392 protein-coding genes, 5 tRNA genes, 7 pseudogenes and 1 other annotated feature (1 of these 405 only partly in view) are annotated in these 461373 nt (G+C 63.3%); of the genes and pseudogenes, 175 read left to right on the top strand and 229 right to left on the bottom strand.

Annotated features, from left to right (window positions below):
* The 10 genes from nuoG to H156_RS0113490 form a co-directional block, all read right to left on the bottom strand.
* A protein-coding gene (nuoG, locus tag H156_RS0113535) for an NADH-quinone oxidoreductase subunit NuoG (RefSeq protein ID WP_017365913.1) crosses the window boundary here: on the bottom strand, nucleotides 1-1016 show its 5' portion. Its footprint begins 1774 nt before the window's first position; the window shows 1016 of its 2790 coding nt (coding positions 1-1016); its start codon is at nucleotides 1014-1016; its stop codon lies beyond the left edge, outside the window.
* Nucleotides 1009-2292 (bottom strand): NADH-quinone oxidoreductase subunit NuoF, encoded by a 1284-nt coding sequence (nuoF, locus tag H156_RS0113530; protein ID WP_017365914.1) that lies wholly within the window; start codon nucleotides 2290-2292, stop codon nucleotides 1009-1011. The genes nuoG and nuoF overlap by 8 nt, the downstream gene beginning before the upstream one ends.
* Complete coding sequence (gene nuoE / locus H156_RS0113525; protein WP_017365915.1) at nucleotides 2292-2765, bottom strand: NADH-quinone oxidoreductase subunit NuoE; 474 nt, start codon at nucleotides 2763-2765, stop codon at nucleotides 2292-2294. The genes nuoF and nuoE overlap by 1 nt, the downstream gene beginning before the upstream one ends.
* 12 nt (nucleotides 2766-2777) lie before the next feature.
* The gene (gene nuoC / locus H156_RS0113520) at nucleotides 2778-4541 is read right to left on the bottom strand and encodes an NADH-quinone oxidoreductase subunit C/D (protein ID WP_017365916.1); all 1764 of its coding nucleotides are present in this window, start codon (nucleotides 4539-4541) and stop codon (nucleotides 2778-2780) included.
* Nucleotides 4542-4559: 18 nt separating this feature from the next.
* The gene (locus H156_RS16200; protein ID WP_017365917.1) at nucleotides 4560-5201 is read right to left on the bottom strand and encodes a NuoB/complex I 20 kDa subunit family protein; all 642 of its coding nucleotides are present in this window, start codon (nucleotides 5199-5201) and stop codon (nucleotides 4560-4562) included.
* Nucleotides 5202-5210: 9 nt separating this feature from the next.
* Nucleotides 5211-5630, bottom strand: coding sequence for an NADH-quinone oxidoreductase subunit A (ndhC, locus tag H156_RS0113510; RefSeq protein WP_017365918.1), 420 nt, complete (start codon nucleotides 5628-5630; stop codon nucleotides 5211-5213).
* A gap of 183 nt (nucleotides 5631-5813) precedes the next feature.
* On the bottom strand, nucleotides 5814-8978 hold the full coding sequence (locus tag H156_RS0113505) for an efflux RND transporter permease subunit (RefSeq protein ID WP_017365919.1): 3165 nt from the start codon (nucleotides 8976-8978) through the stop codon (nucleotides 5814-5816).
* A complete protein-coding gene (locus tag H156_RS0113500; protein ID WP_017365920.1) occupies nucleotides 8975-10171 on the bottom strand; it encodes an efflux RND transporter periplasmic adaptor subunit in 1197 nt (398 codons plus the stop codon). The genes H156_RS0113505 and H156_RS0113500 overlap by 4 nt, the downstream gene beginning before the upstream one ends.
* Nucleotides 10172-10271: 100 nt before the next feature.
* Nucleotides 10272-11861: an efflux transporter outer membrane subunit gene (locus H156_RS0113495; RefSeq protein ID WP_238536890.1), complete on the bottom strand. Its 1590-nt coding sequence runs from the start codon at nucleotides 11859-11861 to the stop codon at nucleotides 10272-10274.
* A gap of 237 nt (nucleotides 11862-12098) precedes the next feature.
* Nucleotides 12099-12350: a hypothetical protein gene (locus tag H156_RS0113490; protein ID WP_017365922.1), complete on the bottom strand. Its 252-nt coding sequence runs from the start codon at nucleotides 12348-12350 to the stop codon at nucleotides 12099-12101.
* Nucleotides 12351-12607: 257 nt separating this feature from the next.
* On the opposite strand from H156_RS0113490, the gene H156_RS0113485 reads away from it, so the two are divergent.
* The gene (locus H156_RS0113485) at nucleotides 12608-13492 is read left to right on the top strand and encodes a RodZ domain-containing protein (RefSeq protein WP_161625748.1); all 885 of its coding nucleotides are present in this window, start codon (nucleotides 12608-12610) and stop codon (nucleotides 13490-13492) included.
* Nucleotides 13493-13755: 263 nt separating this feature from the next.
* On the opposite strand, the gene H156_RS0113480 is transcribed toward H156_RS0113485, so the two are convergent.
* The 4 genes from H156_RS0113480 to H156_RS0113465 form a co-directional block, all read right to left on the bottom strand.
* The gene (locus H156_RS0113480) at nucleotides 13756-14841 is read right to left on the bottom strand and encodes a YkgJ family cysteine cluster protein (protein WP_017364117.1); all 1086 of its coding nucleotides are present in this window, start codon (nucleotides 14839-14841) and stop codon (nucleotides 13756-13758) included.
* A gap of 62 nt (nucleotides 14842-14903) precedes the next feature.
* Nucleotides 14904-15407 (bottom strand): hypothetical protein, encoded by a 504-nt coding sequence (locus H156_RS0113475; protein WP_017364118.1) that lies wholly within the window; start codon nucleotides 15405-15407, stop codon nucleotides 14904-14906.
* An 18-nt stretch (nucleotides 15408-15425) separates the two neighbouring features.
* A complete protein-coding gene (locus tag H156_RS0113470) occupies nucleotides 15426-17330 on the bottom strand; it encodes an ATP-binding cassette domain-containing protein (protein ID WP_017364119.1) in 1905 nt (634 codons plus the stop codon).
* A 21-nt stretch (nucleotides 17331-17351) separates the two neighbouring features.
* The gene (locus H156_RS0113465) at nucleotides 17352-17876 is read right to left on the bottom strand and encodes a YcxB family protein (RefSeq protein ID WP_017364120.1); all 525 of its coding nucleotides are present in this window, start codon (nucleotides 17874-17876) and stop codon (nucleotides 17352-17354) included.
* Between the two features lie 175 nt (nucleotides 17877-18051).
* On the opposite strand from H156_RS0113465, the gene bfr reads away from it, so the two are divergent.
* Nucleotides 18052-18531, top strand: coding sequence for a bacterioferritin (bfr, locus tag H156_RS0113460; RefSeq protein WP_017364121.1), 480 nt, complete (start codon nucleotides 18052-18054; stop codon nucleotides 18529-18531).
* A 130-nt stretch (nucleotides 18532-18661) separates the two neighbouring features.
* The gene (locus tag H156_RS0113455; RefSeq protein ID WP_010960648.1) at nucleotides 18662-18865 is read left to right on the top strand and encodes a (2Fe-2S)-binding protein; all 204 of its coding nucleotides are present in this window, start codon (nucleotides 18662-18664) and stop codon (nucleotides 18863-18865) included.
* 501 nt (nucleotides 18866-19366) lie between these two features.
* On the opposite strand, the gene def is transcribed toward H156_RS0113455, so the two are convergent.
* The 3 genes from def to H156_RS0113430 form a co-directional block, all read right to left on the bottom strand.
* Nucleotides 19367-19942, bottom strand: a complete 576-nt coding sequence (def, locus tag H156_RS0113445; protein ID WP_017364593.1) for a peptide deformylase — start codon at nucleotides 19940-19942, stop codon at nucleotides 19367-19369.
* Between the two features lies 1 nt (nucleotide 19943).
* Nucleotides 19944-20765 carry an NADPH-dependent oxidoreductase gene (locus tag H156_RS0113440; RefSeq protein ID WP_017364594.1) on the bottom strand — a complete coding sequence of 274 codons (822 nt, stop codon included), beginning with the start codon at nucleotides 20763-20765 and terminating at the stop codon, nucleotides 19944-19946.
* 911 nt (nucleotides 20766-21676) lie between these two features.
* Nucleotides 21677-23407, bottom strand: coding sequence for an OprO/OprP family phosphate-selective porin (locus H156_RS0113430; protein ID WP_238536811.1), 1731 nt, complete (start codon nucleotides 23405-23407; stop codon nucleotides 21677-21679).
* Nucleotides 23408-23762: 355 nt separating this feature from the next.
* Here H156_RS0113430 and modA (H156_RS0113425) point away from each other — a divergent pair, with 355 nt between their 5' ends.
* The 6 genes from modA (H156_RS0113425) to H156_RS0113400 all read left to right on the top strand — a co-directional run bounded on the left by modA (H156_RS0113425) (nucleotide 23763) and on the right by H156_RS0113400 (nucleotide 28503).
* Nucleotides 23763-24512 carry a molybdate ABC transporter substrate-binding protein gene (modA, locus tag H156_RS0113425; protein ID WP_017364597.1) on the top strand — a complete coding sequence of 250 codons (750 nt, stop codon included), beginning with the start codon at nucleotides 23763-23765 and terminating at the stop codon, nucleotides 24510-24512.
* A 29-nt stretch (nucleotides 24513-24541) separates the two neighbouring features.
* Nucleotides 24542-25312 (top strand): molybdate ABC transporter substrate-binding protein, encoded by a 771-nt coding sequence (gene modA, locus H156_RS0113420; protein ID WP_017364598.1) that lies wholly within the window; start codon nucleotides 24542-24544, stop codon nucleotides 25310-25312.
* A gap of 10 nt (nucleotides 25313-25322) precedes the next feature.
* Nucleotides 25323-26003, top strand: coding sequence for a molybdate ABC transporter permease subunit (modB, locus tag H156_RS0113415; RefSeq protein WP_010960656.1), 681 nt, complete (start codon nucleotides 25323-25325; stop codon nucleotides 26001-26003).
* Nucleotide 26004: 1 nt separating this feature from the next.
* The gene (gene modC, locus H156_RS0113410; RefSeq protein WP_010960657.1) at nucleotides 26005-27075 is read left to right on the top strand and encodes a molybdenum ABC transporter ATP-binding protein; all 1071 of its coding nucleotides are present in this window, start codon (nucleotides 26005-26007) and stop codon (nucleotides 27073-27075) included.
* Between the two features lie 97 nt (nucleotides 27076-27172).
* Nucleotides 27173-27601: a TOBE domain-containing protein gene (locus tag H156_RS0113405; RefSeq protein ID WP_017364599.1), complete on the top strand. Its 429-nt coding sequence runs from the start codon at nucleotides 27173-27175 to the stop codon at nucleotides 27599-27601.
* 98 nt (nucleotides 27602-27699) lie between these two features.
* Nucleotides 27700-28503, top strand: coding sequence for a sulfite exporter TauE/SafE family protein (locus H156_RS0113400; RefSeq protein ID WP_017364600.1), 804 nt, complete (start codon nucleotides 27700-27702; stop codon nucleotides 28501-28503).
* 47 nt (nucleotides 28504-28550) lie between these two features.
* On the opposite strand, the gene htpX is transcribed toward H156_RS0113400, so the two are convergent.
* On the bottom strand, nucleotides 28551-29435 hold the full coding sequence (htpX, locus tag H156_RS0113395) for a protease HtpX (protein ID WP_010960660.1): 885 nt from the start codon (nucleotides 29433-29435) through the stop codon (nucleotides 28551-28553).
* A 108-nt stretch (nucleotides 29436-29543) separates the two neighbouring features.
* Between htpX and H156_RS0113390 the strand changes: the two genes are divergently transcribed.
* A complete protein-coding gene (locus H156_RS0113390; RefSeq protein ID WP_017364601.1) occupies nucleotides 29544-30287 on the top strand; it encodes a class I SAM-dependent methyltransferase in 744 nt (247 codons plus the stop codon).
* A 29-nt stretch (nucleotides 30288-30316) separates the two neighbouring features.
* On the top strand, nucleotides 30317-31660 hold the full coding sequence (radA, locus tag H156_RS0113385) for a DNA repair protein RadA (protein WP_017364602.1): 1344 nt from the start codon (nucleotides 30317-30319) through the stop codon (nucleotides 31658-31660).
* Nucleotides 31661-32139: 479 nt separating this feature from the next.
* Here radA and H156_RS0113375 read toward each other — a convergent pair whose 3' ends face one another.
* The 11 genes from H156_RS0113375 to H156_RS0113325 all read right to left on the bottom strand — a co-directional run bounded on the left by H156_RS0113375 (nucleotide 32140) and on the right by H156_RS0113325 (nucleotide 43936).
* Nucleotides 32140-32637 (bottom strand): arsenate reductase ArsC, encoded by a 498-nt coding sequence (locus tag H156_RS0113375; RefSeq protein WP_017364604.1) that lies wholly within the window; start codon nucleotides 32635-32637, stop codon nucleotides 32140-32142.
* On the bottom strand, nucleotides 32634-32975 hold the full coding sequence (locus tag H156_RS0113370; protein ID WP_017364605.1) for an ArsR/SmtB family transcription factor: 342 nt from the start codon (nucleotides 32973-32975) through the stop codon (nucleotides 32634-32636). Before H156_RS0113370 ends, H156_RS0113375 begins: the two co-directional genes overlap by 4 nt.
* Nucleotides 32976-33116: 141 nt before the next feature.
* A complete protein-coding gene (locus H156_RS0113365) occupies nucleotides 33117-33371 on the bottom strand; it encodes a formate dehydrogenase subunit delta (RefSeq protein WP_017364606.1) in 255 nt (84 codons plus the stop codon).
* Nucleotides 33368-34288: a formate dehydrogenase accessory sulfurtransferase FdhD gene (fdhD, locus tag H156_RS0113360; protein WP_017364607.1), complete on the bottom strand. Its 921-nt coding sequence runs from the start codon at nucleotides 34286-34288 to the stop codon at nucleotides 33368-33370. The genes H156_RS0113365 and fdhD overlap by 4 nt, the downstream gene beginning before the upstream one ends.
* Nucleotides 34289-34294: 6 nt before the next feature.
* On the bottom strand, nucleotides 34295-37138 hold the full coding sequence (gene fdhF, locus H156_RS0113355) for a formate dehydrogenase subunit alpha (protein ID WP_017364608.1): 2844 nt from the start codon (nucleotides 37136-37138) through the stop codon (nucleotides 34295-34297).
* A 56-nt stretch (nucleotides 37139-37194) separates the two neighbouring features.
* Nucleotides 37195-38745: a formate dehydrogenase beta subunit gene (locus tag H156_RS0113350; RefSeq protein WP_017364609.1), complete on the bottom strand. Its 1551-nt coding sequence runs from the start codon at nucleotides 38743-38745 to the stop codon at nucleotides 37195-37197.
* Nucleotides 38742-39221, bottom strand: coding sequence for a formate dehydrogenase subunit gamma (locus tag H156_RS0113345; RefSeq protein WP_017364610.1), 480 nt, complete (start codon nucleotides 39219-39221; stop codon nucleotides 38742-38744). The genes H156_RS0113350 and H156_RS0113345 overlap by 4 nt, the downstream gene beginning before the upstream one ends.
* A 143-nt stretch (nucleotides 39222-39364) precedes the next feature.
* Entirely contained in the window at nucleotides 39365-40996 is a 1632-nt protein-coding gene (locus H156_RS0113340) for a GTPase (protein WP_017364611.1), read from the bottom strand.
* Nucleotides 40993-42786, bottom strand: a complete 1794-nt coding sequence (locus H156_RS0113335) for a GTPase domain-containing protein (protein WP_017364612.1) — start codon at nucleotides 42784-42786, stop codon at nucleotides 40993-40995. Before H156_RS0113335 ends, H156_RS0113340 begins: the two co-directional genes overlap by 4 nt.
* 146 nt (nucleotides 42787-42932) lie before the next feature.
* Entirely contained in the window at nucleotides 42933-43664 is a 732-nt protein-coding gene (locus H156_RS0113330) for a J domain-containing protein (RefSeq protein WP_017364613.1), read from the bottom strand.
* On the bottom strand, nucleotides 43661-43936 hold the full coding sequence (locus H156_RS0113325; RefSeq protein ID WP_017364614.1) for a hypothetical protein: 276 nt from the start codon (nucleotides 43934-43936) through the stop codon (nucleotides 43661-43663). The genes H156_RS0113330 and H156_RS0113325 overlap by 4 nt, the downstream gene beginning before the upstream one ends.
* Nucleotides 43937-44109: 173 nt before the next feature.
* Here H156_RS0113325 and H156_RS0113320 point away from each other — a divergent pair, with 173 nt between their 5' ends.
* Nucleotides 44110-44538, top strand: a complete 429-nt coding sequence (locus tag H156_RS0113320; protein ID WP_010960675.1) for a hypothetical protein — start codon at nucleotides 44110-44112, stop codon at nucleotides 44536-44538.
* A 67-nt stretch (nucleotides 44539-44605) separates the two neighbouring features.
* Here H156_RS0113320 and H156_RS0113315 read toward each other — a convergent pair whose 3' ends face one another.
* Complete coding sequence (locus H156_RS0113315) at nucleotides 44606-47098, bottom strand: ABC transporter permease (protein ID WP_017364615.1); 2493 nt, start codon at nucleotides 47096-47098, stop codon at nucleotides 44606-44608.
* Nucleotides 47095-47754, bottom strand: a complete 660-nt coding sequence (locus H156_RS0113310) for an ABC transporter ATP-binding protein (protein WP_010960677.1) — start codon at nucleotides 47752-47754, stop codon at nucleotides 47095-47097. Before H156_RS0113310 ends, H156_RS0113315 begins: the two co-directional genes overlap by 4 nt.
* A gap of 118 nt (nucleotides 47755-47872) precedes the next feature.
* Here H156_RS0113310 and H156_RS0113305 point away from each other — a divergent pair, with 118 nt between their 5' ends.
* Entirely contained in the window at nucleotides 47873-48415 is a 543-nt protein-coding gene (locus tag H156_RS0113305; protein WP_306440744.1) for an arylesterase, read from the top strand.
* Nucleotides 48412-48765 carry a HopJ type III effector protein gene (locus H156_RS0113300; RefSeq protein ID WP_017364618.1) on the top strand — a complete coding sequence of 118 codons (354 nt, stop codon included), beginning with the start codon at nucleotides 48412-48414 and terminating at the stop codon, nucleotides 48763-48765. The genes H156_RS0113305 and H156_RS0113300 overlap by 4 nt, the downstream gene beginning before the upstream one ends.
* A gap of 4 nt (nucleotides 48766-48769) precedes the next feature.
* Here H156_RS0113300 and H156_RS0113295 read toward each other — a convergent pair whose 3' ends face one another.
* From H156_RS0113295 to H156_RS0113285, 3 genes are all read right to left on the bottom strand, one after another.
* On the bottom strand, nucleotides 48770-49975 hold the full coding sequence (locus tag H156_RS0113295) for a transglycosylase SLT domain-containing protein (protein WP_017364619.1): 1206 nt from the start codon (nucleotides 49973-49975) through the stop codon (nucleotides 48770-48772).
* 167 nt (nucleotides 49976-50142) lie between these two features.
* A complete protein-coding gene (locus H156_RS0113290) occupies nucleotides 50143-51459 on the bottom strand; it encodes an FAD-binding protein (RefSeq protein ID WP_238536812.1) in 1317 nt (438 codons plus the stop codon).
* Between the two features lie 675 nt (nucleotides 51460-52134).
* A tRNA-Met gene (locus tag H156_RS0113285) sits at nucleotides 52135-52211 on the bottom strand.
* 246 nt (nucleotides 52212-52457) lie between these two features.
* Between H156_RS0113285 and H156_RS0113280 the strand changes: the two genes are divergently transcribed.
* The 4 genes from H156_RS0113280 (at nucleotide 52458) to asd (ending at nucleotide 56549) form a co-directional block, all read left to right on the top strand.
* Complete coding sequence (locus H156_RS0113280; RefSeq protein ID WP_010960683.1) at nucleotides 52458-53645, top strand: aminotransferase class V-fold PLP-dependent enzyme; 1188 nt, start codon at nucleotides 52458-52460, stop codon at nucleotides 53643-53645.
* A 94-nt stretch (nucleotides 53646-53739) separates the two neighbouring features.
* On the top strand, nucleotides 53740-54711 hold the full coding sequence (locus tag H156_RS0113275) for a 2-hydroxyacid dehydrogenase (RefSeq protein WP_017364622.1): 972 nt from the start codon (nucleotides 53740-53742) through the stop codon (nucleotides 54709-54711).
* Nucleotides 54712-54720: 9 nt separating this feature from the next.
* Nucleotides 54721-55686, top strand: coding sequence for a hypothetical protein (locus H156_RS0113270; protein WP_017364623.1), 966 nt, complete (start codon nucleotides 54721-54723; stop codon nucleotides 55684-55686).
* Nucleotides 55683-56549 (top strand): archaetidylserine decarboxylase, encoded by an 867-nt coding sequence (gene asd / locus H156_RS0113265; protein WP_017364624.1) that lies wholly within the window; start codon nucleotides 55683-55685, stop codon nucleotides 56547-56549. Before H156_RS0113270 ends, asd begins: the two co-directional genes overlap by 4 nt.
* On the opposite strand, the gene lapB is transcribed toward asd, so the two are convergent.
* The 13 genes from lapB to H156_RS0113200 form a co-directional block, all read right to left on the bottom strand.
* Complete coding sequence (gene lapB, locus H156_RS0113260; RefSeq protein ID WP_154656730.1) at nucleotides 56515-57720, bottom strand: lipopolysaccharide assembly protein LapB; 1206 nt, start codon at nucleotides 57718-57720, stop codon at nucleotides 56515-56517. The two genes, asd and lapB, sit on opposite strands and share 35 nt — an antisense overlap.
* Nucleotides 57721-57794: 74 nt before the next feature.
* Nucleotides 57795-58082, bottom strand: a complete 288-nt coding sequence (locus H156_RS0113255; protein WP_010960688.1) for an integration host factor subunit beta — start codon at nucleotides 58080-58082, stop codon at nucleotides 57795-57797.
* Nucleotides 58083-58156: 74 nt separating this feature from the next.
* On the bottom strand, nucleotides 58157-59824 hold the full coding sequence (gene rpsA, locus H156_RS0113250) for a 30S ribosomal protein S1 (protein ID WP_010960689.1): 1668 nt from the start codon (nucleotides 59822-59824) through the stop codon (nucleotides 58157-58159).
* A gap of 118 nt (nucleotides 59825-59942) precedes the next feature.
* Entirely contained in the window at nucleotides 59943-60611 is a 669-nt protein-coding gene (gene cmk, locus H156_RS0113245; RefSeq protein WP_010960690.1) for a (d)CMP kinase, read from the bottom strand.
* Between the two features lie 6 nt (nucleotides 60612-60617).
* Nucleotides 60618-61931, bottom strand: a complete 1314-nt coding sequence (gene aroA, locus H156_RS0113240; protein WP_017364626.1) for a 3-phosphoshikimate 1-carboxyvinyltransferase — start codon at nucleotides 61929-61931, stop codon at nucleotides 60618-60620.
* Entirely contained in the window at nucleotides 61924-62796 is an 873-nt protein-coding gene (locus H156_RS0113235) for a prephenate dehydrogenase (protein WP_017364627.1), read from the bottom strand. The genes aroA and H156_RS0113235 overlap by 8 nt, the downstream gene beginning before the upstream one ends.
* Nucleotides 62793-63908 carry a histidinol-phosphate transaminase gene (gene hisC, locus H156_RS0113230; protein ID WP_017364628.1) on the bottom strand — a complete coding sequence of 372 codons (1116 nt, stop codon included), beginning with the start codon at nucleotides 63906-63908 and terminating at the stop codon, nucleotides 62793-62795. The genes H156_RS0113235 and hisC overlap by 4 nt, the downstream gene beginning before the upstream one ends.
* A gap of 10 nt (nucleotides 63909-63918) precedes the next feature.
* Complete coding sequence (gene pheA / locus H156_RS0113225; protein ID WP_026597624.1) at nucleotides 63919-65007, bottom strand: prephenate dehydratase; 1089 nt, start codon at nucleotides 65005-65007, stop codon at nucleotides 63919-63921.
* A 29-nt stretch (nucleotides 65008-65036) separates the two neighbouring features.
* On the bottom strand, nucleotides 65037-65426 hold the full coding sequence (locus H156_RS0113220; RefSeq protein WP_017364282.1) for an ACT domain-containing protein: 390 nt from the start codon (nucleotides 65424-65426) through the stop codon (nucleotides 65037-65039).
* 9 nt (nucleotides 65427-65435) lie between these two features.
* The gene (gene serC / locus H156_RS0113215) at nucleotides 65436-66518 is read right to left on the bottom strand and encodes a 3-phosphoserine/phosphohydroxythreonine transaminase (protein WP_017364281.1); all 1083 of its coding nucleotides are present in this window, start codon (nucleotides 66516-66518) and stop codon (nucleotides 65436-65438) included.
* Nucleotides 66519-66644: 126 nt separating this feature from the next.
* On the bottom strand, nucleotides 66645-69227 hold the full coding sequence (gene gyrA, locus H156_RS0113210) for a DNA gyrase subunit A (RefSeq protein WP_017364280.1): 2583 nt from the start codon (nucleotides 69225-69227) through the stop codon (nucleotides 66645-66647).
* Between the two features lie 93 nt (nucleotides 69228-69320).
* Nucleotides 69321-71174, bottom strand: a complete 1854-nt coding sequence (locus H156_RS0113205) for a hypothetical protein (RefSeq protein WP_026045802.1) — start codon at nucleotides 71172-71174, stop codon at nucleotides 69321-69323.
* Nucleotides 71147-71866, bottom strand: a complete 720-nt coding sequence (locus tag H156_RS0113200; protein ID WP_017364278.1) for a glycosyltransferase family 25 protein — start codon at nucleotides 71864-71866, stop codon at nucleotides 71147-71149. The genes H156_RS0113205 and H156_RS0113200 overlap by 28 nt, the downstream gene beginning before the upstream one ends.
* 140 nt (nucleotides 71867-72006) lie before the next feature.
* On the opposite strand from H156_RS0113200, the gene H156_RS0113190 reads away from it, so the two are divergent.
* Nucleotides 72007-74823 (top strand): MFS transporter, encoded by a 2817-nt coding sequence (locus H156_RS0113190; protein WP_017364276.1) that lies wholly within the window; start codon nucleotides 72007-72009, stop codon nucleotides 74821-74823.
* On the opposite strand, the gene H156_RS0113185 is transcribed toward H156_RS0113190, so the two are convergent.
* From H156_RS0113185 to H156_RS0113155, 7 genes are read right to left on the bottom strand one after another with little or no spacing between them, the layout of a single operon-like run.
* Nucleotides 74818-76200 carry an O-antigen ligase family protein gene (locus H156_RS0113185; RefSeq protein WP_010960701.1) on the bottom strand — a complete coding sequence of 461 codons (1383 nt, stop codon included), beginning with the start codon at nucleotides 76198-76200 and terminating at the stop codon, nucleotides 74818-74820. The two genes, H156_RS0113190 and H156_RS0113185, sit on opposite strands and share 6 nt — an antisense overlap.
* Complete coding sequence (locus tag H156_RS0113180) at nucleotides 76200-76790, bottom strand: acyltransferase (RefSeq protein ID WP_017364275.1); 591 nt, start codon at nucleotides 76788-76790, stop codon at nucleotides 76200-76202. Before H156_RS0113180 ends, H156_RS0113185 begins: the two co-directional genes overlap by 1 nt.
* Nucleotides 76791-76794: 4 nt before the next feature.
* A complete protein-coding gene (locus H156_RS0113175; RefSeq protein WP_017364274.1) occupies nucleotides 76795-77811 on the bottom strand; it encodes a glycosyltransferase family 2 protein in 1017 nt (338 codons plus the stop codon).
* Nucleotides 77804-78862 (bottom strand): glycosyltransferase family 4 protein, encoded by a 1059-nt coding sequence (locus tag H156_RS0113170; protein ID WP_017364273.1) that lies wholly within the window; start codon nucleotides 78860-78862, stop codon nucleotides 77804-77806. The genes H156_RS0113175 and H156_RS0113170 overlap by 8 nt, the downstream gene beginning before the upstream one ends.
* On the bottom strand, nucleotides 78859-80979 hold the full coding sequence (locus H156_RS0113165) for a GumC family protein (RefSeq protein WP_036246501.1): 2121 nt from the start codon (nucleotides 80977-80979) through the stop codon (nucleotides 78859-78861). Before H156_RS0113165 ends, H156_RS0113170 begins: the two co-directional genes overlap by 4 nt.
* Nucleotides 80980-80989: 10 nt before the next feature.
* Entirely contained in the window at nucleotides 80990-82057 is a 1068-nt protein-coding gene (locus tag H156_RS0113160; protein ID WP_017364271.1) for a polysaccharide biosynthesis/export family protein, read from the bottom strand.
* Entirely contained in the window at nucleotides 82054-82398 is a 345-nt protein-coding gene (locus tag H156_RS0113155) for an STAS domain-containing protein (RefSeq protein ID WP_017364270.1), read from the bottom strand. Before H156_RS0113155 ends, H156_RS0113160 begins: the two co-directional genes overlap by 4 nt.
* Before the next feature lie 179 nt (nucleotides 82399-82577).
* Between H156_RS0113155 and H156_RS0113150 the strand changes: the two genes are divergently transcribed.
* The 10 genes from H156_RS0113150 to H156_RS0113105 are packed head-to-tail and all read left to right on the top strand — an operon-like array spanning nucleotide 82578 to nucleotide 93378.
* On the top strand, nucleotides 82578-83840 hold the full coding sequence (locus H156_RS0113150; protein ID WP_017364269.1) for a glycosyltransferase family 4 protein: 1263 nt from the start codon (nucleotides 82578-82580) through the stop codon (nucleotides 83838-83840).
* On the top strand, nucleotides 83837-85066 hold the full coding sequence (locus H156_RS0113145) for a glycosyltransferase (protein WP_017364268.1): 1230 nt from the start codon (nucleotides 83837-83839) through the stop codon (nucleotides 85064-85066). The genes H156_RS0113150 and H156_RS0113145 overlap by 4 nt, the downstream gene beginning before the upstream one ends.
* Before the next feature lie 18 nt (nucleotides 85067-85084).
* Entirely contained in the window at nucleotides 85085-86275 is a 1191-nt protein-coding gene (locus tag H156_RS0113140; protein WP_017364267.1) for a glycosyltransferase family 2 protein, read from the top strand.
* On the top strand, nucleotides 86262-87236 hold the full coding sequence (locus H156_RS0113135) for a glycosyltransferase family 2 protein (protein WP_017364266.1): 975 nt from the start codon (nucleotides 86262-86264) through the stop codon (nucleotides 87234-87236). The genes H156_RS0113140 and H156_RS0113135 overlap by 14 nt, the downstream gene beginning before the upstream one ends.
* 5 nt (nucleotides 87237-87241) lie before the next feature.
* The gene (locus H156_RS0113130) at nucleotides 87242-87754 is read left to right on the top strand and encodes a serine O-acetyltransferase (protein WP_026045800.1); all 513 of its coding nucleotides are present in this window, start codon (nucleotides 87242-87244) and stop codon (nucleotides 87752-87754) included.
* A 1-nt stretch (nucleotide 87755) separates the two neighbouring features.
* Nucleotides 87756-89072, top strand: coding sequence for a WecB/TagA/CpsF family glycosyltransferase (locus H156_RS0113125; protein WP_017364264.1), 1317 nt, complete (start codon nucleotides 87756-87758; stop codon nucleotides 89070-89072).
* Nucleotides 89053-90306, top strand: coding sequence for a hypothetical protein (locus H156_RS0113120; protein WP_026597623.1), 1254 nt, complete (start codon nucleotides 89053-89055; stop codon nucleotides 90304-90306). The genes H156_RS0113125 and H156_RS0113120 overlap by 20 nt, the downstream gene beginning before the upstream one ends.
* The gene (locus tag H156_RS0113115; RefSeq protein ID WP_017365607.1) at nucleotides 90297-91760 is read left to right on the top strand and encodes a nucleotidyltransferase family protein; all 1464 of its coding nucleotides are present in this window, start codon (nucleotides 90297-90299) and stop codon (nucleotides 91758-91760) included. Before H156_RS0113120 ends, H156_RS0113115 begins: the two co-directional genes overlap by 10 nt.
* Nucleotides 91761-92966, top strand: a complete 1206-nt coding sequence (locus H156_RS0113110) for a PP2C family protein-serine/threonine phosphatase (RefSeq protein ID WP_017365608.1) — start codon at nucleotides 91761-91763, stop codon at nucleotides 92964-92966. It abuts the gene before it with no gap.
* A 4-nt stretch (nucleotides 92967-92970) separates the two neighbouring features.
* Nucleotides 92971-93378 (top strand): ATP-binding protein, encoded by a 408-nt coding sequence (locus H156_RS0113105; RefSeq protein ID WP_017365609.1) that lies wholly within the window; start codon nucleotides 92971-92973, stop codon nucleotides 93376-93378.
* A 10-nt stretch (nucleotides 93379-93388) separates the two neighbouring features.
* Here H156_RS0113105 and H156_RS0113100 read toward each other — a convergent pair whose 3' ends face one another.
* The 3 genes from H156_RS0113100 to H156_RS0113090 are packed head-to-tail and all read right to left on the bottom strand — an operon-like array spanning nucleotide 93389 to nucleotide 96368.
* On the bottom strand, nucleotides 93389-94015 hold the full coding sequence (locus H156_RS0113100; RefSeq protein WP_017365610.1) for a class I SAM-dependent methyltransferase: 627 nt from the start codon (nucleotides 94013-94015) through the stop codon (nucleotides 93389-93391).
* A 51-nt stretch (nucleotides 94016-94066) separates the two neighbouring features.
* Nucleotides 94067-94711 (bottom strand): carbonic anhydrase, encoded by a 645-nt coding sequence (locus H156_RS0113095; RefSeq protein WP_010960718.1) that lies wholly within the window; start codon nucleotides 94709-94711, stop codon nucleotides 94067-94069.
* Nucleotides 94712-94766: 55 nt separating this feature from the next.
* On the bottom strand, nucleotides 94767-96368 hold the full coding sequence (locus H156_RS0113090; protein WP_017365611.1) for a SulP family inorganic anion transporter: 1602 nt from the start codon (nucleotides 96366-96368) through the stop codon (nucleotides 94767-94769).
* A gap of 390 nt (nucleotides 96369-96758) precedes the next feature.
* On the opposite strand from H156_RS0113090, the gene H156_RS17265 reads away from it, so the two are divergent.
* The 7 genes from H156_RS17265 (at nucleotide 96759) to pqqE (ending at nucleotide 100713) form a co-directional block, all read left to right on the top strand.
* Nucleotides 96759-96935 carry a hypothetical protein gene (locus H156_RS17265; RefSeq protein WP_017365612.1) on the top strand — a complete coding sequence of 59 codons (177 nt, stop codon included), beginning with the start codon at nucleotides 96759-96761 and terminating at the stop codon, nucleotides 96933-96935.
* A gap of 41 nt (nucleotides 96936-96976) precedes the next feature.
* The gene (locus H156_RS0113080; protein WP_017365613.1) at nucleotides 96977-97357 is read left to right on the top strand and encodes a hypothetical protein; all 381 of its coding nucleotides are present in this window, start codon (nucleotides 96977-96979) and stop codon (nucleotides 97355-97357) included.
* Nucleotides 97358-97526: 169 nt separating this feature from the next.
* Entirely contained in the window at nucleotides 97527-97601 is a 75-nt protein-coding gene (pqqA, locus tag H156_RS16790) for a pyrroloquinoline quinone precursor peptide PqqA (protein ID WP_010960722.1), read from the top strand.
* Between the two features lie 86 nt (nucleotides 97602-97687).
* On the top strand, nucleotides 97688-98602 hold the full coding sequence (pqqB, locus tag H156_RS0113075) for a pyrroloquinoline quinone biosynthesis protein PqqB (RefSeq protein ID WP_010960723.1): 915 nt from the start codon (nucleotides 97688-97690) through the stop codon (nucleotides 98600-98602).
* A gap of 8 nt (nucleotides 98603-98610) precedes the next feature.
* Complete coding sequence (gene pqqC / locus H156_RS0113070) at nucleotides 98611-99336, top strand: pyrroloquinoline-quinone synthase PqqC (RefSeq protein ID WP_010960724.1); 726 nt, start codon at nucleotides 98611-98613, stop codon at nucleotides 99334-99336.
* A gap of 5 nt (nucleotides 99337-99341) precedes the next feature.
* Entirely contained in the window at nucleotides 99342-99623 is a 282-nt protein-coding gene (pqqD, locus tag H156_RS0113065; RefSeq protein WP_017365614.1) for a pyrroloquinoline quinone biosynthesis peptide chaperone PqqD, read from the top strand.
* Nucleotides 99592-100713 (top strand): pyrroloquinoline quinone biosynthesis protein PqqE, encoded by a 1122-nt coding sequence (gene pqqE, locus H156_RS0113060; RefSeq protein ID WP_017365615.1) that lies wholly within the window; start codon nucleotides 99592-99594, stop codon nucleotides 100711-100713. The genes pqqD and pqqE overlap by 32 nt, the downstream gene beginning before the upstream one ends.
* A 79-nt stretch (nucleotides 100714-100792) precedes the next feature.
* On the opposite strand, the gene H156_RS0113055 is transcribed toward pqqE, so the two are convergent.
* The 4 genes from H156_RS0113055 to leuS are packed head-to-tail and all read right to left on the bottom strand — an operon-like array spanning nucleotide 100793 to nucleotide 105209.
* A complete protein-coding gene (locus tag H156_RS0113055; protein WP_017365616.1) occupies nucleotides 100793-101005 on the bottom strand; it encodes a hypothetical protein in 213 nt (70 codons plus the stop codon).
* A 24-nt stretch (nucleotides 101006-101029) separates the two neighbouring features.
* The gene (holA, locus tag H156_RS0113050; protein ID WP_017365617.1) at nucleotides 101030-102034 is read right to left on the bottom strand and encodes a DNA polymerase III subunit delta; all 1005 of its coding nucleotides are present in this window, start codon (nucleotides 102032-102034) and stop codon (nucleotides 101030-101032) included.
* On the bottom strand, nucleotides 102031-102549 hold the full coding sequence (locus H156_RS0113045) for an LPS-assembly lipoprotein LptE (RefSeq protein ID WP_017365618.1): 519 nt from the start codon (nucleotides 102547-102549) through the stop codon (nucleotides 102031-102033). The genes holA and H156_RS0113045 overlap by 4 nt, the downstream gene beginning before the upstream one ends.
* Entirely contained in the window at nucleotides 102546-105209 is a 2664-nt protein-coding gene (gene leuS / locus H156_RS0113040) for a leucine--tRNA ligase (protein WP_017365619.1), read from the bottom strand. Before leuS ends, H156_RS0113045 begins: the two co-directional genes overlap by 4 nt.
* 117 nt (nucleotides 105210-105326) lie before the next feature.
* Between leuS and H156_RS0113035 the strand changes: the two genes are divergently transcribed.
* Entirely contained in the window at nucleotides 105327-106103 is a 777-nt protein-coding gene (locus H156_RS0113035; RefSeq protein ID WP_017365620.1) for a ParA family protein, read from the top strand.
* On the opposite strand, the gene lnt is transcribed toward H156_RS0113035, so the two are convergent.
* From lnt to rpoE, 17 genes are all read right to left on the bottom strand, one after another.
* On the bottom strand, nucleotides 106100-107614 hold the full coding sequence (lnt, locus tag H156_RS0113030; protein ID WP_017365621.1) for an apolipoprotein N-acyltransferase: 1515 nt from the start codon (nucleotides 107612-107614) through the stop codon (nucleotides 106100-106102). The genes H156_RS0113035 and lnt overlap by 4 nt on opposite strands.
* Before the next feature lie 3 nt (nucleotides 107615-107617).
* The gene (locus H156_RS0113025; protein ID WP_010960732.1) at nucleotides 107618-108472 is read right to left on the bottom strand and encodes a CorC family transporter; all 855 of its coding nucleotides are present in this window, start codon (nucleotides 108470-108472) and stop codon (nucleotides 107618-107620) included.
* A complete protein-coding gene (gene ybeY, locus H156_RS0113020) occupies nucleotides 108469-108921 on the bottom strand; it encodes an rRNA maturation RNase YbeY (protein WP_010960733.1) in 453 nt (150 codons plus the stop codon). The genes H156_RS0113025 and ybeY overlap by 4 nt, the downstream gene beginning before the upstream one ends.
* Entirely contained in the window at nucleotides 108918-109943 is a 1026-nt protein-coding gene (locus tag H156_RS0113015) for a PhoH family protein (protein WP_026045982.1), read from the bottom strand. Before H156_RS0113015 ends, ybeY begins: the two co-directional genes overlap by 4 nt.
* Nucleotides 109897-111273: a tRNA (N6-isopentenyl adenosine(37)-C2)-methylthiotransferase MiaB gene (gene miaB, locus H156_RS16195; RefSeq protein WP_017365623.1), complete on the bottom strand. Its 1377-nt coding sequence runs from the start codon at nucleotides 111271-111273 to the stop codon at nucleotides 109897-109899. Before miaB ends, H156_RS0113015 begins: the two co-directional genes overlap by 47 nt.
* A gap of 107 nt (nucleotides 111274-111380) precedes the next feature.
* Complete coding sequence (locus H156_RS0113005; RefSeq protein ID WP_017365624.1) at nucleotides 111381-111917, bottom strand: hypothetical protein; 537 nt, start codon at nucleotides 111915-111917, stop codon at nucleotides 111381-111383.
* Nucleotides 111918-112065: 148 nt separating this feature from the next.
* Nucleotides 112066-112794 carry a DNA repair protein RecO gene (recO, locus tag H156_RS0113000; protein ID WP_017365625.1) on the bottom strand — a complete coding sequence of 243 codons (729 nt, stop codon included), beginning with the start codon at nucleotides 112792-112794 and terminating at the stop codon, nucleotides 112066-112068.
* A gap of 15 nt (nucleotides 112795-112809) precedes the next feature.
* Nucleotides 112810-113691, bottom strand: coding sequence for a GTPase Era (era, locus tag H156_RS0112995; RefSeq protein WP_010960738.1), 882 nt, complete (start codon nucleotides 113689-113691; stop codon nucleotides 112810-112812).
* Complete coding sequence (gene rnc, locus H156_RS0112990) at nucleotides 113688-114380, bottom strand: ribonuclease III (protein WP_017365626.1); 693 nt, start codon at nucleotides 114378-114380, stop codon at nucleotides 113688-113690. Before rnc ends, era begins: the two co-directional genes overlap by 4 nt.
* Nucleotides 114377-114754, bottom strand: a complete 378-nt coding sequence (locus tag H156_RS0112985; protein WP_017365627.1) for a DUF4845 domain-containing protein — start codon at nucleotides 114752-114754, stop codon at nucleotides 114377-114379. The genes rnc and H156_RS0112985 overlap by 4 nt, the downstream gene beginning before the upstream one ends.
* 3 nt (nucleotides 114755-114757) lie before the next feature.
* Nucleotides 114758-115546 carry a signal peptidase I gene (gene lepB / locus H156_RS0112980; protein WP_017365628.1) on the bottom strand — a complete coding sequence of 263 codons (789 nt, stop codon included), beginning with the start codon at nucleotides 115544-115546 and terminating at the stop codon, nucleotides 114758-114760.
* Nucleotides 115547-115560: 14 nt separating this feature from the next.
* Nucleotides 115561-117366, bottom strand: a complete 1806-nt coding sequence (gene lepA, locus H156_RS0112975; RefSeq protein WP_010960742.1) for a translation elongation factor 4 — start codon at nucleotides 117364-117366, stop codon at nucleotides 115561-115563.
* Nucleotides 117363-118784 carry a DegQ family serine endoprotease gene (locus H156_RS0112970; protein WP_026597622.1) on the bottom strand — a complete coding sequence of 474 codons (1422 nt, stop codon included), beginning with the start codon at nucleotides 118782-118784 and terminating at the stop codon, nucleotides 117363-117365. Before H156_RS0112970 ends, lepA begins: the two co-directional genes overlap by 4 nt.
* A gap of 58 nt (nucleotides 118785-118842) precedes the next feature.
* Nucleotides 118843-119283, bottom strand: coding sequence for a SoxR reducing system RseC family protein (locus tag H156_RS0112965; protein ID WP_017365630.1), 441 nt, complete (start codon nucleotides 119281-119283; stop codon nucleotides 118843-118845).
* Nucleotides 119284-119294: 11 nt separating this feature from the next.
* A complete protein-coding gene (locus tag H156_RS0112960) occupies nucleotides 119295-120293 on the bottom strand; it encodes a MucB/RseB C-terminal domain-containing protein (RefSeq protein ID WP_081504049.1) in 999 nt (332 codons plus the stop codon).
* Between the two features lie 18 nt (nucleotides 120294-120311).
* On the bottom strand, nucleotides 120312-120818 hold the full coding sequence (locus H156_RS0112955) for a sigma-E factor negative regulatory protein (protein ID WP_017365632.1): 507 nt from the start codon (nucleotides 120816-120818) through the stop codon (nucleotides 120312-120314).
* A 21-nt stretch (nucleotides 120819-120839) separates the two neighbouring features.
* A complete protein-coding gene (rpoE, locus tag H156_RS0112950; protein WP_017365633.1) occupies nucleotides 120840-121439 on the bottom strand; it encodes an RNA polymerase sigma factor RpoE in 600 nt (199 codons plus the stop codon).
* Between the two features lie 158 nt (nucleotides 121440-121597).
* On the opposite strand from rpoE, the gene nadB reads away from it, so the two are divergent.
* Nucleotides 121598-123199, top strand: a complete 1602-nt coding sequence (gene nadB / locus H156_RS0112945) for an L-aspartate oxidase (RefSeq protein ID WP_017365634.1) — start codon at nucleotides 121598-121600, stop codon at nucleotides 123197-123199.
* An 11-nt stretch (nucleotides 123200-123210) separates the two neighbouring features.
* Here the strand turns inward: nadB and malQ are convergent, their stop codons facing one another.
* Together malQ and glgC are read right to left on the bottom strand one after the other, a co-directional pair.
* Complete coding sequence (malQ, locus tag H156_RS0112940) at nucleotides 123211-124695, bottom strand: 4-alpha-glucanotransferase (RefSeq protein WP_017365635.1); 1485 nt, start codon at nucleotides 124693-124695, stop codon at nucleotides 123211-123213.
* A 72-nt stretch (nucleotides 124696-124767) separates the two neighbouring features.
* Entirely contained in the window at nucleotides 124768-126042 is a 1275-nt protein-coding gene (gene glgC, locus H156_RS0112935) for a glucose-1-phosphate adenylyltransferase (RefSeq protein WP_017365636.1), read from the bottom strand.
* Between the two features lie 145 nt (nucleotides 126043-126187).
* On the opposite strand from glgC, the gene glgB reads away from it, so the two are divergent.
* Nucleotides 126188-128410, top strand: a complete 2223-nt coding sequence (gene glgB / locus H156_RS0112930) for a 1,4-alpha-glucan branching protein GlgB (protein WP_017365637.1) — start codon at nucleotides 126188-126190, stop codon at nucleotides 128408-128410.
* On the top strand, nucleotides 128407-129888 hold the full coding sequence (glgA, locus tag H156_RS0112925) for a glycogen synthase GlgA (RefSeq protein WP_017365638.1): 1482 nt from the start codon (nucleotides 128407-128409) through the stop codon (nucleotides 129886-129888). The genes glgB and glgA overlap by 4 nt, the downstream gene beginning before the upstream one ends.
* 15 nt (nucleotides 129889-129903) lie before the next feature.
* Here glgA and H156_RS0112920 read toward each other — a convergent pair whose 3' ends face one another.
* The 3 genes from H156_RS0112920 to rluC form a co-directional block, all read right to left on the bottom strand.
* The gene (locus H156_RS0112920; protein ID WP_017365639.1) at nucleotides 129904-130506 is read right to left on the bottom strand and encodes an NUDIX domain-containing protein; all 603 of its coding nucleotides are present in this window, start codon (nucleotides 130504-130506) and stop codon (nucleotides 129904-129906) included.
* Nucleotides 130506-131489: a signal peptide peptidase SppA gene (sppA, locus tag H156_RS0112915; RefSeq protein WP_017365640.1), complete on the bottom strand. Its 984-nt coding sequence runs from the start codon at nucleotides 131487-131489 to the stop codon at nucleotides 130506-130508. Before sppA ends, H156_RS0112920 begins: the two co-directional genes overlap by 1 nt.
* A 63-nt stretch (nucleotides 131490-131552) precedes the next feature.
* A complete protein-coding gene (gene rluC / locus H156_RS0112910; RefSeq protein WP_017365641.1) occupies nucleotides 131553-132503 on the bottom strand; it encodes a 23S rRNA pseudouridine(955/2504/2580) synthase RluC in 951 nt (316 codons plus the stop codon).
* A gap of 449 nt (nucleotides 132504-132952) precedes the next feature.
* On the opposite strand from rluC, the gene H156_RS17365 reads away from it, so the two are divergent.
* Both H156_RS17365 and H156_RS0112905 read left to right on the top strand, forming a co-directional pair.
* Nucleotides 132953-133234, top strand: a complete 282-nt coding sequence (locus H156_RS17365; protein ID WP_155897569.1) for a hypothetical protein — start codon at nucleotides 132953-132955, stop codon at nucleotides 133232-133234.
* Nucleotides 133158-135815: an Rne/Rng family ribonuclease gene (locus H156_RS0112905; RefSeq protein ID WP_017365642.1), complete on the top strand. Its 2658-nt coding sequence runs from the start codon at nucleotides 133158-133160 to the stop codon at nucleotides 135813-135815. The genes H156_RS17365 and H156_RS0112905 overlap by 77 nt, the downstream gene beginning before the upstream one ends.
* A gap of 98 nt (nucleotides 135816-135913) precedes the next feature.
* Here the strand turns inward: H156_RS0112905 and hrpA are convergent, their stop codons facing one another.
* From hrpA to H156_RS0112845, 12 genes are all read right to left on the bottom strand, one after another.
* A complete protein-coding gene (hrpA, locus tag H156_RS0112900; RefSeq protein WP_017365643.1) occupies nucleotides 135914-139798 on the bottom strand; it encodes an ATP-dependent RNA helicase HrpA in 3885 nt (1294 codons plus the stop codon).
* 6 nt (nucleotides 139799-139804) lie between these two features.
* The gene (locus H156_RS0112895; RefSeq protein ID WP_017365644.1) at nucleotides 139805-140569 is read right to left on the bottom strand and encodes an ABC transporter permease; all 765 of its coding nucleotides are present in this window, start codon (nucleotides 140567-140569) and stop codon (nucleotides 139805-139807) included.
* Nucleotides 140562-141491 carry an ATP-binding cassette domain-containing protein gene (locus tag H156_RS0112890; protein WP_010960760.1) on the bottom strand — a complete coding sequence of 310 codons (930 nt, stop codon included), beginning with the start codon at nucleotides 141489-141491 and terminating at the stop codon, nucleotides 140562-140564. The genes H156_RS0112895 and H156_RS0112890 overlap by 8 nt, the downstream gene beginning before the upstream one ends.
* A gap of 108 nt (nucleotides 141492-141599) precedes the next feature.
* Nucleotides 141600-142319 carry an SAM hydrolase/SAM-dependent halogenase family protein gene (locus H156_RS0112885; RefSeq protein ID WP_010960761.1) on the bottom strand — a complete coding sequence of 240 codons (720 nt, stop codon included), beginning with the start codon at nucleotides 142317-142319 and terminating at the stop codon, nucleotides 141600-141602.
* Between the two features lie 18 nt (nucleotides 142320-142337).
* Nucleotides 142338-143138: a twin-arginine translocase subunit TatC gene (tatC, locus tag H156_RS16190; RefSeq protein WP_228370305.1), complete on the bottom strand. Its 801-nt coding sequence runs from the start codon at nucleotides 143136-143138 to the stop codon at nucleotides 142338-142340.
* The gene (gene tatB / locus H156_RS0112875; RefSeq protein WP_017365647.1) at nucleotides 143125-143439 is read right to left on the bottom strand and encodes a Sec-independent protein translocase protein TatB; all 315 of its coding nucleotides are present in this window, start codon (nucleotides 143437-143439) and stop codon (nucleotides 143125-143127) included. The genes tatC and tatB overlap by 14 nt, the downstream gene beginning before the upstream one ends.
* Nucleotides 143440-143446: 7 nt before the next feature.
* The gene (tatA, locus tag H156_RS0112870) at nucleotides 143447-143659 is read right to left on the bottom strand and encodes a twin-arginine translocase TatA/TatE family subunit (RefSeq protein ID WP_010960764.1); all 213 of its coding nucleotides are present in this window, start codon (nucleotides 143657-143659) and stop codon (nucleotides 143447-143449) included.
* 23 nt (nucleotides 143660-143682) lie between these two features.
* Nucleotides 143683-144087: a hypothetical protein gene (locus H156_RS0112865; RefSeq protein WP_010960765.1), complete on the bottom strand. Its 405-nt coding sequence runs from the start codon at nucleotides 144085-144087 to the stop codon at nucleotides 143683-143685.
* 32 nt (nucleotides 144088-144119) lie between these two features.
* Nucleotides 144120-144935, bottom strand: coding sequence for a 2,3,4,5-tetrahydropyridine-2,6-dicarboxylate N-succinyltransferase (gene dapD / locus H156_RS0112860; protein ID WP_010960766.1), 816 nt, complete (start codon nucleotides 144933-144935; stop codon nucleotides 144120-144122).
* Nucleotides 144936-144947: 12 nt separating this feature from the next.
* Nucleotides 144948-146144 carry a succinyldiaminopimelate transaminase gene (gene dapC / locus H156_RS0112855; RefSeq protein ID WP_017365648.1) on the bottom strand — a complete coding sequence of 399 codons (1197 nt, stop codon included), beginning with the start codon at nucleotides 146142-146144 and terminating at the stop codon, nucleotides 144948-144950.
* Between the two features lie 93 nt (nucleotides 146145-146237).
* Nucleotides 146238-147503, bottom strand: coding sequence for a DUF1552 domain-containing protein (locus tag H156_RS0112850; RefSeq protein WP_017365649.1), 1266 nt, complete (start codon nucleotides 147501-147503; stop codon nucleotides 146238-146240).
* Between the two features lie 10 nt (nucleotides 147504-147513).
* Nucleotides 147514-151167: a cellulose binding domain-containing protein gene (locus H156_RS0112845; RefSeq protein ID WP_161625746.1), complete on the bottom strand. Its 3654-nt coding sequence runs from the start codon at nucleotides 151165-151167 to the stop codon at nucleotides 147514-147516.
* Between the two features lie 373 nt (nucleotides 151168-151540).
* Between H156_RS0112845 and H156_RS0112840 the strand changes: the two genes are divergently transcribed.
* The 5 genes from H156_RS0112840 to H156_RS0112820 are packed head-to-tail and all read left to right on the top strand — an operon-like array spanning nucleotide 151541 to nucleotide 155961.
* Nucleotides 151541-152866 carry an NAD(P)/FAD-dependent oxidoreductase gene (locus H156_RS0112840; protein ID WP_050998203.1) on the top strand — a complete coding sequence of 442 codons (1326 nt, stop codon included), beginning with the start codon at nucleotides 151541-151543 and terminating at the stop codon, nucleotides 152864-152866.
* An 11-nt stretch (nucleotides 152867-152877) separates the two neighbouring features.
* Nucleotides 152878-153885: a chorismate transformation FkbO/Hyg5 family protein gene (locus H156_RS0112835; RefSeq protein ID WP_154656728.1), complete on the top strand. Its 1008-nt coding sequence runs from the start codon at nucleotides 152878-152880 to the stop codon at nucleotides 153883-153885.
* A gap of 19 nt (nucleotides 153886-153904) precedes the next feature.
* Nucleotides 153905-154678 carry a lysophospholipid acyltransferase family protein gene (locus H156_RS0112830; protein ID WP_017365653.1) on the top strand — a complete coding sequence of 258 codons (774 nt, stop codon included), beginning with the start codon at nucleotides 153905-153907 and terminating at the stop codon, nucleotides 154676-154678.
* Nucleotides 154679-154681: 3 nt separating this feature from the next.
* Nucleotides 154682-155449, top strand: coding sequence for a glycosyltransferase family 2 protein (locus H156_RS0112825; RefSeq protein ID WP_017365654.1), 768 nt, complete (start codon nucleotides 154682-154684; stop codon nucleotides 155447-155449).
* A 17-nt stretch (nucleotides 155450-155466) separates the two neighbouring features.
* On the top strand, nucleotides 155467-155961 hold the full coding sequence (locus H156_RS0112820) for a nucleoside deaminase (RefSeq protein ID WP_026045986.1): 495 nt from the start codon (nucleotides 155467-155469) through the stop codon (nucleotides 155959-155961).
* A gap of 26 nt (nucleotides 155962-155987) precedes the next feature.
* Here H156_RS0112820 and glcF read toward each other — a convergent pair whose 3' ends face one another.
* Genes glcF through H156_RS0112795 form a run of 5 tightly spaced genes read right to left on the bottom strand, consistent with a single transcriptional unit; the run spans nucleotide 155988 to nucleotide 161351 of the window.
* Nucleotides 155988-157196: a glycolate oxidase subunit GlcF gene (gene glcF / locus H156_RS0112815; protein ID WP_017365656.1), complete on the bottom strand. Its 1209-nt coding sequence runs from the start codon at nucleotides 157194-157196 to the stop codon at nucleotides 155988-155990.
* Nucleotides 157197-158258 carry a glycolate oxidase subunit GlcE gene (gene glcE / locus H156_RS0112810; RefSeq protein WP_017365657.1) on the bottom strand — a complete coding sequence of 354 codons (1062 nt, stop codon included), beginning with the start codon at nucleotides 158256-158258 and terminating at the stop codon, nucleotides 157197-157199.
* An 8-nt stretch (nucleotides 158259-158266) separates the two neighbouring features.
* A complete protein-coding gene (locus H156_RS0112805) occupies nucleotides 158267-159721 on the bottom strand; it encodes an FAD-linked oxidase C-terminal domain-containing protein (RefSeq protein ID WP_050998208.1) in 1455 nt (484 codons plus the stop codon).
* A 17-nt stretch (nucleotides 159722-159738) separates the two neighbouring features.
* The gene (locus tag H156_RS0112800; protein ID WP_017365659.1) at nucleotides 159739-160452 is read right to left on the bottom strand and encodes a rhomboid family intramembrane serine protease; all 714 of its coding nucleotides are present in this window, start codon (nucleotides 160450-160452) and stop codon (nucleotides 159739-159741) included.
* The gene (locus H156_RS0112795) at nucleotides 160449-161351 is read right to left on the bottom strand and encodes a hypothetical protein (protein WP_036246491.1); all 903 of its coding nucleotides are present in this window, start codon (nucleotides 161349-161351) and stop codon (nucleotides 160449-160451) included. The genes H156_RS0112800 and H156_RS0112795 overlap by 4 nt, the downstream gene beginning before the upstream one ends.
* A gap of 178 nt (nucleotides 161352-161529) precedes the next feature.
* Here H156_RS0112795 and soxC point away from each other — a divergent pair, with 178 nt between their 5' ends.
* Genes soxC through H156_RS0112780 form a run of 3 tightly spaced genes read left to right on the top strand, consistent with a single transcriptional unit; the run spans nucleotide 161530 to nucleotide 165026 of the window.
* On the top strand, nucleotides 161530-162789 hold the full coding sequence (gene soxC / locus H156_RS0112790) for a sulfite dehydrogenase (protein ID WP_010960780.1): 1260 nt from the start codon (nucleotides 161530-161532) through the stop codon (nucleotides 162787-162789).
* Entirely contained in the window at nucleotides 162776-163312 is a 537-nt protein-coding gene (locus H156_RS0112785; protein ID WP_026045987.1) for a c-type cytochrome, read from the top strand. Before soxC ends, H156_RS0112785 begins: the two co-directional genes overlap by 14 nt.
* Nucleotides 163313-163331: 19 nt before the next feature.
* The gene (locus H156_RS0112780; protein ID WP_017365662.1) at nucleotides 163332-165026 is read left to right on the top strand and encodes an MFS transporter; all 1695 of its coding nucleotides are present in this window, start codon (nucleotides 163332-163334) and stop codon (nucleotides 165024-165026) included.
* A 268-nt stretch (nucleotides 165027-165294) separates the two neighbouring features.
* Here H156_RS0112780 and tnpA read toward each other — a convergent pair.
* Nucleotides 165295-165563, bottom strand: a pseudogene (gene tnpA / locus H156_RS16185) (IS200/IS605 family transposase); the annotation flags it as partial.
* A gap of 612 nt (nucleotides 165564-166175) precedes the next feature.
* On the opposite strand from tnpA, the gene H156_RS16785 reads away from it, so the two are divergent.
* Nucleotides 166176-167222: a glycosyltransferase family 2 protein gene (locus H156_RS16785; RefSeq protein ID WP_211221994.1), complete on the top strand. Its 1047-nt coding sequence runs from the start codon at nucleotides 166176-166178 to the stop codon at nucleotides 167220-167222.
* A gap of 15 nt (nucleotides 167223-167237) precedes the next feature.
* Nucleotides 167238-169337, top strand: coding sequence for an O-linked N-acetylglucosamine transferase, SPINDLY family protein (locus H156_RS0112760; RefSeq protein ID WP_017365665.1), 2100 nt, complete (start codon nucleotides 167238-167240; stop codon nucleotides 169335-169337).
* Here H156_RS0112760 and H156_RS0112755 read toward each other — a convergent pair.
* The 7 genes from H156_RS0112755 to H156_RS0112725 all read right to left on the bottom strand — a co-directional run bounded on the left by H156_RS0112755 (nucleotide 169326) and on the right by H156_RS0112725 (nucleotide 177999).
* Nucleotides 169326-169742, bottom strand: a complete 417-nt coding sequence (locus tag H156_RS0112755) for a pilin (protein WP_017365666.1) — start codon at nucleotides 169740-169742, stop codon at nucleotides 169326-169328. The genes H156_RS0112760 and H156_RS0112755 overlap by 12 nt on opposite strands.
* Before the next feature lie 97 nt (nucleotides 169743-169839).
* The gene (locus H156_RS0112750) at nucleotides 169840-171474 is read right to left on the bottom strand and encodes a tetratricopeptide repeat protein (protein ID WP_081504051.1); all 1635 of its coding nucleotides are present in this window, start codon (nucleotides 171472-171474) and stop codon (nucleotides 169840-169842) included.
* 17 nt (nucleotides 171475-171491) lie between these two features.
* The gene (locus tag H156_RS16180) at nucleotides 171492-173144 is read right to left on the bottom strand and encodes a tetratricopeptide repeat protein (RefSeq protein ID WP_050998205.1); all 1653 of its coding nucleotides are present in this window, start codon (nucleotides 173142-173144) and stop codon (nucleotides 171492-171494) included.
* Between the two features lie 124 nt (nucleotides 173145-173268).
* Nucleotides 173269-173967, bottom strand: a complete 699-nt coding sequence (locus tag H156_RS0112740; protein WP_010960788.1) for a glycosyltransferase family protein — start codon at nucleotides 173965-173967, stop codon at nucleotides 173269-173271.
* A 338-nt stretch (nucleotides 173968-174305) separates the two neighbouring features.
* Nucleotides 174306-175913 carry a methyltransferase domain-containing protein gene (locus H156_RS0112735; protein WP_017365667.1) on the bottom strand — a complete coding sequence of 536 codons (1608 nt, stop codon included), beginning with the start codon at nucleotides 175911-175913 and terminating at the stop codon, nucleotides 174306-174308.
* Nucleotides 175903-177660: a tetratricopeptide repeat protein gene (locus H156_RS16175; protein ID WP_017365668.1), complete on the bottom strand. Its 1758-nt coding sequence runs from the start codon at nucleotides 177658-177660 to the stop codon at nucleotides 175903-175905. The genes H156_RS0112735 and H156_RS16175 overlap by 11 nt, the downstream gene beginning before the upstream one ends.
* A gap of 21 nt (nucleotides 177661-177681) precedes the next feature.
* The gene (locus H156_RS0112725; RefSeq protein WP_017365669.1) at nucleotides 177682-177999 is read right to left on the bottom strand and encodes a hypothetical protein; all 318 of its coding nucleotides are present in this window, start codon (nucleotides 177997-177999) and stop codon (nucleotides 177682-177684) included.
* A 269-nt stretch (nucleotides 178000-178268) separates the two neighbouring features.
* Between H156_RS0112725 and H156_RS0112720 the strand changes: the two genes are divergently transcribed.
* Complete coding sequence (locus tag H156_RS0112720) at nucleotides 178269-180008, top strand: cation:proton antiporter (protein WP_017365670.1); 1740 nt, start codon at nucleotides 178269-178271, stop codon at nucleotides 180006-180008.
* 113 nt (nucleotides 180009-180121) lie between these two features.
* On the opposite strand, the gene H156_RS0112715 is transcribed toward H156_RS0112720, so the two are convergent.
* Complete coding sequence (locus H156_RS0112715; protein WP_026597620.1) at nucleotides 180122-181387, bottom strand: MFS transporter; 1266 nt, start codon at nucleotides 181385-181387, stop codon at nucleotides 180122-180124.
* Nucleotides 181388-181577: 190 nt separating this feature from the next.
* On the opposite strand from H156_RS0112715, the gene H156_RS0112710 reads away from it, so the two are divergent.
* The 11 genes from H156_RS0112710 to trmB all read left to right on the top strand — a co-directional run bounded on the left by H156_RS0112710 (nucleotide 181578) and on the right by trmB (nucleotide 189496).
* Nucleotides 181578-182387: a 4'-phosphopantetheinyl transferase family protein gene (locus H156_RS0112710; protein WP_017365672.1), complete on the top strand. Its 810-nt coding sequence runs from the start codon at nucleotides 181578-181580 to the stop codon at nucleotides 182385-182387.
* A 91-nt stretch (nucleotides 182388-182478) separates the two neighbouring features.
* A complete protein-coding gene (locus tag H156_RS0112705; RefSeq protein WP_010960796.1) occupies nucleotides 182479-182688 on the top strand; it encodes a cold-shock protein in 210 nt (69 codons plus the stop codon).
* A 223-nt stretch (nucleotides 182689-182911) separates the two neighbouring features.
* Entirely contained in the window at nucleotides 182912-183244 is a 333-nt protein-coding gene (locus H156_RS16170) for a hypothetical protein (RefSeq protein WP_017365673.1), read from the top strand.
* 85 nt (nucleotides 183245-183329) lie between these two features.
* On the top strand, nucleotides 183330-184358 hold the full coding sequence (locus H156_RS0112695; protein ID WP_017365674.1) for an AAA family ATPase: 1029 nt from the start codon (nucleotides 183330-183332) through the stop codon (nucleotides 184356-184358).
* A complete protein-coding gene (locus H156_RS0112690) occupies nucleotides 184355-185194 on the top strand; it encodes a DUF58 domain-containing protein (RefSeq protein ID WP_010960799.1) in 840 nt (279 codons plus the stop codon). The genes H156_RS0112695 and H156_RS0112690 overlap by 4 nt, the downstream gene beginning before the upstream one ends.
* 11 nt (nucleotides 185195-185205) lie before the next feature.
* Complete coding sequence (locus H156_RS16165) at nucleotides 185206-186096, top strand: hypothetical protein (RefSeq protein WP_017365675.1); 891 nt, start codon at nucleotides 185206-185208, stop codon at nucleotides 186094-186096.
* The gene (locus tag H156_RS0112680; RefSeq protein ID WP_017365676.1) at nucleotides 186093-187070 is read left to right on the top strand and encodes a vWA domain-containing protein; all 978 of its coding nucleotides are present in this window, start codon (nucleotides 186093-186095) and stop codon (nucleotides 187068-187070) included. The genes H156_RS16165 and H156_RS0112680 overlap by 4 nt, the downstream gene beginning before the upstream one ends.
* On the top strand, nucleotides 187064-187618 hold the full coding sequence (locus tag H156_RS0112675; RefSeq protein WP_017365677.1) for a tetratricopeptide repeat protein: 555 nt from the start codon (nucleotides 187064-187066) through the stop codon (nucleotides 187616-187618). Before H156_RS0112680 ends, H156_RS0112675 begins: the two co-directional genes overlap by 7 nt.
* Nucleotides 187615-188541, top strand: coding sequence for a vWA domain-containing protein (locus H156_RS0112670; RefSeq protein WP_017365678.1), 927 nt, complete (start codon nucleotides 187615-187617; stop codon nucleotides 188539-188541). Before H156_RS0112675 ends, H156_RS0112670 begins: the two co-directional genes overlap by 4 nt.
* Nucleotides 188528-188743 carry a DUF2905 family protein gene (locus H156_RS0112665; RefSeq protein WP_017365679.1) on the top strand — a complete coding sequence of 72 codons (216 nt, stop codon included), beginning with the start codon at nucleotides 188528-188530 and terminating at the stop codon, nucleotides 188741-188743. The genes H156_RS0112670 and H156_RS0112665 overlap by 14 nt, the downstream gene beginning before the upstream one ends.
* A gap of 60 nt (nucleotides 188744-188803) precedes the next feature.
* Nucleotides 188804-189496, top strand: coding sequence for a tRNA (guanosine(46)-N7)-methyltransferase TrmB (trmB, locus tag H156_RS0112660; protein ID WP_017365680.1), 693 nt, complete (start codon nucleotides 188804-188806; stop codon nucleotides 189494-189496).
* Here trmB and H156_RS0112655 read toward each other — a convergent pair.
* From H156_RS0112655 to H156_RS0112640, 4 genes are all read right to left on the bottom strand, one after another.
* Nucleotides 189481-192378, bottom strand: a complete 2898-nt coding sequence (locus H156_RS0112655; RefSeq protein ID WP_017365681.1) for an EAL domain-containing protein — start codon at nucleotides 192376-192378, stop codon at nucleotides 189481-189483. The genes trmB and H156_RS0112655 overlap by 16 nt on opposite strands.
* Before the next feature lie 134 nt (nucleotides 192379-192512).
* Entirely contained in the window at nucleotides 192513-193091 is a 579-nt protein-coding gene (locus H156_RS0112650; RefSeq protein WP_010960806.1) for a YggT family protein, read from the bottom strand.
* A 3-nt stretch (nucleotides 193092-193094) separates the two neighbouring features.
* Entirely contained in the window at nucleotides 193095-193919 is an 825-nt protein-coding gene (gene proC, locus H156_RS0112645; RefSeq protein ID WP_017365682.1) for a pyrroline-5-carboxylate reductase, read from the bottom strand.
* Between the two features lie 70 nt (nucleotides 193920-193989).
* Nucleotides 193990-194679 carry a YggS family pyridoxal phosphate-dependent enzyme gene (locus H156_RS0112640; RefSeq protein ID WP_017365683.1) on the bottom strand — a complete coding sequence of 230 codons (690 nt, stop codon included), beginning with the start codon at nucleotides 194677-194679 and terminating at the stop codon, nucleotides 193990-193992.
* Nucleotides 194680-194734: 55 nt separating this feature from the next.
* On the opposite strand from H156_RS0112640, the gene H156_RS0112635 reads away from it, so the two are divergent.
* Nucleotides 194735-195769 (top strand): type IV pilus twitching motility protein PilT, encoded by a 1035-nt coding sequence (locus H156_RS0112635; protein ID WP_010960809.1) that lies wholly within the window; start codon nucleotides 194735-194737, stop codon nucleotides 195767-195769.
* 15 nt (nucleotides 195770-195784) lie between these two features.
* Nucleotides 195785-196903, top strand: a complete 1119-nt coding sequence (locus H156_RS0112630) for a PilT/PilU family type 4a pilus ATPase (protein ID WP_017365684.1) — start codon at nucleotides 195785-195787, stop codon at nucleotides 196901-196903.
* 444 nt (nucleotides 196904-197347) lie between these two features.
* On the opposite strand, the gene H156_RS0112620 is transcribed toward H156_RS0112630, so the two are convergent.
* The 7 genes from H156_RS0112620 to metH are packed head-to-tail and all read right to left on the bottom strand — an operon-like array spanning nucleotide 197348 to nucleotide 206001.
* Entirely contained in the window at nucleotides 197348-199141 is a 1794-nt protein-coding gene (locus H156_RS0112620) for a VWA domain-containing protein (RefSeq protein ID WP_154656727.1), read from the bottom strand.
* Between the two features lie 10 nt (nucleotides 199142-199151).
* Nucleotides 199152-199574 carry a protein YgfX gene (locus tag H156_RS0112615; RefSeq protein ID WP_017365686.1) on the bottom strand — a complete coding sequence of 141 codons (423 nt, stop codon included), beginning with the start codon at nucleotides 199572-199574 and terminating at the stop codon, nucleotides 199152-199154.
* The gene (locus tag H156_RS0112610) at nucleotides 199568-199819 is read right to left on the bottom strand and encodes an FAD assembly factor SdhE (protein WP_017365687.1); all 252 of its coding nucleotides are present in this window, start codon (nucleotides 199817-199819) and stop codon (nucleotides 199568-199570) included. Before H156_RS0112610 ends, H156_RS0112615 begins: the two co-directional genes overlap by 7 nt.
* Nucleotides 199816-200598 carry a succinate dehydrogenase iron-sulfur subunit gene (locus tag H156_RS0112605; protein WP_010960814.1) on the bottom strand — a complete coding sequence of 261 codons (783 nt, stop codon included), beginning with the start codon at nucleotides 200596-200598 and terminating at the stop codon, nucleotides 199816-199818. Before H156_RS0112605 ends, H156_RS0112610 begins: the two co-directional genes overlap by 4 nt.
* Nucleotides 200599-200630: 32 nt before the next feature.
* Nucleotides 200631-202040: a class II fumarate hydratase gene (locus tag H156_RS0112600; RefSeq protein ID WP_010960815.1), complete on the bottom strand. Its 1410-nt coding sequence runs from the start codon at nucleotides 202038-202040 to the stop codon at nucleotides 200631-200633.
* A 21-nt stretch (nucleotides 202041-202061) separates the two neighbouring features.
* On the bottom strand, nucleotides 202062-202298 hold the full coding sequence (locus H156_RS0112595) for a glutaredoxin family protein (RefSeq protein ID WP_010960816.1): 237 nt from the start codon (nucleotides 202296-202298) through the stop codon (nucleotides 202062-202064).
* Entirely contained in the window at nucleotides 202288-206001 is a 3714-nt protein-coding gene (metH, locus tag H156_RS0112590; RefSeq protein WP_154656726.1) for a methionine synthase, read from the bottom strand. The genes H156_RS0112595 and metH overlap by 11 nt, the downstream gene beginning before the upstream one ends.
* Nucleotides 206002-206205: 204 nt before the next feature.
* On the opposite strand from metH, the gene H156_RS0112585 reads away from it, so the two are divergent.
* From H156_RS0112585 to H156_RS0112525, 12 genes are all read left to right on the top strand, one after another.
* Entirely contained in the window at nucleotides 206206-206598 is a 393-nt protein-coding gene (locus H156_RS0112585) for a hypothetical protein (RefSeq protein WP_010960818.1), read from the top strand.
* A 10-nt stretch (nucleotides 206599-206608) separates the two neighbouring features.
* Nucleotides 206609-207049, top strand: a complete 441-nt coding sequence (locus tag H156_RS0112580) for a hypothetical protein (protein WP_017365690.1) — start codon at nucleotides 206609-206611, stop codon at nucleotides 207047-207049.
* A 48-nt stretch (nucleotides 207050-207097) separates the two neighbouring features.
* Nucleotides 207098-207310, top strand: a complete 213-nt coding sequence (locus tag H156_RS0112575; protein ID WP_017365691.1) for a DUF2970 domain-containing protein — start codon at nucleotides 207098-207100, stop codon at nucleotides 207308-207310.
* Nucleotides 207311-207405: 95 nt separating this feature from the next.
* Entirely contained in the window at nucleotides 207406-207813 is a 408-nt protein-coding gene (gene sdhC, locus H156_RS0112570; protein WP_238536880.1) for a succinate dehydrogenase, cytochrome b556 subunit, read from the top strand.
* Nucleotides 207814-207818: 5 nt separating this feature from the next.
* Nucleotides 207819-208199 (top strand): succinate dehydrogenase, hydrophobic membrane anchor protein, encoded by a 381-nt coding sequence (gene sdhD, locus H156_RS0112565; protein WP_010960821.1) that lies wholly within the window; start codon nucleotides 207819-207821, stop codon nucleotides 208197-208199.
* Between the two features lie 5 nt (nucleotides 208200-208204).
* Complete coding sequence (sdhA, locus tag H156_RS0112560) at nucleotides 208205-209992, top strand: succinate dehydrogenase flavoprotein subunit (RefSeq protein ID WP_017365693.1); 1788 nt, start codon at nucleotides 208205-208207, stop codon at nucleotides 209990-209992.
* A 123-nt stretch (nucleotides 209993-210115) separates the two neighbouring features.
* Nucleotides 210116-210694 carry a DUF2726 domain-containing protein gene (locus tag H156_RS0112555; RefSeq protein WP_017365694.1) on the top strand — a complete coding sequence of 193 codons (579 nt, stop codon included), beginning with the start codon at nucleotides 210116-210118 and terminating at the stop codon, nucleotides 210692-210694.
* 2 nt (nucleotides 210695-210696) lie between these two features.
* Complete coding sequence (locus H156_RS0112550; RefSeq protein ID WP_017365695.1) at nucleotides 210697-211032, top strand: arsenate reductase; 336 nt, start codon at nucleotides 210697-210699, stop codon at nucleotides 211030-211032.
* Nucleotides 211029-212162 (top strand): succinyl-diaminopimelate desuccinylase, encoded by a 1134-nt coding sequence (dapE, locus tag H156_RS0112545; RefSeq protein WP_017365696.1) that lies wholly within the window; start codon nucleotides 211029-211031, stop codon nucleotides 212160-212162. The genes H156_RS0112550 and dapE overlap by 4 nt, the downstream gene beginning before the upstream one ends.
* A gap of 390 nt (nucleotides 212163-212552) precedes the next feature.
* On the top strand, nucleotides 212553-213407 hold the full coding sequence (sseA, locus tag H156_RS0112535) for a 3-mercaptopyruvate sulfurtransferase (protein ID WP_017365698.1): 855 nt from the start codon (nucleotides 212553-212555) through the stop codon (nucleotides 213405-213407).
* Nucleotides 213408-213418: 11 nt separating this feature from the next.
* The gene (atpD, locus tag H156_RS0112530) at nucleotides 213419-214804 is read left to right on the top strand and encodes a F0F1 ATP synthase subunit beta (RefSeq protein ID WP_017365699.1); all 1386 of its coding nucleotides are present in this window, start codon (nucleotides 213419-213421) and stop codon (nucleotides 214802-214804) included.
* A complete protein-coding gene (locus H156_RS0112525; RefSeq protein ID WP_017365700.1) occupies nucleotides 214801-215208 on the top strand; it encodes a hypothetical protein in 408 nt (135 codons plus the stop codon). Before atpD ends, H156_RS0112525 begins: the two co-directional genes overlap by 4 nt.
* Nucleotide 215209: 1 nt before the next feature.
* Here H156_RS0112525 and H156_RS16160 read toward each other — a convergent pair whose 3' ends face one another.
* The 4 genes from H156_RS16160 to H156_RS17680 form a co-directional block, all read right to left on the bottom strand.
* Nucleotides 215210-215503, bottom strand: a complete 294-nt coding sequence (locus H156_RS16160; RefSeq protein WP_017365701.1) for a hypothetical protein — start codon at nucleotides 215501-215503, stop codon at nucleotides 215210-215212.
* Nucleotides 215487-215765, bottom strand: coding sequence for a hypothetical protein (locus tag H156_RS16155; protein WP_036246482.1), 279 nt, complete (start codon nucleotides 215763-215765; stop codon nucleotides 215487-215489). Before H156_RS16155 ends, H156_RS16160 begins: the two co-directional genes overlap by 17 nt.
* 92 nt (nucleotides 215766-215857) lie before the next feature.
* Nucleotides 215858-216649: a class I SAM-dependent methyltransferase gene (locus H156_RS16150; protein ID WP_050998210.1), complete on the bottom strand. Its 792-nt coding sequence runs from the start codon at nucleotides 216647-216649 to the stop codon at nucleotides 215858-215860.
* A gap of 104 nt (nucleotides 216650-216753) precedes the next feature.
* Complete coding sequence (locus tag H156_RS17680) at nucleotides 216754-216888, bottom strand: hypothetical protein (protein ID WP_256992910.1); 135 nt, start codon at nucleotides 216886-216888, stop codon at nucleotides 216754-216756.
* A 352-nt stretch (nucleotides 216889-217240) separates the two neighbouring features.
* On the opposite strand from H156_RS17680, the gene H156_RS0112500 reads away from it, so the two are divergent.
* The 5 genes from H156_RS0112500 to H156_RS0112480 all read left to right on the top strand — a co-directional run bounded on the left by H156_RS0112500 (nucleotide 217241) and on the right by H156_RS0112480 (nucleotide 222511).
* Nucleotides 217241-218179 carry an ABC transporter ATP-binding protein gene (locus H156_RS0112500; RefSeq protein ID WP_010960831.1) on the top strand — a complete coding sequence of 313 codons (939 nt, stop codon included), beginning with the start codon at nucleotides 217241-217243 and terminating at the stop codon, nucleotides 218177-218179.
* Nucleotides 218176-218910, top strand: a complete 735-nt coding sequence (locus H156_RS0112495) for an ABC transporter permease subunit (protein ID WP_010960832.1) — start codon at nucleotides 218176-218178, stop codon at nucleotides 218908-218910. Before H156_RS0112500 ends, H156_RS0112495 begins: the two co-directional genes overlap by 4 nt.
* Before the next feature lie 13 nt (nucleotides 218911-218923).
* The gene (locus tag H156_RS0112490; RefSeq protein WP_017365704.1) at nucleotides 218924-220792 is read left to right on the top strand and encodes a GldG family protein; all 1869 of its coding nucleotides are present in this window, start codon (nucleotides 218924-218926) and stop codon (nucleotides 220790-220792) included.
* 12 nt (nucleotides 220793-220804) lie between these two features.
* Entirely contained in the window at nucleotides 220805-221965 is a 1161-nt protein-coding gene (locus H156_RS0112485) for a DUF4340 domain-containing protein (protein ID WP_017365705.1), read from the top strand.
* Nucleotides 221966-222112: 147 nt separating this feature from the next.
* A complete protein-coding gene (locus tag H156_RS0112480; RefSeq protein ID WP_017365706.1) occupies nucleotides 222113-222511 on the top strand; it encodes a group III truncated hemoglobin in 399 nt (132 codons plus the stop codon).
* 443 nt (nucleotides 222512-222954) lie between these two features.
* On the opposite strand, the gene moeA is transcribed toward H156_RS0112480, so the two are convergent.
* From moeA to H156_RS0112460, 3 genes are all read right to left on the bottom strand, one after another.
* Nucleotides 222955-224199 (bottom strand): molybdopterin molybdotransferase MoeA, encoded by a 1245-nt coding sequence (gene moeA, locus H156_RS0112470; RefSeq protein WP_248617100.1) that lies wholly within the window; start codon nucleotides 224197-224199, stop codon nucleotides 222955-222957.
* 960 nt (nucleotides 224200-225159) lie between these two features.
* Nucleotides 225160-226692 (bottom strand): long-chain-fatty-acid--CoA ligase, encoded by a 1533-nt coding sequence (locus tag H156_RS0112465; RefSeq protein WP_017365290.1) that lies wholly within the window; start codon nucleotides 226690-226692, stop codon nucleotides 225160-225162.
* 88 nt (nucleotides 226693-226780) lie between these two features.
* Entirely contained in the window at nucleotides 226781-227170 is a 390-nt protein-coding gene (locus H156_RS0112460) for a glycine zipper family protein (RefSeq protein WP_026045943.1), read from the bottom strand.
* A gap of 268 nt (nucleotides 227171-227438) precedes the next feature.
* On the opposite strand from H156_RS0112460, the gene H156_RS16145 reads away from it, so the two are divergent.
* Nucleotides 227439-229172 carry a DEAD/DEAH box helicase gene (locus H156_RS16145; RefSeq protein ID WP_017365292.1) on the top strand — a complete coding sequence of 578 codons (1734 nt, stop codon included), beginning with the start codon at nucleotides 227439-227441 and terminating at the stop codon, nucleotides 229170-229172.
* A 14-nt stretch (nucleotides 229173-229186) separates the two neighbouring features.
* Here the strand turns inward: H156_RS16145 and H156_RS0112450 are convergent, their stop codons facing one another.
* Both H156_RS0112450 and H156_RS17090 read right to left on the bottom strand, forming a co-directional pair.
* Nucleotides 229187-230254, bottom strand: a complete 1068-nt coding sequence (locus tag H156_RS0112450) for an NAD(P)-dependent alcohol dehydrogenase (protein WP_017365293.1) — start codon at nucleotides 230252-230254, stop codon at nucleotides 229187-229189.
* A gap of 68 nt (nucleotides 230255-230322) precedes the next feature.
* Nucleotides 230323-230496: a hypothetical protein gene (locus H156_RS17090; RefSeq protein WP_017365294.1), complete on the bottom strand. Its 174-nt coding sequence runs from the start codon at nucleotides 230494-230496 to the stop codon at nucleotides 230323-230325.
* Between H156_RS17090 and pbpC the strand changes: the two genes are divergently transcribed.
* Complete coding sequence (pbpC, locus tag H156_RS0112440; RefSeq protein ID WP_017365295.1) at nucleotides 230495-232636, top strand: penicillin-binding protein 1C; 2142 nt, start codon at nucleotides 230495-230497, stop codon at nucleotides 232634-232636. The genes H156_RS17090 and pbpC overlap by 2 nt on opposite strands.
* Before the next feature lie 6 nt (nucleotides 232637-232642).
* Here pbpC and H156_RS0112435 read toward each other — a convergent pair whose 3' ends face one another.
* The 3 genes from H156_RS0112435 to H156_RS0112425 are packed head-to-tail and all read right to left on the bottom strand — an operon-like array spanning nucleotide 232643 to nucleotide 238851.
* The gene (locus tag H156_RS0112435; protein ID WP_036246478.1) at nucleotides 232643-233218 is read right to left on the bottom strand and encodes a DUF4136 domain-containing protein; all 576 of its coding nucleotides are present in this window, start codon (nucleotides 233216-233218) and stop codon (nucleotides 232643-232645) included.
* Between the two features lie 14 nt (nucleotides 233219-233232).
* On the bottom strand, nucleotides 233233-234585 hold the full coding sequence (locus H156_RS0112430) for a GH1 family beta-glucosidase (RefSeq protein ID WP_010960845.1): 1353 nt from the start codon (nucleotides 234583-234585) through the stop codon (nucleotides 233233-233235).
* 27 nt (nucleotides 234586-234612) lie between these two features.
* Nucleotides 234613-238851, bottom strand: a complete 4239-nt coding sequence (locus H156_RS0112425) for a DEAD/DEAH box helicase (RefSeq protein WP_017365297.1) — start codon at nucleotides 238849-238851, stop codon at nucleotides 234613-234615.
* Between the two features lie 175 nt (nucleotides 238852-239026).
* Here H156_RS0112425 and H156_RS0112420 point away from each other — a divergent pair, with 175 nt between their 5' ends.
* The 3 genes from H156_RS0112420 (at nucleotide 239027) to H156_RS0112405 (ending at nucleotide 242472) form a co-directional block, all read left to right on the top strand.
* Entirely contained in the window at nucleotides 239027-240220 is a 1194-nt protein-coding gene (locus H156_RS0112420) for an ammonium transporter (RefSeq protein WP_017365298.1), read from the top strand.
* A gap of 495 nt (nucleotides 240221-240715) precedes the next feature.
* Complete coding sequence (locus H156_RS0112410) at nucleotides 240716-242134, top strand: sensor domain-containing diguanylate cyclase (protein WP_017365300.1); 1419 nt, start codon at nucleotides 240716-240718, stop codon at nucleotides 242132-242134.
* Nucleotides 242135-242136: 2 nt separating this feature from the next.
* Complete coding sequence (locus H156_RS0112405) at nucleotides 242137-242472, top strand: hypothetical protein (RefSeq protein WP_017365301.1); 336 nt, start codon at nucleotides 242137-242139, stop codon at nucleotides 242470-242472.
* Between the two features lies 1 nt (nucleotide 242473).
* Here H156_RS0112405 and H156_RS0112400 read toward each other — a convergent pair whose 3' ends face one another.
* The gene (locus tag H156_RS0112400; RefSeq protein ID WP_017365302.1) at nucleotides 242474-244825 is read right to left on the bottom strand and encodes a fatty acid cis/trans isomerase; all 2352 of its coding nucleotides are present in this window, start codon (nucleotides 244823-244825) and stop codon (nucleotides 242474-242476) included.
* A gap of 258 nt (nucleotides 244826-245083) precedes the next feature.
* Here H156_RS0112400 and H156_RS0112395 point away from each other — a divergent pair, with 258 nt between their 5' ends.
* The 5 genes from H156_RS0112395 to H156_RS0112375 all read left to right on the top strand — a co-directional run bounded on the left by H156_RS0112395 (nucleotide 245084) and on the right by H156_RS0112375 (nucleotide 253218).
* Complete coding sequence (locus tag H156_RS0112395) at nucleotides 245084-248494, top strand: GH36-type glycosyl hydrolase domain-containing protein (RefSeq protein ID WP_017365303.1); 3411 nt, start codon at nucleotides 245084-245086, stop codon at nucleotides 248492-248494.
* Nucleotides 248495-248645: 151 nt separating this feature from the next.
* The gene (locus H156_RS0112390) at nucleotides 248646-251081 is read left to right on the top strand and encodes a phosphoketolase family protein (RefSeq protein WP_017365304.1); all 2436 of its coding nucleotides are present in this window, start codon (nucleotides 248646-248648) and stop codon (nucleotides 251079-251081) included.
* Nucleotides 251082-251142: 61 nt separating this feature from the next.
* On the top strand, nucleotides 251143-251442 hold the full coding sequence (locus tag H156_RS0112385; RefSeq protein WP_017365305.1) for a hypothetical protein: 300 nt from the start codon (nucleotides 251143-251145) through the stop codon (nucleotides 251440-251442).
* 6 nt (nucleotides 251443-251448) lie between these two features.
* A complete protein-coding gene (locus H156_RS0112380; protein ID WP_017365306.1) occupies nucleotides 251449-252633 on the top strand; it encodes an acetate/propionate family kinase in 1185 nt (394 codons plus the stop codon).
* 48 nt (nucleotides 252634-252681) lie between these two features.
* Entirely contained in the window at nucleotides 252682-253218 is a 537-nt protein-coding gene (locus tag H156_RS0112375) for a DUF2058 domain-containing protein (RefSeq protein ID WP_017365307.1), read from the top strand.
* A gap of 348 nt (nucleotides 253219-253566) precedes the next feature.
* Here H156_RS0112375 and H156_RS0112370 read toward each other — a convergent pair whose 3' ends face one another.
* From H156_RS0112370 to H156_RS17675, 3 genes are read right to left on the bottom strand one after another with little or no spacing between them, the layout of a single operon-like run.
* Nucleotides 253567-254205 (bottom strand): RluA family pseudouridine synthase, encoded by a 639-nt coding sequence (locus H156_RS0112370; protein WP_017365308.1) that lies wholly within the window; start codon nucleotides 254203-254205, stop codon nucleotides 253567-253569.
* A 1-nt stretch (nucleotide 254206) separates the two neighbouring features.
* Complete coding sequence (locus tag H156_RS0112365; protein ID WP_017365309.1) at nucleotides 254207-254884, bottom strand: thermonuclease family protein; 678 nt, start codon at nucleotides 254882-254884, stop codon at nucleotides 254207-254209.
* Complete coding sequence (locus tag H156_RS17675; RefSeq protein WP_256994132.1) at nucleotides 254881-255012, bottom strand: hypothetical protein; 132 nt, start codon at nucleotides 255010-255012, stop codon at nucleotides 254881-254883. The genes H156_RS0112365 and H156_RS17675 overlap by 4 nt, the downstream gene beginning before the upstream one ends.
* A 139-nt stretch (nucleotides 255013-255151) precedes the next feature.
* On the opposite strand from H156_RS17675, the gene H156_RS0112355 reads away from it, so the two are divergent.
* The 12 genes from H156_RS0112355 to H156_RS0112300 all read left to right on the top strand — a co-directional run bounded on the left by H156_RS0112355 (nucleotide 255152) and on the right by H156_RS0112300 (nucleotide 271770).
* Nucleotides 255152-256714 carry an efflux transporter outer membrane subunit gene (locus H156_RS0112355; RefSeq protein ID WP_017365311.1) on the top strand — a complete coding sequence of 521 codons (1563 nt, stop codon included), beginning with the start codon at nucleotides 255152-255154 and terminating at the stop codon, nucleotides 256712-256714.
* Nucleotides 256715-256745: 31 nt separating this feature from the next.
* Nucleotides 256746-257894: an efflux RND transporter periplasmic adaptor subunit gene (locus H156_RS0112350; protein ID WP_017365312.1), complete on the top strand. Its 1149-nt coding sequence runs from the start codon at nucleotides 256746-256748 to the stop codon at nucleotides 257892-257894.
* The gene (locus H156_RS0112345; RefSeq protein ID WP_017365313.1) at nucleotides 257891-261058 is read left to right on the top strand and encodes an efflux RND transporter permease subunit; all 3168 of its coding nucleotides are present in this window, start codon (nucleotides 257891-257893) and stop codon (nucleotides 261056-261058) included. The genes H156_RS0112350 and H156_RS0112345 overlap by 4 nt, the downstream gene beginning before the upstream one ends.
* Nucleotides 261059-261099: 41 nt before the next feature.
* Nucleotides 261100-261774: a CerR family C-terminal domain-containing protein gene (locus tag H156_RS0112340; protein ID WP_036246474.1), complete on the top strand. Its 675-nt coding sequence runs from the start codon at nucleotides 261100-261102 to the stop codon at nucleotides 261772-261774.
* A 105-nt stretch (nucleotides 261775-261879) separates the two neighbouring features.
* Nucleotides 261880-263346, top strand: coding sequence for a DegQ family serine endoprotease (locus H156_RS0112335; protein WP_017365315.1), 1467 nt, complete (start codon nucleotides 261880-261882; stop codon nucleotides 263344-263346).
* A gap of 112 nt (nucleotides 263347-263458) precedes the next feature.
* Entirely contained in the window at nucleotides 263459-263695 is a 237-nt protein-coding gene (locus tag H156_RS0112330; RefSeq protein WP_017365316.1) for a HypC/HybG/HupF family hydrogenase formation chaperone, read from the top strand.
* On the top strand, nucleotides 263688-264041 hold the full coding sequence (gene hypA / locus H156_RS0112325; protein ID WP_017365317.1) for a hydrogenase maturation nickel metallochaperone HypA: 354 nt from the start codon (nucleotides 263688-263690) through the stop codon (nucleotides 264039-264041). Before H156_RS0112330 ends, hypA begins: the two co-directional genes overlap by 8 nt.
* 35 nt (nucleotides 264042-264076) lie before the next feature.
* Nucleotides 264077-264928: a hydrogenase nickel incorporation protein HypB gene (hypB, locus tag H156_RS0112320; RefSeq protein WP_017365318.1), complete on the top strand. Its 852-nt coding sequence runs from the start codon at nucleotides 264077-264079 to the stop codon at nucleotides 264926-264928.
* Nucleotides 264929-264940: 12 nt separating this feature from the next.
* The gene (gene hypD / locus H156_RS0112315; protein ID WP_017365319.1) at nucleotides 264941-266041 is read left to right on the top strand and encodes a hydrogenase formation protein HypD; all 1101 of its coding nucleotides are present in this window, start codon (nucleotides 264941-264943) and stop codon (nucleotides 266039-266041) included.
* 8 nt (nucleotides 266042-266049) lie between these two features.
* Nucleotides 266050-268308 (top strand): carbamoyltransferase HypF, encoded by a 2259-nt coding sequence (hypF, locus tag H156_RS0112310; protein WP_036246615.1) that lies wholly within the window; start codon nucleotides 266050-266052, stop codon nucleotides 268306-268308.
* A gap of 79 nt (nucleotides 268309-268387) precedes the next feature.
* Nucleotides 268388-269434, top strand: a complete 1047-nt coding sequence (locus H156_RS16140) for a PspC domain-containing protein (protein ID WP_017365321.1) — start codon at nucleotides 268388-268390, stop codon at nucleotides 269432-269434.
* Nucleotides 269434-271770: a mechanosensitive ion channel domain-containing protein gene (locus H156_RS0112300; protein ID WP_238536857.1), complete on the top strand. Its 2337-nt coding sequence runs from the start codon at nucleotides 269434-269436 to the stop codon at nucleotides 271768-271770. The genes H156_RS16140 and H156_RS0112300 overlap by 1 nt, the downstream gene beginning before the upstream one ends.
* On the opposite strand, the gene H156_RS0112295 is transcribed toward H156_RS0112300, so the two are convergent.
* Complete coding sequence (locus H156_RS0112295) at nucleotides 271771-272991, bottom strand: toxic anion resistance protein (protein ID WP_017365323.1); 1221 nt, start codon at nucleotides 272989-272991, stop codon at nucleotides 271771-271773. It abuts the gene before it with no gap.
* Nucleotides 272992-273196: 205 nt separating this feature from the next.
* Between H156_RS0112295 and H156_RS0112290 the strand changes: the two genes are divergently transcribed.
* The 5 genes and pseudogenes from H156_RS0112290 to H156_RS17795 all read left to right on the top strand — a co-directional run.
* On the top strand, nucleotides 273197-276106 hold the full coding sequence (locus H156_RS0112290) for a ribonucleoside-diphosphate reductase subunit alpha (protein ID WP_050998187.1): 2910 nt from the start codon (nucleotides 273197-273199) through the stop codon (nucleotides 276104-276106).
* A 112-nt stretch (nucleotides 276107-276218) separates the two neighbouring features.
* The gene (locus H156_RS0112285; RefSeq protein WP_010960894.1) at nucleotides 276219-276638 is read left to right on the top strand and encodes a hypothetical protein; all 420 of its coding nucleotides are present in this window, start codon (nucleotides 276219-276221) and stop codon (nucleotides 276636-276638) included.
* A gap of 35 nt (nucleotides 276639-276673) precedes the next feature.
* Complete coding sequence (locus tag H156_RS0112280) at nucleotides 276674-277228, top strand: cytochrome b (RefSeq protein WP_017365325.1); 555 nt, start codon at nucleotides 276674-276676, stop codon at nucleotides 277226-277228.
* Between the two features lie 55 nt (nucleotides 277229-277283).
* Nucleotides 277284-278495, top strand: a complete 1212-nt coding sequence (locus H156_RS0112275) for a ribonucleotide-diphosphate reductase subunit beta (RefSeq protein ID WP_017365326.1) — start codon at nucleotides 277284-277286, stop codon at nucleotides 278493-278495.
* A 114-nt stretch (nucleotides 278496-278609) separates the two neighbouring features.
* Nucleotides 278610-278885: pseudogene (locus H156_RS17795) on the top strand (VanZ family protein); the annotation flags it as partial.
* Here the strand turns inward: H156_RS17795 and H156_RS0112270 are convergent.
* The gene (locus H156_RS0112270; protein ID WP_154656722.1) at nucleotides 278802-280097 is read right to left on the bottom strand and encodes an alkane 1-monooxygenase; all 1296 of its coding nucleotides are present in this window, start codon (nucleotides 280095-280097) and stop codon (nucleotides 278802-278804) included. The pseudogene H156_RS17795 and the gene H156_RS0112270 sit on opposite strands and share 84 nt — an antisense overlap.
* A gap of 20 nt (nucleotides 280098-280117) precedes the next feature.
* On the opposite strand from H156_RS0112270, the gene H156_RS0112265 reads away from it, so the two are divergent.
* The 3 genes from H156_RS0112265 to H156_RS0112255 all read left to right on the top strand — a co-directional run bounded on the left by H156_RS0112265 (nucleotide 280118) and on the right by H156_RS0112255 (nucleotide 284155).
* Nucleotides 280118-281881, top strand: a complete 1764-nt coding sequence (locus tag H156_RS0112265; RefSeq protein ID WP_026045947.1) for a carbamoyltransferase family protein — start codon at nucleotides 280118-280120, stop codon at nucleotides 281879-281881.
* Between the two features lie 5 nt (nucleotides 281882-281886).
* Complete coding sequence (locus tag H156_RS0112260; protein WP_017365329.1) at nucleotides 281887-283842, top strand: iron-containing redox enzyme family protein; 1956 nt, start codon at nucleotides 281887-281889, stop codon at nucleotides 283840-283842.
* Between the two features lie 106 nt (nucleotides 283843-283948).
* Nucleotides 283949-284155, top strand: a complete 207-nt coding sequence (locus H156_RS0112255; protein WP_017365330.1) for a hypothetical protein — start codon at nucleotides 283949-283951, stop codon at nucleotides 284153-284155.
* A 145-nt stretch (nucleotides 284156-284300) separates the two neighbouring features.
* Here the strand turns inward: H156_RS0112255 and H156_RS0112250 are convergent, their stop codons facing one another.
* Genes H156_RS0112250 through H156_RS0112235 form a run of 4 tightly spaced genes read right to left on the bottom strand, consistent with a single transcriptional unit; the run spans nucleotide 284301 to nucleotide 286410 of the window.
* Entirely contained in the window at nucleotides 284301-285278 is a 978-nt protein-coding gene (locus H156_RS0112250; RefSeq protein WP_017365331.1) for a foldase protein PrsA, read from the bottom strand.
* Nucleotides 285278-285565, bottom strand: coding sequence for a BolA family protein (locus H156_RS0112245; RefSeq protein WP_017365332.1), 288 nt, complete (start codon nucleotides 285563-285565; stop codon nucleotides 285278-285280). The genes H156_RS0112250 and H156_RS0112245 overlap by 1 nt, the downstream gene beginning before the upstream one ends.
* Nucleotides 285562-285864, bottom strand: coding sequence for a YciI family protein (locus H156_RS0112240; RefSeq protein ID WP_010960904.1), 303 nt, complete (start codon nucleotides 285862-285864; stop codon nucleotides 285562-285564). Before H156_RS0112240 ends, H156_RS0112245 begins: the two co-directional genes overlap by 4 nt.
* A gap of 3 nt (nucleotides 285865-285867) precedes the next feature.
* Nucleotides 285868-286410: a septation protein A gene (locus H156_RS0112235; RefSeq protein ID WP_017365333.1), complete on the bottom strand. Its 543-nt coding sequence runs from the start codon at nucleotides 286408-286410 to the stop codon at nucleotides 285868-285870.
* Between the two features lie 189 nt (nucleotides 286411-286599).
* Between H156_RS0112235 and H156_RS0112230 the strand changes: the two genes are divergently transcribed.
* Complete coding sequence (locus H156_RS0112230; RefSeq protein WP_010960906.1) at nucleotides 286600-286911, top strand: DUF1244 domain-containing protein; 312 nt, start codon at nucleotides 286600-286602, stop codon at nucleotides 286909-286911.
* On the opposite strand, the gene gloA is transcribed toward H156_RS0112230, so the two are convergent.
* Nucleotides 286908-287300, bottom strand: a complete 393-nt coding sequence (gloA, locus tag H156_RS0112225; protein WP_010960907.1) for a lactoylglutathione lyase — start codon at nucleotides 287298-287300, stop codon at nucleotides 286908-286910. The genes H156_RS0112230 and gloA overlap by 4 nt on opposite strands.
* Nucleotides 287301-287476: 176 nt before the next feature.
* Between gloA and H156_RS0112220 the strand changes: the two genes are divergently transcribed.
* A tRNA-Ser gene (locus H156_RS0112220) sits at nucleotides 287477-287567 on the top strand.
* 156 nt (nucleotides 287568-287723) lie between these two features.
* On the opposite strand, the gene H156_RS0112215 is transcribed toward H156_RS0112220, so the two are convergent.
* Complete coding sequence (locus tag H156_RS0112215; RefSeq protein WP_017365334.1) at nucleotides 287724-288104, bottom strand: hypothetical protein; 381 nt, start codon at nucleotides 288102-288104, stop codon at nucleotides 287724-287726.
* Between the two features lie 423 nt (nucleotides 288105-288527).
* On the opposite strand from H156_RS0112215, the gene H156_RS0112210 reads away from it, so the two are divergent.
* Entirely contained in the window at nucleotides 288528-290987 is a 2460-nt protein-coding gene (locus H156_RS0112210; RefSeq protein ID WP_017365335.1) for a putative bifunctional diguanylate cyclase/phosphodiesterase, read from the top strand.
* Between the two features lie 21 nt (nucleotides 290988-291008).
* Here H156_RS0112210 and H156_RS0112205 read toward each other — a convergent pair whose 3' ends face one another.
* The 15 genes from H156_RS0112205 to H156_RS0112135 form a co-directional block, all read right to left on the bottom strand.
* On the bottom strand, nucleotides 291009-291317 hold the full coding sequence (locus H156_RS0112205) for a hypothetical protein (protein ID WP_017365336.1): 309 nt from the start codon (nucleotides 291315-291317) through the stop codon (nucleotides 291009-291011).
* 118 nt (nucleotides 291318-291435) lie between these two features.
* A complete protein-coding gene (locus H156_RS0112200) occupies nucleotides 291436-291939 on the bottom strand; it encodes a phosphatidylglycerophosphatase A family protein (RefSeq protein WP_017365337.1) in 504 nt (167 codons plus the stop codon).
* On the bottom strand, nucleotides 291936-292913 hold the full coding sequence (gene thiL, locus H156_RS0112195) for a thiamine-phosphate kinase (protein WP_036246610.1): 978 nt from the start codon (nucleotides 292911-292913) through the stop codon (nucleotides 291936-291938). The genes H156_RS0112200 and thiL overlap by 4 nt, the downstream gene beginning before the upstream one ends.
* Nucleotides 292914-292927: 14 nt before the next feature.
* Nucleotides 292928-293524: a transcription antitermination factor NusB gene (gene nusB / locus H156_RS0112190; RefSeq protein WP_017365339.1), complete on the bottom strand. Its 597-nt coding sequence runs from the start codon at nucleotides 293522-293524 to the stop codon at nucleotides 292928-292930.
* Nucleotides 293521-294000 (bottom strand): 6,7-dimethyl-8-ribityllumazine synthase, encoded by a 480-nt coding sequence (ribH, locus tag H156_RS0112185; RefSeq protein WP_017365340.1) that lies wholly within the window; start codon nucleotides 293998-294000, stop codon nucleotides 293521-293523. The genes nusB and ribH overlap by 4 nt, the downstream gene beginning before the upstream one ends.
* A 12-nt stretch (nucleotides 294001-294012) precedes the next feature.
* On the bottom strand, nucleotides 294013-295122 hold the full coding sequence (ribBA, locus tag H156_RS0112180) for a bifunctional 3,4-dihydroxy-2-butanone-4-phosphate synthase/GTP cyclohydrolase II (RefSeq protein WP_026045948.1): 1110 nt from the start codon (nucleotides 295120-295122) through the stop codon (nucleotides 294013-294015).
* 2 nt (nucleotides 295123-295124) lie between these two features.
* The gene (locus H156_RS0112175) at nucleotides 295125-295784 is read right to left on the bottom strand and encodes a riboflavin synthase (RefSeq protein WP_010960915.1); all 660 of its coding nucleotides are present in this window, start codon (nucleotides 295782-295784) and stop codon (nucleotides 295125-295127) included.
* Between the two features lie 33 nt (nucleotides 295785-295817).
* Nucleotides 295818-296954, bottom strand: a complete 1137-nt coding sequence (ribD, locus tag H156_RS0112170; protein WP_017365341.1) for a bifunctional diaminohydroxyphosphoribosylaminopyrimidine deaminase/5-amino-6-(5-phosphoribosylamino)uracil reductase RibD — start codon at nucleotides 296952-296954, stop codon at nucleotides 295818-295820.
* Between the two features lie 15 nt (nucleotides 296955-296969).
* Nucleotides 296970-297467 carry a transcriptional regulator NrdR gene (gene nrdR, locus H156_RS0112165; protein WP_010960917.1) on the bottom strand — a complete coding sequence of 166 codons (498 nt, stop codon included), beginning with the start codon at nucleotides 297465-297467 and terminating at the stop codon, nucleotides 296970-296972.
* Between the two features lie 56 nt (nucleotides 297468-297523).
* Nucleotides 297524-298780, bottom strand: a complete 1257-nt coding sequence (gene glyA / locus H156_RS0112160; RefSeq protein ID WP_010960918.1) for a serine hydroxymethyltransferase — start codon at nucleotides 298778-298780, stop codon at nucleotides 297524-297526.
* A 129-nt stretch (nucleotides 298781-298909) separates the two neighbouring features.
* Entirely contained in the window at nucleotides 298910-300934 is a 2025-nt protein-coding gene (locus H156_RS0112155) for a methyl-accepting chemotaxis protein (RefSeq protein WP_017365342.1), read from the bottom strand.
* Entirely contained in the window at nucleotides 300931-302217 is a 1287-nt protein-coding gene (locus H156_RS0112150; RefSeq protein WP_017365343.1) for an ABC transporter substrate-binding protein, read from the bottom strand. The genes H156_RS0112155 and H156_RS0112150 overlap by 4 nt, the downstream gene beginning before the upstream one ends.
* A 35-nt stretch (nucleotides 302218-302252) precedes the next feature.
* Nucleotides 302253-302579, bottom strand: coding sequence for an STAS domain-containing protein (locus tag H156_RS0112145; protein WP_017365344.1), 327 nt, complete (start codon nucleotides 302577-302579; stop codon nucleotides 302253-302255).
* A gap of 36 nt (nucleotides 302580-302615) precedes the next feature.
* Nucleotides 302616-304343: a solute carrier family 23 protein gene (locus H156_RS0112140; protein ID WP_017365345.1), complete on the bottom strand. Its 1728-nt coding sequence runs from the start codon at nucleotides 304341-304343 to the stop codon at nucleotides 302616-302618.
* A gap of 11 nt (nucleotides 304344-304354) precedes the next feature.
* Nucleotides 304355-305071, bottom strand: a complete 717-nt coding sequence (locus tag H156_RS0112135; RefSeq protein ID WP_017365346.1) for a carbonic anhydrase — start codon at nucleotides 305069-305071, stop codon at nucleotides 304355-304357.
* A 121-nt stretch (nucleotides 305072-305192) separates the two neighbouring features.
* Here H156_RS0112135 and H156_RS0112130 point away from each other — a divergent pair, with 121 nt between their 5' ends.
* The 7 genes from H156_RS0112130 (at nucleotide 305193) to mrcB (ending at nucleotide 312948) form a co-directional block, all read left to right on the top strand.
* Entirely contained in the window at nucleotides 305193-305642 is a 450-nt protein-coding gene (locus tag H156_RS0112130) for an ATP-binding protein (RefSeq protein WP_017365347.1), read from the top strand.
* A gap of 548 nt (nucleotides 305643-306190) precedes the next feature.
* The gene (pdxJ, locus tag H156_RS0112125) at nucleotides 306191-306934 is read left to right on the top strand and encodes a pyridoxine 5'-phosphate synthase (RefSeq protein WP_017365348.1); all 744 of its coding nucleotides are present in this window, start codon (nucleotides 306191-306193) and stop codon (nucleotides 306932-306934) included.
* A gap of 403 nt (nucleotides 306935-307337) precedes the next feature.
* The gene (locus tag H156_RS0112120; protein ID WP_238536858.1) at nucleotides 307338-307958 is read left to right on the top strand and encodes a hypothetical protein; all 621 of its coding nucleotides are present in this window, start codon (nucleotides 307338-307340) and stop codon (nucleotides 307956-307958) included.
* A 7-nt stretch (nucleotides 307959-307965) separates the two neighbouring features.
* A complete protein-coding gene (dusA, locus tag H156_RS0112115) occupies nucleotides 307966-309048 on the top strand; it encodes a tRNA dihydrouridine(20/20a) synthase DusA (protein ID WP_017365350.1) in 1083 nt (360 codons plus the stop codon).
* A gap of 22 nt (nucleotides 309049-309070) precedes the next feature.
* Nucleotides 309071-309628, top strand: a complete 558-nt coding sequence (gene folE / locus H156_RS0112110; protein ID WP_010960928.1) for a GTP cyclohydrolase I FolE — start codon at nucleotides 309071-309073, stop codon at nucleotides 309626-309628.
* Nucleotides 309629-309632: 4 nt separating this feature from the next.
* A complete protein-coding gene (gene hemH / locus H156_RS0112105) occupies nucleotides 309633-310610 on the top strand; it encodes a ferrochelatase (RefSeq protein WP_017365351.1) in 978 nt (325 codons plus the stop codon).
* Between the two features lie 58 nt (nucleotides 310611-310668).
* The gene (mrcB, locus tag H156_RS0112100) at nucleotides 310669-312948 is read left to right on the top strand and encodes a penicillin-binding protein 1B (RefSeq protein ID WP_017365352.1); all 2280 of its coding nucleotides are present in this window, start codon (nucleotides 310669-310671) and stop codon (nucleotides 312946-312948) included.
* Between the two features lie 64 nt (nucleotides 312949-313012).
* On the opposite strand, the gene H156_RS0112095 is transcribed toward mrcB, so the two are convergent.
* The 4 genes from H156_RS0112095 to hypE form a co-directional block, all read right to left on the bottom strand.
* Nucleotides 313013-317038 (bottom strand): EAL domain-containing protein, encoded by a 4026-nt coding sequence (locus H156_RS0112095; protein ID WP_026045950.1) that lies wholly within the window; start codon nucleotides 317036-317038, stop codon nucleotides 313013-313015.
* Nucleotides 317039-317097: 59 nt separating this feature from the next.
* Nucleotides 317098-319188, bottom strand: coding sequence for a methyl-accepting chemotaxis protein (locus H156_RS0112090; protein WP_026045951.1), 2091 nt, complete (start codon nucleotides 319186-319188; stop codon nucleotides 317098-317100).
* Between the two features lie 205 nt (nucleotides 319189-319393).
* Nucleotides 319394-321109, bottom strand: a complete 1716-nt coding sequence (locus H156_RS0112085) for an ABC transporter ATP-binding protein/permease (RefSeq protein WP_017365355.1) — start codon at nucleotides 321107-321109, stop codon at nucleotides 319394-319396.
* 183 nt (nucleotides 321110-321292) lie between these two features.
* Entirely contained in the window at nucleotides 321293-322321 is a 1029-nt protein-coding gene (gene hypE, locus H156_RS0112080) for a hydrogenase expression/formation protein HypE (protein WP_017365356.1), read from the bottom strand.
* Nucleotides 322322-322445: 124 nt separating this feature from the next.
* Here hypE and H156_RS0112075 point away from each other — a divergent pair.
* Both H156_RS0112075 and H156_RS0112070 read left to right on the top strand, forming a co-directional pair.
* A tRNA-Gly gene (locus H156_RS0112075) sits at nucleotides 322446-322521 on the top strand.
* Nucleotides 322522-322576: 55 nt separating this feature from the next.
* A tRNA-Cys gene (locus H156_RS0112070) sits at nucleotides 322577-322650 on the top strand.
* Nucleotides 322651-322863: 213 nt separating this feature from the next.
* Here the strand turns inward: H156_RS0112070 and glnA are convergent.
* The 4 genes from glnA to secA all read right to left on the bottom strand — a co-directional run bounded on the left by glnA (nucleotide 322864) and on the right by secA (nucleotide 329329).
* A complete protein-coding gene (glnA, locus tag H156_RS0112065; protein WP_010960935.1) occupies nucleotides 322864-324273 on the bottom strand; it encodes a glutamate--ammonia ligase in 1410 nt (469 codons plus the stop codon).
* Nucleotides 324274-324440: 167 nt separating this feature from the next.
* Nucleotides 324441-325361 carry a Nudix family hydrolase gene (locus H156_RS0112060; RefSeq protein ID WP_010960936.1) on the bottom strand — a complete coding sequence of 307 codons (921 nt, stop codon included), beginning with the start codon at nucleotides 325359-325361 and terminating at the stop codon, nucleotides 324441-324443.
* 37 nt (nucleotides 325362-325398) lie between these two features.
* The gene (gene argJ / locus H156_RS0112055) at nucleotides 325399-326625 is read right to left on the bottom strand and encodes a bifunctional glutamate N-acetyltransferase/amino-acid acetyltransferase ArgJ (protein ID WP_017365163.1); all 1227 of its coding nucleotides are present in this window, start codon (nucleotides 326623-326625) and stop codon (nucleotides 325399-325401) included.
* Nucleotides 326609-329329, bottom strand: coding sequence for a preprotein translocase subunit SecA (gene secA, locus H156_RS0112050; RefSeq protein ID WP_017365164.1), 2721 nt, complete (start codon nucleotides 329327-329329; stop codon nucleotides 326609-326611). The genes argJ and secA overlap by 17 nt, the downstream gene beginning before the upstream one ends.
* Before the next feature lie 91 nt (nucleotides 329330-329420).
* On the opposite strand from secA, the gene uvrC reads away from it, so the two are divergent.
* The gene (uvrC, locus tag H156_RS0112045) at nucleotides 329421-331301 is read left to right on the top strand and encodes an excinuclease ABC subunit UvrC (protein ID WP_017365165.1); all 1881 of its coding nucleotides are present in this window, start codon (nucleotides 329421-329423) and stop codon (nucleotides 331299-331301) included.
* Nucleotides 331302-331304: 3 nt separating this feature from the next.
* Nucleotides 331305-331874 carry a CDP-diacylglycerol--glycerol-3-phosphate 3-phosphatidyltransferase gene (pgsA, locus tag H156_RS0112040; RefSeq protein ID WP_010960940.1) on the top strand — a complete coding sequence of 190 codons (570 nt, stop codon included), beginning with the start codon at nucleotides 331305-331307 and terminating at the stop codon, nucleotides 331872-331874.
* Nucleotides 331875-331887: 13 nt separating this feature from the next.
* On the opposite strand, the gene H156_RS0112035 is transcribed toward pgsA, so the two are convergent.
* The 6 genes from H156_RS0112035 to H156_RS17550 form a co-directional block, all read right to left on the bottom strand.
* Nucleotides 331888-334449 carry a PAS domain S-box protein gene (locus H156_RS0112035; protein ID WP_017365166.1) on the bottom strand — a complete coding sequence of 854 codons (2562 nt, stop codon included), beginning with the start codon at nucleotides 334447-334449 and terminating at the stop codon, nucleotides 331888-331890.
* On the bottom strand, nucleotides 334446-337814 hold the full coding sequence (locus H156_RS0112030; RefSeq protein ID WP_017365167.1) for an NAD-glutamate dehydrogenase domain-containing protein: 3369 nt from the start codon (nucleotides 337812-337814) through the stop codon (nucleotides 334446-334448). Before H156_RS0112030 ends, H156_RS0112035 begins: the two co-directional genes overlap by 4 nt.
* An 18-nt stretch (nucleotides 337815-337832) precedes the next feature.
* Nucleotides 337833-338261: an ATP-binding protein gene (locus H156_RS0112025; RefSeq protein WP_010960943.1), complete on the bottom strand. Its 429-nt coding sequence runs from the start codon at nucleotides 338259-338261 to the stop codon at nucleotides 337833-337835.
* 12 nt (nucleotides 338262-338273) lie between these two features.
* A complete protein-coding gene (locus tag H156_RS0112020; protein WP_017365168.1) occupies nucleotides 338274-338609 on the bottom strand; it encodes an STAS domain-containing protein in 336 nt (111 codons plus the stop codon).
* 89 nt (nucleotides 338610-338698) lie between these two features.
* Complete coding sequence (locus H156_RS0112015) at nucleotides 338699-340339, bottom strand: ATP-binding protein (RefSeq protein WP_017365169.1); 1641 nt, start codon at nucleotides 340337-340339, stop codon at nucleotides 338699-338701.
* A gap of 31 nt (nucleotides 340340-340370) precedes the next feature.
* Nucleotides 340371-340508 carry a hypothetical protein gene (locus H156_RS17550; protein ID WP_017365170.1) on the bottom strand — a complete coding sequence of 46 codons (138 nt, stop codon included), beginning with the start codon at nucleotides 340506-340508 and terminating at the stop codon, nucleotides 340371-340373.
* 75 nt (nucleotides 340509-340583) lie between these two features.
* Between H156_RS17550 and H156_RS0112010 the strand changes: the two genes are divergently transcribed.
* Genes H156_RS0112010 through mepA form a run of 3 tightly spaced genes read left to right on the top strand, consistent with a single transcriptional unit; the run spans nucleotide 340584 to nucleotide 343756 of the window.
* Nucleotides 340584-341849 (top strand): hypothetical protein, encoded by a 1266-nt coding sequence (locus H156_RS0112010; RefSeq protein ID WP_017365171.1) that lies wholly within the window; start codon nucleotides 340584-340586, stop codon nucleotides 341847-341849.
* Nucleotides 341833-342909, top strand: a complete 1077-nt coding sequence (locus H156_RS0112005; RefSeq protein WP_026045922.1) for a hypothetical protein — start codon at nucleotides 341833-341835, stop codon at nucleotides 342907-342909. The genes H156_RS0112010 and H156_RS0112005 overlap by 17 nt, the downstream gene beginning before the upstream one ends.
* A 7-nt stretch (nucleotides 342910-342916) precedes the next feature.
* Complete coding sequence (gene mepA / locus H156_RS0112000) at nucleotides 342917-343756, top strand: penicillin-insensitive murein endopeptidase (protein ID WP_017365172.1); 840 nt, start codon at nucleotides 342917-342919, stop codon at nucleotides 343754-343756.
* 201 nt (nucleotides 343757-343957) lie between these two features.
* On the opposite strand, the gene miaA is transcribed toward mepA, so the two are convergent.
* The 4 genes from miaA to trxB all read right to left on the bottom strand — a co-directional run bounded on the left by miaA (nucleotide 343958) and on the right by trxB (nucleotide 348424).
* Entirely contained in the window at nucleotides 343958-344896 is a 939-nt protein-coding gene (miaA, locus tag H156_RS0111995; protein ID WP_017365173.1) for a tRNA (adenosine(37)-N6)-dimethylallyltransferase MiaA, read from the bottom strand.
* Nucleotides 344893-346728 carry a DNA mismatch repair endonuclease MutL gene (gene mutL, locus H156_RS0111990; RefSeq protein ID WP_017365174.1) on the bottom strand — a complete coding sequence of 612 codons (1836 nt, stop codon included), beginning with the start codon at nucleotides 346726-346728 and terminating at the stop codon, nucleotides 344893-344895. The genes miaA and mutL overlap by 4 nt, the downstream gene beginning before the upstream one ends.
* Before the next feature lie 90 nt (nucleotides 346729-346818).
* Nucleotides 346819-347430: an outer membrane protein assembly factor BamE gene (locus H156_RS0111985; RefSeq protein ID WP_238536846.1), complete on the bottom strand. Its 612-nt coding sequence runs from the start codon at nucleotides 347428-347430 to the stop codon at nucleotides 346819-346821.
* Nucleotides 347431-347470: 40 nt separating this feature from the next.
* A complete protein-coding gene (gene trxB, locus H156_RS0111980) occupies nucleotides 347471-348424 on the bottom strand; it encodes a thioredoxin-disulfide reductase (protein ID WP_017365176.1) in 954 nt (317 codons plus the stop codon).
* On the opposite strand from trxB, the gene H156_RS0111975 reads away from it, so the two are divergent.
* Complete coding sequence (locus tag H156_RS0111975) at nucleotides 348407-350941, top strand: DNA translocase FtsK (RefSeq protein WP_017365177.1); 2535 nt, start codon at nucleotides 348407-348409, stop codon at nucleotides 350939-350941. The two genes, trxB and H156_RS0111975, sit on opposite strands and share 18 nt — an antisense overlap.
* Before the next feature lie 16 nt (nucleotides 350942-350957).
* Here H156_RS0111975 and H156_RS16135 read toward each other — a convergent pair whose 3' ends face one another.
* The 4 genes from H156_RS16135 to H156_RS0111955 all read right to left on the bottom strand — a co-directional run bounded on the left by H156_RS16135 (nucleotide 350958) and on the right by H156_RS0111955 (nucleotide 355576).
* The gene (locus tag H156_RS16135) at nucleotides 350958-351452 is read right to left on the bottom strand and encodes a type II toxin-antitoxin system RatA family toxin (RefSeq protein WP_036246600.1); all 495 of its coding nucleotides are present in this window, start codon (nucleotides 351450-351452) and stop codon (nucleotides 350958-350960) included.
* Nucleotides 351453-351730: 278 nt separating this feature from the next.
* A complete protein-coding gene (locus H156_RS0111965; protein WP_010960955.1) occupies nucleotides 351731-352267 on the bottom strand; it encodes a flavodoxin in 537 nt (178 codons plus the stop codon).
* A 400-nt stretch (nucleotides 352268-352667) separates the two neighbouring features.
* Nucleotides 352668-354119 (bottom strand): sodium:proton antiporter NhaD, encoded by a 1452-nt coding sequence (gene nhaD, locus H156_RS0111960; RefSeq protein WP_017365179.1) that lies wholly within the window; start codon nucleotides 354117-354119, stop codon nucleotides 352668-352670.
* Nucleotides 354120-354202: 83 nt separating this feature from the next.
* The gene (locus H156_RS0111955; RefSeq protein ID WP_017365180.1) at nucleotides 354203-355576 is read right to left on the bottom strand and encodes a porin; all 1374 of its coding nucleotides are present in this window, start codon (nucleotides 355574-355576) and stop codon (nucleotides 354203-354205) included.
* 118 nt (nucleotides 355577-355694) lie between these two features.
* Between H156_RS0111955 and H156_RS17790 the strand changes: the two are divergent.
* Nucleotides 355695-356547, top strand: a pseudogene (locus H156_RS17790) (transposase); the annotation flags it as partial.
* Nucleotides 355865-355981, top strand: a sequence feature (AL1L pseudoknot). (Overlaps the previous pseudogene by 117 nt.)
* A 201-nt stretch (nucleotides 356548-356748) precedes the next feature.
* On the opposite strand, the gene groL reads toward H156_RS17790, so the two are convergent.
* Both groL and groES read right to left on the bottom strand, forming a co-directional pair.
* Nucleotides 356749-358377, bottom strand: coding sequence for a chaperonin GroEL (gene groL, locus H156_RS0111940; RefSeq protein ID WP_017365183.1), 1629 nt, complete (start codon nucleotides 358375-358377; stop codon nucleotides 356749-356751).
* Between the two features lie 43 nt (nucleotides 358378-358420).
* Entirely contained in the window at nucleotides 358421-358711 is a 291-nt protein-coding gene (gene groES, locus H156_RS0111935) for a co-chaperone GroES (RefSeq protein ID WP_010960961.1), read from the bottom strand.
* 184 nt (nucleotides 358712-358895) lie between these two features.
* Between groES and H156_RS16120 the strand changes: the two are divergent.
* Both H156_RS16120 and H156_RS0111925 read left to right on the top strand, forming a co-directional pair.
* Nucleotides 358896-359234, top strand: a pseudogene (locus tag H156_RS16120) (IS5/IS1182 family transposase); the annotation flags it as partial.
* A gap of 361 nt (nucleotides 359235-359595) precedes the next feature.
* Nucleotides 359596-359790, top strand: a pseudogene (locus tag H156_RS0111925) (transposase); the annotation flags it as partial.
* 212 nt (nucleotides 359791-360002) lie between these two features.
* On the opposite strand, the gene H156_RS0111915 reads toward H156_RS0111925, so the two are convergent.
* Nucleotides 360003-360078, bottom strand: a tRNA-Lys gene (locus H156_RS0111915).
* Nucleotides 360079-360629: 551 nt separating this feature from the next.
* On the opposite strand from H156_RS0111915, the gene H156_RS0111905 reads away from it, so the two are divergent.
* Both H156_RS0111905 and mtaB read left to right on the top strand, forming a co-directional pair.
* Nucleotides 360630-361424, top strand: a complete 795-nt coding sequence (locus H156_RS0111905) for a hypothetical protein (protein WP_017365188.1) — start codon at nucleotides 360630-360632, stop codon at nucleotides 361422-361424.
* Nucleotides 361425-361451: 27 nt separating this feature from the next.
* Entirely contained in the window at nucleotides 361452-362762 is a 1311-nt protein-coding gene (gene mtaB / locus H156_RS0111900) for a tRNA (N(6)-L-threonylcarbamoyladenosine(37)-C(2))-methylthiotransferase MtaB (RefSeq protein ID WP_010960965.1), read from the top strand.
* On the opposite strand, the gene cysZ is transcribed toward mtaB, so the two are convergent.
* The 6 genes from cysZ to H156_RS0111870 are packed head-to-tail and all read right to left on the bottom strand — an operon-like array spanning nucleotide 362716 to nucleotide 369487.
* On the bottom strand, nucleotides 362716-363477 hold the full coding sequence (gene cysZ, locus H156_RS0111895) for a sulfate transporter CysZ (RefSeq protein WP_017365189.1): 762 nt from the start codon (nucleotides 363475-363477) through the stop codon (nucleotides 362716-362718). The two genes, mtaB and cysZ, sit on opposite strands and share 47 nt — an antisense overlap.
* Before the next feature lie 33 nt (nucleotides 363478-363510).
* Nucleotides 363511-364893, bottom strand: coding sequence for a sigma 54-interacting transcriptional regulator (locus H156_RS0111890; protein WP_010960967.1), 1383 nt, complete (start codon nucleotides 364891-364893; stop codon nucleotides 363511-363513).
* Between the two features lie 19 nt (nucleotides 364894-364912).
* Nucleotides 364913-365482: a hypothetical protein gene (locus H156_RS0111885; protein ID WP_026045926.1), complete on the bottom strand. Its 570-nt coding sequence runs from the start codon at nucleotides 365480-365482 to the stop codon at nucleotides 364913-364915.
* Nucleotides 365475-367028 (bottom strand): sensor histidine kinase, encoded by a 1554-nt coding sequence (locus H156_RS0111880; RefSeq protein WP_017365191.1) that lies wholly within the window; start codon nucleotides 367026-367028, stop codon nucleotides 365475-365477. Before H156_RS0111880 ends, H156_RS0111885 begins: the two co-directional genes overlap by 8 nt.
* Nucleotides 367029-367055: 27 nt before the next feature.
* The gene (locus H156_RS0111875) at nucleotides 367056-367925 is read right to left on the bottom strand and encodes a ribose-phosphate pyrophosphokinase (RefSeq protein ID WP_017365192.1); all 870 of its coding nucleotides are present in this window, start codon (nucleotides 367923-367925) and stop codon (nucleotides 367056-367058) included.
* A gap of 11 nt (nucleotides 367926-367936) precedes the next feature.
* A complete protein-coding gene (locus H156_RS0111870; RefSeq protein ID WP_017365193.1) occupies nucleotides 367937-369487 on the bottom strand; it encodes a thymidine phosphorylase family protein in 1551 nt (516 codons plus the stop codon).
* A 437-nt stretch (nucleotides 369488-369924) separates the two neighbouring features.
* On the opposite strand from H156_RS0111870, the gene H156_RS0111865 reads away from it, so the two are divergent.
* The 5 genes from H156_RS0111865 (at nucleotide 369925) to H156_RS0111845 (ending at nucleotide 377796) form a co-directional block, all read left to right on the top strand.
* Nucleotides 369925-370557, top strand: a complete 633-nt coding sequence (locus H156_RS0111865) for a DUF2076 domain-containing protein (RefSeq protein WP_017365194.1) — start codon at nucleotides 369925-369927, stop codon at nucleotides 370555-370557.
* Between the two features lie 753 nt (nucleotides 370558-371310).
* Complete coding sequence (locus H156_RS0111860; RefSeq protein WP_017365195.1) at nucleotides 371311-371961, top strand: hypothetical protein; 651 nt, start codon at nucleotides 371311-371313, stop codon at nucleotides 371959-371961.
* Between the two features lie 226 nt (nucleotides 371962-372187).
* Complete coding sequence (locus H156_RS0111855) at nucleotides 372188-373315, top strand: efflux RND transporter periplasmic adaptor subunit (protein ID WP_238536849.1); 1128 nt, start codon at nucleotides 372188-372190, stop codon at nucleotides 373313-373315.
* A 24-nt stretch (nucleotides 373316-373339) separates the two neighbouring features.
* Complete coding sequence (locus H156_RS0111850) at nucleotides 373340-376489, top strand: efflux RND transporter permease subunit (RefSeq protein ID WP_017365197.1); 3150 nt, start codon at nucleotides 373340-373342, stop codon at nucleotides 376487-376489.
* Entirely contained in the window at nucleotides 376486-377796 is a 1311-nt protein-coding gene (locus H156_RS0111845; protein ID WP_017365198.1) for a TolC family protein, read from the top strand. Before H156_RS0111850 ends, H156_RS0111845 begins: the two co-directional genes overlap by 4 nt.
* A gap of 17 nt (nucleotides 377797-377813) precedes the next feature.
* Here H156_RS0111845 and H156_RS0111840 read toward each other — a convergent pair whose 3' ends face one another.
* The 7 genes and pseudogenes from H156_RS0111840 to H156_RS17670 form a co-directional block, all read right to left on the bottom strand.
* Nucleotides 377814-378398: a MarC family protein gene (locus H156_RS0111840; protein WP_010960978.1), complete on the bottom strand. Its 585-nt coding sequence runs from the start codon at nucleotides 378396-378398 to the stop codon at nucleotides 377814-377816.
* A gap of 45 nt (nucleotides 378399-378443) precedes the next feature.
* Complete coding sequence (locus H156_RS0111835; protein WP_010960979.1) at nucleotides 378444-379568, bottom strand: S1C family serine protease; 1125 nt, start codon at nucleotides 379566-379568, stop codon at nucleotides 378444-378446.
* A gap of 31 nt (nucleotides 379569-379599) precedes the next feature.
* Nucleotides 379600-380043: a phosphate-starvation-inducible PsiE family protein gene (locus tag H156_RS0111830; RefSeq protein ID WP_026045929.1), complete on the bottom strand. Its 444-nt coding sequence runs from the start codon at nucleotides 380041-380043 to the stop codon at nucleotides 379600-379602.
* Nucleotides 380044-380219: 176 nt separating this feature from the next.
* A complete protein-coding gene (locus tag H156_RS0111825; protein ID WP_017365200.1) occupies nucleotides 380220-380540 on the bottom strand; it encodes a chaperone modulator CbpM in 321 nt (106 codons plus the stop codon).
* A 3-nt stretch (nucleotides 380541-380543) separates the two neighbouring features.
* Nucleotides 380544-381470, bottom strand: a complete 927-nt coding sequence (locus H156_RS0111820) for a DnaJ C-terminal domain-containing protein (RefSeq protein WP_017365201.1) — start codon at nucleotides 381468-381470, stop codon at nucleotides 380544-380546.
* A gap of 45 nt (nucleotides 381471-381515) precedes the next feature.
* On the bottom strand, nucleotides 381516-382349 hold the full coding sequence (locus H156_RS0111815; RefSeq protein ID WP_017365202.1) for a ZIP family metal transporter: 834 nt from the start codon (nucleotides 382347-382349) through the stop codon (nucleotides 381516-381518).
* A gap of 26 nt (nucleotides 382350-382375) precedes the next feature.
* A pseudogene (locus tag H156_RS17670) lies at nucleotides 382376-382573 on the bottom strand (YkvA family protein); the annotation flags it as partial.
* 407 nt (nucleotides 382574-382980) lie between these two features.
* Here H156_RS17670 and H156_RS0111805 point away from each other — a divergent pair.
* The 4 genes from H156_RS0111805 to H156_RS16115 all read left to right on the top strand — a co-directional run bounded on the left by H156_RS0111805 (nucleotide 382981) and on the right by H156_RS16115 (nucleotide 385047).
* Nucleotides 382981-383355 (top strand): Hsp20/alpha crystallin family protein, encoded by a 375-nt coding sequence (locus H156_RS0111805; RefSeq protein ID WP_238536850.1) that lies wholly within the window; start codon nucleotides 382981-382983, stop codon nucleotides 383353-383355.
* Nucleotides 383356-383375: 20 nt separating this feature from the next.
* Nucleotides 383376-383756 (top strand): Hsp20/alpha crystallin family protein, encoded by a 381-nt coding sequence (locus H156_RS0111800; RefSeq protein WP_010960985.1) that lies wholly within the window; start codon nucleotides 383376-383378, stop codon nucleotides 383754-383756.
* A 78-nt stretch (nucleotides 383757-383834) separates the two neighbouring features.
* Nucleotides 383835-384338 carry an Hsp20/alpha crystallin family protein gene (locus H156_RS0111795; protein WP_026045932.1) on the top strand — a complete coding sequence of 168 codons (504 nt, stop codon included), beginning with the start codon at nucleotides 383835-383837 and terminating at the stop codon, nucleotides 384336-384338.
* A gap of 184 nt (nucleotides 384339-384522) precedes the next feature.
* Nucleotides 384523-385047 carry a hypothetical protein gene (locus tag H156_RS16115; protein ID WP_238536851.1) on the top strand — a complete coding sequence of 175 codons (525 nt, stop codon included), beginning with the start codon at nucleotides 384523-384525 and terminating at the stop codon, nucleotides 385045-385047.
* A gap of 12 nt (nucleotides 385048-385059) precedes the next feature.
* Here the strand turns inward: H156_RS16115 and alr are convergent, their stop codons facing one another.
* The 5 genes from alr to H156_RS0111765 all read right to left on the bottom strand — a co-directional run bounded on the left by alr (nucleotide 385060) and on the right by H156_RS0111765 (nucleotide 390988).
* A complete protein-coding gene (alr, locus tag H156_RS0111785) occupies nucleotides 385060-386139 on the bottom strand; it encodes an alanine racemase (RefSeq protein ID WP_010960988.1) in 1080 nt (359 codons plus the stop codon).
* Between the two features lie 3 nt (nucleotides 386140-386142).
* The gene (gene dnaB, locus H156_RS0111780; RefSeq protein ID WP_010960989.1) at nucleotides 386143-387528 is read right to left on the bottom strand and encodes a replicative DNA helicase; all 1386 of its coding nucleotides are present in this window, start codon (nucleotides 387526-387528) and stop codon (nucleotides 386143-386145) included.
* 11 nt (nucleotides 387529-387539) lie between these two features.
* Entirely contained in the window at nucleotides 387540-388961 is a 1422-nt protein-coding gene (hldE, locus tag H156_RS0111775) for a bifunctional D-glycero-beta-D-manno-heptose-7-phosphate kinase/D-glycero-beta-D-manno-heptose 1-phosphate adenylyltransferase HldE (RefSeq protein WP_010960990.1), read from the bottom strand.
* Nucleotides 388962-389036: 75 nt separating this feature from the next.
* Nucleotides 389037-389987 carry a prolyl aminopeptidase gene (pip, locus tag H156_RS0111770; RefSeq protein WP_017365207.1) on the bottom strand — a complete coding sequence of 317 codons (951 nt, stop codon included), beginning with the start codon at nucleotides 389985-389987 and terminating at the stop codon, nucleotides 389037-389039.
* Between the two features lie 77 nt (nucleotides 389988-390064).
* On the bottom strand, nucleotides 390065-390988 hold the full coding sequence (locus H156_RS0111765) for a hypothetical protein (protein ID WP_010960992.1): 924 nt from the start codon (nucleotides 390986-390988) through the stop codon (nucleotides 390065-390067).
* A 476-nt stretch (nucleotides 390989-391464) separates the two neighbouring features.
* Here H156_RS0111765 and H156_RS0111760 point away from each other — a divergent pair, with 476 nt between their 5' ends.
* The 10 genes from H156_RS0111760 to H156_RS0111715 all read left to right on the top strand — a co-directional run bounded on the left by H156_RS0111760 (nucleotide 391465) and on the right by H156_RS0111715 (nucleotide 400478).
* A complete protein-coding gene (locus H156_RS0111760) occupies nucleotides 391465-392427 on the top strand; it encodes an HpcH/HpaI aldolase/citrate lyase family protein (protein ID WP_017365208.1) in 963 nt (320 codons plus the stop codon).
* A 54-nt stretch (nucleotides 392428-392481) separates the two neighbouring features.
* A complete protein-coding gene (gene sucC, locus H156_RS0111755) occupies nucleotides 392482-393651 on the top strand; it encodes an ADP-forming succinate--CoA ligase subunit beta (protein WP_010960994.1) in 1170 nt (389 codons plus the stop codon).
* Nucleotides 393652-393656: 5 nt separating this feature from the next.
* Nucleotides 393657-394559, top strand: a complete 903-nt coding sequence (gene sucD / locus H156_RS0111750) for a succinate--CoA ligase subunit alpha (RefSeq protein WP_010960995.1) — start codon at nucleotides 393657-393659, stop codon at nucleotides 394557-394559.
* A 70-nt stretch (nucleotides 394560-394629) separates the two neighbouring features.
* Nucleotides 394630-394950 (top strand): rhodanese-like domain-containing protein, encoded by a 321-nt coding sequence (locus H156_RS0111745; protein WP_026045933.1) that lies wholly within the window; start codon nucleotides 394630-394632, stop codon nucleotides 394948-394950.
* Nucleotide 394951: 1 nt separating this feature from the next.
* A complete protein-coding gene (gene dtd, locus H156_RS0111740) occupies nucleotides 394952-395413 on the top strand; it encodes a D-aminoacyl-tRNA deacylase (RefSeq protein ID WP_010960997.1) in 462 nt (153 codons plus the stop codon).
* Between the two features lie 55 nt (nucleotides 395414-395468).
* Nucleotides 395469-396317, top strand: a complete 849-nt coding sequence (locus H156_RS0111735; RefSeq protein ID WP_017365210.1) for a GNAT family N-acetyltransferase — start codon at nucleotides 395469-395471, stop codon at nucleotides 396315-396317.
* An 88-nt stretch (nucleotides 396318-396405) separates the two neighbouring features.
* The gene (gene dusB, locus H156_RS0111730; RefSeq protein WP_010960999.1) at nucleotides 396406-397389 is read left to right on the top strand and encodes a tRNA dihydrouridine synthase DusB; all 984 of its coding nucleotides are present in this window, start codon (nucleotides 396406-396408) and stop codon (nucleotides 397387-397389) included.
* 14 nt (nucleotides 397390-397403) lie between these two features.
* Entirely contained in the window at nucleotides 397404-397676 is a 273-nt protein-coding gene (locus H156_RS0111725) for a helix-turn-helix domain-containing protein (RefSeq protein WP_228370151.1), read from the top strand.
* Nucleotides 397677-397710: 34 nt separating this feature from the next.
* The gene (purH, locus tag H156_RS0111720) at nucleotides 397711-399273 is read left to right on the top strand and encodes a bifunctional phosphoribosylaminoimidazolecarboxamide formyltransferase/IMP cyclohydrolase (protein WP_017365211.1); all 1563 of its coding nucleotides are present in this window, start codon (nucleotides 397711-397713) and stop codon (nucleotides 399271-399273) included.
* A 5-nt stretch (nucleotides 399274-399278) separates the two neighbouring features.
* Complete coding sequence (locus H156_RS0111715; RefSeq protein WP_017365212.1) at nucleotides 399279-400478, top strand: (Fe-S)-binding protein; 1200 nt, start codon at nucleotides 399279-399281, stop codon at nucleotides 400476-400478.
* A 64-nt stretch (nucleotides 400479-400542) separates the two neighbouring features.
* On the opposite strand, the gene speD is transcribed toward H156_RS0111715, so the two are convergent.
* From speD to H156_RS17065, 3 genes are all read right to left on the bottom strand, one after another.
* Nucleotides 400543-401343, bottom strand: coding sequence for an adenosylmethionine decarboxylase (speD, locus tag H156_RS0111710; protein ID WP_026045934.1), 801 nt, complete (start codon nucleotides 401341-401343; stop codon nucleotides 400543-400545).
* 92 nt (nucleotides 401344-401435) lie between these two features.
* Nucleotides 401436-401852: an OsmC family protein gene (locus H156_RS0111705; protein ID WP_010961004.1), complete on the bottom strand. Its 417-nt coding sequence runs from the start codon at nucleotides 401850-401852 to the stop codon at nucleotides 401436-401438.
* A gap of 38 nt (nucleotides 401853-401890) precedes the next feature.
* Complete coding sequence (locus H156_RS17065; protein ID WP_017365213.1) at nucleotides 401891-402067, bottom strand: hypothetical protein; 177 nt, start codon at nucleotides 402065-402067, stop codon at nucleotides 401891-401893.
* Between the two features lie 85 nt (nucleotides 402068-402152).
* Here H156_RS17065 and H156_RS0111695 point away from each other — a divergent pair, with 85 nt between their 5' ends.
* From H156_RS0111695 to H156_RS17260, 3 genes are all read left to right on the top strand, one after another.
* Nucleotides 402153-402815: a lipase family protein gene (locus tag H156_RS0111695; RefSeq protein ID WP_238536852.1), complete on the top strand. Its 663-nt coding sequence runs from the start codon at nucleotides 402153-402155 to the stop codon at nucleotides 402813-402815.
* Between the two features lie 84 nt (nucleotides 402816-402899).
* A complete protein-coding gene (locus H156_RS0111690) occupies nucleotides 402900-408665 on the top strand; it encodes an alpha-2-macroglobulin family protein (RefSeq protein WP_017365215.1) in 5766 nt (1921 codons plus the stop codon).
* Nucleotides 408666-408881: 216 nt separating this feature from the next.
* Nucleotides 408882-409067, top strand: coding sequence for a hypothetical protein (locus H156_RS17260; protein ID WP_017365216.1), 186 nt, complete (start codon nucleotides 408882-408884; stop codon nucleotides 409065-409067).
* 123 nt (nucleotides 409068-409190) lie between these two features.
* Here the strand turns inward: H156_RS17260 and H156_RS0111680 are convergent, their stop codons facing one another.
* The 3 genes from H156_RS0111680 to H156_RS16105 all read right to left on the bottom strand — a co-directional run bounded on the left by H156_RS0111680 (nucleotide 409191) and on the right by H156_RS16105 (nucleotide 411645).
* Nucleotides 409191-409616 (bottom strand): hypothetical protein, encoded by a 426-nt coding sequence (locus H156_RS0111680; protein WP_017365217.1) that lies wholly within the window; start codon nucleotides 409614-409616, stop codon nucleotides 409191-409193.
* A gap of 79 nt (nucleotides 409617-409695) precedes the next feature.
* The gene (locus H156_RS0111675; protein ID WP_010961008.1) at nucleotides 409696-410913 is read right to left on the bottom strand and encodes a UbiH/UbiF/VisC/COQ6 family ubiquinone biosynthesis hydroxylase; all 1218 of its coding nucleotides are present in this window, start codon (nucleotides 410911-410913) and stop codon (nucleotides 409696-409698) included.
* 33 nt (nucleotides 410914-410946) lie between these two features.
* Nucleotides 410947-411645 carry a hypothetical protein gene (locus tag H156_RS16105; RefSeq protein ID WP_238536853.1) on the bottom strand — a complete coding sequence of 233 codons (699 nt, stop codon included), beginning with the start codon at nucleotides 411643-411645 and terminating at the stop codon, nucleotides 410947-410949.
* Nucleotides 411646-411775: 130 nt separating this feature from the next.
* On the opposite strand from H156_RS16105, the gene H156_RS0111665 reads away from it, so the two are divergent.
* From H156_RS0111665 to H156_RS17530, 3 genes and pseudogenes are all read left to right on the top strand, one after another.
* Nucleotides 411776-413251 carry an NAD-dependent succinate-semialdehyde dehydrogenase gene (locus tag H156_RS0111665; protein ID WP_017365219.1) on the top strand — a complete coding sequence of 492 codons (1476 nt, stop codon included), beginning with the start codon at nucleotides 411776-411778 and terminating at the stop codon, nucleotides 413249-413251.
* A 102-nt stretch (nucleotides 413252-413353) separates the two neighbouring features.
* Nucleotides 413354-417280 (top strand): DUF3683 domain-containing protein, encoded by a 3927-nt coding sequence (locus H156_RS0111660; RefSeq protein WP_017365220.1) that lies wholly within the window; start codon nucleotides 413354-413356, stop codon nucleotides 417278-417280.
* Nucleotides 417281-417937: 657 nt separating this feature from the next.
* Nucleotides 417938-418519 (top strand): annotated as a pseudogene (locus H156_RS17530) (DUF2459 domain-containing protein); the annotation flags it as partial.
* 79 nt (nucleotides 418520-418598) lie between these two features.
* Here the strand turns inward: H156_RS17530 and H156_RS0111650 are convergent.
* The 5 genes from H156_RS0111650 to H156_RS0111630 form a co-directional block, all read right to left on the bottom strand.
* Entirely contained in the window at nucleotides 418599-419495 is an 897-nt protein-coding gene (locus tag H156_RS0111650) for a universal stress protein (protein ID WP_017364534.1), read from the bottom strand.
* Between the two features lie 72 nt (nucleotides 419496-419567).
* A complete protein-coding gene (locus tag H156_RS0111645; RefSeq protein WP_017364535.1) occupies nucleotides 419568-421532 on the bottom strand; it encodes a monovalent cation:proton antiporter family protein in 1965 nt (654 codons plus the stop codon).
* 91 nt (nucleotides 421533-421623) lie between these two features.
* Nucleotides 421624-424383, bottom strand: coding sequence for a cation-transporting P-type ATPase (locus H156_RS0111640; RefSeq protein ID WP_017364536.1), 2760 nt, complete (start codon nucleotides 424381-424383; stop codon nucleotides 421624-421626).
* A 67-nt stretch (nucleotides 424384-424450) separates the two neighbouring features.
* Nucleotides 424451-425896: a sodium:proton antiporter NhaD gene (nhaD, locus tag H156_RS0111635; RefSeq protein ID WP_017364537.1), complete on the bottom strand. Its 1446-nt coding sequence runs from the start codon at nucleotides 425894-425896 to the stop codon at nucleotides 424451-424453.
* A gap of 249 nt (nucleotides 425897-426145) precedes the next feature.
* A complete protein-coding gene (locus H156_RS0111630) occupies nucleotides 426146-427486 on the bottom strand; it encodes an OpgC family protein (RefSeq protein WP_017364538.1) in 1341 nt (446 codons plus the stop codon).
* 188 nt (nucleotides 427487-427674) lie between these two features.
* Here H156_RS0111630 and H156_RS0111625 point away from each other — a divergent pair, with 188 nt between their 5' ends.
* Genes H156_RS0111625 through H156_RS0111605 form a run of 5 tightly spaced genes read left to right on the top strand, consistent with a single transcriptional unit; the run spans nucleotide 427675 to nucleotide 435346 of the window.
* On the top strand, nucleotides 427675-428349 hold the full coding sequence (locus tag H156_RS0111625; protein WP_017364539.1) for a response regulator: 675 nt from the start codon (nucleotides 427675-427677) through the stop codon (nucleotides 428347-428349).
* Nucleotides 428342-429742, top strand: a complete 1401-nt coding sequence (locus H156_RS0111620; RefSeq protein ID WP_017364540.1) for a sensor histidine kinase — start codon at nucleotides 428342-428344, stop codon at nucleotides 429740-429742. Before H156_RS0111625 ends, H156_RS0111620 begins: the two co-directional genes overlap by 8 nt.
* Nucleotides 429743-429802: 60 nt before the next feature.
* The gene (locus H156_RS0111615; protein ID WP_017364541.1) at nucleotides 429803-430933 is read left to right on the top strand and encodes an efflux RND transporter periplasmic adaptor subunit; all 1131 of its coding nucleotides are present in this window, start codon (nucleotides 429803-429805) and stop codon (nucleotides 430931-430933) included.
* A 10-nt stretch (nucleotides 430934-430943) separates the two neighbouring features.
* Nucleotides 430944-434045: an efflux RND transporter permease subunit gene (locus H156_RS0111610; RefSeq protein WP_017364542.1), complete on the top strand. Its 3102-nt coding sequence runs from the start codon at nucleotides 430944-430946 to the stop codon at nucleotides 434043-434045.
* Nucleotides 434042-435346 carry a TolC family protein gene (locus tag H156_RS0111605; protein WP_017364543.1) on the top strand — a complete coding sequence of 435 codons (1305 nt, stop codon included), beginning with the start codon at nucleotides 434042-434044 and terminating at the stop codon, nucleotides 435344-435346. Before H156_RS0111610 ends, H156_RS0111605 begins: the two co-directional genes overlap by 4 nt.
* An 80-nt stretch (nucleotides 435347-435426) precedes the next feature.
* Here H156_RS0111605 and H156_RS0111600 read toward each other — a convergent pair whose 3' ends face one another.
* The gene (locus H156_RS0111600) at nucleotides 435427-436695 is read right to left on the bottom strand and encodes a cytochrome-c peroxidase (RefSeq protein ID WP_017364544.1); all 1269 of its coding nucleotides are present in this window, start codon (nucleotides 436693-436695) and stop codon (nucleotides 435427-435429) included.
* An 801-nt stretch (nucleotides 436696-437496) separates the two neighbouring features.
* Between H156_RS0111600 and H156_RS0111595 the strand changes: the two genes are divergently transcribed.
* The 3 genes from H156_RS0111595 (at nucleotide 437497) to H156_RS0111580 (ending at nucleotide 440601) form a co-directional block, all read left to right on the top strand.
* Entirely contained in the window at nucleotides 437497-438987 is a 1491-nt protein-coding gene (locus H156_RS0111595; protein WP_017364545.1) for an oligosaccharide flippase family protein, read from the top strand.
* A 316-nt stretch (nucleotides 438988-439303) separates the two neighbouring features.
* A complete protein-coding gene (locus H156_RS0111585; protein WP_010961027.1) occupies nucleotides 439304-439732 on the top strand; it encodes a universal stress protein in 429 nt (142 codons plus the stop codon).
* Between the two features lie 68 nt (nucleotides 439733-439800).
* Nucleotides 439801-440601 (top strand): c-type cytochrome, encoded by an 801-nt coding sequence (locus tag H156_RS0111580; RefSeq protein WP_238536806.1) that lies wholly within the window; start codon nucleotides 439801-439803, stop codon nucleotides 440599-440601.
* 626 nt (nucleotides 440602-441227) lie between these two features.
* On the opposite strand, the gene aspS is transcribed toward H156_RS0111580, so the two are convergent.
* Nucleotides 441228-443027, bottom strand: a complete 1800-nt coding sequence (gene aspS / locus H156_RS0111575) for an aspartate--tRNA ligase (RefSeq protein WP_017364547.1) — start codon at nucleotides 443025-443027, stop codon at nucleotides 441228-441230.
* A 72-nt stretch (nucleotides 443028-443099) separates the two neighbouring features.
* The gene (locus H156_RS0111570; RefSeq protein WP_010961030.1) at nucleotides 443100-443378 is read right to left on the bottom strand and encodes an FmdB family zinc ribbon protein; all 279 of its coding nucleotides are present in this window, start codon (nucleotides 443376-443378) and stop codon (nucleotides 443100-443102) included.
* A gap of 203 nt (nucleotides 443379-443581) precedes the next feature.
* Between H156_RS0111570 and H156_RS0111565 the strand changes: the two genes are divergently transcribed.
* Complete coding sequence (locus H156_RS0111565) at nucleotides 443582-444553, top strand: COX15/CtaA family protein (protein WP_017364549.1); 972 nt, start codon at nucleotides 443582-443584, stop codon at nucleotides 444551-444553.
* Here H156_RS0111565 and H156_RS0111560 read toward each other — a convergent pair.
* From H156_RS0111560 to H156_RS0111525, 8 genes are read right to left on the bottom strand one after another with little or no spacing between them, the layout of a single operon-like run.
* Entirely contained in the window at nucleotides 444538-445251 is a 714-nt protein-coding gene (locus H156_RS0111560) for a hypothetical protein (RefSeq protein WP_017364550.1), read from the bottom strand. The genes H156_RS0111565 and H156_RS0111560 overlap by 16 nt on opposite strands.
* Nucleotides 445248-445988: a type III pantothenate kinase gene (locus H156_RS0111555; protein WP_017364551.1), complete on the bottom strand. Its 741-nt coding sequence runs from the start codon at nucleotides 445986-445988 to the stop codon at nucleotides 445248-445250. Before H156_RS0111555 ends, H156_RS0111560 begins: the two co-directional genes overlap by 4 nt.
* A complete protein-coding gene (locus H156_RS0111550) occupies nucleotides 445985-446980 on the bottom strand; it encodes a biotin--[acetyl-CoA-carboxylase] ligase (RefSeq protein ID WP_017364552.1) in 996 nt (331 codons plus the stop codon). The genes H156_RS0111555 and H156_RS0111550 overlap by 4 nt, the downstream gene beginning before the upstream one ends.
* Complete coding sequence (locus H156_RS0111545) at nucleotides 446977-448284, bottom strand: replication-associated recombination protein A (RefSeq protein ID WP_010961035.1); 1308 nt, start codon at nucleotides 448282-448284, stop codon at nucleotides 446977-446979. The genes H156_RS0111550 and H156_RS0111545 overlap by 4 nt, the downstream gene beginning before the upstream one ends.
* Before the next feature lie 6 nt (nucleotides 448285-448290).
* Nucleotides 448291-448917 carry an outer membrane lipoprotein periplasmic chaperone LolA gene (lolA, locus tag H156_RS0111540; protein WP_017364553.1) on the bottom strand — a complete coding sequence of 209 codons (627 nt, stop codon included), beginning with the start codon at nucleotides 448915-448917 and terminating at the stop codon, nucleotides 448291-448293.
* Nucleotides 448918-448921: 4 nt separating this feature from the next.
* Nucleotides 448922-450283: an adenylosuccinate lyase gene (gene purB / locus H156_RS0111535; RefSeq protein WP_017364554.1), complete on the bottom strand. Its 1362-nt coding sequence runs from the start codon at nucleotides 450281-450283 to the stop codon at nucleotides 448922-448924.
* 22 nt (nucleotides 450284-450305) lie between these two features.
* On the bottom strand, nucleotides 450306-451421 hold the full coding sequence (mnmA, locus tag H156_RS0111530; protein WP_017364555.1) for a tRNA 2-thiouridine(34) synthase MnmA: 1116 nt from the start codon (nucleotides 451419-451421) through the stop codon (nucleotides 450306-450308).
* Between the two features lie 7 nt (nucleotides 451422-451428).
* The gene (locus H156_RS0111525; protein WP_017364556.1) at nucleotides 451429-451905 is read right to left on the bottom strand and encodes an NUDIX hydrolase; all 477 of its coding nucleotides are present in this window, start codon (nucleotides 451903-451905) and stop codon (nucleotides 451429-451431) included.
* A gap of 109 nt (nucleotides 451906-452014) precedes the next feature.
* Between H156_RS0111525 and H156_RS0111520 the strand changes: the two genes are divergently transcribed.
* From H156_RS0111520 to clpA, 3 genes are all read left to right on the top strand, one after another.
* Complete coding sequence (locus tag H156_RS0111520; RefSeq protein ID WP_010961040.1) at nucleotides 452015-452764, top strand: hypothetical protein; 750 nt, start codon at nucleotides 452015-452017, stop codon at nucleotides 452762-452764.
* Nucleotides 452765-452838: 74 nt separating this feature from the next.
* Entirely contained in the window at nucleotides 452839-453159 is a 321-nt protein-coding gene (clpS, locus tag H156_RS0111515) for an ATP-dependent Clp protease adapter ClpS (protein WP_010961041.1), read from the top strand.
* Between the two features lie 30 nt (nucleotides 453160-453189).
* Nucleotides 453190-455460: an ATP-dependent Clp protease ATP-binding subunit ClpA gene (clpA, locus tag H156_RS0111510; protein ID WP_010961042.1), complete on the top strand. Its 2271-nt coding sequence runs from the start codon at nucleotides 453190-453192 to the stop codon at nucleotides 455458-455460.
* Between the two features lie 12 nt (nucleotides 455461-455472).
* Here clpA and infA read toward each other — a convergent pair whose 3' ends face one another.
* From infA to H156_RS0111490, 4 genes are read right to left on the bottom strand one after another with little or no spacing between them, the layout of a single operon-like run.
* Nucleotides 455473-455691, bottom strand: a complete 219-nt coding sequence (gene infA, locus H156_RS0111505; RefSeq protein ID WP_010961043.1) for a translation initiation factor IF-1 — start codon at nucleotides 455689-455691, stop codon at nucleotides 455473-455475.
* 28 nt (nucleotides 455692-455719) lie between these two features.
* Entirely contained in the window at nucleotides 455720-456433 is a 714-nt protein-coding gene (locus H156_RS16100) for an arginyltransferase (protein ID WP_026045842.1), read from the bottom strand.
* An 11-nt stretch (nucleotides 456434-456444) separates the two neighbouring features.
* A complete protein-coding gene (aat, locus tag H156_RS0111495; RefSeq protein ID WP_010961045.1) occupies nucleotides 456445-457152 on the bottom strand; it encodes a leucyl/phenylalanyl-tRNA--protein transferase in 708 nt (235 codons plus the stop codon).
* Nucleotides 457146-458294, bottom strand: a complete 1149-nt coding sequence (locus H156_RS0111490; RefSeq protein ID WP_026045769.1) for a GNAT family N-acetyltransferase — start codon at nucleotides 458292-458294, stop codon at nucleotides 457146-457148. Before H156_RS0111490 ends, aat begins: the two co-directional genes overlap by 7 nt.
* 89 nt (nucleotides 458295-458383) lie before the next feature.
* On the opposite strand from H156_RS0111490, the gene ettA reads away from it, so the two are divergent.
* On the top strand, nucleotides 458384-460051 hold the full coding sequence (gene ettA / locus H156_RS0111485; protein WP_010961047.1) for an energy-dependent translational throttle protein EttA: 1668 nt from the start codon (nucleotides 458384-458386) through the stop codon (nucleotides 460049-460051).
* 10 nt (nucleotides 460052-460061) lie between these two features.
* On the top strand, nucleotides 460062-460940 hold the full coding sequence (locus tag H156_RS0111480) for an ATP-binding protein (RefSeq protein WP_050998137.1): 879 nt from the start codon (nucleotides 460062-460064) through the stop codon (nucleotides 460938-460940).
* Nucleotides 460941-461064: 124 nt separating this feature from the next.
* Here the strand turns inward: H156_RS0111480 and H156_RS16095 are convergent.
* Nucleotides 461065-461373, bottom strand: a 309-nt coding sequence (locus tag H156_RS16095; protein WP_026597613.1) for a methane monooxygenase/ammonia monooxygenase subunit B, incomplete at its 5' end; no start/stop codon positions are given.

Here is a 461373-nt window from a genome sequence, read left to right as displayed (position 1 = left end):
CGCAAGCGGTTTTCGGCGGTCGACACGTCCAGCGGACCGGTTTCGGCGGAGCGGGCCTGATACAGGCGGGCCGGGCCGTTGACGAAGCCGTAGCCGAATCGTCCCCGGTCGCAGAGGAAATAGCCGTTGATCTCGCCGTGGTAGCGGTTGACGATCCGCCGCAGGCTGCCGTAACGCTCACCGGGGCTGGTGTTGCAGCCAATGCCGCAGTGGACGCAGACCGAAGGCGCGGTCTGCAGATCCCATTTGCGGCTGTAATGCCGGCTGAAGGTTTTGTCGGTGAATACCCCGGTCGGGCAGACCTCGACGAGGTTGCCACTGAACTCGTTCTCCAGTACGCCGTCTTCCTGGCGGCCGAAATAGACGTGGTTGTGCGAGGCGAACACCTGCAGATCGTCGCCGCCGCAATAGTCCTGGTAATAGCGGACGCAGCGGTAGCAGGCGATGCAGCGGTTCATCTCGTGGTTGATGAAGGGGCCCAAGTCCTGGTTGCGGTGGGTGCGCTTGAGGCCGCGGTACTGGCGGACGGTATGGCCGGTCATCACGGTCATGTCCTGCAGATGGCATTCGCCGCCTTCCTCGCACACCGGGCAGTCGTGCGGATGGTTGGTCATCAGCAGTTCCAGGATGCCGGCGCGGAAGGCTTTGGCGTCGGGGCCTTGGAGAGAAATCCGCATACCCTCCGCGACCGGCGTCATGCAGGCCATTACCACCCGGCCTTGGGCGTCGTTCGCATCTTTGAACTGGATCACGCCGCACTGGCGGCAGGCGCCGACCGAACCCATGGCCGGGTGCCAGCAAAAATAGGGTAGATCCAGGCCCAGCGAGAGGATCGCCTGCAGCAGGTTTTCTCCGGCCTTGACGGGATGGCTCTTGCCGTCGATCTCGATGTGCAGACCCGCCTTCGGCGGTCCAAAACCGTTCCCGACGATTTTGTGCGGACTCCCTCCCTGGAGTCCGTCCTTCGGACCCGCCTTCGGCGGTCCAAAATCGTTCCCGACGATTTTGTCAGGCATACATGCCTCCGCGGGTGGTTTGCGGCTGGAGATAGCGCTCGAAATCGGCGCGGAAGTACTTGAGGGCGCTCTGCAGCGGTTCCATTGCACCGGGCGCGAGGGCGCAGAAGGTGTTGCCCGGGCCGAGCAGGCCGCACAAGCGTTCCAGAGTCGCGAGGTCCTCCGGCCGGCCGCGCCCTTCGATCAGCCCTTCGAGCAGGCTGACGGTCCAGGGCAGGCCATCCCGGCAAGGGGTGCACCAGCCGCAGGATTCCTGAGCGAAGAACCGTTCCAGGTTGAGCACCATCTGCACCGGGCAGGTCTTATCATCCAGCAAGATCATCGTGCCGGTACCGAGCCGGCTGCCGGCCTTGCCGATGGAGCCGTAGTCCATGGGAATATCCAGGTGTTCGGGCAGCAGGAAGTCGGTAGAGGCCCCTCCCGGCAGGTAGCCCTTCAAACGGTAGCCGTCGCGCATGCCGCCGGCGTGCTCCTCGATGATCTCGCGCGCCGTCGTGCCCATGGGCAGCTCCCAGGCGCCGGGGGACCTGACCCGGCCGCTGACGCCGTAGATCTTGGTGCCCGGTTCGCCGGTCCGGCTGAGTCCTTTGTACCACTCCACCCCGTTGCGGAGGATGTGCGGCAGGTTGCAGAGGGTCTCGACGTTGTTGACGATGGTGGGCTTGCCGAACAGGCCGGAGACTTGCGGAAACGGCGGCTTGGCGCGGGGGTTGGCGCGCTTGCCTTCCAGCGAGTTGAGCAGTGCGGTTTCCTCGCCGCAGATGTAGCGCCCGGCGCTGGTGTGCAGGCGCAGGTCCAGGCTGAATCCCGAGCCGAGGATGCCTTCGCCGAGCAGCCCCTGGGCTTCGGCTTCGGCGATCGCCTGCCGCAGCCGCGCCGCCGCCAGCCGGTATTCGCCGCGGAGGAAGACGTAGGCGATATTGGCCTGGATGGCGTAAGCTGCGATGACCACGCCTTCGATCAGCTGGTGCGGATCGCCCTCCAGTAACAGCCGGTCCTTGAACGCACCGGGTTCCATCTCGTCGCCGTTGACCACCAGGTATTTGGTCCGGGGTGCGTCCTCGCCCATCGGCACGAAGCTCCATTTCAGGCCGGTCGGGAAGCCGGCGCCGCCGCGGCCGCGCAGTCCGGAGTCTTTGACCCGTTGTTGTACGTCGAGAGGGGCGAATTCGGCGAGGGTTTTTTTCAATCCTTCGTAGCCGCCGCTGGCGAGATACTCGGCCAGAGTCACGGTCGAGCCGTCGGATTTGATGTTGCGGGTGAGCGGCTTGTCCATCAGGGCGCTCCGGTTTCACCGAGAATGTCGTCCAGTCTGGCGGGATCGACGTTGAAATGGGTCTCGTCGCCGATCATGAGTACCGGAGCCTTGTCGCAGGCTCCCAGGCAGACGATGGGCAGCAGGGTGTATTCGCCGTTCCCCGTGGTTTCCCCCACAGCGATGCCGAGTTTTTCGCTCAGATGGCGGCGGTTGTCCTCGGCGCCCAGCATCCAGCAGCTCACGCTGTTGCAGTAGTGGATGACGCGTCTGCCGACCGGCCGGCGGTAGATCAGGTTGTAGAAGGTGGCGATGCTGTCCAGCTCCGCCGGCGACATTCCCAGCAGTTCGGCGATCTCCTGCAGCAGCTCATCGGAAATCCAGCCGTGACTGCGCTGCACGACGTTCAACGCTTCGATCGCGGCCGCCGAAGGGTGAGGGAAATGCCTGGCTTCCCGGAGGATGGCTTGGATTTCGTCGGATGTGAGGGTCATGTTCCGGTTCCTTCAGCGGTCCACATCGGCCATCACGAAATCGATGCTGGCGAGGATGGCGATCAGGTCGGCGACCATCATGCCCCGGCTCATCAGCGGGATCATTTGCAGATGCGGGAACGAGGGGGTGCGGATGCGGGTACGGTAGGACATGGTGCCGCCGTCCGAGGTCAGGTAATAGCCGTTCAGGCCCTTGGTCGCCTCGATCGTCACGCAGACCTCGCCCGGCGGGATCACCGGGCCCCAGGAGACGCTGAGGAAATGCTGGATCAGAGTCTCGATGTCGTGCATCGTGCGTTCCTTGGGCGGTGGGGTGGTGAGCGGGTGCTCGGCTTTGTAAGGGCCGGAAGGCATGTGCTCCACACACTGCTCGATGATCCGGAGGCTCTGCCGCATCTCTTCCACCCGCACCGCGCAACGGTCGTAGCAGTCGCCGTTCGTGCCGGTAGGAACGTCGAATTCGAAGTTCTCGTAACCCGAATAGGGCCGTGCCTTGCGGTAGTCCCAGGGCAGCCCCGTGGCCCGCAGTCCCGCGCCGGTCACGCTCCAGTCGATGGCCTCGGTCGTGGTGTAGGCGCCGATCCCGCGGGTGCGGCGCTGGATCAGCTTGTTGGCCATCACCGCCTTGTCGTATTCGGCCAGACGCCTGGGAAAATAGGCGATGAATTCACGGATCAGTCTGTCCCAGCCCTCGGGGAGGTCCATGGCCACCCCGCCGATGCGGAAGAAGCTGGAGTGCATCCGGGCGCCGGTAAACGATTCGATGATCTCGAACACCCTCTCGCGGTCGATGAACATGTAGAAAATCGGCGACATCTGGCCCACGTCCTGGGCGAACGTCCCGTAGAACAGCAGGTGGCTGGCGATCCGGTAGAACTCGGAAATCATGACGCGGATGACCCGGGCGCGCTCCGGCACCTCGATTCCGGCCAGCTTCTCCACCGCCATGACGTAAGGCAGGTTGTTCATCGAACCGCCCAGGTAATCGATCCGGTCGGTGTAGGGGATGTAGCTGTGCCAGGACTGGCGTTCCCCCATCTTTTCCGCGCCCCGGTGGTGATAACCGATGTCGGGCACGGCATCGACGATCTCCTCGCCGTCGAGCTGGAGGGCGACGCGGAACACACCGTGCACGCTGGGGTGATTGGGGCCCAGGTTCAGGAACAGGAAGTCGGTGTCCTCGCTCTGGCGCTGCATGCCCCATTCCTCGGGCACGAAGCGCAGGGCTTCCTGCTCCTGCTGTTGCACATCGTCCGGCAGGCTGAACGGTTCCATCTCGGTGGCCCGGGCCGGATGATCCTTGCGCAAGGGATGGCCCTGCCAGGTCGGCGGCATGATGAGGCGGCGCAGGTTGGGATGCCCGTCGAAACGGATGCCGAACATGTCCCAGACTTCGCGCTCGTACCAGTTGGCGGCGGGGCAGACGGCAACGATGCTGGGGAGCGCCGGATCGGTCTCCGGCAAGGCGATTTTCAGCCGGACATCGGCGTTGCGCTCCAGCGAGACGAGGTGATAGACGACCGTGTAGGCGCTTGCCGGCATGCCGTCACGGTGCTTCCGGACCCGTTCATCGACGGCGGTCAGGTCGAACAGCAGGGCATAGGGGCGGTCGATTTCCGAACGGAGGTAGCGGATCGTCTCCACGAGGATTCGGGCGGGCAGCCACAGGGTGGGAATGCCGTCAGCGGTGGTCTGCTGGACGAAGGTCTCGCCGCCGAAGCGCCGGCACAGGGCCGGGACGATGGTTTCGGCATGTTCCGTCGTCGGGGCTGCCATGTCTGGATTTCCTCCCGCTTAGTCCAGGCTGAACGGGTCGTGCAGTTCGGTCGCCCGGTTGCGTTCGGCCTGCTTGAGATCACGCCGGCTCGGCGCGGGGGCCTTTTGAATGCCTTGCGGTCCGATCACCCAGCTCAGGGGCCGCGCCTCTTTTCCCACCGATTCCTGCAACATCATCAGTCCCTCCAGCAAGGCTTCCGGCCGTGGCGGGCAGCCCGGCACGTAGACGTCGACGGGTAAGAATTTGTCCACGCCCTGGACCACGCTGTAGATGTCGTACATGCCGCCGGAGTTGGCGCAGGAGCCCATGGAAATGATCCACTTGGGTTCGAGCAGCTGGTCGTAGAGGTGCTTGACCACAGGCGCCATCTTGCGGAACACCGTACCGGAGATCACCATCAGGTCGGCCTGGCGGGGACTGGCGCGGATCACTTCGGAACCGAAACGGGCGATGTCGAAGCGGCTGGTGAAGGCCGTCGCCATTTCCACGTAGCAGCAGGAAAGGCCGAAATTGAACGGCCAGATCGAATTCTTGCGGCCCCAGCGCACCAGGTCGTCCAGGCGGGCGAACAGGATGTTGCGCCGCAGCACTTCTTCGTAGGTTTGCCGGCCCGGCTGAGGCATCGGGCTTTGGTCTGCTCGTTTCAGGCTCCAGCGCATGAGGGGCTCCTACTGGTGGATCGTGGCTTCGATGCCGCGTTGGCGGGGTGTGCGCCAGTCGAGCGCGCCGATGCGCCACAGATAGACCAGTGTGGCGACCAGGACGCCGATGAAGATCAGGATTTCGATGTAGCCGGGCCAGCCGCTTTCGCGGAACGCGATGGCCCAGGCGAAGATGAAGACGGCTTCCAGGTCGAAGATGACGAAGAAGATCGCGATGAGATAGAAGCGGACGGAAAAACGGAGCTGGGAGCTGCCCACCGCGACGATGCCGGATTCGTACGGCTGCTCCGTCGCCGGGGTGCGGCGGGTGCGGCGTTCCCCCAGGAAGGGGGGCAGCGCGAGCATCGTGCCCACGACGACCAGCACCAGCTCGAAATAGAGCAGGAGCGGCCAAAGATCGGTATGTGGAACGCCAGCGGAACTCATGTGCGCATGTCTCCCGATGTCAGCGTAAGCATCACCCGTCGAGGCGGAGGATGTACCACAAAGCTGGCTACACTTTCGTCAAGCGGAGCCGGGTTGTCAATCGTAATCATGGGAGTCGACCAAAGCCTGCTTCCGTCGAGCTCCCACGGGACCGGTGAGGCCGTGACACTCCTACGGGCCGCCTCAGCCGGTCGCCGGAGATTCCGGTTTGCCTCCCTTGTTCCGCTCGCTCCAGCGCTGGGTGATGACGTAGAACACCGGTACGAAGGGGATGGCCAGGATGGTCGAGGCCAGCATGCCGCCGAACACCACGGTGCCGATCGCCTGCTGGCTGGCCGCGCCGGCGCCGCCGGCCTTCATCAGCGGGACGACACCCAGGATGAAAGCGAACGAGGTCATGATGATGGGCCGGAACCGGCGCCGGGTGGCTTCCACCGCGGCGTCGGCGATGGCCATGCCTTCGGCGCGCAGTTCCCGGGCGAATTCCACCACCAGGATGGCGTTCTTGCTGGCCAGCGCGATCATCAGTACCAGTCCGACCTGGGTGTACAGGTTGTTGTCGAAGTGGCGGATGATGAGGGCGACGATGACGCCCACCAGAGCCATGGGTACGACCAGGATCACCGCGGCGGGGCTGGCCCAGCTTTCGTATTGAGCGGCCAGCACCAGGAAAACCAGAACGATGGACAGAAGATAGATGTAATACGCCTGGTTGCCGAGCTGCTTTTCCTGGAATGCGGTGGCGGTCCATTCGAAGCTCATGCCTTGCGGCAAGGTGTTCTTGGCGATCCGTTCCATCAGCTGGATCGCTTCACCGGAACTGGACCCCGGGGCCGCGGAGCCGAAAACCGGCGCTGCCGGATAGAGGTTGTAACGGGTGACCAGTTCGGAACCCAGCATGTGCTTCACGGTCAGGAGGGAGCCCAGCGGGACCATTTCCTCCCGGACGTTCTTCACGTAGAGATTCTGGATGTCCTCCGGCCGCAGTCGGTAGGGTGCGTCGGCCTGCACGTAAACCTGGAACGACTGATTGAATTTATTGAACAGATTGACGTAAGCGGATCCGAGATACGCTTGCAGGGTGGCGAATACGTTGCTCAGCGGAACTTCCTGCGACTGCGCCTTGGTGCGGTCGATGTCGAGGTAAAGCTGAGGGCTGCGGTTGCTGAAGGTCGAACCCACGAAGCCGAGACCGGATTGCGTGGACCCGGCGCGGGTCAGTTCCTGCACGCCCTTCTGCAATTCGGGCAGGCCGAGGCTGCGCCTGTCTTCGACCATCATCTGGAAGCCGCCGGCCTGGCCGAGGCCGCGGATGGGCGGCGGAATCATGATGGCGAACTGGGCTTCCGGAATGGCGTCGAGCTGCTTTTTCAGGCTGCCGAGAATATGGCGCTGATCGAGCGCTTCGCCGCGCTTGTCCCAGTCGTCATAAATGACGAAGGTGGTGGAAGCGTTCGAGAGATTGGCGGTATCGAGGATCGACAACCCCCCGATCACGACCCAGGCATGCACGCCGGGCGTTTTTTTCAGGACTTCGTCGAGCTTGCGGCTGGCTTCCCGGAGTCTGGGCTGGGCGGCGCCGTCCGGCAGGCGCGTCATGATTATGGCGTAGCCCTGATCCTCGCTGGGCAGGAAGCCTGTCGGGTGGATGCTGAACAGCCAGCCGCCCATGGCGATGAAGGCGAAGAAAACCACGGCCATCGTTCCGGCCCTTTTCACCATCCAGCGGACCACTCGGGTATAGGCTGCCTCGATTGCGGCATAGACTTCGTTGAAGCCGCGGTAGAATGCGTTCGGACGGTGATCGGCCGGCCGTGCCTTGAGGTAGAGGGCGCACTGAGCCGGTTTGAGGGTCAAGGCGTTGATGGCGCTGATGATCGCGGTAGAGGCGATCACAAGGGCGAATTGCCGGAACATCTGGCCGGTAATGCCGGGCAGGAAGGCCGAAGGCAGGAATACCGCAGTCAGCACCAGGGTGATGCCGATGACCGGGCCGGTCATCTCGCTCATGGCCTTGATCGACGCCTCCTTCGGCGTCAGTCCCTTCTCGATGTAGTGCCAGGCGTTCTCGACGATCATGATGGCATCGTCCACGACGATGCCGATCGCCAGGATCAAGGCGAACAATGTCATCAGGTTGACCGAGAAGCCGAGCATCGCCATCGCGGCGAAGGCGCCGATGATGGTCACCGGGACGGTCGTGGCCGGCACCAGGGTCGCCCGCCAGTTCTGCAGGAACACCATGATGACGATCAGCACCAGCACGCCGGCTTCGAACAGGGTCTCGTAGACCGCGTGGATCGACTGGTCGATGAATTTGGTGGTGTCGTAGAAGATCGCGTATTTGAGCCCTTGGGGGAAGTCCTGGCTCATTTCCTCCATCGACTGTTTGATTCTTTCGCCGACGTCGATGGCGTTGGCTCCGGGCAGGGTGTAGACCACGATCTGGGTCGATTTGTGGCCGTTGACCTCGGCGTAGTTGGTGTACGTCTGTTGGCTCAGTTCGACTCGGGCGAGGTCCTTCACGCGCACGATCCGGGCTGCATCTTCGTTCGTGACCGACTGCTGCGGTTTTCCCCGGCTCGTCTTGATGATGATGTTCTCGAATTCCGAGACATCGGACAAACGGCCCAGGGCGTTGATGGTGAACTGGTAGGGTTGGTCCTCGGGCACCGGGGGGCCGCCGAGTTGGCCCGCCACGACCTCGACGTTCTGCTGCTGTATCGCGTCGGCCACATCCTTGGCGGTGAGGCCGTAGTAGCGCAGCCTCTCCGGATTCAGCCATACCCGCATGCTGTAGGAGCCGGCGCCGACGACCTTGATCTGCCCGACGCCATGGATGCGGGCCAACGGATACTGCAGGTTGATGACGGCGTAATTGGAAAGATAGGTTTCGTCGAAGCGGTCGTCGTCCGAATACAGGCTGATGACCTGCAGCATGTCGGTCGACACTTTCTTGACGGTGACGCCCTGTTTCTGCACCGCATCCGGCAGCTGGGCCAAGGCCCCGTTGACCATGTTCTGCACCAGGGCCAGGCCGGTGTTGAGATCGCTGCCGACCCGGAAAGTCACGGTCAAGGTATAGGAGCCGTCGCTGCCGCTGGTCGAGGACAGGTACAGCGAGTTCTCCACGCCGTTGACCGCCTGTTCGATCGGGATGCCGACCGTATTGGCGATGATCTCGGCGCTGGCCCCGGGATAGCGGGTGGTTACCTGGATGGTGGGGGGCACGATGTCGGGATACTGGGCGACCGGCAAATTGATGAGGCTGACGGCGCCCAGAATGATCGTGACGATCGCGATGACGTTGGCGAAGATCGGCCGTTCGATGAAGAACTTGGAGATCATCGGGCGGGCGCTCCCGCGGAATCGCCGGCCGGTTCAGCCGCCAGCGGCTGCCGGACGGGGGTCACTTCCTTGCCGGGAATGGCGCGCAGCAGGCCATCGACCACGATCCAGTCGCTGCTCTTCAAACCGTCGCTGACCGACATCATGCGCCCGGCAGGGGGGCCGGTGGTGATGCTGCGCCGCTCGACCAGGTTCTTGTCGTCGACGACGAGCACGTAGGGGCCGAGCTGGTCGTAGCCGATGGCTTCCACCGGGATGAGCAGCGCGGACTGCGCCGCGTCGACCGGCACCTTGAGCCGGGCGAACAGGCCGGGAAGAATGGAATAGTCCGTGTTCGGGAAAATGGCGCGCAGCAGCAAGGTGCCTGTGGTGGGGTCCAGCCGGATGCCGGCGAAATCGAGTTTGCCCTGGTGCGGATAGCCGTCCTCGTTGACCAGACCCAGGAACACGGGCACGTCCGGTGTGTGGGGATTGGTCGCCTCGTCCTGATGCTGGCCCCGGACCCGCAGCAGATCGTGCTCGCTGATCGTGAAATAGGCGTAGATCGGGTCGATCTGGTTTATTTCGGCGAGTACGGTTTTCTCGCCGGCACCGACCAGGTTGCCCGGATCCTTCAGGCGTCGCCCGGCGCGGCCGGTGAACGGCGCTCTGACCTCGGTGTAGCTCAGATTGAGTTGGGCCAGTTCCACGTTGGCTTCCGAGGCCATGACTGCGGCCTGCGCCGAATCCCGTTCGTAGTGCCAGCGGTCGACGTCGGTCTGGGCGGCGGCATTCTGCTTGAGCAATCCCGAGAAACGGGCGAACTCGGTTTCTGCATGCATCAGGCGGGCCTTGTCGGCGAGCACCTGGGCCTTGGCCTCCTTCAATTTGGCCTGGTAGGTGTTCTGCTGGATGAGGAACAGCAGTTGTCCCTCCTTGACGATTTCGCCCTCGCGGAACAGGATTTTTTCCAGATAACCTTCGACCCGGGCGCGGAGTTCCACGGTCTTGATCGCCTGGGTGTTTCCGGTGAGTTCGAGATAGGGCGTGACCGGGCCTACGACCGGCTGGCTGATGATGACGGGCGGCGGTGGCGGCGGGACGTAAGTGTTGGGTCGATCGCAGCCGCCGATGCCCAGGAACAGCATGGAAGTGAGGGTGCCGGCAAGGGCGCGCTGCATGCGTCCCAGGCGGTGGAGAGTCGTGCGAATCACTGGAAGGGTCTCCCTGAAGTCGTTTCCGGTGGTGTTGGCAGAATCGGCTGGAGCACGGCTCGTCGCCAATGAGTCGAGAGTTTCGCGAAACTTTGCGGCCTTACCAGTCCGGCGCCCGGATGAGGCTGGACGGGGGAGTCTTGGGCACCGCCCCGGGTTTCAGCAGATCGCCCCAGTGGGTTCGCTCGGCCATCGCTTGCAGGATCGGCTCGGGCACGAATTCCTTGCCTTCGCGAATCTGCCAGCCGCCGCCCAGAGTGCGGTAGACGCCGACCAGGTTGGTGGCGATGTTGCCGAGGGTCTGGGCGAAATTGTCCTGCTGTTTCAGCAAGTCCTGCTCCGCCGTGAGTACCGTGGTGAAATCGGTGATGCCTTCGCGATACTGCAAGGTTGCCAGATCCAGCGAGCGCTGGGCGGCGGCGGTGCTCTCGGCCAGGAACTGTGCGGAATTCTGGGCCTTGAGGAAACCGATCAAGGCGCTCTCGGCCTCCTGCTGCGCCTTCAGCACGGTGTTCTGATAACTCAGGGCCAGCTCCTGGAAGCGGGCATCCTGGGCGCGGACCTGGTTGGTGAGCTGGCCATAATTGAACAGGTTCCACTGCACCGAGGGCCCGAAGGCGTAGTAGTGCTGGCCCCAGTTGAAGATATCGCTCAGGCTGTGGCCCTGGGAGTTGGTGGCAATGAAGCCGAAGCTGCCGCTGATCGAGAAGGCCGGATAGAGCGACGCCTTGGCGATGCCGATGCGGGCCGATTGCGCCGCGGCACTCCGTTCCGCACGGCGCACGTCCGGGCGGCGGCGCAGCAGGTCGGCGGGAATGCCGACGGCGACCTGGACCGGCGGCGCCGGAATTTGACCGAACTGCGCTTCGCCGCCCAGGGGCTCGTCCAGCTTCTCCGGCGTCATGCCGAGCAAGTAGCAAAGCGTGTTTTTTGCCTGCCGAAGCTGCCCTTCCAGCACCGGAATGGTGGCCTGGGTGCTGGCGAGCACGGTCCTGGCCTGTTCCACGTCGCGCTGGGTGCTGGTGCCGCCGTGGAATTTGGCGTCGGCGATGCGCAGGCTCTCGCTCTGGGTCGCGACGTTATGGCGGGCGATATCCAGGCGCTTTTCCAGGGTCCGGATCTGCACATAGGTGTTGGCCACGTCGGCGGTGAGGGTCACGAGGATGTCGTCGTACTCGGCGACGGATGCCATCAACTGCGCGTCGGCCGATTCGATGGCCCGGCGGTACTTGCCCCAGATGTCGATTTCCCAGTTCGACATGACGCCGATGCGGGTATACCAGAGGCTGTCGCCCATTCCCAGATTCCGCAGAAGAGGCATGCCGAAATCTTCGGTTTGGCCTTGGAACGCCTGGCTCTGCGGGAACAGATTGCCGGTCGCGATGCCCAGCTCCGCGCGCGAACCCAGGATGCGGACGGCGGCGATCTGTAGCGGAAGGTTCTGTGAATAGGCGGTTTCCACCAGCTTGTTCAGGACCGGATCCTTGAACACCCGCCACCACTCACGGAAATCGCCCTCCTTCCTGGAGACACGCGTGTCCTCGCTTTCGAGCCAGTCGGGGGAAACCCGGGTTTCGGGAGTCTGGTAATCCGGGCCGATCTTCGTGCTGCAACCGGCGGCGAGTACTGCCGGAACGATCAGAAGCAGCTGGCATCCGGCGTTTTTCAACAGATCGATTCTGGGCTCCATCCTGTACGGAATCCTGCATTGAAGGTCCTGGTGGGGGCGTGTTTCGGCGGCCGCGCGTCGGAACATGCCATGACGGCCGTCTAGCATGTCTCATGTCTCCCCGGGTGTCGAGCCGTGCCTCAGAAATGTCATCAATACGGCGGTATGTCCGATTGACCGGTTGCGCGCGCCGGCGCGCTCCGTCGGCTGCTGCTTCAGGAACACGAAGGGGCTCCCTCCCTTCGTGCCCGCATTCGCTTACATTTTTCCAAGCATGAACAACACCACGCCCGGCATCGCGAGCGCCGGTCCCCACCAGGCGCCGCCCAGGGTGGCCACGATGCCGGCTGCAAGAGCCAGGATGCCGATGGCCTGGAATTTTCCGCCGAGCTTCCGGATGGGAGGTTCGTTTTCGCCGGCGGATGATTCGGCCGATTTTCCGCAGCCTGGGCAGATGCTTGCTGGCGCGGAGATTTTGGTTCCGCAATGGACACAGTTGCCGAGTTCCATAGTTTTCTCCTCAAGATTTTGTATGCGGGCCCACGGCCCTTTGTCGTCTGGGCAAGGGAGACCACGCAGCCTCACGCCGGAACGATCGTCCGGTGCGGCTATTCTGACACCTCGGGAAGGGACGTGGCACGCAAGGCGCCTTGCACTCAGGAAAGCAGGGACGGAATCGAACTTGCAAAGGCGTGACCGTATGCGTTTGAATGCGCAGACGGGCGGGCGCTTACAATTATTCGTTTTTCGGAAGGCGGAACGACGACATGGGCGACACGAATGACGGTCTCGCAGAACGGCCGGGAGGAGAGAGCGCTGGGCAGCGGCTTCGAGCCGCCCGCGAGGCACGGAGGCAGGGGATCGACAAGGTGGCGCGCGAACTGCACCTGTCCGTGGGGACCGTCGGTGCTCTGGAGCGCGACGATTATGCCAGCCTGCCGCCTCCGGCTTTCGTGCGCGGCTATCTGCGCGGTTACGCGCGCTTGCTGGGACTGCCGGAGCAGGAAATCGTCGATGCCTACAACCGAGTCGCCGGGGGGGGATCGGATCCCGAGCCGGGAGCCGTGGTGCGCGGCCAGAGCGAGGCGAGCCCCACCTCCTGGTTCGGTCCGCTGGGACTGGTCCTGCTGGGCATGGCGGGTATCTGGGGCTACCAGCATTGGCGTTCGTCGCAGATTTCCGGGGAGGCTCCATCCCCGGTCGAGCTTTCCGAACCGGTACCGGTGGAACCGGCTGTGAACGGGACCGCCATGCCCGGGAGGGAGGAGGTAGCGCCCTCCACCGGCGGGCCTGCCCCCGCCTCGAACCCAATGGCAGCGGCCGACGCGCTGGGCTCGCCGGCCGCTTCGCCGTATCCGTCGACGCAACCGCAGCCCTCTCCACAGCCGCTGCGGCCGGAGGTGGATACTCTAACCCTGAGCTTTTCGGGGGAGTCCTGGGCCAGCGTCACGGATGCCGAGGGGAAAAAACTTCTTTTTGAAAACGTGACCGAGGGGCAGGTCAAGACCGTCCAGGGAAAGGCCCCGTTCAAGATAACCCTTGGCCGTCCCGCCGACACCCATTTGGAGTTTAACGGGCAGGCTTACGACCATGGGTACAAGACAAATCGTACCTCTGCCAGGTTCATCGTTCCCAGGAATGCGGGGCACTGACGCCAATGGCGTGACGCGGGATATTTCATGTGAAGGCGGGTGTCTGGCATTGCCAGAAGACCCTATCCTGCCAGGCGGAAACGAACGGTCCGTTTCGCCGATCCCCACCGTCCCGGCCGGCGCGGCAGGCACGAGAACACCCCTGGCCTGTTCCGCCCATGTCGTCCCGAGGGGACCGACCCGGTCGAGCTGCTCATCGATATTCAAGCCCACCCTTCCAATGGCCTTGCTTCAAGCGTCCCACTCGGTGTTTGGAACCGCCGTCACAGCGACAGGCCGACTCTCCGGCGGGCGTCCAGACAATTCGCACTGCCGGGTGTGAAATCTCGGCAGGTGCGGGGGCGGTCTTCATAAATCCGGCAGGCATAGGATTGGGCCGGATCGTTGCCGCCCGTCAGGGCGGCGCAGCGCTCGCCATCGCGGCGCAGTTTCCGGCGTTTCCCGGCGACGACGACCAGGTCGGGATGCAGGCGGACGAGTGGTTCGCGAGTCGACAATTCCACCGCTTGGTAGGCTTCCCGGCAGCAGGCGCCGCACGTGAGGCAATCGAGATCTTTCGCGGGCTCCCAGCGCATGCAGGCCGGCGCATCCGGAGCGAGGCGCACTTTCGGCGCATGCCGGCAGCGAATCCCCTGGCGAGCGACATATGACCAGGCGCAGCTGGCGCAGCCCTTGTCCGCCGGGTAGCGAGCGACGGCGGCATGGCCCGCCGGATGCAGAGGAGGGGGCGGTACCACCGTGCTCCACAGGGAAGTCATTCGCTCCTCGCCGGCGTCATCGCTTCGAATGTGGCGGGGAACGACGCCGGCAATGGCCGCGGTCGCCGCCAGAGCGGCTTGAAGGTGTGGAGCCCAGCGCGGCTGCGATGCGCGCCAGGCGGCCAGCCGGGCGGCGACACAGGACGGTTCGCGGCGGCCGCCTCTGTCCGACGGAGCCGTCATCGGGTCGTCACCGATGGTGGGCCAGAATTTGACGCGAAAGTCGGTGGTGGGGGCGAAAAAATCGCGCAGGCCCACGCCGTCGGCGAGATAGGCCTGCAGCCGGAGGCAGGCATGCTCGCGCCACAGGTGCCGGTTGCTGGTGTTGTCCAGACCCCAATCCACTTGGGCCTCACCGGCCTCGCCCTCCACCAGCGCATGGCACAGCTCGTGGAAGATCATCTGCGCGAGGGAATCGTCCGGGTCGAGCAAATCGTCGCTGCCGATCAGAATCGTGCCTTGTCCGTCCGTGGATGCATACACCTCGGAGCTGCGCGCAATGCGGAAGCCGACGTTTTCGGCGCAGGCGATCCAGATCCGCGCCAGGGGATCCTGGTAACGGTGATGAGGCTGGCGCAGGAATGCGGTCATGTGCCGGGAGCGACTGTGTGCAGTGAGAGGAGCAAGGCGGAAGGCGAGGATTGCCGATGCCGTCAAACGGACGTAGGGGGGAACAGCGTCATCATGACACTGTAGCTTCCCGCCACATACGCGACGGCGAGCAGCAAGCCGGTGGCCCAGGGTTGGGACAGCGCATGCCGGAAGATGTGCGCGACGACGGCGACGTGCCAGAGCATCATGCCGAACAACATGAGGTGGATACCGGCGGCGTCGGGCACCGCCAAGGTCCAGCCCACCAGAGGGATGGCGGGCGCGCTGATGACGACGTCGCTGCCGAGCATGGCAATGGCCGTCTTCTGCCAGCGTGGCGTTTTTTTGAAGAGGGCCAGCAGCAGCCAGACGAAACCGAGGAGCATCGCCAGTTCCGCCAGCGACTCGACGACTGCCGGCAGCCAGTCCACTTCCAGCCCGAGCAGGATGAAGCCGACGAGGAGGTAGGCTGCCGCCGTGAGCCACAGCAGCAGAAGGGACCGCGGGACATCCTGAGGCCCTTTGCGGAACAGGCAGATTTCGATGAACAGTCGGATCAGCGGCATGCGGGGTCTTCTCCGGATTCAGGCCATGTCGGTCTGCAGCTGTGCCTGTTCCAGCGCTTCGCTGGCGGCATACCAGGCCGCTTCGGCGCGGACCAGTGAAGCTTCCGCCTCGGCCTTCTCCAGCAGCAGGCGTTTGAGCCGGTCCCTGGCCTCCTCGGCATAAAGACCGGGATCGGCCAACTGGGATTCGAGTTCTTCCCGCCGCTTCGAGCAGTGCTCCAGTTCCGCTTCGGCACGTTCGAGCTGCAGGCGCAAAGGCCGGAGCCGCTGTCGTCTTTCGGCATCGGCCCGCCGGGTTTCGCGGCGGGACGTCCCCGCGTCGCGGTGGTCCTCGGCGCCGCTGGAGTTGGAGGAGGCGCGGTTGCGGAGCCAGGCGCGGTAGTCGTCCAGATCACCGTCGAATGGGGTGACCCTGCCATCGGCGACCAGGAAGAAATCATCTGCCACCGCGCGCAGCAGGTAGCTGTCGTGCGACACCAGCACGACCGCACCTTCGAAATCCTGCAGTGCCCGGATCAGCGCCAGCCGCATCTCCAGATCCAGATGGTTGGTCGGTTCGTCCAGCAACAGGAGGTTGGGTCGCTGGTAGACGAGAAGGGCCAGCACCAGTCGGGCTTTCTCGCCGCCTGAAAACCCGGCGACGGGTTCGAAAGTCCGTTCGCCGCTGAAGCCGAAGCCGCCGAGGAAATTGCGGATGTCCTTTTCGGAGGCCTTGCCGTCCAGACTCTGGACATGGAACACGGCGTTTTCCGCAGGGCGCAGCAGTTCCACCTGATGCTGGGCGAAATATCCCAGTCGCAGTTCGCCTGAAACCCGGCGCTCACCGCTCGAGGGCGGATGCAGCCCGGCCAGCAGCTTGATCAAGGTCGATTTGCCGGCGCCGTTGCGGCCCAGCAGGCCGACCCGGTCGCCCGGCATCAGCGACAGCCCGATGTTTTCCAAGAGCGTAACGCCTTCGTATCCCACCGTCACGTCTTCGGTCTGCAGCAACGGACGGGGCAGTTTTTCCGGCGGGCGGAAGGCGAATTCGAAGGGGGAATCCACATGGGCCAGTGAAATGACCTCCATCTTCGCCAGCAGTTTGAGCCGGCTCTGGGCCTGGCGCGCCTTGGTCGCCTTGGCACGGAACCGGTCGACGAACCCCTGCAGGCGGGCGATCTCGGCCTGCTGCCGGCGGAACGTCGCCTGGTTCTGTGCCAGCCGCTGGGCCCGTGCCCGTTCGAAGTCCGAAAAATTGCCCGTGTTGAGAATGACTTGGCCGTTTTCGATGTGGAGGATGTGGTCGGCCAGACCGTCGAGGAAGTCGCGGTCGTGCGAGACGAACAGCAGGGTGCCGGGATAGCCGGCCAGCCATTCCTGCAACCACAGCACGGCGTCGAGGTCGAGGTGGTTGGTGGGCTCGTCGAGCAGCAGGAGATCCGAGCGGCCCATCAGCGCGCGGCCCAGCGCGAGCCGCATGCGCCAGCCGCCAGAAAAGGCGTCGACCGGACGCTCCCCGTCGCCCGCTGCGAAGCCCAGACCGGCGAGCAACCGCCCGGCCTTGGCTCTGGCCTGATAGCCGCCGATCGCCTCGTAACGGGCATGGGCGCGGGCCAGTGCAAGGCCGTCTCCGGAGGCTTCGGCCGAGGCGATCTCGCGTTCGACTTCCCGCAGCTCGGTGTCGCCATCCATGATGAACTCGATCGCAGCCCGTGTGTCCGATGGCGTTTCCTGGGCGACATGGGCGATGACCCAGTTCGGCGGGAGCCGGATTTCGCCGGCGTCGGTCTGCCTGCTCCCGGTCACCAACCCGAACAGGCTGGACTTGCCGACGCCGTTGGCGCCGGTCACGCCGACTTTCTGGCCGGGAAAGATGTTGAACGAGGCGTGCTCGAACAGGCTCCGACCGCCGATCCTGAGGGTGACCTCGTGAAACTCGATCATCGTGAGACAGACACGGCCGCTTCAGTCCGCCGCGGCGATCCGTTCGTCCGCCGCCTTTACGAAATCGCGCAGCTTTGCGGCATTGGTCGTGGCCCGCGGTACGATCAGCGCCTCGTCGATCGCAACGAAAATGAACGCGTATTTGTCGGTGAGTTCGATCCGCAGGATTTCACTCCAGGGAATCCGAGTCTCCTCGCCGTCCAGCTTCTTTTCGATCAGCGCGTCCCTGGCCACGCTCAGCCGGTAGCGACCCAGGATGCGGCGCTTGTCTTCCTGCGAGTACATCGCGAGCAGCTGTTTGCGGGTGGTCCAGCGTATGTAGGCAGGGACCAGAAAGCCCCATGCCAGCGCTATGACGCCCACGTAGGCTGCGGATACCATGTCCTGGTAATAGAACCAGAGAAACAGCGAAATGGCGACGAAAAATGCCGGGATCGTGGCCTGATGCCGTTGCCGCCGCTTCTTCAGCGCCTTGGTCTCCCGTATCTGATGATCGCTGAAAGCCAGCAGATCCCGTTCGCGCAGTTCGTACTCGATTTCGTTCATTGGTTCAGGTGGTCCGGTCGCCGATGTGGTGGTCTTCTTGTTGCGTGCGCCGCGGATCGGGCGTAGGTTCGAATGTGGCAGGGCTTTTTCTGGCTGACTAGTATACGTAATTCTGTTTCAATTACGTACGACAACCACAAAGGCCCTGAAGGGCGGCGTTTCGGGAGAAGGGGAAATGCAAGGTCAGCCTGAGGTGATAACGGCACTGAATCGGCTGCTGGCGGGCGAGCTCGCCGCGATCGACCAGTATTTCATCCACGCGATGATGTACCGGGACTGGGGTTTTCATGTGCTGTATGAGCACACCGCCCACGAAATGCAGGAGGAGCAGGCTCATGCCAGCGCGCTGATCCGGCGTATCCTGTTCCTGGAAGGGGTTCCGGACGTGGGTGCCCGGGATCCGATCCATGTCGGACGGAACGTGCCGGAGATGCTGAGGAACGACCTCGGCGTCGAACACGCCGTCATCGGCCATCTCCGCGAGGTGATCGGCCTGTGCGAGGAAAAGGGCGACTACGAGACCCGGCGCATCCTGCAGGTTCTGCTCGACGACACCGAGGAGGATCACTGTCTGTGGCTGGAGATCCAGCTTCGGCTGATCGAGAGCATCGGTCTGGAGAATTATCTGCAAAGCCAAACGGAAGAGGGGGTTTAGGCACTGTTTCGGTCGCCGGATGGGGAATGCTGTCTTGCCGATTCGGGAACAAAATTTTTTCGTTTCTTGTTTGAGAAACGTTCTCAGTTCTGATATTCTAAGCTCGTCTCCAGTCTTGAGGCCCATGCTTATGTATGTCTGCATCTGTAGGAGCGTCACTGACCGCCAGGTTCGGGAAGTCGTCACTCGCCACGGCGCGTACAATCTGCGCACCTTGCGGACGCGCCTGGACGCCTGCAGCCAGTGCGGGAAATGCGCGCTGGAAGTCAAGACGCTGATCCAGGAAACCCTGGCGGAGAACGCCGTATTGGAACAGCAGAACATGGCCGCCTGAGTATCGCTTCGGTTCGGTGGTGACGTTCCCCTATGGGTCGGGCAGACGGGCGAGCGAGGAACCATTCCAGCAGCCGGACCATTCCCGACGGAACCGACCACCCCGAGGGTCTGACGATGGATGGCCTGGGTCAGACGCACTTCCCCCTCCTCGATTTCCTTCTGCTGCCGTAATCCGGTCTCGCGCACCTGACCGGCGGTCGCCACGTCCTTCGACTGGGAACAGCGGTCCTCCAGATGCTCGAAGACTTCGGCGATCGGTTTGACGCGCGTCTTGTCCTCGCCCGCCACGGTCAGTTGTTCTTAGAGTCCTGGCGCTACGCTCATGGCCGTTCCGGAAACCGCTCGCGTCGCGGTTTGGCATGGGTCCGCCCGCCCATGAGCCCGAAAGGTCACGGTTCATCCCATTGCCTCGACCCCGGCTCCACCCCCGGGGCGCAATTGGCCTCGGTTCCATTTGCCGTTGTGGTAATGCTGCCGGCTTGGCAGCCCGCCATTGCTATCAGCTGGTTTCGATGTCGCCGTAACGGACGTGGTTGGGCTGGGTAGTGAAACTGCGTGGGTCCATGCGGTCGATGTAGAGCCTCCCGTGCAGGTGGTCGATCTCGTGCTGCAGGATGCGGGCATACCAGCCGCTGGCCTCGATGGTCTGCGGTTCCCCCCGGTGGTCCAGGCAGGATACCCGCACCCAGCGGGCACGCTCCACCCGTGCGCTGAAGCCCGCGAGGCTGAGGCAGCCTTCGTGGAAGACGTCGGTCTCTTCCGAGCGGGCGACGATTTCCGGGTTGACGATGACGTGGAAGGGTACCGGTTCGCGTCCTCGCGCCGCCAGTTCCTCGGCAGACAGACCCCTATGGTAGTCGGCGCGGTCTTCGATGACGGCCAGTTGCAGACCCTGGCCGATCTGCGGCGCGGCGAGTCCCACGCCCGGCGCGTCGCGCATCGTCTCGCGCATGTGCCCGATCAGCGCCTGGACCGCGGCGCTGCGGATTTCTTCCGGGCTCAAGGGACGCGCCCGCTGCCGCAGCAGCGGTTCGCCGGCCTGGACGATCTTCAATCTGAGGGCAAGGCCGTCCATGTCAGCGCAGTTCGAAGCCGAGGGCGTTCAGGGCCGCCTTGAGCCGGTCGCGGCCGGACAGCTTGGCAGGACCGGAGATGCGCGAGGCGGAGTGTTTCGACCAGTCACCCCCGACCGCCATGTTCTGTTCGGCATAGAACTCCGACATCGTGGCGTTGTAACGCTCCACCGCCTCGTCCTGGCTTTCCAGGGCATAGGTTTCCCGGTGCAGCACCGCGTTCTGGGGCAGACGCGGCTTGATGGCGGGGAGGGCGGCCGGGTCGGGGTGGCCGACGCACAGGCCGAAGACTGCGAAAACCCCCCGAGGCAGGCCGAGTTCCGCCGCCACCCGTTCCGGGTGGTTGCGCATCGCGCCGATGTAGACAGTGCCCAGCCCCAGCGATTCCGCGGCGACCACGGCGTTCTGCGCCGCCAGGGCAGCGTCGACCACGGCCATGGTGTACATCTCCAGATAGTCCAGTCCCTCGGCGGCGATGCCGCGCCGGGCGGCGATCCGCCGCAGACGGGCGTGGTCGGCCAGCCAGACCAGGAACAACGGTGCCTGGACGATGTGGGTCTGGTTGCCGGCAAGCTCGGCGAGGAGGGCGCGCCGCGCGCCGTCTTCGACCGCGACCACGCTCCAGAGCTGGAGGTTGGACGAACTGGCGGCGGATTGAGCCGCAGCGACCAGGGCTTCCAGCGTGCCAGGCGCCAAGGGCTCGGCGGTGTAGGCGCGGACCGATCGGTGGGAAAGCAGGTGTTCCACGACAGCGTTCGCGGCGATGGCCGGCACGGGTTCATGCCTGCCGTAACGTGAAGCGAGTAGCGTTGGGATCGAGCTCATGGTTTTCGATCGATGGTTCAGAGGGGCCGTCCTCCCGCCAAGCCGGTGCGCTTGCGCACGCGCCGCGATTCAACGGGGAACGGGGTTCGCACAAGCACGGCGGCCTGGTCGTCCCGGCACACGATGCCGCCCACGCGCCGCCGGTGGCGATAGGCGAGACGCGGGTCCAGCGGGTGGCCAGCGACCGCTCTATCAGGGCTACGCTCTCCCGCGGCTCCCAGCCGGCGATTTCGGTGGCTGCGCCGAGATACGGCAGCGTCCTGCCGCTCTCGGGATGGGTGTGCGCCAGTGGGTGGGGGGGGAAATCCTCCCGGCTGGCTGGGGCGGCCGGGTCGAGTCTATAGCGGGGTCGCGGGTCGCCCGGCTTGCGCTCGAGGGGATTGTAGGCGATGAGCTGCAGGCCGTCGATGAGGCGGCGCTCGGTGGCATCGCCCCGGTTTCCGCCATTTCCAGCTCATACAGCGGCGGGCCGGCGGAAGGAAGGGGCGTTCCTTGATGACGAAATGGGCGGAGCAGGCGAGGGGGGCCGTGCCTGCCGCGCCGGTCCGCTCCCGGTGTCGGCCCGTTTCCTCGCCCGGGTCATGGGGCAGCGTCTTCTACATGGGTCCCTGCACGCGATCAAGGGCCGCGGTCGGTTCCTCCGGGGCCCGCCCGACGGGCTTCGTACTCCCACGTCCCATCCCCGTTGCACCTGGGGTTCCCGGCTGACCGGCGATGGTGCGCGACACGGCGTGGGAGCGAAGCCACGCCCGCTGTCCCCCTCTCCTCGCATCGGCATGATCGTCGCTCGTTCCTCGGCACCCGGTCGTGCGTGCTTCGTTCCCATCGCAACACCTTGAGGAGATGGTCTTCGAGTCCGCCCATGAAAACATACCGCAAGCGGCATGCGGCACGCCTGCCGGGGCGAACACCTAAAACGCGATCTGAAACCGCGTAAACCATGCCTGTTCTTGCCGGCGATTTTCGCCCTTCAATCCGCCGCCGCCGGTGAACCAGGTGTTGCTGTAATCGGTCTGGAACTTCATGAACGGGTTCAGATACCAGTTGAGTGCCGTAGTGAAGGTATTGGCGCCCGAGACAGAGGTGAGCGGGTTGGCGAGGGTGGCGTCCTTGCCGTTCGCGCCTTTGAACGGCTCGAAGGCGTGGGAGTCCATGGTGAGGCCGGTCCAGCGGCCGGCGAGCACGAAAGCGCCCCAGTTGCCCGCCAGCGGATCGAAATTGTTCTGGGGCTTGATACCGAAGAACCCGTCCCGTTCCCCGGTGAGCACATAGCTGGCCTCCAGGTTCCACGCCCGGTTGTTCATGCTGGTCTCGTAAGTGGTGGACTTGGTGCCAGAAGTGCTCGTGGCCAGCACCTCATGGTTGGTCCAGATGTATTCGCCGAGCAGGCCGAACGGACCATAGTACCAGTAGGCCTGCGGGTAATAGCGGTAGGCGTTGCCGTTGGCGACGACCGACGAGGTGTTGGTGCCGCTGCCGCCGTAGTTGAAGATGGTCTGCTGGCCGACGCTGATCAGCTTGTTGAGCGTTTGGCTGATCGGGTTGCCCCAGGTGCCGGCGACGCCGATCCCCAGACCCTCCAGCGGTTCGATGCCGCTCTTGAGGAAGGGATGGGAGAAGATGCGGGCGGCGATGTCCTTCTCTTGGTCCACTTCCACGTCGCTCTGGCTGACCGGCGTGCTGTCGCCGGTGCCGTTGAACCAGCCGAACTCGTAGGAAATCCAGTCGCGGAACACCGGCTGGATCGAGTACTGAGGCTTGTATCCCGGATAGCCGATCTGTCCGTGGAGCATGGCGCCGACGTCGCGGTTGGGCGCGATCTGGGCGGGATATCCACGCTCCACGAAATCCAGGTTGGTCGCGGTCTTGTAGCGTTCCAAACTCATGGGCACGCGCATCTTTCCCACCTGCAGGGCGGCTTCCGGGATGTAATGGGCGTCGATGAATGCGTCGAACAACTGGAGCTGGCTGTTGGCGAAATCGGGCGATACCCGCCAGTCGACCCATTTGAACAGCTGGCCTTCCAGGGTAAGGCGGGCGCGCCGGATCAACGCCGAATCGGTGAGATTCGAGCCCGGATTCTTGGTCTTGTTGGAGCCGTCGAAGAAAGCCCGGAAATCGGTCTGCAGGTAGCCGCGCAGGGCGAGCTTGTAGTTGCCGTCGGCGGAAGACCAGGCGATGCCGCGGTCGCCGATCTCCATGAGCGTGCTTTTCTTGGCTTTCTCCTCCGCTGCGGCCTTCTGGGCTTCAGTGGCTTTTTCCAGGGTCGTGACCCGCTCGTGCAGTTCAGTGACCTTGTTGGGGTCGAAGCCTTCGGTCGGCCATTGCTGGAAGCTGCTGACCCAGCTTTCCAGTTCCTTGTCGGCCTTGGCTTGGGCCGATTTGTCGGTCTGTTCGCCTGCCGGTTTGGCGGGTCTGGCGCCAGCACTGGCGGTTGCGGCAACGACCCTTTGCGTTGCCGCCAGTTTTTGTCTCAGGTCGGCGTTTTCCTGCTCGGACTTGTCCAGTTTCTTTTCGAGCTGCAGCATGCGCTGCTCCATGGCCTGCAAACGTTCTTCCATGGTCATCGCGGCAAGCGCCGGTGTCTGAAGCAAGGCAGGGCCTGCAGCCATCAGCAAGGGGGGCAGTCGTCTGGCTCTCATGTGACGGATTCCTTGGGCATTGGGTGTTATCGATTCGAAATGTTGGTGTAGATATAACGATTGGAAAGCCATTGCCGTCTGAACGGCGAAAAAAACCTTTCACCTGGAAGGGTAAGGCGTGGCCGTGAAAAAGGCGATACGGCGATTCATCAACGATTTGTTTCCAAACTGTAATATGATCGACTCTCCAGTCGGCGTGTAAGATAGCCGCAGTCTTCGGCAAGATACGTTCATCGATATATCCAAAAAAAACGATCGAGCCAGGAATCGTCCTGGTGCCTCCGGCGAGCTTCCATCGCCGGGGTGAACGACTCTGCGGGAGGGAACGCCTGCTCACACTTTGGAGAAATGTGCCATGAAATCCCTGAAAATTCTGCTGTTGCATTTGTGCGTCCTGGTTATTCCGGAATCCTGGGGTGCCGAGGTGAACGTGGCCGTCGCCGCCAATTTCACCGGCCCGATGGAAAAGATCGCCTCGGCTTTCCAGAAGGCGAGCGGGCATAAGGCGGTGATCGCCTACGGCACGGTCGGAAAGTTCTACGCACAGATCAAGAACGATGCGCCTTTCGAGGTGCTGGTTTCTTCCGATGCCGAAACCCCGAGCCGTTTGGAGAAGGACGGGCTGGCGATCCCTGCAAGCCGCTTCACCTATGCCATCGGCAAGCTCGTGCTGTGGAGCGCCAAGCCCGGTGTCGTCGACGACAAAGGGGAGGTACTCAAACGGGGTGCGTTCCAGCATTTGGCGCTGGCGAACCCGAAGATGGCTGTTTACGGCGCTGCGGCGGTCGAGGTCATGAACAAGCTGGGTGTGGCTGCGGCGCTCGAGTCCAAGTTCGTGCTGGGAGAGAGCATCACGCAAGCCTACCAGTTCACGGCCAGCGGTAACGCGGAGCTGGGCTTCGTCGCTTTGTCGCAGATATATCAGGATGGCCGTTTCGCGCCTGGATCGTATTGGCTGGTGCCGACGGAACTGTATCCGCAGCTCAAGCAGGAAGCGGTGTTGCTCGTCAAAGGGAAAAACAACGCCGCCGCCCAGGCCCTCCTCACCTATTTGAAAAGTGATGCGGCCAGGCAGGTCATTCGCGCCTACGGTTACGAACTTTGATCCCGAATACAAAACAAGGAGAAAATGCAATGAGCTTCATCAAAACGCTACTGGCCGCATGCTTCCTGCTCTCGACCAGCGCAGCCCACGCCGGGAAGATCACGGTCGCGGCGGCGGCCGATCTCAAATTCGCGATGGATGAGATCGTCGCGACCTTCAAGAAATCCAATGCCGGCGAGGAGGTGGAGGTGATCTATGGCTCCTCCGGCAAATTCCACACCCAGATTCAGGAGGGGGCGCCCTACGACCTTTATTTTTCCGCCGACATCGATTTTCCCCGTGAACTGGTGAAAAAAGGCTTGGCCGCCTCGGAAGTCAAACCTTACGCTTTCGGCCGGATCGTGTTGTGGAGTGCGACCCTCGATGCGACCAAAATGAATCTGACCAGTCTTGCCGATCCCAAGATCGCCCGCATCGCCATCGCCAACCCCAAGCATGCGCCTTACGGCAAGCGGGCCGAAGAGGCATTGCGTGCAGCGGGCATGTGGGACAAGGTGGAGCCGAAACTGGTGTACGGCGAGAATATCGCGGCCACGGCGCAGTTCGTACAGACGGGCAACGCTCAGATCGGCATCATCGCGCTGTCCCTCGCGCTGAATCCGGAGCTGGCGAACAAGGGAGGCTACTGGCTGATTCCGGATTCCCTGCATGAACCTCTCGAACAGGGTTACATCATCACCAAGCGGGCGGAGAACAATCCCTTGGCCAAACGTTTCGCCGACTACATGAGTAGCAAGCCGGCTCGCGCCGTGATGACACGGTACGGTTTCGTGCTGCCGGGCGAGAATCTGAAAAAATAGGAGCCCCGGGATGTTCCTGTCCGACAGCGATCTGCAGGCGATCTGGCTCACCGTCAGGCTGGCGAGCATCGTCACCGCGATCCTGCTCCTCGTCGGGACGCCCATCGCCTGGTGGCTGGCGCGTACGCGATCGAAATGGAAGGGGCCGATCGGCGCCGTGGTGGCCTTGCCCCTGGTGCTGCCGCCATCGGTGCTGGGATTCTACCTGCTGTTGGCGATGGGGCCACATGGCCCGGTCGGTTACCTGACCCGAGAGTTGGGCATCGGCCCGCTGCCGTTCACGTTCTGGGGACTGGTGCTGGCCTCGGTATTCTATTCATTGCCTTTCATGGTTCAGCCGGTGCAGAACGCCTTCGAGGCCATCGGCGACCGGCCGCTGGAAGTGGCCGCGACACTGCGTGCCGCGCCGATGGATGCTTTCTTCAGCGTCGCACTGCCGTTGGCGCTGCCGGGTTTCCTCACCGCCGCCATTCTGACGTTCGCCCACACCGTCGGGGAGTTCGGCGTCGTGCTGATGATAGGCGGCAACATACCGGGCGTGACGCGGGTGGCCTCGGTGCAGATTTACGACCATGTCGAGGCGTTGGAGTATGCCCAGGCCCACCGGCTGGCTGCGGTGATGCTGATGTTTTCCTTTCTGGTTCTGCTGGCGCTCTATGCTTGGCGGCCCAATCCCAAGAAGGCCGGATGACATGGAGGACATTCACGCGCGCTTTCACATCGACTGGCCGGGTTTCCGGCTCGACGTCGACCTCACTTTGCCCGGACGGGGAGTGACGGCCTTGTTCGGCCATTCCGGTTCGGGAAAGACCACGCTCCTGCGCTGCATCGCAGGCATCGAACGTGTCTCGGCCGGCCGCCTGACGTTCAACGGCGAAGTCTGGCAGGATGAAAAAATCTGGGTTCCTACCCACAAGCGGCCGCTGGGCTATGTTTTCCAGGAGGCCAGCCTGTTTCCTCATCTGACCGTGCTCGGCAATCTGCGTTTCGGGATGAAGCGGGCGTCGGGGCCGGTACGGGTGAGCCTGGATCAGGCCGTGGAACTCCTGGGGATTGGCCATCTCCTCGACCGCAAGCCGGACCGGCTGTCCGGCGGAGAGCGCCAGCGTGTCGCCATCGCCCGGGCGCTGGCCGTCAGCCCGCGGGTCCTGCTCATGGACGAGCCGCTGGCTGCGCTCGATCTCAAGCGCAAGCAGGAAATCCTGCCCTACCTCGAGCGCCTGCATGACGAACTCGACATTCCGGTCCTATACGTGAGTCATTCTCCCGATGAGGTGGCTAGGCTGGCGGATCACCTCGTTGCGATGGAGGAGGGGCGGGTGATCGCCGCCGGGCCCCTGAAAGAAACCCTCGCCCGGCTCGATCTGCCCATCCGGCTCGGCGAGGATGCCGGGGCCGTGCTGGATGCCGTGGTGGGGGAGCGGGACGAGTCCTGGCATCTGGCGCGCTTGGATTTTCCCGGCGGCAGTTTGTGGACCAGGGATAGGGGGATTCCGGTGGGACGCAAGATCAGGGTGCGCGTGCTGGCCCGCGACGTCAGCCTGGCCCGGCAACGGCAGGAGGAAACCAGTGTGCTCAACCTGCTGCGGGGACGGGTGGATGCGATCGAGGACGAAGACCATCCGGGATTGGCGCTGGTACGGGTTCGGGTGGGAGAATCGCCATTGCTTGCGCGGTTGACGAAGCGCTCCGCCTCGGCGCTCGGCATCGTCCGAGGCCAGGAGGTATGGGTCCAGGTGAAGTCCGTCGCTTTGATGGAATGAACCGGCGGCGGTATCGTCCCTGTTCGCTGTGACGGAGGTTGCCGCTACTTCCGGAAATCACATTGTCTGGCGGCTAACGAGGCAAAGGAGTCGAGTCATGAAAACGAGTGCACGAAATCAGTTTTTCGGCAAGATCACAGCCGTCAACGTCGGCGCGGTCAATGCCGAAGTGGCCGTGGGACTCAAAGGAGGACAGAGCATCGTTGCGGCGATCACCAAGGAGTCGGCGGAGAAGCTCGGGGTCAAAGTGGGCGGCGATGCCGTCGCGCTGGTCAAGGCGCCCCAGGTCATCGTCGTGACGGACAACGCCGGCTACCGCCTGTCCGCCCGCAACCAGTTGAGCGGCACCGTGAGCCGCATTCACAAGGGCGCGGTCAATTCGGACGTCATCATCGATCTGGGCGGCGGCGAGACCGTGGCCGCGACGATCACCAACGACAGCCTTGAAGCATTGGGGCTGGCGGAGGGCCAGACCGCGATGGCGGTATTCAAGGCCGGCTCGGTCATTCTCGGCGTGGCGGCCTAAGACGCAATCGGCCGCTCCGTCCCAGACCTGGGCCGGAGCGGACTTTCCAATCCCTATGTGACCTGGGCTCAAGCAGGAAGCCCGGGGGCAATCAGCACATGCTTTCCAGAACCCGAGATGTTTGTACGCCGTTCGCCGCGTTCGGGAGCGGTGCCGCGATCGGTATGCTGGGGGGGCTGATCGGCATCGGCGGAGCAGAGTTTCGGCTCCCTCTGCTGATCGGTCTGTTCGGTTTCGGTGCGCTGGAGGCGGTCATACTGAACAAGGCGATGAGCCTCATCGTAGTGGCAGCCGCCTTGCCGTTCCGCGCCGGCGCGGTCCCCTTTTCCAGCGTACTGTCGCATGGGGACGTCGTCCTCACGCTGCTGTCCGGAAGTCTCGGCGGGGCCTGGATCGGCGCTGGTTGGGCGACGCGGCTCCAGTCGCGGATTCTCTACCGGGTAATAGCAGTACTGTTGGTGGGAATCGCAGCGGCCTTGCTTTGGGGGCATGATGTGGAGTCCGGATCGGCCGCCCGGCTGGAGGGCATCGCCCTGGTCTTGGCCGGTGCGCTGGCCGGTGTCGGCATCGGAATGGTCGCGGCGGTTCTGGGTGTTGCGGGAGGCGAACTGCTCATACCCACCCTGGTGCTGCTGTTCGGACTGGATCTCAAACTCGCCGGCAGCCTGTCCCTCGCCGTAAGTCTGCCCACCATGGTGACGAGCTTTGCCCGCTACAGTCGCGACCGAAGCTTCGCGGTGATCGCCGCGCAACGCCGTTTCATCGCCCTCATGGCCCTGGGATCGCTCGCCGGGGTCTGGCTGGGCGGCCTGCTGCTCGGTGTGGTTCCTATGGCCTGGCTGTTGCCGGTGTTGGCGGCGATTCTGGTGCTGTCGGCCGTCAAGATGTGGCGCCATGGCTGACCCCCTCGCACACGAGGAGAGGGTCAGGACGGCACCGAAGGCGTGGCTCAGCGCAGGTTCTGCAGCGCGGCGATGCGCTCTTCCAGCGGCGGATGGCTCATGAACAGCCGGCTCAGGCCGCCGCCACCGCTGATGCCGAAGGCCGCGAGCTGACCGGGAAGGTCGTGCGGCTCCCGTGCCCGTTGGAGTGCTCGCAGAGCATCGATCATCTTGCCTCGACCGGCCAGGCGGGCGCCACCGGCATCGGCGCGGAACTCGCGCCAGCGCGAGAACCACATCACGATCATGGTGGCGAGGATCGACAGTATGATCTGCGCGATCATCTGGGTGATGTAATAAGCCGGGCCGTAGCCGCCGCGGTCGTCCTCCGAGCGGAACAGCACACGGTCGACCAGATGGCCGGCCACCGTGGCGAAGAAATATACGAAAGTGTTGACCACACCCTGGAGCAGGCCCATGGTCACCATGTCGCCGTTGGCGACGTGGCTCATCTCATGGCCGAGCACGGCCTCGACTTCGTCCGGGTTCATGTTCTGCAACAGGCCGGTGCTGACCGCGACCAGCGAGCTGTTCTTGCTGGCTCCGGTAGCGAAGGCGTTCGGTTCGGGGGAGTCGAAGATGCCGACTTCCGGCATGCCGAGCCCGAGCTGCCGGGCCTGGCGGGCGACGGTGTCGATCAGCCAGCTCTCGGTACTGTTGGACGGCCGTTCGATGACGAAGACGCCCATAGACTGTTTCGCCATCCATTTGGACATCAGCAGCGAGATGAAGGACCCGCTCATGCCCATGACGGCGGAGAACACCAGCAGGCTGTCGAGATCCAGGTTGACGCCCTGCTGTGCCAGCAACTGGCCCAGGCCGAGCACGTTGAAAACGATGCTGATCAGCACCAGTACGGCGGCGTTGGTCAGCAGGAACAAAAGGATGCGCATGGCGGGAATCCCCGTGGTTGGTTTGAGTGCTACCATAATCTGCGGCGCCCGCATGAAAAATCAAGCGGGCCACGGTTTTCTTCCAGAGGTGGGGTGTCTTCAGTTCCCATGAACGCGATTTCCAGTTTGCACACTGCCGAGCGGCTGTTTTCCGGCCCGATAGCCGAAGAGTACGAGAAGCTTGCATTGATCTGTCCGGCTGCTGCGGACATGAGCCGGCGCGTAGGAGAGTTCGTGGCCGGATGGCTGCGCGGACGGGCAGTCCCGGACGACGCATTGGAACTCGGTTGCGGCACCGGCGTGACGACCGCAGCCTTGCTCGCGGCACTGGACGAGGTGCCGCTGACGGCCGTCGACTCCGAGCCGTCCATGCTGGTGCAGGCGGGGGCGAATCTGGCGTCCTGGATCGAGGCGGGGCGCTTGCGGCTGGTCGAGAACGATGCCCTGTCGTTTCTCCGTAACCAGGCCGATGACAGTTTCGAGGTCATCGCTTCCGCCTTCACCCTGCATAACTTCATGAACGGCTACAGGCGCGAAGTGCTGCAGGAAATCTTCCGCGTGCTCAAGCCCGGTGGGCTGTTCGTGAACGGCGACCGCTATGGATTGGACGATACCCTGGAACACACCCGGCTCATCCAGGAAGAGGTCAAACAGTATTTCAAGGTATTCCGGGAACTGAACCGCATCGATCTGCTGGAGCACTGGATCGTCCATTTGTTCAGCGACGAATCGCCCGACCGCGTGATGCGGCTGGCTCCCAGCCTCGACGCGATGGCGGAGATCGGCTTCCATCCGGTGAGCGTGCATTATCGCGACGAGGTCAATGCCCTGGTGACGGGGAGCAAGCCCTGAGCGCCGCCAGAGGGTCCAAGGCGGGCAGGGTGGTCTACCGCTGCACCGGGTGTGGCCAGAGTCAGCCCAAATGGTCCGGCCAGTGCGGTGGCTGCGGCCAGTGGAACACCCTGGTCGAAGAAATCGAAGCGCCGGCGGTCGGCAGGCGTCGGGCCGGCTACGCCGGTGCGGCGGAGGGCAGCATGCCGGTGTCGTTGGCCGAGGTGTCCCGCGAGGACCTCTCGCGCGTCACCAGCGGACTGGGCGAGCTCGACCGGGTGCTCGGCGGCGGGGTGGTGCCGGGGTCGGCGATCCTGCTGGGCGGCGATCCCGGTATCGGCAAATCCACATTGCTGTTGCAGACCCTGGCCTATCTGGGAAAGAGCGCCCGCACACTGTATGTGACCGGCGAGGAATCGCTCAGCCAGGTCAGTCTCCGGGCCCATCGCCTGGGACTGGACGGTCACGGCATTCAGGCACTGGCCGAGACCTCGCTGGAACGCATCCTCGACACCGCGGAGCGGCACAAGCCAGAGGTGCTGGTGGTCGATTCGATCCAGACCGTATACAGTGAAGCCTTGCAGTCCGCGCCCGGTTCAGTGGGGCAGGTGCGGGAATGCGCGGCGCAACTGGTGCGCTACGCCAAGCAGAGTTCGACCACCGTGTTCCTGGTCGGGCACGTCACCAAGGAGGGCGCGCTGGCCGGCCCCCGGGTGCTGGAGCACATGGTCGATACCGTGCTGTATTTCGAGGGGGATGCTTCCAGCCGCTACCGGGTGGTGCGCTCGTTCAAGAACCGCTTCGGCGCGGTCAACGAACTGGGCGTCTTCGCCATGACCGAGACCGGGCTCAAGGAAGTCCGCAACCCTTCGGCCATCTTCCTGTCGCGAGGCGATGAGGACATGCCGGGCAGCATCGTCACCGTGACCCGGGAAGGCAGCCGGCCTTTATTGGTCGAAGTCCAAGCCCTGGTCGACGAATCCCATCTCCAGTCCCCGCGACGGCTGGTGGTGGGCATGGAAATGAACCGGCTGGCGATGCTGCTGGCCGTGCTCCACCGCCATGGCGGCGTGCCGGTCGCCGCTCAGGATGTATTCGTCAATCTGGTCGGCGGTGTCCGTCTCACCGAAACCGCCGGCGACCTCGCCATCGCCTGCGCCGTCGTCTCCAGTTTCCGCGACCGCCCCGTGCCCGGCGAGTGGGTCATCTTCGGCGAACTCGGTCTCAATGGTGAAATCCGTCCCGTCCCCAACGGCGAAGAGCGCCTGCGCGAAGCCGCCAAGCACGGCTTCAAGTACGCCCTGGTGCCCGCCAAGAACGCGCCGAAGCAGGGTGTGCCGGGAGTTTCCATCATCGCTGCAAGGAATCTGCGGGAAGCGATCAACGCGCTTTGACGGCGCGCTTCTCACCGGCGCGTCTGCCGGGTCCGGAGCCGACGCCAACGGGTGAGCGAAACCTGAGCGCCGCGGAAGGACCCGCCGACCCCATCTTGTTCGCCTTGCTTGGCTTGCTCCGGTTGCATGCTGATGCCGCAAGGTGGGCCGTCGACGTCTTCCGCTCCCACCGTATCGATATCGACACCGACCACCCGCGCGATTTCCCTCCAAGAGGATTTCGATTCCGTACGCATCCGTAGCGCCCGCCGTCGCATTTCGTCCTGGACTTCACAGGATGATTTCCGGACACAGATTCTGCCCGATGTCACATCACCAACCGCTCTTCGATGGCCGGGTTAGTAAACCATATCGCCGTTGGCCTCCCCGGATTTGCTGCCCGGTCCTTCAGCGGACACGCCGTGCCTGGGCAAGCTCGCCAGCGCATGGCGGTTGACCTTTCCGGTTGGATGGCTCTCTGCGCTCCTGTGCGGCTTGTGTCAAGCCGTCCGTCCGATGTCGCGAAGCTTCCGCTCCAGGGCGAGCCGTTCCAGGCTGTGGGGGTTGAGGGCGGTGAACAGGGTGATGCGCCGTTCGAGAAGCGCGAAGGTCTGGGCAAATGCGAACCGTCGCTCGCTTTCAGAACCTTCGACGGCCGCCGGATCGGGCAATCCCCAATGGGCGGTGATCGGCTGGCCGGGCCAGACCGGGCATACTTCGCCGGCGGCGTTATCGCAGACCGTGATGACGAAATCCAGCGGCGGTGCCCCTGGGACAGCGAACTCGTCCCAGCTTTTGCTGTGTGCCTCGTCCGCCGGAACGCCTTCTTTGGCCAGCCGTTCCAACGCTAGCGGATTGACGCGACCGGTCGGATGGCTGCCGGCGCTGTAGGCACGAAAACGTCCCTTGCCGAGATGGTTGAGCAGCGCCTCTGCCATGATGCTGCGGGCCGAATTGCCGGTACACAGGAAAAGCACGTTGTAGGTTCTCTCGCTCATTCAGGAGTCTCCTGATCGGTAGCGCATCGAATCGGGGTGGACGTCGTACAGGGGGCGCCGCGGCAGCAGTTCTCGGTCAAAAACCCGATCAGCTCGTTCATTACCTCGAAATTCGCCGAATAGATGACATAACGGCTTTCCTGACGTGATCTGACGAGACCGGCATGGACCAACTCCTTGAGATGGAAGGACAACGATGAAGGGGCGATTCCCAGGGCTTCGGCGATTCGGCCGGCGGAAAAACCCTCCGGCCCGGCCTGGATCAACAACCGGAATACGGCCAGACGGGATTCTTGCGCCAGGGCGGCAAGGGCAATCACGACGGACTTCGATTCCATTTTTCCATGATTATGGAAGTATCGATTAAAAGCAAGACGCTCGCGGCATCCTTGTCCGGCTTGCAGGGGATGAAACCGACCCCGCGGCAAGACGGGGCCGGAAGGGGAGCGTGCCGGTGCTACGCGGTGGTGGAAAACCGGTCAGGCCGCATTCTTCTGTTGCTCGTTCATGAGCACGGCCACGGCTTCACGTGCCAGCGGGCTCAGTCCTTCGCCGCCGGCCTGGAGGTGGGCGATGATCTGGCGGCGCATCCGGGGCTCCCAGAACTTGTGCAGATGATCGACCACGCCCTGAACGGCTACGGCGTGGTCGGGCTCCGCCTGGAAAAAGGCGCCGATGTTGTTTGCCATCTTGACGAGATTTTCGCTGTGCATATGCAGGTAGGGCCCCTTCATTTGGGTGTTGTGAGTTGGAAACTCGCTTGTTGTTCGAGCAGCCGGTGGGGGTGGCTATAAACCACGCATGTCTCGCCGCGGACGAAACCGGCCAGGGTCAGGCCGGTTTCCAGCGCGAGCCGGACGGCGAGGCCGGTGGGTGCCGAAATCGCGGCCAGGAAGCCGATGCCGGCCTCCGCGCATTTCTGTACCATCTCATAGCTGGCGCGGCTGGTGACCAGGACGAAGCCGTCGTTGCGCGATGTGCGGGTTTTCGCCAAGACCCCGATCAGTTTGTCCAAGGCATTGTGGCGGCCCACGTCTTCCCGAAGATGGACGAGCCCCCGACCGGGCACGATCCAGGCCGCGGCGTGGACCGCACCGGTCAGCGAATTGATGTCCTGTCGTGCCCGCAGTTCATCCTGGGCGCGGCGCAGATCGGCCATCGACACGACCGTGCCCGCTCCCACCCGCGGAGGGCGGCGCACCGCTTGCTGCAGGGTCGCCGAACCGCACAGGCCGCAGCCGGTACGCCCAGTGAGATTGCGCTCCTTGCCCGGCAGGACGGCGAAACGCTCCTCGGTGATGCGTAGCCTCACCTCGATGCCTTCGCTGCGGTTGTGGGGGCGGACCGCTAGGATCTCGGACGGCGAGCGGACGATGCCCTCGGTCAGACTGAAACCGATCGCGAAATCCTCCAGGTCCAGGGGCGTCGCCAGCATGACCACATGCGGCACCCCGTTGTAGACCAGCGCAACGGGCACCTCCTCGGCCACTTCGTCGGTTTCGACGCTGACGACCCCGTCACGCAGGCGCTGGACCGTGACCCGGCAGTGGCTGGGCCGGCTGCCGTCTTCCGGGGTCCATGCACCCGGCGCACCTTCTGTGCTGGCCGGGCGAAGGACCGGATCCGAGACGGTCGCGGCCGGATCCGTCATCCCGAATCAGCCCGCCGTGGCCTTTTCCAGGAAGGACAACTGCTCTTCCGTGAAGCTGCGGAATTTCTGCTGCCACTCCGAAGGCGCATTGACCTTGGTAACCTGCACGGCGGTGACCTTGTACTCCGGACAATTGGTGGCCCAGTCCGAATTGTCGGTGGTGATGACGTTGGCGCCGGATTCCGGGAAGTGGAAGGTGGTGTAGACCACCCCGGGTTGCATGCGCTCGGAAACCACCGCCCGCAGCACCGTCTCGCCCTGCCGGCTCTTGATGCCGACCCAGTCGCCGTCCTTGATGCCCCGGTTCTCGGCGTCGTGGGGATGGATCTCCAGACGGTCTTCCGAATGCCAGGCCGTGTTCGCAGTGCGGCGGGTTTGCGCGCCCACGTTGTACTGCGACAGGATGCGGCCGGTAGTCAGGATCAGCGGGAATTTGCTGCTGGTGCGTTCCTCTGTGGGGACGTATTCCGTGAGCATGAACCGGCCTTTCCCCCGCACGAAATGGTCGACGTGCATGGTGGGCGTGCCGTTAGGCGCCTCCTCGTTGCATGGCCACTGCAGGCTGCCGACCTCGTCCAGGCGTTTGAAGCTGACCTTGCTGAAGGTCGGCACCAGGCTGGCGATTTCGTCCAGGATCTCCGAGGCATGGCTGTAGTTCATCGGATAACCCAGGGCGTTGGCCAGCATCTGCGTCACTTGCCAGTCCTCGTAACCGGCCAGCGGCGGCATCACCCGGCGTACCGGCGAAATGCGTCGTTCGGCATTGGTGAAAGTACCGCTCTTTTCCAGGAAGGAGGCGCCGGGAAGGAAGACGTGGGCGAACTTGGCGGTTTCGTTCAGGAACAGATCCTGAACGACGACGCATTCCATGGCCTCCAGCGCCGCGAACACGTGCTGGGTGTCCGGGTCGGACTGGGCGATGTCCTCACCCTCGCAGTAGAGTCCCTTGAAGCTGCCCTCCAGCGCGGCTGCGAACATGTTGGGAATGCGCAGGCCTGGTTCGGGATCCAGCCGGGTGTTCCAGGCCGCTTCGAATTGGGCCCGCACCGTGCTGTCTGAGACATGGCGATAACCTGGCAGCTCGTGGGGGAAGGAGCCCATGTCGCAGGAACCCTGCACGTTGTTCTGCCCGCGCAGCGGATTGACGCCCACGCCCTCGCGGCCGACGTTGCCGGTCGCCATGGCCAGGTTGGCGATGGCGATCACGGTGGTCGAGCCCTGGCTGTGCTCGGTGACGCCCAGGCCGTAGTAGATCGCCGCATTGCCGCCGGTGGCATAGAGCCGCGCCGCTTCGCGCAGGGTCTGTGCCGGTACGCCGGTGACGGACTCCATGGCTTCCGGCGAGTTGCGTTCATGGGCGATGAAATCCTTCCATTTGTTGAAGGACTCCGCCTCGCAGCGCGCATTCACGAAGGCTTCGTCGACCAGTCCTTCTCTGACGATGACATGGGCGAGCGCGTTGACCACGGCGACATTGGTGCCGGGCTTGAGCTTCAGGTGATAATCGGCCTCGATGTGCGGCGAGCGGACCATGTCGATGTCGCGCGGGTCGACCACGATGAGCCTGGCGCCCTGGCGCACTCGCTTCTTCATCAGCGAGCCGAACACCGGATGGCCGTCGGTGGGATTGGCGCCGATGACCATGATCACGTCGGACTTCATCACCGAGTCGAAGGTCTGGGTCCCGGCCGACTCGCCCAGGGTCTGCTTGAGGCCATAACCGGTGGGTGAGTGGCAGACGCGGGCGCAGGTGTCGACGTTGTTGTTGCCGAAAGCGGCGCGGACCAGCTTCTGCACCAGGTAGGCCTCCTCGTTGGTGCAGCGGCTGGAGGTGAGTCCTCCGACCGAATCCTTGCCGTATTTGGCCTGGATGCGCTTGAATTCCGAGGCGGCATAGTTGATCGCCTCTTCCCAGCTCACTTTCTGCCAGGGATCATGGATGCTCTTGCGGATCATCGGCGAGGTGATGCGGTCCGGATGGGTCGCATAGCCGAAGGCGAAGCGGCCTTTGACGCAGGAATGGCCATGGTTGGCCTGGCCTTTCTTGTCCGGGACCATCCGTACGACCTCGGAACCCTTCATCTCCGCCTTGAACGAACAGCCGACGCCGCAATAAGCACAGGTCGTGATGATCGAATGATCGGCCTGGCCCTTTTCGACCACGGATTTCTCGATGAGTGTCGCGGTCGGGCAGGCCTGGACACAGGCGCCGCAGGAGACGCACTCGGAATCCATGAAGGCCTGGTTCTGTCCGGGTGAGATCTTGGACTCGAAGCCGCGGCCGTCGATGGTGAGAGCGAAGGTGCCCTGGGTCTGTTCGCAGGCGCGGACACAGCGCGAGCAGACGATGCACTTGGAGGGCTCGAACTGGAAGTACGGATTGCTCAGGTCCTTTTTCGCATCGAAATGGTTTGCACCTTCGTAGCCGTAGCGTACTTCCCGCAGACCGACCACGCCGGCCATGTCCTGGAGCTCGCAGTTGCCATTGGCGGAACAGGTCAGGCAATCGAGGGGGTGATCGGAGATGTACAGCTCCATGATGCCGCGGCGGATCTGGGCCAGCCGGTCGTTCTGGGTCACGACCTTCATGCCCTCGAACACGGGCGTGGTACAGGAGGCCGGAAGCCCGCGCCCGCCTTCGATCTGGACCACGCACAAACGGCAGGAACCGAACGGTTCCAGGCTGTCGGTGGCACAGAGCTTGGGGATGTCGATGCCGATACTGGCGGCCGCCCGCATGACCGAGGTGCCTTCGGGCACGGTGGCGGTGAAGCCGTCGATTTCCAGGGTGACCATTTTGTCGGAAGTGCTGGGCGGCGTGCCGAAATCTTTGTCTTTTAGTAGAGCCATGGGGCTATCTCCTCTCTTGGTCGGTGCTTGCGGGGCACCCGTCAGGGAAGGGGGCGTCAGGCAACCTGCGCCACACTCTTCTCGCCGAAATCTTCCGGGAAATGATTGAGGGCGCTGAGGACGGGGTAGGGCGTCATGCCTCCCAGTGCGCAGAGCGAACCGGCCAGCATGGTGTCGCCCAGATCCCGCAGCAGCGCCAGATTCTTCGCCCGGTCCCGGTCGTCGATGATGCGGTCGATGACTTCCACGCCTCGGGTCGAACCGATCCGGCAGGGTGTGCATTTGCCGCAGGACTCGAGCGCGCAGAATTCCATGGCGTAGCGTGCCATCTTCGCCATGTCGACCGTGTCGTCGAATACCACGACACCGCCATGGCCGAGCACGGCCCAGATGGCGCTGAACGACTCATAGTCCAGCGGGGTGTCGAACTGCGATTCCGGCATGTAGGAACCCAGCGGGCCGCCGACCTGCACAGCGCGGATCGGGCGCCCGCTGGCGGAACCACCGCCATAGTCGTACAGCAGCTCGCGCAGGGTCATGCCGAAGGCCTTCTCGATCAGGCCTGGCCGCTTGACGTTGCCGGCAAGCTGCAGCGGCAGGGTACCGCGTGAGCGGCCCATGCCATAGTCGGCGTAGTATTTGCCGCCCTTGTCCAGGATGATCGGCACCGAGGCCAGCGAGATCACGTTGTTGATGACCGTGGGCTGGCCGAATAGGCCCTCGATGGCGGGCAGCGGCGGCTTGAAGCGAACCATGCCGCGCTTGCCTTCGAGGCTTTCCAGCAGGGCGGTTTCCTCGCCGCAGACATAGGCGCCGGCGCCCAGACGGACTTCGAGCTGGAAGCGCTTGCCGCTGCCGAGGATGTCATCGCCCAGGTAGCCGGCCTGGAGAGCGGCCTCAATGGCCTGATTCAAGGCCACCCCGGCATGGGGATATTCGATGCGGAGATAGATGTAGCCCCGGGTTGCCCCCACTGCGAGACCGGCGATGGTCATGCCCTCGATCAGCACGAAGGGGTCACCTTCCATGATCATGCGGTCGGAGAAGGTACCGGAATCACCCTCATCGGCGTTACAGACGACGTACTTCTGGCCGGCGGGGGCATTGAGCACCGTCTTCCATTTGATACCGGTGGGGAAGGCCGCACCGCCGCGACCCCGCAGGCCGGAAGCGGTGACTTCCTCGACGATCGCGGCGGGCTCCATCGCCAAGGCGTTACGCAGTCCGCGGTAGCCTCCGTGAGCCAGATAATCTTCCAGGCAGACCGGATCGGTGATGCCGACGCGGGCGAACGTCAGGCGTTCCTGATTCTTGAGGTAAGGTATTTCCTCCGTCAATCCTTGATACAAGGGATGTGCCTTGCCTTCCAAGAAGCCGGCTTCGAACAGGCCGGCGACGTCGCCCGGCCGCACCGGACCATAGGCGACACGCCCGCCGGGGGTGACGACCTCTACCAGGGGTTCGAGCCAGTACAGGCCGCGTGAACCGTTGCGGACCAGCTTGATCGCCGTGCCGCGCCTGGCGGCCTCGAGCTGGATGGCATTGGCCACCCGCTCGGCACCGAGACCGAGGGCGCTGGAATCACGGGGGACGTAGACCGTAATCATGCGGCGACCTCCTTCAATTCATCGATGATCGCGTCGAAGCTCTGCGGCGAGACGTGCCCATACACCTCATGGTCGATCATCATCGAGGGCGAGCAGGCGCAATTGCCGAGGCAGTAAACGGGTTCCAGGCTGAAGGCACCGTCCGCCGTGGTTTCGTGGTAGTCGATGCCGAGGCGTGCTTTGACGTGGGTTTCCAGGGACTCGGCGTTCATGGCTTGGCATGATTCGGCCCGGCACAGGCGGATCGTGTGCTTGCCCGGCGCGGTGGTGCGGAAATAGTGATAGAAGCTGATGACGCCATGGACTTCGGCCCGCGAGAGATTTAGCGCCTTGGCGATTTGTGGAACCGCGTCCTCCGGAATGAACCCGATGCGGTCCTGGATTCCGTGAAGAATGGGCAAAAGTGCCCCCGGCATGGACTTCTTCTGTTCGATGACTTCCGTCACCGCATCGCGGTCCCATTCGGTCTGCGTCATGGTGCGTCTCGTGCGTGCCTGGCAAAAATAGTTGATTAAAGTAGTATGGATTTATAGCACAAAGGCAATCCGGTGCAACAGGAGTTAACTGAAAAATTAAAGCACTTTTGTGTTGCATGCTCAACGACGTATGGCTTTGCCGTTCAGCGTCCCGGCAGCAGTCGGGCGATTCTGGAATCCCCGATGATCCTGTCGTCACCAGGGATTTCACAGGATTTCAGCCATTCGGAAGCGGTTTCGGCCAGTTGCTCGCTGCGGCGCCCCAGCTGCTCCAGCGACCGGGACACCCCGGTTCCGATTTCATCCAGGCCGGCATCGAGTCCTGCGCGGATTCCCTTAAGGGCGGCCCGCTCCGCAGACGGTTTGAGGGCACGGTACGACAGGTAGGGCAGCAGCCATGCCAGGATGATCAAAAGGGCACTGTGGACGGCGAAATCGACGCCCAGATACCCCAGGTGCTCGGTGCTGCTACGGTAGTAGAACGTCACCACGTTGAAGGTCACCCAGCCGGCCGCTCCCAGCGGAAGGAGCAGGGAGGCGATTCGGCACAGACGGTAAAGCACCCGCTGCAGCCGGTTGCCAGGCCGTGACAGAGCGCAGCGCAGCCGTTCCTCGACCCGCCTGCCAACCGTGGCGGAAGCACCGGTCGCCAGCGGTGCCAGTGCCTGCTGCAAAGGTAGCCGCGGCAGTTTCCGGTCGTCTGCGTCGACGGTCAGACCCGCTAGCACGTCTTCCCAGCGCTGTTGTGCCCAGGGATCCCAGACGGCATTGACGGGCGGGCCATCCCCATCGGCGGCGGATTCGGGCGGCGCCAGTGATTTGAGCCGGCCGGCCAGGAATTCCTCCGCGGCCCGCTGCGTCACCCAGGCGAGTCCCTGCTTGAGCTCTGTCGCGACCTCGTTCCATTGTGCCTCCCAGCTGCCACGCTGCGCATCCCAGGCCGATCGTTGCTCCAGGCGTGCCTTGACCACGGCGAGACAGGTTTGCAGTCGCCGGGTGCGGCAGGCCAGTGCCTGGGACTCGATCTGATCGACCAGATGTTTGTCTGCCAGTTCTTCGATCAGCCGTTCCAAGGACGCAAAATCGTCCGCCGCTGCGGGCGTTCCGTCGTCGCTGGCGCATTGGGTGCGGAACAGGTAGGGCTCGGCAAACCCGCTGTTTTTCAGCAGCGCGAGGAAATCCTGAATCTGCACGGGATCGCCGTGGTCCCACTGGTTCATGACGAAAGCCCAGGCGTGGGTGCCGCGCTGCTCCATCAGCATCGCCCAGCCGCAGTCGTCGCGATAACGCTCCGGACTGACTACATAGATCAGGAGATCGATGTGAGGGATCCAGCGCAGGGCCAGTTCCCGGTTGGCGGTCTCGGTGCTGTCGATGTCCGGCATGTCGATCCAGACCAGCCGGCGCAGGGTGTCATTGTGGTGATGGGCCAGACGGATCCGGTCTAGAGGCAGATCGGGGGGGAAACGGTCGAGCCGCACCGATTCGTGGGCGTAGAGCGAGACTTCGCGCGAGGTCGGTCGTTCGACGCCCACCCGGGCGATCGCCGCGCCGGCGAGGCGGTTCAGCAGCGAGCTCTTGCCGACGCCAGTGCCGCCGAAAAAGCCGATCACCAGCGGGCGGTGGATGCTGCCGTCGAACAACGTGCCCGGACTCGTGTCGTCGAGGCCGGCGAAGGGCTCGACGTCCTCACGGCTGAGCCAGCCGGCGTGCGCCAGTGCCTGGACCCAGGCGAGGATTTCGCTCCGGATGGCCGAATATTCCTGTTGATTCATGGTGTACCGGGGGCGGCGGCGAGTTCCCGCTCCGCTGCTTCGAGGGTGCCGGCGGGGATGAAGAAGCCGGTGTCATGAGGCATGTCTTCTGGCGCACGGAGCAGGTTCGCCGCGAGATGATCCTCGAACAAACAGCTCACTGCGGCAGCCTGACGTTTTTTCAGATCCTCGGCGGCTCGCTGGACGTAGTGGCCCAGGGCGCTTTCGGTCAGCAGCGAGGTGAGCGACAAGATGGCCGGCGCGATCACGAAGTCCTGCAAGCCGATTCCGCCGGTATGCAATCCGACTGCCAGTGCCGCGGCGTCGGTGGTGACACGGGTGGCCCTGAGACTGTTGAGCACCGCCGGATGTTCCCGCAGACGGTCGTACAATGCATGCGCGGTCTTTTCGACTTCCGGCCCGAACTCGCGCGAATAGGTCGAGACGGCCTGCGAGAAACGGTCGAGCACGGCGGCTTGCCGGTGGCCGATCTCGCGTCCCAACGCCAGCCACCAAGGCCTGGTTTCCGTGGCAGTCTCTGCGATCTCGGCCACCTCCTGGCGCAGCGTGAGCATGACGTGGAGGGCGATCTGCTGCAGTACCGAACGTTCGCTGCCCAGATTGGCGGCATCGGGCCGCCACCGCCGTCCGAGCTGCCTGACCGGCCAGGTCATGATCCGCCGCATTTGCGTCAACACGCGAGCCACGCCGGGAATTTCCAGCAGGGTCAGCAGTTCGGCGAGTGCGCGCTGGAAGGTCTCGTAATGGTGGGGGTGGTCGAGATAGTCACGGCGGTAGAGCCGGCTTGCCGAACCGATCGCCCGGCCGACCAAGGCTCGCCACTCCTGCTGGGCCTGCTGCTCGACGCGGACCGGCGCGAGCCAGCTTTCCCAGTTCGCCCGCACGAATCGCATCAGTCCCAGGCACTGGCGCGAGCGGTCCGTCTGCCTGAGCAGGGTCCGGGTGGTTTCGACCAGCGCATCCACGCCGGGAGGCTCGGAAGCGTTCCCTCCCAGATAGGGCAGGGTGACGATGGGCGGCATGGCGTCACTCCGAACCTGGCGCCACTTTCCGCCCAGCGAGCGTACCACCGTCTCTGCGGTTGCCGGAGGCGTCTTGTTCAGGCAGATGAAGCTGGGGATGCCGAGCGGCTCGATCATGGCCAGCAGCTCCCACACCGACTGGTCGGCATATTTGTCCTTGCTGAGCACGCAAATCAGAAGATCCGAAAGCGCGATGGCCCGGAGCAGGCCGCCGCGGTAGCGTTCCGAATCGATCGAATCGAAATCCGGCGTGTCCCAGACGGTAACGGCAAGGCCCAGCCGGGGAAGGCGGGCAGGCATCGGTTCGAAACCGAAAAACCGGAAATCCTCGGCGGGCAGGTCGGCGACGCGTCTTGCCTGCAGGGGATCGAAGTAGCGGTACAGTGCGGTCACGGCCTCTCCCTCGCCGCCGTAGGCGAACCCTTGCGGATGCCGGGTGAATCCTGCCAGGGGGCTTGCGACGGCCGCATTCTCGCCCAGGAGCCAGTTGATCACCGAGCTCTTGCCGGCCTGGGTGGGGCCGATCACGGTGATCTGAGGCAGCATCGCGCCCGTTCTGAGCCAGCGCAGCCTGAGGTTCGCCAGCTGGAGCGAGTACAGGTTCCGGCGATGATCCGCGGGCCGCGCCGGCCCGGTCTTCGCCAGATGGTCGTCCTGGCGCACGTAGCATCGTTCCAGGCTGGCGAGAAACTGCCGAAGCGCCGGCCCGCCAGGACCGTCGCCGGAATTCACCAGCAAGGCATTACGGCCTGCGCGCTCCTTCGCCATCAAAGGAGGCTCCCCGCTGCGGCAATCAGAGAGGCGGCGCCGACGGTTTCCGGGTTTCGATAGGCTGGGCTGGAATACATGAGCGGTGAGGTGGTCGGGGAGATGCGGACTTCGTTCCTCGGGGATTTTAACGCGTTTGAGTGCAGTCAGCGGCTTTCGCGCAGCAGCACGTCCTTCGCCTGATTGATCTTGGCCGCGAGATAATCCGATCCGCCCCGGTCCGGGTGCAGCTTCTGCATCAACCGCCGGTGGGCTTCGACGACGGCCTCGCGCGGTGCACCCTCTTTCAATCCCAGGATCGCCAAGGCCTCGGCCCGGCTCATCCGACCCGATTGCGACGAACCGGTGGCCGTGTCATCGGCTCCAGCGCGGGCCCGCCAGCCGGTTCCGATCACGCGGTCCAGGTAGACTCCCAGCAGGCGGGCCGATTCGCCATCGGCCTGCAGCAGTTCGGCATGGAGCTCCCGCAGATCCGCGAGACTCAGCTCACAGAGCCGACGACCGGCCTGTCGCCCGGCGAGCACTTCACCTCGGATTTCCCCGCTGCTGCGGTCCAGGCGCAGCCGGAGGAACCGCGTTTCCACGACGGACTCTCCCGCGGCGCCGAAGGTTTTCCGGCGCCACAGCCGCTGCAGGACGGGCAGCAGGGGAATCAGCCCGGGCAGCAGTCGCAGCAAGGCCGCCAGCAACGCACCTGCGAGCGGCACGACCCAGCCAAGCCGTCCGGTAGCCGCCAGTCCCGCAAACAGCAACAGAACGAGCCATGGTGCAATCCGCCGCATTTCTTTCGCCAGGCGGGGACGCAGGGCGCGCAAAAAGGCCGCCAGTGGGGGCAGGACGAGCAGCAGGACCAGGAGCAGGAGGACGATCTGGATCAAGGCTGACGCAGCCGGCGGATCGATTCGGGTATTTCGGCATCCCCACGCTCCGGCGATGCCTGCATTGGATGGCCACCCCCTGCGGCATAGGCGGCCGCTGCTCGGAGCAGACGGGCGAGCCGATCCGGTCTGGCGGCATCGAAGTCGCCTGGCGCCCGACCATCCGCCTCATCGCCCGGATGTTCGAAGCCGCGGCGCAAGCCCGCCGGGCGGCCGTACCGGTCCGCCATCACCAGGGATTCGACCGCTTCGACAGGATGCTTGTGACTCATGCGAAACCTGCCGATCGCGGATGTTTTCTCGTCATGCGCCACAGTGTACAGGAGACGCCGTCGGCCTTCGAATCCCTGCCCGAGCCTCCTCCTTGTTCGAAGATGGGGCAACATGGTAACGTGCGCGTACCCTGGGAAGGGGAGACTTGATCCCAACGAGGAGGTAATAACGAATGTCTAACGAAAACAATAGCGAAGGACCCGCCAAAGCAAACATTTTAGATACGCTCAAGTCCAATCCGAAAATACTGTACGTGATCGGTGGGGTCGCTGTCGTGATCCTGCTCGCCCTGGCCATGGGCGGCGGCGGGAGCGGAGAGGTCCAGGTGAAGACCGCGGTCCAGGTCGGTCAGACGGTGGTGGTGTCCAATCCCAACGTGGGCGACTCCCAGCTGACCGCGGCGCCCGGCCTGATGAACGTCGCCTCGGGGGAGGAGGAAAACGACGAGCAGAAAGTCTGCGTGGTGAAATCGGGCACCCGGGCGACGGTGGAAGAGGAATCGATCGTGGGCGCTTTGCCGTTCGTGAAACTCAAGATTCTGGACGGTGCCTGCGAAGGCAAGAGCGGCTGGACTTCCAAGGTCAACGTGTCTGCGAATTGAGTGACGCCGGCGATGGGGAGGGCAGCGGGTTGCCCCCCATCGCTGCTGCCGCGGATGCTTCTTCGTTTCAGGACAGGTCACGCAGAACGTCGTTGGGACTCACCGCGACGACCCGGCGGACGCTCCATCGTCCCGCCATCCCCACAGTGATCGCGCCCAGGCAGGGTGCGGCCAGCCAGAGCCAAGGGTGTGCCTGTGGCGCCAGATTCATCACTCTGGAAAATGCCACGGCACCGACCAGTTCGGTGGAGGCGGCGGCAAGGATGCCGGCAAGAAACCCCAGGACTGCAAACTCGATCCACTGACTCCTCTTCAAAAGCGGTGTGTCCGCGCCGAGGGCCCGTAACAGCGCATCCTCCCGCAGCCGCTCCTCCGCCGTGGCGTGCACCGCCCCGAATAGGACCGTGAAACCGGCGACCACCGCGAATCCCAGAACGACCTGGACCGCCAGCGTCACCTGCTGCAGGATCGATTGAAACTGTTTCAGCAAGGCATCGACATCCAGCAGAGTGATCCCTGGGAATGCCTTGACCAGGTTACTGAGCACGGTGCTCCGTCCCGAAGGAACATGAAAGCTGGTCAGATAAGTGCGTGGCTGGTCCTGCAGGCTGCGAGGGGAGAAGATCATGTAAAAGTTCGGAGTCAGGGCGTCCCAGCGGACGCTGCGTATGCTTTCGACCGTCGCGGACACCGGCGTGCCGGCCACATCGAACGTAAGCTGCGAACCGATCCGGATGCCCAGTTCTGCGGCGAGCTTCTCTTCCACCGATACCCGTAGAGGCACACCCGACCACCAATGGCCACGGACGATACGGTTGCCGGCCGGCAGCCCCTCGCTCCAGGTCAGGCTGAGGTCCCGCTCGAGGGCCGCTTCGGCATGGGAGTCCTTCGGCGCGAGCTCGTGTGCATCGATCCCGTCCACGCTGACCAGACGCCCTCGAACGATGGGGTAGATCCCGCTGCTTTCGATCGATTCGGCCTCGAGCATTTGCCGGAACCGGTCCAGTTCGGTCTCCTGCAGATTGAGTGCGAAAAAGTTGGGCACATTGTCCGGTGACTGCCGTTTCCACTCGGACACGAGCTCGTTCTGTACGACGTGGCTGATCAGCATGGCGGCCATGGCCAGCCCGAACCCCATGATCTGAACCGAGGCGAGACGGCGACGGCGCAGCAGGGAGTGCAGGCCGAGACGCCAGACCAGAGGACGCCGGCGCAGCAGCGTCGGCAGCAATCGCAGAAGACCGTCGAGGCAAAAACCGAAACCCGCCAGTGTCGCCGCGCCTCCCATGAGGACGAACCCCACCAGTGCGGGATCACGCGCGGGGCGCAGAAGCAGGGCCGCCAAGGTCACGATGGCAATGCCGAGACCCAACCAGACGCTGGGCGGGGTGGGTCCGAGGTCGCGCCGCAAGACTCTCAGCGGCGGCACGCGCATCAGCTCCGGCAGAGGCGGGACGGCAAAACCCACGAGGATGACCATTCCGATCAGTGGTGCCGTCAGCAAACTTTCCAGCCCCGGCTGGGCCAGGTCATGGGGCAGGAGCCCTGCGACCGAGCGGGCGATAGCGGCCTGGACCAGATAACCGAGGGCGCTGCCGAGAAGGGCGCCGGGGAGTCCCACCATCATCAGGACGCAGATGTGGATCGCCAGGATGTCGTTCTTCGTCGCCCCCATGCATTTGAGCAGGGCGGTCGTGTCGGAATGGCGCTCGGTATAACGCCGAGCGCTCATACCGATCGCCACACCGGCGATCAACACGATCATCACGCCGGTCATGCCGAGATAACGTTCGGCGCGGTTCAATGCCGTTCCGACTTCGGGGCGGTCCTCATGCACGTCCAGCAGCCGCTCGCCTCGCTGCAGCCGGGGCCGGAGCCAGGCTTTGAAACGGCGTACGGCGGTGTCCTTCCCGGCGAACATGTCGTAGTAGTGCACCCGGCTGCCGGGCTGAATGACCCGAGTGGCCGGCAGATCGCCGAGGTTCATGATCACACGCGGCGAGAGGCTGTAAAGGTCCCCGCGCCGGTCCGGTTCGTGGGTGAGGAGCCGCTCGACGCGGAATTGTGCGCTGCCGACCGTGAGTGAAGCGCCGAGCGTGAGGCCGAGGGTAGTCAGCACCCGGGATTCGACCCAGACGGTGCCCGGTTGCGGAATGCCACCCGCCGGCCTTTCGTCCACCGCTCCCGCAGCTCGGGTGCGGACTTCCCCGCGTAAGGGGTAGGCGGGACTCACGGCCTTGATCCCTCCCAGCAGAATCTGCTCGTTCTCCATGAGCACGCTGGGGAATTCCACGCTGGCCGCGTGCTTCAGGCCCAGGCTCGCCGCTTGCTCGAGCCACTCCGGAGGGATCTGGCGATGGCTTGCCAGCGTCAGGTCACCAGCGATGAATTCCGCCGCATGATCGACCATGGTGCGGGCCAGGCGATCGCTGAACAACTGGGTCGCTGCGGTGGCGGCCACGGCGATCAGGAGTGCGGCGAGCAGCACACCGAGTTCGCCACCCCGCCAGTCACGCCTGGCGAGCCGCCAGGCCAGGCGGAAACCGTAGGCGGCCCTCATGACTCGAGCATCCGCCCGGCCTCCAGCCGGAGCAGGCGATCACAACGCGAAGCGAGACGGGCATCGTGCGTCACCAGGACCAGCGTGGTGCGATGCTCGCGGTTGAGGTCGAACAGCATATCGATGATGGTCTGGCTGGTACGGTCGTCGAGATTTCCGGTCGGCTCGTCGGCGAAGAGGATGTCCGGCACCGTGACGAAGGCGCGCGCAAGGGCCACTCGCTGCTGCTCCCCGCCGGAGAGCTGGCGGGGATAATGTCCCAGGCGATGCTGGAGGCCGACCCGGGCCAAGAGCCCCCGGGCGCGGTCCCGGGCTTCGTCGAGACGACCGCCGAGTTCCAGCGGCAGCATAACATTTTCCAGGGCGGTGAAGCTGGGCAGAAGCTGGAACGACTGGAACACGAAACCGACGTGCCGCGCCCTCAGCCGTGCCAAACCATCTTCGTCCAGTTGCGAAAGGCGGCAGCCGGCAAGCTCGATCTCGCCCGCAGACGGCCGGTCGAGGCCGGCGAGCAGACCGAGCAGAGTCGACTTGCCGGAGCCGGAGGTTCCGACGATCCCGACGCTCTCACCCGGTTTGATCGCCAGGTCCACACCTGTCAAGATATCCAGTCTTTCACCGGCGCTTACGACCCACTTGTCCACCTGTCTCGCCATGATCAAAGCGCGCCTGCCCTCCGGTCCGGCATCGTTGCTGTTCTTGTCCATCGTGTCTGGCTTCATCTCGATAACTCCCCTTTCGGCGGATTCAGCGGCGGCCGATTCTTTGCTCGTCGTGGGCGACAGCCTCAGTGCCGGCTATGGCCTCTCGGACAGCGGCCAAGGGTGGGTCGCATTGTTGCAGCAAAGACTGCAGCCTCGAAACATCACCGTGGTCAACGCCAGTATTCCCGGCGATACCAGCGGCGGCGGACTGGCCCGCCTGCCTGCAGCGCTGGCAGCGCACCATCCCCGGATCGTGATCCTTGAGCTCGGCGCCAACGATGGCCTACGCGGCCTGCCTCCGGCGGCGTTGAAAGCCAACCTCGGCGCCATGATCGATCAGGCGAGATCGGCCGGGGCGCAGGTCCTGCTTCTGGGCATGAAGCTCCCGCCGAATTACGGCGGCCGCTATGCGGAGGCCTTCGAACGGGTGTATCAGGAACTCGCCGAGGAGAAACAGGTTCGACTCTTGCCATTTTTTCTCGACGGGGTCGCAGGGGACGAACATCTGCTACAGTCTGATGGCCTCCATCCAAACGCCGAGGCGCAACCCCTCCTCATGAAAAGCGTATTCGAGAAACTCGAACCACTCCTAGTATCGATCGACCGACCATGACCCCAGAAGAACTCATTGCCCGGATACGGCAAGGCGACCGCATCGCCTTCACAGACACCGTCGAAGCAATCGACTCGGCTTATCATTTTACTCCGACCGAATTTCGCAACGGACGGGGGGATGATGTCGTGATCAATCCGGCCGGTACCAACTCGGGTTCATGCAAGATTTTCGGTTTCGCCCGGCTGCACAGGCTGTCGGTCACCGAAACCCTCGCATTGTTCGGCGACTATTACTGGGAGGACGTGCTCGGTCGTCCGGACGGCGACGATCATCGCAACATCCGGACTTTCATGAAATATGGTTGGGAGGGAATCAGCTTTCCGGAAAGTCCTCTGGCGCCGCGCTGAGTCGCTAGCCGTGCCCGGACTGCCGGCCGAGAGCCGACAGCGTGGTGCCACGTCTTCCGCCCCTTTTCCTGGCCGCCGTAGGTTTTCCGCCGTCGAGGATCGAGGCCAGCGCCGCGGCGCTCTCGACCGGCAGCAGGACGTCATACCGGCGTTTGGGCGGTTGCACGCCGGGTTTGAGGGCAGGATTCATCCTGAAAAATTCCTGTTCGGGGAGTCCCGAGCTAGCGACGACCTCGGCCACACGGACCTTCGAATCGACCTCCACCCTCGTCAGGTAGGGCCGGTCCCGGATTTTCCTGAGCTTCAGGCCGTAGCCTTCCGGATGGGCTATGATGCGGGATAAGGCCAGTATCCGAGGCACGTAGGCCCGGGTTTCGGCCGGTAGATCGAGCGTCCAGAAGCTGCCACCCCGGCCGGCCTTGAGGCTGGCAGCGACCGCCCGTTGCACCGCTCCCTCGCCGGCATTATAGGCGGCCAAGGCCAGCAGCCAGTCGCCGTTGAAAACGGTGCCGAGATGTTTCAGGTACGACAGAGCCGCGGACGTCGACGCATGTATGTCGTAACGGCCATCATAGTTTTCGTCCACGGTGAGTCCGTGTTCTTCGCCAGTGCCCCGCACGATCTGCCACAGGCCGACGGCGTCGCGGGGGGAGGCTGCCAAGGGATCGAACGCACTTTCGACCATGGGGACGACGAGCACGTCCATGGGCAGCCCTTTGCGCTCGATTTCGCTTGCCAGATAATGCAGAAAAGGCTCTCCCCGCCTTGCTAGCGCATCGAGATGGGCCGGATTGTGCCTGAAGGCTTCGATTTCGGCATCGACCGCTTCATGTCGAATGTCGCTCAGAACCAGCTTTTGCCTGATATGCTGCCACAGGCCTTCTTCCCCCGGTGAGCCGGAAGCCGCTCTGGCCAGACGCAGACCGGGTGCTGCCCTGGGTTTCCGTCTCTTGGTCGCCGGAACCCTGGCCGTTTCGGAATCTTCTCCCACCGGCAGATCCCCGTCCCACAGGCGGCTCGCGAGCCGGTCCTGCAGTAGCGCCAAGTCCGAAGGCAATCGAAGATAAGCCGGGTCGACCGGTTTTTCCGGCGGCGATTCGACATCGCGATGCGACACCGAATGCTGGCCGGCAGGCGGCAGGGTGTGAGCGCAGGCTGCCAGGAGCGGCGGAAAAGTCAGCGTGCCAATCAGTCGCGTCGCTCTTCGCAATAACGCAGACCGCCCCTTGTGTCCGACACCGAGAGGGGCGATTGGGTATAATCGATCGGGCATAGCTTCAATGAATTAAGCCAGAAATGCTTGATCCCTATCTCATGAGATTCGAATTCTGCCTCAAACACCCCTCCGTGGCAAGTTCTGTATCCTAGGGGCAACGCTTAATGCTTTTTCTTCATCCGACGGACTTCAACGGGGGATGCCCGGCCCGCAGTCGATACTTTGTCGTATACCTCGTCGAATGCCAGCTTGCATAACGGTAATTTTTCGCGCAGACGATCATAGCTGCCATGATTGAACATTCGACGGAAATCGGTGCGGCTCAAAGCCGTTTTCGCATATAACGCCTGATATCCGTGATGCTGCAGGACGAATTGTTCGAGCAAGCCGAGCACATCCCTGGCATCTCTGTCTTTCTTTTTAAGAGTGCCGTAAGCGCCGATATCCACGAACAGCTCATCCTCGACGCCGTTTTCGTCGCAGAAGGGACGGACAAACCCGATATCCTCACTGTTCCGCCGGATCGACATGGGTGATAGCCAGAGAGGATAGAGTCCAGTATGCTCGTCGAAATACTCGATTGATTTACTGAGATATCGTATGGGCATCAGCATATCCTGAATCATCTGATGACGCTCCCTGAGCTCTCTGGTGGTTTCAGTTTCCGTATACTTCAGAAGTTCGATACGTGGCGGCATCGCCCAGCCCAGCAGAACCCGAAACAGCGGATGGTTGCCGAAGGGGATGATGTCTTTCATCATCCAGAAATAGCTTCTTGTATGCCTGTGAAAGTAATCCTCCAAAGGAATGTATTCGACGTTGTTCGAGTTCGGCCGGAGGCGATTCTCCACGTGCTTGAAGAACCAGGGTTTATACCACCGGTTTATGGGGTTGACAGGGCCGTCGTGTCCTGCTGCGTCCATCAGTCTGCCGCACATGATGACGGCTGCGTCCCTGTTGTATACGATCCCTTCCACGAAATCGTTATCGGTGTTCCTGGCCTCGGACTCGAACAGCTTCGCCATTTCGTTCAAAGAAGATACGGGCTGATAATGCAATCGTACATATTTTTTTGCGGGTATTATTTGGAGTTCTGCGGCCACAAGAAAACCGAGTGTGCCATGGCTCCATGGAATTTGATGAAACAGCTCTGGATTCTCGCTGCGACTGCAGGTAACCAAAGTTCCTTCTGACGTTATGATCTCGAAAGATTCGCATATATGTTGAAATAGACCGTATCTATGGCTGCTGGTTTCGACGCCGAACCCCATGATCAGTCCGCCCACCGTCAAGTCATTCAGCTCGGGAACCACGGGAAGCATCCATCCCTCGATCTTCAAGGTGGAGGATAACTGCCCCATCGTGACCAGAGGTTCGACTCTCACGACACGCCGGCTCACGTCGATTTCCAGAATATCATATAAATCAATATGGATTTTTCTGTGGGAATATTTATATATTGGGATGAGCTCGCTCATGCTTTTCCATCCCGAACGACCCGTGCATAATTTTTCTTTGCATCCTTGCTCTTTCCATAGATCGATCTGTCTGATCACTCGTCTGACTTTTTCATCATGTCTGGCGGGTGCACTATGACAGAGAAAAATGATGCGGTTTCTCAGAGTTACGTAGGCGCCGTAAATGACTGATATGGGCAACAGGAACAGCGTAGCGAAAAGGCCGCGATGGTATGTCAATATATATTCGAGCATGCCGAGATGAATGTTGGTGAGTGTAAGGCAAGCCCCGGCGCTGCCGCTGGGCCCAAGGGGGCGTGCCAGAAATCGGGAACCGAGAAGACCAAAGAGGTGACAGAGAGTACCAGACTCCCGTCCGCAGACGACAGGTGTCGAAGGCGGGCCATTTGAGGACGATGGCGCGGTTCGGCTTTGGGTCAAGCTTTGACGCGCATGCGGAGAGACCAGGAAGCATCTCCGGTCGATGCCGGCGGCGATGCGGTTTTTTCGTTTTACGAATGCGGAGGATCCGGGTCTCCGGTCGGTCTGACGTAGCCGCGAGCCGCTCCATATGTGCGCATAATGTATATTATGTTAAATCGCAAAAAGCGATGGGTCGCCTTTGACAGACAGGAAGAGAATAGCCCGCGAAGCCTTGGCGCTTGCAGGGTCTTTGGATCTTGGCGAGGCTGGGGATGGTGGTGGCGGGCGGAATTGAACCGCCGACCTAGGGGTTATGAATCCCTCGCTCTGACCAACTGAGCTACGCCACCGTCGGAATGGACACGCCGACAAGCGCGCCCGGGGTGAAGGCGCGCATTATCAATTTCGGTGACGTGCGTGTCAAGAGCGCCTCATGATTGAAGAATGTCCGGCCGCTGTGGCATGATTGCCGTCCTTCCTGAGGGGATGAGCCCGGCTGGCGGCGGTTTTCCATGTCGAGGCTCGTCCCGTTCCCATCCGTACCTCTACGAATATTTAAGAGCAATATCTCGATCCTATAACACAAGGTGAATTTGATGCCTGGTCGCAACCATCTTTACGTTCCTGGTCCGACGAACATTCCGGATGCCGTTCTCAGCGCGATGCACGTACCGATGGAGGACCATCGGCGACCGGACTTCCCTGCCCTCGTGACCCCGCTGCTGGAGAATCTGAAAAAGGTATTCCGGACGGAAGCAGGGCAGTGCTTCATCTTTCCGGCCACGGGAACCGCGGGTTGGGAAATTGCTCTCTCGAATACGCTCTCTCCCGGCGACAAAGTGTTGTCCTATCGTTTTGGACAATTCAGTCATCTGTGGATCGACCTGGCCAGACGTCTGGGCCTCGAAGTGGAGTACGAGGAGGTGCCGTGGGGTCAGGGGGTGCCGCTGGACAGACTGGAGGCGCGCCTGAAAGCCGACACCGCTCATGAAATCAAGGCGGTGCTGATCTGCCACAATGAGACTGCAACCGGTGTGACCAACGACCTTCCGGCCGTACGCAAGGCCATCGATGCGGCCGGCCACCCTGCCCTGTTCTATGTCGATGGCGTGAGTTCCATCGGTTCTCTGGATTTCCGCATGGACGAATGGGGCATCGATATCGGCGTGGCCGGCTCCCAGAAAGGCTTCATGCTGCCGGCCGGTCTGGCTCTGCTGGGCTTCAGCCAGAAGGCACTGAAGGCGCGGGAGTCCGCTAAGTGCAAGCGCGCATTCCTGGACATCAACGATCACATCCTTCACAACGCTGGCGGTTTTTTCCCGTATACCCCATCGATCCCGCTGCTGTATGGTCTGCGCAAGTCGCTGGAACTGCTGCTCGAGGAGGGGCTGGAGAACGTTTACGCCCGCCATGCCCGCTTGGCCGAGGGTGTCCGCCGGGCGGTGGCTGCCTGGGGGCTCCAGCTCTGCGCCCAGGATCCGAAATGGTATTCGAACACCGTGTCGGCCGTCGTCGTACCACCGGAGTTCGATGCGCGCGACGTGATCCACACGGCTTATTTCCGCTATAACCTGTCGCTGGGTGCGGGGCTGAGTGAAGTCTCGGGGAAAGTATTCCGCATCGGTCACTTGGGGGATCTCAACGAATTGAGCCTGGCCAGCGCCATCGTGGGTTCGGAAATGGCCATGCTGGACGTGGGTATTCCCTTGACGCCGGGCAGCGGCATCGCGGCGGCCAGCGCCCATTGGCGCGAAACCGCTCCGGTAATCCAGCCCCGAGTCTGATCCGCCGGACCTCGCCGGAGACTGATGGTTGCGGCGAGGCACGATTCCAACGGGCGCGCCGGCGGGCGCGCCCTCCCCTTTGTCTGGAGCCGCCATGAGCAAACCCAAAGTACTGGTGACGCGACGCTGGCCGGAATCTTGTGAAAGTAGACTCCGGGAGTCGTTCGACGTCGTCTTCAACGCCGACGACCATCCCATGAGCAGGGACGAGTTGAAGGCGGCCCTGCGCGATTACGATGCGGTTCTGCCTACGGTGACCGATGCCATCGATGCGGATGTGCTGGCTGTAGAGCCACTGCGCTGCAAGATCCTCGGCAATTTCGGGGTGGGCTTCAACCATATCGATCTCGATACCGCCCGGCAGCGCGGCATCGCCGTCACCAATACTCCCGACGTGCTGACGGACTGTACCGCCGATATCGCCATGCTGCTCATGCTCGCGGTCGCCCGTCGGGGTGGAGAAGGAGAACGGGAAGTCCGAAGCGGCCGCTGGACGGGATGGCGCCCCACCCACATGCTCGGTACCAAGGTGACCGGCAAGATCCTGGGACTCGTCGGATTCGGTCGGATCGCCCGCGCCATGGCGAAAAAGGCCCATTTCGGATTCGACATGCCCGTCATCTTTTACGATCCTTTTCCGCCGCCGCAGGATTTGATCGATGCCCTGGGCGCCGAGCAATGCGGCACCCTGGAAGAGGTACTGGAACGCGCCGATTTCGTCGCGCTCCACTGTCCCGGCAGCAAGGAAAACCGGCATTTGATCAATGCGGACCGTCTGGCTCGGATGAAGCCGCAGTCCTATCTCGTCAACACGGCCCGCGGAGACGTGGTGGACAATGAAGCCCTGATCGAGGCCTTGCGGAACCGGCGCATCCGGGGCGCGGGACTGGACGTTTACGAAGGCGAACCCCGGCTGAACCCGGGTTTTCTCGAACTCGACAATGTCGTGTTGTTTCCCCACCTGGGCAGTGCCACCGAGGAGACGAGGATCGCGATGGGCATGCGCGTCATCGACAACATCACTGCGTTTTTCGAAGGGCGTCCCCCCCGAGACAAGGTGACCTGATTGCCGGCAATGGCGGCCGATCCGTTCCCTTTGTGGCCCGCCCGGATAGTGGCGGAGGACGTCTACCGGTCTGTCTGGGAGCGGGTCCGCCCGGCTTTCCTGGCCTCGATGGCCACACAGCGCATTCCTTTGACTCTCGCCGAATCCTTGGCGAGAGTCTATGTGCCGCTGGCAGCCTGGGTCCTTACTCACAGGGACAACGGCCCATTCGTGCTTGGCGTCAACGGCGCGCAAGGTTCCGGCAAGTCGACCCTATGCGACTTCTTGGCGCTGATTCTGCGCGAGGGCTATGGGTGCAAGGTTGCCGGTTTTTCCATCGACGATCTCTACAAGACGAGATCTGAAAGGGAGAGGTTGGCGCGGGAAGTGCACCCTCTGCTGATGACACGGGGCGTTCCGGGTACTCACGATGTCGAGCTGGGATTGCAGACGCTCGATCGACTGACGAAGATTGGGCCGGAAGTCTCCGTGGCTTTGCCGGCATTCGACAAGTCGGTCGATGACCGGCGCCCGCTGTCGGCCTGGCCGCAAATCACGGCTCCGGTCGATGTCGTCATCTTCGAAGGCTGGTGTGTCGGCTGCGTTCCTCAGGTCGGAGAGGATCTGGTCCGTCCGATCAACGCCTTGGAGTCTGGGGAGGATGCCGACGGTAGCTGGCGGACCTACGTCAACGAACAGCTCGGTGGCCCTTATGCCGAACTGTTCGACCGACTGGACAGATTGATCATGCTGAAGGTCCCCGATCTGGAATGCGTATACCGGTGGCGAGGCCTGCAAGAGCGTAAGCTGGCGGCAGCGGTCCGGGGCAACGGCTCCTCGAGCCATCGTCTGATGGATGAGGCGGCGCTGCGGCGTTTCATCATGCATTACGAACGGCTCACCCGGCATATGCTGGCGGAAATGCCCGCACGTGCCGACATCACACTGTTTCTTGACGAAAATCATCGCTTCGTCCGCGCTCATATCAACGAATGATCATGGCCGCCTTGCCGTTCAAGCTGTTTGCCAGCATCCAATATCTGCTGCCTCAACACGGCCTTTCACGGTTCGTGCACTGGGCGGTCCGCATTCGCCAGCCCTGGTTCAAGAACGCTCTGATCCGTGCCTTCTGCAGGTTCTATCGGGTCGATCTCGCGGAGTCCGTCTGCAGTTCGCCGGAGTCGTTCGAGTGCTTCAACGCCTTTTTCACACGTGCGCTGAAACCCGGCGTGCGATCGGTCTGCAGCGAGCCCGACGCCATCGCCTGTCCGGCGGACGGTATGATCAGCCAGCTCGGTGCCATCGAGGGTACACGGTTGTTCCAGGCCAAAGGACGCTGCTTCGAACTGGCCGAACTGCTTGGCGGTGATCGCAGCCGGACAGAGGCATTCGAAAACGGTAGCTTTGTCACGGTCTATCTTTCGCCCCGTGATTACCACCGTGTCCATATGCCGGTGGCAGGCACCCTGGCAGCTATGACGCATGTGCCAGGCGCCCTGTTCAGCGTCAACGTCGCGACGACGGAAAACGTCCCGAATCTCTTTGCACGAAACGAACGGCTGATCTGTTATTTCGATACCGCCGCGGGACCGATGGCGGTCATTCTGGTTGGCGCGATTTTCGTGTCGAGCATTGAGACCGTCTGGCACGGCGAGGTCACACCGCCCCGCTCGAAGACGATCAGGCGGTGGGATTACTCAGGGCAAGGCCTCCGATTCGAACGCGGTGCTGAAATCGGCCGCTTCAACATGGGATCGACCGTGATCGTCCTTTTCGGTCCCGGCCACGCGCGCTGGAAGGCCGGGATCGGTGCCGGCATGTCCGTCAAGATGGGGTTGTCGCTGGGGTCTTACCGCTGAAACCGACACCCGGATCGGCCGGCTGGATGGTTTCCCAGGCGCGGCAGGTGGGACAGTGCCAATGCAGCTCACGGCATTCATAGCCGCACTGTACGCAACCGTAACCGGGATGCCTGGACGCTAGGCCGTCGAGGGCGGTCAGGCAGCGCCGCAGGATCGACAGGCAATCACCGTCGATGCAGGTGGCTGCTCCGGCATAATGCAGCGTGCGGCGGATCAGGTTCAGGCTCGACCGCTCGGACAGAAGACCCGTCAGATAGCTCGCCGCCGCGGGCGCCCCTTCCCGTTGCGCCAGTTCGTCGGCCAGAAGTAGGGCGGCCGCTTCTGTACGATAACGCTGATAGACATAGTCGAGATAGGTCAAATACCCGTCCATGTCCCGAAGACTGGCATGGCAGAGCCGCAACTGCCCTATGACCTCCGGCAGAAAGGCGGGATTTTGGAATTCCACCGACCGTAGCAGGGTACCCGCTTCCGCCCATTGCTGTCGTTGCAGAGCGAGCCTTGATTTCAGGAGGGTCGCCCGGACGCAGCGCGGATCTTCGGCCAGGGCCTGCTGAAGATGCGCATGGGCCGCGACTGTTTCTCCCCGGGCGATCGCCGATTCGGCCTGCTCGCACAGGAGATGGGCTAACGTGGCGTTGCGCTGGCCGGCGTCGAACTTCTTGAGTGACCGGGCGCATTCGGCCGCCCTCACCCAATCCTTTTCGCTCTGGTAGATCGCCAGCATTTGCTGGAGCGATGCCTTGCCGTGGGAAGCAGTCGCGGTCAGGCCCGCGAAGACGGTTTCGGCCCGATCCAGCAGCCCGGCGCTCAGATAATCCATGCCCAGTTCGAAACGAATGGCGTGCAGCTGTTCGTCCGACATCTGGGGTTGGGAATGGAGGCGTTCGTGCAGTTCGATCGCCTTGGAAAGCTCTCCACTCCTCCGCAGCAGGCCGCCGAGGGCCAGTTGCAACTCCAGGGTCTTGGCGCTGGAATCAGCGATCTGTCTGAGCAGATGAAACGCCTCATCGGCTCTGGCTCCGATGGCCGTGTCGGTGGGGGTCTGATAGGCCCGCTGGAGACCGTCATTCAGTCCAGCCGACAGGTTTCGTCCGTGGTGTCTGGCCGCTGCATACCAGCCGGAAGCGGCAGCCACCGGCAGCAACAGGGTCAGCAGTTCAAGCATCGGGACGTCCGACATTCGGTGCCTCCACCATTCGTCCGAGGAGGGCGAGGCGATTTGTTGCCGCCGAGAAGTCCTTAGTCCTTGATCGAATTGACCCGGTCGCGCAACTCCTTACCGGGTTTGAAATGGGGAACGCGCCTGGATGGCAGATGAACGGACTCGCCGGTCTTGGGATTCCTGCCGACCCGGGGGGGACGATGGTGCAGGGAAAAACTGCCGAACCCCCTGATTTCGATGCGCTCGCCTCCGGCCAGCGCCTCACTCATGCAGCCGATCATCTCCTTGATCGCATGTTCGATGTCCCGGGGGGACAGATGCGGATACTTTCCGGCCAAGGATTCGATCAATTCCGATTTAGTCATGTCGATCTCCAGGTTCCAAAAAGCGGACCGGAAGGGGTCTTACGACCCCCTCCTCCGGGGAAAACCGTAAACGATCAGCGGTTTTCCATCTGTTCCTTGAAAATGTCGCCGAGGGTCGGGGTGCCGGACACCTGCTGCGAGTAGTCCTTGATCGCCGCCGCTTCCTCATCCTGATCCTTGGACTTGATCGACAGGGAGATCGACTTGGTTTTCTTGTCGACACCGATGAATTTGGCTTCGATTTCGTCACCCACGTTCAGCAGTGCCCGCGCGTCTTCGACCCGGTCGCGCTGGATTTCGGAGGCGCGCAGATAGCCTTCCACGTTGTCCGCCAGAGTGATGACCGCGCCTTTGGCATCCACCTCTTTTACCACGCCGCGTACGATCGAACCTTTGTCGTGAGCCGCCAGGAAGTTCTGGAATGGATCCTGTTCGAGCTGCTTGATGCCCAGCGAGATGCGCTCGCGTTCCGGATCGATCGCCAGGATGACGGTCTCCAGCTCGTCGCCTTTCTTGAACTGGCGGATGGCTTCCTCGCCGGGCACCGACCAGGAAATGTCGGACAGATGCACCAAGCCGTCGATGTTGCCGTCGAGGCCGATGAAGATACCGAAATCGGTGATCGATTTGATCGTGCCCCGGATCTTCTCGCCCTTCTTATGGGTCGCAGCGAACTCGTCCCAGGGATTCTGTCTGCACTGCTTCATGCCCAAGGAGATGCGGCGGCGTTCCTCGTCGATGTCCAGGACCATGACCTCGACTTCCTCACCGAGCTGGACGACCTTGGCCGGATTGACGTTCTTGTTGGTCCAGTCCATTTCCGAGACGTGGACCAGACCCTCGACGCCCTCTTCCAGTTCGACGAAGCAGCCGTAATCGGTGAGGTTGCTGACCTTGCCGAACAAGCGGGTGCCAGCGGGATAGCGGCGGGCGATGTTGACCCAGGGGTCTTCACCGAGCTGTTTGAGGCCCAGTGACACGCGGTTCTTTTCCTGATCGTACTTGAGCACTTTGACCTGCAGCTCCTGGCCGATCTGGACGGCTTCGGACGGGTGACGCACGCGCTTCCAGGCCATGTCGGTGATGTGGAGCAGGCCGTCGATTCCGCCCAGGTCGATGAATGCGCCATAATCGGTGAGATTCTTGACCACGCCGGTGACGATGGCGCCTTCCTTGAGGCTTTCCATCAGCGCTTCCTTCTCGGCGCTGAACTCGGATTCGACCACGGCACGGCGCGACAGCACCACGTTGTTACGCTTCTGATCGATCTTGATGACCTTGAACTCCAGGTCCCTTCCTTCCAGGAAAGCGGTGTCGCGCACGGGACGCACGTCGACCAGGGAGCCGGGCAGAAACGCCCGTAGGGCGCCGATGGCCACGGTAAAGCCACCGCGGACCTTGCCGACGATACGGCCGACAACGGTCTCGTTGTTCTCGAAAGCTTTCTCCAGGTCTTCCCATGCCTTGAGCTTTTTCGCCTTGTCGCGGGACAGCAGGGTCGCGCCGAGGCCGTCCTCCACCATATCCAAAGCGACCTCGACCTGATCGCCCACCTGGACTTCCAGCTGGCCGTCGGCATTGAGGAATTGCCACTTCGGAATGACGCCTTCGGATTTCAGTCCGGCGTTGACGACGACCGCATCGGTGCCGATGTCGACGACGGTGCCGGTGATGATGCTGCCCGCGCGCATCTCGGCTTTCGCCAGACTTTCTTCAAACAGTTCTGCAAAGCTTTCGCCCATGATCGATGATTCCAGCGTCCGAGGTATGAAATCGGACGAATGTTGATAGAGTTGGTTGACGATCGTGTCCGCTCGCCGCGCGGCGGAACACACCCTGTACTGTATTGGCCTCAGGATTTCAGTGCGATTGCACCACGGAGAGGCAAACCTGGATCACTTCATCGACGCTCAGGTCCGATGAATCGATCACGACGGCATCCGCCGCCGCTCGAAGCGGCGCGATCTGCCGCTCCCGGTCGCGCCGGTCGCGTTCCTCGATCTCTTCGGTCAAGTGCGCTAGGCTAACATCCATGCCTTTTTCTTTCAACTGGTTATAGCGCCGGCGGGCGCGAACCTCCGCGCTCGCGGTGAGAAAGACCTTGTAAGGGGCGTCCGGGAAAACCACCGTCCCCATGTCGCGGCCGTCCGCCACCAGCCCCGGGGGCCGGCGGAAGCCGCGCTGTTTGTCCAGCAATGCCTGCCGCACCGCCGGAAACGCCGCCAGCTTCGAGGCCAGATTGCCGCATTCCTCGGTGACGATACGTCCGCTAATGTCGGCGTCCCATAACAGGATGCGCGCCGTCGAATCCGCTCCGAACACGAGATCCAGCGATGCCGCGAGCGCCGCCAGCGCCGACTCGTCCTCCCGGGAGACGCCCCGGTCCACGGCCGCGACTGCCAGCGCCCGATAGATCGCACCGCTGTCCAAAAAATTCCAACCGAGCCGGGCGGCGACCGCACGGGCCGCAGTGCCCTTGCCGGCGCCGCTGGGGCCGTCGATGGTGAGTACGGGAATGGTGTCCTGCATGCCGGTTCAGCTGACCTCGATGTCCAAACCCAGGGTCCGCGCCAGTTCGACGAAATTGGGAAAAGATGTCGCCACGTTGGCGCAGTCGTGAATCTCGATGGGGATGGGAGCGCGCAATGCCGCGATCGAGAATGACATGGCGACGCGATGATCGCCGCGCGAATCGACTGCGCCGCCGCGGAAACTCCCGCCCCGGATGACCATGCCATCGGGGGTCGGGCGGGCATCGATGCCCAGCGTGGTCAGGCCGTCGGCCATGGCCTGGATACGGTCGCTTTCCTTGACCCGCAGCTCCTCGGCCCCGGTCAGCACCGTTTCGCCTGTGGCGCAGGCTGCGGCGATGAACAGGGCCGGGAATTCGTCGATGGCCAGCGGCACGGTATGTTCGGGAATGCGGATGCCGCGCAGTTCCCGGTAACGGATGCGGAGGTCCGCCACCGGTTCGCCGCCGACTTCGCGCGGATCGAGTATCTCGATGTCGGCGCCCATTTCGCGCAGGATTTCGATGACGCCGGTCCGGGTCGGATTGATCCCGACATGGCGGAGGAACACGTCGGACCCGGGGCTGATCGCCGCGCCTATCATGAAGAACGCCGCCGAGGAAATGTCCGCCGGCACGTCGATACGGGTCGCGGAAAGCTTGCCGCCGGATTGGATGCATACGCGGTTGCCATCCCGCGCCACCGGATAGCCGAAACCCGCCAGCATGCGTTCGGTGTGGTCGCGGGTCGGCGCCGGCTCGGTGACACAGGTCTTCCCTTCCGCGTAGAGGCCCGCCAGCAGCAGACAGGATTTCACCTGGGCGCTGGCGACCGGCATCGCATAGTCGATCCCTTTGAGGCGGCTTCCGCCGGCGATGTGCAGCGGCGCGGTGCCGGCTTCGGTGGTGTCGATCCGCGCGCCCATGGCCCGCAACGGTTCGGTGACCCTGCGCATGGGCCGACGTACCAGCGACGAATCGCCGGTCAGTGTCACATCGAATGTCTGGCCCGCCAGCAGTCCGCTCAAGAGGCGCATCGACGTCCCGGAATTGCCGAGATCCAGGGGCGCGGCAGGTGGCTTCAGGCCGTGCAGGCCGACGCCGTGGATCCGCAGCCGGCCCTCCGTCGGGCCTTCGATTTCGACGCCCATGGCCCGGAACGCCGCCATGGTCGCCAAACAGTCCTCAGCCTGGAGGAAGCCACTCACCTCAGTCACGCCCTCGGCGAGCGAGCCCAGCATCACCGACCGGTGGGAGATGGACTTGTCGCCCGGTACCCGGATGTCGCCCTGCATCCGTCCACCGGGCCTGGCGGTGAATACCACGTCTTTGTCATGCATGATTGTTTTCCGTCAGCTGTAGAAATTTTTCGCGGGCGGACCTGGCTTCGCTGAAACAGGCGTAGAGACGGCCGGCGTCGTCGTTGCGAATCAGTCCTGCCACCTCGCGCAGCGCCGCCTCGTATTCGGCCAAGAGCTCCAGCAGAGGCTCCCGGTTGGCCCGGCAGATGTCCAGCCACATCCTCGGATCGCTGGAGGCGATACGGGTGAAGTCGCGAAAACCGCCGGCGGCGTAGCGGAAAATTTCCGCCTGCTCATCCTTGCGGCCCAGCATTCGCGCGAGTGTGAACGCCAGCACATGGGGTAGATGGCTGGTCGCCGCCAGCACTTCGTCATGGCGTTCTGCTTCCATTCGCTCCACCTTCGCGCCCAGATACGTCCAGAACTCTCCCACCCGTGCCAGCGCGTCGGGTGCGCTGTCCGGCAGGGGCGTCAGGATGACGCGCTTGCCTTCGAACAGGCTGGCATCGGCGGCCTCCACACCGCTGCGCTCGGCGCCGGCGATTGGATGGCCGGGGATGAAATTGCTTGGCACCTTGCCGAACACGCGCCGGGCCGCATCTACCACGCTGCCTTTGGTGCTGCCCGCATCGGTGTAGACGCACTCCGGTCGCCATACCGGCCGCAGTCTTCGGAACAAGGGCTCGATGGTACCGACGGGGGTAGCGATGAGCACGAAATCGGCCCCTTCCACGCCCTGCTCCGGATCGACACGGCCGCGGTCGACGACTCCCAGCGCTTCTGCACGGTCGAGGTTGGCCGGATCGGCATCGACGCCGACGATTTCACCACAAAACCCGCGGGCGCGCAGGGCGGCCGAACCGCCGATCAGGCCGACGCCGATGATGCAGAAGCGCCGGATCATGGAACCAGCACGCGGTCCAGGGCGGCGAAGAAGAGGTCGATTTCTTCTGCGGTGCCGACCGACACCCGGAGATGGTTCGGCAGGCCGTAATTTCCCAATGGCCGCACGATGACGCCTTCGCGTAGCAGCGCGTCGAAAACCGGAGTGGCCGGCCTCCCCAGGTCGAAGCTGACGAAATTGCCGGCGGAAGGGATGAAATCGAAGCCCCGCTCTCGGAAACCGGCTTCCAGCTGGCTCCGGCCGGCGTCGTTCGCCTGTACCGTGGCTTCCAGGAAGCCGGTATCTTCCAGGGCGGCGGCCGCGGCGGCCAGTCCCAGGGTGTTGACGTTGAACGGCTGCCTGGCACGGTTCAGCAGGTCGGCGATCTCCACCCCGGTAACCGCATATCCGACCCTAAGGCCCGCCAGTCCGTAGGCCTTGGAGAACGTGCGGGTGACGATCAGGCCGGGAAACTCCCCCAGCCACTCCAAGGCGTCCGGATGGTCGGGGCACCGTGCGTACTCGAAATAGGCCTCGTCCACGACTGCAATGACATGCTCGGGCAGCGCCGCCAGAAACGAATACAGCTCTCCCCGGCCGAGCAGCGTCCCGGTCGGATTGTTCGGATTGGCGATGAAGACCACGCGGGTATCGGGATCGACCCGCTCCAACATGGTCTCCAGATCATGGCCGAAGCGTGGACCCCGGCTGCCGTCATGGGCCGGGGCCGTTTTTCCCGTCGCTCCTGCGGTCTGGGTCGCAATCGGATACACGGCGAAGGCATATTCGGAATACACCGCATTGCGTCCGGCTGTGAGGAACACCCTCGCCACCAGATCGAGCACATCATTGGATCCATTGCCGAGGACGATCTGCGCCGGCTCGACGCCGAGTTTTTCAGCCAGTGCCGCCTTCAGTTCGAAGCCGCTGCCGTCGGGATAAAGGTGAGTGCCCCCGAGTATCCGCCGCACGACTTCCAGCACCTTGGGGCTCGCGCCGAGGGGATTCTCGTTGGAGGCCAGCTTGACGATGCGCTTCAGAGCGAACTCCCGTTCCAGCTCGCCGATGGGTTTGCCGGGCTGATAAGGGGTGAGTCCGCGAACGCCGGGGACGGCGAGAGTGGTGATGCTCATGGCGAAAGTGTCAGCTCAGTGCGCGTGGATAGGAACCGAGGATACGCATCATGCAGCAGTGTTCCCTCACCTCGGCGAGGGCCTGCGCCAGGGCGGGATCGGCCTGATGCCCTTCCACGTCGATGAAAAAAAAGTAGTCCCACATGCCGCGCCGCGAAGGCCGCGATTCGATCTTGGTCATGCTGATCCCCAGGCGCGCGAAAGGCTCGATGAGGCGGAAAAGCGCACCCGGGTCATTGCGGGTGGACAGCAACAGCGAAGTTTTGTCGTGGCCGGTCGGTCCCACCGGCTGCCCGCCGATGACCAGGAACCGGGTGGTATTGTCGGGTTCGTCCTCGATGTTGCGGTTCAGGATCTCCAGGCCATAGAGTCCCGCCGCCACTTCGCCGGCGATCGCCGCCGTACCGGCGGTTTCCGCCGCCCGCCGGGCGGCTTCGGCGTTGCTGCCGAGGGGGGTGCGGCGTACACCCGGCAGAAAACGGTCCAGCCAGCCCCGGCATTGCGCCAGCGACTGCGGATGGGAGAACACTTCGGTCAGCTCGGTCAGCGCGGTCGGTGTCCTGCACAGCAGGTTGTGGTGGATGCGCAGCTGCACCTCCCCGGCGATGATCAGGCTGAAGCGCACGAAGCTATCCAGGGTGTGGGTGATGACGCCTTCAGTCGAATTCTCGACCGGCACCACACCGTAATGACAGGCACCGCTCTCCACAGCCCGGAAGATTTCGTCGATGGCCGGCATCGGGACGGCCTGGATGGCGTGGCCGAAATGCCTGTAGGCCGCCTGCTGGGTGAAGGTTCCTTCCGGTCCGAGGAAGGCGACGCTCAGCGGCTTTTCGAGGGCCAGGCATTCCGACATCACTTCGCGGAAAAAGCGGACCACGGCCTCTCGGCCGAGCGGGCCGGGATTGTTCGCTGTCAGCCGCTGCAGGATTTCCGCTTCCCGTTCGGGACGGTAGAAGCAGTCGGTCTCGCCCGCCGCCACCTTGATGTCGGCCACCCGCTGGGCACACCTCGCCCGCTGGTTGAGCAGTTCCAGCACCCGGTCGTCGAGTTCGTCGATGCGCTTGCGCAGTTCCGCGAGAGAAGGATCGTTCGCCATGCTTTCCTGGAAAAGTTTCCGTCTTGAGTTCAGTGGGCGGATGACCGATGGATGGACGGCACCCTGCGGATGTTCGCGGTCCTGTCCGGAACGGCCGGTGGAACCTCCGCGTTCAGGTCGATGAGCGTATAGGCGTATCCGCCCTGCGACTTGTCAACCGATCCGGGGACGTTCGGGTTCGCCTCCCCCAAGGCTGCCGAGCCGCTCACCATGTCGGGGCCGTTTCCGTTGGCGATTCCGATGTGATGGGGGTGGTAGCCGCAGCGGACCGATTCCGGAATGGCAACACCTTGCAGGTCGAAGGAGCGCAGCAGGATGGCGTCCGGATGCTGGATCCCCGAAGCGACCTCGTAAGGATCCCGTGGCAAGCGCTCCAACTCGGCCATCGCGATACGGTCGTAGGTCAGCACCGCGTACACGGTATTCCCCTAGCCATACCGGCGTTCGAAGTCCGCCATGAAGGCGATGAGCGCGTCCACCCCGGCCTCCGGCATGGCGTTGTAGATGCTGGCGCGCAAGCCGCCGACGGAACGGTGGCCTTCGAGCGCCTCCAGCCCCTGTGCCGCGGCTTCGGCGGCGAAGGTCTTTTCCAGACTGGCATCGGCGAGACGGAACGGTACGTTCATGCGCGAGCGGAACGCAGGATCGATCGGATTGGAATAGAAGGACGAAGCGTCGATGGCGGCGTAGAGCTTCTCGGCCTTGCGGATGTTGCGGGCATTCATGGCCGCCACTCCGCCTTCCCGCTTGAGCCATTCCAGCACCAGCCCGACGAGGTACCAGATGTAGGTCGGCGGCGTGTTCAGCATCGAGCCGTTGTCCGCATGCTTCCTGTAATCGAACACCGTGGGCGTGCCCGGGATGGTCTTGCCGATCAGGTCTTCCCGGACGATGACCACGGTGATACCCGCCGGTCCCATGTTCTTCTGGGCCCCCGCATAGATCAGCCCGAACCGCTCCACGTCGACCGGCCGGGACAGGATGTTGGACGACATGTCGCACACCAGGGGCAACCCGCCGGAATCCGGGACGTCCTGAAATTCCACGCCGTTGATCGTCTCGTTGGCGGTGTAATGGAGATAGGCCGCTTCGGGGTCGATCCGCCATTCGTCGCGCGCCGGCACGGTGGTGAAACCGCCCGCCCTGGCGGTGGCCGCGACCATGACCTGGCAGTAACGGCTGGCCTCCTCGATCGCTTTTCCCGACCAGATACCGGTATCGACGTAGCAGGCCGAGGTCCTGTCCCGCAGCAGGTTCATCGGTACCATGGCGAACTGGGCGGTGGCGCCGCCCTGCAGGAACAGTACCTTGTATTCCGGTGGAATGGCGAGCAGTTCACGCAGATCAGCCTCCGTCTTTTCAGCGATGGCGCCGAAATGCTTGCCGCGATGGCTCATCTCCATCACGGACATCCCGCTCTCGCCCCACTCGAGGATTTCTTCCCCGGCGCGGCGCAGCACCGCTTCCGGCAGCATCGAAGGGCCGGCACTGAAGTTGTAGATGCGTGTCATGGACAGGTTCCCGGTATTTGCAGACGTGCAGGGCCGTTCGAAAACCCCTGCCGGAGCTTCGGCGCCGGTTCCACGCCGTTCCTGGACACCCGAAAGATTTCATCGATCGCCATGGCCGGCCCGGATTTACAGGGTTTCCACGGAATCGCCGGAACCGTTGTCCGGCTCGTCCTCTTCGCCACCGGGCAGGCTGCCGATGCGATCCATGCCGACGACCTTTTCGCCGGGATTCAAGCGGATGACGGTGACCCCTTGGGTGTTGCGGCTGAGCACGGAGATTTCACTGACCCGCGTCCGCACCAGGGTGCCGGCGTCGGTGATCAGCATGATCTCGTCCTCGTCCTCGACCAGAGCTGCGCCGACGACCGCGCCATTGCGGGCGCTGGTCTGGATGGCGATGACCCCCTGCCCGCCCCGCCGGTGACGGGGAAACTCCTCCAGGCGCGTGCGCTTGCCGTAGCCGTTTTCGGTGATGTTGAGCACGGTCCCTTCGCTGGCGATGATCAGGGCAATGACTTTCCGCCCTTCCTGCAAAGTCATGCCGCGCACCCCGGCGGCGGTACGGCCCATGGCACGGACATCCGTCTCGTGGAAACACACTACCTTGCCGTCGCTGCTGAACAGCATCACGTCCTGTTCGCCATTGGTGATCGCCACGTCGACCAGGCGGTCATCGTCGCGCAGCTCGATGGCGATCTTGCCGCTGGGCCGGGGGCGCTCGAACTCACTGAGCGCGACTTTCTTGACCGTGCCTGAGGCTGTGGCCATGAAGATGAAATGGGCTTCGTCGAACTCCCGGATCGGCAGGATGGCGTTGATGCGTTCACCTTCCTCCAGCGGCAGCAGGTTGACGAAGGGTCGGCCGCGAGCGGTGCGGCTGGCCACCGGGAGTTCGTATACCTTGAGCCAGTAGACTTTACCGCTGCTGCTGAAGCACAAGATGGTGTCATGGGTGTTGGCCACGACCAGCTTTTCGATGTAATCCTCTTCCTTCGTGGCGGCCGCCTGCTTGCCGCGGCCGCCACGGCGCTGGGCCCGGTAATCCGACAGCGGCTGGGCCTTGACGTAGCCTTCGTGCGAGACCGTCACCACCATGTCTTCCTCGGTGATGAGATCCTCGGCCGAGAGGTCGAGACGGTCGGCGATGATCTCGGTGCGGCGGGGATCGCCGAATTGTTCGCGGATGGCGACCAGCTCATCGCGGATCACCTGCATCAGACGGGTGTCCTTGGCCAGGATGTCCAGCAGATCGGCGATCTGCTCCAACAGCGCCCGGTATTCAGCGATGATCTTGTCCTGCTCCAGACCGGTGAGGCGATGCAGGCGCAGGTCCAGGATCGCCTGTGCCTGGATCGGCGAAAGGCGATACGCGCCCTCGCGCAACCCGTAGACCGGGTCCAGATCGCGCGGGCGGGAGGCTTCCGCAGCATCCGCTCGTTCCAGCAGTTCGGTGACGACGCCGGGCCGCCAGGCGCGCGAAACCAGGCGCTCCTTGGCTTCGGCTGGACTCGGCGAGCTCTTGATCAGTTCGATGACTTCATCGATGTTGGCCAGAGCCACCGCCAGACCTTCCAACACATGCGCCCGCTCTCTGGCCTTGCGCAGTTCGTGCAGCGTGCGCCGCGTCACCACCTCGCGGCGGTGGTCGATGAATGCGGCGATCAGGTCGCGCAGGTTCATGAGGCGCGGACGGCCGTTCAGCAGCGCCACCATGTTGATACCGAATACGCTCTGCATCTGGGTCTGCTGATACAGATTGTTCAGCACCACCTCGGGCGCCTCGCCCCGGCGCAGTTCGATCACCATGCGCATGCCGTCCTTGTCGGACTCGTCGCGCAGGGCGGAGATGCCTTCGAGTTTGCCTTCCTTGACCAGTTCGGCGATCTTCTCCAGCAGCCGTGCCTTGTTTACTTGGTACGGCAGCTCGTTGACGATGATGCTCTGGCGGCCACCCTCCTCGCCCTCGAACTGGCAGCGGGCGCGCAGGTAGATGCGGCCGCGGCCGGTGAGATAGGCTTCACGGATGCCGGCGGCACCGTTGATGATGCCCGCCGTGGGAAAGTCCGGGCCGGGCACGAAGGCCATCAAATCCTGAACGCCGGCTTCCGGATTCTCGATCAGCGCCAGACAGGCGTCGACGACTTCTCTGAGATTGTGTGGCGGAATGTTGGTGGCCATCCCGACTGCGATACCGGCCGAACCGTTGACCAGCAGGTTGGGAATCCGTGTCGGGAGAACCGACGGTTCCCGTTCCGAGTCGTCGTAGTTGGGGACGAAGTCGACGGTTTCCTTGTCCAGGTCGGCCAGGAGGTCGTGGGCGATGCGTGCCATGCGGACTTCGGTGTAACGCATGGCCGCCGGCGGGTCGCCATCGACCGAGCCGAAGTTGCCCTGTCCATCGATCAGCATGTAGCGGAGCGAGAACGGCTGGGCCATCCGCACGATGGTGTCGTACACCGCCGTGTCACCATGCGGATGGTATTTACCGATCACGTCGCCGACCACGCGGGCCGATTTCTTGTAGGGTTTGTTCCAGTCGTTGCCGAGTTCGTGCATTGCGTAAAGCACGCGCCGGTGCACCGGTTTGAGACCGTCGCGGGCATCCGGCAGGGCGCGTCCTACGATCACGCTCATGGCGTAATCCAGGTAGGACTGCTTCATCTCGTCTTCGAGGTTGACCGGAATGATTTCTTTGGCGAAGGCTGTCATCGGAACCGAGCGGTAGGGAATGGGCGTGGCGGCGATGCCTGCCCGGGACGGAATTCGCGCATTATAACAAAAGCGTAATCCCTTGCCCCGGACTCATTCCCGGGGCATCGCGGCCCTGACCGCATCGTATTTCGGCGCGCCAGGCTGGTCCCGGTATTCGAGCAGGCCCCAACTGCCCCAGCGGGTATAGGGACCGGCGCTGTTCCACAGGTTGTAGAGCCCGCCCCCCGCCGCCCGCCAGTCTTCCAGGTGGCGAAGGTAGGCCTCACCCATGCGCTCGTCCCGGTTGGCGGCCACGAACAGGGCGGTAATCGCCGGATCAGTGCCGGCTTCGCTGACGCCCACCAGATGCTGACCGCCTTCGTAGGCCACCAGGTTCAGCCCATACTCGCTGGCAAGGCGTTTGTTTTCCTGCATCTGACGCTTGGCTTCCTCCAGGGCTCCGCCGGCCGGGCCGCCCGGAAGCTCGCCGCCGTAGAAGATTTCAGTGAACAGTCGGTGCAGTCCCCCGTCGGGATCGGTGCTCCATTCCTTTACCACTGCCGCATGTTCTGGCAGGCCCAGGTAGTGGCCGAAATAGGGGGCAATGGCCAACGCCCGGACATGATGCCGATGGCAGGGCGCGCCGCCGCGTTCGGCCCGCCACAATCGACAGTCCAGCGCCTGGCGTGCGGTCCAGGGATTGGCCGCCTGGCTTCCCATGACACAGATCACCCGGTCCCTCTCCTCGGCCCAGACTTCTTCCCAGATGTCGCAGACCTGTGCCGTGCGCATTCCGTACCATTGCAGCCTTTTGCCGTAGGCGCTCTCATCCGCGCCCGGCCATCTCGCCAGCGCCTGCACTTCCATCCAGCGACCGGCGGAGAAGGCATCGTTCCAGGCTTCGTTGCCGTATTCGACGTAGACCTTACGGTCCTTGTCGAGCTCCCGCCGCACCAGCATGGCGAACTGGCGGACGTAGCCGTCGTCGGCGCGCGCAGGCATGTTTACCCAGACGTCCGCCTGCAGGCGGTTGCCCAATGCCGGGATCAGCTCAGCCGGACCGCCGTCTCCGCCCTCGGACGCCCAGGTCCGGCTGTCCGGAACGGTGCGATCGGTCCAGCCAACGGCGGTGGAATCGTTGGTGTTCTGGTAGGCCATGAAACGGATGGCGCGGAACGGCGCCAGGTTGCGCAGGAATCGGGGATCGAAGATGGGGTCCGCTTCCTCGAACGGCCGGCAGGCACGTTGCGTCCCGCAGGTCTGGGTGTCGGTGCAGAAGGCCGTGGGCTGTCCTTCGCAGGTGCCGCCTTCGGGCACGACTCTGATGTTGCGGAGGTGATCGCCGTTGCCGCCGGGATCCGTGGCCAGGATGGCGAGTTCGAACCAGTATTCGCCACCGGTGCCAGTCACGTCGACGACGTCCCGTCCGGGTCTGGATAGAACGGCATTGCGAACGGCGCCCCGCGCATAGCCGAGCGTGCCCTGGCCCTGGTAGCGGACGATGAAACGTCCGGCCGGTCGGGAAGGATTCAGGCCGGTCGGTACCAGGGTGGCGACGGAGGTGAAACGACTGCCGGACGCGTCGTTTCGGGCAGGATCCGGCAGCGATTTCGGATACCCCGCCGCATCCAGTACCAACGCATCCTGTTCGAGCGTGTTCCAGGCGCTCGCGCCGGGAGGCCAGCCTTGTCCGTTGCAGCCCGGATCGCGCCCGGTCCGGCATTGGGTGAGCCAGGGTCCCGAGAGTTTGAACAGATCGACGAAAGGAATTTCAGTGCCGTAATAGGCCAGACCGGCGATGTTCACACCGATACCGAAGCCGGAGTCCGGTGTCGGAGCATCGGGTTCATCACAGGCCGTCAGGCCGAGACAAAGCGCCGCGGCGTAAATCCCGTCGAGCCACCGGCCGCCCATACCATCCACCACCCACCGAAGGCTCAATGCCGGCGGTTGCCGCGTAACCATGTCTTGCCCCGCCGGGCCAGGGCGACCAGGCTCCGCACCAAAGGCCAGCGGTCGTACCATCGGTTGGGAGCGATGTCGCTGCGCGAACTGCGCTGCCATCCCTGGCTGGGCACCGCCACCAAGGTGACCACGTCGGGATTCTGCTGCCGGAACGTCGAGTACGCTCCATCCACGTGCATGGGTCCGCCGTCCGGATGGCCCGGCGGACGCTGCAACAGAGCATCGAGAAACCCCAGCAGGCGGTCGATCACGGCACCGTTGACCGCATAGAAGTGCGCCGTGACGATGGGGCCGGCGTAGGGTTCCAGGTGCGCCCTGTCTGGCGGGACTTCGGGAAACTCCACTACATGGCCGAAGAACGCGAAATCCCAGGGGGTTTCGCGCAACTCGCCGAGCAGCTTCTCTTCAACTTCGGGAAACTGCGCGGCGAAGGTGAGGTCGTCCTCGAGTATCAGGACATTGCGGAGACCCTGGGCCTTGGCCGCACGCAAAATGCCCAGATGGCTCAGGAAGCAGCCGTGCGCGCCGATACTGGGAAACGGCCCGGCGGATTCGGGCCGGATCGCCGGGAAAAACTCCACCCGGCCGGGCATCGGCGGCATGCCGGCCCGTTCCAGCTCCTTCTCCATCTCACGCCGGCGGTCACGGCGTTCGGGCAGATTGATGATGTAGCAGCGGTCGAAATAATCCATCAGATGCACGGTTTCCCCCTCCTTATGCGCTCGATGCCGTCCATCATACCCCAGCCGTCGTCGATCCACAGGTCGCTGCAGCCGGCCGCCCGTGGGCGTGGCAAAATAACGCGCCCTTCGAAGCACCGGAGCTGCACTCCATGGCCGACGATCACCGCAACGCCCATACCCGCCTCTCCAGGAATGCCATCGCCAGCGTCGTCGGGCAGCTGATCTATCTGGTCACCCGTGTCGGCCTCCCGCCGTTCATCCTCCTGCACGTTTCGCTGCAGGACTACAGCATCTGGGCCACCTGTTTCCTGGTGCTGGGTTACATCGGCATGAGCACCTTCGGCATCGCCGGGGTGTACATACGTTATTCGGCGGAATACTACGCTCATGGCCGGCTCGACGACATCGGGCGCATGATGGGAGCCGGCATCTGGCTCACGCTGGCGCTCGGGTGCCTCATCCTGGGAACATTGTGGGTCTCGATGCCTTGGCTCTACGCCTGGTTCCATGTCGACCCGGGGATGCAGGAAACGATGCGGCTCCTGGTGCTGGGCGTCGTGGGGGCGATGCTGCTGGAGCTTCTGATTCCTTACGGTTACGTCATGGGCGGCATCCACCGCAACGCGGAAAACGCGGTGATCTCGCTGATCTGCTCGACCCTGGAGGCCGTGCTGATCGTCGTCTTCCTGCTCCAGGGCTGGGGTCTGGTCGGGATGATGGCAGCCTACGTGCTGCGCGCCGTGTTCGCGCTGACGCTGACCCTGACCTGGTTTCACCGGCTGCTGCCCGGGTTCCGCATCCATCTGTGGGGACTGGGAAAGGCCCAGTGGCGACCGTTCCTGGAGTATGGCGGTGTCATGCAGGCGAACGGCCTGCTCAGCGTCTTCCTGAATACCAGCGAACGGGCGCTGGCCGGCTATGTCACCCACCATCCCGGCGCGGTCGGTCTGCTGGACATCAGTCAGAAATTCCCGATGATGGCCACCCAGCTCTTCAATTCGGCGACCAACAGCCTGCTGTCGGCGATCACCCATTTGCACACTCTCGGCGAGCGTGAAGAGCTGGTGCGGCTGTATCTGCGCTCCTCGCGCTACCTGAATGCGCTCAATGGCCTGGCGCTGGGATTCATGGCACCGTTCGCGACGGTGCTGATCACGGCCTGGATGGGACAGAGCGTCCCGGTCGCCGATGCCGCGACCCTGCTGCTCTATGCCGCGGTCGGCTTCCACATCCACGCGCTGACGGCCCCGGTCACCAGTTATTTCCAGGCGATCAACTCGCCCGCCCGCACTTTCTGGGCTTTCATCGTGCCGCAGATCGTCCTGTTGGCGGTGGGCCTGGCCTGGATGAAGTGGCGGGGTGAAACCGGCCTGCTCGCCCTGGCCGGGACGATCATGCTGACCCGGATCGGCAGCAGCCTGGGCGTCATCGTTTATGCCAACGCGCAATTGGGCATCGGCCAGTTCCGGTTTTTCCGGGAGGTCGCTCCCATCGGGGCTCTGCCCTATCTGGTCGGCTATCTGGCCAGCCGGGCCGTGTCCGGCCGGCCCGAGCTCGCCGGGCTCGGTCGGTGGGAGGCGTTCGGCATGCTGGTCTTGTTCGGCGTGGCCTATGGGGCTGTCACCCTCGGTCTCGTGTTCGCCCTTCTGGCCCGGCCCGACGAGCGGCGGGTCGTGCACACCGCCCTGGCCAGACTGGGCCAGATGCTGCGTATCGGCCGGCGTGGCAGCGATTCACCCGGGGCGGCGGCCCCGAGCGGCTTCAGCCGCTGGCCGGTCCCGGTCGCCACATTCGGTGTATTCACGGGTCTTGGACTGTTGTACTCGCTCGTCCTGCCCGGCGGACTCCTCGCCAGTCTCTTTGCGCCCGCCCTCATGCCGACTCAGGCGTGGATGTCCGGCTTGGCCGTGCTTGGCGTGGGGTTGGCGGCAGGCTTCGGCGGCCGCTGGGCCGACCGGGTCGGACCTCGTCCGGTGCTTTTCGCCGCCTCCCTGCTCTTTCTGGCCGCTCTCCTGTCCATGCTGTCGGGCGCGCATCTTCAGGCGAGGAATCTGGTTTTGTCCGGCTACGGCATGGCCGGCGGTCTTGGCTTGGGTTTTGGCTATGTGGCCACGATGCCCGCCTTGATGCAGGTCTTCCCCGCCCGCCGTGGAATGATGGCCGGGCTGGCGCTTGCAGGTCTCGGGAGTGGCATTCTGTCGGCCGGGCCGCTGGCGGACGCACTCCCGAAACTCGGCGGAAATCCCGAACCCTTGGGCGTGGCGGAAACCGCGTTTGCCCTGGGATCGCTGGGTTTGGTTTTGTTGCTCGCCGGTTGCCTTGCCATGCGGCTGTCGCCGTCGGATGGCAAGCCGGCCCCCGCTCGGGAATGGCGGTCGCCGCGGTTTTACCTGCTTTGGCCGATGTTTTTTCTCAGCGCCGCCGCCGGCATCGGCCTCTCCCGTCTGGCGGTACCGATACTGCAGGACATGTCAGATGCGGCCGGCACGGGGGCATTCGTCGCGATATTGGGTCTGGCCGACGTCGGCGGCCGTCTGATCGGCGGTTGGGCGTCCGACCGGTTCGGCCGCCAGCCCGTCTGTACCGGGGTCTTCCTGGGAGGCGGGGCGCTCTGCATGGCGCTGCCTTTCGTCGGTCTGGGCGCCGACCTGGCCGTTTTCGTGGTTTGCTGTGCCGGCGCGGTTGGCCTTTTAGGCGGCGGGATCGCCACCTTGCCCGCTTATGCGGCGGATTTGTTCGGGACCTCCAGGACCGGACGGGTTCACGGCAGCCTGCTGACGGCGTGGGCGGTGGCGGCGGTGGCCGTTCCGCCGCTGGTATGTGGGCTGGAAACCTGGCTGACCGGACTCGGCCTCGCCGAGGTCCATGTCCGATTCGCCCTGTTGTGGATGGCATCCGGGCTGTTGCTGGTGGGCTTTCTCTGCAATCTGCTGATCGGCCAGGCCAAAGGGGCCGGGGCATCATAAGACCCGCCTGAACCGGAATGGCACCGCCGCCCCGAGCCGCCGCTCGGCCTCGCCGGCGTCGCTCCATTCCGGGCTCCGCCGCTGCATGTAGCTCTCCGCCCAGCCGGTGAGCATGAAGAACATGGGCATCGTTTGCTGACCCATGAACACCGTGGCTATGGCGACGAAATAGGCGAGATAGATGCCGGCCAGGGTGAACGACAGCGAGCTGCCGGGCGGGCCGGTGGGCGGCTGGCGCAGCCCGTGGATCAGGAGGCGGACCAGGGTACCGAGCAGTAACAGGAGGAAGAACACCGAGGCCAAATAACCGTGCATCAGCAACAGCAGCAGGTAGTGGTTGTCGATGGACTCCGCGCCCGGTACCTTCGGCCATTTGGTCAGGCCCCAGCCCCACAGCGGCTGCTGATTGGCGATGTCCACGTAGTGCTCGATCAGTTCATAGCGATAAGCGGCGGTTTCCTGATTTTCGTCCTTGGCGTTTTCGCGCCCGACCGAGGCATAGTCCAGGAAGGCGATGAGGGCCGGGATTCCGACGATGATCATCCCGCCCAGGATCGTCGCCATCGCCGCCCGTCGGTATTTGCTCCTGCCCACCGCGACCAGGCCGGCGCCGATGAAGCTGGCCAGCCAGGATCCTTTCGCCAGGGTGATGAAGAGGCCGCCAGCCGTGGTGAGACTCAGCCACAGCGCCGGTTTGTAAGGCAGCCACGGCAACAGACCGAACTTGTCCGGCCAGGCTCCGGACCACTGCAGCCAGCGCTGCAGCCGGAAGGCGACGATCATCATGATCCCCGCCAGCAGGGCGTGGGCGTAGGGCCCCCCTGCCCGCGCCAGACCGAAACGGAAGGTCGTGACCCATTCCAGACCTTGGCCGGGAAAGAACCGGTCGAACACGAACCGCCACGGATTCATTCCCAGACGCAGCTCGACCAGATTCAGGATCGAGACGGCCGCCATCGACAGCACACAGATCTTGGCGAACAGGAAGCGGTTGCCGAACGGCTCGATCAGGCTCTTGGCCAAAAGATAAGGGACGACGCCGCTGAACAGCATCGCGAACATCAGATTCTGGGCATCGGAATAGCCGGAAGCGCGATACTCGGAGATGGAGACACACAGCGCATAGCCGAACACCCAGAGATCGTTGAGGCTGAACCGATAGCCGGGGAAGCCGTTCATCGCGAAGCTCGCCGCCACCGCGACGCAGGCCGCCTGATTGAAGGTCGGGTCTGGCAAGCCGGGGAAAATGCAGCGGTAATAATCCGGCAGGAGCAGCAGAACCGGCAGATAGACGCGGAGAAAGGCGTACTGGACGTCGTGCCGGGTGGCGATCAGAAAGGCCGCGATGCCGGGCAGCAGCGCGATGTAGGACAGCATCAGCCGGCGCGTTTGCGCTCGATGGAACGGGCGGGCACCCCGGCCACGACCGCGCCGGCGGGAACATCGCGCGTCACGACCGCATTGGCGCCGACTACGGCCGCCTCCCCGATCGTGACTCCCCGCAGGATGACCGCGCCCCGCCCGATCCAGGCGTTGCGCCCGATCCGGACCGGCTCGGCATCATGGCCGGTGTCCCGCACGGAGCGGCCTGCGGCGATGCGGTGATTGGCGTCCCGGATGCTGGTGTATTCGCCCACCATCACACCGTCTTCCAGGATGACCGAGGCATAGGACACGATGTGCACTCCACGCGACAGCACGACACCGTCGCCGATCTCGATATGGCCTCGTTCCTGGGTTTCCAGGTACAGGCCGGGATAAAGGAACAGATCCCGCCCCAGGTGGATGTTTCTGCTGCCATGCAGTTCGGGCGTTCCCAGCACAACGACGGAAGGATCCAGGGCCGAATCGAGGGCCGCCTTGAGCCGTGCATGAGCCCACAGGCGGTGCCAGGATTCCAGGCGGTCGGCGATGGCGGCGGCCGGTGTCAGTAAACCCAGCAGGAGACGTTTGGCGATCTTGGACATGGCATCACTTGTACTCGATCAGGAAACGGCGGTGGTGACGCAGGCGGTCGAGCCGACAGGCGATCTGGCCGGCCAGGATGGGAATCTGTTGGAGATGTGAGTGGATGCCATAGAGCAGCAGCGTCCAGAGCCCGCCCCCTTTCCAGCTGGCCTTCCAGGCCGAGCGCAAGGCCAGCGCCAGGAAGAACGCCAGCGCCAGCACCGGCGGCAGCATGCTCTTGGCGATCGCCAGCCCCACCACTCCGGCAGCGAACAGCAGACTCAGGAAACCGCCGCGCAGCAGGTTCCTCCGGGCATCCGCCAGCCACAGCGGAAAGGCCGTGTGCCGCAGCCGCTCGGACACTTCGGCATAGGCATAGCCCGCCCGGAACGCCCGCTTCCAGTAACTCGCCCAGGTTTTCATGGCCAGGTCGTGCCCGGTCATGGGGCGGTCGACGTGCAGGATGGTGAAACCCAGAGCCCGGATGCGCTGGCACATTTCCGGCTCCTCCCCGGCGATCAGGCTGGCGTCGAAGCCCCCCACGGAACGGACGACATCGGCGCGCATCAGGGCGTCGCCTCCGCAGAAATCGGAAGGGCCGGGCGGATAGATCCAGTCGAGATCCAGCACGCGGTTGAACAACGACTGTTCGGGATGGAGTTCACGCCGGTGTCCCCAGACCACGGCGACCTTCGGGTCGTCAAACTCGGGCAGCGAGTCGGCGACGAAATCCGGGTGCAGTACGGTATCGCCATCGAGAAAGAGCAGATACGGCGCTTTGGCTTCCCGCCAGCCGGCGTTGCGTCCCAAGGCAGCGGAAGGCCGTTCGGGCTTCACCTCGATGACTTTCGCACCGAACGCGCGTGCGCGCGCCACGCTGTCGTCCCGAGAAGCCGAATCGACGTAGATGATCTCTACCGGACCACCGGGATCCCGCATGTCACGCACCGAGGCGAGACAGCGACTCAGGCGCTCGCCCTCGTTCCGGCCGATGACGACGACCGACAGCAGAGGCCGGCCGGAAAGTGTCGGTTCAGTCATCGGTCAGCTCCTCGAACAGTCTGGCATAGCGTTCCAACCCGGCCTTGCTCGAATAACGTTCGCGCAGCCTGGCGTCGGCCGCCGCGACGATGCGGTCCAGGCTCGCCGGCGCAAGGCCGGCGACTTCCTCCAGTACGGTTCCCAGATCGTCGGTGTCACCGGCGCGGAACTGAAATCCAGAAACGCCGGGTTCGATCAGCGATGCCGCGCCGCCGGTATCCGGCACCAGCACGGGAACGCCGGCGGCCATGGCTTCCAGGATGGCGAGGCCGAACGGCTCGCATGGGCACAGGTGCAGCAACAGATCGCTCTCTGCCAGGATTTGCGGAACTCTGTCGCTGAAGCCTTCGAATACCACGTTCGGATGATCCTTTTCCGCGCGTGCCCGCAGCACCTCCAGGTCCCAGCCCGTACCGCAGATGCGGAAATCCAAACGCTCGAGTGCCGGGTGCCGGTCCAGGCAGTCGAACAGCAGATCGATCCGCTTGATCGGATCGACGCGCGAAACCACGACGACGTTGCGGACTCCCTCACGGAACGCCGGCCGCCGGGGGGCCGCGGCGATCTGCCGGTCCGGCAGGAAATTCTCGCAGACTTCGATGTCGGCTTCGGTGACGCCATGTGCGAGCAGGCGTTCGCGTACGAATTCGGACACCGCGACGAAGCGTACGCCTGTTCCGTTGAGGAGCCGTTTGCGGCCGTAGCTTTCGCGTTCGTCCGTGCCGCCGTGCACGAGGTGGAGGTGCACGTTGCGGCGCCGATACAGGCGGTTCCAGGCCAGGAATATCAGGGAATGACTCACGCCGGTGGCAGCGAACGCGATCCGGCGGTGGTGGGCGATCCAGGGCCGGACTCTGATGGCCAGGTCAGGCGCGCCGCGGAATGCCACCGCCGGGATGTCCAGCCGCCCGGCCTCCTCCAGGGCCGGTCCGGGCGGGGCGAACAGGACGGGTTCCAAGCGGTCGCGCAAACCATCCAGGGTCGCCAACGCCATGCGTTCGGTACCGTACAGATTGCCGCTGTGCAGCACGTAAAGGAACCCCGGTTTCATCCCTCCAGCCTCCTCGAAGTGTGTTTCTGCCCGTTCTCATGGCTGGCGGCCAGTGCGAACTCCTCGGCCAGTTTGGCGTAATAGCCGCCGCCACGATAGACCTCCAGCCGGGTGACCACGAAGCCCACCGCCTTCGGGTCGATCTTTTCCAGGATGCCGGCCGCCCGCCGCAGTTCCCCCGGTTTGACCTGGCCGGCGCCGACCAGCAGCAGGGTAACGTCCGCGATCTCCACCAGGTATTCGGCATCGGCGGACAAAAGCAGGGGCGGCGCATCGATCAGCACGAGATCGTAGGCCGCCTTCAGCTCGTCGAGGCAGCGGCGCAGGGCGGGATAGGCGAACAACTGGCGGCCCGGAGCGGTTCCCGTTCCCAGCCGGGCCGGCAATCCGCCGGCCGCCGGTACGACCGCCGCCGTGACTTCGCCGGAACCGGCCAACAGATCGGCCAAGCCGGGCTGGGCCGAGCCGCCCCGATAGCGAGGGTCAGGCTTGAGGGGATCGGCCTCCACGACCACGGTAGGCACGCCGAGCACGCCGAGTTCGGCGGCCAGATCCAGAGCGAGGTCGGTCACCCCGGCTTCCGGTTTGACGGAGGTCAACGACACCAACCGGCTGCCGTGCATCTCCCGCTCCCGGTTTACGGCGATGGCCAGCCGGCGTAGCTGGTCTGCGCTCATCCGTTTGAGATCGGGGCTGCCGTGATGTTCGACGAACCAGGCGACTGGTCTGTGACCGATGATCTTGGCGACCTGGCCGGTGGTGCGGATGCGCTGATCCAGCATATCGAGCCCGACCGGAGTGGCGGCGCCCAGCGCCAATGCCAACACCAGGACCACGGCGAACAGCTTCTTCCGACCGCCCTTGACCGGCAGCTCCGGCGGACGGGCATAGGTTTCGACACGAACGAAACCGGGTGCCCGCGACTCCAGCTCGAAGAACTCGATACGCTCGTCGATCATGTCGAGCTGCTTACGGCTGCGTTCGATTTCGTCGCTGAGGCTCAGGGCCTCGTTGTACAGCGCCGCGAACCAGGAAGCCTTCTGACGAAAGGATTCGAGCTGGAGGGAGAGTTCCTGTTCGATCTGACGGTCCCGCTTCACGTCGGCTTTGCGCTGATCGATGAAACTCTTCGCGACCTGCTCGGTGAGCTTGTCGACGGTTCGGTTGAGTTCCTCATCGATCTCCTTGAATTCGCGGTCGATCTGGATTTTCAGAGGGTGCCGGGGATCGAGGCCGCTGGCCTGCTGCAGCAGCTCGCTGCGGCGCTTGTAGAGGCTGCCTTTCAGGCTGATCAGCCCCGGGTCTTTCTGGATGGTGTCGAAGGCCGCCGCGGCGATGGCATCCTGTCCGCTCTTCCGGTCTTCGAACAGCGCCAGGGCGGCTTCGCTCGCCAGCCGGTTGCGCTGCGCCATGGCCAGGGCATTCTGGCTTTCGATCAGCAGCTTGTCGTAGGGGCTTGCCAGCTGTTCGCTGAATGTCGTCACGCTCAGTTCCTGAGCGATCTCGGTGCGGCGGGCAAGCTTTGCGTCGATTTCACCCTGGATCTGCCCGCGCCGTTCCCTCAGGCTGGTCAGGCGCACGTTGCGGGCGAAAAAGGAGTCCGATTCCCGGGATTTTTCGAGATAGGTGTCGACGATGGTGTTGACCAGTTCGTCGAGATGGTCCGGCGTGGTCGATTCCAGCGTGACCGTGATGAGGTAGCTGTCCTTGACCGGCTTGACCTCGAGTGCTGCTTGCAGTCGTTCGGCGGCCCGACGGTCCGATTCCTTCTTCTTCTGCCAGACATACCGTCTGTCTCCAAGCTTGGCCAGCGATTCCAGCAGTATGTCGTAACGCGGTACCGTCAGTGCCTGATGTTCGATGAACTGATCATAGGCGGGGATGTCCAGCTCCTTGGATTCCTTGAGGATGTTCACGAAATGCGGCGCCACGTACAGCACCGCGGTGGCCGAATAGACGGCCTTGCCTTTGACCCAGGCGAATCCGGCCCCGAAAACGACGACCACGGCCATGACCATCAGCGCGATCCGGCGGTGCCGCCGGAAACTCACCAGCGGCATCAGTGTGCCGGTGGACTGCGGCGGGTTTGGGGGAGTCCCGGGAGCGGTTGCGTTCATCGTGCCGACGCTACATCGTACCGATCTGGCGCAGCATCCAGGCCTGCATGAAAGGGTTGGCCCGCTGCAGGATGAAGCCGATCTTCGAAGCGGTGTTCATGGGCACGTAGATGATGTCGCCGTGTTCCAGCGCCAGCGACAGGCTGGGATCCGGTCTCATGATGTCGCTCAGGGCGATCTGCAGGTTGACGCCCTTTTGCGGCCGGATCAGGTGAATTTCCCCCTGGTGAGCATCCGGCGTGGGACCGCCGGCCTGGCCGAGCGCATCGACGAAGGACATCCGCGAGGTGAGGCGGATGGCCCCCGGTTTGTTGACGGCGCCGAGCACGAAGACCTGACGATCCGATGCGTCGGGGATGTACACCACGTCGTTCCGGTGCAGTTGCACATTGAGTTGCAGGTCGCCCCCCAGCAGTTTCCCGATGTCCACCCAGAGAATACGGTCGCGTCGGATCACTGCACAGCTCGTGAGCACCTGCTCCGGCCGGATCAGTGGGAAAACTCCGGCTTTCGACAGGATTTCGAGCAGCGTCGGTGGCGTGTCGAAAGGCACCGGACCGGGATGTTCGACACGGCCCAGCACTGTGACACGGTTGGATGCGTATTGCAGCACCCGCACCGTCGTGAAGGGATCGCGATAATACTTGCTCAATGCCCTACTGATGGCATGGGCCGCCTGTTCCCTGGTTAGATTCCGCACGGAGATGTTGCCGACCACGGGTAGGGTGACATAGCCATCCGGTCCGACCACCTGCGGCCCGGAAAGCTCGGCCCGGCCGACCACGTCGATGTGGATCTGATCGCCGTCACCGACCCGGTAGTCGGTCACGGTTTCCTCCTGGAAAGCCCTGATCACCTCGGCCGGCGACATGGTTTCGGCTTTCTGCGGTGCACTGAACGCCTGGCGAGCGCCGGGGGTGGCGTCCGGCACCGACTCCCAGGAACCACAGCCGGCCAGGCCCATGGTCGAGGCAAGGATCGCACTGCGGACGACCTCACGGAACGGTTTCATGTCCAGGCGTCCCAGTCCGGCGGTGTGGTCGCTCCGCCGCATCGAATCCCGGAGACCGGAAATCATTCGGTTGAAACGAGATATTCGACGGCCCGTTCGGCGTCGGCGAAAACCAGGAAAATCTCGTTCAGGCGGGTCAGTTCAACCAGCGCCTGGATTTCTGGGGACAATCCCGCCAAGACCATTTTTCCCGACCGTTCCTCGATGGCCTTGAAGGCGGCGATCAGCACCGACAGCCCGCTGGAGTCGACGAAACCGACATCGCTCAAATCCACCACCAGCCGCCCCGTGCCTCGTCTCACGACAGCCAGGAGTTCGCTCCTGGCCTGGGCGGCGTCTGCCATCACCAGGCGTCCGCCGAGTTCGACGATGTCCACATTGTCCTGCGTCCTGTGCTTGAGAAGCATTCCCCTTACTCCCGGCAGTCATCGAGAAATGGCCATGCTCGACTATTGTAGTTAGAACGGTTTCACGAAGTCGATGAGATTGCGTCCGGTACTATCCGCCCACGCGCGGACGAATGCTACAATTCCGGGAGCCCGCCGGGCAGCAGGCATCGGTTCGAGTGCCATCGACTGGGGAAAGCATGGAAAACATCGGCAGATTGCTCCTTTCGGCCTACCAGTGCGCGCCGGCCATGGGCTCGGTCTCGCAGATCGGCTGGGAGTGGTATTCCCGGCTGGCCGGGCGGATCCCGCTCACGCTGCTGACCCATGTCCGCAACCGGGAGGCGTTGGAAAAGGCAGGGGCCCCGCTGCCCGGCACCGAGGTCGTCTACATCGATACCGAGTGGTTCGCCGGTCCGCTCTATCGCCTGGCTTCCCGCCTCTTCCCACGCAGTGAACACCCGGTATTCCTGATTTCGTCCCTGGATTTCTTCGTTTACGACTGGACGGCGCTGCGTACTCTCCGGAAACTGCGCAAGAAAGATCCACACTGGGAACTGGTCCATCAGCCGACTCCGGTTTCCCCCCTCGCTGCGACCGCCTTGCACCGGCTGGGCGTGCCCGTGATCCTGGGCCCTTGGAACGGCGGGTTGAAGTCGCCGGCGAATTTCCCCGAAATCATGGCGGCAGAATCCGGCTGGCTTTATCCGGTGCGGCGGCTGGGCCGGTTGGTGGACGGGCTGGTCGGCTCCAGCCGGAACGCCCGTCTGATTCTGACCGCCACCGCGGCGACCCGCGCCGATGTGCCCGCACGTTACCGGCCGAAGTGCCGGGACATGCTGGAGAACGGCGTAGATCTCGAAGTCTTTCGGGCCGCGCCCTGGCCCGAACCGCCCAGCGAGGGTCGGCCTTTGCGCATCCTTTTCGTCGGCCGTCTGCTCCCCTTCAAAGGCGTGGCCATGCTCCTCGAAGCCGTCGCGAGCATCAGTGCCGGTTTCCCGGTCCATCTCGCCATCGCAGGCGCCGGCCCCGAGGAAAATGCACTGCGGCAAAGAGCCGGTGAGCTCGGGATCTCCGACCGTGTGGCATTTCTGGGTGCCCTCCCCCACAGCGAAGTGGCTCGCCGACTGGCCGAGTCCCATGTGTTTTGCCTGCCTTCCATCCGCGAATCGGGCGGCGCAGTGTTGCTGGAGGCGATGGCAGTGGCGAGGCCGGTTGTCGCCCTCGATTACGGCGGACCTGCTGAAATCGTCGACGGCGAAGTGGGCGCGCTGGTGCCTGCCGGCGGTTGGAAACCCGTCGTGGCGGGGCTAGCCGGCGTCTTCGAAGACATCTTCCGTGATCCGGAAAACTGGCGCCGCCGGGGCCAGGCGGGTCGCCAACGGGTCGAACGGCGGTACTCCTGGCCCGCGAAGATCGATGCGGCCTTGTCCCTCTACCGTGAATGCCTGGAGCGCCGATGAGCCCCCCTTGCAGACTTGCTTATCTGGTCAGTCAATATCCGGCCATTTCCCATACCTTCATCCTGCGGGAGGTGCTCGGCCTCAGAAGGCGCGGTTTTGCGATCGCCGTCGCCTCGGTGAACCCTCCGGATCGTCCGCCCGAAAAGCTGACGGCGGAGGAGCGGCGGGAGGCCGAGGCCACTTGGTATCTCAAACCCCGAGGCGCGGCAGGCGCCCTGAGAGCCCTGGGTCGTACGCTCCTGCGCCGGCCAATGGCCCTGGTCCGGGGGCTGTGGTTCGCCCTGCGCCTCGGCGGCACCGACGGCAGAAAACTGGGCTATCAGCTCGCCTATTGGGTGGAGGCCGTCATGATCGGCGACTGGATGCACCGTGAAGGACTTTCCCATCTGCACGTCCATTTCGCGACGCCTGCCTCCATGGTCGGTCTGATCGCTGGCAAGGTGTTTCCCATCGGCTTTTCCTTCACGGTGCATGGTCCCGATGAATTCTACGACGTCTCCGGTTACCGCCTGGCTGACAAGATCGCGGGCGCGGAGTTCGTCGTCTGTATCAGCCATTACGCCCGCAGCCAGCTGATGAAGCTCTCGCCGGTGACGTACTGGAACAAATTCGAGATCTGCCGGCTCGGCGTGGATCCCGCCCGCTTCGCTCCCCGCGAGGCCAAACCCGCCGGCGCCGTGTTCGAGCTGCTGTGCGTGGGACGCCTGGTGCCCGCCAAGGGCCAGCACGTCCTGCTCGACGCGCTGGCCCGGCTGCGCGCCCGCGGCCGCCGGGTCCATCTCACCTTGGTCGGCCAGGGGCCGGACCGCCCTTCACTCGAGGCCCAGGCTCGCCGGCTGGAGCTGGGAGATGCCGTCGATTTCGCCGGGGCCGTCAATCAGGATGAGATCTCCGGCTATTACGCCGCCGCCGATGCCTTCGTGCTGCCCAGTTTCGCGGAAGGGTTGCCGGTGGTGCTGATGGAGGCCATGGCGCTGGGGGTTCCTTGCATCACCACCCACATCACCGGCGTGCCTGAACTGATCAGGGACGGCGCCGAAGGACTGCTGGTCGCTCCGTCCGACGTCGATGGACTGGTCGCCGCCATCGAGCGGCTGATGGACGACCCGGCGCTCGCCAGGCGGCTGGCCGAAGCCGGGCGGATCAAGGTGCTGGCCGAATACGAGCTGAATGGCAGCATCGCGCGGCTGGCGGATGTCTTCGAACGCCGGCTTTCCTCTTCCTGACCACATCGGGGGTTCGGCATGCCGATCGATACTTTCATCCTGTTACCCGGTGTCGTGCTGAGCGCAGCGGTCCTGCCCGGCACTTTCGAGCTGGCCATGCTGACGCTCGGCGGCGTTTTGCCCCGCCGGAAAACCGCCGCCATCCGGGACGCGGCTCCGCTGCGCTTCTGCATCGTGGTTCCGGCGCACGACGAGGCCGATGGCATCGCGGCCTGCCTGCGTAGCATCCAGGGCGCCGAGACGGGGCATCACAGCGTGACGATCGTGGTCGTCGCCGACAACTGCAGCGACGATACGGCCGCCCGTGCCGAAGCCGCCGGCGCACGGGTGCTGGTCCGTGAAGACCCTGAACGGCGCGGGAAGGGGTATGCGCTGGATCATGCCTTCTCGATCCTGCTGAAGGAGGATCACGACGTGTTCGTGGTCGTCGATGCCGACACCCGGGTGGAGCCGAATTTTCTCGGCGAACTCGCGGCGCTGTTCCAGGCCGGTGCCGACGCGGCGCAGACGCGTTACCGCGTCTCCAACCCGGAACAGTCGGTCCGCGCCCGGTTGATGCACGTCGCCTGGCTGGCATTCAATGTATTGCGTCCGCGCGGGCGGGACTATTGGGGCTGGTCCGCCGGCATACTCGGCAGCGGCTTCGGGCTGCACCGCCGGACGCTGGAGAGCGTTCCCTTTGACGCCGGTTCCATCGCCGAGGACCTGGAGTATCACATCCGCCTGGTGCGAGCGGGCAGGCGCGTGCGCTTCTGCGACGGTACGACCGTGTGGTCACCCATGCCAGCCACGGCTGCAGCGGCTTCCAGCCAGCGCGCCCGCTGGGAGGGGGGCAGGTTCCGGATGATGCGCGAACAGATCCCCCCGCTCATCCGGCAGGTGGCAGGAGGCCGCTGGCCGCTGCTGGAACCGTTGCTGGACCTGCTGCTGCTGCCGCTGGCCTATCATGTGATCCTGCTGGCGCTGCTGCTGGCTTGGCCCTGGCCACCGGGGAGGATAGCGGCCGCCGCCGGTATGGTCATCGTGGGTTTGCACATCGCTGCAGCCCTGGCCGTGGGACGGGCCGGCTGGCGGGACTGGGGAGCACTGGCCGCAGCGCCTTTCTATGTCGCCTGGAAACTCACGTTGGGCAAACGGCTGCTCTCGTCCGCGGGCCGGGATGCCGCTTGGGTACGCACCGAAAGGACGAAATCCGATGAATCCGCCTGACATTTCGGTTCTGATCGTATCGTTCAACACCCGTGACTTGCTGCGCCGGTGTCTGGCCAGCCTGCGCGACCAGGCGGGGGGGGCGGGCATCGAGACCATCGTGGTGGACAACGCATCCCGGGACGGCTCGGCGGACATGGTCGAAGCCGAGTTTCCCGATGTCCGGCTGATACGAAGTTCCGTGAATCTCGGGTTCGGCAACGCTAACAACCTCGCCTTCACGCAGTCCCGGGGGCGCTATCTGGTTCTGCTGAACTCGGATGCCTGCCTGGCTCCCGGCTTGCTCGACGCCGCCTCCAAGCGCATGGATGCCTGCCCGGACGTCGGCATGGCAGGAGGTCGGCTGGTAGGTCCGGAAGGCGGCTGGCAGCCCTCTGCCCGCATGTTCCCTTCTCTGCTGAATGAGTTTCTCGTTCTGAGTGGTCTGGCACATCGTTACCCGAAATCCCGGCTGTTCGGACGTTTCGACCGAACCTGGGCGGACCCCTCAGAAGAAGCCGGAGTGGATTGGGTCCCGGGTGCCTTCGCGATTCTGCGGCGCGACCTGATCGACCGCATCGGCTTCTTCGACCCGCGTTTCTTCCTGTATTACGAGGAAGTGGACTTGTGCCGTCGGATCAGGGCTGCCGGCTGCAAGATCATGTACTGGCCGGAACTGGTCATCACCCATCTCGGCGGCGAGTCGGCCAAGACTTTGAGCGACATGGAGTTCTCTTCTCACGCTTCGCAGCTCACGCTATGGCGCATGCGGAGTCAGGCACTGTATTACCGCAAATGGCACGGTCTGGCCCTTGCCTGGAGCGCCAAGACGCTGGAGCAGTTATGGCACTGGCTGCGGGCCTTGCGTCACCGTAGATCTGCGCCTGCCAAGGCGCACGAATCCGAGGCGCTGATCCGTCTGTGGAACCGGGCCTGGAAAGAAACCGAAGGCGGCAGGGTGTCGCCGCCGCAACCGTGGTGATTCGCATGTTCGAGCATGTTCGGGAAGACTGGAAAAACTACGATGGCGACCTGACCCGGCAGGGCCTGTGGGTCATGCTGGTCTACCGGTTCGGACGCTGGCGCTACCGGATCGGACCGCGCTGGCTGAGGCTGCCACTCTCGTTCCTGTACAAGGCGCTGAAACTGCTGTCACAGATACTCACCGGCATCGACCTGCCCTGCGAGGCGCAGGTCGGACGGCACTTCACCATCGAGCACTTCGGCGACATCATCATCAGCGGTGATGCCGTCATCGGGGATGACGTGACGGTCCGCAACGGCGTCACCATCGGGCTGAAGCGTACCAACGAACCCGGTTCCCCGGTGATCGGCAACCGCGTCGACATCGGTGCGGGCGCGAAGGTGCTGGGGCCGATCCGGATCGGCGACGACGTGGTCATCGGCGCCAATGCCGTGGTCATCACCGATGTGCCGTCGAACAGCCTGGCGGTGGGCGTTCCCGCGCGCATCAAGCCGCGGACGGGCGCTGGGCGCTGACATGGCCCGTCACACGGCGATTCCCGGACCCCTGGGAAAACGCCCCCTTTGGCACTGGCGTCTGTGGCTGCTCCCGCTGCTGACCCTGGTCACCAGTCTGCTGCCACGGATCGTCGATTGCATCGTGGCGGGAGCGTTGCTGATTCTGCTGGCACCGCTGCTGCTGCTTCGCGCGCTCGTCGCCAAACTGCGCGCCGGACGGGTCTTCGCCGCCACGGAGAGAGTCGGCCGTTTCCAGGTGCCGTTCCGGCAGCTCGCCTTTGCCGACGATGCCCCTGCCCGCGACTTGGCTGTCCTGCTGAATGTATTGTGGGGAGACATGGCTTTCGCCGGACCGCGTCCGTTGAGTCCCGAGGAGGCCGCGGCGGTGCCGGCGTCCCAGAGCATCCGTTTCCGCCTGCGGCCGGGGATTTTCTCGCCCTACACGTTGCGATCCAGGATCGGCATCGCCTATGAGGGCGAAGGGGAGCTGGACCGCGAGTTCTATTACACCGAAACGGCGGCGGGCAATCTCGGCCTGATGTTGCGCACTGGCGTCGGCGGCTTGGTCGCCGGCGATGCCATACGGCCGGCGCCGGACCAGCTGGAGTTCTTCGGTGTCGCCATCGCCAATACCACCATGAGCGAGGCCATCGACTGGATCGTCCGCCGCGTCCGTGAAGACCGTCCTGCCACCATCGCTTTCGTCAACCCGGACTGCCTGAACATCGCCTATGGCAACCCCGAGTACCGGGAGGTCCTGGGCAAGGTCGAACGGGTACTGCCGGATGGCATTGGCATCCGCTTCGGTTGCCGTATTCTGGGCACCAGCCTGCGCGCCAACGTCAACGGCACCGATATGTTTCCCCGTCTGTGCGAACGTTGTGCGCATGAAAATCTGTCGCTGTTCCTGCTGGGTGCCCGGCCGGGTGTAGCCAGGCAGGCCGCCGAAAACATGCTGCAGCGTTATCCGAAGCTCAAGATCGCTGGCAGCTGCGACGGCTATTTCGCGCCGGACGCCGAAAACGAGATCATCGAGACCATCAACCGCTCCGGAGCGGACATCCTGCTGGTGGCTTTCGGCGTTCCCAAACAGGAGCTCTGGCTTTGGAAACACCGGTCCCGCCTCAAGCCACGCGTTGCCATGGGGGTGGGCGGACTGTTCGACTTTTACTCGGGCCGGATTCCCCGGGCTCCGCTTTGGCTGAGGGAAATCGGGCTGGAATGGGGCTGGCGACTCTTGCAGGAGCCGGGACGGATGTGGCGGCGCTACATCATCGGCAACCCCCTTTTCCTCTATCGTGTATGGCGGCAGAAAATTGGAAAGCTCACCCTCTGAGAGACGGTTCGGCCTGGCGGCGATTCTGGCGGGAGCCCTGCTGCTGCGCCTCGTGTTGGCAGCCTTCTGCAAAGGCCACCCCGTCGACATCGGCACCTTCGGCGCCTGGGCCGGCCATGCGGCCGAGGGGCTGCTTTCGTTCTACAGCCCGGGTTATTTCGCGGATTACCCGCCTGGCTACATCTATGTATTGTGGCTGATCGGAAAGTCACGGGCGCTGTTGCAGGTGGGCTTCGATACGCCCGAATTTCGGGTGATGCTCAAGTCGCCTGCCATCGTGGCCGATCTCGCGACGGTCGGAGTGATCCATCGAATGGCGACCGAACGAAACTACGACCCCGCCAAGATACTCGGGCTCGCAGCGCTTTATGCCTTCAACCCCGCGGTGATCGTCGACTCGGCAGTCTGGGGACAGGTCGATTCGGTGCTGACGCTGTTCCTTCTGCTCGGCGTGCTGTGGCTGGAACGGCGGCCCGCCGCTTCGGGGGCGGCTTTCGCGGCGGCGTTGCTGGTGAAGCCGCAGGCGTTGATCTTTGCTCCCATCCCCTTGCTTTGGTTCGGGGACCGGCTGCTCCGCCGGCATACGGCTGCCGAACTGAGTCTTTTCCTGCCAGCCGCGATCCTGGTGTTTGCTCTGGGAGTCCTGCCATTCGCCGCGGTACACGGACCCGCCTGGGTCGTGGAGAAATACGTATCTACCCTGGCTTCCTATCCTTACGCTAGCCTGAATGCAGCCAATGTGTTCGCCCTGATCGGCGGCAATGGCGCCGATGCGACACAGACGATGCTGTTTCTGAGTTTCAAGACCTGGGGAACCGTCTTTCTCTTCTTCATTCTCGCCTGGGTGGCGTGGCGGGCCTGGTGGGGCATGACCGCTTCGGACCACGTTTACCTGGCGGCCTTTTTGCCGGTTTCCGTCTACCTGTGGTCGATCAAGATGCACGAGCGCTACCTTTTTCCCGCGCTTGCCATGCTGCTGGCCTATCACATCCTCAGCCGGGACCGGCGGGCGTTGGGGCTGTTCCTGGGCTTCAGCGCGACGCTGTTCATCAGCATGACGCAGGTGCTGTACCTGAGCATGCACGAGATCTGGTACATCTCTCGTTTCGATCCCATCCTGCTCGCCGTCTCGGCGACCCATCTGCTGCTGTGGTTGCTGCTGGCGGGGATCGGAGGGCGAAGGCAGCGCCGCCTCCGGGTACCGGACGGCCCGGGGAGAGAAGCATGCGCGTGATCGTCCTGGCCGACCGCATCGGCCGCGAGCTCTTGCCCCTGACTGATCGCACCTGCGTCGCCATGCTGCCGGTCGCGGCGAGACCCGTGATCGACTACACCCTGGAAATGCTGGCGGCCGTCGGTATCGGGAAGGCGACGGTGGTCGTCGGTCTTTTCGGCGAGCAGCTCCGGACGCACCTGCGCGATGGACGGCATTTCAGCTTGAATCTGGATTATTGGCCGTCCCCCGGCGAAGTAGACATCGCTTTGCTGCTGAGCCAGTTGCCAAAATGCCCGGACAAATCGACCCTGGTGGTGCGAGGCGACATGCTGCGCTCCCCGCTCCTGGGCGGATTTCTCGAAGCGGCCGGCACCAGCGAGGGGCCGGTCCTCCATGGTTGGTGCGAAGACAATCCGGCCGGCCTGTGGCTATTGCGCGGCAGCGCGGACGACATGCGCGGTATGGCCTGGCCGGACGTCCTTTCCGGGGTATCTGCTCCGGAGGCCGGCAAGCTCCTGCTGGAGGGAGGCAACGCCCGCCTGCTGGAATCCCTGCCTGCCTACCATGGGGCCAACCTCGATGCCGTGGCCGGACGCATCCAGGGGCTGGCCATTCCCGGACGGCAGCTCCGGCCGGGGCTCACGGTGGGCCGCAACTCTTCCGTCGCGGCCGGCTGCCTCAAGGACGGCACCGCGCTGGTCGGCAGCCATTGCCGAATCCATCCGAGCGCATGGTTGCAGGGGAGGGTCGTGATCTCCGACGGCGTGATCGTCGACCGTGATGCCCGGTTGTCCGATGCGGTCATCCTGCCCCATTCGTACGTTGGTGAGCTCGTGACGGTCGAAAATGGCATCGTGCGCGGGAACGATCTGCTCCGCGTTGATACCGGTGCCCAGCTCAGGATCGTCGATGCCTTCCTGTTGGCCGATCTGGATCAGGTCTCGATCGGACGCGATTTTTCCGGTTTCTTGAACCGGCTGGCCGGCGTGCTGCTGCTTTTGCTGTCGGTGCCCCTCTGGCCCCTGGCGGCTCTGGCCGCCATCGCACGGCACCCGACCCGGCCGCTACGGTTTCGGCGTCTGCGCGGTAACCGGCTGGTCCGGGATGGCGCCGGCCTGTCGGCGCGGGCCGAATTCACGGCCGCCGAATGGACGGCCGGTGCTCCGATACTGAGGAAGCTGCCCTGGCTCGTGAATGTGGCCAAGGGCGACCTGAAACTGGTCGGCGTGGAAGCCATCACATCCGAGCAGGCCGCTTGCCGCACCGCCGAATGGGAAAAAGCGGCGGACCGGGCTCCTGCCGGCCTGATCGGGCCGACCCAGCTGGATTTACCGGCGACCGCTCTGGCGGAGGAACGCCTCATGAGCGATGCCTGGTTCGCCGCCCAGGCGGGCCCGGACAAGGAGCTTCGCGTCGTCCTGCGAGGTCTGCGTGCTCTGTTCAGCCGGCGCGCGTGGTATCCGGGGGACTGAGTGCGGATACTCCTCGTCGACGACGATCCCATCGCAGTACTCGCGGTTGCGGTGTACCTGCGCAAGCTCGGCTACGAAGTCACATCGGCTAGAGACGGTCGCGAGGCCCTCGAGCGGTTCCGATCCCAGCGTTTCGAGTTCGTCATCAGCGACTGGAACATGCCGCATCTCAACGGCGAGGAACTTTGCCGGCAGGTGCGGTCGCTGAAATTGCCCCACTACGTCTACTTCATTCTGCTGACCGGTCGTGACGACAAGGATTCGCTGCTGCGGGGCATGGAGGCCGGTGCGGACGATTTTCTGGTCAAACCGGTCGACCGCGAGGAACTTCGGGCCAGGATCCGGGCGGGTGAGCGCATCCTCAGGCTGGAGCAACAGCTCGACCAGCGCGGCCGGTTGCTGGAGGATATGAATCGTGAACTCAAACAGGCTTACCAGACTATCCGCAACGACCTCGCCACCGCCGCCGCCATCCAGAAGTCCCTCCTCCCCGAGCCGTGGACGTTGCCCGATCTCGAGGTCCGGTCACTGTTCGTCGCCAGCGATTTCCTCGCCGGCGACATGTTCGGCTACTTTCCGCTGGACGATCGCCGTGTCGGCTTGTTTCAGCTCGACGTCTCCGGTCACGGTGTATCCGCGGCGCTGATTTCCGTGGCTTTGAGCAAATGTCTGCTGCAGAGCCGGTCGCTCGACGTCACCGCGGAGGGCCCGCCCGTCCCGACCTGCGGCAGTCTTCCGCCCAACCGGATGCTGGAGGAACTCAACCGTTTCTTCGCCGGTCAGCCCGAAGCGAACAGCTATTTCGCTACGATGATCTACGCCTTGCTGGATCGTGAAACCGGGCGGCTCGACCTTAGCACGGCCGGACACCCTCCGCCCCTGATGTGGAAAGGGGAGACCGGTGATATCGTGGAAAGCGGGGTTCGCGGGCTTCCGCTCGGGGTTCTTGCCGACCGGCGCTATGCCTGCGAATCTCACCGCCTGGCGGCGGGAGACCGGTTTTTCGCCTATTCGGACGGCATAACCGAATGCATGAACCCCGCAGGGGAGGCTTTCGGCGCCGGACGCTTCCGGCGTCTGCTGGAAGAAACCGCCTCTCTGCCATTGGCCGAAGCGATCGGCTGCATCGAAGCGTCGCTGTCGGACTGGCGGGGCCAGGGCAGCTACACCGATGATATTTCGCTGGTCGTCATCGAGAGGAAGTGAGCCGGTGCATCAGGCGATACAGCTCACCATCAGTAGCGAAGCGAGCAACATCAACCTCGTCGGCGTGACCATTCGCGCCTTGTGCTTCGCCACCGGGATTTCTCCGGTGGATGCCGCCCGCATCGAACTCGGCATCGTCGAAGCCCTGAACAACATCATCCTGCACGGCGGTGTCAACGCACCGGTGACGGTGTCGTGGCACCGCGCTCCGCAAAGCATTTCGATCGAGATCGAAGACCGCGGGCGCCCTCTCCTTCACTGGCCGCCGCGCAGCGAATTTCCCGAACCCTTCGAAGAATCCGGCCGTGGCTGGCCCCTGATCGCGGCCTGTTTCGACCGCATCGACTACCGTGTGGAAGCGTCCCGGAACACCCTGGTCCTGGTGAAGTCACGAGGAGTCGATAGCACCTGAGCCGTCCCTCTCAAGCCAGTGAAGGGCTGCGCGCCTCGATCAACCGCACCAGAGCGTTCAGCCGTTCGACATGTTCCAAGCGGAATCCGGCGGTTTCCACGTTCTCCACCGTGCGGCGATTGATATGGGCGCCGACCAGGCGGGATACCCAGGGATCGAGAAGGTCCATCAGCCGGCCGGCCGCTTCCCCTTCCGAACGTACGTGTTCCAGCAGAACGAGTTTGCCACCCGGTTTCAGGACCCGGCGCAATTCCTCGAGACCTCCGACCGGATCGGGCACCGAGCAGAACACGAAGGTGCCCACCACCGTGTCGAATTCCCGGTCGGCGAATGTCAGAGCCTGGATGTCCATGAGTCTGAAATCGGTCCTGGTTCCCAGTCGGGCTGCGCGCCGGCGGGCCCGGCGCAGCATCCGTTCGCTGAAATCCACGGCGGTGACGGACCTTCCTGCCGGATGGAACACGAGGTTTTTACCCGTTCCGACGCCCACCTCGAGCACGCGTTCACCCTCGATCAGGTTCCAGACACGTTGCCGCCAGCGCCTGAACCACAGGATTTCCATCACGCTTTCGATGAAGTCGAAGAAAGGTGCTATGCGGTCGTAACGGTGGCGGACGGCTTCGGGAGAATCGTTCATGTCCGGCTCTCGAAATCAGCTCTCCTCCAGGCTGAAGACCAGGTCAGCCGGCTATTCGGAGAAATCGACGTACTGGTAAACGGGACTCACCTCGCTGCCGGGAGGCAGGGTGACCAGCTGTTTGAGGAGTCCGTCCTGCAGCCCGTACACCCACCCGTGTAACGTCGGACACCGGTTCTGTTTCCAGCTCTGCTGGATGATCGAGGTGTGGGCCAGATTGTATACCTGTTCGATCACGTTCAGCTCGACCAGGCGACCGACACGTTCCTCTTCGCTGCCCAGTGCTTCTATCTCACCCGCATGCAGCCGGTAGACGTCCTTGACGTGTTTCAGCCATTTGTTGACGATCAATAGCTTTGCGCTCTGTTTCTGCAGCGCGGCCTTGATGCCGCCGCAGTTGTAATGTCCGCAGACGATGACGTCGCGGACCTTGAGTACGTCAACCGCATACTGCAACACGCTCAGACCGTTGAAATCGGTCATGATCAACTGATTGGCGATGTTGCGGTGAACGAAGATTTCACCGGGCTGGGCATGGACGATGATTTCCGCCGGCACCCGGCTGTCCGAGCAGCCGATCCAGAGTACCGCCGGTTTCTGATCGGCCGACAGTCGTTCGAAGTAGCCTGGGTCTTTCAACAGCTGATCCTTGGCCCAGGCCTTGTTTTCCAACAGCATTCGCTCGAAAGCTTCCATGAGTTCGCTCTTAGGTTTTGAAAGGGAAAGGCGGCACTTCTGTCAAACCGGGACTTCAGCCGGAAATCCTGTACAAAGGGGTGGTATCGGCATTGTCTTGCCGGTTCTTGGCGGTGCTGCCGGCGTACGCGGCTTTGAAATTTTTCATATAAACCACGATACGGTCGTCGCGCGCGGCTTCGACGAAGTTCTCGATGGTTTCGAGGATGTCCTGATCCACGAATTCCGCGTAGGTTCCGTCGATGATCAGCTCGCTGTCGGGTTCGACCTGGTCAAGTTGCTCACGCAACAGGGCCTTGTTCAGGAACGAGACGTCTTTGCGCAGTCGCAGCAGATAATGGTTTCCGTGGCGGGTGAGAGAAATGGCGGCATGGAAATTCGCTCGGACGACGTAGTATAGGCCACAGGCGATGCCGACGGCGATCCCTATGAGCAGGTCGGTGGCCAGTATCGCCATGACCGTGACGGCGAACGGAATAAACTGGCTCGCGCCTTTGTGGTACATCTCTGCCACCAAGGCCGGCTTGACCAGTTTATAGCCCGTCATCAGCAGGATCGCGGCCAGCACGGCCAGGGGGATGTGGTTGAGGTAGCGGGCGAGGAAGCTCACGCTTACCAGCAGTAGAAGGCCGTGGATGAAGCAGGCCACCTTGGTACGCCCGCCGGCATTGATGTTGGCCGACGAGCGCACAATCACCGCCGTCAGCGGTAGACCGCCCAGCAAGCCGGCCAACAGGTTGCCGATACCCTGTGCCTTCAGCTCCCGGTTGGTCGGCGCCACCCGCTTCAGGGGGTCGAGCTTGTCGACTGCTTCCAGGCTGAGCAGGGTTTCGAGGCTGGCAATGACGGCAATCGTGAACGCCACCCTGTACACCGCCGGATCCATGATCCGGCTGAAATCCGGAAAGACGAGCCGTCCGGCCAGATCAGCGACTCCCCGGATGTCTGGAAGCTGGACCATGTGCTCCGGCGCGATCTCCCAAGACGATCCCGCCATCGAGAGATTGAACGCCACCGCCCAGGCAATCGCCGCCAGCGGCCCCGGAATCCACGCCAGCAACGGGACGGCACGGACAAGCCGGGACTCCCACAGCACCATGATGACGATGGCAATGGCGCTCACGACGGTCGCGCCCGGGGAAATCGAGTCCATGGCGTGCATCAGTTCCGAGAAAGTGCCCTCCGTGTCCTGAGGCAGATAGGTTTCCTCGCCCAGGATGTCCCGGCCATAGCCGACGGCGTGGGGGAGCTGTTTGGCAATCAAGATCAGGCCGATCGCCGAAAGCATGCCCTTGATGACGGACGACGGGAAATAGGCGCCGATGGTTCCCGCCTTGAGGAAGCCCAGAGCGAGCTGCATCAGCCCCGCCAGGATCAGGGCGAGCAGAAAGTGCTCGAAGCCGCCGAGCTTTTCGATACCCTGCAGCACGATGACCGTCAGGCCCGCGGCCGGGCCCGACACACTCAACTGCGAACCGCTGGCCCAGGCGACAACCAGTCCGCCGATGATGCCGGCAACCACGCCTGAAAGCAGCGGCGCGCCGGACGCCAGCGCAATACCCAGACAGAGAGGGAGCGCCACCAGGAACACCACGATGCCGGCGGGGATGTCCTGGGTGAGATGTGCGAGATAGTACGCGAGATGCTTTTTGACCATGTCCGATACGCTCCAGTCGTAGGGTACAACCGCCCCTTTCTTGCGATTTCGCGGCGAGGCTGGCCCGGTTCGTTCGTCCAGCCGGACGAGGGGGTCTCCGTCCCCCGTTCGCCTGCGGCTGAATTAAACCATGCATCAAGGTTCATTTCAACAATGTGGTTTATATAAACCACACGAGCAAGGACACTGCTTTCCGCTCCGAGGTGGGCGCATCCACAAGTATCGACTAAATCATATATTGACAATAAATCTTTTGGTGCCTACCCTTGCCATAGTTTCGTTACGAAACTATGAGTGTCTGCGTGAAGGCGAAGCCACCCGAGCCATCCACGGGTACGGCCGCACGTTCGCGCAGACGGGTACACGACAAAAAAAGAGGAGAACAACGAGATGAACGAAGAAACCCGGACGGGGAAAGACTATTTCTGGATATACGTCGCGCTGGCAACGGCCGCTCTGGTGGGCGTGGTCGTCATGGCGAAGCTGAGTGAGAACGAAAAGTACGATCCCATTCGGGCGCAGCAGAACGAAGAAGTCGCGCGCATGAACATCCGCGTTCTCAACTGAATCCCGAACCGCTTCACCGACCCTGCCGGAAGGACCTATTTATGATCGACACGAGCTTGAAACTCTATTCCTGTCTTCTCCTGGTGCTGGTCTCGCTGCTTCAGGGCAGCGTCTTCGCCACGGAATACATCTATCGCGACCTGATGGGCAATACGCTCCCGCCCCAGAAATGCTCGTCGAGAACGGAAGCCGAAGCCGCCGCATCCGACGACTACAACCTCAAAAAGCACGCCCGGATATTCTGTGAATCCCAGGGCTATGGCTGGCATGTCGAACAGCGCAAAAGTACGGGCAAGCTGGTCTGCGAGGAATGCAGCGAAGGCGGCGACAACGGCCGCTTCCGCTGCCATATGGAAGACGTGGTCGTACAGTGCAAGCGGATCAAACCCGGTTCTGTCGGGTTGATTCCAGGCCAGGGCTGAGGGGCCCGCCTGACGTTCACTGATGAGCGATACAAGCCGGCGTACGGCCGCTGTTTCGGGAAAAACTCTGTTGCGTAGGAGCGGGGCGGTACGTATACTGGCTGCCGAGCTGTAACCTGCTCTTTCTCTTGAAGACCAGACGTATAACATTATCTGGAGGACATTTAAGATGCGTTGGGAAAAACCGAGCTACAACGACATGCGCTTCGGCTTCGAAGTCACCATGTACATCTACAACCGTTGATTCCGAACGGTTGGGCGAAAGCGGGGTTCGAGCATTCGAGCCCCGTTTTCGTTTGCGCGGCGGTACAGACTCCTGCAAGCTTCCTTATGATCATTCGTGTGCTCGGCGCCGGCGCCGGCGGCGGATTCCCGCAGTGGAACTGCCGATGCGACAATTGCCGGCGCTTCCGGGAAAAAAACATCAACGCCCGAGGCCGCACCCAGTCCTCGATCGCAGTCAGCGCCGACGGCCAGCGCTGGGTGCTCTTCAACGCCTCGCCAGACATCCGCAGCCAGCTCGAGGCTTTCCCGGCCAGCCATCCCAGCAAGGGTGTCCGTGACACCGGCATCCACGCCATCGTGCTGATCGACAGCCAGATCGATCACACCACCGGCCTTTTGATGCTGCGTGAATCCACCCGTCCCCTGCAAGTGTATTGCAGCGAGATGGTGAAACAGGACCTCTCCACCGGTTTTCCGCTGTTCCGGATGCTGGAGCATTATTGCGGGGTGGAGCAGCACACCGTGCCGTTGGATGGGAGCGGCTTTACGATTCCCGGCATCGAGGGCCTGAAATTCTCGACCCACTCGCTGAAAAGCAAGGCACCTCCCTATTCGCCCCATCGCCATGATCCGCACGAGGGCGACAACATCGGCGTGATCGTCGAAAATTTGGAAAACGGCCGCAAGCTCTACTATGCGCCGGGCCTGGGGGAGATCGAGCCGCACGTCCGCGCCGCCATGGAAGCCGCGGACTGCCTCCTGGTCGACGGAACTTTCTGGCGCGAAGACGAAATGCGTCACGCCGGCATCTGCGACAAGCTTGCACGTGAGATGGGCCACCTGCCGCAGTCCGGTCCGGGCGGCATGCTGGAAATATTGAACACCCTGCCGAATGCTCGCAAGGTCTTGATCCACATCAACAACACCAACCCGATTCTGGATGAAGATTCGCCACAGTATCGTACCCTGAGCGAAGCCGGGGTCGAAGTTGCCTACGACGGTTTGGAAATCGTTTTGTGAGGAGTCCCATGAGCCAAGACACGATCCCCTGGAGCCGCGAAGAATTCGAGGCTCGGCTGCGTGCCAAGGAAAAGTACTACCACATCCATCACCCTTACCACGTGTTGATGGCGAGCGGCGAGCTGAACCGCGAGCAGATCCAGGGCTGGGTGGCGAACCGGTTCTATTATCAGATCACCATTCCGCGCAAGGATTCGGCCATCATGGCCAACTGCCCGGACCGCGAAACCCGCCGCAAATGGATGCAGCGGGTGATGGATCACGACGGTTACGGCGATGATCCCGGCGGGATCGAGGCATGGATCCAGCTAGGCATCGCCTGCGGCCTGAGTCGCGAGGACATCACCTCGCTCAGGCACGTACTGCCCGGCGTACGTTTCGCGGTCGATGCCTACCTCAACTTCGCTCGCACCGCGACCTGGCAGGAAGCCGCCTGCTCTTCGCTCACCGAGCTGTTTGCGCCGACCATCCACAAGCAACGCCTGGCTGGCTGGCCGGATCTGTATCCGTGGATCGCAGCCGATGGCTTGGCCTATTTCCGCAAGCGGGTGACTCAGGCCAGCCGCGATGTCGAGCACGGCATCGAAATCACGCTGGATCATTTCAAGACCCGCGAACAACAGGAACGGGCCCTGGAAATCCTCCAATTCAAGCTCGACATCCTGTGGTCGATGTTGGACGCCATGTACCTGGCCTATGTCGACAAAAAGCCGCCCTATTTCAACATCGCCTGATTCGTATGAGTCTGCAACCCGATACCCTGTTGGAACTGTCGCCTCTGCTGCGTATGCAATGGGAAGAAGCTCAGCAGCGCTACGTCATACTTTATCCCGAAGGCATGATCGAATTGAACGAAACCGCCGCGGCGATCCTGGAACTTTGTGACGGACAGCACAATCTCACCAGCATCGTGGAGAAGCTGGAACGGAAATACGATGCCTCGGGGATCGAATCCGATGTGCGCGAAATGCTCGAAAGCGCCCTGAACAATGGCTGGATCAGAGAAATCATCGCTCACTAAACCGCGCTGGCTGCTGGCGGAGCTGACCTACGCCTGCCCGCTGCAGTGTCCCTATTGCTCCAACCCCCTGGATTACGCCCGCTTGGGTGATGAGCTGAGCACCGAAGAATGGAGGCGGGTGCTGAGTGAGGCCCGCGCGCTCGGTGCCGTCCAGCTTGGGCTTTCCGGCGGTGAACCGCTGACCCGCCGCGACTTGGCCGAAATCGTCACCCACGCCCGCCAGCTCGGCTATTACACCAACCTCATCACCTCGGGCTACGGCCTGGACGAAGTCCGCATCGCCGAATTGAAATCGGCCGGCCTCGACCACATCCAGGTCAGCATCCAGTCGCCGGAAAAGCTGCTGAACGATGAACTCGCCGGCACCGAGTCTTTCGAACACAAACTCGAGGTGGCCCGCTGGGTGAAGCAGCATGGCTATCCCATGGTCTTGTGCGTGGTGATCCACCGCCAGAACATCCATCAGATGCAGCAGATCTTGGAGATGGCGGACGAACTCGGGGCGGATTACCTGGAACTGGCCAATACCCAGTATTATGGTTGGGCGCTGCTCAACAGGGACCATCTGCTGCCGACCCGTGAGCAGTTCGCCGAAGCCGAGGCGATCGCGCAAAGCTACAAGGAGAAGGTGAAGGGACGGATGAAGATCTACTATGTCGTCCCGGACTACTACGAAGACCGGCCCAAGGCCTGCATGAACGGCTGGGGCACGACATTCCTCACCATCGCGCCGGACGGGATGGCCCTGCCCTGCCACGCTGCCCGCGAACTACCCGGGCTGAACTGCCCCAGCGTACGCGACTTCAGCATACGGGAAATCTGGTACGAATCGGCCGCCTTCAATCGTTTCCGCAACTACGGTTGGATGAAGGAACCCTGCCGCAGTTGTCCGGAGAAGGAAAAAGACTTCGGCGGTTGCCGCTGCCAGGCCTATCTCATGACCGGCGACATGGCCGACGCCGACCCCGTGTGCAGCAAATCCCCGCACCATCATCGCGTGCTGGAAGCCATTGCATCGACACAGCGATCTGCGAGTGACAAACCGCTGTTCTTCCGCAATGCCAGGAACTCCCGAGCCTTGACGGGCTGACTCACGTCGCGTTGCGGTCGACACCCCGAAAAAATGGCGATATTCCTTGGCGTTTCGGGAAATGACGCCTCCTTGGTTTTCAATCCGGCCTCATCAGATCGAACACCATCAGGACATGCTTACCGGTCTTGGTGTTGGTGGCCTTGAAGGTCGCGACGTCGTTCTCCATACCGATGCATTCGATCTCCACCGGTGGATCGTTGTGCTCACTCTCCGGAATCTCGAGCCGTTCGAGCAGATCCGCGTCTTCCTCTTCGGTCAATTCCATGTTGCCGTGTCTGTCGATTCTCATGTCTGTACCCGTTCCAGTACGAAATCAATGGGAAGTGGCTATGCGGAGGCAGACATCGGACAGACCGAGCCAGGGATTCCCCGGCTCCAGCCCTTTGGCTACCCGATCGACCCGACAACATAACCGGATGGCATCCAGCACACCGTCCCGGTCGAGCCGTTTGGCGGCTCTGGCGAATGCCTCCTTGCGCTTGTCGAATATCCGCAGGCGGGCCAGCACGCCGTCCATCGGCAGCCCCCTCGTGGTGTCCCTCTGAACCACAGCCAGTGAGCGCAGCTCACGGGTGATGGCCCATAACACCACCGGCGGTGCCACGCCTTCGCCTTCCAAGCCGCACAGGATGCGTAATGTTCGGAGGGTGTGGCCTTCGAGCATCGCCGTGGTGAGATCGAACACGTCATAGCGCGCACAGTCGCAGACAGCCGCCAGGATCTGCTCGTCCTCGATCCGGCCGGCGCCGTACAAGATGTGCAGTTTTTCGATTTCCTGGGCGGCGGCCAGCAGATTGCCTTCCACCCGTGCGGCCAAAAGCCGCAATCCGGACTGATCCGCCAGCAAACCCAAGCGGTTCATGCGCCGGTCCAGCCAGGCGACCAGTTCGCGTCCTTGCAGTGGCCAGACCTGCACGATGACGCCGACCCTGTCGGCGGCCCGTGCCCAGGCGGTGTTCAACTCGTCCCGGCTCAAGCGTGGCAGGATGACGATGAGTATCGCATCCGCGGGCGGCCGGTCGAGATAGCGCAGCAGCGCAGCAGCACCTTCCTTGTCAGGCTTGGCATTGAGGCGCAGATCCAGGATACGCCGGTCGCCGAACAGAGGCACGGAATCGCCGGCCTCCAGAAAAGTGTTCCAGCTGAATCCGGGCTCGACGTGAAACAGTTCGCGAAGTCCATAGCCCCGGTCGCGTGCCACCATCCGGATGGCATCCGCGGCTTCCCCCAACTGCAGGGGCTCGTCGCCGGACAGCACGTAGACCGGGGCCAGGCCGCGATCCAGTGCCTCGACCAGTTGATCAGTCCTCAGCCTCAAGATTTGCCACCCGGATTCCGGCTCATCTCGATGAGGACGCGGCGAACCAGGGTTTCCGCCAGTTCCCGCTCCATTTCAGACCTGAGCAGCGACTCCTCCTCCCCCTGGCCGATCGGCGAAAGCTGATTGTTGAAATATTCACGTTTCACCTCGACCTCCTGGGGCGGAATGATGATCTCGCCCTGCGGCGTCGTGACTTCATACCGCACCCGCGTATAGAGGTCGAACAGGTTGCCGCGACCGCCTAGGTTCAAAGACATCGTGCGGCGTTCGTCAGTTTCCTTGAGGATACGGATCACGCCTTTGGCATCGACCATGTTGCGTGTGAGCTGAGCGCCCGTCAGACGAATCGCGTCCGGAAGCCTCGAACCCACCCGGGTGGAGCCGGCCTTTTCCAGGAAGAGGACCTGACCGGCGCCGTCCGAGGTCTCGCTGCCCCGCAGATGGAAGCCGCAACCGGTCAGCGACACCACGAGAAACAAGGAAAGATACCGGCAAGTCTTTTCTACACTCATACCACGATGTTGACCAGTTTGCCCGGCACCACGATGACCTTCTTCGGCGGCTTGCCTTCGACGAAACGCAGTACCTGGGCATCGGCCAAGGCGATCTGCTCCACGGTTTCGCGGGAAGCCTCCGTCGGCACGGTGATCTTTCCGCGCAGCTTTCCGTTGACCTGAACCACGAGTTCGATTTCATCCTGCGCCAGGGCCGCTTCATCGACTTCCGGCCAGCCGGCATCGAGAATGTCGGTCCCCGGCATGAGCTGCCGCCAGAGCGCGTCGCAGATGTGGGGTGCGATCGGGTACAGCAGCCGGGTCAGCAGCGAATAGCCCTCGAAAGCAACCATTGCGGCGCTCCGGCGGAAGGCATCCTTTTCGTCACCTTCGGGCAGGTGATCGCAATTCCAGAACCCCTTGTCGTCGGCCAGGGTATTGAGGATCTTCATCGCCGCGGAGACCACGGTGTTGAACTGATGGCGGACGAAATCGAAATTAGCCTGCTTCAGAGTCGCATGGATCAGGCGGCGGGCTTCTTTGTGGTTCGGTGCCAACGGAACAAGTGCCCAGTCGGTGACCCGCAATTCGTCCCGCCCATATTGCGAAAATGCGGTATTGACATTGAATGCCGCCCGCGTCCATAGACGCTTGAGGAACCTGAATGCCCCTTCCACCCCGCTGTCGGACCACTCCAGCGACTGGTCCGGTGGCGCCGCGAACATGGTGAACAGCCGCACCGTATCGGCGCCGTACCGGTCTATCAGCGCCTCCGGGTCCACGCCGTTGTTCTTCGATTTGGACATCTTCTCGATGTGACCCACGGTGACCGGCGCGCCATCCGACTTCAAGGTCGCGCCCAGCGGGCGGCCCCGCTCATCGGTGCTCAGCTCCACTTCGGTGGGCCCGAAATAATGTTTCTTGCCGCCCTCTTCCCGATAGAAGGTAGGGGCGACCACCATGCCCTGGGTCAGCAGGTTGGTGAACGGCTCGTCGCAGTGTACCAGACCGGCATCGCGCATCAGCTTGTGGAAGAAGCGGGCGTAGAGCAGGTGGAGGATGGCGTGTTCGATGCCGCCGACGTACTGGTCGACCGGCAGCCAGTAATCGGCGCGCCGGTCCAGCATGGACTCGGTGTTGTCCGGGCAGGTGTAGCGGGCATAGTACCAGGACGATTCGACGAAAGTGTCCATGGTGTCGGTCTCCCGCTCCGCCGCGCCGCCGCACTTGGGACAGGTGGTGGAATACCACTCCGGCATCTTCTTGAGCGGTGAGCCGACGTCGATGGTGACATCCTCCGGCAGTACCACCGGCAACTGCTCCGCCGGCACCGGCACGTCGCCGCAGCTCGGGCAGTGGATTATCGGGATCGGGCAGCCCCAGTAGCGTTGGCGGGAAATGCCCCAGTCGCGCAGACGGAACTGGGTGCGTTTCTGGCCGAGGCCTTTGGCCTCCAAATCGGCGGCGATGGCGTCGAAGGCTTGCTGGAAAGCCAGGCCGTCGTATTTTCCGGAATTCGTGCAGCGGCCGTGCTCGGCGTAGGCATCGATCCAGCCACCTTTCGTGTCCACGGTTTCATAGGCGCCGACGGTCGAAACGATGACCGTTTTGATCGGCAGACCGTATTTGTTCGCAAACTCGAAATCGCGCTCGTCGTGAGCCGGTACCGCCATCACCGCGCCTTCGCCATAACCCCACAGGACGTAGTTGGCGATCCACACCGGCAGCTTTTCGCCGTTCAGCGGATGGACCACGAAGCGCCCGGTGGCCATGCCCTTCTTTTCCATGGTGGCGAGATCGGCCTCCGCAGTGCCGCCATGGCGGCATTCTTCGATGAACGCGGCCAGCTCCGGATTGTCTCTGGCAGCCTCGAGCGCCAGCGGATGCTCCGCCGCCACGGCGACATAGGTCGCGCCCATCAGGGTGTCGGGGCGGGTGGTGTAGACCTTCAGGACATCGCTGCCGTCCTCGTAGGGAAAGTGCACCTCGCAACCGTGGCTCTTGCCGATCCAGTTGCGCTGCATGGTCTTGACCTGTTCGGGCCAGCCCGTGAGACCGTCCAGCTCGGCCAGCAGTTCCTCGGCGTAGGCGGTGATCCGCATGAAATACATGGGGATGTCGCGCTTTTCCACCAGGGCGCCCGAGCGCCAGCCGCGGCCGTCGATGACCTGTTCATTGGCCAGCACCGTCTGGTCCACCGGGTCCCAGTTGACCGGCGCGGTCTTCTTGTAGATCAGGCCCTTCTCGAACAGCCGGGTGAACAGCCACTGCTCCCAGCGGTAATACTCCGGTTTGCAGGTCGCGATCTCGCGGTCCCAGTCGACCGCCAATCCCAAGGATTTGAGCTGCTTCCTCATGTAATCCGCGTTGGCGTCGGTCCAGGCCGCAGGCGTGACCCCGTTCTGCATCGCTGCATTTTCCGCCGGCAGTCCAAAGGCGTCCCAACCCATGGGCTGCAGGACGTTCTTGCCGCGCATGCGCTGGTAGCGGGCGATGACGTCGCCGATGGTGTAATTGCGCACATGCCCCATGTGCAGCCGCCCGCTGGGGTACGGAAACATCGAGAGGCAATAGAATTTCTCACGGCCTGAATCTTCCCTGGCCCGAAAAACTCCGCTCTCTTCCCAGATTCGTTGTGCGGTTTCTTCGACGGTCTTTGGATTGTAGGTTTCTTCCATTGGAACCGGTTCGATCAATCAAGCAAAAGTGGCTAGAATACCGGACGCCGCATCTAATCTGAAGCCGAGAACGGCGATGAACGCTAGAAGGAGCGGCAGCGTTCGGGGGAGACAAACATGCATAGGGTCGTATTCAATCAAAAAGGCGGTGTCGGCAAATCCACCATCAGCTGCAACCTGGCCGCCATCAGCGCCGCTCGGGGCTTGAAGACGCTGGTCATCGACCTGGACGTCCAGGGCAATTCCACCCACTACCTGTTGGGGCAGAAGGTGGCCGACCAGGACCGGACCCTCGCCCGTTTCTTCAAGGATACGCTGGGTCTGAGCCTGTTCGGCAAGGGCCAGGATGAGGGCCTGAACGCAGTCATCCACGAGACACCCTACCCCAACCTGTACATCGCACCCTCCCATCCCGAGCTGGAACCGTTGCAGGGACGGCTCGAATCCCGTTACAAGATCTACAAGCTGCGCGAAGCGCTGGAAACCCTATCCGGCTTCGACCGCGTGTTCATCGACACGCCGCCCGTGTTGAATTTCTACAGTCGCTCGGCCCTGATCGCCGCCCGCCGCTGCCTGATACCGTTCGATTGCGACGCCTTCTCGCGTGAGGCTCTGTACAACCTGCTGGCGGTGATCGCCGAGATCAAGGCGGATCACAACGACGGCCTGATGCTGGAAGGCATCATCGTCAACCAGTACCAGAGCCGTGCCAGCCTTCCTCAGAAATTGGTCGAGGAACTGCTGGCCGAGGGCCATCCGGTGCTGGATAGCCGGATTTCACCCTCGGTCAAGGTCAGGGAATCGCACAGCGAGTCCAAGCCCCTGCTTTACTATGCGCCGGACCACAAGCTGTCCAGCGAATTCCAGGCTCTGTTCGATGAGTTGGAGACTTAGTTTCCTCCCGGCTCCGCCTGTCTGCCCTGGTGGGAAGAGACGTTGCGTCGGCGTCTTGCGAAACAGATGCCGACGATCCCCGCGCACAGCCCGACCGCGGGCCAGTCACCCCACAAGGCATAGGGTGTGGCGCCCGCCATGGGTTGCATCATGCCGGTCAGCGCCTCCCGTTCGAACATGGGCGCGACTGCGACCGGTCTGCCGCCAGCGTCGATGATGCCGGTGACGCCGGTGTTGGTGGCGCGCAGCATGTAGCGCCCCGTCTCCAGAGCCCGCATCCTCGCCTTTTGCCAGTGCTGGTGAGGGGCGAACGAATCCCCGAACCACGCGTCGTTGGTGACATTGACGAGGTAGGCACCTTCCGGCAGCCCGGTCAGCGATTCCTGACCGAAAATATCCTCGTAACAGATCGAGGCGATCAGTGGATACCCCGCCGCCTGAAGCAGCGTCTGACGATGTGCTCCGGCGGTGAAGTCCGCCAGCGGTATCTGCAGGATGTCCAGCACGAAGGCCAGCACGGGCCGCAAGGGCAGGAACTCGCCGAATGGTACCAGATGGCGCTTGAAATAGCGGCCCGGCTTGGCGCCGAGCGTTACCAACGCATTGTAGTACCGGTTGCCCTGGGCTTCGTAGTAAGGCACGCCGACCAGAACATCGACACCGTGCTGGCGAGCCTCGGCTTCCAGCGGCGCCAGGAAGCTCTCGGCCACTTGCTGATAGAACGCCGGCACCGCCGTTTCAGGCCAAATGATCAGCCGGGAATCCCAGTGCTGGCGGGTCATGTCGACGTACATCTGGACGGTGGTAGTTTTCGCTTCCGGTCGCCATTTCTGATCCTGTGACACATTGCCCTGCAAGAGCGTCACCTGGATCGGATCACCGGCAGGATGCGTCCACTGCACCTTGGCGAACTGGGTGCTGCCGACGAGTACGACCGCGGCTCCGAGCAGCGCGAAACGGCGTCCCCGCCGATCCAGCAGCCATGCGCTCAATAGGAGGCCGGCCAGGACTGCTAGCAGCCAGCCCACGCCGAACACGCCAAACACCGGCGCAATGCCGCGCAGGCCGGTGTCGGTCTGGCTGTAGCCGATCTGCAGCCACGGGAAACCGCTGAACAGCCAACCACGGAGCCATTCGGTGACGACCCAGGCGGCCGGGAAGACCAGCAACGTCCGAACGAGTATCGAACCGCCACCGGCCTTGACGCCGAGCCAGCCAGCCAGCGCAGGAAACAAAGCCAGATAAGCCACGAACAGCGCGGTCAGGCCGGCGGCCGAAAACACGTCGCTGCCCCCGTATTCGTACATGCTCACGAAGACCCAGGACACACCGATTCCGAACTGGCCCAGCCCGAACAAATAACCGTAAAGAGCGGCTTTGGAGGGAGAAGCGTTCAGCCAGACCCGGAACAAGAGGGCCAGCGACAGCGGCGCCACCAGCGCGTAGCCGAACGGCGCGAAGGCGAACGGTAGCAGAATCCCGCCAGTCAATGCGAGCAGCATGGCTTTCATTTGTCAGCCGGCCGCCGGACGGAGTGAGTCCACAGACAGTCGCAGCAGCCTCAAGAGATGTACGCGCCGGTTGTCGGCGCGAATCACCGTGAAGCGAAACGGGCCGATCTCGATCCGCTCTCCACGCTCCGGCACATGCCCTAGGCGGTGCACGATCATCCCGCCGACGGTGTCGTACTCGTCGTCCTCGAAATCGGTGCCGAAATATTCGTTGAATTCCTCGATGGGGGTAATAGCTTTGAGGGTGTATTCCTGGTCGTTTTTCCGGAAGATGTATTCCTCCTCGCCCAAATCGTGCTCGTCCTCGATTTCCCCGACGATCTGCTCCAGCACGTCCTCGATGGTCACCAATCCCGCGGCCGCACCGTATTCGTCGACGACGATGGCCATGTGGCTGCGGGAGGTCTTGAATTCTTTCAGCAGCACGTTGAGGCGCTTGCTCTCCGGCACGAACAGGGCCGGGCGCATGATTGCGGAGACTTTGATATGGCGGTTCCGCAGGCTCTGTGCGAGCAGGTCCTTCACCAGCAGGATTCCCACCACTTCGGCACGGTCATCGGCGATGACCGGGTAGCGGGAGTGACCGGACTCGACGACCAGCGGGAACACCCGTTCCAGTTCGGCATCCTGGGGAACCACGGCCATCTGTGCCCGGGGGATCATGATGTCCCGGACGCGCAGCTCGGACACCTGCAGTACGCCCTCGATCATGTTGAGAGCTTCGGTTTCGATCAGTTGACGCTTTTGGGCATGCCGGAGCGCATCGAGCAACTCTTCTCTGCTCGCCGGTTCCCCGGACAGGAAGTGCACGAGCCGCTCCAGCCAACTTCGATGTTCGCCCGAGTTTCCCTCGCTCATTCCGGCCGAATCTCCCGATAAGGATTTTCCATGCCCAAACCTCGCAGGATCGCGATTTCGCGGTTTTCCATGATTTCGGCTTCCGCCTCTTCGATGTGGTCGTAGCCCTGCAGATGCAACATCCCATGCACGACCATGTGGGCCCAATGGGCTTCAACAGGCTTGCCCTGCTCCGCCGCTTCGCGTTCGACCACCGGTGCGCAGATCACCAGATCACCCAGAAGGTCGTTGGGAACCCCCTCCGGCACCACAAAGGGAAAACTGAGCACGTTGGTCGGACCGGTCTTACCCCGGTAAGTCGAATTCAGGGCAGCGCTTTCCTCCCTATCGACGATGCGGATGACGACTTCGGCGTGCGGCTTTTCCAGTGCCGCCTCGGCCCAGAGCCGGAACGCCGCCGAGTCCGGCACCGCCGAGGTGCTCGCCCGCTGCAGGGTCAAATCGATCACTCGCTGGTCTCCTGTCGCGCTTTTTCATGCGCTTCATAGGCAGCGACGATGCGCTGCACCAGGGGATGCCGCACCACGTCGCGGGTACTGAAGAAGGTAAAGCTGATGCCCTCCACGTCACGCAGCACTTGTAGCACGTGGCGCAGCCCGGATTCTTTGTTGCGCGGCAGATCGGTCTGGGTGATGTCACCGGTGATGACGGCCCGGGAGCCGAAGCCGACGCGGGTCAGGAACATCTTGATCTGCTCGATCGTGGTGTTCTGGGCCTCATCGAGGATGATGAAGGAATCGTTCAAAGTACGACCGCGCATGAAAGCCAGGGGTGCCACCTCGATCACGTTGCGCTCGATCAGCTTGGCGACGCGCTCGAAGCCCAGCATCTCATACAGAGCATCGTAAAGCGGGCGCAGATAGGGGTCGATCTTCTGCGCCATGTCGCCCGGTAGAAAGCCCAGCTTCTCGCCCGCTTCGACCGCCGGCCGGGCCAGCACCAGACGCCGGACCTGTTCCCGCTCCAGCGCGGCAACCGCGCAGGCCACTGCCAGATAGGTCTTGCCTGTGCCCGCTGGACCGATGCCGAAATTGATGTCGTGTTGCTCGATGTTCTGCAGGTATTTCCGCTGATTGGTCCCACGTGCCCGGATCACCAAACGCTTGGTGCGGATCAGCACCTCCTCTTCCGGCACACCGGTCTCGCCGACCAGAGCGTCGAGGTTCGCGGTCTGCAGCGACAGATGCACCCGCTCCGGCGTGACGATTTCGTGCTGGGCCGCATCGAACAGGCTACGGATCACCTCATAGGCGGCCCGCACCGCCTTGCCCGCGCCGATGATCTGAAACTGGTTGCCGCGATTCTGGATTTCAACGCCGAGCCTCCGTTCAATCTGGCGCAGGTGTTCGTCGAACTGGCCGCAGAGGTTAGCGAGCCTGGCGTTGTCCGGCGGTTCCAGAAGCAGCTGTATCGAACTCGGATGATTAGGCAATTTGAGCGGTAGAGTCTGGGGAGATGAAATCTGACTCATGGGCCACGCCGATAAGCCGGCCTCGCAGAGAATTGGGGAGGGATTCGGTGATGACGACATCGACGAACTGGCCGATGAGTCTGGGGTGGCCGGCGAAATTCACAACCCGGTTGTTTTCGGTGCGGCCGCTAAGCTCATTGAAATTCTTGCGTGAAGTACCTTCGACCAGGACCGATTGTACGCTTCCCACCATGCTCGCCCCGATTTTCGCGGCATTGTCGGCAATTTTCGCCTGCAATCGGGCCAGCCGGGCGCGCTTGGTCTCCGGCGGCACGTCATCGGCCATCGCTGCCGCCGGGGTCCCCGGGCGGGCGCTGAAGATGAAGCTGAAGGACTGGTCGAACCCGAGCTGCTCGATCAATGCCATCGTGTCCTCGAAGTCCTCGTCGGTCTCTCCCGGAAACCCTACGATGAAATCCGACGACAGGCTCAGATCGGGGCGGATCTCGCGCAGCTTGGCGACCTTGGCCATGTATTCGGCACGGGTATGCCCCCGTTTCATCAGCCTGAGAATCCGGTCGCTGCCACTTTGGACCGGCAGATGCAAATGACTGACCAATTGCGGGATGTCGCGAAACGCCTCGATCAGGGCATCGGAAAACTCCACCGGATGCGAGGTGGTGAAACGGATGCGATCGATGCCGTCCACCGCCGCCACGTAATGCATCAACAAAGCCAGATCGGCCATACCGCCATCGGCCAGCACGCCCCGGTAGGCGTTCACGTTCTGGCCCAGCAGATTGACCTCGCGGACGCCCTGCTCCGCCAGCGCCACGATCTCCGCGATCACATCGTCGACCGGACGGCTGATTTCCTCACCGCGGGTGTAGGGTACGACACAGAAGGTGCAGTACTTGCCGCAGCCTTCCATCACCGAAACGAAAGCCTTCGGCCCCTCCGCGCGGGGCTCCGGCAACGCGTCGAATTTCTCGATCGCGGGGAATGATACGTCCACCACCGGCCGCCGTTCGCGCCTGACTTGCTCGAGCATGGAGGGCAACCGGTGCAGGGTCTGGGGACCGAACACGATGTCGACATAGGGTGCCCGTTTCTGCAGAGCCTCGCCTTCCTGGCTTGCCACACAGCCGCCGACGCCGATGACGACCTCCGGACGCCTGAGTTTGATCGGACGCCAGCGCCCGAGCTGCGAAAAGACTTTCTCCTGCGCCTTGTCCCGGATCGAGCAGGTATTGAGTAGCAGGACGTCCGCCTCTTCGGGCGAGCGGGCGAGTTCGAAACTGTCGGAGACCTCGAGCAGATCCCGCATCTTGGCGGAATCGTATTCGTTCATCTGGCAGCCGAAGGTCTCGATGTAGAGCTTTTGCGGCATCAGTCGGGGCGGGGAGCGTTGGGGATCAGCATCAGCGGATGGGGTTATTCTAGCAGAGTCGCCCGCCCCGATTAACAAAGCAGCCGGAACCGGCTGTGACCGAAGGCTCAGACGGCGGGATGCGCAAATTTGAAAGGATTGATCAGCGTCGAGCCCACCCGCAGCAAGTGTGCCTCCGGATAGGTACGTGCCATGAGCTCGCGAACCCTGTCCTCCTCCTGTGGCCGGGTATCGATGAGGATGAGATGCTTCCCCGCCTCGATCTGGTCGTGATAAGCGGAGATCTTCTGGTTCTCGGTGGCCATCCCCATCAGTCCGCCCACCCACACGCCGAAGAGGGTGACGAAACCGAAAATGGCAAGATAGACCATGCCGCCCATGTCCGGACCGAATGGCTGTTCGGTGGCCACCCAGACACTGCCGAGGACGGAAAAGATGAACCCTACCATGGCGCCACGCTCTGCATAGCGCACCGCATCGGATTTCTGAATGAAATTCGCCGAATGGATGTGGCGGCGATAAAGACCCGCCTGATCCTTGCTGATGACATGGAAATTCCAGTCGCTGATGCCTTCTTTGTGCAAAGCGTCGGATATCCGCTCCACGCTGTCGAGATTGTCCGCCAGGTAATACAGTCGTTTCATGACGCACCTCCTTACCATGTTACGGTACTGATGTCCCGGCACCATCCGCCGGGGTCGAGGGAACTCTTATTACTTTTGCCGGTCGCTGTCAATGCCTCGGTCGGGTAGGGGAAAGATTGGCCGGGCTGGGCATTTTCAGCCCACGAAATCAGGACGAGCTGCGGAACAGTTCGCGGCTCTTGAGAGCGCGGCCGTTCAGATGGTGGGCGATGATCCGCCGCATCAGGCGTTTGGCCTCGGTGCGGGTTTGCGACGTGTCGAAACGGCGGTCGTGCAGCGCCAGCAGGGTCATTCCGTGCACCGCATCGGCCTCGTCGCCGGCGGGAACGGGACCGGCGTCGATGCGATAGCTGTAAAGACGCTCGGGCCGGATGGCCTCTCCGCTCTCGGCTTCGACCCGCAGCTGCAGACCATAGCCGATGGCTTCCAGCAGAGACAGTTCGAAACTGCGCAACGCGGTTTCCAGGTCTTCGCCCGCCGCGAGTGTTTCTAGCCCGCCTCGGTAAGTGCCAAAGAGTTCCGGACAGGGATCGTGCGGAGGCAACAGCCTCATCAGAAGCTCGTTCAGGTAGAAACCACAGAACAGGGCGGTATGCTGCAGCCGAACGCCGATGCCAGCGGCCTCGGCATGGTTCAGGTTAGCAAGCTCGCCGCGGCCGGACCAGGACACCAACAGGGGAACGAACGGCTGCAACACCGCGGCGAATCCCTGCCGGCCGCGACGCGCGCCTTTGGCGATCACGCCGATGCGGCCATGCCTGAGCGTGAACAATTCGAGGAGGAGGCTGGTTTCGCGGTAGTCGCGCCGATGCAGCAGGTAGGCGTGGTCGAGCAGGACCCGGCTCGGATCGCCACGGCGCGGCGCTTCAGGCGGCATGGGCTCCGGCCAGGTTCATTCGGCATAGCCCAGACCCTGCAGCGCCCGCTCGTTGTCCGACCAGCCGTGCTTGACCTTGGTCCAGAGCTCCAGATAGACGCGCCGCTCGAGCATACGTTCCAGCTCTCTGCGCGAGGCCTCACCCACCCGTTTCAGAACCTCGCCTCCCTTGCCGATGACGATGGCTTTCTGGCCTTCCCGCTCCACCCAGATGACGGCATGGATGCGGACCAGGGTCGGCGATTCCCTGTACTGTTCGATCTGGACCGTGAGCGCATGCGGTACTTCCTGCGTCAGACGGTTGAACAGCTTCTCGCGGATGATCTCCGCCACGAAGAAGCGCTCCGGCCGGTCGGAAATCTGATCCTCCGGATAGATCGGTTCACCCTCGGGCAGGAGGGCCAGAACCCGTTCTTCCAGCACCGCCAGGTTGATGCCCTTGAGCGCCGAAATCGGCACGATCTCGGAGAACAGTCCGGTGGCGTTCGCTTCGGCGAGGAAAGGCAGCAGGGTATCCTTGCCTTCGATGCGGTCGACTTTGTTGATCACGAGAATGACAGGAAGCTTCGCCTCCTTGATCCGGGCCATGACCAGTTCGTCATCCGGCAACCAGCCCGCCCGATCCACCAGCCAGAGGATGACGTCGACCCCGAGGAGAGAGGAAATCGCGGTGCGATTGAGATAGCGGTTCATCGCCCGCCGCGCGCCACCGTGGATGCCGGGGGTATCGACATAGATGACCTGGCCGCGCCCGTCGGTCTTGATCCCCAGGATGCGGTGCCGGGTGGTCTGCGGCCGCCGAGAGACGATGCTGAGCTTCTGCCCGAGCAGATGGTTGAGCAGCGTCGATTTGCCGACATTGGGACGGCCCACCAGAGCCACGTAACCTGATTTCAAACTCTGAACCTCGATTGGTCCGAAAGGCGGCTGAGCATGTTTTCCGCTGCCTGTTGTTCGGCTTTCTTACGTGAACTGCCCTCGCCCACGCAAGGTTCAACAGCCAGCGGAACCTCGCAACGCACACGGAAATGCTGGTCGTGTGGCAGCCCCGACTGGTCGATGAGGGTATAAACGGGGAGAGGCAGGCCGCGTCCTTGCATCAGTTCCTGTAAACGCGTCTTCGGGTCCTTTTTCCAGTCGTCCAGCGACAATGCGGACAGCGGGCGCTCGAACAGCGTCAGGATCAGTGCCCGACAGGCGTCGATGCCCTGATCCCTCAGGACGGCGCCGAGGATGGCCTCCAAGGCGTCGGACAGAATCGAGTCACGCCGGTAGCCGCCGCTCTTGAGCTCGCCGGACCCCAGGATGAGGTATTCGCCCAGCTCCAGCTCCCGCGCGATCCTGGCCAGGGAGGTCTCATTCACCAGTGTCGCCCTGAGCCGGCTCAATACCCCTTCGTCGGCCGAAGGGAAACGCTGATAGAGATACTCGGCGACCACGAATCCCAGCACCGAATCGCCCAGGAACTCCAGGCGCTCGTTGTTTACGCCTTCGGCGCTGCGGTGAGTGAGAGCATTCCTGAGCAGGCCCGGATCGCGGAACGGAATGCCGAGTTTGCGCGCCAGGTGTTCGTGGCTACGGATCAACGGCGTTCGACCTCGATCTGGTCATCGAAGTGGATCAGCGCAGCGACGTTGCCCACGATGGGTCGCACCACGTCGTAGACAACCTGGACGCGCAGGGTGCCCTCGCTGCGGCTGATCCTCACGTCTTTCGTCGTCACGGAATCTACCATGTTGATGTCCCAACGCTTCTCCAGCGTCTTGAGAATGTCTTCGCGGGTCTTCTCCAGCAACTGCGGGTCCGATTTCAGCGACTTCAGTGAGCTGTTGACCTTGTAATGATTGAGATAAACCGGTCCGAGGCGGAACAGGAGCAGCAGGAAAAAACCGGCCACTGCCATCAGCAGGACGAAGCCGATGAAAGTCAGACCACGCTGATGACGGGGCATGCCGACCATGGTTCACCGTCCGGAATTCAGTACCGTGCCGAGGCGCGAAAAGCCGATGCCGCCGTTCTCGAAGTCCCAGCTCATCCAGATGAAAAAGGCCTTGCCCACCAGGTTGGCTTCGGGCACCACCCCCCAATAGCGGCTGTCGTTGCTGTTGTCGCGGTTGTCGCCCATCACGAAATAGCTGCCTTCGGGTACGGTGAACTCGCCCTGCACCGTCGGCTGGCCATGGCGGATCAAAATGTCGTGCTCGACGCCTTCCAGATCCTCTGACAGCAGCTCGGCCCCGCTCATGCTGGCACCCTGCCCCACCCCTTGGTAAATGCCCAGCGATGTCTGGGGCATGGGCTTGCCGTTCACATAGAGCTGCTTGTTGTAATAACCGATCCTGTCGCCCGGCAGACCGATCACGCGCTTGATGTAATCGACGGTCGGATCCTTCGGAAACCGGAACACCACGATGTCGCCCCGCTGGGGCTCGTTCATCTCGATGATCTTGGTATTCAGCACAGGCAGGCGGATGCCATAGGTGAATTTGTTGACCAGGATGAAATCGCCGATCAGAAGCGTTGGCATCATGGAACCCGAGGGGATGCGGAACGGCTCCACCAGAAACGAACGCAGCAGCATGACGACGAGCACGATCGGAAAGAACGACCGGGCATATTCCACCAGGATCGGCTCCTTGTGCGCTGTGCCTTCTGGCAGGGGGTGCCGTTTGAGCCAGAGCGCGTAACCGCCCCATACCGCACCGGTGACGAACGTGGCGGCGACGAGAAAAAACGAGAAATCGTAGTCCATCGGGATGACCGTTATCAGGAATCCTTGTTGACGCGCAGGACGGCGAGGAATGCCTCCTGGGGAATGTCGATCTTGCCCACCTGCTTCATACGCTTCTTGCCGGCTTTCTGTTTTTCCAGAAGCTTGCGTTTGCGGGTGATGTCGCCGCCGTAGCATTTCGCCAGGACGTTCTTGCGCATGGCCTTGACCGTGGAGCGGGCGATGATCTTGGAGCCGATGGCGGCCTGGATCGCCACTTCGAACATCTGCCGGGGGATCAGGTCCTTCATCCTCTCGACCAGGTCACGGCCGCGATTCATGCTGATGTCGCGATGCACGATCAGTGAAAGCGCGTCCACCTTTTCACCGTTGATCAGGATGTCGAGCTTGACCAGGGGCGCCGCCTGGAACCGCAGGAATTCGTAATCGAAGGAAGCGAAGCCACGGCTGCACGACTTGAGCCGGTCGAAGAAATCGAGCACCACCTCGCTCAGGGGCAGTTCGAAGCTCAGGGCCACTTGTCCCCCCATGTATTGCAGCTTCTTCTGCACCCCGCGCTTTTCGATGCACAGGCTGATGACCGCACCGAGGTAATCCTGGGGAACCAGAATGTTGGCCTCGATGATTGGCTCACGGATTTCCTCGATCTCGTTCGGGGGCGGCAGGTCGGCCGGATTGTCGACGGGGACCACCGTGCCGTCGGATTTGGCCACCTCGTAGACCACGGTCGGCGCGGTGGTGATGAGGTCCAGGTCGTATTCGCGCTCCAGCCGTTCCTGGATGATCTCCATGTGCAGCATGCCCAGGAAACCGCAGCGAAAACCGAAACCCAGTGCCTGTGAGACTTCCGGCTCGAAATGCAGAGCGGCATCGTTCAGATGCAGCTTGTTGAGCGCCTCCCGGAGACTCTCGTAATCGTCCGATTCGACGGGATAGAGGCCGGCGAACACCCGCGGTTGGACTTTCTGGAAACCGGGCAGCGGCTCCGTCGTCGGACGGTCGGTCGCGGTGATGGTGTCGCCCACCGGCGCGCCGAAAATGTCCTTGATACCCGCCACCACGAAGCCTACCTCGCCAGCGCCCAGCACGGTCTTGTCCAGCGGTTTGGGCGTGAACACACCCAGCTTTTCGACCAGATGGCTCTTACCGGTCGACATGATGGTGATCTTCTGCTTGCGTGAGATCGCGCCGTTCACCACTCGCACCAGGGACACCACCCCGAGGTAGTTGTCGAACCAGGAATCGATGATCAGTGCCTGCAACGGTCCCTCGGCGTCGCCCTTGGGCGGCGGGATCTTTTTCACCAGCTCTTCGAGGAGGAGATCGACGCCGAAACCGGTCTTCGCGCTGATCTCCACCGCATCTTCCGCCGGGATACCGATGATCTCCTCGATCTCGCTCTTGACGCGGGCCGGATCGGCCGAAGGCAGGTCGATCTTGTTCAGCACGGGCAGAACTTCCAGTCCCTGCTCGATGGCCGTGTAGCAGTTCGCCACGCTTTGCGCTTCCACGCCCTGGGCGGCATCGACCACCAGCAGCGCGCCTTCGCAGGCTGCCAGCGAGCGCGACACTTCGTAGGAAAAATCGACGTGCCCCGGCGTATCGATGAAATTGAGCTGGTAGATACCGCCGTCCCTAGATTGGTAGTCCAGGGTGACGCTCTGGGCCTTGATGGTGATGCCGCGCTCACGCTCGATGTCCATGGAATCGAGCACCTGTTCGGCCATTTCGCGGTCGCTCAGTCCTCCGCAAATCTGGATGAAACGGTCTGCAAGCGTCGATTTTCCATGGTCGATGTGCGCGATGATGGAGAAGTTGCGTATATGCGTCTGGTCGGTCACTGCTTTTCGTCTTTCAATTTCATCGCCAGGAAGATGGAGCCATCGCGCCGCTGCACCAGCACCGCCAGCGATTTCCCTGCCGGCAGGGTCTTCTCCAACTCTACCAATTGTTTCACGCCGTTGATTTCCTTGTCCTGAATCCGGAGGATCACGTCTCCGCGCCGCAGCCCTGCATCGTAGGCGGGACCGGGATTGACGCCGTAGACGAGCACCCCGCCCCGTGGCACCTCGAACTGCTCGCGCAGTTCCGGGGTCAGATCGGCCACGCTGGCTCCCATGCGCTTCAGCGGTACCGCATCGGGCTCGGCGGTACCCATGGCCGGTTCTTCCTCATCGGGGAGCGCTCCGATCTTGATACTCAGCTCCTTGATCGCACCGTTACGTAACAACTTGATTTTGGCGACTTCGCCGACCTTGGTCATGCCTACCATGGGCGGCAGCGCAGCCGACGTGTCCACCGCCTGGCCGTTGAATTCCAGCACGATGTCGCCGATCTGGACGCCGGCCGCTTCGGCCGGGCTCTTCGAAAGAACCTTGGATACCAGGGCGCCTTGTGGTTTCTTCATGCCGAAGGACTCGGCCAGCTCTCGCGTCACGTCCTGGATCTGGACACCCAGCCAACCGCGGGAAACCCTTCCGCTGGCTTTGAGCTGGTCCACCACCTGCATGGCGACTTCGATGGGAATGGCGAAGGACAGCCCCATGAAGCCGCCGGTACGGCTGTAGATCTGGGAATTGACGCCGACCACTTCGCCGTTCAGATTGAACAGCGGTCCTCCCGAGTTGCCCGGGTTGATGGCCACGTCGGTCTGTATGAACGGCACGTAATTGTCGCTGGGAAGGCTGCGCCCCTTGGCGCTGACGATGCCGGCGGTGGCGGAATGGTCGAATCCGAAAGGCGAGCCCATGGCGAGCACCCATTCGCCGACCTTGAGCTTTTCGGACGACCCCAGCTTCACCGTGGGCAGCTGGCTGGCCTCGATCTTGAGCAGGGCGACGTCACTACGCTTGTCGGACCCAACGATCTTCGCCACCAGCTCCCGCCGGTCCTGCAGCCGCACCACGATCTCATCGGCCCCTTTCACGACGTGGTGATTGGTGATGATATAGCCATCTGCCGACATGATGAAACCCGAACCCAGGGACTTCGCCTCGCTCGGCTGGCCGTCGCTACCCCCGCCTTCGCCAAAGTAATGCCGGAAAAAATCGTCGAACGGCGTGCCCTCCGGAATCTCCAGCCCCTCCGGCATCTGCTGTTCGTTGGCGGCCACTTTCTGGGTGGTGCTGATGTTCACGACGGCGGCGTTGTTCTGTTCAACCAGCTGGGTGAAATCGGGAAGCTGGGCCCGGGCTGGCGGCGAAACGGCCAGCACCAGCGCCGCACAAATGGCGCCGACAAAACGGTATCGGTCAAACATGGTGACTCCTGAGTGCAAAGGCGGCGGTCGCCGGCGCAGCCGGAAAACTCCAGCCATCTCAACGGGAAATGCGGCGAATGAATACGGGATGAAGATTCTGCCGTTGGAGGCTGGGACAATACTTGAGCAACACGAGCGTCAGCCCCAGACCGACCAGACCGCCGGCGATCGACCCGGCCTCGGCCGTAGCGGACAGACCCTGCGCGGCCAGCAGCTTGCCCAACAAGGCGCCCCCGATCAGCGAAAACAGAGGAAAAAGATACATCCGAAATGAACCGGCGAGGAGGGCGCCTTCTTCCACCCCGATGATGACGCGGTCCCCCGGTGCCACCCGGGCCTCCGTAGCGACCCGGAGGCGCAGGGGTTTGCCCCCCAGCAGCCTTGCCACCAGGGAAGTACTGCACCCCCCGGCACAGCTCCCACATGCCGACTTCCGAAACTTTTCCACCCAGATCGCGTGTTCTTCGACCTGGGTGACTATCGCCTCTTCCTCAATCATTCACGTCACGGTCATTCTTTGGATTTCTGGTGCTGGATTCCATTGGCGATCATATGAACCGTCTTGGGCGGAACCTCTCCCATCACGGTCACGACGAAGCCGTCGATCTTTCGGGTATAAGCATTCACGGCACCGATTTTCTTCAGCTTTTCGACGAAGGGCTCATCCTTTGGTTCATCCACGTAAATTGAAACAGATGAAAGCCCGTCGCTCAACAATATGTGTTCGATGGGATGTCTCAGTGGAGGATGCTGGACCCGGCTGTAGCCGCTGATCCTGAACCCGACGGGGACACTGTCCAGACTCCAGTCCATCGCCTCGATGGGTATGATTTCCCGGTTCGACGATTGTTCCGAATAGTCACCCGATGCCGGCATCGGCGTCACCTCCCGGCCGGGCGCCTCACCGGACACTTCCAGGGAGATGAACACCATCTGCTCGACCGGCTTGCCGTTTTCGTCGAGGAGTTCGAAGCGGAGCGGCAGACGGGACTCCGTGTCGATCCAGACCTTGCGCCCGTAACGGTAGTCGTCGACCGGCACGATCTCAATGGTCTGAGTGTGCCGTTGCGCCACGTACTCCTGGTCTCCGACCAGGAATGCGTAATAATCGCACAAGCCCACGAACGATTCGGGAAGGTCGACCAGGAAGGAGCGACTCACCGGCACGCGTTCTGTCATGACCGACTTCGTCTCAGGAAAGAAGAACTGGACCCGATCCCCGTCCCGGACGATTTCCCTCATCGGGCTGTTCAGCGAGGTAAGCCGCTCGTGCTCGACGCCATTCGCCATGCTGTGGACGAACTCCATGCCGTTCACCTTGTCGTCCTTCAGGTAGGCTACCCGCCCCCGATAACTGAGGCGGCTCATGGCCTCGCGCATGCCCGTCAGCCATTCCACACCCGCGCGGGCACCGAGTGTCTGCGGCGTATCGTCGGCGAACGACGGTTGCGGCGGCCCAAATGCGACGGCGGCCCCCAAGGCCGCCGCAATCAGTCGAACTCTGGACATGGCTGGGGTCGAAGCGGGTTACTGTTCATAGCTGACCATCCTCATGTAGGGCATCAGTGTTCCTGAGCCCGCCACATGGGAAGTGCCACTGTGCGCCAGAAGATAGGCCCGCATTTCCGGATCCAGTCGCGCCTCGGCCAAAGCCACGCCCGCACCGGCGGACAGACCGCCGTCCATGGCGGCGAAACCGCTCACGCCGCGCCAGACAAAAACCGCCACTGCCGCCATAGAAGCCGCGAGCGCTCCAGTGACGATGTGCCGGCGCAATCTGTCGGAGGTTCTCACCCGCGCGGGCGCGAGAATCGTTGGCTCGAGCGTGATCCTGCGAGCCACTGCCTCCGCCAGCCCGTTGCCAACGGGGGCTCGTCCGGTGCGGAGCACTTCGCCGATCAGGTAATACCGGCTCACGGTGGAGCGGACGTCCTCCCGCTTTTCGATCAGCCGCAAATAGCCTTCGGCTTCGGTCGGGTCCATCTCGTTGTCCACGAACACCGAGGCTTTTTGCGCTATATGCTCTTCCAACATCGTTCGATTCCTGATCCTCAATCAGTCGAGTAACGGCCGGAGCCGTTTGTCTATGGCTTCTCTCGCCCTGAAGATACGGCTGCGGACGGTGCCGACCGGGCAGCTCATGACTTCCGCGATTTCGTCGTAACTCAATCCGTCCAGCTCTCTCAGAGTTATAGCCAGCTTGAGTTCCTCCGGCAACTCGTCCAGCGTCGATTGAATCGTTGCCGCCAGCTCGTCACTCAAGAGCGCCGCTTCGGGCGTATCGACATCCTTTAGACGATGGCTATTCTCGAATTGTTCCGCCGATTCGACGTCGAATTCGTCTTCCCTGGGACGGCGCGCGTGGGTGACGAGGTAATTCTTTGCCGTATTGATCGCGATGCGGTAAAGCCAAGTGTAGAACTGGCTGTCTCCGCGAAATCCAGGCAGGGCCCGGTAAGCCTTGATAAAGGCTTCTTGCGCCACATCCAGGGATTCGTAGGGATCCTTGATGTAGCGGGAAATGAGCTGGGTGATTTTGTACTGATACTTTCTGACGAGTAAGTCGAAAGCTCTTTTGTCGCCGCGCTGCACCCGCCCGACGAGTTCATCGTCCAGTTCTTCACTCATCTCCATTCCACGCATCGCCTTGGACATCACACCATTTCCTTCCGGGAAATCCTCGGAATCGCGGACATTCACGATCCACTGCTGGAACGGATAGACGGAAACAGGCTTCTGATTATCTTACGTTCGGAAGTGCGCTTCAACGGAATGCCGATTTACTGTAACATGCCGTCAACACGACGATACCCATGGACAAGGACATCACCTACGACGCGCTCATCATCGGCAGCGGCGCTTCGGGTCTCAGCCTGGCTCTGAGGCTCGCCGACCGGGCCCGGGTCGCTGTCCTGTCGAAGGTCGCCCTGAGTGAAGGCAACACCCGCTACGCCCAGGGCGGCATTTCCGCGGTCCTGGATGCCCAGGACTCACTCGAATCGCATATTGAAGACACGCTGGCGGCCGGTGCCGGTCTGTGCGATTCGGACATCGTGCGCTTGGTGGTCTCCCAAGGCAAGGAGTGCATCGACTGGCTGCTCCAGCACGGGGTCGCCTTCACCGAAGTCGAAAGCACCGACGGCGCTCATCATCTGCATCTGACCCGGGAAGGCGGACACACCCACCGGCGGGTCGTGCATGCCGCCGACGCCACTGGTCGGGCCGTGGAGTCATCGCTCGAGCAACATGCCCGGGCCCATCCCAGCATCGACCTGTTCGAATACCACAACGTCATCGACCTGATCACCTCCCGCAAGCTCGGCCTCGCCGGCCCGCAACGCGTGCTGGGCGCCTACGCGCTGGATACGAGAACCCACCGTACCCGCACGTTCCGCGCGCGCGTCATTGCGCTGGCGACCGGTGGTGCCAGCAAGGTATATCTTTACACCAGCAATCCCGACGTTTCCACCGGCGACGGCATCGCCTTGGCCTGGCGGGCCGGTGCGCGAGTGGCGAACATGGAATTCATTCAATTCCACCCTACCTGTCTCTATCATCCCCACGCCCGGTCGTTTCTGATTTCCGAGGCGGTGCGCGGAGAAGGCGGCCGCTTGCTGTTGCCCGATGGCAGCCCCTTCATGCAGCGGTTCGATCCGCGTGGTGAACTGGCTCCCCGTGACATCGTGGCGCGCGCCATCGACCATGAAATGAAACGCCTCGGCGCCGATTGTGTCTACCTCGACATCAGCCATCGGCCGGCCGATTTCATCACGAGCCATTTCCCGACGATTCATGCACGCTGTCTGGAATTGGGGATCGACATGACCCGTGAGCCCATCCCGGTGGTGCCCGCAGCCCATTACACGTGTGGCGGAGTGGTGACCGACCGGCTGGCGCGGACGGACATCGATGGCCTTTACGCAGTCGGCGAGGTGGCCTGCACCGGCCTCCACGGCGCCAACCGCATGGCCAGCAATTCTCTGCTCGAATGCCTGGTCTTCGCCAAGCAGGCCAGCCTGGACATCCTGGAGCGTCTGAACGAGATTCCTGCCCCCCCGCCGCTGCCGGACTGGGACGAGTCGCAGGTCACGGACTCCGACGAAGAAGTCGTCGTGTCCCACAACTGGGACGAAATCCGGCGCTTCATGTGGGACTACGTCGGGATCGTCCGGACCGACAAACGACTGCAGCGCGCCCTGCACCGGGCGGAGCTGCTCAAGCAGGAGATCGCCGAGTACTACGGCAACTTCCGCGTCACCAGCGATCTGCTGGAGCTTCGGAACCTGATCATCGTGGCCGAACTCATCATCCGTTCGGCCCTCCTGCGGAAGGAAAGCCGTGGGCTGCATTTCACGCTGGACTATCCGGAGCGGGACGAGACCCGCCCGCCGCGGAACACCATACTCCAGCCCTAAGGACGCCAGGGTCAGGCCGTACGGCCGTACATGCGGACCTGATGGGCCAGACGCTCGGCGTGCTCGTCACGTAACTGAGCCCAGTCGAAACGCCAGTTCCAGTTTTCGCCCACCGTACCCGGCGTGTTCATGCGGTGGCCCCGCCCCAGCTCCAGCACGTCCTGCATCGGAACGATCGCAAGCCGTGCGACTGATGCCATCGCGGCCTGAACCAGCGCCGCCGGCATGGGGAGACCGGAGCGCCCGAGGTAGTCGTAGACATATCCCTGCCGCTCCGCCGACAACCCTTCGAACCAGGACAGGGTCGTGTCGTTGTCGTGTGTACCGGTGTAAACGACGCTGTCGATGGCATGATTGTGGGGCAGGTACGGATTGCAGGGACCGCCTTCGAAAGCGAACTGGAGTATCCGCATGCCGGGGATGCGGAAACGTCGCCGCAATGCCTCCACCTCGGCGGTGATGATGCCAAGGTCCTCGGCGACCAGCGGCAAGGACTCCCCGAAGGTCTCGGTACAGCGCGACAATAAGGCCTCGCCGGGAGCCTTGACCCAGCGTCCATTCATCGCCGTTTCGGAATGGGCGGGAATTTCCCAGTAGGCTTCGAACCCCCGGAAATGGTCGATGCGGATCAGGTCGTAGAGGTTGAGCTGGGTGCGCAGGCGGTTCAGCCACCAGGAGAAACCCGAGCGCTCCATGCTTTCCCAATTGTAGTGCGGATTTCCCCAGCGCTGGCCGGTGGCGGAGAAGTAGTCGGGAGGCACCCCGGCGACGACGCGCGGCTCTCCGTCTTCGCCCAGTTCGAAATATTCCCGCCCCGCCCAGACTTCCGCGCTGTCCGATGCGACGAAAATCGGCATGTCACCGAACAGCAGCACGCCGAGCTTCTTGGCATAGTCATGCAAACCCTGCCACTGTTCGAAGAATACGAACTGTTCGAAGCGGACCCTGGCTATGATGTCGGCATACAACGTGCTGGCCGATGCCAGGGCATCGGGTTTGCGGTCCCTCAAGGGCTTGGGCCAGGCCTGCCAGGGCAGGCCACCATTGACCTCCTTGAGTGCCGCGTAGAGGGCATAGTCGGCCAGCCACCAGTCGTTCGCGCTGACGAAATCGCCGAACGCGGAACACAAGGCATCGGAAGTTCCGCGCCGGCGGAAGGAATCGAAAGCACGCTCCAGAGCCCACTGCCGGATCGCTTTCGCATTTTCAGCGGGAGGAATGGCATCGGCTTCCAGCAGTCCGCGCGCAATCAACCAGTCCAACCCGATCAAGAGCGGATTGCCGGCGTGCACGGATGTACACTGATAAGGTGAACCGTCCTCGTGGGTGGGATTGATGGGCAGTGTCTGCCATACCGAAACACCCGCCGCAGCGAGGAAATCCACGAAACGGAAGGATTCGGCCCCCAGATCGCCGTTTCCCGGTCCGCCGGGCAGGGAACTGATGTGGAGCAGAATACCCGCGCGGCGCCGGTCGAAAATTCCGTGAGCATCCATGGGGCTGTGACACCGAAAACAACGGGTGGAGCGGCGGTCCGGACCCTCCGGCCTGCACCTTCCGAATCGCAATCAGCGGTGGAAATGCAGCCTCTGGCCGAGACAATCGGGGGTCACCAGAACGATGCCCTCGGGGCTGACGTAAAACCGTTTGCGGTCATCCACGAGGTTTTCGCCGATGACGGTATTGGGCGGAATGCTGCAACCCTTGTCGATCACCGCCCGGGTGATCCTGCAATGGCGCCCGATGTTCACGTCGGGGAGGATCACCGAATCCAGCACGCGTGAAAACGAGTTCACCCGTACATTCGAAAACAGCAACGAGTGGCGGACTTCGGCGCCGGAAATGATGCAGCCGCCCGAAACCATGGAATCCACCGCCATGCCGCGCCGGTCGTCATCGTCGAACACAAACTTGGCCGGCGGGGTCTGAGCCTGATAGGTCCAGATCGGCCATTCCTGGTCGTACAAATTCAGTTCCGGATCGACCCCGATCAGCTCCATGTTGGCGGCCCAGTATGAGTCCACCGTGCCTACATCGCGCCAGTAGGCCTGCACACCGCTCTGGGCGTTGCGGAAGCGATAGGCGAAGACGCGGTATTTCTGAATGACCTGGGGGATGATGTCCATGCCGAAATCGTGGTTCGAGCCGGGGGTGTCGGCATCCTTGATGAGCTGCTCGAACAGGAAAGCCGTGTTGAATATGTAGATCCCCATGGATGCGGCGGCGTGATCGGGGCGGTTCGGCATGGGCGGCGGATCGGAGGGCTTCTCGACGAATTTCCGGATACGCTGCTCTTCGTCCATCTGCATGACACCGAATGCCTTCGCATCGGCAAGCGGCACTTCCATGCAGCCGATGGTGAGATCGGCCTTCCTTTCCACGTGATAGGCCAGCATCAGGCCGTAGTCCATCTTGTAGACGTGGTCACCGGCCAGGATCATGATGAACTCGGGGTCCCGCTGGCGGATGATGTCCAAGTTCTGATACACCGCATCCGCCGTGCCTGCGTACCAGCTTTCCTGCAGACGCTGCTGGGCAGGCATGATGTCGATGAACTCGCCGAGCTCTCCGCGCAGGAAGCCCCAGCCCTGCTGAATGTGGCGGATCAGTGAGTCCGCCTTGTACTGGGTCAGCACGCCGACCTGGCGGATTCCGGAATTGACGCAGTTGGACAGCGGGAAGTCGATGATCCGGAACTTGCCGCCGAACGGGACAGCAGGCTTGGCGCGCCATTCCGTGAGCTTCTGCAGCCGACTTCCGCGCCCGCCCGCCAGGATGAGGGCCAGGGTTTGCCGGGTCAGCCGACTTACGAAACGGGATGAGGCGTGCATCGACTCGGGCATAGGGGACTCCTGATTCCTGGCTGGGGCAAACGCGGTGGGAAATCTGGTAACATCCTGCCGCAGATATCGCACATTCCGGCACCGGCGTGCCGGCATTGTACTATCAGAAATCCAGCAAAGTGAATCGGACCGGGAGGGATGCGGTTTGACGGACAGCTCGACCTTGGCAGAACTCTCGCCGGACTTCCAGCGCATCGTTGAAGCCCGCCATCACGATCCGTTTGCCGTACTGGGCCGCCACCGGCGGGACAACCGGGATCTCATCCGCGCTTTCCTGCCCCACGCCGAAGAAGTGCGGGTCGGATCCGCCGGACGCGTCATGGAGCGCATCGCTGGTACCGCCATTTTCGAATGCGAGGTCGAGGCGGAGGCCACCGATCTGCACTACAGGTTGTATTGGACCGACCAGACGGGACAGACCCACAGCTTTATCGATCCATACACCTTCCCTCCCCGGCTATCCGACTTCGATCTCTATCTCTTCGGAGAAGGGCGGCACTGGAACATCTACCGCGTTCTGGGCGCCCATCCCCACAGCGTCGACGGTATCGACGGCATCCTGTTCGCGACCTGGGCCCCTAACGCCGAACGCATCAGCGTAGTCGGAGAATTCAATGGCTGGGATGGTCGCCGGCACCCCATGCGGGTGCGTGGCGCCAGCGGCGTGTGGGAATTGTTCATTCCGGAACTGCAGCCGGGGCTGCTGTACAAGTTCGAGATACGCAACCGGGCGCATGGGACCATCCATCTCAAGAGCGACCCCTACGGGCGCCAGTTCGAACTTCGGCCGAACACCGCCTCGATCATCACCCGCGAGAGCGGCTATGCCTGGAATGATGCCGACTGGCTCGCACAGCGCAAGGACTGGCCCTGGTTGCACCGGCCACTGTCGGTATACGAGATGCATGCCGGTTCCTGGAAGCGTGATCTCGAGGGCGGATATCTGAACTATCGCGATCTCGCCCACGAACTGGTCGACTACGTCAAGTCGGCGGGCTTCAGCCACATCGAGCTGATGCCGGTGACGGAACATCCGCTGGACGCCTCTTGGGGCTACCAGACCACCGGCTATTTCGCTCCCACCAGCCGCTTCGGCACGCCCGACGATTTCCGTTATTTCGTCGATCATTGCCATCGGAATGGCATCGGTGTGCTCCTGGACTGGGTCCCGGCGCATTTTCCCAAGGACGCCCATGGTCTGGCCCGCTTCGACGGCACCGCACTGTACGAGCACGAAGATCCTCGCTTGGGCGAGCACCGCGATTGGGGCACGCTGATCTATAACTATGGCCGCAACGAGGTCAAGAATTTCCTGCTGGGCAGCGCGCTGTTCTGGCTGGAGGAATTCCATCTCGACGGCCTGCGCGTCGATGCCGTCGCCTCGATGCTCTATCTCGATTATTCGCGGCAGCCGGGCGACTGGATACCCAACAAGTACGGTGGCAACGAGAATCTGGAGGCCATCGCCTTCCTTCGCGACCTCAATACCGTCGTGCACCAGCAGTTTCCCGGCGTCCTGGTCATCGCCGAGGAATCGACCGCCTGGCCCCAGGTCACCCGGCCGACTTGGACCGGGGGACTGGGCTTCTCCATGAAGTGGAACATGGGCTGGATGCACGACATCCTGGTCTATATGGGCAAGGATCCGGTGCACCGGCATTACCATCACGACCAGCTCACCTTCGGCCTGCTGTATGCCTTCACCGAAAACTTCGTCCTGCCCTTCTCGCACGATGAAGTCGTCCATGGCAAGGGTTCCATGCTGGCGAAGATGCCGGGCGACGAATGGCGGCGCTTCGCCAACCTGCGTGTCCTATACACCATGATGTTCACCTACCCCGGCAAGAAGCTGCTGTTCATGGGCTGTGAATTCGCCCAGACCGGTGAATGGAACCACACGACGGCGCTGGACTGGCCGCTGCTCGAATCCAACCTGCACAAGGGGGTGCTGCATCTGGTGAGCGACCTGAACCGCCTGTACCAAAGCACCTCCGCGCTCTATGCCTACGATTTCGAAAGCCAGGGCTTCGAGTGGATAGACAGCCACGATGCGGCGCAGTCAGTCATCAGCTATGTCCGCCGGGATGATGACAGCCACGTCGTCGTGGTCTTGAACTTCACCCCGGTACCGCGCCACAACTACCGCATCGGCGTGCCGGAGCCGGTTGGCTACCGTGAGGTGTTCAATTCCGACGCCGAATGCTATGGCGGCGCCAATCTCGGCAACTGGGAAATCAAGACGGAGAGCGTGGAATGGATGGGACGCGCCCAGTCCGTCGTGCTGACCCTTCCGCCCCTGGCCGGCATCGTGCTCGCACCCGTCGCGCCCTCCGCCACTCCTGACTGCGGAACGCCGGGCGACGAATGAAGATCCTGTTCGTCTCCAGCGAGGTCTTCCCCCTGATGAAGACCGGCGGACTCGCGGACGTCTCCGGCAGCCTGCCGGCGGCCTTGTCCGCCCTGGGCCATGATGTGCGTATCCTGATGCCGGCATACCCGGAGGCCATCTCCGCCGCCGAAACCCCCAACGCGCTGAGTCTGCGTCAGGCGGGCAGTCAGCTGACCCTGCTGTCGACGCGCTTGCCGGGCACCACCGTGCCGCTCTGGCTGCTGGACGCACCGGCTTCGTTCGGCCGCTTCGGCAACCCTTACCTGGCACCCAACGGTGCCCCCTGGCCCGACAATGCCGAACGTTTCGCTCTGCTCGCGCGTGTCGCCGTCGACCTCACCCAGGACCGGCTCGGCCTCGGCTGGAAACCCGATGTCGTCCATTGCAATGACTGGCAAACCGGTTTGATCCCGCCGCTTTTGAGCGACGAGCCGAATCGTCCGGCCGTGGTGTTCACCGTCCACAATCTCGCCTACCAAGGTCTGTTCCCCTACGAAACCTTTCAACGCCTGGCGCTTCCTCCCCGTCTCTGGAAGATGGAGGCACTGGAGTTCTACGGCCAGCTTTCCTTCATCAAGGGAGGGTTGGTATTCGCCGACCGCATCAACACGGTGAGCCCAAGCTATGCCGAAGAGATCCAGACCCCGGAGTTCGGCTGCGGCCTGGACGGTCTGCTCAGAAGCCGCAAGTCGTGCCTGAGCGGGATTCTCAACGGTATCGACGACGTGGCCTGGAATCCGGCCACCGATCCCTATCTTCCCGCGCCCTACGGCCCGGACACCCTGGAGCGGAAAAAGGTCAACCGCACGGCGCTCAGACAGCGGTACGGCCTGCCTGACGACCCGGAGGTCGCCGTGCTCGGAATGGTGGGAAGGATGGTCGAGCAGAAGGGAGTCGACCTGTTGATCGACATTCTGGATGATCTGCTGCAGTTGCCGGTCCAGCTCGTCGTCCTGGGCAGCGGCGACAAGGAATTCGAACGCTGCTTCGAAAGGGCCGCCGCAGCCTGTCCGGAGCGTATCGCCGTCACCATCGGCTATGACGAACCGCTGGCCCATCTCATCGAAGCCGGCGCCGATATCTTTCTGATGCCTTCCCGCTTCGAGCCCTGCGGCCTGAACCAACTCTATAGTCAGCGCTACGGCACCGTACCGATCGTGCGCAAGGTCGGCGGACTCGCGGACACCGTGGAAGATGCCACGCCCGAGCGCCTTGCGGCCGGACAGGCCAGCGGCATCGTGTTCGAGCCGGCCAAGCCCGCCTTCCTGCTGGAGGCCGTCTACCGCGCCCTGGCGCTGTACCGGGAGCCCGAGGTCTGGCGGGCGGTCTGCAAGTGCGGCATGGCCAAGGATTTTTCCTGGCGCAAGAGTGCCTCCCGGTATGTCGGACTCTACCGGGAGGCACTGGCCGGAATGAATGCCGGCTGCTCCATCGCCGACCCCCGCTGTGCGGCCTAGAGCCGCCAAAGGCGGTCAGGCCACCCCGTACTGCATCCTGAGACGCTCCCGGTTCAGCGCCAGCCACTGCAGGCCGATGATCGGGATGGCCGACCGAATCCGCCCTTCGGCGAGCAGGATCATCGCTGCGGCAAAATCGACCACGCTGACCAGGATGTCTTCGTGCTCCTCGGCCAGACCATGGATTCCGCCGAGGCCGGAAGAATCCACGATACCGCAGTAAAGAGTGATGCTTTCCGAGCAGCCACCCGGTGTGGTGAAGAACTCCGACACGGGGATGAGTTCATGAATCTGGGCTCCGGCCTCTTCCAACGTCTCGCGATGGGCCACTTCGTCCGTATGTTCGCCCGGTTCCACAGCACCGGCGACGATTTCCAGCAACCAGGGATTTCCCCCCGATTTGAGCGGTCCAACCCGGAACTGTTCGATCAGCACCACCCGATCGGCCACCGGATCGTAAGGAATGACCGCCACGCAACTGCTCCTGTGGTACAGCTCGCGCGTGACGATTTCGCTCCAGCCGCCGCCGTGGAGGGTGTGGCGCAGCCGCAGCCGCAGCAGCGTGAAGAATCCGCCGTGAAGCCGCTCCTCCCGCAGAACCTCGAACTCCCGGGTCATCAGTACAGGTGCGGCGACGAGGTGGACAGCTTCGTCAAAGCCGCTTCCAGGCTGGTGCCCAGTTGCCGGACGACGCGGTCCAGCAGGGTTTCCCGGTGCGAGTAATTCACGATCTCCTTGGCCCCGATGACCGTCTCGGCCACCTCATGCAGTTCGCCGACGGCATCCACCAGTCCGAGCTCGATCCCCTCGGCCCCGGTCCACACAAGGCCCGAGAAGATTTCGGGCCGGTCCTTGAGCCGATCGCCACGGCCGGCTTTCACCGCAGCGATGAACTGCTGGTGGACCGTGTTCAGCAAACGCTGTACATGCTGTTTCTCGACCGGATTCACCGGACCGAACGGATCGAGGATCGCCTTGTGATCGCCCGCCGTCATTACCCGACGCTCCACCCCCAGTTTCTCCAGCGTGCCGACGAAGCCGAAACCGTTCATGATGACGCCGATCGAACCGACGATACTGGCCGGGTTCACGAAGATCCTATCCGTGGCCGAGGCGATGTAATAACCCCCTGAGGCACAAACATCGGTCACCACGGCATAGACCGGCAGCGCCGGATGCTCTTTCTTGATCCTGCGGATCTCATCGTAGACATAGGCCGATTGCACCGGACTGCCGCCCGGCGTGTTCATCCTGAGGACGATGCCCTTCACCCCTTTGGCCTCGGCCGCCTCGCGCAACCCCTCGATAATGGTGTCGGCATCGATTTCGCCGCCTTCGGCAATGGTGCCACTCACATCCACCACCGCCGTGTGTGACTTGCCGGACGCCGTCAGACCGTCATGAGCCAGCGGCTTGAAGGCCAGTACGAGGCCGAACCCGATCGCGGCAACCAGAAAGGCTCTGTACGCCAGGTTCCACCGCCGCGCCTTCCGCTGTTCCACCAGCGCTTCGAGCAGGAGCTTTTCCAGCGCTTCCCTTTCCCAGCCGGGACAGGAACGAGCCGATTCGGTCGAAGACTGGGGGGTAGAATCCTCATTCATAGTGCTTGAACCCTGTGGAATTTTGAAACGAAAAACGAGAGTGCCCGCGAATGAGCGCCGGCCTCAGGCTCGAGGTCTGACAGCCGACAGGAAATCTTGAAGGTCCGGTTCCAGAGGCGCTTCGACGCGGATTTCGCGCCCGTTTCGGGGATGGGTGAACGCGAGCGTCGCGGCATGCAGAAACATGCGCTTCAAACCGCGCCGGCGGAAGTCCTGGTTGAGCGAGGGATCCCCGTAACGTTCGTCACCCGCCAGCGGATGACCCAGCGACCGGGCGTGGACCCGGATCTGATGGGTACGGCCGGTCACCGGCCTGGCTTCCACCAGCGTCGCCCCGGAAAGTGGTTCCAGGCGGCGGAATTCGGTGATCGCCGCCTTTCCCTCGGACGAAATCTTCACCATCCGCTCGCCGCTCTGCAAGACGTTCTTGAGCAAGGGGGCGTCCACCACTTGCCGCCGGCGCGCCCACACGCCGCTGAACAGAGCCAGATAGGTCTTGTCCACCCCCTCTCCCCGGAACTGCTCGTGCAACTGGCGCAGCGCGGAACGGCGCTTGGCAATCAGCAGACAGCCCGACGTATCGCGGTCCAGCCGGTGCACCAGTTCGAGGAACCGCGCATCCTCCCGCGCCGCCCGCAGACCTTCGATCACCCCGAAACGGAGGCCGCTGCCGCCATGCACTGCCATGCCCGCAGGTTTGTTGACGACAAGAAGGTCCTCGTCTTCGTGGAGGATCCGGTTTTCCAGCCATGGCGTCGGGATCCCCGCCTCCGGCGCCTCGGCGAGGCGCAAGGGCGGGATCCGAACGACGTCACCTTCGTTCAGCCGCTGCTGCGCCTTGCTGCGGCCGCCGTTGATCCGCACCTGGCCGGTGCGGAGGATACGGTACACATGGCTCTTGGGGACGCCCTTCAGGCGCGAAAACAGAAAATTGTCGATGCGCTGGCCGGCTGTCTCGGCATCGACTTCTATCAGGCGAGGCCGGTTCGGGTCTTGCGGGAGAGGTTTCATCACGGAAAAATCATATCAGCTTTACACCTTAAATTGATGCTTTTGCTGAAGGTTGCTATAGTTCCCATTGGCATTTCACCGGCCGCGGGCCTGACGGCGCGACTCGTCTTCGGTGAGAGCCCCAAAGAATCGTTGAACGAACGACCCGGTGCATCGCCTGAAATACACAGGCGCGCCCATGCGGCCACCCGCGGGCGGAAGCGTCGCAAAGCAGCGGTGCCTGCCGGAATCCGATATGCAAATCAAAAACCCAAGGTCTGGATGCTCGACCCTTGACGAGCTCGAGAGTTAAGTTTTCCAACACTATCATTATCCGCCGGACCGGCCTTCGGGCCGAGCGGACTGGCCGTGTTTTCGCGCGGTATGGAAGTGGACGGGCCACGACGAAAGACCCTGCCGAACGCAGGTTCAAGGTTGGTATCGCGCTGCCTACCGTTCGCCGAATGGGACCGGTGCAGGAACCCTTGGTTCCCCCGCAGCCCATCTTTAACACACAGCATCGGGATACCCATCATCCGAACGATCGCTTCGATATCGCGAACCTGAAAAAGAGCATTCGCATGACAGAAGAAACAGAACAGGAAGGGATGTGGGCGAAATCCTGCGGCACAACCGGTTCAGGCGGTTCTCCAGCAAGAACGCCCAAGGAATCCATTGATGAAAAGAATGTTGATCAACGCCACGCAGCCCGAGGAATTGCGGGTCGCGCTGGTCGATGGACAAAAGCTTTATGACTTCGACATAGAAATCCCCGCGAGGGAACAAAAAAAGGCCAATATCTACAAAGGACTGATTACCCGCGTCGAGCCCAGCCTCGAGGCGGCGTTCGTGAACTTCGGCGCGGAGCGGCACGGCTTCCTGCCGTTCAAGGAAATCCTGCCGAAATATCTCGGCGCCGGCGGCGAAGAGTCCGTCTCCCGGCGGGAAATCAAAGACGTTCTCAAGGAAGGCCAGGAAGTCGTCGTTCAGGTCGAAAAAGAGGAGCGCGGCACCAAGGGCGCCGCCCTGACCACCTACATCAGTCTGGCCGGCAGCTACCTCGTGCTCATGCCGAACAACCCCAAAGCGGGCGGTATCTCCCGCCGCATCGAGGGCGACGTCCGGTCCGACATGAAGGAGACCCTGAGTCAGCTCCATGTTCCCGAAGACATGGGCGTCATCATCCGCACGGCGGGCGGTGGCAAGACGGTCGAAGAACTGCAGTGGGACCTCAATTATCTGTTGCAGCTGTGGGAAGCGATCGAACGCTCGACGCGGGAAAAACCGGCGCCGTTCCTGATTTTCCAGGAAAGCAACGTCATCATCCGAGCTCTGCGCGACCATCTGCGGGGTGACATCGACGAAATCCTGGTCGACAACCCTTCGACTTTCAGGCTGGTGCACAGCTTCCTGCAACAGGTCATGCCCCAGTTCATCAACAAGGCGCGCCTGTATCAGGACAACGTACCCCTGTTCAGCCGTTACCAGATCGAAAGCCAGATCGAAACGGCCTATGCCCGCGAAGTGCCGCTGCCCTCCGGCGGCGCCATCGTCATCGACCATACCGAGGCGCTGACGACCATCGATATCAATTCGGCGCGGGCCACCAAGGGCGGCGATATCGAAGAAACCGCGCTGAACACCAATCTCGAGGCCGCCGACGAGATCGCCCGCCAGTTGCGCCTGCGCGACCTGGGGGGATTGTTCGTGATCGATTTCATCGACATGATGGCGGCCCGCAACCAGCGTGCGGTGGAGAACCGCCTGCGTGAGGCAGTGCGCCTCGACCGGGCGCGCATCCAGCTCGGTCGGATTTCCCGTTTCGGCCTCATGGAAATGTCACGCCAGCGCCTTAGACCTTCGCTCACGGAGACGGCGCTCCTGACCTGCCCGCGCTGCAAAGGCCAGGGGACGATACGCAGCGTCGAATCGCTGGCCCTGTCCATCCTCCGCGTCCTGGAGGAGGAAACGATGAAAAAGAACACCGACCGGATCATCGCCCAGCTGCCAGTCGAGTCGGCCACCTATCTGCTGAACGAGAAACGCGCGGCGATCCAGCAGATCGAGGTCCGGCACAATGTGGCCATCACCATCATCCCCAATCCGCACCTCGAAACTCCCAACTATGATATCCAGCGGATCCGGAGTGGCGGAGCCGGTGGGGAAGAAGAGATACGCAAGAGTAGTTACCAGCTCATTGCCGAGAAATCGCCCGAGACTCCCAAGCCGACACGAACGCCCAGTGCCGCCGCGGAGGCTCCGGCGGTGCGGGAATTCATTCCCACCGCCCCGCAGCCGGGCGGCGGCGACCAGCGGGCCCAAGCTCAGCCAGGCCAGCCTGGCGGCGGGCTGATCAAACGCTTCCTCAACATCCTGACCGGTCAACGCATCGAGGACCAGCCTCCCTCTCAGGAGGCGTCTCAGCCGTCCGCCGGACTGCCGTTACCCGTACCTTTCGTACAGACGGGCAAGACGGCCGGCGCGCAGGCGGAAACGGGATCGCCTCCGACCGACGACAGCGATCACTCCGGAAGCCAGCGGCGCCGCGACCACCGGGACGGCAGCAGACGGGGGGGCAACCGCCGGAAACATCCCGCCCAGCGGGACGAAACGACCGACCGACGCCATGGCGGGCCGACTTCGGACACCGAAGCCATCCAGGCTTCCGGAGCCGAGGAACCGCCCCAGACGTCGACTGACCAAGAGGAGCGGCCCAAATCCGAGGGGGGCCGCGGTCGCCGCCGGGACGGCAGAGGCCAGCGCCGGCGGGCGTCGGTTCAGCCGATCGTGGAAGCGCCGACGGAGGGCATCGCGGATGAGACGGTCGTCTCTGAAATTCCTCCAGCGGGCGCGGACTTGAGCGACCCTGTGCCTGCCGCCGATTCCGGCGAAACTCCCGACCAGGGAGATGCCGTCGGCCACGAGCCGGCCGAAGGAGACAGGGTGGATGCGGAACTCCGCCTGCGGACTCCACGGTCGCGGCGGGGCGGCGTGAGACGGCGTGGCCGCGGCAGGCGGGACCGTCGCCCGGCAGCGCCGGGTGAGCAGGGAAGTGAAGCTCTCGAACCGGTCGGCATCGATTGGGGCGACGACACCGCTAGAGGCCGCGGCGTGGAAGCCGAAGCCAATCCGCCCGGCCCGGCGGAAATCGACGATCACCGGCGCGAGCCGTTTTCATCCCCGGCGGAGCGGAAAGAGACGGCGGAATCCGATGAATACCGTGCGCCGGGTCTGCCGCCCAGAGCATGGCAGTCCCCCGCAGCGGACCTCGCCGCCCGGGACGAGCACCCCGATTCTCCGCCGCCGGTCGAACGCGGCGCCGGCTCTTCGGATTGAGCCGGGCCGTCGGACACGGACCGACACTCCGTGTCCGACGGCCCTTGCGGAGGCATCCTTCCCGGGCCGCCATTCCCCGGCACTTTGAGTGCCGCCCGTCAGTGCCGGGAAGACAGCCGTTGCGACCACAGTTCCCGCAAGCGTTTGGCGGAAACCGGATGGGCGGTTTTCATCTGCTGGGCGAACAGGGAGACGCGGAATTCTTCCAGGGCCCAGCGGAACTCGTCGCGTTCAGGAGGGAGGGATGTTCCCCCTTTTTCCACCGATTCCCAATAAGGTCGCCAGAAAACCATGATTTCTGCCTGCAGGCGGGCGTCCCGCGCCGGGTCTTGGTGGCCTTTGTCGAGCCGATGCAGTAGGGCTTTCAAGTAGCGAGGATAGTGCCGCAGGCGTTCGTAAGGCGTGGTGGCCACGAAACCGCCATGGATCAGGCGGGCGAGCTGTTCACCCGAGTCCTCGGCCGCCGGGCCGGCGCGGAGTGTCTTCGAGCAGCCTCGGCATTCACCGTACAGTGCCAGAGTCTGCTCGACGACTTTTCCCAACTCGTTGGCCTTCGCCACCAACTCGCCGCGCAGCAGTTCCACCCGGGAGTGGAATACCTCACGGCTTCGCAGTTCCGGGCGGTCGTCGATAAACAGTGCAGCCATAACCCGGTCCAGCAGGTCTTCCCGCAGATCGCGTCCAGCCGGGGAGAGCTGGCGATAGAGCAGTTCGCTGGCCGGAGTGACGGGCAGATTTTTCCGCAGGTATTTGATCTCTCTTGCCAGCGTCAGGCGCAGCAGGCGAATCAGACCAAATTCATGTTGCAGCCGGGCCTCGTCGGCCCGATCGAACACCCGCACGCCGACGGTCTCGCCTTCGTCGACGATGGCCGGAAAACCATGCAGGTCCTGGCCGTCGACCCGTCCGCTGTAAGTGGTCGGCAAATCGTCGAAGTCCCAGACCCGCCGGCCGGAGACTGCGATTTCCTGGCGGGCGATGTTCTGGAAATTGCGGCCGGCTTCGGCGCCGTAACGGGCCTGGAGCTGGCAGAGATCGCGGGAGCGGGCGATCACCACGTTGTTTTCGTCGACCAGGGCATGGTTCATCCGTAGATGCGCCGGCAGCGCGGCTTCGTCGAAGGCCGAAACCGGCGGCGCCACCCTGCCGATTTTCTTCAGCGCCTTGGCCAATTCCGCCGTCAGTGAACCGTGGCGATAGTCCATCATGGGCAGAGCGCGGTCGGCGAAATCGGGGGCAGGCACGAAATGGATACGCCAAGTCTTGGGCAAGGACTTGATCAGGGCCACCACTTTTTCGCGATACAGCCCCGGCACCAACCAACTCAGCGGTTCGGGGTCGATCTGATTGAGCACGTGCAGCGGAACGATGGCAGTGACGCCGTCGTCCTCATGGCCCGGCTCGAAACGGTACTCCAGCTTCAGCCGCACCGGTCCCAAGGCCAGCTCGTCCGGGAAATCTCCCGCGGTTCCTCCTCCGCCGCTGTCCAGCGTGATGTCCTCGCGCGACAGCATCAACAGCCGCGGCTCGCGACGCTCGGCGGCCTTGCGCCAGACTTCGAAGCTGGCGCCGTTGACCACTTCGGCGGGCACCCGTTCGTCAAAGAAGCGGTACAGGGTCTCCTCGTCCACCACCAGGTCCAATCGGCGCTCCTTCTGCTGGGAGTATTCCGCTTCCTCCAGCAATCTACTGTTCGCCAACAGGAACGGGGCCTTGCTGTCATAGTCCATGCGTACCAGGGCGGAGCGTATGAAGAGCTCCCGCGCCCCGGCGGGATCGACGTTCTCATATGGCACCTTGCGGCCGTTTTGCACGGTGAGGCCGTACAGGGCGGTGCGCTCGAACACGGCACCGCGCGCGGCCTTGCGCTCCCAGTGCGGTTCGTAGTAGTGGCGTTTCAACAAATGCGCGCCACACTTTTCGATCCATTCCGGCTCGATTCTGGCCACGGTGCGGGCATAGACCCGGCTGGTCTCGACCTGTTCGGCGGAGATGATCCACACCGGGCGGGTCTTGAACAGAAACGAACCGGGAAAGATCTGAAACTTCTGTCCGCGGACTCCGACATATTCGTTCTGATCCTGGCGGAAACCGACATGGCACAGCAGTCCGGTCAGTAAGGCACGGTGGATCTCGCCATAGTCGGCGGGAACCTGATTCGGTCGAAGTCCCAGTTCGCCCTTGACGACTTCCAGAATCTGCTGATGAATGTCGCGCCATTCCCGCATCCGTAAGGCCGAAAGGAAATTGTCGCGGCAATACTGGCGCAGCTTGCTGCCGGAGAGATGCTGACGCTGCTCCTCGTAGTCCTTCCACAAAGCGAGGATCGCCATGAAATCCGAATCCGGATGGCGGAAGCGGGCGTGTTTCTGGTCGGCGGCCTGAGCCTTGTCCGCCGGACGCTCGCGCGGGTCGGGCACGCTCAGGGCGGCGACGATGATGCAGACCTCGCTCAGACAGTTTTCCTCAGCTCCGGCCAGAAGGATCCGGCCCAGCCGCGGATCGACCGGCAGCCGGGCGAGGCGGCGGCCCAGTTCGGTCAACCGGCCCTGGGCGTCCAGCGCGTTGATTTCCTGCAGAGTCCTGAGGCCATCCCGCACCAGCCGCTCGTCCGGCGGTTCGACGAACGGGAAAACGCGGATGTCGCCGAGGTTCAGCGCCTTCATTTGCAGAATGACGGCGGCCAGGTTGGTGCGCAGAATCTCCGGATCGGTGAACTCCGGCCGGTTCAGGAAATCTTGCTCCGAATACAGGCGGATGCACACCCCAGGCCCGACCCGCCCACAGCGGCCGGCGCGCTGATTGGCCGAGGCCCGGGAGATTTTCTCGATCGGCAGGCGCTGCAGCTTGCTGCGGTGGCTGTAGCGGCTGATGCGGGCGTAGCCGGCATCGATCACGCCGCGGATGCCGGGTACCGTCAGCGAGGTCTCCGCCACGTTGGTGGCCAGCACGATGCGGCGGCGGCCGTGCGGCTTGAAGATTTTCTCCTGCTCGGACACCGTCAGCCGCGAATACAGCGGCAACACTTCACAGTCCGCCGGATGATGCTTGCGCAGGGACTCGGCGGTATCACGAATCTCCCGTTCGCCGCTCAGGAAAATCAGGATGTCGCCGGTGTTCTCCCGGTGCAGCTCGTCCACCGCATCCAGGATCGCCTGCTGTTCGCCGCGCTCGGTCTCGTCGCTCTCCTCTTCGGCCGAGTCGGGCGGGCGGTAGCGAATCTCCACTGGATAGGTGCGCCCGGATACACGCACGATCGGCGCATTGTCGAAATGGCGGGAGAAGCGTTCGGGATCGATGGTGGCCGAGGTGATGACCAGCTTGAGATCGTGCCGCCGGGGCAGCAGCCATTTGAGATAGCCCAACAGGAAGTCGATGTTGAGGCTGCGCTCGTGAGCCTCGTCGACGATGAGGGTGTCGTATTGGTCGAGGAACCGGTCGGTCTGGGTCTCCGCCAGCAGAATGCCGTCGGTCATCAGCTTGATGAGACTGTCCGGGCGGGTCTGGTCGTGGAAGCGGACTTTGTACCCGACGGTTTCGCCCAGCGGTCGCTTCAATTCATCGGCGATCCGCGCGGCTACGCTGCGGGCGGCGATGCGGCGCGGCTGGGTATGCCCGATGTAGCCCTGAATCCCGCGCCCCGCCTCGAGGCAAATCTTGGGAAGCTGGGTGGTCTTGCCGGAACCGGTCTCGCCGCACACGATCACGACCTGGTTCTGCCGGATGGCTTCGGCGATCTCTCCGCGCCGTTCCGACACCGGCAGCTCTTCGGGATACTCCAGCGGCGGCACGGCGGCCATCCGTGCCGAACACAGGGCCATCGAGGACTCGATCCGCCGGGCCATCGCTTCCAGCGCCTCCTCTGGCGGAGGGGACTTTCCGGCCGCGGCCTTCAGGCGTTGGAGTCGACGTCGCAGCGCAAACCGGTCCTTACCGAAACATTGGTCCAGCGACCGTTCCAGTCGTACGATGCGGTCAAGCATGAGGAATCATTGCGTCAGCCTGCACTCGAGGCGCCAAATGGCAAGGAGGATCATCGACACGGCAAAGGCCAGTAGCACCGCCACGTGCCCAAGCAGGGCCAAATCCAGACCGCCGGCCAGCAGCGGCCGGATCAGTGCCACGACGTGAAACAACGGCAGGCATTCGCTGCCGACCCGAACGGCGGGGGGCAGAGCGTCGGATGGAAAGAACACCCCGCTCAGCAGCACCATGGGCGTGATACCCAGCGTGATGTAGTACACGAAAAAGTCGTAACTGCGTGCGAAGGAAGTCACTACCAGGGCCATGCTGCCGAAGCAGACACCGGCGAGGAAGGCCAGCGGCAGTACCGCCAGTGCCGCCCAGCCGGAAGCCAGGCCGAAACCCGCCAGTACCGTCAGAATCAGACCGGCGGCGATCAGGCTTTTGGTGCCCATCCACAACACCTCTCCCATCACGACGTCGGCCAGCGACAAAGGCGCCGCAAGCATGCCGTCCCAAGTCTTCAGTACCGCCATACGGGTATAAGCCAGATACAGTCCCTCGAAGGTCGCGGCGTTCATGGCACTGGTCGCGAGTATGCCGCCAGCGAGGAAATCCAGATAGGGCAGTCCGGCGACCCGACCGACGTAGCTCCCCAGCCCGAATCCGAGTATGAGCAGATTGAACAAGGGCTCGACGAAGCCGCCGAGCAGCGCGGTGCGCGCACCCTTGCGCCATACCCAGGCGTTGCGCCGCCACACGGATTTCCAGCGCCTCGCCGCCTCAAGCATCGTGCAGATCCCGTCCGGTCAGCTTCAGGAACACGTCTTCCAGATTGGCGCGGCGGTAGACGTAATGCACGCCCTCCCAGGAATCCAGCGAACGGACCAGGGTTTCCAGATCGTCACCGTAGTGGAAGATGCTTTCGCCGACGCGCTCGCAGCGCTGGCCTTCGAGCCGGACCAGCGAACGACGCCAGTTTTCGGCATTGGCGCCGTGCACTTCCAGTACATGTGGTTCGATATGGTCGCGAATCAGAACCTGGGGACTGCTGTCGGCCAGAATCCGGCCCCGGTCCATCAGGATGATGCGCCCGCACAGACGCTCGGCCTCTTCCATGTAATGGGTGGTCAGGATGATCGTCAGTCCTTCGTTTTGCAGCTGGCGCAGCATGTTCCAGATATTGTGCCGCACCTGGGGATCAAGGCCGGTGGTCGGTTCGTCCAGCACCAACAGCTCGGGTTCGTTGATGAGGGCGCGGGCGATGGAGAGGCGTCGTTTCATGCCGCCGGAAAGCTGGCCGATGCGGGCATGGGCCTTGTCGGTAAGCGCCGCGAGTTCGAGGAGCCAGGGGATTCGCACCTTCAGCGCCCGCTCGGCGAGGCCGAAATAGCCGCCGTAAATCCGCAGGTTTTCCACCACCGTGAAATCGATGTCGAGATTATCCTGCTGCGGCACCACGCCGATCCTGGCGCGCATCGTGCGCCCCTCGACAGGGATGGCATAGCCCAGCACCGAAAGTTCGCCCGAGCCCGGCGGCGTGTTGCCCACCAGCATCCGCAGCGTCGTGGTTTTGCCGGCTCCATTGGGGCCGAGAATACCCACGAATTCGCCTTGCCGAATGTCGAAGCACAAACCGTCCACCACCCGCTTCTCCCCGAAATATTTGGTCAACTGGCGCGCGACGACGACTGGAGGGCGGGGTGAATTCACGGAAAGCTTGTGGAAATGAACGGGTGGGGAAAGCTTGAAAATTATACTATTGTGCTCTCCGGCGCCGCCATGCGTCGGAGCGCACTTCCGTGGCGGACCGACCGTCCCCTACGCCTCGAACAGTACGCCGTCACCGATGGCAAGCCCCAGAACCTGGTCCGCTCTCCCCAGATTGACGGCGACCTCGACCAAATCCAGCGAGTTGCGGTACCACAATGCCGTACCCGCCTCGACTGCGCAAAAAACCTCCGCATGCCGCACATGCCGGTCGTTGATACGCAACTTCCGTCCCGCGAATTCAGGACGGTAGCGCAGACCGGTCAATGCATTGCCGTAATGGTCGAAATAGACGATCGAGGCTGTGTCCGACGGCCATGCGGTCAACTCGGGGCCTGCGACGGGCCGATGTTCCCACCCGAAATCCCGTCGGGCGATCCGGGCCGCGACCGGCGCGAACAGGTCACGTCCGTGGAAGCTGGCCGACAGGGTCGTCGGCCGCCAGTCGATCCGCAACCAGCGCCGGCGTTCCGCCTGCACGGCAACGGTGTTGAGCAGACCGTTGTCCGGGCCAATGAACCAGCGCCCGTCCGCTTCCAGTGCCAGCGCCTCCCGTTCACCCCCCACTCCGGGATCGACCACGCAGAGAAAGACGCTGCCTTGCGGAAACTGCCGACAGAGCGCCGCGAGCAGGTACCCCGCGGGACGCGGAGCGGGGGCGTCGCTCACCAGGTGGATCACGTCCACACCGGGCGCGTTCAGCCGCAGCACCGCTTCCACCTGCCCCAGATAAGGTCCGGCCGGACCGAAGTCGGTGAAGAGCAGGATCATGGCCGAAGGGATCCGGGATCAATCTCCGGAAGAAGAGGAATCGCGGTGTTCGATGGATCGGGGGGTCTCGTAGGCCGGCCGAGGCTCGAAAAACCGGGAGAAGAAGAAGCCGAATTCGAACAAGAGCCAGATCGGAACCGAAAGCAGGGTCTGCGATACGACATCCGGCGGTGTCAGGACTGCGCCTATCACGAAAGCGCCCACGATCACGTAGGGACGGTTGTTGCCGATGGTTTCACGGGAGACGATGCCGCTCCATACCAGGAGGATGGTTGCGATCGGCACCTCGAAGGCGACGCCGAAGGCGAGGAAGAGGGTCAGCACGAAATCGAGGTACTTGGCGATGTCCGTCATCACCGCCACGCCGGCCGGTGCGGTGGCGGTCAAAAAACCGAACATCACGGGGAATACCACGTAATAGGCGAAGGCCACACCGGCGTAGAACAGCAGCGTGCTCGCCACCAGCAAGGGCAGCACCATGCGTCGCTCATGGCGGTAGAGGCCCGGAGCGATGAAAGCCCAGGCCTGGTAAAGGATGAAGGGGATCGACAGGAATACGCAGACCATCAAGGTCAGTTTGAACGGCGTCAGGAACGGCGACGCCACGTCGATCGCGACCATCTGCGAGCCTTCCGGCATATGCTTCAGCAACGGGCCGGCGAGGAAGGAATAAATCTCGTTGGCATAGAACGCCAGGCCAAGAAACAGCACCATGACCATCGCGAGGGCGCGAAGAATCCGCTGCCGCAATTCTACGAGGTGGGAGAGGAAAGGCTGCTCCACATCCTCCTCGGCCATTCTCGACTTACGGCTGGTCATCGGTCTGTTCCGGTGCTGCGGTTCCCGGCTTGGACGCCGGCCGCGGATTCCCCGAGGGGTTGCCGGAGCCGTCCGACAGGGACTCGAGAATCCGGCCGGATTTGGCTTCCCGCATGGCCCGTTTCAGATCCTGCATTTCCATCTCGTGTTCGATTTCGGCCCGGACCGAGGCCAGTGTACTGCGGGCCTTGCGTATCCAGTAGCCGGTCTCCCGCGCCACCTTCGGCAGCCGCTCCGGCCCAAACGCCAGCAGGGCGACCAGGCCGATCAGCAGCATTTCGGTGAAGCCGATATCGAACATGATCCGATCAGACCTTGTCCTTTTCCTTCTTGTCCACCACTTCCCCCTCGAGGGTGCGCGCCCCGCCCTCCGAGGGTTTGTCTTCGTTCTCGCTCATCGCCTGGCGGAAGCTCTTGATCGCGCCGCCCAGATCACCCCCGATGTTGCGCAAACGCTTGGTGCCGAAGACGACCAGCACGATCAGAAAAAGCAGCAGCAATTCCCAAACACCTATGCCCATGGCTCAGACCCCCGGATCGAACGTCATTTGACGAGCAGCAGCGGCTTGCCTTCCGATGCGAATTTGCAGTAGGTGCCGAGAAAATAGTCACAGTCCTTGGACTGGTCGATCACGGCCGCATCGCCCTTGAGGTGGATCTTGAGTTCGCAGTAGCGCGCTTCGCCTTCCACCTGTTTCTTCAGGACCAGCTCGTTGTCGGCCACTTTCTCCGCACTGCCACTGACCGTGTGGGAGCAGGGCCGCTTGCCTTCGTCGACGCTGCCGACCGGCTCGAAGTCAACATCCACCTCAACGCCGATTTCATCGCCGACCTTGTTGATCTTCATGTGCTGGACGTGGCCGCCATCCTGGCGCACGTAATGCTGGGCGATGGCGAACACGTTGGCGGAAAACAACAGGCCCACTACCGCGGCGGAAACTCGTTTCATGACTCTTCCTCGATTCGTTTGTTGTTGGATACTCAGTCTCTGAGCAGCTCGTTGATACCGACCTTGCCGCGGGTCTTCTCATCCACCTGTTTGATGATCACCGCACAATACAGGCTGTGACTGCCGTCCCTGGCCGGCAGGTTGCCGGACACCACGACGGAGCCGGCGGGCACCCGACCGTAGCTGATCTCGCCGGTCATCCGGTTGTAGATCTTGGTGCTCTGACCGATGTAGACGCCCATGGAGATCACCGACCCCTCTTCCACGATGACGCCTTCCACGATTTCGGAACGCGCGCCGATGAAGCAGTTGTCCTCGATGATGGTCGGGCCCGCCTGCAGCGGTTCCAGCACGCCGCCGATGCCGACGCCGCCGGAGAGGTGGACATTCTTGCCGATCTGGGCGCAGGAGCCCACCGTGGCCCAGGTGTCGACCATGGTGCCGGAATCGACGTAAGCACCGATGTTGACGTAGGACGGCATCAGGATGACACCGGGCGCGATGTAGGCGCCACGGCGGACGGCGGCGGGCGGGACCACGCGCACGCCGGCGGCGCGGAACTCCTCCGGCCCGAAGCCACCGAACTTGGGTTCCACCTTGTCGAAATAGCGCGTCTCGCCGCCGTCCATCACGCGGTTGTCGTTGATGCGGAAGGAGAGCAGCACCGCCTTCTTGAGCCACTGGTTGACCACCCAGCCGCCGTCTTTCTTCTCGGCGACGCGGGCCGCGCCGCTGTCCAACAGCCGCAGTGCCTCTGCCACCGCCTCACGCACTTCGGCACCCACCGTGCCCGGGCTGATCTGCGCACGATTCTCGAAAGCTTCGTTGATGATGTTTTCCAAAGACATGTGATCGCTGACTCAAAGGGTTTGAATGAACTGCTTGATACGGTGCGCCGCCACGACACACTCCTCCAAAGGAGCGACCAAGGCGATGCGGACGTGGCCCGTGCCCGGATCGACGCCGCCACTCGGGCGGGACAGGAAGCGCCCCGGCAGCACCGTGACATTCTGTGCCTCGAACAGGCCGGCGGCAAATGCAGTGTCGTCGATGGGGGTGCGCAGCCAGAGATAAAACCCCGCCGAAGGCACGGTCAGGTCGAGGACGTCTCCCAGCACGGTGGCAACCGCATCGAACTTCCGCCGATAAAGCGCCCGGTTCTCGCGCACGTGGATTTCGTCGGCCCAGGCGCGTTCGCTGGCCTTTTGTACGGTAAGCGGCATGGCGCAGCCATGGTAGGTCCGGTACAACAGGAAACGGCCCAGGATGTCGGCATCGCCGGCGACGAATCCCGAACGCAGGCCGGGTGCGTTGGACCGTTTGGACAGGGAATGAAACACCACGCAGCGGCGGAATTCGGTATTACCCATGGCGGCCGCGGTCTGGAGCAAACCCGCCGGCGGATCGGCCTCGTCGGCGTACAGCTCCGAATAGCATTCGTCCGATGCCACGATGAAATCGTATCTTTCCGCCAGTTCCAACAACCGCCGCTGCTGGTCGCCCCCCATCACCGCGCCGGTGGGATTGCCGGGGGAGCAGACATACACCAGCCGGCAGCGCCGCCACACCGTTTCCGGCACCGCGTCGAAATCCGGCAGGAATCCCGACTCGGCCGTGGTATTGAGGAAGAAAGGTTCCGCCCCGGCCAGGATCGCCGCGCCCTCGTAGATCTGATAGAACGGATTCGGCATCAGCACGAGAGGCTGTTCCGCCGGGTCGATCACGGCCTGGGCGAAGGCGAACAACGCTTCCCGGGTGCCGTTGACCGGCAGCACCTGCCGCTCGGGGTCTACCCCGCCCTCTCCTAGGTCGAACCGCCGTTCCAGCCATTGCGCGATGCAGCGGCGCAATTCCGGGCCACCCTTGGTGGTCGGATAGGAGGCCAGACCGTGCAGGTGCTGCAGCAGAGCCTCGGCGATGAAATGCGGCGTCGGATGCTGGGGCTCGCCGATGGACATCGCAATGTGAGGTTTGTCCGCCGGCGGCAGCCGGCCTCGCTTGAGATCCGCCAGCTTCTCGAAAGGATAAGGGTGCAGGCTGGCGAGCTTGGGATTCATGTCGGGAAGAATGGAGGGCGCCGTCTTCGTTGAAAAAGGTCGCAAGTATAAGTCATGGCACCCGCTTTCTTCCAGAATCGGTCCGCGCCGGCTTCAGCCGGACAGACCGGACAGGGGACCTGGCGAGCTGTCCTGGTCCCCGAAACTGTTGATGTTCACCCCCATGAACCGCGCGATCGACACCAAGAGTTTATTGTGCGGAACGCCGCCGAACTTCAGACTGCGCCCGGTCGCCATGCCGCCGGCTGCGCCGCCTGCCAGGATGAAGGGCATGTCATCATGGTTGTGCCAGCTGCCGTTGGCGAGACAGCTGCCGTGGAAAACCAGGGTGTTGTCCAGGAGGGTTCCGCCGCCGTCAGGCGTGGCTTGCAACCGTTCGATCAGACGCGCGAAGCGCTCCATGTACCAGGCCTTGATGGTCACGAAGTCCTGTCCCGCTTCGTGCGACGCGCCGTGGCAAGTCATCGGGCTGCCGGCTTCCTTGATTACGTTGTCGTGCACCGAGTTGTTCCACTTGAGGGTGACGACCCGGGTCAGATCGCAGGCCAGGGCGTGTATCGCCACGTCCGTGTGGAGATCGGCGATCGTCCCCATCCGGCCGGCGTCCATGAACTCCGGATTCTGCCACAGCGCCGTACGCGTCACCCGGAAGCCGGTCGGATTGAAATTCCAGGCGGGGCAACTTCCGGCCGCCGCCGACTGCAGCTTCTGCTCCAGCTCGCGCAAGGCGTCCAGATGGGTGTCCAGCTTGACCTTTTCCGTCGTACCCAGCCGGGCGCGCAGGGCGTTCAGTTCGCTCAGCGAATGATCTAGGGCACTGATACGGCGCTGGGCCCGCGCGCTGTCGCCGGCGCTGGCGCCGAACAGCGAGTCGAACGCCGCCAGGGGATTCATTTCGGGTACGACGGGAACGCCGTTGTTGTCGTAGGTGATGTGCTTGTCGGTGTAGATCGGGACGATGTTCAGGTTCAAATGTGGCCGTATCGTCTGGGTCTTGAAGACCTGGCCCAGGTAGTAGTCCAGCGATACGCCCAGCGTGCTGTTCTGCCCCCCCGTACCGGTCAGCAGCTTGATGACACCCCCCTCGTGGGTACCGCCGGGACCGACCATGTTCAACCCGCTCAGGAAGATGCAGTGCTGGCGCACCCGTTCCAGCGGTTGGGTCATGGCCGGCAGCGTGAAATCGGTGCCGGTGCCCTGCGCGTGCCACTGGGCCGGGATGGCGCCATCCGGAGTGTAGACGAAGATCACCCGACGCGGGCTGGAGCCCGCCCCCTGTGCCAGCCGCGCGAAGCTCAGGCTGAGTCCGGTGGCCCCGGCCAGTTTGAGAAAGTCCCTGCGTTTGATCGAGAGATTCATTGCATTCTCCTTATTGATCGGCACGGCGCACGGTGAAGCCGGGTGCGTTGACGATGCCGAGCAGCATGGTCTGCAGGTTATGGCCGTTGGCCGAATAGGTCTGCAGGAAACTGTCGAGGGCGCAGCTGTCGGACGATGCCTCCCGTCTGCCGGTGGCAAATCGGTAGTACTGGCGCGCCGCGCACTGCGCCGCGGTCGGGCTGGCCGCGATTTTCCGGCTGAGGTCGGGGAGATCGGTGAAGCTCAGCTCCTCGGTGGGCGTGAACGTCTCCAGGCCGCGCAGGACGCCGCTGGCATCGATGGCCTGTCCGTTTTCGGATGCCCTGAAGATGCTGGCGCCGTCGTAGTTCTCGAAGCCGAAGCCCGGTCCGTCCAGGTACTGGTGGCAGCCGTAGCAGCTGGTATTGGACTTGCTGTGGAACTCGAAGCGCTGCCGCGTCGTCGCATTCGGATCCGGCTGCGGCGCCTGGATGAAGCCCGCGTTGGCCGGCAGCGGCAAATCGCGGCAAAGCAGGCGCTTGTACAGGAAACCACCGCGTTTGAACGGATGCGACTCGTTGCTGTTGGCATAGCGCGACAGCACCGCACCGAGCGTGAGGATGCCGGTGCGGGTTCCGTCGCTCACCGTCACCGGCGCGAATCCGCTGCCCCCCGGACGGCCGAGCCCGTAGTAGTCCGCCAGGGTGTCGTCGACGACGACGTAGTTCGCGGTGAACAGCTCCGGAAAGCTCTGGGTGGACTCGAAGGCGACGAGATCGAAGAAGCCGATCAGTTCTTCGGACATTGCGGACCTGACCGCGGCGTCATAGCGCGGATACACCGCCTGGTCCTTCTCCGGCAGCGTGTACGGGCTGGTACCCAGCAGCCACTGGCCGACGAAATGGCCCACCCGGTTGCGGCTGCGCGGCAGGCTCAACAGGCGCGAGGCCTGGGCGATGCGCTGGTCGGGCGTGTCCAGCAGGTTCTGGTCCGCGGCACTGACCAGTTCGCCGTCGGGCAGCGACCCCAGGAACAGATAGGAAAGGGCGCTCGCCGTTTCGTACGGCGTCAGCTTGTACGTCCCGTCCGCCTGCGCCTCCCCCAGCTCGGAACGGTAGAGGAAATTCGGCGAAACCAGCATATGGGTGATAGTCGCCTCCACGCCTTCCCGGAATGAGCCCTGCCCGAACAGCGCAGCGTAGGCGTCGGCCTCTTCCGTGGTCAATGGCCGCCGGTAGGCGCGCTTGCCGAAAGCTTCGACGAACCGACGGGCACAGGCCGCATCCTGCTGTGTGCACGGCAGCAGGGCGTTCCAGTTTTGCTGCACCGCCTTTGCGGCGAGGGCCTCGGCCTGGGTCAGGAAGGCCTCGAGGCGAATGCTCGTCACCAGGTTGGTTGCGACATTGTTGTCGAAGCCATCCACGCGGTTTTCCTCCGGCAGGAGATGCACCAGATTTTCGGACAAGCCGAGCAGGTCGTTGACCGTGTTCTGGTATTCCTGGCGGGTGAGCAGGCGCAATGCCCGTCCACCGGGCGGCGGGCTGCCGGCGCAGGCATTGCCGCCGCCTCCGCCGCCTCCCGAAGCGGCGGCGGCAAGCACCTCGATGATGTACTTGGCGGTACCCGCCGCGCAGTTGCTGACGCAGTTCGCAGGCTTGGACGGGGGCATGCGGACGCGGATGATCTCGGTGAGCGTCGCGAGCTGGTCGGCCGTGAAATGGACCAGCGGCTTGTTGGTGAAGCCTCCCTTGCCGTCCTTCCCGTGGCAGCTGGCACAGCCCTGTTTCTGGTACTGCGACTCGCCGTACTTGAGCAAGGTCGGCAAGGAAGCGGATGCCGTCGCGGGCGGGCTGTTTCCCACCGCGTTGAAGGCATAGACCCGGTACTCGTAGTCGTTCCCCATGGCCACCGTGCCGTCGCCGAAGGACGGGGCACCGGCGGCCGTTTCGGCCACGAGAGTCCAATCGACACCGCCGGCGGTACGGCGCTCGATCCGGAAACCCTGGGCGTATGCGTCGGCCGCCGTCCAAACCAGGTTGACGACCGCGTTGTCGGCCACGGTGGCGGACAGACCGGCCGGTGTCCCCGGCGCCACCGGCACCGGGGTCGGCGTGGGGGTGCCGCCGCCCGTGGTGGTGGCGCAAGCGGCACCATTCAGCGTCAGCACGCCGGATACGGCGTTGGTGCCCGAATGGCTGCCGTTGAAACCGAACTCGATGGAAGCGCCGCTTGCGATCTGGCGATTCCAGCCGGCGGGCGTCACCGCGACCTGGGGGCCGGTCTGGACGTACTGGCCGTTCCACATTCCCGTCACGGTTTGGCCGCTGGGCATGGTCCAGGCGACCGTCCAGCCGTCCAGGGCGGTGCCGTTGTTTCTGACTTTCACGTTGGCAGTGAATCCATCATTCCATTGCGCCGTCACCTGGTAATCGGCCTGACACGGTCCGGTCGGCACAGGCGTAGGGCTGGGGCTGGAAGTCGGCGCCGGTGTCGGCGTGGGCGCCGGACTCGGGCTCGCGGGCGGTGCCGGGCTGGGCGTCGGCGTCGGGATGGGGCTCGGCGTAGCGGTCGGCGCGGGCGTCGGGGACGGCGCAACCGTGACCAGCGCACAGGCGACACCATTGAGGCTCAGGCTCGAAGGTGCGCGGTTGGCACCGGCGTGGCTGCCGTTGAAGCCGAACTCGATGTTCGAACCCGTGGCAATGTCCCTGTTCCAGTCGAGATGGCCGACTTCCACATGGGACCCGCTCTGGGCGAACCGACCGTTCCAGGAATTCGTGACCCGCTGGCCATCGGGCATATCCCAGACGACCGTCCACCCCGCCAGCGGGTCCCCATCGTTTCTGATCCGGACGTTGGCCGTGAAGCCGGTGTTCCACTGATCGGAAATCTGATAGGTGGCTTCGCAGGACGCCGGTCTCGGCGAGGGCGGGGGCGTGATCACGGCCATCGTGCATTTCACGCCGTTGACGCTCAGGCTCGCGGGCGTACGGTTCCTGCCGGTGTGGCTGCCGTTGAAACCGAACTCGATGTTCGAACCCGGGGGAATGTCCTTGTTCCAATCCAGGTTGCCGACGTCGACGTGTGCGCCCGTCTGGACGAAGCGGCCGTTCCAGGAATTCGTGATCTCCTGGCCGTCGGGCATCTCCCAGGCGACGTTCCAGCCCGCCAGCGCAGGGCCGTCGTTCCGGATCTTCACTTCGGCGGTAAACCCGCTGTTCCACTGTTCGGAAACCCGATAACTGGCTTCGCATGTCTCCGCGGCGGTCGCGGCAGTGGCTACAGCCGGGGACACCGTCCCGGCGCACCGCGTTCCGTTCAGGGCGATGTCCACCGGAATCCGGTTGCTCCCCTTGTGGCTCGCCTGGAAGCCGAACTCGATGACCTCGCCGGCGGCCACTTTACGGTTCGACGCATTGTTCTTCACGCTGACGGCCCCCTTCTTCCGAACGTATTTGCCGTTCCGGAGCCGAGTGATCTTCTGGCCTTCGGGCATGGTCCAGGTCACGGTCCAGCCATCGACCGCGTCACCGTGATTGACGATCCGTACCGTCGCCTTGAAACCGGATGCGGTCTGATTCTCCACGACGTAATCCGCGCTGCAGGATACGGCCGCCCACGACGCGCCCCAGAACAGGCCCCCCAGGCAGAGCCCCCCTGCCCAAAGCCAAAGGTACTTTTTCATCTTCATCGGTTCCTTCATCATCCAAGGGTATTCCGGTTCGGCGCACGAGTCGCGAAGACGGCCGGTGCCGGCGCCCGGACGGACTGCCTACGTGTCAGCAAAGATCACGCCGCCGTTCCCGGTCCAAACGACGATCCTTCCCGTCCGGTAAATCTAGTTCAACCCGGAAAAACCGGGCGAACCCCGGCGCGGGAGAATCTAACCCTCGGCAAACCCGGAGAATTGGAAAAATCTGACACCCGCCCGGATCACGGTGACGCGGGCAGCGGGCACCGGCCGGCACGATCGCCCTGGGCGATCGTAGTTCGCCCGCCGAATCGTTGAAGCTATAATGTCCCGCCGGCCGTCACCCATCCGATCCCGATCTGTCCCGATGAACGCGAGTCCCGAATCCACGCCCCCTCGATCCACCGGCTGTGATGTGCTGGTCATAGGCGGGGGACCCGCCGGGTCTACGGTTGCCGCCCTGCTGGCCGAGCGCGGTTACCGCACGGTCATGCTGGAAAAATGCCGCCATCCCCGCTTCCACATCGGCGAATCCCTGCTGCCGGCCAACCTCCCCTTGCTGGAACGATTGGGGGTCAAAGAGGAAGTCGAGCGCATCGGCATGTACAAACCCGGCGCGGAATTCGTGTCGCCCGATCACGACGGGACACTCATCTTCGAATTCGCCGACGCCTGGGACAAATCCATGCCATATGCTTACCAGGTGCGGCGATCGGAGTTCGACCACATCCTCGTCCGCAATGCGGTGAAGCGCGGCGCGGAAGTCCTGGAGGGCTGGCGCGCCACGGACATTCGGTTTCTGGCCGACGGACGGGGCGCGGAGGTCGATGCCCAGGACGACGACGGCCGGAGCCGGCGCTGGCAGGCGCGCTTCGTGGTCGATGCTTCCGGCCGTGACACTTTCATCGCCAACCGGCTGAAGCTCAAGCAGCGCAACCGGAAACACAGCAGCGCTGCGGTCTATGGCCATTTCGCCAACGCGCGCCGCTTGAACGGCCGTTACGAGGGCAGCATCTCGGTGTTCTGGTTCGAACATGGATGGTTCTGGTTCATTCCGCTGGCCGACGGGACGACCAGCGTGGGCGCGGTGACCTGGCCCTATTACATGAAACGCAGGAACAAGCCGCTGAGCGAATTCTTCCTCGACACGATCGCATCGTGCCCTGCCCTTGCCGAACGCTTGAGCGCCGCCGAACTGGTTTCGGAGGTGCAGGCCACTGGCAATTTCTCCTATGTGTCCACCCGGACGCACGGCGAGTCCTATTTGTTGATCGGCGACGCCTTCGCTTTCATCGACCCGGTGTTCTCGTCCGGCGTTCTGTTCGCCATGCAGGGCGGAGTGACCGCCGCCGAGACGGTGGATGCCTGCCTGCGCCAGCCAGGACGGGCGGCTGCGGCGCTCCAGCGCTTCGATCGGCGGATGCGACATGGCCCGCGCGAGTTTTCCTGGTTCATCTACCGGATGACCGACCCGACGATGCGGGAGCTGTTCATGGCACCGCAGAACGTGCTGCGCATGAAGGAAGCTCTGCTCTCGTTGCTGGCGGGCGACATCTTCGGCCGCACGCCGATATGGTTTTCGCTGTATGCCTTCAAGGCGGTCTATTACCTCAACAGTCTGTGGCATTTCCGCCGCACACTGGAAGCGCGGCGGCGGCGCAGCCTGAACATCCAGGACGTCGATCTCGCCTGATGTTCCCGGCCATGGTTACGCCGACGGACGGCATGCTGGCAGTCCTTTACCTGCGGCAAGCCGAACTGCCGGCCGTGCTCGACCTGATCGGGGAACGAGGCCTCGGCGCCGTCGCCTTCGGAGCAGCGCCGCCGGCCACACTCCCCCCTTCGCTTCCCCGGTTGGGGATCGCGATGCCCCAGAGGCTGCCGGCCGAGCCGCTGGTCGAGATTTGGTTGGGCGTTTCCCGTGCGACCCGGGGCAGGACCGGAGCCATCGACTGGGCCTGCGACGGACTCCACCTGTTCGGAAGCTTGCAGACCGAGGCGGGTGCGGACATCCGCGGCGCGACGGGGCGCGCCTATGATGCCCTGTTCCAGTTGCTGGAACGGCACGGCTACCCCCACCTCGTGCGGGTCTGGAACTACTTTCCGGGCATCAACCGGGAGGAATCGGGGCTGGAACGTTACCGGCAGTTCAACATCGGGCGGCAGGAGGCATTTCTCCGGGCCAACCGGCCGGTTTCCGGTGCTTTGCCGGCCGCCTGCGCGCTCGGTACGCACGCCGGCCCGCTGGTGGTCTATTTCGTCGCTGCGCGTATACCGGCGTTCCCCATCGAAAACCCGCGCCAGCTCAGCGCATATCGCTATCCCCCGGCCTATGGGCCACGCAGCCCGAGTTTCTCCCGTGCGACGCTGCTGCGATGGGCCAATCGGACCGCGGTTTTCATTTCCGGCACGGCGAGCATCCTTGGCCATGAGAGTGTGCATCCCGGCGACGCTGCCGCGCAGACCCGCGAAACGTTGATGAACCTCACGGTCCTGGTCGAAACCCTGAACCGGGAGTCCGGCGGCGCCGGCTTCGGCTGGAAGGATTTCCGCTACAAAGTCTATGTCCGGCCCGGCTGCCCGCTGGAACCGATACAATGTGAACTCGCAGCGATGCTACCGGTGGCGGATGACGTCCCGTTCGTGGAGGCCGAGATCTGCCGCCGTGAACTGCTGGTCGAGATCGAGGCCTTCGGAAGCAGAACACCTTGAGAAATCCAGGAGAACCGACTTGAGCCGTTTGATCCGCCCGGTGAGGACGCTGTACGAATACACCGCGCTATACCTGGGACTGTTGCTTTACGCCTCCATGTCTCTCGCCTGGATCGGCATCGCCGTGCTGCTCTACCCGTTGCTGCCTGAACGACTGGGACGGCCGGTCGGCCGGTATGGGATCATGTACGGCTGGCGAATCTTCTTCGGCATCATGCATGCGGCTGGCGCTTTCCGCTTCGATACCGCGGAACTGGAAGCCCTGCGCAAGGACACGCCGCTGCTGCTGGTGGCCAACCATCCCAGCCTGCTCGACGCCGTGATCGTCGCCTCGCGCCTGCCGGACCTGGTCTGCATCATGAAGGCGAACCTGAACGACAACATTTTTCTGGGCGCCGGCGCCCGCCTGGCCCGCTACATCCGCAACGATTCCGGCCATGGCATGATCAAGGCCGCCGTCGCAGAGCTGCGGAAAGGCGGACAACTGTTGGTCTTCCCCGAAGGCACCCGCACCGCGGAGCCGCCGGTCGGCCGGTTCAAAGGGGGAGCCGCCTTGATCGCCCGCCATGCCGGCGTGCCGGTGCAGACGCTGATCGTGGAAACCGATTCCCCTTTCCTGAGCAAGCGTTGGCCGGTTTACGCAAGACCCCGCCTGCCGATCCGCTTCCGCATCCGGCTGGGTCTGAGATTCGATCCCCCCGACGACCCCGTGGCCTTCACCCATGCGCTGGAAGCCTATTACGCACGGGAACTCGCCGGCGTTTCCACCCCGCCCTTCGAAACCGGTTCCTGAGACATGAATACGCCCTCCCGTACCCACCTGGTCATCATTCCCAGTTACAACCCCGGCCCCAAGGTCTACGAAACCGTCCAGGCGGCCCGCCGGTACTGGAATCCGGTCTGGGTCGTGGTGGACGGCAGCACGGACGGCACCTGGGAAGGGCTGCTGAAACTTTCGGCGGAAGACAGCGGACTGGTGGTGCTGGGAATGCCGGCCAACCGCGGCAAAGGCGCGGCCGTGCTGCGGGGATTGCTGACCAGCCGCCGCAAAGGGTTCACCCACGCCCTGGTCATGGATTCCGACGGGCAGCATCCCGCCGACCGGATTCCGGAATTCATGGCACGCTCGCAGGAAGAACCGGACGCCATGATCCTGGGCGTGCCGGTGTTCGACGACTCCGCCCCCTCCCTGCGCGTGAAAGGCCGCCGCATTTCCAACTGGTGGGCGAACCTGGAGACGCTCTGGTGCGGGATCGGCGACTCATTGTTCGGTTTCCGCGTCTACCCCATCCAGGCGCTATGCGTGATCATGCAGGATCATCAATGGATGCGGCGCTTCGATTTCGACCCGGAAGCCGCCGTCCGGCTCTGCTGGGCCGGTGTCCGGCCGGTCAATCTGCCGGTGCCGGTCTATTACCCCAAGCCCGAAGAGGGCGGCACCTCGCACTTCCATTACTGGCGCGACAACGCCCTCCTCACCTGGATGCACGTCCGTCTGATGTTCGGCTTTCTGGCGCGGCTGCCGATCCTGCTCGCCAGAATCGTCCGGCGTCCGGAAATCTGAGGGTGGGAGGGACCGACGTGCGCACCAGCGTTTCTCCCGGCGAACAGGACCGGGCGTACATGCGGCTGGCAATCCAGACGATGCGGCGTGCCGGCATCGTCGACCGAACCGGCGGCCCCTTCGGAGCAGTCATCGTGCGCGGCGGACAGGTGCTCGCCGTCGCCGGCAACAGCGTGATCCGCGACAACGATCCGACGGCACATGCGGAAATCAACGCCATCCGCGAAGCCTGCCGCCGAATCGGCAGCTACGACCTTTCCGGCGCCGTGCTGTACAGCAGCTGCGAATGCTGCCCGATGTGTTACGCGTCGGCTTACTGGGCCCGGATCGACCAAATCTACTATGCCGCCTCCTGGCACGACTACGAAGACCTGTTCGACGACTCCCGGATCCATGAGGACATCGTCAAATCCTATGCCGAACGGCATTTGGCACCGCAGCAGCTCATGCGGGAGGAAGCGCTCGAGGTCTGGCGGGAGTTTCGGGCTCTGCCCAACGGGGCGAGGTACTGACAGCCCGCCGGACACCATGGAGCCGGTCAACACCGGTCCAGCAATTCCACCCAATGCCGCACCGGCCGCCGGGCACCGGACGCGAGCTGCAACAGGCAGCCGATGTTGGCCGTCGCGATCACTTCGGGTCCGCCGGCTTCCAGGTTTCTCAGCTTGTCGTCCCGCAACCGCGACGACAGCTCCGGCTGCAACAGGGAATAAGTGCCGGCGGAGCCGCAGCAGAGGGCGGCATCCGCGACCGGCGTCAGTTTGAATCCCAGTCTCTGCAACAGCGACTCGACCACACCGTCGAGGCGCTGACCATGCTGAAGGGTGCAAGGCGAGTGAAAGGCAATCCGCCGGGGGGCGAGCGGCGCCAGGGGAGTCCAGTCCTCGGCGGCGACGACCTCGCCCAGATCACGCGCCAGCGCGGACACCCGCGCCGCTTTTTCCGCGTAGGCCGGATCGCGGCTCAGCAGTTCGCCGTATTCCTTCACCATCAGGCCGCAACCGCTGGCAGTGATGACGACGGCCTCGGCGCCTGCCTCGATGGCGGGCCACCAGGCGTCGATGTTGCGGCGCATGAAGTCCAGCCCTTCCTCATGGGCGCCGAGGTGGTAGCTCAAGGCACCGCAGCAGCCGCTTGCCGGGACCCGGATCAGCGATATCCCCAAGCGGTCCAGCACCCGCGCCGCGGCCGCGTCGATGGACGGCGCCAGGACGGGCTGGACGCAGCCGCCCAGGGCCAGCATGGTGCGCCGATGGCGGACCGGTGGCCAAGACGGCGTGCCCGAAGCAGGCGGCAGCTTGTTCCGCAAGACGGCTGGCAGCAACGGCATCGACCGGCGGGCCAGGCCGACCCAAGGGGCGAACCTGGCCGGGTACGGCAGGATCATCCGCAACGACTTGCGCTCGAGCCTCTCGATGGCCGGCCTCGGCGCCCGCTCCTCGACGATGCCGCGGGCGATGTCGGCGAGCCGGCCATAGCGCACGCCGGACGGACAGGCGCTTTCGCAGGCACGGCAGCCCAGGCAGCGGTCCAGGTGGCTTCTGGTGCGCTCGGTCACCGGTTCGCCTTCCAGCATCGCTTTGATCAGGTAAATCCGGCCGCGCGGGCCGTCGCGTTCGTCGCCGAGTAACCGGTAGGTCGGACAGGCTGCCGTGCAGAAACCGCAATGGACACAGGCAGCGAGGATCGCCTCGGCCTCCTCCCCTTCAGGCGTGCCGCCGAACTGCGGATCGATGCGGGTGAGCATTCAAAAGACCTCTGGCAACAGTCCACGGTTGAGAATCCCTGCCGGATCGAAGGCCGCCTTCACCCGCCGGTGCAGGGCGGCCAGCGCCGGGGCCAGAGGGGCGCTGCGCATCGCCGGAGGATTGGCGCTCCGAAACAAGCGGGCATGCCCGCCGGCGGCCTGAGCGGCGGCGAGTACCTCGGCCGGACCCGCGTCTGTGCGCAGCCAGCGCTGGGCGCCGCCCCAGTCGATGAGCCAGCTGCCGGACAGGTCGCCGGTGTCCGCGGCCGGCGGCAGCGATAGCCGCCAGAGGTCGCCCTCGCCGGCGAAGAAGCCGTGTGTCTGCTCGCGCAGGCCGTTCCATACCGCATCCCCCTCGCCCGCCCGATCCCCGCCGATACGGCGGACAGCAGTGGAAACCGCCTGCTCCGGCCCCGCCAGGCGCAGGTGCAGCCGCCCGTCCCAGGCCAGGCCGGTGACCGGCAGGCCGCTGCCGCCCCAGCGGATCATCCGTTCACGGCCTTCCGCGAACGGGCATTCGAAACACAGCGTGATTTCGCACTCCGGCCGGGGCAGCACCTTCACCGAGATTTCCAGCAGCAGTCCCAGCGTCCCGAGCGCGCCGGCCATCAGGCGGGAAACGTCGAAACCGGCGACGTTCTTCATGACCTGGCCGCCGAACGACAACACCTCCCCTCGCCCGTTGACGATCCGGCAACCCAGTACCGCGTCGCGCACGCTGCCGGACCAGGGACGGCGCGGTCCGGACAATCCGCAGGCCACGGTCCCTCCCCAGGTCGCGCCGGAACCGAAATGCGGCGGCTCGAAGCCCAGCATCTGGCCGGATTCCGCCAGCACCGCCTCGATCGCGGCGAGCGCCGTGCCGCTGCGGGCCGTGAGTACCAGTTCAGTAGGCTCGTAATGGACGATTCCGGTGTGGGTCCGGGTCGACAGCAGCCGGCCCGCGCAGGGCCCGGCATAGAACTCCTTGCTGCCGCTGCCTAGAATCCGCAGTGGCCCGCCCTGGGCACAGGCTTCTGCCACCCGCCCCGCCAGACTTTCCGAGTCGTCCTGGCTATGCATGGTGGCCGTCAGAACCGCTCCAGTTCGGGGTGGGGGAGGCGGCCGCCGTGCACGTGCATCCGGCCGAGTTCGGCGCAGCGCATCAGCGTCGGCACGGCCTTGCCGGGATTGAGCAGCCCGCCGGCGTCGAAGGCCGCCTTCAACGCGTGAAACTGCCGCAGCTCCGGCGCGCCGAACTGGACACACATCGGACCGAGCTTCTCGATGCCGACCCCGTGCTCGCCGGTCACGGTTCCGCCAACCTCGACGCAGAGGGTGAGGATTTCCTCCCCCAGCGCCTCGGCGCGCTCCAGTTCGCCGGGATGGGAGGCATCGTAGAGGATCAGGGGATGCAGGTTCCCGTCGCCGGCATGGAAGACGTTGCCCACGGCCAAGCCGAATTGCTCCGAAAGCTCGCCTATCCGCCCCAGCACTGCCGCCAGCCGCTTCCTGGGAATCGTCCCGTCGATGCAGTAATAATCCGGAGCGATCCGTCCGACCGCCGGGAAAGCCGCCTTGCGCCCGGCCCAGAACTTCCGGCGCTCGGCTTCGTCACGGGCTTCGCGTACTTCGGTCGCGCCGTGCGACTCCAGCACCCGGCGTGCCCGGGCGATCTCGGCCTCGACCTGCTCGGCCATGCCGTCCATTTCGCACAGCACGACGGCCGCCGCGTCGATCGGGTAGCCGGCGTGGACGAAGTTCTCCGTCGCTCGAAGTGTGAGGTTGTCCATCATCTCCAGCCCGGCCGGCACCAGCCCCGCCCCGATCACGGCGGCCACGGCATCGCCAGCCGCCTCGATGCTGCTGAACGCCGCGAGCAATGTCCGGGCCGTTTCCGGCACCGGCAGCAGCTTGACGACGACCTCGACGATCACGCCGAGCAAGCCCTCCGAGCCGTTGATCAGGGCGAGCAGATCGTAGCCGGGACCGTCCAACCCCAACGAACCCAGTGTCAGCGGTTCGCCTTCGACGGTCAGCAGACTGACTTGCAGCACATTGTGCACGGTCAAGCCGTACTTCAGGCAATGCACCCCGCCGGAATTCTCCGCCACGTTGCCGCCGATGGTGCAGGCCACCTGAGAGGAGGGGTCCGGAGCGTAATACAGGCCGAAAGGCGCCGCCGCCTCGGAGATGGCGAGGTTGCGGACGCCCGGCTGCACCCGGGCCATGCGGTTGGCGGGATCGATTTCCAGGATACGGTCGAACTTGGCCAGGCTCAGCAGCACGCCGTCAGCCACGGGCAAGGCACCGCCGGAAAGACCGGTTCCGGCCCCCCGGGCCACGACCGGCACGTTCTGCGAATGGCACAGACGCAGCACCGCCCGGACCTGTTCCACGGTTTCCGGCAGCACGGCGATCCAAGGCAGGACGGTGTAGGCAGCAAGCGCATCGCATTCGAAGGGCCTCAGATCCTCCGGGTCGCTCAACAGGGCCTCCTCCGGGAGGACACGCTTCAACTCGCGGAGAAAGGCCGCCCGTTCCACGCTTCGTTCCGGAAGACTCACGCGCGCCCCCGGCGCAAGCCGGTCTCTTCCGGCGGTTCGCGTTCCGGCAGCAGGAACAGGCGGTGCGTGAGCACCCCGATGATGAATCCGCCCAGGTGTCCCCACCACGCCACGTCCGAATACGGCGCATGGCTGGCGAAACCAGTGGTCGCCTTGTAAAGCTGGAAGATGACCCAGGCACCGAGAAAAGCGATCGCCGGCACGGTGACGAACAGCGGCAGGAAGAATACCCAGACCACCAGCCTGGCGTACGGATACAGAAAGAAATAGGCCCCCATGACGCCGGCGATGGCGCCGGACGCCCCCACGGCAGGGACCGTCGACTGTGGGTTGAAATAGACCTGGAGCCCCGCTGCCACCACGCCGCACAACAGATAGAAGAACAGGAACCGCACCCCGCCCATGCGGTCCTCGATGTTATCGCCGAAGATCCAGAGCAGCCACATGTTGCCGACCAGATGGAACCAGCTCCCATGCAGGAACATGCTCGTGATGAAAGGGCTGTATTCGTCGGGCGGGAAGCCCGCCGTCACCGCCCAGTCCGGGAATCCATAGCGCGCCGGCACCAGTCCGTGCAGGGTGAGCAGCGCCTGCAACGCCCTGGGCGGCAGCGTTTGCGTGTAACCATGAACCGCGAGATTGCACACCATCAGGCTCCACGTCACCCAGGGCGTATAGCGGCAGGGGATGGTATCGCGGTAGGGAATCACGCCGCCCCGCTCTCCGCTGCGGGCAAGCGGCGGAAATTCGCCAGCGCATCGGCGGCGCCCAGTACCGCCAGCCCGACGGCGCCGAACTGGGGCACGAAAACCAGGGCGAGATACGGCGGCAGCCAGCCCGTCCAGCCGATGCCGCGCTGGGTCACCACACCGTGGACCACCGCCAGCCCCTGGAACGCATATATCATGATGCCCACCAGCAGGATGTGCATTTCGAGCGCAGGACGTAGGAAATGCACGAGCAGCAGCAATGCCACCACCGCCGCCAGGGCGGTGCGGGGCAGGCGGAGGCGCTGGAATTCCGGTCCGAACTGGTCCGGGTTATAGAGCAGCGATTGCCACCAGCGGGCCAGGAGCAGCGTCAGAAACGCGCTGGCGCCGACCAGGAGCGGGATGAGACCATTCATCAGCACCAGTGTGCCATTCTCCTCGAAGCCCTGGACGGTCGCACCCTTGACCCCCTTCACGGCATGCTGCAGCCAGCCTTTCCAGAACGCCGCGGAATCGCCGGAGATCAGCTCTATGGCGATGGCTCCGGCCATGCACACCGCGCCGATGAACAGCAGCGGAGGACCTTGCCGTCCGTCACGACGCAGCAGGGCTGCCGCACCCAGCACCAGAGGACCGATCAGGACGAGCAAGGGCAGTTCCAGACCCGGCCGCGGCGGGAAAAGATAGCCGCAGACCGTCACCGGCACGGCGACCGCCAGAGCCAGAACCACTCCCTTCACCGCGCCCTGGCGCAGACCGACCAGGCCGATCGCGGCCGCGCAGAACGACGCGGCGGGGAGAAAATACAGGGACAATGCGCCCAACAGGCTCGCGACGAGGAAGGCAAGCCCCTCCCCCCGCATGATCAGCCCGGCGAAGTCCCGCATGACCTCTCGCATATTCAAGACCTCCGTTTCGTTGTTATGGACTTAAGTTAACTTAGCCGGCGGGCAATAAAAACCCCGGCACGAGTGGGATATCCGACGCCGTGGCGCCGCAGCTGGAATTTTGTAAGACTGTAGACGACGAGATGCGGAGTACCGCGCGCACCCTGGCCCTACGAAACGAAAGCCCGACATGAAGCCTTTCATCGAACCGGAAACCCTTCCTTCCGCAATCCCCAGTTCGGGGCCGGACCGCCGGCGCTTCCTGAAAGCGGGGCTGGCCGTCACCGGCGCCGCCCTGACCGGTGGCGTCCGGGCGGCGCCGCCGCCTTGGATGACGCGGCCCGGCGCCCCGCTTTCCAATTACGGCCAGCCCTCGCCGCACGAACGCGCCGTCATCCGCTGGGTCGCGGCCAATCCCGATGCGCCGGGGAACGGCATTTCCTGGACACCGCTGGAACGTCTGGAAGGCATCATCACCCCCAGCGGCTTGCACTTCGAGCGCCACCACAACGGCGTGCCGCAAATCGATCCCGCCGTCCATCGCCTGGTCGTGCACGGACTGGTTGTCAAGTCCTCGAGTTTCGGCATCGACGACCTCCTGCGCTACCCGCAGACCTCGCGCCAGTGTTTCGTCGAATGCGGTGGCAACGGCAATGCCGGCTGGCACCTGGAGCCGATGCAAGCCCCGGCCGGTAACGTCCACGGCCTTGCTTCCTGCAGCGAATGGACTGGCGTACCGCTGGCTACCGTGTTGGAGGAATGTGGCCTGCAACCGAACGCCAAATGGCTGATCGCGGAAGGCGCCGATGCCGCGGCGATGAACGTCAGCATTCCCCTGGAAAAGGCGCTGGACGATGCCCTGCTCGCCCTGTACCAGAACGGCGAGCGCCTGCGGCCGGAGAACGGTTATCCACTGCGGCTCATCCTGCCCGGCTGGGAAGGCGTCACCAACGTCAAATGGTTGCACCGCCTGCAGCTTGCGGAGCAGCCCGCGATGGCCCGTAACGAAACCGCGAAATACACCGAGCTGCTGCCCTCCGGCCAGGCCCGGCAGTTCAGTTTCGTCATGGAGGCCAAGTCGCTCATCACTCGTCCCTCCGCCGGCCAGTCCTTGCCCGGCCCCGGCTTGCACCCGATCTCCGGGCTGGCCTGGAGCGGCCGGGGCGCGATCCGACGGGTGGAAGTTTCGGCCGATGGCGGCAAGACCTGGCAGGACGCGGCGCTCGACCCGCCCGTGCTGCCCAAGTGCTTCACCCGCTTCCGCCTGCCCTGGCGCTGGGACGGCTCGCCTGCCGTACTCAAGAGCCGGGCCACCGACGAAACCGGCTATGTCCAGCCCGAACGCCAGACCCTGATCGCCGAGCGCGGGCGCCACGGCTACTTCCACTACAATGCGATCGTATCCTGGGCCGTCGCCGCCGATGGGAGCGTCAGCCATGTCTATGCGTGAGGGTAGCCTCGCTCTGTTCATCGCGCTGGCCGGCACTCCTGCACTGAGCGCCCCCGAGGGCCCGCGCCTGGGCCAACCCCTGGAGCCGGCCGCGATCTCCGCCTTGGACATCACCGTCTTCCCCGACGGCACCGGCCTTCCGCCAGGCCAGGGCACGGCGGTCGAAGGCAAGGCCGTTTACGAAGCCAGATGCGCCGCCTGCCACGGCCCGAACGGCAGAGGCGGCAGCGCCGAGGAGCTGGCCGGAGGCCGGAATCCCCTGACCAGCGCCGAGCCCGACAAGACCATCGGCACTTACTGGCCCTATGCCAGCACCGTGTTCGACTTCATACGCCGTTCCATGCCGCTGGACGCACCGCGGTCACTGAGCGACGACGAGACTTATGCCCTCACCGCCTACCTGCTCCACGCCAACGGTATCATCGGCGAACATGATCCGATCAACGCCTCGACGTTACCGAAAATACGCATGCCGAACGCCGCCGGCTTCGTTTGGGCCTATCCCGAACGGCAACCCCGCTGACACTCCGATCGAAACGACCATGCAGTTCCCCGAAGATCAGTCCCCCCGCGACCGCGAATCGATCTCCATACACGCCGGTCCGATCCGGCAATGGCTGGATGCCAATATCCTCGAACTCGGCCGCCAGATACGCCTCAGTTACCTGCCCCCGCTCATGGTCTACCTGGCCGCCGGCATTTCGGGACTGACCGGCATCGTCGGCACTTTCTTCGTCAAGGAATATCTGGGGCTTTCGGCCGAATTCCTCGCCTCGCTGGGCTTCTGGGCCATGCTGCCCTGGGCGATGAAGATGCCCATGGGGCACCTGGTCGATCTACTCTGGCGCCACAAGGGACGGCTGATCTATTTCGGCGCGGGACTCGTCGCCCTGAGTCTCCTCATCATGATCGGCTTGCTCGCCAAACCGGCGGCGATGCGGGAAATCATGTCGCCCGAAAGCTGGTATGTGCTCTCCGTTCTGCTGGCGCCGATGGGCTATGTCATCCAGGACACGGTGGCCGACGCCATGACCGTGGAAGCCGTACCCCGCGTGGATGAGGAAGGCAACGCCATTCCCGACGAACAACTCAAACTGGCCCACACCACCATGCAGACCTTGGGACGTGTCGCCATCATCGGCGGCACACTGCTGGTCGCCGCGGTCAACGTGTTCATGTTCAGCGGTGTGGAAAACATGGACATCGACCAGAAAAAAGGAATCTACCTCGAAATCTATCGGCTGGCCCTCGTCATCCCCGCCGTTTCCGTCGCCGGTGTCTGGCTGTCCGCGATGGTCCGCAATCGTGACGCCCGGCGCCTCGCCGCCCAGGGATTCGAACTGGACGCGATCGAAAAAATGCAGAGCGCGCATGTCGAAACGCCGGAGGTGAACTGGTGGATACTCGGCGGCAGTCTCGCCTTCCTGGCGTTCTCCGTCGTCATGGGACTGGCCGATTTCAAATTCAGCGCCGAAATCGTCTTCGCCGGCTCCATGGGCATAGTGCTGTTCCTGATGCGGCAGCTCACCCGCGACATCGCCCCCGACGCCCGCCTCGAACTCTTCGGCACGGCCGCCGTTATCTTCGTGTTCCGCGCCGTTCCCACCAGCGGCGCCGGCTCCACCTGGTGGATGATCGACGAACTCGGCTTCGACCAACAGTTCCTTTCCAAGCTGTCTCTACTGGCTAGCGCGCTGGCGCTGCTCGGCATGTTCGTCTTCCGCCGCTTCATGGCCGAACGCTCGGTGATCTATGTGTTCGGCGCGCTCACCGTCGCCGGCGCCTTGCTCTACCTGCCAAACATCGCCATGTTCTACGGCTTTCATCACTGGACCTCGGCGCTCACCCACGGCCTGATCGACGCCCGTGCCATCGCCCTGATCGACACCGCACTCGAATCGCCTCTCGGCCAGATCGCCATGATCCCGATGCTGACCTGGATCGCCCGCTCGGCCCCCCCGGCGCTCAAGGCCACCTACTTTGCCGTCATGGCTGCCTTCACCAACCTGGCGCTGTCACTCTCGCAGCTCGGCACGAAATATCTGAACCAGGTATTCACCGTGACCCGCCAAATAACGGACGGTGTCACCGGCGCCATCAAAGTCCCGGCCGACTACAGCCAGCTCGGCGAGTTGTACATCAGCGTCACATTGCTCGGACTGATTCTTCCACTCACCACGATCTACCTGGTGCAGCGCCATGCGCCGCGGCTTGCGCGACAGGAGGCGCGAAACTGAAGCCACTCTGGGAGAGCCTGCTCATCCCACCAGGCGCAACCGGATGAAGAGACCGTGTCGCGGGAACCGCCGTATCGGGCGGCGTCGTTTCTTCGCAAGGCCTCGGCCGAACCCGCCCGCTCGTCACGGTGTTTCACGCCGTTCAGGAGGATCTCCCGATCGCGGGCCCGCTCTCCATGAAGAAGACCCGCGCTCCGCAAAGGCACCGGTCATGGACACGGATTCGGGGATTGGTTGAATCAACCCCGGCAAAGCCGGAGGTTCATAATTTTCGGGCAATTTGAATCGCACTCTTACCCTCGATGTAACTCACCACGTTCGACACCGCGTACTGATGCTGATGCTCCTATGCACGTGGTCCGCCATCAGATGGCCCTCCACGATCTTCGAATCCGCGTGCCCGGCAAACTCATGGAACAGCTTGCCCAAATGCCGCTTCAGTGCTCCAAAAAGCCGCTTCTTCCGTCTCTCCGGAATGAATACCACGTGATATTTACAATCCCATCGGGTGTGAGACCAACTCTGTTGGTCTTTCATCGTGGACCTCTATCTCTTGGCCGAGATTTCAGGTTCACGACGACCGCTGCAAAGGTCCAACCCCGTGAGTTCCCCGGCAGAGCCGGGGGCTTGCCTCAATGAGTTACACACGAGAAAGCCACCTTATAGCCTTGGATGAAATTCTGGCTATACTCAAAATGTAAAAGTCTGGCAAAGCCAAAAGCGGTACAACACTGTATGCAGACGGCCGGGGGCATTAGCCCAGCCCGCGGCTAACCTTTGCCGTTGGACAATCCCTTGCCAAAAATAAAATCACGATTACAGAACAAGGAAAATCGTATGAACAGACAACCTGAAGACTTCGATTCGCTCTCTACGGCCGGTCAACCCTGCGGTCACGCGTTTGGCAGGAGACACTTTCAGGTTGTCGGGACCGCTGTCGCCGATCAAACGCTCACTGAATCCGGCGTACAAATTCGGTGTTCATCGCCTCTGCCCGCGCAATGTCCTTCCAAAAGGATTGCATCCTCAGCGCCTGCCGACGCATTTCGTCCCGGACTTCACGGGGTGATTTCCGGGCATCCACTCTTGCCATGCCCAATGTCGAATCACTGACCGCTATTTGATAGCCTGATTGATAACGATATGTTTTTGGTCAAAATAATAAAGAATATTTTTAATGAAAAATCAAAATATTTTGGGACCAGCCAATGCAAGGTAAGCGTCCTTATACCGGCTTACAATCATGAGCTGTATGTGGAAGAAACCGTGAGAAGCATCTGGGACCAGAACTACCCAAATTTCGAGATAGTCGCCGTCGACGACGCGTCAGGCGACGACACCTTTGCCATTTTAGAGGGGCTTAGGAAAATTTCGCCCATACCTATGAGGGTGTATCAAAACGAAGTGAATCGCGGCCCTGCATTCACCCTGAACCGGGCGGCCTCGATGGCAAGCGGAGATCTATTCATCCCTTTTTCTTCGGATGACCTGTTTTTGCCTGGCAGAATAGAGAGGCAAGTTGATATATTGAAAAGTAATAGGGACCTATATATTTTATATTGCAATGGACATGGTTTGGACGACTCCACTAACACGAGAAAAGGCGTGTGTCATACGCCTCATGCGATCGAGCTTCTGCAAAAGGATGCCAAAGATGTTTACCTATATCTTATAACACATAAGAATTGTATTTTCGTCCATACCTCCATGATCAGACGCAGCCTTTTTGAAGCTGTGGGCGGCTATGACGAAACGATGCTGGCCGAAGACTGGAGCCTCAATGTAAAGATTTTTCGTTATTTGTCTGCACTCCCGGATAAGCACCATGCCTTCTGCGATGAACCTGTCTTTGAATACAGGGTTCATGCTGCTCAAAACTCTCGAAATGATAAACGTCAGCTTGAATCCAAATGGAGAATGATAGAGCGATATACGCCTGATCATCTGAAGCTTCAGGCGAGTAACAATATCATTCTGGGACATCTCGACGCCCCATGGTGCCGTTTGACCGATACGGAACGCGCTGAACAGCTTGTCAAACTTGTAAGGTTCCATGCATCTCTGGGTGAGTGGTCGTCTGTACTGAGGCTTTGCTCCAGGTATGTTAATTTATATCCAGACAATGAAGACCTGCGATTCCTGAAAACGGCCGCCGAGAATCATGTGCATTCAAACACCGATGCAGCGCCGCATTAGGGTATCGAGGCGGATATGATATTTTGGCGCCTCTTGCGTGAATTTGCATCCGCGACCATCCATGGAACCAAAGGTATTTGCCATGCCGAGGAATTAATAGAGAAAGGACAGATAGATAAGGCGGAACAAGCCGTTCTGGCCCTGCTTGAGCGCAAGCCCAACGACGCAAATATATTGCATCTTGCCGGAGTTGTCGCTCTTCGAAAAGGACAGAACTCGCGGGCTGTCGCCTTGATTTCCAAGGCACTCGAATACGCGCCCAATGAGAGCCTTTATTATTTTAACCTGGGCAACGCATACCTTGCAGACGGTGCCATCGATCTCGGCATTCAGGCTCTGCAGGATGCCACGCGGCTTGATCCGCAGCGTATTGAGGCATGGATGAACCTCGGGCTGGCTCTGGTGGAAGCGAAACGTCATCCCGAAGCCGTGGCCGCGTTCGAACGGCTGCTGGAAATTGATCCCGATCATGAGGCCGACGTCGCTTTCGCTTCTGCCCTCGTTGGTGCGGGGATCGTGCTCAAAGACTCAGCGATGGTGGACCGGGGAATCTCGGTACTCGAGTCGAAACTCAGGGACGGCTATGAACGCTATGCGGCGGGGGTCATTCTGGCCCGGGCGCTGGAGCACCGGAATCGGCTCAGTGAGGCCATCCTGCAACACCAGGCGTTGCTGGAAGCAAACCCCGAACACGCCGGAATCCGCAATAATCTCGCTCGCTGTTTGGTTCAGCTCGGGCGCGTAGAGGAAGCCCGAACACACTATCGGTTGTGCGTGAAGTCGGCACCAGACAAATACCATGCATTTTCGGCATTGCTCGCCGGCCTGAATTATGAACCCAATTTGACGGCTGCGATGCACGAAGCTGAAGTGCGAAACTGGGAAAAACAACTGGCCTTACCCCATTATCCGGTCGAGCCGGAATTTCCGAACGAGCGCGATCCGGAGCGTCCCCTCAAGATAGGATATCTATCGCCCGACCTCAGACAGCACGTCGTCGGCCACAATTTCCTGCCCGTACTCGAGCACCGGAACCGGGAGCGGTTCTCGGTCTTTTGTTATCACATCGGGGAAAAGGAAGACGACATGAGCCGCAGGATTGCTGCACTTTCGGATCAATGGCGCCATGTTCATGGTGCTTCTGACGATGAAGTGGCTGCGTTCATCCGTGAGGACCGTGTCGATATTCTCGTGGACTTGTCAGGGCATACCTCCCATACCCAGCCCTTGGTTTTTGCCCGTAAACCAGCGCCAGTCCAGGTGAGCTGGCTCGGCTATTTCGATACCACGGGGCTGGCCACGATGGATTGGTTCATCACCGATCCGTATTCATCCCCTCCTGATCAAAAGCAGTATTTCTCCGAAAGGCTGTACCGTATGCCGCATACTCGTCTTTATTACCACCCTTATCCCGACATGCCGGAGGTGGGGCAATTACCTGCGAAGCGGAACGGTTACATCACCTTCGGTTGTCTGAACAATTTGGCTAAGATCAACACCGAGGTACTCGACCTCTGGGCACAAATTCTGGCGGCGTCGCCGACCAGCCGCTTGCTCATTCAGACGGTCGCGCTGTGCGACAGGCTCAATCTCGAGAGGTTTCGCGCTCTTTGTGTCGAACGAGGCTTAGACCCGGCGCGGCTGGAACTTCGGCCCGCGACTTCTCTGGAAAAGTTCGCACAGACCTATCACGAAATCGACATTGCACTCGACCCCTTTCCCTTTTGCGGCGGTTTCACCAGTTTCGACGCATTGTGGATGGGGGTGCCGGTGATCACATTGGAACAGCAACGGCTGGCGGGTCGTCAGACGCTCAGTATGTTGATGAATCTAGGATTGCCGCACCTTATCGCCAGCAATAAAACCGACTATGTATCCATTGCGCTCGAACTCAGCCGTGATTCGTCAGAAATCGAGCAATTGAGATCGGAACTCCGGTCCCGTTTTCTCCAATCCCAATTGATCGACCATTGCCGGTTTACAAGGGAACTGGAGAAAGCGTATCGCTTCTTTTGGAGTCACTGGTGTACCGAGAAAAAACAAAGTTCCGCGAGGATTGGGATAAGCGCCCCGATGGACGCTTATCCAAGCCGTCGCCAAATATCAGCGACATGAACCAGGAACATATCTAGCCGGAGCGCCGGTGCACGACCAGACCGCCGATCCCAGCGTACTATTCCAACTGGGGGTCAAGGTGATGCTCACGGCTGCGCCCACGCTGTCAGTGGCAGTACTTCCCTGTATCACGATCGTTCCGTTGTCGCCAACGTCGCTGCCTGTCGCTATCTTGCCCCCAATCGCAACCGTCATGCTCGTTCCTGAGCCGGTACATGAGCCGGCCAGCTGGCACTTTTCGGTGATATCCGTCCTGAATTTGCTGCCGGCAAGAATCAATTCCGACACTTTCGCCCGGACCGTATAGTCCTGATAGGCCGGCAGAGCGACCGCTGCCAGGACACCGATGATCGCCACGACGATCATCAGCTCGATCAGTGTAAAACCTTTCTGTAGCGCTTTCATATCATCTCCTTGTTTTAATCACCACCTGCGGGATTAGTGGCTTGCACCACTTGCATAAACATAGCAGAGACTTCGCGTTGCCGGAAGGGCGGAGCGTTCATCCGTGGTCATGATCCACTCGACGGGCGACGGTACCCAGTTTCCATGCGATATCACGCAGCACGGGTGCCCAGTCGCCCGCGCGGGGCTGACGGAACAGCCGCACCGAGGGGTACCACGGCATGGTCTCTCCCGAGGCGAGATACCGCCATTCCGGCACCCGGGGAACCAGTACCCAGGCTGGACGTCCCAAGGCTCCGGTCAAATGAACGATCGACGTGCACACCGTGATGACTTTGTCCAGCGCCATGACCAAAGCAGCGGTTTCATCATAGTCGTCGATGGCTTCCTGCCAATGATGGATAACGATTCCATGGTGCTCCTCCAAAGCCTGCAATTCCTGACGACAGTCGGTGTATTGCAGGCTCACGAAATACCTACCCTCGGCCGCCAGGATCGGATGCCACTCCTGGAGTGGAATCGAACGTGCCTCCCGCCGGGTTTTCCCCTGGCCCCCGCGCCAGGAGATGCCGATTTTCAACCCCGGCCCCAGTGCGGCGAGTCGTTCTTTCCAAAATGTCACGCGCTTCGGATCGGCCACGAGATAACCCCGATGATTGGGAAAAGCGGCCTCCTCGGCGCGAAACATACCGGGAAGATCCCCTATCGCCATCTGGAAATCGATGGTCGCCCCATTGACGAGACCATCGACACCGGTTTGTGCTTTCGACCCGCCGATGACCGTTACTTCCGGAAACGAACGCCGAAACAGGCTTTCCAAACGGACGTTACATTCCAGAACTATTTTCGCTCCGGTTTTCTCCTGCAAATCCCTGAGGCAGGATGCAAACATGATTTCATCCCCCAACCCTTGCTCGCCGTAAACCAGTAAGGTTTTTCCGGTACACGGCTGGCCGTCCCAGTTCGGAAACGGGAAAGAGCGGCTCTGCGTGCCACGGTAACGCCAGCGGAGGTGATACTCCCGCCATCCCTCGCCGAAGCGCCGGTTCTTCAGGAGCACGATGGAACGGTGAAACCTGACTTCTTCACGAAACGGTTCTGCCAGCATGGATTCGAAACCCGCGAGGGCTTCATCGACCTTGCCCGCATCGGCCTTGGCCTGATAAAGATTGAAGCGCGCCTCGGTCAGACAGGGATTCAACTGCAGTGCCCGCATGAAGCAGTCCAATGCTTTGTCGACATCGCCTTTTCCATAATGCCACTGCAGCCCCAAATTGTTATGCGCCGAAGCATCCAGGGGATTCAGCGCAATCACTTCCTCCCAGGTGCAAATCGCCAGATCGGTTTCATCCAAATCGTCATAGATCAATGCAAGCTGGGCCAAAAAGTCCACCGATCCGGAATGACGATCCTTGGCTTCCCTGAGGAGAGCGAGGGCTTCTGATCTATTTCCGAGAGTGACGCAATTTCTGGCCAGCTTATGCAGAATTTCAGAGGAATCCGGGGAGCAGCGTAAGGCCATCCGTAAACAGTAATCCGCCTCGACCGGATCATTTGTGCGTTGATAGATGTCACCCAACGCGGCATATGCGGAGGAGTATTCAGGATCGTGGTCTATGGCTCGTTCAAGCCATCTCAGCGCGGAATCAATATCGTTTGCGGCCAGTTCCGCCATCCCGTGCTGAAAACATATTTCCGCCTCACTCTGAACCTCGTCCAATACGGATACCATCGTCGAGCTACCCTATGTCAGATAAATTCACGGGGTGATGATACGGTCGTCATACATGCGAGTTCATTACCTACTTCGGCCATGACCGGTTCCCAATAAAGTGGCTTCACCTGCCGGAACAAGCGGGCTGCCGGGTACCAGGGCATGCGTGATCCCTCGCGCCCGTACCGCCAGCCCGGCGAACTCGGTACCAGAACCCACACCGGTACTCCCAGGGCGCCGGCCAGATGGACGACCGCCGTACAGACGCTGACGACCAGATCCAGGCTGGCGACCAAAGCGGCCGTTTCCTCGAAATCGCTTCCGATCTGGCGCCAGGAATGAATCCGAATGCCATGGCGTGAGTGGAGTGAATCCAGTTCGGACCGGCAATCGGTATACTGAAGGCTTACGAAATGCGCCTCCCTCAGCCGTAATATCGGCAACCAGATTTCCAGGGGTATCGACCGTAAATACGCATTGGTTCTGCTGGTCCCGCCTCGCCATGACAAGCCGATTTTCAACCCCGGCCCCAGTGCGGCGAGTCGTTCTTTCCAGCGTCCGACACGCCGTGGATCGGCCGTCAGATAGCCGGAATGGAAGGGAAACTCGCAAACTTCATTGCGGAAAAACCGGGGAAGGCTGCCCAGGGGTATTTGCAGGTCGATGGGGTGGAATGCTTCCAGCCAGGTGTCCGGATTTTTGAACCTTTTACCGGCAAATTCGGCCTGTGGAAAAGAACGCCGATACAGAGTTTCGAGTCGGGGATCGCATTCGATCACGCAGCGGCCGCCTCTTGCAAACAGATCCGGAAAGCAGCCGGCCAACATGATTTCATCGCCGATTCCCTGTTCGGCGCAGACCAGCAGGTTTTTTCCGGCAAGGTCCTCCCCTTTCCATTCGGGGAACGGGAAACGATCGCGTGGAAACTCCGGAGCCAGACGCCTGTATTCCTGTTCCTCCCAGCCTTCACGGAAACGCCCGACCGAAAGCAGCAGGTGGGCTTTGGTCAGATGGATGTCGCCGCACTGCGGCTCCATCTCCAGTGCCTGATCGAAGGCTGCGATCGCATCGTCGAACTTGCCGAAGTCCTGCAGCACGACACCGATATTGGTCTGGGCCAACGCAAACCCCGGCTTCAGCGACAAAGCCCGTTCGAGTATCTCCAGCGCTTCCGCGGGCCTGCCCAGGTCTCTCAGCAGCAGCCCGCAATTATGCATGGCCTCGGCGAAATCCGGCTTCAGTTCCAAAGCGCGCCGAAAACATGTCAAAGCGTCCCCGAGGTCGCCTTTGCGTTGCAAGGCGATCCCCAGATTGCACCAGGCGTAGGCATGGGCGTCGTCCCTGGCCAGGACCGAACGGAAACATGTCTCCGCTCGTGCGCAGTCGTCCAGGTCCAGCCAGACGATCCCGATGCGGTTGAGGGTTTTCGCGTCGAGGCCGGGCGAGTGTTCGGCCCGCTCCAGACATTCCGAGGCTTCCGCCAGACGCCTTTGAGCGAGCCTGATCCTGGCGAGATGGAGACGGGTCAGGGCCGCATCAGGCTGCAGTTCCAGAGCTTTCCGGCCACATCTTTCGGCAAGGGCCAGATCGCCCGCCGTCAAGGCTTGCTCGATCTGCTGATGAAGCTGATCGATCCCCGCCTCACCGGAGGCGACGGATTCCGCATCATCGGAACTGCGACGAACCATTCCGGACGGGGGGGCTTCGTCGGCCTCCGTTTCCCGCAAAATGCCCGCTCTGCCCGGAGAGCAGAGGTTTTTGAGTAGCCGCAGCAACATTGGTGGAGTCCCGCGCCGGACCGAGAGCCAGCCGTCAGCGGGCCTGTCTCTGGTCGACCCGTAACATGCCGGCGAGTTCGGCACGCCACTCTTCGGAATACTCGCAGTCGCGGTATTCCTCGAAATAGGGTCCGCCGATGGTGTAATGCGCGAGTGATACTTCGGGTGAGGGGGTGTCGTATCCCACCAGATGATTCCAGCGATGAGGTATTTCACCGATCAAGGCCTCGTCATCCAGCCACTTGAACTGATGTAGTTCGAGGCCGGATGCGGTATTCACGTAATCCGGCGTCAAGGCTTTGCATTTTGCGTTGTCGAAAAGCATGACGCTGGACCAGTTCTTCTTCTCGTAGCGGGTTTGTGCCGCGTCCAGGAATTTGATTTCTTCGGCTGGAACGTGGTCATGTTTGACCACCTGTACCGCATAACGCTCATCCCGCAGGTCCCAGAGTTTTGCGATGTCGTCGAGGACGAGCATGTCGCAGTCCAGGAAAACGGACCAGCCGGAAAATCCCGACAGATACGGGACCAAGAATCGGCTGAAAGAAAAATCCGTCGACTGGAGCGGATTGCGCTCCCGCCGGTAGACCTGGCCGAGCTGGCTCAGCATCAAAGGCGTGATGGAGACCGGCCGGGACGCCCGAACGTGGATGCTGTGGGCCAGCACACTGAAAGCCAGCGCTTCGCGCGGATCGTAACCGATGAATATTCGAATGGGGGATATTTTTTGCATGGGCTTTTTTCAGAATTCCGTCTTTCCTTACCAAAGGGGCCGAAGCCGATGATTTTGCTTCCACTCAGCCCGACGCACGGCATTGCCAGGAGAGTCGAGAGACCGATACCCTGTATCTGCTCCCCTAGCCTCATCAGTCGGAGGGTGGAGGCCGTTCAATCGAGGACAACCTGCCGTTCCGACGGGGAATGCCGGAATCCGGAAGCCGGTGATGGCGACACCCGCACCCTCCCTCGTGCCCTGGCTAGCGGCGGTCCCCGCCGCCATAGTGACCCAAGCAAACCGCATCATATATTTCAATGTGTTGACACCACTTTATAGACGTCCGGCGGCTGATATCAAGGGCGGTGTGGCTTCATGCCAACAACCCTCATATCCCTGGGCTCTCTCAATTTGAATCGGGCGGGCTCCTGACGCACGTCGACCAGCCCGGCTTGACGCATGATTTCCGCAAGACTCTCGGGCGTATAACCCCAGCGGTGAACCATCAGCGGATCACGCCAGGAAGGATCGCCGTAAAGCGCCCACATCGAGCGTTGGCATTCCATCCCTTCCCCTCTCGCGGCATCGGGATTCCGGAGAATTTCCCGACACGCCGCGATCAAATTCGGACACTCCAGAATCATCCTTCCGCCGGGTTTCAGAACCCTGACCCATTCCCGCAGCACGCCCTGTACCTCCCATCGCCAAAAATGCTCGATGACGTGAACGGAAAGAATCTCGTCCACCAAATCGCCATCGAACGGCAAGGCGTGAAGGTCGCAGATGATGTCCGGCGCCTTCCCGGCCCGGCGGGAGGCGACGTCGACGTTCAGATGGCCGGGAAGTATTTTGTCCCCACAGCCGAGATTCAAACGCAGTGGATCGGCATCAGCCGTGACTCGTTCGCGAACCGCGCCGGCGCCGGCTTCGACGATGAGATCCAGCCAGCGGGCCCCTATGTGTTCGGGTGTCAGATTATCTTTTATGAATGCCTGGGCCTGTGCCACCTGGTTCGGCACCATGTCCGGATGCGTCAATGCCCATCTGATGCCCGTCACCAAATCTTCGCTGATCCAGGCCCAGTCGATGAAATCCTGGTAGGCCGGCAGCGGATGGGCAACGACGTATTTCCCGGCCCAAAGCGCCTCGGTCAGTCTGTTGTGACTCTTGACTGATTCCCGCATGCCCGCGGGATCGCCGGGGATGATGACCAGGTCGCAGCGTTCCAGGGCGTCTTCCACAACCCGGGGCGACCACTCGGAGAACAGGATGCGGAAGTCCTTCCTGGCCGCCGTCGCATGCGTCGACAACCAATCCTCCAAACCGGTGTTTCTGGCGGTGACGATGTCCAGCTCCAGCGGGTATTGCTGCGCCAATGCCGAGAGCGAAGGAATCACCGCCAGCAGAGCCGGTATGTTGGACGGATGCCCAAACCACAACAGGCGTACGGTCTCCCGAGCGCCCGCAAACAGGCGCACGCGTCGCCGCCCGATGGCTCTCATGGCGGAAGGCGCCTTTCGCCGCCCTTCGACCGGATCGGGGACGACGGCCGCGATCAGACCGGTGTGCTGCAGCACCGCCTTGCCCATCGCCTCGGTCGGTACGATCACCCGGTCTGCCAGCGCCGCCATCGTCTGGTAGTGGGCGCCGAATTCGGGATGAATGAAATGATTGTCACTGACGTCGAACAGGACCTTCGCGCCGTTCGCCCGGGCGAACGAAGCGGCTTGCTCGTTGGTCGGATTGAAGCTCTTGGAGAATATGACGACCTCGGCATCCAGCGAATCCCGCGGATAGGCATCCCAGTTCACCTCCGGGTCGACACCGTGAAACTCCACCGTATGTCCCTGGCTTTGGATGTACCTGCCCGGCAAGAGCATGCGATAGCGCGCGCTGGCCACGTCCGAGGTGATTGCGCCGTTCTCGGTACGGAGACTGGCGAAGGTGATCCAGCTAATTTTCATCGCGATAGGCGATCAGTTCATTTCTCACGCGAAGAACGACCTCGTCCCAGGCAAAAGGTGCTGTCTGCCTGAAGACGCGGCAAGTGGGGTACCAAGGCATCGTGCCTTCACCCGTCGTCCCGTACCGCCATTCCGGACCCAAGGGCGCCATGACCCACACCGGCCGCCCCAGCGCACCGCCCAGATGGACCGCCGCCGTACAGACACTGATGACCAGATCGAGCGCTCCCAAAAGCGCGGCCGTTTCATCGTAATCGGCGATGGCCGCAGGAAAATGGTGGAGGACCGATCCGTGGACCGCCCCGAGCCTTGCGATCTCGTCCCGGCATTCGCCGTACTGCAGACTGACGAAATGCGCACCGGGAACTTCGAGTAGCGGCACCAGCGTCTCCAAAGGCATGGAACGATAGCTCTGGCGGGTCTGACGGGTCCCGCCCCTCCAGCTGATACCGATCTTCAAGCCGGGGCCGAGCGCTGCCAGCGACCGGCGCCAATATGACACACGTGCTTCGTCCGCCTTCAGATAGCCGGCGTGTTGCGGGAAATCCTCCAGTCGCCGGCGGAAATGCAGAGGCAGGCTGCCGACCGGGATGCAGCAATCGATCGGCGGCAGATGTGACAGCCGGCCCGGCTCGTCATGTTGGCTGCCGCCATGCACGGCGGCGGTCGGGAATGAACGTCGGAACATCGGCGCCAGTCTTTCGTGGCATTCGATCATGCAATGGCCGGACCGGGCGATGAGGTCGGGCAGACAGGAGGCGAACATGATTTCATCGCCCAGACCCTGTTCGGCGTAGACCAAAATGGTTTTTCCGCTCAGGTCCGTTCCGTCCCAGCGCGGAAACCGGAAATTCCGCCTGGGGTACTCCTCGCCGAGCAGGCGGAGTTCGTAACCGGTCCACCCTTCCTCGAAATCGTGGACCAGCAGCTTGGCGAGTGACCGGTGGAAACGCACCGCGCGGTTTTCCGGCTCCAGCTGCAGGGCCTTGTCATAGCTGGCGAGCGCTTCGTCGATGCGGCCCAGGTCCTGCAAGGCGATGCCGTGATTGCCGTGCAGTTCCGCATGGTTCATTCCCAGCGCTACCGCCCGGTCGAAATGGGCGATGGCCAGATCGGGCCGGAAGCGGTGCGTGAGGTACATGAATCCCACTGCGGCCTGCGCTTCGGCGTCGTCTGGCGCGGTATCGGCCCAATGCTCCAGGAGCTCCGCGGCGCCATCCGGCCAATCGAGCTTCGCCTGGATACCTACCCAATGCCGCAGCGCCAGACCAAAACGGGGGTTCAGGTCCAACGCCCGCCGGAAGCTCTCGGATGCCTGCGTCAGTTGGGACCGCCTTTGCTGGCAGATGCCCAAGTTACACCAGGCCAAGGCACTGGTCTCGTCCACGGCGAGCGCTCGTCGATAGGCCGACTCCGCCTCCTCCGGATTTTCCGACATCAAATGGACATTGCCGAGATCGATCCAGGCTTCCGCAAAATCGGGTTTGAGCCGCACCGCCTCGGCCAGATTCCGGCCAGCGGGCGCCAGCTCGCCACGCATGCCCTGCAAGCGCCCGAGGCCATGCAGAGCCTCCGGCGATTCCGGGTTTTGCCGAAGGAGGGAAACGAAAACGGCTTCGGCATCTTTTTCATCGCCCGATGGCACTCCCGCGCCGACTTCTTCCGGAACGGCGGGAGAGGTTTCACGTCCGGGCTTGCCGCGGTCCGCCCATACCCTGGCGGCCCGTTTGAGGACCTGAGCGAGCATGCGTTTTCGGACTTACGGAAGTTATTTTCTGCTGAGATGGACGATCAGCCCTTCGGTCGCCACCTCGATGAATTCCTTGCTGTAGCCGAGCTCTTTCAATTCCCAGCGGAACGTGTTGCCGAATTTGGCTTTCCTGTACATACCCAGGGCCTTTTCCTGGTTGAACCGTTTGGCCTTCGCATAGGCATCTTCGAGGATTTTGGTGAGCCGGCTGGCGGAAATCTTCTTCTCCGGGGCGGTGTCCATGGATGGCGGGTAGCGTTTGGCGATGTCCTGCGCCAGCGTTTTGGCGAACAGGTCGACTTCATCATTGGCGGAGAACCAGGAGAACAGGCCCATGTCGTTGCATTCCTCGACTGTATTTGGAATTTTTGATCAATGCGCTGTGAAGCATTTGCGGCGGGAGAAAACTAGCAGATTTGCAGCGTTCCGCAAGGGAGCGCCCTCCGCGCGCGCCCACCGGACGCACACGGACATACCCTTCCCGGCGCCAGGAAACGCCGTCTATTTTCGGTGTCAACGGCTTGACGAAAACGTCCAGCGGCCCAACAGTTCCCTTCGAGGGCGCGAAAGAACGCCCGACCGCTTTCCTACCCGATGCCCGGAACATGGCCGAACATCTATACCCCGGATTTTTCAGCGAACTCCTGGTACTGCTCTTGGCGTCCCTCGCCAGCGTATTGCTGTTTCAGCGTCTGCGCCTGCCCGACATCCTGGCCTATCTGTTCGCCGGTGGTCTGGTGGGGCCGTTCGGCTTCGGCATGGTGACCAACGATGCCAACATCCATTTCCTGTCCGAGCTGGGCCTGGTGTTCCTGATGTTCGAACTGGGGCTGGAGTTCTCGGTCCGCCAGTTGCTGCACCTCAGCCGCGCGGTATTCGGCCTGGGTTCCCTGCAGATGCTGCTCACTCTGTCGGTTTTCGCATCGGCGCTTTTCTTCGCTCTGCACTGGCCCATCGGTGCCACGCTGGTGGTCGCTGGCTCCCTGGCACTGTCTTCGACGGCTCTGGTCGTCCGCGAGCTGCGCTCGCTCAAGCTCATCAACCGCCATCATGCCCAGCTCGCGGTGGGCGTGCTGATCTTTCAGGATCTGGCCGCGCTGCTCGGCCTGATCCTGGTACCCGCCCTGGCCGGAAACGGCGAGCGCGCCCTGCACGAACAACTGCTCCACGTCGCGGAAAAGGGCGGCATTCTGGTCGTGATACTGACAGGTGCCGGCAAATGGCTGCTGCCGAGCATCTTTCACGAGGTCGCCCGGAGCCGCTCGGAGGAAATCTTCGTCCTGACGGTGCTCGTCATCATCCTGCTGTCGGCCTGGCTGACGCAGGCCTTCGGTCTGTCGATGGCGCTCGGCGCGTTCCTCACCGGGGTGATGCTCGGGGAAGGCGAATTCCGCCATCAGGTGGAAGTGGACATCCGCCCATTCAAGGACATCCTGATGGGTGTGTTTTTCGCCAGCGTCGGCATGCAGATCGATTTCGGCCTGCTGGTAGAGGAGGGCCGCATCGTTCTGCTCGGCATCGTCCTGCTGATCCTGGCCAAGTCGGTGGTGATCACCCTCGCCGCCCGGCTCATGGGCGAATCAGCGACGACGGGGAGCAAGACCGGCATCATACTTGCCCAGGCCAGCGAATTCGGGCTGGCCCTGATCACCTTGGGAGCGCAACTCGGCGTGCTCGCCCCACGGATCGCCTCGCTGGCGTTGGCCATCGTCGTCGGCAGCCTGATCCTCGCGCCCTGGCTGATCCGCTACAACTTCGAAATCAGCCAGTGGATCGGCCGTCTGGTGGGCCAGAAAGTGTCGGGCCGGGATCGCGAGATGAGTCGGATTCCGCCGCATCTGTCCGATCACATCATCCTCGCGGGTTACGGACGGGTCGGCCAGATGATCGCCAAGTTTCTCAAGAACAACGGCATTCCCTTCATCGCCTTGGACCCCGACGGCAACCGGATCAAGGAAGGCCGCGCCGCCGGCGATCCGGTGATTTACGGCTCCTGCGCCCGGATCGACCTGCTGCGGCGCTGCCACATGGAACGTGCCCGCCTCGCCATCCTCACGTTCAAGTCGCTGAGCGAGGCGCGCCGGATCATTACCCAGATACGCCGCCAGGGCTATACCTTGCCGATCGTGGTCCGCACCCAGAACGAAGCGGACCATGCCGAACTGATCGCGGCCGGCGCCGATTATGTCATCCCGGAAATGCTGGAATCGAGCCTGGTGATCGCAGCCGAAGTCCTGAGCCTGCTGGGTTATTCCAAGACCGTGGTGCAACCGCAGATCGACGCCGAAAGGGCGCTGCATGCGCAGATCAAAGAATCCGCCGCGCCGGATCCCGGGGAGGGATAGCCACGGCCTTGGGTAAACGCCGGGATCGAGCCGATTCTTGCGTGAGGCGAACCGGACCCCATGCGGTGCGATCTGCCAGATCAGGAAATGGCCGGCGGCGTGCCGGACACGGCTTAGCGGGGCATGTGAAAGTGGAACTCGCGCACGAATGCGACGAGCGTGATCAGTGACACCGTGGCCGTCGCCGCGATCCAGTAGGCAGGCGTGAGCGGGTTGCCGGTCCGGTCGATCAGCCACGCCGCGATCAGCGGTGTGCTGCCGCCGAAGCACCCTACCGCCGCATTGTAGGCAAAGGCCAGACCGGTGCAGCGGACTTCCGCCGGCACCAGCTCGACGTTGGTGGCGACGATGCCGCCGCTGATCAAACCGATGGTCAGTGCAAAGCCGGCTTCGCCCAGAAAGATGGTGGGAGGGTCGGCGGTGTGGATCAGATGAAACAAGGGAATCGCGCCCAGGGCGAGCAGGCCGAAGCCGGCGGCCAGCACCGGCTTGCGGCCAAACCGGTCGGACGCCCAGGCTGCGGCGGGCAGCAGGACCAGAAGCAGAGCCATCGCCCAGGTGTTCAGATTGAAAACCGTCGCGTCCGGCAGATGGTCGATATTCTTGATGTAGCTCACGGCATAGATGAAAGCGGCGTAGAAGCCCACGCCGAAACCCAGGTTCAGCAGCGCAACCCGCAGCATCGCCCCTTTGTGCCTGGCGAACACGGCCCGGACCGAGCTGGCGTGTTCCGCATTCGGAAGTTCCGGCTCCAGCCCCTGGCGGAGCCAATAACCCGTTAGCGCCACCAGCCCTCCGGCCAGGAACGGCAAACGCCAGCCCCAGTTCAGGACTTGTTCTTCACTCAGGACATGGGTCAGCAGATCGCCTGCGCCCGATCCCAGCAGTATGCCCGCAGATGCGCCCCAACTCCCCCACACTGCGGTGAAGGCCCGACGTTCGCCCGGCGCATTCTCCACCAGAAACACGAGGGAGTTGGTAAATTCCCCGCCGACGGACAAGCCCTGAACGATGCGGAGCAGGACGATGGCAACCGGGGCGGCGATGCCGGCGGAAGCATGGGTCGGCAGGAACGCCATGAGCACCGTGGGCACGGCCATTGCGATGACCGACCAGGTGAGTGCCTGCTGCCGCCCCAGGCGGTCTCCGATCCGGCCGAATAGCAATCCGCCGACCGGCCGGACGATTAAGCCAGCAGCGAACGCTCCGAACGAGGCGATCAGCGAAGCCGCGGGATCATCCGCCGGAAAAAACAGCCTGCCGATCACAACGGCGAAATAGCCGTAAACGGCAAAGTCGTACCACTCCATCACGTTGCCGATCAGTCCGGCGAGGATGATGCGGTCGTGACGGCGACGCAACGGGGGTGCAGATGTCATGGGGATGGTGGAATCCTTGTCGGGAGGAGTTTGGAGCGGGCTATCCTCCGGAATTGTGCGGCCGGAAACAAGCTCGCCATCCGCTTCCGCCGGAAATACAATTCACCTCCGAATGCCGGATTCCTCATCTGCAATCCCTTTGGAACCGAGAAGCTTACCCACGCCCAGCAGTACCGAATCCGATGCTCCCGTGCCTTCGCTCGCGGCACTCCAGGCCGGCCAGGTTCATGTCTGGCATGGGGATCTGAGCCGTCTGTCCGCCCTGGGGCAGAACTGGCTTTGCGAGGAAGAAACCCTCCGCGCCGCCCGCATCGATACGGCCGCGGTGCGGATCCAGTTCGTGACCGGGCGCAGGCTGCTGCGGGGCGTGCTCGGCCATTATCTCGACCGCGAACCGGCCTCGCTCGGCTTCGTGACCGGCCCCCATGGCAAACCGGCACTGCGTGGCGAAGGCGTCGAATCCGGGCTTCAGTTCAACCTCAGCCACTCCGGCGGCGCGATCGCGCTGGCGCTGGCCTGGCAAGCCCCGGTCGGGATCGACGTCGAGGCATGGCGCCCCCTGCCTCGTCTCGATGGGCTGGCCCGGCGTTGTCTGGCGCCGAGCGAACGGACGCAGCTCGACGGCCTGGATGACGACGCGGCGACGCGCGCTTTCTTCCGCTTCTGGGTGCGCAAGGAAGCCTTGGGCAAGGCCACGGGAGAGGGCGTGACGCTCGGCCTTCGGCGCTGCGTGTCCAGCCTCGAAGGCCCGCCGCGCTGGCTCGGAATTCCGTCGCAATTGGGGGACGTCGGAGGCTGGTCGCTCGCCGAATTCCCGGTACGGGAAGGATTCGAGGGGGCGGTCACGGTACACGCGGCGAATGCCCGGTTCTACTGGGGAGGGATAGGATTCGACGGCGAAAATCTGGAGTTTGAAAACCTCATATCGCTTCTGTATGCTACGCCGGACTGCGTATTGGGAAACGCGGCAGCGGATTCATCGCGGTACCCTTCCCGGTAAAGCCACTTGTGCCATCGATCTCCTGCTACCAGTTCGCCCGGTCGCCGTCGGCAGCGGCATAGTTCGATCCACACTGACAGAGATGAGAGAGATGAGTCAAGTTCAGCAGGGCACCGTCAAATGGTTCAATGAGACAAAAGGATACGGCTTCATCCAGCGTGAGAGTGGCGCCGATCTGTTCGTCCATTTCCGCTCCATCCTGGGCGAGGGTTTCAAGACCTTGAAGGAAGGACAGCGAGTCAGCTTCGTGGAAGTCCAGGGCGCGAAAGGTCCGCAGGCGGATCAGGTCAGCGTCATCTGATTTCCCGCTCCCGGATGCTTCCGGAGAAACAGGCCCTGCGGGGCCTGTTTTTTTTAACCCCCTTCCGGCCGTCGGGTTCCAAGCTTGGACGCCAAGCTGTGCTAGAATGCCGCACATTTTGAGGTTGTGTCCCGCTCCCGGCGTGCCGCCATCCCGATCCGCACCCGGCGACCGGACCGAGATCCAGACTTCGATTAGAAAAATCCCGGGAAGGGCAAAACACATGAAAATCAACCTGATATTGGCCTATGTATTCAAGTTCGTCACCTTCGTGTTCTTCAGCTTCATCATTTTGGTCTATGCCGGCCTGCTGATCCTGCTGCCGCTGGACATCATGTTCCAGGTCATCCGCATCTTCGCGGGCATCGGATTTCCCACGGTCATCGCCGCTCTGGTCGGCATCGGCGCCCTGGGCTATGTCGGCTACAAGGTCTACCTCGCGCCCGCCCTGTACAAGCTGGTGTTCGACGTCGGCTACCAGTTGATCGAATTCACCCGCCTGCAGTTGAGGCGTTTCGATGACCTCATCGCCGCCGAACAGGGCGGCAAGGGCTGAGCGCCGCGGGTCGGCCCGACGTCCCCCGATGCCCGGCGCCGCCGGGCATCGCTCGTTTTGAGACCCCGCACTTTCGATATTGGCCATGTCCGCTGACCTGAAACAATCCCGACTCGCCGACTGGCGCCAGCGCGCGCTGGCTTTCGAGCGCGAAGTCGGCAAGGCCGTGATCGGGCTGGAACGCCCCATCCGTCATATCCTGATCGCCGTCTTCGCCCGCGGCCATGTGATGCTCGAAGGCGATGTGGGGGTCGGCAAGACCACCCTGCTGAGGGCCGTGGCCCGCTGCCTGGGCGGCGCCTACGAACGGGTCGAAGGCACCATCGACCTGATGCCGAATGACCTGGTCTACCACACCTACATCAACGAGCTCGGCAAGCCGCAGGTCGAACCCGGCCCCGTCCTCAAGCACGGCGAGGAACTCTCCGTCTTCTTCTTCAACGAGGTCAACCGCGCCCGCCCGCAGGTGCATTCGCTGTTGCTGCGGATCATGGCCGAGCACGCCGTCAGCGCTTTCAACCGCGAGCATTTCTTTCCCTACCTGCAAGTCTTCGCCGACCGCAACCGGGTGGAGAAAGAGGAAACCTTCGAGATTCCCTCGGCGGCACGTGACCGCTTCATGATGGAACTGCACGTCGAGACGCCGGCCGACCCCTCGTTGCGACGCGCCCTGATGTTCGACCCGAAATTCCACGACGTCGACCGCCTGCTCGATACCTTGACTCCGGGCATCCTGCCCTACCGTGAAATCCCGCAGATCGCGCCCGTCATCCAGCAATCGGTCACGGCCAGCGAGACCCTGCAGCAGTATGCGCTGGACCTGTGGGAGGCCACACGCCGCCCGGCCGACTACGGCGTGAAACTGGAGGGCATCGACATGGACCGGCTGATCCTGGCCGGAGCCAGCGCCCGCGGTGTGAGCATGATGATGCGCGCCGCCCGGGTCGCCGCCTGGCTGGACGGGCGCGATTACCTCGTTCCGGAGGACATCCATGATGTGTTCCGCGAGACCATCGGCCACCGTGTATTCTTCAATCCGGTGTACGAGCTGCGGCGGACGGCGCTGATCGATGAACTCCTGCACGCCATCCGGCAAAAGGTCGCGGCGCCGTGATCCCGGAGTTCCACTACCGGGTCCGCTGGCGTGCCGCCGGCGCGCATCCCGGCCGCCATGCCAGCCACCGGACCGGCGGCGGCTACGAATTCGCAGGACACCAGCCGTTTGCGGCCTTCCCCGACCCGCGCAACATCGATTCCCATGCCACCCTGAACGATCCCTTTGGGCAACTCATGGTGAAGACTTTCCGCCAGCGCAGCGCCATCCCCGTGTTCGTGCTCGCCGACCTGTCGGCTTCGATGGGTTACGCCGACAAGGTGCAGGTCCTGGCCGAATTCACCTCGGCCGCGGCTTATTCCGCCTACCGCAGTGGCGATCCTTTCGGCCTCATCGTCTGCGGGGAGACCATCCGCTGGGATGTCAGCCTCCCGCTGCGCTGGCACAAGGGCGGTCTGCCCGCCGACACGGCCGCAAATCTCGCCCGGATCCGCCCGGATGCCCGCAGCGCTGCGGCCCTGGAAGCCGCCGTGCCCCATCTCGGACGCGGCAGGGCCCTGGTGCTGCTGGTGTCCGACTTTCATCTGGATGATGCCTTCCTGGAGTCGCTGTTCGACGCACTGCGTCCGCACGACGTGGTACCGGTCGCCGTGTGGAGCCGGGCCGAATACGACGCGCTCCCCGACTGGGGCCTGATCCATCTGCGCGATCCCGAAACCGGCCAGCGACGGCGATTGTTCATGCGCCCGGCCCTCAAGCGCCGATTCCGGGACGTGTTCCAGGCGCGGCGGGAGCGTCTGCGGGAGCTGGCTGTCCGCCACGGCGCCCGCGAACCCTTCCTGCTCGAAGACCGCCTCGACGCCGACGCACTGACCCGGTATTTCTACGAAACCTGAAAGGCGGCCTCATGCGCAAGTTCACCCTGCCGCTCGCCAGTATGCTCGCCATCGTGGCGGCTGCCGCCTGGCTGACGAGTATGAGCGACCGGGCCGTGCCGGCGAGGCTGGAGAGCCAAGACGGTCACACCGTCACCCATACGATGGGCGATCTGATCGTGCGCGATGTCGTGGTCTCCGTCCATGGCGGCCGAATCGACCCCGCCTCGCTCCCCGCTCCCGGTCCGATCAACGAATGGGCGGAGATTCGCAAGGTCGAAACCGACTCGGCCGGCGAACGGACACGGGTCCGCATCACCTATCAGGTCTTCCATGGCGTGCGCGGGCCGGAAACCGCCGAGCTGCCGCCTCTGCGGCTGCGTTTCTCGGGCACCGGCGGTTCGCCCGACGTCGAAGTGCCGCCGCTGCCGGTCAGCTTCATGCCGCTGATCCCTCCGGGCATCCCCGACGAGAAAGTGATGATCCGGACCACGCGGCCGGCCGAACCCCGGCCGTTTGCGCCTTACGGGCCATGGCTGGGTCTCGGCCTGGCTCTGGGTGCGGGGGCCGGCTTTTACCTGCTGTGGCTGCGCGGTCTCCTGCCGATACTCGCCGGGCCGCTGCCGTTCCGCCGCGCCAGCCGCGAATTGCGGCGACTGGCGAATCAGCCTTTACCGGGCCGGCCCGCCTGCCTCATCCTGCACCGCGCGTTGAACGAGACCGCCGGCGAAGCGGTGTTCGGTGACGACCTGGAGGCTTTCCTCGCTCGCCATCCGGAATTCATCGGTCTTCGCGGGCTGCTGAGCGAATTTTTCGCCGCATCCCGACGGCTGTTCTTTGCGGAAGACTCCGATGACGGAGTCTACCCGCTTTGCCTGAAGCTCGCGCACCTCGCCCAGCGACTGGAAAGGCGGCGGTCATGAGCTTCGGATTCGTCTCCCCCTGGTGGCTGCTGCTCGGCGCCGGCGCTCTGCTACCCTGGTTGCGTCCGGGCCAGCCGGCGGTCGATTATTCCAGCCTGGCCATGATGCCGGAAGACCGGTTGTCCGTTGCCATCGACCGTGGACTGCGCGCCCTCACCTCGCTGGCGTTGGCGGCACTCGCCGCCGGCATCGCTGGCCCTTACGCTCTGGAGCAATGGGAGGAGCGGCTGGGCACCGGCGCCCACATCGTCCTGCTCATGGATCGCAGCAGCAGCATGAACGAGAACTTTTCGGGACGGTACCTCGGCGGTACCGCCGGGGAGTCCAAGAACGCCGTCGCCCGCCGGCTGCTCGCGGACTTCGTCCGCCGGCGCGGCGACGATCTGTTCGCCATGGTGGCCTTCAGCGCCGCACCGCGCTACGTGATGCCTCTGACCCAGGACCGCGAGGCGGTGCTGGCCGCCATAGACAGCGTTGGCGACCGCGGCCACGGCATCACGAACATTGCGCCGGGTCTGGCCATGGCATTGGATTTTTTCAATGGCCGGCCCGCGACCGGCGCCCGTATCATTCTGCTGGTCTCAGATGGCGCCACCCGTATCGAGGAGGAATCGCAGGACATGATCCGGCAATGGTTCCAGGACAGCCAGTCGCGCCTGTACTGGATCTATCTCCGCAGCACGAACAGCGCTCCGCTGGACCGGCCACCCACGGGAGCCAGCGACGACGCATCGCCCGAATACCTGCTGCACCGATACTTCCAGAGTCTGGGAGTGCCCTACACAGCCTACGAGGCGACGAATCCGCGGGCAGTGGAAGAAGCCATCGCCGATATCGGACGGCTGGCCAACCAGCCTCTGCGCTATCTCGAGAAAGTCCCGCGCAAGGACCTGTCCGGATGGTGCTACGGCTGCGCCCTGATCCTGCTCCTGCCGCTCCTCGCCGCCAAATCCCTGGAGGTGCACGCATGGTGACGCAGGCCAGACTGCGCGAAAACGCGGCCTTGGGGCTGCTCGTCCTCGGCCTGGGACTGGCCGGATGGGCTGGCTGCCACCTGGTCGTCGTGGCACGGGAAAATGCCGCCATCGCGGATCCGCGGAGCCTGGAGCTGGACGAGGATACGGCACCGGAACTGATCCTGGCCAAGGCGCAGGCGTTGGACCTCGGCGGCGACTACCGGGAAGCGTTGCGGCTCTACCATACGCTCCGGAACGACCCCTCCCCCGCCTTCCGGCAACGGGTCCACTACAACATGGGCACGATCTACTTGCGGGAGGCGGCCGGCCTGTGGAACTCGCACGGTGTGCTGGAATATGCGCGCGTCAACGCTCTGGTGACGCTCGCCAAGGAAAATCTCAAAGAGGCCCTGCGGCTGAAACCGGACGACCAGGATGCACGTTTCAATCTCGAGTACGCCTTCCGCATCACGCCGCCGCCCAAGGAAAAGGAAAAAGCCAACTGGCAGGGCACCAAGTCCTCCGTGTTCTCGACCCTGCCCGGCATCCCCGGGGGGGGGCCATGAAGGCGCGTGTCGGCCGGCCCTTCGCGGGGCTGGCGGCCGCCGCGGTCCTCACCCTGCTGGCATGGGCTGATCCCCGGATTCCGCTGGAACGGCCGGTGTTCCGCTACCTGTTCGTGCTCGACATCACCCAGAGCATGAACGCCCGTGACTATCATCTCGAAGGACTGCCAGCCGACCGGCTGGGCTTCGCCAAGGCCGCCATCCGCCGCGCCATCACCGATTTGCCTTGCGGCTCGCAAGCCGGTCTCGGCCTGTTCACCACCCAGAACGTGGAACTGCTGTTCGAGCCGCTGGAAGTCTGCCGCCACGCCGGGGTGATCGAAGACGTGCTGGAGCACGTCGACTGGCGCATGGCCTGGGCCGCCGACAGCTTCATCGCCCAGGGGCTCAACGCCGCGCTGCGCATCGTCAAGAAACGCGATCCGGCGCCGCGCCTGGTGTTCCTCAGCGATGGCCAGCAGACGCCGGAGGACCCGGTCAGACCGGAGCTCAAGATCAAGCCGGGTGAAGTCCAAGGGCTCATCGTCGGCGTCGGCGACGTCAAGCCGGTGCCGATACCGCGGCTCGACCGGGAAAACCGGCCGCTGGGATTCTGGGAAAAGGCCGACATCCTGGCCCCGGTGACCACCACCGCCTATCTGGACGCTTCCGCCGATACCAGCCATCGGCGCGGAAACGACGGCAGTCTGTACCTGTCCTGGCTGCACGAGACGGAACTCAGGGATTTCGCCGACACCGCCGGCTTGGGCTACCTGCGGCTCGACACGCCGGAAGGGCTGAGCCTGGCGCTGCGCGATCCCGCGCTGGGCGAACTGCGCGTCGTACCCACGGGCATCGGCTGGACGCTCGCACTCATCGCCTGGCTGCTGGTAATCTGGCCACATCTCGTTCCTGACCCGAGGGCCCGCCATGTCTCTGGCTAAGCTGCTGATCGTCGTCGGACTCGGTATCGCCGCCCTGGGCGCGCTGCTGCATCTCGCGCCCGGCCTGCTCGGCTGGTTCGGTCGGCTGCCCGGCGATATCCGGCTGGGCGACGAAAACCGCTACGTTTTCATCCCGATCACCTCCATGATCGTGATCAGCCTCATCATCAGTCTGATATTGAACCTGTTCTTCCGCCGCTGAACACCTCCGCCGGGGGAACGCGGGCTGAATCCACTCCCTCGGCGCTCCCCCGCCACGACCATGACCGATACGCTGAACGCCGACCCGCCCCGCCGCATCCGCAGCTTCGTGCTCCGGCAAGGCCGCATCACCGCCTCGCAGAAGAATGCCCTGGAAAACCTGTGGCCGCGCTATGGCCTGGATCCGGCAGCGGCGTTCGACCCTGCGGCCGTATTCGGCCGACGGGCGCCGCTCACCCTGGAAATCGGCTTCGGCAACGGCGAAAGCCTGGCGGCGATGGCCCAGAGCCTGCCGGCAGAGGACTTCATCGGCGCGGAAGTCCATCCTCCCGGCATCGGCCATCTGCTGATCGAGCTGGAGCGGCGGGGACTGGACAACGTCCGGGTGTTCCGGGTCGATGCCGTCGAACTGTTGGAGAATTGCATCCCCGAAGGCGCCCTGGCGCGGATCCTGGTGTTCTTTCCCGATCCCTGGCACAAGCAGCGGCACAAGAAACGCCGCCTCGTCTCGCCGGCATTCGCCCGGCTGGCCGCCTCCCGCCTGGCGCCGGGAGGCGTGTTCCATGCCGCCACCGACTGGGAGGATTATGCGATGCAGATGCTGGAGGTATTGAACGGCTGCGAGACGCTGGTAAACCAGGCGCCGGACGGGCGCTTCAGCGAACGCCCCGCATACCGCTCGCCGACCAAGTTCGAACAGCGAGGGCGGCGGCTGGGACACGGCGTGTGGGATCTGGTCTACCGGCGGTCCTGAACCGCGCCCTCCCGGGACAACCAACCGGCGATCTCATCCGCCGGCACCGGCCGGCTGAAGTAGAACCCCTGTACCTCGTCGCACCCCGCCCGTTCGAGGAATTCGAGTTGCTCCGCAGTCTCCACGCCCTCGGCGACCACCTTCAAGTGCAGCTGCTTGGCCAGGGCAATGATGGCCCGAGTGATCGCGGCGTGGTCTTCCCTGCGGGTCACGTCGCGAATGAACGACTGGTCGATCTTCAGCTTGTCGACCGGAAAACGGTTGAGGTATCCGAGCGAACTGTAGCCGGTGCCGAAATCGTCGATGGAAAAGCGTGTGCCGCGCTCCTTCAGTTTCCGCAGCATGTCGGACATCCGTCCGACGTCGCGCATGACCGCCGTCTCGGTCAGCTCCAGTTCGAGGAGTCCCGGCGCCAGTCTGCAGCCGGACAGCAACGCTTCCACCTGTTCCGGGAAATCGTCCTTCTGCAATTGCAGCGGTGACAGGTTGACCGCGACGGGAACGATGCACAGACCTGCGGCCTGCCATTCGCGCTGCTGGCGGCAGGCCTCCTCCAGAACCCATCGACCGATCCGATGGATGATGCCGGTCTCTTCGGCCAACGGGATGAAGCGTAGCGGCGGCACCCAGCCCACCTCCGGATGCCGCCAGCGGATCAACGCTTCCAGCCCGATCAGCCGGCGGGAGCAGACCTCGATCTGTGGCTGATAATAAAGCCGGAACTCCCCGTTCGACAGGGCCTGGTGCAAGGCATTTTCCAGGGCCAGCCGCTCGGTGGCCACGGCGCTCATTTCCGCTGAGAAAAACTGGTAGGTGTTGCGGCCCAAAGACTTCGCGTGGTACATCGCCGCGTCGGCGCTCTTGATCAGGCTCTCGGAGTCGCCGGCGTCGTGGGGATAGAGACTGATCCCTAAGCTCGGCGTCACGATCAGTGTCCGGCCACCGACGACGGCAGGTTTCGCTATGGCCGAGATCATCGCGTTCGCGACCCGCGCCGCCCGAACGGCATCGGAGTCTGCCAGGATGACGACGAATTCGTCACCCCCCTGGCGAGCCACGAAGTCACCCTGTCCGGTACAGTCCTGGATTCGCTCAGCTACCTGGCACAGAAGCTCGTCGCCCACGCTGTGCCCCAGCGAATCGTTGATGGTCTTGAAACGGTCCAGATCGAGCACGACCAGGGCGATCTGCCTCCGGTCCCGTGCCGCAGCTTCGATGAGCTGGTCCAGCCGCGCCTGGAAATAGGCCCGGTTCGGCAGGCCCGTGAGATCGTCATGGTAGGAGAGATAGCGGATCTGCGCTTCGGCCCGCTTGAACTCGCTGATGTCGGTGAAGATGCTGACATAGTGGGTCGTGCTGCCATCGGGGCCTTTGACCGCCGATACCGACTGCCATGCGGGGAAAATGTGACCGTCCCGGTGGCGGTTCCAGATCTCGCCGCTCCAATGCCCTTCGGTCTCGAGCGCCTGCCAGAACCGCCGGTAGAAAGCGCCGTCATGACGCCCGGACTGGAGCATTCTGGGCGTGCGTCCGACCACTTCCCCGGCACTGTAGCCGGTGATGGTTTCGAAAGCAGGATTGACCTGCAGGATCCGGGCCCGGGCGTCGGTGATCAGCACCGCATCGCGGGTATGCTGGAAGGCGGTTTCGATCAGGCGCAGCTGCGCCGTGGCCTTCTGCCTGTCGGTCACGTCGACCAGAGAGAACAGCAGGTATTCGACCTCGCCTTTGCCGTCGAGAACCGGCACCAGGTTCCAGTCCCAGTAGGTGACGCCCCGTTCCGGCTGGTCCGGAAATGTGAAAGGGCGCGCAACCGCTTCGAACGGCTGGCGGGTGCGCACGACCTCCTCGAAGATGAACCGGGCATCCGAAGGGTATAGCTCGAAATGGTTGCGGCCTTCGAACTCGGCGACATCCCGGCGGCAGGCCCGCGCATAGGCCGGATTGACACGGATGAAATTGAACTGGGGATCCAGAACGACGAGGCACGAGACACTGTATTGGAAGACCATTTCCACCAATTTGAGCCGCTCCTGCAACGTCGCTTTCAGCCGTTCCATTTCCGTGATGTCACGAATGATCGCGGATACGCCGGTCAGGCGGTTTTCGGCGTCGAAAAGCGGCGAAACCGTCAGCGATATCGGGAAATCGCGGCCGTCCTTGTGCAGACCCCGGCTCTCGAAACGGACGACCTCGTGCTCATCGATGACTCGCCGCAATATCTGCCCCGGTTCGCCCTGCTTTGCGAGCGGTGGCAGAACGGTGACCGGCTGCCCTATGATTTCCTCTGCCGCATAGCCCCACATCCGTTCCGCGCCTTTGTTCCAGGTACGGATTCTGCCTTGGAGATCGCTGACGATGACGGTGTCACCGGTCGATTCCACGATGGCAGCGAGTCGGTGAAGTTTCTCTTCGGTTTCATGAAAGGATGTGACGTCCCATACCGTCCCCACCGATCGCAAGGGCCGCCCATCTTCGCTGTAAAAGGTTTGGCAACGCTCGCGGACGTGTTTGACGCGGCCGTCTGGCATGAGCAGCCGATGGACGATTTCATAGGACCCTCTGTCGGCGATCGAGCGGCGGTAGGCCGCGTCTACCCTCTCCCTGTCGTCGGGATGCACGAGGGCGAGGAAGGCTTCGTAGGACGCCTCGAACCGTTCGGGATCGATCTCGAAAATCCGGAACACCTGGTCCGACCATTCCAGCCGGCCTTGCACCAGATCGAGTTCCCAACTGCCGAGATTGGCCACCTGCTGCGCTTCGCGCAGATGGAACGCGCTCCGTCGCAGCGCCGCTTCGGCCCGCTTGGGCTTCAGCAGCAACCCGTAGGCCAGCGCGATCGGAACGAAAGCAACACCCAAAGCAAGGATCAGGTAGTCCATATGCCGCCGCCATTTTCATGCCCGCCCCGCGCCGTCTGCCCCGGCGCGCCCCCGGACACCCAGTTTTCATGCCGGCCTCTTCCGGGAAAGAGGCGTCCTTCATGGCGGCCGGCACGGGGCCGGCCGTTGCCGCCTCAGTTCAAAAGCGCCGCCAAATGCTGGAGCGGCGGGAGGATCAACATCCGGGCCAACTGGATGCCGATCAGCGGCAGGAGGGGCGAGAAATCCAGCCCGCCTGCCGGCGGCAGCAGGCGGCGGCTGAGGCGCAGCAGTGGCTCGGTCAGGCTGGTGAGCAGCGAGGCGGCCGGATGGTAGGGCATCCGCCCGAACCAGCTCAGCAGGGCACGAGCGATGATGCAGAAGAAAAAGATGTTGAATACCAGATCGAGCAGATCGTGAACCGACCATACCGCCAGGGCCGCAACCGATACCGCGGCGGCGCCCTGCAGCAGGAATACCAGATAGCTCGCCACCGTTTGCAACACCAGCATCAGCACCAGCGAGGCGGTGTCGATCCGTCCCATCGCCGGAATGAAACGTCGCAGCAGCCGAAGCGGCGGATGGGTCACCTTGACCAGAAATTGCGATATGGGGTTGTAATAATCCGCCCCGGTCCATTGCAGCAGGAAGCGCAGGAGTACGGCGAAGATATACAGGCCGAACAGTGTTTCCACCAGAAACACCGCGGGATTGACGAGATAGCCCAGGTCCATCGCTCAAGCCCCCAGTTCCCGCGCCAATTCGACCGCTCTGGCATGAGCCGCCGCCACGGCATCTCTCACGATCTCATGCAGCCCCCGCTCCTCGAACACGCCGATCGCCCGCTCGGTCGTTCCCTTGGGAGAGGTCACCCTCTGCCGCAGCTGGGCCGGACCTTCTTCGGACTCGATGGCGATGCGGGCGGCTCCGAGCGCTGTCTGCTGCACCAAGAGGCGTGCGGTCTCGGGATCGAGCCCCAGGCTGGCGGCGGCGTTTTCCATCGCTTCCATCAGCAGGAAAAAGTAGGCCGGTCCGCTGCCGGAAATCGCCGTGACGGCGTCCAGCGCTTCCTCCCGCTCGACCCAGACGGTCACACCGACGGCGCGCAGGATGCTTTCGGCCTCGCTACGTTGGGCTGAGGTCGTCTTGCCGTTCGCATGCAGCGCGGTGGCGGAACTCTTGACCAGAGCCGGGGTGTTCGGCATGCAGCGGACGAGGGCCTGGTCGCCGCCGAGCCAGCGGTCGAGGGAGGACTCTGCGACACCGGCCGCGACCGACAGGATCAGCGGCCGGGTTTCCGCAACGATGTCGGCCAGCCCCTCCGCCACTTCCCGCAGAATCTGCGGCTTCACGGCCAGGATCAGGATTTCCGCCAGTCTCGCCACCTGCCGGTTGTCCCCGCTCACGTTGACTCCGAACTTCAGAGAAAGCGCGTCCAGCTTCGCCTCATCCACGTCCGACACCCAAATGGTCCGGGCCGGATAACCGTCGGCCACCAGCCCTCCCACCAGGCTCGAGGCCATGTTGCCTGCCCCGATGAACCCCAAGGTCTTATGCTTCATTTCCCCTTTTCTCCCGACTGAACAATTCCGATTATCATATTTAACGGTACGCCTTGCCGGAATCCCATGCTCACCCCTTGGCCGGCGGACGCCGGCCGAAAATCGCGGTTCCGACGCGTACCAAGGTTGTCCCTTCCGCCACTGCTGCCTCCAGGTCGTCCGACATGCCCATGGAAAGGGTGTCGAGCCCCGGCATCCCGAGTCCTTCCAGCAGTTCCCGCAGGCGGCTGAACGCGGCGCGCTGCTCCCGTTCGTCGGCGGTCGGCGCCGGAATCGCCATCAGGCCCCGGAGGCGCAGCCGCGGCAAGGCAGCGACCGCTTGCGCCAGCTCGGCCACGGCGGCCGGCGTCACGCCGGATTTGGTCGGTTCCCCGCCGATGTTGACCTGGATGCAGACATTCAAGGGGGCCCTCCCCGGGGGACGCTGATCGTTGAGGCGCTGGGCGATCTTCAGGCGGTCGATGCTATGCACCCAGTCGAAGCGCTCGGCGAGGAGACGGGTCTTGTTCGACTGGATCGGACCGATGAAGTGCCAGACGATGTCGAGATCGGCCAGGAGGTCCTGTTTCTCCATGGCCTCCTGCAGATAGTTCTCACCGAACTCCCGCTGACCCAGGTCGTAGGCCGCACGCAACACCGCGGCGGGTTGGGTTTTCGAGACCGCCACCAGACGCACCGAATCTTCCGGGCGCCCGCAAGCCTGCTCCGCCCCCCGGATTCTCTGCCGTACCGCCTGCAAATTCTCCTGGAGTTCCAGCATTCCATCCACCGTTGGCTATACTTTTGCGGTCTCGGATTTTACCCGACTGAGCCCGATGGATATCGCCGAACTGCTGGCCTTCTCGGTCAAGAACAAATCCTCCGACCTGCATCTTTCCTCTGGGTTGCCGCCGATGATCCGCGTCGACGGCGACATCCGGCGCATCAACGTGCCTCCGCTGGAGCACAAGGAAGTGCACGCCCTCATCTATGACATCATGAACGACAAACAGCGCCGCGACTTCGAGGAATTTCTGGAAACCGACTTCTCGTTCGAGCTTCCGGGCGTCGCCCGTTTCCGCGTCAACGCCTTCAACCAGGATCGGGGCGCGGCGGCCGTATTTCGCACCATTCCTTCCAAGGTCCTGACACTGGAGGAACTGGGCTGTCCGAAATTCTTCCAGGATGTCACCCGCCAGCCACGCGGCCTGATCGTGGTCACGGGACCGACGGGTTCGGGCAAGTCCACCACGCTGGCGGCCATGATCGATTACATCAACTCCAACGACTATTCTCACATTCTGACCATCGAGGATCCGATCGAGTTCGTCCACCAAAGCAAGAAATGCCTGATCAACCAGCGCGAGGTGCACCGTAACACCTTGGGCTTCAACGAAGCCCTGCGCTCCGCATTGCGGGAGGACCCGGACGTGATCCTGGTGGGGGAAATGCGCGACCTGGAAACCATCCGCCTGGCGCTGACCGCGGCCGAGACCGGCCACCTGGTGTTCGGCACCCTGCACACCAGTTCCGCCGCCAAGACCATCGACCGCATCGTCGACGTATTTCCCGCCGCGGAGAAAGAGATGATCCGCTCCATGCTGTCGGAATCGCTGCAAGCGGTTATTTCGCAGGCTCTGGTCAAGAAGGCCGGCGGCGGCCGGACCGCGGCCTGGGAGATCATGGTCGGCACACCGGCCATCCGCAACCTGATCCGCGAGGCCAAGGTGGCCCAGATGTATTCGACGATCCAGACCGGCCGCAAGGACGGCATGCAGACCCTGGACCAGCACCTGCAGGAGCTGGTGGAGAAAGGGATCGTCACCCGGCAGGTCGCCCGCGAAGTCGCCGTCAACAAAGCCGCGTTCTAGGCGAGGAGCCCGCCCATGGAATTCGAATCGCTGCTCAAGCTGATGGTACTGAAGAAAGCATCCGATCTCTTCATCACCGCGGCCAAGGAGCCCTGCATGAAGCTGAACGGCACCATCGTGCCGCTGTCCAGCACCAAACTCACCACCGACCAGGTGCGCCAGCTCGTCCTCGGGATCATGAACCAGCGCCAGCGCGACGAGTTCGAGAACACCAACGAATGCAACTTCGCCCTCTCCGCGGCCGGACTGGGCCGGTTCCGGGTCAGCGCCTTCGTGCAGCGGAACAGTCCCGGCATGGTGCTGCGCAGGATCGAGACCGAGATTCCCACCGTGGAACAGCTCAATCTGCCCTCCGTCCTCAACGACCTGGTCATGACCAAGCGCGGCCTGATCCTGTTCGTGGGCGCGACCGGCACCGGCAAGTCGACGTCGCTGGCGGCGATGCTCAAGTACCGCAACGAGCACTCCAGCGGCCACATCATCACCATCGAGGATCCCCTGGAATTCGTACACCCGCACGCGGGCTGCATCGTCACCCAGCGCGAGGTCGGCATCGATACCGAATCCTACGAAGTCGCGCTGAAGAACACCCTGCGGCAGGCGCCGGACGTGATCCTCATCGGCGAGATCCGCACCCGCGAGACCATGCAGCAGGCCATCACCTTCGCCGAAACCGGCCACCTCTGCCTGAGCACCCTGCACGCCAACAACGCCAACCAGGCGCTGGATCGCATCCTCCATTTCTTCCCGGAAGACATGCATCCGCAGGTGTTCATGGACCTGTCGCTGAACCTGCGTGCCATCATCGCCCAGCAGCTCGTCAGGCGCGCCGACGGCAAGGGGCGCTATCCGGCGGTGGAAATCCTCATCAATACCCCTCTGGTCTCCGACCTGATCCGCCAGGGCGAGGTCCACAAGCTCAAGGACGTGATGAAACAGTCGCGCGAACAGGGCATGCAGACCTTCGACCAGGCGCTGTTCGAATTGTTCAAGGCGGGCAGGATCGGCTACGAGGATGCCCTCTACTCCGCCGATTCCAAGAACGAAGTCCGCTTGATGATCAAGCTCAGCGAAGAAGGCAGCATCGACAAATACGCGCCCAAGGACGACTCGATCCGGATCGTCGACAACTGAGAACGGCGGTCCGGAAATCTGCCGGACGCCTGCCGGACATGCCAGAAACCACACGACCCGTGTGATTTTACCTGCCAGCGGAGGGGCACTCCGCCCGTCCGTGCACCCCCTCCGCTCGAATTGTCTTGAACTCACGCCCGTGGCGCAGGGATTGCGGCGGTGTTGGGCGCCCTTTCACGGGCGGCCGGCACGTTCAGGACAATTCCCTCCGTAACCTGCCTGGTTCTCGCATTGGCAGTATCCCCCGCGGCCCATGCCAAGCCTTCGTTCCAGGGCATTGGCTTCCTCCCCGGAGGCAAACAGTCCGCCGCCGCGTCCGTAAGCCGTGATGTGATTGCCGGTTATGGCACGAATCCGACCGGCAAAACCGAGGGCTGGGTCGCCAAACTCAGGTGATCCGCCGCCGGGGTGGGCAGGGATTCGGGCCTTGGGACCCGGCGCCGGTCATTTGCAATGTTCCGGCTTCTCGGCATCCTTGGCGGCCCGGCGCACCATCTGGTCCAGGCTCATGCCCGATTGGGGGGTGAGCACCTCGCCACCGGTGGCCTTCGCGATGCAGCCGACGGCGCCGTCACCGACGATGTCCACTACGTTGATCTTGAGTTTGGGTTTGGCGGCTTTGACCGCCGCGGCGATGGCGCAGGGGTCCGCGTTACAACTGTCCTTGCCGTCGGATACGACGACCATGACCGCCGGCGCCCGCACACCATCCACCTTGTTCGCCGCCTGCACGATGCCGTTGCCCAGCGGCGTGCCCTTGCGCGGAATCAGGCCGTTGACCCGCTGCAGGAGCTGCCCCCGGCGGGCACCGTCATACATACCGTAATCGGATGCCTGCGGGCAGTCCTCGAGGACCACCAGGCCGACGTCGACGTCGCCGGGCAGACCGCCGACCACGTTGTTGACGGCCTTCTGGGCTGCCATCAGCCGGGTCGGCCCGCGGTCGCCCTGGATGATCGATTCGTAGGCGCCGATGAGGTCGGCACAGACCACGGGGGCGAGCAACCCGCTGTCCGTCATGCAGCGCTCGAAGCGGGCGATGAGCTGGGCGCTGTTGCCGTCCAGAACAGACGGAATGCGCATGCTGCCGGAAGCGTCCAGCACGATCGCGACGTCCGGCGCATCCTCCGGCGGACGCTCGCCGGGACAGGGCGGCAGACTCCCCGCCGCCTGGGCCGGCCTGGGCGAGGGTTCCGGAATGGGCGAGACGGCAGGCACCGAGCCCGTTTCGGCAGTGTCGCCGGGCGGCTTCTTGCCGCAGCGGTTCAGTTTGACGGCGAGCTGGGCTTGCAGAGCGGTCAGCTTGGCGCGCAGCCTGGCCGACTTGGCCCGTTCGCCGCTCAGTCTGGCGCCGCCGCATTTTTCCAGCGCGGCTTCCAGGTCCCGCTGCAGACCGGCGAGCCGGCCGCTCAATGCGTCGCGTTCCTTCGACAAAGCGTCGAGCGCCGCCTCACCCTGGCAGGTATCCAGACCTGCAGCCAGCTCGGCCGTCAGCGCTTCCAGTTTTCCAGCCAACAGCTCTCCCTCCCGCGCCAGAGCATCACGCTGTGCCTCGAGCGCGCATCGCCCCAGGGCCCGCGCCAGATCGGACTGGCGTGCGAACAGGACACGCCGCAGCTCGTGACCGGTCTCCTGTTCGGCCGCGAGCATGGCGGCATGATCCGGCCCCCAGGGTGGCCAGCGCCACAGGTCGAAGAGAAAACCGGCCCATCCCAGACCGGCAGCCAAGATCAAGCCGGCCAGAACCGGCCACGGCCGGCGGAAAAGCTTCGCCGACGACCGGCCTGCAGGCGAATAAGCGGCCTGCTCGGGCCATGGAGCGGTACCGTAGCCCCAGAAGGTCATTACCGGTTGGCCGTCGACCACGTAGATCGCGGACTGGTCCGGGAAACTCGCCGCCCGGCGCATCGCATCAGCCAGTTCCGGATCGGCGGTCGCCAGCCGCCCTGCCAGCGCCACCATGGCCTGGAGCCGGTCCTCCAGCAGGTTGCGCGCACGCCGTGAGGCCTCGCCGGACAGAGAAGTCAGTGGAATGGGCTGGCCCGCCAGCGAGGTGTACCACTCGATCCATGCGCCATCCTCGCTCGGCACGGGCTCGGCCAGGAGGGCCGCGGCCGCGGGCGAGAGATGGCGCCGCAGCGCCTCGCACAGCCGGGCGTGCCATGCCGCATCCGTCGGGCCCGCGGGCGGAAGCGGATAGGCGAAGGCCGGGGTACGGCAGATGCGCAGACGGCTCATCGGCGTCGTTTCAATGAAGAAGGCCGGCATTCCGGCCTCGCTGCGAAGCCACGCGGCAACGCAGATGGACGCGGAGGCGACGATAGGTCTCGGCGTCGACGCTGTCCCTGAATACAGGAACCGTCACCTTGCCGAACGCCGTCGAGAAATGCAGCACCACGCAGAAGGGAGACGAGAAACCCGATCCCTTCAGCTTCGCCGGGAATGCCTCTCCACCGGCCGTGGTCACGCTCCAGGCGCCCACGCCGTCGAGACGGGCGCCAAAACGCCGCTGGCTCCTAAGGAACGCGAGGTATCCCGCCAAACACAGAGTGAGTCCCAGTCTGACCGACAACGACATGCCCGCGCCCCAGATGCCGGCCAAAGCCAGCAGCCCGACGGCACAGACAGCCAACGAATGAATCCGCGAGGAGGCCGGCTCCACGATCAGCATGCTGCCTGTCCGACCAGAGCCCGGAGTTTGGCGGCCAGGGCGGCCAGCGCCGGGTCTTCGGGGCTGGCGAGGCCGGTCAGGCAACGCCAGAGGTCGGCGTCCTGCAAATCCAAAAGGCGCTCGAACGCCTGCCGTTCGGAAACGTCCGCCTCCTGATAGGCACCGTGCACATAAAGGGCGAGCACGCGGTCCAGTTCGGCCATTCCCCGGCGGCAGCTCCACAGCAGCCGGCCCCGTTGGCTCATTTTTGTCGCTCGACCAGTAGTTTTTTGATTTCGGCGATCGCCCGCGCCGGATTGAGGCCCTTCGGGCAGGCATCGGTGCAGTTCATGATGGTGTGGCACCGGAACAGTTTGAAGGGGTCTTCCAGCGCATCCAGCCGCTCGCCAGTGGTCTCGTCCCGGCTGTCGGCTATCCAGCGGTACGCCTGGAGCAGGGCGGCCGGCCCCAGGAAACGATCGCCGTTCCACCAGTAGCTGGGGCAAGCGGTGGAACAGCACGCACATAGGATGCATTCGTGCAGACCGTCCAGTTCGGCACGCTCCGCCTTGCTCTGGAGGCGCTCTCGATCCGCAGGTGGTGGGGTCTGTGCCTCGATCCACGGCTTGACCGAGGCATACTGGGCGTAGAAATGGGTCAGATCCGGCACCAGGTCCTTGATGACCGGCTGGTGAGGTAGCGGATGGATCCGGACCGGATCGCCGCAGTCGCTCAGCGGCTTGATGCAGGCCAGCGTGTTGCGGCCGTCGATGTTCATCGCACAGGAACCGCATACGCCCTCGCGGCAGGACCGCCTGAACGCCAGGGTGCTGTCGATCTCGTTTTTGATTTTGATCAGGGCGTCCAGCACCATCGGACCACAGCGGTCCACGTCGACGTGGTAAGTATCCAGGCGGGGATTGCCTCCGGCATCCGGATCCCAGCGGTAGACCTGGACGATCTTCACGCGCCGCGCGCTTTCGGGCGCTGGATGGGTCTTGCCGGTCTGGACGACCGAATTCTTGGGCAGGGTGAACAGTCCCATGGTGCGGCCCTTCATGCCATCGAACGTGACGATCAGCCCGCCGCGCCGGCGGGTACACCGTGGATGCCGCCGGTGGTCAGGGCCGCCGGATCGAGCAGTCGCTCCAGTTCGGCGCGGTCCAGACCGCTCATTTCGATGGCCACCTCCAGAATCGGCCGCCCCGTCCGGTAGGCGGTCTTGGCGATTTCCGCCGCCTTCAGGTAGCCGATCACCGGGTTGAGGGCGGTGACCAGGATCGGATTCGTTGCCAGAGCCCGGCGCAGATTGTCCTCACGCACCCGGAAGTCGGCGATGGCCTTGTCGGCCAGCAGACGAGCAATGTTGGCCAGCAACTCTATGCTCTGCAGCAAGTTGTAGGCGATCACCGGCAGCATCACGTTGAGTTGGAAAGAACCCGACTGACCAGCCACCGTGATGGCGGCGTCGTTGCCGATGACCTGCGCCGCGACCATGCAGGCGGCTTCGGGAATCACCGGATTCACCTTGCCGGGCATGATGGAGCTGCCGGGCTGGAGCGCGGGCAGCTCGATCTCCCCCAGGCCAGCCAGGGGACCCGAATTCATCCAGCGCAGGTCGTTGGCGATCTTCATGATGCCAACGGCGATGGTCTTGAGCTGGCCCGACAGTTCGACTGCCGCGTCCTGGCAACTCAGGCTCTCGAAGAACGAATCGTTGGGACGAAAAGGCAGGCCCGTGGCATCGGCCAGAGCTTCGGCGAAGGAGGAAGCGAAGGCCGGATCGGCGTTGATGCCGGTGCCCACGGCCGTGCCGCCCTGCCCCAATTTGTAAAGCCGCGGCAGACTCGCCCGCAGGCGGTCGACGCCGTTGGCGACCTGCAGCGCCCAGCCCGAGAGTTCTTGCTCCAGCCGCACTGGCATGGCGTCCATCAGATGGGTCCGCCCGGTCTTGACCGCCTTCGGATGCGCCAAACCCTTGTAGCGTATCGTCGCCGCCAGGTGTTCTAGCGCCGGGATCAGGTGTTCGTTGACTGCCAGCGCGGCGCTGACGTGAATCGCCGTGGGGATGACGTCATTGCTGCTCTGCCCCATGTTGACGTCGTCGTTGGCGCTCACGGGCGTTCCCGCGCGCCGGGAAGCCAAAGTCGCCAGCACTTCGTTGACGTTCATGTTGGTGCTGGTGCCGGAACCGGTCTGGAACACGTCGACAGGAAACTGGTCGGCGTATGCCCCGCCGATGATCTCCTCGGCCGCCGCCATGATCGCCTCGCCCTTGCCTGCGTCCAGATGCCCCAGCGCCACATTGACCCGGGCCGCGCACTGCTTGATCCGGGCGATCGCGCGGATGAACGCCGGCGGCAAAGCCAGCCCGCTCACCGGAAAATTGTCGATGGCACGCTGGGTCTGAGCCGCGTAGAGCGCGGAAACCGGAACCCGCAGCTCACCCATGCTGTCTTTTTCGATGCGATAGTCGTCTTGGCTCATCACCCTGTGTCCCCCTTCGATTCAGTCGTGCCCCAAAAACCGCCGCGCGGCCGCGGCGTCGAACGGCCAGTCCAGCTCGCGCCCGGCGCCATCCCGCAGCACCGGAATCCGGAGACCGTACCGCTGCAACAGATGGTCGTCGCCGAGGATGTCCACCGCCGTCGCCACCACCCCCAGCCCCGCCAGCAGCTCCCCGGCTTCCTCGCACAGATGGCAACCGTCCGTGCCGTATAGAACGAGGTCGGACTCAATCGGCATCGTAGCCGAGACTCGACGCCAGCCAGCGCTCGACCTCGCGTACCGTCATCCCCTTGCGCCGAGCGTAATCTTCGACCTGGTCGCGGCCGATCTTACCGACGTTGAAGTACTTTGCCGAAGCATGCGAAAAATACCAGCCGCTGACCGAGGAAGCCGGATACATGGCGAAGCTTTCGGTCAGTGAAATGCCGGTGTTGGCTTCGGCATCCAACAGGCGGAACAGCGTGGCCTTCTCGGTGTGATCAGGACAGGCCGGGTAACCCGGGGCCGGCCGGATGCCGCGATACGCCTCGGCGATCAGCGCCTCGTTGTCCAGCGACTCCTCCGGCGCATAACCCCAGAACTCACGCCGCACCCGCTGGTGCATCCGTTCCGCGAAGGCCTCGGCCAGCCGGTCGGCAAGCGCCTTCAGCATGATGCCGCTGTAGTCGTCATGGACCCGGGCGAACCGCTCCAACGGCGCCTCGATGCCATGGCCAACGGTCACGGCGAATCCGCCCAGGTAGTCGGCCACCCCGCTGCCGACCGGCGCGACGAAATCCGCCAGACAGTATGCGGGCTGCCCCCCCGGCTTGTCCTGCTGCTGACGCAGATGATGCAACACCGCCAGCCGCTCGGTCCGGCTTTCGTCGGTCCACAGCACGACGTCATCCCCTTCCGAATTGGCTGGAAAAAATCCAATCACGCCACGAGCGGTGAGCCAGCGCTGTTCGGTCAAGAGTGCCAGCATGGCACGGGCATCCTGCAGCAGTGTGCGGGCGTGTTCCCCTACCACCTCGTCGTCCAATATCCTTGGATAGCTGCCGGCCAGCTCCCAGGTATGGAAGAACGGTGACCAGTCGATGTATCCGGCGATCTCTTCCAGGGGGTAGGCGTCGAACACTTCCAGACCCAGCAGATGCGGCGCCGGCGGTACGTAATGCGCCCAGTCCGTATGGAAGGCCCTGGCCCGCGCCTGCTGCAGGCTCAGCAACGTACCCTGGATGCGGCGTCCGGCATGATGCCGCCGTACCTCTTCGTATTCCTTGCGCACCCGGGCCGTGAATTCGTCCTTCAGGTCGGCACTGAGCAGACTGCCCGCCACGCCGACGCTGCGCGAGGCGTCGGTCACATAGACGGTCGGCCCATGGTAATTGGGCTCGATCTTGACGGCCGTGTGCGCTCGGGACGTCGTGGCGCCGCCGATCATGAGCGGAATTTCGAAACCGAGCCGCTCCATTTCCCTGGCGACATGGACCATCTCATCCAATGAGGGCGTGATCAGCCCGGACAAGCCGATGATGTCGACGTTTTCCTCACGGGCGGTCTGCAAAATCTTGTCGCAGGGTACCATGACGCCCAGATCGATCACTTCGAAACCGTTGCACTGGAGCACCACGCCGACGATGTTCTTGCCGATGTCGTGCACGTCGCCCTTCACCGTCGCCATGAGGATTTTGCCGTTGGTGCCGACCTCGGTTCCAGCCTTCTCGGCGTCCATGTAAGGCATCAGATAGGCCACGGCCTTCTTCATCACCCGCGCCGATTTGACCACCTGGGGCAGGAACATCTTGCCGGCGCCGAACAAATCGCCGACCACGTTCATACCGGCCATCAGCGGTCCTTCGATGACGTGCAGCGGCCGTTCGAACTGCCGGCGCGCTTCTTCCGTATCGACCTCGATGAACTCGTCGATGCCTTTGACCAGCGCATGTTCCAGGCGCTTGTCCACCGGCAGCGAGCGCCAGGCCAGATCGGCCTTGCGCTCGCTGCCTGCACCCTCCTCGCCCCGGTAACGGTCGGCAATGGCGAGCAGGCGCTCGGTGGCATCCTCACGGCGGGCGAGGATGACGTCCTCCACGGCGTCGCGCAGTTCCTCCGGCACTTCCTCGTAGATCGCGAGCTGACCGGCGTTGACGATCCCCATGTCCATCCCCGCGCGAATGGCGTGGTATAGGAACACCGCGTGGATGGCCTCACGCACCGCATCGTTGCCGCGGAACGAGAAGGAGACGTTCGACACCCCCCCCGAGACCAGCGCATGCGGCAGCCGAGACTTGATTTCGGCCACGGCCTCGATGAAATCGAGACCGTAGCGGTCATGTTCCTCGATGCCGGTCGCCACCGCGAAGATGTTGGGATCGAAGATGATGTCCTCGGCCGGGAAGCCGGCCTTTTCAGTCAGCAGCCGGTAAGCCCGCTCGCAGATCTCGACCTTACGCTCGCGGGTGTCGGCCTGGCCCTGTTCGTCGAAAGCCATGACGATGACCGCCGCGCCGTAACGCCGCACCAGCCGGGCATGGTGGAGAAAAGCCGCCTCCCCTTCCTTGAGCGAGATCGAGTTGACGATACCCTTGCCCTGGAGGCACTTGAGGCCAGCTTCCAGGATCTCCCACTTGGAGGAATCGATCATCACCGGCACGCGGGCGATGTCGGGTTCCGCGGCGATGAGGTTGAGAAACTGCACCATCGCGGCCCTCGAATCGAGCATGCCCTCGTCCATGTTGACGTCGATGATCTGGGCTCCGCTCTCGACCTGCTGGCGCGCCACTTCCAGGGCTTCATCGTACTTCGCCTCCCGGATCATGCGCCGAAATGCCGCCGAACCCGTCACGTTGGTACGTTCGCCGACATTGACGAACAGTGAGCCCGCCGTGATGTTGCAGGGTTCCAGGCCGGCCAGACGGCAGGCCGGCGGTATCTCCGGGATGCGCCGGGGCGGGAAATGCTGGACCGCATCGTGGATTGCCTCGATGTGTGCCGGCGTGGTACCGCAGCAGCCACCGATGATGTTGAGGAAACCCTGCTCGGCCCAGTCGGCGATCTCGCGGGCCATCGCTTCGGGTGATTCGTCGTATTCGCCGAACTCGTTGGGCAGGCCGGCATTGGGATGTGCGGAGACGTACGTGTCGGCGATGCGCGAGAGTTCCTCGACGTGCTGGCGGAGCTGTTTGGCCCCGAGTGCGCAATTGAGGCCGATCGAAATCGGCCTGGCGTGGCGCAGCGAATTCCAGAAGGCCTCGGTAGTCTGCCCCGACAGCGTGCGGCCCGAGGCATCGGTAATGGTGCCGGAGATCATCACCGGCAGGGTATGGCCCTCTTGCTCGAAGAACCGCTCGACGGCGAATACGGCCGCTTTGGCATTGAGAGTGTCGAAGATCGTCTCGATCAGAATGATGTCGGCACCACCATCGACCAGGCCGCGTACGGCCTCGTCGTAGGACGCCACCAGTTCGTCGAAGCCGATGTTGCGGAAACCTGGATCATTGACCGAGGGCGAGATCGAGGCGGTCCGGCTGGTCGGTCCCAGGACCCCGGCGACGAAACGCGGCCGGTCCGGCGTCTGCCGGCTCATACGGTCCGCCGCCTGCCGGGCCAGCCGGGCCGAAGCCACGTTGATCTCGTAGACCAGCGGCTCCATGCCGTAATCCGCCATGCTGATGCGGGTGGCATTGAAACTGTTGGTTTCCACGATGTCGGCCCCCGCTTCCAGATAAGCCCAGTGGATGGCCTCGATCACGTCCGGACGGGTCAGCGACAAAAGGTCGTTGTTGCCCTTCAGGTCCCGCGGCCAATCGGCGAAGCGCTGGCCCCGGTAGTCGGCCTCCGCCAGCCTGTAGCGTTGAATCATCGTACCCATGGCGCCATCGAGAAACAGGATGCGTTCCTTGAGCAGACGTTTTAGGAGCGACGAACGCTCCATGGCAGTAACGGGGAGATTCATGGTCCGACGCCGGAAAGAAAAGCGCTCCATTGTATTCGCTTGGGCGCCATGGATAAACTTGGCGGGTTCCTTGCCAGATACGAGTCAACCGGGAGACAATTCACCGGTCACTTGGGAACAGACCCGAGCGCCTCCCTCCGCCTCGCAGACGAACGGAAGGAGAGCCGCCACCACGCAACGGGCACTTGAATGAGGAGGATCGGAATGAAGCGTTTTTCCACCCTGGCGGGCATCGCGCTGCTCGCGGGACTTTCGGCCGGCACCGCGGCCGCCGATGTTTACCTGAAAGATGCGAGCGAGATCGTGGGAACCTGGCAGCTCGAAACGGTGTCTTCCTCGCTGAAGGGCCCCAGGATCGAGGAGAACCGTACCTGGGAGTTCCGTCCCGACGGCGTCATCGTGACCTCGGGTTACAACCGGCATCTGAAGATGAACGACGTGCACGAATGGAAGTATCAGATCGTGGACGGCAAGATCTCCGCCGACGATCCCGGCCGGCCCGGCAAGACGATCGACTATGCGGTACAGGAAAAAACCGCCGATAGCATGATATTGAGAGGAGGAATAGAAGGTTTCTATTTCTTCAAGAAACGCTAGGAGAAAAACAATGAAAATCAGCGACTTTTTGGAATTCGGTGAAGTAGACAAGAAACTTTGGATCGGTATCGCCGGGGTGAGCGCCGTCGTCATCATCCTGCTGTCGGTGTTCGCCACGACATCGCCGTTCTACTGGGTGGAACGATTCGTGATCACCATCCTGGAAATGTTCGTCCCGGGTTATCTGATCACCAAGCTCTTCTTCGACAAAGTGGCTTTTTCGGAGTACCCGGTCGCCGACAAGTTCATCGTCTCTCTCACGCTGTCCATCGCCACGGTTCAAACCCTCTACTTCCTGAGCACCTATGTGCGCACCTATGGCCTGAACGTGGACGAAGACGTCATCAGCAGTGACAAAATCGCCGTGGCCCTGGTGCTGCTGGTGATCGCCGGCGCTTTCGGGATCAAGTACTATCTGCTCCGGAAAAAAACTTCCACGCCCGCATCCTGACCGACGGTCCGAACAGGGACGTTCCGCCGCGAACCCGACGACACACCCATGTCCGAAGACTTCGACAAACCCAACCTGCTGCAAGTGATCGTCAGCACGCTTGCCGGCGCTTTCGGCGTACAGAGCGAAAAGAACCGGCTCCGGGATTTCCAGCACGGCTCGGCCAAGGCCTACATCGTGACTGGCATCATCGGCACGGTCGTTTTCGTCCTGACGGTGTACGGTGTAGTGAGGCTGGTTCTGAGCGGCGTTGGAAAGTGACGCCGGCGCCATGGGTCTCCGGCACGTTCCCGAGCGATCCGCACGGAAACGGCTGCGCCTGAACCGGTGAGGCCATCGCGTCGTCCATGGAGAGAATGAACACCGAGCCGCCCCGCCCGTCCGTCCGCGAACGTCCGCTTTCTCCTCACCTCCAGGTCTATCGCCTGCCGGTCACGGCCCTGCTGTCCATCAGCCACCGGATCACCGGCGTCCTGCTTGGCATCGGCCTGATCGGGCTGGTGCTGGTGCTCATGTCAGTGGTCCAGGGGCCGTCGGCCTATGCACCGGTCCATGCCTTCCTGTCCGGCATCGCCGGCAGAAGCCTGCTTTGGATCTGGATCATCGCCCTGCTTTTCCACCTTTCCCATGGCATTCGCCACCTCGTCTGGGACACCGGCCATGGTTTCTCGCGGGATTCCCTCCTGTATTACGCGCTGGGCGAATTTGCGGCGGCGCTGGTACTGGTCCTGGCCGTCGCCATCGCCACCCTCGCCCGGAGCTGAGCCCGATGAAAAACTACCGGACTCCCCTCGCTCGGGCCCGCGGCCTCGGCTCCGCCCGCGAAGGACTGCACGACTGGTGGCGGCAGCGAGTGACGGCGGTTGCACTGGTCCCGCTGGGACTCTGGTTCGCCTTCAGCGTAGCCTTGCTTCCTTCCGCCAGCCACGCCGAGCTGGTGGCGTGGATCAACGTCCCCTGGAACACTCTGCTGCTCCTTTCCTTCATCCTGATCGCCTTCTACCACACGATGCTCGGCTTGCAGGTCGTCATCGAGGACTATGTCCATCTCGACTGGCTCAAACTGGTCGGTATCCTCGGTGTCAAGCTGGTGGTCTCCTTCCTCACGCTGGCAGCTGTCTACGCCATCCTCCGCATCGTCTTCACGTAGCAGAAATGAGCAAGACCTACGAAATCATCCGGCACACCTACGATGCCGTCGTGGTCGGCGCCGGCGGTGCGGGCCTGCGCGCCACGCTGGGGATGGCTGAGAAGGGCCTCAAGACCGCTTGCATCACCAAGGTGTTTCCTACCCGCAGCCATACCGTGGCGGCGCAGGGAGGCATCAGCGCCGCGCTCGGCAACATGGGCGAGGATGACTGGCGCTGGCACATGTATGACACGGTCAAAGGCTCGGACTGGCTGGGCGACCAGGACGCGATCGAATATATGTGCCGCGAGGCCATGCAGGCGGTCATCGAACTGGAGCACTATGGTGTTCCATTTTCGCGCACAGAAAGCGGCAAGATTTACCAGCGCCCCTTCGGCGGCATGACCACGCGCTATGGCAAAGGCGTAGCCCAGCGCACCTGCGCCGCCGCAGACCATACCGGCCATGCAATCCTGCAGACCCTCTACCAACAGTCGCTGAAACACGAAGCCGAGTTCTTCATCGAATATTTCGCCCTCGACCTCGTCATGGACGAAGGTGAATGCCGCGGTGTGCTGGCCTGGCGTCTTGATGACGGGACGCTGCACCTGTTCCGGGCACACATGACCGTGCTCGCGACCGGCGGCTACGGACGGACCTATTTTTCTTCCACCTCGGCCCATACTTGCACCGGCGACGGCAATGCGATGGTGCTGCGGGCCGGCCTGCCCTTGCAGGACATGGAGTTCGTCCAGTTCCATCCCACCGGCATCTACGGTGCTGGCTGTCTCATCACCGAAGGCGTGCGGGGTGAAGGCGGCTATCTCACCAATTCCGAAGGTGAGCGCTTCATGGAGCGCTACGCCCCGCACGCCAAGGATTTGGCCTCGCGCGACGTGGTCAGCCGCGCCATGACGATCGAGATTCGGGAAGGCCGCGGTCTCGGGCCGGAAAAAGATCACCTGCATCTGCATCTGGAACATCTCGACCCGGCGGTCATCCAGGAGCGGCTTCCCGGCGTCGCCGAGACCGCCCGGATCTTCGGCGGCATCGACGTGACCCGGGAACCGATCCCGGTGTTGCCGACCGTGCATTACAACATGGGCGGTGTTCCCACCAATTACCGTGCAGAGGTGTTGACTCTCAAGGACGGAGATCCGGAAACCGTGGTGCCGGGCCTGATGGCGATCGGTGAAGGTGCCTGTGTCTCCGTGCATGGCGCCAACCGGCTGGGTTCAAACTCATTGCTGGATCTGGTCGTGTTCGGGCGTGCTGCCGCGTTGCGCTGCGCCGAACTGATCCGGCCGCGCCAGATGCACAAACCTCTGCCCGAGGGCGCCTGTGATACCACCCTGGCCCGCTTCGACCGCCTGCGTCATGCCTCTGGCAGCCGTCGGACCGCCGACATCCGGCTGGACATGCAGCGCACGATGCAGAGCCACGCCAGCGTATTCCGGACCGGCGAGGTGTTACGGGAAGGGGTGAAAGCGCTGAAGCGGATCATGGACTCCTTCAGCGACGTGTGCATCCGGGACCGCTCCCTGGTCTGGAACACCGATCTGCTCGAAACCCTGGAGCTGGAAAATCTGCTTCAGCAGGCCATGGTGACCGTCGCCGCCGCACTTAACCGGGAGGAAAGCCGCGGCAGCCATGCCCGCGAGGACTTCCCGGAGAGGGATGACGTTCACTGGCTCAAGCACTCGCTGATTTGGCTCGACCAGCGGCACGAAACGACCATAGCGTACCGGCCCGTCCACCTCCATACTCTGACCTCCGACGTGGAGCCGATACCGCCCCAGAAGCGTGTCTATTGATCCGCCATTCGCTCGGCGGAAAAACACTGCTTCACGGATTTTCCCTCTGCAACGGGAAATTGCGCACTGGCTCTGATATCTTTACTCGTCCCACCGATCGTTCCGCTTCCAATCGACATCCCGATGAACTGGCTCTGGTACCTCTATGGCGCGGCGGCTGTCTTGGCCGTCGGCGGGCTGCTACGCACTCTCCCCCGGCGTAAGCTCAGACGCGCCCGTACTCTCCCCTGCCAGATCAAACGGATCCTGTTTTCCCCGGAAGAGCATGCCCTGTTTGCCGTCTTGAAGAGCGCGATCGGGGACGAGTTCGAGGTCTTCGCAAAAATCCGGGCGAGCGACATCCTGTCTCCGCATCGCGGCAGTGGCCGCAGGGAAGCGGGCGAGCTTTACCAGTCGATGGCCGGCCGCCGCTTCACGTTCGTGCTCTGCCACAAGCCGGACCTGTCCGTCGCCGGAATCGTGGAGCTGGCCGAGCACGGCGCGGGACGCAAAGCTCAGGAAGCGGATGAGCCGGTCGCGCTGCTGTGCCACGCCGCCGGACTGCCTTTGATCCGCATCCCGGCCAGTCCCTATTACGACATGGGAGAAATCGCCCGGCAGATCAGGGACGAAATCCGCCGGGAACCCGTGTTCGTCCACGGCGACGGCGAGGGCGGCCGGATCGAGCCGCGGATATCCAGTCTCGAAGACCTCAAGTTCTGAACATGACGACCCTCACCCTCTACGGCATCGCCAACTGCGAAGCCTGCCGCAAGGCGCGCCAGGCCTTGGAAAGCCGGGGACGCAGCTCATGTTTCCACGACCTTCGTCGCGACGGCCTGGACCGGCTCCTGCTCGAACGCATGGTGACGGACTTGGGCTGGGAAAATCTGCTCAACCGCCGTAGCGCCACTTGGCGCGCGCTGCCGGAATCCATCCGGACACCGCTCCAGCGGGAACGCGCGCTGGAACTCATGCTGGAACACCCGACACTGATCAAGCGCCCGGTCGTCGAACGCGCGGGCCGATTTTTCCTCGGTCTTGCCGATCTCCTCCCATGAGCGATACCCTCGATCTCGCCGTCGAGCTGATCCGGCGCGAATCCGTGACCCCCGAAGATGCGGGCTGCATGGACCTGGTGATCGAACGGCTGGCGCCCCATGGCTTCCAGGCCGAGTGGCTGAATTTCGGTGACACCAAGAACCTCTGGCTCCGACGCGGCGAAGCGGCGCCGCTCTTCGTGTTCCTGGGTCATACCGACGTGGTGCCGCCGGGTCCCCTGGAAGACTGGTCCTCTCCCCCCTTCGCGCCCGAAATCCGCGAAGGCCGACTGTACGGACGTGGCGCGGCCGATATGAAGGGCAGTATCGCAGCCATGATCACGGCCTTGCAGCGGTTCGTGGTCCACCACCCCGGGCACCCGGGCTCCCTCGCCGTCCTGCTGACCAGTGACGAAGAAGGCTCGGCCTACGACGGCGTGGTCAAGGTGGTGGATGTCCTGAAGTCGCGAGACACGGTGATCGACTGGTGTCTGGTCGGCGAGCCGTCGAGCTTCGCCCGGCTGGGCGATGTGATCCGGGTGGGCCGCCGCGGCTCCTTGGGCGGCGTGCTGCGGATCCTGGGCGTGCAGGGCCACGTCGCTTATCCCGACAAGGCCGACAACCCCATCCACCGCTTCGCTCCCGCGCTTCACGAACTCACTACCGAAATCTGGGACGGAGGCAACGAATTCTTCCCTCCGACCAGTTTTCAGGTCTCCAACATCCGGGCGGGAACCGGCGCCGACAACGTCATCCCCGGCAAACTCGAGGTTCTGTTCAACTTCCGTTTTTCGACCGAACTGACCGTGGAGGCCATCCAGCGCCGTGTGGAAACCATCCTCGACCGCCACGGCCTCCACTATGAATTGAGCTGGCGACTCTCCGGTCTGCCGTTTTTGACCCGGGAAACGGAGCTGGTGAGCGCGACCCGTGCCGCCATCGCCGCAGTCACCGGCCTCCACCCGCGTGCCGATACCGGCGGCGGCACTTCCGATGGTCGCTTCATCGCCCCGACCGGTGCCCAGGTCGTGGAGCTGGGACCGCTCAACGCCAGCATCCACAAGATCGATGAGCACGTTGCGGTCGAAGACCTGGAAGCCCTGTCCGCGATCTACGAACGCATCCTCGGCAATCTGCTGGCGGTCCTCTGAACCGTCCGAAGCGTGACAACGGTGAGACCACTTTGTTCAGTTAACAATGAATTGCTAAATAGCCGCATTGTCAACACAATTACATCTCTATAACCTAGCACCGTGTTCCACATTCAAGGGTCGAGGTATTTCTTATGACTGCTCTCGAACTCGTTCTGTTCACGGCGCTCTTTGCCACCTTTGCCGGCAGCGTCGGCTATTGCTGGAACCATTACCGCTCGCTCGGCAAATGAGCCGCGGGCCCGATTTCACCTTCAGCGACGATCTCCTCCTCGTGTGCCATAGAGCTCACGCTTGACCTGCCTTTCCGGCGGGTCTTTTTTTGTCCGCCGGAAGGACGGACGGCAATGGTATCATGCCAGTCTCTCCCGAGATTTCAGGTCGGTACCCATGCCCGAGACCGCTTTCCCTCCCCTGGTCGATGCCCGCTGGCTGGCCGGGCATCTGCACGATCCCCGGGTCGTGGTCGTCGACGCCAGTTTCTTCATGCCTGCTCAGCGCCGCGACGCCAAGACCGAATTCGGTGCCGCCCATATTCCGGGCGCCCGGTTCTTCGACATCGATGCGATCGCCGACACAACCTGTCCTTTGCCTCACATGCTGCCCGCCCCTGCGTTCTTCGCGGAGCAGGTCGGCCGGCTGGGGATCGGCAACGACACCCATGTCATCGCCTACGACGGCAATGACTTCATGGCTTCGGCCCGAGTCTGGTGGACATTCCGGGTATTCGGCCACGATCGCGTGTCGGTGCTCGACGGTGGGTTACGGTGCTGGCGGGAACAAGGTCTGCCGTTGTCGTCCGAGGAGGCGGCACGGACCGAATGCGAATTCCAGGCCCGGTTCCGCCCGGAACTGGTGTCGAACCTCGAGGACTTGCGGAAGGCGGCAGCGGAACGATCCATTCAGATCTTGGACGCCCGCTCGCCCGGACGGTTCGCCGGCACGGAGCCGGAGCCCAGGCCCGGCCTTCGCTCCGGCCACATCCCCGGCAGCCGCAACCTGTTCTTCCAACGGCTGATCGATGAAACCAGCCATTGCTTCAAATCCGTCGCCGCTTTGGCGGCACTCTACCGCGATGCTGGTATCGACCTCGACCGCCCGGTGACCACGACCTGCGGAACCGGTGTGACGGCCTCGATCTTGGCGCTCGGACTGTATCTGCTGGGGCGCACCGATACCGCGGTCTACGACGGCTCATGGAGCGAATGGGGCGGGCGGACCGATACCCCCGTCGAAACCGGCTGACCGCTTCCCCCATGCCGGCCATGCAGGAGCGAGCCCCCGTCATCGGCAGCATCGCCGAGGTCCACGGACCGGTGGTGGTGATTGCCTGCCAGACGCTGCCGCCGCTCCGGCAGGCCCTGTACAGCCGGATCGATCATGAAACCTATCTATTCGAAGTTCACCAGCATCTCGATGAAAGCCATGTTCGGGCCGTGACGCTACACCGTACTACGGGTCTCAAACGCGGCATGGTGGTTCACGATCTTGGAGCGCCGCTGCAGGTCCCGGTGTCCACAGCCTGCCTGGGCCGCCTGGTGAACCTTTTCGGCGAACCGCTGGACAACGGCCCGCCGCTACCCGACTCCGAGTACCGCGACGCCCACCGTCCGCCGGCACCGCTGGCCGAATCGCGCGCTGCCGGTGAAACGCTGGAAACCGGCATCAAGGTCATCGACCTGCTCTGCCCTTTCGCCCGCGGCGGCAAGACCGGCCTGTTTGGCGGTGCGGGAGTGGGGAAAACGGTGTTGATCATGGAATTCATGCACGCCGTCAGCGCCCTGCACCGGGGAGTCTCGGTCTTCGCCGGCGTGGGTGAGCGCATCCGCGAGGGCCACGAACTGTGGCGCGAACTGGCCGAGGCCGGCGTCCTCGACAAGTCGCTGCTGGTGTATGGCCAGATGGACGAGTCGCCCGGCGTCCGCTTCCGGGTCGGATTGACGGCCCTCACTTATGCCGAATACCTCCGCGACACGCTGCACACCGAAGTGCTGTTCCTCATCGACAACGTGTTCCGCTTCGTTCAGGCCGGCAGCGAGATTTCCAGCCTGCTGGGCCGGATGCCTGCGACCGTGGGTTACCAGCCGACCCTGGCCACCGAGGTAGCGGAAATCGAGGAACGCATCACTTCGACCGCCGCCGGTGCGATCACCTCCGTACAGGCCGTGTACGTACCCGCTGACGACATGACCGACCCGGCCGTGGCCGCCATTCTCAGCCACCTCGACACCACCGTAGTGCTGTCGCGCGTCCAGGCAGGCAAGGGCATCTATCCGGCGATCGACCCGCTGGCCTCGACCAGCCGGCTGATGGACCGCCATGTGATCGGTGACCGTCACTACGGGATTGCCCAGGGGGTGCGGGAACATCTGGCCCGCTATCGGGAGCTGGAAGACATCATCACCATGTTGGGAATCGAGGAACTCTCCCCCCAGGACCGGCTCCTCGTGCTGCGGGCACGCAAGCTTCAGCGCTACCTGACCCAGCCTTTCTTCGTCACCGCGCAGCACACTGGGCTGGCCGGCGTCAGTGTCCCACTCGACGCCACGCTCGGCGATTGTGAAGGATTTCTGACCGGGCGCTACGACGACCTGGCGGAAGAAGACTGCTACATGCGCGGCACACTCGGCCGCGGTTCATGAGAACCTTTGTTCTGAGCCTCAGGGACACCCATCGCTGCGAGGAAATCGAGGGCATCGAAACCTTCGTCGGCGCCGACGACACCGGCAGTTTCGCCATCCGCGCCGGGCACGCCCCGCTGATCGCCGCCTTGGGATTCGGCCTGGCTCGCTTCAAGCCCGAAGACAGCCACTGGCGCTACCTCGCGGTGCCCGGTGCCATGCTGAACTTCGTCCAGAACCGGCTCGAAATCCTGACGCGACGGTTCTATCTCTTCGATGACTACCGGATCGCGGCGGCTGCATTGCGCGAAGAGCTGGAAGCCGAAGAGCGGTCGCTGGCTGAAACCCGGGCCAGCATCCGCACCCTGGAAAGGCACATGCTGAAGCGGCTGTGGCAGCTGCGGCGCGAGGGGATCAGGCTTTAGCTCACCAGGGCCCTCCCCAGTAGCCGCCGCTCGCAGATCCGGCGCTCATGTATCCGCCGCCCACCCCATATCCATAAGGTCCCACATAGGGCATTCCATAATAATAGTAGGGGTTGCCACCGTAGAAGCCACTCCCGCCCAGCGGGTTGCCCGCTTGGCCGGCATAATAACCCATGGGTTCGCCGTCCTGCGTCAGATAGGCCTCGGCTCCCGGCCCACAGCCCGCCAATGCCCATACGGACAGACCCGCAAGCAGGCGTGGTAGCGGAAAACCTGGCTCAGCGGTGATGCTCATCGACGACGCCCACGTACGGATCGCCCCAGTAACCGCCCATACCATACGGCATACCATAGTAATAATAGGGGTCACCGTAGAAACCACCATAGCCGCCGTAATAGCCCATGCCGGCGTACGGATTGCCGGCTCCCACCGAATAGTACCCGAACGGCTCGTCCTTGTTCAGATAGCCCTGATAGCCGGGATCGCTGCAACCAGCCCCGAGGGCCGCCAAGCCGCCCACCATGACCCTGTTCAAAACCTTTTGCCCGAATTTCAAGACGGTTCCCCACTGTCGCTGCACAAGGGCAGAGGATAGCCGGTTTGGCGACTGCAAGCACGCGCCGTTCACGGGCCGTACCGATTGCCGGCTCAGTCGCCCGGCTTGCGGAAGGCGAGGATACGATAGCGCAGGAGCCCCAGCCGGCTGGCCAGCTCGGCAAACAGCGTTTCCATCGTGGCGGACAACCGCAGATTCCCCAACCGCGGGCTCAAGCGGCGCAGGAACGGGTAAGTCGGCAGTGTGTGGCGGGTGATGTCGCGATCGAATGACGGTACAAACCCGGCTTCCGCGGCGAGCTTCGCGTAACGGCGTGCGGTGCAGCACATGTCGACCTTGCCATAGAACCCGCGGGAACCCGGCCACAGTCCCGCGGCCGCGGTCGCCGGCAAAAGCACTCCGACCGGCACGAAATCGGACAATGCCAGCCGGCCACCGGGTTTCAGCACCCGCCAGGCTTCGGCGAAAAAGCGCCGCCGATCGGGGAAATGAAAGATGCACTCGACCGCGAGAACGACGTCGCAGACTGCATCGGCGAGGGGGAGTGCGCAGGCGTCGGCACACAACCACGCCAGCATGTTTCCGGCACGGGTGGTTTTCGTCAGCCGGGCGGCGCGGGTCAGCTGACGGTGATCGATGTTGACACCGGTGAGGGAGACGCCGCTGCGTTGCGCACCGATGCTGGCCAGCGTGCCGCCGAAGCCACAGCCGACATCCACCACACGGTCGCCGTCACGGATGGCCGCAGCCTCCCAGACCTCTCGGGACAAACGCTCGGCCGCCCTTGCGAACTCGGCCGACGTCGGCGCCTGCTCCGGTTCCCGATCCCAGTAGCCCCAATGGACATGGCGACCGAAAGCCTCGCAAATCTCCGCGTCTTCCATTTCGAAACCATCCAACAAGGCGTCGAAGTAAGGAAGCCTGGAATCCTGGGACGTGCCTGCTTCCTTCTGCCGGAGGGGAGCCCGGTGATTTATTTTGCCTGCTGTCAGATCAATGCCGTCAAGACGATCAGTGAAACGAAACCGACCAGGACAAAGGTGAGGGCACGTTCGTGATGCCCCGTTTCCTGGTCCGAGGAAAAATTCTCTAGCTCATCGAGCGCCTTGTCCAGAAATTTCATGGTGTTTGCATCCCCGATGCCGTACACGGAATGAGCCGTGCCTCGGAAAAAATCCAAGCACGATTCGAGCCACATAACCAATCCCGTTAAATCACAAGGTTACGCGACGAATGGCTGGCATGTCTGGCGGTTCTTCGGTTGCTGACAACCAGGCTGGTGGCTCCCGCAACCAAGATGGAACCCCGCGCCCACCCTGCCGCGGGACATTTTCCTGACCGCCTCCCGCCGCCTTGAAAAACCCGGCTCCGTCCCTATGAATCGACGCGGACTCTCAAGCAACTGCAACCCATGAGGAGGTAGAACGCATGCTTGCTCCGTTGGCCCCGTCCCCCCAACCACCGAGGTACCCGTCATGATCGAAGCCTCGGCGCTCACAAAACGCTATGGCCGTTTCACAGCCGTCAACGCCGTCACCTTCGAGGTCCGAGTCGGACAGGTGCTCGGTTTCCTCGGTCCCAACGGTGCCGGTAAATCCACCACCATGAAGATGATCGCCGGCTTTCTCTCCCCTACGGCCGGCCGCGCGAAAGTCTGTGGTTTCGACGTCGAGACGCACCCGATAGAGGCCAAGAAGGCATTGGGCTATCTCCCGGAAGGCGCTCCCAGCTATGGCGAAATGACGGTCCGCTCGTTTCTCGAATTCATCGCCGGCATTCGGGGACTCACGGCAGAGTCGAAACGACGCCGGCTGGACGACGTGATCGGACGTCTGCGCCTAGAAGGCGTGCTGGAGCAAACCATCGACACGCTCTCCAAGGGCTTCAAGCGCCGCGTCGGTCTGGCGCAGGCCATACTCCACGACCCCCCCGTCCTGATCCTCGACGAACCAACCGACGGCCTCGATCCCAATCAGAAGCACGAAGTCCGGCGTCTGATCAACGATATGGCTGAGAACAAGGTGATCGTCATTTCCACCCACATCCTTGAGGAGGTGCACGCGGTCTGCAACCGCGTCGTAGTGATCGCCGGCGGTACACTCCTGGCCGATGCCACGCCGGGCGAGCTGGAGGCCCGTTCCCGCTACCACATGGCGGTGTCCCTGACCACCGATGAAACCGCGAAAGCCAGGGAGACTCTGACGGCCATCCCCGAGGTCGAGACCGTCGAAATCGATCCTCAGAACCAGCGCATCACCGCCTTCCCCCGCAAAGGCCAGCAGATATTGATGGCCGTCGGCGACGCCCTGAGAGCGCAGGGCATCGCCGTCCGCGAACTCCAGCTCGAAACCGGACGTCTGGATGAGGTGTTCCGGAACATCACCCAGTCGCACCTGCGAGAGGCCCACGCATGAAGCCGATCCTGACCCTCTTCCAGCGCGAATTGCGCAGCTATTTCGCCACGCCCGTGGCCTACGTCTTCATCGTCATCTTTCTGCTGCTGTCCGGCGCCTTCACATTTTACCTGGGCCGGTTCTATGAACGCGGCCAGGCCGATCTCGAGCCGTTCTTCCAGTTCCATCCCTGGCTTTATCTGTTCTTGGTGCCGGCGGTGGCAATGCGGCTTTGGGCCGATGAACGCAAAAGCGGCACCATCGAGCTGCTGCTGACGCTGCCCGTCACCATGGGGCAGGCCGTGCTGGCCAAATTCCTGGCGGCTTGGTCCTTCGTCGCCTTGGCCTTGGCGCTGACCTTCCCCATCTGGATCACGGTCAATTATCTGGGCGATCCGGACAACGGAGTCATCGTTACGGGCTATCTCGGCAGTCTGCTCATGGCAGGGGCATATCTCGCCATCGGCGCCTGCCTGTCGGCGGCCACGCGCAGCCAGGTCGTCGCTTTCATCCTCAGTGTGGTGGTGTGTTTCCTGTTCCTTCTGGCCGGTTTTCCGCTGGTGTTGGACCTGTTCCGCGCCATCGCCCCCCAAAGCCTGGTGGATGCGATCGCCGGCCTGAGCTTCCTCAGCCATTTCAACGGTATTTCCCGTGGCGTGATCGATCTGCGCGACCTGATCTATTTCCTCCTCACCATCGGCTTCTGGCTGTATGCCAATGCCGTCGTCATCGACCTGAAGAAGGCCGATTAAGGAGCAAAGGACCATGACCCTGAATCGCAAGACCCTGAGCGGCAGCGCGCTCGCCGTCCTGGCAGTGCTTTTCGTGTCCCTGACACTGATTTCCAATGCCCTTTTCCGCGGCGTCCGGCTCGATCTGACGGAAAACTCGCTGTACACCCTGTCTGATGGAAGCCGTAACATCCTGGCGAAGCTGGATGAGCCCATCCACCTGCGATTGTACTTCTCCGACAAAGCGACCGCCGAAAGCAATCGCCCCGATGTACGGGGACTCCGGCTGTACTTCGACCGGGTTCGGGAAATGCTGGAAGAGATGAGATCGCGCGCCGGAGGCAAAATCGAGCTCAACGTGATCGATCCCTTGCCCTATTCAGAAGCGGAAGACCGGGCGGCAGCGGCCGGACTCCAGGGTATTCCGCTCGGACCCTCCGGGGAAAAGGTATTCCTCGGCCTGGAAGGCAGCAACTCGACCGATGGGCGGGCCACCATCCCGTTCTTCGAGCCCGGTAAGGAAGCGTTTCTGGAATACGATCTGGTCAAGCTCGTCCATGATCTGGCCACGCCGAAAAAACCGGTGGTGGGACTCGTTTCCAGTCTGCCTTTGGCGGGCGGCTTCGACCCGCAACGCGGAGACATGGGCGCACCCTGGACCGTCTACGAACAGCTCTCGCAATCGTTCGACGTCAGGTCCCTGGACGCCGACAGCCTCAAGGCCGTCGCCCCCGAAATCGAAGTGCTGGTCGTCGTCCATCCCAAAAGGCTCGGCGAGGACGCCCAGTACGCCCTGGACCAGTTCGTTCTGCGAGGCGGGCGTCTGATGGTGTTCGTCGATCCCCATGCGGAGAACGACGGCGTGGGCGATCCCCGCGATCCGATGGCGGCCATGGTGACTCCCAAGGCTTCTGACCTTCCCGTCTTGTTCAAGGCCTGGGGGGTGGAGTACAAACCCGATGAAGCGGTGCTGGACCGCGCCCGTGCGGTCACGGTCAATACCGCCCCTGGCGCTCCTCCGAGCCGGCATCCAGCGATCCTGCGGTTGGGCAAACCGGATCTGAACGCCGCCGACGTGATCACCGCCAACCTCGACACCATTCATCTCGCCAGCGTCGGCCACTTCAGGCCGACGACGGACGGCGGGAGCCGGCTGACTCCCCTGCTCCAGACCAGCGACCAGGCCATGGTCGTCCCCGCAGACCGCATCCGCTTCCTCGGCGACCCCTCCAGCCTGCTGCAGGACTATAAGCCGGGTGGCGAGCGCCTGATCGTCGCCGGCAGGCTGGAAGGCAAGTTCAAAACCGCCTTTCCGCAACGCGGCGATCCGGGCCACTTGGCCGAAGCCAAGGGAACCGGGGAGATACTGCTGATAGCAGATACCGATCTGCTCAGCGACCGGCTGTGGGTCAGGTCTTCCAGCTTCTTCGGCCGGAAGCTGCTCACCACCTTCGCCGGCAACGGTGACCTGTTCGTCAATGCGGTCGACAATCTCGCCGGCAGCTCGGACCTGATTTCGATACGGGGACGAGGCACCTCGGCACGTCCATTCACCAAGGTCGAAGAACTCAAGGCAGCAGCGGACGACCGCTTCCGCAGCAAGGAGCGGGAGCTCCAGCAGGAACTCGGCGAAACCGAACGGAAGCTGGCCGAGCTGCAAAGGGGCAAAACCGGCGACGACACCTTCGTCCTCAGCCCCGCACAGCGGAAGGAGCTGGATGACTTTCTCAGGCGCAAACTCGAAATCCGCAAGGAACTGCGCGAAGTGCGGCGTCAACTGGATGCGGACATCGACGCACTGGGAGCCCGGCTGAAGTTCATCGACATCGCGCTCGTGCCCCTCCTGCTCACCCTGGGCACGCTGGGTTTCATCGCCTGGAACGCCAGGCGAGAAAAGGCTTGAAGGAGACAAACGATGACTCATCTCGATGCCAGGGCGGTGCTGGGACTCGGCGCCGCCGCCGTTCTCGCCGTTATCGTCGCCCTGACGATAGCCTCGGGCCGCCAGCCCGTCAGTGAACCCAAGGGCGGGGGCTATGCCCTCCCCGAACTGCGGGATCATCTCAATGAGATCCGATCCATCACCATCATGGGTCCGGAAAACAAGACCTTGGTCAGCTTGCTGAAGGAGGAGCAAGGCTGGAAGGTCCGGGAGAAGGACGGTTACCCCGCGGACGGCGGAAAGTTGCGGGAAATGCTGATCACGCTGGCAGACGCAGAACTGCTTGAGCCTAAGACTGTCAACGTCGAGCGTTACGCCAGCCTGGGCGTTGAAGACGTCCAGGCCAAGGAGGCCCGCGGCGTCGAGCTGCGGCTGGAAGGACTGAACCAGCCCGCCCGTCTCATCGTCGGCAAGGTCGATGACGACAATGGCGCCACTTTCATCCGGAGACCGGAGGAGAAACAGAGCTGGCTGGCGAAGGGGGTGTTGCACATCGAGCGGGACCCGCTCCGGTGGCTGGACAAGGCACTCACCGACATTCCTTCGAGCAGGATCATGGAAATCAAGCTATCCCGGCCGCGAGGCAAGAGCCTGCGCCTGTTCAAATCGAAACCCGAAGACAGCACCTACAACGTTGCCGATCTACCGCCCGGACGGGAAGCCGATTCCACCATCAGCGGGCTCGCATCGACGCTCGCGGGTCTGAACCTGGTCGACGTCTTCCCGATTTCTGCGGTCGCCATTCCTCCGGAAAGCAATCTGCTCATAGCCCAGTACCGGACCTTCGACGGACTGACGATCGAGGTAAAGGCCTGGAACCAGGACGGCAGGCACTACGCCCAGTTTTCGGCGAAACTGGACCCCCAACCGGCCCAAAGCCGCCTCCCGTCCGAAGGGGACACGCCTTCTCAGGCACCGGCCGCCGGAAAGACCCAAGGCTCCCCGGCCCAGGCGACGCCCGCTCCCGATCCGGGGCAGCGGCTGGAAGCCTTGGACAAGGAGGTGGAACGGCTCAACCGGCGTTTTGCCGGCCGTGTCTTCGCCATTCCGGCGGACAAATACGGCAACATGGACAAATCGTTGACGGACGTTTTGCAACCGGCTGCGACCGGAACGAGACAAAAGAAGAAATAGCGTCGGACGCGGTCCCTAAAGAGCGCATTCCCCGCTCGGAGAAACACCGGCCGGATCGCCTCTGGTCGGTGTTTCCACAACCGCAGCGCGATGAGGTGACCGTGTGATAGATTGTCGCCAACCATGGCGACTCGCTGCACCTCATCCATGAGCACTCACCTTCCCACCGAAGAGCAGATCGCCGAAATGGTCCGGCGCTTCTACCGGCAGGTCCTCGCCGACGACAGGCTGCGGCCCATCTTCGATGCCGCCATAACGGACTGGGACACGCATCACCGCGTGGTCCAGGATTTCTGGTCGCGGACCCTGTTGGACACGGACAGGTACCGCGGGCATCCCTACCCCGTCCATGCGCAGCTTCCGCTGCAGCCGGAGCATTTCGACATCTGGCTGGAGCTGTTCCGCAAAGCGGCGCGGGAAGTGCTGCCGGCCGATTCCGCAGCCAGAGCCATAGCGCGCGCCGAGCACATGGCCGAGAGTTTCAAGGCGGGCATGTTCAGCTTTCCTCGCTACGATGGCCCGAAACTGTGGAAGCCGGCGCGGTAGAGTCGCGCACGGGTGCAGCCCCGTTTCCAGATTTGTCCCTCCATCCCCTCGGTTCGCCCTACTGTTCGTGCGCCACGCCCCGGGCAGCGTATCGACTCCGCATCCCTCCCGTTGCCGTCAAAGAAGACGGCACCGATCAGGCGCCAGATACCGTCCTGCGATTGCGCCTTGGGCATGCAGGCGCACGCCGGCCTGGGGATTCGGGTCCGGAACGCCGGCGGTGGCACGGAAATTCCCGCGCCGGGCGGAATTCCGAGGACAGGGGTGAACATCATCGAACCCGCTTCACCACCCTCGACCCGGCGCATGAGGAAGCAGGCACGGAAGGCGGCTGGTGTCGCCCCATCACGGAGCTCCACGGTGATCATCCGGTGGAAACGGTCATACTCCTTTGGGCTTGAGAAGCCCTGCTCGGCGGTCGAATCTTCCGCGATCCGACGAAATCAGACCAGTCCGAAGAACGGTTGTACGTCCACCAGGCTGCCCGGTTCCACCGGCCCGCTATCCAGCGGCAGCACGATGAAACAGTTGGCCTGGCTCATCGAGGTCAGAATGCCGGAGCCCTGCTGGCCCGTCTTGCGGACCACCATCCGGCCCTCGCCGTCCAGCTCGACGATGCCGCGCTGGAATTCCACCCGGCCCGGTCGCTTCCTGAGTTTCGACCGACAGACGGCCTTGAACACGACCGGGGCCGACAACGGCCACTCGCCCGTCATCCGACGCAACGCCGGCTGCACGAACTGGTAGAACGCCACCATGACCGCTACCGGATTTCCGGGCAGGCCGAAGAACGCGGTGCGGCCGATGCTGCCGACCGTGATGGGCCGCCCCGGCTTCATCGCGATTTTCCAGAATTGAATGCGTCCGACCCGCTCCAGCGTCTCTCGCACCAGGTCGAATTCGCCGACCGAAACACCGCCGGTCGAAACGATTGCGTCCGCTTCGGCGGACGCCCGTACCAACACGGTTTCCAGTCGCTGGCCGTCGTCAGGAATGGCACCGAATTCACGTACTTCGATTCCGAGGCGCTGCAGCATGCCGAGCAACGTGTACCGGTTGCTGTCGTACAGGCAGCCCTCCTCCAGCGCTTCACCGGGCTCCCGCAACTCATCCCCGGTGGTAAACAGCGCAACCTTCAGCCTGCGGTAGACCCACACCTGTGCCTGTCCCTGCCCGGCCAGCACCCCCAGATCGGCGGGCGTCATACGACGCCCGCGCGCCAGCACGACTTGGCCGACGGCGACATCCTCCCCCCTCTCCCGAACGTTCTGGCCGGACTTTTCCCCGGCGCCGATGACCACCCAATCGCCTTCGGCTTCGGCACGTTCCTGCATGACGACGGTATCGGCCCCTGCCGGCATCACGGCGCCAGTGAAAATCCGCACGCACTGTCCTTTCCCGACAACGCCGCGGTACGGCGCACCGGCACGCGACACGCCGACGACCTTCAGGCGGTTCGTTCCCGACGGCGGCAAGTCCGAGCCTCGCAAAGCGTAGCCGTCCATCGCTGAATTCGGCGCCGAAGGGACGGCAACCGTGGCGCGGACATCCGCCGCCAGCACCCGGCCCAGCGCGGACCGCAGACCTACGGTCTCGGCTTCGGCCAAGGGAGACACGGCATCGAGAATCCGGGTCCGTGCCGTCTCAACCGTCAGGGCACTGGGATCGTAGTCGTCTTCACAGGTCATGGCTCGGGTGGCGGAGTTCATGGGAAGGCGGAGGGACTGAGTCTTCGTTCAAATCGGCCGCACTGCCGGTGGCTGGGACGGGAATGATAGCGCTGCCATCCCCTCGCCCGAAAGGCGGCTAGGTCGTCGTCTTGAGCCGGTCCTTCTCCTCCCGTTGGACAACGGTCGCTCGAGTCGCGCATTCGCTGCCGCCTGCTCCGCATCCAACGCCCCAGGTCCGGATCGCTGACGATGGCGCGCCCGCCCGCTGGGAATCAGCCCGGCGCCAACCCCCGACTCCCACGCCACCGTCGCCACGGGATGCCACCCAAAGCATGCGTTTGACCGGCAGTTCCTCGAACTCCGCCGTATATCGCCGCCGGCTCGGTTTCTATCGACCACCCCCCCAAGGGCCTGGCCCTCATAAATGGGGGCTACGCAAGCATGGCGAGATCAACGCCGTGTACGTTGGATTCCGCGGACTTGCACTCGCCGAAGGCCGGCCTGTCCACCAGCAGCGGTCGCGTTTCCAGGAAGCCAGCCGTTTCGTTCTTGGTCTACCCCACGATGATCCGAGGCTCGGTGTACCTCGGCATCTCCTGCAGAGCAGGAGGGGCCGGACGGTCGGCATAGCGGGCTCGTTTGCGGCCATGGCCGCTCCAAAAGCCGTTGCAAGACTGTGGTATTTCACGATATTCCCGGCGCTCCCGAGGCAGAACGAACCGGTGAAGCATCACCCGCCCGGCGCTCAGAGAGCGTCGTAAAGTTTACGACCGGCCCAGTTTGACCGCGACTGGCAGGGTTTGCGGCTCTGGGAGAAAGTCATCGAACTGCCTCGGGCGCACGCCCCCTCAAATTCCTTCAAGGCAGCAGGCAGCAGTGCAACGACGCCCCCCGACCACAGGGATCTGGACCGCGACGGGAATCAGGGACCGTTCCCGCCTGGAACGGGGGCATCGGAGCGCTTCAGAGGATGCCCTGTCAGGCATCCACCCCGCGCTCCACTTCACCCTGCCGCCGCAGCTGCCGCTTGACTATTTTGCCGGCGGCATTACGGGGCAACTGCTGGAGAGCCTTGACCTGGCGTGGAATTTCGTGCCGCCCCAGATAAGGCTTGCACCAGGCGCGGATTTCGGCTTCGCTGGCGGGCGCGTCCAGTACGACATAGGCCACCACCCGTTCACCGTGCAACGGATCCGGGTCGCCGACCACGGCGACCTCCCGGACCGCAGGATGCCGGCACAGGACCTCTTCGATCACCCTCGGATAGACGTTCATGCCGTTGACGATGATCAGATCCTTCTTGCGGTCGACGATGCTGAAATAGCCGTCGTCGTCCACTTGGCCCAGATCCCCGGTGAGGAACCAGCCGTCGCGGAAGCATTCCCGCGTCGCCTCCGGTTGATTCCAGTATCCTTTGAACACATTGGCGCCTCGCACCGCGATTTCGCCCAGTTCGCCCCTGGGAAGTTCGGCGCCGTCTTCGCCGAGGATCTTCATTTCGACTCCCGGTACCGGCAGACCGACCGTGCCACGTTTGACGGGGCCGGCTACCGGATTGACGCAGGTCACCGGCGAACATTCGGTCGGACCATCGCCCTCGTGTATGGGCAAGCCGAAACGTGCCTGAAACTGCTCCATCACGCTGGGCGGCAAGGCCGCGCCGCCGGACACGCAGAGCCGGACGGTTCCGAACCGGGCGATCCGCTCCTCCCCCAGCCGGCACAGCAGGGCATACATGCTGGGCACGCCGAGGAACAGAGTCGCGCGGTGGCGGCCGATGGTGTCGGCCACCCGATCCGGCTCGAATTTCGCCAATGGTATCAGGGCACAGCCGTGGAGGAGTGGCGTGAGCATGCCGACGGTGGCCGCGAAGGCATGAAACATCGGCAACACCACCAAGACCCGGTCCTCGCCAGGGCGCCAATCCAGGGCCTCCCGCACGCTCGTGGTATTCGCCAACAGGTTGCCGTGGGTCAGCATTGCGCCCTTGGGATGCCCGGTCGTGCCGGAGGTGTAGAGGATCGCCGCCAGGTCTTCCCCTCCATCGAATTCGATGCAGGGGGGCGCTGCCGATTCTTCCAAGAGGGCCCGCCAGACATCTCCATCCGGACCATCGAGGCCGATGCCGGCACGGACCTTGAGTCCGGAAAGCCGGTCCGCCACGGCGGCCGCGTTTGCCGAGACCTGACCGTGATAGATCAGCCCGCTGACCCCGGCGTCGGCGAGGTTGTAATGCACCTCTTCAGCGCTGAGCAACAGGTTGATGGGCACGACGACGGCGCCGGCCTTGACGATGCCGGCATAGGCCAGGGCGAACTCCACCGAATTGATGCAGTAGAGACCGATGCGCTCACCCTTGGCGACGCCCCGGACGGCGAGTCCGGCGGCGATGGCATCGGACGCGCGGTCGAATTCGGCGAAATCGACGCGTCGTTCGTCGGTCAAGATGGCGGGAAGGGACGAAAAACGGTCGGCCGCCAGCCGGAGCGCCGCCGGGAGCGATGCTTGCATCGTCTGAACTCAAAACGTTTCGTGGTCTGCGCTCGAGCCGAACACGAGCGGTGATCCCTCTCCGGGCAGAACTAAGGGAGGCTGAACGTCAATTGATGACGTTGTGGCCGCGTCCGCGCATGCAGTTGATGAAAGCCCGCTTGTACTGCTCGTCGCCGGAGACGCCCTGCTGGGTGGCACCGCCGATGCCGCCGGTCGCCGCCCCGATGGCTGCCCCCGTTCCCGGACTTCCCACCGCCGCGCCGATGGCCGCGCCAGCCGCCGCGCCGACCAAACCTCCCACCGCGCCGCCTTTGAGGGCTTCCGTACCGGCGCTGCCGGCTTCCTTGGCCAGCATCCGGCATTCTTCCTCGTCGAGGGAAATGCGGGCTGCATTGGGGTCCTTATACGTGTCGTAGGTCGGTTTCCATCCGGTATAGGTGGCGCAGCCCGAAACGGCCACGGCGGACATCAGCAGTATCGGTATGCTTTTCAACATGGTCATGAATTCCTCGCTCGAAAATTCCGTCCTTACAGTCCCCAGCCCAGATCCGGGGACAGGAAGACGCAGCCACTATATCAAAACCGGGTTCATGCCGAACACTTCGCCGATTCGGGAATATCCGGTGCTTCTGTTATGATCGCATCCTCCGATGAGCGGGATGGCCCGCCGCCCTCCCCCGAACGACCGAATCCCTGCGCCGATCGACGTCCCGGCACGCGGTCACCCTCATCAGACATTTTTCACTCTTTGACTCCCCATCCTGATGCAATCGACCGAAACTCCCTTTTCTTTTGCCGATCTGGCGATCTCAGCCCCCATTCTCCAGGCCATCCGCGAAATCGGCTACGAGACTCCCTCTCCCATCCAGGCGGCGAGCATTCCCCCTCTCCTCGCCGGCCATGATCTTCTGGGCCAGGCGCAGACCGGCACGGGCAAAACCGCCGCTTTCGCCCTGCCGATCCTGAACGGTATCGACCTCGAGCGCCGCGAGCCGCAAGCGCTGGTGCTGGCTCCGACCCGCGAACTCGCCCTGCAAGTGGCCGAAGCCTTCCAGAGCTATGCCCGCCACCTGCCCGATTTCCATATCCTGCCGATCTATGGCGGCCAGTCGATGGACGCACAGTTGCGTCATCTGCGCCGGGGGGTCCACGTCATCGTCGGCACCCCCGGCCGGGTGATCGACCACCTGCGCCGCAAGAGCCTCAATCTGGATGGCCTGCGCACCCTCGTTCTGGACGAAGCCGACGAGATGCTGCGAATGGGCTTCATCGAAGACGTCGAGTGGATACTCGAGCACACCCCGCCCGAGCGCCAGATCGCACTGTTCTCCGCCACCATGCCGGAAGCGATCCGCAGGGTCGCCAAGCGCCACCTCCGCCACCCCAAGGAGGCCAAGATCGAGGCCAAGACCACCACGGTCGAGGCAATCACCCAGCGCTACTGGCTGGGTTCGGGCGCGCACAAACTGGACGCGCTGACCCGCATCCTCGAGGTCGAGGACTTCGACGCCATGATCATCTTCGTCCGCACCAAGGTGCTGACGGAAGAACTGGCGGAGAAGCTGGAGGCCCGCGGCTATTCCGCAGCCGCGTTGAACGGCGACATGAGCCAGGCGCTGCGCGAAAAGGCGGTCGACCGGCTGAAGAAGAATACCCTGGACATCCTGGTCGCCACCGACGTTGCCGCCCGCGGCCTGGACGTGGAGCGCATCAGTCACGTGGTGAACTACGACATCCCGTACGATACGGAGAGTTATGTTCATCGCATCGGCCGCACCGGGCGCGCCGGACGCAAGGGACAGGCCATCCTGTTCGTCACGCCGCGGGAAAAGCGGATGTTGAGCGCCATCGAGAAGGCCACCCGCCAGCGCATCACCGAGATGCGCCTGCCCACCCACCAGGACATCGCCGAGCGCCGGGTCGAACAGTTCAAAGCCCAGATCATGACGACGCTGGAAGAGGAGGATCTGGAGTTCTTCCGTCGGCTGGTGCAGCAGATCGGTCGGGAACGGAGTCTCTCGCCCACCGACATCGCCGCAGCGCTCACCTACCTGGTGCAGAAGGACCGTCCGCTGGTCCCGGCGGAACGGACCGCCCCGGCGGAATCCCCCGCCGAGAGCCGCGGACCGCATAAAAAATTCCGCGATCGCGACGCAGAACCCGGCGAAAAGAAACGTAAGCGCAAGGATCGGGAAGAAACCGGCGTACTCTACCGTATCGGCGTCGGCCGCAATGACGGTGCCGCCGCCAAGGACATCGTCGGCGCCATCGCCAACGAGGCGGACATCCCCGGCCGGGCCATCGGCCACATCAAGCTTTACGACGACTTCAGTACGGTGAGCCTCCCCGCGGACCTGCCGAAGAAATCGCTCAAGCGCCTGGAAAAAATCTGGATCGTCGGCAAACCCATCGACATCCGGCTGTGGACCGGCGGCACCACCGGGCCGCAGGCCGTCGAGAAGCCGAAGAAGAAGGGTTATCCGAAAAAGGACGGTTGAGCTTCACGCCGTCCTCATCGCCCTCCGGACGACTCCCCGTTCAGCGTCGCCATGTCGATCACGAACCGGTATTTCACGTCGTTTTTGAGCATGCGCTCGAAGGCGTCGTTGATTCCTTGGATCGGAATCAGCTCGATGTCGCAGACGATGCCGTGTTCGCCGCAGAAATCCAGCATCTCCTGGGTTTCCCGGATGCCGCCGATCAATGAACCAGCCAGTCGCCGGCGCCCGCCGATCAGACTGAAGGGCATGACCTGTACCCCTTGCGGAGGTACGCCGACCAGGGTCAGCGTGCCGTCCCGCCTCAGCAGGTTCAGATAGGCATCGATGTCATGGGGCGCCGAGACGGTGTCGAGGATGAAATCGAACCGGGCGGCCTGCCGCGCCATGGCGTCGGGATCCCTCGACACGACGACCTCGTCCGCTCCCAGCCGCCGGGCATCCGCCGCCTTGTCCGGCGTCGTCGTGAACAGCACCGTTTCGGCGCCGAAGGTATGCGCGAACTTGAGCGCCATGTGTCCCAGTCCACCCAGACCGACGACCCCGACCCGCTGACCCGGCCCCACCTTCCAGTGCCGCAGGGGCGAATAGGTGGTAATCCCGGCGCACAACAGCGGGGCGGCGGCCGCGAGGTCCAGTCCGTCCGGTATCCGCAGCACGAAGGCTTCGTCGACCACGATGTTCTCGGCATAGCCACCGAAGGTCATGCCGCCGCCGTGCGGATCGGGGCTGTTGTAGGTGAAGACGGGGCCGTGCTCGCAGTGCTGTTCCAGGGCGTCCACGCAGTTCGGGCAGGTCCGGCAGGAATCCACCATGCAGCCCACCGCGACGGTGTCGCCGGGCTTGAACTTCGTCACGCTGCGGCCGACTTCAAGGACCTTGCCGACGATCTCATGGCCTGGCACACAGGGGTATGTGGTCGCATTCCATTCATTGCGTGCCTGGTGCAGGTCGGAATGGCAGACACCGCAGTACAGGATTCCGATGCGGATGTCCTGGGGCAGCGGGTCGCGCCGCTGCAGGACGAACGGCGCCAGCGCCGAATCTGCGGAAAAAGCGGCATAGGCTTTGGCTGTAGGCATGGGAGCGGCTCCTCGTTCGGCAAAGTGCAGGGAGGGACGTCAAACGTCCCCGAGTATACCAAGCGCGGTCAGTGCGAAAACACGGCCGGTGCCATCCCGTGCGCGACGACGGCCGCCGCGGCCGGCTCGGGACGGCCGGACCGACCGCCAGGACAGGCCTTCGCTTCCTCATGCAAGGTATCGGTGAGACCGACACCCGTATCCTTGTGGGTCCCGGCGCCGGCCTGATACTGTTGGCCCATGTCTGGTCGATCCTCCAGCATCAAACCTTGGGGAGCGGGTGTCGCCCTGCTGCTGTTCGCGGCGGGCGGCGCCGTTTTCTGGAGCCTGCCTCGATCCAACATACCGGAATTCCGCTCCGTCCAGGCCGAATGGATTCCATCGGATGCCTATCTGCTGGACCGCAACGGCGAGGTCATCCACGAGCAGCGGGTGGATTTTTCCGCCCGACGCAGCCCTTGGATGCCCTTGCGCACGTTCTCGCCCGCTCTGGTGAAAGCCATCCTCGCGGCGGAAGACCGGCGATTCCACGATCATGGGGGCGTGGACTGGCGGGCCATGGCCGTGGCGGCATGGGAAACGCTCGGCGGACGCAAGCGCGGCGCCAGCACGATCACCATGCAGCTTACTGCCCTCTTGGACCAGCGGCTGGCCAGGCATGGCGGCGGGCGTTCCGTCCGGCAGAAGCTCGGCCAAATCGGAGCGGCGCGGAAGCTGGAGCATCGTTGGAGCAAGGACGAGATTCTCGAGGCCTATCTCAACCGGGTCCGGTTCCGTGGCGAACTGGAAGGCGTGCCGGCCACCGCCCTGGGGCTGTTCGGCAAAGAGGCTTCCGGTCTGGATGAGGCCGAGTCGGTACTGCTCGCAGCCATCCTGCCTTCCCCCAATGTCGGGACCGCCCGAATCGCCCGTCGGGCATGCGCCATCGCCAAGGCCGCCGACTTCCCGCTTGACTGCGGCGACCTGGAGCGGCGGGCGGAGGTGGCTCTGACCCATGTCGAGCGCCCGCCGCCAGCAATCGCGCTGGCGCCGCACCTCGCCCGCCAATCGCTGAAAAAACGCGGTGAGAAGGTCAGGACCACCCTCAGCGCGCCCATCCAGCGCCGCGCCATTCAGGCACTGGAACAACAGCTTCGGGGGCTCAAAGGCCGCAATGTCCGCGACGGGGCCGCCCTGGTCGTGGACAACCACGGCGGCGAAGTGCTCGCCTACGTGGGATCGGCGGGTCCCGACAGCCGCGCGCGCCAAGTCGATGGCGTCCGCGCCCGGCGCCAAGCCGGCTCCACCCTCAAACCCTTCCTTTATGCGCTGGCGCTGGAGAAGCGCTATCTCACCGCCGCCTCCATCTTGGACGACTCGCCGCTCGACCTGGAAACCCGCACCGGCCTTTACGTTCCGCAGAACTACGACCGCGACTTCAAAGGCCGGGTCAGCGTCCGCACCGCGCTGGCCGCCTCGCTCAACATTCCCGCCATCCGCACGCTGATCCTGGTCGGCCTGGAGCCTTTCCACGAACGGCTGTGGAACCTTGGCTACCGGGGGCTGACCCAGGACGGCGAGTATTACGGCTATTCGCTGGCCCTGGGTTCGGGGGAAGTCAGCCTATGGGAGCAGGTCAATGCCTTCCGTACCCTCGCCAACGGTGGCCTCACATCGCCGTTACACTGGCTGGCGGACGATGCCCCCGGTGAGCCCCGCCCTCTCATCGACCCACGCGCTGCCTACATCGTGGGAAGCATCCTCAGCGATCGCTCCAGCCGCGCCCTCAGTTTCGGTTTGGACAATCCGCTTACCACCCGCTACTGGAGCGCGGTCAAGACCGGCACCAGCAAGAACATGCGCGACAACTGGTGCATCGGCTACAGCGAGCATTACACCGTGGGCGTGTGGGTGGGTAATTTCGAAGGCGATGCCATGCATGAGGTGTCCGGCGTCACCGGCGCCGCCCCGGCCTGGCTGGAGATCATGAACGGCCTGCATGCAGACCTTCCGAGCCGGCCGCCCGCGCCGCCGGAAGGCGTGATCGGGCGCCGCATCCGTTATGCCGACGCCCTGGAACCCGAACGTGAAGAATGGTTCGTCGCCGGCACCGAGCTTGCGGAAGTGACGGCTCCGGAGGCGCCGACGCCCCGGATAGAAACGCCCGCTGACGGCATGATCATCGCCCTCGACCCCGATATCCCTGCCCGCAACCAGAAACTCATCCTCCGGGCCAGGCCGGCCCGGGCGGGCATGTCCTTCCTCCTCGATGGCAGGCCGGTCGGCCCTGCGGAGACTCCCGTGAAATGGCCACCGGAGCCCGGCGGCCATGTGCTGAAACTCATGGACGATCGGGGGAGAACGCTGGACCTGGTGAAGTTCCAGGTCCGGGGTATGCGCTGACACAAACTATCGCCCCGGCGGAAACGCCTGAAACGCTCGTTCGACGGCTTCCCTGATTTCCGTCCGTTGGACATCGGGGGCGTAGCCGAAGTCCCCGTCGTCCTCCACGCTGGCATGCCAGACCACGCGGCGGCTGCTGCCGTCGACGACCACCAGATCCAACTTCGCCTTTTCATGGGACGAGCCGTAAGGATCGATACTGGGTGGCAGAGCCCGTCCTTCCGGTGCCTTCGGCGCGGGCACGGCGTGCATGCCGGGATAGAACAGACCGACCGCGCCCCACTCGCTGCCCGACCGCGAGCGACGGTCGATCTTCCATTCGCCGAACGACCAGCCGACCAGGAAATCGGCCCCGGTTCCGCGCCGGGTGTAGCCTTTGGCCGCCAGCAACGGTTCCAGCGTGTCCTTCATCAGGGTATCGAGCCGGAGCCTGTCGGCAGCCGCCTTGTCGGAACCGGGCATCTCGGCGTAGCTCCAGGTCTTGGTCCCGCCGAAGTGGTAATTTTCGTCGAACCCGATTTTCAATCCCGGTCCAGCGCAGGCGGCCAGCAGCATGGCACCCATCGCAAACGTTGGTTTCATCCCGGCCTCCCTCGTCAATAGTCCCGATCCAGGACGGCACCGTTGGTCTGGGCCACTTCGGCGTAAAACCCGGCGCTGGCTTTGGGGATACGCCGCTGGGTCAGGGGATCGACCTGCACCAGACCGAAACGCCTGGCGTAACCGTAGGTCCATTCGAAATTATCGAGCAGCGACCAAGCGAAATAGCCCCGGACGTCCACCCCTTGGGCGATGGCCTCGTGCAGCGCGCGCAGATGGCTGCGGTAATAGGCGATGCGGCGCGTGTCGTCGATCCGGCCATTCTCTCCCTCAGGATCGGCGAAGGCCGCGCCGTTTTCGGTGATGTAGAGAGGGATGTCCCCGTAGCGGGCCTTGACCCACGCCAAGACGTCCTTCAGCCCTTGCGGATAGACCTCCCAGCCCATCTCGGTATGCTCGACGCCGCGCTGGGGCACGGCGGTTACCTCGAGCGGCCCGCCCGACGGATCGTGTCGGACTACGGCGCGGGTGTAGTAGTTGATGCCCAGGTAATCGATGGGCTCCTGGATCACGCGCAGGTCTTCGCTCTCGAAGCTGGGCCAGTGGAGAGCGGAAATTTCCGCCAGCTCGTCGGGATAGGCACCGTGCAAGACCGGATCGAGATACTGGCGATTCATGTAGGCGTGGGCGCGCTCGGCGGCGGCCCGGTCGTCCCGGCTGTCGGTCAGGGCATATTTGGGCTCGAGATTGACCACCAGTCCGATCTGCCCCCGGCCGTCGGCGCGAAACGCCTGTACGGCCAAGGCGTGGGCCCGCAGCAGGTTGTGCGTGACCCAGGGCGCATCCTTCAGGGACCTGTGACCCGGAGGATGTACGCCCGAGACATAACCCGCGTCCATGATGACCCAGGGCTCGTTCAGCGTCGCCCACAAATCGATCTCGTTGCCCAGCGCTCTGATGACGGTGTGCGCATAATCGGCGAACCAGCCCGCGCTGTCGCGGTTCGCCCAGCCGCCGAGGTCCTCCAGCGCCGCCGGCAGGTCCCAGTGATGGAGCGTCGCCATCGGCCGGATACCGTGCTCCAGCAGGGTCTCGACCAGCGCCTGATAATGGGCGATTCCGCGCCAATTGATCCTGCCCTTCCCTTCCGGGAAAATCCGGCTCCAGGCGATCGAGAACCGGTAAGCCGAAAGCCCCAGCGCCTTCATCAGCGCAACGTCTTCCCGGAAACGCCGGTAGTGGTCGCAGGCGGTGTCACCGGTGTCGCCGTTGAGGATGCGCCCCGGCTGGCGGCAGAACCGGTGCCAGTTGCTCGGTCCCGCACCGTCGGCCAGGGGCGAGCCTTCGACTTGGTAGGCCGAAGTGGCCGCGCCCCAGAGGAATCGCTCTGGAAACTCGTATCTGCTCATGCAACGTCCTGTCTGTGGAAAGGGCGATTATCGCCGCCTGCCCAGGTAAGCCCGCAAGCCCGGCGCCACGGCCGGGCGCGCCAATGCCTGACGCGGGTCGATGGGACCGCTTCCGTCGGCGAGGTACACCACGCCCCGTGCCGTTGCCACCGCCACCGGCACGCCGTCCCGCAGCACCAGCCGCTTGCCGCTGTTGGCGGCGATGCGCTCACCGGGCAGCACGGTGCCGGCGAGGTTGAGCGGATCGGCCCCATCGACGGAGACGATGATGCCTTCGGGTGCCTCTTTCCGGATCTTGCGCAGAGACTCGACGGCCTCCCGCAGGGCGAACTGCTCACCGTAGCGTCCGGCGACGAACCGCCCGCCGAGGATCTCCCCCCGCGCCTCCAGCCGCCGGAACACCCGCACCAGATCCAGCCAGGACGGCACGGCCGGCTCCCGCTCGAGCAGGCTGCGGAACACCACCCCGTAACGCTTGAGCAAGACCCGCGCAGCGTGTTCGATCTGGTCCGGGTGCATCCCGGCGACCGGCACCAGACTCCAGCGTCCGGCCTCCTCGATTCCGGTCACACCGCGGTAGCGTCGTTTGCGCTGTTCCGGCATCAACAGCGCCCGTAGCCCCAAGAAACCGTCCGAGGTCACCCGCCCTTTCGCCGCGAGTTCGCTCAGGGCTTCTTCCGCCTGTGTCTTGAGCAGCCCGCTCGATGCCACCAGTTCATCGAAGAACTGCGCGCCATGCCTTTCCAGGCTCTCGGCCAAGCGGGCCGCAGTACCCGAAATCCCGCCGGCCACCGCAGCCGACCAGCGGCACTGATGGCTGCGCGGCAACAGGACCAGAGGCGCGACCCGCAGCGATCCGCCACCGGAACCTTCGCACACCAGCCGCCGCCAGGTGATCCGGCCGGAAACGCAGAGCGTATCCAGCCAAACCGGGTCGTAATCCACGACCCGCGCCGGCAGGATCTCCCCCTCCCAGGCGGCGGCGGTGGCCTGAAAGCCTTCGAGCTGCTCCAGCACCAGGGCGAGGCCGTCCTTGCCCCGGACCTTCGCCGCCGGATGCACATGCTGCCAGTGCAGGAGGAAACGCATGAAATCGGCGGCCGTGACCGGCTCGACCGCCTGCCGCAGGCGGCCCAGGGTGTAGCGGTGGATACGCGCCAGGATGCTGCGCTCGCACCATTCGGTCTCGCCCGATCCCGGAGTGAAGGCGCCCCGCAACACCGTGCCTTCGCTTTCCAGGGCACACAAGGCCGCTTCGAGCGTCGCGGCTGCCAGCCCGGTCTCGGCGACGAGCCGCGCCACGGTCACCGGCCCCGTTACGCCGAGACGGGCGCGGAGAACCTCGACCAGGGCCGGCCCGGATTCCCAGAGCTCGGCATCCAGGGCCGGCGGCAAAGTCAGCGCCGGTTCAGTCGCGGTGTCGGGATAGACGGCCCGGAACTGCGGCCAGCGTTCGGCGGCGAGCCACAACCCCGCGCCGCCCCGGGACAGACGGGCGGCGCGGCCGGTAGCCGCGAGTTCCGCCAGGAAGCGCATCCAGCCGTTTTGGGCGACCTCCTGCACCGTGACGTAACCCGAGACGCTCAGCGCGTCGTGCACCTCTTCCACCGCCCCGCCCTGCGGCCCGATCTCGTCGAGGACGCGGGCGATGGCCGCCGCGTCGAGCCGGCCCAGGTCATCGGCGGCACGGGGCTCCAGCCAGCGGCGCATGGCCACCGCACGGGTACGCCGCTCTTCCAGCGGCGCGCCGTCGAGAAAGGTGTAGACCTTGGAATTGACGATCTCGGCGGCCAGCGGCGAAGGCTCGGTCAGGTCACGGCATTCGACCCGGATCGTCCCCTCGCGGATGCCCCGGATCACCTCGATCAGCCGCTCCAGGTCCATGGCCTCGGTCAGGCAATCGTGCACGGTCTGCTTGACCAGGGGATGATCGGGAACCTCGCGGTCGCCGACGATGTTTTCGAAACAGGCGAGCTGGTCCGGGAACACGCAGGTGACCAGGTCTTCCGCCTGCATCCGCAGCAGATAGGGCGGGGTCTTGCCGCCGCCCTGGAAACGTTTGAGCGCCAGGGCACATACCGCATTCCAGCGCCAGCGCACTTTGAACATCGGCGCATCGAGCAGGGCCTGGACCAGGAGGGGCCGCACCGTGTCCGGGCCCAGAAACCGTTTGACTTCTTCCAACGCGAAGCTCTGTGCCACGCCGAGCGACAGGATCAGCGCGTTTTCGGTCGCCGCCGCCTGCAGCTCGAAATTGAAGGTGCGGCAGAAACGTTTGCGCAGCGCCAGACCCCAGGCGCGGTTGACCCGGCTGCCGAAGGGCGCGTGGATGATGAACTGCATGCCGCCGGATTCGTCGAAGAAGCGCTCGAACACCACCGTGTCGAAGGTCGGCAGCACGCCCAGCAACGCCTTCGCGGCGGCCAGGTAGTTGACCGCCTGCTCCACCGCCCGCGGCGACAGCGCCAGTTCGGCGGCCAGCTCTGCGGTGACTTTCTCCGGCGCCGTCCGTTCCAGAGCGTCCCCGATCCGCGCGCGCAGGCGCGACACCGCCAGCGAAAGCTCGTACGAGCGGCCCGGCGCCTCGCCGAACCAGAAGGGAATGCTGGGCGGGATGCCGGCAGCATCCTCCACCCGCAGTGCCCCCCCCTCCAGCCGCAGAACACGCCAGCTCGTATTGCCGAGCTGGAACACATCGCCCGCCATGCTCTCGATGGCGAAATCCTCGTCCACGCTGCCGACCACCTCCCCGCCGGGCTCGACGACCACCCGGTATTCGGCATTGTCGGGAATGGCGCCGCCGCAGGTGACCGCGGTCACCCGTGCGCCTTTGCGCGGCCGCAGCCGGCCGTGGATGCGGTCGCGGTGCACATAGGCCCCGCGGATGCCGCGGCGGGTACTGTAGCCCTCCGCCAGCATGGCGACTACGGCGTCGAAATCGGCGCGCCCGAGATCCCGGTACGGATAGGCGCCGCGCACGGCATCGTAGAGCTCGTCCTCGCCCCATTCCTCGCAGGCCACCATGGCGACGATCTGTTGCGCCAGCACATCCAGCGGCCGAACCGGGATGGGAATGCGGTCGAGTTCACCCCGGCGCAGTGCATCCACCAGCGCGAGACAGTCAATCAGATCGTCACGGCTGGTCGGGAACAACCGGCCTTTGGGCAGTCCGCCAGCGTAATGGCCGGAACGGCCCACCCGCTGCAGGAAGGCGGCGATGGTCCCGGTCGCCCCGAACTGGCAGACCAAGTCGATGTCACCGATGTCGATACCCAACTCCAGCGACGCCGTCGCCACCAGAGCCTTCAGCCGGCCGGCCTTGAGCCGGGTTTCCGCCTCCAACCGCTGCTCCTTGGACAGGCTGCCGTGATGCGAGGTGACGCCTTCCTCGCCGATCCGTTCGGCCAGAGCGCGCGCCAGCCGCTCCGCCAGGCGGCGGGTGTTCACGAACACCAGGGTGGTACGGTGCTGGCGAACCAGTTGCGCCATGCGGTCGTAGACTTGCCCGGCTGCCTCGTTCGACAGCACGGCCTCCAGCGGGAAATCCGGCAGCTCGATGTCCAGATCCAGCCGCCGCCGGTGGCCCTCGTCCACGACCACACAGTCGCCGCGCCCGCCGGTGAGAAAACGCGCGACTTCCTCGACGGGACGCTGAGTGGCCGACAGCCCGATGCGTCGCACACTTCGCCCGGTGAGTCTTTCGAGTCGCTCCAACGACAGCGCCAGATGCGACCCGCGCTTGCTGCCCAGGACGGCGTGGATCTCGTCGACGATCACCGTCCGCACCGTCCCCAGCATCCGCCGCCCGCCGGCGCTGGTCAGCAGGATGTAGATGGATTCCGGCGTAGTGACCAGAATGTGCGGCGGCTGACGGGTCATGGCGGTACGCTCGGTGGCAGGCGTATCGCCGGTGCGGACCCGGGAGCGGATCGTCAGCGCGGTCCGGCCGGATTCGAACAGCATCCGCTGTATACCTTCCAGCGGCAACTGCAGGTTCTTGTGGATGTCATTGCTCAAGGCCTTGAGCGGCGAAATGTAAAGGATACGGGTTTCGTCCGGCAGGCCGACCACCTCCCCTTCCCGCACCAGCTCGTCGATCACCGCCAGGAATGCCGCCAGGGTCTTGCCCGAACCGGTGGGCGCGGCCACCAGGACGTTATGGCCGCCCTGCACCGCGGCCCAGGCCCGGGTCTGAGCAGGTGTCGGTGTGCCGATGGCCGCCTCGAACCAGGAACCGACGATGGGATGGAAGCCCTCTATCGACATCTATTTGCACCAACTGATGACACAGCCGTCACGGGTCGCACCATTACGAGTCAGACGAATCCTGCCCCACGGTCGACAGGTCGCGCCAAAACAAGGCACTGGCGCCGTGAGCCACGATGGCTCGCAATTTGCCTTCGCAAAGATACCAAAGAAATACCGCGATTTAGGGAAAAGAATGACAAAAAGTGCTGACGTCCTGTTCGTCCTGCTCGGCGCCATCATGGTGCTGGCCATGCATGCCGGCTTCGCCTTTCTCGAAGTCGGCACGGTGCGGCGCAAGAACCAAGTCAACGCGCTGGTCAAGATCCTCAGCGATTTTGCGATGTCCACCATCGCCTATTTTTTCATCGGCTATGAGCTCGCCTATGGCGTCGATTTCTTCGACAGCGCCCTGGCGCTCACGGTGGACAACGGTTACGGCCTGGTCAAGTTCTTTTTCCTCCTGACCTTCGCCGCCGCCATCCCGGCCATCGTCTCCGGCGGCATCGCCGAACGTTCGAAGTTCAATCCCCAGCTCGCCGCGACCTTCCTGCTGGTCGGCTTCGTCTACCCGCTGTTCGAAGGCATCGCCTGGAATTCCAATCTCGGCTTCCAGGGTTGGCTGCAAACTCGTTTCGGCGCGCAGTTCCATGATTTCGCCGGGTCCGTCGTGGTCCATGCCGTCGGCGGCTGGATCGGCCTGGCCGCGGTGCTGCTGCTGGGACCGCGGCGCGGACGCTACCACCGCGACGGCATGATCGCCGCCCACCCGCCGTCCAGCATCCCCTTCCTTGCGCTGGGCGCCTGGATCCTCACCGTCGGCTGGTTCGGCTTCAACGTCATGTCCGCGCAGAATCTCAACGGCATCAGCGGCCTGGTCGCCGTCAACTCGCTCATGGCCATGGTCGGGGGCACCCTCGCCGCCCTGCTCGCCGGCCGCAACGATCCCGGCTTCGTCCACAACGGCCCCCTGGCCGGTCTGGTCGCCGTCTGCGCCGGCTCCGACCTGATGCACCCCATAGGTGCCCTGGCCGTCGGCGCAGTCGCCGGCTTCCTGTTCGTCTACCTGTTCACCCTGACCCAGAACCGCTGGAAAATCGACGACGTGCTCGGCGTCTGGCCCTTACACGGCCTCTGCGGCGCCTGGGGCGGCATCGCCGCCGGCATATTCGGCCAAAGCGCGTTGGGGGGCATCGGCGGCATCAGTTTCATGGCGCAGGTCCTCGGGACGGGGCTCGGAGTGGCAATTGCCTTGGCGGGGGGGCTCGCGGTCTACGGTGCCGCGAAAACGCTGATCGGCCTGCGCCTGACACCGGAAGAGGAATTCGACGGCGCGGATTTGACGCTGCACAGGATTTCGTCCAGCCCGGAGAAGGAAGCGGGCTGGTGACCTCCCGTGGGAAAGGCGGTCGTAGACGGATGCAACACCGTCACGGCCCCCATGCGGGTCGATCCTGCGCCGTTTCCCCCTTACTCCTCTGCCGTGCATCCCTGTGATCCGGCCATGGCCGAGATGTCATCGACCCCGTCCGGGACACCACGGGTCTTGGACGGCACTCCGGATTCAGGGTGGATGACGGGACAGGTCGATGATGCCCGCCATGCCGGCGATGTTCATTTCCCGTGACAGCGGCACCGCCGCAGCCGCCGACGATTCCATCGGACGGTGGGAACCGTAACCTTCGGTCGGGGCAAGCGATGGGCAGGCGAGATAGACGTGTCGGCGAGAAGCCAGCCGGGACCGATCAGGGTCGGGATGGGTTGCTTTCGGTCTCCTCCGGTCTTGACGCGACCCACACTCCTTCGGTACCCCTATCGACGACCCGGCACCGGCTGGGGGTATCCTTCTTGCCAATATTCGCCGATCATCTGCCGGCCCGTCACGATGCGCATCGAATTACAGAATCTAACCGTCGCCCTGGCCTTTGCCGCGGCCGGGTTCGGCACCTCGGCGCTGCTTGCGGGCTACAGCTTTTTCCCCTCGCCTTTCTGGCCGCCGGCCGGCATTGCGCTGGCGGCAGCGTTGCTGAGCGGTAACCGGGCATGGCCCGGGATCTTCGCCGGGGCCTTCTTCGTCAATTGGCGACTGTTCGGCCTGCCGCTCCCGCTGGCGACGGCCATATCCCTGGTCAACGTCGCCACCCCGGTCCTCGGTGCCCTCCTCGTCCGTTGGACGACTCGCTCCAAACAACCGTTCTTCCGACTGCGCCACGTGGTCTGCTTCATCGTCTTTGGCGCGCTGGTGCCGGCGTGCCTGGCCGCTTCCACCGGGGTTGCGCTGGCGGTCGCCTCCGGCCTCGTTCCGCCGCAGGGCATCGACAGCGCTTGGTGGCGCTGGACGCTTTCAGAGGCGGGGGGCATTTTTCTCCTGGGACCCACGCTGATCCTGTGGTGCAGTGTCCGCCGGCGCCAACGGCAGCCGGGAAACTTCTGGGAGGCATTCACCGTGGCAGCCGCGACGCTGTCCTTCGCCGCGGCGGTGTTTTTGGGCATCCGTGCCTCCGTGCATCCGTTCGAAGGACTTCCTTACCTGCTGTTTGCACCGGTGCTGTGGCTGACGGTGCGCTGTTCCCTGCAGGCAGCCACCGCGCTGTTGTCCGCCGTGGCACTCATCGCGATCGGGGGGACGCTGCTGGGGCTCGGACCGTTCCATCTCTTGGGCAGCACTCAACCCTTGCTGAACGTGGGCTTGCTGCTGGTCGTCCTGGGAACCTCCACGCTGGCCATGGGGGCGCTGGTCAGCGAACGCCGCGCCGCCGAGGAAAAATTGCGGCGAATGAACGAAACACTGGAACGACGGGTGGCCAGGCGCACGGAAGAGCTGCACTATCGCGCCACCCGCGACGGCCTCACCGGGATGGCCAACCGCGCTTATTTCTTCGAGCGGGGGGAAGCGATGCTCGCCGAAGCGCAGGATACCGGCCGCCCCCTGGCGGCACTGCTCATCGACGTCGATGGCCTGAAAGTCATCAACGACAGCTATGGCCATCACATGGGCGATTCCGCCATCTCCCGTGTCGCGGGAGCCTGCCGAGCCGTGTTGCGGAAGGACGACCTGGGGGGCCGGATCGGCGGTGACGAATTCGCCGCGCTCCTGCCGGATACGGATGAAGCCGGGGCCCGCGGGGTGAGCGCCAGGATCGCCGACGCGTTGCGATCGGCTTCGACCGAGGGACTGGAAGTCGGGGCCAGCATAGGCGTGGCAGTGAGCGAATCATCGGACGGCGGGCTGGATGCCCTGCTGCGCCGGGCCGATGCCGCCATGTATGCGGAGAAACAAAGCCGTTCCGGCGGGGGGAGGTAGCGATGCCCCAGCCCCATGCCGGCCGTCGCACGCTCCGCCTGGCCTGCAGGGTGGAGTTTGCCGGGTGTCCGGCGATCAGCGGTAACACACGGGACCTGTCGCCCGTGGATATCTCTCTGCAAAGCGCCGCCTTGCTGACACCGGGTCCACGCCGCCCCAGGCCGGGAGACCGGGGCGTACTCACCCTCACCATCCGTGGTCCCGGCCTGCCCAACGCCTTGCTGAAAATTCCCTGCCGCGTGGCCTTCGTCAACGGCAACATCCTCAATTTGCAGATCACGACCGCGGGCCTGGACACCCGCCAGCAGGAAACCTTCGATCTGCTGTTCCAACGCTGAGCTAACGGTTTTCGAGGCGATTGAAATCGAACAGGGATGCCTCCACCGGGTCGGCCTTGCGGAAGGCTTCGTGCACCGCGTCGCTGTGCGCCCAAAACCGCGGATCGGTGCGGCGGACCGCGAAACGGGCGGCGAACTCCGCATAATCCTGCTCCGACCGGAGACGGCCGAGTTGGTCGATGAAAGCCGCCAGACGGTTGCTCCGGAGCCGGTAGAAAGCGTTCGGATAGGCGCCGATGAATCCGCGCGCCACCAGCAGGGTGTCTTCGTCCGGCAGGCGCCGGTCTTCCTCAAAAAACAGCTCGGAAATGTTGCTGTGGGCGCTGTTACGGATCAGGGTGTAATGGCGGTCGACACCGTCCTCGCCCTGGAGGGTCAGGAAACTGGATTCGGGCAGGATGGAGAGCATCCTGCCCCGCAGACCCGAGAGTGTTTTCAACAGACCGGCGTTCGGATCGTCCTGCGTGCTTTGGGCATACTCGTGACGGTGATCCAGCACCGGCGCCAGATGGGCTTTCCAAAGGCCGAACAGTTCCGTCAAGGGATCGCCGGTCCGGTATTCGACACCCGTGCGCTGGGTGAAATAGGCTTTGCTGCCGTTCAGGTAGGTCTTGACTTCATCCCCGGCGCCGCGGTACCAGAAATCGCGCACCGCGTTGCGGTCGCCGGCCGGCAACAGGGCCAGGAAGTTCATCTCGCCCTCCATCCGCAGAAAATCCATGTACAGCCGGGCCTCCAACTGGTGCGCGGTGTTGCCGTAGACGTCGAAGCCCGCCACCAGCAGGTAATGGATGCGCTCCAGCAAGGTGTAACCCATGATTAAAGCCGTCTGCGGCCGATCGCCGAGCAGCCCCTTGACGACGCTGGCACTGTCGAAATGGCGGAACACGGTGAGGGCGGCATTCGGGTTGTAGCCGTCACCATCCCACAGCATGGACAGGCTCGGGCTATTGCGGCCGGTGAAGCGCCGGTTCACCAGTTCCGATTTGCGCCGCAGGTAATCGGTCTGTCCGCGCGAATACAGCAGCCATTTGGTGAGCAGCGCATTGCTCTGCTGTTCCGTCGGCAGACCGACTTCCTTCAGTACGTCGGCCAGGAACGCGGAGGTCTCGTTGAATACCGGGTTGTCGGGATGGATGAACCCGATCCAAAAGTGATCGTTGATCACGTTGAGCGCCACCTGCCCCCGGCACACCGGTCCCTTGATGAAATTCATGATGGTGAACTGCGCCTCGTCCAGCAGCAGGCGATAGCGCGAGCGCACCGGAATCTGCTCGAAAGTGATGAACGGATTCGCCGAGACCTTCGGTTCGTAGGACGGCAGCGCCTTGACGGTGTAGGGCTCATCCAGGAACCAGGTCTTGATGCGCGCCATGCGTGCCGTGTTGAGGGCGTAGGGCATGTGGGTCTTGGAGACCAGGGCCGGGCGATGCGGCCGCAGGCGATAGTAGACCCGCGCTACGCCCGGATCGTCGTAGGGGCGGCGGGTCGCGATGGCATCGATGGGCTGGCCCGGCGCGGTGCGGGAGCGGACGAGTTCGAAGTAGCCGCCCGGCGGAAGCTCGTCGAAATACAAGTGGGCCAGAAACCAGTGTTCGTACAGGTAGCGGCTCATCAAGCGCATCTTGGGATCGGCGCCGTTGAGGAATGCCTCCCAGCGGCTGATCTGGTCGCGCTCCGCCGCGGAGAGGGCAGGCTCCGGAGCGGCGGGAGCGCCGCCTTCCAGCCACGCCATGAGCGTGCGGTTTTCCCGCTCGGAGAGCGGCGGCAGACCATAAGGCATGCCCCATTCCGGATGCTCGGCTTCGAAATCGCCGATCTCTTCGATGGCAGGACACTGCTGGCTGCGGTCCAAGGAAAAATCGTAGCGATCCCGGGGCAGCAGGCCATAGGAGGGGAACTCGAACCGGCGCTTGAGTGCCAAGAGATTCGCCATCACGCCCGCCTCACGGTTGGCCTCGGTGGTGGAGTTGCGTTCGTTGAGCACGGGATGGAATCCTTTGCTTCGCCATTCGGCCGTGCTGCGGGCGTCCAAAAACAAACGGGTGGGATCGGCCGCGAGCAGGCGGGCGGCATTGTAGACCTGCTCGCCGTTGGCGCCGCGCGTCACCCCTTCATAGCTGCCCAGTTGCAACTGGCAGGGCGCATCGTAGCAGGCATGGCAAACCACGCAGCGGCTGTCCAGGATGGGTTTGACGTCGCGCCGGTACTCGACGGGAAGTGCCGCCGTGCTCCGGGGCCGATCGAAACGGCGGGGGTCGGGTGCGCCATAGCGCTGATCCAGCCGATATTGGCCATAGACGGCACAGCCCCCAACGAGGGCGAGAAGGAAAAGCGCGATGAAGGGACGCATTCAGAAATCTCCAGAAGCAAGGCAAGACGCTGCGGCGGCTGCGCCGGGGGGCGCCCCCGGCTAAGGTAGCAAATACACCGCCGCGGAGCGAACGCGGCTTGGTTTGCCCCTTGCGATCCACTATCCTCCGCCGGAAGCGGTTACGCCACCGTACCCAGCAGCCGAATTCGGAAATATCCCCCGCATGCGCCTTCAGATTACGCAGCCTTTTCATCCCGGCCTCCGGGGCCGGATCATTTGCAACGGCCGGTGTGAACCATGAACCCAAAGCATCCGATGACGGCGAGGCCGGCGATCCGCCTGGAAAGCCCTTCCGGCCTGATCTTCCAGCTCACATCCAAGGGTTCGGTCCGGCGCATGGATTACCGCGACATTCTCTTGAACCTGTTCCCCGGCTCGGAGGCCGAGGGCGGACCGGCCAACCTCTATCTGCGCCGCCTCTCGGAGCTTCCCCTGGGCGTGCCCGAAGGTCCCGCGGAGGCCGTGCCGCTGCTCGGTCCGCGCAGTCCCGGCCGCATACGGTGCGACGGACGAGGGCTATCGATCGAGGGCGAATGGGCGGGCATCCGGTTCGGCGTCTTCCTGGCGCTGGCCGAAACCGCGCCCGCCTGGTTCTGGCACGTGGCCCTAGAGAACACCGGCGGTACCGGAGAGACGGTGGAGTTGCTCTATGCCCAGGACCTGGGACTGGCGCACTATGGCGCGGTGCGGCTCAACGAGTACTACGTCAGCCAGTACCTGGACCACACGCCGCTCCCTCACCCCTCACGGGGTACGGTGCTGGCTACCCGCCAGAACCAGGCGATGGGCGGCCGTTTTCCCTGGGTCATCATCGGTTCGCTGAACCGGGCCAGGAGTTTCGCTACCGACGCACTGCAGTTCTACGGTCTGGAGCGCCGTGCCGGCCGACCACCGCGGGGCCTGGTGGAAGGACTCCCCGGCTCGCGCCGCCAGCACGAACACGCCATGGCCGTGATCCAGGACGCCCCGCTGAAACTGGCGCCGGGCGAGGCAGCGGCGGTGGGTTTCTTCGGCTGGTTCGAACCGGATCACCCGGAGGCGACATCCGCCGCTGACCTGGCCTTCGTCGATCGGGCCCTGAACCTGCCGGAAGCGGCGCCTCCGCCGGCAAGACGAAATCGGTCCGAAGGTTTCACGCCACCCGCCAGTCTGTTCAGCGCCGCACCGCTCCTCGATGCCCTCGATCTCGGCGATGCCGAGGTCACCGGGCTGTTCGGCGGCAAAAGACGGGAGCCGGAGCTGGAGCATGGCCGCCTGCTGTCCTTCTTCACCGGCGACCGCAGCCACGTCGTGCTCAGGGCCAAGGAACTCGAAGTGCTGCGTCCCCACGGCCACATCCTCCGCACCGGCAACGGCCTGGTGCCCGACGAGGCCGGCCTGACCTCCACCGTCTGGATGGCCGGCGTGTTCCATTCGATGGTGACCCAGGGTCATGTGAGCATCAACCGCTTCCTGTCCACCACCCACGGTTACCTGGGCCTGTTCCGGGGGCACGGCCAACGGCTGTTCGTCGAGATCGACGGTCGCTGGCATCTGTTGGATGTGTCTTCCGCCTTCGAAATGCGGCCGGAGGGTTGCCGCTGGATCTACAAACACGCCGGCGGCATGCTGCAGGTGCGCAGCGAGGCCGCCATCGGGAGCCATGAACTCTCGGTAACCCTGGACGTGCTGGAAGGGCCGCCCGTCCGCTGCCTGCTCAGCAACCACGTGGCCCTCAACGGCGACGACGGCGCCGAGGCCGTGCCGGCGCGATTCGTCCGCGACGGAATGGGAGTGTTCGTGCACCCTATCCCTGAGTCCGACGTCGGCCGCCGTTTCCCGAATGGCGGCTTCCGCATCGATCCGCTGCCCGGCACTCCGCTCGAGACCGTCGGGGGGGACGAGCTGCTGTACGCCGATGGGCAGTCCCGGGGAGAACCCTTCCTGTGCCTGGTCACGGCCCCGGTCTCGTCGGCCGGCTTCCGCATCACCGGCTGTCTGGTGCCGGCGGCTCCGGCCACGGCCGAAGCCGGCACGGACCGGTATTGGCGTGAAATGACCGCAGCCTTGCGGGTCTGTCCGCCGGCCGGCAGTGCATTGGGGGGAGACATCGAGCGCCTGCGGGAGATTCTGCCATGGTTCGCCCATAACGCCCTGATCCATTATCTCAGCCCGCGCGGGCTGGAGCAGTATTCCGGCGGCGGCTGGGGCGTCCGCGACGTATGCCAGGGGCCGGTGGAAATGCTGCTGGCGCTGGGCCGGTTCGAACCGGTCCGCGACCTGCTGTGCCGGGTGTTCAATAACCAGAATCCGGACGGCGACTGGCCGCAGTGGTTCATGTTCTTCGAGCGCGAGCGCAACATCCGCCCCGGCGACTCCCACGGCGACATCGTGTTCTGGCCGGTCCTGGCCCTCGCCCAATACCTGCTGGCCTCCGGAGACGGTGCGCTGCTGGATGAGGTTTTGCCCTTCTTCCATCCGGAAGGCGGCGACAAGGCCGGGCGGGCGACGCTCTGGGGGCACGTTGAGCGCGCGCTGGGGGTGGTGGCGGCGCGGACGATTCCCGACACCCGGCTGGTCGCCTACGGCCATGGCGATTGGAACGACTCGCTGCAGCCGGTGGATCCGGCCATGCGCGAACGGCTGTGCAGCGCCTGGACCGTGACCCTGCATTACCAGACGCTGACCACGCTGGCCGAAGCGCTGCGCCGCCTGGGGCGCGATGACCAGGCCGGAGCCTTCGAGGCCGCGGCCGCGGGAGTGCGGGAAGACTTCCAGCGCCTGCTGATGGCCGACGGCGTCCTCGCCGGCTACGCCCATTTCGGCGAGGACGGACGAATCGCTCTTCTGGTGCATCCGCACGACCGCGCCACCGGACTTTCCTTCAGCCTGCTGCCGATGATCCACGCCATCGGCAACGGTCTGCTGACGCCGGAACAGGCGTCACGGCACCTGAGACTCATCGAAAACCATCTGCTCGGACCCGACGGTGCCAGGCTGTTCGACCGGCCTCTGACCTACCGCGGCGGGCCACAAAAGTATTTCCAGCGCGCAGAGAGCAGCAGCTTCTTCGGCCGCGAAATCGGACTGATGTACACCCACGCCCATCTCCGCTATGCGGAAGCACTGGCCCGTTACGGCGATGCAGAGGGCTTCTTCGAAGCGCTGTGCAAGGCCAATCCCATCGGTCTGCGCGCCCGGGTTCCCTCCGCCACCCCGCGCCAGGCCAACTGCTATCACTCCAGTTCCGATGCCGCCTTTGCCGACCGCTATCAGGCGCAAGCCGAATACGAACGGGTCCGGAAGGGGGAAATCGCCCTCGACGGCGGCTGGCGAGTGTATTCGAGCGGCGCGGGCATCGGGCTGGGACTCATCTTGCGCGGCTTGCTGGGGTTGCGGCTGGAACGCTCGAAGCTGGTGATCGACCCGGTCATACCGAAGGCATTGGATGGCCTCCGGGTGGAGCTGGAACTCGCCGGCTCGGCGTTCGAAGTGGTCTACTCCATCCAGAGTTGCGGCTGCGGCCCCCTTTCCGTCAGCCTGAACGGCACCGAACTGCCGTTCCGCCGGACACCGAATCCGTACCGGGTCGGCGGCGCCGAAGTCGCCCTGGACACACTGACGACCCTGATGGAATGCCGCAACCGGCTGACCGTGAACTTGCGTTGAGACACCCTGGCGGCAGTGGGACCGTTCCGGAGCCGCCGCGGACCGCCGGAGTCCTTACGCTGTCATGATGGGACGGCATAATAGGCGGAAGCCCCGTGGACCCGGCCCAAGCGATCCTTAAGCCACGAAGCCCACTTCAGGAGATTGACCGATGGCAACCCAATTCCCCCTGTCCTCCGAATTCGAACGGCTCACCGTCTACGGGCCGACCCGCGCCACTGTCAGCGGAACACCGCTGGATGCCGAAGAAGTCCGCAAAATCCATGCGTTCTGGCGAGCCTGCAATTACCTGGCGCTGGGCATGATCTACCTGCGGGGGAATCCGCTGCTGCGTGAACCGCTCAAACCCGAGCACATCAAGCACCGTCTGCTCGGCCATTGGGGCTCCAGCCCCAACCTTGCGTTCGTCTACACCCATCTGAACCGGGCCATCCGGAAACACGACCTGGACATGATCTTCATGGCCGGCCCCGGCCACGGCGCCCCCGGCGTGCTGGGCCCGCTCTACCTGGAAGGCAGCTACTCCGAAATCTACCCCGACAAGGACCTGAGCGAAGAAGGCCTGCTGAACTTCTTCAAGCAGTTCTCCTTCCCCGGCGGAATCGGCAGCCATTGCACCCCCGAGACACCGGGCTCGATCCACGAGGGCGGCGAGCTGGGCTACGTGCTGTCGCACGCCTGCGGCGCAGCCTTCGACAACCCGGACCTGATCGTGGCCGCCGTGGTCGGCGACGGCGAGGCGGAAACCGGCCCCCTGGCCACTTCCTGGCACATCAACAAATTTCTCAACCCGATCCGCGACGGCGCGGTGCTGCCGATCCTCAACCTCAACGGCTACAAGATCAACAACCCCACCCTGCTGGCGCGCATCAGCCACGAAGAATTGGAAAATCTGCTCAGGGGTTACGGCTACACGCCTTATTTCGTGGAAGGCTCGGAACCGGAAAGCATGCACCAGGCGATGGCCGCGACGGTGGACCGCAGCATCGAAGACATCCGCGCCGCCCAGACCGAGGCCCGCGCCAGCGGCATCGCCCGACGGCCGCGCTGGCCGATGATCGTGCTGCGCTCGCCCAAGGGCTGGACCGCGCCACGCCAGATCGACGGCCACAACGTCGAGGGCTTCTGGCGCGCTCATCAGGTGCCGGTAGCCGACGTCGCGAAAAACCCCGAACACCTGAAGCTGCTGGAAGGCTGGATGCGCAGCTACAAGCCGGAAGAACTGTTCGACGCCGAAGGCCGCCCCGTCGCCGAAATCCGGGAAATGGCGCCGGCCGGTCTCCGCCGCATGGGTCTCAACCCCCACGCCAACGGCGGCCATCTGAAAAAGGCCCTGCGCATCCCCAATTTCCGCAACTACGGCATCGAAGTCGCCAAACCGGGCCAGATCGAAGCGCCGAACACCCAGCCGCTGGGCGTGTTCCTGCGCGACGTGATGAAGGAGAACGCGCACAACTTCCGGCTGTTCGGCCCTGACGAGAATACCTCCAACAAGCTGGACGCCGTCTACGCCGCTGCCAAGAAATTCTGGATCGCCGAGTATTTCCCCGAAGACCAGGACGGCGGCGAACTGGCCCCCGACGGCCGGGTCATGGAAATGCTCAGCGAGCATACCCTGGAAGGCATGCTGGAAGGCTACCTTCTGACCGGGCGCCACGGCTTCCTCTCGACCTACGAAGCCTTCGTCCACGTCATCGATTCGATGTTCAACCAGCACGCCAAGTGGCTGTCCATCTGCAACCAGCTGTCCTGGCGCCAGGACGTGGCCTCGCTCAACCTGCTCATCACTTCGACGGTCTGGCGACAGGACCACAACGGCTTCACCCACCAGGACCCCGGTTTCCTGGACGTCGTCGTGAACAAGAGCGCCGACGTCACCCGCATCTACCTGCCGCCCGACGTCAACAGCCTGCTGTCGGTCGCCGACCACTGCCTGCGCAGCCAGAACTACATCAACGTGATCGTGTCGGACAAACAGTTGCATCTCCAGTTCATGGACATGGACGCCGCGATCGCCCATTGCACCGAGGGCTTGGGCATCTGGGAATGGGCCAGCAACGACGAGGGGCAGGAGCCCGACGTGGTCATGGCCTGCGCCGGCGACATCCCGACCCTGGAGGCCCTGGCCGCCACCGCCCTGCTGCGCGAGGAGTTCCCGGAACTGAAGATCCGCTTCATCAACGTGGTGGACCTGTTCAAGCTGCAGCCCGAGTCCGAGCATCCGCACGGCCTCAGCGACAAGGATTTCGACAGCCTGTTCACCAGGGACAAGCCGGTCATCTTCAATTTCCACGGCTATCCCTGGCTGATCCACCGGCTCGCCTACCGGCGCACCAACCACGCCAACATGCACGTGCGCGGCTACAAGGAGAAAGGCAGCATCAACACCCCGCTGGAACTGGCGATCAACAACCAGATCGACCGCTTCAGCCTGGCCATCGACGTCATCGACCGGATTCCGGAGATCGCGGTCTCCGGCGCCCACGCCAAGGCCCGGTTCCGCAAACAGCAGATCGCCTGCCGCCAGTATGCCTACGAGCACGGCATCGACATGCCGGAGGTCGCGGGCTGGCGCTGGCCGGGCTGAACGGCCACGGTGGTGACGCCCGGCCGTCCTCCTCTCTCAACCATGGCCAACGGGAATCCCCATGACACCAGTTTCCAAAGATCAAGGCGTCGCGGTTGCTCTGCTCACGGAATTCACCACTCACCGCTTGCCGCGGGCATTGGACATCCGAGCGAAAGTCGAACGCAGGGAGCCGCTCGATGACCTGGACATCGGTTTTCTCCGGGAAGTCTTCGAAACCGCCCAGCTCATCAAGTCGCAGGTGGACCGCCAGCCCGAGTACCAGGAGATATACGCCCGCGCGGTCGCGCTTTACAAGGAGATCATGGACCAGGCGATGGCGAACGAACGGGAACGGGCGGAACCGGACTCCCGGCTCTGAAAAGCCATGGGCAACCCCGTCGCCGTCGTCAACGCTGGTTCCTCGACCGTCAAGTTCTCCCTGCTGAACGGCGAGAGACGGGTGTTCGACGCCCTGCTCGACCGGCTCGGGAGCACGTCCGCCAACGGCGCTTGCGCCAGCTTGCGGGATGCCCAAGGAGCCCCCCTGTTTCAAGGACCGATCCCAGCAGACAACCACGAAGATGCACTGATCTGGCTGTTCGACTGGCTGGCCCGCGCCGGCGACGGCTGCAAGCCCGCCGCGGTCGGCCACCGGGTGGTCCACGGCGGCGATGGCCTGACCCGGCCGGTGAAAGTGACCGGCGAAATCATCGAAAAAATCGAGGCACTGATCCCGCTGGCGCCCCTCCACCAGCCACACAACCTGGCACCCATCCGGCTGCTGGCGGCGAAGTTCCCCGACATCCCGCAGGTCGCCTGCTTCGACACCGCCTTCCACGCCAGCCAATCCGCCGTGGAAAGGCGCTTCGCCCTGCCCAGGGAATACGAGGCGGCCGGCATCCGCCGCTACGGCTTCCATGGCTTGTCCTACGAATACGTCGCCGCGCGCTTGGCCGAAATCGACCCCTGCGCGGCGGACGGCCGCACCATCGTCTGCCATCTCGGCAACGGCGCCAGCCTGTGCGCCATGAAAAACGGCCGCAGCGTCGCCACCACCATGTCCTTCACGGCCCTGGACGGCATCCCCATGGGCACCCGCTGTGGCGCCATCGACCCCGGCGTGCTGCTGCACCTGATGACCCAGCCGGGCATGGATGCCGCGACGCTCTCGGACCTGCTGTACAAGCGTTCGGGTCTATTGGGGCTGTCCGGCCTGAGCGGCGACATGCGCGATCTGCTGGCCAGCGACCGGCCGGAAGCCGCCGAAGCCGTCGAGTATTTCTGCTACCGCATCGCCCGCGAAATCGGCTCGCTGACCGCCGCACTGGGCGGACTGGACGCCCTTGTCTTCACCGCCGGCATCGGTGAACACGCTGCGCCCGTGCGTGCCCGCATCTGCGAGCTTTCGACCTGGCTCGGGGTCGCGATCGATCCGGCTGCCTACCCGATCCTGCATACGCCGGACAGCCGCATTCATGTGCTGGTGGTCTCCACCGACGAGGAAGCCATGATCGCCCGCCACGTCCGCCGAACCCTGGGACTGCCGCAAGGTTCCCCCCGATCCCTTTAAGCCTTAACATTCGCCCCCCGTGACAGAGCAGCGAACAGGATGCCTCCCATGAGCAACCCTCTCCAGGAACAACTGCGCAAGGCAGGACTGGTCAACGACAAGCAACTGAAAAAGGCGCAGAAGGATCTGCGCAAGGAACGCCGGCATGCCGCCGAAAACAAGGGTGCGGCTGCCGAAAAGACCGGGATTCAGCAGGCTCAGGCCGAGAAGGCCGCGCGCGACCGCGCGTTGAATCTGCAGAAGAAGGAAGCCGACGAGCGCAAGGCGCTCATCGCACAGATCCGCCAGCTCGTCGAAGCCAACCGCCAGCCCGCCGACGGGGAAGTCCTCTTCAACTTCGCCGACGGCGGCATCGTCAAGCGCATCTACGTCACCGAGGCCCTGCGCAAGCGCATCGTCCAGGGCCAGATCGCCATCGTCAAACTGGACGGCAAATACGAGCTGGTGCCGGCGGACATCGCCGAACGCATCGCAGCGAGGGATGCCTCGTGCGTCGTGTTGAAAAACGCGCCGAGCCAAAGCGGCGATGAAAACGGGGACGATCCCTACGCCGCCTACCAGGTGCCGGACGACCTGATGTGGTAGTCCGCACGGTCGAACGAAGTCCATCGGCCGGATCTCCCCCCTCAGGCTACCCGGACGGCAGCCGAACTTCTGCCGACGCTGCCCCAGACCATGCATGCCGGGCTCAAGGGCGCCCACGGCAGCCCGCGCCGGGTCGGGGAATCATGGGGTCGCGGATTCCCGTCCGGCCAGCAGCGCGTGGAACGGCTGATGCCGGCTGCCGGATCGATCCCCCCTCGGATCGGGGGCGCCGATAGCCAGCGAAGCGTTCCGGGAAGACGAAAGACCGAGGGAAGGTCTCCTCGGAGTTCGCCAGGAGGCTGCATGTCAAAGGCCGGTTCTGACAATCTGGTGCCAGCAGTCTCCGGCTCAAAACGGCACCGGGCTTTCGAATTCGAGCCACTCACCGCTCACCGGATGGAAGAATCCCAAAGTCCTGGCATGCAGCAGCAGTCTTCCAGCACGGGATTTCGCCGCTTCGTGCCCATACAGCGGATCACCGAGCACGGGATATCCCAGGGCGGCAAGATGGACGCGGAGCTGGTGGGATCGCCCAGTCACCGGTTCGAGTTCCACGCGGGTGGCACCGTCTTCATGACCCAGGATTCGCCAGCGGGTCAGGCTGGGTTTGCCGCGCAAAGGATCGACCTTTTGCAAGGGGCGATTGGGCCAGTCGGACAACAGGGGGAGATCGATGCTGCTCCAGCCGTTCTCTGTTTCCGGCGGTGTCCCCAAGACGCCATGCACGAGCGCTTCGTAGCGCTTGAGCACTTCCCGCCGGGCGAAGGACTGGCTGAGGGTGCGCTGCACCGCGATTCCGCGCGCCATGACCATCAGGCCCGAAGTGGCCATGTCGAGCCGGTGCACGACGAGGGCGTCGGGATAGCGGGCGCGCACCCGAGCGCTCAGGCAATCCTGTTTGTCCTGACCGCGCCCCGGTACCGCCAGCAGGCCGCTGGGCTTGGAAAGCACCAGCAATGCAGCGTCGGTGTGAACCACCTCGATCATTTCAACACAGTTCTTCGCAAGGCGTACCGTCGCCGTCCCGGTCCAGTGACTTGACACCGCAGCGGACCAGATAGAAACGCGCCTCCTCGCAGGAGAGCATCTCAGCGCAACGGTGTTTGGCGCCACAGGGGGAAACACGATCCGCCGGAGATCGCCTGGGGTCGGAATCCGATGATTCGGAATCCGATGATGCGGCCCGGTGGCGGAACCGCCAGGGTGGAACCGGACGAGGCTGTGACCACAGCCCCTTCTTTTCCTGCCGCGCCCGTTCTTCGGCGCGGAAATAGGCCTGATCGGCGGTGTACCATCGGTATACCCATGCCATGCCACGCCGGACCTGCTCCAGGCCGGCATCGGTCCCTTCCTCCCATACCCGGCCTACTATTCGGCCGTAGCGGTCTGCGTCCACACGCTCGACGGTCACGGTCCGCCCCAGCAGCAGCTCGGACAAGGACTGTCTGGACGCCTGCCAGTCCGCCTGTCCATGTTCCGGGGCGTCGATCTGCGCCAGCCGCACTTCGACTTCCCGCCGGCCGGCATCCACGACGATGATGGAGTCGCCGTCCAGCACGGCCGACACCGTTCCGCTGAGGCTCGTATCTGCCAAAGCGGCCGCTGCTTCCAGCAGCAGGCAGGCGGTCAGTGCGACGGCGGAAGGGCGTCGAAAGATCCGTATCACCGGGCCGCGTCCGACAGAAGCGATAGGGGGATGAACGACAGGAGTTCGTCCCGACGTTCGTCGATGATGCGGCTGGTGATGGACCACTGCGGAGTCCGGGTGATCGCTGCGCGCTGCACGGGAGGCATGATGGGCCATTTTCCGCCAGATGCCGGCGGATCGTCCATCCCCCGAAAAACGTCAAGGTGGCGCCTTGAGAAAAATTCGGGTTGACATCCAAACGCTTGTTTCGTATCTTCGATTCAAACATACGTTTGAATTGACCGAATGAAACGCTTGAATCAGCCGGCTAATCACAATCCGGGCGGCGAAAACAGCCAGGGCTTCGCAGGGCTCCTCCCCGCTGGAGACCATAGCCACCGCAGAGCCGCGCACCGGGTCCTGCGCCTTTTTGCATCCCTGCTGGGCGCGGTGTTCACCGCCTGTTCGCCGGTGGGTCCGGACTACCGGCGCCCGGACACGACGATGCCGGAACGCTGGCACGAAGCCGAGCCGCCGCCGGCGGCCCCGTCGGAAACGGTCGGCGCGGATTGGTGGAAAGCCTTCGGCGATCCGGTACTGAACCGGTTGATCCGGGAGGCGATGGTCGCCAACCTGGATCTCAAGCAAACCTACACCCGCATCCGCACCGCCCGGGAACAACGCATCGTCGCCATCGCGAACGGTCTGCCGATCATCTCCAACAAGGAGAGCGTGAGCCGGCGCCTCAACAATGCCGGCCAGAGTGGCGCGGGTGGACAGCCCGGCGGCGTCGGCTTCGGCAACAACATCGACATCTTCCAGCTCGGCTTCGACGTGCAATGGGAGATCGACCTGTTCGGCGGCATCCGGCGCTCGATCGAAGCGGCCGAGGCCAACCTCGAAGCCGAGGTCGAAAACAGCCGCGCGGTGCTGGTCACGCTGCTGGGCGACGTGGCCCGCGCCTACATCGAAATGCGCAGCAACCAGCACCTGCTGAACGTCAGCCAGGCCAACCTCAAGCTCCAGCTGGAAACCGCGCGGCTCATGCGCATCCGCTACCAGGCCGGCCTGTCGGACTCGCTGGAAGCGGTTCAGGCCGAAGCGCTCGCCGCGCAGACCCAGGCGCAGTTGCCTGTGTACGAGACGGCCCGCAAACAGGCCATGCACCAGCTCGAACTGCTCCTCGGCAAGCCGCCCGGTGCCTTGCAGACCCTGCTCGATCCCGAGCAGCCGGTGCCGTCGGCGCCCGACCGTATCCTGCTCGACCTGCCCTCCGAGCTGCTGAGGCGCCGGCCAGACATCCGCCTGGCCGAGCGGCAACTGGCCGCCGCCACGGCTCAGGTGGGCGTTGCCACGGCTGATCTCTATCCCAAATTCAACATCGCCGCCTTCCTCGGCTTCCAGAACATGAAGATCACCGACGTCACCGCCTTGAGCAAATCCTGGTCGGCCGCCGGCACCTTGACCACGCCGATATTCAACTGGGGCAGGATCCGGGCCAACATCGACGCCAAGAAGGCCCAGCAGGAGCAGAGCTTCCTGGCCTATCAATCCGCGGTGCTCGGTGCCTTGAAGGACGTGGAAAACTCCCTGGTCGCCTACGCCCAGGAAAAGGACCGTCGGGCCGCCCTGGAGCAGGCGGTGGAATCGAACCGGCTGGCGCTGAAGCTCTCCAAGGAGCGTTACCGTTCCGGGCTCACCTCGTTCCTCAACGTACTCGATTCCGAGCGGGCGGTTTACTCCGCCGAGAGCGATCTGGTGAGGAGCCAGGCATCCGTGGCCGCCGATCTGGTGTCGCTGTACAAGGCCCTCGGCGGCGGCTGGGAGACCGCCCTGGTCGATTCGGGCAAGCTGGCCGGCGGAAGCTGAAACGGCCTTTCATGCAGGAGAACCTCCGACCGTGAACGACATCATACATTCCCGCGCCGTCCCGATGGCTCGCATCGTGGCAGCGATCGCTCTGCTCCAAGTCGCCGGCTGTGGCGGCGGCGAAAGCGGCATGGCGGGCCTGCCGACACCGAAGGTGGAGGTGAGCCAGCCGGTGCGCCGGGAAATCCTCGAAACGGACGAGTACACCGGACGGCTGCAGGCGGTGGAATCCGTGGAGGTCCGTGCCCGGGTTTCCGGTTACCTCGAACAAATCCTTTTCGCCGACGGCAGCCGGGTCAAGAAAGGCGATCTGCTGTTCGTCGTCGACCCCCGGCCCTATGTGGCGCAACTCCAGCAGGCGCAGGCCGGACTCGAGCGGGCCCGATCGAGGCTCAAGCTGGCCCGGAACCATCTGCAGCGGGCCGAGAGTCCACTGAAGGAGCAGGCGATTTCGGAAGAGGAATACGACACCCGCCGCCAGAGCCTGGTGCAGGCCCTGGCCGACGTCGAATCGGCCCGGGCGGAGGTCGATCTGGCCCGGCTCAACGTCGAGTTCACCCAGGTCCGCGCGCCCATCGACGGACGCATTTCCCGCAAGCTCCTCACCGCAGGCAACCTGGTCACGGCGGATACCACGGTGCTGGCCGGCATCGTCTCGGTCGATCCGATGTACGTCTATTTCGACGCCGACGAACGCGCCCTGCTCAAGTACCGCCGACTGGAACTGGCTGGCGAGCGCAAGGATGGAATGCCGCTCGAAATGGGACTGCTGGACGAACAGGGTCATCCGCATCGCGGGTATCTCGATTACGTCGATCCGGAGGTCAACGCGGAGATGGGCACCGTGCGTGCCCGCGGTGTCATCCCCAATCCCGACGGGTTGATGGAGCCAGGGCTGTTCGCCAGAGTCCGGATTCCCGGCGGCAGCCGCCACCAGGGTCTGCTCATCCCCGACCGCGCGATCGCGATGGATCAGGGCAAGAAGTACGTGATGGTCGTGACCGCCGATAACCGTGCGGAATACCGCCCCGTCGTGACCGGGCGGCTGTACGATGGCCTGCGCATCGTCTCGGATGGCCTGTCGCCCGAAGACTGGGTCATCGTCAACGGGCTTCAGTTCGTGCGGCCCGGCACGCCGGTCGAGGCGACCCGCATCGACATGCCGGAGGCGGCTCGATGAAATTCGCCCATTTCTTCATCGACCGGCCGCGCTTCGCCATCGTCCTCTCCGTCATCACGGTGCTGATCGGCGGGATCGCGATGTTCGCACTGCCGATCGCGCAATATCCAGAAGTGGTGCCGCCTACCATCGTGGTATCGACCACCTATCCGGGCGCCAATCCCAAGGTGATCGCCGAAACCGTGGCGGCGCCGATCGAGCAGGAAGTCAACGGCGTCGAGCGCATGCTGTACATGTCCTCGCAGTCGACCAGCGACGGCCAGATGCAGCTCACGATCACCTTCGAGATCGGCACTGACATGGACATCGCCCAGATGCAGGTGCAGAACCGGGTCTCCAATGCCCTACCGAAGCTGCCGGAGGACGTCCGCAGGCAGGGCGTGACGACCAAGAAGTCTTCGCCCGACATCCTGCTGGTCATCCATCTGGTCTCGCCGAACCAGCGCTACGACCAGCTTTATCTCTCCAACTACGCCCTGCTCAACATCCGCGACCAGATCCTGCGGCTCGCGGGGGTGGGCGATGTCCGAACCTTCGGCGCCGGCGATTACAGTATGCGGGTCTGGCTCGACCCGACCCGGATCGCGGCTTTGAACATGACCGCCGGCGATGTGGTGCGCGCCATCCGGGAACAGAACATCCAGGTGCCGGCCGGCGTGATCGGGCAGCCGCCGCTGGACGGCAGCCCGGACTTCCAGCTCAACGTCAACACCATGGGTCGCCTCGCCAGCGTCGAGCAGTTCGGCGCGATCATCGTCAAGTACGGCGAAGGCGGCAGCCTGGTGCGTCTGCGCGACGTCGCCAGGATCGAGCTGGGCGCCAACCGCTACTCCCTGCGCAGCCAGCTGAACAACGAAGACGCCGTCGCCATGCCGATCTCGCTGCGGCCGGGCGCCAACGCCCTGGATACGGCCCGGCGAATCAAGAGCAAGATGCAGACCCTGAAACAGCGGTTTCCGGAAGGAGTGGATTACCGGATCGTCTACGACACCACGATCTTCGTCGAGCAATCACTGGACGCCGTCACCCGCACCTTTTTCGAGGCGTTGGCCCTGGTGGTGCTGGTGGTGCTGGTGTTTCTGCAGACCTGGCGCGCCGCGATCATCCCGCTGCTGGCGGTGCCGGTGTCCATCGTGGGGACCTTCGCGGTCATGGCGGCGCTGGGCTATTCGCTGAACAATCTGTCGCTGTTCGGGCTGGTACTCGCCATCGGCATCGTCGTCGACGACGCCATCGTGGTGGTGGAGAACGTCGAGCGCCACATCGGCCTCGGGCTTTCGGTCAAGGAAGCGGCGCGCCAGGCCATGCGGGAGGTGACGGGACCGATCATCGCCATCTCGGTGGTGCTGGGTGCGGTGTTCATTCCGGCGGCCTTCGTCTCCGGCATCAACGGACAGTTCTACCGCCAGTTCGCCGTCACCATCGCCGCTTCCACCCTGATCTCGGCGTTCAACTCTCTGACCTTGAGCCCCGCGCTCGCCGCGGTCCTGCTCGAGCCCCACCATGCCCGCAAGGACCGTTTGAGCCTTTGGATCGACCGGTTGTTCGGCTGGCTGTTCCGTGGGTTCAACCGGGGTTTCGATGCCTGCTCCAACGGCTACGCCGGCCTGGTCAAACGCCTGCTGAGGCTGTCCGGCGTCGTGCTGGCGCTGTATGGAGGGCTGCTCACCTTCACCGGCTACGAATTCGAGCGGGTGCCTGGCGGGTTCATTCCACTGCAGGACAAGGGCTATCTGGTGGTATTTGCCCAGTTGCCGGAGGCCGCCTCTCTGGAACGAACCGATGCCGTGCTGCACAGGGCATCGGAAATCATCCTGGCCCAGCCGGGCGTGCAGGGAACGGTGGCGTTTCCCGGTTTTTCGGTCGTCAGCGGCGCCAATACCTCGAATGCCGGCACCATCTTCGTGCCTCTCGAGCCGTTCGAGGAGCGGGTGGCCAAGGGCCTGTCGGCCCAGCGGATATTGGGCGAATTGCAGCCCAAGCTCGGCGGCGTGAAGGAGGCTTTCATCGGCATCTTTCCTCCGCCGCCGATCCTGGGTCTGGGCAGCCTTGGCGGCTTCAAGCTGCAGATCCAGGACCGGGGCAACGAGGGCTTCGACGCGCTGAACGGCGCACTGCAAGCCGCCCTCGACGCAGGCCGGCAGACACCGGGACTGGCGGGACTGTTCACCAGTTTCCAAAACAACGTTCCGCAGCTCTATGTCGACATCGACCGGGTCAAAGCCAAGTCCCAGGGCATCCCGCTCTCGGAAATCTTCGACACCATGCAGATTTATCTCGGATCGCTCTATGTCAACGACCTCAACCTGTTCGGCCGCACCTACCAGGTCACGGCCCAGGCCGACGGCGAGTACCGCCGCGAACCCGAGGACATCGGCCGGCTCAAAACCCGCAACGCCGCGGGGGCCATGGTACCGCTGGCGGCGCTAATGACAGTGAGGGAAATCAGCGGGCCGGAGCGGGTGCTTCGCTACAATATGTACCCTGCGGCCGAGATCAACGGCTCTCCCGCGCCCGGTGTCAGTTCGGGGCAGGCGATCGCTCTGATGGAGGAGCTGTTGAGGAGGACCCTGCCGCTGTCCATGGATTTCGAATGGACCGAGTTGACCTACCAGCAGATCCTGGCGGGCGACACGGCCGTCTATGTGTTCGCCCTCTCGAGCCTGCTGGTGTTCCTGGTCCTGGTGGCTTTGTACGAAAGCTGGATACTGCCGCTCGCCATCGTCCTCATCGTGCCCATGACCCTGATGTGCGCTCTGGGCGGGGTATGGCTGCGGAGCGGAGACAACAACATCTTCACCCAGATCGCCTTGCTGGTGCTGGTCGGCCTGGCGGCCAAGAACGCCATCCTGATCGTCGAATTCGCCAAGACCCGGCGGGAACAAGGGGTGGACGCGATGGCGGCAGCCCTCGAAGCCTGCCGGCTGAGGTTCCGACCGATCCTCATGACTTCGTTCGCGTTTATCATGGGCGTTTTGCCCCTCATGTTCGCCACCGGGGCGGGCGCCGAGATGCGGCAGGCCTTGGGGGTGCCTGTGTTCTTCGGCATGTTGGGCGTGACGGTGTTCGGCCTGCTGTTCACCCCTGTGTTTTATCATGTCTTGCAAAGGCTTGCCGACCGGAGCCGTGGCCATGCCGTTCCAGCGGCCGGCGGGTCCGGATGAAATCGGAACGGCCGACCGAATCCGTAGCTCGAATCGCCAGTATGAACGCATCAAACGACACGCCTCGCCACGATCCCACCCGCAAGCGGCTGTTGCAAGCCGCATTGGAGATATTCGCCGACAAGGGTTTTCGCGATGCGACGGTGCGGGAGATATGCGCCAGGGCGGAGGTCGATGTGGCCTCGGTCAATTATCACTTCGGCAGCAAGGAAGCGCTCTATTCCGAAGTTCTCGGCTTCGCCTACCGGGAGGCCAGCGAACGCTATCCCTATACCAAGGCCGGGGATAAGAGTCTGCCGCCCGAGGTGCGGCTGCGCCACTTCATAGGTAATCTGTTGGGGCGAATGCTGGACGATACCTACCTCGGCCGCCACGGCAAGCTGCTGGCGCGTGAACTCGCCGATCCTACTCCTACCGGTGCGCTCGATCAGGTGATCGAAACTACGATGAAGCCGCATTGCGAACTCCTGGACGGGATTGTCGCGGAGCTGGTCGGCCCCGGCTATAGCGAAGCGGACATGCACCGGCTGGGTCTGAGCGTCGTCGGGCAATGCCTGATGTACTACCATTCGCGTTCGCTGATCGACCGCGTCTATCCGGAAATCATTGCAACGCCGGAGGACATCGAGAGAACCGCCGAGCACATCGCCCGCTTTTCGATCGCTGCCTTGAAACATCTGCACTTGGAAAAGCCGGCCCCCCACCGGGCGGGCTGACCGCCCGAGGAAATCCGTATTTGGCTTTTAAGCTTGTTTTAAGTTTCCCTTCTTATCGTGTTCATCCAGCGGCAAACGCCGCTGATTCGTGAGGAAGAAACCGCCATGCCAAAAAACGTCATGCTTTCCGCCCTGATCGCCGCCGCCATCCTCGCCGCCATGGGCGCCGGATATGTCCGCTACGGAGGCTACACCCTGGTGCCCAAATCGGATCTCATGCAGCCGCCCCCGCAGGCGCCCCAACCGCCGGAGGCCGCAGCCCATGCCACGCCGTCTCTGCCCGACTTCGCCGCCATCGTCCGGCGTAATGGACCGGCGGTCGTCAACATCAGCGTCACCGGCACCAGCCGGGTCAATCTGCCGGAGATGCCCCAGTTCGACCCCAATGATCCGTTCGGGGAATTTTTCCGGCGGTTCCAACCGCAGATTCCCCGTGGCGAGGATGCTCCCGCGCACGGACTGGGCTCGGGATTCATCATCCGTCCCAATGGCCTGATCCTGACCAACGCCCATGTGGTCAACGGTGCCCAGGAAGTCACGGTGAAGTTGAATGACCGGCGCGAATTCAAGGCCCGGATCATCGGTATCGACAAACCCACCGACGTCGCCCTGCTCAAGATCGAGGCCGAAGGTCTGCCGGTGGTGCCGCTGGGAGACCCGGCGCGATCCGGGCCCGGCGACTGGGTGGTGGCGATCGGCTCGCCGTTCGGTTTCGAAAACAGCGTGACGGCGGGCATCATTTCGGCGAAATCGCGCAGCCTGCCCGAGGAAACCTATGTGCCGTTCATCCAGACCGATGTCGCCGTCAATCCGGGCAACTCCGGCGGCCCGCTGTTCAATCTGAGCGGCGAAGTCATCGGCATCAACTCGCAGATCTACAGCCGCACCGGCGGCTACCAGGGCCTGTCGTTCGCCATTCCCATCGATGTCGCGCTGAAGGTCGAAAAACAGCTGCTGGCGGATGGCAAGGTCAGCCGAGGACGGCTCGGCGTCGGCATCCAGGAATTGAACCAGTCACTGGCCGAATCCTTCGGGCTGGATCGCCCGACGGGCGCCCTGGTCGATTCGGTGCCCAACGACGGGCCGGCGGCCAAGGCCGGTATCAAGCCGGGCGACGTCATCCTGAGCCTCAACGGCCAGCCGATCGAAAATTCCGGCCAATTGCCGCCACTGGTTGCGGACATCAAGCCAGGCAGCGAAGCGAAGGTGGGCATCTGGCGTAACGGCAAGCGCGAGGAGATCACGGTCCAGGTCGGCGAAATGCCGGACACACAGCAGGCCGCCGCGACCGGCAACGGGCTGGCCAAGGGCCGGCTGGGGCTGGCGGTGCGGCCCCTATCGCTGGAAGAACAGCGGGCGGCCGACGTCGACGGCGGTGTGCTGGTCGAGGCGTCCGCGGGCCCGGCCGAGCGCGCCGGCATCCGGCCGGGCGACGTGATCCTCGCACTCAACGGCCATGCGGTGGCCAATCCCGGCGAGCTGCGCGAACTGGCGGACCGGGCCGACAAGCACGTGGCCCTGCTGGTGCAGCGCGGCGGTACGAGGATTTTCGTGCCGCTGGATTTGGGCTGAAGCCGAAGCGGTGTATATTGACGGGCATTTGAACCGGCTCCGAGGATTCAAGCAGACCATGTCCCGAATCGAACCGACCGCGGATCCGGTCCGCAGAATCTAGGAGGCGGCGATGTGTCTCGCCGTACCGATGCAGATCATCCGGCTCGACGGCTTTTCCGCGCGCTGCGCGGCGCGCGGCGTCGAGCGGGAGGTCAGCCTGTTCATGCTGCAGGACGAAGGCGTCGTCCCCGGTGACTTCGTCCTGGTCCATGTCGGCTACGCCATCCAGAAGATCAGCCGGGAGGATGCCGAGGCGACCTGGGAGCTGTTCGACCAGATCCTCGCCGCGGGCGATGCCGATGCATGAGCTGTCGGCCTGCATGGAGCTGATCGACCAGGTCGAAGCCATCGCCCGCAGCCACGAGGCCGAACGGGTGGACACCATCGTCCTGCGGATCGGATCGCTCTCCGGCGTCGAACCCGGCCTCCTGGAAAGCGCCTTCGAAATGGCGCGGCTGGGCACGGTCGCCGAGCATGCGCGCCTGCGCACGGAGAGGATCGAGCCGAGGATACGCTGCCGCGCCTGCGGCCTGGAGGCGGACGCCGGGCCGGGCGACCTGCGCTGTCCGGCCTGCTTCGGCACCGACACGGCGCTGATCGCCGGCGACGAGATGATCCTGGCCCGGATCGAATTGCTGCAGACAGCGGACTGAATCCGCTTTTCGAGACTGTATGAGGTAAGCCCACCATGTGCGACACCTGCGGCTGCAACATCACCGACGGCAACCGCCATCTGCTGCGCGCCGACGGCTCGCACGCCAAAGTCACCGCCGTCTCCGTCCTGAACAAACTGCTCCGGCACAACGACGCCCAGGCCGAGGCGAACCGCGCCCTGTTCGACCGGCACGGCGTACTGGTCATCAACCTGATGTCCTCGCCCGGCTCGGGCAAGACTTCCCTGCTGGAAGCGACCATCAAGGCGCTGAACGGCGGCCTGCGCATCGCCGTCATCGAAGGCGACCTGGAAACCGAGAACGACGCGGCGCGCATCCGCGCGCTGGGCGTCGAGGCGCACCAGATCACCACCGGCACGGCCTGCCATCTCGACGCGCATCTGGTCGCCAATGTATTGCCCAGGCTCGATTTGGAGAACATCGATGTCCTGTTCATCGAGAACGTCGGCAACCTGGTCTGCCCCGCCAGTTTCGACCTGGGCCATCATCTCAATCTGACCCTGCTGTCCGTCACCGAGGGCGACGACAAGCCGGCCAAGTACCCGGTCATGTTCCGGGCGGCCGACGCCATGGTCATCAGCAAGACCGACCTGCTGGCGGCGCTCGACGAGTTTTCGCCCGACAAGGCGGAAGCCTGCCTGCGGCGGCTGGCCTCGAATGCCCCGGTGCTGCGCGTCTCCAGCAAGACCGGCGAGGGGATGCGGGAATGGCTGGACTGGCTGAACCAGCGGCTGGAGCACTACCGGAACCTGCGGCGCGAGAACCGCAGCCTGAGCCCGGCGGTGCAGTCCGAAGGCCGGAGGCTGCATGGCCTCGCCAGGCCGGACGTCCGTTTCAAGCCCGCACCGAAGCCCCAAACGGCCTGAAGGACCCGGGCGATGAGCGACGCACGGCTTTGGCTGGAGCGGATCAGGGAGCTGCCGATTCCGGACGGTATCCGCATCATGAACGTCTGCGGCGGGCACGAGCGCTCGATCAGCATGGCGGGATTGCGTACCGCCCTGCCGCCCGCCATCCGCCTCATCCCCGGCCCCGGCTGCCCGGTCTGCATCTGCCCGGAGGAAGACATCTATCAGGCCATCCGGCTCGGTCTCGAGGGTGATGCCGTCGTCGCCACCTTCGGCGACATGCTGCGGGTGCCGGTCAACCTCGGGCGCCAGGCCGTGCGCTCGCTGGAACAGGCCAAGGCGGCGGGCGCCGACATCCGGCCCATCGCCTCGCCCATCGAGGCACGGATCATCGCCGAAAAGGCGGCCGGCAAGCCGGTGGTACTGTTCGCGGTCGGCTTCGAGACCACCATGGCGCCGGTCGCCGCCCTGATGGCGGAAGGCCTGCCCGACAACCTCTACATCCTGTGCAGCGGCCGGTTGACCTGGCCGGCAGTCAGGCTGCTGCTCGATTCCGACGAATGCGTGCTGGACGCCCTAGTCGCGCCCGGCCACGTGGCCACGGTGATGGGACCGGAAGAATGGGGCTTCGTCGCCGACGACTACCGCTTGCCGGTGGCGATCGCCGGCTTCACCCCCGCCAGCCTGCTCCGGGCCATCCACTCGACGATCGTCCAGTGGCTGGAGGAAACGCCGCGGCTGGACAATTGCTATCCGGAGGCGGTGAAGCCGGGGGGCAATCCGAAGGCCCGGGAATTCCTGAACCGCAGCTTCGACGTCACCGCCGGCAACTGGCGCGGCATCGGGCCGATCGCGGCTTCGGCCTACGCGCTGAAGCCGGAATTCGCCGCGCACGACGCCCGCCTGCATTTCCCCGACTACGACGCGGGCGACCGCCGTCATGCCGGCGAGATGCCGGCGGGTTGCGACTGTGCCCGCGTCGTGCTCGGCAGGATCCAGCCGGACGAGTGCCGCATCTACGGCAAACCCTGCACCCCCCGCAGCCCGGTCGGCCCCTGCATGGTCTCGGACGAAGGCGCCTGCCGCATCTGGTGGGCGGCCGGCGTGCGCAAGGACTCCGCCGCCGCCTGAAAGCCCGCATGCGGACCGCCCAGCGCATCGAGGTCCGCGGTCGTGTGCAAGGCGTGGGGTTCCGCCCGTTCGTCTGCCGGCTCGCCCGCGAATCCGGCCTCGCCGGCTGGGTGAGGAACCGCGGCGGCGGCGTCGAGATCCACGCCGAAGGCGATCCAGCCGCGATCGAGCGGCTCATCGACGCACTGGTCTCCCGTGCCCCGCCGCTGGCCGATCCGCAGCCGCCCGTTCGCCTGCCCGCCGAATTCCGGGGCTACGCCGGGTTCGAAATCCTGCTCAGCGATTCCGGAAACGAAACGCCCATCCACGTGCCGCCGGACCACTTCGTCTGCCCCGATTGCCTGGACGAAATGCGAGACCCCGCCGCCCGCCGCCACCGGTACCCCTTCATCAACTGCACCCAATGCGGGCCGCGCTACACCCTCATCGACCGGCTGCCCTACGACCGCCCGAACACCGCGATGGCGGACTTCCCGCTGTGCGAGGACTGCCGGCGCGAGTACGAAGACATCCACGACCGGCGCTACCACGCCCAGCCGCTGGCCTGTCCTCGGTGCGGGCCGGTGCTGGAATTTCGCGAGCCGTCCGCATGCGTCGCCATACCGGGTAACGAACCGGCGCTCTCGGGCTGCATCGAAGCCCTACGGCAAGGCCAGGTCGTCGCCGTCAAAGGCGTCGGCGGCTACCACCTCGTCTGCGACGCCCGCTCGGATGCCGCAGTCGGGCGCCTGCGCGAACGCAAGCGCCGCCCGGACAAACCTCTCGCGGTGCTGATCCCCTGGTTCGAAGGCGAAGGACTCGACTGGCTGGCACGCCTTGCCGAGCCGCGCCCTGACGAACGCGAACTGCTGGCATCCCCGCTCCGGCCCATCGTCATCGTCAAGCGCGCCGCCGACAGCGATCTGTCCGGCCTCATCGCGCCGGCCCTGGACGAGATCGGCCTGATGTACCCCTACAGCCCGCTGCATCACCTGCTGGCGGGGGATTACGGCGCGCCGCTGGTCGCCACTTCGGCCAACCTGAGCGGCGAGCCGGTGCTGACCGACGGCGCGGAAGTCGAGCGCCGGCTGGCTCACGTCGCCGATGCCTTCCTGCATCATGACCGGCCGATCCGCCGGCCCGCCGACGACTCGGTCTACCGCCGCAGCGCCGGGAGTATGCGGCCCTTGCGGCTGGGTCGCGGTACGGCGCCGCTCGAAATGCGTCTCCGCTACCCGGTGGCCGAACCCACTCTTGCGCTCGGGGCCGATCTCAAGAACACCATCGCCCTGGCCTTCGAAGACCGCGCGGTCGTCTCCCCGCACCTCGGCAATCTCGGCGCGCCGCGCAGCCTCGACGTATTCGGGCAACTGATTCGGGAGCTGTCCGCCCTGTACGGGATCGCGCCGAAGCGGGTGGTCTGCGACGCTCACCCCGACTACTTCTCCAGTCGCTGGGCCCGGGCCTGCGGGCTCGAAATCCGCCGCGTCCTCCACCACCACGCCCACGCCTCGGCGCTTTACGGCGAGTCCGCGCCGGACGGCGACATCCTGGTGTTCGCCTGGGACGGCACCGGCTTCGGCGGCGACGGCACCCTGTGGGGCGGCGAAACCCTGCTCGGCCGGCCCGGCGGCTGGCGCCGGGTCGGAAGCCTGCGGCCGTTCCGGCTCATCGGCGGCGAAAAGGCCAGCGCCGAGCCCTGGCGCTGTGCGCTCGCGGCCTGCTGGGAGGCGGGGCTGGACTGGTCCGGCTGCCCGGTGGACCCCGCGCCGTTCCGGCACGTCTGGGAACGCGGGATCAACAGTCCCTACACGAGCTCCGCCGGACGTCTGTTCGACGCCGCCGCCGCCCTGATTGGCGTCACGCTGAATCAAAGTCACGAAGGTCAGGCCGGTATGCGGCTGGAAGCGCTGGCCGGCGACACGGCGGATTTCATCGAACTGCCGCTGCGGCGCGAGAACAGCCTGTACCGCATCGACTGGAGCCCCCTGCTGCCCGCTTTGATGGACGGGAGCCAACCGGCCGGCTACCGCAGCGCCCTGCTCCATACCAGCCTGGCCCGCGCGGTCCTGGCCCAGGCCCGAGCGATCCGTGGCGAATCGGGCGTAAACCTGGCCGGCCTCACCGGCGGCGTGTTCCAGAACCGTATTCTCGCCGAACTGACCGCGGGTCTGCTGCGGGCCGACGGATTCGAAGTCGTCCTGCCCGCCAGCCTTCCTGTCAACGATGCCGCGATCGCCTACGGCCAGCTCGTCGAGACCGCCGGCGCCGGCCTGCCGATTCAATGAGACTTCAAGGGAACAGGCACGGGCCGAGTTGCGCTATGCTTGCCAAGTTTACGGCCGCCCGATGGTTTCGATGCGATCCATGCAACCTCCCCTCCCCCGTCCCTCCCGCCTCGAACGCGATCCCGACCGCCGCCGCATCGGCGGTGTGTGTGCGGGGATCGCACGCTATTTCGGGCTGGACGTGTCGCTGGTCCGCGCGATCTTCCTGGTCTCGATCTTCTTCAGCTTCAGCTTTACGTTCTGGCTCTACCTGGTGCTCTGGCTGGTGCTGCCGGCGCGGGGAGCGGGTTTGTCCTGGGGACTGCGGAGAAAGGCGCGGGGTCTGGCCCGGCGGTTCGACGGCGCCCGCGCGCGGGCGAGGCTGCCGGCGCTGCAAGCCAGGCTCTCGGAAACCGAAGCCTTGGTGCAGTCACTGCTTCCACGGCTCGACCTTCCCCGCTCGCAGCAGTCGCCGACCTTGCGGGCGGTGCGCAAGGCGGCACTGGAAGAACTGCCCGCGCTGCTGAACCATTATCTGGAACTTCCCGAGCATTACGCCGCCAGTCACAGACTCGACGACGGCAGGACGCCCGAACAGCAACTCGTCGCCGAACTCGACACGCTGGAGCAGAGTCTTCGGCAGGTCGCGTTCGAAACCTTCAGCGAGCGTTTCGCCCGCACCGCCGGCAATCTGGACCAGCTTCGCGAACAGTTCGACGAAGACCCGGCGGCGACGGTACGGGTGCGGCTGGAAAACCTCCAAAACCGCCTCGCCGGACGCCTCGACCCCGAGGCGGAAGCCCGGATCGCCAGCATCGGCGAGTCGCTGCTCGCGGCGCTGGACCGGCTCCTGCGCACGGCCCATGAGGCCGACCCCATGCTCCACGACGTCCGCCGCATCGCCCTGGAATATCTGCCGGACGCGGTGGAGCACTATCTCGCGCTGCCCGCCGACCTGGCCCGCACCGAACCGCTGCTGCACGGCAAGACGGCGCAGGCGGTGCTGCATGAACAGCTCGACGTGCTGGACCAGTCCCTGCGCCAGATGCTGAACAGCCTGTACCGGGACGACGCCCAGGCCATCGCGGTGCATGCCCGGTTCCTGAAGGACAAATTCGACCGCTGGCAGACCGGATGGGGCTCCTGATGGCGACACTGAGCGTGCGAGGCCGTATGGGCGCGCTGTTGGCGCTGCTCGCTCTGGCCGCGCCCGGCGCATCCGGCCAGGTTCCCGCGGTGCCGGGCGGCAATGCCGAGGCGGAAGCTTCCCCTGCCCCGATCGCGATGCCGGTCCCTGAGGAATTGCGCCCGGAAATCCGGCAAAAACTGGAAGACGCCACCGCCTTGCGTGACAGACTGGCGAGCGAGGAAAGCGCGTCGGAATTTACGCCCGAGGACAAGGCGCTGGCACGCCGCCAGGCCGATCTCCTGGTCTACGCCTATCAACTCGAATTGGAGACCTTGTCGGAACAGGAAGCAGCGAACCGGGCGCGCGATGAGGCCAAGTCCAAGGAAGCGGCCTGGTTGGATTTCGACCAGCCGCCGCCCTATTCGGTGCTGATGCTGGACGATCTCCAGGATGCCCTCGACGCGGCTCGAACCAAGATCATGGCGTTCGAATCGGCCCAGGTCCAGCTCCACCGCGACGCCGCCCGTTTCGAAGCGGACGCCAGGCAGGACCAGGCCGCCGTGAGGCTGGCCGCCGAAGCCGCGGAACAGGCCAAGACCCCGGCAGAAATCGCCAAGGCGAAGTCGAACCAGGCGCTGGCCCAACTGCGTCAACGCGTAACCGACAACCGCCTGGGCTGGATTGGACTCGAACTCATCCTGGCCAAGACCCGCCTCGAAACCTCGAAGTCGGAAGCCGCGCTGCTCCGGAGGCAGATCGCCAAGGCCAAAGACCACGGCTCGTTCACGCCCCAGGACCTGGAAGGCGTACTGGAGCGCCTGCGGCAGTCCCAGCCGCCCCTGGAGCGGGAACAGCAAAGCATCCTGTCCGATCACGAACGCTGGAGCCGGGAGCGCGATGCAGCCGCGCGAGCACTGCAGCAGGCCAGATCCGATGCCGTCACACCGGCGCCGGAGATCGATGCGCTCGTAGCGCGACTGAGAGCCGCCGAGGCCTGGCTGCAGACTCTCCGGTCCCGCAGCTACGCCGTGAACACGAGGGGGGCGATCAGCCGGCATCTGGCCGAACTTTGGAAGCAGCGCTATGTCCTCGTGACCAGCTCCGACCCCGAAGCCAAGCGCCAGGCACTCGACTTCATCGGCCAGAGCATCGAACGGCTGCAGTCTGTCTTGACCTATCTCGCCGGCGAGTCGGATCTGGCGTACGCGGAAGAACGCGGCCAGACCGCACGGCTGGACAAGCTGCAAGGCAGTTCCGAGCAGATCCGGGATTACGAACGATCGGCGGCCGAAGCTTACCGCGCCCGCCAGGAAGCCATTCAAAGGTTGCGCCTCTTCGTGGACCGTACCGAACGCACGCTACGGCGCTGGCGGGACGAATACCAGGTTCGGCTCAGCGTGCTCGGCTTCAAACAGCGGCTGGGCGAGTTTATCGCCGCGGCCACCGCTATCGCCAAGGCGCTCTGGCAATTCGAACTGTTCGCCGTCGACGACAGCATCGAAATCGAAGGCAAGGCCGTCGCCATCAGCCGTAGCGTGACTTTCGGCAAGAGTGTCGGTGCGGTGCTGCTGTTCCTGCTCGGCTACTGGCTGTCCGGCGTGTTCACCCGGCGGTTCCAGCATGTCCTGATCATCCGCGGCGGCGTGGACGCTCCCCAGGCCAATCTGTTCCGCCGCTGGCTGCGCGCCGCCTTCATCCTGGTGTTGCTCCTGATCGTGCTCGACTTCATGAGCATCCCTCTCACCGCCTTCGCCTTCCTCGGCGGCGCCCTGGCCATCGGTGTGGGCTTCGGCACCCAGACCCTGTTGAAAAATTTCATCAGCGGCGCCCTGATCCTGTTCGAACGCAAGATCAAGGTCGGCGACATCGTGGAAGTGGACGGCATCGTCGGCACGGTGACCGACGTCGACGTCCGCTCGTCCACGGTGCGCGGGTTCGACGGGGTGGAGACGATGATCCCGAATTCGACCTTTCTCGAAAACAAGGTCACCAACTGGACCTACACCACGCCCAGGCTGCGGCGCTCGGTCAAGGTCGGCGTCGCCTACGGCTCACCGTCGCACCGCGTTTCCGACATCCTGCTGGAATGCGCCGGCCGTCACGGCCTGATTCTCGGCGATCCGGCACCGTTCGTCTGGCTCGAGGATTTCGGCGAAAATTCGCTGGTGTTCGGGCTCTATTACTGGCTGGAGATGCACCCCTCCATGAGCGCCTACCAGGTTGCGAGCGACCTCCGCTTCATGATCGAGAAACGCTTCGCCGAGGACGGCATCACGCTGGCGTTCCCGCAGCGCGACGTCCATCTCGACAGCGTCGGCCCCCTCCAGATCGAAATGGTGCCGCGCCGGACCTGACTACAGAACGATCTCATCTTGCTTCGCGGCGGACAGGGTGCCGGCCGCTTCCGCCACCGTCTCTTCCCGTGTACGGTCGAGATAGGTCTTCGACTTGGCGACCGCCTGGGTCAGGGCATCCACCGTCTGCCGCATGTGGTCCAGCGCCTGCAGCTTGTACGCAGCGACCCTGTCCACGGTCTCGTAGATGTTCTGGAAAGCGGCCTGGAGCTGTTGCAGATCGACGGCTGTGCCGCCGGCCTGCTCCTGCACCCGGCCGGCCTGCTGCTTGAGCATGGCCGAGGTGGATTCGATCAGGCCGCCGGTGGTGGCGCGCAAGGCACCGACCTGATCCAGCACCAGTTTCTGGTTGGCCAGGGCCTGGGCGACGATGACCGCGGTACGCAGCGCGGAAATGGTGGTCGTGGTCGCCCGCTCCACGCCCTTGATGAGTTCCAGGTTGTTCTTGCGGATCATGTCCATGGCGAGGTAGCCCTGGATGGTCACCGCAAGCTGGGTGAGAATGTCCTGAACCTTCTGGCGCACGTAGAACTGCAGCTCCTCGCGGACCACACGGGCTTTCTCCGGGTCCTGCGCCTCGATCTCGGCGAGTTTCCGCTCCAGTGCGGCGTCGATCCTGTTGCCGAGATAGGCATACTGCTCCAGCTTCTCCATGATTTTCCAGGCCTGTATCTTCTCCTCCTCGATCGCGGCATTGTCCTTGCGCAGCTCGTCCTGGCCGGCGTAGAGGGCCTGGATGATGCCGTTGATATGGGCCTGAGCCGATTCGTACTGGCGGAAATAGTCGTGGATGCGGCTGCCCATCGGGATCAGCCCCAGCAGCTTGCGCGGCTCCAGCAGATTGCCCTGGCGCGAGGGGTCGAGTTCCTCCACCTTGGCGCGCAGATCCAGCAGGGCGCGGGAAATGTCCGAGCCGCTGTCGAACACCCCGGCGCTCATGGCCCGCATGGGCTTCTCCAGCAGGCGGTTGGAAATGCCAGCCGCCGCCCGGATTTCCTCGTTCCCCAGAGTGTGCGCCCCGGCCAGTCGGGCCTTGAACTCCTCGCTCTGTAGCGGGTGGCCGATGACGGCGGCGATGAAGTCATCCACCTTCATGTCCAGTTTCGCCAGGGTCTCGGGTTCCAGCCGGACCATGCCGGCCGCCTGCGCCGCGTCGACCGGCTGGACCGGTTGCGGCGGACTGAGCGATTCGGGGGGCATCGGCTCGGAATTTGCGCTCATCAGGGCTCCATCAGGGAAGGAAACGGAAGATGCAACTGTATCACCCGATCGCCCGGACATGCGAACCGGCGTGGGCCGGCGTAGCTTGTCCACAGGTCATCCACAGGTCATTCACCGCCTGGACACAATATCATGTGATTGACGCGATCAAAAAACACCGTCTATAGTGTTCATACGCGCGACCACAACCCAGGAGGTCCTGTTCATGCTTACCGAAAACGCCGCACGTCCCCTCTCCGACATTCCGCTCGATGCCACTTCGGCCGAGCTCCGCAGTCTCTCTCCCGGCGAAGTCCGGGTCATCCGCCGCAATGGCAAAGTGACGGGTTTCGATGCCGCCAAGATCAGCGTCGCCATCACCAAGGCGTTTCTCGCCGTGGAGGGAGGCAATGCGGCGGCGAGCCGGCGCATCCATGAAAGTGTGGAAGAGCTGACCGACCTGGTGGTCAGGGCACTGCTGCGGCGCCTCCCCGGCGGTGGCACCATCCACATCGAGGACATCCAGGACCAGGTCGAACTGGCGCTGATGCGAGCCGGCCACCAGAAGGTCGCCCGCGCCTATGTGCTGTACCGGGAAGAGCGTGCCCGTCTGCGCGCCGAAAAACAGAATGAGGGAAAAGCGCAGGGCGGTGCAGAAGATGTGGTCCAGGTCACCCTGGAAGACGGTACCCGTAAGCCCTTGGACACCGCTCGCCTCCGGCACGTTGTGGAGGAGGCCTGCCGCGGCCTCTCGGACGTCGAACCGGCATGGATCATCGAGGAGACCCGTCGTAACCTGTTCGACGGCGTGCCCGAAAAAGAGGTTGCGCCGACCCTGGTAATGACCGCCCGCACCCGCATCGAGCAGGAATCCAACTATTCCTACGTCGCCGCCCGCCTGCTGCTGGATGCGCTGCGGCGGGAAGCTCTGAGCTTCCTCGGCCACGGCGCCGTTTCGGCCACCCAGGACGAGATGAGCGAACGCTACGGCGAATATTTCAAGGACTACGTGAAGCGCGGCGTCGAGCTGGAGCTGCTGTCGCCGGAACTCGCGCGCTTCGATCTGCAGCGGTTGGGGGAAGCGCTCAAACCGGAACGCGATCTGCAGTTCAACTACTTGGGTCTCCAGACCCTGTACGACCGGTATTTCATCCACAGCGGCGATATCCGCTTCGAATTGCCCCAGGCTTTCTTCATGCGCGTCGCCATGGGGCTGGCCATCCAGGAAGTCGACCGTGAGGAACGCGCGATCGAGTTCTATGATCTCTTGTCGTCCTTCGACTTCATGTCTTCAACACCGACGCTGTTCAACGCCGGTACACTGCGGCCGCAGCTCTCGTCCTGCTATCTGACCACGGTGCCGGATGACCTGGACGGTATCTACAGCGCCATCAAGGACAACGCCCTGCTCTCCAAGTTCGCCGGGGGCTTGGGTAACGACTGGACCCGGGTGCGGGGCATGGGGGCCCACATCAAGGGGACCAATGGCAAATCCCAGGGCGTGGTGCCCTTCCTCAAGGTCGCCAACGACACGGCGGTCGCGGTCAATCAGGGTGGAAAGCGCAAGGGCGCGGTCTGCGCCTATCTCGAAACCTGGCACATCGACATCGAGGAGTTCCTCGACCTGCGCAAGAACACCGGCGACGACCGCCGTCGTACCCACGACATGAACACCGCCAACTGGGTTCCGGACTTGTTCATGAAAAGGGTAGCGGAGGAGCGGGAGTGGACCCTATTCTCGCCGAACGACACGCCCGATCTGCACAATCTGACGGGCCAGTCCTTCGAACGGCGCTATCAGGAATACGAAGCCAAGGCCGACCGCGGCGAAATCAAGCTGTACAAGCGCCTCCCCGCCGTCCAGTTGTGGCGCAAGATGCTGTCGATGCTGTTCGAGACTGGCCACCCCTGGCTGGCTTTCAAGGACCCGTGCAATCTACGCTACACCAACCAGCATGCCGGCGTGGTGCATTCGTCCAACCTCTGCACCGAGATCACCCTGCACACCAACGACAACGAAATCGCCGTATGCAATCTGGGCTCGGTCAACCTGGCGGCGCACATCACGCCGGACGGCGCGCTGGACACGGAGAAGCTACAGCGGACCATCGCCACCGGCATGCGCATGCTGGACAACGTCATCGACATCAACTACTACAGCGTGCCGCAGGCGCGCCGCTCCAATCTGCGTCACCGTCCGGTAGGCTTGGGGATCATGGGGTTCCAGGACGCGTTGTATAAGCTGCGGCTGCCCTATGCCTCGCAGGAAGCAGTGGCTTTCGCCGACCTGAGCATGGAAGCGGTGAGCTATTACGCGATCCAGGCTTCGTGCGACCTGGCCGCCGAGCGTGGCCGCTACAGCAGCTTCGACGGCTCACTGTGGAGCCGCGGCATCCTGCCGATCGATTCGATCGCCCTGCTGGAAGAGGGCCGCGGCGGCTATCTGCAGATGGACCGGAGCCAGACGCTGGACTGGAACGCCCTGCGGGAGCGGGTTCGCACGGTCGGCATGCGCAACAGCAACACCATGGCCATCGCCCCCACGGCAACCATCTCGAACATCTGCGGCGTCTCGCAGTCCATCGAGCCGACCTACCAGAACCTGTTCGTCAAATCGAACCTGTCGGGCGAATTCACCGTGGTCAACCCCTATCTGGTCCGGGACCTCAAGACCCTGGGTCTGTGGGACGCGGTCATGATCAACGACCTCAAGTATTACGACGGCAGCGTGCAGAAGATCGAACGCATCCCGGAAACCCTGAAACAGCTCTATGCCACTGCGTTCGAAATCGACGCCCGCTGGCTCATCGAGGCCGGCTCACGCCGGCAGAAATGGCTGGATCAGGCGCAGTCACTGAACCTGTACCTGGCCGAACCCTCCGGCAAGAAGCTCGACACGCTTTACAAACTGGCCTGGGTGCGCGGTCTGAAAACCACCTATTACCTGCGTTCACTGGGGGCGACCCACGTGGAGAAAAGCACGGCCTTCGACGGCAAACTCAATGCGGTGAAGACCGATCCGATCGACGATGCGATTCCGGGTCTGCGACCGCTGGAAACCGTCTACGCCGACACCCGGCCGGCCGAACCCAAAGCCTGCCTGATCGACGATCCGACTTGCGAAGCGTGCCAGTAGCCGGAACGCTCATCCTTGTGCATCATGGACCCGGCATCCGGTAAGGCCGTCGGGTCCTGGCGGAAGGCTCCCTGAAAACAACTGAAACCACAAGACAGGTAAGGAGAGGCAAATGAGCGAACTGACCAAACTCATTTATGCATTCGTCGGCATCATGATCGTCGGCTTTGGGATCGTGTATTTCTCCAAGGAAACCGAGCAGGACAAAGTCGGCCAGGCACTGCTGATGTCGGGCAACATGCTGAACACCTATGCTCGGGAATCCTGCACCCAGGCCGGCGAAGCCAAGGCCGGTACGCATCTTTACATGCCGAGCGAGTCGCAGAGCGACGGCAACAGCTATGTGAGCCTGACCTGGAACTACACCAACAACGGCGACCACGTGCTGACCTGCCGCTACGAACGCGACAAGGGCATTACCGAGATGACGCTCGACGGCGCTCCGGTTGGCAACGTCAGCGTGGACCGGGGGGCGGATGCGCCTTCGCGCGCTGCAGGTGCGGCCAACGGCAAGCACGACGCCGGCCACTGAGACCGTCACCTGATCCACGATAGGGAAGTGCGTCCATGAATACGACCCAGGGCGAATACACCACCACCGCCAAATGGCTGCATTGGCTCATGGCCGCGCTGATCGCGCTGGCATGGCTGATCGGCTTCTACGTCTCGGATCTGCCGAAAGGACCGGAGAAAGCCGCCATCATGGCCTGGCACAAGGGGTTGGGCACGGCGGTGCTGGCACTGATAACCGTCCGGCTGGCCTGGCGATTGCTCCATCCGCCCCCGCGGCTGCCGGACACCCTGTCGCCCGGTCTGCAACGGGCAGCGCATTCGGCACACTGGACGTTGTATGGACTGATGATCGCCCAGCCCCTCAGCGGCTGGGCCGTCAGCTCCGCCAACGGCTATCCGGTGAAGCTGTTCGGCCTGATTACACTGCCCGCCCTGGTCGAAAAGAACGAGGTCCTGGCACAGACCTTCGTGGAGATCCACGAATTCCTGGGCTGGGGTCTGGCCCTGCTGGTGGTGGGTCATGTCGTCATGGCGATCAAACATCATCATGTGGACCGCAACGGCATCCTGCACCGGATGCTGCCGGGCCGCCGCCCGACCTCCGACTGAGCCGGACTTTTTCCTTATCCGTGACCTCGATACTACCTCTAAGGGAGTGACAACGATGCTGAATTGGGACGATCCTCTGGCTGGCCTGACGCCACGGTCGAATCCGCCGGCCAATACCGCCCTCACCCTGGCTCTCGAAACCTTCGTCGAGCCCGCTCCGACGCCGGAGCCGCTGGCCACCGCGGCCCGGCCCGATAGCATTGTGCCTGCCACCGGCGCAACGGGCCTGGAAAACATCGAGATGGGCGCCCGCCGTATCCAGGTGGACGACAAGAGGATCATCAACTGCCGTGCCGACCTCAACCAACTGGTACCGTTCAAGTATCAATGGGCCTGGCAGAAGTACCTGGACGCCTGCGCCAACCACTGGATGCCGCAGGAAATCAACATGAACGCCGACATCGCCCTGTGGAAGAGCGCGGATGGCTTGACCCCGGACGAACGCGTCATCATCAAGCGCAACCTGGGCTTCTTCTCCACAGCGGACTCTCTGGTGGCCAACAACCTGGTACTGGCCGTCTACCGCCACATCACCAACCCGGAATGCCGCCAATATCTGCTGCGTCAGGCCTTCGAGGAAGCCCTGCACACCCATGCCTATCAATACGTGGTGGAGTCTCTGGGGCTGGACGAAGGCGAGGTGTTCAACATGTACCGCGAGGTACCGGCGGTGGCACGCAAGGCCGAGTGGGCCCTGCCCTTCACCCAGTATCTCGCCGACCCCTATTTCAAAACCGGCACGCCCGAGAACGACCAGAAACTGCTGCGCGAGCTGATCGCCTTCTACGTGATCTTCGAGGGCATCTTCTTCTACGTCGGCTTCACCCAGATCCTCTCCATGGGCCGGCGCAACAAGATGACCGGCACCGCCGAGCAGTTCCAGTACATCATGCGCGACGAGTCCATGCACATGAATTTCGGCATCGACGTCATCAACCAGATCAAGGTCGAAAATCCCCACTTGTGGACGGACGGCTTCAAGGCGGAGATGGTGCAGATGATCCGCGAGGCGGTGGACATCGAAACCCAGTATGCCTACGACACCATGCCGCGCGGCATCCTGGGGCTGAACGCGCCGATGTTCAAGGAATATCTCCAATTCATCGCCAACCGCCGCTGCGCCCAGATCGGCCTGCCGGAGCAGTATCCCGGGGCAAGCAATCCCTTCCCTTGGATGAGCGAAGTGCTGGATCTGAAGAAGGAGAAAAACTTCTTCGAAACCCGGGTGACCGAATACCAGACCGGTGGCACGTTGAGCTGGGACTGAACGGGCATCGAACGAGCAACGCGTCCGCCGTGATTTCCGCTCCATGCACGGGCTTCCCCCGTCTAGCCCGTGCGGGAAATCCGGCGGCTTTTTTGCCAGAACAAGGGAACGGGCATGAATGATCCGACACGGAACCCCTACCGCTACGCCGCCCTTTGGCGAGGATTGGGCTGGATCATGGTTGCCGCCGTCGTCGTTCTATCCCTCGTCCCGCAGTTGCCCAAGGCCCCGTCTCTGATGGGCTGGGACAAAGCCCAGCATTTTCTCGCTTATGCGGTGCTGACCGCATGGTTCTGCCAGGCCTATTCACGGCACTGGCGCTGGCCGGCCTTCTTCGTCGCCCTGGGAGCCCTGCTCGAGCTGCTGCAAGGCTTCACCGGCATCAGGACCACTGACCCTTTCGACATACTGGCCAACAGCATCGGGGTATCCATAGGTCTCGGTCTGAGCTTTACCCCGCTGGCATCCGGCCTGCGCCGTTTCGACGATCTCGTTTCCCGCTGCCTGGAAACGCCGTCCGAATAGCACCGCTTGCCGTGTCTGCCTTCGGAAGGCGCGGTTCCCCCCTCCCCGCCCCAAATCGAGCTGACGTTCCGCCCACGTCCGGAAGCTCTCGTTGCGCCGCTGTACCCACAGCGCCATGACCATGTAGCCGTAAGGCATCTGCGGTCCTTCCACCGCAGGGCGCAGTGCCCAGAAGCTCACGCCGGGACGGCGATGGTGGTCGGCATGGCGGGTCAGCGCAAGGAACATGAACAGACTCACGGCAGAATCGTTACGCCAGGCGAGGACTCTCCCGGGACCGGAATCTTCGGTCAAACCGTAGTGCTGGAAGTAGTTGACCGACTCCAGTGTCCGTATGGCCCCCCTCGCCTGATGCAGTAGTACCAGCATCGCCAGCGGGCCGAACAACATCGTGTAGACCCCCAGCCATCCCAGTTCGAACGCCATCCCCGCCAGAACCGCACCACGCCGAGCCGACCAAGCGATGCGCCATTGCTGGCGCAGGCCGCGCCGGTAGAATGCTTCGAAGCTCTCTCCTCTGAACGCGGTGGAGGGATCGTCGGCGCTTCCCAGGCGGGCGTGGTGCCCCAGCTTATGTGCCAGGTAGAAGTGATCGTAGCCCAAGGTAGCCAGCAACAGCCGTCCCAGATGGCGCTGTCCGGCCGAGCGGCGGTGGATCAACTCATGCGCGGGGCAAATGCCGGCGGAAACGAAGTCCGCCGAGACTATCGTCCGGACCACCAGCAGATCGGCCAGACTCGCCCCGACTTCCGCCATGCCGCTCCAGCCCAGTTGGGAAACCATCCGCCCCAAAGCGAACAGATTCAACAGTTGCAGAACCGACAGCAGATACAGCAGAGCATCAAACAAGGAAGCCGGAACCGGTTCCGGCACGACCCGGGTCTCCGCCGGCCCGAAATATTCGGCCAGCAGCAGGAGCAGCATGGGCAGGGTCCACAGCAATGCCACCAGCGGACGGTGGGGGCCACTGGCAAGGAATCCGAGCACCGTCAGAGGAAACACCAGACTGAGGCTGTAGCCGGTCCACCACGGCAGCGGCCGAATGGCCCCCAACCGGGTTTTCGATAGAATGCTCATGAGCTTTGCGGAACCTCACGATGCGGCCATCCAAAGCGCGAACCTATTATCTCGGCCTCTGCCTGACCTATCACGATCCGGCCCTGGCGATCGTCGGCCCCGATGGCGGCGTCCTGTTCGCCGAAGCCGCCGAACGGCGGCTCCAAAGCAAGCGGGCCCTGAATACTCCGCCCGATGACCCGTTCCACTTGCCCCTGCTGCTGCAGGAGCATTGCGCCGATGCCCGCGAGTTCGTCGTCGCTAGCAACTGGCGGGCCACCCGCCCCCTGCATGAGCACCTTGCGCACTGGCTGGGCTGGCTGTCCCCCCGCGGCATCCTCACCAATGCCGGCCGGCGGGTGCATACCTGGCTGGAACCTTACCAGATCTACCACATGCAGGCCGCCCAGCATCACGCCCTCAAGAGCCGTCTACTCAATCTGGCGCGGACCCTGCGCCGTGATTTCCCCGGCATTCCGGTCCGCATTCGCGGCTACGACCACCACCTCTGCCATGCCGCCCTGGCCTGCTATGCCAGCCCCTTCGACACCGCCGCCTGTGCCGTGATCGATTCCTATGGCGAAACCGGTTCGATGGCCTTCTTCGATTACCGCGACGGCAGACTGCGCCCGATCGCCCGGCAGCGGGGACCGCAGAGTCTCGGATTCTACTATATGAAGCTCACCGAGCTGTGCGGATTCGACTGGACGGGCGGCGAGGAATGGAAGGTCATGGGGCTGGCTGCCTACGGCCACAACGATCCTGAAATCCTGGCATGCCTGCATGACATGATGACCGTGGATGGCTTGGAACTCCTGACGCGGTACCCGGTCTTTTTCGACCGCCTGCGACGACTGGAGGCCCGGCGACGCCGTCCCGGCCAAGCGGCGGAGGCCGTGGCCAACCTGGCTCACAGCGGTCAGCGTTATTTCAGCGATACCGTTCATCGCCTGCTCAGCCATCTGCATGACCGCCTCGGCTCGCCGCATCTCGCCCTGGCCGGCGGCTGCGCCCTCAATTCGGTCTGCAATGGCAGGATTCTGGAGTCGACACCCTTTCAGGCACTCTACGTGCCGCCGGCCCCGGCCGACGACGGCACCGCCCTCGGCGCCGCCTGGCTGGCGTACCGGGAAGATCATCCCGGTGAGGTCTTCGCAGCCGGCCGACTGTCACCGTATCTCGGCAGTGCGGTCCCGGCGATGGACGCCGAGCGTTTCGCCCATTACGCCGGCCTACCGGTACGGCACCTTCCCGGTGAGCGCCTCATCGACGCCGCCGCGGAGCTGTTGGTCCGAGGCAAGATTCTCGGTTGGGTGCAGGGAAGAGCCGAGTTCGGTCCCCGCGCCCTGGGCAACCGTTCCATCCTGGCCGATCCCCGCCGCGGGGAGACGGGGGAACGGATCAACCGCGAAGTGAAATTCCGCGAGCGCTTCCGTCCCTACGCCCCGGCCGTCCTGCACGAACATGGCCCGAACTGGTTTCTGTCTTATCAGGAATCACCCTACATGGAGCGCACCCTGCGTTTCCGGCCGGAGGTGCGCGAGAGCGTTCCGGCGGTGGTCCATGTGGATGGAACCGGACGGCTGCAGACCGTGAATCCGGAATGGAACCCGCGCTTCCACGACCTGCTCGCTCGCTTCCACCGCCAAAGCGGCGTCCCGCTGCTGCTCAACACCAGTTTCAACGTCATGGGTAAACCCATCGTGCACGGCCTGGAGGACGCTTTCGGCGTATTCCTGGGGTCTGGAATGGACGCCCTGGCGATCGGCGATTACCTCTTCACCAAACCGGAGACACCGCCGTGACCTGTATGCGTAGCCTGTGCCGGACCCTGCTGCACGGCCCCGCCGATGCCGGATCACTGAGGACGGCCGAGACGTTTTTCCAGTCCGTGCTGGCCGGCCGGAACGGACCGGTTCCGGATTTCGGGCACCCCTGGCGGGCACCGGCGTTACCTCCGCCGGACGATCCGACCGAACGCCGCAACATTCTTCTCGCGCTGGCACCGGTCATGCTGCTGGACCAGATCTGCCTGGCCCGTGCGGCACGGCCCGCCACCGCCCACCGTCCGGCCGAGTGCCATTTGTTCGATCTGTATTGCCGCAGCATCGGCCTGGATGATCCCGCGGTCTCGGCTCCCATCCGATTTCGGGCTCGACTCGCCCTGGCCGGGGTGGCCGCGCCTTCCTTGAACGATCCCGGTTTTTTCCAAACTCCGGGCATTCCCGATTTCGCCTGGAACCTGCCCGCCGTCCAGCTCTGCCTGTTCCACCGGCCGCGCCGCTACTTTCCCGAGCTGCTGGGCTGGACCCTTGCGCACAATCTGCGGGAACCCGCCTGGTGGGACGGATCGGAAAGCGCCGACCCAAATGACATGGCCCGAAACCGCGCCTTGGCCCATGCGGCGCTGGAGGCTTTCGGCGCAAGGGACGAAGAGCGCATCCGTGCCGGCTGGGACCTTTATCGCCGACTATTCGCCGAACTGTTGAATCAGGCTGCCGCCACGGCTGACCGGAAGCTTCCGGCCGACGAGGCGCTGGCCCTGATCATCGAGGCCAGGCGCAGCCATGCCGTCGGCCATCATGGAAGAATCCTGCTGGACGGACGCAGCCTCGATGAATGGCTGACGGACCCCGATCCGGGCCCGCTGCTCCGGGCCCTGCGCGAATCGGCTTGGGTGGACCGGACCTGTCCCCCGTCCAGCCGCCTGATCCGGGCCATGGACTTTGGTGGGCCGATGTTCGGCGTATTCAGCCGCGCCGAGCAACGGATCTGCCTGGACTGGATCCAAGACGACAAGCACCCGCTACCGCTTGCCCCGCAAGCTCCGCCATTCGTGCCACGCCCCGCCGAGACCGCTCCTCCCCGGGGACATGGCCTCAGATCGAAACGCGCGCTTTACACCGCCTTGCTGGGCGCCGAATCGACCCCGGACCTTCCGGGACGGGCCGCAGGCACGGTGAGCAGGGTACTCCGGCTGACCCGTCTCATACTGCCTCTGCAGCGCGGGCACCGGCGCTTCTTCCGCTATACCGAATCCGGTTTCCAAGACCGGATCGAGGCCATCCATGCCCACGAAATCGGACGCTATCGGCCGTCAGACCAGCCCCCCCAAATCGGCGAGGCGTTCTGCCGCTGGGTCATCCTCCAATTGGCCCCGACGATCCTGGTGGACGGCTGCTGGCTGGCCGGAATCGGCACGGCGGCGGAATGCCTGGATACCGCCGGCCGCCACCTCCTCAAGATATACGCCGACGAATTGGGCAACGGCCGGCCCGAACGCAACCATCCCAACGTCTACCGCTACCTGCTTGGCCGGCTCGGCATCGAGCTGCCGCCATTTGACAGCGAGGCATTCGCCAGCGATCCGCGCTTTCTCGATGATGCCTTCGACCTTCCCGTCTATCTCCTCGCCGTCGGGCAACACCCCCAACGCTGGTTTCCCGAGCTGCTGGGGCTCAACCTCGCCATCGAACTCAGCGGCCTGGGCGCCGGCTACATGCGAATGATCGACCTGCTGCGCAGCCACGGCATCGATCCCGCCATCGTTCAACTGCACCTCAGCATCGACAATCTCGCCTCCGGCCATGCCGCCATGGCCCGGGAAGCCATCATGATCTACCTGGACGAAATGGAACGGAAAGGCGGACGGAAGGTTTCGTGCCAGCTCTGGAAGCGGATCTGGACCGGCTATCTTTCACTCTACACCGCCGCATCGCGCCTGGCTTGGCGGCTCCACCGTCGGTCGGCCCGGAGCGGAAACTGAAAAGAATACTTGACCGTGAGCCTCGAGATGCCTGATGAGTCGATCGAACCGCGCCGGCTTTCTCGGAGGCTCTCACATTTGAGAGTAGGAAGCCTTGAAGAAAGCGATGAAATTCCCTCCCCACGAAGTCAGGGAGCGGGAGCATCAGGGGAAGCATGAATCGCGCCTGGCGGCGATCCGCTCCATTGCCACGAAGACCGGCCGTACGGAGAAGACGCTGCGGCGCTGGATATGGCAGTCGGAGAAGGACGACGGCCAACGCGAGGGGACGACGTTTGACCGCAGCCTGTCCGATTCCGCCATCGCCGCGTGACTCAAAGCAAACAGCCTCCGGAAAACACGGGGCGGTTCAGCGACGTAAGACCCGAAAAAACTGTGGTGGTTCTCCGGCCGGTAGCGCCCGTTGCGCTACCGGCCGGACCTGGAGACATCGGGACGGGTGTCCCGAGTACGGCCGACTATTTCTTGGGCGGGGCCGTGGGAGCGGAAGTCCCGGCCGGCACTGCCGCCGGCTCGGCCGCGCCGGACTCCTTACCCTCCAACGAGCCAGCCGGAGCCGCTGCAGGGGAAGCCTCGGGCGTCGGCGTCGGCGTCGCAAAGCGCTCGACCTTTGCTTTCGCCATCAGATCATCGATGTACTGATGCAGTTTCTGCGTCTGCAACATGGACTTGATCTGCTCCTTGACGGCATCGAACGCCGGCGGAGCGGACTCGCGCGACTCCTCGCGCTGGATCACGTGCCAGCCGAACTGCGTCTGAACGGGCGCCTGGGTGATCTCGCCGTTTTTCAGCTTCTCGACCGCCTCGGAGAAGGGTTGAACCATCTGCTGAGGACTGAACCAGCCCAGTTCGCCACCTTCGTTCTTGGAGCCCGGGTCCTTCGAAAATTTCTTGGCGAGGTCTTCAAACTTCGCACCTTTGCCGAGCTTGGCGATGATATCCTTCGCCACGTCTTCCTTGTCGACCAGGATGTGGCGGGCCCGGTATTCGGCGCGCTGCATGGCGCCAATGCGGCTGTCGTACTCCTTCTGGAGCTCCTCATCGGAGATGGTGAGGTTTTTCATGAAGTCCTCGGCAGCGATCTGCGAGAGAATCACCCTTTCGGCGTTGTCGATCCGCGCCTGGTATTCCGGATTCTTGGTCAATTGCTTGGCCACCGCATCCTGCCGCAGCAGTTCGCGCTTGACCAGCTCGTCCACGATTTTTTCCTCCGAAACCTCGCCGCTGCGACGCTGGGCGAGCTCCGATTTGATCGCGCCGACTTCGGCCTTGGTGATGGCCGTGCCGTTGACGACGGCCACCGAGTTCTCCGGCGTCGCTGTGATGCCGGCCTTGGCCGCAGACGCCTGGGACTTCGGCGTTTCGGGAGCGGGCTGATTACAACCGGTCAAGGCGACCGCCAAGATCGCTGCGCCGCTGGCGAGAGTCTTTTTCATCAAAGATTTCCTGTTGTTGGATGTTCAGAAGGAGTCAGGGCTTTCATGCTGAAGGCATGAATTTCGTTGTGCATCATGTCGCCCAGCGCCGAATACACCATCTGGTGACGTTGCACCAGAGATTTCCCGTCGAAAGCGGCTGACACGATCGTGGCATGGAAATGTCCACCGCCCGCCATCGCCCCCGCATGACCGGCATGGGATGCGCTTTCGTCGATGATTTCCAGATGCAGGGGCGCCAGTGCCCCCTGAAGGCGTTCGCGAATCTGTTCGACCCGGCTGCTCATTTCGGGTATACCTGCCGAAAGGGTTTGACCACCACGCGGGCATAGACGCCAGCGCGACCGTAAGGATCTTCGTCTGCCCAGCGTTGCGCGTCTTCCAGGCTCGGAAATTCCGCGACGATCAGGCTGCCGGTGAACCCGGCCTCACCCGGATCCTCGCAGTCGATCGCAGGGTGCGGCCCCGCCAGCACCAGCCGGCCTTCGTCCTGCAACCGGTCGAGCCGCTGCAGATGGGCCGGGCGGGCCCCCTTCCGCATCTCGAGACTGCCGGGGCGATCTTCGCAAAGTATGGCATACAGCACTTCTCACTCCTCGGTCTTGGCATCGGGAACATGGCGCGCCAGGAAGATCGATTGGGCCACGACGAACACCAGGGTCAAGCCCACCATGCCGAACAACTTGAAGTTAACCCAAGTCTCGGTGTCGAAACTATAGACGACGAACAGGTTGGCTGCGCCCACGGTCAGGAAAAACAGAACCCAGGCCAGATTGAGCCGCTGCCAGATTTCCTTGGGCAGGTCGATCTGCTGCCCCATGATCCGTTCGATCAAGGTGCGCTCGCCGACGAAGCGGCTGAGCAGGAAGCCCAGACCGAATGCCCAGTTGAGCACGGTCGGCTTCCATTTGATGAACAGCTCATCCCGGAACACCAGGGTGGCTCCGCCGAACACGACGATCAGACCCAGCGTCACGAGGTGCATCGGTTCAACCTTGCGTGTCCGGTACCAAGCGACGCCAACCTGCAACAAGGTCGCTGCGATGGCCACCGCCGTGGCGATGAAGATGCCCTGAAACTTGTAGGCGACAAAAAACAGGACGATGGGAAGAAAATCGGACAACAGTTTCATCGGTACTCGAGCATTTGGGAAGACGCCGGAACCAGTCCTTGCCTTCCGGCGCGGCCGTCTGCGGTATCGGACGGCATCGCAGTCGCCAAACAGAGGCAGTCACGGAGGCCCATAGTTTACACGTCCCGGTGGCGGTGGGCATTATGATCTTCATTTCATCCGGCTTCACGCTTCCCTACACTTTGTTTCATGGACCCAAAGCAACGCACAGAAATCGAAGCGCGGGCGTTCCGCCGCCTCATCGCCCATCTTCGAACCCATACCGAAGTCCAGAACATCGATCTCATGATCACGGGAGACTTCTGCCGCAACTGCCTGGCGAAATGGTACAAGGCGGCGGCGGACGAGATCGGCGCGGAACTGGCATATGCCGACGCACTTGCCGCCGTCTATGGCATGCCTTACGACGAATGGAAAACCCGCTTCCAAACCGAGGCGACGCCCGAACAACTACGGCAATATGAGGAAAAACAGAAGCGCAGACGGCCCCCATCGGCCTAGCCTGCGGGTTTGTGTTCGATCAGTTCGATCCGGTAGCCGTCGGGGTCGGCAACGAACGCGATGACCGTGGTTCCATGCTTCATGGGGCCGGGCTCCCTCACGATCTCGCCCCCTAATGCCCGGATCCGCTCCACGGCCGCATGGATGTCATCCACCCCCAGTGCGATATGACCGAAGCCGGTACCCAGCTCATACTTGCTCACGCCCCAGTTGTAGGTCAGTTCAATCACCGCATCGTGCGCCTCGTCACCGTAGCCCACGAACGCCAAAGTAAATTCGCCGTCCGGAAATTCCATCTGCCGCAGCAGTCGCATGCCCAGAACTTCGGTGTAAAACCAGAGGGACTTCTGAAGATCCCCGACTCGCAGCATGGTATGCAAAATACGCATGGTCTCGTGCTCCTTTTTGCTCGTAGATCGCCATCATGGCCGGCAAGCACAGCCGGCACGGAAGATGATAGCGCGGAGCGAAAGGAAAAACCTCGGATTCCCCCGCGCCGCAGAGCGGCCGCCGCGAACAAGAGCTGACAGTCGGAAAAATCTCGGATAAAATGCGCTCCTTCAACGGAGAGATGTCCGAGTGGTTTAAGGAGCACGCCTGGAAAGTGTGTATACGGTGATACCGTATCGAGGGTTCGAATCCCTCTCTCTCCGCCACCCGACTGTTCCAGACAGTCCCCCGGCCCGCAGCTGTGCGGGCTTTTTCGTCGAGCTTTCCAACCGAGCGCCTTTCATTCCCAGGCAGTGTATCTTGCCGTTCCCCCTCCAATGCCGGCGAGGAGACCAGCCAGATACACTGCTCGGCCCCATCCGCTACCGCTTCACCCCGTTGGAGATGCCGCCCGTACCGAAGGTGTTGCTCCATTGCCCCACGAACGCCAGCTTGTTCCTGGCAAGCTGCAGGTCGAAAGTCGAACTGCCACCGCTGAAATCCATCTGCAGGGACGCACTGCAGTTCTTGTCCACGCTGGCCGTTCCAGTCACATCGAATTCCATGTGATGCCCCATCACACAATGGCCGGTAAATGCGCCTCGAGCGACGTTGATTTCGCATCGTCCGGTATGTTGTTCGGCGAGATTGGACTGGTACATGATCCATGTGCCGTTGAGGTCCGGGGTCTTGCATCCGGCCTGCAGTTGCGCGCTGAACAGGGCAACAGGAAAAGCAGCAAGCAGCAGTTTTTTCATCTTCATGATGCCTCGTCTTGTTCTTGTCGGGTTCGACCGCCTCGATGAGAGGCGAAATTTCCTATACGCGATGTCGCGTGGGCATACCGCAAGCAGCTACCATGCCCTGGTCGTCGCCCGGCCTCCCGTCCGATTTGACAGCGGAAATGAAGCAAGCGGGTCCCGTCCCGCTTCACGAAATGAGGCATATGCCGCAGTTGATGGGTTGGTTCGCGCACGACCGGCACTCCAGAAACGACGAAACTCGAGGTGGAACATTGGCCAGCGGGTGATAAGCTTGGTCTCGATAACGTGGTGTTCGGCCTGCAGCGCGACATCCGGCCGACTTTGATGTGCTTCCGGCACGGCTGCGTCGTGCGGTCTCGTAGCGGGACCGCCGATGTCACCGTCGTCCCGGAATGAACTGCGGACGGGAGGAGATACGCGGCCATGGCTCCGATCACGGCATTGAAATCCTCGCTGGGTTACCTGCCCCATGGCTATTGCTACGCATGGGTTCCGGAACTGCTCTGGCTGCACGTGATCTCCGATCTGGTCATCGCGGCCGCTTACTGCGCGATCTCCATCGCGCTCCTCTATTTCGCGAAACGGCGGCGGGACGTGGTTTTCCGCAGCGTGTTCCTCCTGTTCGGCCTATTCATCCTGGCATGCGCCGGTACGCACTTCATGGGAGCCTGGACGGTCTGGTACCCCGCCTACTGGACGGACGGTGCCATCAAGGTCATCACTGCGGCGGTCTCCTTCGGCACCGCGATTCTGGTCTGGCCGCTGATACCCCGAGCCCTGGAAATTCCGTCTCCCAGACAATTGCTCGAACTTAATCAGCATTTGGCGAGCGAGGTGAGCGAGCGAAAACAGGCGGAACAACGCCTGCGCATGCTCATCGACGCAGAGCCCGAATGCGTCAAAACGGTGGGCGCCGACGGCACCCTCCTCGATATGAACCGAGCAGGTCTTCAGATGATCGAGGCCGAATCGATCGAAGAGGTGCGGGGAAAGCCCATCGCATCGCTCGTCGCTCCCCAGGACGTCGAACGGTTCAAGGCTTTCAACCAGCGGGTGCTGGCAGGCGAAAGCGGCATACTGGAATTCCAAATCATCGGCCTCAAGGGCGGCAGACGCTGGCTGGAAAGCCATGCAGTGCCTTTCGCCAGCCGCCCCGGCGCCCCCGATGCAGTACTGGCGGTCACGCGTGACGTCACCGAACGTAAACTGGCGGAAGAAGCCGTCCGGTTGGCGGCGACGGCTTTCGAGACCAGCGAAGCCATCATGATCACCGATGCTGCCGGTATCGTACAGCGGGTCAACTCGGGCTATTCCGCGATCACCGGTTACACCTCCGATGAAATCGTGGGCACGCCTTCGGAGTTTCTTCACCCTGGCGGAGAGGAAGGCAAAACTTCCCCACGGGCGATCCTCGAAGCCTTGAAAGGGACAGACTGCTGGAAGGGCGAACTGACCGCCCGGCGCAAGAATGGCGACGTCTGTCCGGTATGGCTTTCCATCAAGGCGGTACGTAACGACGAGCAGATCCTCACCCATTATGTCGTGACCTTCGTTGACATCAGCGAGCGCAAGCGGGCGCAGCAGGAAATCGAGCAGTTGGCCTATTTCGATCCTCTGACCGGCCTGCCGAACCGCCGCTTGTTTCTCGAACGGCTGAATCAGGCCATTGGCGAAAGCTGTGTCAACGGATCCCGCTGCTCACTGCTGTTCGTCGATCTCGACCGGTTCAAGCATCTCAACGATGCACGCGGCCACACGGTGGGTGACCAACTGCTGCGCAAAGTCGCCGAGCGCCTGTCCGAGGGTGTCGGCCGGGGCGGCATGGTCGCCCGGCTGGGCGGCGACGAATTCGTGATCCTGCTGAATGGCCTGGATGAAGAATTCGAATCCGCCTGCCGACGTACCATGGATGTTGCGGAAAATCTCCGGGTGATACTGCAACGGCCCTTCGTCCTCTCCAGCGGCCAGCACTACGTCACCGCGAGCATCGGTACCGCCATTTATCCGTTCGATACGGACTCGGCAGACGATCTGCTGAAAGCGGCGGACATGGCCATGTACGAGGCCAAAGCCTCAGGACGCAACGCGGTGAGGGCCTATGCATCGACCATGCAGGCCGCGGCCGAGACCCGTCTGACCCTGGAAAGGGACATGCATGCAGCGCTGGAACGCAGGGAGTTCCGCCTCTATCTGCAGTCCCAGGTCGATGGGAACGGCAGAATCGTGGGCGCGGAAGCATTGCTGCGCTGGGAGCACCCGACCGAGGGAATACTGTTGCCTGACAAGTTCATCGCCCTGGCCGAAGAAACCGGACTGATTCTGCCGATCGGGGAGTGGGTCTTCGAACAGGTCTGCCACGAAAACGTGCGTCTGTCACAGGCGGGACACCGGTTGAGCCTGTCCGTGAACATCAGCCCCCGCCGCTTCCAGCAAGCTGATTTCCTCGACCACGTCCAGCGGATTCTGAAACGAACCGGTGCCAATCCTCATGATCTGATCTTCGAAATCACGGAAGGTCTGCTGGTTTCGGACTTCGACGACGCCATCGCGAAAATGAGCTTCCTGGAAAGGCTGGGCATCCGGTTTTCGGTGGACGACTTCGGTACCGGTTACTCTTCGCTGGCTTATCTGAAACGCCTGCCGCTCAGTGAACTGAAGATCGCGCAGACCTTTGTCAATGACTTGCCGGATGACCCCAGCGATGTCGCGCTAGTCCAGACCATCCTGTCGATGGCCTACCATTTGAACCTGGAGACCGTGGCCGAAGGTGTCGAAACCCGCGCCCAGCTCGAATTTCTGAAGGCCAGGGGCTGCACGCGCTTTCAAGGATACTATTTCAGCCCGCCGCTTCCGGCCACGGAATTCTTCGAGAAGCTCGCGTGATACCGAACCGCTGGACTGCCATCAATCCGTCGGCCGCATCAACGGGGTCTCGACGCTGATCTCGCTCTCGCATCTCGGGCAGGCATACCAGGTTTCGGCGTCTGATCCCCAGGCATAAGCACCGTTCCCGTCCTGCTCCATCGGCACGAGTTCCCGACCCCGCCCGCGCCAGCCGCATTCCGGACACAGGTACATGGATCGCTCCATTTCGTCCAGGAAACGCTGAAACGCAACGAAGCTGATCTTGTTCATCGACATGCGGGCGGAACTGATGTGAAAGCGGATCCCTGCCGCTTTGTCGTCGCAATCCTTGGTGATGCGTCTGGCCATGGCGATTCCCCGTTCTTGTTGTTTGTGGACTGGTGCGGGTAACCCGGTTACCTGTGTCAAACAACTTACTCCTTCCTGGATCGACGGGTCAAATCCCACACCCACCGACCGTCCATGATCAGCGAAACAGGCCGGTTACCGACGACGGTGATACCAAGACATGAAGGATCACGGACGACAGCAGGCCGGCAGCCACGTCGTCGAGCATGACGCCCCAGCCGCCCGCCGTTCCACGGTCGATGGCCCGGATGGGCCAAGGTTTGACGATGTCGAAAAACCGGAAGAGGATGAAGCCCAGCAGCACGTTCTGCCAAGAGGCCGGGAGGCCCCACATCGTCACGAGGAAACCGACTATCTCATCCCATACGATCGCGGGATGGTCGATCTCTCCCAGCGCGCGGCCGCAGCGCCCGCAGGCAACCACGCCCAGCCCCAGCGAAACGACGACGACGGCCGAATAGACCACCGGACCGGTGCCGACGAGCAGAAGATATGGCGGAATTGCCACCAGGGTCCCCAAGGTGCCAGGCGCCCAGGGAGACAGCCCGGCCCCGAAGCCAACGGCGATCGCAGTCCAGGGACTATGGAATGCCTGGCGGAAACCGATACGACGGCGCCTCATCTTCGCGCCTCCCCGGAAACGAAGTGCAGATACCCAGAGCGTGACAGCTCGACCGGACGGCCGCGCCGCCGGATGATCAGACCCGATCCGGTACGGATCGTCCCAATGCGCCTCACCGGGGTGGCGGTTGCATCGGCGGCAGACGCGATCGCCTGGGCATAGGCGGGGGACGCGGTGAAACACAGTTCGTAGTCGTCACCGGCGACCAACGGCATCTGCCAGTCGCCGGAGTCGGCCACGTAACGGCCGACGCCTGCCGACAACGGCAGAGACTCCCAGTCCACCTCGGCGCCAACGGAACTTTGCTCGAGGATGTGCCCGAGGTCTGCCGCCAGACCATCCGAGACATCGATGCCGGCGCTGGCAAATTCTCCGAGGCGTATGCCGAAGTCGGTCCGGGGCTGGGGGGCTTCCAGCCGATCCAGCGCCTCCTCGTCCGGGACAAGATAGGCCCCCTGCCTGATCCTCAGCCCCAGACCGGCGAGGCCGATGCTGCCGGTGACATAAATGGCATCTCCGGGTTTGGCGCCCGCACGCTTTACTCCAGGCCTGCCGTCCACGGTTCCCAGGGCGTGGACCGTGATGGCCAGCGGCCCCCGCGTGGTGTCCCCCCCGATCAGCTGTACCCTGTGGCGCTCGGCGAGGCGGAAGAAGCCTTGCGCAAAAGCCGCGATCCATTCGGGATCGTTTTCCGGCAGGGTCAAGGCCAGCAAAGCCCATCTCGGTCTGGCCCCCATGGCGGCCAAGTCGCTGAGATTGACCGCGAGCGCCTTATGGCCGAGCCTTGTCGGATCGGTATCGGAAAAAAAATGGATGCCCGCGACCAGTGTGTCGGTGGTCAGGGCTAACCGCGCAGCTGCCGTGAAGTTCAGGACCGCGCAGTCGTCGCCGATGCCGATCTCGGTGTTCACGTCCGCTACCCGCTGTCTGGAAAAAAAGCGCCGGATGATCTCGAATTCACCCGGCCGTTGCATGGAACCGGGCAAGTTCACCCCCGTCGGCGGGCCGCCATTTCGACCGCCCGGCATTCGTGCGCCACCCGGTCGAGGATGCCGTTCACATAACGATAGCTCTGGGCAGCGCCGAATTCCCTGGCCAGATTGATGGCCTCGTTCAGAATCACCCGGTACGGCGTCTCCGGCCGGCGCATGAATTCGTAGCAACCGATGCGAAGGATCGCTCGCTCCACCGGATCGACTTCATCAATGGGACGATCGAGATATTTCGCCAGCGCGGCATCCAGCAGGGCCAGATTGTTCGCCACGCCATGGAGGAGCTCCTTGAAATAGCCGACTTGGACGTCGGGCACTTGACATTGACTGGCCCGCTGCTCCAGCGTCACATCCTCTTCCTCGACCTCGTCCGTCCCTTGGGAACGGCCAAACTTCTCCAGCAACTCCTCGAGTTGTTCCCGTTCGGGCGGACTCAGTTCAAAACCCTCGGCATGGCGCCGGTACAACGACTTGGCTAGCTGCAACTCCTCGACGAACTGGCGTTCGATGTCCGGCAGGCTGTCCCGCGCCAGTTGCCACTGGTAGACGGCCTGCACGGCGGCACGGCGCGCCAGTGTCCGCGCCAGACTCATTCGGCCCCCAACTGCCGCAGCAGATTGACCATTTCGATCGCGGACAACGCCGCTTCGGCGCCCTTGTTGCCGGCTTTGGTCCCGGCCCGTTCGACTGCCTGCTCGATGGTGTCTACGGTGAGCACGCCGAAGGCGACTGGCAGACCGTGCTGCAGCGAAACGCCCGCCAGGCCTTTCACGCATTCGCCGGCGACGTAATCGAAATGCGGGGTCGCGCCTCTGATCACCGCACCCAGCGCGATGATCGCATCGAAACGCCCGGAATCGGCGATCTTCTTGACGGCCAGTGGCAGCTCATAGGCACCCGGTGTCTTGGCGATGCAAATGTCCTCCCTGCTGGCGCCGTGGCGGATCAGGGCATCGACCGCGCCGCTGACCAGGTGGTCCACGATGAAACTGTTGAAGCGCGAAGCGGCGATGCACACACGCAGCCCGGCGGCATTCATGCCACCTTCGAAAATCTTGAGATGAGCCATATCGGTTCCCGATCAGTCGGTTGTCACGTAGTCCACGACTTCCAGCCCGTAGCCGGAAAGCCCCAAATATTTCTTGTGCGCGCCCAGTACCCGCAGTTTGCGCACGCCCAGGTCGGCGAGAATCTGCGCTCCGGTTCCGGTCGTGCGCCAGTCCACGCCCGGGTCCTCGCGCTGGCCGATGTCCACACCGTGGTCCTCCATCTGGTACTGATGTATGCGCTCCACCAAGCAACGATCGTCTTCCTCGTTGCGGATCACGACGAGCACGCCACGCCCCTCGTCGGCGATTCGCTTCATCGCCGCGCGCAGGGAGATACCGATGTCGCCGCGCCTCACCCCGAACAAATCGGTCAGCAGATTGCGGCCATGGACCCTTACCAGCACCGGCTCGCCGCCGGCGACGTCGCCTAGCGTCAGGGCAAGATGCAGTTTGTTGTCCAGACGGTCCTGATAGGCGTGGAGGCGGAAGCGACCGTGTTCGGTCGGGAAATCGCATTCGCAGATGCGTTCCACGGTCTGCTCGTTCTGCATCCGGTAATGGATCAGGTCGGCGATGGTGCCAATCTTGAGGCCGTGGACGGCCGCAAACTTTTCCAGGTCGGCACGCCGCGCCATCGAACCGTCCTCGTTGAGGATTTCGACGATGACAGCCGCCGGTACCAGGCCGGCCAGGCGCGCCAGGTCGCAGCCCGCCTCCGTGTGTCCGGCACGGTTGAGCACCCCGCCGGGTTGCGCCATGAGCGGGAAGATATGGCCCGGCTGGACCAGATCGTCGGGCCTGGCGTCCGGAGCGACGGCGCACTGGATGGTACGCGCCCGGTCGCTGGCCGAAATACCCGTGGTGACACCGGTGGCGGCTTCGATCGACACCGTGAAATTGGTCGAATGCGGCGTCCGGTTCTCATTCACCATCAAGGGCAGCCGCAACTGCTGGCAGCGCTCACGAGTCAGCGTCAGACAGATCAGCCCCCGGCCGTAACGCGCCATGAAGTTGATGTCCTCCGGCCGCACATGCCCCGCCGCCATGACGAGGTCGCCTTCGTTTTCCCGGTCCTCATCGTCCATGATGACGACCATCCTGCCTTGGCGGATGTCTTCTATGATTTCTTCGATCGTATTCAGCGTCATTCCGGGATGAATCCATGACCGCGCAGCCATTCGCGCGTGAGTGAACCGGCGGGCCGCGCCGCGTCCCCGCCTTGAATCAAGCGCTCCAGGTACCGGGCCAACAGGTCGACTTCAAGATTGACGCGTCGGCCAGCCTGGGCGTCCTTCAGCGTCGTTACCGCCAGCGTATGGGGAACGACGTTGACGTCGAACACGCTGCCGTCGACGCGATTGACCGTCAGACTGATTCCGTCGATGCAGATCGACCCCTTTTCGGCGATGTATTTCGCCAGGTGCGCAGGCGCATCGAGCTGGAATCTGACCGACCGTCCATCCTCGTCCCGTGCCATGATGGTACCGATGCCGTCGACATGGCCGCTGACGATGTGTCCACCCAGGCGGCTGCCCGGTGTCAGTGCCAGCTCCAGGTTGAGCGCAGTCCCGGTCCGGAGCTCCCCGAGCGTGGTACGTGACAGGGTCTCGCGGGAGACGTCGGCGCGGAAACCGCCCTCGCCGAACCCGACTACCGTCAAGCAGACGCCATTGACCGCGATGCTGTCGCCAAGCCTCACATCGCTCATGGCCAACTTGCCGGCGGCGACGGTCAGGCGGTAATCGCCGCCGCGGGGCTCCTTGCGCTGTAACTGCCCCATGGCCTGTATTATGCCTGTAAACATGGTTTCAGGGTTCCCCGGAACTCACCACCCGTTTCAGCCGCTCGACCGCAGGATCAGCCGCATGTCACTGCCGACCCGCCGCGCATCCACGATCGCCAGTTCCGGACGGTCCGCCATCCCGGCCAGACCGGGCAGACGGAACAGCCCACGCGCTTCGTCTCCCAAGACACAAGGAGCGAGATAGACGACCCACTCATCGACCACGCCGGCCGACAGCAGCGCTCCGTTCAGGGCAGCACCGGCTTCGAAAAGCACCTCGTTGAACTCCAGCCGTCCCAGCAGCCGCACGACGGCTGCCACGTCCGGCCTTCCCGCGCCATCGGGCTCGACCTCCAGCACTTCGGCGCCGACATCGAGCAACGCTTGCCGCGCACGGGGATCGCTCGCCGTGGTCAGCACCAGCGTACGTCCGGGCTGCTGGAAAACCCTTGCGTTCGGCGGTGACCGCAGACGGCTGTCCAGAATCACCCGCGCCGGCTGCTCCAGCTCGGTCGCATCATTCGGCCGGGCGGTGAGAAAAGGATCGTCGGCTCGCAAGGTGCCGATCCCTGTCACGATAACCGAGCTGCGCGCCCTCAGGCGATGGACGTCGCGCCGAGCCGCATCTCCGGTGATCCATTTGCTGTCACCGGACGCCAGGGCGGTACGCCCGTCGAGGCTCATGGCCAGCTTGCTCCGGACAAACGGCAAACCCGAACGCATCCGCTTGACGAAGCCCTGATTCAAGCGCTCCGCCTCCCGCGCCAGCAAACCGCAGGACACTTCGATGCCCGCCCGCCGCAACCGTTCGAGACCTTGCCCGGCCACCCGTGGATTGGGATCCTGCATGGCTGCCACCACCCGATGCACCCCCGCCTCGATCAGGGCATCGGCGCAGGGCGGTGTGCGGCCATGATGCGAACAAGGCTCCAGCGTCACATAGACCGTGGCCCCTGCCGCCCGCCCCCGGGCATCCCGCAGCGCCGCGATCTCGGCATGGGGGCCGCCGGCCCGCTGGTGCCAGCCCGCGCCGACCACTTCGTTTCCTTGCACCACGACGGAACCCACCCGGGGGTTGGGGTCGGTCGTATACATACCCTTTTCGGCCAGACGCAAGGCATGCGCCATGAAGCAGTGATCCTCGGGAGACCAGCTGGCGCCATCAGACAAAGGGAATATCGATGAAGACACGGATCGCCTGTTCTTTTAGGCGTCGAATGCATCCGCCTGTCTGCCGGCGGTTTCCGAATCCGGTTCGCTCTCCAGGCGGTCGATCACTTCACGAAACTGGTTGACGTCCTCGAACCGGCGGTAGACAGAGGCGAACCGGACATATGCCACGTCGTCGAGCTGGCTCAACTCGTTCATCACATATTCGCCGACCAGACGGGACTGCACTTCACGTTCACCCGTCGCAAGAAGACGCTTCTCGATCCGGGTGATGGCGGCTTCTACCCGGTCGCTGGATACGGGACGCTTCTCCAGGGCGCGCAGCATGCCGGCCCGCAGCTTCTCCTCGCGGAACGGCTGCCGGCTGCCATCCGATTTCACCACCCTGGGCATGTTGAGTTCCGCCGCCTCATAGGTGGTGAAGCGTTCCTTGCACTCGCCGCACTCACGGCGGCGGCGCACCTGGTCCCCTTCGTGGGACAGGCGGGAATCCACGACTCGGGTATCTTGAGCACCGCAGAAAGGGCACCGCACAGGCGTACTTCACCCCTCACAAGCGGCGCGACTCCGCTGAGCGGCCCGCACTTTTTTCAGTTGGCATAGACCGGGAAACGCCGGCACAGATGGGTCACCTCCTCGCGCACCTGGCCTATGACCGTTTCATCTCCCGGGCAGTCCATGATATCGCACATCCAGCCTGCCAACAGCCGGCACTCCTCGACCCCAAAGCCGCGCGTCGTCACCGCGGGGGTCCCCACCCGGATGCCGCTGGTCACGAAGGGCGACTGCGGATCGTTCGGCACCGCATTTTTGTTGACGGTGATATGCGCTCTGCCCAACACCTCTTCCGCCAGCTTGCCGGTGAGGCCCTTTTGGATCAGATCGACCAGGAACAGATGATTCCGGGTGCCGCCCGACACGATACGGTAGCCGCGCTCGATGAAAGTCTTCGCCATGGCGTCGGCGTTCTCCATCACCGCTGACTGGTAGTGCCTGAAATCCGGCTGCAAGGCCTCCTTTAATGCCACTGCCTTCGCCGCGATCACATGCATCAGCGGCCCCCCTTGAATGCCGGGGAAAACCAGCGAGTTGAGCTGTTTCTCGACCTCGGGATTGGCTTTGGCCAGAATCAGGCCACCGCGCGGGCCACGAAGCGTCTTGTGGGTTGTGGTCGTGGTCACGTCGGCGATCTGCACCGGGCTGGGGTACAGGCCGGCCGCGATCAGCCCCGCGACGTGGGCCATGTCGACCATGAGCCAGGCACCGACCGAGTCGGCAATCGCCCGGAAACGCTGCCAGTCGACCACCTGGGAGTAGGCCGAGAAACCGGCCACGATCATCTTTGGACGGTGCTCCCGGGCCAGTTCGTCGACCTGGTCGTAATCGATCTCCCCGGTTTCCGGGTTGAGTCCATATTGTACGGCATTGTAAATCTTGCCTGAAAAGTTGACCTTGGCGCCATGGGTCAGATGTCCACCATGCGCCAGACTCATGCCCAGCACCGTATCGCCCGGCTTCAGCAAAGCCATGTACACGGCGGCATTGGCCTGCGAACCGGAATGCGGCTGGACATTGGCATAATCAGCCCCGAACAGTCGTTTCGCGCGCTCGATGGCCAGTGTCTCCACAATGTCGACGTACTCGCAGCCTCCGTAGTAGCGTTTGCCCGGATACCCTTCCGCGTATTTGTTGGTCAGCACGGTTCCCTGTGCCTGCAGCACCCGCGGGCTGGCATAGTTCTCCGATGCGATCAGCTCGATATGGTCCTCTTGCCTGCGTTCCTCTTCCTGGATCGCAGCCCAGAGTTCGTCGTCGAATCCGGCAATTTCCATACCCTTGCTGAACATGGGAACCTAAACCTCTTCCGTCGGAGTGAAAAAACGCGCCTTGGCAGCGCAAGATCGAACGCGAGAGTTTACACTGATTGGTCGCAGGCTTCCAAACGCGTTCCCGGGAATCGCCTTACCCCCAGCGGCTCACGACAAGCGGAAAATGGCGATTTCTTTGCGTAGCTCAGCGATCGCCGTTTCCAGCCGCTGGGAGGCCCGGTTGGTTTCTTCCAATGCCCGTGCGGACTGCATCGCACTCTCCGACAAGGCCACCATGGCGTCGCGAATCTGGAGCGCGCCGGCCGACTGCGAGCGCATGCCTTCGTGCACGGCGTCGAAGCGGGGCGTCAGCTCGCCCACCTGTTCGATGATTCGGGAAAATTGTTGACTGATCCGGCGGGTCTCGTCGACCCCCCGCCGGACCTGCTCCGAAAACTTGTCCATTTCCATGACCCCGATCGACACCGCGGCATGCATCTCCCGCACCACGGTCTCGATGTCCAGCGTGGCCACGGCGGTCTGATCGGCGAGGCGGCGGATCTCGCGGGCGACGACGGAGAATCCCAGGCCGAACTCTCCGGCTTTCTCGGCCTCGATCGAGGCGTTGAGCGACAGGAGATTGGTTTGTTCAGCCACCCGCTTGATAGTGGTGGTCATGGCGGAAATATCGCTCGCACGCGCGCTGATCGCATTGAGCTTGTCGGCGATGGAACCGGTGGACTCGGCCAGGGTATGCATCACCTGTTCCATGTCGGTCAGTTCGTTCCGTCCGGCGTTCGCCATCTCGGCCGTACTCCCGGCCATGCGCGTCACATCCGCCATGGTGCGCAACAGCTCCTCCGAGGTCGCCGAAATTTCCCGCGAGGCCGCGGCGATCTGATTCGTAGTCGCACCGAAAGCCGATATGTCCTCCTCCTGGGCCCGGTTCATCGCCGTCAGCGTATTGGAAGTCGACACCAGCTCGATGATCGATTTCTGCACCTGTCCGACCAGCGAATTGAGATAGGACGTCATCCGCCCCAGAGCCCGGAGCAGCTTGCCGGTTTCGTCGTTCCGGTCGCTGTCGAGGTTCGCCGTCAGGTCGCCGGCGGCGACCGTCTCGGCGGCGGCAATGGCTTCGCCCACCGGGCGCGAGATGGTACGCGAGACCAGAGACGCCGCCAGGGCGGTGGGAATCAGCAGCAGCGCCAGCAGCCCGCCGTTGACCAGGCGCTGGGTATCCACCAGGGCCAAGGCTTCGCCCACGTCCATCTGCACCGAGAGGCCCCAGCGGAAGGACGGGAGATAGGTCCAGCTCGCTAGCACCGGCTCCTTGAATATCCCTGGGATTTCACCGAAGTCACGATTTCCGAGGACGGCTTTCTGGATGCCTTGGCCTTGACTGTCCCCCATCTGGATACGGAGTTTCTGCGCCGCGTCGGGCTGGTTCCTCAGCGGTGAAATGATGCGTATCTCGTTGTGGTCGAGGAGGCCCACGATGGTCTGCCCGGTGTTTCCCAGGCCGCTGTAGTCCAGGAACGGTGCGAACACCTCGTCCGTATCCAGCTGCAGGGCGATGATGGCGACGAGTTCTCCCCCACTGTCGAACAGTGGCGTCACGACGTATCCCACCGGTTTATCGCCCCCCGGATAGGCGCCGAAATCGGAGATTTCGGCATCGAGCAAGGTGGTGGCATGCAGCACTGCTTTGGCCAGCGGTGACTCCTTCAGCACACCTTCAAAGAGGTTGTTCCCGAGCTGCTGGACCGGATGCGACTGGTACAGAACCTCCCCACGCGGATCGAAGGCGATCAGATTCCTGAAAGCGAGATTTTCGATCATGAAGTCCAGCACGGGACGTATCTCTCCATCGAATGCCTGAAGTTCCCTGGCGTAGCGTCCCGGTTCGCGCCGGTACTTCTGCAAGGCGTTGATCGAGGAGACCAGATAACGGTCGTTGCGCAGCACCACTGCAGCCCGTATCCGCTCATAAGCATAGGTTTCGACGTCCTCGGCCTTGGAAAGGGCGATGAACATCAGCTCTCCCTGGACGCGGTCGCGCAGTGCCTCAGCGGAAAGGTTGTTGGTGACCACGGTCAACACAATGGCTGGAACCGTCGCCAGGACCAGGAACCAGCGGAGTATGCGCCCTCCGATGGTGCCTTGTTCGAGCCACGACACCGTGAATTTCACCGCAGTTTGTCCTTGCGGCCGGCGGCCGCGACGGGAGGCACCGGATTCGCCCAGTTGTGGTTCCAGCCCAGGTAGAGTTCGTTGAGAAAACTTTCCCACTCGCGTCTGCTGCGGGTCCTGGGATACGGAACGGGCCGGATGGGATGATCCGTCGACCAGACGATTTCGACCTGGCCGTTGTCGAGAATCCGCCCGATGTTGAACGACCGCCAGGTATGGCGGGTGGCCGGATCGACCGTCACCACCCCCTCGGGGGCATCGATGCTTTGGCCGAGCATGTATTCGTTCACCAGGGCGGCCTCGGGCGACCCCGCCTCCCGCACCGCCTCGGCCCAAAGCAGCACGCTGAAATACGCCGTCTCCGGGAAATCCGCCGTCACGCGGTCCTGGCCGTAACGCTCCCGGAAGCGGCGGACGAACGAGGTGTTTTCCTCGCGGCCCACTGCCTGAAAATAACCCCAGGCGGAATAATGCCCGACAGCATCCGCCGGCGGGATATCGCGGAGCTCTTCCTCCCCGACCGAAAGCGAAACGACGGGAACGTCTTTCGCCTGGATGCCGGACTCCCGCAGCACACGGTAGAAAGCCAGATTCGATTCTCCCGCGATCGTACTGATGACGACGCTCGGGCGGAGGGCGACGATCTTTTCGACCACGCTGCCGACGTCGCTGCTGCCGAAGAAAACGTATTCCTCGCCCACGATTTCGCCGTCCAGCCCCTTGATCCAGTCCCGCAGGACGGCATTGACGCTGTGCGGCCAGACGTAATCCGACCCCACCAGGAAAACCCGCCGGCCCAGCTTGTCCAGGCTCCACTTCAGGGCAGGAACGATCTGCTGGTTGGGAGCCAGCCCCGTGTAGATGATGTTCTTGGAAATCTCCAGGCCTTCATAGGCCATGGGGTAGATCAGCAGATGGTCATGTTTTTCCACCACCGGCTTGACGTTTTTCCGGCAAGCCGAGGTCCAGCAGCCAATGATCGCACTGACCTTTTCCTCGGTGATCAACCGGCCCGCCTGCCTGGCGAAGGTTCCCCAGTCCGATGCGCCATCGGCCACCACCGCCTCGACACGGCGCCCCAGCAGACCGCCACCGGCATTGATCTCGTCGATCGCCATGAGCTCCGCATCCACCGCCGATTTCTCGCTGATGGCCATGGCACCGGTCAGCGAATGCAGTATACCGATCCTGATCGGCGGCCGGGTGTGCTCACGAAATGCCCATGCGCCTACCAAAGCGGCCAGGACCGCGAGCACCGCGCTCGAAACGATCAGCTTCTTCATGGCTGACACCCGGAGCCCTGCACCGGCATCCTTGCTCAGATCACGTGATCCAGCGTGGGATAGATGGAAAACAGCCGGCTGAATCCACTGATCTCGAAAACGTCGTTGACCGCCGGAGTCAAGGCGCAGAGTTTCACCGAGCCTTCCGCTTCCTTGAGTTTCTTGGCGATCAGCAGAAAGACCCGTAACCCGGCACTGCTGATGTAACTGATGGAGGAAAGATCCATCACCAGGTTGCGAGTTCCCGCGTCCACCCAGGCCAGCGCCTGCTCCTCGAAGGCACGGGACGCGGCGGCGTCGATACGGCCGCTCAGATGCGCGACCAGCACCTCGCCGCGGGTTTCACAAGTGATATCAAGCATCGGTCTGCTCCAGGCAACGAGTCGAAATGCGGAAAATCATTCAACAAAAGTCAAGCGTAACTCCGCCATCCCATGGGAAAGCGCTCGCGAACGCACCCGGTCCGCGAGCTTATAAAGCAGATAGCCTGCCATTTCCAGGATACCCGTATCGGACTCCAGCAGCGCATCGTGGCTGGGAGCATGAGTGGCGAGCGGGATCACCTCGCCACGATAACGGGCAATGACGGTAAATGTGAATTCGTCCACCAGGGTCTCGACCTCGACGATGCCCTGGCCTCGTTCGTTCCGCACCACGAAACCATAATCATGGAGGATTTCGAACGCCTGCCACATCGCATATTCGCTGCGCCTCACGACATCGGCGCGGGCGCCCCAGGCCCGTCCCTGCCGGTCCAGGTAGTCGATCACGTCGTCGAGCTGCGATTCCCCCAGGACGAACGATCGCCGCCGCCGGGTACCCGCGCCGATGCGGAACACCCCCGACAGCAAGGTCGCGCCGGCCACCCCGAGAGCGACGCTCGACTGGGTCACCGGCACAAGGAAGGACGGCAGTTCTTCACGGTAATAGTGCTTCAAAGGCTCGTGGCTGACCCCCAGCAAAAGCCCGATGCCGACGGTGAGAATCTTGCGGTTGTCGAGCATGCGCGACGCGATCATCTGCAGGCCGGCCAGCAGGGTGAAGGATGACAGGAATACCGCCGCCGCTCCGATCACCGGTACGGGCAGCACGAACCACAATACCGTGACCTTCGGTACGAACGCCAGGGCAATCAGGATGCCTCCGAGCCAATAGGCGATGTGGCGGCTGGTACAGCCGGTGGCGGCGGCCAGGGAGACGGCACCGCCGCTGGAGGTGAGCGGCAGACCGTTCACCAACCCGGCTATGAGATTGGAAACCCCTTCCGCACGGATGCCACGGGAAATCTGCGCCATATCAGGATGCCGCCATTCCGAGTCGTTGAAGCGCTGAGCCGCGGCGAGCGCACCGAATCCGTGCAGGGAAAAAGCCAGACCCAGTACGACGTAAGGCACGACCAGCTTCGGATCGAATGCCCAACCGAAGGTGGGCAACTGGGGCAGCGCCAGCAAAGGCGTCGCCTTGTAATTCTCGGCGTCTTCGGGCCGAATGCCGTCGACCAGAACACTGACGGCCAGACCCACGGCCAAGCCGGCAAAGGCCGAAAACAAGCGAAGACTGCCGGACGACCAGACGTTGCAAACGATCATGACCGCAAGCGCGAGAAATCCGACGGCGATGTCGTGCTTCCATAGCCCTCCGGGCGCATCGATGCCACCGAGCAGTGTGACGCCCTTGTAGCCGAGGCCCAAGCCGATCAGGGTCACGGCCACCCCGGCGAGTTCGACCGAGAATACGCTGCGCAACCGCCGGAACACCTCACCAAACAAGATCTGCGCCATCCCCATCACGCCCACCATGCCGAAGGCCAGCTCCAGCCCCCCGGCAAGCCGTGCCAGTTCCATGGTCGCGAACGACGCCGACGTGGTCTGCAAAGGACAAAAATATCCGGAACCGATGCCCAGGCGCCCGACCGCCTGCAACATCACCCCGACACCAGAAACCAGGAGTGTGGTCGCCATCAGAATCTGCGAATCGTGGTCACCGATATTTTCGGTCCTCACGAACAGCGGCGAAATCGCAAGGTAAACCCCCAGAAACGACATCTGCTGCAAGCCCACGAACGCGGCGATCGCTGCTGGCGGCCTGTCGTTCAGCCAATAGACGATGTTCTCGGGCCGCTTCATCCGGGATGGGGTCAATCGGTCACAGGCAAGAACTGCGAGTTGTCGCCGCTGGTGACCCACAGGTCTCCAGACTCTAGGTCGAACCACCAGCCCTGCAGGAAAAGCCGCCCTTTCTCCACGGCCTCCCGGACCCAGGGATAGGTCAGCAGATTCCCCAGCGAACCTTGAATGGCCGCACGCTCGACCAGATAGGAGTAGTCTTTCAGCCGCTCCAGTGAGACCCGTCTGAGTCCCTCCCCGCTGGCATCCGGCACATACTGCCAGCAGGCTTCCATGGCCATCGAGACCCACTCGCCGATGAAGTCGCTCTCGAACTCGGCTCCCGTCGCCATGTCGAGCAAGGCCTTGATGCCGCCGCACTGGGCGTGACCGAGGACGATGACATGGGGCACATGGAGATGACGGACGGCATATTCCAGCGCTGCGCCCACACCATCGGGGGCGGACGAGCCATGGTAAGGCGGAACGAGATTGGCGACGTTGCGCACCACGAACAGATCGCCCGGCGCCACGTTCATGAGCAAAGCCGGATCGACCCGCGAATCGCTGCAGGCGATCATGAGCGCGACCGGCCGCTGCCCCCGCTCGACGAGCTGCTGCATGTGTTCCGGGTAACGCCGGTAGAAACGTTCCTTGAATCCTTTGACGCCGGAAATGAAACGTTCGAGATCGCAGCAGATGCCTTCGACCTCGCATTCATCCTTGCCTTTGCTGTCAGACTCTTGCACGATTTCTGTCCTTGATAAGGTGGATGCGGTCCGCGCACGGCCCGTCGCGTCGAAAGACGCTCGCTCAAAAGCGGCGTCATTCTACACCGGTTTTCCCCAACCCAATCCACATCGAGCCGCCATGGAACAGAACGAGGCCGACGTGCAATGCGCCAAATTCGAGCGCACCATCGAAGCCGGCATAGAGCCTCTGATCGAGGTCATGGAGCAGCTGGAAGCCTTCTGCTCGACCGCGGGCGTACCCGAGCCGGTCACGGTCCAGTTGAATCTGGTGCTGGAAGAACTGGCGACCAATGCCATCAAATATGGATACGGGGCGGGTGAACAGGGACAAATCGGCGTTTGCCTCACCCTGAATGACGGTCGCGCCTCGCTCACCGTCACCGACGACGGCAACGAGTTCGACCCCACGGTCGCGCCGTCTCCCGACATCCACAGCAAGCTCGAGGAACGCGCCATCGGTGGCCTGGGGATTCTCCTCGTGATGAGGATGATGGATTCGGTTTGTTACCAGCGCCGGGACGGGACAAATGTCGTTGCGGTAAGTAAGACGTTCGCTCCACTCCGGTAGGAAAGCACCCATGAAAATCGCTGGTGTTTGACAGCAGGTCATACGGCTTGGGCGAGAACCGGACGTGCCGGTTCAACGAGGGATACTCACACGCAAGCGTTTCCTTGCAACACAATGGAACTGCGGCCCGATAACAACCGATCGATGATAATGGGATCTTCATACACCACCGGCGCCGAGGCCGAAAAAAACCATCCACGCATAGATGGCGCCATATTGAAATGTGGCCGGTGGAATGCTTTGCTCAGGTTGCGCCCGTCAACGGTCGGCACCCAGCCTCTCGACAGAAGCAGAGATTTGCCAATCTCTCGATTATGCAATCAAGCAGGCTGCTTCCGACTTTAATGATATCCGCCTTAACGTCACCCCATACTATGTCATGAACCGATGGGATACAAAGCCTATCTTTCCAGAAGCGGATTGTGACATATTCGACTGGGGGGCGTTTTACGTATAATTGACCCTGGAAAGAGAGCGACCAGGCCACAGCAAAAAAACGACCATGAGGAACTCATGATCTTCGAACCCGGCAAGACCTTGGAAACCCCGTGAACGTCAAGCAGCCCATCAGACTCGGTGTCAATATCGACCATGTGGCGACCATCCGGCAGGCGCGGCACACCCCCTACCCTTCGGTCCTGCACGCCGCTTTCGTTGCCGAGCAGGCAGGAGCAGGCGGGATCACCGCACATCTGCGCGAAGACCGCCGGCATATCCAGGACCGGGACATCGAGCTGCTCCGCGAACACATCGAGACCCGGCTCAATCTGGAGATGGCCGTCACGGACGAAATGGTCGCCATCGCCTGCCGTATTCACCCTCACGCATGCTGCCTCGTGCCGGAACGGCGGGAGGAGCTGACGACCGAGGGAGGACTGGACGTTGCAGGAAACCTGGACCGGATCGGCGAGACGTGCCGGCGCCTTGGCGACGCCGGCATCGAGGTGTCCCTGTTCATCGACCCGGAGCCCGCCCAGATCGAGGCCGCAGCCCGCGCCGGCGCGCCCGTGATCGAACTGCACACCGGCCGTTACGCGGATGCGAGGAACGACCAGGAACGGTCCATCGAGCTGGAAAAACTCCGCCATGCCGCGTCGGTAGCGGAAGCGTTGGGGCTGCAGGTCAATGCGGGACACGGCCTGACCTACGCCAATGTGGGCGCGATCTGCCGCATTCCGCAGATCGTCGAGCTCAACATCGGCCATGCCATCGTCGCCCGCGCCTTTTTCTCCGGCCTGAAAGAAGCAGTGGCCGACATGGTGACGCTACTGCATACGGCCCGGTGGGGATGAGATGTCGGCCACAAATGGATTGGTCCTGTCTTGTGGCAGATGGATGACCGCTTTTTGATTGATAGCGGGGCAGCGTCCAGGGTCACGATCAAGCTCCCCATTCATGGGTCGAGCCGTCCTGGTACGGCAGCATCCCAAAAAAAGCCACGCTCCCGGCGTTTGCGCTGTGTCCCCCGTCTTTCCGCCCGGGGCATCGGACGATGCCCTTTACAGCATGCGACCTCGGCGGACAGTTTGCACCTGACGATGAAATTGACCGCTCGCCTGTGATCTGTCATATTTGAAAATCAGTTCCGGTCCGGCTGAACCGCTGTGAGTGCGCGCAATCCCACCTCAAACGTCCATGGATAACAAGGGAAGCAAAGCATCCGAGGACCGTCTCCGCCCGGATTTCGGCGGAAGCATGCCCGCCCGGCCCATCCTGCTGGAGCCGCGCGGTTCGTCCTGGCTGCGCGTGGGGGGGATGCTTTTCCTGTGGCTCACGCTCGTGATCATGGCGTTGATCCTGTGGCGAGGAGAAGCCCTGATCAAAGCGCTGAATATGTCTCCCGGCGAACGTATCGCCCTACAGAACCCGGATCTGCAGCAATATCAGAACGAACTCGATTCCCTCCAGGGCAGGGTTGCCGGTTTGATGAAGGACTCGGTCGAGAACAAACTCAGAACGCTGGAAAGAAGCGTTCAGAATGGACGCTTCGGCGCGGACGAAGCAGAACTCCTCGAAGCCCTGAAGTATGAACTCCGGTTCCTGCAAAGCTACGCCACTCAGGGCGGCCAGCTCAAATCCGCCGGTGAACACGAGCGCTACCGGATGTCATCGGAACCGGTCGAGGATCCGGCCGCTGCCAGGACCGTGCGGGAATGGGTGGAATTCGAGAAACTGCTCTACCTCGGGGCCGGAGCCCTGGGAGCGGGGACCCTGATGCTGGGGGGAGCCTGGCTGAGTACACGTTCGGTACAATACCTGCCGTCCCGCCAAGATGTGTTCCTGACGGGCCCTGCGAAAGACGATTCCGCATCGTGACTGTTCCTTGAGCGCTTTCAACGTCCGGCCCTCGAGCCGCGATCTCGCCGGGGCAGTAGCGATACCGGCCGATGTTCGGCCATTCCGGCACCGTCTGAGTGTGGCACCGATGATGGACTGGACCGATCGGCATTGCCGCTTTTTCCTTCGGCTGATTTCCCGCCATACCCTGCTCTATACCGAGATGGTGACGACCGCCGCCATCCTCCATGGCGACCGGGAGCGGCTCCTTGGCTTCCATCCGGCGGAGCACCCGCTGGCGATCCAGCTCGGCGGCAGCGATCCCGAGGCTCTGGCCGAATGCGCAAAAATCGCGGAATTCAGGGGATTCGACGAAGTCAATCTCAACGTTGGCTGTCCCAGCCCCCGTGTCCAGACCGGCCGCTTCGGCGCCTGCCTGATGGCCGAACCGGAGCGCGTGGCCGACTGTGTCCGCGCCATGTGCGAGGCCGTCTCGGTGCCGGTCACCGTCAAGACCCGCATCGGCATCGACGACCGCGACTCTTACGAAGACCTGCTTCATTTCGTGACGATCGTTGCCGAAGCCGGCTGCCGCACTTTCATCGTCCATGCCCGCAAAGCGTGGCTGCAAGGTCTTTCACCCAAGGAAAACCGCCAAACCCCACCACTGCGCTACGACGTGGTCCGCCGGCTCAAGTCCGAGCTACCGGAACTCGCGATCGTGCTGAATGGCGGTATCCAGACGCTGGACGAAGCCGAACGGCACCTGTCGTGGTGTGATGGCGTCATGATAGGTCGAGCCGCTTATCACAACCCCTACCTTCTCGCCGAGGCCGACCGCCGTTGCTACGGGCACAGCGACGTCAGGCCCCGAACCCGGGAGGAGGTCATTGAAGATTTTATGCCCTACGTCCGGGACGAACTCTCCAAAGGTAGCCGGCTGCATGCCCTCACGCGACATATCCTGGGCCTTTATCATGCAACGCCAGGGGGGAAACGCTGGCGTCGGCACATCAGCGAAGGTGCCTCCCGGCGGGGCGCCAGCGAGGCACTGCTGCTGGAGGCCGCGCATGCACTCGGCGCGAACGGCCTTCGCGGAAACCAGGGCCGGCAGGGCTCGTTCACTTAACCCGATTCTAGAGGCCAACCCGATGCACAGCGTGATGGAAACACTGTTCAGCCAGCTTATTCAGGAAATCGGCGAAGACGTCTCCCGCGAGGGACTCGTCGACACGCCCAAGCGGGCGGCGAGCGCCTTTCGGTTCCTCAACAGCGGCTATCACCAGTCGCTCGATCACGTCCTCAACAACGCGGTTTTCGAGGCGGATTCCGAGGACATGGTGATCGTCAAGGACATCGAGCTGTATTCGCTGTGTGAGCATCATCTGCTGCCCTTCATCGGCAAGTGCCACGTCGGCTATCTACCCCAGGGCAAGGTCATCGGTCTGTCCAAGATCGCCCGGATCGTCGAGATGTATGCCCGCCGCCTGCAGATACAGGAACGCCTCACCAAACAGATCGCAGACGCGATCCAGACCGCGGTCAACCCGCGTGGCGTCGCCGTCGTGGTCGAGGCCAAACACCTGTGCATGATGATGCGCGGTGTAGAGAAACAGAATTCGGTGATGACCACATCGTCCATGCTCGGCCTCTTCCGCAAGCAAAGTAGCACGCGGGCGGAATTCCTCGACCTCATCGGCCGAAAATAGGGCCATGCATCCCACCGCCGCCCGAACCGGAGTCCTGCTGATCAACCTCGGCACACCGGAAGCGCCGACGCCGAAGGCCGTCCGGCGCTATCTGCGCGAATTCCTGTCCGATCCGCGTGTGGTCGAAATTCCCCGCGTGCTGTGGTGGCCCATCCTCAACCTCGTCGTGCTCCGTACCCGGTCTAGAAAATCGGCCCATGCCTACCGCACCATCTGGACCGAACGCGGTTCGCCGCTTTTGGCCTACACGCAAGACCTACGCGACCGGCTGGCCGCCGACGGCAGGTTCGCCGCCGTCGAAATTGCCATGCGTTACGGTAATCCCTCCGTCCGGTTGAAGCTGGAGGAACTCCGGAACCGAGTCGAAACGATCGTGGTACTGCCGCTGTACCCGCAGTATTCGGCCGCTACGACCGGCTCGGCGTTCGATGCGGTATGTGACACCTTGAAAACCTGGCGCCACATTCCCAGCCTGCATTTCATCGGCGACTATCACCGCTCGCCCAAATACCTGGAAGCCGTCGCCGCCAGCATCCGCTCGTTCTGGCAGGAACACGGCCGTCCCGAGCGCCTGGTGTTCTCCTTCCACGGCCTGCCCAAACGCTGCATCGACAGGGGCGACCCGTATGCCAGCCAGTGCCAGGCAACGGCGCAAGGCATCGCCCGCCTGCTCGACCTGAGCGATGACGAATGGCTGCTGGCCTATCAGTCACGCTTTGGCCGGGCCGAATGGCTCAGGCCCTATTGCATCGACACCCTGCGGGAGCTTCCGAGCCAGGGTATCCGACACGTGGATGTGGTATGCCCCGGTTTCGCCGTGGATTGCCTGGAGACCCTGGAAGAAATCGCCATCGCCAACCGCAATGAATTCCTCGGCGCCGGCGGAAAAAACTATCGTTACATTCCAGCCCTGAATGCGAGTCGGGCACATGCCGACACCCTCATCGGCCTGCTGGAGCCGTATCTGGCGCTGACTGCCTGACACGCAGGCCGCAGCGCGGCATCTCCATCGCCAGGAAGCCTTCATCGGTGATTCCCTTTTGACGGTCCCCTCTACGCGCATGATCCGCAAGCTCCTCTACCTGTCGGTGTTAGCCTCGACGATCGCCCTGACCGTCTATCTCGCCCATCAGGATGCCGTGATCCGCGAAAAATTCGAGGGGCGACGCTGGGCCCTGCCCGCCCGGGTATACGCAATGCCGGTGGAGCTCTATGCCGAAGCACCGATTGCTGCAGATCAACTGGTGTGGATGCTGGATCAGCTCAAATACCGGAACGACCCCGGCCTGACCTCGCAAGGCAGCTACACCCGCAAGGGCAACGAGATACGGCTCCGAACCCGGGAGTTTCTGTTTCCCGACAAATCCGAACCCTCCAGCGAAGTCCGCGTCGAATTCTCCGGCGGTAGCGTGCGCGCGCTGGAGAGCCTGGATTCTGACGACCACCCCTCCCTGGTACGGCTGGATCCGGTGCAGATCGGCAGCTTTTACCCCGCGCTGAAGGAAGACCGGATACTGGTCAAGCTCGACGACGTGCCCAGGCCGCTGATCGACGCACTGCTGGCGGTCGAAGACCGTGATTTCTATGAACATTTCGGCCTCTCCGCCAAGGGCATCCTGCGGGCCGCCTGGCAGAACATCAAGGCAGGCGGCTTCGTCCAGGGCGGCAGCACGCTGACTCAGCAACTGGTCAAGAATTTCTTTCTTAGTGCCGAACGTACGCTGGGGCGTAAGATCAGCGAGGCCTTCATGGCGCTGATTCTGGAAGCCCGCTACAGCAAGGCTGCGATTCTCGAGGCTTATCTCAACGAAATCTACTTGGGCCAGGATGGCACCCGCGCCATCCATGGTTTCGGTCTGGCGAGCCAGTACTATTTCAGCCGTGCCCTCAACGAACTGGAACTGCATCACGTGGCGCTGCTGGTCGCCTTGGTGCGGGGACCGACCTATTACGATCCGCACAAACACCCCGAGCGCAGCCGGGAAAGGCGCGATCGCGTGCTGGATGCCATGGCGGAACAGGGTTTCATCACTTCCGCCGAGGCCGACGCCGCCAAACGACGGCCGCTGGACGTGGTCAAGAACCCACACCAGGCCATCAGCCGTTATCCGGCCTTTCTCGATTTGATCCGGCGCCAGCTTCAGGAACAGTACCGTCCCGAGGACCTGACTTCCGAAGGGCTGCGCATTTTTACCACACTCGACGTCTTCGCCCAGGAGCATCTGGATTCGGCGATCGCCAAGACCCTGGCACGGCTCGACCACTCCACCCGGCCGGAAGAACGGTTGGAAGCCGCTGCCATCTTCACCCGGCGCTCCAACGGCGAGATCGCAGCCTTCGCGGGCAGCCGCGATGTCGAGTCGTCGGGCTTCAACCGCGCGCTCGATTCCGCCCGTCAGATCGGCTCCCTTTACAAACCGGTGGTGTATCTCACTGCCCTGGAACAGCCCAGCGGCTATACCGTCGCCACCCCCCTGCTGGACGAAACCATCAAAATCGACGGCGGCGGCAAACCGTGGACGCCCAGGAATTACGATGGCAGGGAACACGGACAGGTGCCGCTCCACACGGCTCTGGCCCAGTCGTACAACCTGGCGACGGTACGGCTGGGCCTTGCCGTCGGCGTCGAACGCACCGCCGAGACGCTCAGAAAACTGGGCGTAAACCGCGAGGTGGAAACCTATCCCTCGCTGCTGCTGGGCGCGGCCAACCTGTCGCCGATCGAGGTCGCCACTCTTTATCAGACGCTCGCTAGCGACGGTTTCGTCACACCGCTGCGGGGTATCCAGGCCGTGCTCTCGCACGACGGCGAGACTCTGCAGCGGTTCGGGCTGGAACTTCGCCAGGCCGTGGAGCCGGGAGCAATCTATCTGCTGAATACCATCCTCCAGGAGGTCATGAGCGAGGGCACCGGCCGTTCTGTCTATACCTACCTTCCGGAAAACTTCCATGTCGCCGGCAAGACGGGGACGACCAACGACATGCGCGACAGCTGGTTCGCGGGTTTCAGCGGCGACTACACCGGGGTGGTCTGGGTGGGACGCGACGACAACCGCCCCGCGGGTCTAACCGGGGCCCGGGGAGCGCTGCAGATCTGGGGCGCCACCATGCAGAAGCTGGCGAAGGAACCCCTTGATCTCATCCCGCCGGAGAATATAGTCATGCTGCGAGTCGACCGACAAACGGGGCTGCGCGCCGACGACGGCTGCCCCGACGCCCATGAATTGCCGTTCATCAAAGGCTCGGAACCAGCGGCCTGGGCACCCTGTGCCGAAGGCGGGGAAACCGGCGGAGATTCTTGGTTCCGACGACTGTTCTGACGGCTCCGGCCAGTCCCGGCTGCCGCACCGCCCGGTTTTCACGTCGAACGTTGAAGGGGCGGTGTCAGTCGCGGTGGCGCGGATCCGTCTCCAGGCGCAGCGCGTGCTCCATCCGCCATTTGATGAACTCCTTGGAGCTCAGCGGGCGGGAGAACAGGTAACCCTGCCCGAAGTCACAGCCCTGTTCCAGCAGGATGCGCCGCTGTTCCTCGGTTTCGACCCCTTCCGCGATGACTTTGAGCCCCAGGCTGTGGCCCAAAGCCACCACCGTACCGGAAATGGTCCTGTCGTCGGCATCGAAAGCGATGTCGCGGACGAAGCTCTGGTCGATCTTCAACGTGGCTATCGGCAGGTTCTTGAGATAGGACAGACTGGAATAGCCCGTGCCGAAATCATCGATCGAGAGGCTGCATCCCAGCGCGATCAGTTCCTGCAGCACGATCATGGTCTGGGCATCGGCATCCAGGAGGGTGGATTCGGTCAGTTCAAGCTGTAGGGACGAGCCGGGAACGCCGTAACGGCACAGCAACGACTCGACACGCGGCACCAGCCGCGGATCGCGGAAATGGCGCGCTGCCAGGTTGACGCCCACGGTAATCGGCGCCTGATCGGCTTTCTTCCATTGGGCGAGATGACGGCAAGTGTCCTCAAGCACCCAGTCACTGATGGCGATGATCAGATCATTGCTCTCGGCCACGGGAATGAACTGGTCGGGTGACAGCAGGCCCCGCGTGGGATGCTGCCAGCGTACCAAAGCTTCGGCCCCGACCAGCGTGCCGTTGGCCAGATCGATCTCGGGCTGGAAAAAGGTCCGGAGCTCGCCCGCCGGGATGGCTTCTCTGAGTTCGGACAGCACCGTCAGGCGTGCCAGGATGTCCACGTTCATCCCGGGATCGTAGAATCGGAACTGGTTGCGGCCCTGCTGTTTCGCGTGGTACATCGCGGTATCCGCGTTGCGGAGCAGCGTCTCGAAATCGGTTCCGTCGTGGGGGTAAAGGCTGATGCCGATGGAGCCGGTCACTGCAAAGGTCTGCCCCGAATGCTCGAAGGGCTTGCGCAGGGCGGCGAGTATCTTATCGGCGACCTGCGACACCGCGTCACGGCCCAAATCCGGCAGAAGGAGTGCGAACTCGTCCCCCCCGAGGCGGGCGACCGTGTCCGTCTCGCGGGTAAATTCCTTGATCTGGGTCGCCACCCGGACCAGCAGTTCATCACCTACCTGATGCCCCAGGGAATCGTTGACGTCCTTGAAATGGTCGACGTCCAGGAACACCACGGCCAGCTCTTCCTTGCGGCGTTCCGCCAAGGCCAGCGCGTATTCCGCTCGTTCCATCAGGTAGCGCCGGTTGGGCAAGGCCGACAGAGGGTCATAATAGGCCAGATGGTGGATGTGCTCTTCCGCCTCCTTGAGGCTGGAAATGTCCGCGGCAACACCGATGTAATTGACCATGGCGCCGGTCTCGTCGCGAACCGCCACGATCGTCTCCAGAACCGCGAACAGCTCGCCATTCTTGCGCCGGTTCCAGAATTCGCCCTGCCAGGACCCTTCCTGATCGACGGCCCTCCACATCGCCGCATAGTATTCTTTGCCATGCCTGCCGGACTGCAGAAACGCCGGCGTCCTGCCCACCGCCTCCTCCGGACTGTAACCCGTCATGTCGCTGAAGGCGGGATTGACCGCCACGATCACGCGGTTCGCATCCGTCACAATGATCGACTCGCGTACCGCTTCGAACACCTTGCCGGCCAACAGCAGGCGCTCGTCGCCTTTTTTCCTGTCGGAAATGTCGATGCATGAACCGATATAACCGATGAATTCGCCGCCGGCGTCGAACCGGGGGGTCGCCTTGCCCAGTATCGTGCGGTATTCCCCGTCGCGACGACGCAGGCGGTATTCGATTTCGAATGGCTTCCGGGCATCGAACGCAGCGGAGTACGCGCAGACCCAGCGGGAACGGTCCTCGGGATGCATACCCTCCAGCCATCCGTCACCCAATTCGTATTCGAGTGAGCGCCCGGTGAAATTCAACCACATGTCGTTGAAAAAAGTGCAGCCGCGCGCGGTATCCCCCATCCAGATGAGCACCGGCGCCGAATTCGCCGCCAGCCGGAACCGCTCCTCGCTTTCCCGGAGCCGCATTTCGCTCCTTTCCCGCTCAGCGTCGCGGGCGAGGATGTCCAATGCAAAAGACACGTCCATCGCCATGGTATCGAGCACGGCGACGATGTCTTCCGAAAAGAAACCCCGTTCTCCGGCGTAGAGATTGATCGCACCCACCACCTTTCCGAACCGACGGATGGGAAAAGCGCCGGAGGCGCGCACGCCCGCGGCCAGACCCGCTTCATGCCAGGGCCGTGTCAGGGGATCGGCAAGAAAATCGTCACTGATCACGTGGTGACCGGCGGCCACGGCCATTCGCGTAGGGCCGTGATGATGCGCGGTATCCGCCCTGGAGAGGTACAGCCTCCCTACGTAACCGGCATCGTCGCCGTAGCGGGCAACCGGGACCAGGTCGCCGGTTTCGTTTTCGATCATCCCGATCCAGGCGAAGAGGAAACCGCCATTCCTTATGGCGATCCGGCAGACCGAATCGAACAGCTCCTGTTCGCTGGTATGGCGGACGATGATCTGATTGGTCTGCGCCAGCAGGCTGTACAGATTCTTCTGCCGTGCGAGCGCCAGTTCGATACGCTTGCGCTCGGTGACGTCCCGCACGATCGCCTGGACGAAATCGGAACCCTCCACGCTGATCGAGCGGACGCTCAATTCCACGGGGACCGGAACCCCGTCCTTGCGGGTATGCACCGACTCCCAGACGCCCGCTTCGTCCAGACGCCCATGTTCGACACCTTCCACATCCCCGGCCACGACGTCCGCCAGGGTCATCCCGGCCAGTTCTTCCCGGGAATACCCATAGAGATCCAGCGCACGATCATTGACATCGACGATGCGGTGATCCCGGTCGGCGAGAAGAATGGCGTCATTGGCATAGCGGACGAAGTATTCGAAGCGTCTCGACAGGTCGGCCCGCTCCTTCTCCGCCTTGAGAGCGGCCTGCATGTGATGGCGCTCGGACGAGCGCGCCAGCAGCGCCACCGCGGCCGCGAGAGCGCCGAGCAGTCCCAGTAAAGACGCGCCGAGAAGAAAAGACTGGTTTTCCTGAGGGAGTTGAGTCGCGGACGTGGCTGCCATCACGTACCAAGCCGATCCTGGAATCGGTGCCCCCAGCGACAATAGGTCCGCTTCGGCGTCACCTTCCTGCATGACCATGCCGCGCTCGCCATAGAAGACCCTGAGGGCCGCTTCGGCAAGCGGCTTCGGCGGCGGCGAAGGCTCCCAGCCACGCTCCAGAAAATCACGGTTCAGGGCAACCAAGCGGTTTCCTCTCTGCCCGATCAGAGAGATCTCCGGTTTGACCTGCGACAGCGATTCAAGCACGGTCCGCAGGAGATCGCCGGCCTCGGCCACCGTCACAAGGGCGCCTACGAACCGACGCTCGCCATTCGCTTCGTACACTACCAGCGGAAAGGACACATCGACCCGAAGTTCCGTTTCGTCCTGCGAAAGGTACCAGTCACCGAGGAGCGGCTGTAGGCCCTCTCCTGCCACGGGCAGCGGAGCACGCTCATAGATGCCGCCTGCCTCGTCTCCATTGTGGGGCACCAGTGACAAACGGATACGGCCGGCCACGTCGAGCAGCAGAACATTTCGGTAGCGGCCCATTTCCCGGCACGATTGCATCTGGGCCAGCATGCGCTGGGTCGACGCCGCATCCTGCTGGCCTGCGACCAGCCAGGCGGCAGCGGCCGCGAGGAATGGCGCATTCCCGGCCACTTGCTCGGCATCGGCCAGCCGCTCGGCACGCCAGTGCGCGACATGCTGAAATTTCGCCTGGACCACTGCTGCCAGCGTATCACCGGCGTGCTCCCGCAAATGCCGCACCTGCGACAGGTAGAACTGCAACCCACCGACGAGAGTGGTGACTAGCGTCAGTGCGACGACGACCGACCATGGGAGGGGGCGCCGGAACGGCTGCAGCACCGCCAACCGCTTGGCGTCGAGTGATGCCCCCTTTACCTCGTTACTCATTGATACCCCTGGAAAGAACGCGAAAACACAGGGTGAGGCCGCGCTGCCGTGAAAGCGGTTTACAGCCTGAACTTGCTGATTTCAGCCTGCAATTCCTGTACTGCAGTGTGGAGTTTGACCACCATCGAGCTCAAGTGCTTTGACGATGCCGCAGCCACCTGGGCTTCATCCTTCAGCGCAACCATCGCGTCATTGATCTGCCGGGCGCCTTCCGACTGCGCCCGCATTCCCTCGTAGACCTGGCCGAAACCCGGCACCAGAGGCTCGATCCGCTCCAGAACAGCGGTGAAATGGTCCGCCAGCCGCCGCACATTCGACAGACCGGCCGTGCTCATGTCCTCCTGGAAAGACTCAAGAACCTGGATGCCGCCTGCGACCGCCCGCTGCATGTCACGCACCATCGCCTCCACATCCAGGGCCGCCACGGCACTCTGATCGGCCAGCCGCCTGATTTCACTGGCGACGACGGCGAACCCCGCTCCCTGCTTCCCGGCTTTCTCGGCCTCGATCGAGGCGTTCAACGAGAGCAGATTGGTCTGTACGGCGATGTCCGTCATGGCATTCATGATCCTGTTGATGCCTTTCGCCTGTTCGCCAATGGCGGCGAAGCGCTCCACCACCGACGACATTCTCTCGCTCATACGGCGCATCGCGGTCTCCGTTTCTGCCAGGCACGCTCTCCCGGCCGAAGCGACTTCCGCGGTTTCGGCGGTCGCACCGGCGACATCCGCGACGTTGCGAACCATTTCGTCACCGGTGGTCGAAATCTCGCGGACCGACGCGGCGACCTGCTGTGTCAGAGCGCCGAACTCATGCGCCAGACTCTCATCATGCCGGGCAGCCGTGGTGATTTCATCGCCCAAGGCAACCAACTGCTCGCTGGAACGCTTCACACGGCCGATCAGGTCGGCCAAGGCCTGCCGCATCGCCTCCATGGCACGCAGCAGGTCACCGATTTCATCCGAGTCGGCGACTTCCAGCCGTGATCCCAGATCGCCGGCCGCCACCCGTGCCGCGACGCGCGCCGCGTCCTCGATACGGCGGCTCACCGTCCGCAACGCCAAAAACGCCAAGCCCAGAACCGATGTCAGAACGAATGCCGATATGCCCACCGCACCCTTGATCGTATCGCTAAGCCCGGCCAGGATTTCCTCGCGGCTGGCAACCAGAACCAGCTTCCAATCGCCGGTCGCCAATCGCGTCGAGACGAAATAGGTTTCGGCGCCGTCACGAGGATCGGGCGCCAGCTGGAAAGTTCCCTTGCCCGTATCGAGATACGCCGGCTCCAATACCGCCAACCACCGGGTATCTTCGATGGGACGCGCCCGCGCGGACGGATCGACCGTCGAGGCGATGACACGCCCCCGCTGGCTCAAGAGGAAAAATCCCCCGGATTCATGATGATGCATCTTCCGAAGGGTGTCGTCGATGTCATTGAGCGCCTTGTCCACTCCCGCGATGCCCAGAAACCGCCCGTCCCGCAGCAAGGGAACGGCGTGCTCCACCATGTATTTTCCTTCGTAGTCATAAGGTTCGGTCACCATCGTGAACCGCTGGCCTTGCGCCCCGTTTCCGGAGTTCCGGTAAAGCCGGCTGATCCCTCCGGACAGACTGACACCCTCCTCCTCTTTTTTCCCTTCGTGGCGATTCTTGACTCCGCGGTAATAGTAACTCGACTCGGTGTTTACCAACGGCGATAGGCGGATTCGCAGAGGGTCCTCGCGATCGCGAAACCAGTAAGGGAGAAACCGTCCTTCCCGGCTCACTGCGTCGGATGGAACTTCGCCGGTCTGGGAAGCGGTACGGTCGTGGCCGTCGCCGTCGGGCTCATAACCGAAATAAGCACCGGTAAACTCCGGAAAGGCTTCCAGGATCCTCCGAGCGAACTCCAAGGATACCAGCCGATTGCCGAACAGCCCCGCTTCTTGCGCCAGCGCCATGGTCTTCGGGACAGTCAAGGCGGTGACATTGGCGAGATCTATCCTCAGCCCCGCCTCGTTCACCTCGGCCCGAAGTCTCAGCTCCGACTCTCGGACCAGGTCTCGATAATAGTTCCAAATGACAACCCCCAGCATCGATACCATGGCCAGAGACAGGGGAAGAACGCAGGCGAGCAATAGCCGCGCGCGCACCGTAAATCGGAGTCTCATGTCGGAGCCTTGAAGACAAAGCCAACCCGGCGCCGCGAAATGCAGCCCCGGCTTCGCCGTGAAGAACGGGGACCGGATGGCCCCGTCAGGGAGTGAGGACGAAGAAAGTAAAGCTGCCCCTCTTCCCCCAGGATGGGGGAAACAGGCTCACGGCATTCCCTTGCGTATTGCATCCGCCCCGGGCCGGGATTGCCCTTGCCCCGCATCAGCCAGCCGGCTCGACGACCACCCCGTCCCGAATCTCTTTCCAGGACCAACGGCCCTCAGGTTCCAGGTCCAGCACGGCGTCGTAGAACGACAGATTGTCGTGGCTGTTACCAAGAGTAATGTAGGCGATCGAATGGTCATGCAGCATTTGCAACACCCGATCCAGCTGCTCGGCATCGAGCGCAGTCCCCGGCCGGTCCAGGAACACGAAACGGGGGCCAAGCAAAAGAAGATGCGTGAACGCCAACAGCTGCTGCTCCCCCAGGGACAGGACGTCATCCCAATCCGCCTCCGTATCCAGACCGCCAATCCGCACCAGAATGGAATCGACGTTCAAAGACCGCAGAGTCGCTATGATCCGATCGTCGGGAATCTGATCTTCTCCGCCCGTGCGCAGCAAAGATTCACGCAGAGTCCCCGGCGGCAGATACGGCCGTTCCGGCAGAAACAGGGTATCTTCCAAGCCAGGACGGATGATCTTTCCGGTACCCGCAGTCCAAAGATCGGCCGTCGCCCTGAACAAAGCCACTTTCGCGGTTTGGTTCTCGCCTCGGATCAGCAGGCGGCCGCCCGCGGGAATCTCCATGGAAAGCTGATCGATCAGCACCCGGCCGTCCCGGGGCGAATACAGGGTCAGTTTCTCGTAAGCGATCCGGTCACACATCTCGCAGACTTCTATCGGAGATGTGATTCCCGAACGCACCTTCTCCACGGCCTGGATCAGTCCGCGAAGGCGGGCTATCACCGCAGTGTACGCCGAAATGGACTGGAACTGAGTCACGATCAGGGAAAACGCACCGAGCAGATAGGTGAACGCCATCGCCGACTGGGTGATCACACCGAATTCGACCTTGGCATCGATGAACAAGGGAGCAACCACCAGTGCCGGTATGACCGGGATCAAATAGTTGTACCAGGTCGTGAAAAATCCTAGGTTGCGATTGACTGCGATCAGTCTGCGGAAATTGGCGGTGAGTGCTTCGAGCTGCCGCAGCAGGCGGGACTGAATCCGTCGTTCCCGATGCAGCAGGGCGATGGATTCGGCATTCTCGCGAACATGGATGAGACCCGCGCGAAAATCCGCTTCGCGGTCGAGCTGATCATAATTGAGTTGGACGAGGGGCCGCCCCAGCCGAACCGTGAAGTAGGAGCCCGCCACGGCATACGCAACCGCGACCCCGAACAACAAGGGACTGATGCTCCACATCACGCCGGAAAAAGCCAGCACGGTGAACGAACTGTTGAGAAGCATCAAAGTGAAGGAAAGCGTGGTCACGGTGAACGCTTTCACATCCTCGGCGATGCGCTGGTCGGGATTGGCAACTTCCTGACTCTCGTCGAGACAGTAATAGACACGCCCGTCCAGATAAGCATTCACCAATCTTCGGGTCAGCCATTCCCGCCACAACAGGCCCAGGCGTTCCTCACAATACCGGTAGATTACCGCGGCGACGGTGGTCGCAGCGAACACACCGAGATAGAGCACCGTATACCAGACGAAGCCGCCCATGTAGCGATTCTCGATCGCGGTCATGAAATCGCGGCCCACATAGCTGTTCAGCACGTTCAGACCGTTGATCGCCAACATCAAGAAGAGAAGCGAAACAAACAGGATCTTGGCCTTCCAGCCCACTTCCGAGCCGGCGAAGTCGCGCGCACTGCCAAGGATACGCTTGAGGATCAATCCATATTCTGAGATTCGTTCGGCGCTCATATTTGTTCTTCTCGATGCTTTTCCCGCAGATGCCGGCCACGGGCCACCCGTGAACAGGGGAGCGACCGGCCGGGCCGCACCTCACCCTGCCGGCACCGGAACAGGACGGCGTTGAGGCATTATCGACAAAACACAAAAAGACACAATCGACACGTCCCCCGCGAACGGCGGTCCTTCGCAGGTTCAGCAAATGCGGGGGAGCGGATCGTCTTCGAGTTCGGGGAGGATTCTTTCGCCGCCGAGGGAGGTCTGAAGAACGACTCGCGGCGCACCCATTTCGATCGTGCCCGCAATGCACGCCTCTGTGAATCCGCTCTGGTGGAGCGCCGCCACCGCCTCAGCCGCGATCGCGGCGTCGACGACCGCCACCACCCTTCCTTCACAAGCCAAATAATAAGGATCGTAGCCCAGAATCTCGCAGACACTGCGGACTTCCGGCCGGACCGGCAAATCACGCTCGATCAGGCGAACGGTCGCCCCGGCGGCCCGGGCGATCTCGTGCGATACTGTCGCCACGCCGCCACGGGTGGGATCCCGCATGAAACGCAGCCCCGAAAGGGCGAGTAGGATACCGGTGATCGGCAGAACGCTGCCGGCATCGGACCGGAGGCTCCCGGCCAACCCAAACTGCTCCCGCGCCAAGAGGACCGCGGCGCCGTGATCGCCCACCGGTCCGCTCACTATGACCCGGTCGCCCGGGCGAATGCAGTGCAAGCCCAGATCGACGCCCGCCCGCCTTTGCCCTATGCCGGTGGTTGCCAGATAGAGCCCGCCACCCTGTCCCCGCCGGACCACTTTGGTATCCCCGGCCAAGACCCTCACGCCGCAATCCGAGCAGGCACGCGCCATGGACGCAACGATCCGCCGGAGAATCTCGACATCGAGCCCTTCCTCTATGAACACGTTGAGACTGAGAAAGCGGGGCACTGCGCCGGACACGGCGAGGTCGTTGACCGTACCGTGCACCGCGAGACTCCCCACGTCACCGCCCGGGAACTCCAAAGGCTCGACCGTGAAACCGTCCGTGGTGATCATCCACTCGCCGCCGCTCCCGGCCTCCAGCGGAAGCCTCGCTGCATCAGCCGTGGTGTCCAGTTCTTGCCGGCCCAGGTGGAAAGCGAAAATTTCTTCGATGATTTCCCGGGTCAAACGGCCGCCGTTACCATGGGCCAGAGAAATCCGGGTGATGTCACGACAGAGGTCGTCATTCATGAGAGGTGGTGGGAAGACTGTCTTGGAAAGGAATCAGATGGTAGCAGAACGCCCCATCACGGTAGTGCCCAAATAAAGGTTGTTGACATCCCACTCGGGATCAGTACAATGTTGCAAATCGATTGCGGGAATAGCTCAGTTGGTAGAGCACAACCTTGCCAAGGTTGGGGTCGCGAGTTCGAGTCTCGTTTCCCGCTCCAAACGCTTTTTGGGAAAAGCCGCGTTCACGTCGCGGCTTTTTGCTTTGCCTTCAAAGGCTGAGTGGCAGAGTGGTTATGCTGCGGATTGCAAATCCGTCTATGCCGGTTCGATTCCGACCTCAGCCTCCATCTTTACCCCCGCACGATCGAGACTAATCGCTCCCCGACTCGGTTTTACCGAGCCAGGTTCCGCTTCACCCCGGATCAAGATCCGGGCGCGGGAATGGCTCCTTCGCTGCCGTCGGCCTACGACGGTCCATTTTTCTCCAGAAAATCAGGCCGATGGGAGAAAACCCGCCTGGTCCGAGACCGAGCGGGTCCTCCACGACCTCAGACCCTGTATTACAGGCTGTAATACATATCGAACTCGACGGGATGAGTGCTCATCCGCAGGCGGGTCACTTCCTGACCTTTGAGATCGAGGTACGCATCGATCATGTCATCGGTGAAAACACCACCCCTCGTGAGGAACTCGCGGTCCTTGTCCAGCGCTTCCAGGGCCTGATCGAAGGAATAGCATACCTGAGGAATGGCCTTTTCCTCTTCCGGCGGCAGGTCGTACAGGTCCTTGTCCATCGCATCGCCCGGATGGATCTTGTTCTGGATGCCGTCGAGACCGGCCATCAGCATCGCCGCGAAAGCGAGGTATGGATTCGCCGTGGAATCCGGGAAGCGGACCTCGATGCGACGGGCCTTCGGGTTCATGACGTAGGGGATACGGATCGAAGCCGAGCGGTTACGGGCGGAATAAGCCAGCATGACCGGCGCTTCGAAACCCGGCACCAGCCGCTTGTAGCTGTTGGTGGAGGCATTGCAGAACGCGTTCAGCGCCTTGGCATGCTTGATGATACCGCCGATATAGTGCAATGCGGTTTCGGACAACCCGCCGTAAAGGTCACCGCTGAAGAGATTCTTGCCGTCTTTCGCCAGGGACTGGTGAACATGCATGCCATTGCCGTTGTCTCCTACCAGGGGTTTCGGCATGAAGGTGGCGGTCTTGCCATAGGCATGCGCCACGTTCTGAACGGCGTATTTGAGCAACAGTACCTCGTCGGCCTTTTTCACCAGGGTATTGCAGCGGACGCCGATTTCACACTGGCCTGCGGTGGCTACTTCGTGGTGATGGACTTCCACGACCATGCCCATGTCCTCCAGGGTATTGCACATGGCAGAGCGCAGATCCTGGAAGGAGTCGACCGGCGGCACCGGGAAGTAGCCGCCCTTCACACCCGGACGATGGCCGATGTTGCCGTCTTCGTAGACCTTTTCCGAGTTCCAGCCCGCCTCCTCGGAATCGACCTTGTAGAACGAGCCGGACATGTTGGCGCCCCAGCGGACGTCGTCGAAGATGAAGAACTCGTTTTCCGGCCCGAACAACGCGGTATCGGCAATGCCGGTGGACTTCATGTAAGCTTCGGCCCGCTTGGCGATGGAGCGAGGATCGCGCTCATAACCCTGCATGGTGGCCGGCTCGACGATGTCACAACGGAGGATCAGCGTCGGATCGTCGAAGAACGGATCCATGACCGCCGTGGATGCATCCGGCATCAGAATCATGTCAGACTCGTTGATGCCTTTCCATCCGGCGATCGAGGAACCGTCGAACATCTTGCCCTCTTCGAAGGCGGCCTCGTCGATGGTCGAGGCGGGGACCGTCACGTGCTGTTCTTTGCCGCGGGTGTCGGCGAAACGCAGGTCCACGTAGCGGACTTCCTTTTCCTTGATGATCTGCAATACGTCTTTCGGTGTCATGGTAAAGTCGTCTCCTCCAGCTAGGATTGGGTAACTCAACAGTTACACAGGAATTGTACCAAGGGTACCGGGCAAATATCTTCTTGATTTTACGCCCGAGTTAAGTGCCATTCGTTTCGAATGGCGCACTATCATAGTGCCGACGGCACTTCTATGGAGCATTGCGATCACAGAAATCCCCGAATGCCTGCTATCCCCCAGGCACCGGCCGATCTGGCGCTGGCGAGATGTTCTGCCGCCATCCCACCCAATGCATAGACTGGGAGATTGACGGACTGGAGACATTGGGAGACATGCTCCCAGCCCAGTGGAGCCGACTCCGGATGGGACCGGGTAGGCAACACGGGACCGAAAACGGCGAAATCCAGTTGCAGAGACTCCGCCTTTTCCAGTTCGCTCACATCGTGACACGAAGCAGCGACCCAGAACCGGTCGTCCAGCGGCCTTGAATCCAGGCTGTTCAAGCGCGCGCTGGTGAGATGAACGCCGGCGGCACCGAGCTCGACTGCCAGCTCCGGCTCGGCGTTCAGAATCAATCGAGTATGATTGTCGGCACAGTGGTACAAGCATTCCCGCGCAAACGCGCGGAAGTCCGTCCGCGACAGCGCCTTGGCCCGCAACTGGATCAGGGAGTGGCCTTCGGCCACCAGGCGCCGGAACTGGCGGCGCATGGCCCCGAGGTCGCCCGCTGCATCCTCGACGATCGGGTAGTGGAACGGCAGCCGGGCCGCCGTCACAATGGATCGGTTCGCCGCCGGAAACCGGAAATCGACCAGTTCATCGGGACGGACCCAGCGGACGGGCTGCCCCAGGCGACCGCGCGCAATGCCGGAAAACCGCCGAACCCGCCAGACGTCCAGGACGACCCGCCGCAAGGGATAATCGTGGCGCACCACCAACATTGGTTCTGCGCCATCCACGGCGATGCCTGTCTCCTCCATCAGTTCCCGGCGCAGAGCATCGAACGGCGTCTCGCCGGGCTCGATCTTGCCGCCGGGGAATTCCCACAGACCGCCTTGATCCACTTCGGCCGGCCGTCGTGCGATCAGTATGCGCCCGCCGGCATCTTCGACGACGCCAACGGCCACGCGAATCTCCTTGTTTCCGAGATCTGTCAACGGAGCTTCAGGTCCGGTACTCGGCGTTGATACGGACGTAATCGAGAGACAAATCGCAGGTCATTACGCGTGCGGACGCCTGCCCTCTGCCCAGGGAGACACGCACGGTAATCTCCGGCCGCCGCATCACCGTGATACCCCGCGCCTCGGTATACTCGCGGTCGCGCGCGCCCGCGGCGACGATCCGGACCTCGTCCAGCCAAATCGCCACCCGCGAGATGTCCAGGTCCTTGCATCCCGCCCGTCCGACCGCCGCCAGGATACGACCCCAGTTGGGATCGCTGGCGAAGAACGCGGTCTTTACCAGAGGCGAATGCGCGATGGTCTTGCCGACCAGTCTGGCCTCGTCTTCCGAAGCCGCTTCTTCGACCAGGATGCGGATGAACTTGGTGGCTCCCTCCCCGTCGCGGACGATCGCTTCGGCCAGTTCCGCGAGCACCGCGTCCACGGCTGACTGGAATGCCTCGACATGTGCACTGCCCGGTTCGATCAGCGGAGCTTCCGAGCGCTGGCTCGCCATCAGCACGCAGGCGTCATTGGTCGAGGTGTCACCATCGACGGTAATGCAATTGAAGGAGCGGTTCACCGCCCGCTCGAGAACGCTCTGCAACAGCCCGACCCCGATCCGCGCGTCAGTGGCGACGAAGGCCAACATGGTCGCCATGTTCGGATGGATCATGCCGGCGCCCTTGGCAATACCGGACACCACTACGGGACGCCCTGCGATCTCGATTCGGCGGACCGCCTTCTTCGGTCGGGTATCGGTGGTCATGATGGCGCGGGCGGCCGCCTCCCAGCCATCTTCCGACAATGCCTCGAAGGCTTTCGGCAAGGCGGCCCGGATCTTGTCGAGCGGCAGATACTCGCCGATCACGCCGGTGGAAAAAGGCATGACCCGGTCGGCCCGGCCGCCGACCAGCGCGGCGACCGCCTCGCAGCTCGCGCGGGCATCCGCCAGACCTCGCGTCCCGGTGCCTGCATTGGCGTTGCCCGAATTGACCAGCAGCCAGCGCGGTGCCTGCCGTAAATGCTCGCGCGCCACGGTGACCGGCGCTGCACAAAAGGCATTCTGGGTGAATACGGCCGCACAGGCCGAACCTTCCGCCATTTCGATGAGCAGCACGTCGTCGCGGCCGACGTGCTTGATGGCCGCCGCCGCCGTACCCAAACGAATCCCGGCTACCGGACAGAGGCGGATGTCTGACAGATTTCTGTCCTCAGGCGAGGCGGCCATGGCACTGCTTGTATTTTTTCCCGGAACCGCATGGGCAAGGATCGTTGCGGCCGATCTTTTCGCCGGAACGCACGAAAGGCCGCGGACCTTCGGGAATCGCATAGCCTTCGGATTCTTCCGGCGGTGCGGCGGCAGGTTCCTCGAGGGTCAGCGCGCTGACCTCGGCATGCTGGAACTGCATTTCCTGGGGCTGACGGCCCTGCTCCTCCATCTCCTGGACTTCTTCCTCGGAATGGACCTGAACGCGGGAGACGATGCCGACCACTTCCTGCTTGATGCCGTCGAGCATGCCGGTGAACATCTCGAAGGCTTCCCGCTTGTATTCCTGCTTGGGATCCTTCTGGGCGTAGCCGCGCAGGTGGATTCCCTGGCGCAGATGGTCCATCGAGGCCAGATGTTCCTTCCAGGCATTGTCGAGCACCTGCAGCATCACCGACTTCTCGAAATGGCGCATGACCTGCGTCCCGATCGCCTCGACCTTGGCTGCGTAAGCAGCGTCGGCTTCCTGAATGATACGCTCCAGCAAAGTCTCCTCGTGGAGGTCAGGCTCGTCATCCAGCCAGCGCTGTATGGGCAGACTCAAGCCGATCTCGCGCTCGATCACCTCCTGCAGACCCTGGACATCCCACTGTTCCTCGAGGCTGTGCGGAGGCACGTGCTCGGCGAACATCCGACCGAGCACGTCGTGACGGATATCCTCGATGGTCCTGGAGATATCGTCGGCCCGCATCAGTTCGGTGCGCATGTGGTAGATCACCTTGCGCTGGTCGTTGGCAACGTTGTCGTATTCCAGCAACTGCTTGCGGATGTCAAAATTGCGCGCTTCCACTTTGCGCTGGGCATTCTCGATGGCGCGGGTCACCCACGGATGTTCGATCGACTCCCCTTCCTTCATGCCGAGGCGCTGCATGAGCACCGCCACCCGGTCGGAAGCGAATATGCGCATGAGGGGATCTTCCAGTGAGAGATAGAAGCGGCTGGAACCGGGATCCCCCTGACGTCCGGAACGGCCGCGCAACTGGTTGTCGATGCGACGCGATTCATGGCGCTCGGAGCCGATGACGTGGAGACCGCCGGCAGCAACGGCGGCATCATGGCGCTGCTGCCACTCGGCCTTAACCTGTTCGGCCATGGCGGGGTCGGCATGCGCCAGATCCTCTTCCAGACTACCGCCCAGCACGATGTCCGTACCACGACCGGCCATGTTGGTGGCGATGGTGACCGCTCCCGGCCGACCGGCCTGGGCGATGATGTGGGCTTCCTGCTCATGATGCTTGGCATTGAGCACCTGATGCGGCACACCGGCCTGGCGCAGGATGCCGGACAGCAGTTCCGAGTTCTCGATCGACGTGGTGCCGACCAGCACCGGCTTGCCATGTTCGACGCAATACTTGATGTCCTCGACGATCGCGGCGAATTTCTCCCGGGCGGTCAGATAGACCAGATCCCCCATGTCGTTCCGGATCATCGGCCGGTTCGGCGGAATCATGACCACTTCGAGGCCATAGATCTGGTGGAACTCGGCCGCCTCGGTATCCGCCGTACCGGTCATGCCTGCCAGCTTTTCGTACAGGCGGAAGTAATTCTGGAAGGTGATCGAGGCCAGCGTCTGGTTCTCGTTGTGCACCGGAACGTTTTCCTTCGCCTCCACCGCCTGGTGCAGCCCCTCCGACCAGCGCCGGCCGGGCATGGCGCGGCCCGTGAATTCGTCGACGATGACGACCTGTCCGTCACGCACGATGTAGTCCACGTCGCGCTGGAACAGCGCGTGCGCTTTCAAAGCGGCATTGATGTAGTGCATGAGGCGGATGTTGACGGCGTCGTAGAGGCTTTCATCGCTGCCGATCAACCCCTGTTCAACCATCAGCCGCTCGATGGTCTCGTGGCCGCTCTCCGTCAGATAGACCTGGCGCGCTTTCTCGTCCACCCAATAGTCGCCGGGCCCGCCCTCCTTTTCCTGGCGGGTCAGATGAGGAATCAGGGCATTGACTTTGTGATAGAGGTCGCTGCGATCCTCGGTCGGACCCGAGATGATCAGAGGGGTTCGCGCCTCGTCGATGAGGATGGAGTCCACTTCGTCCACGATCGCGAAAAACGGATCGCGCTGCACCCGCTGATCCAGGGTGAACGCCATGTTGTCACGCAGGTAGTCGAAGCCGAATTCGTTGTTGGTACCGTAGGTAATATCGCAAGCATAGGCCCGCCGGCGTTGCTCCTGGTCCAGATTGCTGACGATGACGCCGGTGCTCAACCCCAGAAAACCGTAAAGTTTGCCCATCCACTCGGCGTCGCGCCGCGCCAGATAATCGTTCACCGTCACCACGTGACAGCCCTTGCCTGGCAGCGCGTTGAGATAGGCGGCGAGAGTCGCGACCAAGGTCTTGCCTTCGCCGGTTTTCATCTCGGCGATCTTGCCGTCGTTCAGCACCATGGCACCGATCAGCTGGACGTCGAAATGGCGCATGTTCAGCACCCGCCGCGATGCCTCCCGCACCACCGCGAATGCCTCCACCAGCAGATCGTCGATCGTCTCACCGTTGCTCAGCCGCTCCCGGAACTCCAGGGTCTTCCGTCCGAGCGCCTCGTCGCTCAGCGCCGCAATCGTGGGTTCGAGCTGGTTGATCTTCTTGACCAGACGCCTCTTGCGTTTGATGATGCGGTCGTTGCGGCTGCCGACGACTTTTTTGACAAGCTTGCCAAGCATGATTCGGTGGATTCCGGACGAAAACGTAATCCGCGCATGATACCGCAAAACCCGACCCCTGGAGAAATGCGGGGAGCGGCCCGGTGGGCGGATGGAGAGGTATAATGGATGTCGGCATTCTCCCAGGCTTACCCCCACCATGAGCACCGCGCCGGCGGCTTTCGACATCAAGACTTTCCTCGCGACCCTCACCGGCGCGCCCGGCGTCTACAAAATGTTGGACCGGAACGGCGAGGTGATCTACGTCGGGAAGGCCAAGAACCTGAAGAAGCGCGTGGCCAGCCACTTCGCCCAGCGGGGCGGCTCGCCCAAGCAGAATGCGATGGTAGCCCGGGTGCAGGCGATCGAAGTCACCGTGACCCGCACCGAGGGCGAGGCACTGCTGCTGGAAAACCAGCTCATCAAACGCCACAAGCCGCGCTACAACATCAACCTGCGGGATGACAAGAGCTATCCCTACATCTACGTCTCCACCCATCAGGAATTTCCACGGCTGGCCTTCCATCGGGGCAGCCGGGCACGGCCGGGGCGCTTCTTCGGACCGTTCCCGAGTGCTGCCGCAGTACGCGACAGCCTGAAAACCCTGCAGAAAATATTTCCGGTCCGGCAGTGCGAGGACTCGTACTTCGTCAACCGTACCCGCCCCTGCCTGCAGTATCAGATCGAACGCTGCACCGGCCCCTGCGTGGGACTGGTCGGAGCGGAGACCTACGGCGAGGACGTTACCAACACCCTGCTGTTCCTCGAAGGCCGGGGCGAAGCATTGATCGACCGGCTCGCCCAGCGTATGGAACAAGCCGCCCAGCGCCTCGAGTTCGAGAAAGCGGCGCGTTACCGTGATCAGATTTCCAACCTCCGCACCGTTCTGGCGAAGCAGCTCGTCGCCGGGGAACAGGGCGATCTCGACATGATCGCCTGCGCCATCAAGGGCAATATCGCCTGCGTCCACGTCGTATTCGTCCGCAACGGACAGCAGATCGGCGACCGCAGCTTTTTCCCCAGAATGCAGGACGAACACGACGCTGCCGCGGTGCTCGGAGCCTTCATCCCTCAGTTCTACCTGGACAAGGAGATCCCGCGCGAACTGCTGCTGAGCCACGAGATCCGCGAACTTGAGCTGTTCGAGTCCGTACTCGGCCAACAGGCCGGGCGCGCCGTCAAGATTTCCTGGCGGCTGCGCGGCGAGCGCGCCAAGCGTCTGGAACTGGCTCGTGCCAACGCCGAATGCGCGCTGACGACCCGCCTGGCCAGCCAGCAGACCATCGCCGATCGCCTGCGTCACCTGACCGAAATGCTGGGGCTCGCCGAGCCGCCCAAACGCATGGAATGCTTCGACATCAGCCATACGCAGGGAGACCAGACCGTCGCGTCCTGTGTCGTGTTCGATCGCACCGGCCCGCTGAAGTCGGCTTACCGCCGTTTCAACATCGAAGGCATCACCGGCGGTGATGACTATGCGGCCATGGCTCAGGCGCTGTCGCGCCGCTATCAGCGGATCCGTGCCGGTGAAGTCGAGGCGCCAGACATCCTGTTCATCGACGGCGGCAAGGGCCAGATCCACGCAGCGGCCCGGACGCTCGCGGAACTAGGCGTGGAAAATATCCGTATAATCGGCATCGCCAAAGGGCCCGACAGAAAGCCCGGCATGGAGACCCTGTTCCAAACGGGATGCAGCGATCCCATCGTGGTCAAACCCGACAACCCCGGCTCCCTGCTCATCCAGCACATTCGCGACGAGGCGCACCGGTTCGCCATCACCGGGCACCGGCAGCGGCGGGCAAAGACCGCGACCCGGTCCCCGCTGCAGGCCATCGCGGGATTGGGCCCCAAACGGCGCCAGCGGTTGCTGCGGCAGTTCGGCGGCTTACGGCAGATCAGTCGCGCCGACGTGGAAGCCTTGAGCAGCGTCGAGGGAATCAACCGGCAGCTGGCTCAGCGGATTTACGACCTGTTTCACGATCATGGCGCCTGACCCATGCACTTCAACCTGCCCACTTATCTGACGCTGCTGAGGATCGTCCTCATCCCGGTCCTCACGGTGGCGTTCTATCTGCCCTGGAGCGGCGCCCACGTCGTCAGCGGCGTCATTTTCGCAATCGCCGCGATCACCGACTGGCTGGATGGTTACCTCGCGCGGCGAATGGGTCTGGCCACCCGCTTCGGAGCATTCCTCGACCCCGTGGCCGACAAGCTGATGGTCGCGGTCGCGCTGGTCCTCATCGTACAGGCCGAACCCCGGCCGCTGATCGCACTAGCCTCCGCCATCATCATCGGCAGGGAAATCACCATCGCGTCGCTGCGCGAATGGATGGCAGAAATCGGGCAGCGGAAACGGGTCGAGGTATCGGCCCTGGGCAAATGGAAAACCACCTTCCAGATGCTGGCGATCACCCTCCTGCTGCTCGGTCTGGACATACCGCACGGCGGGGTCAAGACGACGGGCGAATTGTTGCTAGTGGTTTCCGCGACCCTCACGCTGTGGTCAATGATCGTGTACCTCCAGGCCGCCATGCCCGTGTTCAAGGCAGGTGCCGAGGCCGAATGAGGCTGCCCCGGCGTCAGCGCACCCGGAGTGCCACCATGCTGACGTCGTCGCGCAGCGGATCGTTCCCGGAGAACGCCCGAAGTTCGCTCAGGAGCCCGGCGACCATCGCTTCCGGCGACAGTGAACGGCGTGCCGAAAACTGGCGGCAAAGCCGGGCGATGCCGAAAAACTCCCCTTCGCCGTTCTGTGCCTCGATCACCCCGTCGGTGTAGAGCAACAGCCAGTCCCCGGCCTTCAAATTCTCGGCCTTTTCCTCGAAGGACACGCCTTTTCTGACGCCCAGGACCAGACCGTCCGCGTCCAGAGGGACGCAGCTGTCCTCCCCGCTTGGGAGGAGCAGCGCGAAGTTGTGCCCCGCGTTGGCATAGCTGAGCCTGCGAGTCCTGCAATCGTAGCGGACATAGAACATCGTAATGAACAGGTCCGCCCCCGACAGATCCTCGTGCAGCGCGTCGTTGATGCCGGCGAGAATCGGAGCGACGCCTTCGCCGCCGGACGGTTCCACCGGTGTCCTGCGCGCCTCCGTCCGCAACGCGCTGCGCACCTCCGCCATGATGAGCGCCGCACCGACGCTGTGGCCGGAAACGTCGGCGATGACCAGATCCACACAGTCGCCGCGATGAAAATAATCGAAATAATCGCCCCCCACGTGGGTCGCGGGCACGCAAAAGCCGGCGATCTCGACCGTCGTCAGATGCAGCGGGGCCTTCGGAAGCAGTGACAGCTGGATCTGCTTGGCGATTTCCAGTTCGTGTCGCTCCTCCTCCGCGCGGCGGAGTTCGGTCACATCCGTCTGGATCCCGATATAGTGGGTGATGACGCCAGCCTCGTCCGTCACCGGGGAAATAAGCAGTTCGTTCCAGAATGGCGTGCCATCTTTGCGGTAGTTTCTGATCGTCAGCCGGCACGGCCGGCCTGCCCGGATCGCCTCGCGGATTTCTTCGACACTCGCCGGATCGGTCCCGGCTCCCTGCAGCATCCGCATGCTGTGATGCAGGAGCTCCTCCTTGGAATAGCCTGTGATGGCGCTGAGTGCCGGATTGATGTAAACGTTCGGCAATCCCTTGGTCTGTGCATCGGCGATGTTGATGCCCACACTCGCCGACTCGATCGCACGGTTGCGCACCCGCAGCTCATCCTCATAGCGTTTGCGGGTGGTGATGTCGTGGTCGACGCCCCGCCATTTGACGAGTTCGCCCCGCTCACCGAAGATCGGCGCTCCGGTGGATTCGGTATAGACCTCGTGGCCGTCTTTGTGGCGATAGCGGTTGATGAGACGGAAGAACGGCTTTTCGCTCGCCTTGGCCGGTGGGAGGGCGCTCATCCAGTGCTGCCTGTCCTCCGGCGTCAACAGGTCGAAGTAATGTTTGCCGCGCACCTCTTCCGGCTCGAAACCGAGGATGGCCCGGACCGCAGCGCTGCTGTAGAGGTAACGTCCTTCGGGGTCCTGCTCCCAGAGCCATTCTCCCGCCATCTCGGCTACCTGCCGGAATCGCTCCTCACTCTCGGCGAGCGCTTCCTTGTCCCGCTTCTGTTCGGTGATGTCCTGCTGGATCAGGAGATAGTGGGTCGCTTCGCCGTGACCATCCAGGATCGGGGTGATGCTTTCGAGCGCCCAGTAAACCTCCCCGTTCCTCCTCCTGTCCTGGACCTCGCCGCGCCAGGCGGCGCCCGACCGAATGACCTCGCGCAGACGTCCCAACCGGTCCGCCCTCCCCGCACCGCTGCAGCGCGTGCCCACGAGTTCCTCGGCTCCGTAGCCGGTGAGCGTCGTGTAACCGCGATTCACATACTGGATGCAGCCCTGAGAATCGGCGATCAATACCCCCGAAGGGCTCTGGTCGACGGCACTGGAGAGCATGAGTAGCCGGTCTTCGGTCTGTTTTCTCACGGTGAGATCGCGGGTGACGCCGACGAACCAGCGGCGTTGGTGCCGGCGAAACTCGCCGACGGACAGATGGAGCGGAAACAGTCGGCCGTCCTTCCGGCGCCCCTGGACCTCGCGGCCGATCCCAATGATCCGGGGCTCACCGGTGCGAAGGTAACGACCGATATAGGCGTCGTGTTCCTCACGGTGGGGCGAGGGCATCAGCAGCGCCACATTGCAGCCGAGAACCTCGTCCGCATGGTAGCCGAACATGCGCTCCGCGGCGGGTGTGAACAACTGGACGACGCCCTGCTCGTCGATGACGATGATGCCGTCGACCAGCGTATCGAGCACGGCCCGCAGGGTCGCTTCGCTGTCCCGGCCGCGGCCACTCTCCAACGCGGGGTCGGACAGACGCACCAGGCTGATCGCACTGCCGGCGCCGGCCAGTGGACGAATTTCGCCTTCGAGTAGCCGGTCTTTCCTGCTCCCCAGGCTGACCCGCATCCGCCGCGCCGATGCCCCGGACACCGGCGCCGGCACGAATTTTTTCCCCACCAGATCCCGGCGGCCGCAGCCCAAGAGGCGTTCCGCCGCAGCGTTCATTTCCACGAGACTGCCGGCGGAATCCACCAGACAGAGCGCCTCGTCGAAGGCGTCCAGCAGGGCCCGCGGGAATTCCTGTCGCGCCAGGGAGGGCTCGTTCATACTCCCGGCGAGTGGCCCAGATCGACCAAGGCATCCAGCTCCGCCCCCAGTGCGGTGAACGGTGTCAGAGAAGGCGAGGCGGCGTCTTCCAGTTCGTCCCGCAACCGCCGGAAACGCATCAGCCGACGCCGAAACCGTTCCCCTGCAAACAGCGCCAGCGGTTCCTCCGTGCCCGCCTGCAAGGCCTGCCTCGTCAGACACGCCGCAGCCCGGCGGAACCGTTCGAGGAGCGCGGCCTGCGCGCGCCGCTCCCAGCGGTCGCGCGGCCGGACACCGCGGAGCAGGCCGAGAATGCGGCGAATCCCCAGATGTCCGGCGATGGCGTCGTCCGCGGCAACCACCCGCTCCAACGGCGCACCGGCCGACCGGGCGAGATGAGCCAGTACCGGAAAGTCCCGCAGTTCTCTCAGCGACGCCCCGGCCCGGGCTTGCTCCTGGTCCAAGCCGAAATTCACCAATTCCGCCAGCCGCCCGTTCCAGGCGGTGTGTTCGGTGTCGCCAAACGATGCCAGTCGGTGGGGCAGATACGCCGCGAGATCGGACCGCCATGCCTGGATTTCGGATTCGGCCGGACGCAATGCCAAACCCTCGCGGACCGCCCATTCACACCAGATCCGCAGAAGATCCTCGAGCTCCAGGAGCAGGTGGTAGGCAGCGGTCACCCCCCTGTTTCCCCGCATCGCCGACACTGCTTCCCGCAACGCTTCGCCACCGACCACGGCGTCGAAGCACAAGTAGGCGCCCGCCAGATCGGCGACGGTCCCCGCCTCGAATTCTTCGGCCAGAACCAGGAGAGACGATCCCGCCCGATCCAAGATGCGGTTGCAGATGACGGTGGCGGTGATTTCACGGGCCAGGGAATGGCCCGGGAGAGCCGCTCCATGACGCCGCCGCAGCTCCGGCGGAAAATAATCTGCCAGGACCGGGCGACACCATTCGGCGTCCAGAAAACCCGGCGCAGTGAGCAGTGCCCGTTTCAGGACCAGCTTGGCGTGGGCGAGCAGGACCGCCAGTTCCGGCCGCACCAGTCCCCGTCCTTCGCGTGCCTGAACCTCTTTCCGGCCCGGGAATGCTTCGTAACCCCGATCCAGGCTGCCCGCGTCTTCGAGCCGCTCGGCGAGTTCCAGGAAGGGTTCCACGTCACGCAGACAACGTTCCCGGTCGAGCGAGATGGCGAGGCTCTGGGAGGCGTTGTCGCGGAGCACCGAATCGCAAACGCTCCCGGTGAGTTCGGCCAACAACCGGTCGCGCGCCTCCCTGTCGCCCAGCGTACCCTGCGCCTGCAGGAGACCCGTCAGGATCTTCAAGTTGACCTCGTGGTCGGACAGATCCACGCCGGCCGAATTGTCCAACGCATCGGTATTGATGCGACCACCGCCCAGCGCGAACTCCACGCGTCCCTGCTGGGTGAAGCCGAGATTGGCCCCTTCGGCCACCACCGCCGCTCGCAGCTGGATGCCGTCCACCCGTACCGCGTCATTGGCCCTGTCGCCGACGTCCTCGTGGCTCTCCGCGCTGCCCTTCACATAGGTACCGATGCCGCCGAGCCAGAGCAGATCGACCGGGGCGGTCAGCAGCAGACGGACGAGCCCTTCGCCGTCCACGGACCGGTGGCGTACGCCGAGCCAGGCCCGGACCGGCGGGGCGAGGGGAATGTCCTTCGCGTCGCGCCGGAACACGCCGCCACCGGCCGAGATCGCCCGGTGGTCGTAATCTGCCCAACTGGACCCCGGCAGATCGTACAAGCGCCGCCGCTCCCGGTACGACACCTCCGGATCCGGGTCCGGGTCCAGAAAGATGTGCTGGCCGCTGAAAGCCGCCAGCAACCGGATGTTCTGCGAATACAGCATGCCGTTGCCGAAGACGTCGCCGTCCATGCTGCCGACGCCGACCACCGTGAAGGGCTCTTTCTCGATGTCCCGGCCCAACTCCACGAAATGCCGCTTCACGCATTCCCATACACCACGCGCCGTGATGCCGAGACGCTTGTGGTCGTAACCCTGTGAACCGCCGGCGGCGAAGGCGTCCCCCAGCCAGAAGCCGTATTCCTGCGCGATGACGTTGGCCGTGTCGGAAAGGCGCGCGGTACCCTTGTCCGCCGCGACCACCAGATACGGGTCGGGGTCGTCATAGGCGATGACGAAGGGCGGACGCATGACGCCAGTGGCCGTGACGTTGTCGGTCAAATCCAGCATGCCGCGGATGAGCGTGGCGTAGGCTCCCGTGGCGAGACGTCGACACTCCCCGGGATCGCGGCAGGGCGACTTGAGGACGAAGCCGCCCTTGGCGCCCTGCGGCACGATCAGGGCATTCTTGATCATCTGGGTCTGCATCAGGTCCAGTATCTCGACCCGGAAGTCGTCCGGCCGGTCCGACCACCGGATGCCGCCCCGAGCCACGCGCGCCCCGCGCAAGTGTATGCCCTCCATCGCTGCCGAGTGAACGTAGATTTCGAACAGCGGTTTCGGAGCGGGCATGTCGATGACACCCAGGCTGCTGATTTTGAAAGCGACGAAGAAATCGGGGTCGGCGCGGCGCCGGTAGAAATTCGTGCGTACGGTAGCGTCGATCAGGTTGAACAAATCCCGTAGGATGTGGTCTTCGCCGCTATCCGCCACAGCGGTCAGTACCGCGACGAAATCCTGCCGCAGCGCCGACTGCGCCTCCTCGTCCGCTCGCGCATCCGGGTGGAACCGGGCTTCGAAATATCGGTAAAGAAGACGGGTGGCCTCGGGATTGTTGAACAGCGCCCGGAAAAAACGCGAACGCCCGAACCGGCCGCCGAGTTGGCGCCGGTAGTCGTGATAGGCCCTGAAGACCTCGATTTCCTTCCAGGAAAGCCCCGTGGCGAGGATCAAGGCGTTCAGCACGTCATTCTCCACCCGGCCTGCCGTCACGGCGGCCAGGGCATCCAGCAACGGTTTGCGTAGAGACATGAGATCACCGCCCGGCGCTTCGCCAGCAGCCACCGCGAAACTGCGGACCGAGCAGCGCAGCCCCCGGAACTCCAGCCTGAACCGGATCTGGTCGACGATGCGCAGTCCCAGATTCTGCAGCAGCGGCATGATCCGGTCGAGGTCATCCTCCACCAGGCTGTAGATCCGAAGACGGCAGTAAGCATCGCCGAACTGCGGCGAAGGCCGCCACAGATCGGCGACACAGGACTTCGTCCGGGCCGCTTTTTCGAGCAGGAGCGCATCCCGCACCGCCGCCTTCGGCGAAACCTGCGAGCGGTACTCGTGCGGAAAAATCTCGGCCATGGGCAGCGGTTCCGCGGCGATTCGCCGGCGCCGGCAAAATCGCATCAGTATGGCGGCATAGGTGATTTCCCAGTTTCCGCCGGCAGCCGCCCCCTTACCATCCATACCGGCGCCTCCCCTGCCCTAGGCCAGCTTTTTGCGCATTTCCAGGACATTGCCGTTTTCGGTACGACGGTAGGTCACCGTGTCCATCAGCGCCCGGATGAAAAAAATGCCACGGCCGTGTTCGCCCGGCGCATCGAAATCTGGCATCGGAACGGACTCCAGATCGAAGCCCTGCCCCTGATCGTAGACGCGGATGCACAGTTCCTCGTCCTCGATGTGGATCCATACCCGGACCGTCTTTCCCGTTTCGCCCGGCGTGGCATGTTCGATGGCGTTGACCATGGCCTCGGTCAACACCAGATTCATGTGATAGCCCAGAGTATCGCGGTCGCCGCGGTAATCCACCAATTCCCTGGCGATCTGCTCCGCGATGTTCCCGATCAGCCCGAGGTAGCGGGTCTGGTTGGGGACCACGATGTCGACATTGACATCGGTTTCGCCTGGCATGACACCTCCCGGCTACTCGCCGCGCAATGCTTCCTCGACGGTGGAATAAATCTCGAACACCCGGTGCAAGCGGGTCAGCTCGAACATGGCATGCACCCGCGGCTGGAGACCCGCCAGCATGAAGGCGCCGGAGCGCAGAGCGGCATTCTTCTGGCCGGACAACAGGGCACCCAGCCCCGAACTGTCGATGAAGCTCACCGGGCTCAGATCGACGATCAGATGGCGTCCGCCGCCTTCCAGCAACCTGAGCATGAAGTCCTTGAGTTCGCCGGAATTGTGGGCATCCAGGCGCGGTTCGCCCAGCCTCAGGACGGTCTTGCCGTCCACGGTTTCGGTCGTGAGATTCATGACTCCGGACTCCCCGTCCTGCCAAAGACTTCGTCCCATTGACGTGGGCTTACTCATACACCGGCGGCGGCAGGCAGACAAGTACCGGCTCACCGGCCCTGGTTCCACCAGCGCCGGACGATCGCCCCTATGTCGAGGTCTGCGGTGTCGGCGTTCCAGGCCTTGTGGAAATCCACGTCGTTGCTGTTGGGCGGGGGATCCGGTCTGAATATCTGACAGCGTACCGGCAGGGGTGTCGCCTCGCCCAGAATCAGGGCCTCGCCCCGGCCCAGCGCGGTGAGGACGTCCACCAAATCGGCTTCGCCTTCGGGCACCAGTTTGCGGACGTAGGCCTGGTCGTCCGGGTTGCTGATCCTGAGGCAGATGTAGGAGCCGCACTGCGAAAGCACCGTTTCGGAAAGTTCGTGTGGGCGCTGGCTGACCACGGCGAGCCCGACGCCGTATTTACGGCCCTCCTTGGCGATGCGCTCCATCGACTTCCGCGTACCTTCGTACTGGGTGGCGCGTTCGCGAGGGATGTAGGTATGCGCCTCTTCGCAGACCAGCAGAATGGGGAATTCACGCCGGTCGAGGTTCCAGTAGTTGAACTCGAAAGCCAGCCGGCCGATCTGGGCGGAGACGGTCGGGCGCACGTCGAACGGCACCGGACTCAAGTCGATCACGCTGATCTGGCAGCGCGGCTCGCCCAAGCCGACAAAATCCCGCAACAGATCCGGCAGGCTCTCCGACCGGGTGCGGCGGGCCGGATTGAGCAGAAAGTCGTAGCGCACGTCGTGTAGCCGGCTGCCGAGCTTGAGCAGGAAATCGTCGAACTGCCCAAACAACGGGCCCTTGGTCTTGCCGAAATCGGTCCGGTGTTCGTTGGCTTCCTTGAAACGCTCGTACACCTCCTGCAGCGAGAAATACACCGGCGCATCGATCGACACCCCTTCCAGACCCAATTCACGGGCGCTCCGCCGCTTGAGTTCGAACACCGTTTCGCGGAGGAACGCCGTCTGGATCGACGCTGCCGGATCGTCGCGCTCGATCAGGAGGTCCACCAGCTCGGCGAAGCTCATCAGCCAGTAGGGAATTTCCAGCTCGCGGGCGTCCATCGCCCGGGTGGCCATGGGCGGAAACGCGCTGTGGAGCACGCCATCGGCGCCGCGCCAACAGTATTCGCCGTGCAGGTCCAGCAGGATGATATGCGCCCTGGGAGCGGAGGCGAGCATGCGCTGGAGCAGGCTGGCCACGGTCCAGGACTTGCCTGCGCCGGATTGGCCGAGGATGGCGAAATGACGGCTGCACAAAGCGGAGGGATCGAGATAGACGCCGGTCGCGGGATGATTCGGCAGATAGCCCGGATTGAACCGTAGGTTGCGGGTGCGGGCGAACACGGCGTTGATCTCTTGAGGAGACGCGGCGTGGACCTCGGCGCCTGGCACCGGATAGCGCCGCACGCCGCGGCTGAATGCGCCCTTGTCGTTGAATTCGCCCAAAGGTACCAACTGCATCGCGCTGCCGGCGGCCGATCCGGCTGCCCCGCCGGAGACCTCCCGAACCAGGGCGAGGATACGGAACGTGCCATTCCGGATCGACACATAGGTCCCCACCTGACCGGGATGCTGGACTTCGTCCCCCAACGATACCTCGTTTCGGAAACCCTCCTCGTACGACAACAGGCGGGCCGCGAAGCGTCCGGCCCGAACCTCGGTAATGCGACCGATCAGTGAATCATCGGAGGCATCCATGGCGACCCGGCTCCGTGGGTGCAACGAGCCCTCAATCTTCATCGTCCCCCCAAGGTCGGGGACGCACCGTCTCGGGCAGCTTCGGCTTTCGCGCCGTGCGCAACAAGAGCAATGCGTTGCCGACGATGGCCAGGAAAGCAATAATGGAGAAGATCAAGAACGATCCCATGACATTCCTCTTTCGCCCACAGATTCGATCGATGACCGGCCGCCAAGGTTCCCATTCTGCCCGGACGAGGACGACATGAACACATCGGTCTGGCGCATCGGACAGACATTGAACTCGGTGCAGAGCACCTTCGTGGGGCTCCTGCGTATCTGGTCCATTCCGCTGGTACTGCTGCTCAGCCTCGCTTCCGGCTATACGACATATTATGGCCTGTCCTACTTCATCACGGACTGGATCGCGCTGATCATCACCGTCGCGGTGCAGTCGGTCATCGTGATCTGCTCCCTGGAACTGGCGGGCTGCCACTGGCGCGCCAATCGGGTGCGCTTCCTCACCGTCGGCGTGACGCTGGCGGTCGCCCTGCTGGTCTCGGTGTCGTTCTCCTATTTCAAGTTCTACGAACTTTCGCAGCAGGACAATACCTTGCTGGCCCGCTACCGTGCGCTGGATCAGAACCTGAACGACTATCTGGACCGAGTCAACAAACTGAAAAGCGCGCTGATGGCGCACCAGCAGAAACGGGCCGAAGCGGCGGCCAAGGAGGCCACTCAGGCCTATCTCGGCACCTTGCAGGGCATACGCGATGAAAGCCGGAAACGGGTGGGCAAGGGACCGATGTGGAGCCACTACAACGAACTCCAGCGCGCCGAGGAAAACCGGCTGCGCCAGATGGAGACGAGCTTCGGCGAGCTCGACCAGCGCATCACGGCCGCACGGGACACGATGCAGAAATTTTCTTCCGATCTCAAGAATCCGGCGCTTTACGCCGAACTCATGGAACAAGTACGGCAGGTCCAGTCGAAGGCGGACAATCTCGCATCGGTCCACGGCGCCACTCCGGTTCTCGCCCCCCCCTGGGGCAGCCATGCCGAATTCGTCCGGGGCATCACCCCCTCCTTCGCCATGTGGGAAGACCTTTCCCTGTTCGCGCTCGCCTGCGCCGCCATGGTGGATTTCTTCACACTCGTGCTGTCCTACCGGCTGGAATTCAGTGCGCCCGGCCCGTTGACCGAGGAGGAGAAAGTGCTGGCCTTCCATGGACTGCGCGAGTTCTCGCAGTTCGCCATCAACGACAACGACGAGCTGGAATTCGTCTTCGAGAAATCCGAGCTCGAGCGGGCGAAACGCTATCCCGACTGGAACCGCATGTTCGCCGTCGCCTTTCTGCTCAACCGCGGGTTCCTGAGAAAGGTGAGTGAGCGCAGCGTGGAATTCGCACCCAACCTCTACCCCATCGTGGCCGAATGTATGAGAAAGGAGCTGCCGCAGGCTGGCTCGGCTTTCCACGATGGCAACGTACGGCAGTTCGTCGAGAGAAAGGCCCATGAGCGGAGAGTCTGACGCCGAGCGCTGGGACCCCGGCTTCGTCGGCGACCATTACCTCGTCACCGCCCGGCTCGGCCCGTTCCGCAAGCTGTTCCTCAAGCCGCGGGAGTTCACTCCGCGCTTCTATCACCGCCTCACCGAACTGACCATCGAGGACTGGAGCCTCCCGGTACCGGACCTGAGGCTGGGTGAGGCGGTGCGCATCAGTGTCGACCTTTCGGTCAGATTCCAGCCGACCCTGGACTATGCCCGCAGCCATCCCGACAGCCTGGACCAGCTTTCCCACACCATCAAACTGCATCACCAGCGGGTCCTGCTCGACATGGTCCTGGAAGAGCTGCGGGTGCTGGAAGACCCATTCTGGCTGGGGGAGGGATATGCCGGGATCGAACGGCGCGTCGAAACCCTGATCAACGAGACACTGGCGGGGCAGGGCATACGCTGCCGGACCCGCTGCGTCCTTTCCCCGGAATTCCAGGCTCTGGATGAAGCCGAACTCGAAAATCTGCCGCCGTGGTCGCCGTATCGACCGTTGTATCAGGCCTTGCTGCAGCGCCAGCACCACATCGCCGCCGAAGCAGAACGGCGGCGGCTGGAGCTGGAAGCCGAGGAAGAGGCGGTCCGGATGGAGCGCGAACGTGCCAGACTGCTGCTGGAACAGCGGGAAACCGAGCTGCGGAAGGCGAAGTATGCCCTCGAAGCCGAGCGTCTGAAGGCCGAACTCGCCGCGGAGGAGACGCTGCAGGCGGAACGGCGGGCCGCAGAGGCACGTCAGAAGGAAGAACAGGTACGCCACGAGCAAAGACTGCGGGAAATGGAAATCGAAGCAGAATTGCAGTCCAAGGCCCGGCGGGCCGAAGCCATGGAAGACGCCGACGCCCGCCTGCGCCGGGAAATCGAGCTGCTCGCCCTGGAGCGCCAGCGCCTGCTGCTGGAGGAAGAAGTCAGGGACATCAAGCTCGCCAAGGCCAAAGGCTGGATCATCAACGCATCGCGCCGGTTCCAGCTCGGTCAAGACGCCGAATTCGACGATCCGGAACCGCCCGGTCTTCCCCCCGAACTGCCGGAAACGTGAAACACCGATGCCATCGAACCGCCTGGCCCTGTTCGTCGTACTGTCCGCCTTCGTCAGCCATGCCGCAGCGAGCCGCGACTGGGGAGACGTCTCCTCCCCCACCGCAGCGACACCCGAAGCCATCGGCGAAACGGGGGCGGGATGCCTGGCCGGCGGCGTCCGCCTCCCCCCCGAAGGTGAGGGCTACAAGGTCATGCACCTCGAACGCAACCGCAACTACGGCCATCCGGACCTGATCCGCAGCATCATCGACCTGGGACACGCGACCGCGCAAGGGCATTGGGGCGAACTCCATGTCGGCGATTTGTCCCAGCCCCGGGGCGGACCGATGCGGTTCGGCCACCGCAGCCACCAGACCGGCATCGACGCAGATGTCTGGTTCGCGCTCGACCCGAATCTGATCCGCAACGCCGACGGCCTACGCAGCAACATTCCCGCGCCGTCGTTGCTGACTCCGGACCAGACCCGGCTCAACCACATGCTGTGGGACATCCGCCATGCCCGGGTACTGGAAACCGCCGCCCGCGACCCGCACGTCGACCGGATCTTCGTCAACGCCCACATCAAACAGGAACTCTGCCGCTCGGTACGGGGAGACCGCTCCTGGCTGCGGAAAATCCGTCCCTGGCACCGCCACGACGACCACTTCCACATGCGTCTCGCCTGTCCCGCCGACAGTCCCGACTGTGTACCGCAAAAACCGCTCGAACCCGGCGACGGCTGTGACGCTTCGTTGGACTGGTGGCTGTCCCTCCCGCCCCTCCGGCCACTGCCCGACAACCATCACGGGCCGGCCCCCTCGCCCGCCCTGCCCCGCGTCTGCAGGGCGGTATTGAATGGCCGGTGATATCTCAAGGTTTGACCGATTCGACCCGGTTGTGCCGAGGTTTCCCACGACCAGGCCGCAGGCAGACGCCAGACAACCGCACTTGCGCCCACCGCGATGATCGTTCTTTCGACGACACATCGTCGTGACAGACAGTCCGATGCCCGAAGATCGTGCGATCTTAAAGGCGGTCCGTCGTGATCACGGCCACACCCCCAGACGCTATAGCCGTGCCCTCACCTCCTTCGCCGCTCTCTCACTCAATCCGGGGGTTCCGGTTTCCAGCCAGGTCGCCTCGGTCTCCTTCCTCAGCCAGGTGCACTGCCGCTTGGCGAACTGGCGGGTGGCGATGATGGCGCGCTCCACGAAAGTATCGAAGCCGTAGTCGCCCTGGAGATAGCCCCAGGCCTGGCGGTAACCCACGGCACGGATGGAGGGCAGGGTTTCGTTCAGGTCGCCGCGCCGATAGAGGGCCTCGACTTCTTCCAGAAAACCCTCCTCCAACATCCGCCTGAACCGCTCGGCGATACGCTCCGCCAGCACGGCCCGGCTCGCAGGCGCCAGTACGATGCGCAAGGGCCGGAACGGCAGCTCGGGGGACCGGCTGCCTTCGCACAAATCGGACAGCGTCCGACCGGTGAGGTAGAACACTTCCAGGGCGCGTTGCAGGCGCTGGGGATCGTTGGGATGGATGCGGGCGGCGGCGGGCGGGTCGATCCGGGCCAGTTCCGCATGGAGCGCGTGCCAGCCGTCGCGTGCCGCCCGCGTCTCGATCTCCCGACGGAGATCCGGATCGGCCGAAGGCAGCTCCGCCAGGCCCCGCAATAGGGCGTTGAAGTACAACATCGTGCCCCCCGCCAGTACCGGCAGACGGCCGCGGGCGGTGATGTCGGCAATCAGGGCCAAGGCCTCATCGCGGAATCGGCCGGTCGAGAAGACCTCGCTCGGGTCGAGAACATCGATCAGGTGGTGCGGCACAGCCGCGCGCTCGGTGGGAGTGGGCTTGGCAGTGCCGATGTCCATGCCCCGGTAGACCAAGGAGGAATCGACGCTGACGATCTCACCATCGAGGGCATTGGCGAGCTCGATCGCCAGCTGCGATTTGCCCGAGGCGGTGGGCCCCATCAGCACCACGACCGGCGGCAATTCGGCTGCGGTCATCGGCCACGCAGGAACAGACGGTCCAGCGCCTGAGTGTCGAGCTGCACCCAGGTCGGCCGGCCGTGGTTGCACTGACCGGCACGTTCGGTGGCCTCCATCTCGCGCAGCAGCGCATTCATCTCCGGCACGGTGAGCTTGCGGCCGGCCCGTACCGAGCCGTGGCAAGCCATGGATGCAAGGACGGTGTTCAAGGTTTCCTGCAAACGCCCGGAAGACCCGTGTTCGCGCAGATCGGCCAGCGTATCCCGCACCAGGCGTTCGACATCGCTCCCCTCCAACAAAGCCGGCACCGAACGGACCAGCACGCTGCCCTCGCCGGTGCGCCGCAGCTCTATCCCCAGCCGCGCCAGATGCTCGCCGTACTCTTCGGCCAGATCGGCGTCGGCGCGGCTCAGCCTGATCCTCACCGGCAGCAGCAGGGGCTGGCTGGCGATCCCTCCGGCCTGGTATTGCCGTTTCATGCGCTCGTAGGTGATCCGCTCGTGAGCGGCATGGCCATCGACGAGGATCAGCCCCTGCGCGTTCTCAGCCAGGATGTATACTCCCTTGAGGTGGGCCAAGGCATAACCCAGCGGCGGGATCTCCTGCTCCGCCCGGGTCTCCGTCGGATTCGGCAGGGAAGCCGGATACAGCCTGCGCAGATCACCGAGGGTCTCGCTGTCGCCGCTGGACAGGTACGGCCGCTGCGGTGTCTCCGCCACGCGGAACAGAGGCTGCTGGCTCTGCTGCGGTTGTTCCGCAAGCGGGGCAGGGTTTTCCGTGGCGGGCGCAGCGACCACGCTTGCCGTCCGCCCCGGCCGATGGCCGGCGATGGCGCGGTGGAGAGCGCTGAACAGGAAATCGTGCACCATCCGTCCTTCGCGGAAACGCACTTCCAGTTTGGCCGGATGGGCGTTGACGTCGACCAGGGCCGGATCGATCTCGAGGTACAACACATATACCGGCTGGCGCTGATGATACAGCACGTCCTGGTAGGCTTGACGGATGGCATGACCGACCAGTTTGTCGCGGATCGGCCGGTGGTTGACGTAGAAGAACTGCAAATCGGCCTGGCTGCGCGAGAAAGTCGGCAATCCCACCCAGCCGTGCAGGCGCAGACCGGATGCCTCGAACTCCACCCGCAGCGCCTGTTCCAGGAAGTCCGGCCCGCACAGCGCGCCGATCCGCTCGGGCCGGCCGCCTTCCTCAGCGTCCGGCTGCAGCCGGAGCACTTCGCGCTGGTTGTGCCGGAGCCTGAAGCCGACGTCGAACCGTGCCAGAGCCATGCGCTGTACCAGAGTCTGGATATGGCCGAACTCGGTTTTTTCCGCCCGCAGGAACTTGCGGCGGGCGGGCGTGTTGTAGAACAGATCCCGCACCTCGACCGTCGTGCCCTGAGCGTGCTGGGCAGGCTGGATATCGAAGTCGCTTTCACTGCCGTCCGCGCTCACCTGCCAGCCGCATGGGACATCTGCGGTGCGGGAGGTCAGCGTCAGCCGGGCCACGGCGCTGATGCTGGGCAAGGCCTCGCCGCGAAAACCCATGCTCGCCACCCGCTCCAGGTCTTCGAGCGAGGCGATCTTGCTGGTGGCGTGGCGCGACAGGGCCAGCCCCAGGTCTTCACGGTCGATGCCGCAACCATCATCGCGTATCCGGATCAGCCGGACTCCTCCCTGCTCGACGTCCACTTCGACGTGGCGGGCGCCGGCGTCGAAAGCATTCTCGACCAGCTCTTTCACCACGGAAGCCGGTCGCTCGATGACCTCGCCGGCGGCGATCTGGTTGATCAGCTGGGGAGGAAGTCGGCGGATGCGCATGCGGAGCGGGGCGGAGAGAAGTTCGACGCCGCTCATCCGGCGAGTCTTCTCCGTACGCCTGCGAACACGGGATGGGGGCGCACTTCCTCTATCATCGCGGCCGGCGGCCGACCCGCTGCGGAGAAATCATTTCCCGGGTGAGTACACGACTCTGGCCTTGACACCGGGATCAGCCGAGACCCGCATTCTGCCCCGTTTGTCCCAGATGAGCTGGTACCGATCGAAGCTGGACAGCCAGTAATTCCACACCGGGGCGTCCAGCGAAGGGGTTTCGCTGGTGGGAGGATAACCAACCGCCAGAATGACCTGTTCCTTGGTCATGCCCTCCGACACCTTGCCTGCCCGGATCGCCTCCCGCACCTCGGGCGGAAACGCGGCGAGGGGGATCTTCGGATCCTTCGTCACGACGATTTTCTCGATCCACTGTTGCAGCGTTTCCTCCTTGCGGCCGTAGTCATGGCCAAGCCGCATCTTGCGGCCGCCTACCTCCGCATAGGCGCGGTCGCCGCTGTATCCGTACACCTTGACCGGCGTTCCGGCGGCGATGAACGGGTTTTCGCCGTAGTTGCCGTCACTGATCCAGTCGTCCTCGAAATGCAGCTTGCAACAGGTGTAGCCCGTCCTCAGCGCCGGAGCGTTGGAATCGTAGTGGGGCGCACATGCGATCAACCCTCCCATGGCCAGACATGAAAGCGCGAACCGGCAAGCCGCCGTTGAATGCCTGACAGGCATATTCATTCACGAGCCCTCAAATGTGATGCCGGGGAAACACGAATACTCATCCCAGGCTGTCGAGAAACTTCTCGGCATCGAGCGCGGCCATGCAGCCCGAACCCGCGGAAGTGATCGCCTGGCGGTAAATCGAGTCGGACACGTCACCGGCCGCGAACACGCCTTCCACGGTGGTCGCCGTGGCGCCTCCCTCACTGCCGCCCTTGACCACGATGTAGCCGTTGCGCATTCCCAATTGCCCCGCGAAGATCTCCGTATTCGGACTGTGACCGATCGCGATGAACACCCCCTCCAGGGCGATGTCCTTGCTCGTGCCGTCCCGCACGTTCCTGATACGAATGCCGGTGACGCCCATGTCATCGCCCAGGACTTCTTCGAGCACGCTGTTCCATTCGATGCTGACGTTGCCGTTCGCCGCCCGCTCCAGCAGCTTGTCCGACAATATCTTCTCGGAGCGGAACTTGTCGCGGCGGTGGACCACGGTGACCTTCGCCGCGATGTTGGACAGATACAGCGCCTCCTCCACCGCCGTGTTGCCGCCGCCGATCACGGCCACGTGCTTGCCCTTGTAAAAGAATCCGTCACAGGTGGCACAGGCGGACACGCCCCGGCCCTTGTAGGCTTCTTCCGAAGGCAGCCCCAGGTAGCGGGCGGATGCGCCGGTGGCGATGATCAGCGCATCACAGGTATAGACCCCGGCATCGCCGGTCAGGGTGAAGGGGCGCCCGGAAAGGTCGGCCGTGTGGATATGGTCGAAGACAATCTCGGTGTCGAAGCGCTCGGCATGACGCCGCATCCGCTCCATCAGGTCCGGTCCCATCACGCCGTCGGCATCGCCCGGCCAATTGTCCACCTCGGTCGTGGTAGTGAGCTGCCCACCCATCTGGATGCCGGTCACCAGTACCGGCCTGAGGTTGGCGCGCGCGGCATAGACCGCCGCAGTATAGCCGGCTGGACCCGATCCCAGGATCAGTACTCTGGAATGCTTCGGTTCGCTCATGAAATCCTCTTATCCTGCTATGAAAATGAGGGCATTATACGGCGCGACCGCGCGCGATTTCTAACCGGCCACACACGGGAACGCCGGCGCCACGAACGGTGCGCCTTGCGAATCGGCGCGCACATTTGGAACAATAGCGGATTTTCATATTTGATTGATTTGGTGAGCCTTTTGGCGAGAGCGGACAAAACAATGAAGCCGGTGGACGATCTGCGCTCTTCGCTGGTGCGGACATTGAGAGAGGGAGCGTTTCTGGCCTATCTGGCGCTCGCCTCGTTCTTCCTCATCGCATTGGTGACGTTCGATCTGGAGGATGCCGGCTGGACCCATATCGGCAGCCGCCGGCCGGTGTCCAACGGCGCCGGAGCGGTGGGGGCCTGGCTGTCGGATTTCTCGTTTTCCCTGTTCGGGATCGTTGCCTTTCTGCTGCCACTGCTCCTGGCCGGTTATGGGTACCGAATCTACCGCGGCCGCGGCGCGTACTACCGGTTCTCCCTGCTCGACTCCAGCCTGCGCTGGCTCGGCCTGGGCGCCGCCATCGCTGCCGGTTCCGGCATCGTCGATCTTCAGCTGCTGCGGGTGCCGCTGCCTTTGCCGGAAACCACCGGAGGCATCGTCGGGCGGGAACTCGCGGATCTCATGACCGGATCGTTCGGCATCAAAGGTGCTTCGGTCTTGCTCGGCGGCATCTTCCTGGCCGGAGTGTCCCTGGCCACCGGTCTGTCTTGGCTGAAGCTGGTGGATGCCATCGGTCGGGCGGTATTGCTGCTGGTCCGGCGGCTCACGACCGTTCCCGTCAGGGGCGGAGAGCAGCCCGCGGTGACGCCCGGACCGGCGCTGGCGACGCCCGCTCCAGTGAAATCACGCGCGGCCCCGTCTCGGCCGGCCAAACCACAGGAGCAGCCGGCGGCACCGCCCCCTCCCGGCGAATCGGCCGGACAGCCTGCGCAGCGCGCTCCGGTCATCCCTTTCCTGCAACCCAGGAAGCCGGCGGTCCGCAAGCCGGCTGGCGGAGCCCTGCCCTCGCTGGCCCTGCTCAATGACACCTCGGCCAAGGTGCATGCCTATTCTCCGTCGGTGCTGGAGCAGATGTCGGAACTGGTGGAAACGATCCTGGCGGATTTCGGTGTGGACGTGGAAGTCGTCTCGGTCCATCCCGGCCCCGTGATCACCCGTTTCGAGCTGCAGCCAGCGGCCGGCGTCAAGGTCAGCCGGATCAGCGGCCTGGCGAAAGACCTGGCGCGGGCTCTGTCGGTCACCAGCGTGCGGGTGGTCGAAGTCATTCCGGGCAAGTCGGTAGTGGGATTGGAAATCCCCAACCGGGAGCGCGAGATCGTGCTGCTGCACTCGGTCCTGGCGTCCGAGGCCTACCAGCAGGCCCACTCCCCTCTCACCCTGGTGCTGGGCAAGGACATCAGCGGCCAGCCAGTGGTGGCCAACCTGGCCAAGATGCCGCATCTCCTGGTCGCCGGCACCACCGGATCGGGCAAATCGGTCGCCATCAACGTGATGATTCTGAGCCTCTTGTACAAGGCCGGGCCTGCTGACGTCCGGCTGATCATGATCGACCCCAAGATGCTGGAACTTTCAGTTTACGAAGGCATCCCCCATCTGCTGACGCCGGTGGTCACCGACATGAAGGAGGCCGCCAATGCGTTGCGCTGGTGCGTCGCCGAGATGGAACGCCGCTACAAGTTGATGTCGCTGGTTGGTGTGCGCAACCTCGAGGGCTTCAACCAGCGGGTTCGTGAAGCCGCCGAAGCCGGCAACCCCTTGCGTGATCCGTTGTGGAACCCGAACCTGGCCCTGGGCGACGAGGAGCCGCCGCTGCTCGAACCCCTGCCCTGCATCGTCATCGTCATCGACGAACTGGCCGACATGATGATGATCGTAGGCAAGAAGGTGGAGGAGCTGATCGCCCGGCTGGCGCAGAAGGCGCGTGCCGCGGGGCTGCATCTGATCCTGGCCACCCAGCGGCCCTCGGTGGATGTGATCACCGGCCTCATCAAGGCCAACATTCCGACACGCATCGCGTTCCAGGTCTCCTCCCGGATCGACTCGCGCACCATCATCGACCAGGGCGGCGCCGAAACGCTGCTCGGCAACGGCGACATGCTCTACCTGCCTCCCGGCACCGGCTTCCCCCAGCGCGCCCACGGCGCTTTCGTGTCCGACCACGACGTCCACAAGGTGGTGGAGTTCCTCAAGAGCACCGGCGAGCCGGATTACATCGAGGACATCACGCGGTTCAGCGAAGACTCCGCAGACGGATCAGGATTCCGCGGGGGGCACGGTGAAGGCGGAGGAAGCGATGAAAGCGACGCCCTTTACGACGAAGCGGTAAGGTTCGTGACGGAAAGCCGCAAGGCTTCCATATCCTCCGTGCAGCGCCGCTTCAAGGTGGGCTACAACCGTGCCGCGCGGATGATCGAGGACATGGAACGTGCCGGCGTGGTCACGCCGGCCGATACCAACGGCAGCCGCCAGGTATTGGCTCCGCCACCACCACCGGTCTGAAGGAATCCGCCCTTCCTCAGACAGACCCGCTCCTTCCGACGCCATCCCGTGCCTGCCCTGGCGGCAACGCCGGCCCGGTGTTGCCGTAGCGCTTGGCAGCCTGATTGCAGAAGGCGGCCACCAGCGACTCCATCACCTCCCTGAAAATCCCGCCCAGAGCCATCTGCAGGAGGGGATTCGCGAATTCGAAGTCCACCCGGAACGAAACGTCGCAGCCGCCGTGAGGATTGGCGTCGAAACGCCAGTTCCCGCGCAGATACTTGAACGGCCCGTCCACCAGCTTCATATGGATATGCCGGCCCGGCTCCATGGTATTGGCCGTGGTGAAATTCAGCCTCACGGCACCCTTGGCCAGGGTGATGGTCGCCTTGATATGGCGATCCGCCGCGGACAGCACTCTGACATCGCGGCAGAGCGGCAGATATTTCGGATAGTCGGCCACGTCGTTGACGAGCTCGTACATCTGGTCCTGCGTATAATTCACGCAGACGCTGGTCGATATTGTCGGCATCATTTCCCTCGAAAATTCGACGGTCGCCCGGCCTCCTTCGTCTGGAGACGCGGCGCACACCGGAACTCGAGATGATAAAGCAGTTCACCGCCTGGATCGAAGCCGAACCTCGCTCAAAATCGACCGGATGAAGCGGATGCTCGTCGATCTCACGAACCTCGGCCTTTCAGCCTCCGGAACACGCCGGGCTCATAGGGGTCGACCGGCGGAAATCCGAGGAAGCCCCGATCGACTCGGAGCTTCCCTGCAGCGTTGCGAGCCGGCGCAACCCGGTGTCATCAGGCGCCGACGAGGGCCGGCCTGACGATCTCCAGCCATTCGTCGAGGCGTTCGTCCGTCATTTCGCTCTGGTTTTCGTGGTCGATCACCAGGCCGACGAACTTGCCGTCCACCACCGCCTTGGACTTTTCGAACTCATAGGTGTCCGTAGGCCATGCGCCGACCACCCGCGCCCCGCACTCGACCACCTGATCGTAGATTTCGCGCAGGGCGTCGACGAATTCATGGCCATACCCCTGCTGATCGCCCAGACCGAACAGCGCCACGGTTTTCCCCGACATGTCCTTGCCCTTGAACTTCGGCAGGAACTCGAGCCAGCTCTCCTCCGAAGCACCGGAATCCAGGCCCGGCAGTTCCCCATCCCCCAGGGTCGGTGTACCCAGAATCAGTGCATCGTATTTGAGCACATCGTCGATGTCGGCCTTTTTGACGTCGACCGGAGCATCCGCGTCCTCACCCAGTTTCTTGGCAAGCTGCTTGGCGACGCGGCGGGTATTGCCGGTATCGGAGCCGAAAAAGATCCCTATCTTCCCCATGACTGTTTCCTCTATAACATATTGTTCAACAAGGATAATGTTGCGCCCGAACCGACCTTGGCCCGATTGGCCGCAGCCGGCAAAGTTCCGCATCCGGGCGGTTCTTGAACCAGGACCGCGGCGCACGACTCCGCGACACCCACCAGCGGTTCAGGCATCGACCAGAATGAAGCAATAACCAGACCATTTATAGGGAAAACCCGGCTCACAGGCGCTGACGCGGTTTCCAAGGTCGGAAAATGTCCACAGAATCTGTGGATAAGGATGTGGGCTCACCGGGCAATCAGGATTCATCAGATTGATATACAAGGACATTTCTACAACGTTCAGAGCTTTTCCAGGATCGCACGCAAAAAGTGCCAAACGCCATCCACGGCGCCTGCCAAAGAAGCCTAGACTGTCAGAAGTATTGCGAGTTGACGATGAAATGGACCCCGATGGCCGCAAAATAACCAAGGAGAATCACAGGGCACCATTTCAGATGGCTGCTGAAGCTGTATCGTCCCCCGGTCATCCCGAGCAAAGCGATGCCCGGTGCCGACCCGATGGCCAGGAGACTGCCCCCCACCCCCAAGGTCAGGGTCACGAGCAGCCACTGTCCTTCGGGCAGTTCGGGGCGCATGCTCAGAACGGCGAACATCAGCGTGCCGTTGTCGACGAACGCGGAGGAGAGCCCGATCAGCACGTTTGCGAGCGTGGCACTGTGCTGGCCATACAGCCAGGCCGAGACGGCATCCAGATAGCCGATGAAGCCGAGCCCGCCGATGCCCGTCATCGCACCATAAAAGAACAGGAGCGTGTCCCATTCCAGCCGCCCCACCTTTTCGAAGATATCGAAACGCTGCGTTTCGAGAATGCCGTCCGGCATATCAGGCTCGGGTGGGGACAGTTTGGCATCCCGGGCACTCGAAGCGATGCGATTTTCGGTCTTGCGAAGATAAAACGTGAAGAACTGCAACAGCGACAGCCCGGCCATCATCCCCGCGGCCGGCGGCAGGCGAAGATACATATCAGAGAACACCGCCAACCCGATGGTGACCCCGAACAGGATGATCACCCGCACGGCTCCGCGCCGCATCGCGATACTCTCCGCTTCCACCCGCGGCGTGTCGTGAGGCACCGCGAAATGCATCGCAAGCGCGGGCACCAGAAAATTCACCAGACAGGGAACGAACAAGGTGAAGAACTGGGTGAACTCCAGCATCCCCTTCTGCCAGACGAACAGGGTGGAAATGCCGCCCAAGGGGCTGAACGAACCGCCGGCATTGGTGGCCACCACGACGTTGATGCAGGCCAGCGAAACGAAACGGGGACTGTTCCTTCCCACCGCGACCACGACCACGCCCATGAGCAACCCGGCCGTCAGACCATTGACCACGCTGGAGATGAAAAACACCAGGGTTCCGGTGACCCAGAACAATGCCTTGTAGCCCAGCCGCAGCCTCACCAACGCAAGCCGCAAGGCGTCGAAGACACCCATGTCCTCCATGGCGTTCAGATAGGTCATGGACACCATGATGAACAGCAGCAGTTCGATATAGGCGAGGAGATTCGAGGTGAACGCCGTCACCGCCGCAGCGACCTGCCCGTGCTGCCGGTAGACGAGGGAAATGGCGAACCAGACGAGAGCGGCACCGAGGAGCATGGGTTTGGATTTCCGCAGATGCGTGACTTCCTCCAGCATGGCTGCGGCGTAGGCCGACACCATCACGACCAGCGAGAAATACCCTGCCCAGTGGTGAGTCAGATCCAAAGGCACCGGCGATGTCTCCGCATCGCCCAAGGCGGCCGATGGAAGCCCGACAAGCAGTCCCAGCAACGGCAAGGCCAATTTCTTCGCCAGCGGATTCATTGGATGTCCTATTTCAAAAACGGCGCAGTGTAAGGGAAATGTCCTGGAACAACGGCGCTCCGTCGCCGACGGGGCTGTCGGCGTCAGAAAGTCACGGTCACGTCGGCGGAAAACAGGAATTGGTCCGAGCGCTTCCCTGCATCGAAAATCTTGATGGCGTCCGACCAGTCGTAGCGGGCATTGGGACGCAGGATGACCCAGTTCAGGGGCTTCCAGTTCAAACCCACCGTCAGCGCGTAATACCCGCTGCCCTGGAACGGATAGACGGTGGAGAAATCCGGGTTGCAGGCATAGGGCCGGGCCTCCCCGGCGCCGTTGACGTTCATGCTACCGCTGCAGCGCGGCGGTCCGGACACCCGGAAGCCATTGTTGTCGCGCCACCATTCGGCCCTGAGTCCTACTGACCAATGCTCCTCCAACGCATAGGTCAGCCACTGGGCGATGCCGTACCACTGGGCGTTCTCGAGCTTTCCGCCGTTGCGGGTGTAATTGGCGGTCTGCACCTGATCCGCGAAACCATGGGTATGTTCGATGACGTAATGGAGCCTGTCATCCAGAAAACTCGTCTTACCCACCAGGCTGTATATCGCCCAGAGGTCGCCGAACCGTTCGGAACGCCCTCCTGCCATTGCCGTCAGACTGAGCGAATCGCTCTTGTCATCGCTGGTCCAGACGCCGCCCCCAAGGAAATCCCAGTTTCCCAGCTGCTCATCCCAGGTGCCGTCGCCGCCGCCGGTGGCGCTGCCGGTGACCGCGCCGGCCGATACGGCCCAATTGGCGTCGATCGCATAACCGGACAGAATGCCGGTATGGGTGAAAGGGTTGAACTGAAAGGTATAAGGTCGGGTGATGAAAAAGTTGTCCGGCGCCGTCACCATTTCGTACCCCAGCGGAGTATAGAAATGGCCAGCCTTGACGACGATGCCGTTGCCCATCGGCAGATTGAATTCGGCATAGGCCTGGGGCAGAGCGATGCCGTAGAAGCGGTCCGACCAGCTCGATAGATGCAGGTCCCAATGCCCGCGGTTCAGTGGCCGACCCGTTCTCGGGTCGACGTAGGGGATGCCGTAGGCCTGGGTGAAGATCGTGTCGGTACCGTACATGAAGTCGAAACGGCCGCCGACGTCCCACTCGTTGGGACCGACCGCGATGGCCCGCTCCAGATACAGATAGAACTGGTTCATCTGAGGTTCGCCGGCACGGTCGTTGAAAGAAACCGGGCCGTTGAAATTGTCCGCCGGCCTGCTCGCATTGTATGTCACGCTGGCGTTCACCCATCCTCCCAGACGGATGCCCAACCGCTGGAATCCCGTGCGTTGATCGATCCCGGCGCCGAGAAAATCGAGCAGGCCCGAGGTGGTATCCGTGGCGGATGCCTGGAAACCGGTCGAGAACAGGCCCGTAAGGAGAGCGTAAGCCCACGCAAAGCGAACCAGCCTCGCCAGTGCCATGAACATTCGTCATCCGAAGAGAAAAACGAGGGCAGTTTATCTGCGCGGAGATAAAAAGTACGTAAAAAGATTCCGGCACGGACAAACTCCCTGCCTTGACCGTTCCCTCTCAGAAAACTGAACCGCCCAGAAGATCGGCGGTACGGCGGAGACGCCGCGGCGCTGGATACGGCAGTCCGCGAACGACAACGGAAAACGCGAGAGAACGACGCTCAGCGAGCATGAGCGGATCAAGGCGTTGGAATGGGAGGTGCGGGAACTGCGCCAGGCCAACGAGATCCTGCGCAAGGCATCGGCGTATGTTGCCCAGGCGGAGTTCGAAAGCCCGTTCAAGCGATGAAGGCGTTCATCGACCAGCACCGCGAAGTCTATGGAGTCGTGCCGATCTGCAAGGTGCTGCCGATCGCTCCATCGACGGACTGGCGGCATGCGGCCCGTCAGGCCGATCCCAGCAGAGGTCGGCCCGCTCCCGGCGCGACGAGTGCCGATGCGGGTAAATCCGACGGGTCTGGGCGGAGAATTTCCAGGTCTACGGCGCGGACAAGGTCTGGCAGAATCGCGGCGCGAAGGTCTCCCGCTCGGTCCGGGCCGACTTCGGGCTGGATGCCCTGGCACAGGCGCTGCGTGCGCGCAAGCCGTTCGGCCCCGGCAGCCTGGTCCCTCAGGCGATAGGGAAAACCAGTACCCGTCGATCCGGCACACCGAGCGCCCGGTCGAGGCTGGCCTCGAACCCCGGGGGGCGGCGTGGGAGGGGTCGCATGACACCATCTTTGCCGAAACCCTCAACGGGCTGTACAAGGCCGAGGTGATCCATCGGCAAGCCTGGAAGAACCGGGAGGCGGTGGACTGGGTTACCCAGACCTTGGGTGGACGGGTTCAACCATCGCAGGCTGCTGGAGCCCATCGGCTACCTCCCGCCCGCCGAGGCCGAAGCCGCCCATTACCGTAGCCTTCCCGAGTCCGCCATGGCTCCGTGACTCTCATCCGGAAAACACGGGGCGGTTCACTTTTCGCCAGGCACCGTAGGACTCGCATGGACGGATCACCGATCGATCCATAAGCGAACCCCCGGTTCCGTGCCATGAGGGCTCCAGAACCGGGGGCCGATTCGGGAATGGGCATTCCCGCTTCTTTGCGGCTTTTGGAATTCGGGAGAATTCCAAAAAGGAACTCCTTGATTACATCATGTCATCCATGCCGCCGCCGGCCGGCACGCCGCCTTTTTCCTTCTTGGGCATTTCTGCGACCATCGCCTCAGTGGTCAACATGAGACCCGCGACGGAAGCCGCGTTCTGCAGGGCGGAACGGGTGACCTTGGTGGGATCCAGAATACCCATCTCGATCATGTCGCCGTATTCGGCGGTGCCGGCATTGTAGCCGAAGGTCCCGGTGCCTTCCTGGACTTTCGCGAGTACGACCGATGGCTCCTCGCCGGCATTGGCTACGATCTGGCGCAGCGGCTCTTCGATCGCCCGGCGCAGGATGGCGATTCCCACCGTCTGATCGTGGTTTTTGCCTTCCAACGTCTTCAGCGCCTGCTGGGCCCGGATCAGCGCCACGCCGCCGCCCGGCACGATGCCTTCTTCGACGGCCGCGCGGGTGGCGTGCAGCGCGTCTTCGACGCGTGCCTTCTTCTCCTTCATCTCGACCTCAGTGGCCGCTCCGACCTTGATGACGGCCACGCCCCCGGCCAGCTTGGCCACACGTTCCTGGAGTTTCTCGCGATCATAGTCGGAGGTGGTGTCCTCGATCTGCTTGCGGATCTGCTCGACCCGGGCCTTGATGGCATCCGCGGAACCCGCGCCGTCGACGATGGTCGTGGTTTCCTTGTTGATCTGGATTTTCTTTGCCTGGCCCAGATCGGTGAGTTCGACCTTCTCCAGACTCAGACCCAGCTCCTCGGAAATCACCTGACCGCCGGTCAGGATGGCGATGTCTTCCAGCATGGCCTTGCGGCGGTCGCCGAAACCGGGTGCTTTGACCGCACAGACCTTGAGGATGCCGCGCATGTTGTTGACCACCAGGGTGGCCAATGCCTCACCGTCCACGTCTTCGGCGATGATTAACAACGAACGGCCGGCCTTGGCGGTTTTCTCCAGTACCGGCAGCAGGTCGCGGATGCTGGAGATCTTCTTGTCGTGCAGGAGAACGTAAGGATTCTCGAGTTCCACGCCCATGGTGTCCTGCTTGTTGATGAAGTACGGGGACAGGTAGCCGCGGTCGAACTGCATACCTTCGACGACGTCGAGCTCGTTCTGCAGACCAGAGCCCTCCTCAACCGTGATCACGCCTTCCTTGCCGACCGTGTCCATGGCCTGGGCGATGATCTGGCCGATGCTTTCATCGGAGTTCGCGGAGATGGTGCCAACCTGGGCGATGGCCTTGCTATCGGTGCAGGGCTTGGACAGCTTCTTCAATTCCTCCACCACGACGCCGACGGCCTGGTCGATGCCGCGCTTGATGTCCATCGGATTGGCGCCGGCTGCGACCGATTTCAGGCCCTCCCGCACGATGGCCTGGGCCAGCACGGTGGCGGTGGTGGTGCCATCACCGGCCACATCGGAAGTCTTCGAGGCAACTTCCTTCACCATTTGCGCGCCCATGTTTTCGAACTTGTCCTTCAGCTCGATTTCCTTGGCGACGGACACGCCGTCCTTGGTCACGACCGGAGCGCCGAAGCTTTTTTCCAGAACGACGTTACGTCCCTTCGGCCCTAGGGTCTGCTTCACCGCGTCGGCGAGGATGTTCACGCCGGCCAGCATGCGGTGACGGGCGTCGTCCGAAAAACGTACTTCTTTTGCTGCCATCAGTTCATTCCTCCAGTGTTCACTTCAAAAGCTTGGTCAAAGATCAGGATTCGATAACACCCATGATGTCGTCTTCGCGGAGCATCAGGTACTCCGTACCGTCGATTTTGATCTCGGTGCCGGAATACTTGCCGAACAGTACCGTATCGCCTGCCTTCACAGCCAAGGGGCGCACCTGACCATTGTCCAGCACTTTGCCGGTGCCGACGGCGACGATCTCGCCCTTGATCGGCTTCTCCTTTGCAGTATCGGGAATCACGATGCCCCCCGGGGAGGTCTTCTCTTCTTCCCGGCGGATAACCACAACACGGTCATGCAAGGGACGGATTTTCATGATGACTTGGAACTCCTTTAACTATGTTGCTTCAAGGAATGGTGCGAAATGCACGGAATTCAGCGATTAGCACTCTCAGGCGGGTGCTGCCGACGATATAGAGACACGGAACCTGATTTCAAGGCCCATGACTGACCGGCCTTCTGTATGCCTCCCATAAAGGAATCTCCGAACGCGGAACCCCATGAAACAGACCACCTTCGCCTCCTTGGCCTTTGACCGGAAGAAGAAGCAGACCCGGCGCGAGAAGTTCCTGGCCGAGATGGAGCGGGCGGTGCCGTGGCCGGAACTGCTGGCGGTGATCGAACCGCATTACCCGAAAGCGGGTCGGCGCGGTCGTCAACCGTACCCGTTGGCGACGATGCTCAGGCTTTACTTCCTCCAACAAGGGTATGCCTTGTCCGACCCGGGCCTGGAAGATGCCCTGTACGAGATCGAATCGATGCGGCGTTTTGTGGGTCTGGAGTCGGCCGATGACGCGCTGCCGGATGAAACCACGCTCCTGAATTTCCGGCGCCTCGTCGCCGGTCGCCCATCCGGCTACGAATGCCCTGCAACGACCGCGAACCCATCATGGTCGAAGACAAAGGCGATTACGTGTGGAGGGAATCAACCGATGACCCCGCGCCGTGTTCTGAATAAGGCCGAATCCGCCGCCTGCCTGGGTCTGAGCACCGAAGCATTCGACAAAAAACGTCAACGTCAAACCGCCCCCTTCAAAAATATCCGCGCCATCCTCTACGACATGCGCGACCTCGACGACTGGCCGGACCGACTCAAATGCCGGGAACGACAGGAATCTTGACCCGCTCCGAGCCAGCCGTACCAGGGAAAACGAGAGAAGTCCGTCAACCCCGGAGAATGACGGACATGAAGAAGAGCAAATCATTGGCTTCCAGCGGCAGGCCGAGGCCGGCATGGCCATCCCCGAGCTGTGCCGCAGCGGCGGCTTCAGTCAGGCCACGTTTTGCAAATGGCGCACCAAGTACGGCGGCATCCCGGTCTCCGAAGCCCGGCGCCTGCGCGAGCTGAAGAGCGAGAACGCCAAGCTCGAGCGCCTGCTGGCCGAGGCGCACCTTGGGTAAAACGCTAGCCCCACAGGCGCGGCGTGCCTGCCGCCTTGTGGAAGAAAACGGAGTAGGCTTTGAAGTGAGGCAAGCGCTCATGGGCTACACCAGCGTCACCCACATCTACCGCCCAGTCAACGTCCGCCGGATGCTGGACGCGCTCTGGCTGCTATGCCGCAATGAAGAAGGAGAAGAATGAAAAGTCGTGCGACTTTTCAAGAAAGTGGTGGGCCGTATTGGATTCGAACCAATGACCACTGCATTAAAAGTGCAATGCTCTACCGACTGAGCTAACGGCCCCAGGAAGACGACCATTATAAAGAAGGCATGGGTAATGAAGCAAGTCGATGTGTGCGTCCCTCACCTCTGGCACCCGGGGTGATGTGGGAGGAGGAATCGGAGAGGGGGTGCTGGCCGAGGCGATGGTGAGGTCGTTTGGTGCTGTCGAAGACGAGCCAATCGGCCAGTTTCTGGTTGAAGAGGCCAAAGCCGGTAAATAGCGGGTCTTCGTGGTAATCCACGAAGGATTCTTGCAGGGTGCGGTTGAAGCGTTCGATGTGGGCAGTGATCTTGGGCGGCTTGGGGTAGGAATACCGGCGTCCGATACCGTGGGCCTCGAGGGTTTGAGCAAGACCAGCCTCGAACTCGGAGCCGTCGTCCGAGAGGAGCCGGGCTGGGCGCTCCTTGCCTCCTTGGACTTGCCCGGTTTGGGATGGCGCTACGCCCTTTGCTATCGAGACGGCGGGAACTCCAGCGCATTTGTCTGGGGCGCACTGGACCGGGCCGCGCTTATGCAGTCGAGCGGTACACACGCCCCCTTCACATTGACCGACTTCGCTCGGCGACGGACAATGGTTTCCCCGCTCGGCTTCGATTTCCGCATCATGCGACTCCTCCTGCGTTGTCTGCTTCTGGCCACGATGCTCACGCTGTTCGGATGCGTCTGGCTGCGGCTGCTGGAAGTCAAGAATCAGCTCGAGGATTTCGACGATCATTTCAAGGTGGTCTCGACCGATCATTTTCTGCTCGAATTCCTGCATCCGGTCCTTTACGCCGACGATTTTCGCGAGCTGACGCGGATGGAGCCAACCCGGATCGAAACACTGCCCAAAGGCAGCCGCTGGTATGTGTTGTTCGAAAAGATCGATATGAATGGCAAACGGGATCCCGACCAGCGGGATCTGGAGTTTGTGCTCGGCTTCAACGCGAAGTCGCGGCTGGAGATCTGGGATTTTCCACCTCCTTTCCTCGCCGCCGCGCCTCCGCAGTTTCTTGAAGCTTCGTTACGGTCGCTGGGCAAGGGAGAAATCTTCCAGGATCAGCGCCAGCTCAAGGTCGATCCGAAAGACCTACCGCAAATCGGCGCGGAACTTCCCAACCAGGCCCGTGTAAAAGAAGGCCTGGGACAGCCGGCGCTGGAACTGGACCATGAAGACGGTCGGCTCTGGGTGTACCGCTACCGGGTCAATACCCCTCATATCGAAGATGACGAAGGAAGCCGGCGCATTGCGGTGGCCAGACTCTGGTTCGATCCGGCCACCCAGACCTTACGGAAATTCGCCGGAAAATTCATCGGCCTCAAGCTGTCCATCGATTACCGCAAATTTTTGTCCGCCAAACACGCTGCCCACACCGACGACCAGTGAGCGGCGATTCTGCAACATCCCTTCACCATGCGAATCAATCTTCAAAGTCTGGGCTGCCGCCTGAACGAGGCGGAACTGGAAAGTTGGGCCCGGGAATTCCAAGCCGCCGGCCACCGTCTCGTCAGTGAAACAGGCGATGCCGACCTCATCGTCCTGAATTCCTGTGCCGTGACCGCCGAAGCAGTACGCAAGTCGAGACAGATGATACGACGCACCCAGCGGCTAAGTCCCCGCGCACGCCTCGTGCTCAGCGGCTGCTACGCCACGCTGCATGGTGACGAAGCGGCAGCGCTCGGCGTCGATCTGGTAGTCAGCAACGCAGACAAATCACGCCTGGTTGAAATCGCCGCACGGGAACTCGCACTGGAAGCCATGCCGGAATTTTCCACCGAGCCCGGCGAGGCCGCCCTGTTCGCTCTGGGTCGGCAGCGCGCGTTCGTCAAGGTGCAGGACGGCTGCCGTTACCGCTGCACGTTCTGCATCGTCACCGTGGCGCGGGGCGAAGAGCGCAGCCGCCTGCCCGCGGAAGTCATCCGGGAAATCCGGCGGTTGCAGGCAGAAGGCGTTCAGGAGGTAGTGCTGACGGGCGTGCATCTCGGCGGCTACGGCAGCGACCTTGGGCTGCCGCTGGATGCGTTGATCCGCTCCATTCTGCAGGAAACGGAGATTCCGCGCCTGCGGCTGGGCTCTCTGGAACCCTGGGATCTGCCTCCGGGCTTTTTCGACCTGTTCGAGAACCCCCGTTTCATGCCGCATTTGCACCTGCCGCTGCAGAGCGGCAGTGACACAGTGCTCAAACGCATGGCGCGGCGCTGCAAGTCGGAAGAATTCGCTCGATTGGCGGACCACGCCCGGCGTCAGGTGCCCGACATCAACATCACGACCGACATCATCGTCGGTTTTCCAGGAGAAACCGAACGGGAATGGGAGGAAAGCCTGCAGTTCATCGAAACCATCGGTTTCGGCGACATCCACGTCTTCACCTATTCCGTCCGCGAGGGCACGAAAGCGGCGGCAATGGGAGGGCACGTCCCTGCCGAAATCAAGAAGGAACGCAGCCGGGTCCTGCACGAACTGGCTCTGGGTCAAAAACGGGCGCTGCTAGGTCGGTTCGTCGGCAGGGAAATGCCCGTGCTCTGGGAAAACCGGAGGGACGGCGCCGATCGCGGCTACACGCCGAACTATCTCCGCGTCGCCATACAGACTCCGGAAACCGGGCTGACCAACCGCATCACGCCGGTCCGCCTCGTGAAGGTGGATGCCTCCGGCGAATTCCTCTGGTGCGGACCGGTTACTCTTCCACCGGCAGCTCCAGCAGATACAAGGTGGCGCCGATGACCGCCGCCGGCGCGGCGAGCACGTTGAGGAGAGGGATCGTCTGAGCCAGCAAGACCGTCCCACCGAACGTCGCTGCCCCGAGTCGGAACCGCCCCAGCAGGCTCCGCTGGTGGTCGAAATCGTAGCCGCGTGCTTCCAGCGGATAAGCCGTGTATTCCAGTGCCATGAACCAGGCATTGAAGATCATCCATAGCACCGGCGCGACGAGGTTGACGACCGGAACCAGGAACAGGGCCGCCAGCGGCACGATGCGTAGCCCCAGGTAGGCCAGGCGCCGGAACTCGCTCCTCAGGGCCGACCACATGCCGACCTCGCCCGCCACTCCCGCTGGCCGGATCCGGCGTCCCGTCGCCAGTTCCGCCGTGCGTTCGGCCAGGACGCCATAGAACGGCGAGCCGATGATGTTGGCCAGCACCGAGAAGGTGAAATACATCAACGTGAAGAAACCGACGGCGAACACGGGCCACAGCAGCCAACGCAGGAAATCCAGCCATCCCGGCAGCATCCAGTTCAGGAACGCGGAAAAATAGCGGATCCCCAGCCACAGCCCCAGGCCGTAGAGGACCAGATTGACCGCCAGCGGAATCCAGACGTAGCGCCGGATACCGGGCTTGGCCAACCAGGTCAAGCCGGTGATCAGGCAGCGGAAGGCCGTCATAGGCGAATTCAAACGGCGGAAGTCGATCGCCGTCACCTGCGAAATGGGATTGCTCATGAGGAAATCGTGAGAAACCGACTGTAGAGCATATCACGAAGGCGGCTGCGCATCGCCGGCGGCATCTCCGCCTCCCTTGAACATCGCCGGATTCATACCATGCCGGCTCAGGAGCCGGTAAAACTCGGTACGGTTGCGCTTAGCCAGACGGGCGGCCTGGGTCACGTTCCCTCGGGTCATCTGCAATAGGCGGATGAGGTAGTTGAGTTCGAACTGGTCCCTGGCTTCCTGCAACGAAGGGAAAGACGACGGCGCCTCCCGCAAAGCACGTTGCACCAGGGTCACGGGGATCAGTGGCGTGGTCGACAGCGCCACGCACTGTTCCACCACGTTGCGCAGTTGCCGGACGTTGCCGGGCCACTGAAAATTCACCAGCGCCTCCATCGCCTCCGGAGAGAAGCCCTTGACCTGGTCGCCGTATGAACTCACCAGCTCCCGAAGAAAATGCATGGCCAGCAAGGGAATGTCCTCGGGACGCTTGACCAGGGGCGGCAACAGCAGGGTCACGACGTTGAGGCGGTAATACAGATCCTCGCGGAAGTTCCCCTCCGCCATCGCCTGTTCAAGGTCGACATGGGTGGCCGAGATCACCCGGACGTCGACCGGCTCGTCATGGGTCGCTCCGACGGGACGCACCTTCATCTCCTGAAGGGCGCGCAACAGTTTCACCTGGAAGGATCGTGGCATGTCACCGACTTCATCCAGGAACAGCGTGCCACCGTCGGCCGCTTTGAACAGGCCCTGGTGGTCCCGCGTCGCCCCGGTGAACGCCCCCTTGCGGTAACCGAACAGCTCGGACTCGAGCAGATTTTCCGGGATGGCGCTGCAATTGACCGCCACGAACGGCCCCTTGGCACGAGGACTGAGGTCGTGAATGGCCCGAGCCAGCAGTTCCTTGCCGGTACCGCTTTCACCACCGATGAACACGCTGGCCCGGTTCTGGGCCACACGCTGGGCCTGCCCCAGGACCTCTTCCATCAAAGGGCTCTGGGTGACGATCCGGGCGCGCCACTCCTCCTTGTCGGGAATGACGGTCGTGTTTCCGTTGATGCGGATCGCTTCGGAGATGTGCTCAATCAGTTCGTTCTTGTCCACCGGCTTGGTGACGAATCCGAATACGCCCCGCCGGGTCGCCGCGACTGCGTCGTTGATGGTACCGTGTGCCGTCATGATGATCACTGGCAAGGTGGGATGGCGTTCGTTCAAGGCGTCGAACAATGCCATGCCGTCCATACCGTCCATCCTCAGATCGGTGACGACGACATGGGGCCGGAAGACCACCACCTGCGACAGTGCCGACTGGCCGTTCGCCGCTTTCGCCACATCGAACCCCGCCGCGGTCAGGCGCAGCCCGATCAGACGCAACAGGTCGGGATCGTCGTCCACCAGCAACACTCGCTTGCGCGCTTCACTCATCGTTTGAAAAACCCAGTCACTATAATTTCTGCTCAATCGATTTGAGCGTGTTCAATTTATTGCGCAGCTGTTCGACTTCGCTTTCCAGGCTCTGGATCTTGCTGTCCTTGGCCTGGACATCCTTGCGCACCTTGTGCTTTCCGCTCTGTGCTTCCTTGAGCTGTCGATCCAGCTCGGCCTTTTCGGCCGCTTCCCTCTGCGACCGCGACACCAGCTCGCTCAGGTAGGCCAGCCAAGCGCGTACCCGCAGGTCCTCGATCTCGCTGATCACCACCTTGATGTTCCCAAGCGTCACCGAGGCGTCGCCGCACCCCGTCGTCACCATCTGCGCCAGCAATAGGTGTAACCGGTATCCCATGCGGGGACTGGATGCCTGCATACGGTCGACCTGCTGACACTCCGGCAGACGCTCGGCCGGAGCCATCCTGGCGAGGTCTTCGCCGTAGCGGACCAGCGCGTCCAGATCCGTCGCCGCGTAATCGCGGGGAGCTGGCGCAACCGGCTGCTCCGGAGGTTTGGCCGGCCGCCACAGCTGGCATCCCGCGACCAGCCCCGCAAGCAGAGCAAGCAATACATGTGCCTTAGACATCGGCGGGTTCTCCTTGCCGAGGAAATGAAATTCGCACGCGCAACCGCGGCGTCGATTCTTCACACCAGGGGATTCTGACCCGAACCAGGGTGCCGTTGCCGGTCGGCGGATCCAGCAGTTCGACGCTGCCATGGTGGCTCATGACGCACTCGCGGACGATGGCCAGACCGAGCCCCGTACCCGGAATACCCAGTTCGCGTCCCTTGCTGCCCTGGAAGAAAGGCTCGAACACCTGCTGCCGCTCTTCCGGCGCAATTCCCGGCCCCTCGTCGCCGACCTCGAGTTCCATGTAGTGATCCAGGGCGCCGAGCCGCAGTGAAATCAGGCCACCGGCCGGAGAATACTTGACGGCATTGGACAGGAGATTGTCGATCACGGTACGGAGCTGTTCACGGTTACCTTCTATTTCGATCTTCGCCAGGTGGACATCGAGCCGGAGATCTTTCGCCCGCAGGCGCAACTGATACTCGTCCAGCACCTCGCCCACCAGCGCGTGCATGTCCACTGGTTCACGCCGGAGCGCGGCCGGGTCGGCATTGGCCTGACTGTAGTTGATCAGCGCCGTGATCAAGCGCTCGAGCCGCTGGGTATTGCTGACCAGTATCTGGGTGATTTCCTTCTGCTCGGGGTTGAGCTCGCCCACCACTTCATCCGCCAGCAGCCCCGTGCCCTCGTGGATGGTCGCGAGTGGTGTCTTGACCTCGTGCGAGACGTGGCGCATGAACTGCTGCTTGGCCTCCTCCAGCGCATTCAGCCGGCTTCTGAGCCATTCCAGGCGCTCGCCCAGGAAAGTCAGGTCGGACGGGCCGGTGACGCTGACCGGCTGCTGGTAATCGCCGCTCCCCAACTGACGGATCGCGGATTCCAGTTGCCGGATCGGGCGGGTGATGAGGACGGTGAACAGGGCGACGAGGCAGGCCGCGCCGGGGACCAGCACCGCCGACCTCACGAGGATGCGGTCCTGGACCGATTTGGAATGCCCGTCGAGCCGCGCCACCTCCTGGTCGATCAGCACGGTATAGGCCTGCGACAAGGTCCTGGCTTTCCTCCCCAGGGACTGGAACAAGCCGTCGAACTTTTCCAGTCCTGCCGAAGGACCCTGCGAACCACGGCGCGGCACCGTCCCTTGCGTTTTCGCCTTGCGGCTTTCCTGTGCCTCCATCACACTTTGGTAGGCGGCCGCTTCCTCCGAGCCGAACTGATCGAGCTGGGCAGTCAGCGACTCATCTTCGGTGCGGACCCGCAAGTCCAGCACGATGTCCTGCACCTGTTCATGCATGGCTTCGAAGGCGCTGCGCATGTCCGCATCGTCGAACACCAGGAGCTGCTTACCTTTTCGTTCCAGATCGCTCAAACGCTCCATGAGCATGAAGCTTTTCTGGCTGAGCTGCGCGACGGAATAGACGGTTTTTCGGGACTGCGCGGCGAGATCATCCACGGCGCCGACGGTCGAACCGATGGCGACCAACAGCGGCAAAGCCGCCAGCACGAAGCCGCCGAGCACCAGTTTGCTGACCGACAGCGAAGGAAAACGGAATTTGTACAACGAAAGATTCCTGCTGCTTAGGGCCGCTCAAAACGCGCATTTTCGCACCGCATCGGCCAGCAGAGGTGCGAGACACATCCGGTTGGTGGGATGGCTGATGCTGTCGGTCGAGGCTATCGCACCGACGCCCGCCTGTTTGAGGCGGCTCCAGGCATCACCGGTAAACAGCGCATGAGTCACGATCACATCGATTCGGGCGACGCCGGCTCGGGCGAGCAGCCTCGCCGTCTCCGCCAAGGTGGTTCCAGTGCTCGCGACATCGTCCACCAGCACCACGCCCTTGAACGCTCCGGCCTCCTGCGGGAGGGAGATGCCGACCTCTCTGTCTCCCAAACGTCGCTTCGAGGCGACGGCGCAAGGCAGACCTGCCTGCGCGGCAATCGCCTCCACCCATTGCCGGGACTCCTGATCCGGTCCCAATAATAGCCACTCTTTGCGATCCGTCGCCAGATAGCGACTGACGAGCGTCGCCGACGACACACTCAGGACCCGTTTCAGCGGTACCGCCTGCTCCAGACGGTCGATCCTGTGCAAATGGGGGTCGACGGTGATGAGCGCATCGAAATAACGTGCCAACAGATTTCCGACGACCTTCTGGGAGACCGCTTCACCGGCCTGAAATGCGATGTCCTGGCGCATGTAGCAAAGATAGGGCGCCACCAGAACCAACCGGTCGCAGCCTTGCCCGCGCAAGGTCTCGGCGGCCAACACCAGTTCCACCAGTTTGTCGTTGGGACGATCCAGGCTGCGATGCACGACACCCGTCCCCCGCACGTCGGGAGGAACCCTTACGCGACTTTCACCGTCCGGGAACCGGTGGACCTCAATTGCGCGCCACGGACAACCCAAGGCCCCGGCAAGCTCTTGTGACTGAGTCAGGGTTTCGTCGAAGCCCATGACGACCACGATCAGAACTCCATGTGCGTCTTGGTCAGGAAGGCGGCATCTCCGATGCTGTAACCGCTTCTCGTGCGCGTGAACTCCCGGGCGAATTCGAAATTGGCAGGGAATTCCGCGTAGACCCGGTAGAGCGGCTGCCCCTCCTCTACCGTATCGCCCAGCTTGTTCAACAGATCCACGCCTGCCCCGCGGCTCATCGGTGCGCCGGCGAGGCGGGCCGTCTGCGCCAAGAAAAAATTGTCGATCCCGACCACCACGCCGGCCCGCTCCGCCCGCACCTCGAAGACCAGCCTGCCGGGCTCCAGCCGCCGCTCCTGCCGGCCCTGGGCATCGATGATCCGGTGCATCTTGGCGAGCGCCCGGCCCGATTCCAGGATGTCTCGAGCGATCGAATAGCCGAAGCCGCCCCGGACGTCGGGATCGAACTCGAGGATGCGACCGGCCAGGCGCAAGGATTTTTCGCGCAGATCGACCGGCGCTTCCGGATCGTTCTCCAGCACCTGCATGACGTCCCGCACCTCCAGCACCGGACCGATGCCGCGGCCGACCGGCTGGGCACCGTCGGTGATCACGGCTTCCAGATGCAGACCGACGCGGTCACCGACGTATTCGAACAGTTTCCTGAGACTCATGGCATCGCGCATCTGCCGCACCTTGGCGGTGGGGCCGACCGGAATGTCCAACAGCAGATGGGTGGCGCCGGCCGCCAACTTCTTCGACAGGATCGAAGCGACCATCTGGCCTTGAGAATCGATGCCGAGGGGACGTTCGACCGAGATGAGCATATCGTCGACCGGAGCCAGGCGGGTGGTGCCGCCCCACGCCAGACAACCCCGTTCCATCCGCACCAGCCGGTCGAGTGATTCCGGCGCCAGATCGGTGCGCGCGAGCACTTCCATGGTGTCCGCCGTCCCGGCAGGCGAAGTGATGGCGCGGCTGGAGGTCTTGGGGATCAGCATCCCGTGCGCCGCCACGATAGGCACGATCAACAACGACGTCCGGTTGCCCGGAATACCGCCGATGCAGTGTTTGTCGGCCACCAGCGGCTCATTCCAGCTCAGTCTCACCCCGGTTTCCAGCATCGCACGCGTCAGCGACAGCACTTCGTCACGATCCAACCCGTTCTGGCCGGTCGCCACCAGGAACGCGGCCATTTCCATCTTGGAATAGCGCCCTTTGGCAATGTCGCTGGTAATGGCCTGATAATCGCCGTAATCCAGCCGTTCCCCGCCGATCTTGCGCCGGACGCCGTCCATGGACAGCGGAGGCTCGGCCTGCGCCACGTTCACGAGCTGGCCCGCGGGTTCGCCGAAACGCTGGAATGCCTGCTCCGACAGGCCCAGCTCGTCCGGGGCCACGATGCAGACATCGTCCACCACGTTCAGCACCGCCTCGATCTGCTTGCCGTTGCAGCCCACCCGGATCTTGGCGAGCGCCTGAAAGCCCTCCGCCCGATACACCGAACATTCGCGGTGCAGGTACGCCACGTTTTCCCGGTACGTATCGATCGCCACCGGCCGGAGCTTCAGGCGAGTCTTGATCGACTCTTCGTCGGACATCGGTTGGCAATCCTTCCTCGCATCGAAAATCCCCGGCTCTCGCCGGAACCCAGTTTGCCCCTACGATAGCATGCCTTTCGAGCACCACGATCCTTTTCGCCGGCCCTCGTCCCTTCCTCTCCCGGCGCTGTGCTCGCGGCGAATGCGATGGCACCGGCTGCCCCTGCCTGGCTCATCCGAAGTCCTGAGCGTGCGCGCCGCTGAACTCCGTTCCGGCAACCCGCACCATTTTCCGGCGTCGAATACACGAATCACTACTGATTCCTAAGTGACATTTCACAGAAACGTCCAATTGGACGCGGATGCCGCCGACCGGCCGCGATCCTGGCGCTCATCCGCCGGGGAATGGTCATCGCCGCCACCCCATTGAAATCATCGGGATCCATCCCGAAAATGGGCGATGTTGGGACTCATGCCCGCCATCGAACCATCACCCCATGAACACTGAAGAACGCCAAGCACTCGAACGTTTTCTGTCACGGCTGACAGAGATCAAAGGCATCGAGAAAAACCCGGAAGCCGACCGGTTGATCCAGGACGCCGTGGCACGACAGCCTGATGCCGCCTATCTGCTGATCCAGCGCAACCTGTTGCTGGAGAAGGCATTGGAAAACGCCAAGGCCCGCATCGAAGAGCTCCAGCGCCAGCCTTCCCCGGTCAGTCGCAGCAACGGCAGCTTTCTGGGCGGTGATCCCTGGGCGCAGGCCTCGGCACCGGCCGGCCGCACCTGGGACGCCACCCCTGCGGGCTACCGCCAACCCGCGCCGCCGCCCTCGGCGGCTCCCGGCTTCCTGAGCAACATGGCCTCGACCGCCGCCGGCGTGGTTGCGGGCTCGTTCCTGTTCCAGGGCATCGAGAACCTCATCCATGGGGGGCAGCACGATCCCTGGGGCGCGTCAGCCGGCGGTCACCTCACGGAAAATACCACCATCAACAACTACTACGGTTCGGATCAGGCTCCCACCGGAGAAGATCAAGACGGCTGGTCCGATCTGGACGACTCGTTCCTCGACACCGGATACGACTTTTCGGGTGACGATCTCGGAGGAAGCGACGATAACTGGATCTGACGACCCGGGTCCCCTCCGGTCATGGGACGACGGGGTCGCCAGCGCCGTTGCGGAACGCCGGTTTCTGCGCGCGGGGCTTCTTCAGGGAAAGCGACCCGCGGTCGGGAGATCCTCCTGAACGGCACGAAACACCGCGGCGAGCGGGAAGGTTCGGCCAAAATCGGGAATCCGCCGCCGGGCCTTGCGATGCAATGAGGCCGCCCGCTGCCGCGGTTCCTGCGACACGGTCTCGACCCGGCGGCGCTTGGCCGGCTGACGGCCCGCAGCGAATGCGCCGGCGAGAACGAGCCGGCCGATCGGGCGCGGGCCGTCGTAGGCGAACCTGGCGAGGGGGAGGATCGCGTCGTTGCAATCGAAACCGCCCGGAGGCAGCCGCTCCCGAAAGAGGTCGGCTTGGGTCCCGGATCGGAACGTTCGGATCTCGCCGCGCTTCGGCAGGCGTGCCTCCCACCGCTCCGCCCCGACCTATGCCAGACCGTGGCCGATCGGCAGCGACCCGCCGGTCGAGGTCGAGAGGCGATCCGGTTCTTTCCGCCGAAAACCGGGCTCGATCAGGAGGGGTGAACGGGGAAGTACCCGTCATCCCGTGGATGGCATCGGCCTGGATCAAAGGACACACGGTTTCAGGCTCTTGAAACGCTAGGTTTGGCTTCCGTTCAACGGCGTGGCGTGCCAGAATGCCACCGGCGCTCGTCCGGTCGTGGTGCGCATGACCGGTCCGGCCGCCTCCACTCAACAACCGGGAGCTTCCGAGTGAAAAGATCGATTCTTTCATCGGCGAGGAACGGACTAGCGGCGGCCTGTGCGCTGATTGCGTCCGCCGGAGTCGCTCATGCGCAGTCCGCCTGTTATACCGACAGCCTGTTTCCGGACGAGCGCTTCGTGATCGACGCAGAAACCCAGGGTGTGCTGGTCAGCTCATGGTACGACCTGGCCGCACTGCTGTTCGGCGGCAAGCAAACCGCTTACAGCGTCCACGGTAAATATGTCTACGCCTATCAGGAAGAAGGCGATCCCTGGGTCGTGCACATGGCAGCCGCGACCGGCACGATCGACATCGGCACCCGCTATTTCGGCAAGAACGTCAATCCCGGCGCCGTGCATACCCAGACCGGGGCCCGCCTCGGTCTGACGGTACACATCGTCGAAGGGACGGGTGGCGAGGCTCTGTTCCTGCCCGTTACGCTGGACTGCAGAAGCACCGAAACCAGCGTCCTTCCCAGCGAGTGGAGCTGCGAGAGTTACAACGCCTGGGGAGATTACTTTGGCGTCAGCACCCTGACCAGGGTGCCCTATCAGGCTGACGACGAACGCTGCAACCTGTTCGAAGTCGTCCCCCCTACCATGCCCACTGTTTCCCTGAGTCAGGGCGGTCACCACAAGAGTCGCGCATTCAGACAGTAGTCCGACACACGGGGCCGGCTTTCGCGGCCGGTCCGCTCTTTATTCACGGCTCGGCAAGATGTGCCCCCACCCGTCCCAGTGCAATAAGACATCGGCCTCGAGGGGAACCTGCACTCCCCCCGGGCCCGGATACCTCAAACTCTCTTTCCATTCGATCGTTTTCCTTCTCCTCGTGTCGGCGGCCGGCTGCTCGGATCACACCGGCTCCCACAAGAACGCCGCGGGCATGCCAAACGTAGCGGCAGTCACACCGGTGGTGCGGACGGACCTGGTGAGCACGCTCAATATCGCTTCTGAATTCGAGCCGTATCAGCAGGTCGACGTCCATGCCAAGGTGGCGGGCTACGTGAAGAGAATCGACGTAGACATCGGCGATGCGGTCAAGGAAGGCCAGGTTCTCGCCGTCCTCGAGGTTCCTGAACTCGAGGAAGATCTGGCGCGTGCGCATGCCGCCGTTTTGCGGGCCCGAGAACGTATCCGGCTGGTCAGCAGCAACATCCGCCGCGCCGAAGCGATAGCCCGTCAGGCGGCGCTGACCTATCAGCGCATGTATTCGGTCAACCAGACCACCCCCAACCTGGTGGCCCAGCAGGAGGTCGACCTCGCCCAGTCCCAGGCTGATGCCACGGCGGCGGAACTTTCGTCCCGCGAAGCCGCCGCCCTGGTGGCCGAACAGGAACTCGCAGAAGCCCAGGCCGAGGAACTCAAGGCCAGGACGCTGGCTGACTATGCGACGATCCGGGCACCCTTCGCGGGCATCGTCACCAAGCGTTATGCCGATACCGGCGCCATGGTGCCACAGGGTATCCAGTCCAGCCAGCAGGCCATGCCGGTGGTCCGGATCACGCAGGTCGATCCGCTCAGGCTCTCCTTCCCCGTCCCCGAATCCTTGGTTCCGCTGGTTCACCCGGACACTCCGGTGACCGTCCACGTTCCTTCCCTGAACCGCACTTTCGAAGGAAAAATTTGGCGCTTCACGGGGAAAGCCTCCGATGTCACCCGCACCATGGAAACCCAACTCCTGGTCCCCAATCCACGCTTTGAACTCAAGCCCGGCATGCTGGCCTCCGTGGAGTTCGTGCTGGCGCGGCGCGACCGGTCTCTAGCGATACCGGTCGAAGCCGTGGATGAAGACGGAAAGGAATCGACGGTACTGGTGGTCGGTCCGGACGGCAAAGTGGAAGAGCGCAAGCCGAAGCTCGGCATCAGATCGCCGGACCGCTACGAAGTGATCTCGGGCCTCGAGGAAAACGAGCTGGTCATCGTCGCTGGACGTTCCGCCTTCCTCCCCGGACAGACGGTCCAGACGAGAACGGTGTCGTTCGACGACCCGCCCGCCGAGGGCGGGCATTAGACGGCCACGGAAGCTAGCTGCGAGATGCCCCGGTTCGCGCTCCGTTTCCCCTATTTCATCATCGTCGGCGGGTTGATGGCCGGAGTACTGGGCATTTCGGCCCTGCTGCGCATGCCCGTCGACCTGTTCCCCGCCATCAACATTCCGGTGGTCATGGTCGCCACCTTCTACTCCGGCATGCCGCCAAAGCAGATCGAAACGGCGATCACCGCACCGTTCGAGCGCATGTTCACCCTCGCCAGCGACGTCGATCACATCGAATCGCGGTCCCTGCCCGGCGTCAGTCTGATCAAAGTCCATTTCCATCCGGGCTCCAATCCGGACTCGGCGCTGACCGGCATCTCCAATCTGGCGATGGCGACACTCCGCCGCCTGCCACAAGGTACCCTCCCGCCGGTGATCCTGAAATCGGACGCATCCAGCATGCCGGTGTGCCTGGTGACCTTCAAAGGCCAGGGTCTGGCCGAAAAGGACCTGCTCGATATCGCCCGCTTCAACGTGCGCAACCAGATGGCCAGCGTACCTGGCGCCTCGGTACCGTTGCCGTTCGGCGGCAAGATGCGGCAGATCCAGGTTTACGTGGACCCCATGAAGATGCAGGCCTATGACTTGAGCATCGACGACGTGGTGAACGCGGTCAACGACGCCAACCTGATCCTGCCTGCCGGCTTCTCCCGCATCGGCGATCTGACGTACAACATCTATACCAACAGCCAGGTCGCCACGATGCGGGAACTGGACCAGGTACCGTTGCGCACCGTAGGCCAGGGGGCGGTGATGGTAGGCGACGTCGGCCGGGCCAAGGACGACACCATGATCCAGACCAACATCGTACGCATCGACGGCCAGCGTTCGGTCTACGTGCCGGTGCTCAAGCAGGGCGGGAACACCAATACGATCGCCATTGTCGACGGGATCAAGGACATCGTCTCCCGCCTTTTGGACGTGCCCAAGACCCTGATGACGGAGGTCATCTTCGACCAGTCCCTGTTCGTCAAAAGCGCCATCGAGAACCTGATGCACGAAGGACTGACGGGCCTGTGCCTGACCGGCCTCATGATCCTGATGTTCCTCGGCAGTCCGCGCGCCACCGGGGCGGTGATGCTGTCGATCCCACTGTCGGCGCTGACCATGTTCTTCGTCATGTTCCTCGGCGGCGGCTCCGTCAATACCATGCTCCTGGGCGGCCTGGCGCTGGCATTCTCGCGCCTGATCGACAACTCGGTAATCGTACTGGAAAACATCTTCCGTCATATGGAAATGGGCAAGCCTGCGGCGAAGGCTGCGGAGCAAGGCGGAATGGAAGTGTCACTCCCGGTGCTCGCCGCCACCCTCACCATGGCCATCGTGTTCTTCCCGGTGAGCTTTCTGCAGGGCGTCAGCAAATTCCTGTTCTCGGCGCTGGGCCTGGCCGTCGTCATGTCGGAATTCGCATCGTACGTCGTGGCCATGACCGTCGTACCGCTGTTCTGCTCCCGGTTCATCACGAACGTCCATGGCAATGGCCAAGACGCCCGATCCTCCCTATTGAGCCGCTTCAATGCCGGGTTCGATGCACGCTTCCAGGCCTTTCTCGACCGGTACCAGGCCCTGCTGGCCCGCGCCCTGCAGCGTCCCCGTGCCACGCTCGCGGGCATCACGGGCCTGTTCGCCGCCAGCCTATTGCTGTTTCCGCTGCTGGGCCTTTCGTTCTTCCCCCGCACCGATCCGGGATTGTTCACCCTCATGATCAAGGCGCCCTCCGGAATGCGGCTGGAGAAGACCGAGGACCAGATCCGCCAGGTCGAGGCACTGATCCGCCGCAACGTCACACCGGAAGATCTCCAGCTCATCCTGTCGAACATCGGCTCGGTGGCCGACCTACCGGCGCTCTACACCACCAATTCGACCGAGGACACCGCCTTCGTCCAGGTCGCTCTCAAGGCCGGCCACAAGACCAGCAGTTTCGAATACATGGACCGGATCGGGGAAGCACTGCGGGAGGAAATGCCCCAGCTGAGCACCTACCTCCAGACCAGCGGTCTGATCGACGCGGTGATGAACCAGGGAATGCCGGCGCCGATCGATGTCCAAGTGGGCACCAACGACCTCGAGACTGCCGATCGTGTGGTCAAGGCCCTGACCGCGGAGATTCGGAAGCTTCCCGGCACCGGCGACGTTTTCACCCCGCAGGACAACCATCTGCCCGCTTTCAATATCGAGGTGGACCGCATCCGCGCCGGTCAGGTCGGCCTCACGGAGAAGAACGTGGTCGACAGCCTGATCTCGGCGCTGACGTCAAACGTCATGATCTCGCCGAACTATTGGATCGATCCCAAATCCGGCAACAATTACTTCCTTTCGGTTCAATATCCGCTGGAACTGATCCGCTCGATCAATGACCTCAGAAACCTGGTGCTGCGCGGCCCCAACGTGCAAGGCCCGACGACCCTGGACAGCGTCGCCCGGATCGAGGAGATGCACACTCCCAACGAAGTGGACCACTACCAGATCCGACGCGTGATGGACATCTACGTCACTCCGCAAGGCGAGGATCTGGGACGGCTGGCTACCGCCATCGAAGACACCGTGGCGGGAATGCAGTTGCCGGAAGGCGTGACGGTGACCTTGCGCGGGGCCGTGCAAAGTATGCGGGCGTCTTTCCACAGTTTCGCCCTCGGCCTGAGCCTGTCGGTCATCCTGGTCTACCTGGTACTGGTTGCCCAGTTCCGTTCGTTCGTGACGCCTTTCATCATCCTGCTGGCGGTACCCACTGGTCTTACTGGGGTCATCCTGATGCTGCTCGTGAGCGGGACTACGCTCAACGTCATGTCTCTGATGGGCGTGCTCATGCTGTGCGGCATGGTGGTCTCCAACAGCATCCTGATCGTGGAATTCACCCACCAGTTGCGCGCCGGCGGCATGACGGTCGTCGACGCCGTTTCGCAAGCCTGCCGGACCCGCTTGCGGCCCGTACTGATGACCTCTCTCGCCACCATCATCGGCCTGATTCCCATGGCTTTGAAGCTCGGCACCGGCAGCGAGGCCTATGCCCCGCTGGCGCGCGTCATCATCGGCGGCCTCAGTGCCTCGGTGGTGTTGACGGTATTCATCGTACCCGCCACCTATGTGCTCCTGTTCCGCGATCGGAACGGCGAAAAACCGGCCGATTCGCCGCCAGAGGCTACCACATGAGACCCGGGCTGTATGGTCTGTCCGCCACCTCGGCGCTGCTGCTGGCATGCACGACCGGCCCGGCGGACGCCCTCACCCTGTCACTCCGGGAAGCGCAGGACATCGCCCGCACGAGTCACCCGCGTATCCAGGTTGCCGACCTCCAGGCGCAGGCCTCCCAGGAGGCGGTCGTCCAGGCCAAGGCCGCCTACCTGCCGCATATCACCCAGCAGACCGTGAGTGCGGTTTCGAACAGCTCGAAAAACGCACCGGCGCGTCTGGCCGCGGGTTACGGCCTGGCACCGCCGCCGGTGGCGTCGCGCGCCGCGACCGGCGCCTACCTGAAACAGTTGATCTATGATTTCGGCCGCACTTCCAACCTGATCGCCAGCGCCGAATTGAACGCCAAAGCCAGCGAGGAGAACCGGGCCGCCAACGAAGCGCAGATCATACTATTGGTGACCGCCGCCTATTTTCAGATGGTCCAAGCGCAGGCCGTGCTGAAAGTGGCCGAGGACACTCTCGCGAAACGGGAGCTCAATCTACGGCAGGTCAAGGCGCTGACCACCTCCGGACTCAAATCCGCTCTCGACGTCAGCTTCGCCGAAGTCAACCAGAGCGATGCTCAGTTGCTGCTGCTCAAGGCGCAGAACGATCTGGCCTCGGCCCGCGCCGTGCTTTCCACTGCCATGGGCCGCCGTGACGAAGAAGTTTTCGACGTGCGGGAGGAACCTCTGCCGCCGCCCGTCGGCGAGCTGGAGAGCGCCATCACCGAGGCGCTCTATTTGAGGCCCGATCTGCGTACCCTGCGGCTGCAGTTACAGGCAGCGGAAAAGTTCGCGGAAGCGGAAAAAGCCGCGGCCCGCCCCAGGATCGAGCTGGTGGGCGACATCAATTACATGCCATGGGTCAACATCGAAGCAGGCAAGTATCCGAAATTCAACGTCATCGGCGGTCTCCTCATCGACGTTCCGGTTTTCGAGGGCTTCGCCCTGGAGGCTCGCGAAAACAAGGCGAAAAAGGAATACCAGGCGGCGGCCCATGGCGTCACCGATGCGGAAAACAACGTCCTGCGCGACGTGCGGGTGGCGTGGATGGCGGCGAAAACCGCATTCGAGCGCATGAAGCCGGCACATCAGCAGTTCCTGGAGGCCGACAAATCGTTTCAACTGGCCCAGTCGCGCTACCAGATGGGTTTGAGTTCCATTGTCGAACTGACTCAAGCCCAGCTCAACCTCACCCGCGCCGCGATCGATGAAATCGAAGCCCGGGTCGAATACCAGGTACGCTGTGCCGAGCTGGACTATCAGATAGGCAAACTGCGCTGACGGCCGACGGCGCGGGTTCAGGTGAAGAAGCGCTTGATACCTGCCATGGTCATGTCCACGGCGACCAGGTTGAGCAGGAGTCCCATCAGCCGCTCCAGGGCAGTCAAACCCCGCGGTCCCAGCCATTCTCCGAGCAGCCGACCGAGCAGGAAGGTGGTCAAGTTCGCCAGAAAAACCAGTGTCAGGGCGGTGAACAGCGTCGGAAACGGAATCCCTTGCTGTTTGCTGAGCAGCATCACCGTGGTCAATGCTGCGGGCCCGGCAATGGCGGGTATGGCGATGGGGACGACAAGGGGATCATTCGCGTAACGGTCATCGAAAGTCTCCTGAGCCCCGCCGAAAATCATTTTCAGGGATATGATGGTCAGGATCACCCCGCCCGCGATGTTCAAAGACGGCTGGGTCACGTTGAGGTAACCCAGCAACAGATCGCCCTTCCAGGCGAACACGACCAGCACCACGAAGGCGATCGCCGTTTCACGCAACACGGCACGGAGGTAAGCCGCATGCCCCAGCCGTTGCAGTACTGTCAGCAGCAGGGGCAAATTGCCGAAAGGATCAGTGATCAGAAACAACAATACGGCGACCTGGGCCAGTGTCATGCGGCGATCCGGTCAGATGGGAGGCTTCACGGGATTCCCGGTCGCTCAACTGCCGGCCTGCAGCTGCACGGCGATATCCATCTCTGTGTCGCCGCGCCGCACCGAGAGACGCACTTTCTGGCCGATCTGGTAGTCGTCCAGCAAGGCCGAGAGCTTACTCACGCTATCGACCGGCCTACCTTCCACGGCGACGATGATGTCGCCCGGGATCAGGCGGCCATCCGGCAGCAAGGTGGCGCCCTTGAGTCCGGCCGCTTCGGCGGCGGAGCCCGGATTCACCTTCAATACCAGGACTCCCGTCACACCCAGCCGCTGAACGGCTCTCTGGTTGAGCCCCTCGTCCACCGCGATGCCCAAGGCCGGTCGGATGTATTGACCGCGGCCGATGAGTTGCGGCACTACGCGGTTGACCGTGTCCACCGGCACGGCGAAACCCACCCCGGAAAACGCCCCGGAAGGACTGTAGATGGCGGTATTGATGCCAACCAACCGGCCGGCCGAGTCCAATAGCGGTCCGCCGGAATTACCGGGATTGATGGCGGCGTCGGTCTGGATCAAATGCTCGATGGTGACGCCGGTCTCCTCGGTCAGGGAGCGATCCAGGGCCGAAACGATGCCGGTGGTGAGCGACCAGTCCAAGCCGAAGGGGTTACCGATGGCGAACACCTTCTGCCCCACCTTGAGATCGTGGCTGACGCCAATGGGTAATGGACTCGGTATGCCTTGACCGACGTCGATTCTCAGCACGGCCAGGTCATGGGCCTTGCTCACCCCGACCAGGGCGGCCCTGTAATCGCGTCCGTCGGCGAGCTTCACGGTGGCCCCGCTCGCCCCTTCCACGACGTGATAATTGGTCACCACATGGCCGGCTTCGTCCCAGATGAAGCCGGAGCCTGTCCCCCGGGGGATGCTGAGTACGTTGCGCGTCCAGGGATCCATGACCTGTTGCAGGGTCGAGATATACACCACCGAATTTTTCGACTTTTCGAACAACTCGACGGTGGCTCTCTCTTCCAGCGCGAGTTCTCCGCGCGGGCTGATCGGGCGAGGTGCTACGTCCCGCGCCGAAGCGGCCTGAAAACCGCCTGCGACCATACCGAACCCCAGGAGCAACGTGGCGGTCGCGGTCCAAAGCCGACGAGGAAACAGGGATTCTTGAATGGGTTTCATGGGAGTCTCCGAAACTGAGGGTAAGGGGTCTTTACGGTTTTTCGCAGGCGCTGAGCAGCCAATATACCGCCCCCAAGGCCAGCAAAGCCGCGGACAAGGCACCGATGGTTGCGGCACCGACATTCGGATCGAGAATGACGAACTTGCGCGACAGCGCGATCAAGGCGACCAATACCACCGTCTTGACCTGAATGACGCTGCCGCGGCGCAAGGCCGCCCGCAGGATGGAATGCTTGAATTCCATCGAGATCAGCAAGGTCATGATCATGCCGAACAGTTCCTGAAACACCGCATGATCGAGCGATTCGAAAACCCGGCTGGTGATCAGCATGGCGACGGTGCGAATGAGCTGATAGAGCGAGATGACGATGACCACCGCGATCACGTTCGCCAGAATGATTGCAACCACCTGCTCGAAACGCTCATAGAGATTCATCAAACGCCATTCTTCGGCAAAGGTCGGACGTCTTTCCATACGGGGGATTTCCGAGTCATCCACCATCGGTTCTTCTCCTGCTTCGATACAGACTACTCGATGCCCAGGACAGATGCACCGGCCTGCGGGAACCGGGACAACCGGCCCTTCGCCCCGGTACCCATGGCGGGCCGTCGAGCAAGTGTGGCGATGCGCCGGGCTCGTCCCATCCTTCGTCAATCCGTGAGTCCGGCCCGCCGCAAACGGGACCGCAGCCTTTCGGTTTCTTCCAGCAGGTCGAGGATGAGAGCCGCCACTTCCAGACTGGTTTCGAAATCGCGCCTCAGACGCAGCAGGCGGCGGCATCGCTGGATATCCGCCGCCGCGAAGCGCCAGGCGGTCGCGTCGGCACCCTGTGGCGTCAATACCCCCAGCTCCACCAGCTCGGCGATGCAATCGATCCCCGCTCCGCAAGCCAAGGCCAGTTCTTCCAGAGACAACACCCCCTCGTCCCCGATCCAGACGCCGACGCCCGCTACGATGATACTGTTGCTCATGGCCTAAACCCCCAGGGAGCGGCGCGGATCGAAGGCCATCTGCCGCGCCATGTGCCGGTAGAGATCCCGCGCCTGTTCGGTGTCCGCCGGAGGCAGAACGATATCCAGCACGAGATAGAGGTCGCCGGGCGGATCAGCGGGAATGCCCCGTCCCTTGAGGCGCAGCTTGCGTCCGTTCTGTGACCGGGCGGGGATGCGAACTTCGACCGCACCTGCTGGCGTCGGCGCCTTGACGGTCGCCCCCATGGCCGCTTCCCAGGGCGCCACCGGCAGGGTGAGGTAGAGATCGCGGCCATCGACCCGGTAAAAGGGATGCGGCTTGAAATGCACCTCCAGGTAAAGGTCGCCCTGCGGCCCCCCGCCCAGGCCCGGGGCACCCTGGCCGGCCAGACGGATGAGTTGGCCCTCGCGGATGCCCTTGGGGATCTGCACCTGGAGCGTGCGTTCGCGCATCACCAGGCGACCCTGCTCGTCGAGCTGCGGCACGCGCAGGCTGAGAGTGCGGCTGACGCCGCGAAAGGCATCGTCGAGATCGATGAAAACCTTGGCGTGATGATCTTCGCCGCGCGCGCGGAAGGCCCCGGAGCTCCGGCCGAAACCGCCGAACAGGGTGTTGAAGAAATCGCTGAAGTCCGCGCCGTGCCCAAAGGGTCCGCGGGCGAACTCGAAGCCGGCATCCCAATCCGGCGGCGGCCGGAATTCCTGGCCGCTGCGGTAGCCAGCCCCCAGACGATCGTAAGCCGCCCGCTTTTCTGGATCGCGCAACACCTCGTAGGCCTCGTTGATTTCCTTCATCCGGGCTTCCGCCCCCTTCTCCTTGCTGATGTCGGGATGATATTTACGGGCCAGCTTGCGGTAAGCCTTCTTGATCTCGTCCTCGGTGGCCGAGCGCTCGACCTCGAGTATCTTGTAGTAATCCTTGAATTCCATGGTGTTAGCCGTCCAGATGATCGTGTCGGAGCAGGTGGTGGCGCCTCATCCGAGGCTCACGCTCAACGCCATCATGAGCGTGAACCCCAACATGATCCCCAAGGTAGCGGCGACGGGGTGGCCGCTAAGCTGGGTTTCCGGGATCACTTCCCGCACTACCACGTACAGCATGGCACTCGCGGCGAATCCCATGGCATAGGGTAACACCGCTCTAGCCGTCAGGGCCGCGGCGGCGCCGGCCACCGCCGCCAGAGGTTCCACCGCGGCCGAGATCTGCCCATAAAGAAAACTGCGCAACGGTGAAAGTCCCTCCCGCCGCAGGGGCAAGGCCACCGCCATACCCTCCGGCAGATTGTGGAAGGCGATGCCCGCCATCAAGCCCACCGCAGCTGCCAGACTGACCGGGCTGGCGCCATCGCCGATGGCGCCGAACACGACGCCGAGGGCGAGCCCTTCCGGGATGTTGTGGAGGGCGATGGCCAGGATCAGCAGTGTGGTCCGCCGCCAGTGGCTGCTCAATCCCTTGGCTTCCTTGGCCGGTGCGGCAAGCTGCAATCTCGGCAGCACCTGATCGGTAACGTGGAGGAAGACGATGCCCAGCAGGATCCCGGCGCTGGCGGGCAGCCAGCGCCAGGGACCATAGTCAGCGGACAGCTCGATGGCCGGATGGAGGAGCGACCAGAAACTGGCCGCCAGCATGACGCCACCCGCGAACCCCAGCACCACATCCAAAAAACCTTGATGGACCCGGGCGGTGAAGAATACCAGTGAGGCTCCCAGCGCCGTGCCGCTCCAGGACACCAGGCCCGCGCCGAAGGATTGCCCGATCGGGCCCCACTCGGCGAACGGCGGCAAGCCGGCGATCCCTCCCGCCGTCATGCGCCTTGACCTCGCCAGAGCTTGTATTTTTCCACGTGCTCGCGGGTCAAGCGCAACACCAGAAGCAGCAGGGCCACATCGTCCAGATAGCCGATCACCGGAACGAATTCCGGGATCAGCTCGATGGGATTGATGAAATACAGTAGCGCGAAGCTCAATGCGCCGATCACCCAGCGGGGAATGTCCCGATAACGGCCCGAGCAATAGTCCCGCACCAGATCCATCAGCAGCTCGACCTGTTCCAGGATGTCCCGCAACAAAGGAATCCCGAAAATCTTATCCCTGATCGCCGAGCGCTGCGCCTCCACGCGCTCGAAGTTCGCGTCGGTCATCCGATCCTGGGCATCCCGTAAAACGATCGCTTCTTTCGTCTCAGACATGAAGGCTCCGACAATCCAGCAACGACCCGACGAAAATCGCCGATTCCGGCGCGCCCCGCCATTATAGACGCCGTAGCGGTGAGCTATAGTTACCGGTGCCACCTTCCCGGCCACGGCTCGGGATCGAAAGGCCGTCGAATGGGCGATTCCTTCAACGCATTTTCAAGAGGTCAACCATGTACGAATCCTTGTTACGGTTTCCAACCGATCTCTTTTCAGAATTCGACCGGATGCAACAGGAGATGGAACGGATGTTCGGGGCATTGGGCATGCCCACCAGCATCCGCGCGGTGGCGCGAGGCTTTCCCGCCGTCAACATCGGCACCACGCCCAAGTCCATCGAGGTTTACGCTTTCGCGCCGGGCATCGATGCTTCCCGACTGGAAGTCAGTGTGGACCGCGGACTGCTGACCATCGCAGGAGAACGGCCGAGCGAATCGTCCGAAGTGGCTGAAAAGGTGAGTGTCTACGCCGATGAGCGTTTTTCCGGCAGTTTCAAGCGAGTGGTGAGTCTGCCGGAAGACGTGGACCCCTCGGGCATCCAGGCCCGTTACCGGGACGGGGTGCTGCGTATATCGGTGCCGCGCAGCGAAGCCGCACAACCCAAGCGTATCGAAATCAAATGAGTGACGGAAGGTGAATCATCATGAGCGACGGTAAACAAGACATCGCCAGGCGCGAAGACGTTCGTCCGGCCCCGGCCCTACTGCCGGCGGTGGACATCGTGGAGGACGAAACCGGCATCACCCTCACTGCCGATATGCCGGGTGTGCCCAAAGAGAAACTGACGGTGCGCATGGATGGCCAGAACCTTTCGATCGAGGGGGAAATCGCCCTGGAGACACCGGAGGGGATGGAGCCCAGCTACGCCGAAATCCGCTCTCCCGCCTACCGCAGGAGCTTCAGCCTGAGCCGGGACCTCGACCCTTCCAAGATCGACGCCCAGTTCAAGGACGGCGTGTTGCGCCTGCGGATCCCCAAGGCCGAGCATGCTCAACCACGCAAGATCACGGTCAGCGTGGACTGATCTTTTCTGAATGGCCAGCGTGGCCCGGCAAACGGGCCGCGGCCGGCCCTCGCCACCCATCGCTGAAGGGGAACAGTCATGACTACATTAAACGAACTCAAGCACGGCTTGGAAGAGGCCTGGGAATCACTGGCAGAGGGCTGGCATCGCCTCCGCGAACGGGCGGCGGGCGCGCTGACCCGATTCAAGCCCGGAGCCTCGGTACCCGCCGTGCCCCGACGCCAGGAGGATTTCTACCTGGCTTCCCCCACCTGGGCCTTGCTGGCTGGAGACGTGTACGAAGACGATCGCAAAGTGGTCATCCGGCTCGAAGTACCCGGGATGGAGAAGGAAGATTTCAACCTCGAGCTGCGCGGCGACCTGCTCATCGTGCAGGGTGAAAAACGCCTCGAACGGGAAACCAGCGAAGGCCGGTACCGGGTCTTGCAGTGCGCCTACGGACACTTCCACAGGGTGATTCCGCTGCCGGCGGAGGTGGTCGCGGACCGGGTGCAGGCGTCCTACCGCAACGGCGTGCTCAAGATCGAACTGCCCAAGGCTGCGGCCAGGTTGCCCAGGAGCATCGAGATTCCGGTTCGATGAAGTCCACGGCTACGACCGCGAGGCCGCGGACAAAATGCTTCATTTCACGCAGTCGCCGAGCGATATGGCACAAATCTCGATTATCCTGGCCTCCCATTCCTCGTTCTATGTATGGTTTTTTCGTGGCAACGAACTTGCATCCTGGAGGGTTCGACAACCACCTTCGCTTCCGTTCGGACATTCGATGATCACCAGAACTCCCATGCTCCGCCGTTCGAAATTCCACTCCCTGGTTTTCCTAGCCGCCGCCACTCTCGCCGCCCTCGGTCTCCGCCAGGCAAGCGCTTTCGAATACAACGGCGAAGGCAAGACCCTCGTCAACAAGCGGCTGAAAGGCAGTTACGGCTTCGCCGCGCAAGGCTATTTCGGCGCCGATTTCGATGCCGCGACCAGACTCACTACCGGCGCGATCGCCATCCGCGTCGGCGTGTTCAAATTCGACGGCGACGGCCATTGCAGCATCCACAGCATGGCCAACAAGGCTGGCCTCCAGGCCGCGGTGACCCAGGACACCTCGGAGTGCACCTATGAGGTCTATCTCGACGGTACCGGCAAAGTCGATGCCGTGCTGGGCGGGAAGTCGTTCCAGACGTTTTTCGTGCTGGTGAACAACGGCAAGGAATTCATGTTCACCCGACGGGAAGGCACCGGGACTCCCGCCGATCAGGGGGGCGCCACCCTGGTTTTCGCCATCGCGAAAAAACAATAGCGGGCGGCTGTTTCAGGCGACTGTCTCCACCATGTTCACCCGCTGGGTGACATTGCACAGTAACACGTAGGGAATGGTGTCGGCGTGAAGCGCGATTTCCTCCACCGGCAGCCCTTGTCCCCATAGCGTCACGGTATCGCCGATTTCCGCCGACGGGCAGTCGGTCAGATCGACCGATATCATGTCCATCGAGACCCGGCCGATCAGCGGCACGCGCCTGCCCCGGACCAGCACCGGCGTGCCGGTGGCCGCGCGGCGGGGGTAACCATCGCCGTAGCCTATGGCCGCGATGCCCATGCGGGTCGGGCGGCGGCAGATGAAGTCGCCGCCGTATCCAACCGCATCGCCGGTCTTCAGTTGCTTGACCGCGATCAGGCGGCTCTGCAAGGTCATGACCGGCATCAAACCTTCTTCCGGTCCGCTCCGTCCAGGAAACGGCGATACGCCATACAGCAGGATGCCGGGCCTGACCCAGGCACTGCGGGCCGCCGCCCAGGCCATCAACCCCGCCGAGTTGCCGATGCTGAATTCGCCCCGCCCGCCTGCCATCCGCCCAAAACAACGCAGCTGGATTTCGGTGGTCGGATCATCGGTGGCGTCGGCATTGGCCAGATGGGTCATGACAGGCACCGGCTGGCGCACCTGAGGCATCCGCGCCAGCCGCAACCGCGCCCGGGCGAACTCCTCGTCGGCCAGACCCAGCCGATGCATCCCGCTGTCCGCCTTGAGCCACACCCCCATTGGGACGGAAGTATCGAGCCGCTCCAGCAGATCAAGCTGGAAGCCGGAATGGATCACCGGTTCGAGACCATGGCGGGCGCTCAGCCTCATCCCTTCTTCGTCGCCATAACCCTGCAACACGGCGATGCGTTGAGCGATACCGGCCTGACGCAGAACGATGCCCTCTTCCACCCGCGCCACGGCAAACGCATCCGCTGCCGGCAGCGCTCGCGCGGCCCGGATCAGTCCGTGCCCGTAGGCGTTGGCCTTGATCACGGCCATGATTTTCGAATCCGGCGCGGCGGCGCGAATCCAGGCGAAATTGTGGGCGAAGGCCGCCATGTCCAGGACGGCACGGGCTGCGGGCACCACGGTTTAGTATCCTTCGCTGGAATAGGGATCGGCGATGAAGTTCTCGAAACGCGTGTACTGGCCCAGGAAGGTCATCCTCACCGTACCGATCGGACCGTTACGCTGCTTGGCGATGATGATTTCCGCCGTGCCCTTGTCGGCGCTGTCGGGATGGTAGACCTCGTCGCGGTAGATGAACACAATGAGATCGGCGTCCTGTTCGATCGAGCCCGATTCGCGCAAATCGGACGGTACCGGTCGCTTGTTGGGGCGTTGCTCAAGGTTGCGGTTGAGCTGGGACAGGGCTATCACAGGCACGTTCAGCTCCTTGGCCAGTGCCTTGAGCGAACGGGAAATTTCCGAAATTTCGGCAACCCGGTTCTCGCCGCCCGAACATTGCATGAGCTGCAGATAGTCCAGCACCACCAGTCCGAGCTGGCCGTTCTCCCGCGCCAACCGGCGGCAGCGGGCGCGGACTTCGGTGGGAGACAAAGCCGGTGTATCGTCGATGAAAAGTCTGGTTTCGGCCAGGATGTTGATGGCGGAGGTCATGCGGGGCCATTCGTCGTCCTCCAGTTTGCCGGTGCGGACCCGGTGCTGGTCGATGCGGCCGAGTGAAGACATCATCCTCATGGCCAGCTGCTCACCAGGCATTTCCATGCTGAACACGGCGACCGGCAGCCTTTCTTTGATCGCGACGTTCTCGGCGATGTTCATCGCGAAGGTGGTTTTGCCCATGGACGGCCGACCGGCGATGATGATGAGGTCGGACGGCTGCAAACCCGAAGTCATGTCGTCGAAATCGGTGAACCCCGTGCTTGCGCCGGTAATGTGCCCCTCCTTGTGGAACAGCATCTCGATGCGATCGACGGCGGCGGCCAGCAGGCTCTTGATCGGCTTGAAACCGGCGCTGCCGCGCTGACGCTGGTCGGCGATCTGGAACACGCGCTGCTCGGCCTGTTCGAGCAGATCGCTCATGCCGCGCCCTTCGGGCTGATAGGCCGAATCGGCGATTTCGGTACCCACATGGATGAGCTGGCGCAACACGGCGCGCTCGCGCACGATGTCGGCATAGGCGGCAATGTTGGCGGCGCTGGGCGTTTCCCGCGCCAGCACGGCGAGATAGGCAAGGCCGCCGGCTTCTTCGAGCTCTCCCGTCTTTTCCAGTACTTCCGACAGGGTCACGACGTCGAACGGCGCCTGCCGCTCGGAAAGCTGGCGGATCGCACGGAAGATCAGGCGATGGTCGCGCCGGTAGAAGTCTTCCTCGACGATGCGGTCGGCGACGACGTCCCAGGTCTGGTTGTCGAGCAGCAAGCCGCCCAGCACCGCCTGCTCGGCCTGGATCGAATGGGGGGGGATCTTGAGCGCTTCCACGCGCTTGTCGATCGATCGGGCGTATTCGGACATTTCGAGTTCAGTCAGCCGTTGCGGATGGCTTCGATGATGCGGGTGGTGGAATGGCCTTCGACGAAGTCGAGTATCCTCACCTCGCCACCGGTTTCCAGGACGCAATCATGACCGACGATCGCCGTGATATCGGCGTAATCGCCTCCTTTGACCAGGACGTGGGGACGGATGGCGCAGATTTCGTCGCGTGGTGTATCGCCATCGAAGGCCACGACCCAGTCGACACTCTCCAGTGCCGCCAACATGGCCATCCGGTGCGGCAGCGGATTGACCGGGCGGCCCGCCCCTTTCAACCGGCGCACCGAGTCGTCGCCGTTAACCAGCACGATCAGACGGTCACCCAGGGCGCGGGCCTGTTCCAGATAATGCACGTGGCCGGGATGCAGCAGATCGAAACAGCCGTTCGTGACCACGATCCGCTCGCCGGCCCTTCGCAAGGGAATGAGCACGTCCAGCAGTTCCGCCAATGTGATCGCTCCCCGCCGGGGAGCCCGCTGGCCGTGAATCGCAATGGCCAGTTCCTCGGGCGAAACCGATGCCGTACCGAGCTTGCCGACCACGATACCGGCGGCCAGATTCGCCAGGGCCACCGCATCGGTCAGCGGCCGACCGACGGCGAGGGCCGCGGCGAGCACGGAGATAACCGTGTCGCCCGCACCGGTCACGTCGTACACTTCTTTGCCATGCGCTGGGAGGTGCAGCGCTCCCGCCGTCGGTCTCAGGAGGCTCATGCCGTGCTCGCCCCGGGTCACGAGCAGGGCTTCGAGATCCAGCCGCGTCATCAACGCCCGTCCTTTGCGTTCGATTTCCGCATCGTCGCAGCAAGCACCGACCACGGCTTCGAATTCGGAAAGGTTGGGGGTCAACAGCGTCGCGCCTCGATAGCGATCGAAATCCACCCCCTTGGGATCGACCAGAACCGGCTTGCCGGCCCGCCGCGAGGCGGCGATGAATTCCTCAACGCAGGCCAGAGTCCCTTTCGCGTAGTCGGAAAGCACCACTACACCGGTCTCCTCCAGCAGCGCACGGAACCGGGTGACCAAGGGAGCGGGATCGAGGTGGGCGAAGCCGTCCTCGAAATCCAGCCGAATGAGCTGCTGCTGGCGACTGACGACGCGCAGTTTGGTGATCGTGGCAACCGCCGGACAACGCTCGATGTGGCTGCGGATGCCGGCCACGGCCAGGAGCCTCTCCAACGCGGCAGCCGCCTCGTCTTCGCCGGCATAACCCAGCAGATCGACTTCCCCGCCCAGTGCCGCCAGATTGAGCGCCACGTTTCCGGCACCGCCTATGCGCTCCTCCGAGCTTTCCACCCGCACGACCGGCACCGGCGCCTCCGGCGAGATGCGGGAAGCTCCACCGAACCAGTAGCGATCGAGCATGAGGTCTCCGACGACCAATACGCGGGCGAGGCTGAAGTCGGGGAGTATCATGTGAAGGGAACAACGGGAAGAGCCGTTAGAATACCATAGCGGCGCATCGGTATGCGCTGCCCGCCGCGCGGGGAATCAGCTCCCCAGCCGTTCCGCCATGCCGTCCAGCGCTCTCACCAGAGCATCGGTCATTTCCTCGCCTTGGGCAAGATGACCGGCGTTCGGCAAAATCGTCAACTCGGATCGCGGCAATGCCCGATGCAGCAGCCAGGCCGCCTCGGGAGGACAGACCAGGTCCTTCCGGCCGTGCACGATGATCGCGGGCAGATGGGCGATCTTCGGACAGTCTTCGAGGATCTGACCTTCCCTGATGAAATAGCGGGCCGCCGCATAATGGAGTTCGATGCGGCACTGCGCCAAGGCTCCGGGGGGAAGGGGATCATCATCCGCCGGGTTGAACCCGGAACCCAGCGTGACGCGGCTGCTCCAAAGCCACCATTCCTTCGCCATTCGCCGCTGTTCAAGCTCATCGGCGCCTTTGATCCGGCGGTGGATAGCCCGGACCGGATCGGCCCGCTCCCGGGCATCGAAATTGTCACTGAACCGCTGCCATGCCTCGGGATGGAAGCGACTGGCACCATCGCGCACGAACCAGTCCACGTCGCGCTTGCGCGCCAGGAAACTGCCCCTCAGGATCAGCCCGCTCACCCGCTCCGGAAAGGCCTGCGCATAGAGCAATGCCAGGGCCGCCCCCCAGGAGCCACCGAAAAGCAGCCATTTCGGGATATTCAAGCGCCCTCGGATCGATTCGAGGTCGTCGATCAGATGACGGGTGGTATTGTTCCTGAGCGCACCATGCGGGGTCGATCGCCCGCAGCCCCGTTGATCGACGAGTATCGCCCGGTAACGTTCCGGATCGAAAAACGAGCGATGGTGGTGTCTGCAACCAGAGCCTGGCCCCCCGTGCAAAAACACCGCGGGAATGCCCTCGGGATTGCCGCATTCCTCGACATAGATCTCATGCCCGCCCCCCACTCCGAAACGGTGGAAGACGTAGGGTTCGAGCGGTGGATAAAGCGGTTTCATCAGGGGTCTGCAAACGGGTCGCACAAAAAAGGGGGATCCTGAGATCCCCCTGCGGCCGGCCAGGAGCCTGACGGGCTTCAGAAGCCGATGCCGACGTAAGCACCGGCGGTGTAGTTGTCCGTATCGGTGCTGTTCAAGATGGTCTTGCCGTTGTTCGTCCTGACGCTGTAGTTCAGGTCGCCGCCGGTGAAGTTGTACCGGAAGTCGGCACCCACCCACAGGTTCTTGAAGATATTGTACTCCAGACCGGTACCGAGCATCAGACCGGGATTCAACACGGTCACGCCGCTGGAGGGCGGGCTGATGACGTTGACGCTGAGACCGAACGGCACGATCCAGGGACGGAATCCTTCGATGCCGGTGTATTTCAGCTTGGGAGATGCATACAGGGAGAACATGGTGACCTGCGCCTGCATCCGCGTGCCCGTCACGCTGCTGACGAATGAGTTGTTGACGCTGCCGTAGTTCTTGTAGTCGAACATGATTTCGGCATCGAGCGCCAGGTCGTCGGAAATGCCGAAGGTGTCGTCGCTCAGACGGTGATCCAGACCTGCGCCGACATACCAGCCGGCCTTGTCGGAACCGAAATTGTTCGACGAAAGGAGATTGTTGTTGACCAGCAGTTCGCTGGTACGAGCATGATTCATGGCTGCCCAGCCACCACGGAAGAAGACCATGTCATCCTTCTTTTCTTCGTGTTTGGCCAGCTCGGCAAGCCCCTGATTCACTTTCGCCTGCTGAGCCTGTACCTGCTGAGCCGTATCCTTTGCCTCCGCTTTGGCTTCCGCCGCTTCCGCTTCGGCCTTTGAGCGCGACGCCTCGAGTTCAGCACGCAGCGCCTGCATTTCCTGTTCCATTACCTGCAGTCTCCGTTCCAGCGAAGCCTGGGCCGAAGAAGCATGGGCTTTCGGAGCGGCCATGGAAACCGAAGGCGCGAGAGCGGCGGCGATCGACGCGGTGAGCAGCGTGGTGAAACCACCCGATTTCTTGATCTGATTCATGAAAATCCCCTCGACAAAATATTGTTAGTTGGATAAAGCGTTGCTCCGGAGCAACAGTTAGTTGCTTGCCGGTAGGATGCTAGCAAAAAACCACGGCGGTAACAATTCTCCTTGTGTGATTTTGTTGACCCGAGTCAGCATCGCCGCTTTACGTTCCGACGCGAACGCGCCCCAAAAGATTCAGCCCCATCCGCACCCGGCAGGGGTAATCGATTTCCACCGTAGCGAGTGCACCTCGCAGTATAGAACATCGCCACCGAAAGGGCATATTAGTGAATCCCAATGGCCTGGTTTATAATTCAGAGTTCGCCGTATACGATTTACAACAACCCGAACGCCGGGAGATGCGCCATGCCGGCGATTTCCGGCCGCCGTTATGCGCCCCCGCAACGGCGACGCACGCTCGCGAAGCGATGCGCACTAACCACGCACAAGATCACAACCCCCTGAATACATCTGAGAACTCAAGAGGTCACATGGCTGTCAAGAACCGTCTACACCGCAGCGAACTCGCGGTGCCGGGCAGCAATCCACGCATGCTCGAGAAAGCGCCGGAAGCCGGCGCCGACATCGTCTTTCTGGACCTGGAAGATGCGGTTGCGCCGGATGACAAGGAGCAAGCGCGCCGGAACATCGTCTTCGCGCTCAACACCTACGACTGGTCCAAATGCGCGGTCTCCGTCCGCATCAACGGCCTCGACACCCATTACGCCTACCGGGACCTCGTTGAGATCGTCGAGTCCTGCGGCGACAAGCTCGACACCATTCTGGTGCCGAAAGTCGGCAGCGCCTCGGACGTTCTGTTCGTCGCGACTTTACTTTCCCAGATCGAGGCCTACAAAGGTTTCAAACCGATCAATATCCACGTGCTGATCGAAACGGCCATGGGCATGGCCAACGTGGAGGAGATCGCCCGCACCTGTCCTGAACGCATGGAGGCCATGGTGTTCGGCGTGGCCGACTACGCTGCCTCGGTGCGCGCCCGCACGACCAACATCGGTGGCGCCAACCCGGATTACGGCATGCTGACCGACCCTGACGAAAGCGGTACCCGCGCCTATCACTGGGCCGACCAGTGGCATTTCGGCATTTCCCGCATGGTCGCGGCCTGCCGCGCCTATGGACTTCGCCCCATCGACGGCCCCTTCGGCGATTTCAGCGATCCGGAAGGATTTCGCGCCGCAGCCCGCCGTGCCGCGGCTCTGGGCTGCGAAGGGAAGTGGGCGATCCATCCCTCCCAGATTCCACTGTGCAACGAAATCTTCACACCCACGGAAAAAGAGGTCACGCGGGCCTACCGCATCCTGGAAGCCATGGAGCAGGCGGCGAAGGAGGGCAAAGGCGCGGTGTCTCTGGATGGGCGGCTGATCGATGCCGCCTCGATCCGGATGGCGGAGAACGTGGTCCGCCAGATGAAGCAGATCGAGTCGCGTCGGTAGGAATCCCCCCTGTCTCGCGCGATGCATATTTCGAGTTGAACGAGGAGATCGTCCGTGAATATCCATGAGTACCAGGCCAAGGAGCTGCTCAAGACCTATGGCGTGCCCGTGCCCGACGGCGCCGTTGCCTATTCCGACGCGCAGGCCGCCAGCGTCGCCGAGGAGATCGGCGGCAGCCGCTGGGTGGTCAAGGCGCAGATCCATGCCGGCGGTCGCGGCAAGGCCGGGGGCGTAAAGGTCGCCCACTCCATCGAGGAAGTCCGCCAATACGCCGACGCCATGCTCGGCAGCCACCTCGTCACCCATCAGACCGGCCCGGGAGGCTCGCTGGTTCAGCGTCTGTGGGTGGAACAGGCCAGCCATATCAAAAAGGAATACTACCTGGGCTTCGTGATCGATCGCGGCAATCAACGCATCACCCTGATCGCCTCCAGCGAGGGCGGCATGGAAATCGAGGAAGTCGCAAAGGAAACCCCGGAGAAAATCGTCAAGGAAGTCGTCGATCCGGCCATAGGCCTGCTGGACTTCCAGTGCCGCAAGGTCGCCACGGCGATCGGCCTGAAAGGCAAGCTGATGCCCCAGGCCGTCAGGCTGATGAAGGCCATCTACCGCTGCATGCGCGACAAAGATGCCCTGCAGGCCGAAATCAATCCTCTGGCCATCGTGGGCGAAAGCGACGAATCGCTCATGGTCCTGGATGCCAAGTTCAACTTCGACGACAACGCCCTGTACCGGCAGCGCACCATCACCGAGATGCGCGACCTGGCCGAGGAAGACCCGAAAGAGGTCGAAGCCTCCGGCCACGGTCTCAATTACATCGCCCTCGACGGCAACATCGGCTGCATCGTCAATGGCGCCGGCCTCGCCATGGCTTCGCTCGACGCCATCACCCTGCATGGCGGCCGTCCGGCCAACTTCCTCGACGTGGGCGGCGGCGCCTCCCCCGAGAAGGTCACCAATGCCTGCCGCATCGTACTGGAAGATCCCAACGTCCGCTGCATCCTGGTCAACATCTTTGCCGGCATCAACCGCTGTGACTGGATCGCCAAGGGCCTGATCCAGGCCTGCGACAGCCTGCAGATCAAGGTGCCGCTGATCGTGCGCCTGGCCGGGACGAACGTCGACGAGGGCCGCAAGATCCTGGCCGAATCCGGCCTCTCCTTCATCACCGCGGAAAATCTGGACGACGCGGCCGCCAAGGCCGTCGCCATCGTCAAGGGATAACAGTCATGAGCGTATTCGTTAACAAGCACTCCAAGGTCATCTTCCAGGGCTTCACCGGCGAGCACGCCACCTTCCACGCCAAGGACGCCATGCGGATGGGCACCCGGGTGGTCGGCGGTGTCACCCCTGGCAAAGGCGGCACCCGCCATCCCGATCCCGAACTCGCTCATCTGCCGGTGTTCGACACCGTGGCTGAAGCCGTGGCCGCCACCGGCGCCGACGTCTCCGCCGTGTTCGTGCCGCCGCCCTTCAATGCGGACGCGTTGATGGAAGCCATAGACGCCGGCATCCGGGTCGCCGTGACCATCGCCGACGGCATCCCGGTACACGACATGATCCGACTGCAGCGCTACCGGGTGGGCAAGGATTCCATCGTGATCGGACCGAACACCCCCGGCATCATCACGCCGGGCGAGTGCAAGGTGGGCATCATGCCTTCGCACATTTACAAAAAGGGCAACGTCGGCATCGTATCGCGCTCCGGCACCCTCAATTACGAGGCGACGGAACAGATGGCCGCGCTTGGGCTGGGCATCACCACCTCGGTCGGCATCGGCGGCGACCCCATCAACGGAACCGATTTCGTCACCGTCCTGCGCGCCTTCGAAGCCGACCCGGAAACCGAGATCGTGGTGATGATCGGCGAAATCGGCGGCCCCCAGGAAGTCGCCGCCGCCCGCTGGGCCAAGGAAAACATGACAAAGCCGGTCATCGGCTTCGTCGCAGGCCTTGCCGCACCGACCGGCCGACGCATGGGCCATGCCGGCGCCATCATCTCCAGCGAGGCCGACACCGCCGGCGCCAAGATGGACGCCATGGAAGCCTTGGGGCTGTACGTCGCCCGCAACCCGGCACAGATCGGCCAGACCGTGCTACGCGCCGCGCAGGAACACGGAATCAGATTCTGATCGCCGGGTTCCCGAGATCAACGAACCGGGGCTCTCGGCGGTACGCCGTGGCCCCCTACCCGTTCCCACCATGCGACAATTGACCCCTCATCAAGTCAAAGCACTCCTCGACGAACCCGAGGCAGCCCCATTGCTGCTGGACGTGCGTGAACCCGGCGAGTTCGCCTTTTGCCACATCGACGGCAGTCTGCACATCCCCATGGGAGAGATCGTATCGAGGCTGGGCGAACTCGACCCCGACCGGACGACCGTCGTGGTCTGTCACCACGGCATGCGGAGCTTTCAGGTCGCCCGGTTTCTGGAGACCCAGGGCTTCGGGCGGGTCATCAATCTTGCCGGTGGAATCGATGCCTGGGCGCGGGAAGCCGATCCCGGCATGCCCCGTTATTGAAATGATCGCCCTGATCCAGCGGGTCACCCAGGCCAGCGTCCGGGTCGACGGCGCGACGGTCGGCGCCATAGGCCGGGGCACCCTGGCCCTCGTCGCTATCGAGCGCGGCGATGGCGCGACCCAGGTGTCGCGGATGGCTGAGCGCCTGCTCGGCTACCGGATGTTCCCGGACAGCGAAAACCGCATGAACCTGAGCCTGGCCGAAACGGGCGGCGGCCTGCTGCTGGTCTCGCAGTTCACCCTGGCCGCCGACACCGCGAAAGGCATGCGTCCGAGCTTCACCCCCGCAGCCGATCCCGAAACCGGCCGCCGGCTGTTCGACGCACTGGTGGATGCCACCCAGCGCCGGCATTCCCCCGTTGCAACCGGGCGCTTCGGCGCCGACATGCAGGTCTTTCTCGTCAATGACGGTCCTGTGACCTTTCTGCTGCGCTGTCCGCCCGACCGGCCTCCGGGGGGATAGGCCCCATGGTCCGCGTCCGCTATCATCGTCCGATGAGTATGCGGAGGTATTCGCCATGCAGCAGAAATTCCATATCGAACGCATGGACCGGCAACGGCTGGAGCTGGCGCTGGACTGGGCGGCGGCAGAAGGATGGAACCCCGGCCTGCACGATGCGGCGAGCTTCTTCGCCGCGGACCCTTCCGGATTTTTCATGGGCTTTCTGGACGACGAGCCGGTAGGGAGCATCAGCGCGGTATCCTATCCCGGCGACTTCGGTTTCATCGGGCTCTATATCGTGCGGCCGGAGCACCGTGGCAAGGGTTTCGGCCTCAAGCTCTGGCATGCCGCCGTGGAGCATCTGGGAGAGCGGACGGTCGGCCTGGACGGCGTAATCGAACGGCAGTCCAGCTATGCCCGTTCCGGCTTCGTCACCGCCCACCGCAACATCCGTTTCGAGTGGAACGGTCCCGCGGCCCTGGAAACGGATACCGCCGTGGGTCGGCTGGAACCGTCCGAGTTCGACGCGATCCTGGCCTATGACGCCGCACTGTTCCCGGGGAGCCGGGATGGATTCCTGCGTGTCTGGACCCGACAGCCGGGGTGTACCGGCCTGCTCTACCGCTCCGACGATGGCGACATCGCCGGATACGGACTGCTTCGCCCTTGCCGTAGGGGCTACAAGCTCGGTCCATTGTTCGCCGACACACCCCGAATCGCGGCGTGCCTGCTGCAAGCTTTCCGTCCTCACGCGGGAACGGCCCCCATCTACATCGACATGCCGGCACCCAATACCGCCGCCTTGCAGCTGGCCGCCCAGCATGGCATGCGGCGGGTCTTCGAAACCGCGCGCATGTATACACCGCGGATACCCTCCCTGCCGTTGGAACGCACCTTCGGCATCACGACTTACGAGCTGGGCTAGGCGGTTCCATACCATGCCAGCGCCGACGGCGCCAGTCCTTGGCAGCGATGGCGCGTCCCGGTAGACTTCCCCGCTTTTTTCCACCGCTATGCAAATCGGACCCTACCGCCTCAGTAGCCCGGTCATCCTCGCACCCATGGCGGGCGTCACCGATCTCCCTTTTCGCAGGCTCTGCCGGCAATTCGGCGCGGGGCTCGCGGTCTCGGAGATGATATCCGCCAGCCCGGCGTTGCAGGCCACACGCAAGTCCAGGCTGCGGCAAGATCACCGCGGTGAGCCTGGCCCGATCAGCGTCCAGATCGTCGGCGCCGATCCGAGGGAGATGGCCGAGGCGGCGCGCCGCACTGTCGATCTCGGCGCCGACATCATCGACATCAACATGGGCTGCCCCGCGAAAAAAGTCTGCAACGTCGCCGCCGGTTCGGCCCTGCTGCGCGACGAGAAGCTGGTGGCGAACATCCTCGAAGCGGTGGTCCAGGCCGTACCGGTTCCGGTCACCCTGAAGATCAGGACCGGCTGGGATTCGGCGTCCCGCAATGCGGTCAGCATCGGAAAAATCGCCGAAAGCGCCGGAATCCGGGCGCTCACGGTTCATGGCCGCACCCGCGCCTGCGGGTTTGCGGGGGCAGCCGAATACTCTACAATTACCGAAGTTAAGAAAGCCATCGGCATTCCGGTCATCGCCAACGGCGACATCGACTCTCCCGGAAAAGCCGAGGCCGTGCTCCGATCGACCGGCGCGGATGCCGTGATGATCGGCCGTGGCGCCTGGGGACGGCCCTGGCTGCTGCGGGAAATCGACGCGCGGCTCAAGGACGGTCGCCAGCCCTTGCCCCCTACGCTCGATGAGATCCGCCGCACCGTGCTCGGCCACCTCGAAGCGCTGTATTCCTTCTATGGGGAGAAGCAGGGGGTGCGGATCGCACGCAAACATATCGGCTGGTACGCCGCCCGGATCCCGGGTCTGGACGACCGGCTGGTACCGGGGATTTTTTCCCTCGCCAACGCCCCCCAGCAGCTCTCCGCTGTGGAAGCCCTGTTGAAATTTCAGTTCGAGAAGACCGCTGCATGAGACAGGACAATCGATTGCTTGAATCTTTCGAATCTCCGCCCAAGGATCCCTCCCCCGCGCCCGTGGTGCTCAGCGAGCAGGTACGTGCGGCCTTGGTCAATTATCTGTCACAGCTGGACGGCATCAGCGTGACCGACATGTATACCCTCGTCATGGGTGAAGTCGAACGACCGCTCATCCGTACCGTGCTCGAGCACTGCTGTCACAACCAGACCCGCGCCGCCCAGTTGCTGGGCCTCAGCCGCAGCACACTGCGCAAGAAGATGCAGCAGCACGGCATCGAGTGAGCAATTTCCCAGCCTTTCCGACCCGAGAGATCCAATGAGCAATCCTATCGCCCGCGCCCTCGTCAGCGTTTCCGACAAGACCGGCTGCGTGGAGTTCTGCCGGGGCCTCGCCGGCATCGGCGTCGAAATCATCTCGTCCGGCGGCACTGCCAGACTGTTGGCCGAACACGGCGTCCCGGCCATCGAAGTCAGCGACTACACCGGCTTTCCGGAGATGATGGACGGCCGGGTCAAGACGCTGCACCCCAAGGTTCATGGCGGCATCCTCGGCCGGCGCGGCATCGACGAGGCGGTCATGGCAGAACACGGCATCCGCCCGATCGACCTGGTCGCGGTCAATCTCTATCCGTTCGAACAGACCGTCGCCCGGCCCGATTGCGACATGGAGACCGCCATCGAGAACATCGACATCGGCGGCCCGGCCCTGATCCGCGCCGCGTCGAAGAATCATGCTTCCGTCGCGGTGGTGGTCGACCCTGCGGACTACGCCGCGGTGCTGGCTGAGCTGGAAGCCTCCGGCGGCGGCCTGTCACACGCCACCCGCTTCGCTCTGGCGGCCAAGGCCTTCCGTCATACGGCCTGGTACGATGCAGCGATCGCCGACTATCTCGATCGCCGCCAAGGGGCTGACGGCTTCGCCGATCCGCTGCTGCTGCGCTTTCGTCGTATCCAATCGATGCGCTACGGCGAGAATCCACACCAGCGCGCGGCGTTTTACCTCGAACCCGGCGCCCCCTCCGGCTGCATCGCATCGGCCCGCCAGTTGCAGGGCAAGGAGCTGTCTTACAACAATATCGCCGATGCCGATGCCGCGCTCGAATGCGTCAAGGGTTTCTTGGATCTCCCCGCCTGCGTGATCGTCAAACACGCCAATCCGTGCGGCGTAGCCGAAGGCACCACCCTGTCCCAGGCCTACGACCTGGCCTATGCCACCGATCCCACCTCCGCCTTCGGCGGCATCATCGCGTTCAACCGGACGCTGGACGCCGAAACCGCCCGTGCCATCGTCGAACGGCAGTTCGTCGAGGTCGTCATCGCGCCCGCGATTGCCGACGATGCCCTGCCCGTTCTGGCCGCCAAGCCCAACGTGCGCGTGCTGAGCACCGGCCCCTGGCCCGCCGAGCCAGCAGCGGAGCTGGATTTCAAGCGCGTCGGCGGCGGCTTGCTGGTGCAGGACAAAGACATCGAACGGGTGACCGGCGAGCGTTTCCGGGTCGTGAGCCGGCGCTCGCCGACGGAACAGGAGCTGATCGACCTCCAGTTCGCCTGGCGGGTGGCCAAATTCGTCAAGTCCAACGCCATCGTCTATTGCAGGGACCGCCGCACGGTCGGCATCGGCGCCGGCCAGATGAGCCGCGTCTACTCCGCCCGCATCGCCGCGCTCAAGGCGCAGGACGAAGGCTTGAGCGTGGCGGGTTCGGTCGTCGCCTCCGACGCGTACTTCCCGTTCCGCGACGGTATCGACGCCGCCGCCGAAGCCGGGGTCACGGCGGTGATCCAACCGGGCGGTTCGGTCAGGGACCCCGAGGTGATCGCTGCGGCGGACGAACACGGCATGGCCATGGTCTTCACCGGCATCCGTCACTTCCGCCATTAGCAGCCGTGAACCCGGCACTGGAATCGCTCCTGGCTGACGCCGACCTGTGCGTCAAATGCGGCCTTTGCTCTCCGCATTGTCCCACCTATCGGCAGACGACCGACGAGAACGAATCCCCCCGCGGCCGTATCGCCCTGATCCAGGGCTGGGCCACGGGCCGGCTGTCTTTGACAGCGGCCTTGCGCGGCCCACTGGACGACTGCCTGCTGTGCCGGAATTGCGAAGCCGTCTGCCCGGCCAAGGTTCCCTACAGCCGGCTCGTGGACCGGTTCCGCGCCGAGACGGGGCAGCGGCGTAAGCCTTTGGCCGCCCGCGCCCTGTCGTCGGCGGTACGGAAAGGACTGCGCCATCCCACGTTGGCGAAGCTGGGACGGCGGATGTTGGATGTGGCGGGTCGCCTGCCGGCCGGCGCTGCCTGGAAATCCCTCCCGCCCTCGGGAAACCCGGAAAGCTGGTACGGCGACCATCCGGCCGCCGGGGACCCTCTCACCCATGCCGGACTGTTCCTGGGCTGCACGGCAGCGGTGGCCGATGCGGCCACGGTGACGGCGATACTCGGACTGTTGCCACGACTGGGGGTTGGCCTCAGCGTACCGCGAAACCAGGTCTGTTGCGGGGCCATGGACCTTCATGCCGGCGACGCGGCAACCGCACATGCGCTGATGTCCCGCAACATCGAAGTCTTCGGGGAACGGCCGCTGGATGCGGTGATCGGCTTCGCCAGCGGCTGCAGTGCGACCCTGTTGGAATACCGCTGCCATTCCGAAACCCGGGCGGCGGAAACCCTTTCTTCGAAGGTACAGGACGTCAGCCGCTTCCTGGCCGATCGCATCCCCGAGGAACGCTGGGATCTTGCGCCGCTGGAGGCCAGGATTTTGGTCCATCATCCCTGCTCGCTGCGCAACGTCTGCAAGACGGAAAGCAGCGTGGAAACACTGTTGCGCCGGATTCCCGGCGCGGAAGTGAAGACCCTGCCCGTCAAAGGGCGTTGCTGTGGCGCCGCCGGGAGCTACATGATCGAGCACCGTCGCATGGCCGAAGCCATCCGCACCGAAACGGTGGACGCCATCTTGGCGCAGTCCCCGGATTACCTGGTGACTTCCAACATCGGCTGCGCCCTTCATCTGCGCGCCGGCTTGCAGGGCCGGGCCGACATTCCGGTGATCCACCCGGTCCAGCTGCTGGCGCGGCTCCAGCGCGTCTGATCCGCTGGAAGACGAAAAACCGGCGCCGCGGCGCCGGTTCCCGGCAAGCCTTTCCTGGCCGACCTCAGCGCCGCAGCTTGTAATTGCGGCCGTAGAAGATTTCCGCCATCTCCCGCTGAAGCTGCTTCTGCACGTGGGCGCGTTCCTCCGGCACCAGCTGGTCCTTGTCGGTCTCGAACAGGTAGTTGTCGAGATTGAAGTCCTTCAGGATCATCTTGGTGTGAAAGATCTTTTCCTGATAAACGTTCACGTCGATCATCTGATAGCGGTCCGCCGTGGCATCGGAGATATAGTTCTGGATCGAGGTGATGTCATGGTCGATGTAATGCTTCTGGCCGCTGATGTCACGGGTGAAGCCGCGCACCCGGTAATCCATGATCACGATGTCCGATTCGAAGCTGTGGATCAGGTAGTTCAGCGCCTTCAGCGGCGAGATGCGGCCGCAGGTGGAGACGTCGATGTCGGCGCGGAAGGTGCTGATACCGGCATGCGGGTGGCTCTCCGGATAAGTGTGCACCGTGATGTGGCTCTTGTTCAGATGCGCCACCACGGCCTCCGGCATCGGGCCGGGCGACTCGGAATTGGTGATGGCCGCCGGAGCCTCGTGCCCTTCCGAGATCAGCATCGTCACGCTGGCACCCTGCGGCTCGTAATCCTGGCGCGCGATGTTCAGGATCTCCGCGCCGATGATGGCGTTGACATCGGTGAGTATCTGAGTCAGACGCTTGGCGCTGTAGGCCTCGTCGATGTACTCGATGTAGCGGCGCTGGCCGGCTTCCGACTTTGCATAGCAAATGTCGTAGATGTTGAAGCTCAGCGATTTGGTCAGGTTGTTGAACCCGTGTAATTGCAGCTTGTTGTCCATCAATTTCCGATATGACCCCGCCAGGAATATCTGCCACAAAAAATTAACGGGCGCTCGCGCCCGCCGAAAATACGCCGCGCTGCTTTGCCAGTCTATCCGTCGGCGATCTCGTAATCGTGGGTGATTTCCGCCGTCTTGCCCAGCATGATCGACGCCGAGCAGTATTTTTCCGCCGATAGCTCGATCGCCCGCTTCACCACCTCCTCCCTCAGGCCCTTCCCCTTGACCACGAAATGGGCGTGAATCCGCGTGAAGACCTTTGGATCGGTCTCGGCCCGTTCGGCTTCGAGCTGGACTTCGCAATCGCGCACGTCGTGCCGCCCCTTCTTCAGGATATGGACGACGTCGAAAGCCGTGCAGCCGCCCATCCCCAGCAACAGCATCTCCATCGGACGCACTCCCAGGTTACGGCCTCCGCTCTCTGGCGCCGTGTCCATCAGCACGGCATGGCCGCTACCGGACTCGCCGAGAAATGCCATGTGATCGACCCACTTGATTCGTGCTTTCATCGTCGAAGTGAAGCATCGTATAAAATTCGGATAGGGTATCACAAACCGTAAAGGAAATAGACCTCAAAGCCGACGTCCCGCGGCAGCTCCCCGAGGCGGCTCGAGGCGCGTTTCCGGCTCGGCGGCATGAGGGAGGCGGGACCATGGAAGCTTTCGCCGCGATTCCCCGGCTCCGGAACGGCGGTGGTCTTGGCCGGTTCCCGTTTATCTTTCAACGGCGTCTCCGGGATAATGGGACTCCGATGTCAATAACGCTCAACGGAAGTGATCTTCGAACCTTCCTTTCCCGACCGCCGATCCATGGATGCCAATGCCTCACCCGTTCTGGAAGAGTTGATCCCAGGCTCACACAAGCTGTACCTGATTTTCGGAGGAATGCGAGGCGCCCTGGGCATCCCTCCCTTCGAGTTCTACGAGAGTGCTCGGATTCTGAACGAAAGCCGGGTGTTCTTCCGCGATCTGTCGCAGACCTGGTACCACGCCGGCCTGCCCGGCATCAGCTCGAACATCCCCGAAACCGTCCGCTACATCGAACGCATCATCGATAAATCGCCGGCGGAGGAAGTCGTCTTCATCGGGAATTCCATGGGCGGGTACGCCGCGATCCTGTTTTCCACGCTGATCGGCCGCGGCAGGGTCGTCAGTTTTTCGCCCCAGACCTTCATCTCCCCGTCCAAGAGAAGGGCATCGGGAGACGGGCGGTGGCGCTCCAGGATACTCCGGACCTACGGCGCGGCACTGTTCAAGCCCAAGTTCTTCGACCTCCGACGGGTCTTGGAAATGGCCACCGGCGACAACCGGATCGACATCTTCGTCTCATCGCTGGACGAGCTGGACGTCATCCATGCAAGAAACCTCGCGCCGTTCGGCAACGTCCGCATCACCGAACGCGAGCTGGGTGGCCATGACTTGGTCAAGCACCTGCGGGACAACGGGGAGCTTCAACTCATCCTCCAGGGATGAGACCATTGCGGCCCTTGGAACGATACATCCGATAACCCGCTCCGACCGGTCCCCGGTCGCCCTGATCCGTGACGAGGAAACGTGATGAGCATACGCGCAGTGTTCTGGGTCGTGACGTTGTGCTGGATTCAGGCGGCCGGTGCCGCGCGGCTGGAGCTGTTTTCGCCCGAGGGAACGGCCAAGGACGTGCGCCAGGTGACGGCGCGATTCTCCGAACCGATGGTTGCGTTCGGCGATCCCCGGCTCGCCGACCCGTTCACGGTGGATTGCCCGGTCCGGGGGCGCGGACGCTGGGCCGAACCCCGCACCTGGGTCTACGACTTCGAAGCCGACCTGCCCGCCGGCCTTGCCTGCCGATTCCGACCGAAGGCGCAGTTGAAGGCATTGAGCGGCGTGCCGGTCGATCTCGCCAGGGAATACCGCTTCGACACCGGCGGTCCGGTGGTGATGGGTTCCTATCCCAGCGAAGGCAGCGAGAACGTCGATGAAAACCAGGTCTTCCTGCTGGCCGCCGCCGCTCCGGCCACGCCGGAAAGCGTCGCCGCCCATGCGCGCTGCCGGATCGAGGGCATGGAGGAGGCGATCGGCGTCGACGTCCTGACCGGTGAGCGACGGGATGCAGTGTTGGCCCAGCGCCGGAAACTGGGCTGGGGCTACACCGACCTGCTCTGGCCGGACGCCGATTTCGATTCGCTCGAACCGGAGGAAATCGAGGCCGGCGAAGCACGGCTGGTGATGGTGCAATGCCGTCGGGCCATCCCGCCGGAGACGAAGGTCAGCATCATCTGGGGCAGGGACATCGCCGCGCCCAGCGGCATCGCGACGACCGAAGACCAGGAACTGAGCTTCAAGTCCCGCCCGAGCTTCACCGCCCGCTTCGGTTGCGAGCGGATCAATGCCGAGGCGGACTGCATTCCGCTCCTGCCGATGTTCCTGCGCTTCGGCGCGCCCGTGCCCGCCGACCAGGCCGCGGCCGTGCGTCTGGTCGATGCCGCCGGCAAGGTCTATCCGGCTGACGGGCTCGACCCGGGCCGCAAACCTTTCGTCGAGGAACTGAGCTGGAAAGGCCCCTTCCCGGAAAAGTCCACACTCCGCATCGAACTGCCCCCGGGGTTCGTCGACGATGCCGGACGTCCTCTGGAAAACGCCAGCCGTTATCCGCTGGAAGTCGAGACCGACGAATATCCTCCTTTGGCCAAATTTCCCGGCGAGTTCGGCATTCTGGAGCTGAAGGAGGGCGGCGTCCTGCCCGTCACCGTACGCCACATCGAGAACCCCATGACCGGCCAACGACTGGCCTCGGGCGGCCCGGCCATCCCCGGCAAGATGAAGCGGGTGGCGTTGAGCGACCAGGACATCGCCGCCTGGATACGCAAGGTGAAGAAAGCCGCCGAACGCCGGGGCGAATCGGTCCAGTTGCCCGACGGCGACACCGAATGGAAGGAACTCACCGGTACCGAATCGGTGTTCGCCGGTACTCCGGCGGAAACTTTCGAACTGCCGCGTGCCGAAGCCCAGAAAGAGTTCGAGGTGCTCGGCATTCCCTTGGAAAACGCGGGCTTTTACGTGGTCGAACTGGCCAGCCCACGGCTCGGCGCCGCTTTATTGGGGGAGGAAAGGCCCCGCTACGTGGCGACCTCGGCGCTGGTCACCAATCTGTCGGTACACTTCAAATGGGGCCGGGAATCCTCGCTGGTCTGGGTGACGACCCTGGATTCGGCCCGGCCGGTGCCGAACGCCGATGTCCGCATCAGCCGCTACTGCAAGGACGAAACGTTGTGGCAGGGCCGGACGGACGAGAACGGCGTGGCGCTCGTCCAGGGCCCGGCCCTGCCCAATCCCTCGGATTCCGGCGAGAGCTGCGACTGGGGCGACGGCCCCCTCATGGTGAGCGCCCGGACCGGGGACGACATGAGCTTCACCTTGAGCAGCTGGGCCAACGGCATTTCGCCGCAGAACTTCGGCCTCCCGGTGGGCTTCTACGGCAACCCGGAAGTCGTCCACTCGGTGCTGGACCGAAGCCTGTTCCGAGCCGGAGAGACCGTGTCCATGAAGCACTTCCAGCGCCTGCGCACGTCCAACGGCTTCGGCCTGCCGGATACCCGCCCCGCGAAAGTAAAGATCCGCCACACCGGCAGCGGCCAGGAATACGAACTGCCGGCCGAGTTCGACGCGCGCGGAATCGCCGAAAATACCTGGACGATTCCGGCCGAAGCCAGGCTCGGCGGTTACGAAATCGTATTCGTCTATGCCGACGGCAGCGAATCCGCCACCTCGGCCGAATTCCGCGTCGAGCAGTTCCGAGTGCCGACCATGCGCGCCGACATCCAGCCGCAGTCCGATGCTCTGATCAACGCCAGGGAAGCCACACTCGACCTTCACGTCAGCTATCTTTCCGGCGGCGGCGCGGCCAATGCGCCGGTCAAAGTCCGCACCCTGGTCGAACCGCGCGCGGTGTCATTCCCCGGTTATCCGGATTTCGATTTCGAGGTGCAGGCCATCGAGGAAGGACTGCGCGACAGTGGTCACAGCGAGGAAGCCGAGAAAACCCCCGGGGCGAGCGGTCCCGCCCAGGTGCTGCCGCTGTCGCTGGACAAGGGCGGCGCGGCGCGGGTGACGGTTCCCAACCTGCCGCGCCAGCACACGCCGCAGGACCTGGTGGCCGAACTCGAATACCAGGATGCCAACGGCGAACTGTTGACCGTGGCCCGCCGTATCCCACTGTGGCCGGCCGGCCTCAGCCTGGGAATCAAGACCGATGGCTGGGTGGCAACCAGAGACCAAGTGCGGTTCCAGGTACTGGCGCTGGATCTGACCGGGAAACCCGCCGTCGGCAAAGAGGTCCGGGTCGACCTGTACTCGCGCACCACTTACTCTCACCGCAAGCGCCTGATCGGCGGCTTTTACGCCTATGACGACAAGACCGAAGTCAAACGCCTCGGCAGGGAGTGCAAAGGCAAGACCAACGATCAGGGCCTCCTCCTCTGCGTCCTCGCTCCCGGCGTATCCGGCGAAATCCTGCTCCAGGCCACGGCCGACGACGGCACCGGCAACCGGGCGCTGGGCACGGCTTCGATCTGGGTCGCCAGTGAGGACGAATGGTGGTTCGAGAACGGCCCCAGCGACCGCATGGACGTGATTGCCGAGAAACGCGCCTACGAGCTGGGCGACAAGGCCCGCTTGCAGGTGCGCATGCCGTTCCGCGAAGCCACGGCTCTGGTGACGGTCGAACGGGAAGGCGTCGTCGACAGCTTCATCACCCCTCTGTCCGGCCGCTCTCCGGTGGTCGAAGTGCCCATCAAGGAAGCCTACGCGCCCAACGTGTTCGTCTCCGTGCTGGCCGTGCGGGGTCGGGTGGGGCCGGTGCAGACCTGGATCGCGGACATGGCCCGAAAATTCAAGCTGCCGTGGCAGCCAGACGGCGGCAAGGCCACGACGATGATCGACCTGAGCAAGCCTGCCTACCGCATGGGGCTCGCCCAGATCGACGTGGGCTGGGCACCCAACCGGCTCGACGTGAAAGTGCAGGCCGACCGGGACAGCTACAAGGTCCGGGAAACCGCCAAGGTGAAGGTGACGGTACAGCGGGCCACGGGCGGCGCGCCGGCCGACGCCGAGATCGCCTTGGCGGCCGTCGACGAGGGGCTGCTCGAGATCAAGCCCAACGAAAGCTGGAACCTGCTGGACAAGATGATGGGCCGGCGCGGAATAGAGGTGCTCACCTCCACCGCGCAGATGCAGGTCGTCGGCAAACGCCACTACGGCCGCAAGGCCGTGCCACACGGCGGCGGCGGCGGCCGCCAGGCGGCGCGCGAGCTGTTCGACACCCTGCTGCTGTGGAAAGGCCGGGTGGCTCTGGACACCAGGGGCGAAGCCGAGATCGAGGTGCCGCTCAACGACTCGCTCACCGCCTTCCGGCTGGTGGCCGTCGCCAACGCGGGCAGCGGCCTGTTCGGCACCGGCAAGACCTCGATCCGCACGACCCAGGACCTGATGCTCTATTCCGGCCTGCCGCCGATGGTCCGCGAAGGCGACCGCTTCCACGCCATCTTCAACGTGCGCAACGCCACCGACCGCAAGATCGCGGGCCGGCTCAGCGCCCGATTGACGCCGAAAGGCGCGGCGGCGGGCCAGGACCTTCCGCCCCGGCCCTTCGAACTCGAGGCCGGCACGGCGGGCGATTTTTCCTGGGAAGTCGACGTCCCGGTCGACGTCGCCGGGCTGGACTGGGAAATCTCCGCCGCGGAAGACGGCGGGGCCGCCACCGACCGGCTGAAAACCTCGCAGCAGGTGCAGCCCGCCGTGCCCGTCCGGGTGTTCCAGGCGACGCTGACCCGCATCGACAAGCCGCTCTCGCTCGCGGTGCAAAGGCCCGAGGACGCCGTGCCGGGCCGCGGCGGCGTGCGCGTCTCGCTGCGCGCCCGACTCGGCGATGGACTCGGCGGGGTGATCGAATACATGACGCACTACCCCTACTCCTGCCTGGAGCAGAAGGTTTCCAAGGCCGTCGCGCTGCGCGACGAGCGCCTATGGAACGAGATCGTCGCCGACCTGCCCGCCTACCAGGATGCCGACGGCCTGTTCCGCTATTTCCCGGGTGACGACATCCACGGCAGCGACGTGCTGACCGCCTATGTCCTGGCGATCGCGCAGGAAGCCGGCTGGGAACTGCCCGAGAATGCCCTGGGCCGGGCCAAGGAGGCGTTGAAAGGCTTCGTCGAGGGCCGTGTGCTGCGCGACTCCGCCCTGCCCACCGCCGATCTCTCCATTCGCAAGCTGGCGGCCGTCGAGGCCCTGGCCCGCTATGAAGAAGCGACGCCGGAGCTGCTGGACAGCATCCGCATCGAGCCCAGGCTCTGGCCCACCTCAGCGGTATTGGACTGGCTGTCGGTATTGCAGCGGGTCGAAGCCATCCCCGATCGCGGCGCCAAGCTCAAGGAAGCGGAACAAACCCTCCGTACCCGCCTCAACTTCCAGGGCACTACCCTGAACTTCTCCAGCGAGAAAAACGACGCCCTCTGGTGGTTGATGATCTCGCCCGACCTCAATGCGGTGCGGGCCGTCCTGGGCGTGATGGAACTGCCTGGCTGGCGCGAAGACATCCCCCGACTGGTGACCGGCGCGTTGGGCCGCCAGACCAAGGGCCGCTGGAACACCACGACGGCAAACGCCTGGGGCCGGCTGGCGATGGAGAGGTTCAGCGAGGCATTCGAATCGGTGCCGGTCACCGGCTACACCGAGGCGAATCTCGGCGCAGTGAAAAAAGGCATGCAATGGACCGAGGAAACCCGGCGCAGCGCCCTGAACCTGCCCTGGCCCGACGGCCCCGGCACGCTGGAGGTGCGCCATCAGGGCACGGGCAAACCTTGGGCCATCGTCCAGAGCCGCGCCGCGATCCCCCTGAAAGAGCCACTGTTCACCGGTTTCTCGATCAAACGAACGGTCACCCCGGTCGAACGGAAGCAGCCCGGCGCCTGGAACCGGGGCGACGTGGCACGCGTCACGCTGGAACTCGACGCCCAGTCCGACATGAGCTGGGTGGTAGTGGACGACCCCATTCCCGCCGGCGCCAGCATCCTCGGCGGCGGCCTGGGACGCGACTCCGCCCTGCTGACCCGCGGCGAACGCCAGACCGGCTGGACCTGGCCCATCTACGAGGAGCGCCGCTTCGACGCCTATCGCGCGTATTACGACTATGTGCCAAAGGGAAAATGGAACATCGAATATACCGTGCGCTACAACAACCCAGGCAGCTTTGAACTGCCACCGACGCGCGTCGAGGCCATGTATGCGCCGGAAATGTTCGGGGAGCTGCCGAATAAGGCTTTGGTGATCGGGGTAGCCCCATGAACCGTCCAGGGAAGGAAACATCGAACTGGCCGATGATTCGAATACCTCGGATCGGACTGCCTCGTACCCACTCGGCCGGCATATTCCTGGCGGGCATTCATCTTCCGTATCACGGCGAATATTACCCGAGGACGATATCGAGGAGTTGACACCGGGATACCGAGGCCGTAATACTGCTATTCATTTATCGGTTATTTACTTCAGGAGAGCAACCTCATGATGCGGATGATACTCATGGTGGCAACGAGCGTCTTATCGGCGTGCGCCGTCGGAGAAAGAATCAACACGGCGGTCACGGGACACACCACGCAATGTATCGATGGCGTCGAATATGTGCAGTTCGCCAGCGGCGCATCGGTGGCATATAGCCCCGACGGCAAAATCAAGACCTGCCGTAATTGATCGGCGTCCCATCCCGAATGAACGGAACCCTCGTTATCCTGCCGGCGGGTTCCTGCCTGGAGCCCATACCACGCAGGTCCGATCATGGCGAAGCGTGGTTGAGGCTGGCCGTGCCAGCCAGCCTCAACGGGGCATCGAATTATAGATACTCTGATCGAGCGTTCTACGCATCTGAGTTCTTATCAACGCATCCTCTTCTTCGTCCGCAGCAGGTCTGCCGCAGTTCGCTTTTTCTTCCAGTTCCGCCTCTCTGGCGAGCTCCTCGTTTTGCCAATACAGGTTGGAAGCCTTCATTTTCCCGCCACATCGCTCCGGCACGACCATCCCGATGGTAAAGCCGTCACATACTCCGTTCTCCGATATCTTTCCAGTGGCCGGGCAAGGATGCGAGCTGAGAAATACCCGGGTTTCGCGCTCCTTCAAGGCGTTGGCCGCCTGTATGTCGATTTCGGACTTCTGTGCCTGTTCGGCACAACCGAGCAATAGCGAAAACCCCAAGACCGCCACCCCATTCTTGACATCGCCTGAGAAACTGCACCTTTCTCCCATCAGATCCCTCCAGTAGATTGCCGCGACGTATCCACAGGACCATGGAATATGCGGGGGGTATACCAAACCCCCTGCGTTTTCAGCCTCCCAGGCTCTCGCCCCTCGCCAATTTGGGCAGACTCCCGTCCAATCCCATCGCATACCTCATCACCAGCTTCTTGGCGGGAGTGATACGTTCGGCGAGGCCGAGGCCGAGATTGCGGACGAAGCGCAGCGGGACGTTGGCGTTGCCGAAGGCGCGGTAGAAGAAATCCATGGCGGTCATCATCAGCAGGTTGCTGTTGCGGCGCATGCTTTCGTATTCGCGCAGCACCGCACTGGAGCCGATGTCGCGGCCGGCACGCCTGGCCTTGGCGAGCACTTCGGCCAGGGCGGCCGCATCGAGCAGCCCGATGTTGACGCCCTGCCCCGCCAGCGGATGGATCATGTGGGCGGCGTCGCCCACCAGGACCGCGCCTTCCTTGTAATAGCGCAAGGCGTGCTGACGTCGGAGCGGGAAGGAGCCGCGGCTGACGATGCTCCTGATCTCGCCCAGTTCGACAGGGAACTCCCGGCCCAGCTCGCTCAGCAGGGCTTCGTCGGGGAGGGAGAGCAGCCATTTCACCCGTTCCGGCGCTTCGTACCACACCAGCGATGCGTTGGGTCCATCGAGCGGCAGGAAGGCCTGGGGTCCGTGCGGGGTGAAACGCTGCCAGGTGAGGTCCTGCTGCGGATAGGCGGTTTCGACGGTGAGCACCAGGGCATGATGCTCGTAGTCCCAACTGCTGACCCCCATGCCGCAGGCTTGACGTGCCTGGGATTGGCCACCATCCGCCGCCACCAGCAGCCGCGCTTCGATCGTGCGACCGTCCTCCAGCCCGATGCGCGAACCCTGCGAGCCATAATCGATCTTGCGGGTTTTGGCCGGACAGAGGAAATCGACGCATGACAATGCCGGGAACCGGTCGATCAGCGCGAGCTGGAGCACCCGGTTTTCGACGATGTAGCCGAGCACTTCCTCGTGGATGTCCTCGCTCGAAAACAGCACGTCGCCGCGGTCTTCCCACACCCGCATCCGCCGGAACGGACAGCAGCGGCGGGAAACGACACCGGCCCAGGCGCCGACCGAGTCGAGGATGCTGACCGAAGCGATGCTGACCGCGGAGACCCGCAGGTCGTGCGGCTGCTCGGGGGAGAAGGCGGGCGGCGGCGCCCCTTCGATCACGGCAACGCGCAGGCCGGTTCCTTCCAGCGCGCAGGCCAGCGTCGCGCCCACCATTCCACCGCCCACGATGGCGATATCGTATCGTTCTGACATTTGATTTTGCTCTTCCGCTGGCGGAGTCCCGATTCAGCGCTTGTGGTTGATCCGGTCGAACTCAGCGAGAAAATTCCTGACCCTTTCTTCGATCGCAGCCTTCGATTGTTCCACCAAGGTGGACTGATCACCGGCGGTAGCGAAAATGAAGTTGCTCTCCCACAGCAGCGCATCGACGTGCTGAGGCACTTCCAGCGGGCTCTTCTCCTTGCCGCCGGACTCGGGATAGAGCTCGGACGACCAGTTCACCGCATGAGCGTAGTGTGCCAGTCCCTGGACTTCGGCCGAAATCGCCGCGGGCTGCTCGCCGGCCGGCGTCGCCGCCAGGTCGACGACGAGCAGCAGCCGTCCCGACATGTGCGGCAGGAAATGCCGGTCGAACGAGCTCTTGGCGATCTGGAATGGAACCTTGTGTTCGGCCATCAGGTTGCCGACATCGGCGTTCACGGCGGTGCAGATGGCCCTGACCGCCGGATTTTCTGCTTCCTCCACCGGACAGTAGAAGATGATTCCCGGCCAGCCCTTCAGACGTTCGAGGTTGGTCTGTTTCATGTGCTCGAGGACCTTTTGCTTCACCGCCGGCGAAATCGAAGCCGTGTCCGGTGAAAAGGTCTGCGGCGCCGCCGGTTCGGGTTCCGCCTGGCCGCTGCCCCATCCGAACATCAGCAACATCGCCGCGGCGAGCTTCAACCGGAACACCGCCCTTTCCGGGCCATTCATGGGGGGATTCATGTACGATTCTCCTGTTTCGATTTTCGGTGGAAGCGATCAAGACTCCTGCGGTCTCATGGTGCATCATGGTACTACCGCGCCGAAAATGTGCGAAATGCCGCGCATGTCCTTTTCGCTTGGGGAGCCACCAATGAGCCATGAACTCCGACTCGACCAGCCCAGCCTGCTGCGTACCCGGTGCCTGATCGACGGCCAATGGGTCGACGCCGACCACTCAAAGACTTTTTCCGTGACCGATCCGGCCACCGGCCGGGTTCTGGCCGATGTCCCTGCCATGGGCGCCGCCGAGACCATGCGGGCGATCGCCGCCGCGGAACACGCCTGGACCGGCTGGCGCGGCAAGACCGCCAAGGAGCGCGCCGCGGTCTTGCGCCGCTGGTACGAGCTGATCCTGAGCCATACCGAAGACCTCGCTCGCATCCTCACCGCCGAGCAGGGCAAGCCACTGACCGAGGCCCGCAACGAGATCGGCTACGCCGCCGGCTTCGTCGAATGGTTCGCGGAGGAGGCTGGACGCGCCTACGGCGAAACCATCCCCTCCCCCGTCCCGGACAAGCGGCTGCTGGTCATCCGCCAGCCCATCGGTGTATGCGCAGCCATCACGCCCTGGAATTTCCCGGCCGCGATGATCACCCGCAAGATCGCGCCGGCCCTGGCCGCCGGTTGCACCGTAGTGGTGAAACCCGCCGAGCAGACGCCGCTGACCGCCCTCGCCCTGGCCGACCTAGCGGTGCAGGCGGGCTTTCCGCCCGGCGTGATCAACGTCGTGACCGGCGATCCGGAAGCGATCGGCGGCGAACTGACTTCCAATCCCTTGATCCGCAAACTCTCCTTCACTGGCTCGACCGAGGTCGGACGCCTCTTGATGGCGCAATGCGCCGCGACGGTGAAGAAAATCTCGCTGGAGCTGGGCGGCAACGCGCCCTTCATCGTGTTCGAGGACGCCGATCTGGATGCCGCGGTCGAGGGCGCCTTGCTGTCGAAGTACCGCAACACCGGCCAGACCTGCGTCTGCACCAACCGCTTCCTGATCCAGGATTCGATCTACGACGCCTTCGCCGAACGCCTCGCAGCCAAGGTGCGCAGGCTCGAGGTCGGCAACGGCCTGGACGAGGGCGTCGTCCAAGGACCGCTCATCGACGAGCAGGCGCTGGCCAAGGTGGAGCGACATATCGCCGACGCCCTGGACAGAGGCGCCCGGGTGCTGGCGGGCGGCGGACGGCACCCCCTGGGCGGACGGTTTTTCCAGCCCACGGTGCTCGTCGATGTCACGCCAGAGATGCTGTGCACGCGCGAGGAAACTTTCGGGCCGGTGGCGCCATTGCTGCGCTTCGGTTCCGAGGAAGAGGCCCTCGCAATCGCCAACGCCACCGAGTATGGACTCGCCGCCTATTTCTACACCCGCGACCTGGCCCGCGCCTTCCGCGTCGGCGAAGCACTGGAATACGGCATGGTCGGCATCAACACCGGCATGCTCTCCTATGACGTCGCACCCTTCGGCGGCGTCAAGCAGTCCGGCATCGGCCGGGAAGGTTCGCACCATGGCATGGACGAATACCTGGAACTCAAATACCTCTGTCTAGGCGGGATGGCGCCATCCGCCTGACCAGGTTCGCAAACCGATCCTCATTGTTGCACGCCACGCCGTATTTCCGGCCCGGCCTGCGCGATAGAATCGGGGTTTCACCGCTTTGACGAGAACCCAGGCATGGCCGCTGCCCCGGACTCCTTTCCCCACAACACAGACCCAGGCCCCCGCCTGCGCGAGATTCCCTACAACTACACTTCTTTCTCCGACCGCGAGATCGTCATCCGTCTGCTCGGCGAGGACATGTGGCAGGTGCTGGAAGACCTGCGCACCGAGCGCGTTACCGGCCGCTCGGCGCGCATGCTGTACGAGGTGCTCGGTGACATCTGGGCGGTGCAGCGCAATCCCTATCTGGAAGACGACCTGCTCGACAACGAAGGCCGCCGCCGGGCGCTGCTGGAGGCGCTGCGCCATCGCCTGCGCCAGATGGAGCAGCGCCGCGCCGGGATCGAAGTCGGCCGGTCGGAACGGGCCGCCAAGGTCGCGCTGCTGCTCCAGGCGGCGCACCAAGCGGTGGATGCCTTCGAGGCCTGCTTCGAGCACACCCGGGAATTGCGCCGCCGGGCGCTGACCCTGCTGTCTCGCCACACCCGCAAGGACAACATCTGCTTCGACGGCTATGCCCGCGTCACCCACGTCACCGACGCGACCGACTGGCGCGTCGAATATCCGTTCGTCGTGCTCTACCCTTGCAGCGAACAGGAAGTCGGACATCTGGTGCGCGACTGCATCGAGCTGGGCCTGACCATCATCCCCCGCGGTGGCGGCACGGGCTACACCGGCGGCGCGGTGCCGCTGACGCCGCTGTCCGCGGTCATCAACACCGAGAAACTGCTGGAGCTGAGCGCGGTGGAGCGCGAAACCCTCCTGCCCGGCGTGGACCGGCCTTGCGCCACGATCTTCACCGGCGCCGGCGTGGTGACGCGGCGGGTGATGGATGCGGCGGAACAGGCCGGACTGGTGTTCGCCTGCGACCCGACTTCGGCGGACGCATCCTGCATCGGCGGCAACATCGCCATGAACGCCGGCGGCAAGAAGGCGGTGCTGTGGGGCACGGCGCTGGACAACCTGGCCTCGTGGCGCATGGTCACCCCGGACGGCAACTGGCTGGAGGTCGAGCGGCTGAACCATAACCTCGGCAGGATCCATGACCAGGACGAGGTGAAATTCCGGCTCAGACGCCATGACGCCGACGGCCACAGACTCCTCGAGGAGGAAATCCTCACCCTTCCCGGCCACCGCTTCCGCAAGACCGGCCTGGGCAAGGACGTGACCGACAAGTTCCTCGGCGGCCTGCCCGGCATCCAGAAAGAGGGGTGCGATGGCATCATCACCTCCGCGCGCTGGATCCTGCACGAGATGCCGCCGTACACCCGCACCTTCTGCCTCGAATTCTTCGGCCAGGTACGGGAAGCCGTACCGGCCATCGTCGAAATCCAGGACTATCTCGGAAGCCTTTCCAAGTCCGGCGGCGCCCGGGTCATGCTGGCCGGACTGGAGCATCTGGACGAGCGCTACGTCAAGGCCGTGGGCTACGCCACCAAGGCCCGCCGCTACGGCCGCCCGAAGATGGTACTGCTCGGCGACATCGTCGGCGACGATGACGACGCGGTAGCCCGGGCCGCCTCGCAAGTGGTACGGCTGTGCAATGCACGGAGCGCGGAGGGTTTCATCGCCGTCAGTCCGGAGGCCCGCCGCAAATTCTGGCTGGACCGCGCCCGCACCGCGGCGATCGCCAAGCACACCAACGCCTTCAAGATCAACGAGGACGTGGTGATCCCGCTGGCGCGCATGGGTGACTACTGCGACGGCATCGAGCGCATCAACATCGAACTGTCCTTGCGCAACAAGCTCAAGCTGTGCGATGCGCTGGCGGAATGCCTTGGCGGCGAACTGCCCTTGCGTGCTTACGAGGACGGAATCAACAAGACAGAGCTGATCGGCGACCGTCGAGCGCTGGCGCTGGATGCCGTGGCAGCGGTGCGCGAACGCTGGCAATGGCTGCTGGATCACCTGGATCTGCCGCTGGAGCAGGCCGAAGCCCGGTTTGCCGAACTCGGCATCGAGGCCGGCGCGCTGACCAACCGCGCCGAGCGGCCTACCCTGTTCCACCGGCTCCAGGACCACTCGGTGCGCGTCTCGTGGAAAAAGGAACTGTTGCCGCGCCTCAAGAGCATCTTCGAGGGCGACAGCTTCCGCCCCGTCGTCGAGCGGATCGAGGCGGTACACAAGGCCGTCCTGCGCGGCCGGGTCTTCGTCGCCCTGCACATGCACGCCGGGGACGGCAACGTCCACACCAATCTGCCGGTCAATTCGGACCATTACGAGATGCTGCAAGAGGCCAACGCCGCCGTCGTCCGCATCATGGCGCTGGCGCGCTCGCTCGGCGGGGTGATCTCCGGCGAGCACGGCATCGGCATCACCAAATACGAATTCCTCACCGAAGAGGAAGTGGCGCCGTTCCACGCCTACAAGGCCCAGGTCGACCCCGAGGGCCGCTTCAACCAGGGAAAGCTGATGCCCGGGGCGGGTCTCCGCGCCGCCTACACGCCCTCGTTCAGCCTCATGGGTTTCGAGTCGCTCATCATGCAGCAGAGCGACATCGGCGCCATTGCCGATTCCGTGAAGGACTGCCTGCGCTGCGGCAAATGCAAGCCAGTCTGCTCCACCCACGTACCACAGGCCAACCTGCCGTACTCGCCGCGCAACAAGATCCTCGCCACCTCGCTCCTGATCGAGGCTTTTCTGTACGAGGAGCAGACCCGCCGCGGCGTCTCCATCACCCACTGGAAGGAATTCGAGGACGTGGCCGACCACTGCACCGTCTGCCACAAGTGCTACAACCCCTGCCCGGTCGACATCGATTTCGGCCAGGTGTCGATGAACATGCGCAACCTGCTGCGCAAGATGGGCAAGCAGAGCTTCAATCCGGCCAAGACCGCGGCCCTGGCCTTCCTCAACGTCACCCGCCCCAACGCCATCAAGGCCTTGCGCTCCACCCTGATCGAATGGGGCTACCGCGGCCAGCGCTTGGGCCATCTGCTGCTCAGACCCTGGGGGCAGACCCAGACCCGCCGGCCGCCGGCCTCACTGGGCAAACCGAAGGTCACCGAACAGGTAATCCATTTCATCAACAAGAAGATGCCGGGCCAGTTGCCCAGCAAGACCGCTCGGGCCCTGCTCGACATCGAGGACAACCAGGTGGTGCCGGTGATCCGCGACCCGCGCAAGACCGCCGTGGATTCCGAAGCCGTGTTCTATTTCCCCGGCTGCGGCTCGGAACGGCTGTTCTCGCAGGTCGGCCTCGCCACCCAGGCCATGCTGTACGAGATCGGGGTGCAGACCGTGCTTCCGCCCGGCTACCTGTGCTGCGGCTTCCCCCAGCGCGCCGCCGGCCAGTTCGACAAGGCGGAGAAGATCACCACCGACAACCGGGTGCTGTTCCACCGCGTCGCCAACACCCTCAACTATCTCGATATCAAGACCGTGGTCGTGAGCTGCGGCACCTGCCTCGATCAGCTCGCCTCCTACGAATTCGACCGCATCTTCCCCGGCAGCCGGGTGCTCGACATCCATGAATACCTGCTGGAGAAAGGCGTGAAACTCGAAGGCGTGAACGGCGTCCGCTACCTGTACCACGATCCCTGCCACAGCCCGATGAAGCAGCAGGACCCCCTCAAGACCGTCAACGCCCTGATCGCCACCGCCGACGGCGGCCGGATCGCCAAATCCGAGCGCTGCTGCGGCGAGTCCGGCACCCTCGCCATCGCCCGCCCGGACATCGCCACCCAGGTCCGATTCCGCAAGGAGGCCGAACTGAAGAGCGACGCGGCCAGCGTAAGAGCCGACGGCTTCGACGGCCCGGTCAAGGTACTGACCTCCTGTCCTTCCTGCCTGCAGGGGCTGCAGCGCTACCGGGAGGATGTCGACAGGCTCGACGCCGACTACATCGTGGTCGAGATCGCAAGGCACGTGTTAGGTGAGAACTGGATGAAGGATTATGTGGAGCGGGCGGTCAATGGGGGAGTCGAGCGCATACTCGTCTGAATCACCCAAGATAGAAATCATCCAGCCAACCAGACAATAATTAATCGTCATAACGCGCCGGAATCGGCAATCGCTTGCGGCACCACCGCTCACTCCGATGAATTTGAATCCCATATCTGCCCTCCCTACAGAACGGAGAAAAAGGCTCGAGTGGTCGTACGGCTGCCTGTTGGTAATAGTATCGGCATGTTTTTCGATCGGCACCGTCAGTGAGCTGTCTACGATAACCGTCTACCGCCACGAAATTGGTAACTTGGCGATACATTGGCCGTTGTTCGGCGCTTGACATATAAATGGATCGACCCCTCATAAACGGGTCTCGATTTTCTGATCGCATGATAGTATGTACCCATTTCATAAACTCGCTGCAAACTCGAGCTGTTTGCCGTTAGATCGAATGGTATTACATTGAGGACAAAACGACATGGTTTGACCTCACAAGTTTGCGCCGTTTTGGTTCGTTGCGAGTATGCTTTCAATCGGAGCTTTGGCCCATGGCAAGGATTCGATCTCCGATCTGGAAACCTCTGTCTGCGGCATCGTGCGGGAACCCCCGGCGTTCCGGCAGTTCCCGCGGGCGGCCGGAGCGCCGGACGCCCGCCGCATCCGGCCGATCCGGAGCCGCCGGTTTCAAACGGTCGGCGATTTTCTGGCGCGATGACTCCGCTCGCCCGGCTGCTGCTTTGCCTGCTGTGGCTGTGCTCCGCCTGTGCGGGGCCGGGAACCCCAAGCCCGGCGCCTGTACCTGGCGAACCCCACGCCTCGATCTATATCGTCAACGAAGGCAAACATGCCGGCCTCATCCTGCGGAAAGCGGACATTCCCGCCGGGTTCATTCCGGAGAGCTCCGACTTCCCCGAGGCCGACTACCTGGAGCTGGGCTGGGGCGACTGGGACTATTACCAGTCCGGCGATCCCGGCCTGTGGCTGACCCTGAAAGCAGCCCTCTGGCCTACGGCCAGCGTGCTGCACGTGGCCGGCATCGAGGGGGACATCGCGGGGCGTTACGCCGGTTATGAATGGATACGGCTCGACCTTGCGCCGCGGCCGTTTGCCGGATTGGCCGGCTACGTCGACCGCAGCTTCGCCAGAAACGGCTCCCCGCGGGCGTCGCCCGTCGGTCCGGAACACCATGAAGACGGGCGGTTCTACCCGGCCAACGCCAAATTCCACATTTTCCACACCTGCAATGGCTGGCTGGCCGGCGCGCTGGCCGCGGCGGGTTATCCGATGGGCTGGTTCGAGCCGGTCACGGCGGAGCAGTTGATGACGAAGATCCGCCCCTACGCGGCACCTTTGCTGGAGACGCATCCGCCAATCAGGCCCTCGACTGGCTTGCGACCAGCACGTCGCAACTCGAAAGCGCCAGCAGATGCTTCGTCAGACTACCCAGCAGCATTTCTTCAATCCACCCATAACCATGCTTCCCAACGACGATGAGGTCGCAATCCTGCTCCTGCTCCTGCTCCAGTACGCAGTCGAGCGCCGGGCCGGGAAGCACCAGACGCGTGAGCCGTTCGGCGGGGAAGCCGGCATGGGCCATCACCTCATCCATCCGCGCATCGGCATCCCTGCGGGCCGCATCGCGCAGCTCCATGATCTCGAACTCATCCGCCCCGCCTTGGCGCAGCTTGTTTTCGAGCGGGGGCTGAAACGCGTTCAGCACGACAAAGTGAGCCTCGGGCGCAACCAGGCGCGCAAGCCGCAAAGCGGCTACCGAGCGTTCGGAAAAGTCCACGGCCACCAGAACCCTTTGATAGGGACCATGCGGGATCTGCTTGACCATCAGGACCGGCCGCGTGATCAACCGCAGAACCCGCTCGGTTGTGGAACCCAGCAGCAGCTCCCGAACGAAGCCGGCGCCGCGCGCACCCATCACGAGAAGATCGGCGTCAAGGGTATCCGCGTGGGCGACGATCTCCTTCAACACGGCACCCACCACCAGACGCACTTCGACGGCGCTCCCCCACCGATGCGTCATATCGGTCGCGAGCCGCTCGAGTTCCTTCATGGCTTCGCCGATCAACCGCCGCTCCGCGGCTTCTCCCGAGCGTCCGGCAAAGCTCCGCAGATGCTCCATCAACTGCAGGTCCACGACGTGAAGCAAACCCAGCTTGGCATCGGCCTGACCCGCCAGCAGAGCCGCGCGCATGGCGGCATGTCGGGCGGGAGCGGAAAGATCCGTGGCAGCCAGCACTGTTTTGATGCGTTTCATCCCCGTATCCTCCCCGCGGACGACTCCGCGCTCGTCGAACCCCGCCTTCGGTCGGCGGCGCCAAAAAACGGATCAGCCCAGCAAGCGGCGCTCCGCCTTGTCCAAATCCGAGACGGCCCCGAACAGGACTACCGCATCGCCCTCCGCGAGACGCGTTTCAGGTGCCGGCGCGAGTTCCCGGACCCCGTGGCGGACCAACGCGGTGACGACCACACCTTCGAGCGCCAGTTCCGCAAGCGTGCATCCGGCCGCTCTGCAGCCGGGAGGCAGCGGCACCGCACGCAGCCGGTCGCCGTCCTGAGACTGGACATCATCGGAAAACGTCTCGTCACCCCGGAAAAACTCCCTCAGCAAGAGATAGCGGTTGAGACGCTGCTCCCGGATACGGCGAGCCACGCGCGAAAGCGGGACGTTCAGCAGCAGCAGCGCCTGGGAGGCGATCATCAGACCGGCTTCCAGCGTTTCCGGCACGACTTCCGCCGCCCCCGCGCGGCGCAGCTCCTCCACGTGGCTTTCATCCCGGGCGCGCACCATGACGGGCAGACCGGGTCGTAGGGCAGCGGCGTGATGCAGGACCTTGTGGGCCGCGGCAAGGTCTTCGTGACTCACGACGACCAACCTGGCCTTGCCGATCCCGACCGCCTCCAGCATGTCGCGTTCCGAAGAATCGCCGTAATAAACGGGTTCACAGGCGATCCGTGCTTCCTTGACCCGCTGCGGGTCAAGGTCGAGTGCGACGTAAGGAATCCGTTCTTCCTCCAGGAATCGACCGATATTTTGTCCGATGCGCCCGTATCCGCAGATGATGACGTGGTCATGCGGAGATCCGGCGACTCCCGGCCCGGCCGAAAGTGCGCCTTCTCCACCCGGCGGCGGACGGAACCAGCCTTCCACCAGAACGCGGTTGTACCGGATGAGGAAGGGCGCGGTGATCATCGAGAGCAGCACTGCCATGAGCACGATTTGGCCTGTCTGCTGCGAAATCACTCCGGCATCGAGCGCAATGGCGAGCAGAGCGAACCCGAACTCACCGCCGACGGCCACCAGCAGGCCGACGCGCCAGGCTGTGGCCAGATCGATTCCCGTCGCCCGGACGAGTGCCGCCACCAGCACGGTTTTCGCCGCGAGCAGGACGAATGCGCCGCCCAAAGCCCATTGCCATGTTCCCTCCATCAGGGAGGGATCGAACAACATACCAATACTCACGAAGAACAATCCGAGCAAGACGTCCCGAAAAGGCCGGATGGTGGATTCCACCTGATGGCGAAATTCGGTCTCCCCCAGCATCATGCCAACCAGGAACGCGCCGAAAGCCACCGACAGACCCAGCTGGTAAGTGAGCCCCCCGGCTCCCAGCGACACCAGAAGCACGGTCAAGGTGAACAGTTCGGCCGAGCGGCGGGATGCGACCGCGTGAAAAAGAGGGCGCAACAGCCAGCGGCCGGCAAAGAAGACCAGGACGAAGGCCAGAACGGCCTTGGCCAGCGCCCATGCCAGCGATTCGCCCAGGACCCTCAAGCTGGGAACGGCGAGTACCGGCACGACGACGATCAAGGGCACTGCCGTGACGTCCTGAAACACCGACATGGCCACCGCCAGCCGTCCGTGCCGGCTGTACTCTTCACCCTGCTCCGCGAGCTGCTTGCCAATGATGGCCGTGGACGATTGAGCGAACACGGCTCCGACCACGAACGCGGCTTCAGGAGAGAGACCGAAGGCAAAGGCAGCGGCGCCGACCACCAGGGTCGTCAGCACCACCTGCCCAGTGCCGAGGCCCAGCACCAGATGCCGCAAGGCATGGACCTGGGGCAACGAAAGATTCAGGCCGATGGTGAACATCAGAAAGACGATGCCGAATTCGGCGGCTCCGTGAATCTCTGGGTTCTCGATCACGGGTCCGCCGGTATGCGGGCCGAGCAGGACGCCCACCACCAAGTAGGCCAGACTCGACGGAACACGCAGCCATTGGAAGACGGCCACCACGAGCGCCGTGGTGCCCAGGAGAAGCAGGATCTGCGCGAATGAGGCGGCCGTCATTTCCGGAAACGGCCTTCAAATGTACTGGTAGGTCACAAAGCGCAGCAGCCTCGCTTGTGACTACCTTCTTCCGTCTCGGGCAGTACGGATTTCATGGGTTTGCCCACCGGCGGCCCATCCATTTTTCGATCCCGACCACGGCATGGATCGCAAGACTCACGGCCAGGACCAAGACCCACGCGACCGCTCCGATGGGCGCGCTGGCAAACGCCCGGTTCATCGGAGGCCAGTAGGTGAAGAGAAGCTGCAGCGCGGCCATCGCGAGCACGCCGACAAGCAGCCGCGGATTGGAAAACACCCCCACATGGAACATCGAGTATTCCAGCGACCGGCAGTTGAACAGGTAGAACATCTCGCCGAACACGAAGACGGCGACGGCGGTGGTGCGGGCAGTCTCGAGGCTGTCACCTCGCCCCAGCGCCCATTCGAACAAGCCAAACGCCCCCACCAGCAGCAATAGACCCACCACGAAGATTCGAAACAGCAAGGTGCGGGTCAAAATGGGTTGTCTTGGGTCGCGCGGACGGCGGTGCATGATGCCGGGCTCGTTGGCCTCGAAGGCCAGCATCAGGCCGAGCAGCACCGCCGTGCTCATGTTTATCCAGAGTATCTGCACCGGCAGGATGGGCAATGCGACCCCGCCGAACACGGCGACCGTGATCACCAGACCTTCGCCGACGTTGGTGGGCAGTGTCCAGGTGATGAACTTCATCAGATTGTCGAAAACACCACGCCCCTCCTCCACCGCCGCCTCGATGGTGGCGAAATTGTCGTCGGTCAATACCATCGCGGCGGCCTCCTTGGCCACCTCGGTGCCGGCCCTGCCCATCGCCACGCCGATGTCCGCCTGCCGCAAGGCCGGAGCATCGTTGACGCCGTCGCCGGTCATGGCGACCACATTCCCCCGTGCCTGCAGGGCCCGCACCAGGTCGAGCTTCTGCTCCGGCGCGACGCGGGCGTAGATGTCGCAGTGCTCCACCACTCGGCGGTAAGCTTCCTCGTCGAGCCCCTGCAGTTCCGCCCCCGTGAGCACCCGCCCCCGGAGGGTGACGCCGAACAGCCGGTGCAACCTTCCCTCGCGCACCAAGCCGAGCTGGCGCGCGATGGCGCTCGCCGTACCGGGGTGATCGCCGGTAATCATCTTGACCCGAATCCCCGCCCGCTGACAGGCAGCGATCGCCTCCACCGCTTCCGGCCGGGGCGGGTCGATCATGCCTTGCAGGCCGAGGAAAACCAGACCGCCCTGCAGCGTAGGGTGCACCACCCTGTCTTCGCCCACGAACCGGTCTCCCCGGGCGAATGCCAGGACGCGCAACCCTTGCGCGGCCATCGCTTCCACCTCGGCATGAATGGCGGTCGCGTCGAGGGGCATGACCCCCATGTGACGGTCGAATGCGGCATCGCAGCGTTTCAGGATGCTTTCCGCCGAACCCTTCAGATAGACGTAGCGGGCATTCTCAGCCCGATCGTGATGGAGGGTCGCCATGAACTGATGCTGGGACTCGAACGGTAGCGTATCGAGCCGCGGGTGGGATTCGCCGGCGTGAAGCTCGTGCAGTCCGGCCTTGCGCGCCGAAACCAGCAGCGCCCCTTCGGTTGGATCGCCCTCGACGCTCCATCCCTCGACACCTTCGATCAGGCGGGCATCGTTGCACAGCAGGCCGGCCCGAAGACACTCCATCAAGGCCCCATGGCCGCGGGGATCGATCACCGTCCCCGCCTGCCGGAACTCGCCCGCCGGCGCATAACCGCTGCCGGTGACCTCGAAATGCTCGCCGTCCGCATACACCGCAACGACGGTCATCTGGTTCTGAGTCAGGGTGCCGGTCTTGTCCGAGCAGATCACCGTGGTGCTGCCCAGGGTTTCCACGGCAGGCAGTTTGCGAATGATGGCGTTGCGCTTCGCCATCCGGGAAACGCCGATGGCCAGGGTGATGGTCAGAGCCGCCGGCAAACCCTCGGGAATCGCGCCCACGGCCAGGGCCACCGAGGCCATGAACATATCGAGCGCGGATTCGCCCCGCTGCCAGCCGACCAGGAAAGTGACCGCGGCGAATCCCAGGATGACCCACATCAAGCGCTTGCTGAAATGGGAAATCTTTTGCGTCAGCGGCGTTTCGAGGACACGGGCCGTTGCGATCATCTGGTTGATTCGGCCGATTTCAGTGCGGTCGCCGGTTTCGACGACCAGCGCGAGACCGCTGCCGTAGGTCACCAGGGTGGTGGAATAGGCCATGTTGGCGCGGTCCGCCAGGACGGTGTCGGCCGGCAGGGCTGCGGTCCGCTTCTCGACCGGAACGGATTCTCCGGTCAGGGCAGACTCGTCGATCTGCAGCTCCCGCGCACGCATCAGGCGGACATCGGCGGGCACCTTGTCCCCTGAATGCAAGGCGACGATGTCCCCCGGTACCAGTTCCGTCGCCGACACGGTGCGCTTCGTCCCGCTGCGGATCACGGTGGCATCGACGCTCAGATTGCGGGCGAGGGCATCGATGGCTTTCAAGGCATTGGTTTCCTGGAGGAAGCCCATCACCGCATTGACTGCTACGACACCGAAGATGACGGCGGAATCCACCCATTCCTGCAACGCTGCCGTCACCGCCCCGGCCGCCAGGAGGATATAAACCAATGGCTGGTTGAACTGCGACAGGAAAAGCAACCAGACCGGCTTGCCTTTTTTCGGAGCCAGACGGTTGGGACCGTGGCGTTCGAGCCGCCTTGCAGCTTCCTGCTCGGTCAGACCGTGCGCCAGATCGGCCTCGAGCCGCTCCAGAGCCTGCACCGTCTCCATAGCGTGCCAGTTAGCAGAGCGACTCGGGTCCGAAACGGTGGGAACCTTGACTGACTTCATGCTGCGGTGCTCCCGGACGGTTGCGAATCAGGGCCCGAATGCGGAAACGGGCAGGCGCTGATCCCTGTCAGAACATGGCGGCGTTGAGCAGGAAATGCGCTCCGATGCTCGCCAGATAGCCCAGAAGGATGGCCGGCGCCCATTTCAGGTGGGTGACGAAAGTATAGACGCCCTTGGCCTGCCCCATCAGGGCCACGCCCGCCGCGGAGCCCACGGAAAGCAGGCTGCCGCCGACACCCGCGGTGAGCGTCACCAGCAGCCACTGGCCCGTGGACATCTCCGGATGCATCGAGAGGATCGCGAACATCACCGGGATGTTGTCGACCAGCGCGGATATGACGCCGACGAGGGTGTTCGCCGAGGTCGCGCCGAGCTCGCCATAAAGGAAATCGGACAGGTGATGGAGATAACCGATGAAATTCAGCCCGCCCACACACAGAACCACGCCGTAGAAAAACAGCAGGGTATCCCATTCCATGCGGGCGAGGTGATGGAAGACGTCGAAGCGGAACGTGCTTTCCGGCTCCTCCTCCGTCACCGCCTCGCCCGCTAGCGGATCGATACCGACGGCCGGTTCGTCGCGATGGGTCAGATGGAGAAAATAGCCGAACAACTGCAGGTAGGTCAGTCCCGCCATCATACCGACCGCCGCCGGCAGCTGCAGTCCATTCTGAAAGCCGACGGCGGTCAGCACGGTCAGCAGGAACAGCAGTACGATCCGCTTGGCGCCGCGGCGCAGGGTGATCTTGGACCGGATCGGGGCGGGATGCCCTTTCGGCACGGCGAAATGCATCAGGCCGGCGGGAATGACGAAATTCACCACCGACGGGATGAACAGCTTGAAGAAGGTCCAAAACTCGACGATGCCTTTCTGCCACACCATCAGGGTGGTGATGTCGCCGAACGGGCAAAAGGCGCCTCCGGCATTCGCCGCCACGACCGTGTTGACACAGGAAAGACCCACGAATCTCGGATTCTCTCTGCCCACCGCCATGACCACTGCGCACATCAGCATGGCCGTGGTCATGTTGTTGGAGACGGAGGAAATCAGGAAAGCCAGTATGCCGGTCACCCAGAACAGCTGACGGTAGCTAAAGCCCCGATTGACCAGCCAGGATCTGAGGCTGTCGAACACCCGACGCTCCTCCATCGCGTTGATATAGGCGATGGAAACGATCAGGAACAACAGCAGTTCGCCGTAATCCAGCACATCGTGACGTATGGCCGCTTCGGCCACCTCGGACATGCCCTCCTTCTTGTAGACGACGGCGATGGCCACCCAGATCAGCGCCGCAGCCAGCATCATGGGCTTGGACTTGCGTAACTCCAGCACCTCCTCGAGCACCACGAAGCCATAGGCGACACCGAACAATGCCAACGCCAGATAGCCGACGAAATGGCCGCTCAGGTCCAGAGAGCGGGACAGATCGGTCACAGCCGATGCCGCCGGCGCCATCACGGTCAGCCCAGCCGCGGCCACGGCTCGAAACGGGATCATCCTCGAAGCATTCATGCAGTCTCCACTTGCGGCGAGACACCGCGCAAAAACCACGTATGGTAGTCAATTTCTCATCGGAAGATACCGGCGTCAGACATCTTTCAGCAAGAGCCGTGCGTGCCCTCGCAGGCGTGACGGCGAAGATCAGGGCGGCGCGGGCTTGGTAATCCCGGCAGCACGGGGCGAGGCGATGCCGCCGTTCCGTTCCGACCCCGCCGGCATGCCGCTCACCTTCCGGTAGTGGTAGTCCCGGTAAACGCTCCGTCAGATCCCATCCTGCCACTCGATCCGTTCTTCTCCGGCCGGCGGATAAACCGCCTCGCCCGGCTGGCCGGCGCTGGCTACCAGCGGCACCCGGGCCGAATCCGCTGCTCCGGGCGCCAGGATCAGCAAGGGCGTCGCGGCCAGGAAGATCACGGCCGCCTCGCCGGCCCAGACGTCGGCGCCGGCGAGCCGCATCGGACGCGGTGGACACGTGGCCGGGACCGGCCTCCCGTTGCTCCAGGGTTTGGAATCCAGCCATTCCAGGAACCCTGCAACGGCCAGCATCGTTCCCAATCCGGTGAGGTTCACCCAGGCGACGGCAAACGCCTCGCGCCCGCTCCAGTCCAGCGCCATCCCGGCGAGGTAGGAAAGCGCCATGGAGAACAGGAACACCGGCAGCGACTGCCGGCCCATCCGCGCTATCCAGCGCGGCAGGGACCATTCCAGCCGATGGGGTCTCCAGGACACAACGCGGTTCATCAGATGGGCCAGCGCCAGGAAATGCACGACACGCAGCACTCCCAGATGGCTTTTGTCCACCCAGGGCTCCAGATGGGCACGCAGGGCGCCCAGGAAGGCGACGCTTTGATAGGTCGGCTCATGGCCGAGCGGAATGGCAATCAGCACAAAAACTAGGCACAGCCGGGTCAGTCCGCGGTCGGCACGCGGCGCGGGAAGCCATCCGGCGCCGAGCCCGAAACCGGTGAAAAACAGCAATTGCCAGGCGAAAGGATTGAAGAACCAGGGGCGGTCGCCGGCGGGCTCTGCCGGCAACTCCCACCCGAAATACCAGGCTCCCAGGTAAACGAGCAGGGAAACACCCAGCGCCAGGGCGGCATGTATCCGCGACAAGCTCCAGACCAGAGGCACCCAGAGCAGGATCACGAAATACATCGGCAGGATGTCGAAAAAATTGGGAACGTAGCGGAGAGTGAACAGCGCGGCGATCGCCTCGGACGTGTTCTCGAAAAAATACCCTAGGTACAGGCGATGGATGTAATCCTCCCCGCCCAGCCACTGATTGCCGAACGCACAGATCGCTGCCAGGGCGAAAAACAGCGCGAGATGCGAGAGGTAAATCTGACCGCAGCGGTACAGGATGCGCAGCGTCCCGAGCCACATTCCCGCCCGCTCGAAACATCGCCCGTAAGCCAGGGCGGCGGCAAACCCGGAGAGAAAGACGAAGATTTCCGCGGCGTCGCTGAACCCGAACCGGGAGGGGGTATAAAAATACAGGGGGTTGAAGGGAATGTGGTTGACGAAGATGATCATCAGCGCCACGCCCCGGAAAAAATCGAGCCGGACGTTGCGCGACGGCGCGGTGGAATTCGGCGTTCCCATGATTGACCCCATTCGGCGTGGCCCCGTTGGATTCCGGCCTCTGACGGCACGGATTGCCGGTTCGAGGAAATATCGTGCAGACTGCGGCGATCCCGACGAATCGCCCTACGCGGCGCCAAGCTTGTCGTTAACCTTCGAAGTCTAGAGAAGGAAGCTTTCATGAACCTTTCATACCCACGTGAAAACCGATGAGGATTCTGCTCGTCGAGGACGACGAAACCCTGGCCGACGGCCTGTCGCGCAGCCTGGCCGAGGATGGCTTCGACCTCACCGTTGCCGCGACGGGAACCTACGCCGACAGTGCCCTGCGCACCCAGGACTACGATCTGGTCATCCTTGATCTCGGTCTGCCCGACATCGACGGGAAAGAAGTCCTCAGGCAGTTGCGGATCAGAAAATCGCCGGTGCCGGTCCTCATCCTGACGGCCCGGGACGGGCTGGACGACCGGATCGGCGGTCTGGAGCTCGGCGCCGACGATTACATGACCAAGCCTTTCGAGCTGAGGGAACTGGAGGCGCGGGTGCGGGCGCTGATCCGGCGCAGCCACGGCGGCTTCGGTCATGACATCGTCTGCGGCCCGCTCGTTCTCAATACGTTCGACCGCCAGGTTCACGTGAACGGTGAACCGATGCTGCTGCCTTCCCGCGAATATGGCGTGCTGGAGGCGCTGCTGCTGCAGGCGGGCCGGGTGGTCAGCAAGGACCGGATCGCCCTGCGTCTGGCGAGCGGCGGGGATGAACTGGCGGACAACGCGATCGAGGTCTACGTGCACCGTCTGCGCCGCCGCCTCGACGATCTCGGCATTCGCATCAGGACGGTGCGCGGCCTCGGCTACCTGCTGGAACGGCCCGCCGGTGAATAAGCCGCACAGCCTGCGGACCCAGCTTTTGCTGCGGTTGACCTTGCCCCTGGCTTTCGTCGTGATGCTCGATGCGGCGGTGTCCTATTTCGTCGCCCTGCACTACGCGGACATGGCCTACGACCGCTGGCTCCTGGACTCCGCCCGCTCGCTCGCCCAGCAGGTCAAGGGACAGAAGGACAAAATCACTTTCGACCTCCCGCCGATCGCCGTCGAGATGTTCCGCTGGGACGACATGGACAAGACTTTCTTCAAGGTCGAGTCGCTCGGCGGTGGGTTCATGGCAGGCGACAAAGCCCTGCCCAGCCCCTCGATACCGCCGGAGGAACGGGACCTTCCGTACTTTTCGGACGGCGAAATCGGGGGCAAGCCGATCAGGATCGTGTCGGTGCTGACTGTTCCGACGGCGGCATCCGGAGAGGTGCTGGTTTCGGTGGCGGAGACCCTGAACAAGCGCCGCGGCATGATGAGCGAGATTCTGCTCGCGGTGGTGCTGCCCCAGATCCTGCTGGTGCTGGTCACCGGCATTCACATCTGGACGGGCGTCAACCGGGGGCTCCACCCGCTGCGCAACCTGGCACGCATCATCGCCGGCCGGTCCGCCCGGGACCTCGATCCCATCCCGGACACCGATGTTCCGCTCGAGGTGCGCTCCCTCACCCACACCATCAACGAACTCCTGCAACGCCTTGCCGCGTCGATGGCGACCCAGCGGCGCTTCATCGAAAACGCCGCCCACCAGCTTCGCACCCCGTTGGCCGGCCTCAAGATCCAGGCGGAGCGGGCACTGCGCGCGCAAGACCCGGATACGATGAGGCCGGCTCTGATCCACATCAAGAACTCCGCCGACCGGGTCGCCCATCTCAGCACCCAACTGCTGGTGCTGGCCCGTTCGGAGGCAGTGATGCAGGACCGCCGGGAGTTCACGCCGGTGGACCTGTGCGCGCTGGTGCGCGAATGCTGCATGGACTGGGTGCCCAAGGCGCTGGAGCGGAACATGGAACTGGAGCTCCGGGCGCCGGATGAGGCCATCTTCATCGCCGGCAACGCGCTTCTCCTGCGGGAACTCCTCAACAACCTGCTGGACAACGCCCTCCGCTACGGGAAATCCGGCGGCCAGGTCGCCGTGAAACTCGACGGCCCGCCACGGACGGCTCTGATCGTCGACGACGACGGCCCCGGCATTCAGCCGACCGAAGCGGGCAAGGTCATCGAGCGGTTTTACCGTATCCCCGGAAGCCCCGGCGACGGATGCGGCCTGGGCCTTGCCATCGTCAAGGAAATCGCCGACCTGCACGGCGCCCGGCTGCATATCTCCCACTCGTGTTTCGACAGCGGCACGCGCATCGAAATCGCTTTCGGGCGGCAACCGGAGGAAGACCAGGGCCGTCGCTGAAAGGTATCTGAAAGCTTCCGCGCATAGCATGGGCGACCCCAAGGCTTCCCGAGAGTTCCCATGCCTTTGCCATCCCGGCTCGCATTGTTCGGTCTGCTGTGCCTTTCCGCCTGTGAACGAAACGGTATCGAGCCGATAGACCGTCCCCGGCCGGTTCCGCCATCGTCGACCGAAATCCGGGAAGGCCACGGGCCGGCCACGGTTTCGCTGAGACCGGAGTCCCTGCCCTATCTCGTCATCCAGGAAATCCATCCGGAAGCATTCGACGCCTCGATTTCGGCGCCCGCCAAAGTCGACTTCCGCACCAAAGCCGTTTCGGCCGCAGGCACGATCGTCCCCGGCCGTGTCACCCAGGTGCATGCGCAGATCGGCGAACGTATCAGAGCGGGCGCGCCGCTGGCTACGCTGGTCAGCGCCGATGCGGCCCAGATGCGCTCGGATTTCTCCCGCGCCGAAGCCGAGTTGAGACGCGCCGAAGACCGGCGCCGGCGCCAGGCGGAAATGGCTCGCCGCGGCGTCGGTCTGGAGGTCGAACGGATGGAAGCCGAGACCGAGTACCGCCAGGCCCTCACCGAATACGAGCGCAGCCGCGACCTCCTCCAGCTCATCGGGGATGGCCGCGGGGGCGAGGTCGTCGTCCGGGCGCCCATGGACAGCGTGGTTCTGAAGGCCCATGTCTCCGTGGGCGCAGCGGTGGGACCGGGGTCACCGCTGTTCGACCTCGGTGAACCCTCCGCCGCCTGGATCGTGGCCGACGTGTTCGAAAACGACCTGCTGCTGGTGGAGGTCGGCGCCAAGGCATCGATCGAACTCGCTTCGCTGCCGAACGCCATTTCCGGCCATGTGGTGGGCGAGAGCGCCGCCATCCAAAACGAACTCCGGCGCGCCTCGGTGTTCATCGAGCCGGACGACCCCGCGGTTCCGCTAAGGCCCGGCATGTACGCGAGAGTATCGATCGCCGTATCGAAGTCCGGCCGGATCGTCCTGCCTACCTCGGCCGTGCTGATCAAAGACGGACGGGAAACCTTCGTCTACGTGGAGCAGGAACCGGGGATCTTCGAAGCCCGCCCGGTACGGGTGGGGCAGTCGCGGGCCGGCATGACGCCCATCCTCGAAGGGCTCTCCGGCGGTGAACGCGTGGTGGTGAAGGGCGCCCTGCTCCTGGACGGCGAAGCCGCCATGCTCTTGTGAGGACGCGATCATGCTGAAGCCGCTGATCGAGCATTGCGTGCACCGGCGTTTCGCGGCCATCACGGTCACTGCGGCGATCGCCGTGTACGGGGTTCGCGCCTACCTCGAGACCCCGATCGAGGCCTACCCGGACGTCACCAACACCCAGGTCACCGTCATCAGCCTGATGCCCGGATATGGGCCGGAAGAAGTGGAGCGGCAGGTCACCATCCCACTGGAGCGGGTGCTGAACGGCACCCCCGACATGCTGCAAATGCGCAGCCAAAGCCTGTTCGGTCTCTCCCTGATCACCCTCACCTTCCAGGACGGAATCGACAGTTTCCGGTCGAGAACGCTGATTGCCGAGCGGATGGCCGGCGCCGAAGTGCCGGAAGGCGTCACGCCCGTGCTTGCCCCGGACTACACCCCTCTGGGGGAAATCTACAAGTTCGTGATGGTGAGTGACCGCCATACGCTTTACGAGCTGCGGTCCGAAATGGAATGGAATGCGGCCCGTGCGCTGCGCCAGGTCCAGGGCGTCGCCGATGTGCTGACCTTCGGAGGCTATTACAAAGAGTTCCACGTCGAAACCGATCCGGTGCGGCTCGAGTCCTTCGGTCTGACCCTGGAGGACGTCAACCAGGCAATCGCCCGGTCAAACCGGAACGTGGGCGCGGGATTCCTGCGTCATGGCGACCAGCAGATGCTGGTGAGAGGCGTGGGCAACCTCACCTCGGCCGAGGACGTCAAACGGATCGTGCTCAAGAGCGCTGGCGGAACGCCAGTCACCGTCGGCGACGTCGCGCGTCTGGTCCAATCCCATACGCCCCGCCAGGGGACCGTGGGCATGGACCACCGGAAGGAGGTCGTGGAGGGCATCGTGCTGCTGCGGCGGGGACAGAACCCGTCGAAAGTGCTGGAAGCCATCCACGCCAAGGTGGAGGAGCTGAACCACCGGATCCTTCCCGCCGGAATGAGGATAGAACCCTTCCTCGACCGGACCGAACTGGTCGACAACACCCTGCACACGGTCTACGACAACCTGCTGCACGGGTTTGTGCTGGTGGTGGCGGTGGTCTGGCTGTTTCTGCGCAGCATCCGCGGCTCACTGATCGTCGCCCTGGTCATCCCGTTGTCCCTCCTCGCGGCCTTCGCCGGGCTCTATCAGCTCGGCCTCCCGGCCAATCTCATATCCATGGGGGCGATCGATTTCGGAATCATCCTCGACGGCGCGGTGGTGCTGGTGGAAAACGTGATCCACTTTGCCACCTGCCGCCGTCCGGAAAACCGGCCCGACATGCTGCGGCTGATCATCGCCGCAGCGCTCGAAGTGGCCAAACCGGCGTGCTTCGCGATGCTGATCATCATCGCCGCACTCATCCCGGTATATACGCTGGAGCGTGTCGAGGGCCGTATCTTCCGTCCCCTGGCCCTGACCTACAGCTTCGCTCTTGCCGGCGGCCTGGTGTTCGCGCTGACCCTGGTGCCGGCGTTGTGCGCCGCCTTCATCCGGCCCCGGCACGCCATGATCGCGGAGCCGGCGTTCCTGGCATCTCTCCGCCGGTCTCTCGGACAGGTCCTGGAGCTGGCGCTGGAGCGCCGTGGCGGAACCCTGGCCGTGGCTTTCTTGCTGCTGTTCGCCGGCGGCGCCGGCGGGACCCGGCTTGGCAGCGAATTCCTGCCGGAGCTGGACGAGGGGGACATCCACATCTATGCGGAAATGCCGTCCAGCATTGCGCTGTCGAAGGGGCAGGAGATTCTCCTGGACGCGCGCGAACGGCTGCTCCGCTTCCCTGAGGTGAAAGGCGTTCTCAGCCAGCAGGGCCGCTCGGAAGACGGAACGGACAACGAAGGCGTCAACATGGGCCGGAACTTCGTGCATCTCAAACCTCAGGGGGAATGGCGCAAGGGCATGGACAAAGAGCGCCTGATCGAGGAAATGCGGAACGCCTTGGGGGCCATTCCCGGCGTCCGGTTCAATTTTTCCCAGCCCATCCGGGACAACGTCGAGGAGGCCGTCAGCGGCGTCCGCGGCAAGGTCGTCCTCAAGATATACGGCTCCGACCTGGAAAAAATGCGCGCTGCCCTGGTAAACGCAAAGACGGTGCTCAAGGACGTCCCAGGAATCACCGACCTGGATTTGTACCGGGACTCCCAAGCGCCCCAGTTCCAGATCAACCTCGACCGTTCAGCCCTGGCTCGCCATGGCATCACGGTAGACGCGGCACAGGACACGATTGAAACGGCGATGGCCGGAAGAGTGGCAACCGAACTCTGGCAAGGCGAGCGTCCGGTACCCGTTCGAGTGATCCTGCCCCAGGCCGAGCACAGCGACACCGAACAGATCGCCAATCTCATGATACCTGCTCCCTCCGGCGCCCGCGTGCCGTTGCGGGAGTTGGCCCAGCTTCGGATCGAACGAAGCCGGGCCTCGATCGACCGGGAGGCCAACCAGCGGTTCCTGGCGCTCAAGTTCAACGTGGAAGGGCGCGATCTCGGTTCGGTCGTCCATGAAGCGATGCGACTGGTGGAACAGAAGGTCCCGCTTCCGGAAGGACATTTCATCGCCTGGGGCGGCGAATTCGAGAACCAGCAGCGGGCCATGTCGCGCCTGGGCGTCGTGGTGCCGCTGGCGGTGCTGATCGTACTCGCGCTCCTTTACGGGGCGCTCCAGTCGGCCCGAAGCGCATTCGCCATCCTGCTGTCCACTCCTTTCGCGCTGACCGGTGGTGTGTTCGTTCTGCTGCTTGCCGACATCCCGTTGTCGGTCAGCGCGGCCATAGGTTTCATCGCTCTGCTGGGACAGGTTTCGCTCATGGGGCTGCTGGTCCTGAGCGCCATCGAGGAACGCCGACGCCGAGGGATGGCGGTAGGCGATGCGATCCTGAGCGGCGTCACGGATCGGCTGCGTCCCGTGCTCATGGCCTCACTGCTGGCGATGCTCGGCCTGCTTCCCATGGCGCTGTCCACCGGCATCGGCAGTGAAACCCAGCGCCCCTTCGCCATGGTGATCGTCGGCGGGATGATCACGACGTTCTTCGTGGCGACGTTCGTCCTGCCGGTGATCTACTCCTTCCTCACCCCGAAACACCTGGTCTCGGCCGAAACGGCCAATGAAATGCTCGAAGAATGATTCAGGAAAACCGTCACGCCCGCGTTTCCCGGCCATTGAAATGCCTGCTGCCGTTGTTTCTCACACTGAATCTCGACGGCTCCGCCCTTGCCGGTACGAACGCCGAATCCCTGCCGCAGACCGTGACCATCCAGCAACTGCTGGCAATCGCAAGGCAACGCAGTCCACGTTATGCCGCCTTGAGGCAAGCCATCGAGATAGCCAAAGCCGAGATCGCCGCAGCAGACGTGCTGCCGAACCCAAGACTCAATTTCGGGAACTACAGCCTGCTGAGCGCCAACAACACGATGTACGACGGCAAGGTGCAACGCGAGGTGGTGCTGGAAGTCCCCGTGCTCATCACCGGGCAGCACGGCGCCAGGGTCGAGGCCGCGGAAAAACAGGTGCAAACCACGGAAGCCGCCGTCCAGGCCGAATTCGCCAACCTGGTGCACGAGCTGTGGCGCACGTTCATCAAACTGCTGGCCGGCCAGCAGCGCGTCGCCGTACTGGAAGAGGCCAGCGCGAAGATGGAACGTCTGGCCGCGCTCGTCGCGGGGCGGGAGGAGTCCGGCGGCGCCAGTCGCTACGATACCCTACGCATGGAAATCGAAGCCAAGGACGTCCGGGCGAAGCTGGAAACGGCCCGCAACGACCTGCAGGGAACCGTGGAGGAGCTGGGCTTGATGCTCGGGTTGCCGGACTGGAAGCCCGAGGCAAGGGGAAACCTCGCACCGCTGGGAGTCCCGGCCGATCCGGAAAAATCCTGGGCGGATGCCGAACGGATCAATCCCGAGATCGAGGCCGTCCGCCGGGGCGAGATCGCGGCCGCTGCCCGCCTGGAAAAAGCCAAGGCCGAGCGCTGGCCGGTTCCCTCGATCCAGTTCGGCTCGGCGTTCACGGAACAGCCGTACGGGCACGCCTTCTTCGGCGGCGTCTCCGTCGAGATTCCTCTGTTCGACCGCAATCAGGGCGGCATGGCCAGGGCGGCGGCGGAAAAACAGGCGGCCATCCTCGACCGCGAGCTGGTGACCTCCCAAATCCACGTCGCGCTCGATCGCGCAACCGGCCTCCTCGCGCGCCGGCGCGAAACACGGGTGAAATTCGAACGGGACGTCGTCGCCAAGCTGTCCGCCCTCGAGGAAATGGGCGAAGCGGCTTACCGGCTCGGCAAAGGCAGTCTGCTGGAACTGCTGGATTCCACGCGCTCCCGGACGGAGATACGCCTCACCCACCTGGAACTCATCCAGCTCGAGCTGGAGGCGGAGCTCGAAGCGCTGAAAGCCTCGGGACTGCTGGTCAGCCGGGCTGAGGCCGGTTGATGCGTCCACCGGGATGTGGCCGGAAACTCGGTTCGGGCGACGGCGTGCTCTCGAGTGGAACACGCCGTGCACAGTCCGCCTCAGTCGGCCGTTGGGCCTGAAAGCTGGAAGCCGTCGGACAGCGTCCTCAGAAACGCGACGATGGCATCCTCCTCCTCATCCGACAGCTTCAAATCGCCCGTTTCCGTCCGGTTGACATTGGCTGCCTCTTCCGCCGCCGGCCAGCAGTTGATGCCGGGCTCCGGATGGGAAAGGTGCTCACAGGCGGCCAGCACATCGCGCGTGTTATAGAAGTGAACCACTTCCTTCAGACTCTTGAATGCGCCGTTGTGCATGTATGCCTTCAGGTATGCCAAGGATGGGCGCTTGTCGACATTCCGCAAGGTGGGAACTTTCTGCTTACCTTTGTTATCGGCCGCGTACGGTGCGTACTCCACCCGGCCAGCCAGGAATCCGCCCAGTCCGGGGTCCACCCAGTCCGCGCCTAGCGGATTGAACTCGGCGGGCATCTGATAGAAAGGGTTTTCCGGGTTTCTGGGAACACCGGTGTTGACATAGGTGAAATCGGTGAAAAGGGGAAATTTGCCGGCGTAGCTCATGCCCCTCGTGGAATGGCAATTCGCGCACTTCGCTTTTCCCTCAAACAATGCCATCCCCTTCTTCTCCTGTTTCGTCAACACCGCCCTCCCTCTCAGATATGCATCGTACTTCGAGCTGAATGAACTGACCTCCCTGGAAGCCTCATAGGCGGCAATGGCCAGAGCGATGCGGTCATACGTATCGGATGAATTATCACAGTCCAACGTGCCCGGCCCGAAGGCGCGCGCGAACAGATCGGGATAGCTTGAACCCGTGAGTTGGGCGGCGAAACTGGAAGCCGCCACCTTCCGGCAAACGTCCGCCGCACTGGGATCATTCTGCTCCAAAGGGTTGAGGAATGGTCCCTGGGCCTGATCCGCCGCGGGATTTCCGAGCCTTTCCCCCGTCGCTCTGCCGTCCCAGAAGTTTCCGCCCACGAACTCCCCGTTACCGTCGCGGTGAAATTTCGGGCTGAACGAAGCATAGGCGGCGGTCGGTGGTTTGCGGTTACCGAAGCGTGTTGCAACCGCACCTTCGTAAACACCGCCGTGCAGATTGATGTCCTGGTCCGAACCGGTCCATCCGACCTTGGGATCATGACAGTCCGCGCAGGACTGTCCTGGCGGGGTCGAAAGGCTGGGGTCGAAAAAGAGCGCCTTGCCGAGCAGTTCTCCAGGCGTCAGTGCGGTAGCCGCATGTCCTTCCAGAGTGCCGGCAACCGCAGCCAGTACGAAAACCACGAAGTGACTCGATATTTTCATGAATCTCATGTCGCTGACTCCAATATGACAACACACTATCAGAGATATCCGTCGATTATTTGAATGGCAGGATCAAGACTAGCCCATGTCCAACCGATTTCAACCGAAATAAACAAAAATTCATCCGCCCGTAAATTCCTGTATCTCGTACAGTATGTCGCCATTCGGCAACAAGCGGCCGTCATGAGGCCACGTATAACGAAAAACCGTATTTCACTGCCGTCTTTCCAGACCACGGCTCATGGGTGAGCCGACATCATTATCCGTCTCAAAACTCGTTGATAGGGAATATAATTAAAAGTATGCCCAACAGTGAAACGGCAATGTGAGCATAATTAATCATATTATCGATAACGTTTACCTGAATCCGTGTGCCTTTTGATCCAGGTCGATGCCATACACGGGATGACGGGTACTTTCCCGTTCACCCCTCCTGATCGAGCCCGGTTTTCGGCGGAAGGAACCGGATCGCCCCTCGACCTCAACCGGCGGGTCGATGCCGAGCGGCCACGGTCTGGCATCGGCCGGAGCGGAACGGTGGGAGACACGCCTGCCGAAGCGGGGCGAGATCCGAACGTCCGATCGGGTGAAAGGCTGCGTCGGGATTTGACGCCAGCAGGAGCGGTTTCGGAGCCATCGAGGCGTTCGTCCGGGAGGCGTGGGGGCGGGGGCGGCCGGGGCATTTCAGGCGCCCCTTCCGGCAAGCGGGTGGTCCGGTTGGACCCGACACCGGCGAGCGCGAAGCGGGCTGCGGGCGACCGTGCCATGCCGCAGTGGTAGCATGGGCATTTTGTACCGCCCTTTCCGCTCATGAATCCGCTCAGAAAGCTGGCAGGCCAGACGGCGATCTACGGCCTCAGCACCATCATCGGCCGACTGCTCAATTACTTCCTGGTCCCGCTGTACACCTACCAGTTCGCCGAACCGGGGGAATTCGGCGTCGTCACCGAGCTCTATGCCTATACGTCGTTTCTGAATGTCATCCTGACTTACGGCATGGAGACCGCCCTGTTCAACTTTTCCGCGAAAGCCGACGACAAAGCCACCGTCTATAGCACTGCGCTGCTGTCCGTGCTGCTATCGACGACGCTTTACCTGGCGCTGGCGTTGGGGCAGGCCGACACCCTCGCCGGCCTGCTGCGGCATCCTGACCGTGCCGATTACGTGCGCTGGGTGGCATGGATCATCGCCCTGGACGCACTCGCCGCCCTGCCCTTCGCCAAGCTGCGGGAACAGCAAAAAGCCAAGCGCTTCGCATTGCTCAAGACCACGAACATCCTCGTCACCGTCGCCGCCAATGTCTTCTTCATTGGCCTATGCAAATGGGCGTACGACAGCGGAGCGGCCGGCTGGCTGGCGTGGGCGGCAGAACTCTATGATCCGGCCGTCGGCATCGGCTACGTATTCATCGCCAATCTAATCGCCAGCGGCCTGACCCTGCTGCTGCTGACGCCTGAGCTGGCTGCGGCGAAGCCGCGCTTCGATGTCGCGCTATGGCGACGGATGCTGGCCTATGCCCTGCCGCTGCTGGTCGCCGGCCTCGCCGGCATGGTCAACGAGACCATGGATCGGGTCCTGTTGAAATATCTGTTGCCGCCGGACATCGCCATGGAACAGCTCGGTATCTACGGCGCCTGTTACAAGCTCGCCGTCCTCATGAACCTCTTCATCCAAGCGTTCCGCTATGCGGCCGAGCCTTTTTTCTTTTCGTACTACCGGCAGCGGGAAGCCCGGGAACTCTATGCTCTGGTCATGAACTGGTTCGTCATCGCCTGTTCCTTCATTTTCCTGGGGGTGATGCTCAACCTCGACTGGATCCAGTACTTCGTCGGGGCGAAGTACCGCGCCGGCCTCGGCGTCGTCCCCATCCTGCTGATGGCCAACCTGTGGCTGGGCGTCTTCTTCAATTTTTCCATCTGGTACAAGCTGACCGAGCAGACGCGCTTCGGCACCTACCTGACCGTCTGGGGAGCGGTGGTCACACTGGCGCTCAATATCCATTGGATACCGCGGCTCGGCTACATGGGCGCGGCCTGGGCGACGCTTGCCTGCTACGGCAGCATGGCTTTGCTGTCCTACGTTCTGGGTCGACGCTTTTATCCGGTCCGCTACGATCTGAAACGCATCGTCGGCTACCCCCTGCTCGCTGTGGGCATCTGGCAGCTGACCGAGCGGATGCCCGCCTTGCCGTTCTGGGCCGAATTCAGCTTCGACAATGCCCTCTTGCTCGTGATCTTCGCCCTGGTGGTCGTGCTGGAGCGACACCGGCTCCCCGGGCCGCCCCCCCTCCGCCCATCATGAATTGCATGATTTCCCGTCTCCGCACGTATGGCACCGATATTGCTGGTTTACTGACGACGCCGAGGCCGGCTTTCACCCTCTGCCGTACTGTGTGCGTCCATCATCTCCCATCTTCAAGGACAAGGTTTCCTGACATTCCGTATCGGGAATGTTCAGCCAGGGATGGCACGTTTTTTCACTCCTTTCGGTACCGCCGGCAGCGGGGTCCGGATCGGAATCACGACGCCGGTTTACAGTGCGACGAATCCCGCCCAATAATGTCCTCGGCCCGACACCGGCTCTACGACCACCCATTCCCCGAACAGGCTGACCACTCATGAAGCTGCTGGTTGCGATCGATTTCTCCGAAATCACCGATAAGGTACTGAGTCAGGCCAGGCTCCTGGCCAAGGCGTTATCCGCCGAAATCTGGCTGCTGCACGTTGCTGAACCGGAGCCGGATTTCGTCGGCTACGACGCCGATCCTCTGGTCATGCGCGATCTGGCCGCCGAAACCTACAAAATTTGGCACCGTCGGGTTCAGGAAGCGGCTGAAGCCCTGCGGGAGGAAGGATTCAACTGCACCGGCCTGATGGTCCAGGGTCCGACCGTGGAGACGATTCTCAAGGAAGCCGAACGGCTGCAGGCGGACCTGATCGTGCTCGGCTCCCATGGGAAGGGACTCCTGGCCCGCCTTATCGTCGGGAGCAGTTGTGAAGGGGTCCTGCGCAGGACCTCGGTCCCCGTGCTGGTGGTGCCGGCATGAGGGCAGGCAGCCGTCACGGCGGGGACGCCGTCTTCCGGCCGTCTGCAGCAATGGGTGTGTTCCGTGTCATGCTCCGGGCCGCTGTCGCTGTCACGACGCTACCGGCCTCAGCCATCGAACTCCCCCCGCCGGACCGGCTGGCGGCCGAGACCGGGATGTCGACGCAGACCGTGGAAGTGGTGGAGCCTCACATGTCCCGCCCAGGTCACGAACTCCGGGTCGCCTACCGCGGATTCGAAATGTCGGGATTACTGGACCGGCTCTTCGGCGATCGCTGGAAAGCGACGGGCACCGAAGTGGTGTTTCTCGCCCGCGATGGCTACCGCTCCAGCACCGATTCGCGCCGTTTCGTCCCCGGCTCCGCCTGGCTCGCTTTCGGTCGGGCCGACAGCAAACCGTTTACGGTCGACAATCCAGGCCAGCACGAGACCGGGGTATCGCTAGGGCCGTACTACCTGGTCTGGGACAACCTGCGGGATTCGGCCGCTCGCGCCCAAGGCGCCTATGGCTGGCCCTATCAGGTAGTCCGGATCGACCTGGCCACGCCGGCCGATTACGCCGCGGCGCGTCCGCAGGACAGCGATCCCGTGGCTGTGGAGGGTTTTGAACAGGTCCGGAAGTACTGCCTCACCTGCCACCAGGTGGCCGGCATCGGCGGCGGGAAATTTCCCGGTGACCTGCGTCAAATCGCAGGCCCGCTCAGCGATCGGGCCCTCAAAACCTGGATCACCGAACCTCAGAAAATGCACGCGGGCACGACGATGCCGCCGCTGAACGCGCTGTTGCCCGAAGCCGAGCGTGATCGTGCCGCGGACGCGATCATCCGCTATCTGCGGATGATGCCGGTGAGGGACGGCACGACGCCATGAATCCGATGTCGGCGACAGGAAACCAAACCGGATTCGGAAATACCGCCACCGATTGGGCGTCCGAGGCACCGAACCGGCGGCCCTGGCCGCTCCGAACTGCGAGGTGGCTCTCTTCGGAATCCAGCCCCGCGGTCGTTCGCGTCGTCCGGACCGGCCAGAGCGGAGGAGGGCATTTCTCTCCGTAGACTCCCCCTGCACGGAGCCGCCCGGCACCCAGTGGCGGTTGCCCCAGGCATGGTCGCTTCCGCCGCCATTGGGCTGCAGAGTCCGGCTGGGTGAACACCGTGACCTGCCGTGACGCCCCCTCCCCCGTCTGGGCACGCAGACGGATGAGACGCGTCACCTCCTCGAGCTGGTTGCCGCTGGACGCTCCCCGAAACACCGTCGTCGGTGCCGACAACTTGCCGCCGGATTTCAAGGCGTCCGCCCCACCCGCTGCCGTCGGGAAACAGCGCTTTAGCGGGGCAGCCTGGTGGTCTCCCGCGGGATGGGCACGACCTGCCCGTTCCAGAACCGTCTCGCCAATCGGCGAACGGGGATTATCGGCTCCCCATGGAAGCTTGCGTGCCCCCCGGCAGTCACCTGAATCGGGTCGATCGAAGGGCTACACTACTCGGAGTACATCCTCACGTGGATGGCACAGTGCCGCCTTCCACTGCCGGATTTTTCCGCAGTCGGATGCCGAGCTCGTGCAACTGGGCGTCGTTGACCTGGGCCGGCGCGTCGATCAACGGGCACCAAGCCGACTGGGTCTTGGGGAAGGCCATCACTTCGCGGATGGAAGAAGCCCCGGACATGAGCATGACCAGACGGTCCAGGCCGAAGGCCAAACCACCGTGGGGCGGACAGCCGTAGCGCAAGGCGTTGAGCAGGAAGCCGAACTTCTGCTGCGCCTCCTCCTCACCGATGCCGAGCAGATCGAATACGGTCTGCTGCATCTCGGTACGGTGGATACGCACCGAGCCGCCGCCGATCTCGGTGCCGTTGAGCACCATGTCATAGGCACGGGACAGGGCCCGACCGGGGTTCTGCCTGAGTTGTTCCTCGCTGCACTTGGGCGCGGTGAAGGGATGATGCAGAGCGACCCAGCGGCCGGATTTTTCATCCCATTCGAACATGGGGAAGTCCGTGACCCACAACGGTCGCCAGCCCTTCTCGACCAGCCCGCGGTCCTGGCCCAGCTTGACCCGCAGTGCGCCCATGGATTCGTTGACGATACGGGCCTTGTCGGCGCCGAAGAAGATCAGGTCCCCGGTCTGCGCCTCAGTGCGCTCCAGGATGCCACGAATGGTGGGTTCCGGCATGAACTTTAGGATCGGCGACTGCAGTCCCTCCAATCCGGCCCCCAGGTCGTTCACCTTCACATACGCCAGGCCTTTTGCGCCGTAGATACCGACGAAGCGGGTCAGGTCGTCGATGTCCTTGCGCGAGAGGTCGCCGCCGCCCGGCAGCTTGAGCGCCACCACCCGGCCTTCCGGATCGGCGGCGGGCCCGGCGAACACCTTGAATTCTACCCCGGCCATGAGATCGGCGATGTCCACCAGCTCCAGCGGAATGCGCAAATCCGGCTTGTCTGAGGCATACCGGCGCATGGCCTCGGCATAGGTCATGCGCGGGAACGGATCCGGCAGCTCCTCGTTCAGGGTTTCCCGGAATAAATCGCGGATCATGGCTTCCATCAGCGTCATGATCTGGTCCTCGTTCATGAACGAGGTCTCGATGTCGAGCTGGGTGAATTCCGGCTGGCGGTCGGCGCGCAGGTCCTCGTCGCGGAAGCAGCGCACGACCTGGTAATAGCGGTCCATCCCGGAGATCATCAGCAGCTGTTTGTACAGCTGCGGCGACTGCGGCAGGGCGAAGAACGAATGCGGATGGGTGCGGCTGGGCACGAGGTAGTCGCGCGCGCCTTCCGGCGTGGCCTTGGTGAGGAACGGCGTCTCGATCTCGTAGAAGCCATGATGGTCCAGGAAATTGCGCAGGAAGCGGGTGATGTCACGACGCAGCCGCATGCGCTGCTGCATGACCGGCCGGCGCAGGTCGATGTAGCGGTAGCGCAGCCGCATCTCCTCGTTCACCTCGATGTCGCTTTCGATGGGGAACGGGGGAGTTTCCGATCGATTGAGGATTTCCAGCGAGGTAGCCAACACCTCGACTCTACCGCTCTTGAGGTTGGGATTCTCGGTCCCCTCGGGACGGGCGCGGACCTGACCCACCACACGGATGACGTACTCGCTGCGGACGGTTTCGGCGAGACTGAAGGGCTCGGGGTGGTCTGGATCGAACACGACCTGCACCAGCCCTTCCCGGTCCCGGAGATCGACGAAAATCACTCCCCCGTGGTCACGCCGCCGATGCACCCAGCCGCACAAGCCGACTTCCTGGCCCAGAAGGCTTTCGTTCACTTCCCCGCAACGGTGACTGCGCATGTTCGGACTCTATTGATCGACTGAAAAAAGGTAGAATGTTACGCGCTGGCTTCCCGCCAGCGCAAGCCGATCCTAGGCCACGGGTTTTCCGGACGAAGCGGTACTGTCCGCCTGCTTGCTCTCCGCTTTCGGCGTAGCATCACCGGCCAGATTCTTTTTCTTGTCCTTGCTGCCCTTGAAATCGGTTTCGTACCAGCCGCCGCCCTTGAGCCGGAACCCGGCGGCAGAAACCTGCTTGGCCAGCTCCGGCCGGCCGCAGGCGGGACAGTCCGTCAACGGCGCGTCGCTGATTTTCTGCATGGCCTCCAGGCTGTGGCCGCAGGACCTGCACTGGTATTCGTAGATCGGCATCGGAAAACTCCTCAGTTTGTTGAAGAACCAGAGGCGCATATATGAACGCCGGAATTCTTTATCAAGGCCGGGGCGGCGCAATTTCCGCATTCGGAACCTCTCCGACTATCGCCGCACCGCTCCGGTGCTATGATTCGCCCGGCCTCTTCCCTAACCCGGCCCGCTCCCAGCATGGAGCGGGCGAATGACTTCGAGATCGCATCATGCAATGCAGCACCGCTCCCGATGCCGGCAGCCGGTTCGCCCGGATCGGCATCATCACCATCGCCGCCGTCTATTTTTTGATCATGGTGGGCGGCATCGTCAGAGCCTCCGGTGCCGGCATGGGCTGCCCAGACTGGCCGACCTGCTTCGGCCGGCTGGTGCCGCCGACGGACGAGTCACAGCTCCCGGCCAACTATCACGAAATCTACGCCGAGCGTGGCTATGCCGACACCCGCTTCAATCCTGTCAAGACCTGGACCGAGTACGTCAACCGCCTGGTCGGCGTCAGCATCGGCCTGCTGATCATTGCCACGCTGTACCGCTCCCTGGCCTTCTGGAAAACCGACCGGACCGTGACCTGGCTCGCGCTGACGGTGTTCCTGGCGGTGGGCTTCCAGGGCTGGCTGGGCTCCGCCGTGGTGGCCAGCAATCTGCGCCCCGTCATGATCACGGCCCACATGCTGATGGCATTCGCCATCGTCTGCCTGCTGATCTATGCGGTGACGCGCTCCCAGCGCAGTCGTTTCGCAACACTGGACCTCTCCGGCCTGCCTCCGCGCTTCTGCACCGTGCTGATGGTGGCCATGGGCATGACCCTCCTGCAGATAGCCATGGGCACCCAGATCCGCGAATCGGTGGACGTCATGGCCGCGACCGCCGCGACGGACCGCAGCCTGTGGCGCGAAAACTTCCCGCTCATCTTCTACGTCCATCGCTCCTTCTCCGCCGTGATCCTCGGTGTCAACCTTTGGCTGGCCTGGAAGATGGTCAGATCCTTGCCGGCGGATTCGCTCTATGTCCGCTTCGGAATGGTGCTGGCGGGCCTCGTCGTCGCTGCCATCGCCGCCGGGGTCACCCTGGACCGGTTCGGTCTCCCGGCCATCGCCCAGCCGCTGCACCTCCTGTTGGCGAACCTCATATTCGGGACCCAGTTCTTCCTTTTCGTCGCCGGCCGTTATGCCGGCCGTTGAGGACTGGCGGACGGACAAGGACTTAGCGGCGGCACAGACACCTCCGGATTCTCGCCGCGCAACTGGATCATGATCTCATCCAGCTCCAGCGGCGACTTGTCCCAGACGAACTGTATCCAGACCGTTTCGGCCTGGGTGATCCGGGGCCGGATCTGCGCCCGCACGTTGAGTTTGGACAGGCGGACCACCTCGGTCTCGGCCTCCTCCCGGGTCTTGAAGATACCGAGCGAAATCGTGCCTGCCATCTCGCCCTTGTCGATCAGCCAGACGTCTTTGATGCCTTTGTCCATCAGCATCTTACGATTACCCTTGGCCTCATCCATGTTTTCGGCCTTGGGATAGAGCAGCCAGTAGCCATCGAGCGATTCCGAGGATTCGCTGGTCAGGTTCGCCCGGTCGATCCACTCCTTGACCAGAGCCAGCACCCGCCTTGCTTCGGCCGTCTCGGCGAACGGTCCCATCCGGTAGCAGCCGGCCTCGCCGGCTGGCGGTTCGTTCTCGATCCGGGCGGGCGGGGGAGACTCGGTCGGCGGACTCTGGATTTCGCCGCGGGTGTCTGCAACCTCCGAACGCAACAACAATCTTCCCGAGGCTTCGACAGATTTGACATCGACATGCCGCTTGGTATCGCGATGACCCAGGCTCCAGAAGAAGAAAGACACATTGGCGATGAGGAGAAAATAGAAAAGAAATCTCATGGCATTCGCTCCGCTACGGCATGCAAACCCTCGAGGACGAGGTGAGGCACCAGACGGACCGGGGTCTCGAGGTAAGGTCGGAGCGTTTCGGCATCTCCGCCGGTGAGCAGCAGTTCAGGCTCCGTCGCCAGGAGCCGCGCCGCCCGAGCCTGCGATTCCCGTATCAAGCCCACGGCCGAGTGAAGAATACCGCTGGACAATGCGGATCCGGTGCGGTTGCAGAAAAAGCCGTCGCAGCTTTCAGCCGCCCCGCCCAATGCCTCCAGAGAGGCCAGGGCCGCGCGCATCATCGCCAATCCGGGGCCGATCACGCCGCCCCGATGCCGGCCCTCCGCGTCCAGGAGGTCGATGGTCAAGGCGGTGCCTGCGCTGACGATGCAGCAGGCATCGCGACGCGTCCGCCACGCCCCGATCAGCCCGAGCCAGCGATCGACACCCAATTGGGCCGGGTTTGGATAGGCGTTGACGACTCCCAGGGCCGAAGCCTCGCTGCGTAGGAAACGGACCGGCACATCCCATCGGGCCGATGCCCAGTCCGCGAGCAGCCGGCCCGCCCTCGTGCCAGCAACGTTGGACACCAGCACGGCCTCCGGCCGCGGCAGCGCCGCCATCTGGCTTTCGCACGCTTCTGCCAGGCTGGACGCATCCGTAGCGAACGCACCGCCGAAAGTGTACCGCCCCGGCTCCGAGCGTGCCCATTTCACCCGCGAATTGCCGATGTCGATCAGCAGTTTCACAGCGGCCTCACCCGCACGTCGCCGGATGCGAACTCCCGTACCGGGCCGTCCTCGCATGCCAGCAACAGCAGTCCTTCCCCTGAAACACCGACGATCCGCCCCGTCCACACCCAGTCCCCCTGCTGCACGCTGGCCTGCGCGCCTTCGAAACCGTGGTAGCCGCGCCATTCCTCGAGATACGGCGCCAGCCCGGTGGTTTCGTAATCCGTCAGCAAGGGAGCCAGTTCATTGAGCATCCCGGCGATCAGCCGGTTACGCGATACGGCGGCGCCTCCCGGAATCCGCGCCAGGTCGATCCAGTCCTGGTCGATGGCGACGGCGTGGCTGTCGGGCAGATTCACGTTGAGGCCGATCCCGATCACGACGGCGTACTGGTCATTGGCCTCCCCCCTCACCTCGATCAGAATGCCGCCCAGCTTGCGGCGCGACCACAGGATGTCGTTCGGCCATTTGAGTGCCGCATCGCCGATGCCCTGCGCCCGTAAGGCCCGTACCACGGCCACGCCCACGGCGAGGCTGAGCCCGGAAAATCCCGCCCGCCCGAACCGCCACAGCAGCGAGAGATAGACGTTGCCGGACAGCGGCGACACCCAGGTCCGCCCGATTCTTCCCCTCCCGGCGCTCTGCCGCTCGGCCAGGCAGACGGTGCCGGCCGGCGCGCCTTCGGCCGCCCGCCGCATGAGGTGATCATTGGTGGAATCGAGCTGCTCATGAACTTCGATAAGACCGATGGCTTCCGCTGCCGTACCGGTCAGCGCGCCCGCGATCACCTCCCCGTCCAGGAGTTCCAGCGGATGCGCCAGACGGTAACCCATCCCGGGTACAGCATGCACTTCCACCCCCAGGGCGCGCAGCTCCGCGATGCGCTTCCAGACCCCGGTGCGGCTGCAACCCGCACTCGCCGCGATGGTTTCGCCGGAATGGAAGCCGCCATCGGCCAGCAGCGAGAGCAGGCGGCGGGCAGCCGCGGAAAAACCGGAAGCGGCGCTCACCGCTCGTCCGCCTCCTTATCCAGCGCCTTGAGACGCTCCAGCTTCTCGGCGATCTTGATCTCCATGCCGCGGTTGACCGGGCGGTAGTATTCCCGTCGCTCCAGCCCCTCGGGGAAATAGTTTTCGCCCGGAACGTACGCGTCCGGATAGTCGTGCGCATAGCGGTATCCCTTGCCGTAATCCAGGCCCTTCATCAAGCCCGTCGGGGCATTGCGCAGGTGCAGGGGCACCGGCAGACTGCCCGATCGGGCGGCATCTGCCCGGGCGGCCTTGTAGGCTTCGTAGACCGCATTGCTCTTGGGAGCGACGGCCAAATACACGACGGCCTGCGCCAGGGCCAGCTCCCCCTCCGGGCTGCCCAGACGTTCCTGGGCGTTCCAGGCATTCAGACACAGCTCCAACGCCTTGGGGTCGGCGTTACCGATATCCTCGGATGCGATCCGCACCAGGCGCCGGGCTAGATAAAGCGGATCGCAGCCCCCGTCCAGCATCCGGCACAACCAGTACAGTGCGGCGTCGGGCGAACTGCCGCGCACCGATTTGTGCAGGGCGGAAATCTGGTTGTAGAACTCCTCGCCCTGCTTGTCGAAACGGCGTGTGGTTCCAGACGCGAGGACCTGCCGTGCGACCTCCTCGCTCACCACCGTCTGGCCGGCGTCCAGCAGATCCGCGGTGATTTCCAGGAGATTCAGCAAGCGCCGGGCATCGCCATCGGCGGCACGGACGTAAGCCATGCGCACGGGGTCGGACATGTTCAGGCCGCGCCCGCCCAGGCCGCGTTCAGCGTCCGACAGCGCGCGATCAATGACGCCCAACAGGTCGGCCTCGGTCAGGGCTTTCAGCACATAGACCCTGGCCCGCGACAGCAAGGCGCTGTTGACCTCGAACGAGGGATTTTCGGTGGTGGCGCCGATGAAGCTGACCGTGCCGTCCTCGACATGGGCCAGGAATGCATCCTGCTGCGACTTGTTGAAGCGATGCACCTCGTCGACGAACAGGATGGCACGGCGGCCGGCCGCCTTGAATTGCACAGCCCGAGCCAAGGCTTCGCGGATTTCCTTCACCCCCGACAACACGGCCGAAACCGGCAGAAACTCGGCATCGGCATGGCGGGCGACCAGCCGCGCCAGAGTCGTCTTGCCTGTGCCGGGCGGGCCCCAGAAGATCATCGAATGGAGACGGCCGCGCCGGATCGACTCGTACAGCGGCCGGCCCGGCTCGATGAGGTGGAGCTGGCCGATGTATTCGTCCAGCGTCCGGGGACGCAGACGGTCGGCCAGCGGTTGGGAGAAGTCAGCGGACACCGGCGGCTACTTGTCCTCGAACACATCCACTCCGGCTGGCGGGCTGAACTGGAACAGCTTGGGGTCCAAGGTGATGCCGGTCCGGAGATTGGCGAAATAGATGCGCGTCAACTGGCCGAAATTGTCACTCAGCTCCATACCGGCCAGCTTGTCGCCTTCGAGCCCGATCAGCACGTAGCGGAATCCGCCTTCTTCCGACTTGGGCACCAGCTTGATCCAGTACATGCCCTCCTCGGTCCCCTGGTCCTCGATGGTGAAATTGTCCTCCAGCGCCATTTCGCCGCTCAGCAGCAGGGCCGGCGTCGAACCCACGGCCTGGCCGAGTCTCTTGGCTGTCACCTGTTCCAGGTCGACGTCGTAGAACCAGACCTTGCCACCGCTGGAGACGATTTGCTGCCGGTAGGGCTTGGTGTAATCCCAACGGAACTTGCCGGGCCGCTGCAAATAGAAGGAACCCCCGCTCTCCTGCCGGGGCCGACCGCTTTCGTCGAGCCGGACCTGGGTGAAGTCGGCCTGCAAAGTGCGGGCAGAATCGAGGAAGCTCTTCAGCCGGCTCTGCGGTGTGGTCTCCGCCAGCGAGGCGAACCCCCAGCACAGCAGCGGCAGGACAATCAGGTATCGGAATGCGGGCATGGACTCAGATGGTTTTGGCGAAGGTTTCAGCGTAGCCGATGTAGTCGCGGGGGGCCAGCGCTGCCAGGCGGCTGCGCGCCTCCTCGGGTATCTCCAGGGTCTCTACGAAGGCACGCAGGCCCTCCGCGTCCACCCGCTGGCCGCGGGTCAAGGCCTTGAGCTTCTCGTAGGGCCGTTCCACGCCATAGCGGCGCATCACGGTCTGGATCGCCTCGGCCAGCACTTCCCAGTTGCCGTCGAGATCGGCCTCCAGGACCGGAGGACTCAGCTCCAGCTTGCCCAGGCCTTTCAGAGTGGAACCGAGCGCGATGAGCAGATGGGCGAGGCCGACGCCGAGATTGCGCAGCACCGTGGAGTCGGTTAGATCGCGCTGCCAGCGGGAAATCGGCAGCTTTTCGGCGAAATGCGAGAACAGCGCGTTGGCGATACCGAGGTTGCCTTCCGAGTTCTCGAAATCGATCGGGTTGACCTTGTGCGGCATGGTGGAAGAGCCGACTTCGCCGGCCACGGTCTTCTGCCGGAAAAAACCCAGCGAGATGTAGCCCCAGACGTCGCGGTCGAAGTCGATCAGCACGGTGCCGAAACGGCTGTAGGCATGGCACAGCTCGGCCAGATAATCGTGTGGCTCGATCTGTATGGTATAAGGGTTCCAGGCCAGCCCCAGCGACTCGACGAAACCTTGTGCCAGTTTGGGCCAATCGACTTCGGGGTAGGCGACCGCATGGGCGTTGAAATTGCCGACCGCACCGTTGATCTTGCCCATCAGGGCCACCGCCGCTACTTGCTCGCGTTGGCGAGCCAGCCGGGCGGCAAAGTTGGCGAACTCCTTCCCGACCGTGGTGGGCGTCGCCGGCTGGCCGTGAGTGCGCGAAAGCATCGGCTGGCCGGCATAGACATGCGCCCGCTCCCGCACCGCCTCGATCAACTCGTCCATCGCCGGCAGCAGGACCGTGTCACGCGCCTCCTTCACCATCAGCCCATAGGCGAGATTGTTGATGTCTTCAGAGGTGCAGGCGAAATGGATGAACTCGGCGATCCGCTCCAGTTCGGGGCAGCCCTGGATCCTCTCCTTCAGGAAATATTCGACCGCCTTGACGTCGTGGTTGGTGGTCCGCTCGATGGTCTTGACCCGTTCGGCATGCTCTTCGCCGAATTCGTCCACGATCCGGTTCAGACGATCGCGCGCTTCGCCACTCAAAGGGGGAACCTCGGTGATCGTGGGCTCGGCCGCCAGCGCCTCCAGCCAGCGCAATTCGACCAGGATCCGGAACCGGATGAGGCCGTATTCGCTGAAGGTGTTGCGGAGGGCGTCGGCCTTGCCGGCGTAACGGCCGTCTACTGGCGACAATGCCTTGATGGAGTTCATGGTTTTCCTGATGTCTTGAGTGTTACGCGGCATCGGCCCGAGAGTCCGCATTAAAGGTTAAGTCGATGACACCGCCGCCGAGGCAGCAATCGTCCTGGTAAAACACGACCGACTGGCCGGGAGTGACGGCACGCTGGGGCTGGGCGAACACGACCTCCAACCGGTCTTCGCCGATCAGACGGATGCGGCAGTCCTGGTCCCTCTGGCGGTAGCGGGTCTTGGCCGCACAGCGCAGTATCTCGCCGGGCGCGGGACCAGCACCGTCGACCCAATGAAGCCGGCTGGCCAGCAGCCCGTCCCGGTAGAGAAGGGGGTGATCGTGGCCCTGGCCCACCACCAGCACGTTTCTGGCCAGATCCTTGTCCAACACATACCAAGGCTCCTGGCCGCCTGCCCTCGTACCGCCGATGCCGAGTCCGGAACGCTGGCCCAGCGTGTAGTACATCAGGCCATCGTGCCGGCCGAGGAGCACGCCCTCCGGCGTGCGGATGTCCCCCGGCCGGGCCGGCAGATAACGCGCGAGGAAGTCCTTGAAGCGTCGTTCGCCGATGAAACAGATGCCGGTGCTGTCCTTCTTGGCGTCATTGGCAAAACCGGCACCGGCGGCCAATGCGCGCACCTCGGTCTTGCGCAGCCCGCCCAGGGGAAACAGAGTGCGGGCGAGTTGCTCCTGCTGCAGGGTATAAAGGAAATAGCTCTGATCCTTACCGGCATCACATCCCTTGAGGAGCTGCAACCGACCCTCTTCCTCCGCCACCCGGGCATAATGCCCCATGGCGATGAGGTCGGCGCCCAGGTCTTCTGCGTAGTCGAGGAAGGCTCTGAACTTGATCTGCTTGTTGCAGAGGATGTCGGGATTCGGCGTCCGCCCGGCCCGGTATTCGCTCAGGAACACCTCGAACACCTCATCCCAGTATTCCGCCGCAAAGTTTACCGTGTGCAGTTCGACTCCTAGACGCTCGCACACCTGCTTGGCATCGGCGAAATCCTGCGCCGCGGTACAGTACTCGGTGCCATCGTCCTCCTCCCAGTTCTTCATGAACAGTCCGCTGACCCGGTAACCCTGGCGGAGCAGCAGCAAGGCGGTGACCGACGAATCCACCCCTCCCGACATCCCGACAACCACATGCGGCTTCATATCCACCTCAGCCGAGCACGGGCTTCAAGAGGCTGAGCGGATGGCGTTCGCCCCGCAAGTAGTCCTCCACCGTCCGCAGCACCAGGGGGCTGCGATGGCGGCTTCGTTCGCGCAGCAACTCATCCCGGCTCAACCAGAGCGCCCGCTCGATGCCCTCGTCCAGCCTGACCTCACCTTCGGGGGCTTCGGCCCGCCCGCTGATGGCGATGCGCAGGAAACTCCTGCCGGATTCCAAGTGACGCCACAAATAAATGCCGGTCACCGCCTCCGGCACCAGACGCCAGCCGGTCTCCTCCAACGTCTCGCGGACTGCGGCATCGACCACCGACTCGGCCGCTTCGACGTGACCCGCCGGCTGGTTGATGACGAGTTCGGAGGATACGCCGGCGCGCTCCTCGACGCAGAGGAAACGGCCATCCCTTTCAATGACAGCGGCTACCGTGACCCGGGGTCGGCCGTCCGACGGGGTTTCCAATTTTTGCATACTGTTTTCAACGGGGAGCGAATTGAGTTGTCAATTCGCGTGTGTTATTAAGCCTTAAAGACGCGGGGCTCGCCTGCAAAGTTCGTGATGAGTCGTGGGAGCTGCGGGAATGCCGCTGAACCTGAGCAATCTGGGCATACCGGTCAAGTTGTTATTTTCCGGTTATTTGATCGTCGTCGCAATCGGCTACGGCTTGGCGATGGTGCAGATCCTGTTCACGCATGGCATGGCCGATGGCAAGTTCGGACTTTCGATAGAGGATATCGTCTACAGCTATTACGGCAATCGTTCGGGCTCGGTGCTGGAGGCCAAGCTCAACGGTTCGATGAAGGCCAATGCACCGGACGAGGCACGGTTTCAGATCATCCAATGGGTTCGGGACGGTGCCGATGAAAGCACCTATACCCGGCAGATCAGGCCGCTGTTCGAAGCGCATTGCACCGGCTGCCACAATGGCGACAGCGGATTGCCGGACTTCACCCGCTATGAGAGCATCAAGACACGGGCGCAATCGGACGAGGGCGCGACGTTTTCGTCGCTGACACGCGTCTCGCATATCCACATGTTCGGCATCGCCTTCATTTTCATGTTCGTAGGCATGATTTTTGCCTTATCATCTGGAGTGCCTTGCAAGCTCAAGTGCTCGGCCATCCTGATGCCGTATATTTTCCTGCTGCTGGACATTGCCTCCTGGTGGCTGACGAAACTCGACCGCCATTTCGCCCTTCTGGTCGTCATGGGCGGCGGCGGCCTCGCCATGGCTTTCGTGTTCATGTGGGTGGTGTCGATGTACGAAATGTGGATACTGCCGCGGCAGCTGCCCTGTGTGGACCGGCGTGACGCCCTCCGGCGCTGCTGATGCCGTCCACTGGCTTGATCTCGGCAAATCGAGGCCCATATTCCTAGTACAACCATTTTGGGAACGACGCACAGATGTCTCAGGAATCGGATCACGGCTCCGGCGACGGTTTGGCCCTCCAGGAGGCCCAGCCCAAGGTCAAGCGTCCACCGCTGTACAAAGTCATGCTGTTGAATGATGATTTCACTCCGATGGAATTCGTCGTTCATGTGCTGATGCTGTTTTTCGGCATGAACGAAGAGAAAGCGACGCAGGTGATGCTGCATGTGCATACGCGGGGCGTCGGAGTGTGTGGGGTCTTCTCCAAAGACGTGGCGGAAACCAAGGTGCAACAGGTGAATGCCCATGCCCGTCAGAACCAGCATCCACTCCTCTGCACCATGGAAGAAGCCTAACTTTATTACCAGTCTCGAGCAGGTTCCACTATGTTGAGTAAAGAACTCGAACAATCATTGAATGCGGCCTTCCGTACCGCCTACGAGAAACGCCATGAGTTCATCACCGTGGAGCACCTGCTGCTGGCCATGCTCGACAACGGCGCCGCCATCGAAGTCCTGCGTGCCTGCGGTGGCAATCTCGACCTGCTCCGCAACGAACTGAACGAATTCCTGGATGAAACCACGCCGCTGATCCCTGCCGGCGTCAAGCGTGATACCCAGCCGACGCTGGGTTTCCAGCGGGTGCTCCAGCGCGCGGCCTTTCACGTGCAGTCGTCGGGGAAAAAAGAGGTTACCGGAGCGAACGTCCTGGTCGCCATCTTCAGCGAGCAGGACTCGCATGCGGTCTATCTGTTGCACAAGCAGGACATCACCCGCCTCGACGTGGTGAACTTCATTTCCCACGGCATCTCCAAAGTGCGGGACGAGGCTGATGGCACTGCCAGGGGCTCGGCTCCCGAATCCGACGACGCTGAAAGCGGGAGCAGCGCCAACCCGCTCGAAAAGTTCGCCACCAATCTCAACGAATCCGCCCGGCGCGGAAAAATCGACCCGCTGATCGGCCGCAAGGACGAACTGGAGCGCACCGTCCAGGTGCTGTGTCGCCGAAGGAAGAATAATCCGTTGTTCGTCGGCGAAGCCGGGGTGGGTAAAACCGCCATCGCCGAAGGTCTGGCGAAGAAAATCGTTGAAAACGACGTACCGGAAGTGCTCAAGGACAGCACGATCTATTCACTGGATCTCGGCAGTCTGGTGGCGGGAACCAAGTACCGCGGTGATTTCGAGAAGCGTCTGAAGTCGCTCCTGGCGCAGCTCAAGAAGGAGCCGAATGCCATCCTCTTCATCGACGAGATTCACACCATCATCGGCGCTGGCTCCGCCTCGGGCGGGGTGATGGATGCATCCAATCTGATCAAACCGGTCCTGGCCTCAGGCGAGTTGCGCTGCATCGGTTCGACGACCTACCAGGAATACCGCGGCATCTTCGAAAAGGACCGCGCGCTGGCCCGCCGCTTCCAGAAAATCGATATTCCCGAACCCTCGGTCGAAGAAACCTACCAGATTCTCAAAGGACTGAAGACCCGTTTCGAACAGCACCATGACGTCAAATATTCCCTCGCTGCGCTGCGCACTGCGGTGGAGCTGTCGGACCGGTACATCAACGACCGTCATCTCCCCGACAAAGCCATCGACGTCATCGACGAGGCGGGAGCGAATCAGCGCCTGCTGCCACCGTCGCGCCGCAAGAAGACCATCGGCACCGTGGACATCGAGGACATCGTTTCGAAGATCGCGCGGATTCCCGCCAAAACCGTTTCCGCCAACGACAAGGAGAAATTGCGCGACCTGGAATCCAATCTGAAGATGCTGGTCTTCGGTCAGGATGAAGCCATAGCCGCACTGTCGTCGGCGATCAAATTGTCCCGCGCAGGTCTGCGCGACGGTCAGAAACCCATAGGCTCATTTCTTTTTGCCGGCCCCACTGGCGTAGGCAAAACGGAAGTGACACGCCAGCTCGCCCGCATGCTCGGTGTCGAGCTGATCCGTTTCGACATGTCCGAATACATGGAGCGGCACACGGTGTCCCGGCTTATCGGAGCGCCGCCGGGCTATGTCGGATTCGACCAGGGAGGTCTTCTGACCGAAGCCATCAACAAACATCCGCATGCCGTGCTGCTGCTCGACGAAATCGAAAAAGCGCACCCGGACGTCTTCAATCTGCTGTTACAAGTGATGGATCACGGCACTCTGACGGACAACAACGGGCGCAAGGCCGACTTCCGTAACATCATCCTGGTCATGACCACCAATGCCGGGGCTTTCGAGGGTGCCCGCCCGTCGATAGGTTTCACTCCGCAAGACCACTCCACCGATAGCTTGAAAGCGATCGAACGCACCTTCTCGCCCGAGTTCCGGAACCGCCTCGACGCGATCATCCAGTTCAACCCGCTCAGCCCGGAAACGATCGGGCATGTGGTGGACAAATTCATCTTCGAACTCGAGGCGCAGTTGGCCGAGAAGCAGGTATCCCTGGTCATCGAGCCGGACGCACGGGCATGGCTGGCCGAGCACGGTTTCGACTCGAAGATGGGGGCGCGTCCGATGGCGCGCGTGATTCAGGAAAACATCAAGAAGCCGCTGGCCGAGGAAATCTTGTTCGGCCGCCTCGCGCATGGTGGCACGGTGCGTGTCGGCGCTTCCTCCGGCGGACTGACATTTACCTACGAAACCCGCCAAAAAGCCGCCGAGCCCGTATGACACGGGGTGCCATCAGCGATGGCGGAAGGTGATGCGAGCCTTGCTCAGGTCGTAAGGCGTGAGTTCAACCTTGACCCGGTCGCCGGTCAGAATTCGGATATAGTTTTTCCGCATCTTGCCGGAAATATGGGCGATCACCACATGCCCATTATCGAGCTGAACACGGAACGTCGTGTTGGGCAAGGTTTCGATGACCTTACCTTCCATTTCGATATGATCTTCTTTTGACATCTGTTCACAGGGTAAAAAATTTACCAAATTATAGCACGCTCGACCTCAGCGGCTCATCCACTTGGAACCTGCGCCAGCGGTTCGCGATGAGCGCTTCCAGGGGCCTGTATCTCGCTTTGTATTCCATCTTACGGCAACCGCCTATCCAATACCCCAGATAAAGCCACTCCCGTCCCAGTCGCCTAGCCTCCAATATCTGCCACAAAATGGCCAATGAGCCTGGACTTCGCTCTGCGGCGTCGGGATCGAAAAAGGTGTATACCGCAGACAGAGCTCCCGGCACATGGTCTACAACCGCCACGCCAATCAGTTCCGAATATGAACGGAACTCCACGAAACGGGTCTGCGCCCAGGAGCTGGACACGAACGACCAGTAATCATCGCGAGAGACCGGTGTGTCGGTGGGGTGCCGTGCCGCCAGATAGCGGACATAGAGTTGAAACTGGCGCTCGTCGAAGCGAGCGACGGACACCCGTATGTCGATGTCTGCATTCCGCTTGAGCACACGCCGATGACTGCGAGTCAAAAGAAAATCGTGCACGGGAAGACGCACCGGTAAGCAGGCGCTGCAGCCGATGCAGCACGGCCGGTACACCCAGTTTCCGCTGCGCCGGAACCCCTCTTCCAACAGCCCACGATAGCTTTGGGGGGAAAGTGGGTAAGCCGGTGAAACATAGGTAAAGCGTGCGTCCCGCCCGGGCAGATAGCCGCATGGATGGTTCGGCCCCATCCAATGTGCCATTCGCTCCAGGATCAAAGAAAGTCTCCCGGCGCATGTTTCCATGCCTCAGGATCAACGGACGTTTCCGAATATTCGGACACCAAGGCCTGAAATTCGCTGCGTGGAATGGTGGATGCTCCCAGACTGACGAGATGGGAACTATAGACCTGACAATCGATCATCCGGTAACCCCAATGTGACAAGCACCCCACTGCAAACGCCAACGCCGCCTTCGAGGCATCCGTCACCCGGTGGAACATCGACTCTCCGTAAAATATCCGCCCCATCGCCACACCGTACAGCCCCCCCACCAGGGCGCCGTCCTGCCAGGCCTCGAAAGAATGCGCAAAACCGGCATGATGGAAAGCAAGGTACGCCGACTGCATGTCTGCAGTCAGCCAAGTCCCTTCCGATTTTTCACGCCGCTCGGCACAAGCCGTGATCACCGCCCTGAAAGCCCGATCGAAGCTGAATCGAAATAGCCGCCGGCGTAACGTTTTCCGCAGACTCCGCGAAATCCGCAGCTTTTCCGGAAACAGCACCAACCGGGGATCGGGCGACCACCACAAGATCGGATCGCCCTCGCCATACCAGGGAAATATTCCGCGCCGGTAAGCCCGTTCCAGACGAGCAACGCTCAACGAACCACCGACTGCAAGAAGACCGTTCGGCTCCTTCAGGGCGGCATCGGGAGGAGGGAACGCCTGCCGTTCGTCGTTGGGGTCGATGAGAGTCAGCATTCGGATTCCTGCTTGAATGGCAGTCGGCTTTCGAGCTCCCGCATATAGGCTTCCACATGCAGACGCTCTGCTTCGACATGACGTGATATCGCCCCGCGCAGACGTGGATCGGCAATCCAATGAGCCGACCAGGTCGCAGTAGGCACGAAACCGCGGCTGACCTTATGCTCACCTTGGGCACCAGGCTGAAAGCAACGAAGCCCCCGCTCCAGACAAAACTCCAGACCCTGATAGTAGCAAATCTCAAAATGGAGCGAACGCACCTCTTCCACGGCCCCCCAATAGCGGCCGTACAAAGTGTCTTCGCCCACGAGAAAGAAACCGGCGGCGATCAACTCGGACTTCCGCCTGGCGACAACGAGCAGGATCTGTTCGCCCATGGTTTCGCCGACGCGACGAAAAAAGGCCGCACTCAATGCAGGATAGTTGCCATGCTTATCGAATGTGCGCCGGTACAGGGCATGGAACCGGTTCCACGTCTCCGCATCGACTTCGTTGCCGGCGAGCCTTTGGACTTCTATTCCGGCTTCGGAAACCTGACGCCGCTCGCGTTTGAGCTCCTTTCGTCGTTTCGCATTGAAACGGTCCAGAAAATCCGCGAAGTCTCTGTAACCGGCGTTATGCCAATGGAACTGGCATCCCAGGCGGCGAACGAGCATCGGCGCTTCGAGCAGAACCGGATCGGTACAGAACAACCAATGCATGGACGACACCCCCGCCGATTTCCCGGCCTCAATGGCGCAGTCCAGCATGAGCTCCCGTGCAGCATATGGGATCTCCGGAGGAACCAACAGACGCCGGCCCGTGACGGGCGTGAAGGGCGAGGCGATCACCCACTTCGGATAATAAGCCAGACCGACCCGCGAATGCGCTTCGGCCCACGCCCAGTCGAACACGAATTCCCCGAAAGAATTGGTCTTGAGGTAGGCAGGCATGGCTCCGAACGGCTCAGCCTTCCGGTCCGCAGCGAACAAGAGGTGCATAGGGATCCAGCCGACGGCTTCACCCAGGCACGCCGTCTCCTCCAACGCCACCAGAAACGCATGGCTCAGGGGAGCGTCGGGACTGCCGAATGAGCCCCACCACGCCGCCGGCACATCCGCCAGTCTCGAATGTACGCGTAGGCTGAGTTCAGCGCTCATCGGGCGTCCTGGATCCTCAAGCAAACCTGTCCCTCACATCTCGGATCGTGAAATAATACTATGATCCAAAGTCCCTTAACGCATTCAAAATGGCACAATATATTTACACCATGAACCGGGTTTCCAAGATCGTGGCCCCCAAACGGACGATCCTGGAAAACATCTCGCTCTCCTTCTTCCCAGGCGCCAAGATCGGTGTGCTCGGCCTCAACGGCGCGGGCAAGTCCACTCTCCTTCGAATCATGGCAGGCGTTGACAAGGAATACGACGGAGAAGCGCGGCCCCAACCCGGAATCAAGATCGGCTACCTGGCACAAGAGCCGCAACTGGATCCGACCAAAACGGTGCGGGGAAACGTCGAGGACGGTGTCGCTGAGACCAAAGCCCTCCTCGACCGTTTCAACGAAGTCAGCAACGCCTTCGCCGACCCAGACGCGGATTTCGACAAACTCCTTGCCGAACAGGCCGAACTCCAAGAAAAGATCGACGCGGCCGGTGCTTGGGAACTGGACCGGAAACTGGAAATCGCCGCCGATGCCTTGAGACTCCCGGACTGGGATGCCGACGTCACCCGACTGTCAGGCGGCGAACGCCGCCGCGTAGCCCTGTGCCGCCTCCTCCTGTCCAACCCAGACATGTTGCTGCTCGACGAGCCGACCAACCATCTCGATGCGGAGTCCGTGGCCTGGCTGGAAAGGTTCCTCCAGGACTATCCGGGAACGGTCGTCGCCGTCACCCACGATCGCTATTTCCTGGACAATGTCGCCGGGTGGATTCTCGAGCTCGACAGAGGCCGCGGAATTCCCTGGGAAGGCAATTACTCCTCGTGGCTGGAGCAGAAGGAAGCTCGGCTGGAGATGGAAGAAAAGCAGGAAACCGCCCGCATGAAAGCCATGAAGGCGGAACTTGAATGGGTGAGATCCAACCCGAAAGGCCGGCACGCCAAGAGCAAGGCGCGCCTGGCCAGGTTCGAGGAACTGAGCCAGAACGATGTCCAAAAACGGAACGAAACCAAGGAAATCTACATTCCGCCAGGCCCGCGGCTGGGCGATCTGGTTGTCGAATTCGACGGGGTCAGCAAGGGATTCGGGGACCGTATTCTGGTCGAAAACCTCAGTTTCCGGCTGCCACCGGGGGGCATCGTCGGAGTGATCGGCCCCAACGGCGCCGGTAAAACCACGCTGTTCCGCATGATTGCCGGCCTGGAAGTGCCGGATCAGGGCTCGATCCGTATCGGACCTACCGTCAAACTGGCCTATGTCGAACAGTTCCGCGAACATATGGATGACGGCAAGACCGTTTGGGAAGAAATCTCCGACGGTCTGGACATGATCACCGTCGGAAACTATCAGACCCCCTCGCGAGCCTACGTTGGACGCTTCAACTTCAGGGGTTCGGATCAGCAGAAACGCATCGGTGAACTTTCCGGCGGTGAACGCAACCGGGTCCATCTCGCCAAACTGCTTCGCAGCGGAGGCAACGTCCTTCTGCTCGATGAACCCACCAACGACCTCGATGTCGAAACGCTCCGCGCTCTGGAAGACGCCCTGCTGGATTTTCCTGGCTGCGCGGTGGTGATCTCTCACGACCGCTGGTTCCTGGACCGCATAGCCACCCACATCCTGGCATTCGAAGGCGAAAGCGAAGTGGTATGGTTCGAAGGCAATTACGCCGATTACGAGGCCGACCGTCGCCGCCGGCTGGGTGATGAAGTAGATACCCCGCACCGGATCAAATACAAACGGATCGAGGCATGAATCATCGCCCATGACACCGGAGCAGACCGACCTCTTGCTGGCTACCGTTCAAAGGCTGGCGGACGCCTTGGAACGCTTGACGCCACCGACTCCTTCCTCCGTCGACTGGACGTACAAGGCCTATCGTTGGCGGGGACGAGATTCCAAGTCGCCTTTGATGCCCGTGCGGCGACCACACGATATCGGCCTTTGTGACCTTTTGTGCATCGATCGCCAGAAGACAGCACTGGAGCGCAACACCCGTCAGTTCCTCAAGGGTTTACCCGCCAACAATGCGCTGCTTTGGGGCCCGAAAGGGACAGGAAAATCCTCCCTCGTCAAGGCACTGCTCCACGATTATGCCGAATCCGGACTCCGCCTCGTCGAAGTGGAAAAAAACCATCTTACGGAATTGCCGGACATCATCGAATACATCCACGACCGTCCGGAGCGGTTCATCCTGTTTTTCGACGATCTGTCCTTCGAAAGCGAAGAACCCGGCTACAAGGATCTGAAATCAGCGCTCGACGGTTCCACGAGTGTCTTGAGTGCCAATCTGGTGATCTACGCCACATCCAATCGCCGGCACTTGTTACCGGAGTACATGGCGGACAATCGCGAAACGCGGTACACGGAGACTGAAATCCATTTTTCCGACTCGGTCGAGGAAAAGACATCGCTTTCCGAGCGATTTGGCCTCTGGCTGGCATTCCATCCATTCTCCCAGGATGATTATCTGGCAATGGTCGAATACTGGCTGGCGAAGCTGGGAACCCTCGACCTGAAATGCCATTGGAATGATATCCGGACAGAAGCACTACGCTGGGCGCTCGCCCGTGGCTCGCGTAGCGGACGGGTCGCATGGCAATTCGCACGCGAGTGGAATGGTCGGGCAGCTCTGCCACCCTGACCGGCTGTTGCGGCTGCCCACTCGGAACAAAACCAGACCAGAATAAAAACCCCCCGACCGTTGCCGGCCGGGGGTTTTGGCGTTGACCGCCGGCAGGGGAGCCCCGAAGGACTCCCCCAGGCGATTACATGAACGACGGGATCAGCGGTGCGTCGATCTGGACGACCTGGCGGTTGCCAGTGGCGTCGAAGAAGAACAGTAGACCGGCGAAACGGCTGTCCGGATCGTAGATGATGTCGGACAGACGGTACACTTCCCACGCCGCGTCGGACGCCGTCACGTCGACCGTGCGGGTCTCACCCGGAGCCAGCGGGCTGTTGTCGCTGACGCTCAGGCCGTCTTCGGCCAGCAGGTCTTCCGGATAGCCGGTGGTGTCCTTGTACACGTCGGAATCCAGGAAACGCACCGAGGCGGTGTAGAACTCACCCAGCCG

Source organism: Methylococcus capsulatus str. Texas = ATCC 19069 (assembly GCF_000424685.1).
GTDB classification, from domain to species: Bacteria; Pseudomonadota; Gammaproteobacteria; order Methylococcales; family Methylococcaceae; genus Methylococcus; species Methylococcus capsulatus.
Note: the sequence above shows the minus strand (reverse complement) of the source record. Positions and strands in the feature narration are given on the sequence as shown.

Bases quoted from the DNA above. Each gene is read 5' to 3' on its own strand.
- H156_RS0112845 (WP_161625746.1), bottom strand. From the start codon at position 151,167: ATGAAAAAGTACCTTTGGCTTTGGGCAGGGGGGCTCTGCCTGGGGGGC.
- H156_RS0112010 (WP_017365171.1), top strand. From the start codon at position 340,584: ATGAACACATCGGTCTGGCGCATCGGACAGACATTGAACTCGGTGCAG.
- H156_RS0113235 (WP_017364627.1), bottom strand. From the start codon at position 62,796: ATGATCCGGCGCTTCTGCATCATCGGCGTCGGCCTGATCGGCGGTTCG.
- H156_RS0112490 (WP_017365704.1), top strand. From the start codon at position 218,924: ATGACCCTGAATCGCAAGACCCTGAGCGGCAGCGCGCTCGCCGTCCTG.
- lepB (WP_017365628.1), bottom strand. From the start codon at position 115,546: ATGGACTACGATTTCTCGTTTTTTCTCGTCGCCGCCACGTTCGTCACC.
- H156_RS0111525 (WP_017364556.1), bottom strand. From the start codon at position 451,905: ATGCAAAAATTGGAAACCCCGTCGGACGGCCGACCCCGGGTCACGGTA.
- dapC (WP_017365648.1), bottom strand. From the start codon at position 146,144: ATGAATCCCAAGCTCGCCAGCCTGCACCCTTATCCTTTCGAGAAGCTG.
- H156_RS0112460 (WP_026045943.1), bottom strand. From the start codon at position 227,170: ATGTTGAAAAGCATACCGATACTGCTGATGTCCGCCGTGGCCGTTTCG.
- H156_RS0113130 (WP_026045800.1), top strand. From the start codon at position 87,242: ATGTTCGAGCATGTTCGGGAAGACTGGAAAAACTACGATGGCGACCTG.
- H156_RS0113315 (WP_017364615.1), bottom strand. From the start codon at position 47,098: ATGAGGGCCGCCTACGGTTTCCGCCTGGCCTGGCGGCTCGCCAGGCGT.
- H156_RS0111695 (WP_238536852.1), top strand. From the start codon at position 402,153: ATGGATGCCAATGCCTCACCCGTTCTGGAAGAGTTGATCCCAGGCTCA.
- H156_RS0112400 (WP_017365302.1), bottom strand. From the start codon at position 244,825: ATGCGTCCCTTCATCGCGCTTTTCCTTCTCGCCCTCGTTGGGGGCTGT.
- H156_RS0111765 (WP_010960992.1), bottom strand. From the start codon at position 390,988: ATGAATCAGATCAAGAAATCGGGTGGTTTCACCACGCTGCTCACCGCG.
- H156_RS0113205 (WP_026045802.1), bottom strand. From the start codon at position 71,174: ATGGTTACGCGGCAACCGCCGGCATTGAGCCTTCGGTGGGTGGTGGAT.
- fdhD (WP_017364607.1), bottom strand. From the start codon at position 34,288: ATGACGGATCCGGCCGCGACCGTCTCGGATCCGGTCCTTCGCCCGGCC.
- H156_RS0111675 (WP_010961008.1), bottom strand. From the start codon at position 410,913: ATGTCAGAACGATACGATATCGCCATCGTGGGCGGTGGAATGGTGGGC.
- H156_RS0112380 (WP_017365306.1), top strand. From the start codon at position 251,449: ATGGGCAACCCCGTCGCCGTCGTCAACGCTGGTTCCTCGACCGTCAAG.
- H156_RS0112795 (WP_036246491.1), bottom strand. From the start codon at position 161,351: ATGCGAGAGGTCATGCGGGACTTCGCCGGGCTGATCATGCGGGGGGAG.
- H156_RS16135 (WP_036246600.1), bottom strand. From the start codon at position 351,452: ATGCCGACAATATCGACCAGCGTCTGCGTGAATTATACGCAGGACCAG.
- H156_RS0112760 (WP_017365665.1), top strand. From the start codon at position 167,238: ATGATATTTTGGCGCCTCTTGCGTGAATTTGCATCCGCGACCATCCAT.
- H156_RS0113440 (WP_017364594.1), bottom strand. From the start codon at position 20,765: ATGAGCTCGATCCCAACGCTACTCGCTTCACGTTACGGCAGGCATGAA.
- H156_RS0112120 (WP_238536858.1), top strand. From the start codon at position 307,338: ATGCCCGCCCGGCCCATCCTGCTGGAGCCGCGCGGTTCGTCCTGGCTG.
- H156_RS0112965 (WP_017365630.1), bottom strand. From the start codon at position 119,283: ATGATTGAGGAAGAGGCGATAGTCACCCAGGTCGAAGAACACGCGATC.
- H156_RS0112665 (WP_017365679.1), top strand. From the start codon at position 188,528: ATGTCTCTGGCTAAGCTGCTGATCGTCGTCGGACTCGGTATCGCCGCC.
- H156_RS0112755 (WP_017365666.1), bottom strand. From the start codon at position 169,742: ATGAAAGCGCTACAGAAAGGTTTTACACTGATCGAGCTGATGATCGTC.
- H156_RS0111665 (WP_017365219.1), top strand. From the start codon at position 411,776: ATGAGCCATGAACTCCGACTCGACCAGCCCAGCCTGCTGCGTACCCGG.
- H156_RS0112630 (WP_017365684.1), top strand. From the start codon at position 195,785: ATGGAATTCGAATCGCTGCTCAAGCTGATGGTACTGAAGAAAGCATCC.
- H156_RS0112525 (WP_017365700.1), top strand. From the start codon at position 214,801: ATGAGAACCTTTGTTCTGAGCCTCAGGGACACCCATCGCTGCGAGGAA.
- H156_RS0113475 (WP_017364118.1), bottom strand. From the start codon at position 15,407: ATGCCGCTGATCCGACTGTTCATCGAAATCTGCCTGTTCCGCAAAGGG.
- lapB (WP_154656730.1), bottom strand. From the start codon at position 57,720: ATGCTTGAACTGCTGACCCTGTTGCTGCCGGTGGCTGCCGCTTCCGGC.
- H156_RS0112375 (WP_017365307.1), top strand. From the start codon at position 252,682: ATGAGCAACCCTCTCCAGGAACAACTGCGCAAGGCAGGACTGGTCAAC.
- H156_RS0111585 (WP_010961027.1), top strand. From the start codon at position 439,304: ATGAAGCTGCTGGTTGCGATCGATTTCTCCGAAATCACCGATAAGGTA.
- H156_RS0112960 (WP_081504049.1), bottom strand. From the start codon at position 120,293: ATGTCCAGAGTTCGACTGATTGCGGCGGCCTTGGGGGCCGCCGTCGCA.
- modA (WP_017364597.1), top strand. From the start codon at position 23,763: ATGAAATCCCTGAAAATTCTGCTGTTGCATTTGTGCGTCCTGGTTATT.
- H156_RS0113495 (WP_238536890.1), bottom strand. From the start codon at position 11,861: ATGGAGCCCAGAATCGATCTGTTGAAAAACGCCGGATGCCAGCTGCTT.
- H156_RS0112035 (WP_017365166.1), bottom strand. From the start codon at position 334,449: ATGAACGAGCCCTCCCTGGCGCGACAGGAATTCCCGCGGGCCCTGCTG.
- H156_RS16105 (WP_238536853.1), bottom strand. From the start codon at position 411,645: ATGAATCCCCCCATGAATGGCCCGGAAAGGGCGGTGTTCCGGTTGAAG.
- H156_RS17260 (WP_017365216.1), top strand. From the start codon at position 408,882: ATGATGCGGATGATACTCATGGTGGCAACGAGCGTCTTATCGGCGTGC.
- H156_RS0112725 (WP_017365669.1), bottom strand. From the start codon at position 177,999: ATGGGCCTGTTCTCCTGGTTCTCCGCCAATGATGAAGTCGACCTGTTC.
- H156_RS0112595 (WP_010960816.1), bottom strand. From the start codon at position 202,298: ATGCCGATTGAGTCCGACCTCGTTCTATACGGCACGGACGGTTGCCAT.
- H156_RS0112895 (WP_017365644.1), bottom strand. From the start codon at position 140,569: ATGCTTGAGGCGGCGAGGCGCTGGAAATCCGTGTGGCGGCGCAACGCC.
- H156_RS0111705 (WP_010961004.1), bottom strand. From the start codon at position 401,852: ATGAAAGCACGAATCAAGTGGGTCGATCACATGGCATTTCTCGGCGAG.
- H156_RS0113280 (WP_010960683.1), top strand. From the start codon at position 52,458: ATGCCTGGTCGCAACCATCTTTACGTTCCTGGTCCGACGAACATTCCG.
- H156_RS0113485 (WP_161625748.1), top strand. From the start codon at position 12,608: ATGGGCGACACGAATGACGGTCTCGCAGAACGGCCGGGAGGAGAGAGC.
- H156_RS0113150 (WP_017364269.1), top strand. From the start codon at position 82,578: ATGGAAAACATCGGCAGATTGCTCCTTTCGGCCTACCAGTGCGCGCCG.
- hldE (WP_010960990.1), bottom strand. From the start codon at position 388,961: ATGATACTCCCCGACTTCAGCCTCGCCCGCGTATTGGTCGTCGGAGAC.
- nhaD (WP_017365179.1), bottom strand. From the start codon at position 354,119: ATGAATCCGCTGGCGAAGAAATTGGCCTTGCCGTTGCTGGGACTGCTT.
- H156_RS0112260 (WP_017365329.1), top strand. From the start codon at position 281,887: ATGCGTAGCCTGTGCCGGACCCTGCTGCACGGCCCCGCCGATGCCGGA.
- groES (WP_010960961.1), bottom strand. From the start codon at position 358,711: ATGAAAATCCGTCCCTTGCATGACCGTGTTGTGGTTATCCGCCGGGAA.
- aroA (WP_017364626.1), bottom strand. From the start codon at position 61,931: ATGCATGACAAAGACGTGGTATTCACCGCCAGGCCCGGTGGACGGATG.
- H156_RS0113055 (WP_017365616.1), bottom strand. From the start codon at position 101,005: ATGAGAATCGACAGACACGGCAACATGGAATTGACCGAAGAGGAAGAC.
- H156_RS0112345 (WP_017365313.1), top strand. From the start codon at position 257,891: ATGAAATTCGCCCATTTCTTCATCGACCGGCCGCGCTTCGCCATCGTC.
- H156_RS0112750 (WP_081504051.1), bottom strand. From the start codon at position 171,474: ATGGTATCCGTATTGGACGAGGTTCAGAGTGAGGCGGAAATATGTTTT.
- H156_RS0113370 (WP_017364605.1), bottom strand. From the start codon at position 32,975: ATGGAATCGAAGTCCGTCGTGATTGCCCTTGCCGCCCTGGCGCAAGAA.
- H156_RS0112705 (WP_010960796.1), top strand. From the start codon at position 182,479: ATGAGTCAAGTTCAGCAGGGCACCGTCAAATGGTTCAATGAGACAAAA.
- H156_RS0112265 (WP_026045947.1), top strand. From the start codon at position 280,118: ATGCGGCCATCCAAAGCGCGAACCTATTATCTCGGCCTCTGCCTGACC.
- H156_RS0113390 (WP_017364601.1), top strand. From the start codon at position 29,544: ATGAACGCGATTTCCAGTTTGCACACTGCCGAGCGGCTGTTTTCCGGC.
- sucD (WP_010960995.1), top strand. From the start codon at position 393,657: ATGAGCGTATTCGTTAACAAGCACTCCAAGGTCATCTTCCAGGGCTTC.
- H156_RS16145 (WP_017365292.1), top strand. From the start codon at position 227,439: ATGCAATCGACCGAAACTCCCTTTTCTTTTGCCGATCTGGCGATCTCA.
- H156_RS0111975 (WP_017365177.1), top strand. From the start codon at position 348,407: ATGCTTCGGTTCGCTCATGAAATCCTCTTATCCTGCTATGAAAATGAG.
- argJ (WP_017365163.1), bottom strand. From the start codon at position 326,625: ATGGCCGCCTCGCCTGAGGACAGAAATCTGTCAGACATCCGCCTCTGT.
- H156_RS0112610 (WP_017365687.1), bottom strand. From the start codon at position 199,819: ATGAGCCAACGGGGCCGGCTGCTGTGGAGCTGCCGCCGGGGAATGGCC.
- hisC (WP_017364628.1), bottom strand. From the start codon at position 63,908: ATGAGCATCACCACTCTCGCCGTCCCCGGCGTTCGCGGACTCACCCCT.
- H156_RS0112095 (WP_026045950.1), bottom strand. From the start codon at position 317,038: ATGAGTAACGAGGTAAAGGGGGCATCACTCGACGCCAAGCGGTTGGCG.
- H156_RS0113100 (WP_017365610.1), bottom strand. From the start codon at position 94,015: ATGAACGATTCTCCCGAAGCCGTCCGCCACCGTTACGACCGCATAGCA.
- H156_RS0112210 (WP_017365335.1), top strand. From the start codon at position 288,528: ATGGCTCCGATCACGGCATTGAAATCCTCGCTGGGTTACCTGCCCCAT.
- H156_RS0112230 (WP_010960906.1), top strand. From the start codon at position 286,600: ATGGACCCAAAGCAACGCACAGAAATCGAAGCGCGGGCGTTCCGCCGC.
- H156_RS0113490 (WP_017365922.1), bottom strand. From the start codon at position 12,350: ATGGAACTCGGCAACTGTGTCCATTGCGGAACCAAAATCTCCGCGCCA.
- H156_RS0111835 (WP_010960979.1), bottom strand. From the start codon at position 379,568: ATGAAACCCATTCAAGAATCCCTGTTTCCTCGTCGGCTTTGGACCGCG.
- H156_RS0113325 (WP_017364614.1), bottom strand. From the start codon at position 43,936: ATGAGTCACAAGCATCCTGTCGAAGCGGTCGAATCCCTGGTGATGGCG.
- sseA (WP_017365698.1), top strand. From the start codon at position 212,553: ATGCCCGAGACCGCTTTCCCTCCCCTGGTCGATGCCCGCTGGCTGGCC.
- H156_RS0112840 (WP_050998203.1), top strand. From the start codon at position 151,541: ATGAACGCGAGTCCCGAATCCACGCCCCCTCGATCCACCGGCTGTGAT.
- H156_RS0111965 (WP_010960955.1), bottom strand. From the start codon at position 352,267: ATGGGGAAGATAGGGATCTTTTTCGGCTCCGATACCGGCAATACCCGC.
- H156_RS0112735 (WP_017365667.1), bottom strand. From the start codon at position 175,913: ATGAAAATTAGCTGGATCACCTTCGCCAGTCTCCGTACCGAGAACGGC.
- pqqB (WP_010960723.1), top strand. From the start codon at position 97,688: ATGATCATTCGTGTGCTCGGCGCCGGCGCCGGCGGCGGATTCCCGCAG.
- tatA (WP_010960764.1), bottom strand. From the start codon at position 143,659: ATGGGCATAGGTGTTTGGGAATTGCTGCTGCTTTTTCTGATCGTGCTG.
- pgsA (WP_010960940.1), top strand. From the start codon at position 331,305: ATGCACTTCAACCTGCCCACTTATCTGACGCTGCTGAGGATCGTCCTC.
- H156_RS0112655 (WP_017365681.1), bottom strand. From the start codon at position 192,378: ATGGACTACCTGATCCTTGCTTTGGGTGTTGCTTTCGTTCCGATCGCG.
- H156_RS0112575 (WP_017365691.1), top strand. From the start codon at position 207,098: ATGTCCGAAGACTTCGACAAACCCAACCTGCTGCAAGTGATCGTCAGC.
- glgC (WP_017365636.1), bottom strand. From the start codon at position 126,042: ATGCCCGAGTCGATGCACGCCTCATCCCGTTTCGTAAGTCGGCTGACC.
- H156_RS0112680 (WP_017365676.1), top strand. From the start codon at position 186,093: ATGAGCTTCGGATTCGTCTCCCCCTGGTGGCTGCTGCTCGGCGCCGGC.
- H156_RS0113270 (WP_017364623.1), top strand. From the start codon at position 54,721: ATGGCGGCCGATCCGTTCCCTTTGTGGCCCGCCCGGATAGTGGCGGAG.
- H156_RS0113375 (WP_017364604.1), bottom strand. From the start codon at position 32,637: ATGAGCGAGAGAACCTACAACGTGCTTTTCCTGTGTACCGGCAATTCG.
- H156_RS0113015 (WP_026045982.1), bottom strand. From the start codon at position 109,943: ATGAGTCAGATTTCATCTCCCCAGACTCTACCGCTCAAATTGCCTAAT.
- H156_RS0113135 (WP_017364266.1), top strand. From the start codon at position 86,262: ATGAATCCGCCTGACATTTCGGTTCTGATCGTATCGTTCAACACCCGT.
- H156_RS0113455 (WP_010960648.1), top strand. From the start codon at position 18,662: ATGTATGTCTGCATCTGTAGGAGCGTCACTGACCGCCAGGTTCGGGAA.
- H156_RS0111580 (WP_238536806.1), top strand. From the start codon at position 439,801: ATGCTCCGGGCCGCTGTCGCTGTCACGACGCTACCGGCCTCAGCCATC.
- modC (WP_010960657.1), top strand. From the start codon at position 26,005: ATGGAGGACATTCACGCGCGCTTTCACATCGACTGGCCGGGTTTCCGG.
- H156_RS0111625 (WP_017364539.1), top strand. From the start codon at position 427,675: ATGAGGATTCTGCTCGTCGAGGACGACGAAACCCTGGCCGACGGCCTG.
- H156_RS16140 (WP_017365321.1), top strand. From the start codon at position 268,388: ATGCAACCTCCCCTCCCCCGTCCCTCCCGCCTCGAACGCGATCCCGAC.
- asd (WP_017364624.1), top strand. From the start codon at position 55,683: ATGATCATGGCCGCCTTGCCGTTCAAGCTGTTTGCCAGCATCCAATAT.
- H156_RS0113320 (WP_010960675.1), top strand. From the start codon at position 44,110: ATGTCTAACGAAAACAATAGCGAAGGACCCGCCAAAGCAAACATTTTA.
- H156_RS0112355 (WP_017365311.1), top strand. From the start codon at position 255,152: ATGAAACGCTTGAATCAGCCGGCTAATCACAATCCGGGCGGCGAAAAC.
- aspS (WP_017364547.1), bottom strand. From the start codon at position 443,027: ATGCGCAGTCACCGTTGCGGGGAAGTGAACGAAAGCCTTCTGGGCCAG.
- H156_RS0112005 (WP_026045922.1), top strand. From the start codon at position 341,833: ATGAGCGGAGAGTCTGACGCCGAGCGCTGGGACCCCGGCTTCGTCGGC.
- dapD (WP_010960766.1), bottom strand. From the start codon at position 144,935: ATGTCTTTGGAAAACATCATCAACGAAGCTTTCGAGAATCGTGCGCAG.
- H156_RS0112335 (WP_017365315.1), top strand. From the start codon at position 261,880: ATGCCAAAAAACGTCATGCTTTCCGCCCTGATCGCCGCCGCCATCCTC.
- ribH (WP_017365340.1), bottom strand. From the start codon at position 294,000: ATGGCTCATCTCAAGATTTTCGAAGGTGGCATGAATGCCGCCGGGCTG.
- H156_RS0112395 (WP_017365303.1), top strand. From the start codon at position 245,084: ATGAACCCAAAGCATCCGATGACGGCGAGGCCGGCGATCCGCCTGGAA.
- mtaB (WP_010960965.1), top strand. From the start codon at position 361,452: ATGCGAATCAATCTTCAAAGTCTGGGCTGCCGCCTGAACGAGGCGGAA.
- H156_RS0112370 (WP_017365308.1), bottom strand. From the start codon at position 254,205: ATGATCGAGGTGGTTCACACCGACGCTGCATTGCTGGTGCTTTCCAAG.
- glyA (WP_010960918.1), bottom strand. From the start codon at position 298,780: ATGTTCAGCAAGGGTATGGAAATTGCCGGATTCGACGACGAACTCTGG.
- H156_RS0111645 (WP_017364535.1), bottom strand. From the start codon at position 421,532: ATGACGGCCGCCTCATTCGCGCAGATCCTGCTTCTCCTGGGCACCACG.
- H156_RS0112340 (WP_036246474.1), top strand. From the start codon at position 261,100: ATGAACGCATCAAACGACACGCCTCGCCACGATCCCACCCGCAAGCGG.
- H156_RS0111605 (WP_017364543.1), top strand. From the start codon at position 434,042: ATGATTCAGGAAAACCGTCACGCCCGCGTTTCCCGGCCATTGAAATGC.
- H156_RS0111480 (WP_050998137.1), top strand. From the start codon at position 460,062: ATGACACCGGAGCAGACCGACCTCTTGCTGGCTACCGTTCAAAGGCTG.
- H156_RS0112715 (WP_026597620.1), bottom strand. From the start codon at position 181,387: ATGACATCTGCACCCCCGTTGCGTCGCCGTCACGACCGCATCATCCTC.
- lolA (WP_017364553.1), bottom strand. From the start codon at position 448,917: ATGCCCGCATTCCGATACCTGATTGTCCTGCCGCTGCTGTGCTGGGGG.
- H156_RS0112245 (WP_017365332.1), bottom strand. From the start codon at position 285,565: ATGAGCAGCCGGGTCGAACAGATTCGCGAACGCCTTCAGGGGGCACTG.
- mnmA (WP_017364555.1), bottom strand. From the start codon at position 451,421: ATGAAGCCGCATGTGGTTGTCGGGATGTCGGGAGGGGTGGATTCGTCG.
- cmk (WP_010960690.1), bottom strand. From the start codon at position 60,611: ATGCAGGACACCATTCCCGTACTCACCATCGACGGCCCCAGCGGCGCC.
- H156_RS0113300 (WP_017364618.1), top strand. From the start codon at position 48,412: ATGACCCCAGAAGAACTCATTGCCCGGATACGGCAAGGCGACCGCATC.
- nadB (WP_017365634.1), top strand. From the start codon at position 121,598: ATGGACAAGGACATCACCTACGACGCGCTCATCATCGGCAGCGGCGCT.
- H156_RS0111520 (WP_010961040.1), top strand. From the start codon at position 452,015: ATGCCGCTGAACCTGAGCAATCTGGGCATACCGGTCAAGTTGTTATTT.
- H156_RS0112020 (WP_017365168.1), bottom strand. From the start codon at position 338,609: ATGAATCTCACGACCGAAACCGTGGACGGCAAGACCGTCCTGAGGCTG.
- mepA (WP_017365172.1), top strand. From the start codon at position 342,917: ATGCCATCGAACCGCCTGGCCCTGTTCGTCGTACTGTCCGCCTTCGTC.
- H156_RS0113175 (WP_017364274.1), bottom strand. From the start codon at position 77,811: ATGACTGAACCGACACTTTCCGGCCGGCCTCTGCTGTCGGTCGTCGTC.
- H156_RS0112215 (WP_017365334.1), bottom strand. From the start codon at position 288,104: ATGAAGATGAAAAAACTGCTGCTTGCTGCTTTTCCTGTTGCCCTGTTC.
- H156_RS16100 (WP_026045842.1), bottom strand. From the start codon at position 456,433: ATGGCACATTGGATGGGGCCGAACCATCCATGCGGCTATCTGCCCGGG.
- H156_RS0112295 (WP_017365323.1), bottom strand. From the start codon at position 272,991: ATGAGCGCAAATTCCGAGCCGATGCCCCCCGAATCGCTCAGTCCGCCG.
- serC (WP_017364281.1), bottom strand. From the start codon at position 66,518: ATGACACGCATCTACAACTTCAGTGCCGGCCCTTCGATGCTGCCGGAA.
- H156_RS0111565 (WP_017364549.1), top strand. From the start codon at position 443,582: ATGCAATGCAGCACCGCTCCCGATGCCGGCAGCCGGTTCGCCCGGATC.
- H156_RS16175 (WP_017365668.1), bottom strand. From the start codon at position 177,660: ATGCTCGCTCAGGTCCTCAAACGGGCCGCCAGGGTATGGGCGGACCGC.
- H156_RS0112675 (WP_017365677.1), top strand. From the start codon at position 187,064: ATGGTGACGCAGGCCAGACTGCGCGAAAACGCGGCCTTGGGGCTGCTC.
- H156_RS0111850 (WP_017365197.1), top strand. From the start codon at position 373,340: ATGCCCCGGTTCGCGCTCCGTTTCCCCTATTTCATCATCGTCGGCGGG.
- H156_RS0113310 (WP_010960677.1), bottom strand. From the start codon at position 47,754: ATGGCGAGACAGGTGGACAAGTGGGTCGTAAGCGCCGGTGAAAGACTG.
- H156_RS0113025 (WP_010960732.1), bottom strand. From the start codon at position 108,472: ATGAGCGAGGGAAACTCGGGCGAACATCGAAGTTGGCTGGAGCGGCTC.
- H156_RS0112495 (WP_010960832.1), top strand. From the start codon at position 218,176: ATGAAGCCGATCCTGACCCTCTTCCAGCGCGAATTGCGCAGCTATTTC.
- gloA (WP_010960907.1), bottom strand. From the start codon at position 287,300: ATGCGTATTTTGCATACCATGCTGCGAGTCGGGGATCTTCAGAAGTCC.
- H156_RS0113115 (WP_017365607.1), top strand. From the start codon at position 90,297: ATGCGCGTGATCGTCCTGGCCGACCGCATCGGCCGCGAGCTCTTGCCC.
- H156_RS0111985 (WP_238536846.1), bottom strand. From the start codon at position 347,430: ATGAATATGCCTGTCAGGCATTCAACGGCGGCTTGCCGGTTCGCGCTT.
- H156_RS0113350 (WP_017364609.1), bottom strand. From the start codon at position 38,745: ATGATTACGGTCTACGTCCCCCGTGATTCCAGCGCCCTCGGTCTCGGT.
- H156_RS0111490 (WP_026045769.1), bottom strand. From the start codon at position 458,294: ATGAGCGCTGAACTCAGCCTACGCGTACATTCGAGACTGGCGGATGTG.
- H156_RS0111825 (WP_017365200.1), bottom strand. From the start codon at position 380,540: ATGAGCAACAGTATCATCGTAGCGGGCGTCGGCGTCTGGATCGGGGAC.
- H156_RS0112025 (WP_010960943.1), bottom strand. From the start codon at position 338,261: ATGCCAGGCGAAACCGATGTCAATGTCGACATCGTGGTCCCCAACCAG.
- H156_RS0112905 (WP_017365642.1), top strand. From the start codon at position 133,158: ATGAAAAGAATGTTGATCAACGCCACGCAGCCCGAGGAATTGCGGGTC.
- hemH (WP_017365351.1), top strand. From the start codon at position 309,633: ATGCATCCCACCGCCGCCCGAACCGGAGTCCTGCTGATCAACCTCGGC.
- nuoF (WP_017365914.1), bottom strand. From the start codon at position 2,292: ATGGACAAGCCGCTCACCCGCAACATCAAATCCGACGGCTCGACCGTG.
- H156_RS0112270 (WP_154656722.1), bottom strand. From the start codon at position 280,097: ATGAGCATTCTATCGAAAACCCGGTTGGGGGCCATTCGGCCGCTGCCG.
- H156_RS0111560 (WP_017364550.1), bottom strand. From the start codon at position 445,251: ATGAGATTTCTTTTCTATTTTCTCCTCATCGCCAATGTGTCTTTCTTC.
- def (WP_017364593.1), bottom strand. From the start codon at position 19,942: ATGGACGGCCTTGCCCTCAGATTGAAGATCGTCCAGGCCGGCGAACCG.
- H156_RS0112450 (WP_017365293.1), bottom strand. From the start codon at position 230,254: ATGCCTACAGCCAAAGCCTATGCCGCTTTTTCCGCAGATTCGGCGCTG.
- H156_RS0112555 (WP_017365694.1), top strand. From the start codon at position 210,116: ATGAACTGGCTCTGGTACCTCTATGGCGCGGCGGCTGTCTTGGCCGTC.
- clpA (WP_010961042.1), top strand. From the start codon at position 453,190: ATGTTGAGTAAAGAACTCGAACAATCATTGAATGCGGCCTTCCGTACC.
- H156_RS0112485 (WP_017365705.1), top strand. From the start codon at position 220,805: ATGACTCATCTCGATGCCAGGGCGGTGCTGGGACTCGGCGCCGCCGCC.
- sppA (WP_017365640.1), bottom strand. From the start codon at position 131,489: ATGAATGAGGATTCTACCCCCCAGTCTTCGACCGAATCGGCTCGTTCC.
- nhaD (WP_017364537.1), bottom strand. From the start codon at position 425,896: ATGAATGCTTCGAGGATGATCCCGTTTCGAGCCGTGGCCGCGGCTGGG.
- H156_RS0112330 (WP_017365316.1), top strand. From the start codon at position 263,459: ATGTGTCTCGCCGTACCGATGCAGATCATCCGGCTCGACGGCTTTTCC.
- H156_RS0112280 (WP_017365325.1), top strand. From the start codon at position 276,674: ATGAATACGACCCAGGGCGAATACACCACCACCGCCAAATGGCTGCAT.
- H156_RS0112640 (WP_017365683.1), bottom strand. From the start codon at position 194,679: ATGCTGGAACTCCAGGAGAATTTGCAGGCGGTACGGCAGAGAATCCGG.
- trmB (WP_017365680.1), top strand. From the start codon at position 188,804: ATGACCGATACGCTGAACGCCGACCCGCCCCGCCGCATCCGCAGCTTC.
- trxB (WP_017365176.1), bottom strand. From the start codon at position 348,424: ATGAGCGAACCGAAGCATTCCAGAGTACTGATCCTGGGATCGGGTCCA.
- glcF (WP_017365656.1), bottom strand. From the start codon at position 157,196: ATGCTCACCCGCATCGATCCGCAGTTCGGCGGCACGCCTGAAGGGGAG.
- H156_RS0111795 (WP_026045932.1), top strand. From the start codon at position 383,835: ATGACTACATTAAACGAACTCAAGCACGGCTTGGAAGAGGCCTGGGAA.
- H156_RS0113180 (WP_017364275.1), bottom strand. From the start codon at position 76,790: ATGTCCAAGATCGCCAAACGTCTCCTGCTGGGTTTACTGACACCGGCC.
- H156_RS0112140 (WP_017365345.1), bottom strand. From the start codon at position 304,343: ATGAAGCGGCCCGAGAACATCGTCTATTGGCTGAACGACAGGCCGCCA.
- groL (WP_017365183.1), bottom strand. From the start codon at position 358,377: ATGGCAGCAAAAGAAGTACGTTTTTCGGACGACGCCCGTCACCGCATG.
- H156_RS0112600 (WP_010960815.1), bottom strand. From the start codon at position 202,040: ATGAGCCAAGACGACTATCGCATCGAAAAAGACAGCATGGGTGAGCTG.
- H156_RS0111650 (WP_017364534.1), bottom strand. From the start codon at position 419,495: ATGAAACGCATCAAAACAGTGCTGGCTGCCACGGATCTTTCCGCTCCC.
- dusB (WP_010960999.1), top strand. From the start codon at position 396,406: ATGCAAATCGGACCCTACCGCCTCAGTAGCCCGGTCATCCTCGCACCC.
- H156_RS0112500 (WP_010960831.1), top strand. From the start codon at position 217,241: ATGATCGAAGCCTCGGCGCTCACAAAACGCTATGGCCGTTTCACAGCC.
- H156_RS0113170 (WP_017364273.1), bottom strand. From the start codon at position 78,862: ATGAAACCGGGGTTCCTTTACGTGCTGCACAGCGGCAATCTGTACGGT.
- H156_RS0112650 (WP_010960806.1), bottom strand. From the start codon at position 193,091: ATGGACCTGGGCTATCTCGTCAATCCCGCGGTGTTTCTGGTGGAAACA.
- H156_RS0112290 (WP_050998187.1), top strand. From the start codon at position 273,197: ATGCTTACCGAAAACGCCGCACGTCCCCTCTCCGACATTCCGCTCGAT.
- H156_RS0111745 (WP_026045933.1), top strand. From the start codon at position 394,630: ATGCGACAATTGACCCCTCATCAAGTCAAAGCACTCCTCGACGAACCC.
- H156_RS0112435 (WP_036246478.1), bottom strand. From the start codon at position 233,218: ATGAAACCAACGTTTGCGATGGGTGCCATGCTGCTGGCCGCCTGCGCT.
- sdhA (WP_017365693.1), top strand. From the start codon at position 208,205: ATGAGCAAGACCTACGAAATCATCCGGCACACCTACGATGCCGTCGTG.
- gyrA (WP_017364280.1), bottom strand. From the start codon at position 69,227: ATGACAGCCTTCGCCAAAGAAATCATTCCGGTCAACCTCGAAGACGAG.
- H156_RS0113080 (WP_017365613.1), top strand. From the start codon at position 96,977: ATGATCGACACGAGCTTGAAACTCTATTCCTGTCTTCTCCTGGTGCTG.
- malQ (WP_017365635.1), bottom strand. From the start codon at position 124,695: ATGGATGCTCACGGAATTTTCGACCGGCGCCGCGCGGGTATTCTGCTC.
- H156_RS0111875 (WP_017365192.1), bottom strand. From the start codon at position 367,925: ATGGGCTTCGACGAAACCCTGACTCAGTCACAAGAGCTTGCCGGGGCC.
- dapE (WP_017365696.1), top strand. From the start codon at position 211,029: ATGAGCGATACCCTCGATCTCGCCGTCGAGCTGATCCGGCGCGAATCC.
- ndhC (WP_017365918.1), bottom strand. From the start codon at position 5,630: ATGAGTTCCGCTGGCGTTCCACATACCGATCTTTGGCCGCTCCTGCTC.
- lnt (WP_017365621.1), bottom strand. From the start codon at position 107,614: ATGAAAGCCATGCTGCTCGCATTGACTGGCGGGATTCTGCTACCGTTC.
- pheA (WP_026597624.1), bottom strand. From the start codon at position 65,007: ATGGCGAACGATCCTTCTCTCGCGGAACTGCGCAAGCGCATCGACGAA.
- H156_RS17265 (WP_017365612.1), top strand. From the start codon at position 96,759: ATGAACGAAGAAACCCGGACGGGGAAAGACTATTTCTGGATATACGTC.
- H156_RS17675 (WP_256994132.1), bottom strand. From the start codon at position 255,012: ATGCCTCCCGTGCAGCGCGCAGCGATCACCCGGACTCCGCAGTGGTCC.
- H156_RS0113340 (WP_017364611.1), bottom strand. From the start codon at position 40,996: ATGAATCAACAGGAATATTCGGCCATCCGGAGCGAAATCCTCGCCTGG.
- rpsA (WP_010960689.1), bottom strand. From the start codon at position 59,824: ATGGGCGAAAGCTTTGCAGAACTGTTTGAAGAAAGTCTGGCGAAAGCC.
- H156_RS0112385 (WP_017365305.1), top strand. From the start codon at position 251,143: ATGACACCAGTTTCCAAAGATCAAGGCGTCGCGGTTGCTCTGCTCACG.
- H156_RS0111905 (WP_017365188.1), top strand. From the start codon at position 360,630: ATGGTTTCCCCGCTCGGCTTCGATTTCCGCATCATGCGACTCCTCCTG.
- H156_RS16150 (WP_050998210.1), bottom strand. From the start codon at position 216,649: ATGGAAGACGCGGAGATTTGCGAGGCTTTCGGTCGCCATGTCCATTGG.
- H156_RS0111955 (WP_017365180.1), bottom strand. From the start codon at position 355,576: ATGTTCATGGCACTGGCGAGGCTGGTTCGCTTTGCGTGGGCTTACGCT.
- H156_RS0113145 (WP_017364268.1), top strand. From the start codon at position 83,837: ATGAGCCCCCCTTGCAGACTTGCTTATCTGGTCAGTCAATATCCGGCC.
- H156_RS0113140 (WP_017364267.1), top strand. From the start codon at position 85,085: ATGCCGATCGATACTTTCATCCTGTTACCCGGTGTCGTGCTGAGCGCA.
- H156_RS16200 (WP_017365917.1), bottom strand. From the start codon at position 5,201: ATGCGCTGGAGCCTGAAACGAGCAGACCAAAGCCCGATGCCTCAGCCG.
- cysZ (WP_017365189.1), bottom strand. From the start codon at position 363,477: ATGAGCAATCCCATTTCGCAGGTGACGGCGATCGACTTCCGCCGTTTG.
- H156_RS0111805 (WP_238536850.1), top strand. From the start codon at position 382,981: ATGTTCGGGGCATTGGGCATGCCCACCAGCATCCGCGCGGTGGCGCGA.
- H156_RS0112410 (WP_017365300.1), top strand. From the start codon at position 240,716: ATGCGCATCGAATTACAGAATCTAACCGTCGCCCTGGCCTTTGCCGCG.
- H156_RS0113255 (WP_010960688.1), bottom strand. From the start codon at position 58,082: ATGACTAAATCGGAATTGATCGAATCCTTGGCCGGAAAGTATCCGCAT.
- H156_RS0111615 (WP_017364541.1), top strand. From the start codon at position 429,803: ATGCCTTTGCCATCCCGGCTCGCATTGTTCGGTCTGCTGTGCCTTTCC.
- H156_RS0113185 (WP_010960701.1), bottom strand. From the start codon at position 76,200: ATGCTGTCCTACATCGCGCTGCTGCCCGGCATCGCGGCCTTTCTGATC.
- H156_RS0113365 (WP_017364606.1), bottom strand. From the start codon at position 33,371: ATGAAGGGGCCCTACCTGCATATGCACAGCGAAAATCTCGTCAAGATG.
- H156_RS16115 (WP_238536851.1), top strand. From the start codon at position 384,523: ATGATCACCAGAACTCCCATGCTCCGCCGTTCGAAATTCCACTCCCTG.
- H156_RS0113505 (WP_017365919.1), bottom strand. From the start codon at position 8,978: ATGATCTCCAAGTTCTTCATCGAACGGCCGATCTTCGCCAACGTCATC.
- H156_RS0111855 (WP_238536849.1), top strand. From the start codon at position 372,188: ATGCCAAACGTAGCGGCAGTCACACCGGTGGTGCGGACGGACCTGGTG.
- H156_RS0112550 (WP_017365695.1), top strand. From the start codon at position 210,697: ATGACGACCCTCACCCTCTACGGCATCGCCAACTGCGAAGCCTGCCGC.
- bfr (WP_017364121.1), top strand. From the start codon at position 18,052: ATGCAAGGTCAGCCTGAGGTGATAACGGCACTGAATCGGCTGCTGGCG.
- rpoE (WP_017365633.1), bottom strand. From the start codon at position 121,439: ATGTCCAAGGCGATGCGTGGAATGGAGATGAGTGAAGAACTGGACGAT.
- H156_RS0113290 (WP_238536812.1), bottom strand. From the start codon at position 51,459: ATGAGCGAGCTCATCCCAATATATAAATATTCCCACAGAAAAATCCAT.
- speD (WP_026045934.1), bottom strand. From the start codon at position 401,343: ATGGACAACAAGCTGCAATTACACGGGTTCAACAACCTGACCAAATCG.
- H156_RS0111815 (WP_017365202.1), bottom strand. From the start codon at position 382,349: ATGACGGCGGGAGGGATCGCCGGCTTGCCGCCGTTCGCCGAGTGGGGC.
- H156_RS0112720 (WP_017365670.1), top strand. From the start codon at position 178,269: ATGGCCGAACATCTATACCCCGGATTTTTCAGCGAACTCCTGGTACTG.
- pqqE (WP_017365615.1), top strand. From the start codon at position 99,592: ATGGCTGGATCAGAGAAATCATCGCTCACTAAACCGCGCTGGCTGCTG.
- H156_RS0112985 (WP_017365627.1), bottom strand. From the start codon at position 114,754: ATGGTCGGCATGCCCCGTCATCAGCGTGGTCTGACTTTCATCGGCTTC.
- nuoC (WP_017365916.1), bottom strand. From the start codon at position 4,541: ATGGCAGCCCCGACGACGGAACATGCCGAAACCATCGTCCCGGCCCTG.
- H156_RS0112955 (WP_017365632.1), bottom strand. From the start codon at position 120,818: ATGTTGGAAGAGCATATAGCGCAAAAAGCCTCGGTGTTCGTGGACAAC.
- dnaB (WP_010960989.1), bottom strand. From the start codon at position 387,528: ATGTCCGAATACGCCCGATCGATCGACAAGCGCGTGGAAGCGCTCAAG.
- H156_RS0112145 (WP_017365344.1), bottom strand. From the start codon at position 302,579: ATGCTTGATATCACTTGTGAAACCCGCGGCGAGGTGCTGGTCGCGCAT.
- H156_RS0112970 (WP_026597622.1), bottom strand. From the start codon at position 118,784: ATGTTTGACCGATACCGTTTTGTCGGCGCCATTTGTGCGGCGCTGGTG.
- H156_RS0112420 (WP_017365298.1), top strand. From the start codon at position 239,027: ATGACAAAAAGTGCTGACGTCCTGTTCGTCCTGCTCGGCGCCATCATG.
- H156_RS0113465 (WP_017364120.1), bottom strand. From the start codon at position 17,876: ATGAACGAAATCGAGTACGAACTGCGCGAACGGGATCTGCTGGCTTTC.
- H156_RS0112740 (WP_010960788.1), bottom strand. From the start codon at position 173,967: ATGCAAAAAATATCCCCCATTCGAATATTCATCGGTTACGATCCGCGC.
- H156_RS0111610 (WP_017364542.1), top strand. From the start codon at position 430,944: ATGCTGAAGCCGCTGATCGAGCATTGCGTGCACCGGCGTTTCGCGGCC.
- H156_RS0111820 (WP_017365201.1), bottom strand. From the start codon at position 381,470: ATGGAATTCAAGGATTACTACAAGATACTCGAGGTCGAGCGCTCGGCC.
- H156_RS0112250 (WP_017365331.1), bottom strand. From the start codon at position 285,278: ATGAAAAAGACTCTCGCCAGCGGCGCAGCGATCTTGGCGGTCGCCTTG.
- H156_RS0113125 (WP_017364264.1), top strand. From the start codon at position 87,756: ATGGCCCGTCACACGGCGATTCCCGGACCCCTGGGAAAACGCCCCCTT.
- H156_RS0113480 (WP_017364117.1), bottom strand. From the start codon at position 14,841: ATGACCGCATTCCTGCGCCAGCCTCATCACCGTTACCAGGATCCCCTG.
- H156_RS0112580 (WP_017365690.1), top strand. From the start codon at position 206,609: ATGAAAATCAGCGACTTTTTGGAATTCGGTGAAGTAGACAAGAAACTT.
- H156_RS0112425 (WP_017365297.1), bottom strand. From the start codon at position 238,851: ATGTCGATAGAGGGCTTCCATCCCATCGTCGGTTCCTGGTTCGAGGCG.
- H156_RS0111735 (WP_017365210.1), top strand. From the start codon at position 395,469: ATGCAGCAGAAATTCCATATCGAACGCATGGACCGGCAACGGCTGGAG.
- H156_RS0111570 (WP_010961030.1), bottom strand. From the start codon at position 443,378: ATGCCGATCTACGAATACCAGTGCAGGTCCTGCGGCCACAGCCTGGAG.
- H156_RS0113400 (WP_017364600.1), top strand. From the start codon at position 27,700: ATGCTTTCCAGAACCCGAGATGTTTGTACGCCGTTCGCCGCGTTCGGG.
- H156_RS0112615 (WP_017365686.1), bottom strand. From the start codon at position 199,574: ATGCTGATCGTGGAGCCGGCCTCCTCGCGGATTCATTCGTTGGCTGTC.
- H156_RS0111865 (WP_017365194.1), top strand. From the start codon at position 369,925: ATGAACACTGAAGAACGCCAAGCACTCGAACGTTTTCTGTCACGGCTG.
- H156_RS0112390 (WP_017365304.1), top strand. From the start codon at position 248,646: ATGGCAACCCAATTCCCCCTGTCCTCCGAATTCGAACGGCTCACCGTC.
- H156_RS0112205 (WP_017365336.1), bottom strand. From the start codon at position 291,317: ATGGCCAGACGCATCACCAAGGATTGCGACGACAAAGCGGCAGGGATC.
- purH (WP_017365211.1), top strand. From the start codon at position 397,711: ATGAGCAATCCTATCGCCCGCGCCCTCGTCAGCGTTTCCGACAAGACC.
- pip (WP_017365207.1), bottom strand. From the start codon at position 389,987: ATGAAACCGCTTTATCCACCGCTCGAACCCTACGTCTTCCACCGTTTC.
- hypF (WP_036246615.1), top strand. From the start codon at position 266,050: ATGCGGACCGCCCAGCGCATCGAGGTCCGCGGTCGTGTGCAAGGCGTG.
- htpX (WP_010960660.1), bottom strand. From the start codon at position 29,435: ATGCGCATCCTTTTGTTCCTGCTGACCAACGCCGCCGTACTGGTGCTG.
- H156_RS0112275 (WP_017365326.1), top strand. From the start codon at position 277,284: ATGCTGAATTGGGACGATCCTCTGGCTGGCCTGACGCCACGGTCGAAT.
- H156_RS0112085 (WP_017365355.1), bottom strand. From the start codon at position 321,109: ATGAGCGCCGAACGAATCTCAGAATATGGATTGATCCTCAAGCGTATC.
- sdhC (WP_238536880.1), top strand. From the start codon at position 207,406: ATGAACACCGAGCCGCCCCGCCCGTCCGTCCGCGAACGTCCGCTTTCT.
- H156_RS17680 (WP_256992910.1), bottom strand. From the start codon at position 216,888: ATGAAATTTCTGGACAAGGCGCTCGATGAGCTAGAGAATTTTTCCTCG.
- H156_RS0112780 (WP_017365662.1), top strand. From the start codon at position 163,332: ATGCAGTTCCCCGAAGATCAGTCCCCCCGCGACCGCGAATCGATCTCC.
- H156_RS0112285 (WP_010960894.1), top strand. From the start codon at position 276,219: ATGAGCGAACTGACCAAACTCATTTATGCATTCGTCGGCATCATGATC.
- H156_RS0113335 (WP_017364612.1), bottom strand. From the start codon at position 42,786: ATGGCGAAGGAGCGCGCAGGCCGTAATGCCTTGCTGGTGAATTCCGGC.
- H156_RS0113345 (WP_017364610.1), bottom strand. From the start codon at position 39,221: ATGACGCAGACCGAATGGGACCGCGATGCGGTGACGGAAGTCATCGAA.
- H156_RS0112585 (WP_010960818.1), top strand. From the start codon at position 206,206: ATGAAGCGTTTTTCCACCCTGGCGGGCATCGCGCTGCTCGCGGGACTT.
- H156_RS0111800 (WP_010960985.1), top strand. From the start codon at position 383,376: ATGAGCGACGGTAAACAAGACATCGCCAGGCGCGAAGACGTTCGTCCG.
- mutL (WP_017365174.1), bottom strand. From the start codon at position 346,728: ATGAGCGGCGTCGAACTTCTCTCCGCCCCGCTCCGCATGCGCATCCGC.
- H156_RS0112480 (WP_017365706.1), top strand. From the start codon at position 222,113: ATGAGCACTCACCTTCCCACCGAAGAGCAGATCGCCGAAATGGTCCGG.
- H156_RS0112695 (WP_017365674.1), top strand. From the start codon at position 183,330: ATGTCCGCTGACCTGAAACAATCCCGACTCGCCGACTGGCGCCAGCGC.
- H156_RS0112605 (WP_010960814.1), bottom strand. From the start codon at position 200,598: ATGGGACTGTTCACCCTGCCCAAGAATTCGGTCGTCCAGACCGGCAAG.
- thiL (WP_036246610.1), bottom strand. From the start codon at position 292,913: ATGCAACGGCCGGGTGAATTCGAGATCATCCGGCGCTTTTTTTCCAGA.
- H156_RS0112865 (WP_010960765.1), bottom strand. From the start codon at position 144,087: ATGAAACGAGTTTCCGCCGCGGTAGTGGGCCTGTTGTTTTCCGCCAAC.
- H156_RS0111660 (WP_017365220.1), top strand. From the start codon at position 413,354: ATGGCCGCTGCCCCGGACTCCTTTCCCCACAACACAGACCCAGGCCCC.
- folE (WP_010960928.1), top strand. From the start codon at position 309,071: ATGCACAGCGTGATGGAAACACTGTTCAGCCAGCTTATTCAGGAAATC.
- proC (WP_017365682.1), bottom strand. From the start codon at position 193,919: ATGAAGCATAAGACCTTGGGGTTCATCGGGGCAGGCAACATGGCCTCG.
- H156_RS0113005 (WP_017365624.1), bottom strand. From the start codon at position 111,917: ATGAAACGACTGTATTACCTGGCGGACAATCTCGACAGCGTGGAGCGG.
- H156_RS0113470 (WP_017364119.1), bottom strand. From the start codon at position 17,330: ATGATCGAGTTTCACGAGGTCACCCTCAGGATCGGCGGTCGGAGCCTG.
- hypA (WP_017365317.1), top strand. From the start codon at position 263,688: ATGCATGAGCTGTCGGCCTGCATGGAGCTGATCGACCAGGTCGAAGCC.
- H156_RS0113090 (WP_017365611.1), bottom strand. From the start codon at position 96,368: ATGGTCAAAAAGCATCTCGCGTACTATCTCGCACATCTCACCCAGGAC.
- ettA (WP_010961047.1), top strand. From the start codon at position 458,384: ATGGCACAATATATTTACACCATGAACCGGGTTTCCAAGATCGTGGCC.
- H156_RS0111845 (WP_017365198.1), top strand. From the start codon at position 376,486: ATGAGACCCGGGCTGTATGGTCTGTCCGCCACCTCGGCGCTGCTGCTG.
- H156_RS0112635 (WP_010960809.1), top strand. From the start codon at position 194,735: ATGGATATCGCCGAACTGCTGGCCTTCTCGGTCAAGAACAAATCCTCC.
- H156_RS0111690 (WP_017365215.1), top strand. From the start codon at position 402,900: ATGAGCATACGCGCAGTGTTCTGGGTCGTGACGTTGTGCTGGATTCAG.
- H156_RS0111890 (WP_010960967.1), bottom strand. From the start codon at position 364,893: ATGAGTGAAGCGCGCAAGCGAGTGTTGCTGGTGGACGACGATCCCGAC.
- H156_RS17550 (WP_017365170.1), bottom strand. From the start codon at position 340,508: ATGGGATCGTTCTTGATCTTCTCCATTATTGCTTTCCTGGCCATCGTC.
- H156_RS0113275 (WP_017364622.1), top strand. From the start codon at position 53,740: ATGAGCAAACCCAAAGTACTGGTGACGCGACGCTGGCCGGAATCTTGT.
- soxC (WP_010960780.1), top strand. From the start codon at position 161,530: ATGAAGCCTTTCATCGAACCGGAAACCCTTCCTTCCGCAATCCCCAGT.
- leuS (WP_017365619.1), bottom strand. From the start codon at position 105,209: ATGGAAGAAACCTACAATCCAAAGACCGTCGAAGAAACCGCACAACGA.
- H156_RS0111680 (WP_017365217.1), bottom strand. From the start codon at position 409,616: ATGGGAGAAAGGTGCAGTTTCTCAGGCGATGTCAAGAATGGGGTGGCG.
- H156_RS0111870 (WP_017365193.1), bottom strand. From the start codon at position 369,487: ATGTCCGACGAAGAGTCGATCAAGACTCGCCTGAAGCTCCGGCCGGTG.
- H156_RS0111595 (WP_017364545.1), top strand. From the start codon at position 437,497: ATGAATCCGCTCAGAAAGCTGGCAGGCCAGACGGCGATCTACGGCCTC.
- H156_RS0111600 (WP_017364544.1), bottom strand. From the start codon at position 436,695: ATGAGATTCATGAAAATATCGAGTCACTTCGTGGTTTTCGTACTGGCT.
- metH (WP_154656726.1), bottom strand. From the start codon at position 206,001: ATGAATCTCCCCGTTACTGCCATGGAGCGTTCGTCGCTCCTAAAACGT.
- hypE (WP_017365356.1), bottom strand. From the start codon at position 322,321: ATGAATGACGACCTCTGTCGTGACATCACCCGGATTTCTCTGGCCCAT.
- H156_RS0113405 (WP_017364599.1), top strand. From the start codon at position 27,173: ATGAAAACGAGTGCACGAAATCAGTTTTTCGGCAAGATCACAGCCGTC.
- H156_RS0113095 (WP_010960718.1), bottom strand. From the start codon at position 94,711: ATGGAAGCTTTCGAGCGAATGCTGTTGGAAAACAAGGCCTGGGCCAAG.
- nusB (WP_017365339.1), bottom strand. From the start codon at position 293,524: ATGAGTCTGGCGCGGACACTGGCGCGCCGTGCCGCCGTGCAGGCCGTC.
- hypD (WP_017365319.1), top strand. From the start codon at position 264,941: ATGAGCGACGCACGGCTTTGGCTGGAGCGGATCAGGGAGCTGCCGATT.
- H156_RS0111640 (WP_017364536.1), bottom strand. From the start codon at position 424,383: ATGAAGTCAGTCAAGGTTCCCACCGTTTCGGACCCGAGTCGCTCTGCT.
- H156_RS0111760 (WP_017365208.1), top strand. From the start codon at position 391,465: ATGGCTGTCAAGAACCGTCTACACCGCAGCGAACTCGCGGTGCCGGGC.
- H156_RS0112405 (WP_017365301.1), top strand. From the start codon at position 242,137: ATGCCCCAGCCCCATGCCGGCCGTCGCACGCTCCGCCTGGCCTGCAGG.
- H156_RS0112015 (WP_017365169.1), bottom strand. From the start codon at position 340,339: ATGGATGCCTCCGATGATTCACTGATCGGTCGCATTACCGAGGTTCGG.
- H156_RS0113190 (WP_017364276.1), top strand. From the start codon at position 72,007: ATGGCCGACGATCACCGCAACGCCCATACCCGCCTCTCCAGGAATGCC.
- recO (WP_017365625.1), bottom strand. From the start codon at position 112,794: ATGCCGCCTGAAGCGCCGCGCCGTGGCGATCCGAGCCGGGTCCTGCTC.
- H156_RS0112175 (WP_010960915.1), bottom strand. From the start codon at position 295,784: ATGTTTACAGGCATAATACAGGCCATGGGGCAGTTACAGCGCAAGGAG.
- H156_RS0112620 (WP_154656727.1), bottom strand. From the start codon at position 199,141: ATGAGCCGTCTGCGCATCTGCCGTACCCCGGCCTTCGCCTATCCGCTT.
- H156_RS0112885 (WP_010960761.1), bottom strand. From the start codon at position 142,319: ATGATCCTGCTCTTCACCGACTTCGGTCCGGCCGGACCTTATCTGGGG.
- nuoE (WP_017365915.1), bottom strand. From the start codon at position 2,765: ATGACCCTCACATCCGACGAAATCCAAGCCATCCTCCGGGAAGCCAGG.
- H156_RS0113200 (WP_017364278.1), bottom strand. From the start codon at position 71,866: ATGGATTATTTCGACCGCTGCTACATCATCAATCTGCCCGAACGCCGT.
- pbpC (WP_017365295.1), top strand. From the start codon at position 230,495: ATGTCTGGTCGATCCTCCAGCATCAAACCTTGGGGAGCGGGTGTCGCC.
- H156_RS0113045 (WP_017365618.1), bottom strand. From the start codon at position 102,549: ATGAGTGTAGAAAAGACTTGCCGGTATCTTTCCTTGTTTCTCGTGGTG.
- clpS (WP_010961041.1), top strand. From the start codon at position 452,839: ATGTCTCAGGAATCGGATCACGGCTCCGGCGACGGTTTGGCCCTCCAG.
- H156_RS0113160 (WP_017364271.1), bottom strand. From the start codon at position 82,057: ATGATTTCCGGTCTCCGGGATTCGATGCGGCGGAGCGACCACACCGCC.
- glnA (WP_010960935.1), bottom strand. From the start codon at position 324,273: ATGACACCGAAAGACGTATTGCAGATCATCAAGGAAAAGGAAGTCCGC.
- H156_RS0112835 (WP_154656728.1), top strand. From the start codon at position 152,878: ATGGTTACGCCGACGGACGGCATGCTGGCAGTCCTTTACCTGCGGCAA.
- aat (WP_010961045.1), bottom strand. From the start codon at position 457,152: ATGCTGACTCTCATCGACCCCAACGACGAACGGCAGGCGTTCCCTCCT.
- H156_RS0112300 (WP_238536857.1), top strand. From the start codon at position 269,434: ATGGCGACACTGAGCGTGCGAGGCCGTATGGGCGCGCTGTTGGCGCTG.
- H156_RS0113165 (WP_036246501.1), bottom strand. From the start codon at position 80,979: ATGAACGCAACCGCTCCCGGGACTCCCCCAAACCCGCCGCAGTCCACC.
- H156_RS0111885 (WP_026045926.1), bottom strand. From the start codon at position 365,482: ATGTCTAAGGCACATGTATTGCTTGCTCTGCTTGCGGGGCTGGTCGCG.
- pqqC (WP_010960724.1), top strand. From the start codon at position 98,611: ATGAGCCAAGACACGATCCCCTGGAGCCGCGAAGAATTCGAGGCTCGG.
- miaB (WP_017365623.1), bottom strand. From the start codon at position 111,273: ATGCCGCAAAAGCTCTACATCGAGACCTTCGGCTGCCAGATGAACGAA.
- H156_RS0112430 (WP_010960845.1), bottom strand. From the start codon at position 234,585: ATGAGCAGATACGAGTTTCCAGAGCGATTCCTCTGGGGCGCGGCCACT.
- H156_RS16160 (WP_017365701.1), bottom strand. From the start codon at position 215,503: ATGAGCATCACCGCTGAGCCAGGTTTTCCGCTACCACGCCTGCTTGCG.
- H156_RS0112670 (WP_017365678.1), top strand. From the start codon at position 187,615: ATGAAGGCGCGTGTCGGCCGGCCCTTCGCGGGGCTGGCGGCCGCCGCG.
- H156_RS0112920 (WP_017365639.1), bottom strand. From the start codon at position 130,506: ATGACCCGGGAGTTCGAGGTTCTGCGGGAGGAGCGGCTTCACGGCGGA.
- H156_RS0112030 (WP_017365167.1), bottom strand. From the start codon at position 337,814: ATGGATGGTAAGGGGGCGGCTGCCGGCGGAAACTGGGAAATCACCTAT.
- H156_RS16180 (WP_050998205.1), bottom strand. From the start codon at position 173,144: ATGGTTCGTCGCAGTTCCGATGATGCGGAATCCGTCGCCTCCGGTGAG.
- H156_RS0112465 (WP_017365290.1), bottom strand. From the start codon at position 226,692: ATGCAAGCATCGCTCCCGGCGGCGCTCCGGCTGGCGGCCGACCGTTTT.
- modB (WP_010960656.1), top strand. From the start codon at position 25,323: ATGTTCCTGTCCGACAGCGATCTGCAGGCGATCTGGCTCACCGTCAGG.
- moeA (WP_248617100.1), bottom strand. From the start codon at position 224,199: ATGACCTGTGAAGACGACTACGATCCCAGTGCCCTGACGGTTGAGACG.
- sdhD (WP_010960821.1), top strand. From the start codon at position 207,819: ATGAAAAACTACCGGACTCCCCTCGCTCGGGCCCGCGGCCTCGGCTCC.
- H156_RS0113035 (WP_017365620.1), top strand. From the start codon at position 105,327: ATGCATAGGGTCGTATTCAATCAAAAAGGCGGTGTCGGCAAATCCACC.
- H156_RS0112200 (WP_017365337.1), bottom strand. From the start codon at position 291,939: ATGAGGCGCCGTCGTATCGGTTTCCGCCAGGCATTCCATAGTCCCTGG.
- H156_RS0111840 (WP_010960978.1), bottom strand. From the start codon at position 378,398: ATGACACTGGCCCAGGTCGCCGTATTGTTGTTTCTGATCACTGATCCT.
- secA (WP_017365164.1), bottom strand. From the start codon at position 329,329: ATGCTTGGCAAGCTTGTCAAAAAAGTCGTCGGCAGCCGCAACGACCGC.
- atpD (WP_017365699.1), top strand. From the start codon at position 213,419: ATGCCGGCCATGCAGGAGCGAGCCCCCGTCATCGGCAGCATCGCCGAG.
- H156_RS16170 (WP_017365673.1), top strand. From the start codon at position 182,912: ATGAAAATCAACCTGATATTGGCCTATGTATTCAAGTTCGTCACCTTC.
- H156_RS0112130 (WP_017365347.1), top strand. From the start codon at position 305,193: ATGGAACAGAACGAGGCCGACGTGCAATGCGCCAAATTCGAGCGCACC.
- glcE (WP_017365657.1), bottom strand. From the start codon at position 158,258: ATGCATAGCCAGGACGACTCGGAAAGTCTGGCGGGGCGGGTGGCAGAA.
- infA (WP_010961043.1), bottom strand. From the start codon at position 455,691: ATGTCAAAAGAAGATCATATCGAAATGGAAGGTAAGGTCATCGAAACC.
- H156_RS0111630 (WP_017364538.1), bottom strand. From the start codon at position 427,486: ATGGGAACGCCGAATTCCACCGCGCCGTCGCGCAACGTCCGGCTCGAT.
- modA (WP_017364598.1), top strand. From the start codon at position 24,542: ATGAGCTTCATCAAAACGCTACTGGCCGCATGCTTCCTGCTCTCGACC.
- miaA (WP_017365173.1), bottom strand. From the start codon at position 344,896: ATGACCGCAGCCGAATTGCCGCCGGTCGTGGTGCTGATGGGGCCCACC.
- H156_RS0113155 (WP_017364270.1), bottom strand. From the start codon at position 82,398: ATGCTTCTCAAGCACAGGACGCAGGACAATGTGGACATCGTCGAACTC.
- uvrC (WP_017365165.1), top strand. From the start codon at position 329,421: ATGGAGAGGTATAATGGATGTCGGCATTCTCCCAGGCTTACCCCCACC.
- tatC (WP_228370305.1), bottom strand. From the start codon at position 143,138: ATGACCAGCCGTAAGTCGAGAATGGCCGAGGAGGATGTGGAGCAGCCT.
- H156_RS0112825 (WP_017365654.1), top strand. From the start codon at position 154,682: ATGAATACGCCCTCCCGTACCCACCTGGTCATCATTCCCAGTTACAAC.
- H156_RS16165 (WP_017365675.1), top strand. From the start codon at position 185,206: ATGCGCAAGTTCACCCTGCCGCTCGCCAGTATGCTCGCCATCGTGGCG.
- hypB (WP_017365318.1), top strand. From the start codon at position 264,077: ATGTGCGACACCTGCGGCTGCAACATCACCGACGGCAACCGCCATCTG.
- glgA (WP_017365638.1), top strand. From the start codon at position 128,407: ATGAAGATCCTGTTCGTCTCCAGCGAGGTCTTCCCCCTGATGAAGACC.
- hrpA (WP_017365643.1), bottom strand. From the start codon at position 139,798: ATGCTTGACCGCATCGTACGACTGGAACGGTCGCTGGACCAATGTTTC.
- H156_RS0111830 (WP_026045929.1), bottom strand. From the start codon at position 380,043: ATGGAAAGACGTCCGACCTTTGCCGAAGAATGGCGTTTGATGAATCTC.
- H156_RS0112255 (WP_017365330.1), top strand. From the start codon at position 283,949: ATGAAATTCCCTCCCCACGAAGTCAGGGAGCGGGAGCATCAGGGGAAG.
- fdhF (WP_017364608.1), bottom strand. From the start codon at position 37,138: ATGGCTCTACTAAAAGACAAAGATTTCGGCACGCCGCCCAGCACTTCC.
- purB (WP_017364554.1), bottom strand. From the start codon at position 450,283: ATGAACTCCATCAAGGCATTGTCGCCAGTAGACGGCCGTTACGCCGGC.
- H156_RS0112850 (WP_017365649.1), bottom strand. From the start codon at position 147,503: ATGAATCTCTCGATCAAACGCAGGGACTTTCTCAAACTGGCCGGGGCC.
- H156_RS0112235 (WP_017365333.1), bottom strand. From the start codon at position 286,410: ATGAAACTGTTGTCCGATTTTCTTCCCATCGTCCTGTTTTTTGTCGCC.
- tatB (WP_017365647.1), bottom strand. From the start codon at position 143,439: ATGTTCGATATCGGCTTCACCGAAATGCTGCTGATCGGCCTGGTCGCC.
- H156_RS0112785 (WP_026045987.1), top strand. From the start codon at position 162,776: ATGTCTATGCGTGAGGGTAGCCTCGCTCTGTTCATCGCGCTGGCCGGC.
- dtd (WP_010960997.1), top strand. From the start codon at position 394,952: ATGATCGCCCTGATCCAGCGGGTCACCCAGGCCAGCGTCCGGGTCGAC.
- H156_RS17090 (WP_017365294.1), bottom strand. From the start codon at position 230,496: ATGGGCCAACAGTATCAGGCCGGCGCCGGGACCCACAAGGATACGGGT.
- H156_RS0112090 (WP_026045951.1), bottom strand. From the start codon at position 319,188: ATGAGACTCCGATTTACGGTGCGCGCGCGGCTATTGCTCGCCTGCGTT.
- H156_RS0112150 (WP_017365343.1), bottom strand. From the start codon at position 302,217: ATGAAGAAGCTGATCGTTTCGAGCGCGGTGCTCGCGGTCCTGGCCGCT.
- pqqD (WP_017365614.1), top strand. From the start codon at position 99,342: ATGAGTCTGCAACCCGATACCCTGTTGGAACTGTCGCCTCTGCTGCGT.
- H156_RS0113430 (WP_238536811.1), bottom strand. From the start codon at position 23,407: ATGAGAGCCAGACGACTGCCCCCCTTGCTGATGGCTGCAGGCCCTGCC.